The organism is Conexibacter sp. JCM 18997 (assembly GCF_055391915.1).
Genome location: NZ_AP043885.1, coordinates 57672 through 497903, shown reverse-complemented (window position 1 = coordinate 497903; position 440232 = coordinate 57672). Strand labels below are relative to the sequence as shown.

General features: G+C 71.9%; 458 protein-coding genes, 2 tRNA genes, 2 other RNA genes, 3 pseudogenes and 1 riboswitch (2 of these 466 running past the window's edge). Of the genes and pseudogenes, 185 read left to right on the top strand and 280 right to left on the bottom strand.

Annotation, left to right across the window (positions count from 1 at the left end; all coding sequences use genetic code 11):
* On the top strand, nucleotides 1-2224 hold the 3' portion of the coding sequence (locus ACZ5UI_RS02615) for an ATP-binding protein (RefSeq protein ID WP_464193932.1). Its footprint begins 92 nt before the window's first position; the window shows 2224 of its 2316 coding nt (coding positions 93-2316); its start codon lies beyond the left edge, outside the window; it ends in the stop codon at nucleotides 2222-2224.
* Here the strand turns inward: ACZ5UI_RS02615 and ACZ5UI_RS02610 are convergent.
* Nucleotides 2211-4244, bottom strand: coding sequence for a hydantoinase/oxoprolinase family protein (locus ACZ5UI_RS02610; protein ID WP_464193930.1), 2034 nt, complete (start codon nucleotides 4242-4244; stop codon nucleotides 2211-2213). The genes ACZ5UI_RS02615 and ACZ5UI_RS02610 overlap by 14 nt on opposite strands.
* Nucleotides 4241-5893, bottom strand: coding sequence for a hydantoinase B/oxoprolinase family protein (locus tag ACZ5UI_RS02605; RefSeq protein WP_464193928.1), 1653 nt, complete (start codon nucleotides 5891-5893; stop codon nucleotides 4241-4243). The genes ACZ5UI_RS02610 and ACZ5UI_RS02605 overlap by 4 nt, the downstream gene beginning before the upstream one ends.
* A gap of 155 nt (nucleotides 5894-6048) precedes the next feature.
* Between ACZ5UI_RS02605 and ACZ5UI_RS02600 the strand changes: the two genes are divergently transcribed.
* From ACZ5UI_RS02600 to ACZ5UI_RS02580, 5 genes are read left to right on the top strand one after another with little or no spacing between them, the layout of a single operon-like run.
* Complete coding sequence (locus tag ACZ5UI_RS02600) at nucleotides 6049-7302, top strand: class-III pyridoxal-phosphate-dependent aminotransferase (protein ID WP_464193926.1); 1254 nt, start codon at nucleotides 6049-6051, stop codon at nucleotides 7300-7302.
* Nucleotides 7299-8264, top strand: coding sequence for a phosphotransferase enzyme family protein (locus ACZ5UI_RS02595; RefSeq protein ID WP_464193924.1), 966 nt, complete (start codon nucleotides 7299-7301; stop codon nucleotides 8262-8264). The genes ACZ5UI_RS02600 and ACZ5UI_RS02595 overlap by 4 nt, the downstream gene beginning before the upstream one ends.
* A 23-nt stretch (nucleotides 8265-8287) precedes the next feature.
* Entirely contained in the window at nucleotides 8288-9067 is a 780-nt protein-coding gene (gene fabG / locus ACZ5UI_RS02590) for a 3-oxoacyl-ACP reductase FabG (protein WP_464193922.1), read from the top strand.
* The gene (locus ACZ5UI_RS02585; protein WP_464193920.1) at nucleotides 9064-9816 is read left to right on the top strand and encodes a GntR family transcriptional regulator; all 753 of its coding nucleotides are present in this window, start codon (nucleotides 9064-9066) and stop codon (nucleotides 9814-9816) included. The genes fabG and ACZ5UI_RS02585 overlap by 4 nt, the downstream gene beginning before the upstream one ends.
* A 34-nt stretch (nucleotides 9817-9850) precedes the next feature.
* Nucleotides 9851-10432, top strand: coding sequence for an LOG family protein (locus tag ACZ5UI_RS02580; RefSeq protein WP_464197743.1), 582 nt, complete (start codon nucleotides 9851-9853; stop codon nucleotides 10430-10432).
* 521 nt (nucleotides 10433-10953) lie between these two features.
* Here ACZ5UI_RS02580 and ACZ5UI_RS02575 read toward each other — a convergent pair.
* Nucleotides 10954-11772, bottom strand: a complete 819-nt coding sequence (locus ACZ5UI_RS02575) for an MIP/aquaporin family protein (protein ID WP_464193918.1) — start codon at nucleotides 11770-11772, stop codon at nucleotides 10954-10956.
* A gap of 61 nt (nucleotides 11773-11833) precedes the next feature.
* Here ACZ5UI_RS02575 and ACZ5UI_RS02570 point away from each other — a divergent pair, with 61 nt between their 5' ends.
* Both ACZ5UI_RS02570 and ACZ5UI_RS02565 read left to right on the top strand, forming a co-directional pair.
* The gene (locus ACZ5UI_RS02570; protein WP_464193916.1) at nucleotides 11834-12793 is read left to right on the top strand and encodes an ABC transporter substrate-binding protein; all 960 of its coding nucleotides are present in this window, start codon (nucleotides 11834-11836) and stop codon (nucleotides 12791-12793) included.
* A gap of 95 nt (nucleotides 12794-12888) precedes the next feature.
* Nucleotides 12889-13203, top strand: coding sequence for a hypothetical protein (locus tag ACZ5UI_RS02565; RefSeq protein WP_464193914.1), 315 nt, complete (start codon nucleotides 12889-12891; stop codon nucleotides 13201-13203).
* A 43-nt stretch (nucleotides 13204-13246) separates the two neighbouring features.
* Here ACZ5UI_RS02565 and ACZ5UI_RS02560 read toward each other — a convergent pair whose 3' ends face one another.
* From ACZ5UI_RS02560 to ACZ5UI_RS02550, 3 genes are read right to left on the bottom strand one after another with little or no spacing between them, the layout of a single operon-like run.
* Nucleotides 13247-13609: a hypothetical protein gene (locus ACZ5UI_RS02560; protein WP_464193912.1), complete on the bottom strand. Its 363-nt coding sequence runs from the start codon at nucleotides 13607-13609 to the stop codon at nucleotides 13247-13249.
* A gap of 14 nt (nucleotides 13610-13623) precedes the next feature.
* Complete coding sequence (locus ACZ5UI_RS02555; RefSeq protein WP_464193910.1) at nucleotides 13624-14919, bottom strand: Nramp family divalent metal transporter; 1296 nt, start codon at nucleotides 14917-14919, stop codon at nucleotides 13624-13626.
* Nucleotides 14916-15590, bottom strand: a complete 675-nt coding sequence (locus ACZ5UI_RS02550; protein WP_464193908.1) for a metal-dependent transcriptional regulator — start codon at nucleotides 15588-15590, stop codon at nucleotides 14916-14918. Before ACZ5UI_RS02550 ends, ACZ5UI_RS02555 begins: the two co-directional genes overlap by 4 nt.
* Before the next feature lie 40 nt (nucleotides 15591-15630).
* Here ACZ5UI_RS02550 and ygfZ point away from each other — a divergent pair, with 40 nt between their 5' ends.
* Entirely contained in the window at nucleotides 15631-16542 is a 912-nt protein-coding gene (ygfZ, locus tag ACZ5UI_RS02545; protein ID WP_464193906.1) for a CAF17-like 4Fe-4S cluster assembly/insertion protein YgfZ, read from the top strand.
* Here ygfZ and ACZ5UI_RS02540 read toward each other — a convergent pair.
* Nucleotides 16539-16742 (bottom strand): hypothetical protein, encoded by a 204-nt coding sequence (locus ACZ5UI_RS02540; protein WP_464193904.1) that lies wholly within the window; start codon nucleotides 16740-16742, stop codon nucleotides 16539-16541. The genes ygfZ and ACZ5UI_RS02540 overlap by 4 nt on opposite strands.
* Before the next feature lie 67 nt (nucleotides 16743-16809).
* Entirely contained in the window at nucleotides 16810-18495 is a 1686-nt protein-coding gene (locus tag ACZ5UI_RS02535) for an exonuclease domain-containing protein (protein WP_464193902.1), read from the bottom strand.
* Between the two features lie 83 nt (nucleotides 18496-18578).
* Between ACZ5UI_RS02535 and ACZ5UI_RS02530 the strand changes: the two genes are divergently transcribed.
* The 5 genes from ACZ5UI_RS02530 to ACZ5UI_RS02510 are packed head-to-tail and all read left to right on the top strand — an operon-like array spanning nucleotide 18579 to nucleotide 21803.
* Nucleotides 18579-18752 carry a hypothetical protein gene (locus tag ACZ5UI_RS02530; protein WP_464193900.1) on the top strand — a complete coding sequence of 58 codons (174 nt, stop codon included), beginning with the start codon at nucleotides 18579-18581 and terminating at the stop codon, nucleotides 18750-18752.
* Nucleotides 18753-18789: 37 nt separating this feature from the next.
* Nucleotides 18790-19215, top strand: coding sequence for a hypothetical protein (locus ACZ5UI_RS02525; protein ID WP_464193898.1), 426 nt, complete (start codon nucleotides 18790-18792; stop codon nucleotides 19213-19215).
* A gap of 10 nt (nucleotides 19216-19225) precedes the next feature.
* Nucleotides 19226-20158, top strand: a complete 933-nt coding sequence (locus tag ACZ5UI_RS02520; protein ID WP_464193896.1) for a magnesium transporter CorA family protein — start codon at nucleotides 19226-19228, stop codon at nucleotides 20156-20158.
* Between the two features lie 24 nt (nucleotides 20159-20182).
* Nucleotides 20183-21436 (top strand): crotonyl-CoA carboxylase/reductase, encoded by a 1254-nt coding sequence (gene ccrA, locus ACZ5UI_RS02515; protein WP_464193894.1) that lies wholly within the window; start codon nucleotides 20183-20185, stop codon nucleotides 21434-21436.
* Nucleotide 21437: 1 nt separating this feature from the next.
* Nucleotides 21438-21803, top strand: coding sequence for a hypothetical protein (locus ACZ5UI_RS02510; protein WP_464193892.1), 366 nt, complete (start codon nucleotides 21438-21440; stop codon nucleotides 21801-21803).
* On the opposite strand, the gene ACZ5UI_RS02505 is transcribed toward ACZ5UI_RS02510, so the two are convergent.
* From ACZ5UI_RS02505 to ACZ5UI_RS02485, 5 genes are read right to left on the bottom strand one after another with little or no spacing between them, the layout of a single operon-like run.
* Nucleotides 21800-22192 (bottom strand): VOC family protein, encoded by a 393-nt coding sequence (locus ACZ5UI_RS02505; protein ID WP_464193890.1) that lies wholly within the window; start codon nucleotides 22190-22192, stop codon nucleotides 21800-21802. The two genes, ACZ5UI_RS02510 and ACZ5UI_RS02505, sit on opposite strands and share 4 nt — an antisense overlap.
* A gap of 4 nt (nucleotides 22193-22196) precedes the next feature.
* Nucleotides 22197-22973 (bottom strand): SigB/SigF/SigG family RNA polymerase sigma factor, encoded by a 777-nt coding sequence (locus ACZ5UI_RS02500; RefSeq protein WP_464193888.1) that lies wholly within the window; start codon nucleotides 22971-22973, stop codon nucleotides 22197-22199.
* Nucleotides 22974-23016: 43 nt separating this feature from the next.
* Complete coding sequence (locus ACZ5UI_RS02495; RefSeq protein WP_464193886.1) at nucleotides 23017-23304, bottom strand: ATP-dependent Clp protease adaptor ClpS; 288 nt, start codon at nucleotides 23302-23304, stop codon at nucleotides 23017-23019.
* Between the two features lie 11 nt (nucleotides 23305-23315).
* Nucleotides 23316-24137: an MBL fold metallo-hydrolase gene (locus ACZ5UI_RS02490; protein WP_464193884.1), complete on the bottom strand. Its 822-nt coding sequence runs from the start codon at nucleotides 24135-24137 to the stop codon at nucleotides 23316-23318.
* Nucleotides 24128-24901: a class I SAM-dependent methyltransferase gene (locus tag ACZ5UI_RS02485; protein ID WP_464193882.1), complete on the bottom strand. Its 774-nt coding sequence runs from the start codon at nucleotides 24899-24901 to the stop codon at nucleotides 24128-24130. The genes ACZ5UI_RS02490 and ACZ5UI_RS02485 overlap by 10 nt, the downstream gene beginning before the upstream one ends.
* Before the next feature lie 24 nt (nucleotides 24902-24925).
* Between ACZ5UI_RS02485 and ACZ5UI_RS02480 the strand changes: the two genes are divergently transcribed.
* From ACZ5UI_RS02480 to ACZ5UI_RS02470, 3 genes are read left to right on the top strand one after another with little or no spacing between them, the layout of a single operon-like run.
* Nucleotides 24926-26911, top strand: coding sequence for a methylmalonyl-CoA mutase family protein (locus tag ACZ5UI_RS02480; RefSeq protein WP_464193880.1), 1986 nt, complete (start codon nucleotides 24926-24928; stop codon nucleotides 26909-26911).
* Entirely contained in the window at nucleotides 26908-27858 is a 951-nt protein-coding gene (locus ACZ5UI_RS02475) for an ArgK/MeaB family GTPase (protein ID WP_464193878.1), read from the top strand. Before ACZ5UI_RS02480 ends, ACZ5UI_RS02475 begins: the two co-directional genes overlap by 4 nt.
* A complete protein-coding gene (locus tag ACZ5UI_RS02470; RefSeq protein ID WP_464193876.1) occupies nucleotides 27855-28022 on the top strand; it encodes a hypothetical protein in 168 nt (55 codons plus the stop codon). The genes ACZ5UI_RS02475 and ACZ5UI_RS02470 overlap by 4 nt, the downstream gene beginning before the upstream one ends.
* Nucleotides 28023-28035: 13 nt before the next feature.
* On the opposite strand, the gene ACZ5UI_RS02465 is transcribed toward ACZ5UI_RS02470, so the two are convergent.
* The gene (locus tag ACZ5UI_RS02465; protein WP_464193874.1) at nucleotides 28036-28377 is read right to left on the bottom strand and encodes a hypothetical protein; all 342 of its coding nucleotides are present in this window, start codon (nucleotides 28375-28377) and stop codon (nucleotides 28036-28038) included.
* A 254-nt stretch (nucleotides 28378-28631) separates the two neighbouring features.
* On the opposite strand from ACZ5UI_RS02465, the gene moaA reads away from it, so the two are divergent.
* The 8 genes from moaA (at nucleotide 28632) to ACZ5UI_RS02425 (ending at nucleotide 36869) form a co-directional block, all read left to right on the top strand.
* Entirely contained in the window at nucleotides 28632-29621 is a 990-nt protein-coding gene (gene moaA / locus ACZ5UI_RS02460; protein WP_464193872.1) for a GTP 3',8-cyclase MoaA, read from the top strand.
* A 140-nt stretch (nucleotides 29622-29761) separates the two neighbouring features.
* Complete coding sequence (locus ACZ5UI_RS02455; protein WP_464193870.1) at nucleotides 29762-31510, top strand: methyl-accepting chemotaxis protein; 1749 nt, start codon at nucleotides 29762-29764, stop codon at nucleotides 31508-31510.
* Between the two features lie 100 nt (nucleotides 31511-31610).
* Complete coding sequence (locus tag ACZ5UI_RS02450; RefSeq protein ID WP_464193868.1) at nucleotides 31611-32174, top strand: hypothetical protein; 564 nt, start codon at nucleotides 31611-31613, stop codon at nucleotides 32172-32174.
* A 2-nt stretch (nucleotides 32175-32176) separates the two neighbouring features.
* On the top strand, nucleotides 32177-32875 hold the full coding sequence (locus tag ACZ5UI_RS02445; protein WP_464193866.1) for an SIMPL domain-containing protein: 699 nt from the start codon (nucleotides 32177-32179) through the stop codon (nucleotides 32873-32875).
* Nucleotides 32876-32934: 59 nt separating this feature from the next.
* Nucleotides 32935-33885, top strand: coding sequence for a hypothetical protein (locus tag ACZ5UI_RS02440; RefSeq protein ID WP_464193864.1), 951 nt, complete (start codon nucleotides 32935-32937; stop codon nucleotides 33883-33885).
* Nucleotides 33870-34886, top strand: coding sequence for a hypothetical protein (locus ACZ5UI_RS02435; protein ID WP_464193862.1), 1017 nt, complete (start codon nucleotides 33870-33872; stop codon nucleotides 34884-34886). Before ACZ5UI_RS02440 ends, ACZ5UI_RS02435 begins: the two co-directional genes overlap by 16 nt.
* Nucleotides 34887-35040: 154 nt before the next feature.
* A complete protein-coding gene (locus ACZ5UI_RS02430) occupies nucleotides 35041-35907 on the top strand; it encodes a hypothetical protein (RefSeq protein ID WP_464193860.1) in 867 nt (288 codons plus the stop codon).
* 2 nt (nucleotides 35908-35909) lie between these two features.
* Nucleotides 35910-36869 (top strand): hypothetical protein, encoded by a 960-nt coding sequence (locus ACZ5UI_RS02425; RefSeq protein ID WP_464193858.1) that lies wholly within the window; start codon nucleotides 35910-35912, stop codon nucleotides 36867-36869.
* Here the strand turns inward: ACZ5UI_RS02425 and ACZ5UI_RS02420 are convergent.
* Nucleotides 36844-37485 carry an ATP-dependent Clp protease proteolytic subunit gene (locus ACZ5UI_RS02420; RefSeq protein WP_464193856.1) on the bottom strand — a complete coding sequence of 214 codons (642 nt, stop codon included), beginning with the start codon at nucleotides 37483-37485 and terminating at the stop codon, nucleotides 36844-36846. The genes ACZ5UI_RS02425 and ACZ5UI_RS02420 overlap by 26 nt on opposite strands.
* Before the next feature lie 24 nt (nucleotides 37486-37509).
* Between ACZ5UI_RS02420 and ACZ5UI_RS02415 the strand changes: the two genes are divergently transcribed.
* Together ACZ5UI_RS02415 and ACZ5UI_RS02410 are read left to right on the top strand one after the other, a co-directional pair.
* The gene (locus tag ACZ5UI_RS02415) at nucleotides 37510-37863 is read left to right on the top strand and encodes an SRPBCC family protein (RefSeq protein ID WP_464193854.1); all 354 of its coding nucleotides are present in this window, start codon (nucleotides 37510-37512) and stop codon (nucleotides 37861-37863) included.
* Nucleotides 37860-38213: an ArsR/SmtB family transcription factor gene (locus ACZ5UI_RS02410; protein ID WP_464193852.1), complete on the top strand. Its 354-nt coding sequence runs from the start codon at nucleotides 37860-37862 to the stop codon at nucleotides 38211-38213. The genes ACZ5UI_RS02415 and ACZ5UI_RS02410 overlap by 4 nt, the downstream gene beginning before the upstream one ends.
* On the opposite strand, the gene ACZ5UI_RS02405 is transcribed toward ACZ5UI_RS02410, so the two are convergent.
* Nucleotides 38170-39975, bottom strand: a complete 1806-nt coding sequence (locus tag ACZ5UI_RS02405; RefSeq protein WP_464193850.1) for a phosphoenolpyruvate carboxykinase (GTP) — start codon at nucleotides 39973-39975, stop codon at nucleotides 38170-38172. The two genes, ACZ5UI_RS02410 and ACZ5UI_RS02405, sit on opposite strands and share 44 nt — an antisense overlap.
* A gap of 199 nt (nucleotides 39976-40174) precedes the next feature.
* Nucleotides 40175-40681: a MaoC family dehydratase gene (locus tag ACZ5UI_RS02400; protein ID WP_464193848.1), complete on the bottom strand. Its 507-nt coding sequence runs from the start codon at nucleotides 40679-40681 to the stop codon at nucleotides 40175-40177.
* A 51-nt stretch (nucleotides 40682-40732) separates the two neighbouring features.
* On the opposite strand from ACZ5UI_RS02400, the gene ACZ5UI_RS02395 reads away from it, so the two are divergent.
* The 3 genes from ACZ5UI_RS02395 (at nucleotide 40733) to ACZ5UI_RS02385 (ending at nucleotide 42891) form a co-directional block, all read left to right on the top strand.
* Nucleotides 40733-41395 (top strand): TrkA C-terminal domain-containing protein, encoded by a 663-nt coding sequence (locus ACZ5UI_RS02395; protein ID WP_464193846.1) that lies wholly within the window; start codon nucleotides 40733-40735, stop codon nucleotides 41393-41395.
* Between the two features lie 40 nt (nucleotides 41396-41435).
* A complete protein-coding gene (locus tag ACZ5UI_RS02390) occupies nucleotides 41436-42485 on the top strand; it encodes an HpcH/HpaI aldolase/citrate lyase family protein (protein ID WP_464193844.1) in 1050 nt (349 codons plus the stop codon).
* 67 nt (nucleotides 42486-42552) lie between these two features.
* Nucleotides 42553-42891, top strand: a complete 339-nt coding sequence (locus ACZ5UI_RS02385; RefSeq protein ID WP_464193842.1) for a Na-translocating system protein MpsC family protein — start codon at nucleotides 42553-42555, stop codon at nucleotides 42889-42891.
* Here the strand turns inward: ACZ5UI_RS02385 and ACZ5UI_RS02380 are convergent.
* A complete protein-coding gene (locus tag ACZ5UI_RS02380; protein ID WP_464193840.1) occupies nucleotides 42882-43808 on the bottom strand; it encodes an HpcH/HpaI aldolase/citrate lyase family protein in 927 nt (308 codons plus the stop codon). The genes ACZ5UI_RS02385 and ACZ5UI_RS02380 overlap by 10 nt on opposite strands.
* A 75-nt stretch (nucleotides 43809-43883) precedes the next feature.
* On the opposite strand from ACZ5UI_RS02380, the gene ACZ5UI_RS02375 reads away from it, so the two are divergent.
* Nucleotides 43884-45194 (top strand): hypothetical protein, encoded by a 1311-nt coding sequence (locus ACZ5UI_RS02375; RefSeq protein WP_464193838.1) that lies wholly within the window; start codon nucleotides 43884-43886, stop codon nucleotides 45192-45194.
* On the opposite strand, the gene ACZ5UI_RS02370 is transcribed toward ACZ5UI_RS02375, so the two are convergent.
* The 4 genes from ACZ5UI_RS02370 to ACZ5UI_RS02355 all read right to left on the bottom strand — a co-directional run bounded on the left by ACZ5UI_RS02370 (nucleotide 45178) and on the right by ACZ5UI_RS02355 (nucleotide 48641).
* Nucleotides 45178-46320: an aminotransferase class I/II-fold pyridoxal phosphate-dependent enzyme gene (locus tag ACZ5UI_RS02370; RefSeq protein ID WP_464193836.1), complete on the bottom strand. Its 1143-nt coding sequence runs from the start codon at nucleotides 46318-46320 to the stop codon at nucleotides 45178-45180. The genes ACZ5UI_RS02375 and ACZ5UI_RS02370 overlap by 17 nt on opposite strands.
* Nucleotides 46317-46799, bottom strand: coding sequence for a hypothetical protein (locus tag ACZ5UI_RS02365; RefSeq protein ID WP_464193834.1), 483 nt, complete (start codon nucleotides 46797-46799; stop codon nucleotides 46317-46319). Before ACZ5UI_RS02365 ends, ACZ5UI_RS02370 begins: the two co-directional genes overlap by 4 nt.
* Before the next feature lie 134 nt (nucleotides 46800-46933).
* The gene (locus ACZ5UI_RS02360) at nucleotides 46934-47845 is read right to left on the bottom strand and encodes a glutathione S-transferase family protein (RefSeq protein ID WP_464193832.1); all 912 of its coding nucleotides are present in this window, start codon (nucleotides 47843-47845) and stop codon (nucleotides 46934-46936) included.
* A gap of 10 nt (nucleotides 47846-47855) precedes the next feature.
* Nucleotides 47856-48641 carry a Vps62-related protein gene (locus tag ACZ5UI_RS02355; protein WP_464193830.1) on the bottom strand — a complete coding sequence of 262 codons (786 nt, stop codon included), beginning with the start codon at nucleotides 48639-48641 and terminating at the stop codon, nucleotides 47856-47858.
* Nucleotides 48642-48668: 27 nt separating this feature from the next.
* Here ACZ5UI_RS02355 and ACZ5UI_RS02350 point away from each other — a divergent pair, with 27 nt between their 5' ends.
* Genes ACZ5UI_RS02350 through ACZ5UI_RS02330 form a run of 5 tightly spaced genes read left to right on the top strand, consistent with a single transcriptional unit; the run spans nucleotide 48669 to nucleotide 51612 of the window.
* On the top strand, nucleotides 48669-49454 hold the full coding sequence (locus ACZ5UI_RS02350; RefSeq protein WP_464193828.1) for an Fpg/Nei family DNA glycosylase: 786 nt from the start codon (nucleotides 48669-48671) through the stop codon (nucleotides 49452-49454).
* Nucleotides 49451-50464 carry a UDP-N-acetylmuramate dehydrogenase gene (locus ACZ5UI_RS02345; protein ID WP_464193826.1) on the top strand — a complete coding sequence of 338 codons (1014 nt, stop codon included), beginning with the start codon at nucleotides 49451-49453 and terminating at the stop codon, nucleotides 50462-50464. The genes ACZ5UI_RS02350 and ACZ5UI_RS02345 overlap by 4 nt, the downstream gene beginning before the upstream one ends.
* On the top strand, nucleotides 50454-51146 hold the full coding sequence (locus ACZ5UI_RS02340) for a DUF6518 family protein (protein WP_464193824.1): 693 nt from the start codon (nucleotides 50454-50456) through the stop codon (nucleotides 51144-51146). The genes ACZ5UI_RS02345 and ACZ5UI_RS02340 overlap by 11 nt, the downstream gene beginning before the upstream one ends.
* A complete protein-coding gene (locus tag ACZ5UI_RS02335; RefSeq protein ID WP_464193822.1) occupies nucleotides 51143-51283 on the top strand; it encodes a hypothetical protein in 141 nt (46 codons plus the stop codon). The genes ACZ5UI_RS02340 and ACZ5UI_RS02335 overlap by 4 nt, the downstream gene beginning before the upstream one ends.
* 5 nt (nucleotides 51284-51288) lie before the next feature.
* A complete protein-coding gene (locus tag ACZ5UI_RS02330) occupies nucleotides 51289-51612 on the top strand; it encodes a YbjQ family protein (protein ID WP_464193820.1) in 324 nt (107 codons plus the stop codon).
* A gap of 6 nt (nucleotides 51613-51618) precedes the next feature.
* Here the strand turns inward: ACZ5UI_RS02330 and ACZ5UI_RS02325 are convergent, their stop codons facing one another.
* On the bottom strand, nucleotides 51619-52197 hold the full coding sequence (locus ACZ5UI_RS02325; protein WP_464193818.1) for an N-acetylmuramoyl-L-alanine amidase: 579 nt from the start codon (nucleotides 52195-52197) through the stop codon (nucleotides 51619-51621).
* 430 nt (nucleotides 52198-52627) lie between these two features.
* Between ACZ5UI_RS02325 and ACZ5UI_RS02320 the strand changes: the two genes are divergently transcribed.
* From ACZ5UI_RS02320 to ACZ5UI_RS02305, 4 genes are all read left to right on the top strand, one after another.
* Nucleotides 52628-54013, top strand: coding sequence for an ammonium transporter (locus ACZ5UI_RS02320; protein ID WP_464193816.1), 1386 nt, complete (start codon nucleotides 52628-52630; stop codon nucleotides 54011-54013).
* Nucleotides 54010-54381, top strand: coding sequence for a P-II family nitrogen regulator (locus tag ACZ5UI_RS02315; RefSeq protein ID WP_464193814.1), 372 nt, complete (start codon nucleotides 54010-54012; stop codon nucleotides 54379-54381). The genes ACZ5UI_RS02320 and ACZ5UI_RS02315 overlap by 4 nt, the downstream gene beginning before the upstream one ends.
* A 73-nt stretch (nucleotides 54382-54454) precedes the next feature.
* Nucleotides 54455-55429, top strand: a complete 975-nt coding sequence (locus ACZ5UI_RS02310; protein ID WP_464193812.1) for a sensor histidine kinase — start codon at nucleotides 54455-54457, stop codon at nucleotides 55427-55429.
* Nucleotides 55426-56079 carry a response regulator gene (locus ACZ5UI_RS02305; RefSeq protein WP_464193810.1) on the top strand — a complete coding sequence of 218 codons (654 nt, stop codon included), beginning with the start codon at nucleotides 55426-55428 and terminating at the stop codon, nucleotides 56077-56079. Before ACZ5UI_RS02310 ends, ACZ5UI_RS02305 begins: the two co-directional genes overlap by 4 nt.
* A gap of 27 nt (nucleotides 56080-56106) precedes the next feature.
* Here ACZ5UI_RS02305 and ACZ5UI_RS02300 read toward each other — a convergent pair whose 3' ends face one another.
* The 3 genes from ACZ5UI_RS02300 to ACZ5UI_RS02290 are packed head-to-tail and all read right to left on the bottom strand — an operon-like array spanning nucleotide 56107 to nucleotide 57799.
* A complete protein-coding gene (locus ACZ5UI_RS02300; protein ID WP_464193808.1) occupies nucleotides 56107-56469 on the bottom strand; it encodes a DUF6027 family protein in 363 nt (120 codons plus the stop codon).
* Nucleotides 56466-57419: an agmatine deiminase family protein gene (locus tag ACZ5UI_RS02295; RefSeq protein WP_464193806.1), complete on the bottom strand. Its 954-nt coding sequence runs from the start codon at nucleotides 57417-57419 to the stop codon at nucleotides 56466-56468. Before ACZ5UI_RS02295 ends, ACZ5UI_RS02300 begins: the two co-directional genes overlap by 4 nt.
* The gene (locus ACZ5UI_RS02290; protein WP_464193804.1) at nucleotides 57416-57799 is read right to left on the bottom strand and encodes a hypothetical protein; all 384 of its coding nucleotides are present in this window, start codon (nucleotides 57797-57799) and stop codon (nucleotides 57416-57418) included. The genes ACZ5UI_RS02295 and ACZ5UI_RS02290 overlap by 4 nt, the downstream gene beginning before the upstream one ends.
* 41 nt (nucleotides 57800-57840) lie before the next feature.
* On the opposite strand from ACZ5UI_RS02290, the gene ACZ5UI_RS02285 reads away from it, so the two are divergent.
* A complete protein-coding gene (locus ACZ5UI_RS02285) occupies nucleotides 57841-58257 on the top strand; it encodes a PIN domain-containing protein (protein WP_464193802.1) in 417 nt (138 codons plus the stop codon).
* 59 nt (nucleotides 58258-58316) lie between these two features.
* On the opposite strand, the gene ACZ5UI_RS02280 is transcribed toward ACZ5UI_RS02285, so the two are convergent.
* The 4 genes from ACZ5UI_RS02280 to ACZ5UI_RS02265 form a co-directional block, all read right to left on the bottom strand.
* The gene (locus ACZ5UI_RS02280; protein ID WP_464193800.1) at nucleotides 58317-59774 is read right to left on the bottom strand and encodes a MauE/DoxX family redox-associated membrane protein; all 1458 of its coding nucleotides are present in this window, start codon (nucleotides 59772-59774) and stop codon (nucleotides 58317-58319) included.
* A gap of 4 nt (nucleotides 59775-59778) precedes the next feature.
* Complete coding sequence (locus tag ACZ5UI_RS02275; RefSeq protein WP_464193798.1) at nucleotides 59779-60987, bottom strand: hypothetical protein; 1209 nt, start codon at nucleotides 60985-60987, stop codon at nucleotides 59779-59781.
* A 96-nt stretch (nucleotides 60988-61083) separates the two neighbouring features.
* The gene (locus ACZ5UI_RS02270; RefSeq protein WP_464193796.1) at nucleotides 61084-61809 is read right to left on the bottom strand and encodes an AAA family ATPase; all 726 of its coding nucleotides are present in this window, start codon (nucleotides 61807-61809) and stop codon (nucleotides 61084-61086) included.
* A 78-nt stretch (nucleotides 61810-61887) separates the two neighbouring features.
* Nucleotides 61888-63087, bottom strand: coding sequence for an acyl-CoA dehydrogenase family protein (locus ACZ5UI_RS02265; RefSeq protein WP_464193794.1), 1200 nt, complete (start codon nucleotides 63085-63087; stop codon nucleotides 61888-61890).
* Nucleotides 63088-63386: 299 nt separating this feature from the next.
* On the opposite strand from ACZ5UI_RS02265, the gene ACZ5UI_RS02260 reads away from it, so the two are divergent.
* Complete coding sequence (locus ACZ5UI_RS02260) at nucleotides 63387-65087, top strand: methyl-accepting chemotaxis protein (RefSeq protein ID WP_464193792.1); 1701 nt, start codon at nucleotides 63387-63389, stop codon at nucleotides 65085-65087.
* Between the two features lie 63 nt (nucleotides 65088-65150).
* Here ACZ5UI_RS02260 and ACZ5UI_RS02255 read toward each other — a convergent pair whose 3' ends face one another.
* Entirely contained in the window at nucleotides 65151-65447 is a 297-nt protein-coding gene (locus ACZ5UI_RS02255) for a glutaredoxin family protein (RefSeq protein WP_464193790.1), read from the bottom strand.
* Between the two features lie 18 nt (nucleotides 65448-65465).
* Complete coding sequence (locus tag ACZ5UI_RS02250; RefSeq protein WP_464193788.1) at nucleotides 65466-65912, bottom strand: MarR family winged helix-turn-helix transcriptional regulator; 447 nt, start codon at nucleotides 65910-65912, stop codon at nucleotides 65466-65468.
* A gap of 41 nt (nucleotides 65913-65953) precedes the next feature.
* Here ACZ5UI_RS02250 and ACZ5UI_RS02245 point away from each other — a divergent pair, with 41 nt between their 5' ends.
* Nucleotides 65954-67399 carry an acyl-CoA synthetase gene (locus ACZ5UI_RS02245; RefSeq protein WP_464193786.1) on the top strand — a complete coding sequence of 482 codons (1446 nt, stop codon included), beginning with the start codon at nucleotides 65954-65956 and terminating at the stop codon, nucleotides 67397-67399.
* Here the strand turns inward: ACZ5UI_RS02245 and ACZ5UI_RS02240 are convergent.
* Entirely contained in the window at nucleotides 67383-67811 is a 429-nt protein-coding gene (locus ACZ5UI_RS02240) for a MarR family winged helix-turn-helix transcriptional regulator (protein ID WP_464193784.1), read from the bottom strand. The two genes, ACZ5UI_RS02245 and ACZ5UI_RS02240, sit on opposite strands and share 17 nt — an antisense overlap.
* 49 nt (nucleotides 67812-67860) lie before the next feature.
* Here ACZ5UI_RS02240 and ACZ5UI_RS02235 point away from each other — a divergent pair, with 49 nt between their 5' ends.
* Together ACZ5UI_RS02235 and ACZ5UI_RS02230 are read left to right on the top strand one after the other, a co-directional pair.
* The gene (locus ACZ5UI_RS02235; protein ID WP_464193782.1) at nucleotides 67861-69366 is read left to right on the top strand and encodes an MDR family MFS transporter; all 1506 of its coding nucleotides are present in this window, start codon (nucleotides 67861-67863) and stop codon (nucleotides 69364-69366) included.
* Nucleotides 69367-69458: 92 nt separating this feature from the next.
* On the top strand, nucleotides 69459-71201 hold the full coding sequence (locus tag ACZ5UI_RS02230; protein ID WP_464193780.1) for a S8 family peptidase: 1743 nt from the start codon (nucleotides 69459-69461) through the stop codon (nucleotides 71199-71201).
* On the opposite strand, the gene ACZ5UI_RS02225 is transcribed toward ACZ5UI_RS02230, so the two are convergent.
* From ACZ5UI_RS02225 to ACZ5UI_RS02210, 4 genes are read right to left on the bottom strand one after another with little or no spacing between them, the layout of a single operon-like run.
* The gene (locus tag ACZ5UI_RS02225; protein WP_464193778.1) at nucleotides 71198-72610 is read right to left on the bottom strand and encodes an FGGY family carbohydrate kinase; all 1413 of its coding nucleotides are present in this window, start codon (nucleotides 72608-72610) and stop codon (nucleotides 71198-71200) included. The genes ACZ5UI_RS02230 and ACZ5UI_RS02225 overlap by 4 nt on opposite strands.
* Nucleotides 72607-73680, bottom strand: coding sequence for an NAD(P)/FAD-dependent oxidoreductase (locus ACZ5UI_RS02220; protein ID WP_464193776.1), 1074 nt, complete (start codon nucleotides 73678-73680; stop codon nucleotides 72607-72609). Before ACZ5UI_RS02220 ends, ACZ5UI_RS02225 begins: the two co-directional genes overlap by 4 nt.
* Nucleotides 73677-76079: a GcvT family protein gene (locus tag ACZ5UI_RS02215; protein WP_464193775.1), complete on the bottom strand. Its 2403-nt coding sequence runs from the start codon at nucleotides 76077-76079 to the stop codon at nucleotides 73677-73679. The genes ACZ5UI_RS02220 and ACZ5UI_RS02215 overlap by 4 nt, the downstream gene beginning before the upstream one ends.
* Nucleotides 76063-76956 (bottom strand): phosphotransferase, encoded by an 894-nt coding sequence (locus ACZ5UI_RS02210; RefSeq protein WP_464193773.1) that lies wholly within the window; start codon nucleotides 76954-76956, stop codon nucleotides 76063-76065. Before ACZ5UI_RS02210 ends, ACZ5UI_RS02215 begins: the two co-directional genes overlap by 17 nt.
* A 68-nt stretch (nucleotides 76957-77024) precedes the next feature.
* On the opposite strand from ACZ5UI_RS02210, the gene ACZ5UI_RS02205 reads away from it, so the two are divergent.
* A complete protein-coding gene (locus tag ACZ5UI_RS02205; RefSeq protein ID WP_464193771.1) occupies nucleotides 77025-78350 on the top strand; it encodes a glutamine synthetase family protein in 1326 nt (441 codons plus the stop codon).
* Nucleotides 78347-79054, top strand: coding sequence for a FadR/GntR family transcriptional regulator (locus ACZ5UI_RS02200; protein WP_464193769.1), 708 nt, complete (start codon nucleotides 78347-78349; stop codon nucleotides 79052-79054). Before ACZ5UI_RS02205 ends, ACZ5UI_RS02200 begins: the two co-directional genes overlap by 4 nt.
* Before the next feature lie 65 nt (nucleotides 79055-79119).
* On the opposite strand, the gene ACZ5UI_RS02195 is transcribed toward ACZ5UI_RS02200, so the two are convergent.
* Nucleotides 79120-80496, bottom strand: a complete 1377-nt coding sequence (locus ACZ5UI_RS02195; protein WP_464193767.1) for a choice-of-anchor Q domain-containing protein — start codon at nucleotides 80494-80496, stop codon at nucleotides 79120-79122.
* Between the two features lie 157 nt (nucleotides 80497-80653).
* On the opposite strand from ACZ5UI_RS02195, the gene ACZ5UI_RS02190 reads away from it, so the two are divergent.
* The 4 genes from ACZ5UI_RS02190 to ACZ5UI_RS02175 all read left to right on the top strand — a co-directional run bounded on the left by ACZ5UI_RS02190 (nucleotide 80654) and on the right by ACZ5UI_RS02175 (nucleotide 85184).
* The gene (locus ACZ5UI_RS02190; RefSeq protein ID WP_464193765.1) at nucleotides 80654-82225 is read left to right on the top strand and encodes an amino acid permease; all 1572 of its coding nucleotides are present in this window, start codon (nucleotides 80654-80656) and stop codon (nucleotides 82223-82225) included.
* Nucleotides 82225-83598, top strand: a complete 1374-nt coding sequence (locus ACZ5UI_RS02185) for an aldehyde dehydrogenase family protein (RefSeq protein ID WP_464193763.1) — start codon at nucleotides 82225-82227, stop codon at nucleotides 83596-83598. Before ACZ5UI_RS02190 ends, ACZ5UI_RS02185 begins: the two co-directional genes overlap by 1 nt.
* Nucleotides 83595-84335: a 3-oxoacyl-ACP reductase gene (locus ACZ5UI_RS02180; RefSeq protein ID WP_464193761.1), complete on the top strand. Its 741-nt coding sequence runs from the start codon at nucleotides 83595-83597 to the stop codon at nucleotides 84333-84335. The genes ACZ5UI_RS02185 and ACZ5UI_RS02180 overlap by 4 nt, the downstream gene beginning before the upstream one ends.
* 63 nt (nucleotides 84336-84398) lie before the next feature.
* Nucleotides 84399-85184, top strand: coding sequence for an aspartate/glutamate racemase family protein (locus ACZ5UI_RS02175; RefSeq protein WP_464193759.1), 786 nt, complete (start codon nucleotides 84399-84401; stop codon nucleotides 85182-85184).
* Nucleotides 85185-85188: 4 nt separating this feature from the next.
* Here the strand turns inward: ACZ5UI_RS02175 and ACZ5UI_RS02170 are convergent, their stop codons facing one another.
* The 6 genes from ACZ5UI_RS02170 to ACZ5UI_RS02145 are packed head-to-tail and all read right to left on the bottom strand — an operon-like array spanning nucleotide 85189 to nucleotide 89936.
* Nucleotides 85189-86007, bottom strand: coding sequence for a DUF2127 domain-containing protein (locus ACZ5UI_RS02170; protein WP_464193757.1), 819 nt, complete (start codon nucleotides 86005-86007; stop codon nucleotides 85189-85191).
* The gene (locus ACZ5UI_RS02165; protein ID WP_464193755.1) at nucleotides 86004-87146 is read right to left on the bottom strand and encodes a PP2C family protein-serine/threonine phosphatase; all 1143 of its coding nucleotides are present in this window, start codon (nucleotides 87144-87146) and stop codon (nucleotides 86004-86006) included. The genes ACZ5UI_RS02170 and ACZ5UI_RS02165 overlap by 4 nt, the downstream gene beginning before the upstream one ends.
* Nucleotides 87146-87943 (bottom strand): alpha/beta fold hydrolase, encoded by a 798-nt coding sequence (locus tag ACZ5UI_RS02160; RefSeq protein WP_464193753.1) that lies wholly within the window; start codon nucleotides 87941-87943, stop codon nucleotides 87146-87148. Before ACZ5UI_RS02160 ends, ACZ5UI_RS02165 begins: the two co-directional genes overlap by 1 nt.
* Nucleotides 87940-88278: an STAS domain-containing protein gene (locus tag ACZ5UI_RS02155; RefSeq protein WP_464197741.1), complete on the bottom strand. Its 339-nt coding sequence runs from the start codon at nucleotides 88276-88278 to the stop codon at nucleotides 87940-87942. Before ACZ5UI_RS02155 ends, ACZ5UI_RS02160 begins: the two co-directional genes overlap by 4 nt.
* Nucleotides 88279-88332: 54 nt before the next feature.
* Nucleotides 88333-89547, bottom strand: coding sequence for a threonine ammonia-lyase (gene ilvA, locus ACZ5UI_RS02150; RefSeq protein WP_464193751.1), 1215 nt, complete (start codon nucleotides 89545-89547; stop codon nucleotides 88333-88335).
* Complete coding sequence (locus ACZ5UI_RS02145) at nucleotides 89544-89936, bottom strand: Rid family detoxifying hydrolase (RefSeq protein ID WP_464193749.1); 393 nt, start codon at nucleotides 89934-89936, stop codon at nucleotides 89544-89546. The genes ilvA and ACZ5UI_RS02145 overlap by 4 nt, the downstream gene beginning before the upstream one ends.
* A 26-nt stretch (nucleotides 89937-89962) precedes the next feature.
* On the opposite strand from ACZ5UI_RS02145, the gene ACZ5UI_RS02140 reads away from it, so the two are divergent.
* Both ACZ5UI_RS02140 and ACZ5UI_RS02135 read left to right on the top strand, forming a co-directional pair.
* Entirely contained in the window at nucleotides 89963-91915 is a 1953-nt protein-coding gene (locus ACZ5UI_RS02140; RefSeq protein WP_464193747.1) for a thioredoxin domain-containing protein, read from the top strand.
* 13 nt (nucleotides 91916-91928) lie between these two features.
* Nucleotides 91929-94313: an MMPL family transporter gene (locus ACZ5UI_RS02135; protein WP_464193745.1), complete on the top strand. Its 2385-nt coding sequence runs from the start codon at nucleotides 91929-91931 to the stop codon at nucleotides 94311-94313.
* On the opposite strand, the gene ACZ5UI_RS02130 is transcribed toward ACZ5UI_RS02135, so the two are convergent.
* Both ACZ5UI_RS02130 and ACZ5UI_RS02125 read right to left on the bottom strand, forming a co-directional pair.
* Nucleotides 94273-95616 carry a glutamine synthetase family protein gene (locus ACZ5UI_RS02130; protein ID WP_464193743.1) on the bottom strand — a complete coding sequence of 448 codons (1344 nt, stop codon included), beginning with the start codon at nucleotides 95614-95616 and terminating at the stop codon, nucleotides 94273-94275. The two genes, ACZ5UI_RS02135 and ACZ5UI_RS02130, sit on opposite strands and share 41 nt — an antisense overlap.
* A gap of 81 nt (nucleotides 95617-95697) precedes the next feature.
* Nucleotides 95698-96411 carry a GntR family transcriptional regulator gene (locus ACZ5UI_RS02125; protein ID WP_464193741.1) on the bottom strand — a complete coding sequence of 238 codons (714 nt, stop codon included), beginning with the start codon at nucleotides 96409-96411 and terminating at the stop codon, nucleotides 95698-95700.
* A 93-nt stretch (nucleotides 96412-96504) separates the two neighbouring features.
* Between ACZ5UI_RS02125 and ACZ5UI_RS02120 the strand changes: the two genes are divergently transcribed.
* The 3 genes from ACZ5UI_RS02120 to ACZ5UI_RS02110 are packed head-to-tail and all read left to right on the top strand — an operon-like array spanning nucleotide 96505 to nucleotide 99926.
* Nucleotides 96505-97632, top strand: a complete 1128-nt coding sequence (locus ACZ5UI_RS02120) for a thiamine pyrophosphate-dependent dehydrogenase E1 component subunit alpha (RefSeq protein WP_464193739.1) — start codon at nucleotides 96505-96507, stop codon at nucleotides 97630-97632.
* A 4-nt stretch (nucleotides 97633-97636) separates the two neighbouring features.
* Nucleotides 97637-98644 carry an alpha-ketoacid dehydrogenase subunit beta gene (locus tag ACZ5UI_RS02115; RefSeq protein ID WP_464193737.1) on the top strand — a complete coding sequence of 336 codons (1008 nt, stop codon included), beginning with the start codon at nucleotides 97637-97639 and terminating at the stop codon, nucleotides 98642-98644.
* A 7-nt stretch (nucleotides 98645-98651) separates the two neighbouring features.
* The gene (locus ACZ5UI_RS02110; protein WP_464193735.1) at nucleotides 98652-99926 is read left to right on the top strand and encodes a dihydrolipoamide acetyltransferase family protein; all 1275 of its coding nucleotides are present in this window, start codon (nucleotides 98652-98654) and stop codon (nucleotides 99924-99926) included.
* Here ACZ5UI_RS02110 and ACZ5UI_RS02105 read toward each other — a convergent pair.
* From ACZ5UI_RS02105 to ACZ5UI_RS02070, 8 genes are all read right to left on the bottom strand, one after another.
* Nucleotides 99886-100281: a winged helix-turn-helix transcriptional regulator gene (locus tag ACZ5UI_RS02105; RefSeq protein WP_464193733.1), complete on the bottom strand. Its 396-nt coding sequence runs from the start codon at nucleotides 100279-100281 to the stop codon at nucleotides 99886-99888. The genes ACZ5UI_RS02110 and ACZ5UI_RS02105 overlap by 41 nt on opposite strands.
* A gap of 24 nt (nucleotides 100282-100305) precedes the next feature.
* Complete coding sequence (locus tag ACZ5UI_RS02100; protein ID WP_464193731.1) at nucleotides 100306-100857, bottom strand: carboxymuconolactone decarboxylase family protein; 552 nt, start codon at nucleotides 100855-100857, stop codon at nucleotides 100306-100308.
* 202 nt (nucleotides 100858-101059) lie between these two features.
* Nucleotides 101060-101617 carry a hypothetical protein gene (locus tag ACZ5UI_RS02095; RefSeq protein ID WP_464193729.1) on the bottom strand — a complete coding sequence of 186 codons (558 nt, stop codon included), beginning with the start codon at nucleotides 101615-101617 and terminating at the stop codon, nucleotides 101060-101062.
* Nucleotides 101618-101768, bottom strand: a riboswitch (cyclic di-AMP (ydaO/yuaA leader).
* Between the two features lie 186 nt (nucleotides 101769-101954).
* On the bottom strand, nucleotides 101955-102305 hold the full coding sequence (locus ACZ5UI_RS02090) for a TraR/DksA family transcriptional regulator (protein WP_464193727.1): 351 nt from the start codon (nucleotides 102303-102305) through the stop codon (nucleotides 101955-101957).
* A gap of 51 nt (nucleotides 102306-102356) precedes the next feature.
* Nucleotides 102357-102842 (bottom strand): c-type cytochrome, encoded by a 486-nt coding sequence (locus tag ACZ5UI_RS02085; RefSeq protein ID WP_464193725.1) that lies wholly within the window; start codon nucleotides 102840-102842, stop codon nucleotides 102357-102359.
* Between the two features lie 39 nt (nucleotides 102843-102881).
* Nucleotides 102882-106283 carry a DNA polymerase III subunit alpha gene (locus tag ACZ5UI_RS02080; protein WP_464193723.1) on the bottom strand — a complete coding sequence of 1134 codons (3402 nt, stop codon included), beginning with the start codon at nucleotides 106281-106283 and terminating at the stop codon, nucleotides 102882-102884.
* Nucleotides 106284-106308: 25 nt separating this feature from the next.
* Nucleotides 106309-106716, bottom strand: coding sequence for a DUF6314 family protein (locus ACZ5UI_RS02075; protein ID WP_464193721.1), 408 nt, complete (start codon nucleotides 106714-106716; stop codon nucleotides 106309-106311).
* Between the two features lie 17 nt (nucleotides 106717-106733).
* A complete protein-coding gene (locus tag ACZ5UI_RS02070; protein WP_464193719.1) occupies nucleotides 106734-107987 on the bottom strand; it encodes a hypothetical protein in 1254 nt (417 codons plus the stop codon).
* Nucleotides 107988-108076: 89 nt separating this feature from the next.
* Here ACZ5UI_RS02070 and zwf point away from each other — a divergent pair, with 89 nt between their 5' ends.
* Together zwf and pgi are read left to right on the top strand one after the other, a co-directional pair.
* Nucleotides 108077-109441, top strand: a complete 1365-nt coding sequence (gene zwf / locus ACZ5UI_RS02065) for a glucose-6-phosphate dehydrogenase (RefSeq protein ID WP_464193717.1) — start codon at nucleotides 108077-108079, stop codon at nucleotides 109439-109441.
* Between the two features lie 59 nt (nucleotides 109442-109500).
* On the top strand, nucleotides 109501-111042 hold the full coding sequence (pgi, locus tag ACZ5UI_RS02060; protein ID WP_464197739.1) for a glucose-6-phosphate isomerase: 1542 nt from the start codon (nucleotides 109501-109503) through the stop codon (nucleotides 111040-111042).
* A 7-nt stretch (nucleotides 111043-111049) separates the two neighbouring features.
* On the opposite strand, the gene ACZ5UI_RS02055 is transcribed toward pgi, so the two are convergent.
* Genes ACZ5UI_RS02055 through ACZ5UI_RS02045 form a run of 3 tightly spaced genes read right to left on the bottom strand, consistent with a single transcriptional unit; the run spans nucleotide 111050 to nucleotide 113633 of the window.
* Entirely contained in the window at nucleotides 111050-111928 is an 879-nt protein-coding gene (locus ACZ5UI_RS02055) for a DNA-3-methyladenine glycosylase family protein (protein ID WP_464193715.1), read from the bottom strand.
* On the bottom strand, nucleotides 111925-112449 hold the full coding sequence (locus tag ACZ5UI_RS02050) for a hypothetical protein (RefSeq protein WP_464193713.1): 525 nt from the start codon (nucleotides 112447-112449) through the stop codon (nucleotides 111925-111927). The genes ACZ5UI_RS02055 and ACZ5UI_RS02050 overlap by 4 nt, the downstream gene beginning before the upstream one ends.
* Nucleotides 112446-113633 (bottom strand): Y-family DNA polymerase, encoded by a 1188-nt coding sequence (locus ACZ5UI_RS02045; protein ID WP_464193711.1) that lies wholly within the window; start codon nucleotides 113631-113633, stop codon nucleotides 112446-112448. Before ACZ5UI_RS02045 ends, ACZ5UI_RS02050 begins: the two co-directional genes overlap by 4 nt.
* Before the next feature lie 142 nt (nucleotides 113634-113775).
* Here ACZ5UI_RS02045 and ACZ5UI_RS02040 point away from each other — a divergent pair, with 142 nt between their 5' ends.
* Both ACZ5UI_RS02040 and ACZ5UI_RS02035 read left to right on the top strand, forming a co-directional pair.
* On the top strand, nucleotides 113776-114264 hold the full coding sequence (locus ACZ5UI_RS02040; protein ID WP_464193709.1) for a DUF4395 domain-containing protein: 489 nt from the start codon (nucleotides 113776-113778) through the stop codon (nucleotides 114262-114264).
* A gap of 96 nt (nucleotides 114265-114360) precedes the next feature.
* Nucleotides 114361-114723: a hypothetical protein gene (locus ACZ5UI_RS02035; RefSeq protein ID WP_464193707.1), complete on the top strand. Its 363-nt coding sequence runs from the start codon at nucleotides 114361-114363 to the stop codon at nucleotides 114721-114723.
* Nucleotides 114724-114764: 41 nt separating this feature from the next.
* Here ACZ5UI_RS02035 and rnpB read toward each other — a convergent pair.
* From rnpB to ACZ5UI_RS02020, 3 genes are all read right to left on the bottom strand, one after another.
* Nucleotides 114765-115099: RNase P RNA component class A (gene rnpB / locus ACZ5UI_RS02030), an RNA gene on the bottom strand.
* Nucleotides 115100-115106: 7 nt separating this feature from the next.
* Nucleotides 115107-116096: a sigma-70 family RNA polymerase sigma factor gene (locus ACZ5UI_RS02025; RefSeq protein WP_464193705.1), complete on the bottom strand. Its 990-nt coding sequence runs from the start codon at nucleotides 116094-116096 to the stop codon at nucleotides 115107-115109.
* Nucleotides 116097-116130: 34 nt separating this feature from the next.
* Nucleotides 116131-116427: a hypothetical protein gene (locus ACZ5UI_RS02020; protein WP_464193703.1), complete on the bottom strand. Its 297-nt coding sequence runs from the start codon at nucleotides 116425-116427 to the stop codon at nucleotides 116131-116133.
* A 113-nt stretch (nucleotides 116428-116540) separates the two neighbouring features.
* Here ACZ5UI_RS02020 and ACZ5UI_RS02015 point away from each other — a divergent pair, with 113 nt between their 5' ends.
* Both ACZ5UI_RS02015 and ACZ5UI_RS02010 read left to right on the top strand, forming a co-directional pair.
* Nucleotides 116541-117965 carry a DHA2 family efflux MFS transporter permease subunit gene (locus ACZ5UI_RS02015; protein ID WP_464193701.1) on the top strand — a complete coding sequence of 475 codons (1425 nt, stop codon included), beginning with the start codon at nucleotides 116541-116543 and terminating at the stop codon, nucleotides 117963-117965.
* A gap of 23 nt (nucleotides 117966-117988) precedes the next feature.
* Nucleotides 117989-118300 carry a hypothetical protein gene (locus ACZ5UI_RS02010; RefSeq protein WP_464193699.1) on the top strand — a complete coding sequence of 104 codons (312 nt, stop codon included), beginning with the start codon at nucleotides 117989-117991 and terminating at the stop codon, nucleotides 118298-118300.
* On the opposite strand, the gene ACZ5UI_RS02005 is transcribed toward ACZ5UI_RS02010, so the two are convergent.
* Both ACZ5UI_RS02005 and lexA read right to left on the bottom strand, forming a co-directional pair.
* On the bottom strand, nucleotides 118297-118554 hold the full coding sequence (locus tag ACZ5UI_RS02005) for a hypothetical protein (protein ID WP_464193697.1): 258 nt from the start codon (nucleotides 118552-118554) through the stop codon (nucleotides 118297-118299). The two genes, ACZ5UI_RS02010 and ACZ5UI_RS02005, sit on opposite strands and share 4 nt — an antisense overlap.
* Complete coding sequence (lexA, locus tag ACZ5UI_RS02000) at nucleotides 118551-119168, bottom strand: transcriptional repressor LexA (protein WP_464193695.1); 618 nt, start codon at nucleotides 119166-119168, stop codon at nucleotides 118551-118553. The genes ACZ5UI_RS02005 and lexA overlap by 4 nt, the downstream gene beginning before the upstream one ends.
* 107 nt (nucleotides 119169-119275) lie before the next feature.
* Here lexA and ACZ5UI_RS01995 point away from each other — a divergent pair.
* The 7 genes from ACZ5UI_RS01995 to ACZ5UI_RS01965 all read left to right on the top strand — a co-directional run bounded on the left by ACZ5UI_RS01995 (nucleotide 119276) and on the right by ACZ5UI_RS01965 (nucleotide 126510).
* Nucleotides 119276-119360: transfer RNA gene (locus ACZ5UI_RS01995), tRNA-Leu, on the top strand.
* A gap of 49 nt (nucleotides 119361-119409) precedes the next feature.
* Nucleotides 119410-120402: a tyrosine-type recombinase/integrase gene (locus tag ACZ5UI_RS01990; RefSeq protein WP_464193693.1), complete on the top strand. Its 993-nt coding sequence runs from the start codon at nucleotides 119410-119412 to the stop codon at nucleotides 120400-120402.
* Between the two features lie 167 nt (nucleotides 120403-120569).
* Complete coding sequence (locus tag ACZ5UI_RS01985) at nucleotides 120570-121229, top strand: hypothetical protein (protein WP_464193691.1); 660 nt, start codon at nucleotides 120570-120572, stop codon at nucleotides 121227-121229.
* A gap of 377 nt (nucleotides 121230-121606) precedes the next feature.
* Nucleotides 121607-122434: a hypothetical protein gene (locus ACZ5UI_RS01980; protein ID WP_464193689.1), complete on the top strand. Its 828-nt coding sequence runs from the start codon at nucleotides 121607-121609 to the stop codon at nucleotides 122432-122434.
* Nucleotides 122435-123062: 628 nt separating this feature from the next.
* Nucleotides 123063-123407 (top strand): hypothetical protein, encoded by a 345-nt coding sequence (locus ACZ5UI_RS01975; protein ID WP_464193687.1) that lies wholly within the window; start codon nucleotides 123063-123065, stop codon nucleotides 123405-123407.
* Between the two features lie 304 nt (nucleotides 123408-123711).
* Nucleotides 123712-125760 (top strand): elongation factor G, encoded by a 2049-nt coding sequence (gene fusA, locus ACZ5UI_RS01970; protein WP_464193685.1) that lies wholly within the window; start codon nucleotides 123712-123714, stop codon nucleotides 125758-125760.
* Nucleotides 125761-126285: 525 nt separating this feature from the next.
* Entirely contained in the window at nucleotides 126286-126510 is a 225-nt protein-coding gene (locus tag ACZ5UI_RS01965) for a hypothetical protein (protein WP_464193683.1), read from the top strand.
* Nucleotides 126511-126656: 146 nt separating this feature from the next.
* On the opposite strand, the gene ACZ5UI_RS01960 is transcribed toward ACZ5UI_RS01965, so the two are convergent.
* Nucleotides 126657-126959 carry a hypothetical protein gene (locus ACZ5UI_RS01960; protein WP_464193681.1) on the bottom strand — a complete coding sequence of 101 codons (303 nt, stop codon included), beginning with the start codon at nucleotides 126957-126959 and terminating at the stop codon, nucleotides 126657-126659.
* A 10-nt stretch (nucleotides 126960-126969) separates the two neighbouring features.
* On the opposite strand from ACZ5UI_RS01960, the pseudogene ACZ5UI_RS01955 reads away from it, so the two are divergent.
* Nucleotides 126970-127020 (top strand): annotated as a pseudogene (locus ACZ5UI_RS01955) (hypothetical protein); the annotation flags it as partial.
* A 6-nt stretch (nucleotides 127021-127026) separates the two neighbouring features.
* Nucleotides 127027-127977, top strand: a complete 951-nt coding sequence (locus ACZ5UI_RS01950; RefSeq protein ID WP_464193679.1) for an MGMT family protein — start codon at nucleotides 127027-127029, stop codon at nucleotides 127975-127977.
* Nucleotides 127978-128480: 503 nt separating this feature from the next.
* Here ACZ5UI_RS01950 and ACZ5UI_RS01945 read toward each other — a convergent pair.
* Together ACZ5UI_RS01945 and ACZ5UI_RS01940 are read right to left on the bottom strand one after the other, a co-directional pair.
* Nucleotides 128481-129131: a hypothetical protein gene (locus ACZ5UI_RS01945; RefSeq protein ID WP_464193677.1), complete on the bottom strand. Its 651-nt coding sequence runs from the start codon at nucleotides 129129-129131 to the stop codon at nucleotides 128481-128483.
* A gap of 20 nt (nucleotides 129132-129151) precedes the next feature.
* On the bottom strand, nucleotides 129152-129577 hold the full coding sequence (locus ACZ5UI_RS01940) for a hypothetical protein (protein ID WP_464193675.1): 426 nt from the start codon (nucleotides 129575-129577) through the stop codon (nucleotides 129152-129154).
* A 274-nt stretch (nucleotides 129578-129851) separates the two neighbouring features.
* Here ACZ5UI_RS01940 and ACZ5UI_RS01935 point away from each other — a divergent pair, with 274 nt between their 5' ends.
* Both ACZ5UI_RS01935 and ACZ5UI_RS01930 read left to right on the top strand, forming a co-directional pair.
* Nucleotides 129852-130091 (top strand): hypothetical protein, encoded by a 240-nt coding sequence (locus ACZ5UI_RS01935; protein ID WP_464193673.1) that lies wholly within the window; start codon nucleotides 129852-129854, stop codon nucleotides 130089-130091.
* Between the two features lie 365 nt (nucleotides 130092-130456).
* A complete protein-coding gene (locus ACZ5UI_RS01930; protein ID WP_464193671.1) occupies nucleotides 130457-130759 on the top strand; it encodes a DUF427 domain-containing protein in 303 nt (100 codons plus the stop codon).
* Between the two features lie 19 nt (nucleotides 130760-130778).
* On the opposite strand, the gene ACZ5UI_RS01925 is transcribed toward ACZ5UI_RS01930, so the two are convergent.
* From ACZ5UI_RS01925 to ACZ5UI_RS01880, 10 genes are all read right to left on the bottom strand, one after another.
* The gene (locus ACZ5UI_RS01925; protein ID WP_464193669.1) at nucleotides 130779-131450 is read right to left on the bottom strand and encodes a class I SAM-dependent methyltransferase; all 672 of its coding nucleotides are present in this window, start codon (nucleotides 131448-131450) and stop codon (nucleotides 130779-130781) included.
* Nucleotides 131447-132469, bottom strand: coding sequence for a glycosyltransferase family 4 protein (locus tag ACZ5UI_RS01920; protein ID WP_464193667.1), 1023 nt, complete (start codon nucleotides 132467-132469; stop codon nucleotides 131447-131449). The genes ACZ5UI_RS01925 and ACZ5UI_RS01920 overlap by 4 nt, the downstream gene beginning before the upstream one ends.
* A gap of 151 nt (nucleotides 132470-132620) precedes the next feature.
* Complete coding sequence (locus tag ACZ5UI_RS01915; protein ID WP_464193665.1) at nucleotides 132621-133313, bottom strand: glycoside hydrolase family 16 protein; 693 nt, start codon at nucleotides 133311-133313, stop codon at nucleotides 132621-132623.
* 58 nt (nucleotides 133314-133371) lie between these two features.
* Entirely contained in the window at nucleotides 133372-134424 is a 1053-nt protein-coding gene (locus tag ACZ5UI_RS01910; RefSeq protein WP_464193663.1) for an HD-GYP domain-containing protein, read from the bottom strand.
* A gap of 124 nt (nucleotides 134425-134548) precedes the next feature.
* The gene (locus ACZ5UI_RS01905; RefSeq protein ID WP_464193661.1) at nucleotides 134549-135451 is read right to left on the bottom strand and encodes a hypothetical protein; all 903 of its coding nucleotides are present in this window, start codon (nucleotides 135449-135451) and stop codon (nucleotides 134549-134551) included.
* Between the two features lie 33 nt (nucleotides 135452-135484).
* Complete coding sequence (locus tag ACZ5UI_RS01900; RefSeq protein ID WP_464193659.1) at nucleotides 135485-137146, bottom strand: GMC oxidoreductase; 1662 nt, start codon at nucleotides 137144-137146, stop codon at nucleotides 135485-135487.
* On the bottom strand, nucleotides 137133-137513 hold the full coding sequence (locus ACZ5UI_RS01895; protein ID WP_464193657.1) for a gluconate 2-dehydrogenase subunit 3 family protein: 381 nt from the start codon (nucleotides 137511-137513) through the stop codon (nucleotides 137133-137135). The genes ACZ5UI_RS01900 and ACZ5UI_RS01895 overlap by 14 nt, the downstream gene beginning before the upstream one ends.
* Nucleotides 137513-138544 (bottom strand): aldo/keto reductase, encoded by a 1032-nt coding sequence (locus ACZ5UI_RS01890; RefSeq protein ID WP_464193655.1) that lies wholly within the window; start codon nucleotides 138542-138544, stop codon nucleotides 137513-137515. The genes ACZ5UI_RS01895 and ACZ5UI_RS01890 overlap by 1 nt, the downstream gene beginning before the upstream one ends.
* 14 nt (nucleotides 138545-138558) lie before the next feature.
* Nucleotides 138559-139485, bottom strand: coding sequence for an alpha/beta hydrolase (locus ACZ5UI_RS01885; RefSeq protein WP_464193653.1), 927 nt, complete (start codon nucleotides 139483-139485; stop codon nucleotides 138559-138561).
* Nucleotides 139485-141410 carry a flavin-containing monooxygenase gene (locus ACZ5UI_RS01880; protein ID WP_464193651.1) on the bottom strand — a complete coding sequence of 642 codons (1926 nt, stop codon included), beginning with the start codon at nucleotides 141408-141410 and terminating at the stop codon, nucleotides 139485-139487. Before ACZ5UI_RS01880 ends, ACZ5UI_RS01885 begins: the two co-directional genes overlap by 1 nt.
* An 82-nt stretch (nucleotides 141411-141492) precedes the next feature.
* Between ACZ5UI_RS01880 and ACZ5UI_RS01875 the strand changes: the two genes are divergently transcribed.
* Genes ACZ5UI_RS01875 through ACZ5UI_RS01865 form a run of 3 tightly spaced genes read left to right on the top strand, consistent with a single transcriptional unit; the run spans nucleotide 141493 to nucleotide 143686 of the window.
* A complete protein-coding gene (locus ACZ5UI_RS01875) occupies nucleotides 141493-142251 on the top strand; it encodes an SDR family NAD(P)-dependent oxidoreductase (RefSeq protein ID WP_464193649.1) in 759 nt (252 codons plus the stop codon).
* Nucleotides 142248-143216, top strand: a complete 969-nt coding sequence (locus ACZ5UI_RS01870) for an SMP-30/gluconolactonase/LRE family protein (protein ID WP_464193647.1) — start codon at nucleotides 142248-142250, stop codon at nucleotides 143214-143216. The genes ACZ5UI_RS01875 and ACZ5UI_RS01870 overlap by 4 nt, the downstream gene beginning before the upstream one ends.
* A complete protein-coding gene (locus ACZ5UI_RS01865) occupies nucleotides 143213-143686 on the top strand; it encodes a nuclear transport factor 2 family protein (protein ID WP_464193645.1) in 474 nt (157 codons plus the stop codon). Before ACZ5UI_RS01870 ends, ACZ5UI_RS01865 begins: the two co-directional genes overlap by 4 nt.
* Here the strand turns inward: ACZ5UI_RS01865 and ACZ5UI_RS01860 are convergent.
* The 5 genes from ACZ5UI_RS01860 to ACZ5UI_RS01840 all read right to left on the bottom strand — a co-directional run bounded on the left by ACZ5UI_RS01860 (nucleotide 143655) and on the right by ACZ5UI_RS01840 (nucleotide 149973).
* The gene (locus ACZ5UI_RS01860; protein WP_464193643.1) at nucleotides 143655-144335 is read right to left on the bottom strand and encodes a hypothetical protein; all 681 of its coding nucleotides are present in this window, start codon (nucleotides 144333-144335) and stop codon (nucleotides 143655-143657) included. The genes ACZ5UI_RS01865 and ACZ5UI_RS01860 overlap by 32 nt on opposite strands.
* Nucleotides 144336-144345: 10 nt before the next feature.
* Nucleotides 144346-144792: a nuclear transport factor 2 family protein gene (locus tag ACZ5UI_RS01855; protein WP_464193641.1), complete on the bottom strand. Its 447-nt coding sequence runs from the start codon at nucleotides 144790-144792 to the stop codon at nucleotides 144346-144348.
* A gap of 90 nt (nucleotides 144793-144882) precedes the next feature.
* Nucleotides 144883-146223 (bottom strand): substrate-binding domain-containing protein, encoded by a 1341-nt coding sequence (locus tag ACZ5UI_RS01850; protein WP_464193639.1) that lies wholly within the window; start codon nucleotides 146221-146223, stop codon nucleotides 144883-144885.
* A gap of 40 nt (nucleotides 146224-146263) precedes the next feature.
* Nucleotides 146264-148399, bottom strand: a complete 2136-nt coding sequence (locus ACZ5UI_RS01845) for an ABC transporter permease (RefSeq protein ID WP_464193637.1) — start codon at nucleotides 148397-148399, stop codon at nucleotides 146264-146266.
* On the bottom strand, nucleotides 148399-149973 hold the full coding sequence (locus ACZ5UI_RS01840) for a sugar ABC transporter ATP-binding protein (RefSeq protein ID WP_464193635.1): 1575 nt from the start codon (nucleotides 149971-149973) through the stop codon (nucleotides 148399-148401). Before ACZ5UI_RS01840 ends, ACZ5UI_RS01845 begins: the two co-directional genes overlap by 1 nt.
* Nucleotides 149974-150079: 106 nt before the next feature.
* On the opposite strand from ACZ5UI_RS01840, the gene ACZ5UI_RS01835 reads away from it, so the two are divergent.
* Nucleotides 150080-151099 (top strand): LLM class flavin-dependent oxidoreductase, encoded by a 1020-nt coding sequence (locus tag ACZ5UI_RS01835; protein WP_464193633.1) that lies wholly within the window; start codon nucleotides 150080-150082, stop codon nucleotides 151097-151099.
* Here ACZ5UI_RS01835 and ACZ5UI_RS01830 read toward each other — a convergent pair.
* From ACZ5UI_RS01830 to ACZ5UI_RS01820, 3 genes are all read right to left on the bottom strand, one after another.
* Nucleotides 151090-151893 carry an N-acyl homoserine lactonase family protein gene (locus tag ACZ5UI_RS01830; RefSeq protein ID WP_464193631.1) on the bottom strand — a complete coding sequence of 268 codons (804 nt, stop codon included), beginning with the start codon at nucleotides 151891-151893 and terminating at the stop codon, nucleotides 151090-151092. The genes ACZ5UI_RS01835 and ACZ5UI_RS01830 overlap by 10 nt on opposite strands.
* The gene (locus ACZ5UI_RS01825; protein WP_464193629.1) at nucleotides 151883-152263 is read right to left on the bottom strand and encodes a hypothetical protein; all 381 of its coding nucleotides are present in this window, start codon (nucleotides 152261-152263) and stop codon (nucleotides 151883-151885) included. Before ACZ5UI_RS01825 ends, ACZ5UI_RS01830 begins: the two co-directional genes overlap by 11 nt.
* A gap of 64 nt (nucleotides 152264-152327) precedes the next feature.
* On the bottom strand, nucleotides 152328-152981 hold the full coding sequence (locus ACZ5UI_RS01820; RefSeq protein WP_464193627.1) for a GntR family transcriptional regulator: 654 nt from the start codon (nucleotides 152979-152981) through the stop codon (nucleotides 152328-152330).
* Nucleotides 152982-153080: 99 nt separating this feature from the next.
* Here ACZ5UI_RS01820 and ACZ5UI_RS01815 point away from each other — a divergent pair, with 99 nt between their 5' ends.
* Complete coding sequence (locus ACZ5UI_RS01815; RefSeq protein ID WP_464193625.1) at nucleotides 153081-154283, top strand: cytochrome P450; 1203 nt, start codon at nucleotides 153081-153083, stop codon at nucleotides 154281-154283.
* Between the two features lie 8 nt (nucleotides 154284-154291).
* Here ACZ5UI_RS01815 and ACZ5UI_RS01810 read toward each other — a convergent pair whose 3' ends face one another.
* From ACZ5UI_RS01810 to ACZ5UI_RS01735, 16 genes are all read right to left on the bottom strand, one after another.
* Nucleotides 154292-155152, bottom strand: a complete 861-nt coding sequence (locus ACZ5UI_RS01810) for an LLM class F420-dependent oxidoreductase (protein WP_464193623.1) — start codon at nucleotides 155150-155152, stop codon at nucleotides 154292-154294.
* Nucleotides 155152-155592, bottom strand: a complete 441-nt coding sequence (locus ACZ5UI_RS01805; protein ID WP_464193621.1) for a nuclear transport factor 2 family protein — start codon at nucleotides 155590-155592, stop codon at nucleotides 155152-155154. Before ACZ5UI_RS01805 ends, ACZ5UI_RS01810 begins: the two co-directional genes overlap by 1 nt.
* A 12-nt stretch (nucleotides 155593-155604) precedes the next feature.
* The gene (locus ACZ5UI_RS01800) at nucleotides 155605-156750 is read right to left on the bottom strand and encodes a UxaA family hydrolase (protein WP_464193619.1); all 1146 of its coding nucleotides are present in this window, start codon (nucleotides 156748-156750) and stop codon (nucleotides 155605-155607) included.
* Entirely contained in the window at nucleotides 156747-157544 is a 798-nt protein-coding gene (locus ACZ5UI_RS01795; protein WP_464193617.1) for a UxaA family hydrolase, read from the bottom strand. Before ACZ5UI_RS01795 ends, ACZ5UI_RS01800 begins: the two co-directional genes overlap by 4 nt.
* Complete coding sequence (locus tag ACZ5UI_RS01790) at nucleotides 157541-157828, bottom strand: UxaA family hydrolase (RefSeq protein WP_464193615.1); 288 nt, start codon at nucleotides 157826-157828, stop codon at nucleotides 157541-157543. Before ACZ5UI_RS01790 ends, ACZ5UI_RS01795 begins: the two co-directional genes overlap by 4 nt.
* Nucleotides 157821-159197 (bottom strand): aldehyde dehydrogenase family protein, encoded by a 1377-nt coding sequence (locus ACZ5UI_RS01785; protein WP_464193613.1) that lies wholly within the window; start codon nucleotides 159195-159197, stop codon nucleotides 157821-157823. The genes ACZ5UI_RS01790 and ACZ5UI_RS01785 overlap by 8 nt, the downstream gene beginning before the upstream one ends.
* Nucleotides 159194-160252 carry a cobalamin-independent methionine synthase II family protein gene (locus tag ACZ5UI_RS01780; RefSeq protein ID WP_464193611.1) on the bottom strand — a complete coding sequence of 353 codons (1059 nt, stop codon included), beginning with the start codon at nucleotides 160250-160252 and terminating at the stop codon, nucleotides 159194-159196. Before ACZ5UI_RS01780 ends, ACZ5UI_RS01785 begins: the two co-directional genes overlap by 4 nt.
* Entirely contained in the window at nucleotides 160245-160910 is a 666-nt protein-coding gene (locus ACZ5UI_RS01775; protein ID WP_464193609.1) for a DAK2 domain-containing protein, read from the bottom strand. The genes ACZ5UI_RS01780 and ACZ5UI_RS01775 overlap by 8 nt, the downstream gene beginning before the upstream one ends.
* Nucleotides 160904-161917, bottom strand: a complete 1014-nt coding sequence (locus ACZ5UI_RS01770) for a dihydroxyacetone kinase subunit DhaK (RefSeq protein WP_464193607.1) — start codon at nucleotides 161915-161917, stop codon at nucleotides 160904-160906. The genes ACZ5UI_RS01775 and ACZ5UI_RS01770 overlap by 7 nt, the downstream gene beginning before the upstream one ends.
* A complete protein-coding gene (locus ACZ5UI_RS01765; RefSeq protein ID WP_464193605.1) occupies nucleotides 161914-162813 on the bottom strand; it encodes an NAD(P)-dependent oxidoreductase in 900 nt (299 codons plus the stop codon). Before ACZ5UI_RS01765 ends, ACZ5UI_RS01770 begins: the two co-directional genes overlap by 4 nt.
* Entirely contained in the window at nucleotides 162810-163190 is a 381-nt protein-coding gene (locus tag ACZ5UI_RS01760; RefSeq protein WP_464193603.1) for a carboxymuconolactone decarboxylase family protein, read from the bottom strand. Before ACZ5UI_RS01760 ends, ACZ5UI_RS01765 begins: the two co-directional genes overlap by 4 nt.
* Nucleotides 163191-163225: 35 nt before the next feature.
* Complete coding sequence (locus ACZ5UI_RS01755) at nucleotides 163226-164719, bottom strand: aldehyde dehydrogenase family protein (protein WP_464193601.1); 1494 nt, start codon at nucleotides 164717-164719, stop codon at nucleotides 163226-163228.
* A gap of 79 nt (nucleotides 164720-164798) precedes the next feature.
* Nucleotides 164799-165707 (bottom strand): SMP-30/gluconolactonase/LRE family protein, encoded by a 909-nt coding sequence (locus tag ACZ5UI_RS01750; RefSeq protein ID WP_464193599.1) that lies wholly within the window; start codon nucleotides 165705-165707, stop codon nucleotides 164799-164801.
* Nucleotides 165708-165759: 52 nt separating this feature from the next.
* Entirely contained in the window at nucleotides 165760-167193 is a 1434-nt protein-coding gene (locus ACZ5UI_RS01745; protein ID WP_464193597.1) for a sulfatase family protein, read from the bottom strand.
* 48 nt (nucleotides 167194-167241) lie between these two features.
* Complete coding sequence (locus ACZ5UI_RS01740) at nucleotides 167242-167700, bottom strand: anthrone oxygenase family protein (protein WP_464193595.1); 459 nt, start codon at nucleotides 167698-167700, stop codon at nucleotides 167242-167244.
* Between the two features lie 14 nt (nucleotides 167701-167714).
* On the bottom strand, nucleotides 167715-168248 hold the full coding sequence (locus ACZ5UI_RS01735) for a cupin domain-containing protein (protein ID WP_464193593.1): 534 nt from the start codon (nucleotides 168246-168248) through the stop codon (nucleotides 167715-167717).
* A 113-nt stretch (nucleotides 168249-168361) separates the two neighbouring features.
* On the opposite strand from ACZ5UI_RS01735, the gene ACZ5UI_RS01730 reads away from it, so the two are divergent.
* On the top strand, nucleotides 168362-169330 hold the full coding sequence (locus ACZ5UI_RS01730; protein ID WP_464193591.1) for an AraC family transcriptional regulator: 969 nt from the start codon (nucleotides 168362-168364) through the stop codon (nucleotides 169328-169330).
* Here the strand turns inward: ACZ5UI_RS01730 and ACZ5UI_RS01725 are convergent.
* From ACZ5UI_RS01725 to ACZ5UI_RS01715, 3 genes are read right to left on the bottom strand one after another with little or no spacing between them, the layout of a single operon-like run.
* The gene (locus ACZ5UI_RS01725; RefSeq protein WP_464193589.1) at nucleotides 169319-169726 is read right to left on the bottom strand and encodes a nitroreductase family deazaflavin-dependent oxidoreductase; all 408 of its coding nucleotides are present in this window, start codon (nucleotides 169724-169726) and stop codon (nucleotides 169319-169321) included. The two genes, ACZ5UI_RS01730 and ACZ5UI_RS01725, sit on opposite strands and share 12 nt — an antisense overlap.
* A gap of 12 nt (nucleotides 169727-169738) precedes the next feature.
* On the bottom strand, nucleotides 169739-170719 hold the full coding sequence (locus tag ACZ5UI_RS01720; protein ID WP_464193587.1) for a YihY/virulence factor BrkB family protein: 981 nt from the start codon (nucleotides 170717-170719) through the stop codon (nucleotides 169739-169741).
* A 37-nt stretch (nucleotides 170720-170756) separates the two neighbouring features.
* Nucleotides 170757-171263 carry a CGNR zinc finger domain-containing protein gene (locus tag ACZ5UI_RS01715; RefSeq protein WP_464193585.1) on the bottom strand — a complete coding sequence of 169 codons (507 nt, stop codon included), beginning with the start codon at nucleotides 171261-171263 and terminating at the stop codon, nucleotides 170757-170759.
* 139 nt (nucleotides 171264-171402) lie between these two features.
* Here ACZ5UI_RS01715 and ACZ5UI_RS01710 point away from each other — a divergent pair, with 139 nt between their 5' ends.
* Together ACZ5UI_RS01710 and ACZ5UI_RS01705 are read left to right on the top strand one after the other, a co-directional pair.
* Entirely contained in the window at nucleotides 171403-171735 is a 333-nt protein-coding gene (locus ACZ5UI_RS01710) for a hypothetical protein (protein WP_464193583.1), read from the top strand.
* Nucleotides 171735-172163 (top strand): hypothetical protein, encoded by a 429-nt coding sequence (locus tag ACZ5UI_RS01705; RefSeq protein ID WP_464193581.1) that lies wholly within the window; start codon nucleotides 171735-171737, stop codon nucleotides 172161-172163. Before ACZ5UI_RS01710 ends, ACZ5UI_RS01705 begins: the two co-directional genes overlap by 1 nt.
* On the opposite strand, the gene ACZ5UI_RS01700 is transcribed toward ACZ5UI_RS01705, so the two are convergent.
* Entirely contained in the window at nucleotides 172160-173101 is a 942-nt protein-coding gene (locus ACZ5UI_RS01700; RefSeq protein WP_464193579.1) for a LysR family transcriptional regulator, read from the bottom strand. The genes ACZ5UI_RS01705 and ACZ5UI_RS01700 overlap by 4 nt on opposite strands.
* Before the next feature lie 114 nt (nucleotides 173102-173215).
* Here ACZ5UI_RS01700 and ACZ5UI_RS01695 point away from each other — a divergent pair, with 114 nt between their 5' ends.
* Entirely contained in the window at nucleotides 173216-173551 is a 336-nt protein-coding gene (locus ACZ5UI_RS01695; RefSeq protein WP_464193577.1) for a hypothetical protein, read from the top strand.
* A 21-nt stretch (nucleotides 173552-173572) separates the two neighbouring features.
* Here the strand turns inward: ACZ5UI_RS01695 and ACZ5UI_RS01690 are convergent, their stop codons facing one another.
* The gene (locus tag ACZ5UI_RS01690; RefSeq protein WP_464193575.1) at nucleotides 173573-175651 is read right to left on the bottom strand and encodes an HD domain-containing phosphohydrolase; all 2079 of its coding nucleotides are present in this window, start codon (nucleotides 175649-175651) and stop codon (nucleotides 173573-173575) included.
* Between the two features lie 95 nt (nucleotides 175652-175746).
* Here ACZ5UI_RS01690 and ACZ5UI_RS01685 point away from each other — a divergent pair, with 95 nt between their 5' ends.
* Nucleotides 175747-177207, top strand: a complete 1461-nt coding sequence (locus ACZ5UI_RS01685; protein WP_464193573.1) for a TldD/PmbA family protein — start codon at nucleotides 175747-175749, stop codon at nucleotides 177205-177207.
* Entirely contained in the window at nucleotides 177204-178565 is a 1362-nt protein-coding gene (locus ACZ5UI_RS01680; protein ID WP_464193571.1) for a TldD/PmbA family protein, read from the top strand. Before ACZ5UI_RS01685 ends, ACZ5UI_RS01680 begins: the two co-directional genes overlap by 4 nt.
* Before the next feature lie 20 nt (nucleotides 178566-178585).
* Here the strand turns inward: ACZ5UI_RS01680 and secG are convergent, their stop codons facing one another.
* Genes secG through ACZ5UI_RS01660 form a run of 4 tightly spaced genes read right to left on the bottom strand, consistent with a single transcriptional unit; the run spans nucleotide 178586 to nucleotide 181758 of the window.
* A complete protein-coding gene (gene secG, locus ACZ5UI_RS01675; RefSeq protein ID WP_464193568.1) occupies nucleotides 178586-178813 on the bottom strand; it encodes a preprotein translocase subunit SecG in 228 nt (75 codons plus the stop codon).
* A 25-nt stretch (nucleotides 178814-178838) separates the two neighbouring features.
* Entirely contained in the window at nucleotides 178839-179123 is a 285-nt protein-coding gene (locus tag ACZ5UI_RS01670) for a hypothetical protein (RefSeq protein WP_464193566.1), read from the bottom strand.
* A gap of 17 nt (nucleotides 179124-179140) precedes the next feature.
* Complete coding sequence (locus ACZ5UI_RS01665) at nucleotides 179141-181318, bottom strand: heme lyase CcmF/NrfE family subunit (RefSeq protein ID WP_464193564.1); 2178 nt, start codon at nucleotides 181316-181318, stop codon at nucleotides 179141-179143.
* A 14-nt stretch (nucleotides 181319-181332) separates the two neighbouring features.
* Entirely contained in the window at nucleotides 181333-181758 is a 426-nt protein-coding gene (locus ACZ5UI_RS01660; RefSeq protein WP_464193562.1) for a cytochrome c maturation protein CcmE, read from the bottom strand.
* 461 nt (nucleotides 181759-182219) lie between these two features.
* Between ACZ5UI_RS01660 and ACZ5UI_RS01655 the strand changes: the two genes are divergently transcribed.
* Nucleotides 182220-182585 carry a hypothetical protein gene (locus ACZ5UI_RS01655; protein ID WP_464193560.1) on the top strand — a complete coding sequence of 122 codons (366 nt, stop codon included), beginning with the start codon at nucleotides 182220-182222 and terminating at the stop codon, nucleotides 182583-182585.
* Nucleotides 182586-182598: 13 nt separating this feature from the next.
* On the opposite strand, the gene ACZ5UI_RS01650 is transcribed toward ACZ5UI_RS01655, so the two are convergent.
* Nucleotides 182599-182973, bottom strand: a complete 375-nt coding sequence (locus ACZ5UI_RS01650; RefSeq protein WP_464193558.1) for a hypothetical protein — start codon at nucleotides 182971-182973, stop codon at nucleotides 182599-182601.
* Nucleotides 182974-182983: 10 nt separating this feature from the next.
* Nucleotides 182984-184336 carry a flavin monoamine oxidase family protein gene (locus ACZ5UI_RS01645; protein ID WP_464193556.1) on the bottom strand — a complete coding sequence of 451 codons (1353 nt, stop codon included), beginning with the start codon at nucleotides 184334-184336 and terminating at the stop codon, nucleotides 182984-182986.
* A gap of 238 nt (nucleotides 184337-184574) precedes the next feature.
* On the opposite strand from ACZ5UI_RS01645, the gene ACZ5UI_RS01640 reads away from it, so the two are divergent.
* Together ACZ5UI_RS01640 and ACZ5UI_RS01635 are read left to right on the top strand one after the other, a co-directional pair.
* Complete coding sequence (locus ACZ5UI_RS01640) at nucleotides 184575-184955, top strand: hypothetical protein (protein WP_464193554.1); 381 nt, start codon at nucleotides 184575-184577, stop codon at nucleotides 184953-184955.
* 265 nt (nucleotides 184956-185220) lie between these two features.
* Entirely contained in the window at nucleotides 185221-185436 is a 216-nt protein-coding gene (locus tag ACZ5UI_RS01635) for a dodecin (RefSeq protein ID WP_464193552.1), read from the top strand.
* Nucleotides 185437-185440: 4 nt separating this feature from the next.
* Here ACZ5UI_RS01635 and ACZ5UI_RS01630 read toward each other — a convergent pair whose 3' ends face one another.
* Complete coding sequence (locus ACZ5UI_RS01630; protein ID WP_464193550.1) at nucleotides 185441-186946, bottom strand: class I adenylate-forming enzyme family protein; 1506 nt, start codon at nucleotides 186944-186946, stop codon at nucleotides 185441-185443.
* Nucleotides 186947-186973: 27 nt separating this feature from the next.
* Here ACZ5UI_RS01630 and ACZ5UI_RS01625 point away from each other — a divergent pair, with 27 nt between their 5' ends.
* Nucleotides 186974-187537: a cupin domain-containing protein gene (locus ACZ5UI_RS01625; protein ID WP_464193548.1), complete on the top strand. Its 564-nt coding sequence runs from the start codon at nucleotides 186974-186976 to the stop codon at nucleotides 187535-187537.
* A 6-nt stretch (nucleotides 187538-187543) separates the two neighbouring features.
* On the opposite strand, the gene ACZ5UI_RS01620 is transcribed toward ACZ5UI_RS01625, so the two are convergent.
* Together ACZ5UI_RS01620 and ACZ5UI_RS01615 are read right to left on the bottom strand one after the other, a co-directional pair.
* The gene (locus tag ACZ5UI_RS01620; protein WP_464193546.1) at nucleotides 187544-188263 is read right to left on the bottom strand and encodes an SDR family NAD(P)-dependent oxidoreductase; all 720 of its coding nucleotides are present in this window, start codon (nucleotides 188261-188263) and stop codon (nucleotides 187544-187546) included.
* A complete protein-coding gene (locus tag ACZ5UI_RS01615; protein WP_464193544.1) occupies nucleotides 188260-189033 on the bottom strand; it encodes an enoyl-CoA hydratase/isomerase family protein in 774 nt (257 codons plus the stop codon). The genes ACZ5UI_RS01620 and ACZ5UI_RS01615 overlap by 4 nt, the downstream gene beginning before the upstream one ends.
* Nucleotides 189034-189055: 22 nt before the next feature.
* Between ACZ5UI_RS01615 and ACZ5UI_RS01610 the strand changes: the two genes are divergently transcribed.
* Together ACZ5UI_RS01610 and ACZ5UI_RS01605 are read left to right on the top strand one after the other, a co-directional pair.
* Nucleotides 189056-189976 carry a CoA transferase subunit A gene (locus ACZ5UI_RS01610; protein WP_464193542.1) on the top strand — a complete coding sequence of 307 codons (921 nt, stop codon included), beginning with the start codon at nucleotides 189056-189058 and terminating at the stop codon, nucleotides 189974-189976.
* On the top strand, nucleotides 189973-190845 hold the full coding sequence (locus tag ACZ5UI_RS01605) for a CoA-transferase (protein ID WP_464193540.1): 873 nt from the start codon (nucleotides 189973-189975) through the stop codon (nucleotides 190843-190845). Before ACZ5UI_RS01610 ends, ACZ5UI_RS01605 begins: the two co-directional genes overlap by 4 nt.
* Nucleotides 190846-190914: 69 nt before the next feature.
* Here ACZ5UI_RS01605 and ACZ5UI_RS01600 read toward each other — a convergent pair whose 3' ends face one another.
* The 4 genes from ACZ5UI_RS01600 to ACZ5UI_RS01585 form a co-directional block, all read right to left on the bottom strand.
* Entirely contained in the window at nucleotides 190915-191811 is an 897-nt protein-coding gene (locus ACZ5UI_RS01600; protein ID WP_464193538.1) for a TIGR03620 family F420-dependent LLM class oxidoreductase, read from the bottom strand.
* Nucleotides 191784-192200, bottom strand: coding sequence for a nuclear transport factor 2 family protein (locus tag ACZ5UI_RS01595; RefSeq protein ID WP_464193536.1), 417 nt, complete (start codon nucleotides 192198-192200; stop codon nucleotides 191784-191786). The genes ACZ5UI_RS01600 and ACZ5UI_RS01595 overlap by 28 nt, the downstream gene beginning before the upstream one ends.
* Nucleotides 192201-192228: 28 nt before the next feature.
* Nucleotides 192229-193617, bottom strand: coding sequence for an LLM class flavin-dependent oxidoreductase (locus ACZ5UI_RS01590; protein ID WP_464193534.1), 1389 nt, complete (start codon nucleotides 193615-193617; stop codon nucleotides 192229-192231).
* 93 nt (nucleotides 193618-193710) lie between these two features.
* The gene (locus tag ACZ5UI_RS01585; RefSeq protein ID WP_464193532.1) at nucleotides 193711-194874 is read right to left on the bottom strand and encodes a sugar ABC transporter substrate-binding protein; all 1164 of its coding nucleotides are present in this window, start codon (nucleotides 194872-194874) and stop codon (nucleotides 193711-193713) included.
* Nucleotides 194875-195036: 162 nt separating this feature from the next.
* Here ACZ5UI_RS01585 and ACZ5UI_RS01580 point away from each other — a divergent pair, with 162 nt between their 5' ends.
* Together ACZ5UI_RS01580 and ACZ5UI_RS01575 are read left to right on the top strand one after the other, a co-directional pair.
* Nucleotides 195037-195948, top strand: coding sequence for an LLM class F420-dependent oxidoreductase (locus tag ACZ5UI_RS01580; protein WP_464193530.1), 912 nt, complete (start codon nucleotides 195037-195039; stop codon nucleotides 195946-195948).
* Nucleotides 195945-197099, top strand: coding sequence for an acyl-CoA dehydrogenase family protein (locus ACZ5UI_RS01575; protein WP_464193528.1), 1155 nt, complete (start codon nucleotides 195945-195947; stop codon nucleotides 197097-197099). Before ACZ5UI_RS01580 ends, ACZ5UI_RS01575 begins: the two co-directional genes overlap by 4 nt.
* On the opposite strand, the gene ACZ5UI_RS01570 is transcribed toward ACZ5UI_RS01575, so the two are convergent.
* Both ACZ5UI_RS01570 and ACZ5UI_RS01565 read right to left on the bottom strand, forming a co-directional pair.
* Nucleotides 197089-197973, bottom strand: coding sequence for a TIGR03619 family F420-dependent LLM class oxidoreductase (locus tag ACZ5UI_RS01570; protein WP_464193526.1), 885 nt, complete (start codon nucleotides 197971-197973; stop codon nucleotides 197089-197091). The genes ACZ5UI_RS01575 and ACZ5UI_RS01570 overlap by 11 nt on opposite strands.
* On the bottom strand, nucleotides 197973-199391 hold the full coding sequence (locus ACZ5UI_RS01565; protein ID WP_464193524.1) for a class I adenylate-forming enzyme family protein: 1419 nt from the start codon (nucleotides 199389-199391) through the stop codon (nucleotides 197973-197975). Before ACZ5UI_RS01565 ends, ACZ5UI_RS01570 begins: the two co-directional genes overlap by 1 nt.
* A 46-nt stretch (nucleotides 199392-199437) precedes the next feature.
* Here ACZ5UI_RS01565 and ACZ5UI_RS01560 point away from each other — a divergent pair, with 46 nt between their 5' ends.
* The 4 genes from ACZ5UI_RS01560 to ACZ5UI_RS01545 are packed head-to-tail and all read left to right on the top strand — an operon-like array spanning nucleotide 199438 to nucleotide 202644.
* On the top strand, nucleotides 199438-200214 hold the full coding sequence (locus tag ACZ5UI_RS01560) for an enoyl-CoA hydratase-related protein (RefSeq protein ID WP_464193522.1): 777 nt from the start codon (nucleotides 199438-199440) through the stop codon (nucleotides 200212-200214).
* On the top strand, nucleotides 200211-201788 hold the full coding sequence (locus ACZ5UI_RS01555) for a methylmalonyl-CoA mutase family protein (RefSeq protein ID WP_464193520.1): 1578 nt from the start codon (nucleotides 200211-200213) through the stop codon (nucleotides 201786-201788). Before ACZ5UI_RS01560 ends, ACZ5UI_RS01555 begins: the two co-directional genes overlap by 4 nt.
* Nucleotides 201785-202186, top strand: a complete 402-nt coding sequence (locus tag ACZ5UI_RS01550) for a cobalamin B12-binding domain-containing protein (protein WP_464193518.1) — start codon at nucleotides 201785-201787, stop codon at nucleotides 202184-202186. Before ACZ5UI_RS01555 ends, ACZ5UI_RS01550 begins: the two co-directional genes overlap by 4 nt.
* On the top strand, nucleotides 202183-202644 hold the full coding sequence (locus ACZ5UI_RS01545; RefSeq protein ID WP_464193516.1) for a VOC family protein: 462 nt from the start codon (nucleotides 202183-202185) through the stop codon (nucleotides 202642-202644). The genes ACZ5UI_RS01550 and ACZ5UI_RS01545 overlap by 4 nt, the downstream gene beginning before the upstream one ends.
* Nucleotides 202645-202772: 128 nt before the next feature.
* Here ACZ5UI_RS01545 and ACZ5UI_RS01540 read toward each other — a convergent pair whose 3' ends face one another.
* Complete coding sequence (locus ACZ5UI_RS01540; protein WP_464193514.1) at nucleotides 202773-203918, bottom strand: acyl-CoA dehydrogenase family protein; 1146 nt, start codon at nucleotides 203916-203918, stop codon at nucleotides 202773-202775.
* 42 nt (nucleotides 203919-203960) lie between these two features.
* On the opposite strand from ACZ5UI_RS01540, the gene ACZ5UI_RS01535 reads away from it, so the two are divergent.
* From ACZ5UI_RS01535 to ACZ5UI_RS01515, 5 genes and pseudogenes are all read left to right on the top strand, one after another.
* Nucleotides 203961-204884 carry a CoA transferase subunit A gene (locus ACZ5UI_RS01535; protein WP_464193512.1) on the top strand — a complete coding sequence of 308 codons (924 nt, stop codon included), beginning with the start codon at nucleotides 203961-203963 and terminating at the stop codon, nucleotides 204882-204884.
* Complete coding sequence (locus ACZ5UI_RS01530) at nucleotides 204881-205765, top strand: CoA-transferase (RefSeq protein WP_464193510.1); 885 nt, start codon at nucleotides 204881-204883, stop codon at nucleotides 205763-205765. Before ACZ5UI_RS01535 ends, ACZ5UI_RS01530 begins: the two co-directional genes overlap by 4 nt.
* A 9-nt stretch (nucleotides 205766-205774) precedes the next feature.
* Nucleotides 205775-205897 (top strand): annotated as a pseudogene (locus tag ACZ5UI_RS01525) (hypothetical protein); the annotation flags it as partial.
* Between the two features lie 129 nt (nucleotides 205898-206026).
* Entirely contained in the window at nucleotides 206027-206332 is a 306-nt protein-coding gene (locus ACZ5UI_RS01520) for a hypothetical protein (RefSeq protein ID WP_464193508.1), read from the top strand.
* Entirely contained in the window at nucleotides 206329-206979 is a 651-nt protein-coding gene (locus ACZ5UI_RS01515) for a TetR/AcrR family transcriptional regulator (protein ID WP_464193506.1), read from the top strand. Before ACZ5UI_RS01520 ends, ACZ5UI_RS01515 begins: the two co-directional genes overlap by 4 nt.
* Here the strand turns inward: ACZ5UI_RS01515 and ACZ5UI_RS01510 are convergent.
* From ACZ5UI_RS01510 to ACZ5UI_RS01485, 6 genes are read right to left on the bottom strand one after another with little or no spacing between them, the layout of a single operon-like run.
* Nucleotides 206974-207600: a glutathione S-transferase family protein gene (locus ACZ5UI_RS01510; protein WP_464193504.1), complete on the bottom strand. Its 627-nt coding sequence runs from the start codon at nucleotides 207598-207600 to the stop codon at nucleotides 206974-206976. The genes ACZ5UI_RS01515 and ACZ5UI_RS01510 overlap by 6 nt on opposite strands.
* Nucleotides 207597-208451: an alpha/beta fold hydrolase gene (locus tag ACZ5UI_RS01505; RefSeq protein WP_464193502.1), complete on the bottom strand. Its 855-nt coding sequence runs from the start codon at nucleotides 208449-208451 to the stop codon at nucleotides 207597-207599. The genes ACZ5UI_RS01510 and ACZ5UI_RS01505 overlap by 4 nt, the downstream gene beginning before the upstream one ends.
* Nucleotides 208448-209386 (bottom strand): VOC family protein, encoded by a 939-nt coding sequence (locus ACZ5UI_RS01500; RefSeq protein ID WP_464193500.1) that lies wholly within the window; start codon nucleotides 209384-209386, stop codon nucleotides 208448-208450. The genes ACZ5UI_RS01505 and ACZ5UI_RS01500 overlap by 4 nt, the downstream gene beginning before the upstream one ends.
* Nucleotides 209383-210165 (bottom strand): 2-keto-4-pentenoate hydratase, encoded by a 783-nt coding sequence (locus ACZ5UI_RS01495; protein WP_464193498.1) that lies wholly within the window; start codon nucleotides 210163-210165, stop codon nucleotides 209383-209385. The genes ACZ5UI_RS01500 and ACZ5UI_RS01495 overlap by 4 nt, the downstream gene beginning before the upstream one ends.
* A complete protein-coding gene (dmpG, locus tag ACZ5UI_RS01490; protein ID WP_464193496.1) occupies nucleotides 210158-211162 on the bottom strand; it encodes a 4-hydroxy-2-oxovalerate aldolase in 1005 nt (334 codons plus the stop codon). Before dmpG ends, ACZ5UI_RS01495 begins: the two co-directional genes overlap by 8 nt.
* A complete protein-coding gene (locus ACZ5UI_RS01485; protein WP_464193494.1) occupies nucleotides 211159-212064 on the bottom strand; it encodes an acetaldehyde dehydrogenase (acetylating) in 906 nt (301 codons plus the stop codon). Before ACZ5UI_RS01485 ends, dmpG begins: the two co-directional genes overlap by 4 nt.
* 113 nt (nucleotides 212065-212177) lie before the next feature.
* Here ACZ5UI_RS01485 and ACZ5UI_RS01480 point away from each other — a divergent pair, with 113 nt between their 5' ends.
* The 7 genes from ACZ5UI_RS01480 to ACZ5UI_RS01450 all read left to right on the top strand — a co-directional run bounded on the left by ACZ5UI_RS01480 (nucleotide 212178) and on the right by ACZ5UI_RS01450 (nucleotide 217760).
* Nucleotides 212178-213188: a 3,4-dihydroxy-2-butanone-4-phosphate synthase gene (locus tag ACZ5UI_RS01480; RefSeq protein ID WP_464193492.1), complete on the top strand. Its 1011-nt coding sequence runs from the start codon at nucleotides 212178-212180 to the stop codon at nucleotides 213186-213188.
* Nucleotides 213185-214738 (top strand): sugar ABC transporter ATP-binding protein, encoded by a 1554-nt coding sequence (locus ACZ5UI_RS01475; RefSeq protein ID WP_464193490.1) that lies wholly within the window; start codon nucleotides 213185-213187, stop codon nucleotides 214736-214738. Before ACZ5UI_RS01480 ends, ACZ5UI_RS01475 begins: the two co-directional genes overlap by 4 nt.
* A 5-nt stretch (nucleotides 214739-214743) precedes the next feature.
* A complete protein-coding gene (locus ACZ5UI_RS01470) occupies nucleotides 214744-215853 on the top strand; it encodes an ABC transporter permease (protein WP_464193488.1) in 1110 nt (369 codons plus the stop codon).
* 25 nt (nucleotides 215854-215878) lie between these two features.
* Entirely contained in the window at nucleotides 215879-216103 is a 225-nt protein-coding gene (locus ACZ5UI_RS01465; RefSeq protein ID WP_464193486.1) for a hypothetical protein, read from the top strand.
* 19 nt (nucleotides 216104-216122) lie between these two features.
* A complete protein-coding gene (locus ACZ5UI_RS01460; RefSeq protein WP_464193484.1) occupies nucleotides 216123-216920 on the top strand; it encodes an enoyl-CoA hydratase/isomerase family protein in 798 nt (265 codons plus the stop codon).
* 83 nt (nucleotides 216921-217003) lie between these two features.
* Nucleotides 217004-217243, top strand: coding sequence for a hypothetical protein (locus tag ACZ5UI_RS01455; protein WP_464193482.1), 240 nt, complete (start codon nucleotides 217004-217006; stop codon nucleotides 217241-217243).
* Nucleotides 217244-217475: 232 nt separating this feature from the next.
* Nucleotides 217476-217760, top strand: a complete 285-nt coding sequence (locus tag ACZ5UI_RS01450; RefSeq protein ID WP_464193480.1) for a hypothetical protein — start codon at nucleotides 217476-217478, stop codon at nucleotides 217758-217760.
* Nucleotides 217761-217939: 179 nt separating this feature from the next.
* On the opposite strand, the gene ACZ5UI_RS01445 is transcribed toward ACZ5UI_RS01450, so the two are convergent.
* Nucleotides 217940-218746 (bottom strand): tyrosine-type recombinase/integrase, encoded by an 807-nt coding sequence (locus tag ACZ5UI_RS01445; protein WP_464193478.1) that lies wholly within the window; start codon nucleotides 218744-218746, stop codon nucleotides 217940-217942.
* A gap of 63 nt (nucleotides 218747-218809) precedes the next feature.
* Between ACZ5UI_RS01445 and ACZ5UI_RS01440 the strand changes: the two genes are divergently transcribed.
* The 3 genes from ACZ5UI_RS01440 (at nucleotide 218810) to ACZ5UI_RS01430 (ending at nucleotide 221009) form a co-directional block, all read left to right on the top strand.
* The gene (locus ACZ5UI_RS01440) at nucleotides 218810-219418 is read left to right on the top strand and encodes a hypothetical protein (protein WP_464193476.1); all 609 of its coding nucleotides are present in this window, start codon (nucleotides 218810-218812) and stop codon (nucleotides 219416-219418) included.
* Nucleotides 219415-220338 (top strand): hypothetical protein, encoded by a 924-nt coding sequence (locus ACZ5UI_RS01435; protein ID WP_464193474.1) that lies wholly within the window; start codon nucleotides 219415-219417, stop codon nucleotides 220336-220338. Before ACZ5UI_RS01440 ends, ACZ5UI_RS01435 begins: the two co-directional genes overlap by 4 nt.
* Nucleotides 220339-220472: 134 nt before the next feature.
* Nucleotides 220473-221009 (top strand): DUF4177 domain-containing protein, encoded by a 537-nt coding sequence (locus ACZ5UI_RS01430; protein ID WP_464193472.1) that lies wholly within the window; start codon nucleotides 220473-220475, stop codon nucleotides 221007-221009.
* On the opposite strand, the gene ACZ5UI_RS01425 is transcribed toward ACZ5UI_RS01430, so the two are convergent.
* The 5 genes from ACZ5UI_RS01425 to ACZ5UI_RS01405 form a co-directional block, all read right to left on the bottom strand.
* The gene (locus ACZ5UI_RS01425; RefSeq protein WP_464193470.1) at nucleotides 221006-221569 is read right to left on the bottom strand and encodes a hypothetical protein; all 564 of its coding nucleotides are present in this window, start codon (nucleotides 221567-221569) and stop codon (nucleotides 221006-221008) included. The two genes, ACZ5UI_RS01430 and ACZ5UI_RS01425, sit on opposite strands and share 4 nt — an antisense overlap.
* A 43-nt stretch (nucleotides 221570-221612) precedes the next feature.
* Nucleotides 221613-221966: a type II toxin-antitoxin system PemK/MazF family toxin gene (locus tag ACZ5UI_RS01420; RefSeq protein ID WP_464193468.1), complete on the bottom strand. Its 354-nt coding sequence runs from the start codon at nucleotides 221964-221966 to the stop codon at nucleotides 221613-221615.
* Nucleotides 221967-221996: 30 nt separating this feature from the next.
* Nucleotides 221997-222224: a hypothetical protein gene (locus tag ACZ5UI_RS01415; protein WP_464193466.1), complete on the bottom strand. Its 228-nt coding sequence runs from the start codon at nucleotides 222222-222224 to the stop codon at nucleotides 221997-221999.
* Complete coding sequence (locus ACZ5UI_RS01410; RefSeq protein WP_464193464.1) at nucleotides 222221-222466, bottom strand: DUF3467 domain-containing protein; 246 nt, start codon at nucleotides 222464-222466, stop codon at nucleotides 222221-222223. Before ACZ5UI_RS01410 ends, ACZ5UI_RS01415 begins: the two co-directional genes overlap by 4 nt.
* 143 nt (nucleotides 222467-222609) lie before the next feature.
* Nucleotides 222610-222680, bottom strand: a tRNA-Gly gene (locus ACZ5UI_RS01405).
* Nucleotides 222681-222774: 94 nt separating this feature from the next.
* Here ACZ5UI_RS01405 and ACZ5UI_RS01400 point away from each other — a divergent pair.
* From ACZ5UI_RS01400 to ACZ5UI_RS01375, 6 genes are read left to right on the top strand one after another with little or no spacing between them, the layout of a single operon-like run.
* A complete protein-coding gene (locus ACZ5UI_RS01400; RefSeq protein WP_464193462.1) occupies nucleotides 222775-222963 on the top strand; it encodes a hypothetical protein in 189 nt (62 codons plus the stop codon).
* Between the two features lie 29 nt (nucleotides 222964-222992).
* Complete coding sequence (locus ACZ5UI_RS01395; RefSeq protein WP_464193460.1) at nucleotides 222993-223538, top strand: TlpA family protein disulfide reductase; 546 nt, start codon at nucleotides 222993-222995, stop codon at nucleotides 223536-223538.
* Complete coding sequence (locus tag ACZ5UI_RS01390; RefSeq protein ID WP_464193457.1) at nucleotides 223535-224023, top strand: cytochrome c-type biogenesis protein; 489 nt, start codon at nucleotides 223535-223537, stop codon at nucleotides 224021-224023. Before ACZ5UI_RS01395 ends, ACZ5UI_RS01390 begins: the two co-directional genes overlap by 4 nt.
* On the top strand, nucleotides 224023-224775 hold the full coding sequence (locus ACZ5UI_RS01385; RefSeq protein WP_464193455.1) for a cytochrome c biogenesis CcdA family protein: 753 nt from the start codon (nucleotides 224023-224025) through the stop codon (nucleotides 224773-224775). Before ACZ5UI_RS01390 ends, ACZ5UI_RS01385 begins: the two co-directional genes overlap by 1 nt.
* A 12-nt stretch (nucleotides 224776-224787) precedes the next feature.
* Nucleotides 224788-225096, top strand: coding sequence for a DUF6281 family protein (locus ACZ5UI_RS01380; RefSeq protein ID WP_464193453.1), 309 nt, complete (start codon nucleotides 224788-224790; stop codon nucleotides 225094-225096).
* Nucleotides 225097-225102: 6 nt separating this feature from the next.
* On the top strand, nucleotides 225103-225570 hold the full coding sequence (locus tag ACZ5UI_RS01375; RefSeq protein ID WP_464193451.1) for an SRPBCC family protein: 468 nt from the start codon (nucleotides 225103-225105) through the stop codon (nucleotides 225568-225570).
* On the opposite strand, the gene ACZ5UI_RS01370 is transcribed toward ACZ5UI_RS01375, so the two are convergent.
* Both ACZ5UI_RS01370 and ACZ5UI_RS01365 read right to left on the bottom strand, forming a co-directional pair.
* Nucleotides 225548-227137 (bottom strand): arginine--tRNA ligase, encoded by a 1590-nt coding sequence (locus tag ACZ5UI_RS01370; RefSeq protein ID WP_464193448.1) that lies wholly within the window; start codon nucleotides 227135-227137, stop codon nucleotides 225548-225550. The two genes, ACZ5UI_RS01375 and ACZ5UI_RS01370, sit on opposite strands and share 23 nt — an antisense overlap.
* A gap of 5 nt (nucleotides 227138-227142) precedes the next feature.
* On the bottom strand, nucleotides 227143-227550 hold the full coding sequence (locus ACZ5UI_RS01365) for a 23S rRNA (pseudouridine(1915)-N(3))-methyltransferase RlmH (protein ID WP_464193446.1): 408 nt from the start codon (nucleotides 227548-227550) through the stop codon (nucleotides 227143-227145).
* Nucleotides 227551-227569: 19 nt separating this feature from the next.
* On the opposite strand from ACZ5UI_RS01365, the gene ACZ5UI_RS01360 reads away from it, so the two are divergent.
* Genes ACZ5UI_RS01360 through ACZ5UI_RS01330 form a run of 7 tightly spaced genes read left to right on the top strand, consistent with a single transcriptional unit; the run spans nucleotide 227570 to nucleotide 235220 of the window.
* Nucleotides 227570-227884, top strand: a complete 315-nt coding sequence (locus ACZ5UI_RS01360; protein WP_464193444.1) for a DUF3467 domain-containing protein — start codon at nucleotides 227570-227572, stop codon at nucleotides 227882-227884.
* Between the two features lie 56 nt (nucleotides 227885-227940).
* Nucleotides 227941-230160, top strand: coding sequence for a putative bifunctional diguanylate cyclase/phosphodiesterase (locus ACZ5UI_RS01355; protein WP_464193442.1), 2220 nt, complete (start codon nucleotides 227941-227943; stop codon nucleotides 230158-230160).
* Nucleotides 230161-230187: 27 nt separating this feature from the next.
* The gene (locus tag ACZ5UI_RS01350; RefSeq protein ID WP_464193440.1) at nucleotides 230188-230919 is read left to right on the top strand and encodes a metallophosphoesterase family protein; all 732 of its coding nucleotides are present in this window, start codon (nucleotides 230188-230190) and stop codon (nucleotides 230917-230919) included.
* Between the two features lie 2 nt (nucleotides 230920-230921).
* Nucleotides 230922-231488 carry a hypothetical protein gene (locus tag ACZ5UI_RS01345; RefSeq protein ID WP_464193438.1) on the top strand — a complete coding sequence of 189 codons (567 nt, stop codon included), beginning with the start codon at nucleotides 230922-230924 and terminating at the stop codon, nucleotides 231486-231488.
* On the top strand, nucleotides 231485-232738 hold the full coding sequence (locus ACZ5UI_RS01340) for a protein kinase domain-containing protein (RefSeq protein WP_464193436.1): 1254 nt from the start codon (nucleotides 231485-231487) through the stop codon (nucleotides 232736-232738). The genes ACZ5UI_RS01345 and ACZ5UI_RS01340 overlap by 4 nt, the downstream gene beginning before the upstream one ends.
* 37 nt (nucleotides 232739-232775) lie before the next feature.
* On the top strand, nucleotides 232776-233639 hold the full coding sequence (locus tag ACZ5UI_RS01335; RefSeq protein WP_464193434.1) for an SDR family oxidoreductase: 864 nt from the start codon (nucleotides 232776-232778) through the stop codon (nucleotides 233637-233639).
* 36 nt (nucleotides 233640-233675) lie between these two features.
* Entirely contained in the window at nucleotides 233676-235220 is a 1545-nt protein-coding gene (locus ACZ5UI_RS01330) for a WS/DGAT/MGAT family O-acyltransferase (protein ID WP_464193431.1), read from the top strand.
* Here the strand turns inward: ACZ5UI_RS01330 and tgt are convergent.
* Both tgt and ACZ5UI_RS01320 read right to left on the bottom strand, forming a co-directional pair.
* Nucleotides 235117-236334 carry a tRNA guanosine(34) transglycosylase Tgt gene (tgt, locus tag ACZ5UI_RS01325; RefSeq protein ID WP_464193427.1) on the bottom strand — a complete coding sequence of 406 codons (1218 nt, stop codon included), beginning with the start codon at nucleotides 236332-236334 and terminating at the stop codon, nucleotides 235117-235119. The two genes, ACZ5UI_RS01330 and tgt, sit on opposite strands and share 104 nt — an antisense overlap.
* Nucleotides 236335-236344: 10 nt before the next feature.
* Nucleotides 236345-236740: an Hsp20/alpha crystallin family protein gene (locus ACZ5UI_RS01320; RefSeq protein ID WP_464193425.1), complete on the bottom strand. Its 396-nt coding sequence runs from the start codon at nucleotides 236738-236740 to the stop codon at nucleotides 236345-236347.
* 100 nt (nucleotides 236741-236840) lie between these two features.
* Between ACZ5UI_RS01320 and ACZ5UI_RS01315 the strand changes: the two genes are divergently transcribed.
* The gene (locus ACZ5UI_RS01315; protein ID WP_464193422.1) at nucleotides 236841-238130 is read left to right on the top strand and encodes a calcium-binding protein; all 1290 of its coding nucleotides are present in this window, start codon (nucleotides 236841-236843) and stop codon (nucleotides 238128-238130) included.
* Here ACZ5UI_RS01315 and ACZ5UI_RS01310 read toward each other — a convergent pair.
* The gene (locus ACZ5UI_RS01310; RefSeq protein WP_464193420.1) at nucleotides 238127-238591 is read right to left on the bottom strand and encodes a MarR family winged helix-turn-helix transcriptional regulator; all 465 of its coding nucleotides are present in this window, start codon (nucleotides 238589-238591) and stop codon (nucleotides 238127-238129) included. The genes ACZ5UI_RS01315 and ACZ5UI_RS01310 overlap by 4 nt on opposite strands.
* A gap of 64 nt (nucleotides 238592-238655) precedes the next feature.
* Here ACZ5UI_RS01310 and ACZ5UI_RS01305 point away from each other — a divergent pair, with 64 nt between their 5' ends.
* The 3 genes from ACZ5UI_RS01305 to ACZ5UI_RS01295 all read left to right on the top strand — a co-directional run bounded on the left by ACZ5UI_RS01305 (nucleotide 238656) and on the right by ACZ5UI_RS01295 (nucleotide 241328).
* The gene (locus ACZ5UI_RS01305) at nucleotides 238656-239552 is read left to right on the top strand and encodes a VOC family protein (protein WP_464193417.1); all 897 of its coding nucleotides are present in this window, start codon (nucleotides 238656-238658) and stop codon (nucleotides 239550-239552) included.
* Nucleotides 239552-239989, top strand: coding sequence for a cupin domain-containing protein (locus tag ACZ5UI_RS01300; protein ID WP_464193415.1), 438 nt, complete (start codon nucleotides 239552-239554; stop codon nucleotides 239987-239989). The genes ACZ5UI_RS01305 and ACZ5UI_RS01300 overlap by 1 nt, the downstream gene beginning before the upstream one ends.
* A gap of 400 nt (nucleotides 239990-240389) precedes the next feature.
* Nucleotides 240390-241328, top strand: a complete 939-nt coding sequence (locus ACZ5UI_RS01295) for an IS481 family transposase (RefSeq protein ID WP_464188931.1) — start codon at nucleotides 240390-240392, stop codon at nucleotides 241326-241328.
* On the opposite strand, the gene ACZ5UI_RS01290 is transcribed toward ACZ5UI_RS01295, so the two are convergent.
* From ACZ5UI_RS01290 to ACZ5UI_RS01245, 10 genes are all read right to left on the bottom strand, one after another.
* Nucleotides 241325-243004 (bottom strand): sulfatase-like hydrolase/transferase, encoded by a 1680-nt coding sequence (locus ACZ5UI_RS01290; protein ID WP_464193413.1) that lies wholly within the window; start codon nucleotides 243002-243004, stop codon nucleotides 241325-241327. The two genes, ACZ5UI_RS01295 and ACZ5UI_RS01290, sit on opposite strands and share 4 nt — an antisense overlap.
* A 5-nt stretch (nucleotides 243005-243009) precedes the next feature.
* Entirely contained in the window at nucleotides 243010-243366 is a 357-nt protein-coding gene (locus tag ACZ5UI_RS01285) for a DoxX family protein (protein WP_464193410.1), read from the bottom strand.
* A complete protein-coding gene (gene gpmI, locus ACZ5UI_RS01280) occupies nucleotides 243363-244832 on the bottom strand; it encodes a 2,3-bisphosphoglycerate-independent phosphoglycerate mutase (protein WP_464193408.1) in 1470 nt (489 codons plus the stop codon). Before gpmI ends, ACZ5UI_RS01285 begins: the two co-directional genes overlap by 4 nt.
* Complete coding sequence (tpiA, locus tag ACZ5UI_RS01275) at nucleotides 244832-245593, bottom strand: triose-phosphate isomerase (protein WP_464193405.1); 762 nt, start codon at nucleotides 245591-245593, stop codon at nucleotides 244832-244834. The genes gpmI and tpiA overlap by 1 nt, the downstream gene beginning before the upstream one ends.
* Complete coding sequence (locus ACZ5UI_RS01270) at nucleotides 245590-246717, bottom strand: phosphoglycerate kinase (RefSeq protein WP_464193403.1); 1128 nt, start codon at nucleotides 246715-246717, stop codon at nucleotides 245590-245592. The genes tpiA and ACZ5UI_RS01270 overlap by 4 nt, the downstream gene beginning before the upstream one ends.
* A gap of 9 nt (nucleotides 246718-246726) precedes the next feature.
* Nucleotides 246727-247728 carry a type I glyceraldehyde-3-phosphate dehydrogenase gene (gene gap / locus ACZ5UI_RS01265; protein ID WP_464193400.1) on the bottom strand — a complete coding sequence of 334 codons (1002 nt, stop codon included), beginning with the start codon at nucleotides 247726-247728 and terminating at the stop codon, nucleotides 246727-246729.
* A gap of 73 nt (nucleotides 247729-247801) precedes the next feature.
* On the bottom strand, nucleotides 247802-248161 hold the full coding sequence (locus ACZ5UI_RS01260; RefSeq protein WP_464193398.1) for a VOC family protein: 360 nt from the start codon (nucleotides 248159-248161) through the stop codon (nucleotides 247802-247804).
* Nucleotides 248158-249099 carry an RNase adapter RapZ gene (gene rapZ, locus ACZ5UI_RS01255; protein WP_464193395.1) on the bottom strand — a complete coding sequence of 314 codons (942 nt, stop codon included), beginning with the start codon at nucleotides 249097-249099 and terminating at the stop codon, nucleotides 248158-248160. The genes ACZ5UI_RS01260 and rapZ overlap by 4 nt, the downstream gene beginning before the upstream one ends.
* Before the next feature lie 30 nt (nucleotides 249100-249129).
* Nucleotides 249130-250995, bottom strand: coding sequence for an excinuclease ABC subunit UvrC (gene uvrC, locus ACZ5UI_RS01250; protein WP_464193393.1), 1866 nt, complete (start codon nucleotides 250993-250995; stop codon nucleotides 249130-249132).
* A 6-nt stretch (nucleotides 250996-251001) separates the two neighbouring features.
* Entirely contained in the window at nucleotides 251002-251910 is a 909-nt protein-coding gene (locus tag ACZ5UI_RS01245) for a cation diffusion facilitator family transporter (RefSeq protein WP_464193390.1), read from the bottom strand.
* 26 nt (nucleotides 251911-251936) lie between these two features.
* Here ACZ5UI_RS01245 and ACZ5UI_RS01240 point away from each other — a divergent pair, with 26 nt between their 5' ends.
* The gene (locus ACZ5UI_RS01240; RefSeq protein WP_464193388.1) at nucleotides 251937-253553 is read left to right on the top strand and encodes a RecQ family ATP-dependent DNA helicase; all 1617 of its coding nucleotides are present in this window, start codon (nucleotides 251937-251939) and stop codon (nucleotides 253551-253553) included.
* 23 nt (nucleotides 253554-253576) lie between these two features.
* Here ACZ5UI_RS01240 and ACZ5UI_RS01235 read toward each other — a convergent pair whose 3' ends face one another.
* Nucleotides 253577-255010 (bottom strand): sensor domain-containing diguanylate cyclase, encoded by a 1434-nt coding sequence (locus tag ACZ5UI_RS01235; RefSeq protein ID WP_464193385.1) that lies wholly within the window; start codon nucleotides 255008-255010, stop codon nucleotides 253577-253579.
* A 78-nt stretch (nucleotides 255011-255088) separates the two neighbouring features.
* Between ACZ5UI_RS01235 and ACZ5UI_RS01230 the strand changes: the two genes are divergently transcribed.
* The 3 genes from ACZ5UI_RS01230 to ACZ5UI_RS01220 all read left to right on the top strand — a co-directional run bounded on the left by ACZ5UI_RS01230 (nucleotide 255089) and on the right by ACZ5UI_RS01220 (nucleotide 261152).
* Nucleotides 255089-257284, top strand: a complete 2196-nt coding sequence (locus ACZ5UI_RS01230; RefSeq protein ID WP_464193383.1) for a molybdopterin-dependent oxidoreductase — start codon at nucleotides 255089-255091, stop codon at nucleotides 257282-257284.
* Between the two features lie 78 nt (nucleotides 257285-257362).
* Nucleotides 257363-258145 carry a hypothetical protein gene (locus tag ACZ5UI_RS01225; RefSeq protein WP_464193381.1) on the top strand — a complete coding sequence of 261 codons (783 nt, stop codon included), beginning with the start codon at nucleotides 257363-257365 and terminating at the stop codon, nucleotides 258143-258145.
* Between the two features lie 181 nt (nucleotides 258146-258326).
* The gene (locus tag ACZ5UI_RS01220; protein WP_464193378.1) at nucleotides 258327-261152 is read left to right on the top strand and encodes a helix-turn-helix transcriptional regulator; all 2826 of its coding nucleotides are present in this window, start codon (nucleotides 258327-258329) and stop codon (nucleotides 261150-261152) included.
* Nucleotides 261153-261186: 34 nt separating this feature from the next.
* Here ACZ5UI_RS01220 and ACZ5UI_RS01215 read toward each other — a convergent pair whose 3' ends face one another.
* The 15 genes from ACZ5UI_RS01215 to ACZ5UI_RS01145 form a co-directional block, all read right to left on the bottom strand.
* Entirely contained in the window at nucleotides 261187-261312 is a 126-nt protein-coding gene (locus tag ACZ5UI_RS01215) for a hypothetical protein (protein WP_464193376.1), read from the bottom strand.
* A gap of 10 nt (nucleotides 261313-261322) precedes the next feature.
* Nucleotides 261323-262345, bottom strand: coding sequence for a GGDEF domain-containing protein (locus tag ACZ5UI_RS01210; RefSeq protein WP_464193374.1), 1023 nt, complete (start codon nucleotides 262343-262345; stop codon nucleotides 261323-261325).
* Nucleotides 262346-262538: 193 nt separating this feature from the next.
* Entirely contained in the window at nucleotides 262539-263876 is a 1338-nt protein-coding gene (locus ACZ5UI_RS01205; protein ID WP_464193372.1) for a transglycosylase SLT domain-containing protein, read from the bottom strand.
* The gene (locus tag ACZ5UI_RS01200; protein WP_464193369.1) at nucleotides 263873-264544 is read right to left on the bottom strand and encodes a hypothetical protein; all 672 of its coding nucleotides are present in this window, start codon (nucleotides 264542-264544) and stop codon (nucleotides 263873-263875) included. Before ACZ5UI_RS01200 ends, ACZ5UI_RS01205 begins: the two co-directional genes overlap by 4 nt.
* A complete protein-coding gene (locus tag ACZ5UI_RS01195) occupies nucleotides 264541-264876 on the bottom strand; it encodes a TadE family protein (RefSeq protein WP_464193367.1) in 336 nt (111 codons plus the stop codon). The genes ACZ5UI_RS01200 and ACZ5UI_RS01195 overlap by 4 nt, the downstream gene beginning before the upstream one ends.
* A 1-nt stretch (nucleotide 264877) precedes the next feature.
* The gene (locus ACZ5UI_RS01190) at nucleotides 264878-265213 is read right to left on the bottom strand and encodes a pilus assembly protein (protein WP_464193365.1); all 336 of its coding nucleotides are present in this window, start codon (nucleotides 265211-265213) and stop codon (nucleotides 264878-264880) included.
* Nucleotides 265214-265396: 183 nt separating this feature from the next.
* The gene (locus tag ACZ5UI_RS01185; RefSeq protein WP_464193363.1) at nucleotides 265397-265747 is read right to left on the bottom strand and encodes a hypothetical protein; all 351 of its coding nucleotides are present in this window, start codon (nucleotides 265745-265747) and stop codon (nucleotides 265397-265399) included.
* A gap of 43 nt (nucleotides 265748-265790) precedes the next feature.
* Complete coding sequence (locus ACZ5UI_RS01180) at nucleotides 265791-266447, bottom strand: response regulator transcription factor (protein ID WP_464193360.1); 657 nt, start codon at nucleotides 266445-266447, stop codon at nucleotides 265791-265793.
* 302 nt (nucleotides 266448-266749) lie between these two features.
* Complete coding sequence (gene pstB / locus ACZ5UI_RS01175; RefSeq protein ID WP_464197737.1) at nucleotides 266750-267517, bottom strand: phosphate ABC transporter ATP-binding protein PstB; 768 nt, start codon at nucleotides 267515-267517, stop codon at nucleotides 266750-266752.
* 104 nt (nucleotides 267518-267621) lie between these two features.
* Nucleotides 267622-268710: a phosphate ABC transporter permease PstA gene (pstA, locus tag ACZ5UI_RS01170; protein WP_464193358.1), complete on the bottom strand. Its 1089-nt coding sequence runs from the start codon at nucleotides 268708-268710 to the stop codon at nucleotides 267622-267624.
* Nucleotides 268707-269657: a phosphate ABC transporter permease subunit PstC gene (gene pstC / locus ACZ5UI_RS01165; RefSeq protein ID WP_464193356.1), complete on the bottom strand. Its 951-nt coding sequence runs from the start codon at nucleotides 269655-269657 to the stop codon at nucleotides 268707-268709. The genes pstA (ACZ5UI_RS01170) and pstC (ACZ5UI_RS01165) overlap by 4 nt, the downstream gene beginning before the upstream one ends.
* A 4-nt stretch (nucleotides 269658-269661) precedes the next feature.
* On the bottom strand, nucleotides 269662-270786 hold the full coding sequence (pstS, locus tag ACZ5UI_RS01160; protein WP_464193354.1) for a phosphate ABC transporter substrate-binding protein PstS: 1125 nt from the start codon (nucleotides 270784-270786) through the stop codon (nucleotides 269662-269664).
* A gap of 135 nt (nucleotides 270787-270921) precedes the next feature.
* On the bottom strand, nucleotides 270922-271611 hold the full coding sequence (gene phoU, locus ACZ5UI_RS01155; protein WP_464193352.1) for a phosphate signaling complex protein PhoU: 690 nt from the start codon (nucleotides 271609-271611) through the stop codon (nucleotides 270922-270924).
* Complete coding sequence (gene pstB, locus ACZ5UI_RS01150; protein WP_464197735.1) at nucleotides 271611-272366, bottom strand: phosphate ABC transporter ATP-binding protein PstB; 756 nt, start codon at nucleotides 272364-272366, stop codon at nucleotides 271611-271613. Before pstB (ACZ5UI_RS01150) ends, phoU begins: the two co-directional genes overlap by 1 nt.
* Before the next feature lie 159 nt (nucleotides 272367-272525).
* On the bottom strand, nucleotides 272526-272882 hold the full coding sequence (locus ACZ5UI_RS01145) for a winged helix-turn-helix domain-containing protein (RefSeq protein WP_464193350.1): 357 nt from the start codon (nucleotides 272880-272882) through the stop codon (nucleotides 272526-272528).
* A gap of 138 nt (nucleotides 272883-273020) precedes the next feature.
* On the opposite strand from ACZ5UI_RS01145, the gene ACZ5UI_RS01140 reads away from it, so the two are divergent.
* Nucleotides 273021-273614 (top strand): DUF47 domain-containing protein, encoded by a 594-nt coding sequence (locus tag ACZ5UI_RS01140; RefSeq protein ID WP_464193348.1) that lies wholly within the window; start codon nucleotides 273021-273023, stop codon nucleotides 273612-273614.
* A 4-nt stretch (nucleotides 273615-273618) separates the two neighbouring features.
* On the opposite strand, the gene ACZ5UI_RS01135 is transcribed toward ACZ5UI_RS01140, so the two are convergent.
* From ACZ5UI_RS01135 to pstS (ACZ5UI_RS01125), 3 genes are all read right to left on the bottom strand, one after another.
* Nucleotides 273619-274191 carry a YdeI/OmpD-associated family protein gene (locus tag ACZ5UI_RS01135; protein WP_464193345.1) on the bottom strand — a complete coding sequence of 191 codons (573 nt, stop codon included), beginning with the start codon at nucleotides 274189-274191 and terminating at the stop codon, nucleotides 273619-273621.
* Complete coding sequence (locus tag ACZ5UI_RS01130; RefSeq protein ID WP_464193343.1) at nucleotides 274191-274553, bottom strand: YidH family protein; 363 nt, start codon at nucleotides 274551-274553, stop codon at nucleotides 274191-274193. Before ACZ5UI_RS01130 ends, ACZ5UI_RS01135 begins: the two co-directional genes overlap by 1 nt.
* A 92-nt stretch (nucleotides 274554-274645) precedes the next feature.
* Nucleotides 274646-275602 (bottom strand): phosphate ABC transporter substrate-binding protein PstS, encoded by a 957-nt coding sequence (pstS, locus tag ACZ5UI_RS01125; RefSeq protein ID WP_464193341.1) that lies wholly within the window; start codon nucleotides 275600-275602, stop codon nucleotides 274646-274648.
* Nucleotides 275603-275810: 208 nt separating this feature from the next.
* On the opposite strand from pstS (ACZ5UI_RS01125), the gene pstC (ACZ5UI_RS01120) reads away from it, so the two are divergent.
* From pstC (ACZ5UI_RS01120) to pstB (ACZ5UI_RS01110), 3 genes are read left to right on the top strand one after another with little or no spacing between them, the layout of a single operon-like run.
* Complete coding sequence (gene pstC, locus ACZ5UI_RS01120) at nucleotides 275811-276815, top strand: phosphate ABC transporter permease subunit PstC (protein WP_464193338.1); 1005 nt, start codon at nucleotides 275811-275813, stop codon at nucleotides 276813-276815.
* Nucleotides 276812-277717, top strand: a complete 906-nt coding sequence (gene pstA / locus ACZ5UI_RS01115; RefSeq protein ID WP_464193336.1) for a phosphate ABC transporter permease PstA — start codon at nucleotides 276812-276814, stop codon at nucleotides 277715-277717. Before pstC (ACZ5UI_RS01120) ends, pstA (ACZ5UI_RS01115) begins: the two co-directional genes overlap by 4 nt.
* Nucleotides 277714-278598: a phosphate ABC transporter ATP-binding protein PstB gene (gene pstB, locus ACZ5UI_RS01110; protein WP_464193332.1), complete on the top strand. Its 885-nt coding sequence runs from the start codon at nucleotides 277714-277716 to the stop codon at nucleotides 278596-278598. The genes pstA (ACZ5UI_RS01115) and pstB (ACZ5UI_RS01110) overlap by 4 nt, the downstream gene beginning before the upstream one ends.
* Nucleotides 278599-278613: 15 nt before the next feature.
* Here the strand turns inward: pstB (ACZ5UI_RS01110) and ACZ5UI_RS01105 are convergent, their stop codons facing one another.
* The gene (locus tag ACZ5UI_RS01105) at nucleotides 278614-279027 is read right to left on the bottom strand and encodes a hypothetical protein (protein ID WP_464193330.1); all 414 of its coding nucleotides are present in this window, start codon (nucleotides 279025-279027) and stop codon (nucleotides 278614-278616) included.
* A 28-nt stretch (nucleotides 279028-279055) separates the two neighbouring features.
* Nucleotides 279056-279748 (bottom strand): hypothetical protein, encoded by a 693-nt coding sequence (locus ACZ5UI_RS01100; protein ID WP_464193327.1) that lies wholly within the window; start codon nucleotides 279746-279748, stop codon nucleotides 279056-279058.
* Between the two features lie 83 nt (nucleotides 279749-279831).
* On the opposite strand from ACZ5UI_RS01100, the gene ACZ5UI_RS01095 reads away from it, so the two are divergent.
* Nucleotides 279832-281736: an alkaline phosphatase family protein gene (locus tag ACZ5UI_RS01095; protein ID WP_464193325.1), complete on the top strand. Its 1905-nt coding sequence runs from the start codon at nucleotides 279832-279834 to the stop codon at nucleotides 281734-281736.
* A 3-nt stretch (nucleotides 281737-281739) separates the two neighbouring features.
* Here ACZ5UI_RS01095 and ACZ5UI_RS01090 read toward each other — a convergent pair whose 3' ends face one another.
* From ACZ5UI_RS01090 to ACZ5UI_RS01075, 4 genes are all read right to left on the bottom strand, one after another.
* The gene (locus tag ACZ5UI_RS01090) at nucleotides 281740-281958 is read right to left on the bottom strand and encodes a response regulator transcription factor (protein WP_464193323.1); all 219 of its coding nucleotides are present in this window, start codon (nucleotides 281956-281958) and stop codon (nucleotides 281740-281742) included.
* An 85-nt stretch (nucleotides 281959-282043) separates the two neighbouring features.
* Complete coding sequence (locus ACZ5UI_RS01085; protein ID WP_464193320.1) at nucleotides 282044-282730, bottom strand: DUF2334 domain-containing protein; 687 nt, start codon at nucleotides 282728-282730, stop codon at nucleotides 282044-282046.
* Nucleotides 282730-283875 (bottom strand): glycosyltransferase, encoded by a 1146-nt coding sequence (locus ACZ5UI_RS01080; protein WP_464193318.1) that lies wholly within the window; start codon nucleotides 283873-283875, stop codon nucleotides 282730-282732. Before ACZ5UI_RS01080 ends, ACZ5UI_RS01085 begins: the two co-directional genes overlap by 1 nt.
* The gene (locus tag ACZ5UI_RS01075) at nucleotides 283865-286144 is read right to left on the bottom strand and encodes a glycosyltransferase (protein ID WP_464193316.1); all 2280 of its coding nucleotides are present in this window, start codon (nucleotides 286142-286144) and stop codon (nucleotides 283865-283867) included. Before ACZ5UI_RS01075 ends, ACZ5UI_RS01080 begins: the two co-directional genes overlap by 11 nt.
* A 151-nt stretch (nucleotides 286145-286295) precedes the next feature.
* Between ACZ5UI_RS01075 and ACZ5UI_RS01070 the strand changes: the two genes are divergently transcribed.
* Together ACZ5UI_RS01070 and ACZ5UI_RS01065 are read left to right on the top strand one after the other, a co-directional pair.
* Nucleotides 286296-288479, top strand: coding sequence for a glycoside hydrolase family 31 protein (locus ACZ5UI_RS01070; protein WP_464193314.1), 2184 nt, complete (start codon nucleotides 286296-286298; stop codon nucleotides 288477-288479).
* Between the two features lie 18 nt (nucleotides 288480-288497).
* Entirely contained in the window at nucleotides 288498-289076 is a 579-nt protein-coding gene (locus tag ACZ5UI_RS01065; RefSeq protein ID WP_464193311.1) for a hypothetical protein, read from the top strand.
* A gap of 175 nt (nucleotides 289077-289251) precedes the next feature.
* Here ACZ5UI_RS01065 and ACZ5UI_RS01060 read toward each other — a convergent pair whose 3' ends face one another.
* From ACZ5UI_RS01060 to ACZ5UI_RS01045, 4 genes are all read right to left on the bottom strand, one after another.
* Nucleotides 289252-290151: a CHAD domain-containing protein gene (locus ACZ5UI_RS01060; RefSeq protein WP_464193309.1), complete on the bottom strand. Its 900-nt coding sequence runs from the start codon at nucleotides 290149-290151 to the stop codon at nucleotides 289252-289254.
* A 40-nt stretch (nucleotides 290152-290191) separates the two neighbouring features.
* Complete coding sequence (locus ACZ5UI_RS01055) at nucleotides 290192-291052, bottom strand: sugar phosphate isomerase/epimerase family protein (RefSeq protein ID WP_464193307.1); 861 nt, start codon at nucleotides 291050-291052, stop codon at nucleotides 290192-290194.
* 100 nt (nucleotides 291053-291152) lie between these two features.
* On the bottom strand, nucleotides 291153-291491 hold the full coding sequence (locus tag ACZ5UI_RS01050; protein ID WP_464193304.1) for a hypothetical protein: 339 nt from the start codon (nucleotides 291489-291491) through the stop codon (nucleotides 291153-291155).
* Nucleotides 291492-291500: 9 nt separating this feature from the next.
* Nucleotides 291501-293393, bottom strand: a complete 1893-nt coding sequence (locus tag ACZ5UI_RS01045; RefSeq protein WP_464193302.1) for an ABC-F family ATP-binding cassette domain-containing protein — start codon at nucleotides 293391-293393, stop codon at nucleotides 291501-291503.
* 71 nt (nucleotides 293394-293464) lie between these two features.
* Here ACZ5UI_RS01045 and ACZ5UI_RS01040 point away from each other — a divergent pair, with 71 nt between their 5' ends.
* Together ACZ5UI_RS01040 and ACZ5UI_RS01035 are read left to right on the top strand one after the other, a co-directional pair.
* Entirely contained in the window at nucleotides 293465-294841 is a 1377-nt protein-coding gene (locus tag ACZ5UI_RS01040) for a hypothetical protein (protein WP_464193300.1), read from the top strand.
* Between the two features lie 35 nt (nucleotides 294842-294876).
* Nucleotides 294877-296337 carry an MFS transporter gene (locus ACZ5UI_RS01035; protein WP_464193298.1) on the top strand — a complete coding sequence of 487 codons (1461 nt, stop codon included), beginning with the start codon at nucleotides 294877-294879 and terminating at the stop codon, nucleotides 296335-296337.
* A gap of 2 nt (nucleotides 296338-296339) precedes the next feature.
* Here the strand turns inward: ACZ5UI_RS01035 and ACZ5UI_RS01030 are convergent, their stop codons facing one another.
* Nucleotides 296340-297062 (bottom strand): enoyl-CoA hydratase/isomerase family protein, encoded by a 723-nt coding sequence (locus tag ACZ5UI_RS01030; RefSeq protein WP_464193295.1) that lies wholly within the window; start codon nucleotides 297060-297062, stop codon nucleotides 296340-296342.
* A 21-nt stretch (nucleotides 297063-297083) separates the two neighbouring features.
* Here ACZ5UI_RS01030 and ACZ5UI_RS01025 point away from each other — a divergent pair, with 21 nt between their 5' ends.
* The 4 genes from ACZ5UI_RS01025 to ACZ5UI_RS01010 all read left to right on the top strand — a co-directional run bounded on the left by ACZ5UI_RS01025 (nucleotide 297084) and on the right by ACZ5UI_RS01010 (nucleotide 302058).
* On the top strand, nucleotides 297084-297347 hold the full coding sequence (locus tag ACZ5UI_RS01025) for a hypothetical protein (protein WP_464193293.1): 264 nt from the start codon (nucleotides 297084-297086) through the stop codon (nucleotides 297345-297347).
* Between the two features lie 69 nt (nucleotides 297348-297416).
* Nucleotides 297417-299405, top strand: coding sequence for an SDR family oxidoreductase (locus tag ACZ5UI_RS01020; RefSeq protein WP_464193291.1), 1989 nt, complete (start codon nucleotides 297417-297419; stop codon nucleotides 299403-299405).
* Nucleotides 299406-299412: 7 nt separating this feature from the next.
* The gene (locus tag ACZ5UI_RS01015; protein ID WP_464193289.1) at nucleotides 299413-300084 is read left to right on the top strand and encodes a PilZ domain-containing protein; all 672 of its coding nucleotides are present in this window, start codon (nucleotides 299413-299415) and stop codon (nucleotides 300082-300084) included.
* A 117-nt stretch (nucleotides 300085-300201) separates the two neighbouring features.
* Nucleotides 300202-302058, top strand: coding sequence for an alkaline phosphatase (locus tag ACZ5UI_RS01010; protein ID WP_464193287.1), 1857 nt, complete (start codon nucleotides 300202-300204; stop codon nucleotides 302056-302058).
* A 68-nt stretch (nucleotides 302059-302126) separates the two neighbouring features.
* Here ACZ5UI_RS01010 and ACZ5UI_RS01005 read toward each other — a convergent pair whose 3' ends face one another.
* From ACZ5UI_RS01005 to ACZ5UI_RS00970, 8 genes are all read right to left on the bottom strand, one after another.
* Entirely contained in the window at nucleotides 302127-303089 is a 963-nt protein-coding gene (locus ACZ5UI_RS01005; RefSeq protein ID WP_464193284.1) for a VWA domain-containing protein, read from the bottom strand.
* 1 nt (nucleotide 303090) lies between these two features.
* Nucleotides 303091-304050 carry a VWA domain-containing protein gene (locus ACZ5UI_RS01000; RefSeq protein WP_464193282.1) on the bottom strand — a complete coding sequence of 320 codons (960 nt, stop codon included), beginning with the start codon at nucleotides 304048-304050 and terminating at the stop codon, nucleotides 303091-303093.
* The gene (locus tag ACZ5UI_RS00995; RefSeq protein ID WP_464193279.1) at nucleotides 304051-305511 is read right to left on the bottom strand and encodes a S1C family serine protease; all 1461 of its coding nucleotides are present in this window, start codon (nucleotides 305509-305511) and stop codon (nucleotides 304051-304053) included.
* Nucleotides 305512-305579: 68 nt separating this feature from the next.
* Complete coding sequence (locus ACZ5UI_RS00990; protein WP_464193277.1) at nucleotides 305580-307085, bottom strand: long-chain-fatty-acid--CoA ligase; 1506 nt, start codon at nucleotides 307083-307085, stop codon at nucleotides 305580-305582.
* A gap of 127 nt (nucleotides 307086-307212) precedes the next feature.
* Entirely contained in the window at nucleotides 307213-309393 is a 2181-nt protein-coding gene (ppk1, locus tag ACZ5UI_RS00985; RefSeq protein ID WP_464193275.1) for a polyphosphate kinase 1, read from the bottom strand.
* Nucleotides 309390-309923 carry a CHAD domain-containing protein gene (locus tag ACZ5UI_RS00980; protein WP_464193273.1) on the bottom strand — a complete coding sequence of 178 codons (534 nt, stop codon included), beginning with the start codon at nucleotides 309921-309923 and terminating at the stop codon, nucleotides 309390-309392. Before ACZ5UI_RS00980 ends, ppk1 begins: the two co-directional genes overlap by 4 nt.
* On the bottom strand, nucleotides 309920-310399 hold the full coding sequence (locus tag ACZ5UI_RS00975; protein ID WP_464193271.1) for a CHAD domain-containing protein: 480 nt from the start codon (nucleotides 310397-310399) through the stop codon (nucleotides 309920-309922). Before ACZ5UI_RS00975 ends, ACZ5UI_RS00980 begins: the two co-directional genes overlap by 4 nt.
* The gene (locus ACZ5UI_RS00970; protein WP_464193267.1) at nucleotides 310400-311293 is read right to left on the bottom strand and encodes a Ppx/GppA phosphatase family protein; all 894 of its coding nucleotides are present in this window, start codon (nucleotides 311291-311293) and stop codon (nucleotides 310400-310402) included. It abuts the gene before it with no gap.
* Between the two features lie 80 nt (nucleotides 311294-311373).
* Here ACZ5UI_RS00970 and ACZ5UI_RS00965 point away from each other — a divergent pair, with 80 nt between their 5' ends.
* The 4 genes from ACZ5UI_RS00965 to ACZ5UI_RS00950 all read left to right on the top strand — a co-directional run bounded on the left by ACZ5UI_RS00965 (nucleotide 311374) and on the right by ACZ5UI_RS00950 (nucleotide 314034).
* Nucleotides 311374-312201, top strand: a complete 828-nt coding sequence (locus ACZ5UI_RS00965) for an ABC transporter ATP-binding protein (protein WP_464193264.1) — start codon at nucleotides 311374-311376, stop codon at nucleotides 312199-312201.
* Nucleotides 312194-312940: an ABC transporter permease gene (locus ACZ5UI_RS00960; protein ID WP_464193262.1), complete on the top strand. Its 747-nt coding sequence runs from the start codon at nucleotides 312194-312196 to the stop codon at nucleotides 312938-312940. Before ACZ5UI_RS00965 ends, ACZ5UI_RS00960 begins: the two co-directional genes overlap by 8 nt.
* 118 nt (nucleotides 312941-313058) lie before the next feature.
* A complete protein-coding gene (locus tag ACZ5UI_RS00955; RefSeq protein ID WP_464193259.1) occupies nucleotides 313059-313364 on the top strand; it encodes a M24 family metallopeptidase in 306 nt (101 codons plus the stop codon).
* Between the two features lie 13 nt (nucleotides 313365-313377).
* A complete protein-coding gene (locus tag ACZ5UI_RS00950) occupies nucleotides 313378-314034 on the top strand; it encodes a TMEM175 family protein (protein WP_464193256.1) in 657 nt (218 codons plus the stop codon).
* Nucleotides 314035-314038: 4 nt separating this feature from the next.
* Here the strand turns inward: ACZ5UI_RS00950 and ACZ5UI_RS00945 are convergent, their stop codons facing one another.
* From ACZ5UI_RS00945 to ACZ5UI_RS00930, 4 genes are all read right to left on the bottom strand, one after another.
* Nucleotides 314039-314233: a hypothetical protein gene (locus tag ACZ5UI_RS00945; protein WP_464193254.1), complete on the bottom strand. Its 195-nt coding sequence runs from the start codon at nucleotides 314231-314233 to the stop codon at nucleotides 314039-314041.
* An 83-nt stretch (nucleotides 314234-314316) separates the two neighbouring features.
* On the bottom strand, nucleotides 314317-315105 hold the full coding sequence (locus ACZ5UI_RS00940) for a thioesterase family protein (RefSeq protein WP_464193252.1): 789 nt from the start codon (nucleotides 315103-315105) through the stop codon (nucleotides 314317-314319).
* Nucleotides 315102-315968 carry a DMT family transporter gene (locus ACZ5UI_RS00935; RefSeq protein ID WP_464193249.1) on the bottom strand — a complete coding sequence of 289 codons (867 nt, stop codon included), beginning with the start codon at nucleotides 315966-315968 and terminating at the stop codon, nucleotides 315102-315104. Before ACZ5UI_RS00935 ends, ACZ5UI_RS00940 begins: the two co-directional genes overlap by 4 nt.
* An 18-nt stretch (nucleotides 315969-315986) precedes the next feature.
* Nucleotides 315987-316931 (bottom strand): YeiH family protein, encoded by a 945-nt coding sequence (locus ACZ5UI_RS00930; protein WP_464193247.1) that lies wholly within the window; start codon nucleotides 316929-316931, stop codon nucleotides 315987-315989.
* Nucleotides 316932-317064: 133 nt separating this feature from the next.
* Here ACZ5UI_RS00930 and ACZ5UI_RS00925 point away from each other — a divergent pair, with 133 nt between their 5' ends.
* Complete coding sequence (locus ACZ5UI_RS00925; protein WP_464193245.1) at nucleotides 317065-317964, top strand: LysR family transcriptional regulator; 900 nt, start codon at nucleotides 317065-317067, stop codon at nucleotides 317962-317964.
* A 245-nt stretch (nucleotides 317965-318209) separates the two neighbouring features.
* Here ACZ5UI_RS00925 and ACZ5UI_RS00920 read toward each other — a convergent pair whose 3' ends face one another.
* Together ACZ5UI_RS00920 and ACZ5UI_RS00915 are read right to left on the bottom strand one after the other, a co-directional pair.
* Nucleotides 318210-319367 carry a sensor histidine kinase gene (locus tag ACZ5UI_RS00920; RefSeq protein WP_464193242.1) on the bottom strand — a complete coding sequence of 386 codons (1158 nt, stop codon included), beginning with the start codon at nucleotides 319365-319367 and terminating at the stop codon, nucleotides 318210-318212.
* Nucleotides 319364-320017, bottom strand: a complete 654-nt coding sequence (locus tag ACZ5UI_RS00915; RefSeq protein ID WP_464193240.1) for a response regulator transcription factor — start codon at nucleotides 320015-320017, stop codon at nucleotides 319364-319366. Before ACZ5UI_RS00915 ends, ACZ5UI_RS00920 begins: the two co-directional genes overlap by 4 nt.
* A 92-nt stretch (nucleotides 320018-320109) precedes the next feature.
* On the opposite strand from ACZ5UI_RS00915, the gene ACZ5UI_RS00910 reads away from it, so the two are divergent.
* The 3 genes from ACZ5UI_RS00910 to ACZ5UI_RS00900 all read left to right on the top strand — a co-directional run bounded on the left by ACZ5UI_RS00910 (nucleotide 320110) and on the right by ACZ5UI_RS00900 (nucleotide 322875).
* Entirely contained in the window at nucleotides 320110-321150 is a 1041-nt protein-coding gene (locus ACZ5UI_RS00910; protein ID WP_464193237.1) for an AAA family ATPase, read from the top strand.
* On the top strand, nucleotides 321147-322085 hold the full coding sequence (locus ACZ5UI_RS00905; protein ID WP_464193235.1) for a DUF58 domain-containing protein: 939 nt from the start codon (nucleotides 321147-321149) through the stop codon (nucleotides 322083-322085). Before ACZ5UI_RS00910 ends, ACZ5UI_RS00905 begins: the two co-directional genes overlap by 4 nt.
* 175 nt (nucleotides 322086-322260) lie before the next feature.
* Nucleotides 322261-322875, top strand: coding sequence for a helix-turn-helix domain-containing protein (locus ACZ5UI_RS00900; RefSeq protein ID WP_464193233.1), 615 nt, complete (start codon nucleotides 322261-322263; stop codon nucleotides 322873-322875).
* 69 nt (nucleotides 322876-322944) lie between these two features.
* On the opposite strand, the gene ACZ5UI_RS00895 is transcribed toward ACZ5UI_RS00900, so the two are convergent.
* The 10 genes from ACZ5UI_RS00895 to ACZ5UI_RS00850 all read right to left on the bottom strand — a co-directional run bounded on the left by ACZ5UI_RS00895 (nucleotide 322945) and on the right by ACZ5UI_RS00850 (nucleotide 331133).
* Nucleotides 322945-323715, bottom strand: a complete 771-nt coding sequence (locus ACZ5UI_RS00895) for a hypothetical protein (protein ID WP_464193231.1) — start codon at nucleotides 323713-323715, stop codon at nucleotides 322945-322947.
* 96 nt (nucleotides 323716-323811) lie between these two features.
* On the bottom strand, nucleotides 323812-324231 hold the full coding sequence (locus ACZ5UI_RS00890; RefSeq protein ID WP_464193229.1) for an FHA domain-containing protein: 420 nt from the start codon (nucleotides 324229-324231) through the stop codon (nucleotides 323812-323814).
* A gap of 93 nt (nucleotides 324232-324324) precedes the next feature.
* On the bottom strand, nucleotides 324325-325329 hold the full coding sequence (locus ACZ5UI_RS00885; RefSeq protein ID WP_464193227.1) for an acyl-CoA dehydrogenase family protein: 1005 nt from the start codon (nucleotides 325327-325329) through the stop codon (nucleotides 324325-324327).
* 17 nt (nucleotides 325330-325346) lie between these two features.
* Nucleotides 325347-326492 carry an acyl-CoA dehydrogenase family protein gene (locus ACZ5UI_RS00880; RefSeq protein ID WP_464193224.1) on the bottom strand — a complete coding sequence of 382 codons (1146 nt, stop codon included), beginning with the start codon at nucleotides 326490-326492 and terminating at the stop codon, nucleotides 325347-325349.
* Nucleotides 326483-327100 (bottom strand): TetR/AcrR family transcriptional regulator, encoded by a 618-nt coding sequence (locus ACZ5UI_RS00875; RefSeq protein ID WP_464193222.1) that lies wholly within the window; start codon nucleotides 327098-327100, stop codon nucleotides 326483-326485. The genes ACZ5UI_RS00880 and ACZ5UI_RS00875 overlap by 10 nt, the downstream gene beginning before the upstream one ends.
* A 56-nt stretch (nucleotides 327101-327156) precedes the next feature.
* The gene (locus ACZ5UI_RS00870; RefSeq protein ID WP_464193219.1) at nucleotides 327157-327693 is read right to left on the bottom strand and encodes a VOC family protein; all 537 of its coding nucleotides are present in this window, start codon (nucleotides 327691-327693) and stop codon (nucleotides 327157-327159) included.
* 18 nt (nucleotides 327694-327711) lie between these two features.
* Complete coding sequence (locus ACZ5UI_RS00865; RefSeq protein ID WP_464193217.1) at nucleotides 327712-328905, bottom strand: ABC transporter permease; 1194 nt, start codon at nucleotides 328903-328905, stop codon at nucleotides 327712-327714.
* Nucleotides 328896-329570 (bottom strand): ABC transporter ATP-binding protein, encoded by a 675-nt coding sequence (locus ACZ5UI_RS00860; protein ID WP_464193214.1) that lies wholly within the window; start codon nucleotides 329568-329570, stop codon nucleotides 328896-328898. Before ACZ5UI_RS00860 ends, ACZ5UI_RS00865 begins: the two co-directional genes overlap by 10 nt.
* A complete protein-coding gene (locus ACZ5UI_RS00855; protein ID WP_464193212.1) occupies nucleotides 329560-330627 on the bottom strand; it encodes a peptidoglycan-binding protein in 1068 nt (355 codons plus the stop codon). The genes ACZ5UI_RS00860 and ACZ5UI_RS00855 overlap by 11 nt, the downstream gene beginning before the upstream one ends.
* Nucleotides 330624-331133, bottom strand: coding sequence for a hypothetical protein (locus ACZ5UI_RS00850; RefSeq protein WP_464193209.1), 510 nt, complete (start codon nucleotides 331131-331133; stop codon nucleotides 330624-330626). The genes ACZ5UI_RS00855 and ACZ5UI_RS00850 overlap by 4 nt, the downstream gene beginning before the upstream one ends.
* A 108-nt stretch (nucleotides 331134-331241) precedes the next feature.
* Here ACZ5UI_RS00850 and ACZ5UI_RS00845 point away from each other — a divergent pair, with 108 nt between their 5' ends.
* The 5 genes from ACZ5UI_RS00845 to ACZ5UI_RS00825 all read left to right on the top strand — a co-directional run bounded on the left by ACZ5UI_RS00845 (nucleotide 331242) and on the right by ACZ5UI_RS00825 (nucleotide 335453).
* Complete coding sequence (locus ACZ5UI_RS00845; RefSeq protein WP_464193206.1) at nucleotides 331242-332189, top strand: type IV toxin-antitoxin system AbiEi family antitoxin domain-containing protein; 948 nt, start codon at nucleotides 331242-331244, stop codon at nucleotides 332187-332189.
* Nucleotides 332190-332300: 111 nt separating this feature from the next.
* Entirely contained in the window at nucleotides 332301-332960 is a 660-nt protein-coding gene (locus ACZ5UI_RS00840) for a response regulator transcription factor (protein ID WP_464193204.1), read from the top strand.
* Nucleotides 332957-334018 (top strand): sensor histidine kinase, encoded by a 1062-nt coding sequence (locus ACZ5UI_RS00835; RefSeq protein ID WP_464193201.1) that lies wholly within the window; start codon nucleotides 332957-332959, stop codon nucleotides 334016-334018. Before ACZ5UI_RS00840 ends, ACZ5UI_RS00835 begins: the two co-directional genes overlap by 4 nt.
* A gap of 49 nt (nucleotides 334019-334067) precedes the next feature.
* On the top strand, nucleotides 334068-335093 hold the full coding sequence (locus tag ACZ5UI_RS00830) for an SGNH/GDSL hydrolase family protein (protein WP_464193199.1): 1026 nt from the start codon (nucleotides 334068-334070) through the stop codon (nucleotides 335091-335093).
* Nucleotides 335094-335105: 12 nt separating this feature from the next.
* Nucleotides 335106-335453: a hypothetical protein gene (locus tag ACZ5UI_RS00825; RefSeq protein WP_464193197.1), complete on the top strand. Its 348-nt coding sequence runs from the start codon at nucleotides 335106-335108 to the stop codon at nucleotides 335451-335453.
* Here ACZ5UI_RS00825 and ACZ5UI_RS00820 read toward each other — a convergent pair.
* The 7 genes from ACZ5UI_RS00820 to ACZ5UI_RS00790 all read right to left on the bottom strand — a co-directional run bounded on the left by ACZ5UI_RS00820 (nucleotide 335446) and on the right by ACZ5UI_RS00790 (nucleotide 342983).
* Nucleotides 335446-336447, bottom strand: coding sequence for a DUF459 domain-containing protein (locus tag ACZ5UI_RS00820; RefSeq protein ID WP_464193194.1), 1002 nt, complete (start codon nucleotides 336445-336447; stop codon nucleotides 335446-335448). The genes ACZ5UI_RS00825 and ACZ5UI_RS00820 overlap by 8 nt on opposite strands.
* A gap of 37 nt (nucleotides 336448-336484) precedes the next feature.
* A complete protein-coding gene (locus ACZ5UI_RS00815) occupies nucleotides 336485-337882 on the bottom strand; it encodes an MBOAT family O-acyltransferase (RefSeq protein ID WP_464193192.1) in 1398 nt (465 codons plus the stop codon).
* A gap of 6 nt (nucleotides 337883-337888) precedes the next feature.
* Entirely contained in the window at nucleotides 337889-339085 is a 1197-nt protein-coding gene (locus ACZ5UI_RS00810; RefSeq protein ID WP_464193190.1) for a DUF459 domain-containing protein, read from the bottom strand.
* Nucleotides 339086-339108: 23 nt separating this feature from the next.
* Nucleotides 339109-339873, bottom strand: a complete 765-nt coding sequence (locus ACZ5UI_RS00805) for an ABC transporter permease (protein ID WP_464193187.1) — start codon at nucleotides 339871-339873, stop codon at nucleotides 339109-339111.
* Nucleotides 339873-340835, bottom strand: a complete 963-nt coding sequence (locus tag ACZ5UI_RS00800) for an ATP-binding cassette domain-containing protein (RefSeq protein WP_464193185.1) — start codon at nucleotides 340833-340835, stop codon at nucleotides 339873-339875. Before ACZ5UI_RS00800 ends, ACZ5UI_RS00805 begins: the two co-directional genes overlap by 1 nt.
* 53 nt (nucleotides 340836-340888) lie before the next feature.
* The gene (locus tag ACZ5UI_RS00795; RefSeq protein WP_464193183.1) at nucleotides 340889-341296 is read right to left on the bottom strand and encodes a hypothetical protein; all 408 of its coding nucleotides are present in this window, start codon (nucleotides 341294-341296) and stop codon (nucleotides 340889-340891) included.
* A 217-nt stretch (nucleotides 341297-341513) separates the two neighbouring features.
* A complete protein-coding gene (locus tag ACZ5UI_RS00790; protein WP_464193181.1) occupies nucleotides 341514-342983 on the bottom strand; it encodes a carboxypeptidase M32 in 1470 nt (489 codons plus the stop codon).
* 122 nt (nucleotides 342984-343105) lie between these two features.
* Here ACZ5UI_RS00790 and ACZ5UI_RS00785 point away from each other — a divergent pair, with 122 nt between their 5' ends.
* The 3 genes from ACZ5UI_RS00785 to ACZ5UI_RS00775 all read left to right on the top strand — a co-directional run bounded on the left by ACZ5UI_RS00785 (nucleotide 343106) and on the right by ACZ5UI_RS00775 (nucleotide 346183).
* Complete coding sequence (locus ACZ5UI_RS00785; protein ID WP_464193178.1) at nucleotides 343106-343822, top strand: hypothetical protein; 717 nt, start codon at nucleotides 343106-343108, stop codon at nucleotides 343820-343822.
* A 91-nt stretch (nucleotides 343823-343913) separates the two neighbouring features.
* Nucleotides 343914-344783 (top strand): hypothetical protein, encoded by an 870-nt coding sequence (locus tag ACZ5UI_RS00780; protein WP_464193176.1) that lies wholly within the window; start codon nucleotides 343914-343916, stop codon nucleotides 344781-344783.
* 38 nt (nucleotides 344784-344821) lie between these two features.
* Nucleotides 344822-346183 (top strand): hypothetical protein, encoded by a 1362-nt coding sequence (locus ACZ5UI_RS00775; protein WP_464193174.1) that lies wholly within the window; start codon nucleotides 344822-344824, stop codon nucleotides 346181-346183.
* 135 nt (nucleotides 346184-346318) lie between these two features.
* Here the strand turns inward: ACZ5UI_RS00775 and ACZ5UI_RS00770 are convergent, their stop codons facing one another.
* The 4 genes and pseudogenes from ACZ5UI_RS00770 to ACZ5UI_RS00755 all read right to left on the bottom strand — a co-directional run bounded on the left by ACZ5UI_RS00770 (nucleotide 346319) and on the right by ACZ5UI_RS00755 (nucleotide 348876).
* Nucleotides 346319-347407 carry a hypothetical protein gene (locus ACZ5UI_RS00770; protein ID WP_464193172.1) on the bottom strand — a complete coding sequence of 363 codons (1089 nt, stop codon included), beginning with the start codon at nucleotides 347405-347407 and terminating at the stop codon, nucleotides 346319-346321.
* 284 nt (nucleotides 347408-347691) lie between these two features.
* Nucleotides 347692-347901 (bottom strand): IS3 family transposase, encoded by a 210-nt coding sequence (locus ACZ5UI_RS00765; protein WP_464197733.1) that lies wholly within the window; start codon nucleotides 347899-347901, stop codon nucleotides 347692-347694.
* 181 nt (nucleotides 347902-348082) lie between these two features.
* A pseudogene (locus ACZ5UI_RS00760) lies at nucleotides 348083-348577 on the bottom strand (IS3 family transposase); the annotation flags it as partial.
* Nucleotides 348574-348876: a transposase gene (locus tag ACZ5UI_RS00755; RefSeq protein WP_464193170.1), complete on the bottom strand. Its 303-nt coding sequence runs from the start codon at nucleotides 348874-348876 to the stop codon at nucleotides 348574-348576. The pseudogene ACZ5UI_RS00760 and the gene ACZ5UI_RS00755, both read right to left, overlap by 4 nt.
* Here ACZ5UI_RS00755 and ACZ5UI_RS00750 point away from each other — a divergent pair.
* Nucleotides 348793-349230, top strand: coding sequence for an integrase core domain-containing protein (locus ACZ5UI_RS00750; RefSeq protein WP_464193168.1), 438 nt, complete (start codon nucleotides 348793-348795; stop codon nucleotides 349228-349230). The two genes, ACZ5UI_RS00755 and ACZ5UI_RS00750, sit on opposite strands and share 84 nt — an antisense overlap.
* Nucleotides 349231-349680: 450 nt before the next feature.
* On the top strand, nucleotides 349681-351135 hold the full coding sequence (locus ACZ5UI_RS00745) for a hypothetical protein (RefSeq protein WP_464193165.1): 1455 nt from the start codon (nucleotides 349681-349683) through the stop codon (nucleotides 351133-351135).
* On the opposite strand, the gene ACZ5UI_RS00740 is transcribed toward ACZ5UI_RS00745, so the two are convergent.
* Both ACZ5UI_RS00740 and ssrA read right to left on the bottom strand, forming a co-directional pair.
* Complete coding sequence (locus ACZ5UI_RS00740; protein ID WP_464193163.1) at nucleotides 351136-351600, bottom strand: toll/interleukin-1 receptor domain-containing protein; 465 nt, start codon at nucleotides 351598-351600, stop codon at nucleotides 351136-351138.
* 500 nt (nucleotides 351601-352100) lie between these two features.
* Nucleotides 352101-352469: a transfer-messenger RNA gene (gene ssrA / locus ACZ5UI_RS00735) on the bottom strand.
* A gap of 46 nt (nucleotides 352470-352515) precedes the next feature.
* Between ssrA and ACZ5UI_RS00730 the strand changes: the two genes are divergently transcribed.
* The 4 genes from ACZ5UI_RS00730 (at nucleotide 352516) to ACZ5UI_RS00715 (ending at nucleotide 354745) form a co-directional block, all read left to right on the top strand.
* A complete protein-coding gene (locus ACZ5UI_RS00730) occupies nucleotides 352516-352905 on the top strand; it encodes an MmcQ/YjbR family DNA-binding protein (protein WP_464193161.1) in 390 nt (129 codons plus the stop codon).
* Between the two features lie 26 nt (nucleotides 352906-352931).
* Nucleotides 352932-353423: a VOC family protein gene (locus ACZ5UI_RS00725; protein ID WP_464193158.1), complete on the top strand. Its 492-nt coding sequence runs from the start codon at nucleotides 352932-352934 to the stop codon at nucleotides 353421-353423.
* Between the two features lie 4 nt (nucleotides 353424-353427).
* Nucleotides 353428-354222, top strand: a complete 795-nt coding sequence (locus ACZ5UI_RS00720) for an SMP-30/gluconolactonase/LRE family protein (protein WP_464193156.1) — start codon at nucleotides 353428-353430, stop codon at nucleotides 354220-354222.
* Nucleotides 354223-354307: 85 nt separating this feature from the next.
* Nucleotides 354308-354745: a group III truncated hemoglobin gene (locus ACZ5UI_RS00715; RefSeq protein ID WP_464193154.1), complete on the top strand. Its 438-nt coding sequence runs from the start codon at nucleotides 354308-354310 to the stop codon at nucleotides 354743-354745.
* Here ACZ5UI_RS00715 and ACZ5UI_RS00710 read toward each other — a convergent pair.
* The gene (locus tag ACZ5UI_RS00710; protein ID WP_464193151.1) at nucleotides 354739-355317 is read right to left on the bottom strand and encodes a TetR/AcrR family transcriptional regulator; all 579 of its coding nucleotides are present in this window, start codon (nucleotides 355315-355317) and stop codon (nucleotides 354739-354741) included. The two genes, ACZ5UI_RS00715 and ACZ5UI_RS00710, sit on opposite strands and share 7 nt — an antisense overlap.
* 97 nt (nucleotides 355318-355414) lie before the next feature.
* Here ACZ5UI_RS00710 and ACZ5UI_RS00705 point away from each other — a divergent pair, with 97 nt between their 5' ends.
* The 3 genes from ACZ5UI_RS00705 to ACZ5UI_RS00695 all read left to right on the top strand — a co-directional run bounded on the left by ACZ5UI_RS00705 (nucleotide 355415) and on the right by ACZ5UI_RS00695 (nucleotide 357953).
* Nucleotides 355415-356242 (top strand): SDR family oxidoreductase, encoded by an 828-nt coding sequence (locus ACZ5UI_RS00705; RefSeq protein ID WP_464193149.1) that lies wholly within the window; start codon nucleotides 355415-355417, stop codon nucleotides 356240-356242.
* A complete protein-coding gene (locus ACZ5UI_RS00700) occupies nucleotides 356239-357180 on the top strand; it encodes an SDR family NAD(P)-dependent oxidoreductase (RefSeq protein ID WP_464193147.1) in 942 nt (313 codons plus the stop codon). Before ACZ5UI_RS00705 ends, ACZ5UI_RS00700 begins: the two co-directional genes overlap by 4 nt.
* An 89-nt stretch (nucleotides 357181-357269) precedes the next feature.
* The gene (locus tag ACZ5UI_RS00695) at nucleotides 357270-357953 is read left to right on the top strand and encodes an alpha/beta fold hydrolase (protein ID WP_464193145.1); all 684 of its coding nucleotides are present in this window, start codon (nucleotides 357270-357272) and stop codon (nucleotides 357951-357953) included.
* Here the strand turns inward: ACZ5UI_RS00695 and ACZ5UI_RS00690 are convergent.
* Nucleotides 357934-358530: a class I SAM-dependent methyltransferase gene (locus ACZ5UI_RS00690; RefSeq protein WP_464193143.1), complete on the bottom strand. Its 597-nt coding sequence runs from the start codon at nucleotides 358528-358530 to the stop codon at nucleotides 357934-357936. The two genes, ACZ5UI_RS00695 and ACZ5UI_RS00690, sit on opposite strands and share 20 nt — an antisense overlap.
* 61 nt (nucleotides 358531-358591) lie before the next feature.
* Here ACZ5UI_RS00690 and ACZ5UI_RS00685 point away from each other — a divergent pair, with 61 nt between their 5' ends.
* Nucleotides 358592-359074 (top strand): GyrI-like domain-containing protein, encoded by a 483-nt coding sequence (locus tag ACZ5UI_RS00685; protein ID WP_464193141.1) that lies wholly within the window; start codon nucleotides 358592-358594, stop codon nucleotides 359072-359074.
* Here ACZ5UI_RS00685 and ACZ5UI_RS00680 read toward each other — a convergent pair.
* Complete coding sequence (locus ACZ5UI_RS00680; RefSeq protein ID WP_464193139.1) at nucleotides 359053-359790, bottom strand: SDR family oxidoreductase; 738 nt, start codon at nucleotides 359788-359790, stop codon at nucleotides 359053-359055. The genes ACZ5UI_RS00685 and ACZ5UI_RS00680 overlap by 22 nt on opposite strands.
* 106 nt (nucleotides 359791-359896) lie before the next feature.
* Between ACZ5UI_RS00680 and ACZ5UI_RS00675 the strand changes: the two genes are divergently transcribed.
* Nucleotides 359897-360583 (top strand): hypothetical protein, encoded by a 687-nt coding sequence (locus tag ACZ5UI_RS00675; RefSeq protein WP_464193137.1) that lies wholly within the window; start codon nucleotides 359897-359899, stop codon nucleotides 360581-360583.
* A gap of 16 nt (nucleotides 360584-360599) precedes the next feature.
* Nucleotides 360600-362480 (top strand): FUSC family protein, encoded by a 1881-nt coding sequence (locus ACZ5UI_RS00670; RefSeq protein ID WP_464193135.1) that lies wholly within the window; start codon nucleotides 360600-360602, stop codon nucleotides 362478-362480.
* A gap of 164 nt (nucleotides 362481-362644) precedes the next feature.
* On the opposite strand, the gene ACZ5UI_RS00665 is transcribed toward ACZ5UI_RS00670, so the two are convergent.
* The 6 genes from ACZ5UI_RS00665 to ftsE form a co-directional block, all read right to left on the bottom strand.
* Complete coding sequence (locus ACZ5UI_RS00665) at nucleotides 362645-364102, bottom strand: HD-GYP domain-containing protein (protein WP_464193133.1); 1458 nt, start codon at nucleotides 364100-364102, stop codon at nucleotides 362645-362647.
* 61 nt (nucleotides 364103-364163) lie between these two features.
* The gene (smpB, locus tag ACZ5UI_RS00660; RefSeq protein WP_464193130.1) at nucleotides 364164-364643 is read right to left on the bottom strand and encodes an SsrA-binding protein SmpB; all 480 of its coding nucleotides are present in this window, start codon (nucleotides 364641-364643) and stop codon (nucleotides 364164-364166) included.
* 3 nt (nucleotides 364644-364646) lie between these two features.
* Nucleotides 364647-366377: a ribonuclease R family protein gene (locus ACZ5UI_RS00655; protein ID WP_464193128.1), complete on the bottom strand. Its 1731-nt coding sequence runs from the start codon at nucleotides 366375-366377 to the stop codon at nucleotides 364647-364649.
* The gene (locus tag ACZ5UI_RS00650) at nucleotides 366374-367570 is read right to left on the bottom strand and encodes a S41 family peptidase (protein WP_464193126.1); all 1197 of its coding nucleotides are present in this window, start codon (nucleotides 367568-367570) and stop codon (nucleotides 366374-366376) included. The genes ACZ5UI_RS00655 and ACZ5UI_RS00650 overlap by 4 nt, the downstream gene beginning before the upstream one ends.
* A gap of 27 nt (nucleotides 367571-367597) precedes the next feature.
* Entirely contained in the window at nucleotides 367598-368491 is an 894-nt protein-coding gene (ftsX, locus tag ACZ5UI_RS00645; protein WP_464193124.1) for a permease-like cell division protein FtsX, read from the bottom strand.
* Nucleotides 368488-369300, bottom strand: a complete 813-nt coding sequence (gene ftsE, locus ACZ5UI_RS00640; protein ID WP_464193122.1) for a cell division ATP-binding protein FtsE — start codon at nucleotides 369298-369300, stop codon at nucleotides 368488-368490. Before ftsE ends, ftsX begins: the two co-directional genes overlap by 4 nt.
* Nucleotides 369301-369391: 91 nt before the next feature.
* On the opposite strand from ftsE, the gene ACZ5UI_RS00635 reads away from it, so the two are divergent.
* The gene (locus ACZ5UI_RS00635) at nucleotides 369392-369937 is read left to right on the top strand and encodes a QsdR family transcriptional regulator (RefSeq protein ID WP_464193120.1); all 546 of its coding nucleotides are present in this window, start codon (nucleotides 369392-369394) and stop codon (nucleotides 369935-369937) included.
* A gap of 14 nt (nucleotides 369938-369951) precedes the next feature.
* On the opposite strand, the gene ACZ5UI_RS00630 is transcribed toward ACZ5UI_RS00635, so the two are convergent.
* The gene (locus tag ACZ5UI_RS00630) at nucleotides 369952-371340 is read right to left on the bottom strand and encodes an alpha/beta fold hydrolase (protein WP_464193118.1); all 1389 of its coding nucleotides are present in this window, start codon (nucleotides 371338-371340) and stop codon (nucleotides 369952-369954) included.
* Nucleotides 371341-371418: 78 nt separating this feature from the next.
* On the opposite strand from ACZ5UI_RS00630, the gene ACZ5UI_RS00625 reads away from it, so the two are divergent.
* Nucleotides 371419-372672, top strand: a complete 1254-nt coding sequence (locus tag ACZ5UI_RS00625) for a M16 family metallopeptidase (RefSeq protein WP_464193116.1) — start codon at nucleotides 371419-371421, stop codon at nucleotides 372670-372672.
* A gap of 56 nt (nucleotides 372673-372728) precedes the next feature.
* A complete protein-coding gene (locus ACZ5UI_RS00620; RefSeq protein ID WP_464193114.1) occupies nucleotides 372729-373082 on the top strand; it encodes a BolA family protein in 354 nt (117 codons plus the stop codon).
* Here the strand turns inward: ACZ5UI_RS00620 and ACZ5UI_RS00615 are convergent.
* From ACZ5UI_RS00615 to prfB, 10 genes are all read right to left on the bottom strand, one after another.
* Nucleotides 373079-373369, bottom strand: a complete 291-nt coding sequence (locus tag ACZ5UI_RS00615) for a hypothetical protein (protein WP_464193112.1) — start codon at nucleotides 373367-373369, stop codon at nucleotides 373079-373081. The genes ACZ5UI_RS00620 and ACZ5UI_RS00615 overlap by 4 nt on opposite strands.
* A gap of 9 nt (nucleotides 373370-373378) precedes the next feature.
* Nucleotides 373379-374986: a hypothetical protein gene (locus tag ACZ5UI_RS00610; protein ID WP_464193110.1), complete on the bottom strand. Its 1608-nt coding sequence runs from the start codon at nucleotides 374984-374986 to the stop codon at nucleotides 373379-373381.
* A gap of 9 nt (nucleotides 374987-374995) precedes the next feature.
* On the bottom strand, nucleotides 374996-375745 hold the full coding sequence (locus tag ACZ5UI_RS00605) for an ABC transporter permease (protein ID WP_464193108.1): 750 nt from the start codon (nucleotides 375743-375745) through the stop codon (nucleotides 374996-374998).
* The gene (locus tag ACZ5UI_RS00600) at nucleotides 375736-376431 is read right to left on the bottom strand and encodes an ABC transporter ATP-binding protein (RefSeq protein WP_464193106.1); all 696 of its coding nucleotides are present in this window, start codon (nucleotides 376429-376431) and stop codon (nucleotides 375736-375738) included. Before ACZ5UI_RS00600 ends, ACZ5UI_RS00605 begins: the two co-directional genes overlap by 10 nt.
* Nucleotides 376432-376451: 20 nt before the next feature.
* Complete coding sequence (locus tag ACZ5UI_RS00595; RefSeq protein WP_464193104.1) at nucleotides 376452-377408, bottom strand: pyridoxal-phosphate dependent enzyme; 957 nt, start codon at nucleotides 377406-377408, stop codon at nucleotides 376452-376454.
* Nucleotides 377405-378385 carry a quinolinate synthase NadA gene (nadA, locus tag ACZ5UI_RS00590; RefSeq protein ID WP_464193102.1) on the bottom strand — a complete coding sequence of 327 codons (981 nt, stop codon included), beginning with the start codon at nucleotides 378383-378385 and terminating at the stop codon, nucleotides 377405-377407. Before nadA ends, ACZ5UI_RS00595 begins: the two co-directional genes overlap by 4 nt.
* Nucleotides 378386-378465: 80 nt before the next feature.
* Nucleotides 378466-379287, bottom strand: a complete 822-nt coding sequence (gene nadC / locus ACZ5UI_RS00585) for a carboxylating nicotinate-nucleotide diphosphorylase (protein ID WP_464193100.1) — start codon at nucleotides 379285-379287, stop codon at nucleotides 378466-378468.
* A 10-nt stretch (nucleotides 379288-379297) separates the two neighbouring features.
* Nucleotides 379298-380902, bottom strand: a complete 1605-nt coding sequence (locus ACZ5UI_RS00580; RefSeq protein ID WP_464193098.1) for a phosphodiester glycosidase family protein — start codon at nucleotides 380900-380902, stop codon at nucleotides 379298-379300.
* A gap of 53 nt (nucleotides 380903-380955) precedes the next feature.
* Nucleotides 380956-382428 (bottom strand): aminotransferase class I/II-fold pyridoxal phosphate-dependent enzyme, encoded by a 1473-nt coding sequence (locus tag ACZ5UI_RS00575; protein ID WP_464193096.1) that lies wholly within the window; start codon nucleotides 382426-382428, stop codon nucleotides 380956-380958.
* Nucleotides 382428-383459: a peptide chain release factor 2 gene (gene prfB, locus ACZ5UI_RS00570; protein WP_464197731.1), complete on the bottom strand. Its 1032-nt coding sequence runs from the start codon at nucleotides 383457-383459 to the stop codon at nucleotides 382428-382430. Before prfB ends, ACZ5UI_RS00575 begins: the two co-directional genes overlap by 1 nt.
* A gap of 100 nt (nucleotides 383460-383559) precedes the next feature.
* Between prfB and ACZ5UI_RS00565 the strand changes: the two genes are divergently transcribed.
* The gene (locus ACZ5UI_RS00565) at nucleotides 383560-384021 is read left to right on the top strand and encodes a hypothetical protein (RefSeq protein WP_464193093.1); all 462 of its coding nucleotides are present in this window, start codon (nucleotides 383560-383562) and stop codon (nucleotides 384019-384021) included.
* Here the strand turns inward: ACZ5UI_RS00565 and ACZ5UI_RS00560 are convergent.
* Genes ACZ5UI_RS00560 through ACZ5UI_RS00545 form a run of 4 tightly spaced genes read right to left on the bottom strand, consistent with a single transcriptional unit; the run spans nucleotide 384018 to nucleotide 390059 of the window.
* Nucleotides 384018-385448, bottom strand: coding sequence for an MFS transporter (locus tag ACZ5UI_RS00560; RefSeq protein ID WP_464193091.1), 1431 nt, complete (start codon nucleotides 385446-385448; stop codon nucleotides 384018-384020). The two genes, ACZ5UI_RS00565 and ACZ5UI_RS00560, sit on opposite strands and share 4 nt — an antisense overlap.
* Before the next feature lie 23 nt (nucleotides 385449-385471).
* Nucleotides 385472-388363 carry a preprotein translocase subunit SecA gene (secA, locus tag ACZ5UI_RS00555; protein ID WP_464193089.1) on the bottom strand — a complete coding sequence of 964 codons (2892 nt, stop codon included), beginning with the start codon at nucleotides 388361-388363 and terminating at the stop codon, nucleotides 385472-385474.
* Nucleotides 388364-388409: 46 nt separating this feature from the next.
* Nucleotides 388410-389048: a hypothetical protein gene (locus tag ACZ5UI_RS00550; protein ID WP_464193087.1), complete on the bottom strand. Its 639-nt coding sequence runs from the start codon at nucleotides 389046-389048 to the stop codon at nucleotides 388410-388412.
* A 3-nt stretch (nucleotides 389049-389051) separates the two neighbouring features.
* Nucleotides 389052-390059, bottom strand: coding sequence for a hypothetical protein (locus tag ACZ5UI_RS00545; RefSeq protein WP_464193085.1), 1008 nt, complete (start codon nucleotides 390057-390059; stop codon nucleotides 389052-389054).
* Between the two features lie 106 nt (nucleotides 390060-390165).
* Between ACZ5UI_RS00545 and ACZ5UI_RS00540 the strand changes: the two genes are divergently transcribed.
* Nucleotides 390166-392076, top strand: coding sequence for an AAA family ATPase (locus ACZ5UI_RS00540; protein ID WP_464193082.1), 1911 nt, complete (start codon nucleotides 390166-390168; stop codon nucleotides 392074-392076).
* Between the two features lie 222 nt (nucleotides 392077-392298).
* Here ACZ5UI_RS00540 and hpf read toward each other — a convergent pair whose 3' ends face one another.
* Nucleotides 392299-392643 carry a ribosome hibernation-promoting factor, HPF/YfiA family gene (hpf, locus tag ACZ5UI_RS00535; RefSeq protein ID WP_464193080.1) on the bottom strand — a complete coding sequence of 115 codons (345 nt, stop codon included), beginning with the start codon at nucleotides 392641-392643 and terminating at the stop codon, nucleotides 392299-392301.
* A gap of 114 nt (nucleotides 392644-392757) precedes the next feature.
* Complete coding sequence (locus ACZ5UI_RS00530; RefSeq protein WP_464193077.1) at nucleotides 392758-393450, bottom strand: ComF family protein; 693 nt, start codon at nucleotides 393448-393450, stop codon at nucleotides 392758-392760.
* A gap of 184 nt (nucleotides 393451-393634) precedes the next feature.
* On the opposite strand from ACZ5UI_RS00530, the gene ACZ5UI_RS00525 reads away from it, so the two are divergent.
* The gene (locus ACZ5UI_RS00525; protein WP_464193075.1) at nucleotides 393635-394477 is read left to right on the top strand and encodes a cytochrome c oxidase assembly protein; all 843 of its coding nucleotides are present in this window, start codon (nucleotides 393635-393637) and stop codon (nucleotides 394475-394477) included.
* On the opposite strand, the gene ACZ5UI_RS00520 is transcribed toward ACZ5UI_RS00525, so the two are convergent.
* From ACZ5UI_RS00520 to ACZ5UI_RS00460, 13 genes are all read right to left on the bottom strand, one after another.
* Nucleotides 394432-395823, bottom strand: a complete 1392-nt coding sequence (locus ACZ5UI_RS00520; protein ID WP_464193073.1) for a UTP--glucose-1-phosphate uridylyltransferase — start codon at nucleotides 395821-395823, stop codon at nucleotides 394432-394434. The genes ACZ5UI_RS00525 and ACZ5UI_RS00520 overlap by 46 nt on opposite strands.
* 12 nt (nucleotides 395824-395835) lie before the next feature.
* Nucleotides 395836-397035, bottom strand: a complete 1200-nt coding sequence (locus ACZ5UI_RS00515) for an adenosylhomocysteinase (RefSeq protein WP_464197729.1) — start codon at nucleotides 397033-397035, stop codon at nucleotides 395836-395838.
* A 90-nt stretch (nucleotides 397036-397125) separates the two neighbouring features.
* Complete coding sequence (ahcY, locus tag ACZ5UI_RS00510; RefSeq protein WP_464193070.1) at nucleotides 397126-398592, bottom strand: adenosylhomocysteinase; 1467 nt, start codon at nucleotides 398590-398592, stop codon at nucleotides 397126-397128.
* 18 nt (nucleotides 398593-398610) lie between these two features.
* Complete coding sequence (locus tag ACZ5UI_RS00505) at nucleotides 398611-398967, bottom strand: MerR family transcriptional regulator (protein WP_464193068.1); 357 nt, start codon at nucleotides 398965-398967, stop codon at nucleotides 398611-398613.
* A 99-nt stretch (nucleotides 398968-399066) separates the two neighbouring features.
* Nucleotides 399067-399549: a hypothetical protein gene (locus ACZ5UI_RS00500; RefSeq protein ID WP_464193066.1), complete on the bottom strand. Its 483-nt coding sequence runs from the start codon at nucleotides 399547-399549 to the stop codon at nucleotides 399067-399069.
* Nucleotides 399550-399585: 36 nt separating this feature from the next.
* Nucleotides 399586-400653, bottom strand: coding sequence for a bifunctional phosphoglucose/phosphomannose isomerase (locus tag ACZ5UI_RS00495; RefSeq protein ID WP_464193063.1), 1068 nt, complete (start codon nucleotides 400651-400653; stop codon nucleotides 399586-399588).
* Nucleotides 400653-401681: a nucleotidyltransferase family protein gene (locus ACZ5UI_RS00490; RefSeq protein ID WP_464193061.1), complete on the bottom strand. Its 1029-nt coding sequence runs from the start codon at nucleotides 401679-401681 to the stop codon at nucleotides 400653-400655. The genes ACZ5UI_RS00495 and ACZ5UI_RS00490 overlap by 1 nt, the downstream gene beginning before the upstream one ends.
* 9 nt (nucleotides 401682-401690) lie before the next feature.
* Nucleotides 401691-402977: a UDP-glucose dehydrogenase family protein gene (locus ACZ5UI_RS00485; RefSeq protein WP_464193059.1), complete on the bottom strand. Its 1287-nt coding sequence runs from the start codon at nucleotides 402975-402977 to the stop codon at nucleotides 401691-401693.
* Nucleotides 402978-403034: 57 nt separating this feature from the next.
* Nucleotides 403035-404585, bottom strand: coding sequence for an LCP family protein (locus ACZ5UI_RS00480; RefSeq protein ID WP_464193056.1), 1551 nt, complete (start codon nucleotides 404583-404585; stop codon nucleotides 403035-403037).
* Nucleotides 404586-405758 (bottom strand): M20 family metallopeptidase, encoded by a 1173-nt coding sequence (locus ACZ5UI_RS00475; protein WP_464193054.1) that lies wholly within the window; start codon nucleotides 405756-405758, stop codon nucleotides 404586-404588.
* A gap of 27 nt (nucleotides 405759-405785) precedes the next feature.
* Nucleotides 405786-408488, bottom strand: coding sequence for a bifunctional acetate--CoA ligase family protein/GNAT family N-acetyltransferase (locus ACZ5UI_RS00470; protein WP_464193051.1), 2703 nt, complete (start codon nucleotides 408486-408488; stop codon nucleotides 405786-405788).
* A 15-nt stretch (nucleotides 408489-408503) separates the two neighbouring features.
* Nucleotides 408504-409340: a TylF/MycF/NovP-related O-methyltransferase gene (locus ACZ5UI_RS00465; RefSeq protein WP_464193049.1), complete on the bottom strand. Its 837-nt coding sequence runs from the start codon at nucleotides 409338-409340 to the stop codon at nucleotides 408504-408506.
* Nucleotides 409337-410896 (bottom strand): acyl-CoA synthetase, encoded by a 1560-nt coding sequence (locus tag ACZ5UI_RS00460; protein WP_464193046.1) that lies wholly within the window; start codon nucleotides 410894-410896, stop codon nucleotides 409337-409339. The genes ACZ5UI_RS00465 and ACZ5UI_RS00460 overlap by 4 nt, the downstream gene beginning before the upstream one ends.
* A gap of 40 nt (nucleotides 410897-410936) precedes the next feature.
* On the opposite strand from ACZ5UI_RS00460, the gene ACZ5UI_RS00455 reads away from it, so the two are divergent.
* The 3 genes from ACZ5UI_RS00455 (at nucleotide 410937) to ACZ5UI_RS00445 (ending at nucleotide 413560) form a co-directional block, all read left to right on the top strand.
* Nucleotides 410937-411761: a class I SAM-dependent methyltransferase gene (locus ACZ5UI_RS00455; protein ID WP_464193044.1), complete on the top strand. Its 825-nt coding sequence runs from the start codon at nucleotides 410937-410939 to the stop codon at nucleotides 411759-411761.
* A gap of 542 nt (nucleotides 411762-412303) precedes the next feature.
* Complete coding sequence (locus ACZ5UI_RS00450) at nucleotides 412304-412771, top strand: hypothetical protein (RefSeq protein WP_464193042.1); 468 nt, start codon at nucleotides 412304-412306, stop codon at nucleotides 412769-412771.
* Nucleotides 412772-413167: 396 nt separating this feature from the next.
* Nucleotides 413168-413560: a hypothetical protein gene (locus tag ACZ5UI_RS00445; RefSeq protein ID WP_464193039.1), complete on the top strand. Its 393-nt coding sequence runs from the start codon at nucleotides 413168-413170 to the stop codon at nucleotides 413558-413560.
* Between the two features lie 925 nt (nucleotides 413561-414485).
* On the opposite strand, the gene ACZ5UI_RS00440 is transcribed toward ACZ5UI_RS00445, so the two are convergent.
* Nucleotides 414486-415031 carry a hypothetical protein gene (locus ACZ5UI_RS00440; protein ID WP_464193037.1) on the bottom strand — a complete coding sequence of 182 codons (546 nt, stop codon included), beginning with the start codon at nucleotides 415029-415031 and terminating at the stop codon, nucleotides 414486-414488.
* 220 nt (nucleotides 415032-415251) lie between these two features.
* Here ACZ5UI_RS00440 and ACZ5UI_RS00435 point away from each other — a divergent pair, with 220 nt between their 5' ends.
* Nucleotides 415252-416157, top strand: a complete 906-nt coding sequence (locus tag ACZ5UI_RS00435; protein WP_464193034.1) for a DUF4304 domain-containing protein — start codon at nucleotides 415252-415254, stop codon at nucleotides 416155-416157.
* Between the two features lie 27 nt (nucleotides 416158-416184).
* On the opposite strand, the gene ACZ5UI_RS00430 is transcribed toward ACZ5UI_RS00435, so the two are convergent.
* The 10 genes from ACZ5UI_RS00430 to ACZ5UI_RS00385 form a co-directional block, all read right to left on the bottom strand.
* Entirely contained in the window at nucleotides 416185-417276 is a 1092-nt protein-coding gene (locus tag ACZ5UI_RS00430; protein WP_464193032.1) for a cobalamin-independent methionine synthase II family protein, read from the bottom strand.
* Nucleotides 417277-417433: 157 nt separating this feature from the next.
* Nucleotides 417434-417859: an ATP synthase F1 subunit epsilon gene (gene atpC / locus ACZ5UI_RS00425; RefSeq protein WP_464193029.1), complete on the bottom strand. Its 426-nt coding sequence runs from the start codon at nucleotides 417857-417859 to the stop codon at nucleotides 417434-417436.
* A 5-nt stretch (nucleotides 417860-417864) separates the two neighbouring features.
* On the bottom strand, nucleotides 417865-419319 hold the full coding sequence (gene atpD, locus ACZ5UI_RS00420; protein WP_464193027.1) for a F0F1 ATP synthase subunit beta: 1455 nt from the start codon (nucleotides 419317-419319) through the stop codon (nucleotides 417865-417867).
* Between the two features lie 8 nt (nucleotides 419320-419327).
* A complete protein-coding gene (atpG, locus tag ACZ5UI_RS00415) occupies nucleotides 419328-420230 on the bottom strand; it encodes an ATP synthase F1 subunit gamma (RefSeq protein WP_464193025.1) in 903 nt (300 codons plus the stop codon).
* Nucleotides 420230-421858, bottom strand: coding sequence for a F0F1 ATP synthase subunit alpha (atpA, locus tag ACZ5UI_RS00410; RefSeq protein ID WP_464193023.1), 1629 nt, complete (start codon nucleotides 421856-421858; stop codon nucleotides 420230-420232). The genes atpG and atpA overlap by 1 nt, the downstream gene beginning before the upstream one ends.
* Before the next feature lie 7 nt (nucleotides 421859-421865).
* Entirely contained in the window at nucleotides 421866-422396 is a 531-nt protein-coding gene (gene atpH / locus ACZ5UI_RS00405) for an ATP synthase F1 subunit delta (protein WP_464193020.1), read from the bottom strand.
* On the bottom strand, nucleotides 422397-422963 hold the full coding sequence (atpF, locus tag ACZ5UI_RS00400; protein WP_464193018.1) for a F0F1 ATP synthase subunit B: 567 nt from the start codon (nucleotides 422961-422963) through the stop codon (nucleotides 422397-422399).
* A gap of 3 nt (nucleotides 422964-422966) precedes the next feature.
* The gene (gene atpE, locus ACZ5UI_RS00395) at nucleotides 422967-423248 is read right to left on the bottom strand and encodes an ATP synthase F0 subunit C (RefSeq protein ID WP_464193015.1); all 282 of its coding nucleotides are present in this window, start codon (nucleotides 423246-423248) and stop codon (nucleotides 422967-422969) included.
* Between the two features lie 22 nt (nucleotides 423249-423270).
* Entirely contained in the window at nucleotides 423271-424170 is a 900-nt protein-coding gene (gene atpB / locus ACZ5UI_RS00390; protein WP_464193013.1) for a F0F1 ATP synthase subunit A, read from the bottom strand.
* Nucleotides 424167-424544 carry a hypothetical protein gene (locus ACZ5UI_RS00385; protein WP_464193011.1) on the bottom strand — a complete coding sequence of 126 codons (378 nt, stop codon included), beginning with the start codon at nucleotides 424542-424544 and terminating at the stop codon, nucleotides 424167-424169. Before ACZ5UI_RS00385 ends, atpB begins: the two co-directional genes overlap by 4 nt.
* 496 nt (nucleotides 424545-425040) lie before the next feature.
* Between ACZ5UI_RS00385 and ACZ5UI_RS00380 the strand changes: the two genes are divergently transcribed.
* Nucleotides 425041-425262: a hypothetical protein gene (locus tag ACZ5UI_RS00380; RefSeq protein WP_464193008.1), complete on the top strand. Its 222-nt coding sequence runs from the start codon at nucleotides 425041-425043 to the stop codon at nucleotides 425260-425262.
* A gap of 50 nt (nucleotides 425263-425312) precedes the next feature.
* Here ACZ5UI_RS00380 and ACZ5UI_RS00375 read toward each other — a convergent pair whose 3' ends face one another.
* From ACZ5UI_RS00375 to rpmE, 10 genes are all read right to left on the bottom strand, one after another.
* Entirely contained in the window at nucleotides 425313-425681 is a 369-nt protein-coding gene (locus ACZ5UI_RS00375) for a cupin domain-containing protein (protein WP_464193006.1), read from the bottom strand.
* A 41-nt stretch (nucleotides 425682-425722) separates the two neighbouring features.
* Nucleotides 425723-426028: a hypothetical protein gene (locus tag ACZ5UI_RS00370; protein ID WP_464193003.1), complete on the bottom strand. Its 306-nt coding sequence runs from the start codon at nucleotides 426026-426028 to the stop codon at nucleotides 425723-425725.
* Nucleotides 426029-426190: 162 nt separating this feature from the next.
* On the bottom strand, nucleotides 426191-427330 hold the full coding sequence (locus ACZ5UI_RS00365) for a glycosyltransferase family 4 protein (RefSeq protein WP_464193001.1): 1140 nt from the start codon (nucleotides 427328-427330) through the stop codon (nucleotides 426191-426193).
* Between the two features lie 39 nt (nucleotides 427331-427369).
* Entirely contained in the window at nucleotides 427370-428662 is a 1293-nt protein-coding gene (glyA, locus tag ACZ5UI_RS00360) for a serine hydroxymethyltransferase (RefSeq protein ID WP_464192998.1), read from the bottom strand.
* Entirely contained in the window at nucleotides 428659-429258 is a 600-nt protein-coding gene (locus ACZ5UI_RS00355) for a GNAT family N-acetyltransferase (protein WP_464192996.1), read from the bottom strand. The genes glyA and ACZ5UI_RS00355 overlap by 4 nt, the downstream gene beginning before the upstream one ends.
* Nucleotides 429255-429875, bottom strand: coding sequence for an L-threonylcarbamoyladenylate synthase (locus ACZ5UI_RS00350; protein ID WP_464192994.1), 621 nt, complete (start codon nucleotides 429873-429875; stop codon nucleotides 429255-429257). The genes ACZ5UI_RS00355 and ACZ5UI_RS00350 overlap by 4 nt, the downstream gene beginning before the upstream one ends.
* Nucleotides 429869-430681, bottom strand: coding sequence for a peptide chain release factor N(5)-glutamine methyltransferase (gene prmC, locus ACZ5UI_RS00345; RefSeq protein ID WP_464192991.1), 813 nt, complete (start codon nucleotides 430679-430681; stop codon nucleotides 429869-429871). The genes ACZ5UI_RS00350 and prmC overlap by 7 nt, the downstream gene beginning before the upstream one ends.
* Nucleotides 430678-431724, bottom strand: a complete 1047-nt coding sequence (prfA, locus tag ACZ5UI_RS00340; protein ID WP_464192989.1) for a peptide chain release factor 1 — start codon at nucleotides 431722-431724, stop codon at nucleotides 430678-430680. The genes prmC and prfA overlap by 4 nt, the downstream gene beginning before the upstream one ends.
* A 78-nt stretch (nucleotides 431725-431802) precedes the next feature.
* Nucleotides 431803-433101 carry a hypothetical protein gene (locus ACZ5UI_RS00335; RefSeq protein WP_464192986.1) on the bottom strand — a complete coding sequence of 433 codons (1299 nt, stop codon included), beginning with the start codon at nucleotides 433099-433101 and terminating at the stop codon, nucleotides 431803-431805.
* 139 nt (nucleotides 433102-433240) lie between these two features.
* Complete coding sequence (gene rpmE / locus ACZ5UI_RS00330; RefSeq protein WP_464192984.1) at nucleotides 433241-433465, bottom strand: 50S ribosomal protein L31; 225 nt, start codon at nucleotides 433463-433465, stop codon at nucleotides 433241-433243.
* Between the two features lie 68 nt (nucleotides 433466-433533).
* Here rpmE and ACZ5UI_RS00325 point away from each other — a divergent pair, with 68 nt between their 5' ends.
* Nucleotides 433534-434550 carry a GGDEF domain-containing protein gene (locus ACZ5UI_RS00325; RefSeq protein ID WP_464192982.1) on the top strand — a complete coding sequence of 339 codons (1017 nt, stop codon included), beginning with the start codon at nucleotides 433534-433536 and terminating at the stop codon, nucleotides 434548-434550.
* Here ACZ5UI_RS00325 and ACZ5UI_RS00320 read toward each other — a convergent pair.
* The 6 genes from ACZ5UI_RS00320 to ACZ5UI_RS00295 all read right to left on the bottom strand — a co-directional run.
* Complete coding sequence (locus tag ACZ5UI_RS00320) at nucleotides 434543-435277, bottom strand: CARDB domain-containing protein (RefSeq protein WP_464192980.1); 735 nt, start codon at nucleotides 435275-435277, stop codon at nucleotides 434543-434545. The two genes, ACZ5UI_RS00325 and ACZ5UI_RS00320, sit on opposite strands and share 8 nt — an antisense overlap.
* Nucleotides 435278-435327: 50 nt before the next feature.
* Entirely contained in the window at nucleotides 435328-436440 is a 1113-nt protein-coding gene (locus ACZ5UI_RS00315; RefSeq protein WP_464192978.1) for a hypothetical protein, read from the bottom strand.
* Nucleotide 436441: 1 nt separating this feature from the next.
* Nucleotides 436442-438178: an electron transfer flavoprotein-ubiquinone oxidoreductase gene (locus ACZ5UI_RS00310; protein WP_464192976.1), complete on the bottom strand. Its 1737-nt coding sequence runs from the start codon at nucleotides 438176-438178 to the stop codon at nucleotides 436442-436444.
* A gap of 5 nt (nucleotides 438179-438183) precedes the next feature.
* Nucleotides 438184-439161, bottom strand: coding sequence for an electron transfer flavoprotein subunit alpha/FixB family protein (locus tag ACZ5UI_RS00305; protein ID WP_464192974.1), 978 nt, complete (start codon nucleotides 439159-439161; stop codon nucleotides 438184-438186).
* 1 nt (nucleotide 439162) lies between these two features.
* Complete coding sequence (locus tag ACZ5UI_RS00300) at nucleotides 439163-439936, bottom strand: electron transfer flavoprotein subunit beta/FixA family protein (RefSeq protein WP_464192972.1); 774 nt, start codon at nucleotides 439934-439936, stop codon at nucleotides 439163-439165.
* Nucleotides 439937-440018: 82 nt separating this feature from the next.
* Nucleotides 440019-440232 carry the 3' portion of a cobalamin B12-binding domain-containing protein gene (locus tag ACZ5UI_RS00295; protein ID WP_464192970.1) on the bottom strand. 185 nt of this gene lie beyond the right edge of the window, so 214 of the gene's 399 nt are visible here — the last part of the coding sequence; its start codon lies beyond the right edge, outside the window; it ends in the stop codon at nucleotides 440019-440021.

The window sequence follows — 440232 nt, the reverse complement described above, 5'->3', positions numbered from 1 at the left end:
CTTCCTGCGGGTGTTCTCCGACGAGCTGGCCCAGTGGGTCGACCATCACCACGTCGACGTCGAGCTGCTGTCCGAGGACGGCGCCACGTTCGGATACCTGGGCGCGAGCTTCCGCGACGGGCCGTACGCCGTCGAGGGCGAGAGCGCCTTGTGGAACGGCTTTGCCACCGGCGTGCGCTATCCGCTGGAGCAGTTCACGATCCGCCACTCGGTCCACGACGGCCAGGCCCGCCGCTTCGACGACTACCCGCACGACCCGCTCGTGCTGGCCACCGACAACGCGCTGGAGCTGGCCACGATGCGCGGCGGCCTGCGCTACGGCCTGATCCTGCCGCTGATGGTCGACGGCGCCGTGTTCGGCGTGATGTGCTGCGGGCGGGGCGCGCCACACGGGCCGTTCAGCGACGACGACTTCGCGCTGGCCACGGTCCTGTCCGAGCGCCTGGCCCCGTTCGTGTGGACGTTCCGCTCGCTGCTGCTGGAGCAGGAGACGCGCGCCCAGCTGCAGCGCCAGCGCGACCTGCAGCTGCGCCTGAACGCGATCTCCTCCGCGGTGGCCGGCTCGGTCGACGAGCGCGGCGTGCTGTCGACCTTCGCCAGCGAGCTGGTCAAGGCGATCCCGTGCGCCGGGCTGGAGGTCCGCCTGGTCTCGGGCCCGACCACGTGCCGGGCCTTCTCGGCCCACCCCGACGCCGGCTGGGCCGACCTGGGCGAACAGCCGACGGCGGCGGCGCCGGGCGCCGCCTGCCTGCTGACCGACGCCACGCACGTCGTCGAGGGCGCCGCGCCGACCGTGCTGACCGTGCCCCTGCGCGCCCGCTCCCGGCGCATCGGGTCGCTGACCTTCCGCGGCGGCGCCGACCTGGCCGGCGAGGGCACGCGCGTGGTCGCCTTCCTGCTGGCCGACCACCTCGGGCCGTACCTGGAGTCGGTGCGCCTGGCCCGCGAGGCCGAGCAGCGCGCCCGCGAGCTGGGCGCCACCTCCGAGCGCTCGCGCGTCTCACGCGAGATGCACGACCGGGTGATCGACGACCTGACCGCGGCCCGTCGCGCGGTCGACCACGGCGAGCCCACCTGGGCGCTGGAGCCGATGCTCGACGGCGCCCTGCGCGGGATGCGCGAGCTGCTGTGGGAGCTGCGCTCCACCCCGGTCGGCCCCGAGCACCTGGAGGGGCTGCTGGAGGCCCAGCTGGCGATCGTGGCCGACGAGCTGGGCGCGGCAGTCGAGCTGGCAAAGCCCGTGGATCTGGGCACGCTGGACGCGGCCCAGTCGACCGCGCTGTACGCGATCGCCCGCCAGCTGCTGTCCAACGCGCGCCGCCACAGCGCCGCCCATCGCGTGACCGTGCGCCTGGCCGCCGTCGGCGGCCGCTGCCGGCTGGTCGTGCGCGACGACGGGATCGGCATGATGCCCGGCGTGCGTGAGCACCGCCCGCAGGCCGACGGCGCCGGCGCGGGGCTCTTCCTGGTCCGCGAGCAGGTCCGCCTGGGCGGCGGCGAGCTGGCGCTGCGCAGCGCCCCCGGGCGCGGCACCGAGGTCGACGTGTCGCTCCCGCTGGTCCGGCCCGACGGCGGGCTGGCGCCGCTGCTGGCCGCGTTCGCCGACACCGAGCCGCTGCGCATCGAGCCGCTGGGCGACGCGCCGCTGCGCGTGCTCGTCGTCGACCACCAGACCGTCGTGCGCGAGGGGCTGCGCGCGCTGGTCGAGCGCGCGCCCGACCTGTGCGTGGTCGGCGAGGCCCACGACCACGCGACCGCGATCCGCCTGGCCCGCACGCTGCAGCCGCGCGTCGTGCTGCTCGACCTGCACCTGCCGGTTCGCGCCGCCGAGGTGACGCGCTCGATCGTCCGTGAGGCGCCGCAGGCCCGGGTGATCGGCACCACCTCGCTGGCCGATGCCGCCGCCGCCCGGGCGATGCTCGACGCCGGCGTCCACGGGCTGGTCTCCAAGGCGGCCAGCGCCGATCAGCTGCTGGAGGCCGTGCGCAGCACCGGCGGAGCCGAGTCCGCGCCCGAGCCCGGTGCCGTGACGCTGACCGGCCGCGAGGCCGAGATCCTCGAGCTCCTGCACACCGATCTGACCTACCGCGAGATCGGCGAGCGCCTGAACGTCAGCGCCAAGACCGTCCAGTACCACGTCAACCACCTGTTCGCCAAGCTCGACGTGCACAGTCGCGCGGCCGCCGTTTCACGCGCCGTCGAGCTCGGACTCAGCGGGCGCTGACCACGAGGTTCCCGCCGGCGTCCACCTCGAGCGCGTGCCCGGGCGGCACGACCGTGGTCGACGACGCCTCCTGCACGAGCACCGGGCCTTCGGCCCGGAAGCCGACGCCCAGCCGGTCGCGATCGACGACCGCGTAGTCGACCGGGTCGCTGCCGGTCAGGTCCACCGAGCGCATCGCCACCCGCGTGCGCTGGATGCCCTCGGGCACCGACGGGCGCGGGCGCGCGATCGCGTGGGCCACGCCGAGGCGCAGCGTGACCACCTCGACGGCCTCGTCGGGCAGCGCGAACGTGTAGCGCTGCTCGTGCGCGGCGTGGAAGCGCTCGCGCAGCGCGGCGGGCCCGATGCCGGGGTCGGGCAGCTCGACCTCGACGCCGTGCTCCTGACCGCGGTAGCGCATCTCCAGCGACCAGCGCCGGCGCACCGCGCCCTGCGCCCCGCCGGTCTCCCCCAGCAGCGCCAGCGCCTCGCGCTCCAGCGGGGCGAACCGCTCGCGCAGCCCGCCGTCGGCCAGCGCCTCCAGCGCGGCGACGTGGGTGCGGGCCAGGTCCACGCGCGGCTCGGCCACGAGCATCCCCCAGGCCGAGAAGTAGCCGGGCAGCGGCGGGATCACCGTGCGGCGCACCTGCAGCTCGGCGCCGAGCAGCACCGCGTGCAGCGGGCCGCCGCCGCCGCTGGCCACCAGCGTGAAGTCGCGCGGATCGTGCCCGCGATGGACGGAGACCAGGCGCAGCGCGTTGTGCATGCGCGCGTTGGCCAGGCGCAGCACGCCGGCGGCGGTGCGCGCCGGGTCCAGGCCGAGGCGCTCGCCCAGGCGGCCGAGCGCGGACCAGGCGGCGTCGGCGTCCAGCGCCAGGCGCCCGCCCAGGAAGTACTCGGGGTCGATCACGCCGGCCACGACCATCGCGTCGGTCACGGTCGGCTCGGTGCCGCCCTGTCCGTAACAGGCCGGCCCGGGCACCGCGCCCGCGCTCTGGGGGCCGACGGTCAGCGCGCCGTTGGCGGCCACGCGGGCCAGCGAGCCGCCGCCCGCGCCGATCTCGACGATGTCGACGACCGGGACGCTGACCGGGATGCCGGCGCTGGTCGGCGAGCGCTCCACGTGGTAGTCGGTGGTCTGCTCGGGCGTGCCGTCGCGGATGACCGTGCACTTGGCCGTCGTGCCGCCGATATCGAGGTAGAGGACGCGCTGGTCGCCCAGGTGGCGGCCGATCTCGGCCGCGCCGGCGATGCCGCCCGCCGGGCCCGACTCGACCAGGTGGATCGGCAGCGCACGGGTGCGGGCGACCGACGCGGTGCCGCCGCTGGACTGCATCACGCGCAGCTCGCCGGTCAGGCCCCGGCGGGCCACGCGCCCGTCGAGGTCGTCCAGATAGCGCTCGACGACCGGCTGCACGTAGGCGTTGAGCACCGTGGTGGAGCTGCGCTCGTACTCGCGCCACTGCGGCGCGACGTCGCTGGACAGGCTGATCGGCAGGTCGGGCAGCAGGTCGGCCAGCGCCGCGCCGACGGCGCGCTCGTGGGCGGGGTTGGCGTAGGCGTGCAGCAGGCACACGGCGACCGCCTCGACGCCGGCCGCGCGGCAGGCCTCGGCCACCGCGGCGACCTGACCGGGCCGCAGCGGGCGCACGACCGCGCCGTCGGGACCGATGCGCTCGTCGACCTCGAAGCGCAGGCGCCGCGGGACGAACGGCTCCGGCTTGCGGTAGCGCATGTCGTACATGTCGGGCCGGTTGCCACGGGCGATCTCCAGCACGTCGCGGAAGCCCTGGGTGGTGATGAGCGCGGTGCGCGCGCCGCTGCGCTCGGTGATCGCGTTGATGACGACCGTGCAGCCGTGCAGCAGGACGCGCACGTCGGCCAGGTCGATCTCGCCCTGCTCCAGCGCGGCCAGCACGCCCTCGGCGAACTGCGGCGGCGTCGTCGGGACCTTCGTGGCGTGGACGGCGCCCGTCACCTCGTCGTAGGCGACCAGATCGGTGAACGTGCCACCGACGTCGGTGGCCACGCGCAGGCTCACTCCGCGACCCCGTAGACGTCCCGGGCGATGTGCGGCGTGATGTAGCCGTCGAGCACGTCGGCGCGCACGCGCTCGGGCTCGCGATCGCGCGGGTCGCCGAAGCCGCCCCCGGCCGCGGTGACCATCGTCACCCGCTCGCCGTAGGCCAGCTCGCGCCGGGTCACGCGGCCGATGCGCTCGTCGCCGTAGCGGAAGTGGTTGGTCGAGCCGTCGGCGCCGCCGCCCAGCCCCCACGGCTGCCGCCGCGAGCCGCCCATCGACCCGAACGAGACCGCGCCGGCGGGATCGAGCACCGTGTACTCGCGCACCACGCCCAGCCCGCCGCGCCGGCGGCCCGCGCCCGCCGCGGTGGGCGCATCCAGCGCGTAGCGCTCGACGCGCACCGGGAAGCGCGACTCGACCACCTCGACGGGCAGGTTGTAGGTGTCGCCGTCGGTGGCGGCGATCAGGCCGCTCTGGCCGTCGGCGTCGGGGCCCGCGCCCCAGCCGCCGTCGTTGGGCTCGGCCAACACGTACGTCGCGCCGCCCGCCCCGCCCCGGCCGACCAGGTAGCTCACGGCCAGCGACACGTAGCTGCCGGCGCCCAGGCGCTCGGGCAGCACCGGCGCGAGCGCGCGCAGGATCAGGTCGGTGGCGTAGGCGGTGGCCTCGTAGTACCAGCCCGTCGGGGTCGGCTCCCGCGCGGTGAAGATCGTGCCCTCGGGGCAGGTCACGGTGAACGGCCGGAAGGCGCCGTCGGTGCTGGGCGCGTGCGGATCGGTGATCGCCCGGAAGGCGGTCCGGCAGGCCGACTCCAGCGCGCCGCGGCTGCAGTTGACCGGCCCGCGCGACGCGGGCGCCGAGCCGCTGAAGTCGGCCGACAGCGTCTCGCCCTCGACGGTCACGCGCACCTGGATCGGGATCGGCTCGTCGGCCACGCCGTCGCCGTCGATCACGTCGCGCGCGTCGTAGCGCCCGTCGGGGATCAGGGCCAGGCGCGCGCGGACCAGCGCCTCGGCCTGGTCGTGGCGGGCCGCGGCGGCGGCGCGCACGGTGTCGGCGCCGTAGCGCGCGAACGTCTCGCCGATCCCCCGCTGGCCGACGCGCACCGCGGCCAGCCCCGCTTCCAGGTCGGCCAGCGCGGTCGACGGCAGCCGCACGTTGGCGGCGATCAGGTCCACCACCGTCTCGTCCAGCGCGCCGTCGCGCACGACGCGCAGGCAGGGCAGCCGCAGGCCCTCCTGGTAGATCTCGGTCGCGTCGGGTGGGATCGATCCCGGCACGGCGCCGCCCAGCTCGATCCAGTGGGCCACGGTCACGGCGAACCCGACCAGCGCGCCGGCGTCGAACACCGGGCCGACCAGGCAGACGTCGCACACGTGCGTGCCGCCCCCGTACGGGTCGTTGGTGGCGAACACGTCACCCGGCGCGATGCGCTGGCCGAACTTGGCCAGCACCGAGCGCACCTGCGGCCCGAACGTCCCGGTGAACAGCGTCAGCCCGTTGGTCTGGGCGATCACGTTCCCGTGCGGATCGGTGATGCCGCAGGCGAAGTCGAGCACCTCGTAGACGATCGGGCTCATGCTGGTCCGGGCCAGCACCTCGCCCATCTCGGCCGCGACGGCGACGAGCTTGTCGTTGATGATCTCTCGGGTGAACGGGTCGTCCACGGCCCGCCACGCTAAGCGGCGCCGCCCGGGCGTTCTTCGGCACGTCCGACACGTTGCGGACGCGACCGTTGTGCACCTCGCTGCACTGCGGCAGGACCGAATTGGACCTTTTGCCGTGGATCGCGCCCCGCCCGGGCGACAAGCTCCGCCAGGCCATGTTCGACTACGGCTTCGCCACCTTCGCCTCCAAGGACGACCTGCTGCGCCGCGCCGAGCAGTCGTGGAACCCGGGCAAGACCCGCTTCTGGTCGGAAGCGGGGATCGACCTGGTGATCGACCGCCGCGACGGCTACCGGCTGTGGGACATGGAGGGGCGCGAGCTGATCGACGTGCACCTCAACGGCGGGACCTACAACCTCGGCCACCGCCACCCCGAGCTGATCGCCGCGCTGATCGAGGGCACCGAGCGCTTCGACCTGGGCAACCACCACTTCCCGTCGATCGCCCGCACCGCGCTGGCCGAGGTGCTCGTGCAGTCCGGCGGCCCGGGAATGCGCTGCGCGCTGTACGGCGCGGCCGGCGGCGAGGCGATCGACCTGGCGCTGAAGACCGCGCGCCACACCACCCAGCGGCGCAAGATCGTCTCGATCGTCAAGGGCTACCACGGGCACACCGGCCTGGCCGTGTGCACCGGCGACGAGCGCTTCTCGCGGCTGTTCCTGTCCGAGCGGCCCGACGAGTTCGTGCACGTGCCGTTCAACGACCTGGAGGCGATGGCCGGGGCGCTGGCCGGCGACGACGTCGCCGCGGTGCTGATGGAGACGATCCCCGCGACCTACGGCTTCCCGCTGCCCGCGCCCGGCTACCTGGACGCGGTCAAGGCGCTGTGCGAGGCGCACGACACGCTGTACATCGCCGACGAGGTGCAGACGGGCCTGATGCGCACCGGCGAGCTGTGGGCGATCCACAAGACCAACGTGCAGCCCGACATGATCGTCACCGCCAAGGGCCTGGGCGGCGGGCTGTATCCGCTCTCGGCGGTGATCGTCAGCGACCGTTGCACGCAGTGGATGGAGGAGGACGGCTTCGCCCACATGTCGACGGTGGCCGGCGCCGAGCTGGGCTGCGTGGTGGCGCTCAAGGCGCTGGAGATCACGCGCCGGCCCGAGGTGCGCGCGGGCGTCGAGCGCGCGTCGGCGCGCTTCACCGAGGGGCTCGGGCGCATCCGCGCCGATCACCCCGACTGGTTCGTCGGCGTGCGTCAGGACGGGCTGGTGATGGGCCTGGAGTTCGGCACACCCGAGGGCGCCAAGGACGTGATGCGCGCGCTGTACGAGCGCGGGGTGTGGGCGATCTTCTCGACACTCGATCCCAGCGTGCTGCAGTTCAAGCCCGGTCTGCTGGTCGACGACGCGCTGGTCGACGCGATCCTCGAGCGGGTCGCCGACGCTGTAGCGGTCACCGCATGAGCGCGGACGCGATCGCCCAGGCCGCGCTGGCCCGCTACGACGTCTCGCCCCAGGCGCAGCTCGAGCTGATCAACGTCTCGGAGAACTGGACCTACCGGCTCGACGATCCGGGGACCGGCCTGCGCGCGGCGCTGCGCGTGCACCGCCCCGACTACCGCGACGCCGGCGAGATCGCCTCCGAGCTGCGGTGGATGGACGCGCTGGACGCCGACGGGGTCGTCGTCGCGCCCAAGGCGATCGCGGCCCGCGGGGGTGATCGGGTCGTCGAGGTGCGGGCCGCGGGCGTGCGCCGCGACGTCGTGCTGTTCGAGTGGCTGGAGGGTGCGATGCCCTCGGCCGACGAGGACCTGACCGGCGGCTTCCGGCTGCTTGGCGCGATCTCCGCCTCACTGCACGCGCATGCGCGGACGTGGGCTGCGCCGGACGGCTTCCGCCGCCCACGCTGGGAGCACGACACGATGCTCGGCGCGCGCCCGGCCTGGGGACGCTGGCAGGACGGCCTGGGCGTCGGCCCGGAGGAGCTGGCACTGCTCGGGCGACTGGACGCGGTGCTGGCCGCCCGGCTGGCCGCGTTCGGCACCGGGTCCGAGCGCTTCGGGCTGGTGCACGCCGACCTACGTCTGGCCAACCTGCTCGTGGACGACGGCGCGGTGCGGGTGATCGACTTCGACGACTGCGGCTTCTCGTGGTGGCTGTACGACTTCGCCACCGCGGTGTCGTTCTTCGAGGACGATCCGGCCGTGCCCGCGCTGGCCGCCGCCTGGGCCGAGGGCTACCGCTCCGTCGCGCCGCTGGCCGCCGCCGACGAGGCCGAGCTGGAGACGTTCGTGCTGCTGCGCCGGCTGCTGCTGGTCGCCTGGGTGGGCTCGCACCAGCACGCGCCCGAGGCCGTCGAGCTCGGCGCCCCGTTCACCGCGGCGACCTGCGCGCTGGCCGAGTCCTACCTGTCGCGCTTCACCTGAACCAGAGAGGCTGGAAAGCAGAGATGTTCACCCCCATCACCGGGCGCACGGCGATCGTCACCGGCGCCACCAAGGGCATCGGCAAGGGCATCGCCGAGGTGCTGGCCGGCGCCGGCGCCAACGTCGTCATCAGCGGCCGCGACGAGCGCGTCGGCGAGGCGGCCCAGGAGGAGCTCTCCGGCCTGGCGGGCAGCGTCCGCTACGTCCCCGCCGACGTGTCGGTCGAGGCCGAGTGCGCCGCGCTGGCCGCCACGGCGGTGGAGCTGTTCGGCTCGATCGACATCGTGTGCGCGAACGCGGGCGTGTTCCCCGACAAGCTGCTGGCCGACATGACCGCCACCGACATCGACGAGATCTTCGCGGTCAACGTGCGCGGCTGCATGCTCACCGTGCGCCACTGCCTCCCGGCCCTGGAGGCCAGCGGGCACGGCCGGGTGATCCTGACCTCGTCGATCACCGGACCGGTGACGGGCTACCCCGGCTGGTCGCACTACGGCGCCACGAAGGCGGCGCAGCTGGGCTTCATGCGCACCGCGGCGATGGAGCTGGCGCCCAAGGGCATCACGGTCAACGCCGTGCTCCCGGGCAACATCGCCAGCGAGGGCCTGGCCGAGATGGGCGAGGACTACATCGCCTCGATGACCGCCTCGATCCCGCAGAAGCGCCTGGGCGACGTCGCCGACATCGGCCACGCCTGTCTGTTCTTCGCCAGCGACGAGGCCGGGTACGTGACCGGGCAGTCGCTGATGGTCGACGGCGGCCAGGTGCTGCCCGAGGCGCCGGCGGCGATGGACCTGCTGTGAGCATCGCGCTCGGCGAGAGCGCGCGGGCGGTTCACGGGCGGCTGCTGGCCGAGATCGACGGCGGCGCGCTGGCCCCGGGCGGGCGCCTGGGCGCCGAGCGCCAGCTGGCGGCCGCGCACGGCGTCAGCCGCACGACGCTGCGCGAGGCGCTGGATGCGCTGGAGGCCGAGGGGCGCGTGCGCCGGCTGCGCGGGCGCACGGGCGGCGTGTTCGTGGCCGAGCGCCGCGTCGAGCGCGATCTGCGCACGCTCACGGGTCTGCCCGCCTACCTGCACCGCCAGGGCTTCGACAGCGCCACGCGCGTGGTGTCGACCGCGACGCGGCCCGCCGACCGGGCCGGCGCCGACGCGCTCGGGCTGGCCCTGGGCACGCCGGTGGTCGACATCGTGCGCACGCGCCTGGCCGACGGCGAGCCGATCTCGCTCGAGCGCGCGGTGCTGCCCGCCGACCGCTTCCCGGGCCTGCTCGATCGCCCGCTGAGCGGCTCGATCTACGCCCTGCTGGAGGCCGAGTACGGGGTCCAGGCCACCGAGGCGACCGAGCAGATCGAGGTCGTCGCGGCGCCCGTCGAAGCGGCTCGGGCGCTGCGCGTGCGCCGGGGCAGCCCGCTGCTGGCGGTGGAGCGCATTGCCTGCGACGCGGACGGCGTGGCCTTCGAGCACTCCCACGATCTGTTCCGGGCCGATCGCGTGCGAATCGTGGCGCGTGCGCGCTCGGTCAGCACCCGTGAGGCGCTGCTCTCGGCCTGAGGACCGCCCACTAACCTGGCGGGACGTGCCTCAGCTGACCAGCATCTGCGTCTACGCCGGCTCCAGCCCGGGCGCCCGCCCGGAGTACGCGCAGGCGGCGGCCGCGCTCGGCCAGGCGATCGCCGACCGGGGCCTCGGGCTCGTCTACGGCGGCGGCGACGTCGGCCTGATGAAGATCGTCGCCGACTCCGCGATGACGGCGGGCGGCCAGGTCACGGGCATCATCCCGCGCACGCTGATGGAGCGCGAGATCGGCCACGGCGCGCTGTCGGAGCTGCTCGTCGTCGAGACGATGCACGAGCGCAAGCTGGCGATGGCCGAGCGCGCCGACGGCTTCATCGCGCTGCCCGGCGGCATCGGCACGGTCGAGGAGCTCGTCGAGGCGCTGACCTGGACCCAGCTCGGGGTCCACGACAAGCCCTGCGCGGTGCTCGACGTGGCCGGCTACTGGCAGCCGCTGATCGAGCTGCTCGACCACGCCGTCACCGAGCGCTTCCTCCCCGCCCAGCACCGCTCGATGCTGCTGGCCGGCACGGAGCCGAACGCCCTGCTCGACGCCCTCGAGGCCTGGGAGCCGCCAACGGTTCCCAAGTGGCTCGACCGCGACACCACCTGACGCGCAAACGGCAACGACGGGCAGCGAAGACGCGCGTGCCTCCCCGCGCCGCCAACGCGAGCGGGAAGTGGCACGTTCCCACTCCCCACTCCCACCATTGTCAGGTCAGCGTCGCTATGCGACGCCCACCCGACAATCACCACCCGGGAGAGTGGCGACGCGCCAGCCCGCCACCGTTCCCCTCTTCGGGCGGCCGTTGTCCTCCGCGACCCGCATACCGGGCTCGAGCGGACAACGAGCACCCGGGAGAGTGGCGACGTGCCACTTCCCGCGACGGCTGGCGTCGCCGACAACGGCTCACCCTCCGTCGCTGCGCGCCGTACACCCCCGCGCGAGACCTGACGCTCCCGCCGGCGAAACGGCTGCTCATGTCAGCTCAGCGTCGCTATGCGACGCCCATCCGACAATGACCACCCGGGGGAGCGGGGACGCGTCGGTCCTCGCTGACGCGGGCGTTGCCGCGGACGGCACGCGCGCCTTCGCTGCCCGCCGTTGAGCCCGCGCGGACGGCGCGCGGACGCTCAGCTGAGCTTGTCGACCGGGCGCTCGCCGGGACCGCGCTCGGCGGCGACGACCTCGTCGACCACCTGGGCGGGCGGGACGTCGGTGTCGATCAGGCGCCCGCCCCAGCGGCGCTCCTGCTCGACCAGGACGACGTGGGTGTAGATGAAGCCGGCCAGCGCGCCGCCGATGACCGGGCCAAGGACGTAGACGAGGATCCACGTGCCGGCGCTGCCGAACTCGCCGGAGATCAGCGCCGGGCCGAAGGCGCGGGCCGGGTTCAGCGCCGCGCCGGTCAGGGCGCCCATCCCGAGCACGCCGACGCCCAGCGCCAGGCCGATGATCAGGCCGGCGAAGGACTTCTCGGCGCGCGGGTTGACGGCCATCGCCATGATCGCCCAGAGCAGGACGAACACGCCGATGCCCTCGGCGACGATGCCGGCGAAGTCGCTGTTGACGATGTCCGACAGGCCGGGCGCGCCCAGGTTGGCCGCGTCGCCCACGTCGCCCAGGAGCAGCTTGACCACGAGGGCCGCGGCGATCGCGCCGAGCACCTGCATGACGATGTACACGGCGGCGTCGACGCCGCTGATCTTGCGCAGCGCGAGTAGGGTCGTGGTGACCGCCGGGTTGAAGTGCGCGCCCGAGATGCCGCCCAACGCGTAGATGCCGATCGCCAGCGCGATCACGTGCGCTCCAGCGATGATCAGGAGCGCCTCAGCCGTCAGGCCGTCGCCGATGCCGGCGGTCGTCACACAGGCCGTCAGACAAATGAAGAGGACCAAGAAGAAGGTCCCCAGAAACTCGGACACATAGGACGTCCACGCGCGCTCTCCCATGTCGCCATCATTGCCAGTAGTGAGACATCTTGCAACTTTCGTCACGATCCTCTGCTTTTCGGTGTGCGCCATCGGATGCGGGGGCGACGACAGCGGCGCCAGCCCCGACGCCGAGGCCACGCTGCTGCTGGACTTCACGCCCAACGCCATCCACGCGGGCATCTACTCGGCCCTCGCGCGGGGCTACGACGAGGCCGAGGGCGTCACGCTGAAGGTGCAGCAGCCGTCGTCCTCCTCGGACTCGGTGAAGCTGCTCTCGGCGGGCAAGACCGACTTCGCCGTGATGGACATCCACGACCTGGCGCTGGCCCGCGAGAAGGGCGCCGAGATCGTCGCCGTGATGTCCATCGCCCAGCTGCCGCTGGCCGCCGTCCTGGCCCAGCCCGACGTCACCCGCCCGCGCGATCTGGAGGGCCAGCGGGTCGGCGTCACCGGCCTGCCCTCCGACGACGCCGTGCTCGACTCGATCGTGCAGGGCGACGGCGGCGACCCGGCCCAGGTCAAGCGGACGACGATCGGCTTCAACGCGGTCGCCGCGATGCTGGCCCAGAAGGTCGCCGGCGCCACCGCCTTCTGGAACGTCGAGGGCCTGGCGCTGAAGGACAAACGCCCCGACACCCAGGAGTTCCGGGTCAACGACTACGGCGCGCCCGCCTATCCCGAGCTCGTGCTCGTCACCCAGTCGGCCACGGCGCAGGACGACCCCGACCTGGTCCGCGCCACCGTCGATGCGCTGCGCCGCGGCTACGCGTTCACCCTGCGCGATCCGGAGTCCAGCGCGTCGGACCTCGTCTCCGAGGTGCCCGAGGCCAACCGCGAGGAGATCATGCGCCAGCTCGACGTGCTCACGCCCGTGTTCACCGGACCGACCGGGCAGCCCGGCGGGCTGGACCGCGACGTGCTCGAGCAGTGGTCGCGGTGGGAGGCGAAGTTCGGCATCACCAAGGAGCCGCCCAACGTGGCCGACGCGTTCATCACGCGCTACGCCGACGCGCAGATGCCCTCCGACAGCTCCTACTGACCTGAGCGGCCGCTGAGAGCGCGGCCTGGTCGCTTACACGCGCCCGACGAAGGGCGCGTCATGGTCGATGGCGGTCCGACGAAGGGAGACAGCCAATGGACCAGGAAGACCAGCAGCACCACCCGCGTCGCCGCATGGCGGTCGTCGGGGCCACGGTCCTCGCCGCGGTGGCGATCGCCGTCCCGGCCGCGTTCGCGGCCACCGGGGGCAGCGACGGATCGTCGACCACGACGGCGCCCGCGCAGACGCAGCCCTCCGAGCAGGCCGCCCCACAGGGCGACCGGCCGGACCGGGCCGGCGGGCACCGTGGGCCGTGCCCGAAGGACGGCGACCAGGGCAGCGATCAGGGATCGAGCGACCGCTCGTCCGGGACGACGTCGTCCCCGGCCGAGACGGCGTTCACCTACTGATCGCGCGCGATGGCGCGCTCCGTGCCCAACGGCGCGGGGCGCGCTACTGCGCGCGCAGGTGCTTGAACTCCTCGCGGACCGACTCGGGCCGGCCCCACATCTGCACGACCTCGGTGCGCCCGACGCGCAGCTGGCGCAGCACCAGCTCGCCCTCGATCTCGGCGTTGTCGAGCAGCTTGAGCGTGCCGTGCACGACCGGCGCGGCGGCCGCGTGGCCGAAGCGATGGGCCACCAGCAGACGCCAGTGGAAGCGCTCCTTGCTCAGCGGCTGCGCGTTGCAGGTGACCAGGTACGTCGCGGTCTCGATGTAGCGGCTGACGTCGAAGATCCGCAGCTCGAGCTCGAGGTCGGACCAGTCGTCCGCGAGCGAGTCGACGATGGCCTGGAAGTCGTCGGCGAGAGGCATCCCGGGAAGCGTATCTACCCGAGGAACGTGTCGTAGAGCAGGAAGCCGTTCAGCGCGATGATCAGCCCGGCCACGACGCTGGCGATGATCGTCGTCGCGCGATGGTTGACGAACTCGCCCATCACGTCGCGGTTGCGGGTCAGCAGCACCAAGGGCACCAACGCGAACGGGATGCCGAAGCTGAGCACGACCTGGCTGAGGACCAGCGCCCGCGTCGGGTCCACGCCGATGGCCAGCACGATCAGCGCCGGGGCCATCGTGATCGCCCGGCGCAGGGCCAGCGGGATCGTGCGGTTGATGAAGCCCTGCATGACGACCTGACCGGCGTACGTGCCCACGCTGGAGGAGGCGAAGCCGGAGGCCAGCAGGGCCAGCGCGAAGGCGATCGCCGCGGGCGAGCCGACCAGGTCGGTGAACGCCTGGTGGGCGCCCTCGATCGTGTCCAGCTCGGTCAGCCCGTTGGAGTGGAACAGCGATGCGGCGACGATCAGCATCGACATGTTGACCAGGCCGGCGATGCCCAGCGCGATCAGCACGTCGATCCGGCCGAAGCGCAGGATCTTGCGCTTCTCGGCGTTGTCGCGGGCCACGATGCGGTCCTTGGTCAGCGCGCTGTGCAGGTAGATCACGTGCGGCATGACCGTGGCGCCCAGGATGCCGGTGGCCAGCAGGATCGAGTCGGTGCCGTCGAAGTGCGGGACGAAGCCCTTGGCCGCCTCGCCGGCGTCGAAGCCGATGCGCAGCGTGTCGTACAGGAAGCCGAGCAGGATCACGCCGAGCATCCCGGCGATGGCCAGCTCGAAGCGGCGGTAGCCGCGCGACTGCAGCGCGAGGATCGCGAAGGCCACGACCGCGGTGATCAGGCCGGCGGGCAGGAGCGGAATGCCGAACAGCAGGTTCAGCGCGATCGCGGCGCCGATGAACTCGGCCAGGTCGGTGGCCATGGCGATCAGCTCGGCCTGGATCCACAGGCCGATCGTCACCGCCCGCGGGAAGCGCTCACGACACAGCTCGGCCAGGTTCTTCCCCGTCGCGGTGCCGACCTTGGCCGACAGCGACTGGATCAGCATCGCCATCAGGTTCGCGGCGAGGATCACCCACAGCAGCAGGTAGCCGAACTTCGCGCCGCCGGCGATGTTCGTGGCGAAGTTGCCCGGATCGACGTAGGCAACCGCGGCCACGAAGGCCGGGCCGAGCATCGGCAGCACGCCGCGCACGCGTCCGCGGGCCCGGATCTGCTCGAGCTCGCTGGGTCCCTGGACCGGCCCTTCGACGGCCGCCTCGGCCGGGACCTCGGCGGCGGTGCTCACGGCGCGATCTCCACCCGCATCGCCTTGGCCAGGTCGCCGCCGAGCACGTGCACGGCCTCGTCGTCGCCGAAGCGGGCGAACAGCGGGCCGTCGAACGGCTGCTTGTCGACGATCTCGAAGCGGGCGCCGGGGAAGATCCCCCGGTCGGCCAGGTAGCGCAGCATCGACGGGTCGGCGTCGGACACGCGCACGAACACGCCGGCGGTGCCGGGCTCGAGCTCCTGCAGCGCGGTCCGGGGCCCTTCTTCGATGACCAGGTCGCGCGTGGGGATCGGGTCGCCGTGCGGGTCGTGCGTCGGATCGCCGAGCTTGGCCGCGATCAGCTCCTCGAGCTCCTCGGAGAGGACGTGCTCGAGCACCTCGGCCTCGTCGTGGACGCGGTCCCAGGGCACGCCCAGGTCCTCGGCCAGGTACAGCTCGAGCAGGCGATGGTGGCGGATGACCTCCAGCGCGACCTTGGCTCCGTCGGGCGTCAGCTGCACGCCCTTGTAGGGCACGTGCTCGACCAGCCCGAGGCCGTCGAGCTTCTTGACCATGGCCGAGGCGGACGCCGCCGTCACGCCGAGCCGCTCGGCGATCGCGTTCGTCGAGACGGCGCCGCCGTTGGTGCGCGTCTCCAGGGCGTAGATGGCCTTGGCGTAGTCTTCGACGGCGGAGGTCACGCTGTCCATGAGCACAAGTTTAGCCATGCCTGAAAATGAGTCCACGGCCGTGCACGAATCGTGCGGCCTCGTCGATCGCTCCGAGCGGGGCAAGCTCGCGCTGACCGGCGGCCAGGCCAAGGAGTTCCTCAACGGCCAGGTCACCAACGACGTCACGCTGCTGGAGGCCGGCACCGGCCTGTACGCGGCGTTCCTGACCCACAAGGGCAAGATGCAGGGCGACGTGCGCGTGCTCGATCTCGGCGATGAGCTGTGGCTCGACACCGAGCGCTCGGCCCTGCAGGCGTTGTTCGACATGATCCGCCGCTTCAAGATCGGCTTCGACGTCGAGCTGCACAAGCGCACGCTGGAGTCCGCGCTGCTGTCGCTGGTCGGGCCGCGCGCCCGCGAGGTGGCCGGCGCCGAGGAGCTGCCCTCGGCCGAGCACAGCTCGATGCGGGCCATGCGCGGCGGCGCCGCCGTGGTGCTGGTGGCCACCGCCGACGGCATCGACGTGATCTGCGACGCCGCCGACGCGCCGGCCGTGCGCGCCGCCCTGGTGCAGGCCGGCGCGGTCGAGGTGGGCGAGCCCGCCGCCGAGCTGGTGCGCGTGGAGTCCGGGCGTCCGCGCTTCGGCGTCGACATCGACGACACGACGATCCCCCAGGAGGCCGGCCTCAACGAGCGCGCGGTCAGCTTCACCAAGGGGTGCTACGTCGGCCAGGAGACCGTCGCCCGCCTGTTCTACAAGGGCAAGCCCAACCGCCACCTGCGCGGTCTGCGGCTGAGCAGCGACGCGGTGGCCACCGGCGACGCGCTGCACCTGGGCGAGCGCGAGGTCGGCCGGGTGGGCACGATCGTGCGGTCCCCCACGCTGGGCCCGATCGCGCTGGCCATGGTCCGGCGCGAGGCCGAGCCGGGCACGACGGTGACGATCGGTGACGACGGCGCGAGCGCGACCGTCGTCGAGCTGCCGTTCTAGCCGCCCAGGCCCCAGACCATCGCGACGGCCACCACGAGCAGCCAGCAGAGGATCTGGGTGCTCCAGAAGACGATCGCGGGGCGGTCCAGCCCGGCCACGAAGCTCGAGAGCGTCGCCGACAGGTCGTGGAAGACCGACTCGGGCGGCGACAGGACGAGCGGAGCGTCCTGCTCAGTCGTCTGGTGAAGATGCGTGGACATTGGCTCTCTGGTGATCGGCAACGGTCCGATCAAACAGCAACATCGTAACGTGTCGCACGAAGTCGGATCAGGCCGTCTCGGTTGCAAAGGCGCGCAGCCGCTCGCCATTCGGACTGGGGTCCAGGGCGAGCTGCGGCGGAAGGTTGGCAGCCACCCAGGACGCCACGATCCGCACCTCGTCGACCTCGTCGGCGGGCACGTGGGTGGTCGGGCGGCGCGGATCCCAGCGGCCCAGCGCGACGCGGGTGCGCTCGGCGATGTCGCCCTCGCCGACCGCGCCGAAGTCGGCCACCCGGCCGTCGATCAGCCAGAACAGGTCGCCTCGGGCGGGATCGCGCGGGTGCGGTGCGCGCACGAGACGCGGACGCGCGTGCGTGGCGGCCAGCGTGCCGTCCAGGCGCGACAGGAGCTGCTCCAACCGCCCCCGCCGGCGCCGTAGCCCGGCCGCGCGCTCGTACTGCTGGGCCTCGGCGGCGGCGCGCACGGCCGCGTCGAGGTGGTCCAGCAGCGCCGTGCCGCCGTCGTGCCGGCCGCTGAACAGCGCCAGCGCCTGGTCGAGCCGGCGCCGGTACAGGTTCGGGTCCAGGTCGCCCAGGCACGGCGAGAGGCAGCGCCCCATCTGCCCGTAGGCGCTGGGATGCTCGCGGCGCGGCAGCCCGCGCCCGCAATGGCGCAGCCCGAACAGCGAGTTGAGCTGCTCGACCAGCTCGCCCGCGACGGCGCGACCGCGCAGCGGCCCGACATTGACGGCGTGGCCGGCGGCCGGCGCGGCCGCGACCTCGAGCACCGGGAACGCGATGTCCAGACGGCAGCGCACGTACACGTAGCGGTCCTGATGCTTGAGGCGCACGTTGCCCGGCGGCGTGAAGCGCTTGATCAGGCGGTTCTCCAGCACGAGCGCGCCCAGCTCGGACGCGGCCTGCTGGAAGTCGACGATCGTGGCCTGCGCGGTCCAGGCCGACGGCGCGCTGCTGGGCGCGAAGTGGGCCCGGGCCCGCGAGCGCACCGACACCGACTTGCCCACGTAGAGGACCTGTCCCTCGGCGTTGCGGAAGATGTAGACGCCGGGCTCGTCCGGGACGTCGGTCATGTCCGGCGCGGCCGTCGAGCGGCGCCGGCGCGCCCCGTGGCGCCCGCCGTCCGTCGCCCCCGCACGGGTGCGCTTCGACGGGCGCGTCGGACGCAACGCGGCGATCGCCTCCCCCACCGTGGTCGCGTGCGCGGCCAGCTTGGGCAGCAGCGCGCACAGCACCCGCGCGGTCGTCTCGGCGTCGGCCAGCGCGCGGTGCACCTCGTGGACCTCGATGCCCAGCGACTCGGCCAGCGGGCGGAGCTTGCGCTGGCGGGCCAGCGGCGCGAACCGCCGGGCCAGCGCCACCGTGCACAGCGCGGGTGGATCGGGCCACGTCAACCCGGCGCGCTCGCAGGCCTGCGCGAGCACGCGCCGGTCGAACGCCGCGTTGTGGGCCACGAGCACGCGCCCCTCGAGCTGCTCGAGCAGGTCGGCCAGCGCGATCTCGGCCTCCGGCGCCTCGTCGAGCATCGTGTTGGTGATGCCGGTCAGGCGCTGCACGCCGCGCGACAGCGGCGCGCGCACCGCGCACAGCGAGGCGAAACGATCGTGCAGCTCCCCGCCGCCGACGAGCACCGCGCCGACCTCGGTCAGCTCGCAGCGATCGCCCCCGTAGCCGTTCGTCTCCGTGTCGACCACGAGGAACTCGGCGCTGCGCAGCGGGTGGTCGACGAGATCCATCCCCGTGTCCTACGACACGCCCCCGACGGCATGAAACTGCGGTTGCGCTGCAACGACCGCCGATCGGGGTAGCATCGCCTTCGATGATGTCGTTCGCGACAGGCCGGGAGCTGGAGCGCCTCGAGGTCGAGCGCGAGGCCTGGGACGTCTATCGCGCCACGTTGGCCGAGCTTCGGGGACGCGAGTACGAAGCGGCCGAGCCGGCCGCGTGGGACGCGCTGCAAGCGCGCCTCGCCGAGATCGACCATTCGCAGTAGGGTGCGCAACCGGAGAGGGATGGCCCGTACGCAACGCATGCACGCCGCTGTCGGAACGGCCGCTATCGCCGGTTCGCTGATCGCTGCCGGTTGCGGCGACGACACCGACTACAAGAACACCGACCGGCCGCCCGCGCCGATCATCGTCACGGCCTCGATCGCCAAGGACAAGGTGTCGGTCTCGCCCACGAGCTTCGGCGCCGGCCCGATCAAGCTGCTGGTCGTCAACGGCACCAACCGCTCCCAGCAGGTGACGCTGGAGACGGCCGACAAGCCGGGCAGCGGCGCCGCCGGCGTGCGGCAGGCCACCGGCCCGATCAACCCCAGCGACAACGCCACGCTGTCGGCCGACGTCCGCGAGGGCACCTACTCCGTGCACGTGGCCGGCGACGACATCCGCGGCGCCACGCTCGACGTGGGCAAGGAACGCCCCACGTCCCAGCAGGACCTGATGCTGCCGTAGTGGGGCGCTGATGCAGGTCCTGTCGGCTCCGGATCGGGCCGCGCTCGACCAGGCGCGCGAGCGCGGCGAGTACGTGTGGATCGACCTGCTCGATCCGTCGGACGAGGAGCTGAGGAACGCCTCGCAGGAACTGGGCGTCCACCCGCTGGCCCTGGAGGACAGCGAGGAGTTCTCCCAGCGCCCCAAGCTGGACCACTACGGCGACCACCTGCTGCTGGTCTTCTACGGCGCGCGGCTGGAGGACGACGGCGAGATCCTGCTCGTCGAGACCCACCTGATCGTCGGCTCGCAGTGGCTGCTGACCGTGCGCCGGCACCCGTGCCTGTCGCTGGACGACCTGCACGACCGCTCCACGGACCCCGGCGACGATCGCTGGATCGTCTATCGCGTCGTCGACTCGCTGACCGACTCCTACTTCCCGGTCATGCACGAGATCGATCAGCGCATCGACCGGCTCGAGAACGAGGTGCTCGAAGGCGACGCCAAGGACGCGCGCCGCGACATCGTGACGCTGCGCAAGCCCGTGCTGAAGATCGAGCGGATCCTCACCGCGCAACGCGACGTGTTCGACCGCTCGGTCTCCGAGCTCGAGCAGCTGCCGGGCCTGGGCGAGGTGTCGCAGGCTTACTTCCGCGACGTGCAGGACCACCTCTACAAGCTGGCCGGGCGGGCCGACGCCGAGCGCGACCGCCTGACCGGGGCGATCCACCTGGCCGAGGGCATGACGAACAACCGCCTGGCCGAGGCCAGCGAGCGGCTGTCGCTGATCGCCACGATCTTCCTGCCGCTGACCGCGGTGTCGAGCTTCTTCGGGATGAACTTCGGCTGGCTGGTGGACAAGATCGACACGCCGATCTGGTTCTGGACCCTGGGGGTCGGCCTGCCGCTGATCTTCCTCGTCGTGCTGATCACGCTGATCTGGCGACGGGGCTTCCTGGATTGAAGCCCGGGTAGGATTCGGCGCCATATGGCCGTCGATCTCTCACAAGTCACGCATGTCGCCACCGAGCCTGGCGAGCTGCCGCCGACCATGGCGGCGTGGGTCATCCGCGAGGACCGTCTGGGCGAGCCCAAGGACGCGTTCCAGATCGAAGAGATCGAGGTACCCGAGCCTGGCGCGTTCGAAGTGATCGTGCGCGTGATGGCCGCCGGCGTGAACTTCAACAACGTGTGGGCCGCCCTCGGGAAGCCCGTGTCGGTGTTCGGGTACGGCGACCACCCGGAGTACGGCCACCACATCGGCGGCTCCGACGCCTCGGGCGTCGTGTGGAAGGTCGGCGACGGCGTCACCCGGTGGAAGGTCGGCGACGAGGTCGTCGTGCACTGCAACCAGGCCTCCTACGAGGACGTCGAGGTCCACGGCCTGGACCCGATGGCCGCGCCGAGCCAGCGGATCTGGGGCTACGAGACGACCTGGGGCTCCTTCGCCCAGTTCACCAAGGTGCAGGCCCAGCAGCTGCTGCCCAAGCCCAGGAACCTCAACTGGGAGGCCGCCGCCTCCTACGGGCTGACCTACTTCACCGCCTACCGCATGCTCATGGACCAGGCCAAGATCCAGGCCGGGCATCGCGTCCTCATCTGGGGCGCCGCCGGCGGCCTGGGCGTGTTCGCCGTCCAGCTCTGCAAGGCGGCCGGCGCCGACTGCGTCGGGGTCGTCTCCTCCGACGAGAAGGGCGAGCTGATCAAGCGCCTGGGCGCTGTGGACTACATCAACCGGGCCGAGTTCGCCGGGATGATGCGCAAGGGCGGCGAGACGCCCGAGGAGGACAAGGCGCGCTTCAAGGTCTCGCGCGCGTTCTCCAACCGCGTCAACGAGATCCTCGGCGAGCCGCCCGACGTCGTCTTCGAGCACGTCGGCAAGGCCACGTTCCCGACCTCGGTCCTGGCCGTCAAGCCGTTCGGCAAGGTCGTCATCTGCGGTGCGACGTCGGGCTTCCAGCTCGACTTCGACGTGCGCTACCTGTGGATGCGCCAGAAGCAGATCATCGGCTCGCACTTCGCCAACGCGTGGGAGTGCCACAAGGCCAACCAGCTGATCGAGCAGAACAAGATCCGACCCGTCCTCTGGAAGACGATGGGCTTTGACCAGGTGGCGGAGGCCCACCAGCTGATGCACGAGAACAAGCACCTCGGCAAGATCTCCATCCTCGTCGGCGCGCCCAGCGAGGGCGACGGCCAGATCGAGGATGGCCCCGGTGCGATCCACGCGGAGGTGGGCTGACATGGCCGGTCCCAGCAAGGGTGGCGTGGTTCACGTCCCCTGGTACGCGACGGGCTTCCGTCACGACGCGTTCGCCGAGGCGCTGTCGGCCTTCGCGCCGATCGTGATGCGCTACGGCGCCACGCACTACGACGTCTATCGCAGCCGCGACGATCGCTACAAGTTCCTGCAGATCGCGTCCTTCGACTCCAAGCTGGAGTGGGAGCGGTTCTGGGGCGGCGAGGAGGCGATCGCCTTCCGCGTCAACCACCAGGGCTGGTACCAGGTGCCGGTGCTGTACGTCTGGCAGGACCGCCTCGTGCACGGCGGCTACCCCGAGGTCACCACGCCGGAGACGGCGCCGGCGACGTCGGACACCGCCGCCTAGCGCAGCGCCTGGCCGACCCCCAGCAGGTTGCCCTCGCTGTCGTGGAACCAGGCAGCGAGTTCGCCGACGCCGCCCTTGCTGGGGTAGTTGCCCTCCACCCGCGCGATGCCGTCCGTGGTCATCGCGTAGTCCTCGAAGACGACGCCGCGCTCACGGAGCGCGGCGACCGTCGCCTCGAGGTCGTCGACGTCGAAGGCCATCTGCGTGTGGGTGCCCGACGGCGCACCCTCGGTGGCGAACAGCGCGAACACCCCGCTGGCGCCCTCGTAGCGCAGGCCGCCCTCGCGCTCCTCGACGGGCTCCAGGCCGAGCTTCTCCGCGTAGAAGCGCCGCGCCCGCTCGAGATCCTGCGCCGGGAGCCGTGTGGCGATCCGGGCGCGGCCGAGCATCGGCTCAGGCGGCGGAGGAGCGCCGCGGCGCGGAGGACTCGATGTCCATGCGCATGCGGGCCAGGGACTGGCGGATCAGGCGCGAGACCTGCATCTGCGAGACGCCGATCAGCTTGGAGATCTCGGTCTGCGTGAGGTCCTCCTCGAAGCGCAGGCGCAGGATCTCGCGGTCGCGGTCGGACAGCACGTCGAGCGCCTCGTCGATCAGCACGCGGATCTCGGCCCGGCCCAGCTCGGGGTCGGCGTCGCCGAGCGACTCGGCCAGCGTGGAGTCCTCCCCCACCGGCTCGTCGAAGCTGCGCGTGCGGTGCGCCTGCGCGGACTGGATCGCGGCCAGCGTGTCCTCCAGCGAGGCCTCGACCGCCTTGGCGATCTCCTCGACGGTGGGCGAGCGGCCGAGCTGGTTGGTCAGCTCGTCGCGGGCGCGGGCGACCTTCAGCTGCAGCTCCTGCGTGCCCCGCGGGACGTGCAGCGCCCAGGTGCGATCGCGGAAGTGGCGCTTGATCTCGCCGAGCACGGTCGGCGTGGCGTAGGAGCTGAAGCGGACCTCACGGCTCAGGTCGAAGCCGTCGATCGCCTTCATGATCCCGATGCAGGCGACCTGGATCAGGTCGTCCAGCGGCTCGCCGCGGTTGGCGTAGCGCCCGGCCAGCGCCCGCGCGAGCGGCAGCATCTCCTCGGCCAGCTGGTCGCGCGCGGCGGTGTCGCCGAACTCGTGGTAGCGGCGCAGCAGCGCACGCTCACGCGCGGCGCGATCCCCGCTCGCGGGTCCAGCTGGCATGTCATCCATCTTGCCCATCCGTGGTGTCAGGTCCGTCCCGCCGTCAACCCTGCTCCAGCGGCGCCATCGTCAGCCCCGCCATGTGCAGCTGCTCCCAGTACAGCTCGGCCAGCTCCTTGTGTCCCGTCCACACGACCGCACGACCAGTGTTGTGGATCCGGTCGGCGATCGCGAATCCCTCCGGCAGGCTCACGCCGGGGATCGTCCGGGCCAGCGTGCCGGCGACGTGGTCGAAGGTGTTGTGGTCGTCGTTGCGCACGATGACCCGCCACGGCGCACCCAGACCGCTGCCGGGTCCGGTCGTGCGTTCTTGTTCGATCGTCTGCGACATCTCCGTGCAGACTACGCCTCTCGCTTGGACCAGTAGCGCTCGAGGCCGAGATAGGCCTGGTCGGTCGGCACGGCCTGGCTGAGCGCCGCGGCGATCGCCTCGGTGCTGCGCGCCTCCACCCACTGGTGGTGTTCAGACACCCACGTCTCGATATCGAGCTCGCGCACCTGCGGGACCCACGTGTCGAACCACAGCCGCAGCTCGGCCAGCTGGCCGGCGACGTCCTCGTGGGCGCCGAAGTGGGTCGGGACGAGGCGGTCGGGCGACCACGACTCGATCAGGTCCAACGAGCCCAGCCAGGCCTCGACGTCGATGTCGGGCGGCGGCGTCGGGCCGATCACCGGGCTGCCGGCGATGCGGGCCCCGGCCGTGTCGCCGGTGAAGGCGCTCCCGGTCGGCTCGTGCAGATAGGACACATGATGGGATGCGTGCCCGGGCGTCCGCGCGATCACGAAGTCGCCCAGGCGCTCGTCGCCGACCACCCGGATGCGGTCCGCCGGAACCGCCTTGAACTCGCCCCACAGGCGCGCCATGTCGTCGCCGTACAGGCGCTCGGCCGAGGCGATCAGCTTCTCGGGCTGCGCCATGTGGCGCGCGCCGCGCTCGTGGACCCACACCTCGACGCCGGGCCAGCGCTCGGCCAGCGTGCCGGTCGCGCCCGCGTGGTCGAGGTGGATGTGCGTGAGCGCGATCACCTTGGGGATCTCGCCGTCGAGCCCCTCCAGCAGCGCGTCCAGGCAGGAGGACGGGCCCGGGTCGATCAGCACCTCGCCGACCAGCCAGGAGCCGATCACCTGCTCGCGGCCGAGGTGGTTGAGGTCGATCAAGCGCATGCGATCACGATGTCCTGGTAGGAGCGGCCGGGCGAGCCTCGCCACTGGCCCGGGTTGATGGAGCGGACGTCGAGGCGCTCGCGCACCCAGCGTTCGTCGAAGGCGACGGCCTCTTCGGGCAGCGTCGGGTCGGCGACGGCCGACTCGGCGTCCGGGTCCTCGGTCGGGAAGGGGATCGTCGTCTGGCCCGCGCGCAGCGCGGCGCGGGACGCGGGATCGAGCAGGAAGAACGTGGCCAGCAGGCGACCGCCGGGGCGCAGGACGCGCAGGCTCTCGGCCAGGTAGTGCTCGGCCTCGGGCGCCTGCAGGTGGGTCACGACGCTGGTCATGACGGCGACGTCGAAGCGGGCGTCGTCGTAGGGGAAGCGGTAGTCGCGCGCCGACGCGGTGCCGGCCGGGTTGTAGCGGGCGTTGTGCAGGTCGGCCAGCGCGAAGTGGAAGCGACCGGCCGGATAGCGCGTGCTGCACCAGGCGATCCCGCGCGGATCCACGTCGAACCCGGCGTAGGTGCCGGTGGTCAGGTAGCCGGCCAGCGGGCGGGCGATGCGCCCGATCCCGCAGCCGATGTCGACGACGTCGCTGTCGGGCGTCAGATCGGCCAGCTCGGTCAGGTGCCCGAGGAACTCGTCGCCGGTCGCGGCGAAGTCTCCGGCGCCGACGAACTGCAGCCGGCGGGGCGGAACAAGCGGATCGTGGTGCCCGCGGACGCGGTCCAGCGCGTCCGCGGCACGGAGCTTGAGGGCGGTGGCAGCGCGACTCGGCACGGGGCTGAACCGTACAATTGACTCATGAGTCACCGTCTGCCGGAGCCGGATCGGCCCTGGATGATGCGCACGTACGCGGGTCATTCCACCGCCGAGAAGTCCAACGAGCTCTACCGGTCCAACCTGGCCAAGGGGCAGACGGGCCTCTCCGTCGCCTTCGACCTGCCCACGCAGACGGGCTACGACGCCGATCACGTGCTGGCCCGCGGCGAGGTCGGCAAGGTCGGCGTCCCGGTCAGCCACCTGGGCGACATGCGCCAGCTGATGGACGGCATCCCGCTGGGCGAGATGAACACGTCGATGACGATCAACGCGACGGCGGCCTGGCTGCTGGCGCTGTACATCGTCGCCGCCGAGGAGCAGGGCGTCGCCGCGGCCGACCTGCAGGGCACGACGCAGAACGACATCGTCAAGGAGTTCCTGGCCCGCGGGACCTACGCGTTCCCGCCCGAGCCGTCCATGCGGCTGATCGCCGACATGATCGCCTACACGGTCACCGAGGTGCCCAAGTGGAACCCGATCAACATCTGCAGCTACCACCTGCAGGAGGCGGGCGCCACGCCGGTCCAGGAGATCGCCTACGCGATGGCCAACGCGATCGGCGTGCTCGACGCCGCCCGTGAGCGTGTCCCCGAGGACCAGATGGGCAAGGTCTTCGCCCGCATCTCCTTCTTCGTCAACGCCGGCGTGCGCTTCATCGAGGAGCACGCCAAGCTGCGCGCCATGTCGATCCTGTGGGAGGAGATCGGCCGCGAGCGCTACGGCGTCGAGGATCCCAAGCACCTGCGCTTCCGCTACGGCGTCCAGGTCAACTCGCTGGGCCTGACCGAGCAGCAGCCCGAGAACAACGTGCAGCGCATCGTGCTCGAGGCCCTGGCCGTCACGCTGGGCCGCGACGCCCGCGCCCGGGCCGTGCAGCTGCCGGCCTGGAACGAGGCGCTGGGCCTGCCCCGCTCCTGGGATCAGCAGTGGTCGCTGCGCATCCAGCAGGTGCTGGCCTTCGAGACCGACCTGCTCGAGTACCCCGACATCTTCGAGGGCTCGGTCGTGATGGACGGCCTGGTGGCCGAGCTGCTCGAGGGCGCCCGGGCCGAGCTGGCCATCGTCGGCGAGCACGGCGGCGCGGTCGAGGCGGTCGCCTACATGAAGGGCGCGCTGGTCGACTCCCACCGCGAGCGCATCAAGCGCATCGAGAACGGCGAGCAGATCGTCGTCGGCATCAACAAGTACGTCGACACCGAGCCCTCCCCGCTGGCCGCCGGCGAGGACGGCGGCATCCTGACCGTGGACCCCGGGGTCGAGCAGCACGCCAAGGAGGCGCTGGAGCGCTGGAAGGCCGAGCGCGACAGCGAGGCCGTGCAGGCCGCGCTGGCCGAGCTGGCGCGGGTGGCCGCCGACGAGTCGCAGAACATCATGGAGGCGACGATCGCCGCGGCTCGCGCGGGCGCGACGACCGGCGAGTGGGCGCAGGCCCTGCGCGACGCCTTTGGCGAGTACCGCGGCCCGACCGGCGTCGGTGAGGCCACGGCCGGGGTGGTGTCCGTGGAGCTCGACGAGGTGCGCGAGGACGTCGAGGAGCTCTCCGAGCAGCTCGGGCGCACGCTGAAGATCCTCGTCGGCAAGCCCGGCCTGGACGGGCACTCCAACGGCGCCGAGCAGATCGCGGTGCGCGCGCGCGACGCGGGCATGGACGTCGTCTACGACGGCATCCGCCTGACCCCCGTGCAGATCGCCAAGTCCTCGCTGGACGAGGGCGTGCACGTGATCGGCCTGTCGATCCTGTCGGGCTCGCACCGCGAGCTGATCCCCGCGGTGATGGACGCGCTGCGCGACGCCGGCGTCGACGTGCCGGTCGTGGTCGGCGGGATCATCCCCGACGCCGACGTGGCCGAGCTGAAGGCGGCCGGCGTGGCCCGCGTCTACACGCCCAAGGACTTCGACCTGACCCGGATCATGGCCGACATCGTCGCGCTCGTCGCGGAGCGCAACGGGGTCGTCGCCCCCGCGTGAGCGAGGACCTCGCCGCGCGGCTGCGCGACGGCGATCTGTCCGCCGCGCCCGCGGTGCTGAACCTGGTGGAGAACCGCTCGCCCACGCGGCGGGCGGAGATCGCCGACCTGCTGCGCGGCGTCTCCCCCGCGGCGCTGGGCGGTGAGGCGGCCGGGCACGTCGTCGGCATCACCGGACCGCCGGGCGCGGGCAAGTCGACGCTGCTGAGCGCGCTGGTGGCGCAGTGGCGCGCGCGCGGCCAGTCGGTGGCCGTGCTGGCCGTGGATCCGTCGTCCAAGCGCTCGGGCGGCGCGCTCCTGGGCGACCGCGCCCGGATCGTCCACGACCCCGAGGACCGGGCGATCTTCATCCGCTCGACGGCGGCGGGAACGCGGCTGGGCGGGCTGGCGCCGTCGACGCGCGCGGCCGCTTCCGCGCTGGCGACGGCGTTCGACGTCGTGGTCATCGAGACGGTCGGCGTGGGCCAGTCGGAGACCGAGGTGGCCGAGGTGGCCGACACCGTCGCGGTGATCGTGCAGCCCGGCTCCGGCGACGCGCTGCAGTTCCTCAAGAGCGGGATCATGGAGGTGCCCGACGTCCTGGTCGTGACCAAGGCGGACCTCGGCGTGGTGGCGCTGCGCGCGCGGCGGGATCTGTCGGCCGCGCTGCGGTCGCTGGGCGCTCGCGCGACGCCGGTGGTGAGCGTCTCCTCGGTGGCCCCCGTCGCCGGGATCGTCGAGCTCGCCGACGCTCTGGCCGCGCACCGCGCGGAGCTGGACGTGGCCGAGCGGCGGGTGGGCGCGCGCCGGGCGGGCGCGCTGGCCGACTTCCTGGCCGAACGGGGTGACGCGGGGCTGCGGGCGCTCGGCGGGCGGCGCGCCGGGTTGCGGCTGCTGGGCGAGCAGGATCCGGCGGCCGACATCCCTACGCTTCTGTCCGTGCTCGAGCGCCAGGCCGACGCCCCGTGACCCTCGACCGCTGGTACGGCCAGCTGGCGTTGCTCGTCGTCGCGTTCATCGTGCCGACGCTCGTGGCGCTGGTCTTCGGCGCCGCCAACCTCGGCACCGCGGCCACGTTCGGCGAGCTCGGCTTCGCCGCGACGTTCATGTGGCTGATCGTTCGCGGCAGGTAGCCGCGCGCCGGCGTCAGACCGCGTGCGACCCGCTCAGCGGCGGGCTGAAGCGAAAGCGGCAGTGCCGGCACACGCGGGCCGAGTGCAGCACGGTCTCGGCGCAGTCCGGGCAGACCTTCGTGGACGGCCCCTCGCCGTCGACCATCTGCAGCGGGCCGGGCGCGACGGCGTCGTAGCGGAAGCCCACCGGCAGGGACGGGGCCGGCGGCGCGGGCGGGCGCAGCTCGGACACGGTCGCCGGCTCGCCCTCCTCGGCCTCGGGCACCTCCAGGCGCCGGGCCACGAACGCCGCGGCGGAGCCCAGGGCGAGCAGCAGCGGCAGCAGGATCGCGGCGAGATAGGCGACGCCGAGCATGACGAACGAGGATTCGCCACGGACGCCGGAATTCCTCGCGACCATGAGTTGACAGGGCGCCAACCGGACGAACGTTGGATGGCCGGATCGCCGGCCAGTGCCGACACTGCTCCCATGAACTCGCTTTCTTCGCTGCGGGGCGTTGACGGGGCACTCATGCTGTTCGTGGTCGCGGTGGTCGTCGCGATCGCGCTCGGCGCCGTCGGCGTCCTGTAGTCGCTTCGCCGCCACCCAGCATCTAGGGTGTGTCCCAGATGGCACGCGCTCAGCTGATCGATGGACATGGCCGCCGGATCGGTGATGTGCGCATCTCGGTCACCGACCGGTGCAACTTCCGCTGCCAGTACTGCATGCCCGCCGAGGGCCTGACCTGGCTGGACCGCGACGACGTCCTCACGTTCGAGGAGATCGCCCGGGTCGTGGGGCTGCTGGCCGAGATGGGCGTGCGCGACCTGCGCCTGACCGGCGGCGAGCCGCTGGTCCGCCGCCACTTCCCCACGCTGGTCTCGATGCTCGCCCCCTTGGTCGACGACCTGGCCATCACCACCAACGGCTACCTGCTGGAGCGCGACGCCGCCGCGCTGGTCGACGCCGGCGCGACGCGCTTCAACGTGAGCATCGACTCGCTGCAGCGCGACCGCTTCTTCCAGATGACCCGCCGCGACGCGCTGGAGCGCGTCCTGCGCGGCCTCGAGGCGCTGGCCGCGTTCCCGCAGGCGCACCCGATCAAGGTCAACGCGGTCGCCATGCGCGGCTTCACCGAGGACGAGGCGATCCCGTTCGCCCGCTTCGCCCGCGAGCACCCCTACGAGGTCCGCTTCATCGAGTTCATGCCGCTGGACGCCGGCCACACCTGGACACCCGACATGGTCCTCACCGGCGACGAGATCCGCGCCGCCATCCACGCCGTCTACCCCCTGGAAGCCGAGCCGCGCGAACCGCACGCCACCGCCCGCGTCTACCGCTTCGCCGACGGCCAGGGCCGCATCGGGTTCATCAACCCCGTCAGCGAACCGTTCTGCGGCGATTGCGACCGCATCCGCATCACCGCCGAGGGCAAGCTGCGGACCTGCCTCTTCAGCCACAACGAGACCGACCTGCGCGGCCCCATCCGGGCCGGCGCCGACGACGACGAGCTCGAGCAGATCATCCGATCGGCGGTCTGGCGCAAGGAGCTCAAGCACCAGGTGAACGAGCCCGGCTTCATCCAGCCGGATCGTCCGATGAGCGCAATCGGCGGCTAGCGCACCCGCGCCATTGGCGAAACACCGCTGTCCGACTTGCTCAAGGCGGATAGCGCGAAGGCGACAAACGAGAGCACCATCCACCGAAACCCACGGAAGCGTTCTCACCAGTGCGCCTGCTTTCTCAGCTTCGCCTGGGCGTGCGTCTTGGAGCCGCGTTCGCCCTCGTCATCGCCCTACTGGCCGTCATCGCGGTCGTCGCGCTCACGTCGGTCGGCTCTCTGAAGAAGGACGTCACCAGCCTCGGCAGCGGCGCCGACCAGGACGCGGCCGCCGCCGCGACGTCGATCGAGTCCAACATGCAGGACGAGGGCCACAACGTCGCTCGGCACCTGTACGTCTTCGACGGTGCGCTCAAGGAGCAGGACGCCGTCAGCAAGGAGATCACGCGGCTGCAGAAGGACATCTCCACCGATCTGCGCACGCTCGACGGCTGGGCCGAGACGCCCGCCGCCAAGGCCGCCGTGCAGACGGCGGTCGCCCGCAACGCCGACTTCTCCAAGCTCGTCAACACGACGATCGCCACGTCGCGCCAGGAGACCGTCGACGAGGCCGAGGAGCGCGACGGGTCGCGCACCCCCTACCTGGAGACGATCCTCCCCTCGCTGCCCAAGCTCGAGGACTCCTTCGAGCAGGTCCAGACGGCCGTCACCGCCCAGACCGAGGCGAAGGTCGCCGCGGCCACGTCGGCCGCCGACAGCGACCAGCGCACGATCCTGATCATCGGGATCGCCGCCGCCCTGATCGGCCTCGCCGCCGCGCTGCTGGTCACCCGGTCGGTGACCCGCCCGGTCGGCCTCGTCGGAGCCCGCCTGCGCGAGCTCAGCGACGGCGGCCTGCAGGAGCTCGACGGGGGCCTGAAGGCCCTCGCCGCCGGCGACCTGACCGTGCCCGCCGCCTCGAACACCGAGCCGATTAACAGCACGGCCGGTGACGAGCTGGGCGAGCTGTCGCGCACGTTCGACGAGATGCTCGGCCGCGCGTCCGGCGCGATCACCTCCTACGACCAGACGCGCGCCGAGCTGAGCACGCTGATCGGGCAGGTGTCGCACTCGGCCTCGTCGGTCAGCTCGGCGTCGCAGCAGATGGCGTCGACCTCGGAAGAGGCCGGCCGCGCGGTGGCCGAGATCGCCGGGGCGATCACCGAGGTCGCCCAGGGCGCCACGCAGCAGGTCCAGGCCGTCGAGACGACGCGCGGGATCGCCGAGGAGACCGAGCGCGTCGCCCGCGACGCCAGCGGCATCGCCGCCGAGGGCTCGGCGGCGTCCACCGAGGCGACCGAGGCGATGGCCGCGGTGCGCGACTCGACCGAGCAGGTCACGTCGGCGATCCGCTCGCTGGCCGACAAGTCCGACGAGATCGGCGGCATCGTGTCGACGATCGGCGGCATCGCCGAGCAGACCAACCTGCTGGCGCTCAACGCGGCCATCGAGGCCGCCCGCGCCGGCGACCAGGGCCGCGGCTTCGCGGTCGTCGCCGAAGAGGTGCGCAAGCTGGCCGAGGAGTCCCAGGCGGCCGCCGGCACGATCTCGAACCTGATCGAGCAGATCCAGGGCGAGACGAGCCGCACGGTCGAGCTGGTCGAGGACGCGGCGGCCCGCTCGCAGGCCGGCGCCGAGGTCGTGGGCACCGCCCGCGACGCCTTCGACCGCATCAGCCTGGCCGTGGCCGACGTCAGCGATCGCATCGCCGCGATCGCCGCGTCGACCAACGACGTGGCCAGCGTGGCCGAGCAGTCGTCGGCCTCCGCCGAGCAGGTCTCGGCCTCGACCGAGCAGACCAGCGCGTCGACGCAGCAGATCGCCGCCAGCGCGCAGGACCTGGCCCGCACGGCCGAGGAGCTGGAGCACCTGGTCCAGCAGTTCCGTCTGCAGGCCGTCTCGGCCTGATCGACCGCAACCGGGCACGGGCGTGTGATGACACGCCCGTGCCCGGCGTAGTACGGGCATGACCACACGCTCACGCCCAGGCCGGGCCTATGCTCTGACCATGGATTCGGTCGACACCAAGTCGTGGCTGCGCTGCTACCGGTGCTGGTCCCAGGACCTCGAGGTCCAGGTCCACTACGAGGGCATCCACAAGATCGACCCCGTGACCGGTGAGCGCGCCGACGTCGTCGACGAGCTGCAGGAGGCCGTCGTGCAGTGCCTGGACTGCATGCACGACCAGCCCCACCTCGGGTTCCTCAACGGTCGCGTCGAGCCCATCGAGGACCGCTGGGAGCGGATGATCGCCGGCACGCCGTGGGTCGCTTCGGTGACCGTCACCGTCGACGCCGACGACGTCGAGACCTGCAGCGGCCCCGAGGCGGGCGACGCGCTCTCCTACGCCGCCTTCGGCGACCACGGCACGCGCGAGTTCTTCACCCACGTGCGCTTCCACAAGCACGAGGACGACACGCGCATCACCGTCCACCTGCTGGTCGAGCTGTACGCGCGCTCGCTGGACGAGGCGACCGAGGTGCTCGAGGAGGCCGCCCGCGGCATCCTGGCGATCACCTCGCTGGCCGAGGAGTCGCGCCCGCCGGCCGCCACGTCCGACGACCGGCACTGACCATGCTCCGTCGAACGCTGCCCCTCCTGGCCGTCGCCGCGGCCCTGGTCGTCCCTGCCGCCGCCCAGGCCGCCGATCCCCCCACGCTGGCCGTCGTCGGCCAGGGCACGGCCTTCGTCACGCCCGACACCGCCGACATCTCGGCCTCCGTCGAGAAGACCACGACGAGCGCCGCCGCGTCGCGCGAGGACGTCGCCCGCCGCACCAACGACCTGCTGGCCGCGCTGGATCGCCTCGGCGTGAACCGCGCGGACATCACCACGACCAGCGTGGGCGTCTCGCGCCAGACCTTCAAGAAGCGCCCGAAGGTCCGCTTCGTCGCGCGCTCGTCGCTGTCGATCCACCTGACCGACGCCACCCAGGCCGGCCCGGTGCTGGACGCGCTGACCGCGGCCGGCGCCGACAACGTCGACGGGCCGAACTTCGGCTTCTCCAACCCATCGGCCGGACAGGCCGAGGCCGAGGCGGCCGCGTTGGCCGACGCCCGCGCCCGGGCCGACGCCGCCGCCGCGGCGGTCGGGCTGCGCGTGATCGGCGTGCAGGCCATCGACCTCGATCCCGGCCAGGGACTCAGCCCCGTGGCCCGCGAGAGCGCCGCCGCCGCCCCGCAGGCGACGGCCGACGCGAGCACCCCGACGCCCGTGCAGAACGGTCGCCAGCAGGTGTCCACGTCGGTCGCGGTCGTCTACCTGCTGGGCTGAGCGGGCTCGACCCCGGTCAGGCCCGCATGTGAACTGAGGCAGCGGGGTACCGCGACGCCATGCGCCCCGCTGCCGCCGTCACCGCCGTGCTCGCCGTCTCCTGCCTGGCGGCATGCGGCAGCGACGAGCCCGCCCTGTCCGGCGCCCTGGATTCCGTCAGCCCGGGACCGGCCGCGGAGCGGTCCTTCGCCTGGAGCGACGTCGGCGCCATCCGCGATCAGGCCGGCGACCTCCCGTCGGGGGACTTCAGCGACGACGCGCTGCGCCGCTGGCTGACGCCGCTGAGCGTCGGCGCGCCGCTGCTGGCCAAGCTCACGCCCGAGACGCGCGAGGCCGCCGGGCTGGACCCGTACGACATCGGCGCGGCGACGACCCTGGGTGGCGGGGACGCGGGCTTCGCCCTGCGCCTGGACGACGCGAACGTCTCGGTGCTCCACTCGGAGGTGGCCAAGCAGACCGACGGGGAGACGGAGCTGGGCGACCGGTACGTGCTCGAGCTGGGCCCGGACACGGAGGCCCCCGCCCGGCTCGACCCCGACCTGCGCTACGCCTACATCCACGACGAGAGCGCCGCGCTGGCCACCGACGCGCAAGCGCTGGGCCAGATCCTCGGCGACGGCGAGACCACGCTGGCCGACCGGGCCGGCTACGCGGCGGCGGCCGAGTGCCTGGGCGACGTCGTGTCGGCCACGATCCTGCCCGCGGCCGGGCTGAGCGTGCGGGATGCGGACCTGGTGGCCACCGGCACCCGCGGCGGTGACAACCCCACCGACGTGCTCTGTGCGATCGGCGACGAGGCGCAGGCCGCACAGGCGGCGGACGCGCTGCGGGCCACGCTCCAGGCCGAGGGCGCTGATCTGTACGAGGGCTTCGACATCGAGATCGACGAGGGCGGCAGCGGCGACGCGGCCTTCGCCCGCGCGGTCGTCACCATCTCCGAGTTCGAGCCGCTCGGCGTGACCACCGAGGCGCTGACCAAGGGGCTGGTGAGCCGGTGGCTGGCCGGCTGACCGCGGCGGCGCTCACCGCCGCGCTCGGACTGGCCGCAGCGGGCTGCGGAGGCGACGACGGCGGCGGCTCCGGCCGCCTGTCCGACGCGCTGGACTCCGTCAGCGCCGGCCCCGCCACCGAGCGCTCGTTCGCCTGGAGCGACATCGCGGCCATCCGGGAGCTGGCCGACCTCCCCGACGATCCGACCCAGGACATGGACGCCCTGCGGCACTGGCAGACGCCGCTGGGCACGGGCGCCTCGCTCATCGCGCCGGGCGCGATCTCCCTCCGGGACGCCGTCGGGCTCGACCTCTACGGCGCCGACCAGGCGATCACGATCGGGCAGGACGACCAGGGCAACGCGATCCGCATGGACGGCGTGGACGGCGCGGCCGTCGCCGACGGCGTGCGCAAGGCCGGCGCCACCGCGAGCCGGGCGGGCGAGCACGAGGTGCTCGACTTCGGCCCGGTGGACCTCGGCTCCGACGACCCCGCGGTGTTCCTCCCCTTCATGCGGCTGCCGCTGGTCCTCGCCGAGGACGAGACCGTCGTGTTGGCCAGCGACGCGCGGGCGCTCGAGGACGCCTTGGGCGAGGGCCAGGACCCGCTGGTCGACCAGGCCGCCTACGCGGCCGCCGCCGACTGCCTGGGCGACGTCGTGTCGGCCACGATCTCCCCCGCGAGCGGGATCGGCGTCAGCAGCGTCCGGTACGTGGCCACCGGCGTGCGCGGCGGCGACGATCCCGTCGAGCTGCTGTGCGCGATCGGCGACGAGGGCCAGGCCGACGCGGCGGCGCAGACGCTGCGCGACGCGCTCGCCCCCGGGGCCCGCGACATGGTCACCGGCCAGACGATGGACGAGCTGATCGCCGGCGCGGACGTCGAGACCGGCGGCGACGGCGACGCGCAGTGGGCGCGGGCGACGATCACCCCACTGGCCGACCAGCCGCTGGGGTTCGTGATGGAGGCCCTCCGGCGCAGCAGCGTCGCCACGTGGCTGGGCGGCGAGCCGCGAGGGTGATCGGCTCGTGAGGGGCCGCCGCCACGGCGGCCGCCCGATCCGACGGAGGTGCTCTGCCTGGTCGGCGGCGCGGAATCGTGGCCGAGGGCATCGACCCCTGGCTGTCGGGCTGATCGGGGCTTGCGCCGACGCGCCAACGGGTACCTCGGCGCTCGTGCGCAAGACATCAGCGGTCCTGGTCGCGGTGCTCGCCTTCGGCGTGTCCGCCTGTGGAGATTCCGGCGGCGGCAGCTCCGGCGGGCTGCCCGACGCCCTGGACGCCGTCAGCGCCGGCGCCGCCTCCGAGCAGTCCTTCGCCTACACCGACGTCGCGGCGCTGCGCGAGGAGACCGACCTGCCCACGCCGGGCGAGGGTGGGGGCGACGACTTCCTGCGCTGGAGCGTCCCGGCCACGATGGGCGCGCCCCTGCTGACCCAGCGCGTGGTCATGACCCGCGACGGCTCGGGCGTGGACCTCTTCTCCGCCGACCGGTTCATCACCATCGGCACCGGCAACGGGGCCACGCGCATCGACGGCTTCGAGGGCGACAGCGAGGCGCTGACCCGGCTGATGGACGCCTCCTCGGCGCAGGACGGCACGATCGTGGTGGCGGCCACCGAGGAGGCCCGCGACGAGGCGCTCGGCCAGGGCGGCGACAAGCTCAGCAGCCGCGCCGAGTACGCCTCCGCGGCCAACTGCCTGGGCGACGCCCTGGCCGCGATGATCCTGCCCGCCCGGTCGGCCGGTGCTCCGCCGGAGGCCGGCGACGTGATCGCCATCGGCGTGCGCGGCGGCGACGACCCCGCCGACGTCCTGTGCGTGGTCGGCGACGCCGATCAGGCCAAGCGCGCCGACACGAAGCTGCGCGACGCGCTGGACGGCGAGGACGAGTTCGCCGACGCGGAGTTCGACACGGGCGACAGCAACGACCGCGACTGGGCCCGGGTCGTGGTCACGCCCGCGGCGGACGGCCGGCTCGGCGCCTTCTACCGGTCGGCGCTCGCGCAGCTGCGGCTGCGCAGCTGGCTGGGCGACGAGTAGCGGTGCGGCGCCGCCTCGCGCTGATCGCCACGGCCGTGGCCGTGACGTCCGTCGCGGCCTGCGGCGACGACGACGGCGGCGGGTCCGGCCGGCTCTCCGACGCCCTGGACGCCGTGTCGGTCGGTCCGTCGACGGAGCGCTACTTCGCCTGGAGCGATGTGGCGGCGATCCGCGCGGTGGCCACCGACGACGGGCTGACCCGCCGGTGGGCGATCCCGCTGGCCGCGGGCGCGCCGCAGCTGGTCCAGGGCTTCGTCACCCTCGAGGCGTCGATCGGCCTGGACACGATCGGCGCCGACCAGGTGACCACCATCGGCCTGGGCACCGAGGGCAGCGCCTCGCGGGTCGACGGGGTCGACGCCGCGCGCGTGCAGACGGCCACGACCAAGCTCGGCGCCGAAGCGACCAGCGCGGGCGGACGCGACGTGCTGCGGCTCCCGTCCGACGGCGACAGCGAGGCGCTGGCCCCGTTGACGCCGAACACGCTGCTGCTGGCCGATGACGAGACCGTCGCCGTGGCCACGAGCGAGCGCGCGCTGGCCGACGTCCTCGGCGACGGCCAGGACGACTTGGGCGCCCGCGACGAGTACGCCGCGGGCGCCGGCTGCCTCGGCGACGTCGTGTCCGCGTCGCTGCTGCCCGCCAGCGGCGCGCGCACCGACATCGTGCAGCTGGTGGCCGTCGGCGTGCGCGGCGGCGAGGACCCCCGCGAGGTGCTCTGCCTGGTCGGCGACGAGGCCCAGGCCCAGGCGGGCGAGGAGGCGCTGCGCGCCCACCTCGACGGCGACGCCGTCTCGGCGGTGACCCGCCGGCCACTGGCCGACGAGCTGGCCGGCGTCGAGATCGACTCCGGCGAGGCCAACGGCCGCAGCTACGCGCGTGCCGTCATCACGCCGCAGCCCGACGGGCCGCTGGGCTTCGTCAACCAGCTGCTGGTCAAGGGCGAGCTCGCCCGTTGGTGACGGTGTCGATCAGGCCGTAGTCCTTGGCCTCGTCGGCGGTGAAGAAGCGGTCGCGCTCCATGTCGTCGTGCACCTGCTCGGTCGACTGCCCGGTGTGCTGGGCGAAGATCTCGTCCAGCCGGGCGCGCAGCGCCAGCGCCTCGCGGGCATGGATCTCGATGTCGGTCGACTGGCCCTGGAAGCCGCCCGAGGGCTGGTGGATGAGGATCCGCCCGTTGGGCAGCGACGCGCGCTTGCCGGGCGCGCCGCCGGTCAGCACGAGCGCCCCGGCCGACATGGCGATCCCGCAGCAGATCGTCGCCACGTCGGGCTTGATGAACTGCATCGTGTCGTAGATGGCCAGGCCCGCGTAGACCACCCCGCCCGGCGAGTTGACGTACAGCTGGATGTCCTTCTCGGGGTCCTCGGCCTCGAGGTGCAGCAGCTGAGCCACGATCAGGTTGGCCACCTGGTCGTCGATCGGCGTGCCCAGGAACACCACGCGCTCGTTGAGCAGGCGGCTGAAGATGTCGAACGAGCGCTCGCCCCGAGCGTCCTGCTTGACGACCATCGGGACGGTGAGCGCACGGGGGGTCGCCTGCGGCACCCCTAGGTGCGCAACTGTTTGGTTGCTCATATGCCTCACGGTATCATGCAACCCATGAGTTGCATCAAGGAGGTCGTCCTGCCCGTCGACGCCGAGCAGGCGTGGGACGCGGTGACCGAGCCCGACGCGCTCGAGGCGTGGCTGGCCGACGAGGTCGAGCTGGACCTGCGCGAGGGCGGCGAGGCCACCTTCGTGCTGCCCGGCGGCGAGCGCCGGCAGGCGATCGTCGAAGAGGTCCGCGCCGGCGAGGGCTGGTCGTTCTGGTGGTGGACCGACGACGCGCCGGGCTCGCGCGTGACCTTCGAACTGGCCCCGGCCGTCGGCGGCACGCGCGTCCGCGTCACGGAGTCGCCCGTCGGCCCGTGGGCCAGCGCCGCGTCGCGGACGCCGATGCTCGCCGGCGCATGACCGAAGCCGACGTCGACGCGGTGTTCGCCGCGCTGGCCGACGCGACGCGCCGTCAGGTGCTGACCGAGATCGACCGCCGCGGCGGCGCCACCGCGACCGAGCTGGCCGGCGATCTGCCGGTCACCCGCCAGGCGGTCAGCAAGCACCTCGGGGTGCTGGCCGACGCGCGCCTGGTCGACGCGCGCCGCACCGGGCGGGAGCTGCGCTACCGCGTCACCCCCGAGCCCCTCTCGGAGGCGATCGGGTGGATGACGCGGGTGGGCGGCGAATGGGACGAGCGGCTGGCCCGTCTCCAACGCCTGGTGGCTAGGCCCCCAGGCGCTGCTCCAGCGCCGCCATCTGGTCCTTGATCTCCTGCGGGAGGTTGGGGAAGCGGGCCAGGTGCTCCCGTGTCTGCGGGATCTCCTGACGCATGGCCTCCAGGTCGGGCGTCAGCACCTCGTGCAGCGCCTCGGGCGTGATGTCCAGGCCGGAGATGTCCAGGTCGCCGTCGGCGGGCACGAGCCCGATCGGGGTCTTGACCGCGTCGACCGCGCCCTCGCAGCGCCGGAAGACCCAGGCCAGCACGCGCGAGTTGTCGCCGAAGCCGGGCCACAGGAACGAGCCGTCGTCGCCCTTGCGGAACCAGTTGACGTAGAAGATCCGCGGCAGCTTGTCGCTGTCGCCCTGGACCCCGATGTCCAGCCAGTGCTGGAAGTACTTCGCCATGTCGTAGCCGCAGAACGGCAGCATCGCGAACGGGTCGAAGCGCAGCTGGCCGACCGTGCCGAACGCGGCGGCGGTCTGCTCGGAGCTCATCGTCGCGCCCAGGAACACCGCGTGCTCCCAGTCGAACGCCTCGCGCACGAGCGGCACCGCGGTCGCGCGGCGACCGCCGAACAGGAACGCGTCGATCGGAACGCCGGCCGGGTTCTCCCAGTCGGAGGCCATCGACGGCACCTGCGCCGCCGGCACCGTGAAGCGGGCGTTGGGGTGCGCGGCCGGATGGTCGGCCTCGGGCGTCCAGTCGTCGCCGTGCCAGTCCAGCGCGTGCGCCGGCTTCTCCTTCGTCATCCCCTCCCACCACACGTCACCGTCGTCGGTCAGCGCGCAGTTGGTGTAGATGGCGTTGGACTCCAGCGCGGCCATCGCGTTGGGGGTGTTGCTGTAGCCGGTGCCCGGCGCCACGCCGAAGAACCCGTACTCGGGGTTGATCGCGTAGAGGCGGCCGTCCTCGCCGAACTTCATCCAGGAGATGTCGTCGCCGATCGTCTCGACCTTCCAGCCCTCGATGGTCGGGACCATCAGCGCCAGGTTGGTCTTGCCGCAGGCGCTGGGGAACGCGCCGGTGACGTGCTTGACGACGCCTTCGGGCGAGGTGAGCTTGAGGATGAGCATGTGCTCGGCCATCCAGCCCTCGTCGCGCGCCATGATCGAGGCGATGCGCAGGGCCAGGCACTTCTTGCCCAGCAGCGCGTTGCCGCCGTAGCCCGAGCCGTAGGACCAGATCTCGCGGGTCTCGGGGTAGTGGACGATGTACTTGACCGTCGCGTTCGTGGGCCAGGGCACGTCGGCCTCGCCGTCGGCCAGCGGGGCGCCGACCGAGTGCACGCAGGGCACGAAGCTGCCGTCGGAGCCGAGCTGGTCCAGCGCCTTCTGGCCCATGCGGGTCATGATCCGCATCGAGACGACGACGTAGGGCGAGTCGGTGACCTGCACGCCGATCTGCGACTTGTCGGAGCCCAGCGGACCCATCGAGAAGGGCACGACGTACATGGTGCGACCGGTCATCGCGCCGGTGAACAGCTCGCCCATCGTGTCGCGCATCTCCGCCGGCGCGCGCCAGTTGTTCGTCGGGCCGGCGTCCGCCTCGTCCTCGGAGCAGATGTACGTTCGGTCCTCGACACGGGCGACGTCGCTGGGATCAGACCAGGCCAGGTAGGAGTTGGGGCGCTTGGCGTCGGCCAGGCGCTTGAACGTCCCGGCGTCGACGAGCTGCTGACACAGGCGGTCGTACTCCTCGCCCGTTCCGTCACACCAGTGGATCTGGTCAGGCTGGGTGAGCTGTGCAATCTCCTCAACCCAGTTGAGCAGTTTGCGATGGGACGTCGGGACAGCGGTCTCGGTGCTCACGATGGAGTCTGCTCCTCGTTGCCTGCGAATGCCAAAGGAGGCTGGCTCGCGCCGCCTCCGGATTCGCGGACCATAGCGACCAATCGGGCTGCCCGTGCCGCCTTGGTCACAGCTTTCCCCCCATTGGGGGGCCGAGGTCGGATACACTCGGTCTGGTGGATCCACGGACCACCGGTGTGGCCCGTGGATCGGCTGCTCCCTACGCGCCGGGTGTCTTGCGCGGGACGAGCACCAGCCGCTTGAACTCCGCGACCAGCACGCCGTCCTGGTTGAACACGCGGGTGTGAACCTTGACGGTCCCGCGGTCGGGCTTGGACTGCGACTCGCGCTTCTCCAGCACCTCGGTCTCCGCGAACAGCGTGTCGCCGTGGAAGACCGGCGCGGGATGCGACAGCGCCTCGGTCGACAGGTTGGCGATCGCCTTGCCCGACACGTCGGAGACGCTCATGCCCAGCGCGAGCGAGTAGACGTACGGCCCGACGACCACGTTGCGGCCCTGCTGGCTCTGACCCGCGTACACGTCGTTGATGTGCAACGGGTGGTGGTTCATGGTGATCAGGCAGAACAGATGGTCGTCGCCCTCGGTCACCGTCTTGGCGGGCCAGTGCTGGTAGACGTCGCCCACCTCGAACTCCTCGAGGTAGCGGCCGTAGGGATGGGCGCCGGTGGCCTCGCGCGCCCGCTGGTCTGTTGTGAACTCGGTCATCGCCACACATAGTGCCCGGTTTCGCCCGGAGGCCCGAGTAGCGTCCGCGCCGTGACCGGCGTCATCGTCATCCTGGCGGCCATCCTCGTCCTCGGCCTGACCCTGCGGGTGGGCACGGTCGCCCTGACCCTGACGGGCGTCTCGCTCGACGTGGCGCGCTTCCAGGTCCGTTCGGCGTTCTTCGGCGCGGGCTTCACCACGTCGGAGACCGAGACGGTCATGAACCACCCGGTCCGCCGGCGGATCGTGCAGTGGCTGATCGTCTGGGGGGCGATCGGCCTGACCGGCATCGTCGGCTCGTCCGTGCTCACGTTGACCCGGCAGGAGGACGGCGTCCTGCTGCCGATCGCCACGCTCCTGGGCGGGTTCCTCCTGATCTACGCCCTGTTCGCGATCCGCCCGGTCGATCGTCTCGTGCAGCGAGTCATCGAGCGCATGCTGCGGCGCTACACCGACCTCGACACGCAGGACTACCGCTCGCTGCTGCGCCTGTCGGGCGACTACGCGATCCGCCAGTTCGACATCCGCCCCGGGGGGCGGCTCGAGGGGCATTCGATCGCCGAGCTCCTCCCCCAGGCCCGGCACCTCGTCCTCCTGGGCGTCGAGCATCCCGACGGCTCCTACGTCGGCGTCCCGCCCGCGGACACGGTGCTGCGGGCCGGCGACCGGCTCACGGTCTACGGGCACGACGAGACGCTCAAGCCACTCGGCTAACGTCCGGCGCCGACCGATCGATCAGGAGAGCTGACCCGCCGTGCGCAACCCCCGCGACTTCTTCAAGTCCCTCGCCATCGACGCTCCGGACCCGCTCCGCGAGATCCCGTTCCGGCCGTCGCGGATGATCCACTTCCTGGACTTCTCCAACGAGAAGATGGTGGCCAAGGTCCCCGACATCGCGCCGTCGGTGGACATCCTGCTCGGCAACCTCGAGGACGCGATCTCCGTCGATCGCAAGGAGGCCGCGCGCGAGGGTCTGATCAAGGTCGGTCGCGAGATCGACATGGGCGACACGCAGCTGTGGACGCGCGTCAACAGCCTCGAGTCGCCCTGGGTGCTGGACGACCTGACCCAGCTCGTCGGCGAGATCGGCCACAAGCTCGACGTCGTGATGATCCCCAAGGTCGAGGGCCCCTGGGACATCCACTACGTCGACCGCCTGCTCGCGCAGCTGGAGGCCAAGGCCAAGCTCGACCGCCCGATCCTCGTGCACGCGATCCTCGAGACCGCCCAGGGTGTGGCCAACGTCGAGGAGATCGCCACCGCGTCGCCGCGCATGCAGGGCATCAGCCTCGGCCCCGCCGATCTGGCCGCCTCGCGGCGCATGAAGACCACGCGCGTCGGCGGCGGCCACCCCGGCTACCGCGTGATCGAGGACCCCGATCCCAACGATCCCGAGGCCCCGCGCGCGTCGGCCCAGCAGGACCCGTGGCACTACACGATCGCCCGCATGGTCGACGCCTGCGCCGCCGCCGGGATCCTCCCCTTCTACGGCCCGTTCGGCGACATCCGCGACCTGGAGGGCTGCGAGGCGCAGTTCCGGGCCGCGTTCCTGCTCGGCTGCGTGGGCACCTGGTCGCTGCACCCGGCCCAGATCGACATCGCCAAGAAGGTCTTCTCGCCCGATCCCGACGAGGTGAAGTTCGCCAAGAAGGTCATCGAGGCGATCCCCGACGGGCGCGGCGTGCACATGATCGACGGCAAGATGCAGGACGACGCGACCTGGAAGCAGTGCCGCGTGATGGTCGATCTGGCCGAGATGCTCGCCCGCAAGGACCCGGCGCTGGCCGAGGCCTACGAGCTCTAGCTCGGGGTATCCTTCCCCGCCTATGGCGACGGGATCGGAACGGACCTCCTCAGATCCGCTGGGCGCGATGCGCGCCTCGGTCTCGACCGGGATCGTGCAGGCGATGGCCAGGCTCTACGGCCGCGGGCCGACGAAGGCCAAGACGTACTTCAACGACGACTACGTGTTCTGCGTGCTCGAAGGCGGCCTGACGCCCAACGAGGAGCGCCTCGTCGCCGAGGGCGAGGAGCGCCTCGTGCGCCAGTACCGCCTGCGCTTCCAGGAGGTCGTGGCCGACGAGCTGACCGGGGTCGTCGAGCAGGCCACCGGCCGGACCGTGCTGACCTACCACAGCCAGGTCGTCTTCCGGCCCGCCCGCCTGTTCGAGATCTTCCTGCTCGACGGCCCGCCCGGCGCTCAGCTGTAGCCCGCGGCGCGACCGGCGACGGCGATCCGCAGGGCCATCTTGCGGTTGGCCTCGTCGATCATCTCGCCTTCGAACATGGCCGCGCCCCGGCCCTCGCCGGTCGTCGCCTGCTCGTAGACCTCGAGCATCGCCTCGGCCCGCTCCCACTGCTCGCGCGTCGGGGTGAAGGTCTCGTTGACGACCTCGATCTGCGACGGGTGGATGGTCCACTTGCCGTCCAGGCCGAGCGCGCGGGCCAGGCGCGCCCGGGCGCGCAGGCCCTCCTCGTCCTTGAACGCGCCGTACGGGCCGTCGATGGCCAGGATCCCGGCCGCGCGGGCGGCCACCACGAGGCGGCTGTAGAGGTAGTTGAGGTGGTCGCCGGGATAGTGGTCGGGCGTCCCGCCGATCGTGGTGATCGGGATGCCGATCGCCGCGCTGTAGTCACCGGGGCCGAAGATCAGCGTCTCCATCCGCGGTGAGGCGGCGGCGATCGCCTCGCAGGCCACCAGGCCGGTGGCGTCCTCGATCTGCGCCTCGATGCCGATCGCCCCGACCTCGAAGCCCTTGGCCAGCTCGATCTGGGTCAGCAGCTTGTCGGTCATCTCGATGTCGCCGGGCGTGCGCACCTTGGGCAGCATCACCGCGTCGAGCTTGTCGCCGGCGGCCTCGACCACGTCGATCAGGTCGCGGTAGTAGTACGGCGTGTCGGTGCCGTTGACGCGGAACACGACCGCCTTGTCGCCGAAGTCGATGTCGCGCAGCGCGGCGATCACCTGCGCTCTGGCCGACTCCTTCTGGTCGGGCGCGACGGAGTCCTCCAGGTCCAGGAAGATCTGGTCGGCGGGGAGCTCTGCGGCCTTGGCGATGAACCGCTCGCTGGACCCCGGAACGGAGTGGCAGCTGCGGCGTGGACGGATCGTGCGCGTACTCGACATTGCCGGCGATCCTGCCACACGACCGGCCTGATGAGCGGCCGCGCGCCACGCCGGGCCGCCGGTTAGGGTCGCCCGATGCGCCTGCTGATCGTCGCTGCCGCCCTCGGACTGCTGGTCGCCGAGCCCGCCGCCGGGGCCCAGACGTTCGACGCCGGGCAGGCGCAGGCCGGGCCCGCGCTGACCGCCGGCGGCGTCGCCTGGGCCGCGGCCGACGCCCGCGGCAGCGTCCTGCGCACGCGCGCGGCGACCGGTCCCACGCTGGACCGCGTCGTGCTCAAGGGCTCGACTTACGCCGACGGCTTCTACGGCGTCAACAGCTACTTCGGCGACCTGTCCGCGCACGGCGACGAGCTGGCCTACACCGTCTCCACGCGCGACAGCGCGGCCAGCAAGTACGACGGCGGCGACGGCCAGACGAACTCGTCGGCCTACCGGCTGGCGCCCGGCGGCACGCCGCAGTCGCTGCGCAGCTGCGGGTACCTGGCGGGCGACGCCGGCGTGGGCATCGGCGACGGCTTCACGATCCTGCGCAACTGCCTGACCACCACGGCGTTCGACCCCGCGCAGCCGGGCTCGACGGTCTCGATCGACGCCACGAACGTCGGGCTGGGCAGCGTCGTCGCGGCGGCCGGCGCCTACGCGGCCTGGCAGAACGGCAGCAGCGTCCTGGTGGCCCAGCCGGGCGTGTCGACGGCGCCGATCGGCACCGTCTCGGCCGGCGGCGGCTGGGCGCTGGACAGCAGCGGCGCGCTGGTCACGGCCGCCTCCGGCGTTGGCACGACCATGCTGGCCGTGACGCCCCCCGGCGGCACGTCGACGGTGATCGGCGACGAGCCGGGCGGCGTGATCGGTCTCGCGGCCGGCGGCGGCACGATCGCCTACGCGACGCAGGGTCAGGGCGGTGCGCAGACGATCGTCGTGCGCCAGGGTGCGGTCCGAACCGAGCTCGCCCACATCTGGGCCGCGGGCGGATCGGTCTCCACCGACGGCACGCGCGTGGCCTGGTTCTCCGCGCGCTGCGGCGGAACCGATCTGACCGTGGCGACGATCGGCGAGCCGACGATCGATCAGCGCGTCGCGCCGTGCGCGCCCGTGGTGGCGCCGACCGGCGGGCTGCAGCGCACGCGGATCGGGCTGAACCTGTCGTGCGATCGCGGCGTCGCGCCGGGCCCGTGCCTGGTCGACGTGACCGTGCGCCTGCGCGGCCGCGTGATCGCCACCGCCAGCCGCGACGTCAGCCAGAACGGCGCGCTCACGCTGCGGCTCAACGCCGCGGGCCGGCGGGCGGTGCGCGGTCGGCAGCGGACCACGGTGCGCGTCACGGCGGCGCGGCCCGCGGGCGGCGCGACCGGCACGACGCGCGCCACGGTCAGGCTGAAGCGCTAGTCGCCCAGCGGGTCAGGCGGTCGATCGCGTCGTCGAGCACGGCGTCGCGTTTGCAGAAGGCGAAGCGCAACAGCGGCCGGGTCTCACCCAGCGGGTCGGCGACGAAGGCCGAGACCGGGATGGCCACGACGCCTGCCTCGTGGGGCAGGCGCAGGCACAGGGCCTGGGCGTCGGGGTGGCCGAGCGCGGTCGCGTCGGCGCACACGAAGTAGGTGCCCTGGCTGGGCAGGACGGTGAAGCCCGCGGCGGTCAGGCCGGTGGCCAGCCGTTCGTGCTTGGCCCGCAGCGCGTCGGCCAGCGCCTGGGGCAGCAGGTCGCCGGCGTCCAGGGCGGCCGCGGTGGCGTGCTGCAGCGGCGTGCCGCCGGAGAACGAGACGAACTGCTTGACCGAGCGGACCGCGCGGACGAGGTCGGCCGGACCGCTGGCCCAGCCGACCTTCCAGCCGGTGAACGAGTACGTCTTGCCCACGCTGGAGATCGTCAGCGTGCGCTGCGCCATGCCGGGCAGCGTGGCCAGCGGGATGTGCTCACCGGTGAGCGCCAGATGCTCGTAGACCTCGTCGGTGACGGCGATCAGGTCGTGATCGATGCAGATCGCGGCGACCGCCTCGAGCTCGTCGCGGTCCAGGACGCGGCCGGTCGGGTTGTGCGGGCTGTTGAGCAGCAGCACCCTGGTGCGCGGCGTCACGGCGGCGCGCAGCTCGTCGGGATCCAGCCGCCAGGTCGGCGGGTGCAGCGCCACGCGCGTGAAGCTGGCGCCGGCCAGGGCGGTGATCGGCGCGTAGGAGTCGTACACCGGCTCCAGCGCGATCAGGTCGTCGCCGGGCTTCAGCAGGCCGAGGATCGCGCAGGCCAGCGCCTCGGTCGCCCCGAACGTGACCTGCACGTCCTCGACCTCCAGGCCGTAGCGGCGGTGCTGATGGGCGCGCACCGCGTCGACCAGCGGCCGCACGCCGGCCAGCGGCGCGTACTGGTTCTGCGTGCCCGACCGCAGCGCGGCGACCGCCGCGTCGACGACCTCCGCCGGGCCGTCCTCGTCGGGAAAGCCCTGGCCCAGGTTGATCGCGCCGGTCTCCTCGGCCAGCGCGGTCATCGTCGTGAAGATCGTGGTCGCGGGCGCGCTCATCCGTATTCGACGCCGGGCTCGCCCTCGAGGGCGGCGCCGTCCAGGAGAACGTACTCCGGCGTCGGGCCGAGGGTCATCTGGCGCTGCCACACCGAGCGCCCGGGCAGGCGCGCCTCGTAGGCGTCGTAGGGCACGCCGGCCGGCTTGGTGCGCCAGGCGGCGTGCGTGATGCCGTGCAGCTCCGCGGTGCCGCGCTTGAGCGCGTAGACGCCGGCGATGCCCCAGCGCGCGTGCGCGGCGGCCGCGTCGTGCGGCGCCTGGCGCGGCCCGCTGACCGCGCGCTCGTTCAGCGCGCCCAGGCCGGCCCAGTCCTCGACCAGGTACCAGTCCTCGTAGCCGTCCAGCCCGCCCATCCAGGGCAGGCCACCGACCCGATGCCACGTCGACTCGACGCCGATCACGTCGTGGAACGCGGTCAATCGAGCCTCGTAGTCGTGTGTGCCCGGCGCCGGCCGGTGCCAGAAGACGTAGGCGAGCACGGCGGGCAGACTACGCGCCTGCGGTCGGTCTCGAAGGCGGCGCGGCTCTTGTGAGAGGCCAAGACGGCGGCCAGCGCGGCGACCGGGTCCAGATTGGCGATTTTGGGGCGCTGGGCGCCCGCTTCTCGCCGCGGTTACGAATCTCCGCGGCCGTGGGGCGCGGTCCAGTCCATGTCCAGCGGGCCCAGCGGGATGATGCGCGAGGGGTTCAGCATGTCGTGGGTGGTGTAGTAGTGGCGCTTGATCTCGTCCATGCGGACGGTCTCGGCCACACCCGGCAGCTGGTAGACGGAGCGCGCGTAGGGCCACAGGTTCGCGTACTCGATCAGCCGGTGGCCGTTGCACTTGAAGTGCGTGTGGTAGACGTCGTCGAAGCGCACGAGCGTGGTGAACAGGCGGATGTCGGCGAGCGTCAGCCGGTCGCCGGCCAGGTAGTGCCGCTCGCCCAGGCGCGCGTCGAGCTCGGCCAGCGTGGCGAACAACCCCTGGAAGGCCTCGTCGTAGGCGGCCTGGGAGCCGGAAAACCCGGCCCGGTAGACGCCGTTGTTGACGTTGTCGTAGACCGTCTCGTTGACCGCGTCGATCTCGGCCCGCAGCTCGGGCGGCTCGAGGTCGTCCCCGGCGGTGCCCCAGGCGTTGAGCATCCGGATCACCTCGGCCGACTCGTTGTTGACGATCCGACCCTCCTGGCGATCCCACAGGACCGGCACGCTCCAGCGTCCGTCGAACGACGGATCCGTCGCCGCGTAGGCCTCCGAGAGCAGCGCGAAGCCGTTGACCGAGTCGACGTACTCGCCGCCGGTGAAGGCCCAGCCGCTCGCGTCGCGGTAGGGATCGACGACCGAGACGCCGACCACGTCCTCCAGGCCGCGCAGCGCGCGCACGATCAGCGTGCGGTGCGCCCACGGGCAGGCGTAGGACACGTACAGGTGATGCCGCCCGGGCGTTGTCGCGTCGACCCACTCGCGAAAGGCGCTGTCCTGGCGTTGGAAGCTGCCGTCCGAGTCGCTGGACTCGCGGCCGAGGCTGAAGGCGGAAGGGCTCATAGTTGCACGCTCAACGATACCAGCGACGGCGGGTCCGCCACAAGGCGACCGCGCTGAGCACCGCCGCGACCCCGATCGCGCCGGCGGCCAGCACGCGCTCGCGCCCGTCGCAGCGACCGACCTCGTCGCAGCCGGGCGCGCAGGGACGCGCGGCGGCCGCCCACGCGTCGGGATCCGACCAGCGCCCCTGCTCCTGGAAGGCCGGACCGCGCGGGGAGTCCTGCTCGGACGGGTTCCACCAGGCCGCCCGCGCACCGCCCCAGCGCCCCGGCCAGCGCATCCACCCGGGCGCATCGGCGTCGACGACGACCAGCCGCGGCCGCAGCACCGGGCCCCGGCCGTCGGCCTCGTCGTTGGGATCCGGCCACGTGCGGTCACGCACACCGCGCCGCGGATAGGACGCGTGCGAGCCGTGCGCGACGTAGACCACCGGCCGCGCGCCCGACCAGCCGCAGCGCTCCGCGCCGCTGTGCTGGGCGTAGACCGCCGAGACGGGTGCGCCGCCGTCGTCGATGCGCAGTTGGACCATCTCCCAGTCGCCGGCATGGCGGCCGGTGCGCACGATGCCGCGATCCTGGTCCTGGCCCGCGTAGTAGAGCCAGTACTGCAGCCACGCCCCGCCGGCCCGCGAGCGCACGGCCCGCCCGTAGACCGCCGGGCGCCGATCGGCGCCCACCCCGGGTACCACGCCCGCGGCGGCGGCCACCGACGTCAGCGGATAGCGCTCGTGCGAGTCGAGCACGACCACGGGCGTGTGCGCCGCCAGCGCGGCGGTGAGGGCGGCGGCGGCGAGCATCGACGTGACCGTCATACCCTGATTCCCATGCCGGAGCTGCCCGAGGTGGAGCGCGCCCGTGCGCTGATCGCCGAACGGGCGCTCGGGCGGCGCATCGCGCGCGTCGACGACACCGACGCCTACGTCACGCGGCCGCACGTGGCCGGCGAGATCGCCGGCGCGCTGACCGGCCGCGAGCTGACGTCGGCCAACCGGCGCGGCAAGGCGATGTGGATCGAGACCGACGGCGGCGAGGGCCCGACGCTCGGACTGCACCTGGGGATGGCGGGCCGGATCGTCGTCGACGACCGGATCGAAGGCGACTACTGGGAGTCCGGGGACAGCGGGAACCCGGTGTGGAACCGCTTCACGCTGGAGTTCGAGGACGGCGGCCGGCTCGTGCTGCGCGACCGCCGCCGCCTGGGTCGCGCGGTGCTCGACCCGCGCATCGACCTGCTCGGCCCCGACGCCGCGGAGATCTCGCGGGACGCGTTCCGCGAGCGGGTCGGACACGGCGCCGCGCCGCTGAAGGCGCGGATCATGGACCAGGCGGTGCTGGCCGGCGTGGGCAACCTGCTGGCCGACGAGGCGCTGTGGCGCGCCCGCCTCTCCCCCCTGCGCCCCGCCGGGAAGCTCAGCGAGGAGGACCTCGACCGCCTGCGCCGCGACCTGCGCGCGGCGATCCGCTCGGCGATCAAGCACGGCGGCGTCCACACCGGGGACTTCATCGAGCACCGCACGCGCGACGGCCACTGCCCGCGCTGCGGCACCGCGGTACGCCGCGCCACGGTCGGCGGCCGCACGACGTACTGGTGCCCCAAGGAGCAGGTGTGACCGCCACCGCGCTGGCACCGCTGACCACGCTGCGCCTCGGCGGCCCGGCGCGCGACCTGATCACCGCCCGCCGCGAGGACGAGCTGGTGGCCATCGTGCGCGAGCTCGACGCCGCGGGCGAGCCGTTGCTGATCCTGGGCGGCGGCTCCAACGTCGTGATCGCCGACGCGGGCTTCGACGGCACGGTCGTGCGCGTGCTCACCCGCGGGATCGCCGAGGACGAGGCCACCCTGACCGTCCAGGCCGGCGAGCCGTGGGACCCGGTCGTGGCGCGTGCGGTCGGCGACGACCTGGCCGGGATCGAGTGCCTGTCGGGGATCCCCGGGGCCACCGGTGCCACGCCGATCCAGAACGTCGGGGCCTACGGCCAGGACGTGGCCCAGACGATCGTCGCCGTGCGCGTGCTCGACCGCCCGAGCGGGCGGGTCGTGGAGCTGCCCGCCGCCGACTGCGGCTTCCGCTACCGCTCCAGCGCGTTCAAGGGGCGCGCCGATCGCGTCGTGCTCGCGGTGCGTTTCGGCCTGACCGCCTCCCCCCTCTCGGGCCCGATCGCCTACGCCGAGCTGGCGGCCAAGCTGGGCATCGCGGTCGGCCAGCGGGCGCCGCTGGCCGACGTGCGCGACGCCGTGCTCGAGCTGCGCCGCGGCAAGGGGATGGTCGTGGATCCCGCCGACCCCGACTCGATCAGCGCCGGGTCGTTCTTCACCAACCCGATCCTCGACGCCGCCGCGTTCGCCCCGCTGGGCGAGCAGGGCGCGCCGGCCTGGCCCGAACCCGATGGGCGCATCAAGACCTCGGCCGCGTGGCTGATCGGTCGCGCCGGCTTCGAGCGCGGCGACACGCGCGGCTCGGTCGGCATCTCGACCAAGCACACGCTCGCGCTCGTCAACCGCGGCGACGCGACGACCGCCGAGCTCGTCGCGCTGGCCCGCGAGGTGGCGGCCGGCGTCCGCGAGCGCTTCGGCGTCAACCTCGTGCCCGAGCCGGTGTTCGTCGGGCATGCCTGGTGAGGGGCTGACCACCGGCCGGGTCATCGCCGTCGCTCTGCTGACCGCGATCGCGGCGATCGGCCTGGGCGTGGCCGGCCGCTACGCGGGCAACGCCGGGCTGCTGGCCCACGCCGGGCCGATCGCCGAGCCCGCGGCCAAGCTCGGTCCGTGGGCGATCGCGCTGGGCGCCCCGTGGCTGGCCGTCGCCTGGGTGCTCGGCGCCGTCGCCCGCAAGCCGTGGCTGGGCGCCGCGGCGGGCGCCGTCGCGCTCGTCGGCGGCACCGGCGCCTGGTACGCCTTCACCGTGTGGCAGCGCGGCCGCGGCGCGCTGGACTACGCCGTGCCCGTGGCCATCGGCTGGAGCATGGCCGCGGTCGCCGCGGGCGCCGTGTTCGGGGGCGCCGGCGCGCTGTGGCGCTCGGGACGCAACGACGTGCTGCGCGCGCTCGGCGCCGCGGTGCTGGCCGGCAGCTTCATCGGCGAGGCGATCGAGCTGGCCACGATCTGGGACGGTCGCGCCGCCCGCTTCGTCCTGGCCGTCGAGTTCCTGCTCGGCGTCGCGCTCGTGTTCGCGCTGCTGATCCGCTGGCCGCGCGCGCTGATCCTGGGCCTGGTCTTCACCGCGATCGTCGCGCTGGTCGCCGCCGGGGCCGAGCACGAGGTGCGCCACGCGCTGCGCCACGTCGGCTGGGGCGGTCTGTGATCGAGGTCAGAGCAGAGCTGCGGCCCGGCGACCTCGGCGCGATCGCCGGTTTCGTGCGCACCGACGCGACGCCGAGCGACCGCTGGGGGCCGGAGATCCTCGTCGAGCGGTACGAGCTCGTGTTGTCGGTAGGTTGACGGGCATGCTGATCGTCACGATGAACGACCTCCCTGGCTGGGACATCGACGAGGTCCTGGGCGAGGTCTTCGGCCTCACCGTCCGCTCGCGCAACGTCGGCTCCCAGATCGGCGCGTCCTTCAAGTCGCTCGTCGGCGGCGAGCTCAAGGGCATGACCAAGCTCCTGGCCGAGGGCCGCGAGCACGCGACCGAGCGCCTGATCGAGGAGGCGACCGCCAAGGGCGCCGACGCGATCGTGGCCTTCCGCTTCGACACCTCGGAGCTGGGCACGACCTGGACCGAGATCTGCGCCTACGGCACCGCCGTCAAGGCGACCAAGCGCGCGTAGCCCGGCTCAGCCGCCGAGCAGCTTGCGATAGCGCACCATCGTCGGGCGCGTCATGTCGCCGTGCGTCTGCGTCTTCAGGCGCTCGACGCGCTCGTGGTGGTAGGGGCTGCTGAGCGACTCGGCGTGCCCGATGACGTTGCTCGTCGTGACGCCGTAGGTCGACTGCAGCCAGCGCGTCAGCTTCAGCGACGCGTTGAGCTGCTGCTTGTCGCCCATCACCTGCGCGTCGCTGAGGCCGACGTGCTCGATGCCGATCGCCGTGTCGTTGAGCCCGACCGTGTGGCGGCACATGAGCGCCAGCGGCACCAGCTGGTGGATCGTCCCGTCGGTGTCGATCACGAAGTGCGCGCAGGTCCCCGGCAGCTCGTGCAGCTCGGGGTCGGCCACGTCGGCGGCGAACGTGTTCCAGGTCGCGCTGTAGGAGCTGTTGGCCGTGTAGTGCTCGACGATCACCTTCGGGTTGGTCAGCGAGAAGGTGTTGCGACCGTAGTGGCGTTGCGCGTAGGCGCGCATCTCGCGCTTGCGCTTGACCGGGAACGGAATCGGGCTCTGGACGATGGCGGGCGGTGGGACGTCGGCGACCATGTCATCACCGTAGCGATTCCACGCCTGCCACATATTCAGGCAGCACGAGACGGACGCACTTACACAGTAAGTCGCGACAGATACTTCACCGTATCGGACGGCACCCGGATCGCCTATGGGGAGTGCTCCCCATCTTTGGTCGGGACGGCGCCTCTGCCCGATCAGAAAGCCAAATATCGCGGGCAGAGGCGCCGGAGTCCCTTGCACTCTCACCTCGGCGAGGTGGAGAAGCCTGTATAGCGGATCGTCACGAAAAAGTGCGCCGATCGGCCATTTATCGACACTCGGGATAAGCGCTCACACAGTTCTTTCGACATCCGGCCAATGACCGGGTGAAAGGTGACCCGAAGGATGAGGACGCTTGGTTGCGTACTGAACCCCAGGAGGGTCTATGCCTCATCCCCGCTTGGCGCGGGCCGCCGCTTTCGGCGTGCTTGCGTCCTTGCTGCTGCCCACGACCGCGCTGGCCCAGGACGGTCCCGCGCTGGAAGACATCGCCGGCTCGCTGGACGTCACGTGGATCATCATCGGCACCGTCCTCGTCTTCTTCATGCAGGCGGGTTTCGCCTTCCTGGAGATCGGCTTCTCCCGCGCGAAGAACGCCGGCATGGGGATCGCCAAGATCCTCGTGAACTTCTCCATCGCCTCGATGGTCTGGTGGGCCGTCGGCTTCGCGATCGCGTTCGGCGGTGGTGGTTGGCTGGCCGGCGACAGCGGCTGGTTCTTCCAATACGGCACCGAGGTCAGCGGCACGCCCGCGGCCGGCGCCGACACCGCGTTCTTCGCCTTCCAGTTCATGTTCTGCGCCGTGTCGCTGGCGATCGTCTGGGGCTCGACGCTCGAGCGCATCAAGTTCGGCGCCTACATCATCTTCGCGATCATCTTCTCGGCGATCATCTACCCGCTGATCGCCCACTGGGGCTTCGGCGGCGGCCTGTTCGCCGAGATCGGCAACGGCGTGCAGGACTTCGCCGGCTCCTCGGTCGTGCACCTCACCGGCGCGACCGCGGCGCTGGCCGCGCTGATCGTCCTCGGGCCGCGGCGCGGCAAGTACGGGACGGACGGCAAGCCCCGCCCGATCCCCGGTCACAGCATGCCGCTGTTCGGCCTGGGCGTCCTGATCCTGTGGCTGGGCTGGTTCGGCTTCAACGCGGGCTCGACCCTCGGCGTCGCCGACAACCGCTTCGCCGAGGTCGTCGCGGTCACCAACCTGGGTGCGGCGGGCGGCGTGATCGGCGCCTCGCTGATGATCTACATCCTGTGGAAGAAGCTCGACGTGGGCATGACCGGCAACGGCGCGATCGCCGGCCTGGTCGCGATCACCGCCCCGTCCGGCTACGTCGAGTTCTGGGCCGCCCCGATCATCGGCTTCGTGGCCGGCGTGATCGTCGTCGTCGGCGTGATCGCCATCGAGAAGAAGCTCGACGATCCGGTCGGCGTGCTCGCCGCGCACGGTCTGTGCGGCATCTGGGGCACGCTCGCGTGTGGCCTGTTCACGTCCACGCGCCTGGCCGAGTACGTCGGCGTCGGCGATCCGGGGCTGTTCTACTCCGGCTCGTTCAAGCAGCTGGGCGTGCAGGCGGCCGCGGTCTGCCTGACGTTCATCGCCGTGTTCGTGCTCTCGATGATCTCCTTCACGTTGATCAAGGCGACGATCGGGATGCGCGTGTCCGAGGCCGACGAGGATGCCGGACTGGACATCTCCGAGCACGGCATGTACGGCTACCCGGAGCAGTTCATCCCGGCCGCTGAGCTCGAGAGCTACGGAGCGATCGCGCCCCGCCCGGCCACCACCGAAGGGGTTTCCGCGTCATGAAGATGATCGTTGCCTATGTCCGGCACGAGGCATTCGAGCCGGTTCGCACGGAGTTGCTGAACCTCGGCTTCCCGTCGATCACGATCTCGGAGGTCAAGGGCTCCGGCCGCCAGAAGGGGATCACGGAGCGCTATCGCGGCGCCGAGCTGACCAACTACCTGCGGCCGAAGATCAAGCTCGAGTGCGTCGTCGCCGACGGCGACGTGCAGACGATCGTCGACACGATCCTCAAGCACGGCCGCACCGGCGCGGTGGGCGACGGGAAGGTGTTCGTCATGCCCGTCGAGCAGGCGTTCCGCGTGCGGACCGGAGAGTCCGGCGAGGAGATCCTGCAGTCCCACCCCGACGCCTCCGGCGCCGGGTCCTAGCCGGGCCACCGGGTGTCGTGGCGGGCGGCCGGACCGCCCGCCACGACACCGGCCCTGGGCTATAACCGCTGACATGCCCCTGATCTGGCGCGTCCTGCTCGGCAACGCCGTGGTCGTCACCACCGGCGCCCTGGTGCTGGCGATCACGCCGATCACCGTGAGCTCGCCGGTGGCGGCCGAGCAGGCCGCGGTGCTGATCGTCGGCGGCCTGCTGATGGTCGTCATCGACTACCTGCTGCTGCGCCAGTCCTTCCGCCCGCTGCACGAGCTGACGCGGGCGATGCGCGAGGTCGACCTGCTGCGCCCCGGCGCCCGCCTGGCCATCGCCACGAGCGATCCGCAGGTGCAGGCGGTGACGCAGTCGTTCAACGAGATGGTGCGGCGCCTGGAGGACGAGCGCCAGCTCAGCGCACGCCGGGCGATCGCCGCCCAGGAGGCCGAGCGGCTGCGGGTGTCGCGCGAGCTGCACGACGAGGTGGGCCAGCTGCTGACCGGCGTCCTGCTGCGCCTGGCCAGCGTCGAGCAGCGCTCACCCGAGGCGATGCGGCCCGAGCTCTCCGACGCGCGCGAAGAGCTGCGCCGGACGATGAACGAGGTGCGCGAGATCGCCCAGCAGCTGCGGCCGCCGGTGCTCGAGGAGCTCGGCCTGGTCAGCGCGTTGGCCGCGTTGGCCACCGATGTGGCGCACCGGTCGGGCATCACCATCGAGCGCGACCTGGACCGGTCGATCGAGGCGCTCCCCGACGCGGTCGAGGTGGTCGCCTACCGCGTCGCCCAGGAGTCGCTGACCAACGTCGTCCGTCACGCCGCCAGCGACGCGGCCACCCTTCGCCTGGCGGCCGACGGCGACGGCGCGATCGTGCTGGAGATCGGCGACCGCGGCACCGGCTTCCGCGTCCCGGCGACGCCCTCGACCAGCGGCCTGGCCGGCATGCGCGAACGCGCGCTGCTCGTCGGCGGCGAGCTGGACGTCTCCTCCGCGCCGGGGGCGGGCACGACCGTGCGCCTGCGGCTGCCGACCGCGGCGACCCGGGCGCGGGCGGCGTGAGCGCGGCGGCCCGGATCCTGCTGGCCGACGACCACGCGGTCGTGCGCCAGGGCCTGCGGCTCGTGCTCGACGCCCAGGAGGGCCTGCAGGTGGTGGCCGAGGCGGGCGACGGCGGCGAGGCCATCGCCCGCGCCGCGGACGACGACATCGACCTGGCCATCCTCGACGTGTCGATGCCCACGATGTCGGGGCTGGAGGCCGCCGCCCAGCTCGCGCGCGACCACCCGCGGATGCGCATCCTGCTGCTCTCGATGTACTCGCACCCGAGCTTCCTGTACGCCGCGCTGCGCGCCGGCGCGTCGGGCTACGTCCTGAAGTCCAGCGCCGACCGGGACCTGGTCGCCGCCTGCCGCCAGGCGCTGGCCGACGAGCCCTTCCTGTACCCCGAGGGGCTGGAGGCGATGATGCGCGAGTACCTGGCCGACCCCGACGCGGTCGAGCTCCCGCTCAGCGAGGCGCTGACGCCGCGCGAGCGCGAGGTCGTCGGGCTCATCGCCGACGCGCAGACGACGAACCAGATCGCCGAGGCGCTGTGCATCAGCCCGCGCACGGTCGAGCGCCACCGCGAGAACATCCTGGCCAAGCTGGGCATGCGCGACCGCGTCGAGCTGACCCGCTACGCGATCCGCTGGGGCCTCGTCGATCCCTGACCGACGGCCGCGCCTCGACTGGTCGGTCTACGGCTGACCGGACTCCAGCGGGGCGCGCAGCCAGCTCAGCATCCCGCGCACCCGCGCGTAGGCGGCCAGGCGCGCGGCGTCGTCGCCGGCCGCCTCGGCTTCGGCGATCGGCTCCCACAGGCGCTGCACCATGCTCGGCCCGAGCTCCAGCAGGCCCGCGCTGCCCTCGCTGGCCCAGCGGGCCAGCACGTAGCGGGCGATCACGCCGGCCGGGATGCCCAGCGCCTCGGCCATGCCGTCGAGGGTCTCGGTCGGGTCCAGCTGGCTGAGCTCGGCGACCTGCTCCTTGAAGCGCGCGTCCGGGTCGTCGGGGGCGATCGGGCCCGACCAGCGCTCGAGGCGCAGGAGCGGCTCGGTCACTGCGGATCTCCCGGCACCGGCAGCGCCAGCGTGGAGATCCCTCCCCCGCCGAGGGCGAGCGCGACGGCGGGCACCCCGATCGGCTCGCGCTCGGGGTAGGCCAGCCGGTAGACCTCGATCGCGCGCTCGTCGAGGACCATGTCGCCCGTCTGGGGCACGATCACGGCGTCGTTGCAGGCGTAGCCGGCCAGGTACGGGAAGGGCGCGTCGTCGTCGGCGTAGGCGGTCACGTCGAAGAGCAGCACGTCGATGCCCGCCCGCTGCAGGCGCTGCGCGGCGTCGGTGAGCGTGTCGTAGTCGACGTGGTCGTCGTCGGCGTGCTGCAGGAGCACGTCGCCGGAGGGGACCGGCTTGAGGAAGCGGTCGACGTGGCCGTCGGTGTCGTCGTCACTGTCCAGCCCGCGAGCCAGCCACACCACGCGCGCGACGCCGAGGCGCTTGTGCAGCTCCTCCTCGACCTGCTCGCGGGTCCAGCCCGGGTTGCGGTTGGGGTTCAGCAGGCAGGACTCGGCGGCGATCAGGACGTTGTCGTCGGTGATCGCGATCGCGCCGCCCTCGAGCACCAGCGGCGAGCGCTCCAGGCGCAGGCGGGTGAGGTTGGCGATCCGCTCGGGCAGCGTCCCGTCGTCTTCGACGGCGTAGCGCCCGCCCCAGCCGTTGAAGCCGAAGCCGAGCGCGCGGTCGGAGGTGATGATCGGCCCGGTGTCGCGCAGCCACGAGTCGGCGATCGGGGACTCCCACAGCTCGACGGCGCCCGACAGCATCGAGCGTGCCTCGGTCGCGTCGCCCAGGTTGGCGATCACCGTGACGGGCTCGAACTCGGCGATCGCGTTGGCGATCTCGGCGACCTCCTCGGTGGCGTCGTCGACGTCGTCCCAGCGCTCCTCGCGACAGGGCCAGCCGATGAGCGTGCGCTCGTGGGATTCCCACTCAGGTGGGAGCCGGCTCACGAGGCGTGCGGCTTCGCGCGACGCGTGCGCGTGCGCTCTTCCTGCTTGTCGGCGACGCGCTCGATGAGCTGCAGGATCTGCGTCGGGCCGGTGGCCTTCGCCTGGCCGTACATGAACGCCTCGCGCCAGTCGGCCACGCGTCCGTCCTTGGCCATCTCGTTGAAGAACGCGCGCGGCACCTCGACGCGCACCTTCGCGTCGGCGGCGATGTCCTTGGTGACCGTCGGCCCCGGGAACTCGATCCGGTACTGCTGCGTGTCGCCCCGCCCGCGCAGGTCCAGGCCGACCACGAGCTTGAGCGGCTTCAGCGCCGGGATCTCGTCGAGGATGCGGTTGACCGCGCCGGTGATCAGGTCAGCGGTATCGGAGGCCGAGGACACGAGACGCGAGTCTAGTGGGCCACTCGGTGATGCTGTGTCGCGTGCCCGCGCTGCGCTGCCTGATCGACTCGATGGTGTTCGACGCGATCGTCGCCGAGCCCGACTGCCTGCGCGTCGTCGATCGGCTGACGAACACCGGGCGGCTGGAGCTGCTGGCCGCCGCGCGGACGATGGAGGAGATCGCCGCGGTGACCGACGACGAGCGGCGGCGCTGGCTGCAGAAGGTCCGCGTGCTCGTGGTGCCGCCGCCCCGGCCGCACATCGCCTTCCGCGGCCTGATGTCCGCACCGGGCGTCGGCGAGGCCGATGCCCGCATCGCCCTGACCGCGCTGGAGCACGGCGTCCCGCTGGTCACCGAGGACCGCGACCTGCGCGACGCCGCGGCCGCGCAGCTGCCCGAGCTGACCGTCTGGCGCTGGGCCGCCGACCTGCGCCCGAGCATCGGCGAACTGGCCTAGGCGCCAACGTTGGCGGAGAAATCCGTGACCATCGCGGATAACTCCGCCAACGGGGTGGCCTAGCGGGCGAGGGCGAGGACGGCCGGCGCGCCGACGCCCAGCGGCGCGGCCACCCGGCCGCTGCTGTCCAACAGGACGGCGGACGGGGTGCCGACCGCGCCGAACGCGGCGCCGACGGTGAAGCCCGGATCGAGCGCGATGCGCCCGGGGAGGCCCTGCGCGCGGTTCTCCTCGGCGGTGCCCGAGGAGACGAGGATCAGCTCGGGCGCGTCGGGGTCCAGCGGCCAGGCGCGCAGGTCGTCGGCCATCTGCTGACAGAACCCGCAGGTCGGGTTCCAGAACACGAGCAGGCGGGCGCGCGAGCGCGGGTCGGCCAGCTCGATCGGCTCGCCGTCGAGGTCGACCAGGCTGAGCGCCGGCGCGGGCGTGCCCACCGCGAGCTCCGGGGTCTGCTTGGGCGCCGGCGGCAGCACCTGGAGCACCGGCGGGGCCGCGCCGGTCAGCGCGGCCACCAGCGCGGCGATCGCGTCGGCGCCGGGCGCGGCGGGCTGCGCGATGCGTCCGTCCGGGCCGATCGCCATCGCGGTCGGGGTGGCCGTGCAGTTGTAGGCGTGGGCGATCTCGGCGCGCTCCTGCAGCAGCACCGGGCCGACCTGCTGATCGCCGACCTTGACGCGGTTGGCGTCGCGTCCGCCCTGCGAGACGACCGCGAAGGTGAGCCGGTCGGCGTGCTCGCGTCGCCAGGCCGCCACGCGCGGCAGCAGCTCGCCGCACGGGCCGCAGTCGGCCGACGCGAACACGAGCACGAGCGGACGGCCGGGCGCCAGCAGCGCGTCGAGGCCGAGTGGGATGCCGTCGAGGTCGGGCAGCGTGAACGCCGGTGCGGGCGTCCCCACCTCCAGGCCGTAGCCCGCGTCGTCCCAGGCGGCGATCTCGTCGGGGTCCTCGTCGAAGGCCTCCAGCTCGTCCAGCCGGCGCAGGATCCGTCCGTTCTGGCGCAGCAGCGCGAGCAGTAGCCCGCCCTGCGCGACGAGCGCGGTGCCCAGCACGATCACCGCGGCCAGCAGCCAGGCCTGCGTCGAGTCCAGGCCGCCGATCCAGCCCCACGGGCTCGCGCCGGGGTCGCTGGCCACGAGCGGCACCACCGCGACCGCGCCGAGCGCGACGTTGCGCACGAGCGTGCGGGCGCCGGCGGGCTCGGAGTGCAGGGCGCCGAAGCAGTGGCACTCGGGCGCCTCGCCGCGGGCCATCGCGCGGGCGATGGCGACGACGAACGCGGTCAGGAGCGCGAGCGCGACGATCGCGCCGACGCGGGCGGTCGCGGGCACCAGCAGCAGCCCGGCCGCGACCAGCTCGACGACCGGCAGGGCGATGGCGACGATCCCGACCAGGCCGGATGGCACGCCGAACCCAGCGGCCGCGGTCCGCGAGCCCGCGCGATCGCGCAGCTTCGCGGCGCCGGCGACCGCGAACACGGCGGCGAGCAGCAGGCGGGCGATGAGGGCGGCGGTGGCCATCGCGCTAGGCGCAGATCGGGTTGCCGCCGTTGAAGGTGCAGACCTGCGAGCAGCACTGGGCGGGGTTGTTGAGCGTGCACGACTGACCGGCCGCGCGGCAGGGCGCCGCGCAGATCGGGTTGCCGCCGTTGTTGTTGCAGACCTGCGAGCAGCAGGCGCCCGGGTTGTTCAGGCTGCACGGCTGACCGTTCGCGGTACACGGCGCCGCGCAGATCGGGTTGCCGCCGTTGTTGTCGCAGACCTGCGAGCAGCAGGCGCCCGGGTTGTTCAGGCTGCACGGCTGACCGTTGGCGGTGCAGGGCGTGGCGCAGATCGGGTTGCCGCCGTTGTTGTTGCAGACCTGCGAGCAGCAGGCGCCCGGGTTGTTGACGGTGCACGGCTGACCGTTGGCGATGCAGGCCGACGGCGCCGAGTTCGCGCACGCACCGGCCGTGCAGACCTGGCCGGCCGCGCAGGCCACGCCGCAGGCGCCGCAGTTGGCCGCGTCGGTGGTCAGGTTCACGCACGCGCCCGAGGGACACAGCGTCCCCGCGCACGTGGAGGTGCACACACCGGCGCTGCACACCTGGCCGGGCGCGCAGACCTTGCCGCACACGCCGCAGTTGGCCGGGTCGGTGGTCAGGTCGGCGCAGACGCCGCCGCACAGCGCCTGGCCGGGCGGGCACACCGTGCCGCACACACCACCGGCGCACACCTGGCCGGAGGCGCAGGCCACGCCGCACGCCCCGCAGTTGTGGTCGTCGGTGGCCAGGGTGACGCAGGCGCCCGCACAGGCGGCCTGGCCCGTCGCGCACGTCGTCGTGCACACACCGTGCGAGCAGACCTGGCCGGGCGCGCAGACCTTGCCGCAGGCGCCGCAGTTGCGCGGATCGCTGGCCACCTTCCGGCAGGCGCCGCCGCACCGCTTGTTGGGCTTGGCGCAGGTGCACTTCCGCGACTTGTGGCGTCCGGGGACGCACACCTCGTTCAGCGCGCAGCAGCCCTTGCTGCAGCGCACGTGCCCCTTGGCGCAGGTACGTCGCCGCGGGGTCTTGGCCTTCGTCGCCGCCAGCGCCGGCGTCGACAGGGCGCCGGAGGCGACGGTGACGCCGGCCACCAGCGCAGCGCCGTCGCGGACCAGCGTGCGCCGCGAGACGCCGTCACCGCGGGCGACGTCGTCCAGCCACTCCGCGGACGCGGGACGATCGCCCAGCTTGCGCGCCAGTCTGTCCAACCAGTGCTTCGAGCCGTCCCCGCCGAGTCCCACCGGTACACCCCTGTCCGGATTGTCGGCGCGACGCTACCACGGACCCGCGGTTCAGAACCAGTGTCAGATCTCGTCTCCGAGCGCGGCGCGTAGGTACCGCGCGGGCGCCTCGAGAAAGCCACGAGTGAAGCGGACGGTGTCGAGGTCGTCATAGGCCGTCTCGGCGATCCCACGGTCGTCGAGCTCGTAGATGCGCGCGCCGGGACAGGCGAGCAGGATCGGCGAGTGCGTGGCGATCACGAACTGGGCGCCGGACCGAGCCGCCCGGGTGATCACGACGAGGAGCGCGAGCGCGCCCGTGACCGACAGCGCGGCCTCGGGCTCGTCGAGGATGTAGAGACCGTCACCGGCGAAGCGGTGCTCGGCCAGCGCCAGGAACGACTGGCCGTGCGACTGCTCGTGCAGCTTGACGCCACCGTAGATCGAGACGTCCGGCGTCGTCTCTGGATCACCGTCGTCGACAAGCTGGGCGACGTTGAAGAAGCTCTCTGCCCGCAGGAAATAGCCGCCGAACGGCCGATGGTGGGTCAGCGCGGCCTCCAGCGTGCGATCGAGCACCGGCCGCGGCACGGCCGGACGCTGCCCCATCTGCTGCAGCTCGCCACCGTGCTCCGCGAACCCCATTGCCGCGGCGATCGCCTCGATCAGCGTCGACTTGCCGGTGCCGTTGTCGCCCGCGAGCAACGTGACGGGCGCGTCGAGGCGCAGTTGCGAGTGATCGCGCACCGCGGGCACGTCGAACGGAAACCCCTGTCCCCACGTCGCCTCGGTACGGACCAGACCCGTCACGAACGGGCCTGGTCCGAAGACCCGGCGATCATCGCGGCGCGGTGGTGACACGGATGCCGAGTTGTCCGATCGGCCGCGTCAGATCTTGTTGCGCTCCAGCAGCTTCTTGCCGATGACCATCTTCTGGATCTCGGAGGTGCCTTCGCCGATGAGCAGCAGCGGGGCGTCGCGGTACAGGCGCTCGATCTCGTACTCCTTGGAGTAGCCGTAACCGCCGTGGATGCGCAGGCACTCCTCGGCGCAGAAGCGGGCGGCCTCGGAGGCGAACAGCTTGGCCATGCCCGCTTCCATGTCGCTGCGCACGCCGGCGTCCTTCAACCGCGCCGCCCGGATCGTCAGCAGGCGCGCCGCCTCGGTCTGGGTGCCCATGTCGGCCAGCTTGAACGTGATCGCCTGATGCTCGGCGATCGGCTTGCCGAACGTCTTGCGCTCCTGGGAGTAACGCAACGCCAACTCCAACGCCCGCTGCGCCACACCGACACCGCGCGCGGCGACGTTCACCCGCCCGACCTCCAACGCATCCATCATCTGCGAGAAGCCACGGTTCAGGCCGCCGTCCTCGCCACCGAGGATGTTCTCCGCCGGGCACTTGTACCCGTCGAAGACCAGCTCGGTCGACTCGACGCCCTTGTAGCCCATCTTGCGCAACTGCGGCGGCACCGTCAGACCCGGGTTGTTCGGCTCACCCGGCTCCTTCTCCGCGATGAAACACGTAAAGCCCCTGTGGCGCGGCGACGCGTCCGGATCGGTCTTGACCAGCGTGAACACCAAGCCGGAGCGCAGGCCGTTGGTCACCCACATCTTCTGGCCGTTGATCTCATACGTGGCGTCGTCGATCTTCTTCGCGCTGGTCTTGATCGCCTGCACGTCAGAGCCCAGCTCCGGCTCCGACAGCGAGAAGGCGGCGCGGATCTCGCCCGTGGCCATCACCGGCAGGTACTTCTGCTTCTGCTCGTCGGTCCCGTACTTCATCAACAGATACGAGCCGATGAAATGCGTGTTGATCACGCCGGAGATCGAGATCCACCCACGCGAGAGCTCCTCCACGATCATCGCGTACGTCGTGAGATCAAGCCCCATCCCGCCGTACTCCTCAGGGATCGTCACCCCGAACAGGCCCAGCTCCTTCATCTGCTCCACGATCGGCCCCGGGAACGAATCCTCGTGGTCGTAGTGCTCTGCGTTGGGCAGGATCTGCTCGTCGACGAACTGACGCACCATCTCGGTGATCGCCTTCTGTTCGTCCGTCTTCTCCTCGAACGGGACGGCAACGGCCATGGGTTCGGGTCCTCCACCTCGAGTTCTGGTCCAACCAGGATACGAGCGTGGGCGCCTCAGCGCGCCTGCGCGGGCAACCCGAACCGTCGAGTCGAGGGTGAGATATAGGCCGCTCAAGCGCCCGTGACCGGACGGACGTCCAGCGAATCATCCGATCGGTCCAGAACACCAGACTGCGGCCGATCATCCCAGGGACAGGATGTCCACGTTGTTCTAGGGAAGGACCCCGATCAAAAATGCGACGTATCTCTGACTGGCCGATCGCGGCCCGTCTCTCCGCCGGATTCGGCGTCGTCTGCGTGCTCCTCGCCGCCGTCGTCGTCGTCGGCTGGATCTCACTGGGTCACGCCAGCACGAACTCCAAGCAGCTCGCGCAGCTGAACCAGCTCAGCGACGGCTTCCGCGGTTTCCAGACCCAGATCGCGGCCATGCAGAACCTGGCCACCACCGAGGCCGCGTACGCGCAGGCCGGCGACACGCTGACGTCCGGTGCCGGCCTCAAGGCCCACCAGGACTTCGCCAGGACCCTGGGTCAGACCAGCGACGCCGAGCTGAAGGCGATCCGCGAGCAGCTCAACCCCGCCGAGACCAAGCTGTTCGAGGCCGTCTCCGCGCCGATCGGCACGTTCGTGGCCAACGAGACGAAGATGTTCAAGGCCTACCAGGCCGGCGACCTGGAGGCGGGCAACGCGATCGCCACCGCCAACCCGAAGTACGCTCAGCAGACCAGCGCGCTGTCCGGTCAGATCGCCACGTCGATCAACAAGCGCGCCGACGCCGAGGCCAAGACCGGCCAGGACGAGACCGCTTCGGCCAAGCGCCTGATGCTGATCATCGGCATCGTCGCGCTGATCATCGCCGGCCTCGTCGGCTTCCTGCTGGCCCGCAGCATCCGCAAGCCGACCCGCCAGATGGTCGACGCGGCCAAGGGCCTGGCCGAGGGCGACGTCGAGCAGGAGATCACCCTGCACTCGCGTGACGAGCTGGGCCAGATGGCCGACGCCTTCCGGGGCGTCGTCGACTACCAGCGCGACCTGGCCGGCGCGGCGCGCCGCGTGGCCGACGGTGACCTGACCGTCGAGCTGGAGCCGAAGTCCGACCGCGATCAGCTGGGCACCGCGTTCCAGACGATGGTCGGCAACGTCCGCGAGGTCGTCGGTCGCATGTCGCTGACCGCCACGTCGCTGACCGAGGCCAGCCAGCAGATGGCCAACACGTCCGAGGAGGCCGGCCGCGCCGTGGGTGAGATCGCCCACGCCGTCGGTGAGGTCGCCCAGGGCGCCGAGCGCCAGGTGCGCACCGTCGACGGTGCGCGCGTCAGCGCCGAGGAGACCGCCATCGCCGCCCAGGAGGCGCGCGAGCTGGCCGACCACGGTGCCCGCACCTCGGTCGAGGCGACCAACGCCATGGCCGCGGTCAACGAGTCCACCGAGCAGGTCACCGAGGCGATCCGGTCGCTCTCGGCCAAGTCCGACGAGATCGGCGGCATCGTGTCGACGATCGGCGGCATCGCCGAGCAGACCAACCTGCTGGCGCTCAACGCGGCCATCGAGGCTGCGCGCGCCGGTGAGCAGGGCCGCGGCTTCGCCGTGGTCGCCGAGGAAGTGCGCAAGCTGGCCGAGGAGTCCCAGACGGCCGCGGGCACGATCTCGAACCTGATCGAGCAGATCCAGGCCGAGACCGCCCGCACGGTCGAGCTCGTCAACCTGAGCGCCGAGCGCTCGAGCGAGGGCTCGGTCACGGTCCAGGAGGCGCGCGAGGCGTTCGAGCGCATCAGCGCCGCCGTGTCCGACGTGGGCACCCGCATCGCCTCGATCGCCGAGGCGACCAACGAGGTGGCCGCGGTGGCCGAGCAGTCCAGCGCGTCGACCGAGCAGGTCAGCGCCTCGACGGAGGAGACCAGCGCCTCGACGCAGCAGATCGCCGCGTCGGCCCAGGAGCTGGCCCGCACCGCCGAGGAGCTCGAGCGGCTCGTCGGCACCTTCTCGCTGTCGGCCTAGCACCGACCGCAGCGTGCACCGACCCGGCCGCGGGGGCGATCGCCTCCGCGGCCGCGTCGCGTTCTACTCGAAGGAGCGCGCCTCCAGGCGGCGCTCGTGATGCTCGGCGCTGTGCTCGGTCGCCGGGAAGCGCCGGTCCAGCTCGGCCACGATCTCGTCGGTGTCCCCGGCCAGGATCGTGCCGTCGTCCAGCACGGCCACCGGGATCGTCCGCTCACCGCCGACGGCGTGGGCCATCGCGTCGCGCTGCCGGGGCTCGGGCTCGACCTGCAGCGCCACGAACGGCACGCCCCGCTCGGTCAGCAGTTGGCGGACCTGATGGGAGAACGGGCACCACTCGGCCTGGTAGAGCTGGATCATGGAAGCCGGTCTACCCCACTAGAAGGCGTCGAAGACCGTCGCCATGCGACGCAGCGCGGCGGCCATCGCCGCGACGTCCTCGTCGGCCGCGGCGCCCAGCTCGGCCTCCCAGGCCGCGCGGATGCGCGTGTCCTTGGCGGCGAACTCGCGCCGTCCCGCGTCGGTGATGCGCACGCCCACGCGACGCCGGTCGGACTCGTCGCGCACGCGTTCCAGCAGGCCCGCGCGCGACAGCCCGTCGAGCATCTTCGTGATCGACGCCGGCGTCAGATCGGCGGCCACGGCCAGCTCGCCGGCCGAGTGCTCCTCGCCGTCGGCCAGCACGCGCAGCACGGCGTGTTGGCTGAAGCTGAGCGCGCCCTGACGCTGGGCCTCGCGGCCGCGCAGGCGGCGCTGGGCGGCCAGCAGCTCGCGCAGCGCGCGGCGCAGCTCGTCGATCGTGTCGGTGCGCTCGGCGGCGGCCACGCGTCCATCCTAAGCGGCGGGGGTCCCATACGCTGCCGCACGTGAACTTCGCCCGCGACGTGGTCGACGCCGCCGATCCCGCCCGCCTGGCCCTGGTGGAGCTGTCGCGCGACGGCCGCCGGCGCGCGTGGACCTTCGGCGAGGTCGCCGACGGCGCGGCCCGCCTGGCCGGCACGCTGGCCGCGCACGGCGTGGCCCGCGGCGACGTCGTGATGACGCTGGTGGGCAACCGGCCCGAGTGGGTGATGACGATGGTCGCCTGCTGGCGCATCGGCGCGACGGTGCTGCCCTGCAACGAGCAGCTGCGGGCCAAGGACCTGGCCCTGCGCCTGGAGATCGCCCGACCCCGGGTCGTCGTGGCCGACGAGCGCAACCGGACCGAGCTGGAGGCCGCGGGCACCGGCGAGGTACCCGTGCTGCTCGTGCCCGACGACGCGCTGTGGCGCGCCGCGCCGCCCGCGCCCGCGGTCGAGCTGGACGCCGCCGAGCCCGCCGTGATCATCTTCACCTCGGGCACGTCCGGCGCGCCCAAGGCGGTCGTCCACACGCAGCGCTACCTGGCCGGCCAGCACGTGCAGGCCACGCATTGGCTGGCCGCGCAGCCGGGCGAGCTGGTGTGGTGCACCGCGGCCTCGGGCTGGAGCAAGTCGGCCCGCAACGTGTTCGTCGCGCCCTGGATCCGCGGCGCCGCGGCGCTGCTGCACGACGGGCGCTTCGACCCGGCCGAGCGGCTGGACCTGCTCGAGCGCGAGCGCGTCGACGTGCTGTGCATGGCGCCAACCGAGTACCGCGTGATCGCCAAGCGCACCGCGCTGCGGCCGCTGCCCACGCTGCGCGGCGCGGTCGCGGCCGGCGAGGCGCTCAACCCCGAGGTGCTGAGCGCGTGGCACGAGGCGGTCGGCGTGTGGATCCGCGACGGCTACGGCCAGACCGAGACCGGCCAGATGACCGGTGCGCCGCTGGACGCGCCGATCCGCCCGGGCTCGATGGGCAAGCCGCTGCCCGGCATGCGCCTGTGGATCGACGACGGCGAGCTGGTCGCCGATCCGGCCACCGTGCCGACGTTCTTCGGGGGCTACCTGGGCGACGACCGGCCGGCGCTGGACCGGCCCTGGCGCACCGGCGACCGGGTGGTCGAGGACGAGGACGGCTACCTGTTCTTCGAGGGGCGCACCGACGACGTGATCATCTCCGCCGGCTACCGGATCGGCCCGTTCGAGGTCGAGTCGGCGCTGGTCGCCCACCCGGCGGTGGCCGAGGCCGCGGTGGTGGCCGCGCCCGACGACGAGCGCGGCAGCGTCGTGCGCGCGGTCGTCGTGCTGCGCGACGGCCACGCCGGCAGCGCGGAGCTGGCCCGCGAGCTGCAGGACCACGTCAAGGCGACGACAGCGCCCTACAAGTACCCGCGCATCGTCGACTTCGCCGACGAGCTGCCCAAGACGACGAGCGGCAAGATCCGCCGGGCGGCGCTCAGGGGACCTGGATGATCTCGGTCAGGCGGCGCAGGATGCGCTCGGCCTCCTGCTGCTCCTCGGCGTCCAGGCGGCCGTAGAGCTCCAGGCGGGCGGCGCGCTGGGCCTCGCGTGCCTCATGGACCTGCGCGCGCCCCTCGTCGGTCAGCGCGACGACGACGCTGCGCCGGTCGGTCTCCGACGGGCGCCGCGTGATCAGGTCGTCGCGCTCCAGGCCGTCGAGCATGCGGCTGGCCGTCGGTGAGGCGATGCCCGCCGCCTCGGCCAGGTCGCGCACCCCGCAGGGATGCTCGCGATCCAGCAGCGGGAGCAGCAGGATCATCTGCGGCAGCGTGATGTTGCCGGGGATCGGCGCCGCCTTCAGACGGGCGTCGCGCATCGCGCGGAAGAACTGCTCCAGGGACTCGTTGAAGGACTCGGCGCTCACGAGGCAATAGCGTAGCGCCCTAATGAATAGCGTGCTATCCTTCGGCTAGATGAAGAACCGCTCCTCCCTCTTCGGGCTCGACAACAACCTGCTGCTGATCTCGGCCGTCGTGGTGGTCGGCGCGATCATGTCGATCCTCGACACGACGATCGTCAACGTCGCGCTGGAGACCCTCAGTCAGGACCTCCATGTCGGCCTGGACGACGTCCAGTGGGTGGCCACCGGCTACCTGCTGGCGCTGGCCGTCGTGATCCCGTTGACCGGCTGGATGTCGGAGCGCTTCGGCGCGCGCCGCGTGTGGCTGACCTCGGTGTCGCTGTTCATCGGCGGCTCGGTCCTGTGCGGCCTGGCCTGGGACCTGCCCTCGCTCGTCGCCTTCCGCGTCCTGCAGGGGCTGGGCGGCGGCATGGTCATGCCCGTCGGGATGATCATGCTGACGCAGACCGCCGGCCCCCAGCGGGTCGGCCGCGTGATGAGCATCATCGGCGTCCCCATGCTGCTGGGCCCGGTCATCGGCCCGGTCATCGGCGGCCTGATCGTCGATCACCTGTCCTGGCGCTGGATCTTCTTCGTCAACGTCCCGATCGGCGCGGTCGCCCTGGTCATGGGCATGCGCTGGCTGCCGAAGATCAACGCCTCCGAGCACCCCGGCCGCCTGGACTGGCGCGGCCTGGCCCTGCTCTCCCCCGGCCTCGGCCTCGCCGTGTTCGGCCTGTCGGAGACCTCCAGCCATGGCGGCCTGAGCTCCACGCTGGCCTGGCTGCCGCTGTTCGGCGGCATCGCCCTGATCGTCCTGTTCGCGCTGCACGCCCTGCGCGCCCCGCGGCCGCTGATCGACGTGCGCCTGTTCAAGGTGCCCGCGTTCAGCGCGTCGGCCGCCACCGTGCTGCTGTTCGCGACCGCCTTCTTCGGCTCGATGCTCCTGCTGCCCCTGTTCTTCCAGGTGGCGCGGGGCGAGAGCGCGCTGCACGCCGGCCTGCTGACCGCCCCGCAGGGCATCGGCGCGGCGCTGATGATGCCGGTCGCCGGGATCCTGACCGACAAGATCGGCGGCGGGAAGGTCGCCGTGCTGGGCATCGCGCTGGCCGTGCTGACCACCGTCCCGCTGGCGCTCGTGCAGGGCTCGACCTCGCTGTTCCTGGTCGAGGGCGTCCTGTTCTTCCGGGGCATCGCGCTGGGCCTGGCCATGATGCCGGCGATGGCTGCCGCCTACGCCTCGATGGAGCGCACCGCCGTGCCCCGCGCGACCAGCGCGCTCAACGTCATCCAGCGCGTCGGCGGCTCGATCGGCACCGCCGTGCTGGCCGTCGTCCTGTCGCACCAGATCACCGACAACGTCCCGGGCGCCGCCGCCGGCGGTGGCCTGGAGGCCGCGGGCTCGATCCCGCCCGCCGCGCGCGCCCAGCTGGCCGACCCCTTGGCCAACGCCTTCGGCGGCGCCTTCTGGTGGGCCGTCGCGCTGACCGCGATCGCCATCATCCCGGCCATCGTCCTGGCCCTGACCGGTCGTCAGCGCAGCGACGTTCCCGCGCCCTCAGCCGTCGCCGCCGACTGACCCTCGCTAGGTTTTCCGCCGCAGTCCGATAACCCGCAGGTTGGGAGGCCGGCGGGGAAACCACTCCACACACAACCTTGCAGGGAGGTTGCATGAGGAAGCTCGCTTTCGCGGCGTTGGCCGCCGCGTTGGGCCTGCTCGCCACGGCCACGTCGGCATCCGCCGACACCGACCAGGCCGGGCAGCGCAAGTACGTCGTCGTCTACCAGGAGGGCGTCTCGCCCGCGGAGGCGAGGGCGGCGATCGAGCGTCACGGAGGGCGGATCGTCGAGGAGAACACGGAGATCGGCGTGGCCACGGTGCAGGCCACCGACGCCGGCTTCGAGGACGCGGTGGCGTCCGAGCCGGCGCTGGAGGGCGCCGCCAGCAACGAGCCGATCGGCACGGTCCCCGCGCAGCGGCGCAAGGGCGAGCGCCAGCTGGAGCGGGCGCAGTCGGTGCGCGACGCGCAGCGCAGCGGCCGCCAGTCCCGGCGCGGCCGTGGTCACGGCCACGGGCCCGGGCCCGGGCCCGGCGGGGGCGGACACGGCAGCATCACGCCCGACCCACTGGCCGCGCTGCAGTGGGACATGGACATGATCGACGCGACCGCCGACGGCTCCTACGCCGTGCAGCAGGGCAGTCACGACGTGCGCGTGGGCATCATCGACACGGGCATCGACGGGTCCCATCCCGACATCGCGCCGAACTTCGACCGCGCGCTGAGCCGCAACTTCACGGTCGACGATCCGGTGGTCGACGGCGCCTGTGAGACGGACCCGGACGGCTCGTGCGAGGACCCGGCGGACGTCGACGAGGACGGCCACGGCACGCACGTGGCCGGCACGATCGGCTCGCCGCTGAACGGGATCGGCATCGGGGGCGTGGCCCCCGGCGTGGACCTGGTCAACCTGCGGGCCGGACAGGACGCGGGGTACTTCTTCCTCGGTCCGGTCCTCGACGCGCTGACCTACGCCGGCGACAACGGCATCGACGTGGTCAACATGTCGTTCTACATCGACCCGTGGCTCTACAACTGCACGGCCAACCCGGCGGACTCGCCGGCCGAGCAGCGCGAGCAGCGGTTGATCCTGTCGGCCACGCAGCGGGCGATCGACTACGCCCGCGACCGCGGTGTGACCACGATCGCCGCGGAGGGCAACGGCCATACCGATCTGGGCAAGCCGGTGTCCGACGACACCAGCCCCGACTACCCGGACGCCGAGACGTCGCCGCACCCGCGGACGATCGACAACGGCTGCGAGTCGATGCCCACCGAGGCCGACGGCGTGATCGGCGTGACCTCGGTCGGGCCGAGCGGGCGCAAGGCCTACTACTCCGACTACGGGGTCGAGCAGGCCGACGTGTCCGCGCCGGGCGGCGACTACTGGGACTACCCGGGCACCGAGCAGAACGGCACCACGCCGAACCTGATCCTGGCGCCCTACCCGGAGTCGATCGGCCGGGCCAACGGGGACATCGACGAGGCGGGTGAGCCGACGAACGACTTCGTCGTCAAGGACTGCACCGCCGGGCCGTGCTCGTACTACCAGTACCTGCAGGGCACGTCGATGGCCGCACCCCATGCGGTCGGCGTCGCGGCGCTGATCGTGGCCCAGTACGGGCGGCGCGACCGGCAGAACGGCGGCGTGCGCGCCGACCCGGATCTGGTCGAGCAGGTGCTCAAGCGCACGGCGACCGACACGCCGTGCCCGTCGACCAACCCGTTCGTCTACGAGGGCCTGGATCCGGCCTTCACGGCGACCTGCGAGGGCAACGCCTCGGTCAACGGGTTCTACGGCGAGGGCGTCATCGACGCGCTCGCCGCGGTCGACCGCGGACGCGGCCACCGCTAACAGGGCAGCGCAGCCGCGGCCTGGGCGAAGGAGCGCCAGGCCGCGTGCTCGCGCGTGCGCCAGCCCGCGTCGCGGCGTGGGGCGATCGGTGGGCCCACCGGCACGCGCTGGGCGATCCCCTCCACGTCCCACAGTCCCGCCCCCACGCCGGCCAGCGCCGCCGCGCCCGCCGCCGTCGCGTCGACCGCGCCGCGGGCCACCGGGACGCCGGCCGCGTCGGCCTGCACCGCCAGCAGCAGCTCGCCGTTGGTCAGCCCGCCGTCCACGCGCAGCTGATCGGCCCGCGGCAGGCGCTCGAGGATGTCGGCCACGCGCCAGGCGATCGCCTCCAGCGCGGCCCGGGCCAGGTGCGCGGGCGTCGATGCCGCGGTCAGCCCCGCGATCACGCCGCGGGCCTGCGGCCGCCACCAGGGCGCGCCCAGCCCCGACAGGGCGGGCAGCACGCGCACGCCGCCGGCGTCGTCGACGGTCGCGGCCAGCGTCGCGAGCGCGGCCGGATCGGCGGCCAGCCCGAGCTCTCCGCTGAGCCACTCCAGCAGCGCGCCCGCGGTGAACACGCCGCCGTCCAGGGCCCAGTCGGTGCGCCCGCCGATGCGCCAGGCCACCGTGGGCAGCAGGCCGTCGGCCTGTGGGCGCTCGGACCCGGCGTGGGCGAGCACGAACACCCCCGTGCCGTAGGTCGCCTTGACCGCGCCGGGCGTCACGCAGCCCGCTCCGGCCAGCGCCGCCTGCTGGTCGACCACGCTGGCCCGCAGCGGCAGGTCGACGGGCCAGCGCTCGTGGCGCAGCCTGCCCAGATCGCCCGCGCTGTCGCCGATCTCGGGCAGCGCGCCCGCCGGCACGCCGAACGCGTCCAGCAGCCACGGGTCCCAGTCGCCCAGGCCGAGCTGGGTGCGCGACACGGTCGACGGGTCGGTGGCGAACCCGGCCCCGAGGCGGTCGCGCAGGAACGCGTCCAGCGTGCCCAGCCGGGCCGAGCCCAACGAGGCATCCTGCTCCAGCAGCCAGGCCAGCTTGCCGGCGCTGAAGTACGGATCCAGCGGCAGCCCGGAGCGCGCCTGGATGGCGAGCGCGTCCAGGCGCTCCAGCACCGCCTCGGAGCGCTTGTCCTGCCAGACGATCACCGGCGTCAGCGCCCGGCCGGTCGCCCCGTCCCAGGCCAGCACCGACTCGCCCTCGTGATCCAGACCGCAGGCGACGACCTCGCCGTCGGTCGCCCCGAGCACCTCGGCGACCGCGTCGACCACGGCGTCGAGGACCGCCTGGGCGTCCTTCTCCACCCAGCCAGGGCGCGGATGCCGGACCGCCACGCGCCGGCGCGCCGAGGCGACCTCGCGCAGCTCCAGGTCGTAGGCCACGACCTTGACCGCCGTCGTGCCCTCGTCGATGCCGAGCAGCAGCCCGCTCATGCCGCGCGCAGCCGCGCCGTGCGCCGCCACCAGGGCTCGCGATCGGGCGCGGGCGGCGCGATCGCCGGTAGCGGCGCGGCCCGCCGGCCGGGCGCGATCAGCTCGGCCACGTGCTCGCCGATGCCCAGCGACGCGCTCAGCCCCGTCGAGCGGATCGCCGCGGCGTGGATCAGCCAGGGCTGCACGCGCGACGGGCCGATCACGTAGTTGGCGTCGCGTCCGGCGGGCCGCAGCCCGGCGTAGGCGGCCACCGGTTCCAGGCCCTCCAGCGGCGGGTGCATGGCCACGGCGGCGGCGAGCAGCTCGGCGCGGGCCTGCGGGCGCACCGACCAGTCGTCCTTGTCGTCGCCGTCGACCGCGGTCGGGCCGGCCACGGTCATCCCGTCGATCGTCGGGAACACGAGCACGCCCTTGGTGCGCTCGCTGGGCACCGGGAGCAGGACCTGGTCGACGGTCGTGTCGAACACCAGGAACTCGCCCTTGCGCGGATAGATGGCGAACGCCGTGGCGTCGCCGGCCAGCGCGGCGACGGCGTCGGCGTGCAGGCCGGCGGCGTTGACGACGCGCCGCGCGCGCACCGTCTCGCCGCTGGCCGCGTGCAGCGCCGGGTCCTCGTCGATCGAGACGACGCCGAACCCCGTGTTCACCTGCGCCCCGAGCGCCTGCGCTCCCGCGGCCAGCGCCAGCGTCCAGGCCACCGGATCGGTGACCCACTCCCCCGGGATCTCCAGCGTGCCGTCGGCGTCGCGGCGCGCCCGCACGCGGTTGCGCGGGTAGCCGGGCGGCGCGTCGCGCATGCGCGCGCCGCAGCGCAGCACGGGCAGCCCGAACGCCTCGGCCAGCGCCGCGCGCTGGGGCACCGAGCGCAGGATCATCTTCGTCTCCAGCTCGCCGGGCACCGAGTCGAAGCCGCTGTGCAGGATCCCCGAGTTCGTGCCGCTGGCCCCCAGCGCGAGCTCGGCCTCGGCCTCCAGCAGCGCGACCTCCACGCCCCGGCGGGCCAGGGCCAGCGCGATCGCGCAGCCGACGACCCCGCCGCCGACGATCGCCACCTCGACGTCGTCGCTCATCCCCTGACCCGCTCGCCGCGTGGGTCGTACAGGGGCTCGGCCGCCACCTCGCCTTCCACCCACGCGCCGAACACGTCGACCGCCACCGCGGTGCCGACCGCGACGTCGGCGGGCAGGTAGGCGTAGGCGATCGAGCGCTCGACGCTGTAGCCGTAGCCGCCGCTGGTCACGCGCCCGACGATCGCCCCGTCGATGCGCACGGGCTCGTTGCCCAGCGCCACCGAGCGCGGGTCGTCGAGCACCAGACAGCGCAGGCGCCGCGTCGGCTCGGGCAGGTTGGACATCGGCTTGCCCTCGGCCACCGCCCAGCCCAGGCCGGCCTCCAGCGGCGTGTCGTCGGGCGTGATGTCCGCGCCCCACACGCGGTAGCCCTTCTCCAGGCGCAGCGCGTCGATCGCCTTGTAGCCGCCGGCCACCAGCCCGTGCGCCTGGCCGGCCTCCCACACCGTCGACCACAGCCCGGCGCCGTACTCGACCGGGCACGACAGCTCCCAGCCCAGCTCGCCGACGAACGTCACGCGGGCGGCGCGCACCGGCACGGGCCCGATGGTCGTCTCCACCACGCTCATGTACGGCGCGGTCAGCGGATCGGGGCTGAGCGGCGCCAGGATGTCGCGCGCCCGCGGGCCCCACAGGCCGAAGCAGGCCCAGGCTGACGTGACGTCGGTCAGCGTCACGTCATGGTTGGCGTGGCGGCGCAGCCAGGCCAGGTCGTGCGCGCCGAACGCCGTGCCGGTCATCAGCAGGAAGCGGTCGTCGGCCAGCCGGGCGATCGTCACGTCGGCCTCGATCCCGCCGCGCCGGTTGAGCAGCTGCGTGTAGACGACGCGCCCGACGTCGCCGGCCACGTCGTTGGCGCACACCGCCTCCAGGAACGCCGCCGCCCCCAGCCCGGAGATCTCGATCTTGGCGAACGACGACTCGTCGAACAGCGCGGCCGCCTCCCGGCAGGCGCGGTGCTCGGCGCCGATCGCCGGCGACCAGTGCATGCCCGCCCAGCCCCGGGGGCGCAGCGCCTCGTCGCCCGCGGCCGCGTTGGGCTCGTACCAGTTGACCCGCTCCCAGCCGGCCTTCTCGCCGAACGCCGCGCCGTGGGCCGCGTGCCAGCCGTACGCGCTGGACAGGCGCAGCGGGCGCCCGGCGGTGCGTTCGTGGCCGGGGTACTCGATGTCGTAGTACGTCTCGTAGTTCTCGCGGACCCGGGCCAGCGTGTAGCTGGGCGAGCGGTACTGGGGACCGAAGCGGCGCACGTCCATCCGCCACAGGTCCATCGGCGGCTCGCCGTCGACCACCCACTGGGCCAGCACCTGGCCGATGCCGCCGGCGCCGGCCAGCCCGTGCGCGCAGAAGCCCGCGGCCACGAAGAAGCCCGCGACGTCGCTCTCCCCCAGGCAGAACTCGTTGTCGGGCGTGAACGCCTCGGGACCGTTGATCAGCTTGGTCACCGTGATGTCCTCCATCGCCGGCACGCGCTTGCGCGAGTTCACGGCGATCTCCGCGAAGCGGTCCCAGTCCTCCTCCAGCAGCTGCCCGTTGAAGTCGGCGGGGATCGCGTCCAGGCCGTCGGCGCCCAGCGCCCACGCCGCGCTGTGGCGCTCGTACCCGCCCATGACCAGGCCCGCGCCCTCCTCGCGGAAGTAGATCAGCAGGTCCGGGTCGCGCAGCGTGGGCAGGTGCTCGCCGGCCACGCGGTCCTCCCGGAACGGCTGGGTGACCAGGTACTCGTGGGCCATCGGGACGATCGGCACGCGCACGCCGGCCATGCGGGCGATCTCCGCGGCGTACATCCCGCCCGCGTCGATCACCACCTCGGCCTCGATGCGGCCCCACTCGGTCTCGACCGCCCGCACGCGCCCGCCGCGCACGTCGATGGCGTTGACGCGCGTATGGGTGAAGATCCGCACGCCGCCCTCGCGCGCACCCTCGGCCAGCGCGTAGGTCAGCTGCGACGGGTCCAGGTAGCCGTCGGTGGGCAGGTAGGACGCGCAGCGCACGCCGTCGGTGACCATCAGGGGGAACAGCTCGCGCGCCTCGTCGGGCGAGAGCAGCTCGAGCGGCAGCCCGAACGTGCGCGCCCAGGCCACCTGGCGCATCACCTCCTGCTCGCGCTCGGGCGTGCAGGCCAGCCGGATGCCGCCGCACTCGACCCAGCCGCAGTCCAGCGTCCGGTACAGGTCGACGGAGTGCATCATCATCCTGGTCAGCGAGACCGAGCCGCGCAGCTGGCCGACCAGGCCGGCCGAGTGGAAGGTCGAGCCGCTGGTCAGCTCGTTGCGATCGACGAGCACGACGTCGCGCTCGCCCAGCTGGGCCAGGTGGTAGGCGATCGAGCAGCCGCCCACGCCGCCGCCGATGATGACCACGCGGGCGCGGTCGGGAACGTCACGCGGCCGCGGCATGCAACCACTCCTCCACGCGCGGGTCGCCGGCCGCGGTCTCCAGGCGGGCGAAGTGCTCGGCCGCGTAGGCGTCGTAGTCGTTGTCCAGCGGCGAGACCGTGGCCTGCACCGCGCCCCACATCGCCTCGCGCAGGTCGGAGACGATGCGCATCAGGCGCAGCGCGGCGAAGCGCCGCTCCCCGGGTGGCTCGCCGAAGTACGCCTCCAGCAACGCGCGGTCGCCGGCCTCGTCGAGGCCGTTGTTGACCGACAGGTTGCCGAGGTCGAAGAAGGGATCGTTCATCCCGGAGTACTCCCAGTCGACGAGGTGGATGCGCTGGCCGTCGGAGACGAAGTTGGCGGTCAGCAGGTCGTTGTGGCAGGGACACGGCGCGTGGTCGGGCCCGGTCAGCGCGGCCTCGATGCGCGCGGCCAGCGCGACGATCTGCGCGTGCGCGTGCGCGGGCGGCAGGCGCGCGGCGGCGATCTGCGCGTGCGTCTCGGCCAGGCGGAAGACCGCGAAGGCGAACGGGAGCGCCGGCGTGGACTGGTGGAAGGCGCGCAGCGCGGGCGCGATCTCGCCCAGCCGGGCCCGCACCTGCTCGCCGGTCAGCGTCCCGCCGTCCAGCCACCGGGTGACCAGGGCGCCGTCGGGGGCCAGCGCCACCGGCGGGCCCAGGCCCAGCGCCGCGGCCCGCCGCCCCGCCTCGGCCTCGCAGCCGCGGTCGATCCCCAGCACCGTCGCGCTGGGCGCGCACAGGCGGACCACGTAGTCGTCGCCGCCCAGGCGCACGCGCAGGTTGCGGTTGGTGATCCCGGTGGTCAGCTCCACGGGCTCGCCGTCCAGCGGACCCAGCTCCGCCTCCAGGAGCGGCAGCAGCTCGGCCAGGTCGCGCATGGCCGGATCATGCCCTATGGACCATGTGTCCTGGAAGTGAAGGTCTGACCGCGATACCTTCCCGCGGCATGACCCTGGAGGAGCTGCGCGCAGCGGTCGACGCCGGAACGGTCGACACGGTCCTGCTCGCCATCACGGACATGCAGGGCCGGCTGCAGGGCAAGCGCCTGCACGCGCGGTTCTTCGTCGACGAGGTCGCCGACCACGGCGCCGAAGGCTGCAACTACCTGCTGGCCGTCGACGTCGACATGGCCACCGTCGAGGGCTTCGCGATGGCGTCGTGGGAGCGCGGCTACGGCGACTTCGTGATGCGACCCGACCTGGCCACGCTGCGGCCCGTGCCCTGGCAGGAGGCGACCGTCGTGTGCCTGGCCGACGTCGAGTGGGCCGACGGCTCGCCCGTCGTCGCCTCGCCCCGCCAGGTCCTGCGCGCCCAGCTCGAGCGGCTGGCCGAGCGCGGCTGGACGGCCAACGCGGGCACCGAGCTGGAGTTCATCGTCTTCCGCGACACCTACGAGGACGCCTGGAAGAAGGGCTACCGCGACCTCGATCCGGCCAACCTCTACAACGTCGACTACTCGCTGCTGGGCACCGCGCGGATCGAGCCGCTGATCCGCCGCATCCGCAACGACATGTACGCCGCGGGCATGGCCGTCGAGGACTCCAAGGGCGAGTGCAACCTCGGCCAGCACGAGATCAACTTCCACTACGACACCGCGCTGGCCAGCGCCGACGCACACGCGATCTACAAGAACGGGGCCAAGGAGATCGCCGCGCAGGAGGGCATGGCGATCACGTTCATGGCCAAGTGGGACGAGCGCGAGGGCAACTCGTGCCACATCCACTTCTCGCTGGCCGACGCCGACGGACCGCTGTTCTCCCGCGACCAGGGCCTGTTCGACGCGTTCCTGGCCGGGCAGCTGGCCTGCCTGCGCGAGCTGACGCTGCTGCTGGCCCCCAACGTGAACTCCTACAAGCGCTTCGCCGCGGGCTCCTTCGCCCCGACCGCCGTGGCCTGGGGCCACGACAACCGCACGTGCTCGCTGCGCGTGGTCGGCCACGGGCCGGGGATGCGCTTCGAGAACCGGGCCGGCGGCGCCGACCTGAACCCGTACATGGCGCTGAGCGCGTTGATCGCCGCGGGCCTGCACGGCGTCGACGCGGGCCTGGAGCTGGAGCCCGCGCTGGAGGGCAACGCCTACACGGCCGACAAGCCGCGCGTGCCCACCACGCTGCGCGAGGCCCGCGACCTGTTCGCCGCGTCCGCCGTGGCCCGCGCGGCGCTGGGCGACGAGGTCGTCGACCACTACGTCAACGCCGCCGACGTCGAGCTGGCCGCCTTCGAGAGCGCCGTGACCGACTGGGAGCGCTATCGGGGGTTCGAGCGATTGTGAGCCTGGACTCCGGCGAGGCCGTCTTCGCGCCGGTCCGCTCGCAGACCGCGTTCGAGGAGACCGTCGATCGCCTGGGCACGGCGATCAAGCTCGGGCTGCTGCAGCCCGGCACGCAGCTGCCGCCCGAGCGGGAGCTGTGCGCGATGCTCGGCATCGCCCGCTCGACCTTGCGTCAGGCGCTGACCGCGCTGGCCCAGAGCGGGCACCTGCACGCCCAGCGCGGGCGCGGTGGCGGCACGTTCGTGGCCGACCGTCCGCCGCTGACCGAGCCGCCGACGCCCGAGGAGCTGGCCCAGTGGCGCGACGTGTGCGACTGGCGCCTGTCGGTCGAGCTCGGCGTCGCCGTGCTGGCCGCCGAGCGGGCCACACGCGAGGAGGTCGACGCGCTGGCCGAGGTCGTCGAGGAGATCGACGACCTGATCGACGACTTCCCGGCCTACCGCCGGGCCGACGTGCGCTTCCACATCGGGATGGCCGAGGCCAGCCGCAGCCCGCGCCTGATCGTGGCCATGACCGAGGCGCAGAGCGCGATGACCGACCTGATCGCGCACATCGCCCACCCGCCCGAGGTGCTCGACTGGGCCAACGACCAGCACCGCCGGCTGGTGGGCGCGCTCCGGGCGCACGACGCGGACGCCGCGGCGCGCCTGGTCAGCGAGCACCTGCACGGCACCGAGCACGTGCTCGCCGGCCTGCTCCCCTGACCGCGGCCGAGTGGCACATTCCCGCCGCTCAGCGGCGGGAATGTGCCACTCGGCGGGTGGGAGGGCTAACCCAAGCGCTTGGTGACCGTGGTCACGCCGGTGCCCGCCGGGCCGATCGCGGTGACCTTCACGCGGTAGCGCCCGTCGCGCAGGCGCATGTGGGCGATCAGCGAGCGGCGCACCGGACCGGCCCCGCGCCGCTTGGCTCGCACGGTGGTGACCGTGCGCCAGCGCCGGCCGGCCTGGCGCGCGATCACGATCTTCACGCGGGCGGTGGCCGACACGCGCACGGCGACCGTGCTGCGCCCCAGCCGCACCGCGGTGATGCGCATGCGCTGGCTGGCCGCGGCGCTGGGCGTCGTCACGCCCGGGATCGGCTCGGTCGACGGCGGCACGCTGCCGCCCGCGGGCACCGGGACGGTGACCACCGGCGCGTCGGCCACCGCGCCCCCGCCGCCTCCGCTCGCGCCCGGGAACGCGACGACGTGCTCGTAGGCGCCGATGTCGGTGGCCCGCCCGGTCAGCCGCGAGTGCCCGGCCACGTCGAGGGCACCGGCGTCGGGCTCCACCCGCCCGGCGTCGATCGTCGGCGAGTCGGGCGCCTGGCGCAGGTCGCCGGCCCCGAAGTCGACGAAGCGCGGCTCGCGCCCGGCCCGCTGGTTGGTGGCGCCGGCGATGATCGAACCGCCCGTGGTGGCGCTGGCGGTGGCGAAGTTCGACGCGAGCACGCTGACGGTCACCGGGGCGGCGCCGGGGCACGAGTTGCTCGCCTCGACGTCGCGCCCGGAGGTGCGCACGATCGAGTTGACGATCCGCAGCGCGGCCGGCGTGCCGAAGCACGAGCTGGCGAACACGCCCCGCGCGTTGGTGCCGTTGAGGATCAACGTCGAGCCGATGATGCGCCCGCCGCCGGGCGCGGAGGCGATCCCGCCCGGGTTCAGGCCGGTGACCCGCATGACGGTGTTGCGCACGAGCGAGCCGCCGCCCAGCGCGATGCCGGTGGGGCCGCTGCCGATCGCGGAGATGGCCACGCGGTCGAGCAGGTCGTTGGCTCCCAGCAGGGCGACGAGCGGCTGCCCCATCAGCGCGGAGCTCTTGATGATCAGGTCGCTGAAGGTGATGTTCGCGCCGGTGATCGAGAAGGCGCGGCCGGGTCCGGTGGAGACGATCGTGGCGGGCTGACCGGGCGCCGGTCCGTGCACCACCATGCCCTCGGCCGTGGCGTCGATGCCCGACAGGACGTTGTAGGTGCCCGGCCCGAGCCGGACCTCGTCGCCGGGACGCGCGTAGCGGATCGCGTACTCCAGGCCGCACGGCTCCTCGACCGGGCAGGCGTCGAAGCGCACCGCACCGTCGGGGATCGCGTAGCGCACCTCGGCGCTGGCCCCGGCGGGCACGGCGAGCAGCAGCACTACGAGCGGAAGCAGCAGGCGTCGGACCATGCCGAGCATCGTCCGCCCGCCCGTTGTGGACCGCATCGTGGAGCCACCACGAACCTTTGGGACCGCGAGTCGGTTGACGGCTGTCCGTCCCGGGGCATAGATTCGCGTTCGAAGGACGGACCATCGGACCTTTAGCCCTGGGGAGGGTTTCCACACGATGAGCACAGTCACCGAACCACCGGTGAATCGCGACGAGCAACGGCTCGCCGAGATGGGCTACGAGCAGAGCCTGAAGCGCGCCTGGGGCGGGTTCTCGAACTTCGCCATCTCGTTCACGATCATCTCGGTCCTGGCCGGCTGCTTCACGACCTACGGCCAGGCCTGGAACAACGGCGGCCCGATCGCCATCTCCTGGGGTTGGCCGATCATCTCGTGCTTCATCCTGATCATCGCCTTCTGCATGGCCGAGCTGGTGTCGGCCTACCCGACGTCGGGCGGCATCTACTGGTGGGCCAGCGAGCTCGGCGGCGCCGCCTGGGGCTGGTTCACCGGCTGGTTCAACCTGATCGGCCTGATCGCCGTCGTGGCCTCCGTGGACTACGCCGGCGCGACGTTCCTCAACGTCGTCTTCAGCCTCTACTCGGTCGACCTGGGCTTCATCAACTTCGCCGACGGCGCGCACGTGCTGACCGAGACGTTCGTGCTGTTCTTCCTCGTGCTGACGCTGCACGCGCTGCTGAACATCTTCAGCTCGCCGCTGGTGGCGCTGTTCAACACGATCTCCGTGTGGTGGCACGTGCTCGGCGTCGCGGTGATCGTGGCGATCCTGGTGATCGTGCCCGACACGCACCAGTCGGCCAACTTCGTGTTCACCGACCGGATCAACAACTCCGGCTTCAGCATGTCGATGTACTGGTTCTACATCCTGCCCGTGGGCGGCCTGCTGACGATGTACACGATCACCGGCTATGACGCCTCGGCGCACGTCTCCGAGGAGACCCACAACGCCGCCGAGGTGGCGCCCAAGGGCGTGTGGCGGTCGGTCTTCTACTCGGCCGTGATCGGCTGGATCGTGCTGCTGGCCATCACCTTCGCGGCCACCGACGTGCCCGCCATCAACGACGCCGCCGGCTTCTCGCCGACGATCTTCGAGACGGCGCTGGGCGGCGGGTGGGCCAAGACGGTGATCATCATCTCGACGATCGGCCAGCTGTTCTGCGGCATGGCCTGCCTGACCAGCTGCTCGCGCATGATGTACGCGTTCTCGCGCGACGGCGCGGTGCCCGGCCACCGGTTGTGGACCAGGCTCAACCACCACCGCGTGCCCGCCTACTCGGTGCTGGCCTCGGCCGTGGCGGCGCTGATCATCACGCTGCCGGCGCTGAAGGGCTTCTCCGGCGGCATCCCGGTGGCCTTCTTCGCCGTCGTGTCGATCGCCGTGATCGGGCTGTACATCGCCTACGCGATCCCGATCTTCCTGCGCTGGCGCATGGGCGACACGTTCAAGCCCGGTCCCTGGACGCTGGGGAACAAGTACAAGTGGATGTGCCCGGTGGCGGTCGCCTGGGTGGCGCTGTGCACCGTGGTGTTCAGCCTGCCGATCACACCGACGGCCGTGTGGTGGAGCAGCGACTTCGACTGGGCGTCGGCCAACTACGCGCCGCTCGTCGTCGGCCTGGTCGTGCTGCTGGTCACGGTCTCCTGGTTCGGCGGCGTGCGCAACACGTTCACCGGCCCGCGCAAGACGATCAAGATGGAGGGCGACGGCCTGGCCGTCTCTGGCGATTGATGACGGTGACGGAATTGCAGGTGATCGAGCCCGCGACGGAGCGGGTGCTGGAAGAGGTGACACGCGGCGGCGTCGAGGAGGTCGACGCCGCCGTGGCCGCCGCGCGCGCCGCTTATCCGGCGTGGCGCGCGGTGGCGCCGGGCGATCGCGCCCGGCTGCTGGGCCGCGTCGCCGGGGTGGTCGAGGAGCATCTGGAGGAGCTGGCGCGTCTGGAGGCGCGCAACGCGGGCAAGCCGATCGGTGACGCCCGCGGTGAGATGGGCATGGTGGCCGAGGTGTTCCGCTACTACGCGGGCGCCCCGGAGCGGCCGATCGGCGACACCATCGAGGTCGCGGGCGGTCTGGGGATGACCGTCCGCGAGCCGCTGGGCGTGGTGGGGCTGATCACGCCATGGAACTTCCCGCTGGTGATCGCCGCCTGGAAGATGGGGCCGGCGCTGGCCGCCGGCAACACGGTGGTGCTCAAGCCCGCCGAGCTGACGCCGCTGACGGCGTTGCGCTTCGCCGAGCTGGCGTTGGAGGCCGGCCTGCCCGAGGGCGTGCTCAACGTCGTCGTCGGGCCCGGCTCGACCTGCGGGGCGCGGCTGGTCGAGCATCCCGACGTGGCCAAGATCGCCTTCACCGGCTCGACCGAGGTGGGCCGGACGATCGCTGCGGGGGCGGCGGCGACGATCAAGCGCGTGACGCTCGAGCTGGGCGGGAAGTCGGCCAACGTCGTGTTCGCCGACGCCGACCTGGAGGCGGCCGCCGCGGCCGCGCCGATGGCCGTCTTCGGCAACGCCGGCCAGGACTGCTGCGCGCGCTCGCGCATCCTGGTGGAGCGCAGCGCGCTGGACCGCTTCATGGAGGCCTTCGAGGCGGCGGTCGAGGCGATCGTGGTCGGCGACCCGCTCGACGAGGCCACGCAGATGGGCCCGCTGATCTCCGCCGCGCACCGCGACCAGGTGGCGTCGTTCGTGCCCGCCGACGCACCGGTGGCCATCCGCGGCTCGGTCCCCGACGGCCCGGGCTACTGGTTCGCGCCCACCGTGCTCTGCCCGGTCGGTCCCGACGACCGCGCGGTGCGCGAGGAGATCTTCGGCCCGGTGGCCACGGTCATCCCGTTCCGCGACGAGGCCGAGGCGATCGCCCTGGCCAACGACACGATCTACGGCCTGTCGGGCTCGATCTGGTCGCGCGACGGCGGCCGCGCGCTGCGCGTGGCCCGGGCGATCGACACCGGCGTGCTGTCGATCAACTCCAACTCCTCGGTGCGGGTGACGACGCCGTTCGGCGGCTTCAAGCAGTCCGGCTACGGGCGCGAGCTCGGGCCGCACGCGCTGGACGCCTACACCGAGGTCAAGACCATCTACTACGCGACAGGGCAGGCATGAGACTGCAGGACAAGGTGTGCCTCGTGACGGGGGCATCGGGCGGGATCGGCGCGGCGACGGTGGCGCGCTTCCAGGCCGAGGGGGCCAAGGTCGTGGGCGTCGATCTGAGCGAGGACGCCCCGGGCGACCTGTCGCTGCAGGTCGACGTGACGCACGAGGGCCAGGTCGCCGACATGTTCGACCGGGCCGTCGAGGCGTTCGGGCGCCTGGACGTGGTGTTCAACAACGCGGGCATCTCCCCCGACGACGACGGCTCGGTGATCGAGACCACGCTGGAGGCGTGGGAGCGCGTCCAGATGGTCAACCTGCGCAGCGTCTTCCTGTGCTGCAAGTACGGGATCCCCAAGCTGCTGGAGAGCGGCGGCGGCTCGGTCATCAACACCGCGTCGTTCGTCGCCGTGATGGGCGCGGCCACCTCGCAGATCTCCTACACGGCGTCCAAGGGCGGCGTGCTGGCCATGTCGCGCGAGCTGGGCGTCGAGTTCGCCCGCCAGGGCGTGCGCGTCAACGCCCTGTGCCCCGGGCCCGTCGACACGCCGCTGCTGCGCGAGCTGTTCGCCAAGGATCCCGAGCGCGCCGCCCGTCGCCTGGTCCACATCCCGATGGGCCGCTTCGGCGACGCCACGGAGATCGCCAACGCGGCGCTGTTCCTGGCCTCCGACGAGTCGTCGTTCGTGACCGCGTCGACGTTCCTGGTCGACGGCGGCATCTCGGGGGCCTACGTCACCCCCGAGTAGCGCGAAATGCGCTTCAATGGTCATTGTCTGACTTAGACCCTTTGGCCTTGGAGCGAAAAGCGAATGCGACGCGTGCTGGTGCTGTGCCCCTCCACCCACGAGCGGGCCGACGCGATCGGCGAGATCACGCGGTCCCAGATGGGGCAGGTCCGGATGGCGCCGGACATCCAGTTCGACATCCGGCCGGTGAAGATGGCCCCGGTCCACTGGGACAGCGAGCACGACCTGATGCTGGCCGACATCGGCGCGATCGAGGCGGGCCTGACGGCCGAGGCCGAGGGCTACGACGCGGTCGTCATCGAGACGATGAGCGACTCGGGCCTGGACGTGCTGCGCTCGGTGCTGGACATCCCGGTGATCGGGCCCGGCCGCTTCGCCTACATGCTCGCGCTGACGCTGGGCAGCCGGTTCGCCGTGGTGACCATGACGCTGGAGCAGAAGCTGCTCTACACGCGCAAGCTGCAGCAGTACGGCATCGCCGACCGCTGCGTGTCGGTGCGCGGGATCATGGAGGGCGACGAGATCGACTACTCGGGCGCGTTCGATGGCGACGAGAAGCAGGCGATCTACTTCCCGCGCCTGGTGCAGCAGGCGATGGCGGCGATCGAGGAGGACGGCGCCGACGTGATCGTGCTGGGCTCGACGAACATGTTCAAGGCCGCGCCGTACATGGCCGAGCGCCTGCCGGTGCCCCTGATCAACCCGGCCGCGCTGATGTACAAGGCCACCGAGCTGATGCTGGACCTGGGGCTGACGCACAGCCGCCGGGCCTACGACAAGGCCCGCACGCCGCAGCCCGACCTGTGGACGGCGATGGTCGACGGCGGGGCGCCGGCCCGAGCCCGCTGACCGCTTAGGCGGGAGCTGTGCGGCGCAGCGCGTCCCAGCCCGCGTCGGCGTTGCGCGCGGCCTCCTCGGCCGCCGCGCCGCCCCGCAGGCCGAACAGCCGCTTGGCGTACAGCAGGTAGACGACCACCGCGATGTTGATGACCATCGTGAGGACCTTCAGCACCGAGAAGCGCTCGCTGAGCTCGTAGACCTCCAGCGGCAGCAGCGAGGCGGTGACGATCAGCGTCAGGTACTCGGCCCAGCGCTTGCCCCACCACAGGCCGAACGCCTCGATCAGCTCGACGACCGCGTAGACCGACAGCGCGATCCCGATCTTCGTCAGCGTCCCGCTGTTGAGGCTGAACAGGTGGCGGATGTCGTGGACGAGGCCGTGGTCGGAGTCGACGGGGCCGCCGAACGTGCCCTGCAGGTCCGACAGCGCGCGCAGCACGTGGTCGCGCAGCTGGGCCTGGTGGTCGACGAACAGGAACACCGCGATGGCCAGCACGGCGAGCACGACGAAGTGGAACGCGCGGTCGATGGCGATCGCGCGCAGCACGATCCGGTCGCGCAGCGCCCGGCCACGCCGGGGCACCACCACCTCGTCCTCGCCCGGGACGAAGTCGCGCGTGGGCGCCTCGGGCGCCGGGAGCGCAAGCCAGCTGTCGCAGCGCACGCACCGATACCAGCGCGTGCCGGCCGCGTCCTCGCGCACGACGACGCGGTCCTGCTCGCGCACGGTGCGCGCGTCGGTGCCGATCAGCTCGTGGCCGGTGACGCCGCAGGCCAGCAGCTCCCAGTGGAAGCGCGGGACGAACCGCCGCGGCTGGGTCCGCTCGCTCACCCGGCGAGCTCGCGGCGCAGCGCCAGCAGGCAGACGTCATCGGGCAGCCGGCGCCCGGCCAGCATCTGCCGCAGGATCGCCGGCGCCAGCGCCGAGGGCGTCCGGCCGGCCTGCGCGGCCAGGTAGGCGGTCAGGCGATCCAGCCCCGTCTGCAGCGGCTCGTCGCGACGCTCGAACAGCCCGTCGGTGTAGAGCAGGACCGTGGCGCCCCGGGCCAGCGCGACCGTCGCCTCGAGCCGGCGCTGGTCGGGCGGCTGGGCGCCCAGCGGCGTCGAGCGGCCCTCCCACAGCAGGCGCGCGTCGCCGGCCGGCTCCAGCAGGACGGGCGGCGGATGCCCGGCGCAGGCGTAGCGCAGCGTGCCCGCCGTCAGGTCGAACTCGGCCAGCACGATCGTGGCCATGTCGCCGACCTCGTGCAGCGCGCGGTAGTCGTCCAGCGCCTCCAGCACCGCGGCGGGCCCCAGGCCGGTGCCGGCCAGCGCGCGCAGGGCGCTGCGCAGCTGGCCCATCGTCGTCGCGGCGCCCAGGCCGCGCCCGACGACGTCGCCGACGACCAGCGCGACGCGCTCCCCGGGCTGCGTCCAGAACGCGTCGTACCAGTCGCCGCCGACCTCCAGGTGCGTCTCGGCCGGCTCGTAGGCCACCTCCAGCAGGAACGCCGGATCGCTGGGCGGCGTGCCGCCCAGGAGGCTGCGCTGCAGCTCCAGCGCGACCTCCTGCTCGCGCCGCGCCGTGGCCAGCAGCTCCTGCTCGTAGCGTCGCCGGTCGGAGGCCTCGAACAGGATCGTGCGGATCCGGGCCGGCTCGCCGTCCGCGTCGCGCTCGAGGACCGAGTTGACCAGCACCGGCAGCCGGGTCCCGTCGGCGCTGACGATCTCCAGCGCGATCTCGCGCACCCAGTCCTGCATGCGCAGCAGCGGCGCGTAGTGCGTCTCGTGATACAGCCGGCCGCCGCCGGTCAGCAGGTCCTGGAACCGGCGGCCCACCAGCGCGCCGCGCTCGACGGCCAGCCAGGTCTCCAGCGTCTGGTTGGCCCGCACGATCGTGCCGTCGGGGGCGCAGGTCAGGTAGCCGCAGGGCGCGCGCTCGAAGAGCTCCTCGCCGGACTCCAGGCTCGCCCCGCCGGGCTCGGCGGCCATCAACCCGTCAGGAAGCCGCGGATCGCGGCGACCGTCGCCTCCGGCGCGCTGAGATTCGGGCAGTGGCCCGTGGCGTCGAGCACCACCATCTCCGCGTCGGGCAGATGCTCCGCCACGTACTCGCCGACGGCCATCGGGGCGATCGCGTCGTCGCGGCACTGGAGCACGAGCGCCGGCACGCTGACGTTGGGCAGGTCGGCGCGGTTGTCCGACAGGAACGTCACGCGCGCGAAGCGGCGGGCGATGTCCGGGTCGGCGGCGCAGAAGCTGTTGGCCAGCTCGTCGCCCAGCTCGGGGCGATCCGGGTTGCCCATGATCACCGGCGCCATCGTGCTCGACCAGCCCAGGTAGTTGCTGTCCATCGAGTCCAGCAGCTCCTCGATGTCGCGCTGCTCGAAGCCGCCGACGTAGTCGCCGTCGTCGATGAACCGCGGCGACGGGCTGACCAGCACGAGCCGGTCGAAGCGCTCGGGCTCGCGGGCGACGGCCAGCGCCCCGATCATCGAGCTGACCGAGTGACCCACGAACACGACGTCGTGCAGGTCCAGCTCGCGGCAGATGTCGAGCACGTCGTCGGCGTAGCCGTCCAGCGTGGCGTGACGGGCGCGGTCGTAGGCGGCGGGGTCCGCGTTGCCCATGCCGACGTGGTCGAACAGGACGATGCGATGGTCCTCGGCGAAGGCCGGCCACACGTAGCGCCACATGTTCTGGTCGCAGCCGAAGCCGTGCGCGAACACCATCGGCGGCGCGTCGACCGCGCCGTGGACGACGACGTTGTGGCGGCGCAGCGCGCTCACGCCGCCGCCTCCCGCGGGAGCACGCCGAGCATGCCGGTCAGGCGCAGCAGCTGGGCCACGCTCTCGCCGAACTCGTCGCGCACGGCAAGGTCGCCGGGCGTATGGGCCGACTCGCGCATCAGCGTGTTCAGCGCACGGGCGCCGGAAGAGTCCATGAACGTCAAGCCTGCCAGATCGACGAGCACCGAGCCCGTCCGCAGGCACTCCATCACGCGGGCGACGAACTCCGGCGCGCCAACCAGATCCAGCTCGCCCGACAGCGACACCAGCGTGCGCCCGTCCGACAGCGCGCCCTCGTGCATCGCGAGCGGCGGCTGATCCGGCCACTGCTTCATCGGCGCCACTTCGTCACCCTATCCGCCGATGCGCGTTCCCACACGGCCGTCTTGCTAGCGCATCACGCGCGCTTCGTAGCCGTCGTCGGCGATCGCCGCCAGGACGCGGTCGGCGTGGGCCGGCCCGCGGGTCTCCAGCACCAGCTGCACGGCGGTCTCGCGCACGTGCAGGTCGATGCCCTCGCGCACGTGCTCGACCTCGACGAGGTTGGCCCCCTCGCGGGCGATGCGCTCCAGCAGCGCCGCCAGCGCGCCGGGGCGGTCGGGCACCTTGGTCAGCAGCGCGATGCGCCGCCCGACCTCGGTCTCGTGGCGGCGGGCGACGGAGGCCAACAGCCCGGCGTCGACGTTGCCGCCGCTGAGCACGACCACGGTCGAGCCCGTCCGCGCGGGCTGGATCGTCCCGTCCAGCAGCGCGGCGACGCCGACGGCACCGGCGCCCTCGACCACGAGCTTGGCCTTCTCCATGAGCAGGACCATCGCCTCGGCCACGTCGTCCTCGTCGACCAGCTCGATCGCGTCGATCACGTCGCGCATCAGCGAGAGGGTCAGCTCGCCGGGGCGCTTGACCGCGATGCCGTCGGCGATCGTGATGTCGGGCGGCTGCAGGTGGACGGGATGGCCGGCGGCCAGCGACGCGCGCGCGGCCGGATAGGTCGACACCTGCACCCCGACGATCTCCACGTCGGGCCGCGCGGCCTTGATGGCCAGGCCGACGCCCGCGGCGAGCCCGCCGCCGCCGATCGGCACGATCACCTTGGCCAGGTCGGGCACGTCCTCCAGCAGCTCGAGGCCGAGCGTGCCCTGGCCGGCGATCACGTCGGGGTCCTCGAACGGGTGCACGAACACCTCACCGCGCTCGGCCGCCCGCTCCTGGGCCAGCGCGAAGCAGTCGTCGACGCCGTCGCCGTGCAGGATCACGTGAGCGCCGAGCGCCTCGGCCCCCTCCACCTTGGCCACCGGCGCACCGATGGGCATCACGACCTCGCAGGGCACGCCGCGGGCCCGCGCGGCGGCGGCCAGCGCCTGGGCGTGGTTGCCCGCGCTGGCGCACACGACGCCGTTGCGGCACGCGTCCCCCAGCGCGGCCAGCTTGTTCAGCGCGCCGCGGATCTTGAACGAGCCGGTGCGCTGCAGCGACTCGGCCTTCAGCACGATCGCCCCGCCGGTCAGCTCGCTCAGCGTCTGCGAGGACAGCACCGGCGTGCGCCGGGCCACATCGGCGATCGCTGACCGTGCCGCAAGGACCCGGTCGGCGTCGACGCTCATCCCGACAGCGCGACGACGGCGGCGACCTCGACCTGCGCCCCCTTGGGCAGCGCGGCGACGCCGATCGCCACCCGAGCGGGCGGGTCGGACTCGAAGAACGTGCCGTACACCTCGTTGACCTCGGCGAAAGCGGCCATGTCGGTCAGGTAGACGGTCACCTGGACCGCGTCGGCCAGCTGCGCGCCGGCGGCGGCGACCACCGCGGACAGGTTCTCCAGACATTTGCGCGCCTGGTCGGCGGGCGTGTCGCCGACCAGCTCGCCGGAGGCGGGATCGAGCGGAATCTGGCCCGAGCAGAACAGCAGGCCGTTGCTCTTGACGGCATGCGAGTAGGGGCCGATCGCGGCGGGGGCGTCCAGGGCGGTGACGGTCTCGCGGTGTGAGGGCATTCGGCGAGGGAAGTTACCGTGGCGGGATGGCCAACGCGCTCGCGCACGAGACCTCGCCGTACCTGCTCCAGCATCGCGACAACCCGGTCGACTGGCGGCCGTGGGGCGAGGAGGCGCTGGCGGCCGCGCGCGAGCTCGACCGGCCGCTGCTGGTGTCGATCGGCTACTCGGCCTGCCACTGGTGCCACGTGATGGAGCGTGAGTCCTTCGAGGACGCCGAGGTCGCGGCGCTGATGAACGAGCGCTTCGTGTGCGTGAAGGTCGACCGCGAGGAGCGCCCGGACGTCGACGCGGTGTGCATGGAGGCGGTGCAGGCGATGACCGGGCACGGCGGCTGGCCGCTGAACTGCTTCCTCACGCCCGAGCAGGTGCCCTTCTTCGGCGGCACCTACTTCCCGCCCCGGCCGGCCATGAACCAGCCGTCCTGGACGCAGATCCTGCTGGCCGTGGCCGACGCGTGGACCGACCGGCGCGAGGCGATCCGCGAGCAGGCGGCGGTGCTGCGCGAGCGCCTCTCGCATTCGGCGGCGCTGCAGCCGTCGGCCGCGGCGCTGAACCCGGTGCAGCTCGACGCCGCGGTGGCGCGCCTGCGCGAGACCTACGAGCCGCGCTTCGGGGGCTGGGGCGGCGCGCCCAAGTTCCCGGCCGCGTCGGCGATCGACTTCCTGCTCGGCCAGGGCGAGACCGAGATGTCCGTCCACACGCTGCGGATGATGGCCACCGGCGGCCTGCACGACGTGGTCGGCGGTGGCTTCGCGCGCTACTCCGTCGACGCCACCTGGACGGTCCCGCACTTCGAGAAGATGCTCTACGACAACGCGCTGCTGGCCCGGGCCTACCTGCACGGCTGGCAGATGGTCGGCGACGAGCTGCTGCGGCGCACCTGCGAGGACACGCTGGACTGGGCGCTGCGCGAGCTGCGCGCGCCCGACGGCGGGTTCTGGTCGGCGCTGGACGCCGACTCCGAGGGCGTCGAGGGCAAGTTCTACGTGTGGACGCTGGCCGAGCTGCGCGCCGTGCTGGGCGACGACGCCGAGGCGGCGATCGCCTGGTTCGGGGCCTCCGAGCGCGGCAACTTCGACGGGCTCAACGTGCTCGAGGCGCGCGGGCCCGAGCCCGATCCGGCCACCCGGGACCGCGTGCGGACCGCGCTGCTGCGGGTCCGCTCGGCGCGCGTCTGGCCGGCGCTGGACGACAAGCAGCTGACCTCCTGGAACGCGCTGCTGATCAGCGCCCTGGCCGACGCCGGGGCGGTGCTGGGCCGCGCGGACTACCTCGACGCCGCGCGCGCCGCGGCGCGCTACCTGCTGGACGCGCACCGCGCACCGGACGGCCGCGTGCTGCGCACCCCGCGCCTGGCCGGGCACCTCGAGGACCACGCGTTCCTGGTCGAGGCGCTGGTCGGCCTGTACGAGGCGACCTGGGAGCCGCAGTGGCTGCACGCCGCCCGCGAGGTGGCCGACGCGCTGCTGGCCGCCCACTTCTCCGACCCGGTCAACGGCGGCTTCTTCTCGACCTCCGACGACCACCCGACGCTGGTCGCCCGCCGCAAGGACCTCGAGGACTCGCCGATCCCGTCGGGCTCGTCGGCGGCCGCGCTGGGCCTGCTGCGCCTGCACGCGCTGACCGGCGACGCGCGCTACGAGGAGCACGCGCTGTCGACGATCCGCCTGGTCCACGAGATCGCGCCGCGCCATCCGTCGGCCTTCGGCCACCTGCTGCAGGCGCTGGCCTGGGCGATCGGCCCGGCGCGCGAGGTGGCGATCGTCGGCCCCGATCCCGGCCCGCTGGTGGCCGAGGTCCACGCCACCTACCGTCCGCGCGTGGTCCTGGCCGGCGGCAGCGGTCCCGACGCGCGCGTGCCGCTGCTGGAGGGCCGCGAGCCGGTCGACGGGCGGACCGCCGCCTACGTGTGCGAGCGCTTCGCCTGCCAGCTGCCCGTCACCGACCCGGGAGCATTGGCCGCCCAGCTGCAATAGGTTCGTCCTCGGCGTGGGACTTCTGGCCAAGATCACCACCGGGCGGCGATCGAAGTGGATCGTCTTCTTCGCGTGGATCGCCGTGCTCGTGGTGATGTTGGCGGCCAACCTGCCGGGCCGCTTCGCCGACGCCGAGCAGAACGAGTCGCGCTCGTTCCTGCCCGGCAGCGCCGAGTCGACCAAGGCCCTGGACGTGACCGAGTCGCTGGCCGGCGCCGAGACCGCCCCGACGGTCGTCGTCTTCCACCGCGACGGCGGGCTGACCGACGCCGATCGCCGCCTGATCGATCGGGACGTCGCGCGCCTGAACGCGACGACGAAGCAGTTCCCCAACACCACGCCCTTCGGCAACCCGACCGACCCGCGCGGCTCACCGCCCTACCTGCTCGCGCCCGACGGCGCCACGGCGCTGACCGGCAACGTGATCAAGGCCGACGGGTCCGGCGACAGCGCCCAGATCATCGATCCCGTCGACCGCTACCGCGAGCTGGTCAGCGACCCGGGCGGCGGCCTGGAGGTCAAGGTCACCGGCCCGGCCGGCATCTCGGCCGACGCGATCAAGGTCTTCGAGGGCATCAACGGGACGCTCGTCGGCGCCGCGCTGCTGCTGGTCATCAGCCTGCTCATCCTGATCTACCGCAGCCCGGTCTTCTGGTTCTTCCCGATCCTGGCCGTCGTCGTGGCCGAGCTGGGCGCGCGCGGCTTCGGCTGGGCGCTGACCGAGGTGGGCGTGACGGTCAACGGCCAGAGCTCGGCGATCCTGTCGATCCTGGTCATCGGGGCGGGGACCGACTACGCGTTGCTGCTCGTCGCCCGCTACCGCGAGGAGCTGCGCCGCCATCAGGACAAGCACGAGGCGATGGCGCTGGCCCTGCGCCGCGCCGGCCCGGCCATCTTCGCCTCCGGCCTGACCGTGATGGCCACGCTGCTGTCGCTGACGCTGGCCAAGGTCAACGGCACCGCGGGCCTGGGCCCCGTGGGCGCGATGGGCGTCGGCGTGGCGCTGCTGGTCATGCTGACGTTCCTGCCGGCGCTGCTGACGATCGCCGGTCGCCGTCCGTTCTGGCCGTTCGTGCCCTACGGACCCGAGGGCCGCGACGCGCCCGACCACCGGCCGATGCGCGTGCCCGGCCTGGCCGCGGTCGTCGACCGGCTCGGTCCCGGCGTCACCACGTTCGTGATCGTCGGCGTGCTGGCCGCGCTGGCCTTCGCCGCCGCCGCGCCGGTCACCGGGCTGATCGTGCTGGCCGTGGTGGCGGTGCTGACCCTGCTGTTCGTCGGCCCCTACCGGCGGCTGCGGTCCGGGGCCCTGGGCCGGTTCGAGGCGCGGATGCACGCGCGCGAGCACGCCGTCGACGAGACCCACGGCGTGTGGCGGCGCGTGGGCGACTTCGTCGCGCGGCACCCGGGCCGGGTCGGCACCGTCGGCGTCCTGGCGCTGATCGTCATGGCCCTGGGGCTGTTGAACTTCTCCACGGGGCTGACGCAGAGCAACCAGTTCCGCGACAGCGTCGAGTCGATCGAGGGCCAGCAGCTGATCGCGCAGTCCTTCCCGCCCGGGCAGTCGGCGCCCAGCGACATCGTCGTGTTCGACTCGGCCGACGTCGCCCCGGCGGTCCAGGCCGCCCGCGACGTCCCCGGCGTGGCGGAGGTGCCGGCACGGCCGGTGGCCCGCGGCGAGGCGGGCATCCAGCTGGCCGCCTACCTGGACGCCGACCCCTACTCCCAGCAGGCGTTCGACATCGTGCCCCAGCTGCGCGACGCGGTGCGCGCGGTGGCGCCCGACGCGCTGGTCGGCGGCCCCAGCGCGGTCGAGTACGACCTGCGCCAGGCCTCCGGCGACGACACGCGGCTGCTGATCCCGATCGCGCTGGTGATCGTGCTGCTGATCCTCGGCGTGCTGCTGCGCTCGATCGTCGCGCCGGTCCTGCTCGTCGTGACCGTCGTGCTGTCGTTCCTGGCCGCCCTGGGCGTCGGCGCCGTCGTCTTCGACGTGCTCTTCGGCTTCCCCGGCAGCGACCCGTCGCTGCCGCTGTTCGCCTTCATCTTCCTCGTCGCGCTGGGCGTCGACTACAACATCTTCCTGATGGCCCGGGTGCGCGAGGAGGCGCTCCAGCACGGCACCCGCGACGGGATGCTGCGCGGGCTGGCGGTGACCGGCGGCGTGATCACCTCGGCGGGCGTCGTCCTGGCCGGCACGTTCGCCGTGCTGGGCGTGCTGCCGCTCACGTTCCTGACCGAGATCGGCTTCGTGATCGCCTTCGGGGTGCTGCTCGACACCTTCGTCGTGCGGTCGATCCTCGTGCCCGCGCTGGTCTTCCTCGTCGGGCCGAGGATCTGGTGGCCGTCGCGCCTGGCTACAGAACCGGCAGGTAGCGATCGAGCTCCCACTGCGTGACCTGCACGCGGTAGTCGTCCCACTCCTGGCGCTTGATCTCGATGAACCGGTTGAACATGTGCTCGCCCAGCGTGCGCAGCACGAGCTCGGACTCGGCGGTGATCTCGATCGCCTCGCCCAGCGTCTCGGGCAGCTGCTCGATCCCCAGGCGCTTACGGTCGTCGGGCGCCAGGTGGTAGAGGTTCTTCTCCATCGGCTCGGGCAGCTCGTAGCCCTTCTCGATGCCCTCCAGGCCGGCCTGCAGCAGCGCCGCGAAGGTCAGGTACGGGTTGCACGCCGGATCGGGGCAGCGCAGCTCCATGCGGGTCGAGTTCTCGTGCCCGGGGTGGTAGAGCGGCACGCGCACGAGCGCTGAGCGGTTGCGCCGCGACCAGGCCACGTAGACGGGCGCCTCGTAGCCGGGCACCAGGCGCTTGTAGGAGTTGACCCACTGGGCGAAGATCGACGACAGCTCGCGCGCGTGGCGCAGCTGGCCGGCGATGAACGCCTTGCCCGCATCCGACAGGAAGTACTGGTCGTCGGGGTCGTAGAAGGCGTTGCGCCCACCGGTGAACAGCGACTGGTGGGTGTGCATGCCCGACCCGTTCTCGCCGAACAGCGGCTTGGGCATGAAGGTCGCGTGCCAGCCGTACTTCATCGCGATCTCCTTGACCGTGATGCGGTACGTCATGCAGTCGTCGGCCATCTTCAGCGCCGGGGCGTAGCGCATGTCGACCTCGTGCTGCGAGGGGCCGACCTCGTGATGGGAGTACTCGACGTGGATGCCCAGCTGCTCCAGCGCGAGCACCGTCTCGCGGCGCACGTCGGAGCCGGCGTCCAGCGTGGTCAGGTCGAAGTAGCCGCCCTCGTCGAGCACCTTGGTGGACTTGTTGTCCTCGAACAGGAAGTACTCCAGCTCGGGGCCGACGTTGAAGACGTCGTAGCCCATGCCCTCCATCCGCTGCAGCGCGCGGCGCAGCACCTGGCGCGGGTCGCCCTCGTAGGGGACGCGCTCGGGCGTGTGGATGTCGCAGAAGACGCGGGCCACGCCCTGCTCCTCCGGGCGCCAGGGCAGGATCGCGAACGTGCTCGGGTCCGGCATGGCGACCATGTCGGACTCTTCGATCGCGTTGAAGCCGGTGATCGAGGAGCCGTCGAAGCCCATCCCGTTGCCGAAGGCGTCGTCGAGCTCTTCGGTGTTGATCGAGAACGACTTGAGCTGGCCGAGGATGTCGGTGAACCACAGGCGGATGAAGCGCAGGTCGTGCTCCTCCACCAGGGCCTTGACGTCGTCGACGGTCTTGGGCTGGGGGTCTTCGGACATGGCGGGCGGGAGCCTAATCGACGCGCGGGCTGCCTGACTGGACGGGTCGCCGGAAGCGGGTTGGACCGTCAGTCGTGGCGGTCAGCGATCGAGCGGCTGGGCCGCGACCGCCAGGGCCATCTGCAGGGCGCCGGTCTCGTAGGCGGCGTCGGCCATGCCCAGCACGTCGAACGCGGTGTGCGCCAGGTGGTTGGCCAGGCGCGACGCGGCCAGGTCGGTCTCGCCGGCCCGGCAGGCCTCGAGGATCTCGCGGTGCTCGGCGGCGGCCGCGTCGAAGCCGTAGGAGGTGCCCTCCAGGTAGACGCGCCGGTAGCGCCCGGCGTGGTCGCCCAGCTGGTCGAGCAGCTCGACGACGCGGCGGCCGGCGTGCTGGACCAGGCGGCGGTGGAAGTCGGTGTGGGGGCGCTCCCAGGCCTCGACGTCGTGCGTGGAGGCGTAGTGGTCCATCTGCGCCAGGTCGCCATGCATCGTGGCGATGTCCTCGCTGGTCAGCCGGGGGATGGTCAGGCGGATGGCCAGCGCCTGCAAGGGCAGGAACGTGACGTAGAGCTCCTCGAGGTCGCGCGCGGAGAACGCGGTGACGCGGTAGGAGCGGTTCGGGCTGGCCTCGAGCAGCCCCTCGCGCTGGAGCAGGCGGAAGGCCTCGCGCAGGGGCGTGCGGCTGACGCCGAGCTGCTCGGCCAGCGGCACCTGCTGCAGCTCCTCACCGGGGGCGAACTCGCCGCGCAGGATCGAGCCGCGCAGTCGGTCGTGGACCAGGTCCACGTTCTGCCGGTCCGGGCTCGTCTTCTCCATGGATCCACATCATCCAACATTTCGGTTGTATCCACCAGCAGCCGTGGATACAATGTGTGCCACGTCACGCACCCGGAGAGAGGCCGACACCTCATGGCGACCACCCGCCGACGCACGACCACCGCCCGTTCCAGCCGCCGTCCAGAAGCCGTTCCGGCGCTTCCCGCGCACGTATCGGAGCCGCTCGACCTGCGCCACGCCCTGGCCCAGATGACGCTGATCCGGCTGTTCGAGCAGGAGGCCGAGCGTCAGTACAAGCGGGCGCGCATCGGTGGGTACTGCCACCTGGCCATCGGCCAGGAGGCCGCCAACGTCGGCTCGGTCGCCGCGCTCAAGCCGGCCGACAAGCTGCTCTCCTCCTACCGCTCGCACGGCTTCGCGCTGGCCCGCGGCGTCCCGCCCACGACCGTGATGGCCGAGCTGTTCGGCCGCGAGGACGGCTGTGCCGCCGGCCGCGGCGGCTCGATGCACCTGCTCGATCCCGACTACGGCTACTTCGGCGGCTGGGGCATCGTCGCCGGGCAGCTGCCGATCGCCACGGGCATGGCGCTGGCCGGCGTCAAGCGCGGCGAGGAGATGGCCGTCATGTGCGAGCTCGGCGACGGCGCCGTGAACATGGGCGCCTGGCACGAGTCGCTGAACCTGGCCGCGATCTGGAACCTGCCGGTCGTCTTCGCCGTCTTCAACAACGGCTACGGCATGGGCACCACCGTCGAGCAGTCCAACGCCGAGCCCGAGATCTACAAGCGCGCATCGGCCTTCCGCATGCACGGCGAGCGCGTCGACGGGCAGGACGTCGAGGCGGTCTACGAGGCCACCGACGCGCTCATGACCCGGGCCCGCGAGGAGCGCAAGCCCGCGGTGCTGGAGGTCATGACCTACCGCCTGCGCGGCCACTCGGTCGCCGACGCCGGCACGGCCTACCGCACCAAGGAGGAGATCGCCGAGTGGGCCGACAAGCGCGACCCGATCGCGCTGGTCACCGAGAAGCTCGTGGCCGAGGGCATCACCACCGAGGAGCTCGACGCGATCACCGCCGAGGCGCAGCAGACGGTCGACGAGGCCGTCGCCTTCGCCGAGGCCTCCCCCATGCCGGACCCGTCCACGCTGGCCGAGTTCGTCTACGGCGACCCGCAGACGGGCGAGCAGTTCTCGCGCATGCGGCCGGGCTCGCCGGCCGGCGAGGCCGCCGTGATCGACCTGCTCGCCGCGGCGGTCTAGGGCCATGGGAGCCGACACGGTGCCGGGCATCGAGACGATGACCTACCGCGAGGCGTTGCGCCTGGCCATGCGCGAGGAGCTCGAGCGCGACGAGACGGTCTTCCTGATGGGCGAGGAGATCGGCGTCTTCCAGGGCTCCTACAAGGTGACCGCGGGGCTGTTCGACGACTTCGGGCCCGAGCGGGTGATGGAGACGCCGATCTCGGAAGAGGGCTTCGTCGGCGCCGCGGTCGGCGCGGCCATGTCGGGCCTGCGCCCGGTCGCCGAGATCATGACCCTGAACTTCATCGTCGTGGCCATGGACCAGATCATCAACCACGCCGCGAAGGTCCGCTACATGTTCGGCGGCAAGGTCGGCTGTCCGCTGGTCATCCGCACGCCCAACGGCGCGGGCAACCAGCTGACGGCCCAGCACTCGCAGTCGTTCGAGGGCTGGTTCGCCAACGTGCCGGGCCTGAAGGTCGTCGCGCCCGCGACGCCCGCCGACGCGCGCGGCCTGCTGAAGGCGGCGATCCGCGACGACGACCCGATCCTGGTCGTCGAGAACCTGCAGCTGTACAAGACCAAGGGCGAGGTCGACACGTCCGTCGACGGCGTGGTGGAGATCGGCAAGGCGCACATCGCTCGCCAGGGCACCGACCTGACGATGGTCGCCCACTCCTTCGCCGTCACCCGCTGCCTGCACGTCGCCGACAGGCTGCAGGCCGATCTGGGAATCTCCGCGGAGGTGATCGACCTGCGCTCGCTGCGACCGCTGGACATGGAGACCGTGGCCACCTCGGTGGCCAAGACGAACCGCGCCCTGTGCGTCGAGGAGGGCTGGGCGTCCTACGGCGTCACCGCCGAGGTCGCCTCGCGCATCTCGCTGGCCTGCTTCGACGACCTGGACGCGCCGGTCGGCCGGGTGGGCATGGCCGAGGTGCCGATGCCCTACGCGAAGTCGCTGGAAGACGCCGCTCTGCCCCACGAGGACAAGATCCTCGCCGCCGCCCGGGAGGTCTGTGGTGCCTGAAGTCGTCATGCCGCGCCTGTCTGACTCGATGGAGGAGGGCACGATCCTGCGCTGGCTGGTCAGCGACGGGGACACCGTGTCGCGGGGTCAGGAGATCGTCGAGATCGAGACCGACAAGGCGACGATGGCCTACGAGGCCGATGACGACGGGGCGCTGCACATCGTCGCTGCGGAAGGATCGACGCTGGCCATCGGCGCGACGATCGCCAACATCGGTGAGGGCGCGGCCAGCCCGGCGGCTGCGGCCGCCGAGGAGGCGCCCACCGAGGCCGCCGCTCCCGCACCCGTCGCGGCCGCTGCGCCCGTCGAGGCGCCCGTGCCCGCCGGCGTCGGCGCGGCGACCAACGGCCATGCCGACGGCGAGCGCGTGAAGGCGTCGCCGGTCGCCCGCCGTCTGGCCCGCGAGTCGTCGATCGATCTGCAGCAGCTGACCGGCAGCGGCCCGGCCGGGCGCATCGTCAAGGCCGACGTGCTGTCCGCGCTGGAGTCGGGTCCGGCCGCCGCGCCGGCGCCCGTCGCCGCCGCTCCCGCGCCCGTCGCCGCCGCGCCCGAGCCGGCCCCCGCCGCCGCGCCCAGCCCGGGCGGGAACAAGGGCGACGTCGAGGTCGTCGAGCTCAATCGGACCCAGCAGGTCGTGGCCCGGCGCATGGCCGAGTCGCGCGCCACCGTGCCGTCGTATGAGGTCTCGATGGACATCGAGATGGACGGCGCCCGTGGCCTGCGCGCGCAGCTCAAGGACGCCGCCGCCGACGGCCAGCCCGTGCCGTCGTTCAACGACATGGTCATCAAGGCCTGCGCCCTGGCCCTGCGCGAGTACCCGCGGGCCAACGGCTCCTACAAGGACGGCCACTTCGAGCTGCACGCCGCCGTCAACGTCGGCATGGCCGTCGCCGGCGACGACGCGCTGGTGGTGCCCACCGTGTTCGACGCCGACACCAAGTCGCTGGGCGAGATCGCCCGCACCACCCGGGCGCTCGCCGCCGCCGTCCGCGACGGCTCCGTCCGCCCGCCCGACCTGTCGGGGGGCACGTTCACCGTGTCGAACCTCGGCATGTTCGGCGTGACCGCGTTCACCTCGGTGGTCAACGCGCCCCAGGCGGCGATCCTGTCCGTCGGCGCGATCGAGCCACGTGCGGTGGTGCGCGACGGCGAGCTCGTGGCCCGCCACATGATGACGGTGACGATGGCCAGCGACCACCGGATCCTCTACGGCGCCGACGCCGCCCAGTTCCTCGGGCGGGTCAAGGCGCTGCTGGAGAACCCGCTCGCGTTGGCGTTCTAGCGGCGTCGGCTTCGGCGTCGGCCGCGGACGGCTCGTTCAGCCATTCCTGCGCCCAGGCCTGCAGGGCGTTGAGCGACGGGCCCAGCGCCCGGCCCATCCGCGTGAGGTCGTATTCGACGCGCACGGGCGGCCCCGCGTGGACCGTGCGCTCGACGACGCCGCGCGCCTCGAGCTCCTTCATGCGCTCCGAGCAGAGCCGGTCCGACAGGCCCGGAATCGCGTTGACGAGCTCGGAGAACCGCAGCGGCCCGTCGTGGCGTAGGACTTCGATGATGGCCCCCGTCCAACGCCTGCCGATCAGCTCCACCGCCTCGTGGAGGTGCGGGCAGCAGGTGCAATCGGGGTCTTCGGCCATCACGAAGAGCCTACGCCCTCGGGATTACGCGGCCTGCAGCTGCCTGGTCATCTCGCTGGACCCGTCCACCGGGATGTTGCCGGCCACGTTGACCATCGCGGTGAACGTCTCCATCGAGACGTAGGCGATCGCCTCGAGCAGCTGCTCGTGCGTCCAGCCCGACTCGATGGCCTCCTCGTGGAGGTGCATCGGCGGGGTGCCGGGGTTCTCGACCAGCGCGCGCAGGAGCGCGAGCAGCGCCGCCTCCTTGGGCTCCTCGGAGCTGAACTCGCGGGCCCGGGCGATCTCGTCCTGCCCCAGCCCGGCGTTGCGGGCCAGGCGCGTGTGGAGCACGATCCCCGGCTGGGAGTCGTGGTGCTCGGCCACGCCGAGCGAGATGCGCTCGAGCGTCGAGAGCGTCAGCGAGCCGCGGCGCAGCTCGGAACGGAAGCGCGCGTAGCCGCGCAGGGCCGCCGGGGACTCGGCCAGGACGGCGAGGAAGTTCGGGAGCTGGCCGGCGCTGGCCAGGGCGCCGCGCAGCACCGGCAGCGACCCCTCCGGGGCGGTCAGGTCGTCGTGGACGGGGAATCGGCTCATCGCTGTCTTCATGGGGCGGCCCTTCGAGAATGAGGGAGAGGGTCCGGCGCTTCACAAGGTTCAGCACCTTACGATTCGTAAGGATACGCCCCGGCGCGGACGTGCGCAACCGCGATCACACGACGACGACAACCCGCTGCGGTGGCGGGCTTCGGATGGCTTGGTGTGGCGGCCGGTGCGGCCGCGGGATGGACGGCGGCGGTCAGGCGCCGGCGGCGCTGAGCACCGCGACGAGGATCAGCAGCAGGCCCAGGCCGAACGCCCACAGGGCGACGCGGTCGGGGCGGGCGCCGACGCGCTCGCTCGGGCGGCGGGACGGGCGGTGGCGCTGGGCGGTCGTGGCGTAGGGGCGCTCGCGCTCGGCCACCTGGCCGCGGATGACCACCGTGCGGCGGCCGTTGGCGGCGCGCTGCGGCGGCAGGTCCAGCGGGGCCGGGCCGGCGGGAGCGATCTGCATGTGCGCGACGACGTCGGGCTCGACGTCGTAGGACTGCTCGGGCTCGGACGCGACGACCCGCATGGGCCGGCGGGCCATCGCCGCGGCGTCGACCGTGGCGGGGGCGTCGTCGTCGGCGGCGAACGCGTCGCCGGCCTCGTCGTCGCGCTCCAGCGTCAGGACGGACCAGTCGGCCTCCCGCGGGCGGCCGATCGTGCTCAGGATCTCGAGATCTTCCGGCGAGGCCCAATCGGCAGCCTGACGGCGGGGGCGACGGGGCGGCGGGTCGGACCAGGAGTCCTGGGCTCGGGCAGCGTGGGGCATCGCTTCTCTCTTGACGGCTTACGGGGTTAGCTGACGGGCTCGCGCATGAGAGTTTCGCGCTACGCACATTGTGCGATTCGCCCCGGACGGCATCGGGTCCCCCGCTCATCGGCCGGCCTCATTGCCGGGGACGACTCAGCGGAACGTTGGCCATCCTAGCGATTCGGGAAATCCCTGCAACAGCGGTTTTCTTCTGGAAACCTGCACGGAAGATGTCAAGGCCCGCCCGACCCTGATCAGGCCGGACTTTGGGCGAATTTCCTCGTGAGCCCGGGCCTGCCGACCGGATGGTCAGCGCCGCGGTGGTCCGCCGTCAGACACGGCGGACCTCAGGGCACTAGTTGCCGCCGCGCTCCCAGGTGGCCTGCTCGGCGACGGTGCGCTCGGCCCAGGGCACGACCTCCAGCCTCGCGTCGGGGATCGGCTCGCCGCTGATCGTCGACGTGCCGAAGGTGCCGTCGGCCAACCGCTGCTCGGCCCGCTCGATCGCCGCCAGGCGGTCGCGCAGGTCCTCGGCCTGGCCCTCGTCGCGCTCCTTGTCGTACAGGTCGCTGGCCTGGTCGGCGACGTGCTGCTCCAGGTGCGGCTCGTCGTCGGGGCCGGCGTCGGGCGCGCTGGCCGAGGCCAGCAGGCCTTCGATGCGCGCACGCTCGGCCGCCAACAGCTCTTTCGCTCGGGCTTCGTCCATGGTCGATCTCCTCCTGGCGTTCGGGTTCCGACCGCCGCTGAGATCTCCGGGTCAGTGCCCGGCGACCGCCGCAACGTAGTCGGCCACGTCCTGCGCGTCCTCACCGCTGAGCAGGTCGGCCGGCATCTGGCCGATGCCGCGCGCGCGCCCCTTGGCGATCGCGTCGAGCACGAGTGCCTTGGGCGGACGCAGGGTGTCGAGGTCCGGGCCCACGCGACCGACCGCGTTGGAGGCCGACAGCGTGTGGCAGACGGCGCAGTTGGCCGCGAACATCTCGCGTCCGCGCACCTCGGCCGCGGTGAGGTCCACGCCGCCCTTCGCCTCGGCGTTCGACTCCGAGTTGTCGACCATGACAACCGTGGGGATGACGATCGCGCCGAGCACGACGAGGAGCGTGAGGCCAACGCCGAAGGCAAGGCGTCCAGCCCGGGAGCCGCCATCGTCCTCGCGATGCGGCTTGCGGGTCGCGGCCATCGCGACCAGCACGACGCCCGTTCCGATAACGACCCAGAAGATGACAAGTACAGCAATGGCCATGTCCGGGAATCTATCGGGCCGCGCCCCGGATCGGCTTGCTCATCGGCTCCGCCCCCGCGCAAAGCTCTGCACCGGCGGCGCCACCGCCCGGAACGCGCCGCCCGCAGAACCGCCTGCCGCCGCCAACGCCGCCTCGGCTTCCTCCCCCACCGCGACGCCGCTCTCGCGCGCCCCGTCCGCGCCTTCCTGCGGCACCGCGGAGGGCAGATCGTGCACCGAGGCCAGCCGCCCGGTGGGCACCTGCAGCGGCCGCAACCGCCGCACGACGACGTTGATCGCCCCGCCCGCCGACGCGTAGCGCTCCATCCGCCCCTCGGCGATCACCAGCGGCTCGGAGCGCACGGTCAGCCGGTCGCGCTCGTAGACCGGCGGCGGCACGATCAGGTTGACCGTCCCGAACTCGTCCTCCAGCAGCAGGAAGCACACCCCGTTGGCCGTCGCCGGCTTCTGGCGCGCCATCACCAGCCCGGCCAGCTGCACGTCGGTCCCGTGTCGCAGGTCCTCCAACGCCCGGCTGGACACGACGCCCTGGCTGGTCAGGTGCCCGCGCAGCAGCGCGAACGGATGGTGGGCGATCGCCATCCCGGTCGTGGCGTAGTCGGCGACCATCGCGTCCCAGTCCCCCAGTCCCGCCAGCTCCGGCGCCGCCGGCAGGTCCAGCGACAGCGCCAGCTGCGTCCCGTGATCGCCGACCGGCGTCGACGGCGCGGCCACGCCCAGCTGCCACAGCGCGGTCCGCCGGGCCACCGACGCGCCGCCCTGGCCGACCACCAGCCGGTCGCACGCGCCCGACCAGGCCAGTTGCTCCAGCGCCGGCCGTCCCGCGCCCGCCCGCGCCGCCAGGTCCTCGATCGTCCGGTAGGGCCCGCCCCGCTCGCGCTCGGCCACCAGCGCCGCGACCTCGCCGCCGCGCACGCCGTGGATGTAGCCCAGCCCGACCCGCACCGCCCCTTCCGGTGTGACCGAGCACTCGACCGCGCTGGCGTTGACGTCGGGCGCCTGGATCTCGATGCCCCGCCGCTGCGCCTCGTGCACCAGCGCGTCGGGCGGGTAGAAGCCCATCGGCTGCTCATCCAGCAGCGCGCACAGGAACTCCGGGCCGAAGTGCACCCGCAGCCAGGTCGACTGGTAGGCCAGCAGCCCGAACGCCGCCCCGTGCGCCTTGGGGAACCCGAAGCCCGAGAACCCGACGACCATCTGCCAGACCCGCTCGGCCAGCGCCTCGTCGACGTCGGCGTGCAGCGCCATCGACCCGCTCACGAACCCCGCGTGGTGAGCCTCGATCGCCGCCGACGAGCGCTTGCGGCTCATCGCCCGCCGCAGGCTCTCGGCCTGCCCGGCGGTGAAGCCCGCGAACGCCTGCGCCACCTCGAGCACCTGGTCCTGGAAGATGATCGTGCCCAGCGTGTCCTCCAGCGCCTCCCGCAGCGACGGGTGGTCGAAGGGGATCTCGTAGTCGGGATCGACGCGCAGCCGCTGCTTGCGCTCGATGTACGGGTTGACCGCGCCGCCGACGATCGGGCCCGGTCGCACGATCGCCACCTGGATGGTCAGGTCGTCCAGGTTCTCCGGCCGCGTGCGGCGCAGCGACCCCATCTGCGCCCGGCTCTCGATCTGGAAGACCCCGGTCGTCTCCGCGTTCTGGATCGCCTCGTAGGTGGGAGCGTCGTCGAAGGGGATGCGCGACAGGTCGATCGTCTCGTTGCGCCGCCGCGCGACCAACTCGACCGTCCGCTCGACCGCCGACAGCATCCCCAGCCCCAGCAGGTCGATCTTCAGGAAGCCGGCGTCCGCGCAGGAGTCCTTGTCCCACTGCACCATCTGCCGGCCCTCCATCGCCGCGGGCAGCACCGGGCAGCAGTCGATCAGCGGCCGCGTCGAGACGATCATCCCGCCCGAGTGCTGGGACAGATGGCGCGGCAGCCCGGCCGCCTCGCCCGACAGCTCGGCCAGCCAGCGCCACCGGCCTTCGCGCTCGCGTCCCTCCCCCAGCGCCACGGCGATGTCCTTCTCGACCCCGTGCGCGCCCCACCCCTCCGAGCCGCGCGCGACGCGCTCCAGCTCGCCCGGCGGCAGCCCCAGCGCCTTGCCGATCTCGCGGATCGCCCCGCGCGCCTTGAACGTCGGGAACGCCGCCACCAGCGCCGACTGCTCGCGCCCGTAGCGCTCGTGCACCCGCGGGATCAGCACCTCGCGCACGTCGCGCGGGAAGTCCAGGTCGATGTCGGGCAGCGCGGACAGGTCCTCGTTGAGGAAGCGCCCCAGCGCCAGCGCGTTCTCCAACGGGTCCACGTGCGACAGCCCGGTGAGGTAGCAGACGATCGACGAGACGCTCGACCCGCGCCCACGCCCGGGCGGCAGCAGCGACCGCGCCGCCGCACCCCCGCGCACCTCGGCCGCGACGTCGCGCGCGAGCTCCAGCAGCTCGTGATGCAGCAGGAAGAAGCCCGACAGGTTGAGCTTGCGGATCACCCGCAGCTCCTCGTCGATGCGCGCCTCAGCCTGCCCGCGCAGCGGATGGCCGTGCGGATAGCGCTCCTCGCGCCGGTCCAGGCACAGCTCGGCCAGACGCTGGTCGGCGTCCTGGTCGTCGGCGTAGGGGTACTGGTAGCCGAGGTCCGCGGTCAGGTCGAAGGTCAGCGACTCGGCCAGGCGCACCGTCTCGGCCACCGCGTCGGGGTGGTCCTCGAAGCGGGACACCATCGCCGCCGGCGGCGCCAGCACGTGCGCATGGTTGCCCCGCCGCAACGGCTCGGAGGCGTCCAGCGTCGTGTGCTCGCGGATGGCCACGAACGCGTCCTGCAGCTGCGCGCGGGCGCGCGAGTGCGCGTGGACGTTGCCGGTGGCCACGCAGGGCACGCCCAGCCGCCGGGCCAGCGACGCCATGCCCCGGTTGAGCGCGCGGTCATGGCGCGCGAACGGCCGCTGCAGCTCCACGCGGAAGGACTCCGGCCCGAACGCGTCGAGCAGCTCGCGCATCGTCGGCTCGTCGCGCACGCCCCGCGCGGCGCAGCCGCTCAGGCACACCAGCCCCTCGGCGTGCGCGACGACCTGCTCCATCGTCACCGAGGGATCCCGCGCAAAGCCCGCCTTGCCCGCCACGCGCGTGTCGGCGTGCGCGTGCGTGAGCAGGCGGCAGAGGCTGCGCCAGCCGGACGCGTCGCGCACCAGCAGCGTCAGGTGCCGCGGCGGCGCGCCCGCCTTGCGCCCCACCGCATCGGTGACGTCGACCTCGGCGCCGAACAGCGGCCGCAGCCCGGTGCCCTTGGCCGCCTGGGCGAACTCCATCGCCCCCGACAGCGTGTTGTGGTCGGTCAGCGCGAGCGTGTCGTGGCCCAGCTCCAGCGCCGCCGGGACGATCTCGTCGGGCATCGAGGCCCCGTCGAGGAACGAGTAGGCGGAGTGCAGATGGAGCTCGACGTAGGAGGACAAGGCGAACACATGTTCGCATGCCTCCAGGACGGTGTCACACGCGCCGGTAGCGGCTGATGATCTCCTGGTCCTTGCGCGGACCGCGCACCAGCCAGCGCACCAGCAGCTCGTCCTCGTCCACCACGCGGTACGTGCCCGTGTACTCGTCCTCCCCACACGGATGGAACGCCTCGAACCGCTGCTCGCCGAGGTCGATCGGGTGGAACAGGCGCCCGTCCTCGAAGCGCACCTCCCACCCACCGCCGACCGGCACGATGAGCAGCCGCCGGCGCGCCTCGCCGTCATAGCGCTGCCACTGCAGCCGCCCACGCTCGTCCCACACCAGCTTGTTGCGCTTGCGCACGAACTCGGCCACGCCGCCGAACGTGCCCCGCGCGTCGCCCTCGTACAGGTTGCGCTCGATCGTCCAGCGACCTTCGAGGAAGTCGACCAGATCCTCCATGCCGACACCGTAGGCACTCACACCGCCACCAGACAATCGTCGCGGGTCCGCCACAGGCCGTCGGGACCGCGCACCCGTGCATCGAGCAGCTCTTGCTCCTGCACCGTCTTGCTCACTCCACCGCCGAACTTCACGCCGACGGCGATGTGACCCCCGAGGCCATTGTCCGCGGTCTGCAGCCCGTAGGTGCGCACCTCCGTCACGCCGGCCGCTTCGACTCGTTCGCGCAGCGCATCCGTGTCGCGGCCCAGATGTGTCGCGCTGATCAGCGCGAGCAGCGAGCCCTTGGTCACGCGCCAACTCTCCGGATCGGTCAGGTCCAGGCGCTGCTCGACGACGTAACTGCGACCTCTCTGGCTCCCACCGGTCACATCGTCGGCGACGCCTTGGACGACGTCCGGAAGGCTGTAGGCGGCCTCGAGTTGCCCGGTACGCACGATCGACAGCTCGAGCGGCTTCCAGTCCGTATCGAAGCGGATCGCGATGCGTTCGTCGCCGGCGGCACGACCGGTGCCGGTGACCGACGATCCGCCGCGCAGCAGCAATCCCGCCGACGCGGATCGATCCAGGAGGATCGTCTGTGAGCCGTCGCGCGAGTCCTGCGCCATCGCGCCGACGAGGCTCGCGTCGATGCCCGCCGCCGCCTTCAGCGACTGCAGCGACGCCTGGGCGTCGATGTCCACCCGCTCGCCGATGCGGAACACATGCTCGACGCGTTCCCCGCCCGCCGGGTCGTCACCATCGGACAGCGCCGACATGCCCGCCTGTGCCGACGCCACGTCGGGGAACCGCCATGTGTCGCCGCCGCCGACCTGGCCGAGGGCAGCCAGTCGCGCGGCGGCCGAGGCCGACAGCGAGACACCTTTGACCTTGAACGTCCCGTCGGCGCCGACGCCAACCTCCACACCGGCACTCCAATCGCCCAGGTGCGTCACGAGGACCGTGCCATCGGACTGGCGTTCGTAGAGCATCAGCTGGTCGTGGCCGACCCGCAGGATCCCGAAGTTCATGTGGGCGTCGTCATGGGTCGACGTGGACTGCACCGGGCACGGTCGCCGATCCAGATCGCACACCCCGCCGCCGACGATGCACAGCGCCCGATGGAACTGGCGGACGAACGCGCCGGCGATCCCGTCGCCCGGCAGGGCGAGCAGCACGACGGTCGCCATCACCGCGGCGATGAGCAACACCGCCCCGACCCACTCCACCGACGCCTGACCGCGTTTGTCCATGACCGTCAGCGTGCTGAGGCAGATGTCACGGCGCCACACCAGTCAGCGCGGAAACACGCACGAAACTGTTACGAAACACACACATCGGCAGGCACCGAGCCGCCCGCTCTGCCACCCTTGCCGATGTCATGAGTCACGAGAGCGATGCGTTCGTCTTCTTCGGCGCCACCGGAGACCTCGCCCACAAGAAGATCTTTCCCTCGCTGCACGCGCTGGTCCGGCGCGGGGTGCTGCACGTCCCGGTGATCGGCGTCGCCAAGGCGGGCTGGACGCTGGACGACCTCAAGCAGCGCGCGCACGACTCGATCGCCGAGCACGACGAGGCCTTCCAGAAGCTGCTCGGCCTGCTCAAGTACGTCGACGGCGACTACGCCGACCCGGAGACGTTCGCGGAGCTGCGCCGGCAGCTGGGTGACGCCAAGGCGCCGCTGCACTACCTGGCGATCCCCCCGTCGCTGTTCGCCACCGTCGTCGAGGCGCTGAACACCAGCGGCGCGGCCGACAACGCGCGCGTGGTCATCGAGAAGCCGTTCGGCCACGACCTCGCATCGGCCGAGGAGCTCAACCGCGTGCTGCACACGGTCTTCCCCGAGGGCTGCATCTTCCGCATCGACCACTACCTGGGCAAGGAGCCGGTCGAGAACCTCATCTACACGCGCTTTGCCAACACCTTCATCGAGCCGCTGCTGCGGCGCGAGTACGTCGACCACGTGCAGATCACGATGGCCGAGAACTTCGGCGTCCAGGGGCGCGGCGCGTTCTACGAGGAAGCGGGCACGATCCGTGACGTCGTCCAGAACCACCTCCTGCAGGTGCTGGCGATCATCGGGATGGACCCGCCGTCCGAGCACAGCAACGAGGCGATCCGCGACGAGAAGGTCCGCTTCATGCGCTCGCTGCGCCCGCTGAAGCCCGCCGACGTCGTGCGCGGCCAGTTCGTCGGCTACCGCGACGAGGCCGGCGTGGCCGAGCACTCGACGGTCGAGACGTTCGTCGCGGTGCGCCTGCGCGCCGACTCCTGGCGCTGGGCCGGCGTGCCGTTCCTGATCCGCGCGGGCAAGGAGATGCCGGTCTCGGCCACCGAGGTCACCGTCCAGCTGACCGCCCCGCCGCAGCAGGTGTTCGACGCGGGCACGCCCAACCGCCTGCGCTTCCAGATCAACCCCGACCTGATCATCTCCCTCGACGTGCGCGCGAAGATGCCCGGCGAGACGATGCGCGGCCAGGACGTCTCCCTCGACCTCGACGAGCGCCCGCACGACGAGATGGAGCCCTACGAGCGCCTGCTGGGCGACGCGATGAAGGGCGACCAGGCGCTGTTCGCCCGCCAGGACACCGTCGAGGCCGCCTGGCGCGTCGTCGACGGCATCCTCGACAACGCCACCCCGATCCACTTCTACGAGCCGGGCACGTGGGGTCCCGAGGAGGCCAACCACCTCCTGCCGCGTGGCCGGTCCTGGCTGCCCCCACGAGTTGGAGAGAACGCATCGTGACCCTCACCCCCGTCAACGAGACGCCCGAGTGGAAGGCGCTCGAGGCCCACTACGAGCAGATGCGCGACGTCCACCTGCGTGACCTGTTCGCGCAGGACGACGACCGCGGCACCACGTTCGTGGCCGAGGGCGCGGGGATCTACCTGGACTACTCCAAGAACCGCGTGACCGAGGAGACGCTCGAGCTGCTGCTGGCGCTCGCGCAGGCCCGCGGGCTGGAGGCGCGCCGCGACGCGATGTTCGCCGGCGAGCACATCAACGTCACCGAGGACCGCGCCGTCCTGCACACCGCGCTGCGCCTGCCCCGCGACGCGACGCTCGTGGTCGACGGCGTCGATGTCGTCCAGGAGGTCCACGGGGTCCTCGACCGCATGGCCACGTTCGCCAACGCGGTGCGCTCCGGCGACTGGGTCGGCCATACCGGCAAGCGCATCCGCCACGTGATCAACATCGGCATCGGAGGCTCGGACCTCGGGCCGCACATGGCCTACGACGCGCTGCGCGACTACAGCGACCGCGCGATCAGCTTCGGGTTCGTCTCCAACGTCGACGGCACCGACTTCGCCGAGAACGTGCACGGGCTCGATCCCGCCGAGACGCTGTTCATCGTCTCCTCCAAGACCTTCGTGACGCTGGAGACGCTGGCCAACGCGCACTCCGCGCGCGAGTGGCTGGTCGACGGGCTGGGCGACGACTCGGCCGTGGCCAAGCACTTCGTGGCCGTGTCCACGAACGCCGAGGAGGTGGCCAAGTTCGGCATCGACACGGCGAACATGTTCGAGTTCTGGGACTGGGTCGGCGGGCGGTACTCCTACCCGTCCGCGATCGGCCTGTCGCTGATGGTCGCCGTCGGACCCGAGGCGTTCGGCGAGATGCTGGCCGGCTTCCACGCGATGGACGAGCACTTCCGCGAGACGCCGCTGGAGCGCAACCTGCCCGTGCTGCTCGGGCTGATCGGCCTGTGGTACGACGACTTCTTCGGTGCCCAGACGGTCGCGGTGCTGCCCTACGACCAGTACCTGGATCGGTTCAGCGCCTACCTGCAGCAGCTCGACATGGAGTCCGACGGCAAGCACGTCGACCTGGACGGCAAGCAGGTCCAGGTGCAGACCGGGCCGATCGTCTGGGGCCAGCCGGGCACCAACGGCCAGCACGCCTTCTACCAGCTGCTGCACCAGGGGACGAAGCTGATTCCCGCCGACTTCATCGGGTTCCTGCACACGCTGAACCACATCGGCGACCACCACGATCTGCTGACCGCCAACCTGTTCGCCCAGACCGAGGCGCTGGCCTTCGGGACCGACGCGCCCGAGCCCTATCGGGTGACGAAGGGCAACCAGCCGACGAACATGATCCTGGCCGACAAGCTGACGCCCGGATCGCTCGGCGCGCTCGTCGCCCTGTACGAGCACAAGGTGTTCACCCAGGGCACGATCTGGGGGATCAACTCGTTCGACCAATGGGGCGTCGAGCTGGGCAAGAAGCTGGCCCAGAAGATCATCCCCGAGCTGCAGTCCGAGGCGCCGCCGGAGCTCGCGCACGACAGTTCGACCGGCGCGCTGATCCGCAAGTACCGCGAAGCCCAGGGCCGCGCGGTCTAGCGCTGAATCACGGCACGAGCACCGCGGACGCGCGCAGCAGCACGCTGACCCAGGTGCGATAGGGCCGCCACGAGTCGGCCAGCGCGACGAAGGCATCGTCGTCGCGCTCGAGCTCGGGGCGGTCGTAGGCCACGGCCGCCGCCTTGCGCATGCGCGGCTCGCCGGGCGCCAGCGCGTCGGTCGGCCCGACGGCGCGCAGCTCGATCAGCGACGCCCAGAACGGGCCGATGCCGGGCAGCTGCTGCAGGCGCTCGATCGCTTCGTCGGGATCCAGGTCGATCAGCGCGTCGCGATCGAGGTCGCCTTCCAGCGCGGCCCGAGCGATCGCGTGCAGGCGCTGCACCTTCTGCGCCGACAGGCCGTCGATCGCCTCGCGGGCCAGGATCTGCTCGGGCGCGGGCCACACGTCCAGCGCGACGCCGTCGACCTCGAGCTGCTCGCTCATCGCGGAGCGCAGCTTCATGGCCTGGCGCTGCTGGACGCGCGAGGAGATGATCGCCCAGCTGGCCGCCTCGTAGGGCGAGTGGAAGATCACCGGGCGCAGGTAGTCGGCCCGCTGCTGCAGCCCGCCGACGACCGGGTCGCGCTGGCCCAGCTCCGCGTAGCCGGTGCCGTCGTGGTCGAGCGAGAGCACGCGCGTCAACTGCGCCTCGACCCGGGCGATCTCCGGCGCGCCCCGGGTGGCGACGATCTCGGCGTGCACGTCGCCGGCATCGTCCTGGCGGACCAGCAGACCGGCGTACCCGCTCCAGTCGTCGACCAGGAAGGCAACGCGCAGCGCGTCGCTGTCGATGTTCGTTCCGGTGGTGCCCTCCCAGCCGCCGAAGAAGCGCTCGGTCGCGGTCAGCGAGAAGGGCCCGCGCGGGGTGATCGTGAAGCGGGTCATCCGCGCTGGCGGTACCAACCGCCGCCCTGCAGCTCGCGGAACACGACGAGGTCGCGCCCGTCGTCGGTGACGATCTCCCAGTAGCGCCGGCGCAGCGGCCGGTCCGTCCACCAGCGATCCTCGACCAGCCACGACTCGCGCACGCCGTCGACCGGCCGCCCGTCGACCGCCAGCGGGCGCCCGCGCTCGTCGGCCTCGACGCGCAACCGGCGCGGCTCGCCCAGGCGGCGCGGGCCGCCGGTACGCGCCGGGGGGACGATCGCCTTCGGTGCGTCGGCCCGTCCGCGCGCCGGGCGACCCCGCGACGGCGCGCTCGGCACCGGCTTGGCCGCCGCCCGCGCCAGCCGCCCGACGCGACCGGTCGGAGGATCGTCGTGCGGGGTCAGGCCCGGCGGGGCCACGTCGTGGGTGGGCCGCAGCGGGATCGGCTGCGCGGGCGTCTCGGACCACAGCAGGTCACCGCCGCGCTCCTCATCGGCGAAGGCTTCGCGGGCGTCAAAGAGGGTGCCGCCGTCGCTCATGCTTCGAAGGGGGTCAGGACCGCGCGGCGCTCGGGGATCCGCGAGTCGGGATCGACGGCGAGCACGCGCAGCGCGGCCTCGGGTCCGGCGGCGGCCCGCGTCTGGCGGACCGCTTCCCGCAGGCGTCCCGCGCGCGCCTCGGCCGAGTCGGCCAGCAGCGGACGCTGATCGCCCCCGGGCGGTCCGAAGCGCTCGACGCTCAGGCGCAGCGACTCGGCCGGCGCGGGCAGCAACGCCAGCCGCCGCCCCACGGCCAGGCGCATGCGCAAGGGATCAACCAGCGCCTCGCGGAACACGACGCGCTCGCGCCACGTCCCGCCTTCGACCAGCCGCGCGGCCAGGGCGACCGCGCGCAGCGTGCGCCCGCGCCGTTCGCGTCGGGCCAGCACCCGATCGACGAGCAGGTGCAGCGCCCGCTCCAGCTGGGCGCCGGACCCGGCCTCCGGCAGCTCGAGCGACTCCTCCAGCGTCTCCCCCGCGATCCGCGGGCGCAGCGGCACCTCGTCGCGCCCGCGCACCAGCGCGTGAGCGGCCAGACCGGCCGGGCCGAAGCGGTCGGCCAGGTGGCCGCGGCTCAACCGCGCCACCTCGCCCAGCGTCGTCAGCCCGAAGCGCTCCAGCGGCTCGGGCAGGTCCGCGGTCAGCGGGCGCAGGCCCAGCAGCCCGACCGGCTCGCCCGACAGCCACAGCGCGGCATCGGCCCCGACCACCTCTGGTCGGCGGGTACGCGCGCGATGCGCGGCGGCCAGCGCGGTGAAGCGCGAGGGGCCGGCGCCCAGCCGCACTGGTCGTCCCAGCGCGCGGCGCGTGGCCTCCAGCGTCGCGTCGAAGGTCCCGCCGTGCAGCCGCCGCAGCCCGCTGGCGTCGAAGCAGGCCAGGCCCGCGCGCTCGGACTCGACCGCGGCGCCGACCGACTCCAGCCGGCCGATCACCCGCTCCCACGCGTCGGCGACGCCCATCGGATCGGGCGGGATCAGCGCCAGCTGCGGGCAGCGAGCCAGGGCCTCCCCCAGCCGCATCCCGTCGCGCACGCCGAACGCCTCGGCGGCCAGCGAGACCTCGCCGATCTGCTGCTGGCGGCCCGGCTCGGGCGCCAGCGCGGCGGGTTCACGCAGCAGCGTCGCGCGATCGCCCGCGGCCACCGCCAGGGCGAAGCGCGGGAGATGGACGCAGACCACGTTCATACGAACAGATGTTCGCACCGATCCTCCTTCGGCGCAAGCCCCAAAAAGTGACGGCCGGGCCGCCCCCGGGGCGGCCCAGCCGTCGTGCACTCTCGTTCCCGGATTACCCCACTGGCAGGGTGGGCTATCGTCGATTCCCGCGATGTTCACGTTCCCCAATCCCGTCAACGAGAAGGCCGCGCGCGTCGTCGCCGGCGGGGTCGTGCTGCTGGCCGTCGTCGCGATCGCCACCCAATGGCGGTGGCTGCTGATCGTGCTGGCCATCGGCTTCGCGCTGCGGGTGATGGCCGGACCGCGGTTCTCGCCGCTCGGTCTGCTGGCCACGAAGGTGATCGCGCCGCGCCTGGGCGCGCCCAAGCTGGTGGCCGGTCCGCCCAAGCGCTTCGCCCAGGCGATGGGGCTGGCGTTCTCGCTGGCCGCCGTCCTGCTGGCCTACGTGCTGGACGCGGCGACCGCCGCGTGGATCGTCACCGGCCTGCTCGTCCTCGCGGCGTTCCTGGAGTCGGCGCTGGCCATCTGCCTGGGCTGCCAGGTGTTCGCCCTGCTGATGCGCGCGGGCGTGATCCCACGCAGCGTCTGCGAGGAGTGCGCGGACATCTGGTCGCGGCCGGGTATGTCGCGCCCCGTCTGAGTCGACACACCGCGTGTCGCGCGCGCGACAGACGCGCGGCCCGCGCTCGACGACGCTCCAGAGGTCGCATCCACCGACCGTCAGGAGTGCACCGTCATGCCACTGCTCAAGCTCCGCACCGCCGCCGCCCTCGTCGCCACCACCCTCAGCCTGGGCACCGCGGCGACGCTCGCCACCGACGCCAACGCGCAGCGGATCAGCACCCATCCGACGGGCAACGGGAACCTCGACGCGTACTGCGCCGCGGCCGCCGACCTGATCAACCAGGCCTTCGCCGAGGGCGATCGCCAGGACGCCGCCGGGCGCTTCGACGAGGGCCAGCTGTGGTGGGACACCGCGATCGAGATGCTGGCCAGCGCGAAGGCCAACGGCTGCAACTTCAGCGCCGCTCGCGTGGTCCACGTGCGGGGCGTCAAGGCCCGCCCGGGCCAGGTCGCCGCGGCCAGCGCGCGCGGCTGACATCGACCCCGGAACTAGAGAAGCCCCGCCGAAGCGGGGCTTCTCGACAGCAGGCCGATAAGCCGGATTCTGTCGTGGGCAACCATCCATCTGAGCGACCGACCTGGACCTTGGCGGGCAGCCTGCGAACGGTCCTGCTTGGTCTTGCATCGGGCGGGGTTTGCCTGGCCGCCGCGTCACCGCGACGCCGGTGCGCTCTTACCGCACCTTTTCACCCTTGCCGGCTCGGGACGCAGCTGCAGCCCCGAACGTAGGCGGTGTATTTCTGTGGCACTTTCCCGCGGGTTTCCCCGGGTCGCCTGCGCGACCACCCTGCCCTGTGATGTCCGGACTTTCCTCGAAGGCCTTGCACCTCCGCGGTTGCCTAGCCTGCGCCGTCCAATCTAGCGACGCGTCGACGCGGGCGGCAAGCCCCGCAAGGCGCGGTGCGCGTCGACGAACGGCGGTGTGGCCTCGGCGTCGCGGAACGCCTCGATGCTGATCACGACGTCCTCGTCGACGGTGAAGACGAGTACGCCGTAGAGCAGCTCGCCGGCGTCGGTGCGCTTGCGCATGATCAGCGCGGGCTGGCCGTTGGCGCGCGTGGGCTCCAGATCGATCGAGGCCAGCGTGCCGTCGGCGATGCGGGCCCGATAGAACGCCGCGATGTCGACCGCGCCGATCACGTCGGGGCCCGGGGGCATGACCATCTCGGCCTCCTGGCACATGAGGGCGACGAGCGCGTCGACGTCGTCGCGCTGCCAGGCGTCGATGTAGCGGTTGAGCAGCGCCCGCTCGGTCGGCCCCGCCCCGCTCGGTGTCGGCGCGGGACGCCGGGCGTCGATGGTGGCGCGGGCGCGCTGGAGCGCGCTGTTGACGGCGACCGTGCTCATCTCCAGCGTCTGAGCGACCTCGGGGGCGGTCCACCCGAGCACGTCGCGCAGGATCAGCACGGCGCGCTGGCGACCGGGCAGCTGCTGGATGGCCGCCAGCAGCGCGAGCTCCATGCCCTCGCGCTGGGCGTAGCGGGCGGCGGGGTCGTAGATCGGCTCGGCGGCCTGGTCGGCCAGCGCGTCGGGATAGGGCTGCAGCGCGGCGGGCGGCTGGCGCTTGCGGCGGCGCAGCTCGTCCAGGCAGGCGTTCGTGGCGATCCGGTACAGCCAGGTGCGCACCGCCGCGCGCCCGTCGAAGCGGCCGGCGTGGCGCCAGGCGCGCAGGAACGTGTCGTTGACGATCTCCTCGGCGTCGTGGACCGAGCCGAGCATCCGGTAGCAGTGGATCTCCAGCGCGCGGCGGTGGGGTTCGACGAGCGTGCGGAAGGCGGGCTCGCTGCCGGCGGCGGCTTCGGTCAGGAGGGCGGCCTCGGTGGGCGCGCTGGTGGCGGTCTGAGGCATGTCGCTCTGTGTAGACGTCGGCGCGCGCCGAATGTCATCGGTCGTCGGGGCCGAGGCGCCGCAGGCAGGCGCGGGTGGCCAGGCGATGCAGCCACACGCGCGTGGACGAGCAGGCTTCGAGATCGGGCCGGTCGGCGGCCGTGATGGTCTCGCGGGCGTGGTCGAGGGTGTCGCGCGCGAGGTGCACGCCCTGCAACGGGCAGCCGACCATCAGCGTGCAGAAGCGGACCAGATCGGGCCGGTGCGGCGCGACCAGCTGCTCGAACGCGCAGGGGTCACCGGACCGCGCCGCCTCGCGCAGGCGTTGGTCGATGGGGACTGGTGCGGACATCGATGTCGAGTTCTCAGACGGCGCGGGCGGCGAAAACTCACCGGTGAGGTCGCGCGGGGGTGGTCGTCAGAGCAGGCGATGACCACGCAGCACACAGCGGAAGGACGCCTGAGATGAATGCGCGCAGAACGACGGCCTGGGTGGTCGTCCTGACCGGGATCGGCTCGTTGATGGCGGCGCTCGACACGCTCGTCGTCGCCTCGGCCCTGAGCACGATCCGCCTCGACCTGGGTGCGTCGGTCGAGCAACTGGAGTGGACGGTGAACGCCTACAACCTCGCGTTCGCCGTGCTGATGCTGCCGGCGGCGGCGTTGGGCGACCGGCTCGGTCGGCGGCGGATGTTCGCCGCGGGCCTGACGCTGTTCGCGGTGGCCTCGGCGGCGTGTGCGTTGGCGCCCGACGTTGGATGGTTGGTGGCCGCGCGAGCCGTGCAGGGCGCGGGCGCGGCGTTGCTGATGCCGCTGGGGCTCGCCTTGTTGAGCGCCGCGTTCCCACCCGAGCGGCGCGGTGCGGCGATCGGCATCTTCAGCGCGATCACCGGGCTGGCGGTGGCCAGCGGGCCGCTGATCGGCGGCGCGATCGTCGAGGGATTGGCCTGGCAGTGGGTGTTCTGGCTCAACGTGCCGATCGGCCTGATCGCGGCGCCGCTGGCGCTGCGCCGGATGCGCGAGAGCTACGGCTCGGACACCGCGCTGGACCTGCCCGGGCTGTGCCTGGTGACCGCGGGCGCGTTCGGCGTCGTGTGGGGTCTGGTGCGTTCGTCGCAGGCTGGTTGGGGCAGCGTCGAGGTCGTCGCTGCGCTGGTGCTGGGCGTCGCGTTCCTGGCTGGGTTCGTCGTGTGGGAGCAGCGGGCGCCGCAGCCGATGATGCCGCTGCGGCTGTTCCGCTCGCGCGGATTCTCGGCCGGCAACGTGGCGATGTTCCTGATCTTCGGCTCGCTGTTCACCGGCGTGTTCTTCTACGCGCAGCTGCTGCAGACGGTCATGGGCTACGACGCGCTGGCGACCGGCCTGCGCCTGATCCCGTGGACGATCACCTTCCTGACCGTGGCGCCGGTGGCGGGCACGCTGGCCGACCGGATCGGCGAGCGACCGCTGATCGTCGGCGGGCTGTTGCTGCAGGCCGGCGCGACGTTGTGGATCGCCTTGGCTGCCGAGCCCGGTATGAGCTACGGCTCGATCGTCGTGCCGCTGATCCTCGCGGGCGTCGGCGTGTCGATGGCGATCCCGGCCGCGCAGAACGCGGTCGTCGGCGCGGTCAGCGTGTCGGATCTCGGCAAGGCCGCCGGTGTGGGCAGCGTGGCCCGCGAGTTCGGCGGCGTCTTCGGCATCGCGGTGGCGGTCGCGGTGTTCGCCGGCGCCGGCAGCTACGCGTCGCCGCTGGCCTTCACCGACGGCTTCGGCCCGGCGATCGCGGTGGCCGCTGGGCTGGCGTTGCTCGGCGCCCTGGCCGGCGCGGTCCTGCCCAGCCGCCGGCGCACGGTCGTCGGCGCCATCCCTGTCGTTCCCATCCCCACCACCGAAGGAGTCCAGCAATGAGGACCGTGATGGTTCGCTATCGGGTGCAGCCCGACCACGCCGACGAGAACGAGGCCCGCGTCCGCGCGGTGTACGAGGAGCTGTCGGCGGTCGCGCCGACCGGCTTCGGGTACGCGACGATGCGCCTTGACGACGGCGTCAGCTTCGTCCACCTTGCCTTTACCGAAGGCGAGGAGCCCGCGCCACTGCTGGAACTGGCGGCCTTCAAGGCGTTCACCGCGGCGCTGAAGGAGCGGTGCGACGTCCCACCCGAGACGACCAAGGTGGAGCTGATCGGCAACTACCGGCTGTTCGAACCCGGCGCCGTGCGCGCCGAGCCGGCGATCTCCGCCTAGGACAGCTCGGTGCCGCAGCTGGTGCAGCGGCCACCCACCGGCACATGACCGGCGGAGAAGCGGGCCTCCATCGGGGCCTCGCACATCAGGCACGTGGCGGCGCGGCCGACCAGCAGCGCCTCCCACGTTCCGGTCAGCACCTCGTCGAGCGTCGGCTCCCCGCCGACGCTCGGCGCGCTGCGGTCTTCGTCATCCCGGTCGTAGCCCAGGATCGACGGCCGCTCGATGCCGTCCAACAGCGACAGCATCGTCATGTGATCACCCGCAGAAGTCCCACGACCTTCCCGACGATCTGCACCTCGCGCGTGCGGATGGGCTCCATCCGGTCGTTCTCGGGCTGCAAGCGGATGTGGTCGCTCTCGCGGAAGAACCGCTTGACCGTCGCCTCCTCGCCCACGAGCGCAACGACGATCTCCCCGTCGCGTGCGGTGTCCTGCGGCTGCACGACGACCATGTCGCCATCGAGCATCCCGGCGTTGACCATCGAGTCCCCGCGCACGTGGAGCACGAACTCGCCATGGTCACCGCCCGCCTCGGCGGGCACGGTGATCGTGTCCTCGATGTTCTCCTCCGCGAGGATCGGCTGACCGGCGGCGACCGAGCCCACGAGCGGCAGCCGCCCGTCCGAGCTGACGAAGTTGCGCACGCTGTCGACCGCGCGGTCCAGCAGCTCGATCGCCCGCGGCTTGGACGGGTCCCGCCGCAGCAGCCCGACCTTCTCGAGGTTGGCCAGATGGGCATGCACCGTCGACGACGACGCCAGCCCAACCGCCTTGCCGATATCGCGCACCGTCGGCGGGTAGCCGTGCTTGGCGGAGTACGACTTGATGAAGTCGAAGATCTCCTGCTGGCGCTTGGTGAGGTCCATGGTCTCGCTCCTCACGGCGTTGGGTGGTCAAGGGGGAACATGTGTTCGCACACTGTAGAGACGCGCCTGGACGGAAGCAATATCGCTACCATCGCTGCCGCCCTCGAGCGCCGGTGGCGGAATTGGTAGACGCGCAAGGTTGAGGGCCTTGTGAGCGAATAGCTCGTGGAGGTTCAAGTCCTCTCCGGCGCATACGCGAAAACCCCGTGAATACGGGGTTTTCGTCGTTCAGGAGGCCGTTTTGCTCTACAATGTCTGCGCTCTGGGTCAACCGCCGGGGCAACCGAGATCGCGGATCCGGAGCACGAAAATGGCCATCAAGCAGCCCCCCAGGAAGCGCCAGACGACGTCATTCGCCGGCGCCTCAAGCGGCGCCACCGACGTCCCGGGCGTCTACTGGTACACGCTCAAGAGCGGCGACATCCGCTTCCGCTGCATGTGGGTCTCCAGCAACGGCGTCAAGGAATGGAAGAAAGGCCTGGCCTCCAAGGACGAGGCCAAGGAGTACCGCACCCGGCGTATGGCCGAGGCTCTGCGCGGCGAACGGGTCCACAGCGCGGAGACCTTCGCGGTGGCCTATCCGACCTGGCTGGCTAACAAGCGATCGATCACCCAGGGCACCCGAGACGGCTATGAGGACCACTTCTTCAAGCGGCTGGAGCCCGTGTTCGGCGCGCTGACGCTGCGCAAGCTGGACTACGACACGATCGACAACGCCGTCACGTTGTGGCTGGACGACGACGCCGACCTGTCGGCCAAGACTGTCAACAACGCCATCGGCGCCCTGTCGTCATTCCTGACCGACATGGTGCGCGCCGGCAAGGTCTCCCAGAACTACGCCCGGCTGGTCGAGCGCGTGTCCGAGGACCAGATCGAACGCGACTGGCTGCGCGAGAGCAAAGGCGAGATCGACCGCTACCTGGACGCGTGCGCCCCCCACTACGTCGACCTGGCCGACTTCCTCATCGGGACCGGCGTGCGGATCTCCGAGGCACTCGCGGTCAAGCTGCCCGACCTGGACTACCTCGACGACTGCGTCGTGCACATCATGCGCACTCGCCGCGACAAGGCCGAGGAGCGCAAGGCGGCCGGGCGCCGCAGCCGCCGCTCGCAGCGCTCCGACCTGGAAGGCGACACCTACTCGCAAGCTCTACACCAACTGCCTGTCGCCGCGGCCGAGAGCCTCCTAGCCGACGCCCTCGCGGCCGCACGAGCAGCGGCGGCCGGCATCTAGCGCGCTGCGCGACCAGTTCCGAAACTGGGTTCAACAAAGGTAGCCCTGAGTCTCAGAAGGCCGGGCCACTTCCGGTGCCGGCACCGCACTCGATCAATGCAGCAGTTGATAGGGAACTAGTGTGGTACTAGTATCCGCACTAGATTCCTAGTCGGGAGATTAGTCTCGTGTTCGACGTGACGACTCGCGGAGTACAAGACGCCGACCTCGGCGGAGTGATCGCGGCGCTAGCCGGCCAGGGCTACCGAGAGCCCGAAATCGTTCATCGACCAGACGGGACCACTGAGCACATGGCCGTGCGAGGGCAACCGCCGGAGAGCGTAGGCCTGCCCTCCGACTGGACACTTGTCGGCGAGCGAACCGACGCTCGGTTTCGATGGCCGGACTATGAAGAGAGCTACGACCCATATCGCATCTATGAGTCGTCGGTGACCGGACTCGGCCCTGTTCGCATCGGCCTTGGCTTCACCGAACGAGAAAACAAGTGGGGAAAGGATCGCCGCTACGTCGTCGCGTTCCTCTCCGCGGGGCGCCCAGGTACACCCCTCGTAGAATTCTTGGAGACAGACGACTATGCCGAAACCAACGAGTTGCTGGCCGTGATTCGTGGCTTGGACGGCAGCCGTCGAATGTTTGGCCCGAGCGATTCCCTTCCAGCCATCTACAAAGAGGGATTCCGGACCGAGATGTACGGCCAGCGAGTCCGCGCCCCTGGAGTGTGGAACAAGGTGGTCGTTATCGCCCGAGAAGACGACACATCAACCATGCTTAACCACGCGTTCTGGCAGGCCCAGCGCAGAGGAGACCTCAGGGGGTACCAAGCATGAAGCGTATTCTTCGAGAGATCGACAATCGCGGTGGCGCCGTCCACCGCGACGTCTGGATCCAACTGTTGGTCGACTCGGGCGCTTCGCCTCCTGCAGGAAACTGGACCTTCGGTCGTCGGGTCCCCTTCATGCGGCGGACCCACGCAATGTACGAACTAACGCCGACCGGCCGTGCTTGGGCCGCGAGCTAGGTTCGGCCGCGACTGCACGGCTGCAACGAAGTGAGCGTCAGCCGCGCCACGTTGACTTCTGCGGACGGACCGGATCCGCAAGCCGTTATCTGGCGAACCAAACTCAGATCGACGCTCCCACACGTTGACCATGAAGCGCAGGTCGATCACTGCCTCCGACGCGGTTTGGTCGGCATCGGATGGCGGATGGACGAACTCGGCCCCTCCACGACGGTCGATGAGGCGGCGCAGGCAGCCCGCGCGAGGCCCGAGCCGGGCTGGGGCGATGGCGCCGCGCAGAACATCGAACGTCTTGGCTCCCAGGCCGTAGTCGGCGATTTCGTCTGGACCCGCGATACCCACGGCCGGTACCTCCTCGGTCAGATCATCGGCCCTTACCGATACGACGGCAGCGAAGCGGCGAAGGCGGTTGACGTCCACCAAGTACGCGATGTCGTGTGGGCGCCGCGCCCGCTGAACGACCTCGAAGTACCTGGCTCAGTGATCCGCGCGTTTACCGGGACGGGGATGAGCTTCAGTCGCATCCGAGACCCCGGCAGCCGCCAGATGTCTGCATTTCTATGGGCCCGCCTCCGCGGAAATCCTCTACCGCCGTTGCAGCTGACCCCGCTTGACGTACTGACCAGCCACCTCGACCCCTATGACGTCGAGGATCTCGTATATGTCTGGCTACAAGTCGCGCGCAACTTCGTGGCGTTGCCGCGCGCACGTCAACGCGATACGCCTGCATACGAGTGGTCGATGATTCATCGCCAGAGCAGGAGGCGCGCGATCGTGCAGATCAAGACAGGCCAAGTACCTGTCGACCTCGGCGACCTGCACAGCGCAAAGACCGACGATCGAACAGACACCTTTGCGTATGCCACATGCGGCCAATACGAGGGCAGTCCGAGGCCCACCGAGATCATCTGCAACTCCCACTTGCTTGACCTGGTACGTGAGTTCCCAGACCTACTGCCCCTGCGGACCCGCATGTGGTTTGAGCTCACCGACTTAGGGCGGCAGATCTCATAGAGGAATCCGTCGGCTGAAGCTACCCAAGACGCCTGGCCCTTCGACCCCTGCCAGAAAGCTTGCGCGGCTCGACCCCATTCGGTGGGAATCGACGAACGCCTCGTTGAGACCGTCTGGCGCACCGGCTTGTCCGCTGCCCAACGACCAAGCAGAAATGACGCCGCGCCTGCCCAGCCTCCAGCGCCTCGCCCTGTCCGAACGAGTATTCTTCACCGCGTAAGGTCAGCCGTATCACTGGACGGAACCGGTGTGGTGAGGCGTGAGCCAGCCTGATCTGACATATGCCGCGAGCCTGACTCTTCTCTTGACCGTGGAGAGCCTGATGTTTGCGGCCCTGAGCGTTGCGATCAGCCTGAGTTCGAATACGGTGGTTCCGGTTCGACTTCTTCCCGAAGCACGACGGCTGTCCGTGCAAGCAGCTGCGGTACTAACGGTCGTTGCGCTGGGAGCAGGCGCTGCGTGGGCTGAGGTGTTTCTTCGAAGCAGCACCCACGGCATCCCGCGCCTTCTCATCGCGATCGCGATTGCGGCGGGGATCGCAGCGCAGCCCGCGTTCGCTTGGCGTCTAGCAATGAGCCTGAGGAGTTAGGTCGTGCTCAACGGCCGGCCAGCATCCATTGACCGTCACATGCCGCCGCACCTGATCGTCATGTCCGACGAGCTACGTCTCCACGAGTTCATGTCCGCGATCGGCCCTGAGGCTGCCAAGTTCATGAGCCACATCGATCTCATTTACCTCGCGTCCGAAGAACTTGACCCGCGACCATTGAATGCGCAGGTCGCAGAGATGTTGTGTGCGTCGCTGTATCGGGCTCCGATATTTCGGAGGTTCGTGATCGACCAGGGCGGCATCGCCGAGACCCGAAAGGAAGAGACGTTTCGAGAAGTCGCTGCCGCGACTGCCGGAACAGTCCTTTGTCAATACTTGGAGCGGAAAGCCGCGGGAGAAGGCAGTGTCACGACGACCCGATAGCGCTGCGATTGAGGCGTTCCTTCAGCAGTACACGAGGAGCGCTCGTGAGCTCTTCTCTGGGGCGGGTTCGCCCTGGGAGCTTTCGGAGGCGTCGATCCTCGAGCTCAAGGCCGAGGCTCGCCGAATCTTGTCAGATTGGCCCGAGTCCGCCGCTAACGAAGAGCTGTGGTGGCCGGCCGAGACGGGACAACCACTCGTGCCGTCGGAAAGCGAAGCCCGATCCGTTGAAGTCGAGGCGCCCCGTCGCGTCACACAGTGCTCTCGTCGCAAGTTCAGCCTCGAGAACACCCGAAACATCGGGATCATGGCGCACATCGACGCCGGTAAGACGACGATGACCGAGCGCATCCTCTATTACACGGGCCGCACCTACAAGATCGGTGAGGTCCACGAGGGCGCGGCCACGATGGACTGGATGGAGCAGGAGCAGGAGCGGGGTATCACGATCACGTCCGCGGCGACGACCTGCGAGTGGCGCGATCACCGCATCAACATCATCGACACGCCCGGCCACGTGGACTTCACGGTCGAGGTCGAGCGCTCGCTGCGCGTCCTGGACGGCGCCGTCGCCGTGTTCGACTCGGTCGCCGGCGTCGAGCCGCAGTCCGAGACGGTGTGGCGTCAGGCCGACACGTACCACGTCCCCCGCATCGCGTTCATCAACAAGATGGACCGCATCGGCGCGGACTTCGACCGCTCGGTCGAGACGATGATCGACCGCCTGGGCGCCAACGCGGTCCCGATCCAGCTGCCGTGGGGCTCCGAGTCCGACCTGATCGGCATCGTCGACCTGGTCGAGATGAAGGCGATCCGGTACCTCGACGACTTGGGCAAGGACATCGAGGTCGTCGACATCCCGGCCGAGCTGGTCGAGAAGGCCGATGCCGCTCGTCAAGCGCTCATCAACGCGGTTGCCGTCTTTGATGAAGGGTTGGCTGAGACGTACCCGAGGCTCGGCGAGATCGGGAGCGAGCAGCTGAAGGCCGCGATCCGCACGGCCACGCTGGCGCTGGAGATCAACCCGGTCCTGTGTGGCTCGGCGTTCAAGAACAAGGGCGTGCAGCCCCTGCTCGACGCCGTGCTCGACTACCTGCCCAGCCCGCTGGACGTCGCCCCAGCCGTCGGTACCGTCGGCGTCAACCGTGACAAGGAGACTCGTGAGACGAGCGACAGCGCGCCGTTCGCGGCGCTGGTCTTCAAGATCATGGCCGACCCGTTCGTCGGCAAGCTCACCTACTTCCGCGTCTACTCGGGCAAGCTCGAGGCGGGCACGAGCATCCTCAACGTCTCCACGGGCAACCGCGAGCGGATCGGCCGCATCCTGATGATGCACGCCAACGATCGCGAGGAGGTCCAGGAGGTGTACGCGGGCGACATCGCTGCGGCGGTCGGCATCAAGAAGGTCATCACGGGCGACACGCTGGCGGCGATCGACAAGCCGATCGAGCTGGAGACCTTCGACTTCCCCGAGCCGGTCATCAAGGTGGCCGTTGAGCCGAAGACGAAGTCCGACCAGGAGAAGATGTCGGTCGCCCTGGGCCGTCTGGCCGAGGAGGACCCGACGTTCCAGGTCCAGACCAACGAGGAGACCGGGCAGACCGAGATCTCGGGCATGGGCGAGCTGCACCTCGAGGTGCTGGTTGACCGCATGCGCCGTGAGTACAAGGTCGAGGCCAACGTCGGCCGCCCGCAGGTCTCCTACCGCGAGACCATCAAGGGCACCGCGACGAAGGTCGAGGGTCGCCACGTCGAGCAGACGGGTGGCTCGGGCCAGTTCGGCATCGTCTACATCAACATGGAGCCGGCGCCCGGCGAGGGCTTTGTGTTCGACTCGTCGATCAAGGGCGGCTCGGTTCCGATCCAGTTCATCCCGGCCGTCGAGAAGGGCTGCGAGGACGTCTACCGGGAGGGAATTCTCGGGGGTTACCCGATGGTCGACGTCCGCGTGACGCTGACCGACGGCAAGTACCACGACACCGATTCCTCGGAGATCGCCTTCCGTCTGGCCGGCCGTGAGGCCTTCCAGGAGGCCGCCCGTCGCGCCAACCCGGTGCTTCTGGAGCCGATCTTCTCGGTCGAGGTCGTCACCCCGGAGGACTTCCTGGGCGACGTCATCGGCGACCTCTCGCGTCGCCGCGGCCGCATCGAGGGGCAGGACCGGCGCGGCAACGCGCTGGCCGTCACCGCTCGCGTCCCGTTGAGCGAGATGTTCGGCTACGCGACCGACGTGCGCTCGATGTCGCAGGGGCGCGCGACCTACACGATGCAGTTCGACGGCTACGAGGAAGTGCCGCCGCACGTGGCGGAGATGGTCCTCCGCGAGGGCGGCGAGCGTGCGGGCGTTCTTGCTTGACGTGCTCTGCGCTGATATTGAACGGGGCGGCTCCGCGTCGCCGTTCCAGCCGGTGGGTCGGCGCGTCCTTCATCCGCTGACGAGACATCCCCCGCAGTCGTTGGCGCTTACCTTCGTCGGCGGCCTAATCGTCGGCGGTTGAGCCCCAGTCAGCGCTCTAATCGCGAAGCTCGTCGGAGCACCATTCGATCGTTGCTGCGCGGCAACAAAGGTGTGGCAACAGAGTCGTGGCAACAGATTTGGCAACATCTACGTTGCCAAACCCGTCTAATCCGTCTTTGACTGCCGACGGAAACCCGCATTCCAGCGGGGCTTTGAAGCACCGAACAGCCGCGAAATCGTCTTGAGGGCCTTGTGAGCGAATAGCTCGTGGAGGTTCAAGTCCTCTCCGGCGCATAGACGAAAAGCCCCGCTCTGACGGGGCTTTTTGTTTGCTGGCACGAGTTTGCTTGGGGGTTGCCGTCCTCGAGATCCGCCTTGTGAGAACGCCTTTGAGAACAAACGGCGACTCGACGAGGAGCATCGATGGGTAGCGAACGAGGCATCTACGCCTACGAAACGGCGCAGGGAACGCGCTTCTACTTCAAGTACCGATCTGCGAACGGCCGCAGCGCGACCAAGCGGGGGTTCACGAGCCAGCGCGCCGCCAGACGCGCGCGAGAACAGATGATCGTCGCGGTCTCACGCGGCGAGGTGGCACCGCCTTCGCGCGAGACGTTCGGCGAGTTCTACGTGCGCTGGCTGCGCTAGCGTCGGCCGTACCTGGAGCCAGGCACGCACAACGACTATCGGCTGCATGGCGTCAAGCGGATGGCCACCCTCGACCACGTCCGCCTCACCAAACTCGATACGGCCACGATCAAGAGTTGGCTCGCGTCGCTCGTCGAACAGGAGCGCTACGCGACCAAGACCATCAACAACTCGCTCACGGTGCTCACTGTCTGCCTGAACTGAGCCGGGCTGGTTTCGACGGCAGCTTCAGTCAGCGACAGAAACGGCCGCTGGGCGATGTGGGAGCCGAGCACATCCCGCTCAAGCGCCTGCACATCGATGCCCTTCAGATAGGCCGCGTACGTCAGGACCTGGGCGACCACCGCCCGACGCGCCTCCGCGTTACGCCGCAGCTTGATCTCGATGATCGCGAGGCGGCCATCGGCCTCAACGGCGATCAGGTCCGCGTAGCCGGGACCGAGCGGCACCTACGGCGCGCTGCGCGTCACGGCTGAGCTGAAGTTCGGGCGCGGGATCAGCGTCGGCCATTGCGCCGTGGGGGACATCATGCGCCAACTTGGGCTCAAGGGACTGCCGCGGCGGCGGCTGCCACGTGGCGCCAAGCTGCATACGGTCACGTCGCTGGACCTGGTCGGGCGCCAGTTCCGCCGCGACCGTCCCAACGAGCTGTGGGTCACCGACATCACCGAACACTCCACGCGCGAGGGCAAGGTCTATTGCTGCGTGGTGCTGGACACGTTCAGCCGCAAGGTCGTGGGCTGGTCGATCGACTCCACCCAGACCACCAGCCTCGTCCTCAACGCGCTGGGGATGGCCACCCATCGGCGGCCCGACCGCGACGGCCTGGTGATGCATAGCGATCGCGGCGTTCAGTTCACGTCTTGGGCCTTCAGCCACAACCTGACCCAGGCCGGCATCTCCCCGCGCGGGATCGCCCGACAACGGCAGCAGATGCGGCGCGTCCTCGACAGGTCGTGCAGGACCGCCTCGCTCGCGAAACCGGACGGAAGTAGCGGCCGCCACTCCTCCGAGTCCCTTCGCCAGATCGCGCTCACAAGGCCTCCTCGATCAGCCGTTCACAGCCTGCACTGCAGCGACGTCTCCCAATCACGGCGACCTTCATATCATCCGGCCATGACCCCGATCGACTTTCGTCGAGCAAACGCCTTCATCTCGGCCGTCCCAACGGGTCGATGGACCGCCTACAAGGACGTCGCCATCGCCGGCGGCAGCCCGCAAGCCGCACAGGCGATCGGAAGCTGGCTGCGCAGAGAGGGCGATCGGGTCCCCCACGTGTACCGAGTCCTGAGAGCAGACGGCTTCGTACCCGACGGATTCCGGCCCGCGGGTCCGGGGGTGCCAGCCAACGCCGCCCGGGTGCGAGAAGTCCTCCGCTCGGAAGGCGTCCGCATCGACCAGAGCGGACGAGCGGCTTCAAGGCAGCGATGCACCTTCGCCGAGTGGCAGTCCGACCGACAGGGCTAGATCGCACCTTTCGTGGCCGCGACCCCACTCTCGGCGCCTTGACTTGATGGGTGACGCCGGACGCGCCGGCGTGGATGCCTGCAGCTACGCACCTTTGGCGTTATGGCCGACGAGCGTGCAGATGCAGGACATGCCTCGCTGCTGCTTCGCGCGAACAGCGCTAGCCAACGCGACCGCCCGCCTCGATGAGACGGCTACGCCATGCAGTCGAACCCCGGACCCTCTGCGCGGACGCAAGCGGTCCGACGAGCTGGTCGTCGGCTTGCCGGGCCCCGACGCGGACCATCACGAGTCGGTGACCGGCCCCGCCCGTGCCGCAGCGCACCACCAGCAAAGATACATGGGCCACGCCGCCCGGCGCATACAGCGCGTTTGTGTCGTGCTCGTCGACCTCGAGCGCGACCTAGCGCGGGGGCCAGTTCTCGACGCCGCATTCGACGGCGTCGATCGCTCCTGAATCAGCGCTGCGCTCCGGGTACGCCGCTCATCTGGCCGCGTAGACCTCACTCGACCGCTGGAGGCGGCAGAACGAACCGCTGCACATGGCCGCGATTCCTCCACGTCAGCGTGTTCTCGTGAATCTCGAGGCGGTGAGGATCGATAGTGCGCCCCAAGGCGATGAGATGGGAACTCTCCTGTCCTGGCACCCCGATGAACACTCGCTTCAGCGAGTGGCTGTTTCGGCGGCAGTCAGGGTTCGGATTCGGCCTGAAGTTGTCGCTGCGGTAGTCGACATAGCGGCCGCAGGTGATCCAGGCCACCAATCGGTCCTGACCTCTGATGCGTAGCCCGCCTACGCGGCGAGGTAGCACTTGGAACCGGTACTGAAAGCCGTTGTCGGCTGCCTCATAGGAGACGATCTCCAGGCCGTCGGCGGTGAACGAGGTGAAACCGAAGACATCACCGTCGATATCGAGCGCCGGCCTCGGGAACCAACCACGCGAGAACGCCGCGAAGATCGGGCCCTCACCGCCCGCGAAGCAGCCGTACAGTGGGTAGCCGCCTTGACGCGGGCTCACGAACGCTAGCTGTCCACGGGCCAAGACGATCCGCCCGGAGAGGCTCGCGGACTTCCCTGGAACGCACTCTGGCGATGGCGAAGCGACTCCAGAACCGGCCAACGCGGCGGCGATCGCGAGCGAGGCGACCGCCATCAGGGGAATTCGCCGTTTCATCAGCTGCATGGGGTATTCGAGACGGCGAGCAGCCGGGGGGCCTCGTCATCCGTTGCGTCCTTGATAACCGCCGTATTCTCGTCATCAAATTCGGCCACGCGATGACCCTCCGGCACCTTTAGCTCCGCGCCGGAGCTATCGAAAGCGGTCGGCCCCAGTGCCACTTGCGCGACCGATCGGGCCTCGTCGTCTCCGATACCGACGTACGCTGCACGTGAGGCTGCTCGTCTCCTTGCTGCCTCCGGCGTACGTCGGGCCGCGTCTCGCGCAGCCGCCTCCGCGCGAGCTTGGTCAATCTGCTTCTGATCCGCGGCGGGAATCTCTGTGTTCGGGGCACCGGCGCCCCGCGCCGGGATCGCCGACAGGCCGATACCAAAGGCCATCACGCCTGCGATGAGCACGCGCCGACCGATGTAGCCCTCCACGGTTGCCTCCCTGCGCCGATCCCCGAAGGCGGGAACGATTACCGGTTAGCAGAGCGTTGCGCAAGTGCTCTTTAGCGCTCCAATGTTCGTCGCGGCGAAAGGAGGTGCGCGGGCAACACGCAGCGGCCAGCGCCGCTGCCGTGTCGTCACCACGATGGGGCGGCTATCGAAGCCTCCAGTTCCAACGCGGCTCGGAGGGCGCCGTCGACTACCTGCGACTGCACGGGTTCGGCAGCATCGTCCGGAGCGAGTGCGCCGCTCACGGCTGATCGAGATGAGCGCGCGCATCGGTGTCGGCGGCGCGCTGTCCTTCATGCGCGGCAACACACGGTCCGTCCTGACACTGCTCGCCCACCGCCAGTTCCGCCCCGACACGCTAGTCGCCGGCCTGCTCGCCGCGGCGCCCGCCGACCGGCCGGTGGCCGGGCTGCACCTCTATGGTTTCAACGAGGTCGAGCGCACCGCAGCGTGGCAGCGTGGCGCGGCACGACGCGCTGTCAGTTCTCGACGGTGACGAGCCGGCCGATCGCGGTGTACAGCCAGACCGAGCTGGCCGAGACCGCGGGGAGCTCGACGCAGCCCAGCCTCTCCGGCCTGCCGAACGAGCGCGAACGACAGCTCGCCGCGACCCTGCTTGAGCGCGGTGATTGGAATCGCCCCTGCCGCCGGCGCTCGGCTGCCGTCACACTGCACTGACGAACTCCAACCAGGCCGCCGGATTCCAGCGTCCCGACTCCACCGAAACAGGGTCAGATCAAGGCCTCCGTGAAACCCAGCCTGGCTCACGGTGAATCCCCAAGTTTGCACAGTGCCGATCGTGCTCGCTGATCGTGGCGACCGCGGTCGGCGTATCCAGATCGACAACGGAAAGCGGGAGACATGCAGGCAACGATTGATGGTGTCGTCGTGGCTGATGCGGCTGAGGCGGACCTGATCACGATCGAGGGCAACTACTACTTTCCGCCCTCGTCGCTCAACTCGGAGATGTTCAGCGACAGCTCGACGCCGTACAACTGCCCGTGGAAGGGCGATGCGCAGTACCACGACATCACGGCGAGCGGGTCGACGCACCATGACGCAGCCTGGAGCTATCCCGAGCCCTACCCCGCCTCGTTCGAGCGGGTCGGCAAGGACTACAGCGGGTTTGTCGCGTTCGACAAGGCGCAGGTGACGATCGGCTGATCTCCGCGCGGCCGGGGCGTCAGGCGGCGCCGGCGGGCGCGCGACGGCCGACGGCGATCGCTTCGAGCAGGCGACGCTCGAACCGGTACTCCGTCTCGGCCTCCCAGCGCGCCAGGATCGTGGCCTCGCCGTCGCGGATGACGTCGTCCAGGACGACGACGGCATCATCGGTCAACGACTCCGCCAGCGCGGGCAGCGCGGGATACCGGGCCAGGCCGGCGCCGTCCGCGTACGCAGGCGGGCCGTCGACGATGAGCAGGTCGATGGGCTCGCCGTTCACCGCCGCGGCGAGCGCGTCGGGTGCGTACCACGACAACTCGCCCATCGCCGCAGGGTGCGGACCGAGCGGCGCGAGGGTCACCCGCGCGACGTCCGCCAACCCCTCTCGGGCCAGGCGCTCACCAACCCACGCGGCCCAGCGCTCGTCGTGCTCGATCGCCTCCAACCGCCCGCCATCATCCAGCGAGCGCAGCAGCCGGGCCAGCAGCAGCGTGCTGGCCCCCGCGCCAAGCTCCACCACCCGCCGGCGACCACCCAGGACGATCTCGTTGCAGATCGTCACCAGGCCCGACGGGCGCATCGCCCCGGAGCTCCAGGGCAGGTACCCGCCGTGATCCAGCAACGGCCGCAGCAGGTGCAGGGCGATCGCGTCGTGGTCGGTCCAATCGACGGTTCCAGCGACGGCGCTCATGCCGGGATCTCCTCTGGTTCGTCGCGCCCGTCGTCGGGCGTGACGTCCGCCAGCTCGCGGTAGGCGGCGGCGTACTCGGCCACCACGCGATCCAGCGCGAACTGCAAGGCGTAGCGGCGGGCGGCCAGGAGGTCCGTCGTTCGGCGGCCCTCGACCACATCGCCGATCGCGGCGGCCAGCGTGACGGGGTCCTCGACCGGAACCACGATGCCGCGTCCCCCAGCCAGCGTGGCCGGGAAGCCGTCGACGTCGGTGCCGATCACCGGGACGCCGCGGGCCATGCCCAGCACGGCGGTCTGCGACCACGACTCGTCGCGCGAGGGGATCACCAGGACGCTGGCTCCAGCGATCATGCCGCTGGGCCGGGCCTGCCAGCCGCACAGCTGCACGCGCTCGGTCAACCCGAGCCCGACGATCGACGCGGCCAAGGACTCGCGCAACGGGCCCTCGCCGAGCAGCAGCGCCATCGGCGCATCGGGCAGCAGCGCGAGCGCCTCGAGCAGGACGTCCGGCCCCTTGTCGGGATGCAGACGCCCGGCGAACACGATGCGCGGCTTGGGCAGCCCGGGCAACGGCTGGCCGTCGAGATCGGCCACCGGCGAGACGCCCACGCGCATGCGTGCCTCGTCCAGACCGGCCGCGAGGATCGCCTCGCGGGCACCGGGACCGTGGGCGTAGAACGCATCGACACGGCGCAGCCCGTCGCGCAGCTCGGCCATCGGCTCGGCCCCCGGCCAGACCAGCGCGTTGTGCTCGCTGGCCACCAGCGGCACGCCGTCGGGCAGCGCCTGCGCGGCGGCCCACCAGCCCCCGAACATGTGTGCGTGCACGAGCGCGGCATCGTGCAACCGCGGTCCGAGCCACGCGGCGAACCCGGGATCGGCCCGCCATTGCAGGTTGCCGTGGACGCCGTAGACCTCGACCGCGACGCCCATCCGCGCGGCCAGCGCGAGCCCCTCCGGCGAGGCCCAGCCGACGAGCACGCGCGACGCGATCCCATGGGCCTCCAGGCCGCGCACGACCCGCAGGGCCGACAGTTGGGCACCGCCAGGCTCGAGCTTGGCGAGGACCCGGGTGACGACGCGACTAATCGCCGTGGGACGACGGGCGAAGGGCGCGGCGCAAAGCCGCAGCGAAGGTCACGACACAGATGCTAGGCGTGCCGTCCACCTACGGCTGGAACTCGAACCGATCGACGGTGACCTCGCCGGGCGCGGGCGGCACCGTCGGGTCCTGCCAGGTCGGGTACCAGGCGTTGAAGATCGGACGCAGGTCCTGGGTCGGCGCCTGGTCGGAGCGGAAGACCTCCTGGCCGTCCACGCGGAAGACCACGTCGCCGCCGTCGCGCTCCAGCTCGTAGTCGTGCAGCGCGGCCGCGGGGTCGAAGTCGAGCGGCACGACGCGCTGGGCCACCGGCTGCTTGGAGCCGATCCGCCACACGGTGACCAGCACCCGGTTGGACTCGCCGACCGGCACCGCGGGGATCTCGAAGTCGAGCTCGTCGCTGGTGTCGGTGGCGTCGTCGTGCACGTACAGGAAGAAGGCGCTGATCGAGCCCTGGGCGGCCGAGGCGCGCATGCGCACGCGGTACGTGCCCGAACCCAACAGCGACGTCGACTGCAGCTCGCCGCCGTTCAGCGAGCCCTGGGGCATGACGAGCCGCAGGCCATCGGGCGTGAACTGCACGTTGCGGGCCTCGAAGCGACCGCGGCCGAGCGGATGCACCGACACCTTCCAGGCCGCCGGGTCGGCCTCGCGGAACGTCGAGACCTCGGCCTGCTCACCCGACCCGCCGCCACAGGCGCCGAGCGCGACGGCGCAGGCCACCAGCAGGATCCAGCCGGCAGCGCGGGCGGCGGTCATCAGCCACGGAGCGTAGGCGCTACGGCCAGCGCAGCGTCCACGCGCCCAGCCGCCCGTCTCACCGCGGGCCGTCGGACTGCTCGTCGTGCCAGACCGGCTTGCGCAGCGGGCCGGCGACGTCGGTGTACGTCAGCCCCCAGCTGGCGGCGGCCAGCCGGGCGTCCTGCTCGAACGGGGGCGGCGCTGCCACCGCCGCGCCGCGCCAGGCGCGGAAGCGGCGCAGGGCGGCCGGCGCACCGGCGATCAGGCCGAACAGCACCACGGCGGCGAACGCGCACAGCGTGACGGTGGTCAGGGCCGGGGCCCAGGCCTTCTGCAGCGTGCACATCAGCTGGCCCTCCTGGGCCGGCGGGCACCGAGCGGTGACGTCCTTGAGCGGCAGCGCGATGACGGCGCCGATCGCGCCGCCCACGGCGGCGATGGCCAGCGTCTGCAGCCCGCCGATGCGTCGCGAGCGATCGCGGGCCGGTCGCGGCGCGCGCGGCGGCACGATCGCCTTCATCGCCACGGGCACGGCGTCGAGCTCGGCGGGCAGCGGCTCCTGGAGCAGCTCGACCAGCACCCGGGCCGACGCGGGGCAGAACTGCGTGCCCGACGCCATCTGCAGCAGGCCGACCGCCGCCTCAGGGCTGATGCTCGTGCGATACGGCCGGTCGGCGATCATCGCGACGTAGGCCTCGCAGACGTGCGTGATCCGGCTGGCCTGCGGGATCGCCTCGCCGCCCAGCCGGTCCGGATAGCCCGTGGCATCCCAGCGCTCGTGCTGGGCTCGCACCGCCGCGCCGAGATCGGCGTCGCCCACCTCGTCACAGACCAGGCTCTCGCCCAGCGCCGGGACCTGTCCGATCCAGTAGCGCTCGTTGTCGCTCAGCTCGACGTCGTCGGTCAGCGCGTCGGGGGGCAGACCGAGGCGGCCGACGTCCTGCAGGCTGGCCACCTCACAGGCCTGGACGACCGCCGCCCGCGACAGGCCGCTGCGCTGCGCGACCGTGCGGGTCAGGCCGATGACCGCTTCCATCCGCGCCGGCGTGCGGGTGCCGCTCTGGGCCAGACGCTCGGCCAGCACGCTGACGCGGCCAGCGGCCGTCGGCTCGTGCATCTCTGCGGGCATCGCGCTTCCATCCTCGGGTGATCGGGCGTGCACCGGTCGCGGGGCGGCGACCAGCTGTGCTCCGTCCCACGCACGAGGGCGGATTTGTAGCAACCGTTACAAGCGTACCAGCCCGACCTAGCGGTCAGGCGCCCTGCGCGGCCTTCTCCTCCTTGGTGCAGGTCTTGTTGACCTGGCTGGCCAGCGCTTGGTACGCGGCGCTGACGGCGTCGTTGACGTTGCCCTTCAGGCCGTTCTTGGCCAGGCCGGTGAGCCCGAGCAGCGCGGTGAACTCGCGGCGGGCGCACTTGATGAACGCCGGGCTGCGCTTGCCGTCCTCGCTGAGCGCGTCGGTGATCAGGTTGGCCACGTAGGTGACGAGCTGCTCGGGGCAGCCCGCGGCCTGCTTGTTGGCCACCGCCATGGCGTGCTTGCGGTCCTGGCGCAGGAAGAAGTACATGTACTCGCGCAGGTCCGCGTCGGGCATCGCCTTGGTGTCGGCGATGATGCAGCGCTGCAGCGAGGGCTCGGTGAACATGCCCGTGCCGTCGTCCTGGCCGGCGAACTCCATCGACTTGACCAGCGCGTTGCGCAGGTAGTCGATCTCGTAGCCGTCGAGCTTCCACGCGTCGCCCTCGCGCGCGAACGCCAGGTGGCCGGTCACGCCGGCGGCGTTGCCGCCGACGACCTCGGCGGCCACGATCGCCTGTGGACCGCTGACCTCGACGCCCGTGACCTTCGTCGTGCCGTCGTCGTCATCCTCGGCCAGCGACTTGCGCTGCGCCTTCACGCACAGCTGCTGGTCGCCCTTGAACACCTCGTCGACGAAGTGCGCCGTGACCAGCGGGCCGCACAGCTCGTCGGCGTCCTCGGTCGCGAACACGCGCTCGGCGGCGACCCGCACCTGATCCTCGACCGCGGGCGCGGTCGCCGTCGCGGTCGAAGCGGGAGCCGACGTGGACCCCGAACCGCCACCCTCGTCGCTGCCGCCGCAGCCGGCGGCCAACGCGGAGACAGCCAGCAACACCACACCGAGACCGAGACGCATGCCGCGGTGATGCCCGCTGCGCCACCCGGTCATTCAGCCGGTGATCGCCGCCCAGTCGTCGACCAGCCGCAGCGCCGATCGCCGGGCCAGCGCCTGCAGCGTGAGCGTCGGGTTGTGCCCGCCCATGGACGGGAACGTGGAGGCGCCCAGCACGCCCAGGTTCGGCGCCTCGTGCGCGAAGCCGAACCCATCGACCACGGACGACGCGACGTCTTCCCCCATGCGCGTCCCGCCGAACGCGTGCCGGCCCTCGATGTGCGGCGGGGTGTCCCAGGTCTGCGTCGCGCCCGCCGCGCGCAGCCACTCGTGCAGGCGCTGACGGAAGAAGGCGATCGCCTGCTCCTCGTTGTCCCCCAGCCGATGGGTCACCCGCACGACGGGCACGCCCAGCGGATCGGTGACGCGCGGATCGAGGTCCAGCACGTTGTGCTCGTAGGGCAGCGCGTCGAACTGCGCGTACACCGCACCCACCGACTGCGCGTTGCGGGCCATCCAAGCCTTCCACGGCGTGCCCCAGCGCGGCAGGCCCGGCGGCGCGACGTTCTTGCTGAACGCCACCGGCGTGCACTCGCTGAAGGCGGTGAGCATCCCGCCGCCCAGGAACCCGAGGCCGTCATGGTCGAAGTTGTCGCCGGCGAAGTCGTCCAGGCAGGTGACCTGCGAGCCGACGCCGGTGAACAGGTTCAGCCGCCGGTCCGGAAACAGGCCGTAGACGAACGGGCACACGTGGGCCATGAAGTGGCGGCCGACCTGGCCGTGGTTGTTGCCCAGCCCGTCGGGGAACGCCGTCGACCGCGAGAGCAGCAGGAGGCGGACGTTCTCGAACGTGTAGGCGGCCAGCAGGACTGCCTTCGCCGACGCGAACCGCTCCGCGCCCGACGCGTCCAGGTAGCGCACCCCGGTCACGCGCCCCTCGGCCGAGGCGACGATGTCCAGCGCCCGCGCCCCGGTCTCGATCCGCAGCAGGCCGGTCGACTCGGCCCGCGCGATCACGTTCAGATGGACCGCGCCCTTGGCGTCGTTGTGACACACGTTGTGCATGCAGAAGCCGCAGAACGTGCAGGCCGGACGCCCGTCGTAGGGCTCGGAGTTCAGGCTGGCCGGCGCCGGGTACGGGTGCCAGCCCAGCTCCCGCGCGGCGCCCGCGGTCAGGTCCGCCCAGCCCGTGGAGCGCAGCGGTCCCATCGGGAACGGACCGCTGCGCGGACCCTCGAACACGTTGGCCCCCGCCGCGCCGGCCACGCCGATCGCGTGCTCGATCGCGTCGTAGTGCGCCTCCAGGTCCGCGTAGCGCAGCGGCCAGTCGGCCAACGTCGCATCCGCCGGGATCGCGCCCGCCCCGTAGCGGGCGATCGTGGCGCTGCGGCTCTCGAACGCGTGCGGTCCCAGGCGGATGCTCAGGCCCTCGTAGTGCAACGTCGTGCCGCCCACGGCGTTGACCATCATCATCGGGTAGGGCGACGGGCCGGCCTCCTGGCCGTCGTGCGAGCGCCAGGTCGGCACCTCGTGCTTGGACTTCGGCTCCGACAGGCGCGCGTGCGCGACGTTGGCGATCTCGTCGAACCGGGCCGCGCTGCGATCCAGCCGCGGCCCGGCCTCCAGGGCCAGGACCTCGACGCCCGCGGCGGTGAGCACGTCGGCGGCCACCCCGCCCGCGGCCCCCAGCCCGATGATGACGACGTCAGCGCCGGACATCGATCGTCTGCTCCTCGGCGGTCCACGCGCGCCGCGGGCCGGGATAGTCGAGCAGCCGCCAGCCCGCCTCCCCCACGTTGCCGCCGTAGGACGGGTCGCCGAACATGCCCTCGAAGACGTGCGCGCGCACGAGCTCGAAGAACGCCGTGCCCTCGATCGCCCGCAGCCGTTCGTCCTGGGCCTCGGCCGACAACGCCGCGAACCCGTCCAGCGACGCCACCCCCACGGCGTAGGCGTCGACGTGTTCGGCGTACGGGCCCGCCAGCGCCCGCTCGATGTACGTCACCGCACCGGCCTGGGTCGCGCTGGGCCCGTGCTCGTCGGCCGGGATCAACCGGTCGGCGATCGCCTCCAGGATCTCCCGCATCAGCGGCGCCGCGCCGCGGGCTCCAGGGCCGGGTTCTCCAGGCCGGCGTCGGCGGCGTTGAGGGTCACGCCGGGCGGCACGATCTCGTCGATCCGATCGAGCACGTCCTCGGTCAGCACGACGTCGGCGGCGGCGAGCTGGCTGTCCAGATGCTCCATCGTGCGCGGGCCGATGATCGGCGCGGTCACCGCCGGGTGGTTGAGCGCGAACGCGATGGCCAGCTGGATCAGCGTCAGGCCCGCCTCGTCGGCCAGCCGGCCCAGCGCCTGCGCGGCCTCGATCTTGCGCTGGTTGGCGGGCAGCGCCGGGTCGAAGATGTCGGTCAGTCGCGCGCGCGCGGGCGAGGCGGGTCCGGGCTGCTCGCCGTCGCGGCCGTAGCGGCCGGACAGGAAGCCGCCGGCCAGCGGGCTCCACGGGATCACGCCGATGCCGTACTGCGCGCAGACCGGCAGCACCTCGGTCTCGATCCCGCGGTTGAGGATCGAGTACGGCGGCTGCTCGGTGACGAAGCGCTCCAACCGCCGGTCGCGCGACACCCACTGCGCCTCCACGATCAGCGACGCCGGATAGGTCGAGTGGCCGACGTAGCGGACCTTCCCCGCCCGCACCAGGTCGGTCAGCGCGCCGAGCGTCTCCTCCAGGTCGGTCTCGGGCGTGGGCCGATGCACCTGGTAGAGATCGATGTGGTCCGTGCCCAGCCGCCGCAGCGAGTCCTCGACCGCGGCGACGATCCACCGGCGCGACGCGCCCCGCCGATTGGGGTCGGCGTCGTCGCCCAGGGGAAACACGAGCTTGGTGGCCAGCACGACCGCGTCGCGGCGGTCGCGCAGCGCCCGGCCGACCGCGACCTCCGAGTCCCCCGCCGAGTACACGTCGGCGGTGTCGATGAAGTTGATCCCGGCATCCAGCGCGGCGTGGATGATGCGGGTCGACTCGTCGTGGTCCGAGCCGCCCCACGTGCCGAACATCATCGCGCCGAGGCACAGCTTGCTGACCGAGACGCCGGTGCGTCCGAGCTGACGGTGCTCCATGGTGGTGGTTCCTCTCAGGACAGGACGCGCGCCAGGGCGGCGTCGGACAGGGCGTTCGCGCGCCGGGAAACGGCGGCCTCCGGGGCGACCAGCTCGAACCCGTGCGGCACCGCGGGCAGGACGTGCAGCTCGACGTCGACGCCGGCGGCCAGCAGCCGCGCCGCGTAGTCGATGTCCTCGTGCACGAACCCGTCCAGGCCGCCGACGTGCAGGTACGCCGGCGCCACCCCGCCCAGGTCCACGGCCCGCGCCGGCGCCGCGTAGGCGGGCACGTCATCGGTGCCCGACCGCGACCCGAGGTAGCAGCGCCAGGCGAACGCGTTCAGCTCGCGGGGCCAGACGGCCAGCAGGTCCCACCGGCTGGACACGGTCGTCTGGCGGTCGTCGAGCATCGGGTAGATCAGGTGCTGGTGGACGAGCGCGACCCCCTCGTCGCGGGCCCGCAGCGCACACGCGGCGGCCAGGCCGGCGCCCGCGCTGGACCCGCCCACGGCCAGGCGGGCCGGATCGACGCCCAGCGCCTCTGCGCTGTCGCGCACGAACGAGAGCACCGCCCAGCAGTCGTCCAGCGCGCCGGGGAACGGCACCTCGGGCGCCAGGCGGTAGTCGACCGACACGGCCACGCAGCCGGTGGCCGCGACCAGCGCGTCCAGCTGCGGCTGGTCGGAGTCGTAGGTGCCCAGCATCAGCCCGCCGCCGTGCATCCACACGATCGCGGGCACCGCCGGGCCGACCGGGACGGCGCGCCGGTAGATGCGCACCGGCACGTCCCCGACGCGCCGCTCCGCGCGCACCACACCGGCGGGCGCCACCGGGTCGTAGGGCGTCTTGGGCGGGGTGGCCCGCATCTCGCCCAGCAGCGCCAGCGACGGCTCCGGTCCCCGCTCGCCCAGCGCGAAGCGCCCGTCGGCGATGATGCCGGCCACGACCTCGGGATCCATCAGCGGGTCTCCAGCTCGTCGAACGGCGGCCGGCGCAGCAGGGCGAAGATCTCCTCGATCGCGAACGGGCACATGACCGCCGAGCGCCCGTGCTCGTTGCGGTAGTAGTTGTGGGCCCGCAGGTCGCTCCACACGCGCTGCTCGTTGCGCGCGTCGACCTCGGCGTTGTAGGCGTCGTAGGCGTCGCGCCGGGGCTCGATCGCCCGCCGGTCCTCCCGGACCAGCCGCTCGATGCAGGTCATGCCGTAGCGCGTGACCAGCTCGTGGAAGGAGGCGGGCACGAGCGCGCCGTTGGAGTTGGGCCCGTACACCGACCACAGGTTCGGGAACCCCGGGTACATGCAGAAGCGGTGCGCGCGGGCGCCCCCGTCCCGCCACAGCTCGCTCAGCGTCTGCCCGTCGCGGCCCGTGACCTCCATCGGGAACAGGTACTCCGAGGCGTGGAAGCCGGTCGCGTAGACGATCACGTCGACCTCGTGATGCACGCCGTCGTTGTCCTCGATGCCTGTCTCGGTGATGCGCCGGATGCCGCTGGTGACCAGCGTCACGTCGTCGCGCTGGATCGCGTCGTGGATGCAGTAGTCGGCGTCCACCAGCACCGCGCGGGCCGACCACGGCGGGTGCACCGGGGTCATCACCGCCCGCAGCTGCGGGTCGGCGATCTTGCCGTGCATGAACGAGAGCGCGGCCTCGCGGCTGACCTGGTTGAGCGCGCTGACCGTGTGCGGGTCCTCCCAGGAGGGGTCGATCGTGGTCAGCCGCCCGAACGCGCGCCCGATCGACAGCGCGCGCACGCGCATGAAGTTCGCGTAGAAGGGCAGGTTGCGGTCCAGCCAGCCGACCTCCTCGGGGAAGGACGACAGGTAGCCGGGGACGCCGAACGTCCACTGGGGCGTGCGCTGGAACGCGACGACGTGGGCGGCGATGTCCGCCAGCGCCGGTACGAGCTGATAGCCCGTGGAGCCGGTGCCGATCGTGGCCACGCGCAGGCCGGCGACGTCGACGTCCTCAGGCCAGCGTGAGGTGTGCCACGACGGTCCGCGGAAGTCGCCCGCCCCCTCGATCTCGGGGATCTTGGGGCGGTTGAGGAACCCGACCGCCGTGAACACCGCGTTGGAGCGCACCGTCCGCGCGCCCTCGGGCCCGTCGACCACGACCTCCCACTCCCCGGCGTCCTCGTGCCAGGTCAGCGAGCGCACCTCGGTCTCGAAGGCGATGTCGTCGTTGAGCTCGAACGTGTCGGCGATCCACTGGAAGTAGGCCTGGTTCTCCGGCCCGGTGCAGAACGGGCTCGGGTACGGGTAGTTGACCCCGAAGATGTGCGTGTAGCCGCGGCTCGGGGTGTCCAGGCGGGCGCCGGGATAGCGCGACTCCCACCAGGTGCCGCCCACGCCGGCGTTCTTCTCGAAGACCTGAAACGGGATCCCGGCGCGCTTGAGCATCAGCGCGATGTTCAGGCCGCCCACGCCGGCCCCGATGACCGTCACGGAGAAGTCGTCCAGCCCCGCGGGCCGCTCGTCCTCGGGCCAGGTCAGGCTGCGCGCCCACGGGTCGAGCGCCAGCTCCTCCACCCACAGCTCGAACTCCGCGTCGTCGATCTCCCCGCCCAGCGTCAGCGGGATGCTGCGGTGCAGTCGCTCCTGCGAGCCGATCTCCACCGGTCCGCCCCCGGCGTCGCGGTGCGCGCGCAGGAACGCCGACGCCTTGCGGCGGAGCATCGCCACGTCGGCCTCGTCGGCCACCATCATCGCGGTCTGCAGGCCGGTCGGATCGACCGTGCAGCGGGTCGCCGCGACCTCGGCGTCGCCGGTCAGCTGGTGGAGCAGGCCGCGCAGCACCATCGGCTCGGCGTGGGCGACCGCGCGCTCGATCTGCTCGTCGCTGGCCTCGAGCAGCTCCGAGGTCAGCGTCACATCCTGGGACATTCCGGGTCTCTCCTCCTCTTCCCGGCGATCCTATAGCATTTCCGTGCCGTATATTTGTGCCGGATTCGAGGAGGAGAGAGCGATGGATCTCGGGCTGCAGGACAAGGTCGTCGTGGTCACCGGCGGCGCGTCGGGCATCGGCCGCGCGGCCGTCGAGGCGTTCGTCCGCGAGGGCGCGCGCGTCACGGCGCTGGACCGCAACCCGGACACGCTCGCCCGCCTGGCCGCGGAGGTCGACGGGGTCCAGACCCGCGAGCTGGACGTCACCTCGGCCGCCGACGTCGACGCGACGATCGACGCGATCGCCCAGCAACACGGGCGCCTCGACGTGGCCGTCAACAACGCCGGCATCTCCGGCGGCCTGGCCTGGCTGCACGAGGCCGAGGAGTCCTACTGGGACGCCGTGCTCGACGTGAACCTCAAGGGCGTGTGGCTGTGCATGCGCGCCGAGCTGCGCCACATGTACGCGCAGCAGTCCGGCGTGATCGTCAACACCGCCTCGGCCGCCGGCTTCCGCGGCGGCCCGGGTCTGGCCCACTACGTCGCCTCCAAGCACGGGGTGATCGGCCTGACCCGCACGGCCGCGCTCGAGTACGCCCCGATCGGCATCCGCATCAACGCGATCGCCCCGGGCACGGTCGACACGCCGATGTCGGACACGTTCGCGCTGGAACGCCGCGAGGATCCGTTCGCCGACGCCGCCGTGCGCCAGCCCCATCCGCTGCGCCCGTTGGCCACCGCCGCCGAGATCGCCGACGGGATCCTGTACCTGGCCGGCGACCTGTCGACGTTCTCGACCGGCTCCGTGCTGTCCGTCGACGGAGGGTTCACCGCCCAATGAGCACCATCACGCTGGACACGCTGATCGCGCCCGACGCCGCGCTGACCAAGCTCGGCGAGGGCTATGAGTTCACCGAGGGGCCGGTGTGGAGCGCGGCCGAGCAGTGCCTGTACTTCAGCGACATCCCCGGCGACGTGCGCTGGAAGTGGACGGCGGACGCCGGGATGACGATCGACCGCACGCCCAGCTACAAGGCCAACGGGCTGGTGCTCGACCTGGACGGCGAGGTGATCGCCTGTGACCAGGTGACCAGCCAGGTCGTGCGCTACCGCAAGGACGGCGGCAGCGACGTGCTCGCCTTCCACAACGGCGGCGAGTACCTCAACAGCCCCAACGACATCGTCGTGCGCGGCGCCGACGGCTACCTGTACTTCACCGACCCCGACTACGGGCGCTGGAACGACTGGATCGGCCAGGAGCGCAGCCGCACGCTGGGCCGTCGCGGGCTGTACCGCGTGGCGCCCACCGGGAGCAACGGCGAGGCCGAGCTGATCGTCGCGCCCGACGAGTTCGACGAGCCCAACGGCCTGTGCTTCTCCGTCGACGAGCGGCTGCTCTACGTCAACGACACGCCGCGCGCGCACATCAAGGTGTTCGACGTGGCCGCCGACGGGACGCTCTCCAACGGGCGGATCTTCTGCGAGGGCGTCGGCCGCCGCCAGGACCAGGCGCCCGCCGAGGACGACGGGCTGACCGAGGCCGAGCGCCACGCGGAGCTGCACAACGCGGGCTCGCTGGACGGCATGAAGATCGACGAGCACGGCAACCTGTGGACCAGCGGCCCGGGCGGCCTGTGGATCTTCGATCCCGCGGGCGAGCTGATCGGCCGCTACGCCTGCCCGGAGGTCGTCGGCAACCTGACCTGGGGCGGCGCGGACGGCCGCACGCTGTTCCTGATGACCACCACGACGGTGCACGCGCTGCCGACGCTCGTCGGCCCGGCGCCGCTCCCCTACAACCGATGAGCACGCAGGAGCTGCTGGAGGAGCTGCTGGACCGCGAGCGCATCCGCGACCTGATCGCCCGCTACCCGATGGCCTTCGACGACCGCGACTGGGCGGCCTGGGACGAGCTGTGGACCGACGACCTCGTGTGGGTGGTCGACGGCACCGAGATCGTCGGCCTGCCCGCGGTCCGGGAGTTCATGGTCAACTGCCTGCCCGCCACCTACGGCAGCAAGCACATGTGCGGCGTGCCGGTGATCGACCTGGCCCCCGACCGCCGGTCGGCCGACGTGCGCACGGACGTCGTGTGGATCGCCCAGAACTACGAGAACACGATCGTCGCGCGCTACGTGGACACCCTGGTCAAGGTCGACGGCCGCTGGAAGATCTCCCGCCGCGACGAGGTGGTCGTGCCCTTCCAGGCCGGCCCGCCACCGATGTCCGACGCCTCCAAGGAGCTCAGCGCGGCGACGATGCGCGCGCCGCACTAGCGGCGCGCCCGTGGTAGGAGAAGAACTCGCCCTCGCCCATCCAGGCGGGGATGTCGACCCGACCGGCAGCCGCGGAGGCCCGCAGCGCCGCGCGCAACTCCTCCACCGGACCGTGGCACTCGTACACCGCGCCGTGTGTGGCGCGGCCGGCGATGTCGTCCTCGCTGAGCACCGGCGACAGCGCGTAGCGCCACAGCGCCTCGAAGCCGTCGGAGGTGAGGTTCTCGCGGGCGTGGGCGTAGTACCAGCCGTAGAACTCGTCGGTGTTGAAGCGCGTCGGCGCGTGGCTGAGCACGACGTAGGCCTCGTCGGGAAAGGCCAGCTCGGCGTCCTCCAGCGGGCGCCCGTCGTAGGTCAGGAAGCGGACGCCGTCGAACCAGTCGGGCAGCGTGATCTGGCCGGCCTCCTGGCGGGCGGCCAGCGTGGCCAGCGCGCCTGACGGCGGGCCGTTGGTGCGGTAGATGGCCAGGTGCGGGAACTCGACGTTGGGGCGCTCGGGCGAGGCCGCGTCCAGCCAGTAGCGGCGCGCGCCGGTGAAGCCGTCGCCGGCCACGATCTCGTCGAGGTGGCGCTCGTAGAAGGCGTCGTAGTCCTCCCGCGAGACCCCGTCGGGCGGGAGGCTGAAGACGAAGTGCACGTGGTCGGGCATGAGCGGCCTCTCAGGTGGCGGGGATCAGGGGGCTGACGGTGCGGCGCCAGAAGCGCCAGCGGCCGTCCTCGCGGATCAGCTCGTCGGCGTAGCCGCCCAGCGTGGGCAGCAGCGGGCTGTCGCCGTCGCCGCGGCGCACGTGCATCCACAGGCTGCTGGCCGTGGCCCGGTCGCCGTCGACGGTGATCGCCGGATCAGTGATCAGGTGCCACAGGGTCGGTCCCGGCGCGGGCGGGTTGTCCTTCAGGTTCCCGGCCAGCATCTCGTAGATGCCCTCGGGCCCGGTGCCCTGGCCGGACTTGCCGCTCCAGGTGCCGTCCGCGGCGAACAGCGCGCAGAACGCCCGCATGTCGCGCGCGTCCAGCGTGCGGCGGTACTCCTGCAGGAGGTTGCGGATCTCCTCGCGGTCCTCGAGCACCCGCACCCGGGTGCGCAGCTCGTCGAGCTCTTCTGCCATGGCGTCCTCTCCTGTCATGAGCACACGACAGGCCCGGCCGCCGAAGCGAACCGGGCCCGTGTTGTGTGCCAGCGTGCTGCTACTCCTGAACTACGAGGCGGGGGCTTCCGCCGGGCCGGGCTCGTTGAAGTACTCGTCCAGGCACGTGTCGTCACACCACGCCGTCTTGGGGCCCGGGAGCTCCAGGTCGGACGTGAGCGGAAGGCCAGGCTGTGCGTAGGCCTTCAGGTTCGTGTTGTCGATGGCCACGGCGGGCATCGACAGGAGGTTGTACTTGGGACCCTTGTCGGCCAGGATCCGCAGCGCGGAGTTGAAGTACACGTAACCGCCCTGCAGACCGTTGATGCAACCAGCGACGGTCTTGTAGTCGGGCAGCTTGTCCAGCCACCACGACAGGTCGCCCGCGTAGCACTGCTCCATGCCCACCGGCGGCACCTTGATGCCGCGCGACTCGAAGGCCTGGATGATGCCCGCGGCCATGCCGCCGTCCTGCAGGACGCCGTCGACCGGCTCCGGATGCGAGGCCAGGTACTGCGAGACGACCTGCTTGGTCGTGCCGTTGTCCCAGTTGCCGTAGAGCGTCGCGGCGACCTTGATGTCCGGGCAGTTCTTCAGGTCCTGGATCTTCTGGTTGTAGAGGACCTTGTCGTTCTGGTTGCCCGCGATGCCGCGGACGATCAGGATGTTGCCCTTGCCGATGATGCCGAGCGTGCCGGCGTCGGCCTCGACCTGGTTCTGCGTCCACGTGGACGTCTGGTACTTCGAACCCGGGGCCGGCGGGACGTCGGCCAGGATGATCGGGATCCCCTGCTCCTCGCCCAGCTGCTCCATCGTCGCGGACTCGGCGACCGAGTCAGCGGGGTTGACGATGATCGCGTCGACGCCCTGGCTGGCCATCTGCTTCATGGCCGCGATCTGGCTCTCCGGCGTGGACTGCGCCAGGCTCGGCGGGATGTTGGTGACCAGCTCGCCCTCGACCAGACCCTTCTTCTTGGCCTCGGCGAACTCCGCCTTCAGCTGCTTGAGGACGTTGTTCTGGTACTGGTTGCTGATGCCGATCGTGATGTAGCCGATCTTCCACGGCGGCTTCTTGTTGATCTTCTTCGTGGCCCAGGGGCTCTCGACGACTTCCTCCGGGTAGCTGCCGTAGATGTCCTGCAGGCGCGTGGACATCGACTGGAAGGCGGCGCCTTCCTTGTTCTTCGGACCGACGGGGACCGTGTCACCACACTCGGTGCCGACCTTGACGTTCGCGGCACCAGTCGGCTTGACGTTGATCTCCTTCAGCGACTGCGTCTGCGTGCCGCCCGACCCGCTGCCGCTGCTGCTGTCGTCGCTGCTGCCACAGGCGGTGACCGTCAGCGCCGTCGCGGCCACGAGGCCAACCAGCGTCGGCCAGCTCCTGAGCCGACGCCACGTCGAACTCTCCATCACTTGCTCTCCTCCATTGATGGTTGTCTCCTGAGACCGCTTAGACGCGGTCGCGAAGTCTGCGCTCGCGGCCATAAATGGCGACAGCCACGAGGATGATCCCGCCGTAGACGATGAACTCCACGGCCTTGCTGGCGCCGTGCCCGATGAGCACGGTGATCAGCACGGTGATGAACAGCGCACCGATCGCGGTGCGGGTGTAGTCGCCGGGGCCACCGAAGATGGTCCCGCCGACGATCACGGCGACGACGCTCTGGAACAGGTAGGCGTCACCGCCGGTGTCGACCACCTGACCGGCGAAGCCGCCGACCAGGATCCCGACGAGGGCCGACGCCACCGCGCTGAAGGCGAACGCCGCCATCCACACGCGACGCGTGTTGATGAGCGCGTTGTCCGCCGCCCGCGGGTTGGCGCCCGTCGCGAACAGGTCGCGGCCCCAGCGTGTGCGATGCAGGAACAGGCCGAACACGACGATCACCAGCGCCCAGATCGCCACCGCCGGCGGGATCCCGATGCCGAAGGTCTTGGTCACCGGCATGGCCAGGTCCTGCATCCACTGGGTCGGATAGCCGTTGGCCTGCTCGCCGATGTTGACCTTGACCAGGCCGATGACGATCGACCCCATCGCCAGGGTCACCACGAGTGGGTTGATCCGGAAGCGATGACAGATGTAGCCCGCGAACCCGCCCAGCAGCGCCGAGAACAGCAGCGCCAGGCCCAGCGCGGTGGCGAAGTCCAGGTGCCACTTGGTGGCCAGCGCGGTGACCATCAGGCCGCCGGCCACGATGAAGCCCGACACCGACAGGTCGAAGCCGCCCATCAGGATCAGCAGTGTCTGGCCGCAGGAGGCCAGGCCGATCAGGGCCGCGAGCACGAGGATCGAGCGGATGCTCACCCACGAGCCCAGGCCGGGCAGCGTGATCATGCCGAACACGAAGACGGCGATCAGGGCGACGATCTGGATGAGCGGGATCCGCTCCTGCAGGGCGACCAGCTTGCCCCACATCTCGGCGCCGGGGTTCTTGGCGACGGTCGGCGCCGGCGCGGTCACGGCCGCGTCGCCGGGTCCGACCGGAGCGACGTCCAAGGAGGCCAGCTCGGTGCCCGAGCCGCGCCGCCGTCGGCGGTGGATGACCGGCATGCGCCGGGCCTTCAGCCCGCCGATGCCCGCCTCGGGCACGAGCGCGCCCTGGATGATCACCGCGATGATCAGGATCGCGCCGTAGACGATCTGCAGCCAGGCCGGGTTGACCTCGAAGCTGGAGAGCAGGTTCTGCAGCAGGTAGATCGAGAACGCGCCGAAGGCCACGCCGATCAGCCCGCCGCGGCCACCGGCCAGCGACGTGCCGCCCAGGACCACCGCGGCGATCGCGATCAGCGCGTACTGGGTCGAGGTGGAGGCGTTGGTGGACCGCACCAGCGCGGTCAGGGCCAGGCCGCCGAAGCCGGCGAACAGGCCGCCCAGCGCGTAGCTGCCGACCCGCACCGCGGTCACGTTGACGCCGCTGGAGAACGCCGTGGCGTCGTTGGAGCCGACGGCGTACAGCAGCCCGCGGAACGGCACCCGCTTGAGGCCGTACCAGATCAGCAGCGGGATGCCGATGGTGAAGAACGCCCCGGGGATCGGGCCGACCTTGCCGGCCAGGTGGTAGATCCACAGGTCCTTGCCCTCGACCGACGCGGGGTTGGGCGCGACCAGCAGGTTGACGCCCTGCAGCGCGAAGTACATGCCCAGCGTCACCACGACGGCCTGGATGCGCAGCACCGTGATGATCAGGCCGGTGATCAGGCCGGCGACGGCGCCGACGGCCAGGATGATCGGGATGGCCACCGGCCCGCCCAGGCCGTGGGGCGCCAGCCACACGACGTACACGGCGCCGCAGAAGACCAGCAGCGGCGAGATCGACAGGTCGAAGCCCTTGCCGATGATCGACGGCGCGCTGGCCATCGCGGCCAGGATCATCGGCGCGGCGATGCCGAGCTGGTCGGAGACGACGAAGTTGCCGTTCTTCAGCAGCGTGATGACGAACAGCACGACCATCAGCGCCAGGGCGAAGCCGTAGCTGTGCTGCTGGGCGATGCTGGTCATCTTCTGCTTGGCCGAGCGCGCGGCGACCGGCTCCCGCTGGAGGCCGGACTGGGGCTCCAGGGCGGGCTGCATCGACAGATCGGTCATCAGTCCTCGCTCTCCTCACCGAAGAACGCAGCCACGAGGCGCTCGCGCGTGACCTCGGTGCGTTCGAACTCCTTGAACAGCTCGTGCTCGCGGAAGACCAGGACGCGGTCCATCAGCTCGACGTGCTCGTCGAGCTCGGTGGACAGCATCACCACGGCCAGGCCCTCAGCGGCCAGCGCGCCGAACAGCGCGTACAGGTCGCGCTTGGCGCCGATGTCGATGCCGCGGGTCGGGTCGTTGAGCAGCAGCACCCGTGGGCCGTAGGCCAGCCAGCGGGCGATGATCACCTTCTGCTGGTTGCCGCCCGACAGGGTCATGATCGAGTTCTCGGGCGAGCCGAGCACGATGCCCAGGCGGTCCTTGTAGGCGGCCAGGCGCTTGCGCGAGGAGCGCGTGCGCAGCCAGCCGAAGCGCGAGTCGCGCGACAGCGTGGGCAGCGCGAAGTTCTCGCGGATCGACATCCAGCTGAAGACCGCGTCGGCGCGCCGCTCGCGGGGCACGTAGGCGATGTCGTAGTCGGCCGCGTGCGAGGGCGACTTGATGACCGCCTCCTGCCCGTCGACGTGGCGGATGACCTCGCCCTCGGTGACCACGCCGCCGCGCAGCGCCTCCAGGAACGTGTTGCCGCCCTGGCCTTCCAGGCCGGCCAGGCCGATCAGCTCGCCGGCGCGCACCTCGAGGTCGATCGGCTCGCCGTCGGGGCGCAGCCGCAGGCCGCGGACGCTGAGCACGACGTCGCCGCGGCGCTCGGCCGCCGACTCCAGCCGCTCGGCCTCCTCGCTGCCCAAGGCGTCGGCGCCGGTCATCATCTGCACGAGCTGGCGGGTCGTCCACTGGCCGCGGTCCAGCTCGCCGACGGTGATGCCCGAGCGCATGACCGTGATGCGGTCGCCGATGCGCTCGATCTCGTCCATGCGGTGGGTGATGAAGATCACGCCGACGCCCTGGCGCGAGAGCGCGCCGACCATCTCGAACAGGCGGTCGCGCGTGGCCACGTCCAGCGCGGAGGTGGCCTCGTCGAGGATCAGGATCTTGGGGTCGCGCAGCAGCGCGCGGACGATGCCGCAGGCCTGGCGGTCCGACAGCGACAGCTCCTCGACGGGCAGGCCGAGGTCGATCTCGCGCCCGAGCAGGCCGGTCAGCACCTCGCGGGCGCGGGCGCGCTTCTCGCGCATGGGCACGCGCGTGCGCCACGTGTCGTCGATGCCGAGCCACACGTTGTCCAGCACCGAGCAGGACTCGGCGACGAGCACTTCCTGGAAGACCGTGACGAGGCCGCGGCGCTGCGCCTGCTGGGGCGTGGAGAGCGTGCCGACGGGCTCGCCGTTGAGCTCGATCTCGCCGGCGTCGGGCTGGTGCACGCCGCTGAGGATCTTGACCATCGTGGACTTGCCGCAGCCGTTCTCGCCGACCAGCGCGAGGACCTCCCCGGCGTGCAGCTCGAACGATGCCTCGCGCACCGCCTGGGTCGGACCGAACGCCTTGGCGACGTCGGTGACGCGCAGGAGGGGCGCCGACGAACCCTGGCCCGAGCCCGGTCCATCGCTGATCTGCTCTGTGCGTGCGATGCTCACTGCGCGCTCGCGAACGTGTCCGACACTTGCTCTCTCTCCTCCTGACCGTGCGACCCGCAGCCCGGCGAATCGCTTCGCCAGATCCTATACGTTTTTGCGTCTAGATATGCAAGTGGAAGCGTCCATACGCGTCGGGATCTACTCCGATCTGCGCAACCCGCCCCCGTGGAAACGCCCGTCCGATGTCGTCTTCCGCGAGGCGCTGGAGCGGATCCGCTACGCCGAGGAGCTGGGGATCCACGAGGCCTGGCTGACCGAGCACCACGGGTTCCCCGACGGCTACCTGCCCCAGCCGCTGACCTTCGCCGCGGCGATCGCCGCCGTGACCAGCCGCATCCGCATCGGCACCGGCGTCCTGCTGGCGCCGCTGCGCGACGCGGCCGACATCGCCGAGCAGGCCGCGCTGGTCGACGTGCTCAGCAGCGGGCGCCTGGAGCTCGGCCTCGGCGCCGGCTACCGGCGCGCCGAGTTCGCGCTGTTCGACCGCGACGTGACCACCCGCTTCAGCGTGCTCGAGGAGCGCATCCGCGAGATCCGCCGGCTGTGGGCCGAGGGCGTGGTCACGCCCGCGCCGATCCAGCCGCGCGTGCCGATCTGGGTCGGCGCGATGGGGCCGCGCACCGCGCGCATGGCCGGGCGGCTGGGCGAGGGGCTGCTGTACCTGGATCCCGCGGTCTTCGCGGTCTACCGCGACGCCTACCTGGCCGCCGGCCACCCGCCCGACGGGATGCGCGTGTCGGGCGTGGCCAGCCTGCTGCTGGCCGACGACCCCGAGCGCGTGTGGGCCCAGGTCGCGCCGCACCTGGCCTACATGTGGGAGACCTACCGCGCCGCGGCGGTCGACCCGCCGATCGCGCTGGATCCGGTCTTCGGTCGGCGCAGCACCCTGGACCCGCTGACGCTGCGCTCCCCCGGCCCGATGATGCTCACCTCGGACTTCGACGTCGTCACGCCCGAGGAGGCGATCCGGCGGCTGCGCGCCTGGCTGCCGGGCATGCCGGTCACGTCGGTCTACTTCTGGGACAAGATCGCCGGCCTGGACGAGGACCTCGTCCGCCGCCACATCGAGCTGATCGCCACCCACGTGGCGCCGGCGCTGGCCGCCCCCGTCGCCGCTCAGCCGTAGTACTCCGGCGCCTTGCGCAGCGTCGGCCACAGCTCCGGGTCGTGGCCGGGGATGATCGTCGCCTCCGACCGCCAGGCCAGCAAGCGCAGCCGCCGCAGCGACCGCGGGCCGGCCACGGCGTCGAGGTTGAACCCGGGCTGCACGCGCTCCTCCAGGTGGTCGATCGTGCTGGCCGCGTCCATCAGCAGCAGGAACGTCTCGCCGCTGGACACCGTCACCTCGAAGGACAGGTGGCCGGGCGAGTGGCCCGGGGTCCGCCAGCAGCGCAGGGTGCCGTCGCCGAACAGGTCCCAGCCGTCGTCGCGGTCCTCCAGGAAGACCCAGTCGACGCCCGGCTTGACGAAGTCGGCGTGCACGTAGCCCAACGCGCTGAAGCCGTCGGGGGCCAGCGCCCACTGGTACTCCGTGCGCGAGACGAGCACCTGCGCGTTGGGCAGTCGGTCGATCACGGCCACCGCGCCGGTGTGGTCGAGGTGCAGGTGGCTCTGGACCACCCAGCGGATCGACTCGGGCGCGATCCCCAGGCGCTCCAGCGAGGGCAGCACCGCCTGGTCGGGCGTCATGTGCGCCGTCGACATCTTCGTGATCTCGCCCCAGTGGGCAGCCACGTCGACGGCCACCTCGGGCGCGTTGCCGCCGTCGATGATCACGTTCCCGCGCGGGTGGGTGAGCAGGTACCAGGGCACCGGCGTGGTGACCATCTCGGCTGGATCGGCGCCCGCGATGTGGTTGCGCATCGGCATGTGCACGCTGCCGCCGTCGAACAGGAACAGCCGGACGCCGTCAGGACGCATGGTGGCGCTCCCCGATCGCGATGCAGTTGAACGAGGCGAAGCGGACGCCGTCCCACCAGGCGGGCAGCGCGGGCCCGTCGTCGCCGGCCTCCTTGCGGTCCACGTAGGCGTCGGCGTCGTTGAGGTTGGCCGCCTCCATCCCCTCCATCAGCGCCTTCGTGTCGTCGTCGACCTCGTAGACCACGATGTTGCGGAAGTCGAAGCGCGCGTCCGGATCCACGACCGCCGGTTGCAGGCGGTAGCGCTGCGCGGAGTGGAACCCCGGCATCGACAGGATCTCGTCCAGGTGCGCCTCGTACCAGTGATCGAACTCCTCGTCGGTGACCCCGGCGCCGGGGTGGCTGAAGACGATGTGCAGGTTGCGTCCCACCGGTCTCTCCTCTCAAATCGGCCCACGCGGATCCTATAGGAAACCGCGTGAGGATCTGATCGGATCAGACGGCGGTGGTGCGCGATCGGCGCGCGTTCTGCGCGTCGATCGTCTTCAGCCGGTGCTCGCGGGCGAAGCGCTCGATGTCGTCGGCCGGCGCCTGGGCCTCGAGCATCGCGATGAGCTCCTCGTGCTCCTCGATCGACGGCCGCCCGCGCGAGGGCATCGGGAAGTAGATCGTCGAGCGCATCGCGTCCAGGCGGGCCGCGGCCTGCTCGACCTCGCGGCGCAGGATGCGGTTGGGGCAGCGCTCCCACACGACGCGATGGAACGCCTCGTTGTGCTCGGTCAGGGCCAGCACGTCGAGCGCCTCGACGTCGGCCAGCATCTCCTCGTCGATCGCGCGCATGCGCGCGAGATCCTCGTCGGTGATGAACGGCGCGGCCTTGGCGGTGACGAAGCCCTCGAGCAGCCCGAGCGCCTCGATCGCCTCGGCCCACGACTCCGCGTCGCGCGGCGCGACGCGCGCGCCGGCGTTGCGCTGGTAGGCCACCCAGTGCTCGGCCTCCAGGCGACGGATCGCCTCGCGCACGGGCATCGGGCTGACGTTGAGCTCCTGCCCGAGCGTGTCGATGACCAGGCGGTAGCCGGGCGGGTAGGTCCCGTCCAGGATCCGGCGGCGCAGGACCGTGTAGACGTGCTCCTGCTTACTGCCCATTTCGGCCTTTCGCCATAGGACAGACGTTATCGACTGAACCGGCCTGATACCAGTCTTCGATCAGAGGTCCATACATCATTTTTGATAGGATCCTTCCTCATGGTCGCCGATTCCCGTCGCGGCTCGGGTCCCCACGACGACGGCTCCGTCTCGCTGCAGGAACTCGATCGCAACCCCTACCCGATCTACCGCCGCCTGCGCCGGCCCGGCGTGGTGTGGGTCGACGCGCTCGACCGCTGGGCGGTCACCCGCTGGGAGGACGTCGTCGCCGTCGAGACCGGCTCGGCCTTCACCGCGATGGAGGAGCACTCGCTCCAAACGCGCGTCATGGGGCGCACGATGCTGCGCACCGACGGCGCCGCGCACAAGCGGCTGCGCCGGGCCGCGCAGGACCCGCTGCGCCCCGCGGCCGTCGAGCAGCACTGGCGCCCGCTGTTCCAGTCGATCGCCCAGGAGCTGATCGACGACTTCGCCGCCCGGGGCGAGGGCGAGCTGATGCGCGACTTCGCCGGCCCCTTCACCGCGCGCTGCCTGGCCGCGATCCTCGGCCTCCCCGACGCCGGCGACGACCAGCTCCAGTTCTGGTCCCAGGCGCTGATGGACGGCACCGGAAACTACGGTGACGACGGGGAGATCTGGGCGCGCAGCGAGCGCGCGGCGCGCGAGATCGACGTGATGACCGACGCCGCCGTCGAGCGCGTCCGCGTCGTCCCGGACGCGTCGATCATCAGCGCGATGGTCCACGCCGACGGCGCCGGCCAGCCGCTGGACCGCGCCGAGATCCGGGCCAACGTCAAGCTGCTGATCGGCGGCGGCCTCAACGAGCCGCGCGACGGGATCGGCCTGGGCGCCTGGGCGCTGCTGGCCAACCGCGACCAGCTCGACCTGCTGCGCCGCGAGCCCGAGCGCTGGCCCGCCGCCACCGAGGAGATCCTGCGCTGGGGATCGCCGCTGGCCGTGTTCGGCCGCCAGGTGGCCGAGCCGGTCCAGTTGGGCGGCGCGGCGCTGGAGCCCGGCGCGCGCCTGGCCATCATCGTCGCCTCGGCCAACCGCGACGAGCAGCACTTCGAGCGCGCCGACGTGTTCGACATCACCCGGCCCAAGACCCGCAACGCGGCGTTCGGCGTGGGCCATCACTTCTGCCTCGGCGTGTGGATGGCCCGCCACCAGATTGGCGCGGTCGCGCTGCCCACCCTGCTCGATCGGCTGCCCGGATTGCGGCTGGACCTCGACCACCCGCCCGAGGTCCGCGGGTGGGTGTTCCGCGGCCCCACGCGACTGAACGTCGCCTGGGACGCCTGACCAGACGCTCAGCAGAGCGCCGCGGCCAGGCGCCGCCACGTCTCGCGAGGCAGCGGGGCCTCCCCCAGCACCTGCAGGCACACGTGGTCGGCGCCGGCGGCCAGGTGCTCGTCCACACGCGCGGCGATCGCCGCCTCGTCGCCCCAGGCCACCAGCGCGCGGGCCAGCCGCTCGCTGCCGCCGTCGCGCAGGTCCGCGTCGCCGAAGCCCAGGCGGCGCAGGTTGCGCGCGTAGTTGGGCAGGGCCAGGTAGTCGGCCACGTGGGCGCGCGCGGCGGCCAGGCCGTCGGCGGGATCGAGCAGCACGCCGATCTCCGGCGCCAGCAGCCGGTCGGGTCCCAGCAGCGCCCGCGCCTGGCGCGTGTGCTCGGCCGGGACCAGATACGGATGCGCGCCGGCGGCCCGGTCGCGCGACAGCTCGAGCATGCGCGGGCCCAGCGCGGCCAGTAGCCGGTTGTCCGCCGGCACCGTCGGCGTGGCGCGATCCAACGCGTCCAGGTAGTCGACCATCGCCGAGTACGGCTTGGCGTAGCGGCCGGGCTCGGTCGCGTCGACCACCACGGCGTGGCTGGCGCCCAGGCCGAGCAGGAAGCGATCCGGATGGCGCTCGTCCAGCGCCGCGACGCCGCGGCCGACGAACGCCGCGTCGTGCATCCAGATGTTCAGGATCCCGGTGGCCACGGTGACCCGCTCGGTGGCCGACAGCACGTGCTCGAGGTCGCCGAAGACGTCGCCGCCCACGTCGGGCAGCCACAGCGTTCCGTAGCCCAGCGCGTCGAGCTCGGCCGCGGCGTCGGCCACCGCGCCGCGGTCCTCGTGGTAGCGCAGCGGGTTGCTCCAGATGCCCACCCGGCCCAGCTCGGCGGGCATCAGGCGCGGGGGATGTCGGTCGGCGCCGCCCGGCGGGCGAAGCGCCAGGCGCCGTCCTCGCGGACCAGCTCGTCCGCGTAGTGGCCCAGCTTCTCCAGCCGCGGCGTGTCGTCGCCGGCGCGCACGACGTAGCTCCACGTGCTGGTCGCCGTGGCCCGGTCCCCGTCGACCGCGATGTCGACGTTGCTGACCAGGTGGAAGTCGTCGCCCGTGCGCTCGGTCAGCAGCCCGGACCCGGGCATGCTGTCGACCAGCGCGAAGATCTCCTCCGGGCCGGTGGCCTGGTGGTCGCCGGCCACGAACACCCCGTCGCGCGCGAACAGCGCCGCGTAGGCCCGGAAGTCCTTGCCGTCCAGCGCGCGCTGGTAGGCCTGGAACAGGCGGCGGATGGCCTCGGTGTCCTCCAGCCGGGCCAGCCGCTGCTCGATCGAATCGGTCATCTCGCTCGACTCCTAGTAGTGGGTGCGGCGGATCGCGAACTCACGGTTGCCGCGCCGCTCGGACGACGTCTCGGCGCCGTTGGCGACGTCCAGCAGGGTGTCGTGGATCAGGTCGCCCATCGACTGCAGCGTGTGCCTGCCGGTCAGGATCGCGCCCGCGTCGAGGTCGATGTCGCCGTCCATGCGCTCGAAGATCGCGGTGTTCGTCGAGATCTTCAGGCACGGGGCGATCGCCGATCCGGTCGGCGTGCCGCGGCCGGTGGTGAAGGCGACGATCTGGCAGCCGCCGGCCACCAGGCCGACCATCTGCTCGATGTCGTGCCCGGGCGTGTCCATCACGTACAGGCCGGGCACGTCGGGCGGGCAGGCGAAGTCGATCACGCCGGTCAGCGGCGCGTTGCCGGCCTTCTTGGCCGCACCCAGCGACTTCTCCTCGATCGTCGTCAGGCCGCCGTCGATGTTGCCGGGCGTCGGCTGCGCGCCGCGGATGTCGACCCCCAGCGCCTCCACCGCGCGCTCGAAGTCCTGCACCACGGCGACCATCCGCCGCGCCACGTCCGGGTTGATCGCGCGGGCGGCCAGGATCTCCTCGGCGCCGACCAGCTCGGGCACCTCGGAGAGCATCGTCGTCGCGCCCGCGTCGACTAGTCGGTCGCTGGCGATCCCCAGCGCGGGGTTGGCGGTGATGCCCGACAGCGCGTCCGAGCCGCCGCACTCCAGGCCGATGGCCAGCGCGCTCAGCGGCATCGGCTCGCGCTCCAGCGCGGCCACCTCTCCGACGAGCTCCGCGGCCAGCTCGACGCCGGCGGTCACGGTGCCGGCGGTCCCGCCGAACGCGGCCATCCACAGCGTGTGGACCACCTGCCCGCGCGCGCCGATCGCGTCGGCCAGCGGCGCGTCGCCGTCGTCGATGGCCACCAGCAGCACCGCGCCGACGTTGGGGTTGGTGGCGAAGCCGGTCAGCGTGCGGGCGACGAGCGCGGCGTCACGGTCGCCGGGCACGCCCTCCCACTCGTGGGTCACGGCGACGGCGCCGTCGACCGCGTCGGCGATCTGCTCGGCCGCGCGGTTGGCCGCCGTGCGGGCCGGCAGGACGAGCACGTGGTTGCGCACGCCCCACGTCCCGTTGGGCCGTCGGTATCCGCTCAGCGGCGTCACATCGTCACCGCCAGCCGGTGCAGCACGAAGTCCCGGGCCCCACGGCGCTCCGAGGCCGTCGGCTCACCGGCCAGCGTGGCCTCGACCCGGGCGACCACCGCGGCCACGGAGCCGTGCTCGAGGTCGAAGTCGTCGTGCAGGGCCGCGTACATCGCCGGGTCCTGGGCCACGGCCACCACCGGGCAGACGGCGAAGCCCAGCGGCGCCTCGCCCGGCCCGCGCACCGAGACGATGACCTGCGCGCCGGCCCCGGCCAGCGCCACGTGCGCCTGGCCGGACGACAGCCCCTCGGGCGCGTCGACGACCTGCCACCCGCGCTCCTGCAGCGCGCCGCGCAACGCGTCGTCGCGACGGTCGATGCCGACGACCACCGCCTCGGCGGGCAGCGGCTCGGGCGGCGTCTCGTCCAGCATGGCGCGCAGGTCGTCGACCGCTTCGACGCCCGCCGCGACCGCCCGGTCCGTGCCGCCCTCGACCTGGATGCCGACGAAGGCCACGCGCTGGCCGGCGTCCTCGATGCGCCGGGCCAGGCGCTTGCCCTGGATCGTCTCGCAGCCCAGGCTGACCACGACGACGCCGCCGACGTTGGGGTTGACCGCGGTGCCGATCAGCGCGCCCTCGGTGTGGCGCAGGTCGTCGCCGACGTGCAGGCAGCCGTGCTGGTGGGTCACGTGGACCGCGCCGGTCTCGCGGGCGATCGTCTGCGCCGCGTTGGTCGAGCACACGACCGACGGCAGCACGAGCACGTGGTCGCGCACGCCGAAGCGGCCGTCGGAGCGGCGATGGCCGATCACTGCGAGTCCTCCGAGCCTTCCGGGCCGGGCATCCGCGCGCTGACCACGTTGTGGACGTGCACGTGCGAGCCGGCGGCGATGTCGGCGCTCGCGCGGCCGATCACCTCGTGGTACTTGACGATCGCCTCGCCCGCCGGGATGTCGGCCAGGGCGAGCTTGTGGCCGAAGCGGATGTCCTCGCGCAGGGCCAGGTCGAGCACGACGTCGCCCGCGGCCAGCGCGACCACGGCGACCGCGACGTTGTCGGCGGGATCGAGGACCAGCGCCCGCGGCCGGTCAGCCATGGTGGTGGTAGGCGGTCTTGATCTGCGTGTAGCGCAGCAGCCCCCACTTGCCGTCCTCGCCGCCGATGCCCGACTCCTTGTAGCCGGTGTGGTGGGCGTGGACCGACTCGCCGAGCGTGCGGTTGATGTAGATCTCACCCGAGTCGAACTCGTCGACCGCGCGCATGATCGTCGGGTAGTCGCGCGAGAACAGGTAGGCCGACAGGCCGTAGCGCGAGGCGTTGGCCTGCGCCAGCGCCTCGTCGAGCGAGTCGATGCCGATGATCGGGGTGATCGGGCCGAACGTCTCCTCGACCATGATCGCCATCTCCGGGCGCACGTTGCGCAGCACCGCGGGCGCGTGCCAGAAGCCGCGCTCGGAGGGCACCTCGCCGGAGACGACGAGCTGGGCGCCGTCGGCCAGCGCGCCTTCCAGCGCCGCGTTCGTCTTGGACCACTGCGCGGCGCTGGCCAGGGGGCCCATGTCGACGTCGCTCATCGGGTCGCCCAGCGTCAGCGCCCCGACCGCCGCGGCGTAGCGCTCGGTGAACGGCTCCAGCACGTCGTTGTGCACCAGCACGCGCTCGGCCGAGGTGCACACCTGGCCGGCGTTGGTGTGGCGGGCGGCGACGATCGCCTCGACGGCCAGCTCCAGGTCGGCGTCGCGCCAGACGATCGCCGGCGCCTTCCCGCCCAGCTCCAGCGACACGCGCGTGAGGTGCTCCGCCGCGCGGACCATCACCTCCTTGCCGGTGTCGCGGTGGCCGGTGAACGACACCAGCGAGGTCAGCGGCGAGTCGACCAGCGCGCGGCCGGTCTCGCGCGCGCCGGTGACGACGTTGAGCACGCCGGGCGGGAAGTCGAGCTGCTCGTCGGCCAGGCGCAGGAGCTCCAGCGTGCTCAGCGGCGAGATCTCGCTCGGCTTGATCACCACGGTGTTGCCGGTGACCAGCGCCGGGCCGATCTTGCGACACAGCACGGCCAGCGGGAAGTTCCACGGGCAGATCGCCACGACCACGCCGACGGGCACGCGCAGCAGGTGGATCTGCTCGCCGGGCACGTCGCCCGGGAGGATCTCGCCCTCCAGCCGGCGGTCCCACTCGGCGTTGTAGCGCAGGTAGGCCTCGGCGAAGTCGACCTCGCCGCGGGCCTGGGAGAGCGGCTTGCCCACCTCGCGGCAGACCAGCTCGGCCAGCGCCTCGCGGTGGGCGGCGATCAGATCGGCCAGCGCGCGGATGTGCGCGCCGCGCTCCATCGGCGGCGTGCGCGCCCAGCCGCGCTGCGCGAGCGTGGCCGCCTCCAACGCGCGGTGCACCTGGTCGGGCGTCGAGCTGGCCACCGCGGCCAGCGTGTCGCCGGTGGTCGGGTCGAGGACGTCGATCGCGCTCATGCGTTGCCCCATACGTCCTCGGCCACGGAGACGACGAGCTCCAGCTTGGCGCGCTGCGCGTCGGTGTCGATCGCGTTGCCCTCGGCGTTGGAGCCGAAGCCGCACTGCGTGGACAGGGCGAGCCGCTCCATCGGCACGAACTGGGCGGCCTCGTCGATGCGCGCCTTCAGCTCGTCCGGGCTCTCCATGTCGGGGCGCTTGGTCGTGACCAGGCCGAGCACGACGTCCTGGTCCTCGCGGGCGTGGACCAGCGAGCCGAAGCCGCCGGAGCGATCGTCGTCGTACTCCAGCAGCAGCCGCTGCGCCGCGGTGTACGGGTAGATCGCCGCCGCGAACCCGTCGTAGGACTCCGTGCCGGTGAAGTGGCTGCGGTCGTTGCCGCGGCACACGTGCAGCGCGGTGGTGATCCCGTCCACACCGGCGAACACGCGGTTGTCGATCTCCACCAGCTCGCGCAGCTTGGCGTTGCGGTCCTCGACGTCCATGACCTTCTGGATGTAGGCGTAGTGGGGCGCGTCGATCTGCACCTGGTCCACCCCGGCCGCCGCCAGCGAGCGGACGTCCTCGTTCATCAGCTCCACCAGGTGGTCGAGGTAGTCCTCGCGGCTGTCGTAGCCGTGGGAGACGCCCTCCTTCCAGTACACCGACAGCAGCGACGGGCTGGGCATCGTCACCTTGACCAGCCGCTGCGTCCGCGCGCGCACGAACTCGCCCTCGTACTGGGCCAGCGTCGAGATGCGCGTCAGCCGGGCGGTCGGGGTCGGCGTGCGCAGCTCCTGCTCGACACCGTGCTCGTCGCGATGGTGCCGCACGTAGCCGAGCGGATCGATCCCGTCGACCAGCACCTCGATCGTCGAGAAGAAGAAGCGCCGGCGGAACTCGCCGTCGGTGACGACCGGCAGCCCGAGCGCCTCCTGGAAGGCGATGACCTCCTCCACCGCCCGGTCCTCGACCGCGCGCAGCTCCTCGGCGGGCAGCTCGGCGGCGCGGGCCTCCAGCAGGTAGTCGGGACGCAGGAAGCTGCCGAGGTTGTCGGCGCGCACGGGGTCAGGCATGGGTCTCCTCCGAGGTGGTGGCGGGCGCGGCGGCGCGCGCCCCGCAGGCGAACAGGAGCGCGACGGCGCGCGCTCCGGGATCGGGCACGCCACGGGCGACGTCGCCGACGTAGGACGAGCGGCCGCGCCGGGCGGCCAGGACGGCGGTGGCCTCCGCGCCGGCGGCGGCCGCGGCGGCGGCGCGCTCCAGCGCGTCGGCGACGGAGCGATCGGGACCGCCGGCCGACAGCGCCTCGATGGCCGGCGCGAACGCGTCGACCATCGTCTTGTCGCCGAGCTGCGCGCCCCCCAGGCGCTGGATCGTGGCCACGCCGTCGGCGGCCCCGGCGGCCAGCGCGTCGAGCGTCATCGTCGGCGCGTCGCCACCGGCCCGGGCCAGCGCCCGGAACCACATGCCGAACAGCGGGCCGCTGGTGCCGCCGGTGGCCATGAACCCGGACGAGGCGGCGGCGAACGGGGCCGACACGTTGGCCGACGCGCTCTCCAGGGCGATCGCGATCCGCCGGCGGGCGGCGCGCAGGTTGGAGCCGAAGTCGCCGTCGCCGCTGCGCCGATCCAGCTCGCCCAGCTCGTCGTGATGGGCGTCGATGGCCACCAGGAACGCCTCGACCCAGGCCCGCGCCTGCGCCGCGTCGAGCACCGCCGGGGTGCTCACCATCGCAGCGCCGGCGTGCGCACCGGGGCGTCCCAGAGATCGAGCAGCGCGTCGTCGGCGCGCACGAGCGTGATCGAGACGCCGCCCATGTCCAGGGCGGTCACGTAGGAGCCGACCAGGCAGCGGGCGATCTCCACGCCCTGCTCGTCGAGCCGGTCGCCCAGGTGGGCGAAGACCAGCGAGAGCTCGAGCGGATGGGTGGCGCCCAGGCCGTTGACGATCGCGATCACACGCTCGCCGCGTTCCAGCGGCAGCGCCGCCAGCAGCGGCTCGACCAGCTGGTCGGTCAGCGTGCGCGCGCAGGCGAAGGGCCGGCGACCGACCCCGCGCTCGCCGTGGATGCCGACGCCCATCTCGACCTCGTCGGGGCCCAGGTCGAAGGACGGGCGCGACTGGCCGGGGTGCGTCAGCGGCTCGACGGCCAGCGCCATCGTGCGTGCGCCGGCCACGACCCGCTCGCCCAGGGCGACCAGCTCCTCCAGCGACGCGCCGCGCGCGGCGGCCGCGCCGCACACCTTCTCGACGACGATCACCGCAGCGGTGCCGCGACGCCCGGGACCGGCGCCGCTGTTGTCGGTGGCCACGTCGTCGTCGACCAGCACGCTGCGCACGGCGATGCCGTCGTCCTCGACCACCTCGGCGGCGATCGCGAAGTTCATCACGTCGCCGGTGTAGTTCTTGATGATGTGCAGCACGCCGCGGCCGCGGTCGACCGCGCGGGTGGCGGCCTCGACCTGGGCGGCGGTGGGGCTGGAGAAGATCAGCCCGGGGACGGCGGCGTCGAGCATGCCCGCGCCGACGAACCCGCTGTGCAGCGGCTCGTGGCCCGAGCCGCCGCCGGAGATCAGCGCGACCCGCGGCGCGGCGTCGTCGGGATCCGGGACGCGCGAGACGAACGCCGGGTCGGGATGCACCTCCAGCACGCCCTGGTACTGACGGGCCAGGCCCTGCAGCGCCTCGTCGACGAGATCCAGCGGGTCGTTGACGAGCTGGCGTCGCGCGACGCTCATTGCGCCTTGACGCTGGTGAAGTGCTCGGCGTCGGCCGGCCACCACTGCTTGTGCGCCTCGGAGTGGTCGGCGGTCGCGCCCAGCGCGAGCGCGGCCTCGGCCCAGCGCCGGCTGACCAGGTCCAGCGTCGGGGTGTCGACCTCGAGCGCGTCGGCCAGGGCGGCGGCGATGCCGACGTCCTTGGCCAGCAGGCCCAGCGCGAACCCGGTGGCGTACTCGCCGGTCACGACGTTGCCGCGCAGCACGACCTCGCTGGAGAAGCTGCGGCCCGTCGAGGTGTTGACGATGTCGAACATCGTCTCGGGGTCCAGTCCGAAGCGGCGGCCGATGGCCAGCGCCTCGGTGGCCGCCGAGTAGGCGGCCGCGGCGAGGTAGTTGTTCAGCGCCTTCATGGCGTGGCCGGAACCCAGCTCGCCGGTGCGGAAGATCCGCTCGCCCAGGACCTCGAGCAGCGCCATGGCGTGGTCGACCGCCTCGTCGGCGCCGCCGACCATGATCGACAGCGTGCCCTCGACCGCGCGGGGCACGCCGCCGGACACGGGCGCGTCGACCAGGCCGATGCCCTCGGGCAACGCGGCGCCCAGCCGCTGCGTGCCGATCGGGTTGGACGAGCTCATGTCGACGACCACGGCGCCGGCGGGCAGGGCGCCAGCCACGCCGTCGTCCAGCAGCACCGAGGCGACGATGCGGTCGTCGGGCAGCATCGTGATCAGCGTGTCGACCGCGGCGAAGCCGGCGGCGCCGCCGGCCACGCGGCCACCGCGCTCGGCCACGAACGCGTCGGCGCGGGCGGCGTCGGCGTCGTGGACGACGATGTCCAGGCCGGCGCCGATCAGGTTGGCCGCCATCGGCCAGCCCATGTTGCCCAGGCCGACGAAGCCGACCGGGCCGCTCACGACTCCTCCAGCTGGTCGAGCACCGGCTCGGCGGTGCGGAACGCGTCGACCGCGGCGGGGATGCCGCAGTAGGCGGCCGAGTGCAGCAGGATCTCCTTGATCTGCTCGCGCGTCAGCCCGTTGTTGACCGCGCCCACGACGTGGACGCCGATCTCGTGGGACCGGCCCAGCGCGATCAGCATGCCCAGCGTGAGCATCGAGCGCTCGGCGTGGGTCAGCCCGGGGCGTCCCCACGTGGCGCCGAAGCAGTACCGCGTGACCGTCTCCTCCAGATCGCGCTGGAAGTCGCTGGCGGCATCCACCTTCGCCTGCGCTCCTGCGGGACCCCACATCTGCTCGCGAATCGCGATGCCTGTGGCGTACAGCTCGTCTTCCATTCCCTTGCTCCTGACTGGGTGAGCGGCCGCCACCCCTAGAGGGTGATCGTCACCGTCTTCTCCTCGGTGTTGGCCTCGATGCCCGCGAATCCGAGCTCACGGCCCTGGCCGCTGGACTTCGTCCCGCCCCATGGCAACCGCGCGTCCGGGGCGCCGCCGCCGTTGATCCACACCGATCCGGCGCGCACGCGGCCGGCGACCCGGTGGGCTTCGCTGATGTCGCGCGTCCACACGTAGGCCGCCAGGCCGTAGCGCGTGTCGTTGGCCTGGGCGATCGCGTCGTCGACGTCGTCGAACGGCAGCACCAGCCCGACCGGCCCGAAGATCTCGTCCTGGGCGATCGAGGTGTGGTTGCCGCCGCCGGCGAAGACCGTCGGCTGCACGAAGTACCCGGCGCCGTCGGGGCGCCCGCCTCCGGCGACCAGCTCGGCGCCCTCGGCCTGGCCCTTCTCGATGTAGCCCATCACGCGGTCGCGCTGCTTGGCGTTGATCAGCGCGCCCATCTGCGTGTCGGGGTCGAACGGGTTGCCGACCCGCACGGACTTCGCCGCCTCGGCCAGGCCGCTGACGACGCCGTCGTACTTCTCGCGCGCGACGAGGATGCGCGTGCCGGCCGCGCAGATCTCGCCCTGGTTGGCCAGGAACCCGATGGCCAGCCCAGGCACGACCGCCTCGAGATCGGCGTCGGCCAGCACGATCTGCGGCGACTTGCCGCCGAGCTCGAGCGTCACGCGGCGGAAGTCGCCGGCCGCCTGGATGGCGATGTCGCGGCCGACCTCGGGGCTGCCGGTGAAGCTGAGCTTGTCGACGCCGGGGTGGCGCACCAGCGCGGCGCCGGCGGTCTCGCCCGTGCCCGGGACGATGTTGACGGTGCCGGCGGGGAAGCCCGCCTCCTCGATCAGGCGCGCGAGGTGCAGCGTGCTCAGCGAGGCGTCCTCGGCGGGCTTGAGGACCACGGTGTTGCCGGCGGCCAGCGCCGGGCCGAGCTTCCAGGAGGCGATCAGCGTGGGCGCGTTCCAGGCGGTGATCGCGCCGATCACGCCGAGCGGCTCGCGGATCGTGTAGGCCTGGCGCACGGCGCCGAACATCGGCAGCGGCGAGACCCAGCGACCCTCGATCTTGTCGGCCCAGCCCGCGAAGTGGCGGAACACGTCGACGACGTTGGGCAGGTCGACCATCTTGGGCTCGAAGGCGGGGCGGCCGACGTCGAGGGCCTCGAGCGTGGCCAGCAGGTCGATGTCGCGCTCGATCAGGTCGGCCAGGCGGAAGAGCAGGACGCCGCGATCGGCGCCGGTCAGCTGCGACCAGGCGCCGCCGTCGAACTGGCGACGGGCGGCGGCGACCGCGGCGTCGATGTCCGCGGCGGTGGCGGCCGCGACGTCGGCCAGGTGCTCCTCGGTGCTCGGCGCGACCACGGCGAACGTGCCGCCGTCGGACGCGTCGCGCCACTGGCCGTCGATGAACAGCTGCGTGGGCACGTCCGGCACCGGCACGCCGGCGACCCGGCGCTCGGTCTCGATTCCCGTCATTGACTCTCTCTCCTCACTGCTATCGGTCTGCGTCGAACAACATACCGAATTTGCTATCAGAAATCAGTACGTGATCTGCTCAGCGCGTGTTCGGCAGCACCGCCGCGCGCACGAGCGTGCGCACGACGTAGAGCTTGTCCGAGGCGGTCAGGTACAGCGACCGCAGATCGGCCCCGCCCCACACGTGGTTGCCGACGACCTCGGGCACCTCGAGCAGCCCGATCTGCTCGCCGTCCGGGGCGATCACCCAGACGCCGCCGGGGCCCGTGCACCACACGTTGCCGAGCTCGTCGCACTTCATCCCGTCGGGCGTGCCGCCCTCGATCGTGCCGTCGCCGATGCCCGAGAAGAACAGCCGGGCGTTGCTCGTCTCGCCCGCCGGGCTGACGTCGAAGGCCTTGATCTCGCCGACCGGCGAGTCGTTGACGTAGAGGATCGACTCGTCGGGCGAGAAGCACAGGCCGTTGGGCTGCTCGAACTCGTCGCGGTCGCAGACCAGCGTCAGGTCGCCCCCGTCGCGGTGCACGCGAAAGACGCCCTGGAAGTCGAGCTCCTGCTTGCGGCCGGCGCCGAACGGCCCGTCCCAGCGCCCGTAGCCGGGATCGGTGAACCAGATCGTGCCGTCCGAGCGGGTGACGATGTCGTTGGGGCTGTTGAGGTACTTGCCCTCGTAGTGGTAGGCCACGAGCTCGCGCACGCCGTCGCGGCGCACGCGCATCACCGTGCTGGAGACCTGCTCGCAGACCAGCAGCGAGCCATCGTCCTCGAAGACCAGGCCGTTGCCCTTGAACGTCGGCTCCATCAGCAGCTCGAGGCCGCCGGCCTCGGTCCAGCGCAGGCGCTTGTCGCCCGGGATGTCGCTGAACACGAGCTCCTGCGTCGGCCCGTTCCAGGTCGGCCCTTCGGTGAACCAGAACCCGTCGGCCAGCTGCACGAGCTCGGCGTCCGGGGCGATCAACCCGTCCAGGGTCAGCGCGTCTCTCTCCATATTGGAGATTAGATCAGATTCTCACAGCTGATCTTTCCTGGAGTTCGCCTGATCAGGCGGTGCGGCACTCCGGACCCGAGCAGTGGCGCAGCCGGTCCAGCCGGTGCGCGAGGTGACGCTCGAGGTTCCGGTCGGCCGGTCGCCCGGCCAGGTTGCGCAGCTCGTAGGGATCGTGGCGGAGGTCGTACAGCTCGGCCTCGCCGTCGTGGTACCTGACGTACACGTGCTCCTTCGTGCGCAGGCCCGTGAACTCGAGGTTGCCGTGGCGGTCGCCGTGCGGCGGTCCCTCGAGCAGGATCGCCCGGTTGCTGCGCCCACCGTGTCGGGCCAGCGGCAGCAGCGACCGGCCGTCCATCGGCCAGGCCGGGCGCGCGTGCGCCTCGGCCACGATCGTCGGCGCCAGGTCGCCGTTGAACGCGAGCTGGTCGCGTGAGACGTCGTGCGGGATGCCTGGGCCGCGCATCATCAGCGGCACCCGGATCGACGGCTCGTAGGGCAGCACCTTGCTCTCCAGGATCCGGTGGTCGCCGATCAGGTAGCCGTTGTCGGAGGTGAAGATGACCAGCGTGTGGCGCAGCGTGTGCGTGGCGCGCAGCGTGCGCATCAGCCGCACGACGTCCTCGTCGACGGACATCAGCGCCTCCTGGCGGCGCGCCCACACGGTGCGCAGCTGCTGCGTCTGGGTCGGCGTGAGCAGCGGCCGGTCGCGGATGGCCCGCGGCTTGTCGCGCACGTCGGCCTCGTTGAAGGCGGGCGAGCGCGGCATGTCGATGCCCAGGAACGGGTTGGCGAAGATCCCCAGCGGCACCGCCTCGTGCGTTCTGGCCGGCGCCATCACGTCGTGCGGCGTGCCCACGTGCGGGGCGACGAACGTCGCCCACAGGAAGAACGGCTTGCGCCGGCGGGCCGAGGTGCGCACGAAGCGCTGGTCGAGCCCCTCGAGGACGTCGCTCTCGTACTGGCCCGGGTAGCGGCGCACGCGGCCGTTGTCGTTGATCGAGAAGCCCTCGTAGTGGTAGACGGTGCTGCCCTCCAGCCCGTGCCAGTCGCTCCAGCCGGGCGGGACGTAGGTCGGGTCGTCCTTGCCGTACTTGTTGAAGTACTTGCCGACCAGCGCCGTGCGATAGCCCGCCTGCTGCAGCCACACCGGCAGCGACTGCCGATCGTGGAAGGCCGGAAAGCCACCGAACGGCGGCTGCGTGGTCAGCACGCCGTGGTTGTGCGCGTACTGGCCGGTCAGGAACGTCGCCCGCGAGGGACAGCACTGCGACAGCGACACGAACGAGTTGGTGAACGACGCACCCTGGTCGGCGATCAGGTCGCGCACGTGCGGCATCGACGCCAGATCGCCCATCGTCTGGTCGTCGGTCTCGATCACCACGACGTTGTTGCGGCGCGAGGCGACCGCGATGCCCGGCACCAGCAGCACGGCGAGCAGCCCGTTGACGATCAGGATCAGGCACAGGAGGACGCGAGACGAGCGCATGGCCGCGGAAGCATCACCCCGCCACCTCAAGACCACCTTTGCCCGACCTCAGTCCTGGATCAGGGCGATGACGAGCAGGACGAGCGCGGCCACGGACGCGACGGCGCGCACGTGGTTCCAGGCCAGCCAGCTGCCGGAGTAGTCCTGCCAGGCGGCGGCGCTGGGCGTGGCCTGCGCGAGCTTGTCGTTGAGCGGGACGTTGGCGGCCAGCGTCGGGAGGAACGCGCAGAGCACGTACAGCGCGCTCCCCGCCAGGACCAGCTTCGCGCGCGCCTCGTCGAGATGCAGCCCGCCCCACACGGCCAGCGCCACGCACAGCGCGGTGGTGCCCAGGAAGGCGAGCATGAACAGCGGCGTGACCGCGCTGTCGTTGATGCCCTGCATGGCGATCGCCGCCTCGCGGCCGGGCGCGCGGTCCAGACCCTGGGTGACGAACGCCGAGAAGGCGAAGAACGTGCCGGCGACGAGGCCGACCCCGACGGTGGTGACGATCAGCAGCGTGGGCATGGCGGTGGTCCTCCTCAGCGGGCCAGCGCGGCGAAGGGCGCGAGCAGCAAGCGCTGCAGGCGGCGGCCGATCAGCGGCGCGTGCGCCTCGCGGTCGTAGGTGCGCGCGAGCCGGGCCAGCGCGAACGGGCTGCGGGGCAGCCCGCGCCGGGTCATGCGTCCGGCCTGGGCCAGCGCGATGACGTCGGCGAACATCTCCTCCATGGCCAGCGCCGGGCGCACCTCGACGCGCATCGCGGCCTCGGCGTCGCCCGCGTTGGCGAACGCGTGGGCGACGCCCGGCGCCACCTCGACCACGTCGCCGGGCCCGGCCACGACCGTGCGCCGCCCGACGCGGAAGCGCACGCGGCCGCTGACCACGGCGAAACGCTCGGTCTGGCTGGGATGGACGTGGGCCAGCGGGACGGCGCCGCCGGGCTTCAGCGCGAAGTCGAAGGCCAGCAGCTCGCCGTCGGTGCTGGCCGCGGTGTGGGTGAAGGTGAAGCGCTCGCCGGTGACGGGGTTGCAGACCGTGTCACCGGGCCTGATACGCGGAGCGGTGGTTGCCATGGGTCCAGCTTGCGCGGTCCGGTTTGGCGGGTCTATGACGAATGCAACGTGATTCATGCTCGATCGTCCAGCTCGGATGGACGCTGGGACGACCGGGCTGCGAGACTGGGCCGATGCTCGAGCTCGATCCCTGGGGACCGGCCGATCCGCTGGGCCGCGCGCTGCACCTCCTGCGGATGAACGGCGCCTTCTACTGCCGCGCCGACCTGACCGCCCCCTGGGGCCTGGGCCTGCCGGCGATGCCCGGGTACCTGTGGTTCCACGTCGTGCTGTCGGGCACGCTGCGCCTGGAGACGCCAGACGCCGCGCCGCGCACCATCGCCGCCGGCGAGCTCGCCCTCGTACCGCGGGGCGAGGGCCACACGCTGCGCAGCGAGGCGGGCGTCGACGCGCCCGACGTCCTGTCGCTCGAGCGCGAGCTGGTCAGCGACCGCTACGAGGTGCTGCGCCACGGTGGCGGCGGCGTGGCCACCGCGCTGGTCTGCGGCGCCGTGCGCCTCGAGCACCCGGCCGCCCGCAACCTGATCCGCGCGCTCCCGCCCAGCATCCTGGTCGCCGCCGACGCCCCGGGCGCCGAGTGGATCCAGAGCACGCTGCGCCTGCTGGCCGCGGAGGCGCGCCACCCACGTCCGGGCGGCGAGGCCGTGATCACGCGCCTGGCCGACATCATCGTCATCCAGGCGATCCGCGCCTGGCTGGAGTCCGACCCCGGCGCGCGCACCGGCTGGCTCGGCGCCCTGCGCGATCCCCACATCGGCCGGGCCATCGCGCTCGTCCACGACGACCCCGCCCGCGACTGGACCGTGGCCGCGCTGGCCCAGGAGCTCTCGATGTCGCGCTCGGCCTTCGCGGCCCGCTTCACCGAGCTGGTCGGCGAGCCGGCGATGCAGTACGTCACCACCTGGCGCATGCACCTCGCGCTGGCCACCCTGCAGGAGGGCGACGCCACGATCGCCCAGCTGGCCGACCGGCTCGGCTACCGCTCCGAGGCCGCCTTCGCCCGCGCGTTCAAGCGCGTCATCGGCACCCCACCCGGCGGCGTGCGCCGCCGGGTCGATCCGCTGGTCGCGCTAGGCGCGTGACAGCACGACGACCGGGATGATCCGGTCGGTCTTCTCCTGGTACTCCCTGAAGTTCGGCATCAACTCGGCCTGCGCGTTGTACAGGCGGTCGCGCTCGTCGCCGCTCTCGAGGATCGTGGCGACGGCGTCCCAGGCCTCGTTGCCGATCTCCACGTGGACGTTGGGGTCGGCCTGGAGGTTGAGGTACCAGATGGGGTGCTCGGGGGCGCCGCCCTTGGAGGCGATGATCACGACGTCGTCGCCGTCGCGCGTGTAGACGAGCGGCGTGGTGATGCGGCGTCCGCTCTTGCGTCCGGTGTGGGTGACGAGGATCATCGGGGCGCCTTCGAACATGCCGCCGACGCGGCCGTCGTTGGACCGGAATTCCTCGATCACCTGCGTGTTGAAGTCGGCCATGCGGCCATCCTCTCAGGTCGATTGGTCGGGCTCGTCAAAGCGAACGTCGATGTGCTCCTCATCGATGCGCGCCTGGGCCTTGGCCATCGCCGTCAGCACGCGGCGGTCGGCTTCGAGGATGGGCGGCGTGAACAGGCTGCGCGGCCACAGCCGGCGCGACAGGACCGTGTTGATCTCGGCCGCGTAGACCACGACCCGCGCGCCCAGGTACAGCCAGGCGATCAGGCCCAGCACGGTGGCGAACGTCCCGTACGTGGCGGTCGCGCCGGCGATCACGTGCGTCACGTAGATGCTGCCCAGCGCCTGCAACGCGGTCCATCCCACGGTGGCCAGCGCGACGCCGGGCCACAGCTCGCGCGTATCGATCGTGCTGTTGACCAGCAGCCGGAACGCGGCGGTGAACAGCACCGCGTTGACGACCAGCGACACGCCGAGGCCGCCGGTCCGCGTCCACATGTCGCCCAGGCCGCCCGCGGCCAGGCCCGACACGACCGTCGAGATGACCTGCAGCAGGCCCAGCACGGCGAGGATGGCCACGCCCCGCAACCGCGACATGATCGGATCCGGACGCCGGCGGCGCGGCACCGCGTAGACGTGGTTGAGCGCGTTCTGGGCGGCGACGGTCACGCCGAGGCCGGCCAGCAGCGTGCCGATCAGGCCGACGGTGAGCGCCAGCCCGTTGCCCTTCAGATCCTGGTTGCGCAGCGAGTCGCCGATCACCGGGATCTGCGCGAGCGTCGTATCGACGACCTTCTCGTAGGCGGTCGGATCGTTCTGCAGCACGAAGCCCAGCACCGTGGTGAACACCAGCAGCAGCGGGAAGATGGCCACGAACGCGTAGTAGGCGATCAGCGCGGCATAGCCCCCGGCCTGGTCGTCGCTGAACTTGCGCAGCACGGCGACGGGGATGGCCAGCACGGCGTGGCGCTGCTGGAAGCGATCGAAGGGGCGCAGCGGCCGGCTCAGGTCCATCTGCCCTGCAGACTGCCGCATGCGCAGGATGACGCGCAATGCACCGGTAGCCGGGCGGCTACCGCGTGCGGTCGCGGAACGCGCGCACCTTGGCGCGGTTGCCGCACACGCCCATGTCGCACCACACGCCGGAGCGGTTGCGCGACGTGTCGTAGAACGCGTACTGGCAGTCCTCGGCCGGACACACCTTCAGCCGCTTCCACGTGCCCTCGCGCATCGCCTCGGCGACGTGCGCGAGCAGCACGCCGAGGATGCCGTCGACTCCCTCGGCGCCGGGCACCATGTGCATCGCGTCGTCGGCGCCGAAGTGCGCGCGCAGCTGCGCCCGAGCGGCGGCCGCGTCGAGCACCGCCGCCGCCGCGGGATCGACCTCGCCGCCGTGATGCGCGCGCAGCTGGTCGCGCAGCGCGTCGCGCAACGTGCGCGCGTGGTCCAGCTCGGCGGACGAGACCGTGCCGTCGGCGGCCAGCAGCTCGTGCTCGACCAGCCAGTCGCGCAGCGCGTCGGGATCGGGCAGCTTCTCGACCGGGCCTTCACCGTCCCAGGTGTTGACGAACTGCCGCACGACTTCGAGGTGTCCAGGGGCTTGTGTGGCCATCGCGTCACATTCTCGCTGAAACCAGCATATGCGTTTGACAGGTTAGCTAACCGGCTATAAGCTTTACATGGTTACAGGAGCCGCCCAAGCGACCCCGGAGGTCACGATGTTCGCCTCGTTCATGCACCACGCCACCCGCCCGCCCGAACCGCGCATCGCCTACCGCAGCCGGACCCGGTTCCAGCGCTCCCCCGCGCTCTCGCTGGGTGCCGCGGCGCTGACGATCCGGCTGGCGCAGGGCCGCGAGAAGGCCCTGGACGAACTGGCCGAGCTCGACGGCCGCGTGCTGTCCGACGGGCCGCGCCTGGTCGCCGAGATCGACGGACGCCCGATCGCCGCGCTGGCCCTGTCGGACGCGACCGCCGTCGCCGACCCGATGCGCCCCAGCGCACCGTTCGTCGAGCTGCTGCGGGTGCGCGCCCGGCAGCTGGCCGTCTGATGGCCGCCTGGGAGCACCGGCGCATCGCCGACCTGGCCCCGATCCCCGGCTGCGACGCGTCGGAGCCGACCGACTGGATCCCCCTGCGCCACGAGCTGGGGATCCAGGCCTTCGGCATCAACGCGTTCGCGGCCGGCGCGCCGGGCCAGATCATCGTCGAGCGCCACGACGAGCTCGATGAGGACGGCGCCGCGATCGGTCACGAGGAGGCCTACGTGGTGCTGCAGGGCTCGATCGACCTGACGCTCGACGGCGAGACCCAGCACGTGGCCGCGGGCGAGATCGTCTTCGTGGGCGACCCCGCCGTGCTGCGCGAAGGGCGCGCGGTCGACGTTCCGGCGCTGGTGCTGGCCGTCGGCGCCCGGCCCGGCGTGACGTTCACGCCGTCAGCCTGGGAGCTGCGCGAGCTGGCCAAGAACGGTCGCTAGGACACCAGTTGCAGCGTGCAGCGCTTCTCGGCCGCCCACTCCTGGCCGACCTCCTCGAGGATGTCGATCATCGCCGCGGCGGCCGCGCCGCGGGAGGCCGAACGCCGCGACGCGGCGAGAATGCGCCGCTGCGGCGCCGTCCCGGTCAGCTCGCGCACCGCGATGTCGTCGCGCACGGACACGAGCGCCAGATCGGGGATCAGCGCGACGCCGACGCCGGCGGCGATGAACCCCTGGATCGCGCTGTAGTCGTCGGACTGGAAGGCCACCCGCGGCTCGAACCCGCAGGTCGCCGCGGCGCGCAGCATGATCGCCGAGTCCGGGCAGGTCGCGCTGCTCGTGCCCAGGATCCAGGCCTCGCCGGCCAGGTCCTCCAGGCGCAGGCGCGACTTCGCGGCCAGCGGATGGTCGCGGGGCAGCGCCACGAACATCGGGTCGTCGAGGATGTGGCGCAGCTCGAGGTCGTCGTCGCTCAGCTGCGCGAACGCCGCGTCGACGGTGATGGCCACGTCGACGTCGCCGGCCTTCAACGCGGCCAGCGAATCGTCGGGCTCCAGCGGCAGCAGCATCAGCTCGACGCCAGGGTGGCGGGCGCGGAAGTGCGACACGGCCAGCGGGGCGATCGATCCGCCCGCGCTGGCGAAGGTCCCCACCCGCAACGTGCCACCGCGCAGACCGGCGATCGCCTCGAGATCGCGCTCGGCGGCGGCCAGGCGCGCGAGGATCGCGTCGGCGTGGCCGACGAGCACCGCGCCGGCGTCGGTCAGGCGCACACCGCGCGCGTTGCGCTCGACCAGCAGCGTGCCCGCCTCGCGCTCGAGCGCCGCGATCTGCTGGGAGACGGCCGACTGCGTGTAGGACAGCGCGTCGGCCGCGGCCGAGAACGAGCCCTGGGCGGCGACCTCACGCAGGACGCGCAGGCGTTTGACGTCGAGCATAAGCACACCTTATCGACAGCAGAGCGAAATGTCATTTGTTCTGATGGGGTCACGGTGGGATCGTGGTTCTCGTCTTCCAGGTAGGTGCCGACCAAGCCAAGGAGGTGCACCGAGATGCAAGCCCCCACCACCCCCACCACCATGACGCTCCCCACGATCCAGATCCGCACCGCGCATCACGACGACGAGGCGGCGGTCCTGCGCCTGGCGGCGCTGGACAGCGCCCCCGCTCTGCGCGGCGCCGTGCTCGTCGCCGCCGTCGACGGCCAGATCCTGGCCGCGATCGCGCTGGACAGCGGACGCACGATCGCCGACCCGTTCCGCCACACGGCGGACCTCGTCGAGCTCCTGCGCACGCGCGCCCACCTCGTGGGCGCGCGCGGGAGCGAGCACGGACGCAGGCGGCTCTCCCTCCGCCGCTCTGCGCCGCCGATCGCGCTCGCCCGGTAGACCTCCAGCTCCGGACGAGCGTCAGACGAGCACGGCCCGTCGCTCTGCGGCGGGCCGTTGCTCGTTCTCCAGCACGTCGACCAGCGCCCACACGACGGCCGGATCGAACTGGCTGCCCGCGCACCGGCGCAGCTCGGCGATCGCGTCCTGCGTGGGCATCGCCCGCCGGTAGGGACGGTCGCTGGTCATCGCGTGGTAGGCGTCGCACACCAACACGATCCGGCTGGCCAGCGGGATCGCCTCGCCGGCGATCCCGTCGGGGTAGCCGCCGCCGTCCCAGCGCTCGTGCTCGTGCCGCACGGCCCGGGCGATCGCGCTCAGCCCGGGGACCGCGTTGAGGATCCGCTCGCCCACGACGGGGTGCTCGCGCATGACCACCCACTCGTCGTCGGTCAGCGGGCCGGCCTTGTGCAGGATCTCGTTGGGCGTGCCGATCTTGCCGATGTCGTGCAGGAGGGCGACGGTGTCGATCTCGCGGCGCTGCTCGGCGTCCAGACCGAGCGCGACGGCCACGCGCGACGTCAACGCGGTCGTCTCCTCGGTGTGGCGCCCGGTGTAGCCGTCGCGGGCCTCCAGGGCGGCGGTCAGCGCGCGCAGCCCGGCGTGGCTCTGGGCCGCCCGGTCGCGCTCGGCGCGCAGCGCGCGGAGGGCCAGGCGCCGGTTGTCGCGGCCGATCGTCGCGGAGCGGATGTAGCGCAGGACGGCCATCACGACGAGCACGACGACCACCGGCCAGGTGATCTCGCCGTTGACGATCACCGCGGCCACCATCAGGCCGGCGAAGCCCGTGATTCCGGCGATGCCGACGAAGCGCCCGTCGGCCTGGCCGTCGCGCAGCCCGCGCTCGACCGGGCCCGAATGCGTCAGGCGCAGCCAGATCGCGCCGACCGTGGTGACCGGGCCGATCAGGTAGAGGACCTTCCAGGTCTGTCCCGAGGACCACGCGCCGCCGTGGTGCAGGACGGCGATCGAGATGACCAGCGGGACCAGGTAGCCGGAGGCCAGCAGCCACACGTCGGGGCGGGCGCGGCGCGAGACCGACGTGCCGACCATCAGGACGGTCATGCCGGCGACGACGACGCCGACCGCGCGCAGCCCGAGCGAGACGTGCTCACCGAGTGTGTCGGTCGCCCACGACGACGCGGGCGGCAGCGCGAACGCGACGATGATGCCGGCCATCAGCGCGGCGCACACGGCGCCGTCCAGCATGCGGTAGCGGTCGCGCAGCCAGCCGTCGCCGGCGATCAGCAGGATGGCCACGGCGAAGACCACGAGCGCGCCGGCGGCGATCACCGGAAGCGCGGCCACGACGCCGCTGGCCGCCAGCATCCGCCAGCCGAGGCGCTCGCGGCCGCGGGTGCGCTGGCCCACCCACAGGCCGCCGGCGACCAGGGCCAGGAAGAACGTGAGCATCACGCCGTGGCGGGCGTTCGCGGTGTCGGTGACCCGCGGCAGGGCGAACCACACGGCCAGCACGACGGCGGCCAGGGCCAGCTGCAGGACGGCGGCGGCGCCGATCCGCCAGCGCTGCGCCGGGTCGGGCCCGACGGGCTCGCCGGCCGGCGGCGTCGGCTCGCCACCACGCTGGGCGGCCACGGTCAGCAGCTCGTCGACGCTGTCGGCGTCGGTGGGATACGACGCGGCGCCGATGATCGCGCGCAGCGACTCGTGGGCCAGGCCGTCGGCGCGCACGCGCGCGGCCACGGCGCCCAGCCGCCCCGCGACCGGCTCCAGATCGCTGCCCGCCAGGCCGGGCAGCAGCACGGCGAACTGATCGGGGCCGACGCGCGCGACCAGGTCCTCGCCGCGCAGCGCGGCGGCCATGCCCAGCGCCGCCCGTCGGCGCAGCTCGTCCGCCGGTCGGGCGCCGGCGTGCTCGGCCACGTCGGCCAGGCCGCCGAGCGTCACGTGCAACACGGTCAGCGCGCTCTCGTGCCGGCGGGCCCGGGCCAGCTCGGCCGCGGCGCGCAGCCGCAGCGCCTCCGCGCTGGGCACGCCGGTCACCGCATCCAGCAGCGCGCCGGTCCCGCGGCCGCGTCGACCGGCCAGCGCGGCGAGCGCGCGCGGCAGGCGGGTGGGTGCGGGGTCGGAGGGCGACATCGGCTCGAACCGGCCGCGCCTATTGGACCGGCCTTCCCCGATCGTTCGACACCCGGGCGGCGTCCTTGAGCGCAACGGTCCACTACGTTCGGGCGATGCAAGATCTCGTCCGCGACCTGATGGCCGTCGTGCCCGCCGGGTGCGAGCTGGCCGAGGCCCGGGTGGTGGTCCGACGGGAGGAGTCGATCGGCGTGCGCAACGACGCGGTCGAGTGGCTCGAGCACGACGCCTCGGAGGGGCTCGGGGTGCGGGTGCGCAGCGGCGGCGCCTGGGGCTTCGCCGCCACCGCCGACCTGACGCCGGCCGGTGCGCGCGACGCGCTGGCCCGGGCGATCGCCGTGGCCCGGGCCCAGCCGCGGGTGTCGCCGTCGTCGATCTGGGCGCGCGCGCTGCCGCCCGCCGCCGGCGGCGCGGCGGCCGGGCGCTGGCGCTCACCGGTGGCCGTCGATCCCTTCTCGATCTCGCTGCAGGACAAGCTGGACCACCTGTTCGCCGCGCAGCGCGCGCTGGCCGTCGATCCGCGCGTCGTGCGGCGCGAGGCGTCGTGCATCGCGATCCACACCGACACGATCTTCGCCTCCAGCGACGGCGCGTTCGTGGAGCAGACGCTCGTGGAGTGCGGCGGCGGGCTGGAGGCGCTGGCCGTCGACGGCGACGAGGCGCAGACGCGCTCCTACCCCAGCGCCCACGGCGGCGACGTCGCGGCCGCGGGCTGGGAGCACGTGCTCGCCCTGGACCTGGCCGGCGTGGCGCCGCGCATCGCCCACGAGGCCGTCGCGCTGCTCAGCGCGCCACCATGCCCGGCCGCGACCACGACGCTGGTGCTCGGCGCCGAGCAGCTGGCCCTGCAGGTGCACGAGTCGGTCGGTCACGCGCTCGAGCTCGACCGGATGCTGGGCGGCGAGGCCGCGTACGCGGGGACCAGCTGGATCGGCGCGGCCGATCTGGGATCGCTCCAGCTCGGGTCGCCGCACATGCACGTCAGCGCGGACGCGACGCTGCCCGGAGCGCTGGGCACTTACGGCTGGGACGACGAGGGCACCGCGGGTCAGCGGCTGATGCTGGTCTCCGACGGGATCGTCCGCGCGGCGCTGTCGGATCGCACCTCGGCCGCGGCCATCGGCCTACCGGCGTCGGCCGGCTGCGCCCGCGCCGACGGGTTCGCGCGCCAGCCGATCGTGCGCATGACGAACGTGTCGCTGGAACCCGGCGCCGCGGGAACGCTGGCCGACCTGCTGGCCGACACCGGCGATGGCCTGTTCCTGGAGACGAACCGCTCGTGGTCGATCGACGACCGTCGCCTGCACTTCCAGTTCGGCACCGAGGTGGCCTACGAGATCCGCGGCGGCGAGCTGGGGCGGCTGTATCGCAACCCGTCCTACTCCGGCCTCTCGCCGCGCTTCTGGGGCTCGCTGGACGCGGTCTGCTCGCCCTCGGACTGGCGACTGCACGGGCTGCTGAACTGCGGCAAGGGCGAGCCGGGCCAGATCATGCACGTCTCCCACGGGACGGCGCCGGCGCGCTTTCGCAACGTCGAGGTCGGGGCGGCCGGATGACGCCATCGGCGGTGGATCTGGCCGCTGAGGTGCTCGCGCTGGCCGGTGCCGGCGAGTTCCAGGTCAGCGTGACCCACGAGCGCTCGCTGACCAGTCGCTTCGCCGGCTCGGTGGCCACGCAGGCCACGGCGATCGACACGACCCACGTGCACGTCGTGTCGGTGGTCGAGGGCCAGGTCGGCGGCGCCACGTGCACCGCGCTGGATCGCGATGCGCTGCGCGAGACGGCCCGTCGCGCGCGGACCGCCGCCGAGGTCTCCGCGCGCGAGGATGCCGGCGCCTATCCCGGCCTGCCGGACCCGGCCCCCGTGCGCCCGCCCGAGGCCTTCGACCCGGCCACGGCCGAGCTCGACCCGCGCGTCGCCGGCGCGCAGCTGGCCGGCGCCTTCGGCGTGGCCGAGGCGGCGGGGCTGGAGGCGTTCGGCATCTGGACGGCGGGCGACGTGCGCACCGCGCTGGCCAGCTCGCACGGCCTGCTGGTCAGCGACCGGGTGACCGACGCCTACATGAAGGTCGTCTGCCGCGACGCGCACGGCCGAGCCGGGTTCGGCGCCCGCGCGGGCACCGGCGTGGGCGCCCTGGACGGGGCGCTGATCGCCGGCGACGCCGCGCGCCGTGTGGTGGCCGAGGAGCCGGCCGCGGTCGCACCCGGCGAGATCCCGGTGGTGCTCGACCACGACGCCGTCGGCTCGCTGCTGGACATGCTCGCGCTCGTGGCCTTCAACGGCCTGACCCACGCCGAAGGCCGCGGCGCGCTCGTCGGCCGGCTGGGCACGCCGGTGGCGGCGCCCTCGATCACCCTGTCCGACGCGCCCCGCTTCCCGGGGACGATCTCGCGGGCGTTCGACGCCGAGGGCGTGCCCAAGACGCCGCTGCCGCTGATCCAGGACGGGGTCGCCCACGCGGTCGTCCACGACACGCGCTCCGCCGCGGTCGCCGGCGCGGGCGCACGCTCGACCGGCCACGCGCTCGCGCCGGGCGGCAGCGCCTGGGGCGCCGCGCCGACGAACATGGTGTTGGCGGGCGGCGCAGCGGCGTCCGTGGACGAGCTCGCCGCGCCGATCGAGCGCGGCATGTACGTGACGCGGCTGTGGTACCTGAACCCCGTCCACGAGCGCACCTCGCTGGTCACGGGCGTCTCGCGCGAGGGCACGTTCCTGATCGAGAACGGCCAGATCACCCGGCCCCTGCGCGACGTGCGCTTCACCGACTCCGTGCTCGACATCCTGGCCCGGACCGAGGCCCTGACCGCCGCGGTGCGGCTGGTCAGCGAGGCCGAGTACTACGGCGCGCGCTTCGCCACGGGCAGCGTCGTGCCGGCCATCCGGTCGACCTGGCGGGTCAGCGGCGGCGCGTAGCGGCTAGTGGCCTGAGTCGGTTAGTGGATCTTGACGAGGACGATGGTGTTCAGCGCGAACAGGATCGCGATGGCCACCGTCCAGCGGTTCAGGTTGCGCTCGACGAGCGAGCCGCCGCCCAGTGCGCCCTGTCCGGAGCCGACGCCGAAGGCGCCCGACAGGCCGGCGTCCTTGCCCGAGTGCATGAGCACGAGGAAGATCAGCGCGACGGAGAGGACGACCTGGACGAGTTGGAGAATCAGCTCCATGGGCGCTCCATCGTAGCGGGGATGGTCATTTGAGCTCGTCCAGTTGGCGGAGGATCTCGACCGCCTCGCCGCGCAGCTCGCGGTCGGCCGCCTTCCAGTCCTCGTCGGACAGCTTGCCGGTCTCGTGGTCCAGCTCGGCGTCGCGGATCTCGCGGTACTTGGCGTCGCGGGCGGTCTCGAGGTTCTGGCGGTTGCCCTCCTCGCGCGCCTGGGCCTCGGTCATCGCGCCCCGGCGCAGGGGCCCGACCACCACGTAGACGACGGCGAGCATCAGGACGAAGATCGCCAGCGGCGCGAGGACGTCAACCACGACAGCTCAGGCTCAGCTCAGACGCGGCCGAGGTCCTGGGCCACGCGTGCGCGCAGCCCGGCGGTCACGCGCCGGCGCGCGGCGTCGGGCGCGGGCCACAGCGCGATCAGGGCGCCACCGATGACGATCAGCGCGCCGATCCAGATCCACATGACCAACGGCGAGGAGATCATCCGAAACATGGCCGGCGGCGGGGCCTGCTCGTAGCGCGCGGTCAGCGCCTCCAGGCCCGCCGAGTAGCCGCGGATCAGGCCCGCCTGGCTGACGTCGTCAGGTATGGCCGAGTCGATCGCGTCGATCATCGGCTGCAGCTGGGAGAAGTCGGGCGACACCGCCGTCCAGAAGTCCCGGAAGGGGCCGCTCTTGAGCGCCACCTCGCTCGTCGGCTCGCCGTTGACGAGCTGCTCGAAGAGGCCGTTGGAGCCGTCGTTGGACGGGTAGTAGCCGCGCCCCGGCGTCAGCGTGGCCACGTGCTTGCCGTCCTTGGTCACGTCGAGGACGGCCCCGAGGGTGACGAGCGCGCCGGTGCCCCGCGGGTCGTCGCGGAACGTCGCCGTCGAGCGCACGTACTTGACGTCGTAGCCGTTGACCGAGGTCGTCTCCCCCACCTGCAGGCGCGCGTCGTGCGCCTGCTGGAAGGCCGACGAGGCCGCGACGCCGACAAACAGGATGACGATGCCCAGGTGCACGAAGTAGCCGCCGTAGCGCCGGCGGTTGCGGGCCACGAGCGAGACGACCGCGGCGGGATACATCTCGCCGGTCGTCACCCGCCGGGCCTTGGCCCCGCGCCACAGCTCCTGGCTGATCGTGCCCACCACGAAGGCGCCGAGCGAGAACATGGCCAGGGCCAGCGGCTTCTGCGGCACGCCGGGCACGAACAGCAGCGATACGAAGGCGATCACGCCGAAGCTGACCGGCACCGCGAACGTCTTGCGCAGGTTGCGCGGCGTCGCCCGGCGCCAGGCGATCAGCGGCCCGATGCCGCTGAGCAGCACGAGCAGCAGGGCCAGCGGCACGGTGTAGCGCGAGAACCACGGCGGGCCGACGGCGGTCTCCTGCCCGGTGATCGCCTCGGAGATCAGCGGGAAGAACGTGCCCCAGAACACGACGAAGCACAGCGCCACGAGCACGAGGTTGTTGAGCAGGAAGATCGCCTCGCGCGAGAGCAGCGAGTCGAGCCGGTGCTCGGAGCGCAGCAGACCACGCCGCCACACGACCAGCCCGATCGAGCCCAGCGACATGCCCGCGATCAGCGTCACGAACGGCACGCCGAGCGTCGAGGCGCCGAACGCGTGGATCGAGTCGAGGATGCCGCTGCGGACCAGGAAGGTGCCGAGCACGCACAGGATGCCGGTGGTCAGAACGAGCGACACGTTCCAGATCTTCAGCATCCCCCGCTTCTCTTGGATCATGATCGAGTGGATGAACGCGGTGCCGGTCAGCCACGGCATCAACGACGCGTTCTCGACCGCGTCCCAGGCCCAGTAGCCGCCCCAGCCGAGCTCGTTGTAGGACCAGCGGGCGCCGAGCAGGATGCCGATGCCCAGCAGCAGCCAGGCGCCGAGCGCGAAGCGGCGGGTCGAGCGGATCCACTCGGAGTCGACGCGCTTGGCGATGAGCGCGCCGATGGCGAAGGCGAAGGGCACCGCGAACAGCGTGTAGCCCGAGTACAGCATCGGCGGGTGGATCATCATCGCCGGGTGGCGCAGCAGCGGGTTCAGCCCGGCGCCGTCGGCCGGGGCGGGATTCAGCGTGTCGAAGGGCGAGACCTTGAACACGAGCAGCGCCGCGAAGAAGGCGCCGTAGCCGAGCAGCACCGCGGCCGCCCAGGGCACGACGTCGCGCAGGCGGTTGCGGGTCAGGAAGATGACCAGGCTGGACCAGATCGACAGCAGCCAGACCCACAGCAGCAGCGAGCCCTCCTGGCTGGACCACATCGCCGAGGCCTTGTAGTACCAAGGCGTCGTCGTCGAGGAGTGGCCGGCGACGACGGAGAACGAGAAGTCCGAGCGGATGAAGGCCAGCTCGAGGACCACGAAGGCGACCGTGGTGGAGATGGCCAGCGCGTAGACCGAGCGGCGGGCCGACTCGATGAAGTCGCGACGGCCCTTCAGCGCGCCGTAGATGGCCGCGAACATGCCGTACGCGCACACCACCAGGGCGATGATGAGCGCGGCGCGGCCGACGATCGCCATGGTCAGCGGGTCCTCTAGTACGTGCCGGGCGGCTTGCTGCCGTCCTCAGCCACGAACTTCGAGGGGCACTTCGTGATGAGCGAGTCCTTCTCGCCCGTATAGGTGTCGCCCGGGCCCTTGGTGACCGTGATGATCACTTCGCGTCCCTCGCGGAACGGGTCGGGCACGCTGCCGGTGTAGGCGATCGGGACCGACGCGGTGCCGTCGCGGTCGCGCACGGAGAACAGCAGCGTGTCGCCCTCGTGCTTGACCGACCCGTCGGCGACCTTGCCGGTGAGCTTGTAGCTCTGCCCGGCCGTCGGCGTCGTGGCCAGCAGCTCGGTCGGGGTCTTCGCGGGGCTGCCCGCGCTGAAGCTGGTGTAGACGAGGCCCCCGGCCAGGACCAGTGCGGCGGTGAGGGCGACGACCAGCCGGACGCGTCGCTTACGTGCTGGATCCATCTCGACCAAGAGTCTAGGACGACTGCACCTAAAGCCGCTTCGTCACATTCGTCTCAAGGATCTCCCAGGATTTCCGACTTCAAGAGCGAAACCAATTGCGCCCGGTGGCGTCTATGTCGGTAGCAAGCACGATGCAAGCTCGAATCCCACAACCCATCCGTCGACTGCGCCCTGCGGCGACGCGGCGCGGCTACCGCCAGCTGGACCGGACCGAGGTCCCCCTCACGCCGACGGCTCCCAAGGCCGTCGAGACGCGTGTTCGGGAGGCCGGCGGGCCGGAGGACTCGGCGCACTACACCTGCTGTTGCGGCATGGTGTTTCGCGCGGCCGTGTCCGCTTCCGTGGCGTGCCCGCACTGCGGCGGCCATCAGGACTGGTAACCCCGAATCGGGGGTACACCTCCTGACCGAATGGTCAGGAGAGCGCTCAGCAAGCCGGCTGCCCTCATTCTGATCCTGCTCATGGCAGCGGGATCCATCGCCATGTGGGTCGTCGTGCCCGTCGCCTGGCTGTACCTGGGCTCCCAGATGCAGAAGGGCTCGACGCCGAGCCTCGGGCCCTACGTGCTGGTGCTCGTGGGCATCGTCCTCTCGATGGTGATCATCGGGAAGCTGCTGGGCTGGATGGACCGCGTGTACGCGATCGTCATCGGGGTCAGCCGCCAGAAGCGCATCCAGGCACCGTGGGCCAAGTCGATGCGCGGCGAACGCGAATCGGGCCGTGAGCGCACGGTGCTGGACAGCGTGATGGTCGTGTCCGTGGGGCTGGCGCTGCTGTGCTTCGGCGTGTGGTTCTTCGCCTTCGCCGGCTCGTCGCTGCCGACGTAGCCGGCGCCGGCGCTCAGACCGTGATGCCCTGATCCACGAGCCAGTCGGCCACGGCCGGCGGCGGGTCGCCGTGGTACTCGGCCCGCGCGGCCAGGCGCAGGACGTGGTCGCGGTCGTCCTTCAGCTCGCTCGTCTTGTGGGCCAGGTAGCGCACGATCGCGCCGGCCATCTGGACCTGCGGGACGTCGCCCTCGGGATCGATCCGGCGCACGGCCTCCGAGACGCGCTCGTCGAGCGTCTCCTCGAGCAGCGCCCGCGCCGGCTCGTCGTCGTCTTCGAAGGCCTGCTCGAAGTCGGCGACGTCGGTGTCCTCGTCTTCCGGGTCCACCAGCTCGGCCGCACGGCGGGCCAGCTGGCTGAGCGTCACAGGGCTGGGGTTGGTCGGCATGGCTCGGAAACTACCCCTTCGCGGCGCGGGCGAGCACCTCGGCGGCCGCACGTTCACCGGAGCTGATCGCGCCGTCGAAGTAGCCGTTCCACACGGTGGCGGTCTCGGTGCCCGCCCAGTGGATGCGGCCCTGCGGTTGGCGCAGCGCCGTTCCGTAGCGCGTCCACACCCCCGGGGGCAGGAAGCCGGCGTAGCACCCGCGGGTGAACTCCTCCTGGCTCCAGTCCTGCTCCAGGTACTGGACGGGCTGCGCGGCGCGCGGGCCGAAGAAGCGGGCGAAGCAGGCCAGCACCTCGGCGCGGCGGCGCTCGGGCGCCAGCGTGCCCAGGTCGCGGGCCTGGTCGCCCTCCAGGAAGCCGAGCAGCACGCCGGGCGTCCCGTCGGGCGGCGAGTTGTCGAAGACGACCTTCACCGGGCCGGCGGCGCTGGTCACCTGGCCGCTGAGCCCGTCCGCCCGCCAGAACGGCGCGTCGTAGACCGCGTGGCACTTGATCACGCTGCCCTGCGGGACGCGCTGGGTGAGCCCGTCGCGCAGGCCGGGCAGCAGCGGGTCGTAGGCGATGCGCCCGGCCAGCGTCGGCGCGATCGCCACGATCGCGTGCGGCGCGCGCAGCTGGTTGACGGTGACCGCGTCGCCGTCCTGGGCGATCGACCGCACCGGCTCCCCGAGCTGCAGGCGCTCGGCGCCCAGCTCGGCCGCCAGGGCCAGCGCGATCCGCTGCGAACCGCCGACGATGCGCGACTCCTGCGCGCCGCCGGTCGTGTTGATCAGCGCGTCGAAGCCGCCGGCCGAGTGGATGTAGAACAGCAGGTGCAGGAACGACAGGTCGCCGGGGTGCGCGGCCCACACGCCCTCGACCCCGATCTGCAGGATGTCGCGGGCGGCGCTGGTGGCCACGTTGCGCCGGATCCACGTCCACGCGGTCTGCTGGTCCCACGCGCGCGCGTGCGGAGCGGTCCAGGGCGCGTCGAGCGGCACCTGGCGGGCCATTCGGTCCAGTCGCGCCTGCGCCTGCCCGATGTCGGCCAGCACCACGGGGTTGATGCGGGGGATCGCGCCCCGGTAGCGGCGCATCCGCCCGCCGTGGTCGATCAGGTTGTCGCCCTCGTCGTAGGTCGGGAACGTCTCCAGGCCGAGCTCGGCGACCAGCGCGGTCACGCGGTGCTGCGTGGGGCCGATCCACTGCCCACCGACCTCGACGACCTTGCCGTCGCCGATGTCGGCGTTGAGCGTCCGCCCGCCGACGCGGTCACGCGCCTCGACGACGATCACCGAGGCGCCGGCGGCGACGAGCGCGCGGGCGGCGGACAGGCCGGCCAACCCGGCTCCTACGACGATGCAGTCGGCGTCGATCGTGGTCATCGCCGCTACCGTAAACGACGAACGCCCCGGCCTGGGGGGCCGGGGCGTCGCCGGGGTCCTCGGTCTCTGGAGGAAGAACCGAGGGGTGCTCTGCTCCACACACCCGGTCGCTGCTCAGGAGGTTCGGCGGCCGGGTATGAGCGAACGTACGCCCCGAACCTAAAGCCAGACTCAGGAGTCCGGCAGAGGTCTCCAACCGCGATTCAAGATGGCGCGACCGGACGCCGATGCGCCCCCCATGACGCGATCCGCTGTCCTGCTCGCCGCCGCCGCGCTGTCCGCCGCGGCCGCCTCCCCCGCCCTGGCCGCGACCGAAGGTCCGGCCTCGGGGATCTGCATCGTCAAGAACGTCGCGGGCGTCAAGCCGGCCCCGCTGAAGATCGGCGTGAACATCGGCGAGGCGTCGTCGAAGGCCGCCGTCGCCAAGGCCGAGTGCAGCGTCGTGGCCACGACCGTCCGGGCGCTGGCCAAGACGCGGGCCGAGAAGCCGGTCAAGGTCAACGGCTACGCGTGCACGCCGTCGGTCACGAAGAACACGAAGATCCAGTGGTCGTGCGTCTGGAAGGGCGGCTCGCCCAAGACGACGGTCGAGCTGCTGTTCCCCTGGCGCTACGTCTAAACCACAGGAGGCCCCCGGCTTGCGCCGGAGGCCTCCCGCTTGGTGTCTGAGTAATGGCCGCCGCCCGGAGGAGAGAGAAGGGGCGAAGACCGTCATTCACCTACGTCCGCCGCAGCCCCGGGTCGGAGGGCTGTTATGGGCGACGAACAAGGTGCATGGTGACGGATCCGAGACAGGGTGACCATCGACACATGGCACAAGCCTGTTTCGACAGGGGTCGAATTCGCGCGGTTTGTCACGAGCTCCCGGGGGGAGACCTCCACCCATGAGCGAAGCAGCCACCTACAAGATCGTCGAGATCGCCGGGACCTCCACGGAGAGCATCGCCGAGGCGATGAAGTCCGGCGTCAAGCGCGCCAGCCAGACCCTGCGCGGCGTCGACTGGGTCGAGGTCACCAACATCCGCGGCCACGTGGCCGACGGGCAGATCGAGCACTTCCAGGTCGAGATGAAGATCGGCTTCCGCCTCGAGGACCAGTGACCGGCTAGAACGTCCCGCGCAGCTCCCGGCGCAGCAGCTTGCCGGTGGCCGTGCGGGGCAGCGGCTCGGCGTCGATGCGCACGACCTTGGGGACCTTGTAGCCGGCCAGGGCGCCGCGGCAGTGCTCCAGCAGCACGTCGCGGTCCAGACCGGCGCCGTCCCGGGCGACCACGACCGCGGCCACGGCCTCGCCCCACAGCCGGTCGGGCACGCCGATGACCGCCACCTCGACGACGTCGGGATGCTGGCCGATCACCTGCTCGACCTCGCTGGGGAACACGTTCTCGCCGCCGGTGACGATCTTGTCGTTGCGGCGGTCGACCAGGTACAGGTAGCCGTCGGCGTCGCGGTAGGCCATGTCGCCGGTGTGCATCCACCCGTCGCGCAGCGCCTCCGCGCTGGCCTGCGGGTTGCGCCAGTAGCCGCTCATCAGCGCGGGGCCGCGGGCCAGGACCTCGCCGATCTCGCCCGCACCGACCTCGTTGCCGGCCTCGTCGGCCACCCGCGCCCGGCTGAGCATGCTGCTGCGCCCGACCGAGGCCAGCCGCTCGGGGGCGCCGTCGGGATCGTGCTCCGCGGGCGTCAGGAACGAGACGCCCATCGACTCCGTGGAGCCGTAGCCGTTGACGAACTCGCACCCGAGCACGTCGAGCGCCTGGCGCAGCAGCGCGGGCGGCATCGGCGCGGCGCCGTAGAGGATCCGCTGCAGGCTGCTGGTCGGCCGCTCGCCCCACGCGTCGAGCACCATCCGGATCATCGTCGGGACCATCTGGCAGTGCGTCGCGCCGGTGCGATCCAGCGCGGCCAGGACGCCGTCGACGTCGAACTTCGGCAACTGGATGAGCGTCGCGCCGAGCATCGTGCACGAGAACGCCACCTCGGAGCCGACGTGGAAGAGCGGCGTGCAGACCAGGAAGACCGCGTCCGCCGTGGACCCCAGCTCGTGCCCCATGGCCACGGTGCCCGCGTGGACCGAGCGGTTGGACAGCATCACGCCCTTGGGTCGGGCCGTGGTGCCGCTCGTGTAGGCCAGCTGGCAGATCGCCTCCGGGTCGAACCCCGCCGGGACCGGCGCCGGCGCCGCGGCGGCCAGCGCCGTCTCATACGAGCCGTCGCCCAGCGCCAGCGTCCACGGTGCGGCCAGCTCCGCGGCCAGCGCCTCCAGGCCGCGGCCGACGATCAGCAGCGCGATGTCGGCGTCCTGGACGATGTGCGACAGCTCACCGGCGGTGAGCCGGTAGTTGAGCGGCACGAGGATCGCGCCCGCGCGCTGCGCGCCGACGCGGATCTCCAGGTACTCGAGGTCGTTCATGGCCAGCAGTGCCACCCGCTCTCCCGGGCGCACGCCGCGCTCGTCCAGCAACCCGGCCAGGCGCGCGGCCCGGTCGGACACCTGCGCGAACGTCAGCGTCCCTTCCGCCGCGTCGACCGCGAGCTTGTCGGGGAAGCGCGGCAGCGCCCCGCCCAGCAGATCGGGAACGAGCGCGCCGCTGTGATCGGTGGAAATCATGAGAACCTGATGTCAGGATATTGCCCTATGGAGAGCATTCGCAGGATCATCACGGGCATCGACGAGAACGGCCGCTCGGTGTTCGTCTCCGACGAGACGATCGCGGCCAAGTCGCCGCCGCTGCTGACCGGCAACCAGATCCTGGAGCTGTTCGGCAGCGACGACATCCCGACCGTGCCCAACACCGGTGCCGTCGAGCAGGGCCTGCGGTTCTTCCCGACCACCCCCGAGGGGTATCGGTTCATCATCTTCACCTACCCGGCCGACTCGGACCGGCCGGCGATGCCCGACGACCTCGAGTGGGCGACCGCGGAGACCGACCGCCAGACGCCCGGCATGACCGACGCGGTGTCCGACTCGGCCGGCATGCACTACTCGGCCACGGTCGATCTGGAGTACGTGATCGACGGCGAGTTCACGCTGACGCTGGACTCCGGCGAGAAGAAGGTCATCCCCGCCGGCACCGCGCTGATCCACTGCGGCGACAACCACTCGTGGTCCAACGAGAGCGACAAGCCGGCGACGATGCTGCTCGTGTTCGTCGGCGCGCACCTGGACGAGAGCCGCTTCAAGGGCAACGCCGGACACTGACCCGTCCTACTCGACGAAGCCGGGGCGCAGGAACGGGATCTCGGGCACGACGCACGTCGGGCCCGTGGTCAGCAACCAGCCCACCGCCCCGGCGATGTCGGCCGGCGCCAGCATCTCGTCGGCCGCGACGTCCAGCCCGGCGGCGGCCGTCATGTCGCTGGCCACGAACCCCGGGCACAGCGCCGTCGACTTGATCCCGGCCGGCCCGAGGTCGCGGTTCATCGCCCGGGTCAACCCGATCAGCGCCGCCTTCGTCGCGGCGTAGAGCGGCAGGAGCGGCTGCGGGCGCTGGGCCGCGATCGACGCGGTGTTGACGACCAGCGCGCCGCGGTGCTCGGCGCCCGCGCGGCGCAGCAGCGGGGTGCCGTAGTGATAGCCCAGGACGGCGGCGCGCAGGTTGACGTCGAGCTGGAGGTCCAGGTGTCGCACGGGCGTGGCGTCGATCTCGCCGGGGATGCCCAGGCCGGCGTTGTTGACCAGCACGTCCAGGCGGCCGAAGCGGCGCTCGTGGACGGCGAACAGCTCGGCCACCGCGTCGGCGTCGGCCACGTCGGCGGCGATCGCCTGCACCATGCAGCCGTCGGCGCGCAGGGCGTCGGCGGCGTGCGCCAACCGCTCCTCGCGCCGGGAGGTGATCGTCAGCGCGTGGCCGGCGCGGCCCAGCTCGCGGGCGATCGCCAGGCCGATGTCGCCGCCGGCGCCCGTCACCAGCGCGGCGCGCGTCACGTGCCCGTGAAGGTCGGGGAGCGGCGCTGCGCGAACGCCTCCACGCCCTCGCGGGCGTCGGCCGAGCCGAGCACGGCGGGCAGCGCGGCCTCGGCCTGGGCCACGGCCGAGGCGACCGTGGCCTGCTCGGACGCGCGCAGCACGTCGCGGACCGCCCGGACCGCCAGCGGCCCGTTGGCGGCGATCGTCGTGGCCACCTGGCGCGCGGCCGCCGTCGCGCCCGCCGCCCCGGCGTCGCCCACCTGGTCGACCAGGCCGAGCGCCGCCGCGCGCGGCGCGGACACCACGGCGCCGGTCAGCAGCAGGTAGCGCGCGGCACCGCGCCCGACCAGCGGCGCGAGGCGCCCGATGCCGCCGCCGCCCGGGATCAGGCCGAGGCGCACCTCGGGCAGGCCCAGCCGCGCATCCGTCGCGGCCACCCGCAGCGTGCAGGCCAGCGCGAGCTCCAGGCCGCCGCCCAGCGCGTCGCCGTGCAGCGCCGCGACCGTCGGGATGGTCAGCCCTTCGATGGTGTTGGCGACGTCGAGCAGCAGGCGGTTGAGGGCCAGCGTCTCGGGCACCGACTGCACCCGGACCGCCGCCAGGTCGCCGCCGGCGCAGAAGCTCGGGCCGGTGCCGGCCAGCACCAGGCAGCGCACCCCCGGGGTGCGCGCGGCGCGCCGCACCGCGTCGTGCAGGGCGGCCAGCAGCGGTCGGTCCAGCGCGTTGCGGGCCTCGGGCCGGGCCAGGCGCACCCACCCGACGGCGTCCTCGATCTCGAGCTCGATCATCGTGATAACCTGACGTCAGTATATGGAGCGCGTCAACAAGATCACGACCCTCGAGGAGCTCCCCGCCCTCGTGCCCCCCGACGCCTCCGTGGCGTTCGGCGGCGGCTGGTTCGCCAACCACCCGATGGCCGCCACACGCGAGCTGATCCGCGCCGGCCGCGACGACCTGCGCGCGGTCGCGCTGCTGGGCACGATCGAGGTCGATCTGCTCGTCGGCGCGGGCGCGCTGCGCGGGCTGACCTTCTCGATGGTCACGCTCGAGGCCTTCGGCCTGGCCCAGCAGTTCCGCCGCGCCGTGCAGGAGGGCCGGCTGCCGATCACCGAGATCCCGGCGCTGTCGCTGCAGGTGGCGCTGGAAGCCGGCGGCCAGCAGGTCCCCTTCCTCCCCATCCGCGGGCCGATCGGCTCCGACCTGGTGGCCCGCAACCCCGAGTGGTTCGGCACCGCCGACACGACCTTCGGCGACCGCGCCGTGATGGTCGTGCGGGCGATGCGCACCGACGTGGCGATCGTCCACGCGCTGCGCGCCGACCGCCTGGGCAACGCGCAGTGGGAGGGCACGATGGCCGACGACCCGGTCCTCGCCGCGGCCGCCGACCTGGTGATCGTCACCGCCGAGGAGATCGTCGACGTCGAGGAGACACGGGCCAACCCCGACATGACGAAGATCCCCGGCTTCCTCGTCGACCACGTGATCGAGGCGCCGTTCGGCGCGCACCCGTGCTCGCACGTGCCGCGCTACGCCCAGGACGCCTGGGAGCTGCTCGACTACCAGCGCGCGTCGGTGGCCGGCGGCGACGAGTACGCCGCGTATCTGGACCGCCTGCGCTCCGAGACCGAGGAGCAGTACCGCGACCGCGTGCTGGGCGGCGGCCGCGATGCCGTCCTGCAGGCGCTGGCCGCCGCGGGCACCGTCCTGCAACCGGAGCCGCAACCGTCATGAGCACCGCCTACGAGCCGCACGAGCTGATGGTCTGCCGGATCGCCTCGGAGATGCGCCAGGAGGGCGACTTCGTGACGATCCTCGGGTCCTTCACGCCGCTGGCCTACGCCTCCTACATGTTGGCCAAGCTGACCCACGCGCCCGACGCCTGGCTGGTCGGCTACAACGCGATCGGCATGCCGCCGGTGCAGCTCAGCTTCACCGGCACCGAGGCCGCCGCCTACCGCGGCTCGATGGCCCGCTCGCCCTTCACGCCCAACGGGCACCTCGTGCACCTGGGCACGCACGGCCTGCTGGAGTGCGTCTCCTCGGCCCAGATCGACGGCGACGGCGCGATCAACCTGACGTCGATCGGCGATCCCGACGCGCCCAAGGTCCGCCTGCCCGGCGGCGCCGGCGCGCCCGAGGTGGTGCAGAACTACCGCCGGGTGATCGCCTACTTCTCCAAGCACGACCGGCGCACGCTGGTCGAGCGCGTCGACTTCGCCACGGGCCGGCGCGCCCCGATCTCCGCCGACGCCCGAGCCGCCCGCGGCCTGGTCACCGAGGGACCGGTGACGATCGTCACGCCGCTGGCGGTGCTGACCAAGAGCGAGGACGACCGCCCGTTCGCGATCGCCTCGGTGCATCCGGGCGTGGGCGTCGACGAGGTGGTCGAGAACACCGGCTTCGCCCTCGACGTGCCCGCCGACGTGCCGCTGACGCCGGAGCCCACCGCGGCCCAGCTGGCGCTCCTGCGCGAGCAGATCGACCCGATGGGCACGGTGCGCTTCGACTTCCTGGGCGGCGCCGAGCGCCTCGACTACCTGCAGCAGATCCTCGACCAGGAGTGGCAGCGGGCCGAGGCGTTGGTCGCGGCCGCCGGGTAGCGGTCGCCCAGGCCCGGCCGTTGTCCGCTCGAGCCCGGTATGCGGGACGAAGCGGACAACGGCCGGGCCCTAGGCAGCGAGCACGGCCAACCGCCGCCACTCGTCCAGCGGCAGCCCGCGCCGGCCCGACAGCACCTGCAGCGCCACATGGTCCGCGCCCGCCTCGTGGTGGGCGCGCACGCGGTCGGCGATCGCCTGCTCGTCGCCCCACGCGACGACGGCGTCGACCAGCCGGTCGCTGCCGCCGTCGGCCAGGTCGCGCTCGTCGAAGCCGAAGCGCAGCAGGTTGCCGGTGTAGTTGGGCAGCCCGAGGTAGGTGGCCAGGAAGGCGCGCGCGATCTCGCGGGCGCGCGCGGGATCGGTCTCCAGCACGACAGCCTGCTCGGGCGCCAGCAGCGTGCCGGGGCCCAACGCCTCGCGGGCCACCGCCGTGTGGTCAGGCGTGACGAAGTAGGGATGCGCCCCGGCGGTGCGCTCACGCGCGAGCTCGAGCATGCGCGGGCGCAGCGCGGCCAGCACGCGCTCGTCCTGGGCGCCCGGGCACGCGCGATCCAGCGCGTCCAGGTAGCGCGCCATCTCGGTGCGCGGCCGGGCCAGGCGCTCGCTGACCACGGAGTCGTCGATCAGCTCGGCATGGCTCGTGCCCAGCCCGAGCAGGAACCGCCCCGGGTGGCGCACCCGCAGCGCGGCCTGCGCGGCGCCGGCGGCCGCCGCGTCCTGCACCCAGATGCTCAGCACCCCGGTGGCCACGACCGCCCGCGCCGTCGCGTCGAGCACCTCGCCGGCCACGTCCAGCAGGGGCGCGCCGCTGCCGGTGCCGCCGGGCAGCCACAGCGTGCCGAAGCCCAGCGCGTCGAGCTCGGCCGCGGCGGCCAGCGCCGCCCCGCGGTCGCGGGCGAAGCGCAGCTCGCCGCTCCACACGCCCAGCCGGCCGAGGTTCACGACGCCTTGCGGACCGGCGTCCACGGGATCAGCGGGACGCTGGTCCGGGAGGCGAAGCGCCAGCCCGCCGGCGTGCGCACGTAGGCATCCTCGTACATGCCGCGCGCCGCGTTCTCGACCCCGTCGCGGCGGGTCACGCCGATCGCGTGGAAGTACGCGGTCCCCGCCGCACGGTCCCCGTCGACGTCGACGCGGTGGTTGGTCGTGTAGTGCACGACGTGGCTGAGCGCGCGCTTCTCGCGCTCGAAGAAGTCGCGGATCGCCGCGCGCCCCTCGTAGAGCGCCAGACCCGCCGGAACCATGTCGAACCACGCGTCCGCCACGAACAGGTCCAGCAGGTCGTCGAGGCGGAACGTGTCGTTGTACAGCGCGTAGTCGTGGGTCAGGCGGACGATGTCGTCGACGTCGCTCATCGTCCGCCCGGCCCGGTGCTCGTGCTGATCAGGCGGGGGACGCGACGGCCGCGTCCGGGACCAGCTGCACGGTCGTCTCGGCCCGCTCCGGCCCGCCGCCGCACTCCTGGCGCAGGACGGGGAGGATCTCTTCGCCGAAGAACTGGATCTGCTCCTCGACCGCCTCGTGGCTGACGCCGCCGGACTCGAACCAGATGTTCGTGAGGAAGTCGCCGTCGCCGTAGGCGTGCTCCTTGAGGCCCATCAGCTTGTCGATGACCTCCTGCTTGGTGCCGACGATCAGCACGCCCTGGTCCTTGAGCAGCTCGCCCGTGACCTCGACGTCCATCCGCGGCGTCTCGCCCGGCTGGGCCAGGATCGCGGTGAACCCGAACGGCTTGTAGAAGTCCCACTGGAACAGCTGGGACTCGACGGCCAGGTCGGCGTTGCAGTGGCTCAGCGACGGATCGACGATGTGCACGACGCGACCGGAGCTGATGCCGCGGTGGCGGTTGGAGTCCCAGCCGTACTTGAACTCGCCGCCGTTGGGCCAGCCGCTGGCCGCGGTCTCCTCCATGTAGATCTCGATCTTCGGCTTCAGCGCCCGATCGGACTCGAAGATGAAGTTGCCGTTGACGCCGTTGCGCGCGGCCCAGCGGATCGTGCGCTCGCTGTTCAGCGGCTCCCACAGCGGCGGGTGCGGCTTCTGGAAGGGCTGCGGGAAGACGGAGATCTGCTTGAGCGTCGTGCCCGAGGCGCTGATCGGCGGCCCCATCATCGAGTACTGGTCGGCCGGGGCGATGTTGAAGACGTCGTCGACGTCCGGGCCGGCGCCGCCCTCTTCGAAGAAGGCGATCGACTGCGCGTGGTTCCACTTGGCGAACGTCGGCGGCAGCGTGAAGAACTGGCCCTTGTGCGAGAAGGACTCCTCGGTCCAGGCCTTGATCAGGATCTCGTAGGCCTCCTGGTGGTAGGCCCGGTTGCGCTCCTGGTCCTGGATGCCGGCGCCGTAGGTCAGGCCGAACGTCTCGGCCTCACGCCCCTGGTAGCCACGCCCGAGACCGACCTCGGTGCGCCCGCCGCTGAGGTTGTCGAGGATGGCGATCTGCTCGGCCAGCCGCAGCGGGTGATGGAACGCCACGATGTTGGCCAGCTGACCGATGCGGATGCGCCGCGTGAGCGCGGCGATCGCGGTGCCGATCTGGAGCGGGTTGGTACTCAGCTCCGCGCCCTCGACGCCGAAGTGGTGCTCGGTGAGCCAGTAGTAGTCGAAGCCGACCCGGTCGGCCAGCACGGCGCGACGCACCTGCGCTGCCTGCAGGCGGCTGTTCGCGGCGTGCAGGTCCGCGAGCGTCCCATCGACGACTCGCTGCCCCGACGCGGTCTTGCGGAAGGGCAGGTCCGTCGCCCCGCCGTCGAAGATCCCGACCTCGATCATGCTCTCTCCTGTCCTTCGCTCAGCCTGCGAACCTGACGGCAGCTTATCACGGTGACCGGGGGCTCGCGAGAGCCCCCGGTCGGCCGGATTTCGCTACGACACGCCCCAGAGCTTCTTGAACTGCTCCTGGTAGTCGACGACCGTCGGGAACGTGTCCTCGGCGGGCGCGTTGTCCTTCGTGATGTACCACGACGGCAGCGGGATCTCGGCGGGGAAATCCTGCTTGTTGAAGTACCGCGCCAGCGTGTCGACGATGCCCCACATGGACTCGGGGCCCGAGCCGTTGAGGCTGACGAGATCGCCCTTGCGGATGTCGGGCATGTTCGCGGCGCCCGGCTCCTGGGTCAGCATCGGCGGCTGCTCGATGCTCGACGCGGCCAGCGCGGCGGGAATGCCGATGGCCATGTCACCGAACGCGGGCACCAGGTAGCTGGTGTCCGGGTTGGCCTGCAGCTGCGAGGCGACCTTGCCCGCCAGGTCCTTGCCGATCGACGTGACCGGAGCCATGTAGGACTTGACCGAGCAGGTGTCCGGGCACTCCTTGGCCATCTGGGCCTTCAGCGCCTTCAGCTGGAGCCCGTTGATCGGGTAGCCCGAGTCGACGAAGAAGACCTTCGCGTCACCCTCGGTGGCGTTGATGATCCAGTTGGCCTCCTGGGTGCCGATCTGCAGCTGCCGCTCCGGACCAGAGGCCATCGCGATGAAGCCCTCGGCCGGATCGGCCGGCACGGCCTCGGAGTGGCCGACGATCGGGATGTTGGCCGCCTTGGCCTGCTTGACCTCGTCGCCGAAGATCTCGTGCGGGAAGCCGCCGGTCGGGACGATCGCGTCGGGCTTCTGGCGAATCGCCTCGTCCCACGCCGCCTTGACCGTCTCGGGCGTGCCGCCCTCGTCGATCACGTTGACCTTCCAGCCCACCGCGTCCGCGGCCTCGGTCAGGTACTCACCGAGCGTCACGCAGATCGGCGCGCCGCACTGCAGGTAGGAGATCGTCTTGCCGGTCGGCGGCGGGGAGTCCAGCGGGGTGGTCTGCGGGATCTCCGTCGGGCGCACGGTCAGCTTGTCGACCTCGGCCTTGATCTCCGGGAACTTGCCGCCGGTGTCGGCAGCGGTGGTGTCGGACGTGCTTGGGGTGCTCGTCGCGGGTGTCGAGCTCGCCGAGCTCGACGTCGAGTTGTCGTCCGACGAGCCGCAGCCGACGGCTACCAGCGCCGTGGCCGCAAGCGCGACGGGAACCATCCGGGACAGCCAGGACATGTGAACGGTCTCTCCTCCGTGTGGGGCAGTGGTCGCACTGCTTGTGTGCGCGAGTAACCTGACGGCAGCTTACCGCACCTGACGTCATCTTATCCGCGCCGGAGTCGGCGGTGCAAGGTGGAACGGCAGGAGCCCGAAACCGACGAGCCGGAGGAGCGCCCGATGAAGTTCGGCATCTACCTAATCGAGTCCGCCAACGGCGTCCACCCGCCCGCGGCATCGCTGTCGGATCCGGAGTACCTGGCCGCGGTCGCGCGCGAGGCGGAGGCCGCCGGGCTGGACTCCGTGTGGATCCCCGACCACGTCGTGATCCCGGTCCAGTACGCGTCGCGCTACCCCTACCAGTCCTACGAGGACGACACGTTCGAGCGCTATCCCTGGGACGAGACCGCGTTCCCCGAGCCGGTCACCGCGCTGACCTTCATCGCCGCGGTCACCGAGCGCGTCGAGCTGTGCACCGGCGTGGTCATCCTGCCCGAGCGCAACCCCGTGTTCCTGGCCAAGCAGCTGGCCACCGTCGACCGCCTGTCCGCCGGCCGGTTGCGCCTGGGCGTCGGTATCGGCTGGCTGCGCGAGGAGTTCGACGCCGTCGGGATCCCGTGGGAGCGCCGCGGCCGGCGCACCGACGAGGCGATCGAGGCGATGCGCGCGCTGTGGACCCAGGACGAGGCCAGCTACTTCGGCGAGACCGTCGCCTTCGATCGCATCCGCTGCCGCCCGCAGCCCACGCGCCCGCAGGGCGTCCCGATCATCGTCGGCGGCCACAGCGAGGCCTCGGCCCGCCGCGCGGGCCGCCTGGGCGACGGCTTCCTGCCCATCGTCGCGTCGGGCGACAGCTTCGCCGCCGAGACCCGCCGGATGCTCGAGGTGATGCGCGAGGCGGCGCTGGAGGCCGAGCGCGATCCCGACGCGATCGAGATCTCCGGCTTCGGGGGCGAGGCGCCCGGCGACCTGGAGGCCCAGCGGGCCGCGGGCTTCGACCACGTCTTCCACTTCGTCTGCGAGCCCGACCTCGACGCCGCCCGCCGGCGCATCGAGACGATCGCGCAGCTGGCTGGCGGAGCGCGCGCATGATCGCCGCCGCCGACCTCGGCCTGGACGACGAGCAGCGCCAGGTCCAGCAGACGCTGCGCGCGTTCTTCCAGCGCGAGGCGCCCGCGGACCGGATCGCCCAGCTGGACGCCTCGGAGACCTACCCGGCCGAGATCCTGGCCGGGATGGCCGGGCTGGGCCTGTGGGGGATCGCCATCGACGAGGCCCACGGGGGCAACCCGGCCGACGCGGCCACCCGCTGCATCGTGGTCGAGGAGACCCAGCGGGCCGGCGCCTGCCTGGCCTACGCGTTCGTCCCCACCGCGCTGTTCTGCGCCGAGGCGATCGGCCAGTTCGGCACCACCGAGCAGCGCGACGCGCACCTGCCCGCGCTGGCCGCCGGCGACCTGCGCATGGCCATGGCGCTGAGCGAGCCCGACTGCGGGTCGGACCTGATGGGGCTGGCCACGCGGGCGATCCCCGACGGCGACGACCTCCTGATCCGCGGCCAGAAGATCTTCATCACCGGCGCCGACGCCGCCGACCTGCTGCTCACGCTCGTGCGCACGACGCCCGAGGCGGCCCCGCGCCACGCGCTGACCTTCGTGCTGATCCCGCGCGACGCGGCGGGCGTGACCGTCCAGCCGTTGAAGAAGATGGCCGGTCAGGCCACCCACACCTGCGAGGTGTTCCTCGACGACGTGCGCGTCCCGCGCAGCGCGATCGTCGGCGCGGTGGACGACGGCGCGCGCATCGTCATGGACCTGATGGACGCCGACCGCGTCTACACCGCCGCGCAGAGCCTGGGCACCGCGCAGGGCGCGTACGAGCTGGCCTTGCAGTACGCCCGCGAGCGCCGCCAGTTCGGGACCGAGATCATCAACCACCAGGCCGTCGGCCACATGCTGGCCGACATGGCCATGCGCCTGGCCTCGGCGCGCGCGCTCACGCGCCAGGCCGCCGACCGGCTCGACGCCGGCCTGCCCTGCCGGGCCGAGGCGGCGATGGCCAAGGTCGCCGCGTCGGAGGCGGCGACGTTCTGCGCCACCAACGGCATGCAGGTGCTCGGCGGCTACTCCTACATGGTCGAGTACGGGATGGAGCGCTACTACCGCGAGGCGAAGATCCAGGAGATCTTCGGCGGGACCAACCAGATCCTGCGCAACGTGATCGCCCGCGAGCTCAGCCGTTGACCGGCACGATGAGCTCCCGCGCGTAGCGCTCCAGCGCGGCCCGGCGCTCGTCGAGCGTGAGCCCGCCGTAGCGGCGCACGTACAGCGCGAACGGGTCGACGTGGAGCGCGTCGATTCCCAGCGCGGCCATCGCGGCGATCGCCTCGGGCGTCTTGGCCCGCGTGGCGGCGCCGACGTACTCGAACGGCCCGTCGCGCCCCTCCTGCGCCCGAACGCGCGCGACGGTCTCCAGGTGCTCGGCCGCCCGCGGCCAGCTGTTCAGCGGCGGGATCATCCCGTCGGCCAGCCGCCCGGCCCGGCGCAGCGCGGGCGGCGCATCGCCGCCCACGTAGATGCGCAGCGGCCCGCGGGCGGCCGGGCGCATGGTCACGGCCGGCACGTCGAAGAAGCGCCCGTGGTGCTCGACGCGTTCGCCGCTGCACAGCGCGCGCAGCAGCTCGATCGCCTCGTCGGTGCGCGGCCCGCGGGTGTCGAAGTCCGTGCCGAGGATCTCGAACTCCTCGCGCATCCACCCCGCGCCGACGCCGAGCACGAACCGCCCGGGATGGATCGCGTCCAGCGTGGCCACCGACTTGGCCACGATCAGCGGATCGCGCATGGCCAGCACGCACACGCCGGTGATCACCTCCAGCGCGGTGGTGGCGCCGAGGATCGCCGCCGCCGAGACGAACGGGTCGGGCCACTCGCAGTCCTCGCTCCACGGGGCCAGCCCGGTCTGCGGGTCGCCCTCGTAGGGATACGGCGTGGCGGTCTCGTGCGGGTAGACGACGTGGTCGGGCACGCTCAGGCCCGCGAACCCCAGCTCCTCGGCCAGCCGGGCGACCGGCACGAGCTGGTCGGCCGGGATGTAGGTGCCGTACAGGACGAAGCGCATCAGCCAGCGGCGAGCGCGTGCAGCGTGGTCAGCGAGACCTTGCCCGAGCTGTCGACCGGCAGCTCGGCCAGCTGGCGCACCTCGCGCGGCACCTTGTAGGCCAGCATGCGCTCGCCCGCCCAGGCGCGCAGGCCGTCGGCGTCCAGGCCGGCGGGATCGCGCACGACCACGAAGGCCACGAGCCGGTTGGTCCAGGTGTCGTCCTCGACCGCGATCACCGCCGCCTGGGCGACCAGCTCGTGCCGGCGCAGCTGGGCGGCGACCTCCTCCGTCGACACGCGGTTGCCGCCGACCTTCACGACGCTCGACGCGCGGCCCGTGATGAACAGGTAGCCGTCGGCGTCGAAGCGGCCCAGGTCGCCGGTGCGATGCCAGCCGTCGGCCGGCGGCTCGCCCAGGTAGCCGGCGTACAGGTCGGGCCCGCCGACGAGCACCTCGCCCTCCTCCCCCATCGGCATGTCGCCGTGGCCGTCCAGCGCGGCGATCCGCACCCCGCGGAACGGGATCGTGCGGCCCACCGTGCCCGGACGCTCGACGATGTCCTCGAAGCGCGCCTGGGTCAGCCGCGGGCACTCGGTCATGCCGTAGGCGCAGTAGACGCGCCCGGCGAAGCGCTCGGCCAGCACCTCGGCCGTGGGCAGGTCGAGCTTCTCGCCGCCGGTCATCAGCGCGCGCAGGCCGCGCCACCCGGGGCCGTCCAGGCCGCCGTGCTCGCGGGCCAGGCGCAGCATCGTGGGCACCAGGTAGGCGCTGGAGATGCGCTCGCGCTCCAGGAAGGCGTCGACCTCCTCGCGCGCGAACGGCGCGAACACGACGGTCGCGCGGGCCAGCAGCGCACCCATGGTCAGGGTCAGGAACGCGGCCGACGCGTAGGGCACGCACATCCAGTGGCGGTCGCCCAGGTCGATCGGGAAGCCGGCCAGGCGCAGGCACATGGCCGCGTGCAGGTCGGCGTTGCGGCTGCGCTGCACGAGCTTGGGCCGGCCGGTCGAGCCCGAGGTCAGGAAGATCGAGCCGATCGCGTCGGGGTCGGCGGCCACGGGCTCGCGCACCGGCCCGTCGCCCAATGCCTCCTGCGAGAGCGCCGGCGTCTGGCCCAAGGGCTCTCCGATCAGCGTGGTCGCGCCCGCGCGCTCCAGCACCTCGGCGACCAGGTCGTCGGGCTGGCGATGGTCGATGAGCATGGCCACGCGGCCAGCGGCCACGGCGCCGAGCACGCCGATCGTGTGGAGGATCGGATCGGCGGTGCGCACGGCGACCACGCCGTCGCCGGCGGCCAGCACGCCACCCGCGCGGAGCATCGCCTCCTCCAGCTCCCGGATGGTCAGCGTCCGGCCCTCGACCTCCAACGCCACCCAGTCCGGCTCCCCCGGCGCGGCCAGCTGCCGTACCAATGCGGTCCAGTCGTTGGGACCCACGCGCTCTCTCCTCCGCCTCAGATTCCCGATAAGCTGCCGTCAGATTATGCAGAACTCCACGCCCGTCGCCCAAGCGTCCGCGGACGTCCTCATCGTCGACGACGCCGACGGCGTCCGGCACCTCACGCTGAACCGCCCGCAGGCGCTGAACGCGTTCAGCCTCGCACTGTTCGACGGGGTACGGGGCGCCTTGCAGGAGGCGGCCGAGGATCCCGGCATCCGCTGCGTGTCGCTGACCGGCGCGGGCCGCGCGTTCACCGCCGGCTCGGACCTGTCCGACGACCCCGGCGAGCCGGATCCGCGCGGCGTCGACGTCTACGAGGCGTTCATCTCGCGGGTGGAGACGTTCCCCAAGCCGCTGGTCGTGGCGGTCAACGGGCTGGCGGTGGGCATCGGCGCGACGCTGCTCGGGCACGCCGACCTGGCCCTGGCCGGGGCCTCGGCCCGCTTCCGCGCGCCGTTCGCCAGCCTCGGCCTGGTGCCCGAAGCGGGGAGCACGGTCACGCTGCCCGCGCTGATGGGCCGCTGGGACGCCGCGCACCTGCTGTTCGCCGGCCAGTGGCTGGGCGCCGAGGCGGCGCAGACCGCCGGCCTGGTGTGGCGCGTGGTGCCCGACGAGGACCTGGCCGGTGAGACCGCGGCGGTGTGCGCGGCCATCGCCGCACAGCCGCTGGAGTCGCTGGTGGCCACCAAGCAGCTGCTGCTCGACGCGCGGCTGCCCGCGGCGCGAGCGGCACGCGAGCGCGAGGAGCGCACGTTCCGGCGGATGCTCACCGAGCCCGCGCACCTGGCCGCGCTGGCCGCGTTCCGGGAGCGCTCGTGACGCTGTTCTACACGCCCGGCGAGGCGCCGATCGACTACGCGGCCAAGCTCGGGGACCCCGGGCAGTACCCCTACACGCGGGGCACGCGCGCACCCCGGGCCCGCGCGCCCGGAGAGGGACACGACGTGATCGTGCGCGAGCTCTCGGGCGAGGGCGCGCCGCAGCGCTCCAACGAGCAGTTCCACTACCTGCTCGAGCACGGCGCCACCGGACTGGACGTGATCGGCGACACGCCGACCCAGTGCTTCCTGGACCCGGACCACCCGTACGCGCGCCATGCCGTCGGCAACCAGGGCGTGTCGGTCTGCCGCCGCGCCGACTACGTGGCGCTGTACGAAGGCATCCCGCTGGACCGCGTCAGCTGCGACCACTCGCTGCCCGGCGGGTTCGCCGCGGCCGGCCTGTTCCTGGCCGCCGAGGCCCACGGCCACGGCTCCGAGGTGCTGCGCGGCTCGGCCATCCTGCCGCCGCTGTACGCCGAGGACACCGCGTACGCATCCAACCTCCCGGTCGCGCTGCACATGCGCCTGGCCACGGACTCGATGGAGTTCTGCGCCCAGCACATGCCGAAGTTCCACGCGTTCGTCGAGGACACGTACTACATCTCCGACGGGAGCGTGGACATCGTCGACGAGATGGCGCTGGGCTTCGTCGAGCTGCGCGAGGTGGTGCGCCGGCTGCTGGCCCGCGGCGTCGACGTCGACGCGTTCGCGCCGCGCATCGCGCTGCTGGTCAACTGCCGCATGGACTTCTTCGCCGAGATCGCCAAGATCCGGGCGTCGCGGCGCCTGTACGCGCGGATGATGCGCGACGAGTTCGGCGCCAAGGACCCGCGGTCGCTGGCCATCAACGTCGCCGCCCACACCTCGGGCGCGACGATGACCGCCCAGCAGCTGCCCAACAACATCGCCCGCGGCGCGGTCCAGGCGCTGGCGCTGACGCTGGCCGGGGTGCGCGCGATGGAGATCTCGGCCTTCGACGAGGCGATCCGCACGCCGTCGCGCGACGCGCACCTGATCGGGCTGCGCACCCAGCACATGGTGCAGCTGGAGACCGGCGCCGGCGACGTGGCCGATCCGCTGGGCGGCTCCTGGTACGTCGAGGCGCTGACCGACGAGCTGGAGCAGCGCATCGAGGAGCGCGTGCAGGCGATCGAGGCGCTGGGCGACGTCGTCGAGCTGGCCGAGCAGGGGTTCTTCCGGGCCATCTTCGCCGACGCGATGGTCGAGCGGGCGCGCGAGGTGGCCGACGGGCGTCGCGCGGTGATCGGCGTCAACGTCAACGCGGTGGATCCCGCGCAGGACGGGCTGCTGCGCGACCTGGCCGAGGAGCGCATCGAGCCCGCCTACGAGCGGATCGACGAGATCCGGGCCTGGCGCGAGGCGCGCGATCACGCCGGCGTCGTCCGCGCGCTGGACGCGTTGGAGGCGGGGGCGCGAGCCGGCGACAACGTGATGCCGGGGCTGATCGAGGCACTGCGCCGCGACGCGTCGATGGGCGAGTGCATCGGCGTCCTGCGCGAGACCTACGACCGCCCGTACGACCCGCTGCGCTGCACGGAGCGGCCGCGATGAGGATCCGGGCGATCGTCACCGTCCTCGGCCTGGACCAGCACGAGGCGGGGTCGCTGGCCGTCACGCGCATCCTGCGCGACGCGGGCATCGAGGTCGTCTATCCGGGGCGCTTCCAGCTGCCGGAGACGATCGCCACCGTGGCCATGCAGGAAGACGTCGACGTCGTCGGCATCAGCGCCCACTCGTGGGAGGTCCTGCATTACGCGCGCGAGCTGGCCGACCTGCTCGGCGCCGCCGACCCGCCGATCCCGATCGTGGTCGGCGGCTCGCTGATGACCGACGGCGACCGGGCCGAGCTGCTGGCCAGCGGCATCGACGAGACCGTCGCCCCCACGGCCACCGAGGCGGAGATCGTCGACACGTTCCGCCGGCTCGCCCAGCAGCGCCGCGTCGCGTGACCGAGGGCGCGGTCTTCGACCACGCGGCCCACGCCGCGCGGCGCATCGGCGACCTGCTGGCCATCTACCGCGACCAGCTCGGCGGGACGCTCCTGTACGGCGGCGACAACGTCCGCGTCGGCTACCGCGGCGTGGTGCTCGGCTATCCGGGCGGCGGGAAGATCGAGCTGCTCGAGCCGCTGCCGGGCTCGACCTTCCTGGACAGCTTCTTCGCGCGCTCGCCGCTGGGCGGCCTGCACCACCTGACCTTCCGGGTCGACGACCTGGCCGACGCCGTCGCGCGGGCGACCGCCTCCGGGCTGCAGGTGATCGGCGAGAACCACGACGATCCCAACTGGCGCGAGGCGTTCCTGCACCCGCGCAGCGCGCACGGCACGCTGATCCAGTTCGTCCAGGCGCCGGCGGGTCACCCGGCGCGCATGGCCGAGGCTGAGCTCGCGGCGCTGCTGTCGCGCTGAGGGCGGTCCCTCGAGCGCAGCACCGTTGTCAGCTCACCGTCGCATAGCGACGCCCACCCGACAATGATCGGCCTGGAGAGCGCCGACGTGCCACGAACCGCGCTGCCGCTCCCGGGTGCGGCGCTCGCTCAGACGCCGAGGCCCTTGCCGACGATCTCCCACATGATCTCGGTGGACCCGCCGTAGATGCGCTGGACGCGTGCGTCGCGCCACTGGCGCGAGATCTCGTACTCGTCCATGTAGCCGTAGCCGCCGTGCAGCTGCAGGCAGCGGTCGGTCACGCGCCACTGCAGCTCGGTGGTCAGCGCCTTCAGGCCGGCCGCCTCGACCGCGTCCAGCGTCCCGTCGACCTCGGCCTGCACACAGCTGTCGAGGTACACGCGCGCGGCGCGCAGCTCGCTGCTCATCTGGGCCAGCGCGTGGCGGTTGACCTGGAAGCTGCCGATCGGCTGGCCGAAGGCGGTGCGGTCCTTGGCGTAGGCCAGCGTGATGGCCAGGACGTACTCGGCGCTGGCCACCGCGGCGACGGCGACGGCCAGGCGCTCGCGGGCCAGGTTGCGCATCAGGCTGCGCAGGCCGCTGCCCTCCTCCCCCAACCGGTTGGCCGCGGGCACGTGCACGTCGTCGAAGAACAGCTCGGCCGTGTCCTGGTTGTGGCGGCCGATCTTCTCCAGCTTGCGCCCGCGCCCGAAGCCCTCCATCCCGCCCTCGACGACGAGCAGGCTGAACGCGTCCGAGGCGCGCGCCTCGTCGGAGGTGCGGGCGGCGACCACGATCAGGTCGGCCTGGGTGCCCGAGCTGATGAACGTCTTGGAGCCGTTGAGCACGTAGGCGTCGCCGTCGCGCCGCGCCGTGGTGGCGATGCCGCGCAGGTCGGAGCCCGCGCCCGGCTCGCTCATGGCGATCGCGGCCAGCAGCTGGCCCGACGTGAAGCCCGGCAGCCAGCGGCGCTGCTGCTCGGCATCGGCGAGCTCGGTCAGATAGGGGCTGAGCACGTCGTTCTGGAGCATGAAGTGGTCGGGCAGCAGCCCCAGCCCACAGGTCTCCTCCAGGAGGATCGCGTTGAAGCGGTAGTCGTGGATGCCCAGCCCGCCGAGCTTCTCCGGCGCCTCGAAGCCCACGAAGCCCTGCCCGGCGGCCTTCGTCCAGAAGGCGCGGTCCAGGTGACCGTCCGCCTCCCAGCGCTCGCGGTGCGGAACCGCCTCGCGTTGGAGGAAGCCGCGCACCGCTTCGCGGAAGTCCTGGTGCTCTGGGGTGTAGATCGATCGGCCCAATGTCGTAACCTGACGGCAGCTTATCGCAAGCCGAGGATCCAAATGACCGAGCTTCGCCCCCAGTCCGACAAGCGCGTCGCGCTCTCTGAGCTGCCCACGTTGGTGCCTCCCGGCACCACCGTCGGGCTCGGCGGAGCGTGGATGGCCAACCATCCGATGGCCGCCGTGCGCGAGCTGCTGCGCGCGCGGGTCGGCGACCTGCGGATCGTCGGCTCGCTCTCGTCGATCGACGTCGAGCTGCTCATCGGCGCCGGCCTCGTGTCCGAGCTGACCTTCTCGATGGTCTCGCTGGAGGCCTACGGCCTGGCGCCCGCCTTCCGGCGCGCCGCCCAGGAGGGCACGATCACCCTGCACGAGGTCAGCGGCGTGGCCCTCAACGTCGCGCTGGACGCGGGCGCCCACCAGCTGCCCTACCTGCCGATGCGCGGCATCGGCGGCTCGCAGCTGCTCGAGGTCAGCCCCGACGCCTACGCCGCCGTCACCTGCCCGTTCACCGGCGAATCACTGCTGGCCATCCGGGCGATCAACCCCGACGTGGCGATCATCCACGTGCGCCGCGCCGACGCGTCGGGCAACTGCCAGGTCGACGGGCCGATGGCCAACGACCCGGAGCTCGCGCGCGCCGCCCGGCGCGTGATCGTCACCTGCGAGGAGATCGTGCCGCGCAGCGAGATCGCCGCCCAGCCGGCCACCACCCACATCCCCGGGTTCCTGGTCGACGCGGTCATCGAGGCGCCCTTCGGCGCGCACCCGACGTCGCACGTCCCCGCCTACGGCTTCGACGCCTGGGCGGTGATGGACTACGCCGAGACCTGGCAGGCCGGTGAGGCAGACGCCTACCTGGACACCCTGGCCGCCGAGGACGAGGCGGGCTACCGGGCCCGCGTCCTGGACGAGACCCGCCAAGAGGTGCTGCGCTCGATCGCCGCGACCTCGCCGACGCTGGACCAGGAGGGAGTCCTGTGAGCGAGCATCGCATGGAGGAGCTGATGGTCTGCCGCATCGCGGCGGACGTCGAGGACGCGGGCGTGACCGTGCTGGGCTCGTTCACGCCGCTGGCCTACGCCGCCTACATGCTGGCCAAGCTGACGACGGCGCCCGACGCGACGCTGATCGGGTTCAACGCCGTCGGCATGCCGCCGGTGCAGCTCAACCTGGCCGGCACCGAGGCGGCCGCCTACCGGGGCGCGACGTCACGTTGGACGTTCAGCCAGAGCACGCAGACGGTCCACCTCGGCCGCCGCGGCCTGGTCGAGTGCATCTCCCCCGCGCAGATCGACGGCAGCGGCGCGTTCAACGTCACCTGCATCGGCGACCACGCCCGGCCCAAGGTGCGCCTGCCCGGCGGCGCCGGCTCACCCGAGGTGGTCCAGCACTACCGCCGGATCCTGCTCTACGTCGGCACCCACGACACGCGCACGCTGGTCGAGCAGGTCGACTTCCGCACCGGTCAGCGCAAGCCCCTGGACGACGACGCGCGCGCGGCCGAAGGGCTGCTGACCGGACCGGTCCGGGTGATCACGCCGCTGGCCGTGCTGCGCAAGGACCACGCCGACCGACCGTTCGCGATCGAGACCCTGCACCGGGGCGTCAGCGCCGACGAGGTGGTGCAGCGCACGGGCTTCGCGCTCGACGTCCCCGCCGACATTCCGATGACCGCCGAGCCGACCGCGGGCCAGCTCGCGCTTCTGCGCGACCGCATCGACCCATGGGGCACGATCCGCTTTGACTTCATGAACGCTCGAGATCGCCGCACCTATCTGCGCGAGCTGCTGGACGCGGAGTGGGAGCGAGCGCGTGCGTCTGCAACCAGTGCGAAGATAACCCCGTTCAACGGTCCAGCCTGACGAACGAACATCGCCTCGAGCCTCGACATAGAGACCCTTCCGACCCGAGACGCCCTGCTCAAAGCGGGGCGTCGGGCCTTTGCCGAACGCGGCTACGCGGGCGCACGTCTGGCCGACATCTCCGGCTACGCGAGCCTGACCACGGGCGCGTTCTACCGCCACTTCCCCAGCAAGCTGGACTTCTTCCGCTCGCTGTTCGACGACTACGGCGCCGACCTGCGCGCGGGCCTGGCCGGCGCCAAGACCTTCCGCGGCCAGCTGGTGGCCTGGATGGAGGTCGCCCGCGAGCACCGCGGCGTGATCCGCGCCGTGCAGGAGCTGGCCCGGGCCGGCACCACCGAGGCCGAGACGCGCCGCGTCCTGCGCGCCGACGTGGCCGACCTGCTGGCCGCCAAGCTGGGCACGCTGATCGAGATCGACGACCTGCACGAGGCGTCGCTGCTGATCTCCGACGTGGTCAACCAGTACGTGCTCATGGAGGCCGCCGGGTGGCTGCCCGAGCGCGATCTGCAGGTCGTCGCCGCGCAGGTCGAGCGGCTGGCGCTGATGGGGCTCTACCGGCGATGACCGCGCCCAGCAAGGGCCCGATCGCCTGGTCGCCCGCGCCCGGGCGCTCCGACGCGACGTCGGCCCGCGGGCAGCGCACGCGCAGCCGCATCCTGCGCTCGGCCATGACGGTGTTCGGCAAGAAGGGGTTCGCCGACACGACGATCCTCGACATCGCCGAGAACGCGGGCATGGCCTCGGGCACCGTCTATCAGTACTTCGAGGACAAGAGCGACGTCTTCCGCTGCCTGCTGCAGGACCTGACCCAGCGTCTGCACCGCGAGACGCGCATGCCCGCCGACGACGGTGGCCGGCTGATCGTGCGCGACAGCGTGCTGGCCTACCTGGCCGTGTACCGCGAGTACGCGCCGATCTTCCGGGCCTGGTGGGAGCTGCTGGAGCCGCGCACCGAGTTCACCGACGCGTGGATGGCCCTGCACAACAAGTCGCGCAGCGAGATGGTCCGGGTGATCGAGGACGGCAAGCAGCGCGGCATGATCGACGCGAAGGTCGACACGGAGATCACCGCCGACCTCGTGGTCGCCGCCTTCGAGCGGCCCGTCTACACGAAGATCGTGCTGGGCTGGGACGACCACTCCGACGAGGAGCTGGCCGACCTCATGAGCCGGCTGCTCGGCACCGGGCTGGGCGGCGTCGGCGGCTCATAGTCCGGGCTGCGCGGCGGCCCAGGCGGGCCGCGACAGCAACCCGTCGCGCAGCGCGCGCAGGCGCGGCCGGGTGCTCAGGTCGATGCCGCCGGGCCCGAAGCGGTGCAGCACCGGGGCGATCGCGCAGTCGGCGATCGTGAAGCGGCCGAGCACGGTGAAGTCGTCGCCGACCACGCGCTCGAGCAGGTCGATCTCGCCGGCCACCGCGGCGGCCGCCTCGGCCGCGGCGGCGGGATCGGCGCGCGCCGGGTCGAAGCCGTCGGCCAGCGCCCAGCCCAGCGCGGGCGCCTCGACGCGGAACAGCGCGCTGCGCAGTCGCGTGTTGAAGCGCTCCAGGAACTCGTCGACCACGGCCCGCTCGCGCGCGTCGTCGGGGTACAGGTCGGTGCGGCCCGCGCGGGTGGCCAGGTAGCGCAGGATCGCGTGCGACTCGCTGACCACCAGGCCGTCGTCCTCGAGCGTCGGGATCCCGCCGATCGGGTTCAGCGCCAGGTAGGCCTGCGGCCGGGGGCGGTCCATCGAGATCGGCTGGATCTCGTAGTCCAGGCCCAGCTCCGCCGCCAGGAAGCGGATCTTCAGGGCGTTGGAGGAGTCGGGGTTGCTCCACAGCGTGGGCGTCATCGCAGGAACTCCAGGTGGTATCGGTCGAACTCCGCGGGGGTCTCCCACTGCGGCCAGTGTCCCGCGCCGTCGATGCACACGAGCCGTGCGCCGGGGATCCAGCGCTCCAGCAGGCGGCCCTCGTCGATCGTGCCGGTCGGATCGTCCGACGTCCAGATGATCAGCGTCGGCGCCGTGATCCGCCCCGTCCAGCGCGCGTCCCAGGCGTAGCGGGCGCGCGTCTCGGGCTCCTGCAGCACCAGCACGTCGCCCATGCGCTCCAGCGCTCCCGGCCGGGAGTAGATGGCCAGCCGCACGTCGACGAGCTCCTCGGTGACGAGGTGGCGGTTCTCGGGCGCGAACAGCCACTCCAGCCGCGCGCGCACCGTCTCCCGCGACGCCTCGGCGACGGCGCGCATGGTCGTCTCACGCACCGTGGCCATCGTCTCCGGCTTGCTGGTCACGTTGCCCGGCGTGGTCAGGACCAGGCGGTCGACGCGGTCGGGGTCGTGCGCGGCCACCCAGGCGGCCACCCATCCACCGAGCGACTCGCCCGACAGGTGCGCGCACTCCAGACCCAGCGCGTCCATCAGCGCGGCCAGGTGCTCGGCGTAGACATCGAGCGTGTACGGCTGACCCGGCCCGTCGGAGAAGCCGTGACCGGGCAGGTCGTAGGCGATCACGCGGAAGTGCTCGCTCAGCGCGGCCAGGTTGCGCAGGTAGGCCTCGGCGTGCCCGCCAGTGCCGTGCAGGAGCACCAGCGGCGGTCCCGCGCCGGCCTCGACGACGCGCGTGTCGACCCCGGCCGCGGGGACGAACGACTGGCGCAGCGGCGTGCGCATCAGCTGCGGCCACAGGGCGGGAGCGCTCACCGCGGCCAGCCGTCCTCGATCAGCGGGTTCGTCTCGTGGAACAGCTCGGGCGGCGGGTCGCCCCACCACGAGTGGCCCTGGCGCGCGTAGTCATCGGGGCGCCACAGCAGCGGCGGGCGGTCCAGGTCGCGCGAGTAGTCGCCGTTGTAGAGCTCGAGGCGGTTGCCGTCGGGGTCGCGGATGTACATCGCGAACGCGTTGGTCGCGCCGTGGCGGCTGGGACCGAACTCGAGCTGGCCCTGCTGGCGGGCGTCGCCCAGGATGTCCGCGGCGCGCAGCAGGTGGCCCGGCTCGGCCACCGCGTAGGCGATGTGGTGGAAGGCCGTGGCCTCGTTGCTGCCCAGCGCCACGTCGTGCGAGCGCGTCTGCCGCCGCAGCCACGCGATACGCGGGTGGCCGGCGTCGTCCAGCCAGTACTCCGACGGCGAGAAGCCCAGCGTCTGCGTCCAGTAGCCCAGCGCGTCCGGGACCGACGGGACGCGCAGGCTGACGTGGTCCAGGCGCGCGGGCGGCACCCCCATGTGTCCGCGCCGCATCGGCATCAGCAGGCGGCCGTCGACGTAGGGGTCGATCTCGGTGAAGTCGTGGAAGAACTCCAGCGCGTGCCCGTCGGGGCTGCGCACGCGCAGCGCCTCCCCCTGGCCGGGCTCGACGTCGGCACCGACCCGCTGCGTCGGCAGCCCGAGCGCGCGGTGGGTGGCCTCCAGCGCGTCGAGGTCCGCGGGATCGGACACGCGGAACGCGCTGTGCACCAGGCCGCCTCCGCGGTCTTCGCGCAGCTTGAGGCTCCAGGCGTCGAACTCCTCGGCGCCTCGCAGGTAGACGGCGTCGGCGTCGGCCTCGGCCTCGTGGAAGCCGAGCAGGTCGACGTAGAAGGCGCGGGCGCGGGACAGGTCGGCCACGCCCACTTCGACGTGGGCCAGGCGCAGGATCATGACGTGACCTCGAAGCGGAGGGACAGGGACGGGAGACCCGGGCTGGACAGCGTGAACGCGTCGCCGGCCCGGGCCGGCACGGCACCGCCGAAGGACCCCGACAGCACGATGTCGCCCGCGGCGATGCCCTCGCCGAAGGCCGACAGCCGACGGGCCAGCCACGCGACGGCGGTCAGCGGCGACCCGAGCACGGCCGCCCCGGTCTCGCTGACCAGCACCTCGTCGCCGCGGGCCAACTGGAACGGCACGGCCGGCAGGTCGGCGTCCAGCAGCGCGTCGGACCACGCGCCGGTGACGAACCCGCCGAAGGACGCGTTGTCGGCCACGGTGTCGACCAGCGCGATGCGCCAGTCGGCGATGCGGCTGTCGACGATCTCGATGGCCAGCGCGGCCGCCGAGGCGGCGGCCAGCACGTCGGCCTCGTCGACGTCGGAGCCGCGCAGGTCGCGCTCCATCAGGAAGGCGACCTCGCCCTCGACCCGCGGTTGGATGAAGGTCTCGTGGGGCAGCACCGGGCCGTCGAAGCGCCGCGAGGCCCACAGGTCGCCGAAGTCGGGCTCGGCGACGCCCATCTGACGCTGCATCCCGGGGCTGGTCAGGCCGATCTTGCGCCCGACGCGCGTGTCGCCGGCCTCGACCCGCCGGCGCGCCCAGGCCTGCTGCACCGCGTAGGCCTCCTCGACGCTGTCCAGCTCTCCGGCCTCGCCGAGCGGCGGGATCGTCGTGCGCTGGGTCCAGGCCGCGTCGAGGCGCTCGGCCAGCCGATGGACGTCAGGCATCGCGCAGGCTGAGCGCCACGTCGATGATCATGTCCTCTTGGCCGCCCACGTACCGGCGGCGGCCGACCTCCGCGAGGATCTCGTGGGCCGGGACGCCGTAGCGCTCCTCGGCGCGCTCGGCGTGGATCAGGAAGCTCGAGTACGCGCCGGCGTGGCCGAGCATGATCGAGCTGCGGTCCATCACCGGCTCGCGCAGCATGATCGGCCGCATCACCTCCTCGGCCACCGCCAGGATGGCCGGCAGGTCGATGCCGGTCTGCACGCCGAGGCGGTCGAACACCGCGACCAGCACCTCGGTCGGCGAGTTGCCCGCACCGGCGCCCAGCGCGCGCACCGAGCCGTCGATGCTGGCCGCGCCCGCGCGCTGCGCGAGGATCGAGTTGGCCACGCCGAGCGCGAGGTTGTTGTGCCCGTGGTAGCCCACGCGCGCCTCGTCGCCCACCGCGTCGAGGATCGCCGCGACCCGGTCGGAGGCCTCGTCGAGGATCAGCGCGCCGGCGGAGTCCACGACGTTGACCGTCTGGCAGCCGGCGTCGACCATGATCTGCGCCTGGCGGGCCAGCTCGGCCGGCGGCGCCATGTGGCTGAGCATCAGGAAGCCCGCGGTCTGCATGCCCAGCTCGCGGGCCATGCCGAAGTGCTGGATGGCCACGTCGGCCTCGGTGCAGTGCGTGGCCACGCGGACCACGGCGGCGCCGGCGTCGCGGGCCCGGCGCAGGTCGGCCACCGTGCCGATGCCGGGCACCAGCAGCACCGCGATGCGGGCCTGGGTGGCGGCGTCGACCGCGGCGGCGATCAGCTCGAGCTCGTCGACGGCCGAGAAGCCGTAGTTGAACGTCGAGCCGGCCAGGCCGTCGCCGTGGGTGACCTCGATGATCGGCACGCCGGCGGCGTCCAGCCCCGCGACCACGGCGCGCACCTGCTCGACCGTGAACCGATGCGACATCGCATGGCTGCCGTCGCGCAGGCTGGTGTCGACGATCTCGACCTGGCTCATGCGCTCACCGCCGCCCGGCGGCCGGCGGCCAGCCGCTCGCCCACCGCGGCGGCCGCCGCGGTCATCACGTCGAGGTTGCCGGCGTAGCGGGGCAGGTAGTCGCCCGCGCCCTCGACCTCGAGCAGGACGGTCACGCGCGCGTTGCCGTCCCAGTCGGGGCGCGGCTCGTCGAACTGCGGCTCGGCCACCATCCGGTAGCCGGGCACGTAGGCGGCGACCTCGTCGACCATGGCCACGACCGACGCGGTGATCGCGTCGCGATCGGCGTCGGGCGCGATCGCCGCGTAGACGGTGTCGCGCATCAGCAGCGGCGGCTCGGCCGGGTTGAGCACGATCACCGCACGGCCGCGGCGCGCACCGCCGACCAGCTCCACGCCGCGGGCGGTGGTCTGCGTGAACTCGTCGATGTTGGCCCGCGTGCCGGGGCCGGCCGAGCGCGACGAGACGGAGGCGACGATCTCGGCGTAGGGCACGGCGGTCACGCGGCTGACCGCCGCGACGATCGGGATCGTGGCCTGGCCACCGCAGGAGATGAGGTTCAGATCGGGCGCGTCCAGATGCTCGCCCAGGTTGACGACCGGCACGACGAACGGCCCGATCGCCGCCGGCGTCAGGTCGACGGACTGGATGCCCGCGGCCTCCAGCTGGGGTGCGTGCACGCGGTGCGCCGACGCCGACGTGGCGTCGAACGCGAGCTGCGGCAGGCGCGGCTGAGCCAGCAGCCAGTCCAGTCCCTCAGCCGACGTCTCGATGCCCTGGGCGCGGGCCCGGGCCAGTCCGTCGGACTGCGGATCGACGCCGACCATCCAGCGCAGATCCATCGTCTGACTGCGCAGCAGCTTGGCAGCCAGGTCGGTGCCGATGTTGCCGCTGCCGATGATCGCGACCTCGATCCGACGCAAACCGTTTTGTCCTTCCACAGAGCTCCCCCGGGCGATAACCTGGTGTCATGATATCGGCGTCGGGGGGCTCGTGTGGACCCACCGGCCGCCGGTGTCACGAGGAGAGAGAACGGATGGACCACATCGCCACCACGACGCGCACCGAACGGTCGCGCGAGCCGTCGAGCATCGACTCGGCGCTCGACGCGCTGGCCGTGGGCCGCCCGCTCCTGCTCATCGACGGGGCGCGGCGGCGCGGGTTCCTCCTCTGCGCCGCCGACCGCGTCGGCCCGGCCTACCTGGCGCTCGTCGACCGCCACGGTCGCGGCACCGTGTGCGCCGTGATGGACCCGGGCCGGCTGCGCGAGCTGGGCATCCCCGAGCTGCCCGGCGTGTTCGGCTCCACCCACGCACCGCTCGCCCTGCACGGGCGCATCCGCCCCGGCGATCCGACGCATCGGGCCGACACGTTGCGCGCGCTGGCCGATCCCGCCACCCCGCCGTCGCGCTTCGCGATCCCCGGCCACGTGGCGCCCGTCGCCGCCGGCGCCGCGCGCGGCGAGCGCCAGGCGCCCTGGCGGGCGATGATCGGCGCGGTCGCGCTGGCCGGCTGCGCGCCGGTGGCCGCCTGCTGCGAGGCGATCGACGGCGAGCGCCCGCCGGTCGGCGTCCAGGCGATCACGCTGGCCGACCTGCAGGCCGCGCTCGACCCCGACGTCACCCGGATCGTCGAGACCGCGCTGCCCACGCGCGACGGCCGCTTCACCGCGATCGGCTACGAGGGGACCCGCTCCGGCGAGGAGTACGTCGCGTTCGTGGCCAGCCCCGACGCCGTCTCGCGCCGGGTGCACGTGCACCGCCGCTGCCAGGTCAGCGACGTCTTCGGCGGCGCCGCCTGCGGCTGTGGGGAGCGCCTGCGCACCGCGATGCGCGAGGTGCAGTCCGTCGGCGGGATCGTCATCTACCACGGCAGCGCGTCGGGCACCTGCGCGCGCGCCGACCGGGCGCTGGCCGAGGAGGACCTGACCACCGAGGTGGCCGCGATCCTGCGCGACCTCGGCGTCGGCCGCGCCGTCCTCTCGTCCAACGAGCGCCTGGCCGCGCGCGACCTGCGCTGGTTCGGGTTGGAGGTGGTGGCGGCATGAACGCCCTCGATGTCCTCTCGGTGACCAAGACGTTCCCCGGGCAGAAGGCGCTGGACGACGTGAGCCTGTCCGTGCGCCCGGGCGAGGTGCACGCGCTGCTGGGCGAGAACGGCTCGGGCAAGTCGACGCTGATCAAGGTGCTGGCCGGCGTGTACCTGCCCGATCCCGGCAGCGACGTGCTGGTGCGCGGCGAGCGCCTGCCGCTCGGCTCGCCCCAGGCCAGCGCCGACATCGGCCTGCGCTTCGTGCACCAGAAGCTCGGCGTGATCCCGCAGATGAACGCGGTCGAGAACATCGCGCTGGAGGGCGGCTTCGCGCGCGGCAAGTTCATCGACTGGGGCACGCAGGCCGAGCTGACCCGCTCGCTCCTGGCCCGCCTGGGCATCGAGATGGACATCTGGTGCCCGCTGGCCGACTGCCGGCCGGTCGAGCGCAGCGCGGTGGCCATCGCCCGGGCGCTGCGCCCGCCCCCGGGCGGCGGCGGCCTGCGCGAGGCCGACGTGCCGCTCGTGGTGCTCGACGAGCCGACCTCCTCGCTGCCCGCCGCCGAGGTGCGCCAGCTGTTCGCGCTCGTGCGCGACCTGACGCGCCAGGGCATCGCGGTGATCTACGTGTCCCACCGCCTGGACGAGATCTTCGACATCGCCGATCGCGTGTCGGTCCTGCGCGACGGGAAGCTGCGCGCCACCGCCGACATGGAGGGGCTCACGCGCGAGGACCTGATCGAGATGATCGTCGGGCGCGAGCTGGCCACCAGCTGGGAGCGCCCGGTCCGCACGACGGCGCCGTCGGACCAGACGACGATGAGCGTGCGCGGCCTGACCGCGGAGCGCATCGACGGCGTCTCCTTCGACCTGCGCCGGGGCGAGGTCCTGGGCATCGTCGGCGTCGCCGGGTCCGGGCGCGAGGTGATGGCCCGCACGCTGGCCGGCGCGGTCCTCCCCGAGAGCGGGCGGCTGATCATCGAAGGGCGCACGCTGCCGGTGATCACGCCCCACACGACGATCGCCGCGGGGTTGAAGCTGGCGCTGGGCAACACGCAGCCCAACAGCGCGATCGCCGACTTCTCCGTGCGCGAGAACCTGACGCTGGCCGCGCTGGGCCGCTACAGCCGCATGGGGCGGGTGTTCCACGCCCGCGAGCGACGCGGCGCCAACCAGTGGATGCAGGCGCTCGACGTGCGCCCGGCCGATCCCGACCGGCTGTACCGGCTGCTCAGCGGCGGCAACCAGCAGAAGGTGATCCTCGGGCGCTGGCTGCACGCCGAGCCCAAGGTGCTGGTGCTCGACGAGCCCACCGCGGGCGTCGACGTGGGCGCCCGCCAGGCGATCTACAGCCTGATCGCCGAGCAGGCCGAGCAGGGGCTGTCGGTCGTCCTGTGCTCGAGCGACCTGGAGGACATCGTGAGCCTGTGCGACCGCGCGCTGGTCCTGCGCGACGGATCGATCGCCGCCGAGCTGTCCGGCGACGGGCTCACCGAGCACCGGCTCCTTCTGGAGTCGGTGGGAGCAGCAACGCCATACGCGACCAACGAGGTAGGAGCCGGGTGACATCGATGGCCACGAGCACACCGACCAAGGCAGCGGACGCCGAGGCGCCGCCCGAGGTCCCGTCGCGTCACCGCTCCCTGGGGGCGATCCTGTCGCCGAAGAACATCGGCGCGATCTACGTGTGGATCGCGATCATCATCCTGTTCTCGATCATCGCCAGCGACACGTTCCCGACCTGGACGACGGCCAAGTCGATCCTCAACCAGTACTCGGTCACCGGCCTGATGGCGCTGAGCCTGGTGATCCCCTTGGCCTGCTCCTACTACGACCTGTCGATCGGCTACACGCTCGGGCTGTCGGGCATCATCGTGGCCGAGCTGCTGGACAAGACGACGATGAGCCCCGTCATGTGCGCCGTCGTGACGCTGCTGATCTGCGTGGGCATCGGCCTGCTCAACGGCTTCGTGGTCATCGGCCTGGGCGTCGACTCGTTCATCGGGACGCTCGGGACCGGAGGCATCCTCTACGCGATCACGCTCGGGGTCTCGGGCAACCAGACGATCACCGGGCGCGTCGGCGAGGGCTTCAGCAAGCTGGCCAGCACCCAGCTGCTGGGCATCACCCTGCCGGTCTTCTACATGATCGCCGCGATGCTGATCCTGGCCTACTGGCTGCAGCGCACCCAGACCGGCCGGCACTTCTACGCGATGGGCTTCGACCGCGAGACCGCGCGCCTGACCGGCATCTCGACGAACAAGCTCGGCGTGCTGGCCTTCGTCGTGTCGGCGGTCATCGCGGGCTTCGCCGGCATGGTCCTGACCGCGCGCGTCTCCAGCGCCTCTCCCGACGCGGGGCCGTCGTACCTGATCCCGGCCTTCTCGGCCGCGTTCCTGGGCGCCACGCAGTTCTGCCGCGGCCGCTTCAACCCGTGGGGCGCGGTCATCGCCGTCCTGCTGCTGGGCACCGGCGACGTCGGCCTGCTGGTCGCCGGCGGCCCGATCTGGACCCCGCAGCTGTTCGAGGGCACCGTCCTGATCGCCGCCGTCGCGCTGACCGGCTTCGGCCAGAACGCGATCCGTGCCCGCTGGGCCGTGCTGCGCACCCGGTTGCGCCAGAACGAGGAATCGCCACCACGAGCCGATCCGCCGGCCGAAGCACCCGCGGCCCCGTCCTAGAACGGGGCGCGCGAGACTGGGCGCCATGAGCGCCACCCAGGTCACCTACCTGCTCGGCGGATCGGCCCCCTGGCTGACCGTCGATGCCGAGCCCGACGCCTTCGCCGCGATCGTCGAGGCCGCCATGAGCGGCGACAGGCTGATCCGCCTGGTCGACGCCAAGACCGGCGAGTCCCCCCTGCACATCAACCCGAGTGCGGTCGTCCTGCTGCGCGCCACGGAGACGAAGGCGCAGTGGCGGCTGCCCTGAGCCCGAGGAGAGCACCGCGATGGACGACGAGACCTTCCGCTTCGAGGAGGTGGCGCCGGGGGTCCGGCTGCTGACCCTGAACCGCCCCGAGCGGCTCAACGCGGTCAACTGGGCGATGGTCCGCGGGCTGGAGGAGACGTTCCGCTCGCTGCGCCACCAGCACGAGATCCGGGCGATCGTCCTGACCGGCGCGGGCCGCGCGTTCTGCGCCGGCCTGGACATCAAGGACCCGGCCTCCCTGGATCCCGACGACACCGTCCACGCCTACGACCTGCAGGAGCTGTTCGGGGGCATGTGCGTCGCCCTGCGCGAGGTCCCGATCCCGGTGATCGCCGCCGTCAACGGCGTCGCGTCGGGCGCCGGCCTGGTGTTCAGCCTGTGCTCCGACATCCGCCTGGCCAGCCCCGTCGCGCGGTTCAACATGGCCAACGTCCGCATCGGCTTCTCCGGCTGCGACCTGGGCTCCTCCTATCTCCTGCCCCGCATCGTCGGCCTCGGCCTGGCCAGCGAGCTGATGCTCACCGGCCGCTTCATCGGGGCCGAGGAGGCCGAGCACGTCCGCCTGGTCAACCGCATCGTCGCGGCCGACGAGCTCCTCGACGCCGCGCTCGAGCTGGCCGGTCAGATCGCCGCCAACTCCCCGTGGGCCGTGCGCATGACCAAGCAGGTGCTTGCCGCCAACGTCGACGCCCCGTCGATGCGCGCCGCGGTCGAGCTGGAGAACCGCACCCAGATCCTCTCCACCCGCACCGAGGACTTCTCCGAGGCGATGACCGCCTTCAAGGAGAAGCGCGCCCCGAACTACACCGGCCGCTGAGCCCCGCCCCCGCCGAGTGGCATTTTGCCTCCGTTGGTGAGGCAGAAAATGCCACTCGGCCCGATGCGGCAGACTCTGGTCGCATGGCTCTGACTGACACCGAACGCCAGGTCCTCGAAGCCGCGCTGCGCGGCCCCGAGACGCCGATCGAGGATCACACGACCGCGGCGATCGCCGGGCGGGCCGGCCTCGATCCCGCGACGGTCGCGCAGACGCTGCGCGCGCTGTCGCAGCGCACGCCGGCGCTGGCCCACGAGGAGGTCGCGACCGCGACCAACACGACCTTCTGGATCATCCCCGACCAGGCCAGGGACGAGCTCTGAGCCGGCCGCGCCCCGCCTCACCGGCCCCAGAAACGACGAAAGCCCGGTAGAGGCCCGGGCTTCCGTCAGAGCGGGATACGGGAATCGAACCCGCCGAACGGCATCACGACAGGCGTTCTTGGCTTTCCTGAGCCACGAGAGGTGTGCTCAGGTGGGGTGAGGTTCGCTCAAGTTGGTACCCCGGTTGGTACCTCGACCGCTCAATACTTGACGCTCAATGTAGGTTGGCGCGGTGCTAGCCACCCTCGCCCAGACCATTGTTTGTCGCTGCGCGAATCCGCCGGTCACCACGGGCAAGGCGGTCGTTGACGGCCTCATCGCATTCGCGTCTTGCCTAGGGTTGGGTTCGTGCGCCGGCGGCGGCAGCGCGGCGCTCGCTCTTGCGTTTACCAGCAGGGTTGATCCTGATGAGCGTGCCGACATGATCAATCGAGGTATGGGTGCAGGCTTCGCCTTCGGGGTAGCCTTGGGCGTAGTGGCATTCGTGGCCTACGCAAGCAAGGTCATCACCGCGTGAACATCACCGGCCTTCAACGGCCCGCGGGCAGTGAGCGCGGGGACAACTTCAACGAGCGCAATGCGTTCGATCGATTTTGCTACCTGCTCGTGAAGGAACCCTGGAGAGGGGTTGTCTTCGGCTTTCAGATGGCGCTGGTTCTACTTGCACTCGCAATCGCCGGAGTCTCCGTCGTGTGGCTAGCCCTCATCGCGGTCGTGGCGATCAGCGTCCTCGTCGGTCGTGGCACCTACGTCCGAGTCCATTACCGTCTCGACGACGAGAGCCGTTTCCCCCTCTATTGAGGATGGGGCGGCACTGAACGCCCGTCCTATCATCGCCGCCTCGTGCGCTGGCGCGTAGTCCGCGTACCGCTGCGTCGTACCGATGTCCCGGTGCCCCATCCACTCCTGCAGCGTCCGCATCGGCACCCCAGCTGCGGCCATCCGGGTGCCGAACGTGTGGCGCAGGTCGTGGAAGACGTGCGAATCGTCGAGGCGGGCGGCACGCAGCGCCTTGCGGAAGCGGCGGAGGATGCCCGCCTTCGCGAGCGGCCCGCCGCTGATCGGATCGACGAACACGAGGTCATCGTCGCCCTGCCGGTCCGACGCCTTGAACACCTGGTCGAGCGCGGCGGCGACCGGGTCGGCCATCGGCACGCTGCGGGTCGACCTGCGGCTCTTGGGCGTGCCGAACTCGCCGAGAACGTAGTTCTGGCGGACGCGGATGCGCGCCGCCGGCCAGTCGACATCGCGCCAGCGAAGGGCGATCAACTCGCCCTGGCGTAGCCCGGTCATCGCAGCCACGACGTACATCGCTCGGTCGACCTGCTGGTACGGGCCGGGGATCGCCTCCCTGGCCACCGCTTCGACCTCGGCGGGCTCGAGGAGTCGCACCATCGAGAGCGAGCAGTTCGCGCGCTGCGCGAGTGCCTGCTGGGAGAGGCCAGCTTCGCGACGCTCGATCCGGAGATTCGCTCCGACCTCGTGGATAGCGTTAGCGCTCATGGACGGCATGCTCGCCGCGCGAGGACCGCGTTCCAGCGATCCCAGAAGATCGGAACGGTTGCGATGACATCTCGCCCCGAGCTGGTCTGGGTCGACGGTCAACACCAGACTCGGCTGGGAGCGATTCGTAGACGCGAGACCTGGGTCTACGCCGAAGTGGGGGACGGTGTGTGGACCGTCGGCTACAGGGTCGAGACGATCGCCGGCGCGCCCGTGGTCGCCGAACAGCGACAGTGGCCGACGGGACTTCCACCTTGGCGAGACCGCGAGCTGCACCTCGAAGTCACGACCCCGGAGGCCCCTCCATCGCTGGATCTGGCAAACCGAGCGCTGTCACCACGTGGGGCGCTCGCGTTCTGGCGCGAGGAGTGCGAGATGACCTCCGACTTCGGCGGCGAGGTCTTCTCGCAGTTCCCGGCCGAGTACGGCTTCGACCCCATGGCGCCTCCGCTGGCTCGCGCGGGTGACGGGTACTACCTCGCGGTTGCGGAGAAGTACGTCAGCCTTCGCCGCGATGGCGGGGGGCTGCACGGGCGTCTGGCTGGCGAGTTCGGTGTGAGCGAGGCTCAGTCGCGGAAGCTCGTGATGCGGTGCCGCGAACGTGGGCTGCTCAACGGCGACGAACTCGGCAGCTACGCACTCGGCCTTCGCCAGCACAAGCAGGCTGCTTGAGCGCTCCGCCCGACGCGCCTGCCGGCCCGTCCGGGCTACCGGAGTTCGACACCTACCTTCGGCCCCGGCAGCTCCCACAGGATGTGATCGATGCGCGGGCTGCTGCGCTGGTGCGGAACGCGGCGCTTAATGCCGTGATCCAGCCGCGCATCGACGTGCACCTCGGAGTCTGCGACGAGGCCGTGTCCTACCTCGCCGATCTCCAGCAGTGGGTCGCGGACAAGTCCGATCTCGACCTCGACGCGGACACCCGACAAGCGGCTACCTGGCGGGTCGCTGGTCGATGCATCGGACTTGCGCGCGCGTTGATCTCGCTTCTCCGTTCAGGGTTCGGTGCGGAGGTCGCGCCAGTCGGTCGGACCTTGCACGAGGCGACCCGCATGCTCAGCGTTCTCGGGGATTCCGAGGAGCCGGGATTGATGCGCAGATGGCTTGACGATGAGTGGCTACGTCCCACCGAGATGCGGGCCGCGGGTGCACGACAGCATGCTCGGGTGAACAAGGGGGCGGCGCAGTCACTTGCCGCGGCCCGCGCGGCTGGCGACAACGAAGCGGTCGCTGCGATCAAACGACTGTCCAAGGGCCCCAATCCGCAGCAGGTCAGCGACATGTCAAGGGCGATCTACGAGGTCCTCTCCCGTATCTCGCACAACCGCCGGTCCGGCATGTCGGACGCCTACTCCAACGACGAGCGCCTCATGGCGTGCGGGCCACATCCCGACCCTCTGATCCGAGCCGAATACGTGCACTGGGGCTTTTCCGTCGTAGAAGAGGCCGTGCTGCATGTTGGCAACGCGATCTCGGCGTTGATGCCGCACCACCGCTCGTTCACGACGATGATCCGACCAATCGTGATGAAACTGCACGAGGCGCGGGCAGCCCATCCTCTCGATCCCGCGTCGCTGCGCCGGCTGGGATAGGCCACCTACAGGCTCTGCGATCTGCCTCCGCCGTAGGTGCAGATCCTGTCGCTGTCGCAGGTTCAAACGCTGTCGGCAGAGTCCTGGCGGGTGCGTGGAACCGCGAGTTGCTCGTGAGTCGGTAGCGTCGCGCCATGAGCGAGCCACAAGAAGGCTGGCAGCCCGACCCGACTGGTCGCCACGAACTCCGGTTCCACAACGGCACCCGCTGGACCGAGCACGTCGTCGACAACCACGAGCAGACAGTCGACCCGCTTGGTGCCCCCGGAGACCACGGCGGCCAGGAGACGCCTGGGGAAAAGCGGGGTTTGGTCCAACGCGCCAAGGACGTCGCGCAGCGCGAGTTGGAACGCGAGCGCGAAGTCCGCGCGATCAAGCAGGCGCCAGCCGAGTCCACCGGCCCGCCGCCAGAATGGCTGCAGGCACACGGAGGCCCGGCTGCACCTCCCACCGCGGCGACTCCTGAGCAGCGGTTTCAGTACCGCGTCGAGATCGCGCGCGAGACGATGTTCGGCGACAAGATCAAGCACGACTCGCTGCAGGAACTCCTCAACAAGTACGCGCTGCACGGCTGGCAGCTCAAGACGATCACGTCGGCGAACGTCGGCGGTCGTGTGGGGCCGGGCGGAACATCGGGGCTGCTAGTGACGTTCGAGCGGCCCGTCCGCTAGGGCTGTTCGATGTCATCCACGAGGTCACCGAGGCGGACGCACTGGACCTCATCAGCGGGCACCGCGTCGGGGTCGCGAATGGTGATCGGCATTCCGTGACATGGGACAGCGCCTAGGGCTCCGTAATCGGATGCAAAGATTTGCTTGTCCGCCAAGCTCACGATGGCGCGGAACGACTGGTCCCATTCGAAGGCTTGGTGGCCGTCGAGCTCGAGGACAAACGCCTCTTGGTCTTTGGGGCGCACCTCTGTCGTCCCCTCGCCGCGACGCACCACCACTGTCATCGGGGACGCCTTCTGTGACTGCAGGCGGATCTCATGGACGTAGACGGGCTCCTCGCCTCGATTGATCACGCCAACGGTTAGGAGGTGCAGCGTCGGCAGGGTCTCGCCGACGACTAGCGGTCCGTCGCCGAGGCCGCGTTGCTCTTCCAGGGTGATCTCAATGTCGCTCGTTCTACGCCGCTCGTCGAGACGTCGCTGCCAGCGAAAGTTCCTGGTCGAGAGCCACGCGCCATAGGCCGCAACGCCCAGCGCGAGAATGGCTAACGCGAGTTCCACGGCGAGTACCGAGCAGTGGCCGGGAAAGAGACTGCGGGGCGCGTCATGCTGGCGGCTGAGGCAGACCGAGCGAGCGGCAGAGCGTGGTGTCGACCTGCGCCATCTGATCTGGGGAAAGGTCCGCGCGGTACCCGGCCAGAGCTTCCTTCGTCAGCGTGTAGAGCGAACGACACAAGACCTCGCCAGCCTCGGGGAGCGGGTCGCCGGCCGCAAGGTGCACGTTGGTCGGCTGCTTGTGCTTCGGGATCGTGGTGGTCAACGCGGCGACGACGACCGCGTTGGAGTGCTGGTTGCCGGGGTCGGCCGAGACGATCAGGACCGGCCGCACCTTGTCCATCGGCGCCCAGTAGATCTCGCCGCGTCGAGGGAAGCCTTTGGGAAAGCCGGGCGCGGACAAGGCCAGGCCGAACGCAGGTCGAGGTGCCTGCTACTCGGGCAGGGACGCCTTACTCGCCTCGAACAGGTCCGCGTGGGCCCCGTCAGACAGCGCATCCAGCTCGTTCCAGCCGGCGGACTCCATTGCTGACCGGAATGCGCCGAGCAGGTCGGGCGTGTCGGTCCGCGTCGTCGTCCTACCCGCGTCGAACCGGTAGTGGCGGTACGGCTCCACGATCACGCCGCCTTGCTCCTCGGCGTGGCTCGTTGCAATGCTCATGGCCTCTCCTCTTGCCGAACTGACGTCGCGTCGGGCACCGTGCCCATCTGCTGTTCGTAGATCTCCACCACGTCTGCCAATGCCTTCGCCATGGCCTTCGCGTGTTCCCAGCTCATCGTGACCCGGGCCTGCGGTTCTGGCTCGGCTACCGGGTCCGACCGGTAGCCGAATTCCAGAGTTAGGTCGAACGGCCCGCCCAGCGCCTGCATCGCGTTCGCGTGCACGCGGGGAATCGCTTCCATCGGCCGGCCGTCACCCACGCCGCGCTCCGCTCATGTACGCGAATGATGCCAGACACCGTCGTCAGACAGGATTGGTACCTCATTGGTACCTCGACCGGCCCCAGAAACGACGAAAGCCCGGTAGAGGCCCGGGCTTCCGTCAGAGCGGGATACGGGAATCGAACCCGTCTCTCGAGCTTGGGAAGCTCGCGTTCTACCGATGAACTAATCCCGCGGGTGCAGCGCGAAGCGTCGATACTAGTGGGCGTCTGTCCCCTTCTGCGAGGAACCTCAGGCTGCGCAAGATCTCCTGTGGCGAGGCCAAGCGCGTGTTCCGGCAGGCCAACGCGGCGCTGAGCGCGCGCGACCAGCCGCCGTACATGCCGGAATGCCCCGGCGGGCCCGTGGCCAGGTGGAACGGCTGGCGCTTCCGCGCCATCGGGACGCTCGGCATCGACGTCGTCGCCACCAAGGGCGCCCAGAGCTTCCACTTCGGCGGCGGGGGAGCGTGCGGCTGAGCCGCCGGACCGCACTACTCTGAGCCGGGATGAAGCGCTCTGCTGTGCCGTTCGTGGCGATCCTCGCAGTCGCCGCGCTCGTCGGTCTCCTCGTCTATGGCGTCGCCTCCAAGAGCGACGACAAGACGCTCGACGAAGCCGTCTCCAAGCGGGAGCTGCCAACGGCGCCCGCCCGCGATCTGCCCGTGCTCGACGGCGAGGGCACGAGCTCGCTGGCCGCCTACAAGGGCAAGGTCGTCGTCCTGAACTTCTGGGCCTCCTGGTGCGAGCCGTGCAAGGACGAGGCGCCGGCCCTGGAGAAGGCGCAGAAGCGCCTGGAGGCCTCCGGCGACGGCACCGTGCTGGGCGTGACCTACCGCGACCAGTCGGGCGACTCGAAGGCCTTCATCAAGAAGTTCGGCCTGACCTACCCGTCGATCCGCGACGTCGACGGCAAGCTGGCCCAGGACTACGGCACGCGCGCCCTGCCCGAGACCTTCGTGATCGACCGCAACGGGAAGATCGTCGCGCTCTCGCGGGGCACGATCGACGAGCAGAAGCTCGACGGCTGGATCGACGAGGCGCTGCGGTCATGAGCGCGCGGCGGCGCATCGTGGCGCTGCTGGCCGCGCTCGCCCTGGCGACGCTCGCGCTGGCCACGACCGCGCTGGCCGCCGAGCCCAAGACGTCGGTCACCGACATCTCCGACGAGGTCATGTGCGTCGTCTGCGGCGTCCCGCTGAACATCGCCGAGGCGCCCCAGGCCGAGCGCGAGCGCTCGTTCATCCAGGACCTGATCGACGAGGGCCTGACCAAGGACCAGATCAAGGCCCGCCTGGTCACCGAGTACGGCGAGAGCGTGCTGGCCGACCCGACCGGCGGCGGCATCGCGACCGCGACCTGGCTCGTGCCGCTGCTGCTCTTGCTGGCCGCGCTCGGCGGCCTGGCCGTCGTCGTCCCGCGCTGGCGCGCCCGGCGCAGGGCGGGCGAGAACGGGCCCGACGCCGAGGACGACGCCCCCGCCCCGCTGGACGCCGAGGAAGAGCAGCGCCTCGAGGACGACCTCGCGCGCTACCGCTGATGCTGGCCCAGGCGGCTCCCGACACCACGATCCTCGCCGCCTTCGCCGTCGGGTTCGTCTCGTTCATCTCCCCCTGTGTGCTGCCGCTGGTGCCCGGCTACCTGTCCGCGGTCAGCGGCGTCTCGATCGTCGAGCTGCGCGAGAAGGACCACACCACGGCCAGCGTGCTGTGGCCGGCGATCGTGTTCTGCCTGGCCTTCACCGTGATGTTCGTCGCGCTGGGCATGAGCGCGACCGGCCTGGGCCAGACGCTCAACGACCACCGCGACCTGCTCGACAAGATCGCCGGCGGCCTGATCATCGCGATGGGCATCTTCTTCCTGGCCACGCCGTTCGTCCCGCGCCTGAACAAGGAATGGCGTCCCGACGCGCTCATCCGCCGCGCCGGCAGCGGCGGCCCGCTGATCGCCGGCGCCGCCTTCGCGCTGGCCTGGACGCCCTGCATCGGCCCGACGCTGGCCTCGATCCTGGCCGCCGCCGCGACCAGCGACTCGGTCGGCCACGGCGGCGTGCTGCTCGCCTTCTACAGCGCGGGCCTGGCCGTGCCGTTCCTGCTCACCGCGCTGGCCTTCGACCGCATGACCAGCGCCTGGCGCTGGGTGCGCGACCACTACCTGATCATCACCGCCGTCTCCGGCGCGATCCTGATCGTCATGGGCATCCTGATCTTCACCCAGGAGCTGACCCGCCTGAACGCCGACGCGCAACGGCTGCTCGGCGACCTGGGGCTGGACTTCATCTACTCGCTGTAACGTCCCGGAGCGATGCGAGGGCTCCTGGGTGCGGCGGTCGCGATCGCCCTTCTGGCCGGCGGCTGCGGTAGCAGCAGCGGTGGGAAGGACGGCACCTGCCCGGACAGCGTCACCTACCAGGGCACGAGCTACCGGGCGAACCTCAAGGACGAGTCCGTCCAGCAGGGCGCTGTGCTGGGCACCGGCACCAAGCCCGGGTGCACCAAGGGCCCCGACCATGACGACTACGACGTGACGGTCGTCCGGCTCGTGGGCACCGATCCAAGCGACGGCGTCGGCGTCGAGGATCAGCCCGGGATCATCTACCAGCCGCAGCCCTGAGGACCCGTGCTGCGGATCGCCATGCTCTTCGAGCTGCCCGCGCCGCCGCCGTTGGCCTTCGCCTACGTGACGGCGCCCAACCGGCTGGCCGAGTGGCAGACGAACACCGTGTCGGTCGTCGCCGACCCGCCGCCGCCGCTGAAGCTGGGCACGCGCCTGACCGAGACCCGCAAGGCGCCGGTGGGCAGCCGCACGGTGACCGCGACCGTCGAGGTGGTGGCCTACGAGCTGGGCCAGCGGTTCGACCTGCACATCGTCGACGGCCCGCTGCCGATCGACGTGACCCACACGTTCGCGCCCGGGGCGACCCCCGGCACGACGCACCTCGAGGTCCTGCTGCACGGCAACCTGCCCTACCCGTTCCGCCTGGCCCAGCCGCTGTTCAAGCGGATGCTCGAGAAGCAGTTCCGGGCCGACTACGGCCGGCTGGCCGAGCGCCTCGGGGCGCTGACTACATCGAGTCGGGCGCGCTGACGCCGAGCAGGCCCAGGGCCCGCGCGATCGTCCGCTTGCTGGCGACGCACAGCGCAAGGCGGAAGTCCTCGACCTCGGAGCCGACCACGCGGCAGTCGCGGTAGAAGGCGGTGAAGTCCTGGGCCAGCTCGAGCGCGTAGGTGGCGATCCGGTGCGGCGCGCGCCGCTCGGCCGCCTCGGCCACCTCGCCCGGGAAGGCCAGCAGCCGCATGATCAGCGCGCGCTCGCCCGGCTCCAGCGGCAGCGAGCGCTCGGGGAACGCGCCGACCGCGGCCTCGTCGACGCCCGCCTTGGTCAGCACCCCGGCGATCCGCGCGTGGGCGTACTGGACGTAGTAGACGGGGTTGTCGGCCGACTCGCGCACGGCCAGGTCGAGGTCGAGCTCGATCGTCGTGTCGTACGAGCGGGCCAGCAGGTACCAGCGCGCGGCGTCGACGCCGATCTCGTCGAGCAGGTCGTCCAGCGAGACGATCGTGCCGGCCCGCTTGCTCATCTTGCCCTCGGGCAGGTTGACGAACTGCATCGTCAGGATGTCGAGCTGGTCGGGATCGCCACCGAGCGCCTGGAAGGCCGCCTTCAGCCGCTTGATGTAGCCGTGGTGGTCGGCGCCGAGCACGTAGAGCATCTGGTCGAAACCGCGCTCGCGCTTGTCCTGCATGTAACCGATGTCCGACGTGAAGTAGGTGTGCTCGCCGGTCGAGCGCACGAGCACGCGGTCCTTGTCGTCGCCGAACGTCGTCGTGCGACACCACAGCGCGCCGTCGTGCTCGTAGGTGTTGCCCTGCTCGCGCAGCACGTCGAGCGCGTGCTCGACCTTGTCCGGGTGCAGCGAGCGCTCCGAGAACCACACGTCGAACGGCTCGACCCGGAAGCGGGTCAGCGTGGCCGCGATGTTCTCGAGCATCGCGGCGACGGCCTTGGCGCCCAGCTCGTCCAACGAGATCTGCCCGTCGTCCAACGGGGCCAGCTCGGCCACGTACTCGCCCGGGTAGCCGCCCTCGGGGACGTCCTCGCCGCGGGCCCGCGCCCGCACCGACTCGGCGAAGCGCACGACCTGCGAGCCGTAGTCGTTGACGTAGTACTCGCGGGTCACGTCGTGGCCGTGGAAGGCGAAGATCCGTCCCAGCGCGTCGCCGATCGCCGCGTTGCGCGCGTGACCGATGTGCACGGGCCCGGTCGGGTTGGCCGAGACGAACTCGTCGTCCACCTTCAGGATCGGATCCGCCCCCCCGCCACCGAAGCCGTCGCCCGCGTGGAGCACGCCCCGCAGGGCGTCGACGAACCAGGCGTCGCCCAGGAACAGGTTCAGGAAGCCGGGCCCCGCGACCTCGACGCGCTCCAGCCGGTCGCCGAGCGCGCCGCTGAGCGCCACGCCGAGCCGGTCGGCCACGTCACGCGGCGGCGCCTTGAGGATCGGAGCCAGCAGCATCGCCGCGTTGGTCGACAGGTCGCCGAAGCCCGCCTTGCGCGGCCGCTCGAGCGTCGGCTCCGACCGGGGCGGCGCGTCGGCCAGCGCGGTGGCGGCGTCGAGCACGGCGGCGTGGAGGTCGGACAGGGGACCGGTCATCGGTCCTACAGATGGTACGGCTCGCCCGCGAGGATCTTGTGGCCCCGCAGGAGCTGCTCGAGGAGCACGACACGGGCCAGCTGGTGGGGCAGCGTCAGCGGCCCGAGCGAGAAGCGATGGTCGACGTTGTCGAGCTCCAGGCCGACCGGCCCGCCGATCACGAAGCACAGGTCGCGCCCGGACTGCCGGCGGTCCTCCAGGAAGCGGGCGAAGCGCAGCGAGTCGAACACCTCGCCCTCGCGGTGCAGCAGCGACACGAACGTGCGATCCGGGATGCGCTTGGCCACCCGCTCGTCCTCGCGCACCTCGATCAGCTCGAGGCGGGCGTGGCGGGCCAGCAGCTTCTTGTAGTGCTGCACGTCATCGACGTACGGCGGCCGCAGGCGCCCGACGGACAAGACGATGAGTCGCACGAAGTGGGATGCTAAGCGCATGGCAGGCGACGACCAGGGCCCCGAGCGGCACATCAACATCCACTTCTCTCCGGAGATCATGGCCGGCGTCTACGCGAACTTCGCGAACGTCAGCCACAGCGACTACGAGTTCACGGTGACGTTTGCGCGCGTCGACCACGAGGTCGAGGACGACGAGATCCCCGGCGTGGTCGTCTCGCGCGTGAACCTGTCGCCGCGCTTCATGCGGGAGCTGATCGACGCCATGGAGGACAACTACTCCAAGTGGCAGACCCGCGAGGGGATCAAGAACCTCCCCGAGTTCGGCGGCAACGAGCCGTCGGGCCCCGCCTGACCCAAGCGCCGAACTGAGACGTTCAATCGCGCGGCTCAGCCGCCGATACAGGAGGTATGGGCTCCTTTCCCAGGTCCCTGCGGGCCCTCCTGCTGATCAGCTGGCTGCTGGCCGCCGGGTCCGTCCTGCACGCGATGGGCCTCGGCCCGCAGACCGACCTGGCCACGTCCGTCTGGGTCGACTGGGTGGCCACGCTCGTCCCGCTGGTCGGCGGGATCAGCCTCCTGTGGGGCGCCCGCGTCGTGCGCCACGGCGAGACGCGCTGGACGATCCTGGCCGTCGGGCTGCTGTGGTGGGCGGTGGCCACCGTCCTGTGGCAGTGGGTGTTCGACCGCGCCGATGACGCCTCGGTCATCTTCCTGCCGATCTACCCGGCGGGCCTCGCGTTCCTGTGGCTGGAGCTGCGCCATCGGGTTCCGCGCCTGCCCGCGGTCGTGGCCATGGACATCGCCTCGGGCGTCCTGGCCGCGGGCGCCATCAGCGCCAGCCTGATCGTCCCCCAGCTGCCCAACCAGGATCTGGCGGCGCTGAGCTTCCCGATCCTGGACATCCTGCTGATCTGCGTGGTGGTGGCGCTGTTCACCGTCGCGCGCTGGTCGCCCGGCCGGGACTGGATCGCCATCGGCCTGTCGCTGCTGGCCTACGCGGTCGGCGACCTGCTGTGGGCGCTGAACGGGAACCTCGAGTCGGCCTGGGGCGAGGCCGCCTACACCGTCGCGCCGCTGATCCTGGGGATGGCCCCGTGGCTGCGTTCGCGCCCGCTGCCGTCGGCCTCGACCACGGTCTCCACGCGCCTGCCCTGGCCGTTCGCGCTCTTCCTGGCCGCGCTCGGCCTGATCGTGGCCGGCAACTTCACCCCGATCCCGCCCGTCGGCCTGTGGCTGGCCGTCGCCTCCCTCGTGCTGTCGGCCTTCCGCGCCGGCCAGGCCTACCGGGCGATCCGCTCGCTGCCCGAGACGCGCCGCCAGGCGCGCACGGACGAGCTCACCGGCCTGGTCAACCGCCGCGGCTTCTACGTGGCCATCGAACGTCAGCTGGAGCGTCACCCGGGCCGGCCCGCCGCGGTGCTGATGCTGGACCTGGACCGCTTCAAGGAGCTCAACGACACGCTCGGCCACGCCTCGGGCGACCGGCTGCTGGCCGAGCTGGGCCCGCGGCTGGCCGGCGCGCTGCGCCCGGCCGACACGCTGGCCCGCCTGGGCGGCGACGAGTTCGCCGTGCTCTGCCCCGGGGCCGGGAGCGCCGGGGCCCGGCAGGTCGCCCGCCGGCTGCAGGACGCGCTGCACGCGCCGTTCGCGATCGGCGACCTGGGCATCCACGTCGACGCCAGCGTGGGCATCGCCACCTATCCCGAGGACGGGATGAGCGTGGCCCAGCTGCTGCAGCGCGCCGACGTGGCGATGTACCAGGCCAAGGGCGACGGGACCGACGTCGAGCGCTACGACGCCTCGCGCGACGAGCACTCCCGCGACAAGCTCGAGCTGGTCGGCGAGCTGCGCCAGGCGCTCGACGGGGCGGGCGGCATCGAGCTGCACTACCAGCCGCAGGCCTGCCTGCGCACCGAGGTCGTCGAGTCCGTCGAGGCGCTGGTGCGCTGGCGGCATCCCACGCGCGGCCTGCTGCCCCCGGCCGCCTTCCTGCCCGCGGCCGAGGGCGCCGGCCTGATGCGCCGCATCGGGCGCGAGGTGCTGCGCACCGCGATCGCCCAGGCCGCCGAGTGGCAGCGCTCGGGCCGCGGCGTCCCGATCGCCGTCAACCTGTCGACCGCCGACCTCGTCGACAGCACGTTGGCCACCGAGATCGCGCAGCTGCTGGACGGCGAGCACCTCGACGGGTCCTGGCTGAAGCTCGAGATCACCGAGAACACCGTGATGGCCCAGCCCGAGCGCGTGATCGCCACGCTGGCCGAGCTGCGCACGCTGGGCTGCCGCGTCTCGCTGGACGACTTCGGCACCGGCCACGCCTCGCTGGAGCACCTCGTGCGCCTGCCCGTCGACGAGCTGAAGATCGACCGCTCGTTCGTGCTCGGCCTCGACCGCGACGACGCCGGCTCGGCCGCGATCGTGCGCGCGCTGGCGCTGCTCGGGCACGACCTCGGCGTGAGCGTCGTGGCCGAGGGCGTCGAGACGCCGCGGGCCTGGGGCCAGCTGGTGGTGGCCGGCTGCAGCAGCGCCCAGGGGTATCTCCTGTCACGTCCGCTGCCCGCCGCCGAGCTGGAAACGTGGCTGGCCGCCCGCCGCCAAGAGGCGGCCGCGTTGGAGGAACAGGCCGTCTGACGACCGAAACATGGTGCGATACGCCCCATGCAGGTCGCGCTCATCTCCGATATCCACGGCAATCGCCAAGCCCTCGAGGCCGTCCTGGACGACATCGATCGCACGCGGGCCGACGAGACGTGGTGCCTGGGTGACCTGGTCGGCTACGGCGCCGAGCCCGACGCCTGTGTCGAGCTGGTGCGCGAGAGCGCGACGATCTGCCTGGCCGGCAACCACGACCTGGCGGTCACCGGCGCGCTGTCGCTGAGCGAGTTCTCCCGCGGCGCGGAGATCGCCGCGCGCTGGACGCAGGAGGTGATGGAGCCGGCCAACGTCGACTGGCTGCGCCGGCTCCTGCCCCAGGACGTCGACCGCTCGATCGGGCTCTACCACGCCAGCCCGCGCGACCCGATCTGGGAGTACGTGCTGTCGGCCCTGCTGGCCGAGCTGTGCCTCGACGTCCAGCCGCACCGCATCTGCGCGGTCGGCCACAGCCATGTGGCGCTGTCGTTCGTGCGCCGCGAGGGCGAGCTGGCCACCGGCGAGCCGCGCCGTGGCGACGACGAGCTGGACCTGTCCGAGGGCGAGTGGCTGATCAACCCCGGCTCGGTCGGGCAGCCGCGCGACGGCGACCCGCGGGCGGCCTGGGTGCTGCTCGATCTGGACGCCCGCACGGCCGCCTGGCGACGGGTGCCGTACGACATCGGCAAGGCCCAGGCGGCGATCCGATCGGCCCGGCTGCCGGACTCCCTGGCCGACCGGCTCAGCTACGGTCAATGACCGTGCGCCGTGCGTTTCCCCTGCTCGCAGCCCTGCTGCTCGGTGCCGCCTGCGCCGTTCTGATGGCCTGCGGCGGCTCGGGCAGCGACGACGACCTGATCCCCGACGGGCCGGCCGCGACGATGATCGACCAGCTCGACACGATCCAGAGCTCGGTGAACCGTGGGCGCTGCTCCGGGGTAGACAATCAGGTGGCCGCGCTGCAGACCCAGATCAACGACCTCTCCCGCCAGGTGGACTCGGGCCTGCGGGCGCGCCTGCAGGAGGGCGTGAACAACCTGGCCGCGATCGCTCCGGACGAGTGCTTCCAGCGCCGCGACGCCAAGCAGACCACCCAGACGCAGACCGTCGAGACGACCACGACCGAGACGCAGACGGTCGAGACCACGCCGACGCAGACGCAGACGACCGAGACGACGCCCGAGACGACGCCGACCGTGCCGACGACGCCGGAGACGACGCCGACGATCCCGCCGCCGGAGACGACCTCGACGGAGCCGCCGGGCGGCGCGACGATCCCCGGGACCGACCCCGGCGTCGGCGGCGCCGAGCCGGGAACGACGCCATGAACCAGGGCATCGAGATCGCGGGGCGCTACCGGATGGAGGGCCGCCTGGGCCTGGGCGGAATGTCCACGGTGCACCTGGCCATGGACACCCGGCTGGAGCGCCAGGTCGCGGTGAAGCTGCTGGCCGAGCACCTGGCCGACGACCCCACTTTCGTGTCGCGCTTCCAGCGCGAGGCGCTGGCCGCCGCGCGGCTCGTGCACCCCAACGTCGTGCAGGTGTTCGACTCGGGCCTGGACGAGGCCACCGGCCGCCACTACATCGTCATGGAGTACGTGCCGGGCCAGTCGGTCGCCCAGATCCTGAGAGATCGGGTGGGTGGGGGCCGACTGGGCGTGGACGAGACGTTGTCGATCGTCATCCAGGCCTGCCACGGCCTCGACTACGCCCACCGCCAGGGCATCGTCCACCGCGACGTCAAGCCCGGCAACCTGCTGCGCACCCCGGAGGGCATCGTCAAGCTCGCCGACTTCGGCATCGCCCGGGCGACCGAGCAGTCGTCGATCACCCAGGTCGGCTCCGTGCTCGGCACCGCCGCCTACCTGTCGCCCGAGCAGGCGGCGGGCGAGGAGGCCGGCCCCGCCGCCGACCTGTACTCGCTGGGCGTGGTGACCTACCAGTGCCTGGCCGGCCGGCTGCCCTACGAGGCCGCGTCGCTGTCCGAGCTCGTGCTCAAGCAGCAGCGCGAGGCGCCCGAACGCCTGGACCAGGCGCGCCCGGACGTGGGCGCCACGCTGGCCCGCGCCGTGGCCAAGGCCCTGTCGATCGACCCGCGCGACCGCTACACCAGCGCCCGCGAGATGGGCGACGAGCTGGATCGCGCCGCCGAGGCCTTCGAGTACGACGACGACGTGGAGCGCACCGCGGCGACGCGCGCGATCGACGCGACCAGCGCGACGTCGATCCTGCAGGACCCCTACGCCGAGCCGCCCCCGGCCTGGGACGCGACGAACGAGCACCAGGTCGTCTCGCGCCGCCAGCCGGTGCCCCGCCGCCGCCAGCCGCCGCCCCCACCGCCGGCCGCCCCCACGCGCCGGGCCAGCGAGGCCGCCGCCGCGCCGCGCAAGGGCCGGCGCACCGCGCGCCTGTTCGCGATCCTGCTGATCATCGCCCTGATCGCCGCGGGCGTGGGCATCGCGATCGTCACGTCGATGAGCGACAGCCAGCGCGTCCAGCTGCGCGACGTCGTCTACGACTCGGTCGATCGCTCGGTCGAGTCGATGAAGCAGCTGATCAGCGACAACCAGCAGTAGCGGTACCGACCGGTACCAATCGGGTAGGGTCAGGCGCATGCCTCGCGCCATCAGCTATCCCATCGCCGGCAAGGTCGTGCTCATCACGGGGGCCGCGCGCGGCATCGGCGCGGGTACCGCGCGCGAGCTGGCGGCTCGTGGCGCCCGCCTCTCGCTCGTCGGCCTGGAGCCCGAGCTGCTGGCCGAGCTGGCCACGGAGCTCGGTCCGGACGCCGCCTGGTTCGAGGCCGACGTGACCGACCGCGCGGCGCTCGACGCCGCGGTCGCCGGCACCGTCGAGCGCTTCGGCGGCATCGACGTGGTCATCGCCAACGCCGGGGTCGCGCCGGTGGGCACGGTCACCACGCTGCCACCCGAGGCGTTCGCCAAGACGATCGACGTCAACCTGATGGGCGTCTACCACACGATCCACGCGACGCTGCCGCACGTCATCGCGCGCAAGGGGTACATCCTCCCGATCTCGTCGGGCGCCGCGGTGATGCACCTGCCGATGATGGCCCCGTACTCCGCCAGCAAGGCCGCGGTCGAGGCCTTCGCCGACTGCCTGCGGGTGGAGCTGGCGCCCAAGGGCACGGCGGTCGGCTGCGCGTACTTCCTGTTCATCGACACCGACATGGTCCGCGAGGTCGACAGCCACGCCGGCGCGCAGCGCAGCAAGATCACCCAGGGCGCGGCGCCCCTGCCGGTCGCCGTCAACGCGATCGTCTCGGGCATCGAGCGGCGCGCCCGGATCCTCTACGCGCCGCGGCAGCTCGGTCCGATGCTCGTCCTGCGCGGGGTCATCAACCCGCTGGCCAACCGCATCGCCCCGCGTCTGAAGCAGGTCCGCGAATCGATCCGCGAGACCGAGTCCAACCCGAAGGGTCCGGGTTCAGGTGCACTGGCACCCCCGCAGCAGTAGGGTCCGCCGCGGACTCTGGAGAGAGGAAGGTCCGCCATGCGCCAGCTCACCAGCCTGGACGCGCAGTTCCTGAACATCGAGAGCCCTCGGATGGTGGGGCACGTCTCGGGGCTGGCCATCCTCGATCCGTCGAGCAAGGCCAACGGCACGCTGGAGCTGGCCGACCTGTGCAAGCTGGTCAGCGAGCGTCTGACGCTGCTGCCGCCGATGCGCTGGAAGCTGCGCACCGTGCCGCTCGGGCTCGACCATCCGTACTGGATCGAGGACGCCGACTTCGACATCGACTTCCACGTGCGCGAGCTGGCCCTGCCGCCCGGCGCCGACGACGAGAAGCTGGCCGAGCAGGTCGCGCGGATCGTCGCCCGCCCGCTGGACCGCTCGCGCCCGCTGTGGGAGCTGTACCTGATCCACGGCCTGTCCCACGGCCGCGTCGGGATGCTCACGAAGATCCACCACGCGGTGGTCGACGGCGTCTCGGGCGCCGAGATCCTCTCGGCGCTGCTCGACGTCAGCCCGGAGGGCCGCGACGACGTGCCCACCGAGCCGTCGGGGAAGCTGGGCGAGCGGATCCCGTCCGACCTGGAGCTGCTCGGACGCGCGGCCGCCGGCATCCCGCTGCAGCCGCTGAAGGCGCTGCGCGCCGCCCCGGCCACGCTGCCCTACCTGCAGGCCATGCCCGGCACGCGCGACATCCCCGGCTTCGGCACGCTGAGCCGCATCGCGCAGCGCGTGATCCCGGGCGTCCCCGACCGCGACGTGCTCGAGTTCGCCACCCAGGCGGCGCCGTCGACGCCGTTCAACGGCGCGATCTCGCCCCACCGGCGCTTCGCGTTCGGCCAGCTGCCGCTGGACACCGTCAAGCAGATCAAGGACCAGTTCGGCTTCACCGTCAACGACGTGGTCGTCTCGATCTGCACCGGCATGGTCCGGCGCTGGCTGCTGGAGCGCGACGCGCTGCCCGCCGAGCCGCTGATCGCGATGGTGCCGGTGTCGGTGCGCACCAAGGAGCAGTTCGGCACGTTCGGCAACCGCGTGTCGGTGATGGTCGTGCCGATCGCCACCGACGAGCCGGACACCGCGCGGCGCCTGGAGCGCACGCACGACACGCTGCTGACCGCCAAGGATCGCCACAAGGCGCTGCCCGCCGACCTGCTGACGGACGCGACGCGCTTCATCCCGCCCGCCGTGGCCGCGATGGCCGCGCGCACGACGCTGTCGGTGATGGCCAGCACGCGCTCGCCGGTCAACCTGGTCATCTCCAACGTCCCCGGACCGCAGTTCCCGCTGTTCTGCGCGGGCGCCCGCCTGGAGGCGCACTACCCGGTGTCGGTGATCGCCGACGGCGTGGGCCTGAACATCACCGTCATGAGCTACGTCGGCCACCTCGACTTCGGCATCGTCGTCGACCGCGAGATGATCGACGACCCGTGGCCGATGATCTCCGGGCTGCGCGACGAGCTGACCGCTCTGTCGGAGCTCAGCCCGCGGTTCGAGCGACCCCAGGCGACGCGCCGCAACGGAGCGCCGCCGCGGTCTCGGCCAGGGTCCCGGCCAGGATCGCCTCGCGCAGGTCGGTCATGAGCCGCTGCACGAAGGCCAGGTTGTGGAGCGTGACCAGGCGCATGCCGGTCAGCTCGTGCGCCTTGATCAGGTAGCGCAGGTAGCCGCGGCTGAAGCCGGCCGCGCAGGTCGGGCACGGGCAGTCGTCCATGATCGGCTCGTCGGCGTCCTTGTGGCGTGCGTTGGTCAGGTCCACGCGCCAGCGCTTGTCGGGATCGGGGACGATGGCCATGCCGTGGCGGCCGATGCGCGTGGGCATCGCGCAGTCGAAGTGGTCGATGCCGATCTCGACGCCGCGGATCAGGTCGTCGATCTCGCCGATGCCGAGCAGGTGGCGCGGCTTGTCCGGCGCGACGCGGTCCAGCGTGTCGGTCGACCACGCCGTGACCTCGTGCATCTGCGCCTTGGTCTCCCCCAGCGAGCCGCCGATGGCCACGCCGTCGACCGCGGCCTTGGCCACGATCTCGGTCGACTCGCGGCGCAGGTCCTCGTGCACGCCGCCCTGGACGATGCCGTAGACCAGCTGGCCGTCGGGGCCGTGGGCCGCGTGCCAGTCCAGGCAGCGCTGCAGCCAGCGATGGGTGCGCTCGGTGGAGCGGGCCGTGTAGTCCTTCGTCGCGTGGAAGGGCGTGCACTCGTCGAACACGAGCGCGAGGTCGGACCCGAGCGCGGCCTGGACCTCCATCGACGTCTCGGGCGCCATGAACCTCGCGCTGCCGTCGATGTAGGACTTGAAGGTGACGCCCTCTTCGGTGATCGACGTGACGCCGCCGGCGCGCTCGGCGCCGTGCGAGGCGCGGCCCTTGATCTCGTCCGAGACGGTGCCGTGGCCCATGCTGAACACCTGGAAGCCGCCGGAGTCGGTGATGATCGGCCCGTCCCAGCGCATGAAGCGGTGCAGGCCGCCGAAGTGGCGGATGCGCTCGGCGCCCGGGTCCAGGAACAGGTGGAAGGTGTTGCCCAGCACCATGTCGTAGCCGAGCTCGGTCACGTCGCGGGGCTCGAGGCCCTTGACGGTGGCCTTCGTGGCCAGGGGCACGAAGGCGGGCGTGCGCACGTCGCCGTGCGCGGTGTGCAGGACCCCGGCCCGCGCCTGCGAGCCGGGGTCGCGCTGAAGGATCTCGAGGGCCGACACGGCCCTGAGACTAGGACTCGACGGCGATCTCGACGCGGTGCGGCTTGGCGGCGACGGGCTTGGGGACCGTCACGGTCAGCACGCCGTTGTCGAAGGCGGCGGTGATCGCCTCGGCGTCGACGCCGGCGGGCAGCGTCAGCGTGCGGCGGAACGCGCCGGACGAGCGCTCGACGCGGCGGTAGCCGGCGCCCTCGCCCAGCTGCTCGGCCTTGCGCTCACCGGAGATGGAGAGCACGCGGTTCTCGAGCTCGATCGAGACGTCCTCGGGCGCGAGACCGGGAAGGTCGGCGCGCAGCACGTAGGCGTCGGGCGTCTCGGCCAGGTCCATCGCGGGGACCCAGCGGCGGGCGGCGACGGCGGCCGAGCCGGTCGGGGTGTCGAAGAGGTTGTTGGAGAGCCGGTTCACGGACACCGGCTCCCAGCGAACGAGTGCCTGGAGACCCGTTGTGTCGAGTTGCCGACACTTCTCTGGAAATCAGGCGGCGGCGCGGGCAGGATGCGCCGCCATGCATCGGATGCTCCTCCTCGTCGCGTTGGCCTTCGCCGCCCTCCCGGCGGGCGCCCACGCCGCCACCGTCCAGCTGACCACGGTCGGTCACACCGAGGGCCACATGCCCGGGCTGATCCCCGACGGCGTGGCCATCGGCTACGTCGCCGCGCCCGGTGAGGCCAACCGCTTCACGGTCGCCCGCCTCGGCGACCAGCTGCTGATCAGCGACATCGGCGCGACGATCCAGCCGATCGCGCCTCGCGACGGCGCCGGTGCCGGGCAGTGCACCCCGGTCAACGCGACGTCGGTGACCTGCCCGCTGGCGCTGCAGCTCTCCGTGGACCTGGGTGACGCGAACGACACCGCGACGGTCGGCGCGCTGGGGACCACCCGGCTCGACTACCTCCAGATCGACGGCGGCAGCGGCGACGACGTGCTCACGGGCGGGGAGCGGGCCGAGACGCTGATCGGTGGCGACGGGGCCGACCGCGTGCTCGGCGGCGACGGCGACGACCGGCTGATTGGCACCGAGGCGGTGGCCGGCGACGACATGCTCGACGGGGGCAGCGGACGCAACGTCCTGGCCTACACCGGCCAGCGCGACGACATCCACGTCGACCTGGCCGCCCGGCGGGCGACCGGCACCGGGATCGGCACCGACACCCTCGCCTCGTTCGCCGAGGTGCAGGGCGGGCGCGGCGATGACGAGCTCGTCGGCGACGACGGGCCCAACCTCCTGGCCGGCGGACCGGGCGACGACTTCGTCCGAGGCGCCGGCGGCAACGACGAGCTGTGGGGCGAGCGGCCCGACGCCGAGAGCCCGGGCACCCGCGATCGCGTCGACGGCGGGCCCGGCAACGACCTCATCAACCTGGGGCACGAGATCATCGACCCGGGCGACATCGAGCTGATCCCCTACACCGTCGAGGACGGACGCAAGGACCGCGTCCGGTGCGGCACCGGCCGGGACGTCGTGACGTTCGCCGGAGCGCAGGACGTCCTGCCGGTCGACTGCGAGGACGTCTCCCCCGGCGACGGCTGGTCGCTGGAGCTGCCGCCGCTGGCGGCGACGTCCCGCTCGCTCGTGCTGGCCAAGCACGGGTTCCAGGGTCGCCCGGAGCTCGTGGCCGCCGACGGGAAGACGGTGCTGGGCCGCGTCGCCGCACCGATCAAGGCGTCCGACAAGCAGCTGCGGTTCGTGCTGACGCCGACGGGCCGACGGATCGCCGCGCATGGCCGCCCGACGGTCGTGCGCGTCGAGTTCGGCGTCCTCACCGCCCTGACGCTCGCCCTGCCGAAGCTCTAGACGGAGGAGGGGAGCACGCGCTCCCACACGTCGCCGAGCTGGTCCTGCGCGTCGTCGTCGAGGTGCGCCAGGAAGTGGCGACGGACGCCGTCCAGGTGCGTGACGCGCGCGGCGGCGAGCTTCTCGCGCCCGGCCGGGGTGATCACCGCGAACGAGCCGCGCGCGTCGGATTCGCACGCCTCGCGCTCGATGAAGCCATCCCGGGCCAGGCGGTCGGCCAGGCGCGTCAGGCCGCTGCGACTGAGCAGCACGCTGGTGGCCAGATCGTGCATCCGCAGGCGGCCTTCGGGCGAGTCGTTGAGGTACAGCAGGACCTCGTAGGAGGTCAGGCTCAGGCCGTGCGCGCGCTCGAGCTCGGCGTCCAACGCCTTGACCAGCGTGGCGTGCACGCGCAGCAGGCCGCGCCACGCGCGGAGCTCGCGCGGGGTGAGGAGCGTGGGAGTGACCGGTTGGGGCGTCATCAGGTACGGTCCTTCGCGGCGCAACGACCGTAGCAAAGACCGAGGATTGATTGTAGCCGCAACTATGGCGCTCGAAGGCCTCCACCACGTCACGGCGATCACCGGCGACGCCCAGGGCAACGTCGACTTCTACGCGTCGCGGCTCGGGCTGCGGCTGGTCAAGAAGACCGTCAACTTCGACTCGCCGGACGTCTACCACCTGTACTTCGGCGACGAGGTCGGCACGCCGGGCTCGATCCTCACGTTCTTCGAGTTCCCGGCCGCGCGGCCGGGCCGCGCGGGCGCCGGGATGGTCCACCGGATCGTCTGGCGGGTGGGCTCGCGCGAGGCGCTGGCCTTCTGGCAGGAGCGGCTGGGCATCGACGGCGTCGTCTTCGCCGATCCCGAGGGCCTGGAGCACGAGCTGTTCGTGGCCGAGGTGCCCGATCGCCCGCTGACCGCGGCGGCCGAGGGCATCCCGCCCGAGTTCGCCCTGCAGGGCTTCCACGGCGTGCGCGCCTACAGCGACCGCGTCGACCGGTCCGTGGCGCTGCTGGAGCGGCTCGGGTTCACGCGCACCGGCGAGGGCGACGACGACGCCTGGGAGCTGGCCGGCGCCGAGCGCCGCGCGACGCTCCACTACGACCCCGCGCCCGACCAGCCGGGCATCCAGTCGGCGGGGACCGTCCACCACGTCGCCTGGTCGGCCGCCGACGACGCCGAGCTCGAGCTCCTGCGCACCGCCGCCGCGCAGGCCGGCGCCCACCCCACCCCCATCATCGACCGCCAGTACTTCCACTCGGTCTACTTCCGCGAGCCCAGCGGCGTCCTGTTCGAGCTGGCCACGCGCGACATCGGCTTCGACGTCGACGAGCCCCGCGAGACGCTCGGCCAGGCCCTCCAGCTGCCGCCCCAGTACGAGGCCCGCCGCGCCCAGCTCGAGCAGGCGCTCACGCCCCTGGTCAACCCCCGCGGCGGCTGATGGCCCACCGGGTCCTGCCCGCCGCCGACGCCTTCTGGCGCCCGTCCAACCAGATGGGCGTGCAGAACACGGATCTGGCCGGGCAGCTGCAGGCGACGACGCTCGCCTGCCGGCTGTGGCGCCTGACACCGGGCCAGGCCTCCACGCGGCACCGTCATCAGGCACAGACCGAGCTGTATGTGGTGCTGGAGGGCACGGGTCGCATCCGGGTCGACGACGAGTTGCTCACGCTGGCGCCGCTGTCGTCGCTGCTGGTGGAGCCCGACACCGTGCGTCAGGTGTTCAACGACACCGAGGCCGACGCGCTCTGGCTGGTCGCGGGCGCGCCCATCGAGGCGGCCAACACGCTGGCCATGACGCCCGAGCTGCTCGCCTTCATGTATCCGGACGGTCCCAAGGCACTGCCGCCCGAGCTGGGCGGCGGACCCGCCGTGTGACCTCTTTGTGCACCTTCACGCGATCTTGACTTCGGCTTGAGGCGCAGGGCGCAGGATGCGTCCTGCGCATCCTCCCCTAGGACGCAACCGCGGCGGTCCGCCGGCTCCCCATACGACCCTGACCCAGTCCGGAGCCAGCGGGCCGCCGCCTTCCTTTCCGGCGCGATTCCCGGCCGAGTGGCGAGTTGGACCCGCCCAGCGGGTCCAAGTCGCCACTCGACGGCGGGCAGCGATGAGGTCCGGCTCGCGCGCGCTAGTTGAGCTGCTCACGGACCTGCTGAACAGGGCAGGGCCGCGTATTTGATGGATGTGTCCGGCCCCGACCGGAGGCTGAGAGGTGCGACCCACCACAGCCCAAGAAGGGACCGGACACATGACAGACCGTAGATGTCGCTATGCGATGGCGGCGAGGATCGAGATGGTCCGCCGCCGCCAGGCGGGCGAGTCGTTGCGGCAGATCGCCGCGGCGGTCGGGTGTTCGCCAACCACGGTCAAGACGATGTGTGACCGGTTCGGCCAAGCCAGCGAGGCCGAGAGGGCAGATTTCTCGTGCTTGGCGCCGAGGCGGCCGGTTCCGCTGTCGTGTCCTTGGGCGCTGACGGCGGCCCAGGAGCGCGAGATCCTCGACGCGCGCCAACGCACGAACTGGGGGCCGATGCGCCTGGCGTTCTTGACCGGCCGTCACCGCTCGACGAACTGGAAGGTGCTCAGGCGCCACGGCGTCAGCCGCCGACGCCGCAGCGAGCGGGCGACCGTTGGCAAGCGCTATGAGTGGACCCAAGCCGGCGCCTTGTTGCACATCGACGCGTTCTCGGCAGCGAAGTTCGATGAGCCCGGGCATTGGGCGACCGGTGATCGCTCCCAGGCCCAGCGCTCGCGCGGGGCGGGCAAGACGGTGGTCATCGGAGTGATCGACGACCACACCCGCCTGGCCTACTGCGAGCTGCACGCAGCCGAGAACAAACACACCGTCTCAGCCACGCTCAAGCGCGCCGCGGCCTGGATGGCAGAACAAGGCTGCGGCCCCGTCCAGGCGGTGATGAGTGACAACGCCAAGTGCTACTCCGAGAGCCACCAGTTCGCCCAAACACTGCACCAGCTCGGTGCCCGCCACATCCTCACGCCGCCCTACACCCCCCGCTGGAACGGCAAGATCGAGCGCTTCTGGCAAACCCTGGACACCGAATGGGCCCACAGCCGCGTTTGGCCCAACAGCACCCAACGCGACCGCGCCCTGTCATCGTTCATCCGCTTCTACAACCGCCAACGCCCACACTCAGCCGCCGGCGGCCGACCACCCATCACCCGCGTTCAGCAAGTCCGCGAGCAGGACAGCTAGTTGTCCGTCTCGCGCGTGAAGTCCGACGGCGGCAACGAGAACCACGTCGTGTAGGCCTGCTGCTGCACGGGCTGCAGCGGCGCCGGCAGGGGCGCCTCGATCTCCTCGGTCATCGCCGTGTCGAGCACCGCGGACAGCCGCTTGACCAGGGCCTTCTCCGACCGCGTCGTGCCCTTGCGGTCGTAGATGTTGTCGATCTCCATCCGGCCGCGCTTGGTGTCGTAGTCGTAGGCCTCCGACTGGATCGGCTTGGACTCGTCGATCGTGCTGGAGCCGTCCTTCCAGAAGGCGTAGCGGGCGATCTTGCCGTGCGGCGTGCGCACGCCGGTGATGTGGAACGGCGCGGGCCGGGCCTGCTGCGTGGTCGGCACCTCGGGGCTGGTGCCCGGCTCGTCGGTGCCGTGGGCGATGTAGGCGCGCCCGGGCGCCTTCGGGTTGCTGGCGATCGCGCCGATGTCCGCGCGCCCGGCGATCTGCGCGTAGGTCGAGTTGCCCCGCCAGTCGTCGCCGCCGGTGGCCAGGGTCAGCATCAGCGGAGCCAGGTCGACGCTGGAGAGCAGCTGCTGGCGCTCGCTTCCGGCGCCGGCCGTCCAACCGCCGGTCGGGTCCTTGACGATCAGCGGGACCCGGACGCCCTCGTCGTAGAAGGCGAAGCCCTTGCCGCGCATGCCGTGGGCGCCGGCGTACTCGCCGTGGTCGGAGGTGAACACCACGATCGTGTTGTCGGCGAACGGCGACTTGGCCAGCGCGCTGAGGACCAAGCCGATCTGGATGTCGACGTCGTTCTGCATCGACAGGTAGGTGTCGAGCATCTCCGTCCACTGCCGCTGCGTCTGGCGGTTGTCGGGCATCACGCCGAACAGCTCGTTGGCGATCTGCATGGCCCGGTACTGCATCTCGGGCTTGCCGCGCTCGGCCCGGCCCGCTCGCGTCTCGAAGTTGCCCGGCAGGTGCGAGAAGATGCGGCGCGCGTCGTTCTCGCCCTCGACCTTGCGCGAGTAGCGCGGATACCAGGCGATGTCGTGCGGGTTGACGAAGCTGACCGTCGCCGCCCACGGGTTGCCGCCGGCGGCCCGGCTGGCCAGCCAGTCGGTGAACTGGCCGCGGATCAGCGGGTCCATCATCAGGCCCTGGCCGGCGCCGCCGTTGGGCGACGGGCAGGTGCCCGAGCCCGGCCAGTTGGCGGTGAAGCCGTAGGCCTCGTACGGATCGGGCTCACAGCCGCCGTTCTGCGCGCCCGACATGTGCCACTTGCCGAACCAGTACGTGTCGTAGCCGTTCTGGCGCAGCATCGTGCCCCACGTCGGGAAGCCGGGGTTCAGGTCGGTCGGCGGCGTGGTGGCGAAGATCGCCGTCTGGTGCGTGTACAGGCCCGTGGCCTGCGTCGTGCGCGACGGCGTGCAGTCGTTGGAGGCCGTGAAGTAGTTGGAGAAGCGCACGCCCTCGTCGCCGAGCTTGGTGATCGAGGGCAGCGCCGCACGCTGCAGTCGCGGGGGCAGGTACACCCACGGCGTGCGCATCTGGTCGACCATGACCAGCAGGATGTTCAGGCCCCCGCGGGGCGTCGCGGCGCGGGCCGCGGCGGTGCGCATCAGGCTCGGCGCGGCGGCCACCGCCCCGAGCGCCAGGCCGGTCTTCGCCGCGCTGGCGACGAAGTCCCGGCGGGTGGTGGTCATGTGGCTTACTCCTCAGTGCCCTTCCAGACGTGGTATCCGGCCACGAACTGGAGGGGCAGGCGGGCCCAGAGGGCCCAGGTGGGGATGTTCTTGTAGCGCTCGCTGTTGAGGCACATCTGGATGTTGGCCGGATAGACCCCCGCCAACGTGCCCAGAAGCCACCAGCGCGCGAAGCTGCGCGTCTTGGGATGCAGGACGGCCGCGCCGCCGGCGATCTCGGCCACCCCCGACAAGTAGGTGATCTGGCGCGCCCAGGGCTTCAGCGGCCCGGGCATGATCGCGTCGTAGAACTTCGGGGCGATGAAGTGCATCGTCCCGGCGAACAGCCAGAAGATCGCGAGGGACAGGCGCTTGGGGCTCATGCGAGCATCGACTCCCCGGTCATCTCGGCCGGCTGGGCGATGCCGAGGAGGTGCAGGACGGTTGGGGCCACGTCAGCGAGAATGCCCTCGTCACGCAACGCCAATCCCTCGCCGGTCACGATGAACGGCACCGGGTTCAGCGAGTGCGCGGTATTGACGGCCCCGTCGGGCTCCAGCATGTGGTCGGCGTTGCCGTGGTCGGCGGTGACCAGGCACACGCCGCCGCTCGCCGTGACGGCCTCGACGATCTGCCCCAGACACCGGTCGACGGTCTCCACCGCCTCGACCGCCGCGGGGATCACGCCGGTGTGGCCGACCATGTCGGCGTTGGCGAAGTTGATGATCCCGAAGCCGAAGTCGCTCTCGCGCCAGGCGTCCACGAAGGCCTGGGCCGCCTCCGGCGCGCTCATCGCCGGCTTGTGGTCGTAGGTGGGCACGTCGCGGGGCGAGGCGACCAGCTCGCGCCGCTCGCCCTCGTAGGGCTGCTCCTCGCCGCCGCCGAAGAAGTACGTCACGTGCGGGTACTTCTCCGTCTCGGCCACGTGCAGCTGCGTGCGCCCGGCGGCGGCCACCACGGCCGACAGCGTCGTGGCCGGGCGGTGCGGCGGGAAGGCGATCGCGTACGGCCAGCCCTCGACGTACTCGGTCAGCGTCACGTAGCGCGCGGGATCCGGCGCCAGCGCCGTGGTGATCTGGCGCATGCGGTCCGGGCGGAAGTTGAAGGCGATCACGCTGTCGCCCGGGCGGATCAGCGCCTCGGCGCCGACCGTCGTCGGGGCGATGAACTCGTCGGTCTCCTCGCGGGCGTAGGCCTGGGCCGCCGCGTCGGAGGCCCGCTCGACGTGGTGCTCGGCCACGCCGTCGACCAGCAGCGCGCGGGCCTTCTCGGTGCGCTCCGCGCGGTTGTCGCGGTCCATCGCGAAGTACCGGCCGATGACCGTGCCCACGCGCGCCCCCGGCCACGACTGCACGCGCTCCAGGTAGCCCTGGCCCGCCGTCGGCGAGGTGTCGCGCCCGTCGGTGAAGGCGTGGATGACCAGGTCGGGCACACCGACCTCGCGACCCAGGCCGACGAGCGCCTCGAGGTGCTCGATCGACGAGTGCACGCCGCCGTCGGAGACCAGGCCGATCAGGTGCACGCGCTCGGACGCACCCAGCGCGGCGCGCAGGACGTCGTTGTCGATCGGTCCGTCCAGCAACGCCTCGTCGATGCGCAGCAGGTCCTGCTTGACCACCGCACCCGCGCCCAGGTTCAGGTGCCCGACCTCGGAGTTGCCCATCTGGCCCGGCGGCAGCCCGACGTCGGGCCCGCTGGTGCGCAGCTGGGCGTGCGGGTAGCGCGCCCACAGCGCGTCCATGACCGGCGTGTCGGCCTGCTCGACCGCGTTGCCCGGCCCCGGCGGGGCGATCCCCCACCCGTCCAGCACGACGAGGACGGCCGACGGGACCGGCAGCTCGGTGGCCACTAGCCGAGGACGGCGTCGATGATCGCCGCGAACGAGGCCGGCTCCAGCGAGGCCCCGCCGACGAGCGCGCCGTCGATGTCGGGCAGCGCCAGCAGCTCGGCGGCGTTGTCCGGCTTGACCGAGCCCCCATAGAGGATCCGCACCTGCTCGGCGGCGGCCTTGTCGAAGCCGGCGACCAGCGCGCGCACGAAGGCGATCGCCTCCTGGGCCTGCTCGGACGTGGCCACCTGGCCGGTGCCGATCGCCCAGATCGGCTCGTAGGCGATCGTCACCTCGGGCAGGCGCGCGATCGGCACCTTCTCCAGGCCCTCCTGGACCTGGTGGCGCAGCTTGCGCTCGGTGTCGCCGGCGTCGCGCTCCTCCTCGGTCTCGCCCACGCAGAGCATCGGCTTGAGGCCGGCCTCCAGCGCCGCGGGAACCTTCTGCATCAGCGCCTTGTCGGTCTCGCCGAACAGCTCGCGCCGCTCGGAGTGCCCCAGCAGGGTGCCGTGCACGTCGAGCTCGTTGAGCATCGCCGCGGAGATCTCGCCCGTGTACGCGCCCTGGGCCGCCCAGTGCATGTTCTGCGCGTAGACCTCCACGCGCGAGCCGCGCGTCGAGTCGACGACCGCCCCGAGCGCCGTGTACGGGACGCACAGCGTGACGTCGACGCCATCGGCGTCGGCCACGCGCGGCAGCAGCCCGGCGATGTACTCCTCCGCCTCGGCCACCGTCTTGTGCATCTTCCAGTTGCCCGCGATCAGCGGGGTTCGGCTGCTCACTTCAAGGCCTCCACACCGGGCAGCTTCTTGCCCTCGATCAGCTCCAGCGACGCGCCCCCGCCGGTCGACACGTGGTCGACCTGGTCGGCCAGGCCGAACTGCACGACCGCGGCGACCGAGTCGCCGCCGCCGACGACCGTCGTCGCGTTCGTCGCGGCGACCGCGTCGGCCACCGCCTTGGTTCCCGCCGCGAAGGGCGCCAACTCGAACGCGCCCATCGGGCCGTTCCAGCACACCGTTCCCGCCACCGCGATCGCCTCGCCGTAGAGCGCGCCCGTGCGCGGCCCGACGTCCAGGCCCATCCAGCCGTCGGGCACGTCGACCCCGTCGAGCTCCTGCGTCTCGGTGTCGGCGGCGAACGCCTGCCCGAGCACGAGATCGACGGGCAGCAGCAGCTTCTCGTTGGGCAGCAGGCCCTCGGCCGCCTCGACGTCGTCGTCGGCGCACAGCGAGTTGCCGACCGCGTGGCCCTGGGCCTTGAGGAACGGGAAGGCCATGGCGCCGCCGATCAGCACCTGGTCGGCGACCTCGAGGAACCGCTCCAGCACGCCGATCTTGTCGGTCACCTTGGCGCCCCCGACGACGGCCACGAACGGCCGCTTGGGGTCGGCCAGGATGCCCTCCAGCGTCTCCACCTCGCGCTGCAGCAGCCGCCCGGCGGCGTGCGGCAGCAGGTGCGCGACGCCCTCGGTCGAGGCGTGCGCACGGTGCGCGGCGCCGAACGCGTCGTTGACGTAGACGTCGGCGCGATCGGCCAGCCGCTGGGCCAGCTCGGGATCGTTCTGCGTCTCGCCCGGCTCGAAGCGGATGTTCTCCAGGAGCACCAGCTCACCGGCGGTCCCGTCGAACTCGACCTCGACCTCGAGCAGGTCGGCCAGGCGGTCGGCCACCGGGGCCAGCGAGTACTTGATGCGGTCCCCATCCACCCCGCCCTTCGGCCGTCCCAGGTGCGAGACGAGCGTCAGCTGCGCGGCGCCCTTCTCGCGCAGCTCGCGCAAGGTGGGCAGCGCGCCGCGGATGCGCGTGTCGTCGGTGATCTCGCCGTCCCCGTCCAGGGGGACGTTGAAGTCCACCCGGACCAGGACCCGCTTGCCCTCGACGTCGAGGTCGTCCAGCGTCTGCACTCAGACCCCCTACAGGACCTTCTGCACGAGGTCGACGACGCGGTTGGAGTAGCCCCACTCGTTGTCGTACCAGGACACGACCTTCACCAGCGTGCCCTCCATGACGGTGGTCAGCTGCCCGTCGACGATCGACGAGTAGGGGTCGGTGACGATGTCGGCGGAGACGATCGGGTCCTCGGTGTAGCGCAGGATCCCGGCCAGGTCGCCGGTGTCGGCCTTGGCCTTGAACGCGTCGTTGACCTCCTCCTTGGACGTGGCCCGCTTGGCCACGAACGTGAGGTCGACCATCGAGCCGGTCGGGACGGGCGCGCGCACGGCGAAGCCGCTCAGCTTGCCGTTGAGGTCGGGCAGCACCAGGCCGACGGCCTTGGCGGCGCCGGTCGACGCGGGGATCAGGCTGAGCGCGGCGGCGCGAGCGCGGCGCAGGTCCTTGTGCGGGCCGTCCTGCAGGTTCTGATCCTGCGTGTACGCGTGGATCGTCGTCATCAGGCCGTGCTCGATGCCGATGGCGTCGTCGAGGACCTTGGCGAACGGCGCCAGGCAGTTCGTCGTGCAGGACGCGTTGGAGATGACGTCGTGGGCGTTCTTGTCGTACTTGTCGAAGTTGACGCCGAGCACGACCGTGATGTCCTCGCCGGTGGCCGGCGCGGAGATGATGACCTTCTTGGCGCCGCCGTCGAGGTGCTTGGCGGCGTCGTCGCGCTTGGTGAAGAAGCCGGTCGACTCGATCACCACGTCGACGCCCAGGTCACCCCAGGGCAGGTCGGCCGGATTGCGCTCGGCCAGCACGCGCAGCGGCTTGCCGTCGACGACGATCGCGTCGCCCTCGGCCTTGACCGTTCCCGGGTACGGCCCCAGGATCGAGTCGTACTTGAGCAGATGCGCGAGGGTCGTCGAGTCCGTCAGGTCGTTGACGGCGACCCACTCGATGTCGGCGTTGGCGGCCTGGGCGGCGCGGAAGACGTTGCGGCCAATGCGGCCGAAGCCGTTGATGCCGACGCGTACGGGCATTGCGGTGTCGTTCTCCTTGGGTTCCGGCGGCAAATCCTGCGGCTCTGACCGTATCTCAGATGCCGGGGCGGGATCAGTCCGAGACGATCTCGACCCGCAGACCGTCGGGGTCGCGCAGGTAGGCGGCGTAGGTGCGCGCGCCGTACTGCGGTCGCGGCCCGGGCGGACCGTCGCTGCGCCCACCTTCGGTGATCCCGGCCGCGAACGCGGCGTCGACCGCCGCCTTGCCCGCCGCCTGGAACGCGACGTGCCCGTAGCCGGGCTGCGGCGGGCGGTCGCGCTGCACGACCCAGAACGTCGGGTCGTCACGGCCCCAGGCGATCGCGGCGCTCGACTCGTGCATGCGGCGCGCCCCGAGGGCGAAGAAGACGGCGTCGTAGAAGCGAGCGGAGGCGGCGAGGTCGGACACCTCGAAGCCGACGTGATGGATCAACTGGCGGTACGCGGCTTGTCGGCCTTGGTGATGTCGCGGTGCGTGACCTCGACCCACACGTCGTCGCGGTCGTTGTAGCGCTCGCCCAGGTGCTCGGAGATGGCCACGCTGCGGTGGCGCCCGCCCGTGCAGCCGATGGCCACCATCAGGTGCGCCTTGCCCTCGGCCACGTACTGCGGGATGAGGAAGTCCAGCAGCGGCTCGAGGTAGCCGTAGAAGGCGTCGAGCTTGCCCTCGCGGGCCACGTACTCGACCACGCGCGGGTCGCGGCCGGTCAGCGGCTTGAGCTCGGGCACGTAGTGCGGGTTGGGCAGGAAGCGCACGTCGAGCACGAGGTCGGCGTCGCGGGCCGGGCCGTACTTGAAGCCGAACGAGCCAAACGTCACCGCCATGCGGGTGCGCGCCTGGCGGGGCAGGAACTCGTCGGCGATGCGCCGGCGCAGCGAGGCGGCGCTCAGGCCGGTGGTGTCGATCACCGTCTCGGCCCGCTGGCGCACCATCTCCAGCACGCGGCGCTCCTCGGCGATGCCGGTGGCCACGCTGCCCTCCGGTGAGAGCGGGTGCCGCCGGCGCGTCTCCTTGTAGCGCGTCATCAGCGTCTGCTCGTCGGCGTCGAGGAACAGCACGCGGTGGTTGAGGCCCAGCGCGGCGAGGTCGTCGAGGACCGCCGAGAGCGTCTCGAAGTAGGCGCCGCCGCGCACGTCGGACACGACCGCGGCGTGCTCGACCTTCGACCCCTCGTGCACGAACAGCTCGACGAGCCCGCGGATCATCTCCGGGGGCAGGTTGTCGACGCAGAAGTAGCCGGCGTCCTCGAACACCTGCATCGAGGTCGACTTGCCCGCGCCGCTGAAGCCCGTGATCACGACCAGGTCCTCGAGGCGGGAGGCCGCCAGGGGCTGGCCACCCCTGCGCGTCTCGTGCTCCGTGGTGGCCATGCGTCCCATTCTGCCTGGCTGCGTGGACATCTAGATGCCCGTCTTGTGCAGGCGGACGTACAGGTCGCGCGCGACCTTGCCCGGCAGACCGGGAACCGACTCGAGCTCCTCGCGCGACGCGGCCAGGAACGCCTCGGGTGAACCGAAGTGCTTGAGGATCGCCCGCTTGCGCGTCGGCCCGACGCCGGGCAGGTCGTCGAGCACCGACGTGGTCATCGCCTTGTCGCGCCGGCCGCGGTGGTGGGTGATGGCGAAGCGGTGCGCCTCGTCGCGCACCCGCTGGAGCAGCTGCAGCTCCGCGGTGTCGTGGCCGAGCACGAGCGGGGCGGCGATCCCGGGCCGGAAGATCTCCTCGATGCGCTTGGCCAGCGAGACCACCGCGACGCCGCGGCGGGTGAAGCCCTCGAGCACCGACAGGCCGGCCGACAGCTGCCCCGGGCCGCCGTCGATGACGATCAGGTTGGGCAGCGCGGCGAAGCTCGCGTCGAACTCGGGATCGTGCGGGGACAGGTCGGCCTGGCGCTCCCAGTTGGCCAGCCGCCGCCCGAGCACCTCGGCCATCGCGGCGAAGTCGTCGGGGACGCCCTCCTCGTTGCCGCGGATGCGAAAGCGGCGGTAGTCGCTCTTCTTCGGCGCGCCGCCCTCGAAGACGACCATCGACGCGACCTGGTGCGTCCCCATCAGGTTGCTGATGTCGTAGCACTCGACCCGCAGCGGGAGCGCGTCCAGGTGCAGCACGTCCTGGAGGCCGTCGAGCGCCTCGACGCGCTGCTGGCGGCGCCGCTCGGTCTTGAGCTTCTCCTGGTCGAGCGCGAGCTTGGCGTTGCGCTCGGCCAGATCGAGGATGCGCCGCTTGTCGCCGCGCTCCGGGATGCGCAGCTCCACGCGGCTGCCGCGCCGTTCGCCCAGCGCCTCGCCGAGGTAGGGGTCCACGGGCGTCTGGACGAGGATCTGCGGCGGGATCGACATCGCCTCGGCGTAGTACTGCAGCACGAACTCCTCGACCACCGCCTCCAGCTCGCGCTCGCCCTCGTTGGCCAGGTAGAACGACTGGCGGTCGGAGAGGACGCCGTCGCGGACCTGGAAGACCTGGGCGTTGGCGTCGGTGCCCGACAGCGCGACCGCGACCGCGTCGAGCGTGCCCACCGCCTCGTTGGCCACGCGCTGGCGCTCCAGCAGCGAGCGCACCGCGTTGAGCCGGTTGCGCTCCAGCGCCGCGGTCTCGTACTCCTGGTCGCGCGCCGCGTCGTTCATGCGCGCCTCGAGGTCGCGCTCGATCTCGCGGTAGCGGCCCGACAGGAAGGCCACGACGCCGTCGATCGCCTCCATGTAGCCCTCGCGCGTCGTGTAGCCCACGCAGGGCGCCCCGCAGCGCTTGATGTAGTAGTCCAGGCAGGGCGAGCCGCTGCGCCGGCCGGGCTCGGTGCCCTGGCAGGAGCGGAACTGGAACACCTTGCCCAGCAGGTCCAGCGTGCCGCGCACGCGCTTGGCGTTGGAGTACGGCCCGAAGTACAGGCGGTTGCGGCGGTGGCGCTCGCGCGTGAAGTAGACCCGCGGGTACTCCTCGTCCATCGAGATCGCGATGAACGGATAGGACTTGTCGTCGCGCAGCCGGATGTTGAAGCGCGGCTGGTACTGCTTGATGAAGTTCTGCTCGACCAGCAGCGCCTCGGACTCGCTGGCCACCAGCAGGTACTCGATCGAGTCGATCGAGTCCGTCATCTCGACGGCGCCGCGCGTCACGGGGTTGCTGAAGTGCGACGCGACGCGCTTGCGGATCGACTTGGCCTTGCCGACGTAGATGACCTTGCCGCGCTCGTCGTGGAACAGGTAGACGCCCGGCCCGTCGGGCAGGTTCTTGCGCTGCTCGGAGACCCGTGCGGACTGCTTCGCCATCCCCCCTTACGGTAGGGGCGTGAGGTACAGGCGCTTGATGGCCGGCGCCTCCTCCAGCACGGCCGCGCGCACACGCGCCAGGGTCCGCGCGACGTCGCACTCGGCCAGCTTGACGTCGGCGGCGACCAGGACCTCGCCCGGGCCCATGTAGACCGCGATGATGTCCCCCACGCCGAGCACCTCGGGGGCCCGGGCCAGGCCGTCGCGCAGCTGCTGCTGGTAGCGCTCGGGCACGGCCTGATGGGTCAGCAGCGAGCGGTTGCGATCGGCCAGCCGCCAGGCCACGACGCCGAGCAGCAGGCCGATCAGGATCGTGGCGATCGCGTCGGGGATGCCGGAGCCGGTGACCTCGTGGAGGATCAGCGCGACCAGGGCCAGCGCCGCGCCGATCACGTCGATGCTGTCCTCGGCGTAGACCGTGATCAGCGTCGGGTCGGCGGACTCGGCGATCATCTCGCGCGTGGTCAGCCCGCGGCGCTCGGCCTGGCGCTTGAGCCGTCTGGAGGCGACGACGCGGCTGGTGCCGTCGAGGGCCAGCGCGATCAGCAGCACGACGACGCCGACCCAGAAGTCGGTCAGCTCCTCGGGGTGCAGCAGCGCCTCGACGCCGCGCCACACCGAGATCGCGCCGCCGATCACGAACATGCCGATCGCGGCCAGCAGCGCCCAGTAGTAGAGCTCGGCGCCGTAGCCGAGCGGATGGGCGGCGTCGGGCGGGCGGCGGCCGCGCTTGACGGCGATGCCGAGCAGGACCTCGTTGCCCGCGTCGGCCAACGTGTGCAGCGTCTCGGCCATCAGCGACGGGCTGGCGGTCAGCACCGCCGCGACGCCCTTGGCCACGGCGATCGTCAGGTTCGCCGCGAGCGCGACGACGATGCTGGTGAGCGACTCGTTGGACTCGCGCGTTTCCGGCATCGGCGGCGAGGATACGGTGGGAGGCCATGGCGGACGAGATCGATCGCGTCGCGCAGGACCGCTTCGGCTTCTCCGCGCTGCGCCCCGGGCAGCGGGAGGCGATCGAGTCCGTGCTGGCCGGACGCGACACGGTGGCGATCATGTCGACCGGCTCGGGCAAGACGGCGATCTACCAGATCGCCGGCCAGCTGCTGGACGGCGCGACGGTGGTGGTCTCGCCGCTGATCGCGTTGCAGCGCGACCAGGTCGACGGCGAGGCCGACGCGGCGGTGCTCAACTCGACGCTCAGCGCCCGCGTGCGCGAGGCCGTGTTCGAGCATGCCGAGGACGGGGAGCTGGAGTACGTCCTGCTGGCGCCCGAGCAGCTGGCCCACGACGAGGTGCTCGACCGCCTGCGCGACGCGCGGCCGTCGCTGTTCGTCGTCGACGAGGCGCACTGCGTGTCGGAGTGGGGCCACGACTTCCGCCCGGACTACCTGGCGCTGGGCGAGGTGATCGAGCGGCTCGGCCGTCCGACCGTGCTGGCGCTGACCGCGACCGCGTCGCCGCCGGTGCGCGACGACGTCATCGAGATCCTGCGCCTGCGCGAGCCGGAGATCGTCGTGCGCGGGTTCGACCGGCCGAACATCTGGCTCGGGGTCGAGCACTTCCGCGACGAGGAGCACAAGGAGCGCGCGCTGCTGGACGCGGTCGTGGAGGCGTCGACCGCCGAGGGGCACGGCATCGTCTACGTGGCCACCAAGCGCGGCGCCGAGGAGGTCGCCCAAGCGCTGGTCGGGCGCGGCGTGCGGGCGGCCGCCTACCACGGCGGCATGGCCTCGCGCGTGCGCGACGAGGTGCAGCGGGCGTTCATGCACGACGACGGGGTCGACGTGGTCGTGGCCACGATCGCCTTCGGCATGGGCGTCGACAAGCCCAACGTGCGCTGGGTCTTCCATCACGACGTGAGCGCGTCGGTCGACGCGTACTACCAGGAGGTCGGCCGCGCGGGCCGCGACGGCGCGCCCGCCCGCGCGCTGCTGTTCTACCGGGCCGAGGACCTGGGCCTGCGGCGCTTCTTCGCGGCGGGCATGGTCGACCGCGCGGCGATGGAGCGCGTCGCGCACACGCTGACGCTGGCCGGCGGCGCGGTCGATCCGGTCGACATGTTCGCCCAGCTGGATCTGTCCAAGACGAAGCTGTCGACCGCCGTCCATCGCCTCGAGCAGGTCGGGTTCCTGCAGGTCGAGGCCGACGGGCGCGTGCGCGCGGTCGGGACCGAGGACGTGCTGGACGACGCGGTCGAGCAGGCCGCCCAGGCCGAGGAGGACCGCCACGCCTTCGACCGCTCGCGCGTGGAGATGATGCGCGCGTACGCGGAGGAGCGGCGCGGCTGCCGGCGCGCGTTCATCCTCGGCTACTTCGGCGAGGCCTACGAGCCGCCGTGCGGCAACTGCGACCTGTGCGACGCGGGCCGCGGCGCGCTCGACGAGCCGCGCGTGGCCGGGTTCGCGGTCGGCGACCGGGTGACGCACCGCGCCTGGGGCCTGGGCACCGTCGGGCGCATCGAGGGCGACCAGCTCACGGTGGTGTTCGACAGCGTCGGCTACAAGACGCTCGACGGCGAGCTGGTCATCGAGCGCGGGCTGCTTCAGCCGGCGTAGCTCGGCCCCACGTCGGGCCGGGGCTAGACGATCAGGTCCGCGGTGGGCTCGCGCTCGTACACCCGCGCCTTGAGCTCCTGGCGCGGAGCCGGCGGCGTGGGCGCCAGGCGGGGCGGCGCGGTGGCGCGGATGGCCAGCTGGGCGCCGGCCAGATCGAGCAGGTCGGCCAGGTCGTCGCCGTCGTGGGGCGAGCTGGCCGCGCCCATCGTCAGCGGCGGGTTGAGGCCGTCGGCGCCCAGCGAGCGGCCCAGCTCGGACTCGATCGCGCCCATCACCGACGCGGCGGCGTCGGCATGGGCGAGCAGGACGCCGAAGCGCTCGACGCCCAGGCGGCCGACGCGGCCGTGGTGGCCGAGGACGCGCCCGACCTCGCTGAGGACGGTGTCGGCCACGCGCTCGCCGTGCTCGGCGTCGATCGCCTCCAGGCCGCCGACGTGGCAGACGATCACCGCGCCCGGCGCCGTGGCCAGCGCGGTGCGGGTCGTCTGCAGCCAGTAGCGGCGGTTGGCCGCACCGGTCAGGTCGTCGGTCTGGGACAGGTGGTCGACGTCGGTGATGCGGCGACCCAGCGCGCCGGCCTCGGGCAGCGCGGAGCCGTAGGGCAGCGCGTGGCGGGCCAGCTCGTCGAGCAGCACCGCGTCGCTCTCGCAGCGGTCCATCGCGGCCTCGAGCAGGGCGTGGTCGGGCGCGCCGCCGGTCAGCAGGCGCTGCAGCTCGTTGGAGATCTGGACGATCGCGATCGAGTGGTCGGGCGAGGCCAGGCCGCTGGGCCCGCCGTGGTGCAGCGCGATCGCCTCGGCGACGCCGTCGGGCAGGTTCCAGCGCTCGGCCAGCAGGCCGCCGGCGATCGCGTGGTCGACGCCGAGGCGCTCGCGCTCGGCCAGCGCGCGCTCGCCGCCGCCCGGGTACTCGCGGGCCAGCTCGTCGCAGGCGGCCGCGCCGAAGGCGATGGGCAGGACGAGCTTGCCGACGTCGTGCAGCAGGCCGGCCAGGTGGGCGTCGTCGCCGGCGATGTTCAGGCGCTGGGAGCCGGCCAGCGCGGCGCTGGCCACGCCGAGCGCGTGCACGTGCAGCTCGCCGCGCGAGGCGGCGGTGCCGGGCGCCTCCTCGATGAAGCGGTAGGTCGCGGCCTCCAGCGCCAGTTGGCGCAGGGCGCGGCGGCCCACGAGCATCACGGCCTGGCGGATCGACTTGGCCCGGATCGGGTGCGAGCGGGCCGCGGAGTTGGCGTAGCGCAGCAGGTTCGCCGCGAAGGTCGGATCGGCCTCGAGCACCCGCACGAGATCGGCCGTGCTCGACGTCGGGTCGTCGACGGCGTTGAGGATCTCCAGGACGGTGCTGTCCAGGACGGGGAGCTGAGCGAGCTCGTCGATGGCGGCGGCCAGGCGGTCTTCGACGGCTGGGTCGACAGACTCACGCCAGCGTGCGCCATCCGTTGCGCGAATTGATGCCTCCATGGCTATCCCCTTCCTCGGCCCGGTCCTGCGGACCTTGAATCGTCTCCTTCCCGGGGTGGACGGATGTAGGGTCCGGACATGTCCGCGACGGCAATCCGGACGTGCCCGCTGTGTGAGGCGACCTGCGGCCTGGAGCTGACGCTCTCCGACGGACGCGTCGAGCGCATCCGCGGGGACGAGCAGGACGTGTTCTCGCACGGGTTCGTCTGCCCCAAGGCCCTGTCCCTCAAGGAGCTGCACGAGGATCCCGACCGGGTGCGCACGCCGCTGCGGCGGCGACCCGACGGGTCCGGGTTCGACCCGTGCACGTGGGACGAGGCGTTCGCGCTGATCGACGAGGGCCTGCGCGGCGTCCTGGAGCGCTCCGGCGGGAACCGCAACGCGATCGCCGCCTACCTGGGCAACCCGTCGTCGCACGGGCTGGCCGGGCCGCTGTACGGGCGGGTGCTGCTGAAGGCGTTGGGCACGCGCAACGTGTTCAGCGCGAGCACCGTCGACCAGTACCCCAAGCAGCTGTCCAGCGGGCTGCTGTTCGGCGGGGCGCTGACCGTGGCCATCCCGGACCTCGAGCGCACCGACTTCCTGCTCATGCTCGGCGCCAACCCGCTGGCCTCCAACGGGTCGCTGATGACCGCACCCGACGTGCGCGGGCGCCTGAAGGCGATCCAGGCCCGCGGCGGGCGGATCGTCGTGGTCGATCCGCGGCGCACGCGCACCGCCTCCGTGGCCGACGAGCACGTGGCGATCCGGCCCGGCACCGACGCGCTGCTGCTGATGGCGATGGTCTGCGTCCTGTTCGAGGAGTCGCTGCTGTCGCTCGGCCACCTGACCGAGTTCGTGCGCGAGGACGATGTCGTGGCGATCGGCGACCTGGCCGCGCCCTTCACGCCCGAGCGCGTCGCCGGCCCAACCGGCATCGACGCCGACGTCATCCGCGGCCTGGCCCGCGCGCTGGCCGCCGCGCCGCGCGCGGTGGTCTACGGGCGCATCGGGACGACGACGCAGACGTTCGGCACCACCGCGTCGTGGCTGGTCGACGTGCTCAACGTGCTGACCGGCAACCTCGATCGGGAGGGCGGCGCGATGTTCCCGCTGCCCGCCACCGGCGAGCCGGGCGGACGTCCGCGCGTCGGGCGCTGGACGTCGCGCGTCCGCGGGCTGGGCGAGATCTTCGGCGAGCTGCCGGTGGCCTGCCTGGCCGAGGAGATCGAGACGCCGGGCGACGGACAGGTGCGCGCGCTGGTCACGCTGGCCGGCAACCCGGCCGTCTCGACGCCCAACGCGGCGCGGCTGGAAGCGGCGCTGGAGTCGCTGGAGTTCATGGTCAGCGTCGACATCTACGTGACGGAGACCAGCCGGCACGCCGACGTGATCCTGCCCGCCCCGTCGCCGCTGGAGCGCTCGCACTACGACGTCGTCTTCTACGGCTTCGCGATCCACAACGTGGCCAACTACTCCCCGGCCGTGCTGCCGATGGAGGAGGGCGCCGTCGACGAGTGGCGGACCCTGCTGCGCCTGGCGGGCGTCGCCGCCGGCCAGGGCCCGGACGCCGACGTCGACGCGCTGGACGACGTCGTCGCGGCCGGCTACGCGCAGCGCTTCGGCCTGGACGTGGCCGACGCCGGCGACTGGCGCGGACCGGAGCGGCTGCTGGAGCTGATGCTGCGCGCCGGGCCCTACGACCTGACCGTCGACGACCTCGTCGCCGCACCGCACGGCGTGGACCTGGGACCGCTGCAGCCCCGGCTGCCGGCGCCGCTGGGCACCGACAGCGGGCTGATCGAGCTGGCGCCGGCGGCGGTCGTCGCCGACGTCCCGCGCCTGGAGGCCGCGATGGACGAGATCGGCGACGGGCTCCTGCTCGTCGGCCGCCGCCACCTGCGCTCCAACAACTCGTGGATGCACAACCTGCCGCTGCTGGTGCGCGGGCCCGAGCGCTGCACGGTGCAGGTGCACCCGGATGACGCGGCCCGGTTCGCGCTGGTCGACGGGGCGTCCGCGCGGGTCCGCTCGCGGGTCGGCGCGATCGAGCTGCCGGTCGAGATCACCGACGCGGTGATGGCCGGCGTGGTCTCCGTCCCGCACGGCTGGGGACACGGCGTGCGCGGCGTGGGCTGGAACGTCGCGGCCGACGCCGGCGGCGTGAACTCCAACGCCCTCACCGACGAGCTCGAGGTCGAGCCGCTGTCGGGCACGGCGATCCTCAACGGGATCCCCGTCGAGATCGAGCCGGTCCGCGCGCCGGCGCGGGCGACGACGCTCGCCGCTGACTGATCCCCAGCTCCCTGGATCTCCCGAAATCAGGGTGGGACCCCGACGCGCGCGGCGCAGCGCCCGGGCAGAGTCGCGCCCATGAGACGACTCAAGAACATGGTGTGCCGGCCCGGCGTGCTCGCCGTCCTGGCCGTCGCGGTCACGGCGTTCGTGACGTTGGGCGGCCCCGCCGCGGCGCGCGACCTGGTCACCAGCCGAGACCTGGCCACGGGCGCGGTCACCAGCTCGAAGATCCGCAACGGGTCGATCCGCACGGCCGACCTGTCCAAGTCGCTGCGCCAGCGCATGAGCAGGACGACCACCGCGCCGTCGGGCGCGGTCGGCGACACAGGCGCGACGGGTGCCACCGGTGCGGCCGGCCCGGCCGGTCCGACCGGTCCGACCGGTCCCGCCGGCCCGGCGGGCGCCGCGGGGGTCCCCGGCGCCACCGGCGCGACCGGTCCGGTCGGGCCATCGTCGGGCGCCCTGATCGCGCTGCGGCGGACCGTCCAGCCCGGTCTGTCCTCCACGACCGGCGGTGAGCTCGGCTCGCTCACCAGCTTCGGGGTGAACATCGCGAACTCGGGCGCCGACGTGTCGCCGCTGGTGCTGACGGCGACGACGAACGTGGTGGTCACCGGGTACGCGTCGATCCGCGGGACCGACGCGAACTACTCGTGCACGGTCGACGTCGAGCGCGACGGCGCGGCGTTCGCCAGCGGACCGCAGATCAGCGACCGCGTGGTGGGCACGACCGTGATCACCTCGATTCCGGTCGAGTTCACCCAGCAGGTCCCGGCGGGCAGCTACGACTTCTTCGTCACCTGCTCGGCGGGCCTCGAGGGACGCGCCGCGCTGACCATCGCCGCCTACAACACCTGATCGCCGGCGCACCGGTCCGGACAGCGGTTCGCGCCGCTGATCCGGGCCACGCGCCGACGGTCGTGTCCGGTCGGTTTTCCTCACACCGGTCTTCCGGTTTCCCGGTAATCTCGCCGGCACGGTGACGGATCACCTCGACCGTCCGGCGGGCCCGCCGACGCCGGCACTGATCGAACGTACGATGGCGCGGGATGCCCTGGCGGCGGGGCTCGGCGCCGCCCGCGACGGGACGGGCTCGGTCGTCGTGATCGAGGGCCCCGCGGGCATCGGCAAGACCACCGTGCTGGACGCGACGGCGCACGAGGCGCGCGCGCCGCTGGTCGTGCTGCGCGCCCGTGGGCGCGAGCTGGAGCAGCCGATCCCGTTCGGCGTGATCCGCCAGCTGGTCGAGCGCCACCTGCGGGGGCTGTCCCCGGACGACCGGGCCGCGGCGATCGAGGGGGCCGGCGCGATCGGCGCCGACGTCGTCCTCACCTCGACACCCGCCGCCGAGGCGCAGGCCATGCGGCTGCCCGACGCCCTGCACGGCCTCTACTGGCTGCTCGCGGGTCTGGCCGCGCGGCGCCCGCTCGCCCTGATCGTCGACGACGCCCACTGGGCCGACGTGCCGTCCCTGCAGGCGCTCGCCTATCTGGCCCACCGGGTGGCGGACACCCCGATCGCCGTCGTGCTGGCCGGGCGGCCGCCGGTGGCCGGCACGGCGTCGTGGACGCACGATCTGCGCGCTGTGCCCGCGGCGCGGTGGCTGACGCTGGAGCCGCTCAGCGAGGCGGGCGTCCGCGAGCTGCTCGGCGACCTGACCGGGGCGGCCGACCCGGACGGGGACGTCGTGGCCGCCTGCCAGGCGATGACCGGCGGCGTCCCGCTCTACGTCGCCGAGCTCGTGCGCGGCCTGGAGCACACCGGGCGCACGCTGAGCGCCGCCGACGTCCGGCTGATCGCCCACTCGCCACCCGAGCTGCTGGCCCGCGTCGTCGCCCTGCAGCTGACGAGCGCGGGCACCGGCGCCGCCGAGGTGGCGCAGGCGATCTCGGTGCTGGGCTCCGGCGCGACCGTCGCCCGCATCGCCGCGCTCACCGGCCTGACGCCCGCCGAGGTCGCCGAGCGCGCGGGACGGCTGGCCTCGGCGGGGATCCTCACCGACGCGCTGCCGCTGCGGTTCGGCCACCCGCTCCTGGAGGCCTGCGTGACGGCGGGGTGGCCCGTCGCCCACCGCGCCGCCGCGCACTCGCGCGCGGCCCAGATCCTCGACGCGGCCGGAGCGCCGACCGCGCAGATCGTCACGCACCTGATGCAGAGCGACGCCCGCGGGAACGCCGACGCGGCGCGGCACCTGCTCGACGCCGGCCGCGGAGCGCTGCGCCGGGGCGTGCCCGACATGGCCGCCGCCTACCTGCAGCGCGCGCTCGACGAGCCTCCCGCGCCGGCCGACCGTGGGCCGGCCGAGCTGGCGCTCGGCACGGCGCTGGCCGCGCAGGGACAGGTCGCCGAGGCCGAGCCCCATCTGCGCCGGGCGCTCGCGCAGTCCGCCGACGAGGACGATCGCCTCGACGCGGCGCTGCGGCTGGCCGCCGGGCTGACCGTCACCGACGGCCAGCGCGCCGCCATCGCGGCCCTCGACGCGGCCGCGACCGCGCTCACCGGCGAGCGCCGCCTGCGCGCCGACGTCGAGCGCACGTCGCTGGCGGTCAACGACGCGGAGCTGACCAGCGGAGCGCTCGCGCGGATGCGCGGCTACCGCACGCTGGCCGGGGACACGCCCGCCGAGCGCATCGCGCTGGCCACCGCCGCGCTGGCCACGGTCTTCGACCCGACGCAGCGCCGCGAGGACGCGGTGCCGCTCGCCCTGCGCGCGCTGGCCGACGGGCGCCTGCTCGCGGACAACACCTGTGAGGCGCCGCCGTGGGCCTACGCCTCCTACGTCGTGTTGTGCGCGGAGGACTTCGCCACGATGGATCGCGAGCGCGCCCGCGCGTTCGGTGACGCGCGCTCGCGCGGATCGGTGGAGGCGTTCGCGATCGCATCGCTCGGTGGCCTCATGCGGCGCTCGGGGAACGTGCTCATGCACGCCTGCGCGCACGCCGAGGCGCTGCTGACGGTGCGCGACTCGCTCCCGGCCAACGCGATCTGGAGCTTCTGGGGCGCGACCTGCGTGCGCTTCTACGCCGGCGTGCTGATCGAGCGCGGCGAGACCGGCCGCGCCGCCGCGCTCGTCGGGTCCTGGCTCGACGGTCGCGACGCCGACCTCGGCGTCCTGCACTACGCCAACGGCCTCCTCCTGGAAGCCACCGACCGACCGGCCGAAGCGCTGGCGGCCTTCGCCGAGTGCGGGCGTCTGGGCGAGCTGGCCGGCTACGAGGACCGCGTCACGCCGTGGCGGCTCGGCGTCGTGCGCTGCGCGCTGGCGATCGGCGATCACGCGACCGCGGCGGCCCATGCCCAGGACGCCGTCCGCATCGCCTCGCTCTGGGGCGCGCCGATCGGCTGGGCGGCCAGCCTGCGCCATCGCGCGCTGACCGCCGATCCGCCGGCCGCGCGCACGGACCTGGAGCGGGCGGCCGCGCTCGTCGCCGACGGGGACGCGCATCTGGAGCAGGCGGCCTGCCTGATCGCGCTCGGCGGCACGCTGCGTCGCCAGGGTGAGCGCCGCGCGGCGCGCGATCGGATCGAGGCCGGCGCGCGGGCGGCGGAGCGCTGCGGGTCGCGCCGCTGGATCACCGCCGCGGAGGCCGAGCTGCGCGTGCTGGGCGCGCGGCCGGCCCGTCGCTCGTTCACCGGGCTGGAAGCGCTCACCGCCAGCGAGGCGCGCGTGGCCCGGATGGCCGCCGAGGGGCGGTCCAACCGCGAGATCGCGCAGCGGCTGTTCGTGACTGTGAAGACCGTCGAGACGCACCTGGGCCGCGTGTACCGCAAGCTCTCGATCGGTGGCCGCAGCGAGCTCGAGGCGGCGCTGGGCGGGGAGCCGCCCGAGGACGCCGCGGCGTCGGAGATCCGCGCGCACCCGTGACGCGGCCGCACCGCGTCGGGCGGCGCAGAACCCGCTAGCGGTCGCGCCAGCGCAGGAAGCCGTCGCGGCGCAGCTGGTAGAACGGCAGCGCCAGCGCGGCAACGGCGGCGACGACGATCGCGGTGGTGGAGACCGTCGAGGCGAACATGGCGTCGGCCATGACGGGAACGTTACCCCGCCAGCGCCGTCGTCGCGCTGGCCGGCGCCGGGGCGCCCCGCACGACGCGATCGCGCCCGGCGCGCTTGGCGCCGTACAGCGCGCGGTCGGCGGCGAGCATCACGTCGGCCTCGCCCTCGGGGTCGGCCGCCGCGACCCCGATCGACACGGTCAGCGGCACCGGGTCGTAGGCGGTCTCGCGGCGCACGCGGCCGCGCAGGTGCTCGGCCAGCGTGGCCGCCTGCTCGAGGTCGGTGTCGGCCAGCAGGAGCGCGAACTCCTCACCCCCGACCCGGGCGAACACGTCGCCCGCGCGGGTGTTGGCCCGCACCAGGCCGGCGAGCCGGATCAGGGCGGCGTCCCCGGCGGCGTGACCGTGCTCGTCGTTGACCAGCTTGAAGTGGTCGACGTCGATGATCGCCACGGCGTAGGGCCGGCCGTGGCGCTGCGCGCGGGCGTGCTCGGCGCGCAGGTGCTCCTCGAACGCGCCGCGGTTGAGCGCCCCGGTCAGCGAGTCGCTGGTCGCCGTCTCGCGCAGCCGCGCGACCAGACGTGTGTTGCGCTCGCGCAGGCGCAGGATCACCAGCACGACGATCGCGATCACCACCACCATCGTCAGGAACGCGTTGACGCGATCCACCGGCTCGGCCAGGAACAGCAGCGCGCCGCCGAAGGTCACGACCATCAGGCCGTACAGCGCGCCCACCCAGGCGCGCGACAGGTGGTTGGCGGCCAGCAGGAACGCCCAGATGTAGAAGACGGGCGTCAGGACCATCGGCCGCAGCAGGCCGACGCACAGCGACACCGAGACGATCCCCACGGCCAGGAAAACGACCTGCACCCAGTCCGGCATCCCGCGCCACAGGAACAGCGGGATCGACAGCGCCAGGAGCGCCAGGCCGATGATCAGCAGCGCGCCGTGATCGGACGTGTCGCCGTCGGGCGCGAGCAGCATCGCCGTGAGCATCACCGCGCCCCCCACGTACAGCCACGCCTGGGCCCGCCGGAGCGCTTCGGACCCGTGGATGGACGGCATACCTGATGAGTCGGCACGTTGCGCATCCCGCTTGAACCGGGCCCGCTCAAGTCGGCGCCCCGACGTCCGATGATCAGGGTGGGCCGCCGCTCCCAACTCTCCTCCTCCGGCGACGGCCTCCCCTGCCAGCGCGCAGCGGGGCGTGACCTCTCCACCCTGGGTCGCGCCCCCGCGCTTGGCGTTCGGCGCGCGGTCAGCGCACAAGCCGCACCTCCAGGCCCCCGAGTCCCGTCGGGTCACCGGCGCCGCCCATCAGCCCGAGGATCGCCGCCACGTACGCGGTCGTCTCGGGGATCGGCGGCACGCATCCGCAGGCCGCGACCTTCCCGGAGCCCGCGTTGTAGGCGGCCAGCGCCAGCGGCACCGAGCCGAACTGGCGCAGCAGGTCGCGCATCAGGTGCGCCTGGGCGTCGATCGCCGCGGCGGCGTCGGTCGGATCGGTCAGACCGTAGGCGCGCGCCGTGTCGGGCATGAACTGCGCGATGCCCCGCGCGCCGGCCGGCGAGAGCGCGTTGGGGTTGAACCCCGACTCCTGCTGCAGCTGCGCGGCCAGCAGCGTCGCCGAGACGCTCCAGCGTTGCGCCGCCCGGCCGATCGGCGCGGCGTACTGCTCGGGCACGAACGACGGCAGCGTCGAGCCGCCCTCCCCGTCACCCCCGTCGCGCCGGCGCCACATCGCGGCGCTCGAGCCGGGGCTGAGCACGTATCCGTAGTGCCACGGTTCCCATGAATATCTCTGAGCGAAGTGGAACCGTGGTGCGTTGGCCGCCAGCCACGCGTACGCCGACACCGGTCCGAGGTCCAACTCGGTCCCGAGGCGGTGGAGGGAGGTGCCCGGCGGGGCGACCCACTTCGGGTCGGGATGCGCCGCGAACAGGACGGCCTGCTCCGCGTTGGTGCGAAAGCCCGAGCTGACGATCAGCGTCACGCCGTCGGCCGCGGCCGCCGCGGCCATGCGGTCGAACGCGACGGCGACGTCCGGGCGCATCGGCTTGCCCTGGCGATAGGCCAGCGGACCGCGGTACTCGTCGCCGCTGGCCGCCGGCAGCGACGCGACGACCGGCACGATCTCCGCGTCGGCCGACGCCTCGACGGCGACCCCGCCGCGCTCGCCGGCCACCGTCACGCGCAGCCGGGCGCCGACCTGCACGCGCACCCGCGTGGGCGCGATCGGATCGGCCTGCGGAAACGAGACGTCGATCGCCTCGGCCCCGTTGGCGCGAGCCACCGCGGCGCCGCGCTCGCGCGCCGCGGCCAGGTAGGCGTCGCGCTCCAGGTGGCGGGGGTTGAACGTCCCGTCCGGCCACACCGCGGGCTCGAACAGACGGGGGTGCAGGTCGTGCATCACGCGCGCCGCGGCCAGCGCGCCCAGGTCCGCCGCCCGCTGCTGGCGCCCGTGGGCACCGACACCGCCGGCGAACAGGGCCAGCACCATCGTGCCGAACAGCACCGCGCAGAGCATCCCGACGAGCAGGACGGTGGCCTGGCCGTCCGTCGCGCCGAGCCGGGCGCGGTCGAGCAGCGCGGTCATCTGGCCGGCACCGGGTTGGCCAGCGCCCGCCCGCCGGGCGGCAACCACCCGCTCACCGCCAGGGCGCGCGCGACCGCTCCGAGCCGCCGCTGCGGGACGCGCGCCTGGACACCCTGCGCGGCCAGCCGGGCCACCGCCACCTCGAGCAGCGCCGCGCGCTCGCCGCTCGCGCCCGGATCCAGCACCGCGACGCCGCGCTCGGCCAGGACCACATCCCACGCCGCACCGCGCGCGCCGCCCAGCAGCGGCACGCAGGCCGCGGTCGCGCAGGCGCCCTCCGCGCGGCGCAGCAGCATCACCGCCTCGCGCTCGTCGTCGGGCAGCGCGACCACCACGAGTCGTCCGGACGCGGTCGCCTCCAGCCCGCGCGCCTGCAGCGATCCGGCCAGCCGCCGGGCCTTGGCCACCGCCAGCCCGTCGCGGCGGCGCTCGGCCGCCGGCACGCGCCAGCAGGCCAGCACCGCGACCTCGCCGCGGTCGGCGGCGGCCAGCGCGACCGTGGCGCCCACGCCGAGCGCCGTGGCGCCCGGGCCGGCCAGGACGACCGGCTCGTCGACCGACGCCAGGACGCGCCGGGCGGAGCGCTCCCCCACGGCGCCCGCCGGGCGCACGAACCAGCCCGCGACCATCGCGCCCAGGCCGGCGCGCGAGACGATCTCGTCGCTCACGTGCCCTCCCCCGCGTCGGCCACCGCGCGCGCGGCCAGCGCGTCGGCCACCGGCCCCAGCGGCGACGGCGGGCGCAGCGTCACGACGACCCGGCGCCCCGAGACCTCGACGTCGGCGCGGTCGCGCGCCCAGCCGGGCAGGGCGGCCCGCGCGGCGTCGCGGGCGGAGCCGCCGTCCTGCAGCAGCGCCATGGCGCCGGCCTGGGCCGCGTGGTCGGCCAGCTCGCCCGCCACCCCGGCGGCCAGCAGCTGGGCGGCGCCGAAGACGACCGCCACGATCAGCGGGAGCAGGCCGACCAGCTCGACCGTCGACTGGCCGCGCGCGTCGCGCACGTCAGCCGCCCTGCGCGGCGAACCGCGCCCGCTCGTGGACCACCGCCAGGTCGATCCCGCCCACGACGGCCGGGATCGCCACCGCCACGCGGACGTCGCCGCCGCCGGCGTCGTCGACCGAGACGCCCGCGGCCAGCGCGCCCGGCAGCACCCGCCGGGCGGCGGCCTCAGCGTCCTGATCGAGCGCGCTCGCCCGGGAGGCCGCCCGCGCGGCCGCGCCCGACAGCCAGACCGCCTGGCCGGCGATCACCGCCTGCCAGCACAGGAGGCCGAGCAGCACGAGCAGGGGCAGGATTCCGACGAACTCGACTGCCGCCTGGCCACGTGCGCTGCGCATGCGCCAAGGCTCCCGCGCGGCGTGTTACGGCGCACCACCAGTCAGCGCAGAAACGGCCACGGAAGTGCGGAGAAAGTGCGGAGCCGCGTTGCTTGTCGGATCTCTCGGTCTGAGGCCGAGAGATCCGACAAGCAACGCGACGGACGGAGCGAGCCTTGCGGGTCGGCAGGCGGCCGGTGCCGCTCAGTACTCGCGCGTGTGGCGCCACACGCGGTACATCGCGAAGATCGCGCCCGCCATCAGGACGAGCCACAGGATCGTGCCGCCGCCGCTCTCGAACAGCTTCGGCGTCGCCGCGAGCGCGACGACGATCAGCCCGGCCGCGCCGTAGAGCAGCAGGCGCCAGCGGTCGCCGAGCAGGTCGAGGTCCGTGCGGCGCTCCTGGTACAGGCGCGCGAGCAGCAGCCCGATGCCGATCGTCAGGATCACGAACAGCGACGCGCCGAACAGGTTGGCCGCGGTGTCGCCGCCCGGCAGCGCGTAGACGCCGAACGCCAGGAGGGCGACGATGCCGAAGTTGCGGACGTGCTTCACAGCCGACAACGATAGAGGCCCGGTCGAAACCGGGCCTCGAGTGCTAGGACAGCAGCCGGTCCTCGACCGGGGCGTCGATCGCCGCGGCCTCGCGAACCAGCGCCTCGGCGCCGGGGGCGACGAGCTCGACGCCGTCGGCCGGCTCGGGCGCGAAGCGGTAGCCGATGCCGAAGTGCGTGTGGATGTAGCGCCAGTCCGGCGACGCCTTCTCCAGCTTCTGGCGCAGCTTGCGGACGAACACGTCGACCGAGCGGTCGCCGCGGGCCATCGCGTAGCCCCACACGCGCTGGTAGATCTCCTCGCGCTCGAGCACACGGCCGCGGGCGCTGGCCAGCAGCTCGATCAGCTCGAACTCGCGGCGGGTCAGGTCGATCGAGCGACCGTTGCTGAAGGCCTGGAACTGATCGGCGCGGATCTCGACCTCGCCGGCGACGACCGGGGAGACGTCCACGCGGGCCTCGGCGCGGCGGCGGCGGCGGACGACCGACTCGACGCGGGCGATGACCTCTTCGGGATGGCAGGGCTTGGTGACCCAGTCATCCGCGCCGAGGCGCAGGCCGCGCACGCGCTGGGCCACGGTCGACTGACCGGTGCAGACGACGACGCCGAGGCCGGGCAGCGCGGCGCACGTGCGCTCCAGCCACTCCCACGCCTGCGGCCCCAGGATGGCCAGGTCGACGACGACGGCACTGAGCCGCATCGCCACCAGGGCGTCCGGCGCAACCGGGCTGGCGAGCACGCGATGCTCCCAGCCGAGGCGGTCGAGCCGCTTGCCAAAGACCTGCAGGAATCCGCTGTCGCGGTCAAGGACGGCGAGGCGCAGAGGTGCGCCTGCCTGACCCTCTTGAGAATGCGCGCCAGCCAAGCCCGGCGTTCCATCGACCATGTGCGCAAGCTTAGCCCTCGCTAAGGCTGCGGCAACTGTTTGCGCACGCTGCGTCACAGCTTCTTCACAGCGATCGCGCGGCGGGCGCGACGGCGTGTGACGCAGCGCACACAGCGTCAGCCGAAGCGGCCGCTCACGTAGTCCTCGGTCGCCTTCTCGCTGGGGTTGGAGAAGATCGTCTCCGTGGTGTCGTACTCCACCAGGTGACCGGGCTCGCCGACCGCGTCCAGGTTGAAGAACGCGGTGAAGTCGCTGGCCCGGCTGGCCTGCTGCATGTTGTGGGTCACGACGACGATCGTGTAGCGGTCCTTGAGCTGCAGCATCAGGTCCTCGATGGCCAGCGTGGAGACCGGGTCCAGGGCCGACGCCGGCTCGTCCATCAGCAGCACCTCGGGCTCGACCGCGATCGAGCGGGCGATGCACAGACGCTGCTGCTGGCCGCCGGACAGGCCCACGCCGGGCGTGTCGAGCCGGTCCTTGACCTCGTCCCACAGGTTCGCGCCGCGCAGCGCGCGCTCCACGACGTCCGCCAGCTCGCCCTTGGGCAGCTTGCGCCCCGTCAGCTTCAGGCCGGCCGCGACGTTGTCGAAGATCGACATGGTCGGGAACGGGTTGGGCTGCTGGAAGACCATGCCCACGTCGCGGCGCACCGAGACGGGATCGACGCCCGGCGCGTAGATGTCCTCGCCGTCGAGGATCACCTCGCCCTCCACGCGTGCGCCCGGGATCAGCTCGTGCATCCGGTTCAGCGAGCGCAGGAAGGTCGACTTGCCACAGCCCGACGACCCGATCAGCGCGGTCACCTTGTTGGGCTGGATGGTCATCGTCACGCCGCGCACGGCATGGAAGGAGCCGTAGAACAGGTCCAGGTCGCGGGCCTGCATCGTCTTGGCCGCCGGCTTGTCCGCCGTGATGGCGCCCGCCGCAGCGGGGACGGCCGCGCTCGCCGGTTCCGCCGCGGTCTGCGGCTCGATCTCGGTCTCGTCGCTCATCCGCGGATCTCCGTGCCGAAGCGGCGATAGACGAGCCGCGCGGCGAGGTTGAGGATCATCACCAGCAGGATCAGGGTCAGGGCTGCCGTCCAGGCCCGATCGAAGTACGGCTCGGGCGGGACGCCCGGCGTCTTGTACTCGTTGAAGGCGAAGACCGGCAGCGCCTCCATGCGACCCGAGAACGGGTTCCAGTTGACCGACGAGAAGGTGCCGGTGGTGATCAGCAGCGGGGCCGTCTCGCCGACGATGCGGGCGATCGCGACCATGATGCCGGTCACGATGCCGGCCAGGGCGGTGGGCAGCACGACGCTGACGATCGTGCGCCACTTGGGCACGCCGAGCGCGTAGGACGCCTCACGCAGGCCGTTGGGCACGATCTTCAGCATCTCCTCGGTGGAGCGCACGACGATCGGCACCATCAGCACCATCAGGGCGATCGAGCCCATCACGCCCAGGCGGATGCCCGGGCCGAAGATGAGCGCGAACAGCGCGAACGAGAACAGGCCGGCGACGATCGACGGGATGCCGGTCATGACGTCGACGAAGAAGGTCAGCGCGCGCTTGAGTGTGCCCGTCCCGTACTCCTGCATGTAGATCGCGGCCATCACGCCGATCGGCACCGAGATGACGGTGGCCAGCGCGGTGATCACCAGCGTGCCGACGAGCGCGTTGGCCGCGCCGCCGCCCGCGCCGATGACGTTGCGCGAGGACTCGGTGAAGAAGGCCCAGTCGAAGCGCTCGGCGCCCTTGGAGATGACGGTCTCGAAGATCGAGATCAGCGGCAGCGCCGCCAGGCCGAACGAGGCGCTGACCAGGATGGTCACGCCGCGATCGGCGGCCATGCGCTTGCCCTCGACCACGCGCGACCACGTGTACAGCACCAGCGCGGCGACGACGATGCCGCCGGCCACGAGCACGCCGATCGCGATCGAGGTGGTGAAGAACAGCAGCGCCGCGACGGCCACCACGAGGGCGACGACGCCCCACGGGCCCCAGACGGGCAGCTTCCCGTGGCCTTCGACGGCGGCCGCCAGCGCGGGATGCCGCGGACCGCCGCTGGCCAGCGGAGGAGTGGACGTGCTCATGCTCGCGCCCCTTCCGTGCGGGAGATGACGGTGCGGGCGAGGATGTTGACGGCCAGGGTGATCGCGAAGAGCACCAGGCCGGAGGCGATCAGCGTGTTGACGTCCAAGCCCGAGGACTCGGGGAAGTCGAGCGCGATGTTGGCCGCGATCGTCGACGGGTTGGCCGAGGAGACCAGGTCGAAGGTCACGTCGCCGGAGACCGAGAGGATCAGCGCGACGGCCATCGTCTCGCCCAGCGCGCGGCCGAGGCCGAGCATCGAGGCGCCGATCACCGCGGAGCGGCCGAAGGGCAGGACGGACATGCGGATCATCTCCCAGCGGGTGGCGCCCAGGGCGAGCGCCGCCTCGATCTGGGCCCGCGGGGTCTGGGAGAAGACCTCACGCGAGATGGCGCTGATGATCGGCAGGATCATCACCGCCAGCACGATGCCCACGACGAACATCGTGCGGCCGGTCGCGGTCGCGGGACCGTCGAAGAAGGGGATCCAGCCCAGGTGCTCGACCAGCCACTTCTGCAGCGGGACCGAGGCGGGCCCGAGGACGGCGATGCCCCACAGGCCGTAGACGATCGACGGCACCGCGGCCAGCAGGTCGACCACGAGGCCGAGCGGCTGGGCCAGCCAGCGCGGCGTGTAGTGGCTGATGAACAGCGACACGCCGATGGCCAGCGGGACGGCGATGAGGATCGCCAGCACGGCGGCCAGGCAGGTGCCGAAGGCCAGCGGGGCGATGTAGCTGATGAGGCTCTTGCCGCCGGGCAGGTCCTCGGAGTCAGCGGTGATCGCGGGCCAGGCCTCGACGATCAGGAAGATGGCGACGCCAGCAAGGACCGTCAGGATCGTCACGCCGGCGCCAACGGCCATGCCGGAGAAGACGCGGTCCCCCCTCCGCCGAGGCGTGGAACGCCTCGGCGGAGTGAGCGACGTGCTCTGGGGGGCAACGCTCATGGATCTACGCGCCTGCGCCGATCGACTCGACGGCGGGCGTGATGAGGTCGGTGACCTCCTGGGACAGCGGCGCCGAACCGGCGTTGCTCTGGGCGGCCTTCTGGCCGTCCGGGCTGATCATGTAGCTCAGGTAGCCCTTGACCAGCGCGGCATCGTCGGCGCTGTCGTACTTCGTGCAGGCGATCTCGTAGGAGACCAGGACGATCGGGTAGACCCCGGCGCCCGTCGGCTTGCGGTTGATCTCGTAGGCGAAGATGTTCTTGCCCGAGCCCTCCTCACGGGTGGACTCGGCGAACACCTCGGCTGCGGCCTCGGCGGTCGGCTCGACGAACTCCTCGCCGACCTTCACCGCGGCCTTGCCCAGCTCGCCGGCCTGGGACTCGTCGGCGTAGCCGATCGTGCCCTCGCCGTTCTTGACGGCATCGACGACGCCCGAGGTGCCCTCAGCCGCCTCGCCGCCCTTGACCGGCCAGTCGCCGGAGACCTCGTAGGTCCACGCGGACGGCGCGGCCTGCGACAGGTAGTCGGTGAAGTTCTCCGTCGTGCCCGACTCGTCCGAGCGGTTGACGACCGTGATGTCGCTGTCGGGCAGCTCGGCGTCCGGGTTGTCGGCGGCGATCGCCGGGTCGTTCCACTTCTTGATCTTCTGGGCGAAGATGTTGGCCATCGTCTCGGGCGACAGCTGCAGCTTCTCGACGCCGGGCAGGTTGTAGATGACCGCGATCGGCGAGACGTAGACCGGCACCTCGACGACGTTGTCGGGGCCGCCGCAGCGATCCTGCGCGCCCGTCAGCTCTTCGTCGGCCAGGGCCGAGTCGCTGCCGGCGAACACCACGCCGCCGGAGACGAACTGCTCGCGGCCGCCGCCGGAGCCGACCGGGTCGTAGGAGATCGTCGCGTCGGAGTTGGCCTGCTGGAAGCCGGCCGTCCAGGCCTCCTGGGCCGCGGCCTGCGAGCTGGCGCCGGCGCCGGCGATGGAGCCGGACAGGTTGCCGCCCGCGGCCTCGCCGCCGCCGGAGGTGGTCGAAGCAGCCGTGTCGCTGCCCGAGCTCGTCGAGGACGAGTCGTCGTCGCTGCCGCAGGCGGCGACGGTGAAGGTCAGCGCGCCACAGAGGGCGAGCGCGGTCATGCTGCGAGAAAGTCTCAAAGTGCTCTCCTGGTCGTCCTTAGGTTCAAGACGGCAGGCTCGCCTAATACGAACCGTCGCCTGTTATCGACCTGTCTCCGAGTTGTGAAAGCCTGGTGAACGTCCCGGCAATCGGGACTAGTCCGCCAGCCCGTTGGACGCATCGCTGAACTCACGGAACAGGCCGGTCACCACGAAGGCGGTCTGCTCGCCGATGTCGACGGCGTTGTCGCCGATGCGCTCCAGCGCGCGGGCCACGAGCACCATGTGCATGGCCCACTCGCGCGTATCGGGGTCGTCCCCGATGGCCAGCGCCATGTTGAAGATCTCGCGGTTGAGCCGGTTGATGTCACGGTCCTGGCGCACCAGGTCGCGGGCCAGCTCGACGTCGCGCTCCTCGAAGGCCATCCGGCACTGCAGCGCCTCGCTGCGCGCGAACTGCCCCATGGCCAGGAGCTTGTCGATGACCTCCTGGCGGACCGGCGGCTCGTGGCCGGCCAGCGGGACCAGCTTGGCGATGTTCACGCACTGGTCGCCCATGCGCTCGACGTGCTTGATCACGTGCAGCAGCGCCGCCACGACGCGCAGGTCGCCGGCCACCGGCGCCTGCAGGGCGAGCAGCGACAGGATCCCCTGGTTGACCTCGAGGTAGCGCCCGTCCAGCCGGTCGTCGTCGGCGATCACGAAGCTGGCCAGCTCGATGTCCTGGTGGGCGACGGACTCCAGCGCGCGATCGAGCTGGCTGACCACCATGTCGATGGCGCCGAGCGCCTGGCGCTCGAGATGGGCGAGCTCCTCGCGGAACTGGCTGCGCATCTCGGAGGCCATCAGCCGAAACGCCCGCTCACGTAGTCCTCGGTGCGCTGGTCCGTCGGCGTGGTGAAGATCTGGTCGGTCGGCCCGTCCTCGATCAGCTCGCCGTCCATCAGGAACGCGGTGCGGTCGGCGACGCGCGCGGCCTGCTGCATGTTGTGGGTGACGATCACGATCGTCAGGCGGCTCTTGAGCTCCTGGACGAGGTCCTCGATCTTCAGCGTGGAGATCGGGTCCAGCGCCGAGGCGGGCTCGTCCATCAGCAGCACGTCGGGCTCGACGGCCAGCGCGCGGGCGATGCACAGACGCTGCTGCTGCCCGCCGGACAGGCCCACGCCCGGGCGCTTCAAGCGGTCCTTGACCTCGTCCCACAGGCCGGCGCGGCGCAGGGCCGACTCGACGGTGTCGGGGCCGACCTTGCCCTGCAGGCGCACGCCGGCGGCGACGTTGTCGTAGATCGACATCGACAGGAACGGGTTCGGCTTCTGGAAGACCATGCCGATCGAGCGGCGCACGACGTTGAGGTCGATCCGCTTGTCGTAGATGTCGATGTCATCGAGCATCACGGAGCCCTCGGCGCGGGCGCCCTTGATCTCCTCGTGCATGCGGTTGATGCACCGCACCACGGTCGACTTGCCCGAGCCGGACGGGCCGATCAGCGCGGTCGCCTCGTTGGCGTTGAAGCGCAGCGTGACGTCCTTGACGCTGTGCGCCTGGCCGTACCAGGCGTTGAGACCGTCGAGGTTCACCGTGAAGCCCGGGCGCTCGATCGAGCGGGGGGCGCTCGGGGCGGCGGCGAGCGCCTCGAGGCTGACCGCCGGATCGGTCGTCCGGTCGGCCACCGGGCTCTCGTCCAGCGTCTCGATCGGGCTCGGCTCTCCAGCGGTCACGGCGAATGCTCCTTGGTCAAGGCGGAAGCGCCCAGCCTGCTACTGGCTCGCGGCGGACTTGTGAAAAGCGTGTGAAGCCTCGGGCGAGAAGCGGTACCCGAAGCCGAAATGCGTGTGGATGAACCCGTGCCCGGGCAGCGCTTCCTCGAGCTTGACGCGCAGCTTGTGCACGTACACGTCGACCGAGCGGTCGCCGTTGCGCAGGGGCGCGTCCCAGGCGATCCGGTACAGGTCCTCGCGCGAGACGATGCGCCCCTCACGCGACACCAGGGCGATCAGCAGGCGATACTCGCGCATGGACATCGCGACCACGCGGCCACCGACCAGCACGAGCCCATCCGTCGTATGAATCTCGACGTCCCCGCTGCGCAGGACGTCGTTGGAAGCCGCCTCCATGGCTCGGGACACTCCCGCGCAGCGCGTTCGGCGCCGTTACCCGACCGTGAATCTCCTGTGAAGAACTCGTGTACGTCGCCAGGCCGGCCATAGGGTTGCCTCATGGGGCTGTTGCGGAGAGGGCCGATCGACACCGGAATGTTCGACCTTCTGGACGAGGCCGGCCGCAACGTGCAGCACACCGCGCTGCTGCTGCGCGACCTGGTGACGGACTATCCCGAGCGGGCCGATCTGTCGCGTGAGCTGTACCTGCGCGAGCAGGAGGGCGACCGCATCGCCCACGACATCATCCACCGCCTCAACGGCGGCGGGCAAGGCCGTCCCCCGTTCGACTCCGCCGACGGCCACTCGCTGGCCACCGCCCTGGACGACATCGTCGACTACGCCGAGGAGACGGCCGACCGGCTCGGCCTGTACGGCGTCGAGGCGCCGATGGAGCAGGCCGTGGGCCTGGCCGACGTGCTCGTCGGCGCCACCGAGCAGGTCGCCCGGGCCCTGCGCACCCTGCGCAGCGGCGGCGACCTCTCCCCCAACCTCGTCGAGATCCACCGCCTGGAGAACGAGGGCGACCGCATCTCCCGCGAGGCGGTCGCGTCGCTGTTCGCCGACGGGATCGACCCGATGGTGGTGATCCGCTGGAAGGACGTCTACGACTCGCTGGAGTCGGCCGTCGACGCCTGCGAGCACGTCGCCCACATCCTCGAGGGCATCGCGCTCAAGCGCCGCCGGTAGCGCGTCAGTAGATCGTCTCGCCGTCGCGCAGCATCCGCACGAACTTCTCCAGGCGCCGCGCGCGCGTCTCGGGCCGCTTGGCCTCCTGCAGCCGGTAGAGGATCGCGTAGCGGTTCTGGCTGGACAGCGCCGCGAAGCCCGCGGCGGTCGCCGGCTCGGCGTCGAGGATCGCCTGCAGGTCCGCCGGCACCGCCATCGTGCGCGACCCGTCGTAGGCGCGCTCCCAGCGCCCGTCGCCCTTGGCCCGCTCGATCTCCGCGTGCCCGCGAGCACGCATCCGGCCGGCCTCGATCAGCGCCGCGACCTTCCCCACGTTGCGCTTGGACCACGGGCTGCGCGCACGCCGCGGCGTGAACCGCTGGCGGTACCAGGTGTCGTCGACCGACTTGGCCTGCCCGTCGATCCAGCCGAAGCAGAGCGCGACGTCCAGCGCCTCGGCGTAGACGATCGACTGCTCGCCCGACCCCTTCTTGGCGAACTCGATCCAGATGCCGTCGCTGGTCTCGTGCTCGTGTTCCATCCAGGACTCGAAGGCCGCCTCGTCGGCGAAGCGCAGGACCGGCTGCTCGGCGGCCATCAGGCGTCGACGACGACGAGCAGCGCGGTGAGCGCGGCCAGCACGACGCCGATCGTGGTCAGCAGCAGCACGACGCGGCGGTCCTGCGCGCGCCAGCGCGCGTCGAGCACGGCGGTCTCCACCTGCCGCTGGCGCCAGGTGCCGGCCAGGATGAACAGGATCCCGTAGACGATGTAGCCGGCGCCCAGCGCGGCGTAGCTCCAGTGGTCGGTGCCGCCGAGCTCGGGCACCACCCGCCCGACGCCCACCCCGACCGCGATCGCGGTCATCCCCGTGCGCCACCAGGCCAGCTGCGTGCGCTCGTTGGCCAGGTGCGTGCGACGGGTCGCGTCGCCGGTCTCGTCTCGCTGGGGCGCGCTCACCTGGCAGACGATGCCAGAACGCAGACGGCCGGCGCCGGAACCCGAAGGTCCGACGCCGGCCGCAAGCCAGCAGGCGTGTGTGACGCCGTCGATCAGCCGATCTGGTCGACCGTCTTGTTCGCCGCCGCGAGCACCGCGGAGGGCATCGGGTAGACGAAGTCCAGCGCCGGGCCCCACTTCTGGCCCTCGGTCAGGACCCACTTCACGAACGACTTCAGCTCGGCCGCCTTCGGAGAGGAGGTCGGGATGATCGCGTAGGTGAACGTCGACAGCGGGTAGGCCGTCTTGTACTTGGCCGACGGGTACACGATGTGCATCTCGTTGTTGGCCGGGATCGTGGTCAGCGACTTCGCCGCCGCCTCGATGTTGTTCAGGTTGGGGTACTCGTAGTGCCCAGCCGCGTTGCCCAGGGCTGCGACCTGCAGCTTCTTGGCGATCGCGTAGGACGCGGCGACGTAGGTGATGCCGCCCGGCGTGGAGGCCACGAGGCCCGTCACGCCGTCGTTGCCACGAGCACCGGCACCGACGGTGAACCCGACCTGGGTCGAGTAGCCGAGGGCGCTCTTCCAGGCCGGCGAGGCCTTGGACAGCATGTCGGTGAACGCGTACGTGTCGCCCGATCCGTCAGAACGGTAGACGGGGGTGATCTTCTGCGTGGGCAGCGTGACGCCCTTGTTGATCTTCTTCAGGCGCGCGTCGTCCCACATGGTGATCTTGCCCATGTAGATGTCGGCGATCAGCTGCGGCGTGAGCTTCAGCTTGTTGATCCCCGGCAGGTTGTAGGAGATCGCCGTGGCGGTCAGCGCCCACGGGATCTGGACACAACCGTTGCAGGCGGCCGCCTGGTCGGCGGTCAGCGGCGCGTCAGACGCGCCGAAGTCGATCGTGCGGGCGGTGATCTGGGAGATGCCAGCACCCGATCCGACGGCGCCGTACGTGACGCCGGTGCCCTTGTAGTTCTGGGCCCACTGGGCCATGAGCGGGGCGATCAGCGATGACCCTGCACCCACGACGTCGGCCTGGGCCGCGGACGCGGCGGCACCAGACATGCCGCAAGCCGCCAGAGCGGCGACTGCGAAACCGAGCAGCTTGCTGCGGTTCAAGTTGACTCCCTTCAGGGGGTTTGACATTCCCGTGCTTCGGGAACGTCAGCATGTGGCCGTGCGGACGGCGCGATGTTGTGATCGCGTTTCCGAGTTGTTGCTTGACGGTGAACGTTTCGCGGCCGCAGGCGAGACCGCGGATAACGTCGCCCGCATGATTTCCCCTGGCGCGCCCGGAGCGGCGCCTGCGCCCCTGCGTCCGCGCGCCCACGCGCGCGCTCGTGCGCGTCTGCGACGAACGGATTCCGTCGGCAACGCGATCCTCGTCGGACTGTGCGGCTTCGCGGCCGTGCTCGTCGTGGCCACGGTCGTGGAGATCATCTGGAAGGTGGTCGACGGCGCCCGCCCGGCGATCTCGCAGTACGGCGCCTCCTTCATCTGGGACACCGCCTGGCGGCCGAACTTCGAGGAGTTCGGCGCCGGCGTGATGCTCTTCGGCACCGCGGTCAGCTCGGCCATGGCGCTGCTGCTGGCCGTGCCGCTGGGCATCGGGATCGGGCTCTACCTGAGCCTGCTCGCCCCGCGCGGCGTGCGCGCCGTGATCGGGCCGCTGGTCGAGATGCTCGCCGCCGTGCCCAGCGTGATCCTGGGCCTGTGGGGCATCCTCGTGCTCGGGCCGTTCCTGCGCGACCACGTCGAGCCGGGGCTGCACGACACGCTGGGCTTCATCCCGCTGTTCGGGCCGCCCGCGTCGTCGGGCAGCAGCATGTTCACCGCGGGGCTGATCCTCACGATCATGGTCGTGCCGATCATCGCCTCGCTCAGCCGCGACCTCTTCCTGACCGTGCCCCGCGAGCAGCAGGATGCCGCGGCCGCGCTGGGCGCCACGCGCTGGGAGGTGATCCGCGGGATCGTCCTGCCCACGACCGCCTCGGGCGTCGCCGCCGCGTCCTGCCTGGGCCTGGGCCGGGCGTTGGGCGAGGCGATCGCCGTCACCCAGGTGATCGGCGCCGGCGCCGCCATCCAGGCCTCGCTGTTCGCCACCGGCGACACGCTTGCGGGCCGCATCGCCGCGCAGTTCCAGGGTGCCACGAGCGACATCCACCGCTCCGCGCTGTTCTACCTGGCGCTGCTGCTGCTGGTCATCGGCGTGGTCACCAACCTGCTGGCCCAGTGGATCGGCCGCCGCTTCGATCCGCGCCGGGGGCTGGCCCGATGAGCACGCTCCCCTTCGACCCCGAGTCGCCGCTGACCGCGTCGGGCAACCTGCGCCGCCGCCAGGCGGTCAGCCGCCTGGCCGACTGGACGGCCTCCGGCGCCGCCGTGATCGCGGTGATCGTGCTGGGCATCCTCGTGTTCTCCGTCGCCCAGCGCGGCGCCGGCGCGATCAGCTGGGACTTCCTCACCCAGGCGCCGCCGCGCTTCGGCGGCCCGGGCGGCGGGATCGGCCCGGCGATCGTCGGCACCGCGATCATCGTCGGCATCGCCACGCTGATCGCCACGCCGCTGGGCATCCTGATCGCGCTGTTCATGGTCGAGTTCGCGCCGCCCAAGCTGGCCGCGCCGATCAAGCTCATGCTCGACCTGCTCAACGGCATGCCCTCGATCATCATCGGCCTGTTCGTGTTCGGCCTGCTCGTCGCGGGCCACCACCAGAGCGGCTTCGCCGGCGCCGTCGCGCTGTCGATCATCATGGTGCCGCTGATCGCGCGCTCGACCCAGGAGGTCCTGCTGCAGGGCCCCCAGCAGGTGCGCGACGCGGCCGACGCGCTCGGCGTGAGCCGCTGGCGCGCGGTCATCGGGGTGGTCCTGCCCAGCGCGGCCAGCGGCATCGTCACCGGCACGGTGCTGGCCATCGCCCGGGCCGCGGGCGAGACCGCGCCGCTGCTGTTCGCGACGTCGATCTTCGCCGGCACGCTGAGCTTCGACGTGTTCGGCTCCGAGCGCCAGGGCCTGCCGAACATCCCGGTGATGATCTTCACGCTGTCCGACCAGGCCGATGCATCCGCCTCCGAGCGCGCCTGGGGCGCGGCGTTGGTGCTGCTGGCCATGATCCTCCTGGCCAACATCGTCGCGCGGACCCTGCTGGCCCGCAGTCAACGAAAGCTGAACCGCACATGACCGAAACCGCTGTCGACCCCGTTGATCCGATCCGCCCGCGGCAGCGCCTGCAGCAGACCGGAAGCTTCCCCGTCACCACGCCCGGCCCCGTCCGCGCGACGGCCCAGCGGGAGACGATCTTCGACGTGCGCGAGGCGTCCGTGTTCTACGGATCCAAGCGCGCGATCGCGGGCGTCAACCTGAAGATCCACCGCAACGTCGTGACCGCGATGATCGGCCCGTCCGGCTGCGGCAAGACGACGCTCCTGCGCAGCCTGAACCGGATGAACGACTCGGTGCCGAGCTTCCGCCTGGAGGGCGAGATCCTCTACCGCGGCCACGACGTCTACGACGCCGCGGTCGACCGCGTCGAGGTGCGCCGGCGCATCGGGATGGTCTTCCAGAAGCCCAACCCGTTCGCCAAGTCGATCTACGACAACATCGCCTGGGCGCCGCGCAACCTCGGCCTGAAGACCGATCTGGACGCGCGCGTCGAGCAGGCGCTGCGGGGCGCGGCGCTGTGGGACGAGGTCAAGGACCGCCTGAAGGACAGCGCCCTGGGCCTGTCCGGCGGCCAGCAGCAGCGCCTGTGCATCGCCCGCGCGATCGCCATCGAGCCCGACGTGCTGCTGCTCGACGAGCCCGCCTCCGCGCTGGACCCGGTGGCCACGGCGTCGATCGAGGAGCTGATGCACTCGCTCAAGACGCGCTACACGATCGTGATCGTCACGCACAACATGCAGCAGGCCGCGCGCGTGGCCGACTACACGGCCTTCTTCAGCGTCGACTCCGACGGTGCCGAGCGCACCGGCACGCTGGTCGAGTACGGGCCGACCGAGCAGATCTTCACCCGCCCGGACGACCACCGCACGCGCGACTACGTCAGCGGGCGCTTCGGCTGAGGCAGCGCCCGGGCCTCAGGCCGCGGCGTCCGCCGCGACCTGGGGCAGCAGCGCGGAGCCGCACTGCCAGCAGAAGACGGCGCCGCTGCTGTGCGGCGCGCCGCAGTTGGCGCAGGCGCCCGCGGCGCCGGTCTGCTCGGTGAGCAGGATGCGCTCGACCTCCGACAGCTCGGCGTCGGCGGCCTGCAGGACGCCGGCGCGCTCGACCAGCACGTCGACGCGGATCGCGTCGCGCGCGGCCATCTCGTAGACCAGGCCGCCGAGGTCCCACTGCAGCTCGGCCACGCGCGCGCTCAGCTGCTCGTAGCGGCGGTGCAGGTCGACCGGCCGGTCCTCCTCGACGTTGGCCACGTCCCAGGCCGCGGGCACGCCGCCCGGGCCGATCTCGCTGCCGGGACGCCGACGGCGCCGGCTCAGGGGGTTGCTCATCGCTTCGTGCTCCTCTTGCTCGGCCGGCTCACTGGCCGAAGAAATCGCCGGTGAACTCGCCGTCCTTGTAGCCCGGCCCGCTGCCCTTGGCGCCCTTCTTGACGACGGGCGTCTCGGCCTGGGGCACGGCGGCGCCGCTCTCGGTCTTGATGACCTTGGCCGCGGCGGCCTTCGTCTCGGTCGCCGACTTGTCGTCACCGGAGTCCTTGGCCTTCTTGTCGGACGCCTTCTTGTCGGCGCCCTTGTCGGCGGCGGCGTCGGCCGTGGCGGTGGTGTCGGTCGCGGCGACCCCGCCACCCTGGACGGTGATCACCTGGGGCGCCGCGGCGGCGGCGGTGCCGCTGTCCTTCTGGCCTGCGTTGCCGATCAGCACGCCGACGCCCAGGGCCAGCAGCAGCGTCCCCACGCCCGCGATCAGCGTCGCGCCAGACCCGAAGCGGGCCTTGGACGGCGGCGGGGGCGGCACGGCCGCGGCGGTGGCCACGGTCGTCGTGGTGGTGGTCGTCGTGCGGCCGTCCATGAAGGGCAGCCGCGGGTCACCGCGGCGCTCGCCGCAGTTGACGCAGTAGCGCTGGTCGACGGCCAGCTCGTGGCCGCAGCGCGTGCAGTGCTGGGACATGGACGGCAGCAGGCCGGTGTTGATCGCGACGGTTGGCGCCTCGCCGGACAGATCCGTCGTCGGCGGAACGGCGTTCTCGTGGTCGTCATTCATGGGTTCCACGACCGCGATTGTGGAGGCTGCTGGTTGCGAAGTTGTGAACTGCTCGTTGCTGAGCGATCGGGGGTGCGAGCATGCGAAATCCCGTGCCCGTGCATCCGTCCTCGCACCGCGTCTGTCCCAACTGCGCGTCCGCTCTGGACCTCGATCAGCGCTACTGCGTCGTCTGCGGCGAGCGCCAGAACGAGCTCCCCGCGCGGGTGCGCGAGCTGCTCGGCCTCGAGGCGGCCGTCGTCGTCCCGCCGTACGCCGACCCGCCGCCGGTGGCGGCCGAGACGATCATCGGCGGGTTCCGGCTCCCGCGCCCGCGGGACATGGCCATCGCGGTGCTCGCGGTGCTCGGGTTCGGCGTGGTCGTGGGCACGGCCGTGAGCCCGGCCGCCCAGACCGCGCCGCCGCCCTACATCGTCGCGGTGATGCCGGCGCCCGCCCCCGCGCCCGCGTCGTCGATCGCCGACACGTCGGACCTGCCGGTCGACACCGCGCCCGCGCCGGTGGCCGCCCCGATCGTCGTCTCCGCCCCCGCGCCGGTGGCCGCCGCGCCGGTGGCCAAGCAGCCCAAGACGCCCACGCCGCCCGCCCCGCCCGCGACCTCGACGCTGCCGCCGATCAAGCACGTGTTCCTGATCGTCCTGTCCAACCAGGGCTTCGGCGCGTTCACCGACACGGCCAAGGCGCCGTACCTGGCCAAGACGCTGACCAGCCAGGGCGAGCTGCTGTCCAACTACTACGCGGTCGCCTCGGGCCAGCTGGCCAACGGCGTCGCCCTGATCAGCGGCCAGGGCCCGACGGTGTCGACCACGCAGAACTGCCTGTCCTACACCGACATCGCGCCGGGGACGGTCGACGACGACGGCCAGGTGCTGGGCGACGGGTGCATCTACCCCAAGCAGACGCAGACGATCGGCGACACGCTCGTCTCCGCCGGGCACTCGTGGAAGGCCTACGTGCAGGGCATGGGCACGGGTCCCGACGGCAAGCCCGCCGCCTGCCGCACGCCGCCGGCGCCCGACGCGCCGCCGATCGATCCCGCGACCGCGGCCACCACGCCGCCGGATCCCTACGCGGCCTGGCGCAACCCGTTCGTCTACTTCCACTCGGTCACCGACACGCCGCTGTGCGCCAACAACGACGTCGGCCTCGAGCAGCTGGCCAGCGACCTCAAGACGCTCCCGACCACGCCGAACCTCTCCTACATCGTCCCGGACCTGTGCCACGACGGCAGCGACGAGCCGTGTGCGCCGGGCCAGCCCGCCGGGCTCGCGCAGGCCGACGCCTTCCTCGAGGAGGTCGTGCCGCAGATCATGGAGTCCGACGCCTACAAGGCCGACGGGCTGATCGCGATCACCTTCGACCAGGCGCCGCAGGCCGGGCCGGACGCCGACTTCAGCGCCTGCTGCGACACCCCGGCCTACCCGAACCTGGCCGGCGTGACGATCCCGGTCCCCCCGGCGACGCCGGCGGTCGATCCCGCGGCCCCGCCGCCGGCCGATCCGGCCGCCCCGCCCGCGCCGGCGGATCCCGCGACCGTCGATCCGGCGGCCGTCGATCCCGCGACCGCCGATCCCGCCGCCGCCGTGGACCCCGCCGCGACCGCGACCGCGCCGGTCGATCCCGCGGCCGCGCCGCCGGCCGATCCGGCCGCGACGCCCCCGGTCGACCCCGCCGCCCCGGCCACCACCCCGACGACGACCAGCACGACGCCGGCGACCACGACCCCGACCACCACGCCGACCACGCCGGCCCCAGACCTCGGCCTGCCCACCACGACGACCGGCGGCGGCGGCCACGTCGGCCTGCTGCTGCTGTCCAAGTACGTCACCCCGGGCACCAACAGCGCGTTCAGCTACTACAACCACTTCTCGCTGTTGCGCAGCATCGAGCAGCTGTTCGGCGTCGACGAGCTCGGCTACTCGTCGACGCCCACGCTCTCCACCTTCGACGCGTCGATCTACACGAACCCGACGGGCGAGGCCGCCAAGGAGTCGTGACGGTCAGCTCGGCGCGGTCAGGTAGCCGCGACCGATGGCCAGCGCGACGGCATGGGTTCGGTTGGCCGCGCCGAGCGCCTGGCCCGCACGGCGCACGTGCGTCTCGACCGTCGACTCCGACAGGTGCAGCCGGTCGGCGATCTGCGCGCCGGTGTGGCCGAGGGACACCAGCGCAAGCACTTCGAGCTCGCGCTCGGTCAGCGGCCGGCGCGCGCGGCGCATCGGGCCGTCCATCCTGTTCGTCACCTGACCGGAACGCGCGACCATCCTCGTTCGCGCAAATCTACTCCTCGGAGCGCGTGGGCTCCTACGCGGCGAGCTCGTCCAGCGTGGCCGGGCGGCGCGCGCGAGCGCCGCGCAGCACTGACTCCAGCGCCAGCATGTGGCGCGGGTGGTCCAGGTCGCGCGGGTGCACGTCGAGGCGCAGCGTCGACCCGGCCAGGCGCGCGCAGGCGCGCAGCACCAAGGGCGACGTGGCCCGGACGATCGCGTCCGAGCTGCCCATCCCGATGGCCGGGGCCAGGCGGTCGCCGCTTCCGCCGTGCAGCCGCAGGAGGCCGGCCCACCAGGCGAAGCGGTCGGCCAGGACGCCGCGCAGCTGCGGCGTGTAGGCGTAGGCCGGCGCGACGAAGCCGCGCGGCTCCAGCCCGGCCAGCTTGAGCACCCGCCGGCCCGCGTCGATGGCCCGGCGGGTCTCCTGGGCGTCGAGCCCGGCGAACTCGGCGCCGCCACCCCAGCGGCGCGAGCGCCGGCGGTCGCCGCGCACGTGATGGAAGCCGTGCTGGGCGATCGCGTCGCCGTCGCGCTCGCGATCGGCCAGCCATACGGCCAGCTCGGGCCGGCGGCTGTCGAACGGGTGCAGATCCGGCGCGGGAATCACCAGCAGCGTCACGCGGTCGACGCCGTGATCCTCCAGCCAGTCGCGGATCAGGGCGCAGCGCGTGAAGGTCGCGGGCTCGACGTCGTGCAGGGTGACGGCGAGCCGGCGGTCCATCAGGCGGCTCGCACGCGTCGGACGCGCAGCGCCGGCGCCCCGGGGGCGAGCACCAGCCGGCGCAGATCCTGCAGCTCGCCGCCGATCGCCGCCTGCCACGTGGCGTCGGCGGCCAGCGCGGCGGCCGCGCCGGTGTCGCGCGGCGTGGCCCGGGCCGTCTCGATGGCCCGCAGCATCCCGGCCACGTCGCCGGGCGCGAACGTGTGGGCCAGCGACCCGACCGTGCGCACCGACGGCGCGGTGGCCGAGGCGACGACGCGCGCGCCGCTGGCCGCGGCCTCCAGCCCGACCAGCCCGAAGGTCTCGAACGCGCCGGGCATGACGACGCAGCCCGCGCCGGCGAAGTGCCGGGCCAGCTGCTCGGGCGAGGCGATGTGCGAGCGGAACGTCACGCGCGAGGCGATCCCCAGCCGGCGGGCGCGGTCGGCCAGCCGGTCGGCGCACGGGCCGTCGCCGATCAGCTCCAGCCGCCACGGCTCGCGGCTGCGGGCGGCGGCGTTGAGCAGCAGGTCGATGCCCTTCTCGCGGGCCAGACGGCCGGCGTAGACGACGTGGTCGCCGCGCGCGATCTCGGGCCGCGGACGGAACGCGGGATCGACGCCGAAGCGCAGCGGCAGCGTCGCGGCCCGCCCGGTGTCGTGCCACGGGTCGTGGGTGGCCATCACGGCGTCGACGTCGCGGTAGGCGTGGTGGAACCAGCCGCGCAGCAGCGGCTGCCACGCGCGCGCCGGGCCCGGAAGCCCGTGGGCGTCCAGCGCGGGCGAGGTGTGGTGGACGGCCACGACCCGAGCACCGTCCTGGCGGGCCACGACGTTGACCCCCATGACCGACCAGAACGGGTCGTGCAGCTGGACGACGTCGGCGTTCAGCGACCGCAGCGTGCGCTTCAGCGCGGTCACGCCGATCGGGACGCGGTAGCCGTTGGCGGCGGCCAGCCGCAGCGAGGGCAGCGAGTGCCAGCCGTCCTCGTGGCGCTCCGTCGGGCCGGGCACGACGACGTGGTGGTCGACCTCGGGATCGTGGGCCAGCACCGCGCGCTTGGCGTCCAGGTAGGTGCGGATGCCCCCGGAGCGCTCGCCGTAGAACAGCGCGACGTCGACGACGCGCAGCGGCCGGGCGCGAACCAGGCGCAGCTCAGGCGACACGGCGCCCCTCGTGCGTCGTCTGGGTGGGCAGCACCGCGCGGTAGCCGTCGGCCAGGCGCCGCAGCGCGCTGTCCCACGTGCGCTCGGCCACCGACGCGCGGGCCGCCGCCGCGATCCGCTCGCGGCGGGCCGGGTTGGCGGCCAGCCCGGCGACCGCGTGCGCGAGCACGTCGGCGTCCGGCGGGCAGAGCAGCCCGGTCTCGCCGTCGCGGATGAGGCCGGCCGGACCGCCCTCGGCGACTGCCACGACCGGGAGACCGCTGGCCTGCGCCTCCAGGATCACCTGCCCGAAGGTGTCGGTGCGGCTGGCGAACAGGAACACGTCGGCCGACGCGTACGCGCGGGCCAGCGCGTCGCCTTCCAGCCAGCCCAGGAACGTGGCGTGGCGCCCGAGGCGCTCACGCAGCATGCCCTCCTCGGGGCCGCCGCCGGCCAGCACCAGGTGCAGGCGCGGATCCAGGCGGCGCGCGGCCAGGAAGGACTCGACCAGCAGGTCGGCGCCCTTCTCGCGGGTCTGGCGCCCGGCGTACAGGACGTTGATCTGGTTGGGCGGGAACCGGTCGTCGATCGGCGCCCGCAGATCCGGGGAGAAGCGCCCGAGATCGACGCCGCGATCCCAGCGGCCGATCTTGTCCGCGGCGATGCCCAGCCGCTCGAGGCGCTGGTCGGAGGCCGCGCTGGGCGACAGCACGTGGTCGGCGGCGCCGTAGAACGCGGCCAGCGCCATCGTCATCCCCATCTCGATGCGCGGGTCGGCCGAGCGCACGCCCGCGTAGGTGGCCAGCTCGGTGTGGTAGCTGGCCACGACCGGCAGGCCCATCGCCTTGGCGATCAGCGCCGCCGCGATTCCCGAGGGGCCGGGCGAGCACAGGTGCACGAGGTCGTAGCGGCCGTCGGCCAGCGCCTCCACCACCGAGGGCAGCGCCGGGACGCCGATCTGCAGGCCGGCGTAGAACGGGATGTCGACCTCGGCGACCGCCGGCAGCCGGCGGTCGACGTGCGGGTCGGTGCCGATCACCTCGACGTCGAAGCCGGGCACGCCGCGCTCGCGCAGCTCGTCGATCGTGTGCGTGACGCCGTGCATGCCGCCGATGCCGTCGGCGACCAGCGCGACCCGCGGCGGCTCGCTCTCGCGGGCCACCAGCTTGGCCTTCTCCTTGCCCAGGAAGGCCGCCGCCGGCGCGTAGGGAATTGCCGCGATGCAGGCGTCGAACAGGCCGCCGGCCGCGGCACCCAGGTCCCCGCGCTGCTCGGCGGCGCCGACGGCCACCCCGACCGCGGCGGTGAGCTTGCGCTCGTGGGCGCGGCGGGCCCGGCGGAACAGGTCGGCGTGGGTGATCTCGTCGGACTGCAGCCAGGCCAGCAGGCCCGCCTCGCCCAGGTGGTCGAGATCGACGGCGGCCAGCCAGGCGCGCAGCATGGCGCGGGCGTCCTCAGGTCCCAGGTCGGAGCCGGTCGCGCCGGAGCGCACGTCGCCCTCGCTCAGGACGCGCTGGACCATGCGCAGGACGGCCTGCGGGTCCGGTGCGGCGGTCTCGGAGCCCTTGCCCAGCGAGCGGATGGCCAGTGCCATCGCCGCGTGTGCCCACTTGGCCGCGCTGCCCTGCTCGCCGCGGGCGAGCGCCTGGCCGTGGCGGATGTGCGACAGGAACTCCTGCGGCGTGCTGGCATACGGGGTCTGGGTGAACGTGCGCCCGATGTCGATGCCGGCGTGGTCGTCGGTCCCGCCGACGCCGGTGCCGCCGTGCGTGTCGATGTAGATCGCCGCGGGCGCGTTGAGCTCCCGGGCGCGGGAGCCGTTGCGGACCTCCCAGATCGGGAACAGCTCGGCCAGACGGCGGCGGTGGCGCGCGGTCAGGGGCGCCTCGACCGCGTAGAAGGGGTGCGCCAGCGCGCAGGTGATGTCGCGCTCGTGCAGGTAGGCGGCGGCGCCCTCGACGTCGTCGTTGTGGGCCTGCAGCCAGTCGTGGTCGTCGGGCGTGATGCCCAGGCACAGGACGTGGACGGCCTGGGCCTCGCCCTTGAACCAGACGGTCAGCTCCTCGGAGATGAACACGTCGGGGCGGTCGGCGATCTGCAGGACGCCGTCGATCGTGTCGTGATCGGTGATCGTCACGAAGTCCATGCCTCGCCGCTTGGCCAGCTCGTGGACCTCCTCCGGCGGCGTCGCGCACTCGGGCAACCCCAGAGCGCGCTGGACGCCGAGCTTGGAGAGCTGCGACGCAGTCGAGTGGCAGTGCAGGTCGGCCCGGCTCACGTCAGGGGTCATCGATGCTCCCTGGTTGATAGTCGCTGTCATCAGTTCTCGTAACGGGACTTTTGCCTGCATTGGGCCACCTCCTGTGACCATCCGGGAACCGGTGTGTGACCGGTCTGTGAAGGTCTGCCGCGAACCCGCGGGCCAGCGCGAACCTGGCCTCGTGCTGACGATCGAGCTGCACCAAACGCCTTTCTCGCTGACGGTCCGGCGCGACGAGCGCACGATCCTGCGCCACCTCACCGTCTGGGTCGCCGAGGGCGAGGTCCAGGACCGCTACATCCAGATGACCGAGGGCGTCATCCCCGCCGAGGCGCTGGCCCCGCACGAGCGCGTGTCGGCCGCCGAGGTGTTCGAGCACACCGACGCCGAGGGCACCGTCGCGCTGCGCATGGACGGCGGCCGCCGGGCGCTGCTGCGCTGGCGCGTCGACGGCGCCGACCTCGAGCTGACCCTGGAAGCCGACGGCACGCCGCTGCGCCTGGGCCTGGACTGGGATCCGCGCACCGACGAGCACTTCGCCGGCCTGGGCGCGCGCCACTCGCTGAAGGTCGACCACGGCGGGCGCGACGTCCAGCTGGGCGCCGACCGCCGCTACACCGGTCCCGACTGCCCACCCGAGATGCTGGCCATGGGCGGCATCCCGCAGGGCGACTACGCGCCGATCCCCTGGCTGCAGTCCAGCCGCGGCTACGCGGTGTGGGTCGACACCGACGCCAACGGCTGCCGCTTCGAGCTGGGCGAGCGCACGACGATCTCCACGCGCGCGGCCGGCGGCCCGCTGCGGCTGCGCGTGTTCACCGCGGGCTCCCCCGTCGCCCGCCTGCGCGCGTTCCTGCGCCGCACCGGCCTGCCCGCGCTGCTGCCCGAGTGGGGCTACGGGTTCTGGAAGAGCCGCGACGTCTACGAGCACGCCGACGACGTGCTCGACGACTTCGAGGGCTGTCTGCGCCACGACATCCCCCTGGACGCGATCGTGCTCGACTCGCCCTGGGAGACGAACTACAACACCTGGATCCCCAACCCCGGGCAGTTCCCGGACTTCACCGGGCTGGTCGCGCGCATGCGCGGTGAGGGCGTGCGCACCGTCGTGTGGGTGACGCCCTGGACGAACATCGACTCCAAGGAAGGGCAGGTCCCGCCCGACGCGCTGTCGCGCAAGCTGCACAGCGAGCCCGCGTCCAACTACGCCGAGGGCGCCGAGCTGGGCCACTTCGTGCGCACCGCCGACGGCCAGCCGTGGGTGGCGCGCTGGTGGATGGGCACCGGCTCGCTGGTGGACTTCACCTCCGACGCGGCCGAGCTGTGGTGGCGGCGCCAGGCGGAGTCCGCACTGGCGCTCGGCGTCGAGGGCATCAAGGCCGACGACGGCGAGGGCTACTGCATCCCCGACGACGTCGTGCTGGCCGACGGGCGCACGGGCGCGCAGGCGGCGTGGGCGCTGGGCGGCCTGTACCGGCGCTCGATGCGCCGCGCGCTGGAGGCGGTCCATCCGGGCAAGGGCGTCCTGTTCGGGCGCTCGGGCTGGACCGGTCAGCAGGCCGACGGGATGCTGTGGGGCGGCGACCAGGCCTCGGACTTCTGGTCGCTGCAGACGCTGGTCGGCGCGACGGTCAGCGGCGCGGCGTCCGGCATCTCCAACTGGTCGCACGACGTCGGCGGCTACCTCGGCCATCGCCTGGTCGAGCGCTGCCCGCCCGAGCTGCTGGTGCGCTGGGTGCAGCTGGGCTGCTTCACGCCGTTGATGCAGGCCCACGGCCGGCTGCCCCAGGAGCCGTGGACCTACGACGCGCACGTGCTCGACCTGTATCGCGCCTACGTGCTGCTGCACGAGCGCCTGGTGCCCTACATCCGCGCGGCGGCGGCCACCGCGACGCGCACCGGCCTGCCGATCATCCGGCCGCTGTCGCTGCTGGACCCGGGCGGCGCGCACGCCTGGGGCGTCGGCGACGCGTTCGGCTTCGGGCCGGCGCTGTGGGTCGCGCCGGTGCTCGAGGACGGCGCCCGCGAGGTCGAGACGGTGCTCCCGCCCGGCCGCTGGATCGAGTCGTGGTCGGGCGCCGAGGTCGACGGCGGGCGCACGCTCACGGTGACCGCGCCGCTGGAGCAGATCCCGGTGTGGGTGCGGCGCGGCGCGCTGGTCGTGACGCTGCCCGCCGACCACGTGGCCGGCGGGCTGGGGGACGTCCCGGAGGCCGAGCGGCCGCTGGAGGCGACGCTGTGGGGCCGGCCGGCGCTGGGCCGGGCCGGCGCGCGCCTGGCCGACGGCACGGTCGTGCGCTGGCGTGAGGGGCGCGGGTTCTCCTGCTCGGTCGCCGGCCGCGAGCTTGTGACCGCGGTGCGGTAGCCAATACAGTTCCGTCTCATGCGGGGGAAGACGATTGCGGCGCTGTGCGCCGCGGCCGTCGCGCTGGGAGCGGGAGCCTCAGCCGCGTCGGCCGAAACGGTGTGGACGCTTCGGGCTGCCGGCGCGCCGCCGGGCAGCCAGATCCTGTGGCTGACCCAGTTCGCCAAGCAGCAGCCGACGCTGACGGTGGCCAAGGCGGGCGTCAAGGAGCAGACCTGGAACCTGGTCAGCATCCCGGGCCACAGCATCGTCGATCCGCAGTTTCGGATCGTGAACCGGGCCACCGGGCTCTGCCTGGGCGTCATCGGCAATGGCGACACGCGGTACGGCCAGTTCATCTATCCGATGAGGTGCCAGTACGTCGACGAGTTCGCGACCTGGCAGCTGGTGATCCCGACGCCGTCGCGCACCTTCGGCCCGGTCCGCCTCCCCACGGCCACGAGCACGCAGCCCTACCTGCTGCGCAACGAGGGCTCCCAAGAGTGCCTGACCGTGCCCGGCGGCAACTTCATCCCGGACATCAGGCTCGACAACACCGATCCCTGCGCGAAGTACGAGTCGACCCAGTTCTGGCGGCTGTCGCGGGGGGAGATCTAGGCGGTAGCGCCCCGCGGCCATTGTCAGCCTGGCGTCGCTATGCGACGCCCAGCTGACAATGGGGCTCGGTGGAGAGCGGAAAGGCGCCAGAACCCGCGGCGGGTGGCGTCGCGGACACGACCCACGCGCCTTCGCTGCCCGTCGTACACGCCGCGCGCCGCCCCCGCGCCAACGGTCAGCCCGCCGCGCGCGCTGCCTTCAGATACGCGCGGTGCCGGCGGGCGAACGCCGCGGGCTTCTCCGCGTAGACGCGCGCGCCGATGGCCAGCGCGCGACCCTCGAGCTCCGCGCGGCGCAGGTCGATCGCCGCGACGACCGGATCCAGGTCCACGGCCAGCCGCGCGCCGATGCCGTCCGCGCCGGTCAGCTGGTCACGCAGGACCGCGAGGTCGTGGTCGTCGCCGAGCAGCTCGCCGAGCTCGTCGAGCTCTGACGCCTGCGCCTTGAGGACGCCGGGCCAGGCGTCGCGCAGCAGCCGCTGCTCGTACCAGAGGTCCTTCACGCGCTTGCGCCACTCGTGCAGCTGCTCGGCGTCGGCGCCGCGGCGCGTGGCCCGCAGCTCCGCGCGGCCCTGGCGGTAGGAGCGCTCCAGGCCGGCGATCAGCGTGTCGACGTCCAGGCGCCGCAGCGGCCAGTGCTCGATGCGCGCGGCCAGCGCCTCCAGGTCCGCCGTCGCGGCGGCGAAGGTCTCGTCGTCGACGGCCCCGCCGGCGCCCGCCGCGGCCGTGAGCTCGGCGTCGATCGCGGCGAACGTCGTCTCGGGAACCTGCCCGACGCTGCGCTCGCGCAGGTCGTCGGCCACCTCGACGAGCACCGCGGCGTCGCGGGCGCCCGACAGCCGGCGCGCGGTCTCGCGGATGGCGGCGTTCTCCGCGCGGCGCACCCGCGGCTTCAGCGAGGGCGACACGAGACGCAGCAGCGCGCGGAGCTTCTTGGCGTCCTTGCGCATGTCGTGCACCGCGGTGCCGCGATCGTCGCCTTCGCGCAGCGCGGCGACGGCGTGCTCGACCCGCTCGTGCGCCACGGCGCGGACCGCATCGGACACCGGGACATCGAGGGCCAGCCGATAGCTCATGGCCATCGGCTGCCCCAGCCGCAGCGGCGCGAAACGCGCCTCAGGCGGCGGCGGCCGGCGCGACCCGCTGGCCCAGTGCCTCGCGCGCGGCGGCGGCCAGCGCGAGCGGCTCCTGGCGCACGCCCGCGCCGATCTCCAGCATCAGCGGGGCGTCGTGGGCGACGAGCGTCGGGGCCAGGCGCTCCCAAGGGAGGTTGCCGGCGCCCGGCACCAGATGCAGGTCCAGGCGCAGCGGGTCCACGCCGGGCGCCTGCAGGTCATGCCGGCGCGTGCCCAGGTTGTCGTGCACGTGGAACAGCCCCACCACGTCGGCCACGGGCTCCAGCAGCCGGCCCGCGTCGGTGCGCCGCAGCGCCGCGGCGATGTGCGCGTGACCGCAGTCGAACAGCATCGCCACCGCCGGGTGGTCGATCCGGCGCACGAAGGCGGCGACCTCGCGGGGGTCGTGGCACACGCGCGGCGGCGACGGGTAGACCGGCGCGAGGTTCTCGACGCAGACCCGCGTGCCGATGCGCTGCGCCTCCTCCGCGAAGCCCGCGATCGATGCCTCCTCGAGCTCGATGCGCTCGGCCACCGCCCGCGCCGACAGCGCGTCCTCGGCCGAGCGGAAGTTCAGCCCGTGGTAGACGACGAGCTCGGCGCCGGCCTCGCAGGCGTAGTCCAGCAGCCCGGCGAACGCGCGGTCGTGCAGGTCGGTGCCCGCGCTCAGATCGTCGGGGCCGTGGATCAGCAGGCGCAGCCCGGTGGTGTCCAGCGCCGCGCGCAGCGCGCGGGCGTGGCGCCGCGTCGGCTCGCGCTCGGCCAGCATCGCGATCGGCGGCGTGTGCACCTGGACCCAGGCGAAGCCGGCTGCCTCATAGCCCTTCAGCAGCGGCGGGGTCGGCCACGTCTCCCGCGGCACGTTCAGGCCGAGCCGCCCGTGGATTGGGGGATCTCCTTGCATGACACCGTGAGGTTGCCCTGCAAACCCGCCACTTCCGTGAAGAGGCGGTGAAGCGCGGTCAGATCGTGCCGACGAACGCGGCCGGCGCCTTGCGCAGGTTGCCCGAGCCGCCCTTGCCGCAGGAGAAGCCCACCTTGCGGCCGTTGACCTTCGTGAACGGCGCGTGGGCGAGAGCGCACGACCAGCCGCTGGAGCCCTGCGGCCCGCCGCTGCTGGTCGCGAAGTGGGCGGCGACCTCCTTGGCCACGGCGCAGCTGGTGCCGCGCAGCACGACGATGTGCGTGTTCGTGCCCGAGAAGCTGATCGCTCCGCAGTCGCGGGGCTTGGCGGACGCGGGCGAGGCGACGACGACGGCCAGCAGGCAGACCGCGGCGAGGGTGGTGAGAGCGACGCGCATGGCCGGGGCCTACCCGGCGGCGACCGACTCCCACTCCTCCATCAGCGTCGCCACCTTCTCCTTGGCCTGCGCGTGGCGCTGGGTCGAGCGCTCGGTCCCGGTCGGCGAGGCCCAGGCGCTGGGGTCAGCGAGCTCCTGCTCCAGCGCGGCCAGCTCGGCCTCGGCCTGCTCGATCTGGCGCTCCAGCGCGGCCTGCCGCTTGGCGCTGTTCTTCGACCGGCCGTTGGTCGCGGCGGCGGCGGGCTTGGCGGCGGCCGCCTTCTGCTTGGCCTTGGCCACGGACTTGGCCTGCTTGGGCGCGTCCTCGCGGGCCCGGCGGCGCTCGAGGTAGTCGCTCCAGCCGCCGGCGTAGGAGTGCAGCGTCCCCTCCTCGACGGCGATCGTGCGCGAGCCCACCGCGTCGAGCAGCGCGCGATCGTGGGAGACGAGCAGGAGCGTCCCGGAGAACTCCGACAGCGCGTCCTCGAGCGCCTCGCGGCTCTCGATGTCCAGATGGTTGGTGGGCTCGTCGAGGATCAGGACGTTGGCGCCGCTCTGCACGAGGATGGCCAGCGACAGGCGTTGGCGCTCGCCGCCCGACAGCGCGTTGGCGGGCTTGTCGCCCTCCTCACCGGTGAACAGGAAGCGCCCGAGCAGCGCTCGCGCCTTGTTCTCGTTGAGGCCCGTGGCCCGCTGGGCCGCCTGCACGACGGTGCCGGTGTCGTCGATCGTCTCGGCGTGCTGGGCCAGGAAGGCGACCTGCACGTTGTGGCCGGTCGAGAGCTTGCCCGCGTCGAACTCGCGCTGGCCGGACAGCGCCTTGACCAGCGTCGACTTGCCCGCGCCGTTGGCGCCGACCAGCGTGACGTGCTCGCCGCGCTCCAGCCACAGCTCGCCGTCGTCGACCAGCACCCGGCCGGGGACCTCCAGGCGCGCGCCGGTGAGCTCGTAGACCACCCGGCCCGAGCGCTCCGGCGGCTTGAACGAGAAGCTCAGCTCGCGGTTGTCGCGCGGGTCGCGCTCGATCCGTTCGATCTTGTCCAGCGCCTTCACGCGCGACTGCGCCTGGCGGGCCTTGGACGCCTTGGCCCGGAAGCGCTCGACGAACGCCTCCATCCGCTCGATCTCCTTCTGCTGCTTGTCGATCGAACGGCCCAGCGCCAGCTCGCGCGCGGCCTGCTCGCGCCGCCACGCATGCCACGGCCCGGAGAAGAAGCGCGTACGGCCCGCTTCGATCTCCAGCACCGCGGTGCCGACGGCCTCCAAGAACCAGCGGTCGTGGGCCACGAGCACGATCGCCGTGTCCATCTGGACGAGCTGCTGCTCGAGCCACTCCAGCGAGGCGATGTCGAGGTGGTTGGTCGGCTCGTCGAGCAGGAGCAGGTCGGGCTTGGCCACGAGCACCCGGGCCAGCGAGCCGCGGGTCAGCTCGCCGCCGGAGAAGGTCGACAGCTGGCGGTCGAGGTCGTCCTCGTCGAAGCCCAGGCCGCGGATCGTGGCCATCGCCTGCTCGCGCCAGGTGTAGCCGCCGCCCGCCTCCAGGCGGCCCTGGGCGCGGGCGTAGGCATCGAAGGTGGCCTCGTCCATCGCGCCGCCGGCCATCGCGTCCTCGAGGCGCTTGAGGTCGGCCTCGATGGCGATCAGCTCGGCCGCGCCCGACAGCACGTAGTCGCGCAGCGACACGTCGCGCTCGCGGGGCGGGCGCTGGTCGTGCAGCGCCACCTTGGCGTTCTTCTCCAGCACCAGGTCGCCGCCGTCGATCGTGGCCTCGCCGGCCAGCATGCGCAGCAGCGTCGACTTGCCTGCGCCGTTGCGCCCGGCGATGGTCAACCGGTCGCGGCGCTCCAGCTTGAAGCTGACGCCTCGCAGCAGCGGGGCGCCGGCGACGTCCTTGCGCATGTCGGAGGCGATCAGCACGGCCATACGTCCATGGTAGGAACGACTTACCGCCGATCAGGGATACGACCTGAGACAGCGCTGCCGATCTTCGGGGCGTGCTCCGTCGAATCGCCCTGATCGCTCTCACCGCCACCGCCTGCCTGCTGCCCGCCGCGACCGCCACGGCCGCCGAGCCCGGCATCGTCCTGGGCGGCTCCCAGTTCGACGACGCCCGCGCGCTGGACGCGATCCATCGCTCCGGCGCGGGCTGGATCCGCATCTACGCCTACCGCAACGAGCTCGAGCCGCGGCCGGGCGTCCTGAACACCAGGCTGGTCGACGCGTACGCCCAGTCGGTGCGCCGCCATCTGTGGGAGGGCGTGCGCACCGAGGTCGTGCTCGTCGGCACGCCGGCCTGGGAGTCGGGATCGGCCGATCCGCTGGCCGCGCCGGACCCGGCCGGCTTCGCCCGCTTCGCCCAGCTGCTGGCCCGCGCGGTGCCCGACGTCGCCGCCTGGGAGGTCTGGCAGGAGGCCGACGCCGAGAAGTGGTGGCCGTCGGGCCCGAGCGCGGCCGCCTACACGGCGCTCCTGCAGGCCACCTATCCGGCGCTGCACGCGGCCAGCGACGCGCCGGTGATCCTCGGCGGCCTGACCGGCAACGACTATCCCTTCCTGGAGCAGCTCTACGCGGCGGGCGCCCAGGGATCCTTCGACGCGGTCAGCGTCCACACCGACACCGCCTGCGGGATCGCCTCGCCCTACGACTACTACCGCGCGCCCGACGGCCGCATCAGCCAGTACTCGTTCCTCGGCTACCAGGAGGTCCTGAAGTCGATGGCCGCCGCCGGCGATGGCACCAAGCAGCTGTGGATGACCGAGATGGGCTGGTCCTCCAGCGACGCGGTCTGCGACCAGGGCGTGTGGGCCGGCCAGAAGCCCGGCGGCGTCAGCGAGGACACGCAGGCGCTGTACCTGCGCCAGGCCTGGCACTGCCTGGCCGCCGACCCGCGCATCGCCGGCGCCTTCTGGTTCAACCTGATCGACCTCGGCGCCGACGACGCGCCCGATCACCGCTTCGGGCTGCTGCACGTCGACGGGACCGAGAAGCCCGCGTTCGCCGCCCTGACCGACATCGCCGCGGGCCAGGATCGCCTGACCGGGCCGTGCGGGGACTTCACCGGCCAGTCGATCCAGGTGCTGAAGCTGGGCGACCGCGGCAAGACCGGGCGCTATGCCCGCGGGCTGCGCGTGAAGGTCGCGGCCGCCGACCCGCAGAGCGTCGCCCGCATCACGCTGCTGCTCAACGGCCGCAAGGCCGGCGTGTTCGGCACGAAGGGGCCGCTGCTGGTCGGCGACCGGACGCTGCCCCAGGCCGCCGGGCTGAAGCCCGGGCGCAACACGCTGACCATCCAGGCCCGCGACGCCAACGGCAACGACACCACCCAGGACTTCGCGATCACCAAGGCCGAGCCGCGAAAGAAGCGGCGTTAGCGGAGGCCGCCTCCGCTTGCTGCTACCGTCGAACGATGCCGTCGAGCAACCCCCACCACGACCGCCGCTGGATGATCCTGGCCGTCATCGGCCTGGCCCAGCTGATGGTCGTGCTCGACGCGACGATCGTCAACGTGGCGCTGCCCAGCGCCCAGCAGGACCTCGGTTTCTCCGACGACTCGCGCCAGTGGATCATCACCGCCTACACGCTGGCCTTCGGCTCGCTGCTGCTGCTCGGCGGCCGCCTCGGTGACCTCTTCGGGCGCAAGTGGGCGTTCATCGGCGGCCTGCTCGGCTTCGCGATCGCGTCCGCCATCGGCGGCGCCGCGCCCTCGTTCGGCGTGCTGGCCGGCGCGCGCGCGGCGCAGGGGCTGTTCGGCGCGGTGCTGGCCCCCAGCGCGCTGGCCCTGCTGACCACGACCTTCACCGACCCCAGCGAGCGCGGCAAGGCGTTCGGCATCTTCGGCGCGATCGCCGGCGGCGGCGCCGCGGTGGGCCTGCTGCTGGGCGGCGTGCTCACCGAGCTCCTGTCCTGGCGCTGGTGCCTGTACGTCAACCTCCTGTTCGCGATCCCGGCCGCGGTCGCCGCGTTCCAGCTGCTGGTCAACCAGAGCCAGAAGGACCGCCCGCGCCTGGACCTGCTGGGCACGGTCACCGGCACCGTCGGGCTGTTCGCGCTCGTCTACGGGTTCTCCAACTCCGAGACGCACTCGTGGGGCCACCCGATGACGATCGTCTCGCTGGCCGTCGCCGTCGCGCTGCTCGTGGCCTTCGCGATGATCGAGTCGCGCGTCGCCCATCCGCTGCTGCCCCTGCGCGTGGTCGCCGACCGCACCCGCGGCGGCGCCTACATCGCCGTCGCGTTCGCCTCGGTGGCCCTGTTCGGCGTCTTCCTGTTCCTGACGTACTACCTGCAGCAGACCAAGGGCTTCACCCCGATCCAGACCGGCCTGGCCTTCCTGCCCATGCCGGTGTCGATCGTCCTGACCTCCACGACGGTGAACATCAAGCTGCTGGGTCGGATCGGCCCGCGTCCGCTGATGACCTTCGGCATGGTCATGGGCGTGATCGGCATGGTCTGGCTGGCGCAGCTCGAGGTCTCCTCCAGCTACGCCACGCACGTGCTGCCTTCGCTCGTCGTGCTCGGCCTGGGCATGGGCTGCGTGTTCGCGCCCGCCTTCCAGAGCGCGACGTTCGGCGTCGCTCCCACCGATGCCGGCATCGCCTCCGCGATGGTCAACGTCGGCCAGCAGGTCGGCGGCTCGGTCGGCACCGCGCTGCTGAGCTCGATCTTCGCCAGCGCCGTCGCCTCCTACGCGGTCGACAAGGCGGCCACGCCGGCGGTCGAGCAGGCCGCGGCCGTCCATGGCTATCGCGTCGCCTTCTGGGTCTCGGCGGGCATCTTCGCCCTTGGCGCGATCACCGTGCGCACGCTGATGCGGCCGATCGCGGTCAGCGCGCCCACCGGCGAAGCCGCGCCCAGCGCCGGGCACTAGCGCTAGCGCTTGGGCAGGCCGGTCCCGTCGCGCTGGAAGGCGACGATCCGCTCGTTCTCGTCGGCCACACGCGCGGGCATCCCCTCGTACTCGCGGAACATCTGCTTCAGCGTGCGCACCCCGGCGGCCGGATGGGCGGCGATCGTGCCGGCCAGCTCGACCGCCGCGCGCTCGGCCTCGCCGGCGGCCGCGGTGCGCTGCAGGAAGCCGAGCGCGAAGGCCTCGTCCATCCCCACCGTGCGCGCGGTCAGCACCAGGTCCTTGGCCGCGGCCAGACCGATCAGCGGCGCCAGGCGCGCGGGCCCGATCGGAGCGCCCACCCGGGCGCCCGCCCAGGCCAGGCGCAGGTTGTCGCCCCCGACGCGCAGGTCGCAGCCGGCCGCCACCTCCGCACCGGCGCCGACGACGTTGCCCACGCACACGCACACGGTGGCCGCCGGGAACGCCTCGACGGCGGCGTACAGGCGCGCGAAGGCCTCCATGCGGGCCACCCCGCCCGCGTGATCGAGCGGCTCGGCCAGGTCCGCCCCCGCGCACAGCGCGCGGGCGTTCGTCGTCGAGATGACCAGCGCCCGCAGCGACGTATCGGCCGCGCCGTCGGCCAGGGCGGCCAGCAGCGCGTCGATCGTCACCGAGTCCAGCGCATTGCGCACGTGGGGGCGGTCGATGCGCAGCACCTCCACCCCGTCAGCCACCCGTTCACGCAGCACGCCACTCGTCGTCATGGTTCGTATACTTCCGGACCGATGCGCCGCTTCGTCGTCACCTCCGCCACCGCCCTGTTCACCCTGGCACTGCTCGCGCCCACGGCGCTGGCCAACGACCACGGACAGGGCACCTACGGCGAGATCACCGACAAGAACATCACCAACGCCGGCTTCCTGGTGATCATCTTCTTCCCGCTCGTCGCGCTGGTGTTCTCGCTGATCCAGTGGAAGCTCGACTCGCGCAAGGCGCGCCGCAAGGCGGCCACGAAGAAGCTCGACGCCGACTGGCACGGCGGCTGGTAGACGCGGGGGTCTCGCAGAGACCCCCGCGGGTATAGGCTCCCCCACCTGTCCACCGGAGAAGGGGAGCGGATGACGTACTTCGTGACCGGCGCGACCGGCTTTATCGGCCGGCACCTCGTGCAGGTGCTGTTGGATCGCCATGACGGCGACATCCACGTGCTGGTCCGCGAGGGCTCGACCGATCGACTCGATGACCTGACCGCGCGCTGGGGCCACCCCGGTCGCGTCAAGCCGGTCATCGGCGACCTGTCGCAGCCGAACCTCGGCGTGTCCGACGAGCAGGTCGCGGCGCTGCGCCAGGCCGGCGTCGATCACTTCTTCCATCTCGCGGCGATCTACGACATGACCGCCGACGACGAGACGAACGAGTCGTTCAACGTCGGCGGCACGCGCAACGCCGTCGCGCTGGCCAACGCCGTGCAGGCGGGCACGTTCCATCACGTCTCCTCGATCGCCGCCGCCGGCCTGTACAAGGGGCTGTTCCGCGAGGACTACTTCGATCAGGGTCAGAAGCTCCCGTCGGCCTACCACCGGACGAAGTTCGAGTCCGAGAAGATCGCCCGCGAGGAGACCCAGGGCCCGTGGCGCGTGTACCGCCCGGCGATCGTCATCGGCAACTCCAAGACCGGTGAGATGGACAAGGTCGATGGGCCCTACTACTTCTTCAAGCTGATCCAGAAGCTGCGCCACTACGTCCCCGAGTGGGTGCCGCTGGCCGGCCCCGAGCTGGGCTGGACGAACCTGGTGCCGGTCGACTACGTGGCCGAGGCGATGGACCACATCGCCCACCAGCCCGACCTCGACGGCCAGGCCTTCCACCTGACCGACACGCGCGGCGGGGTGCGCTCCGGCGACGTGATCAACACGTTCGCGCGCGCCGCCCACGCACCCCAGATGGCGCTGCGGGTCGACAAGAAGCTCACGGACGCGCTGCCCAAGGGCGTCGGCTCGATGCTCATGCAGCTGCCCGCGCTGAAGGGCGTGCGCCGGGCCATCCTCGACGATCTGCACATCCCCGAGGAGGTCGTCGAGTACGTCGGCCTGACCGCGCAGTTCGACACGCGCGACACCGAGCGCGCGCTGCGCGGGTCGGGCATCGAGCTCCCCGAGCTGGAGTCCTACGCGGCCAAGCTGTGGGACTACTGGGAGCGCAGCCTCGATCCCGACCTGTTCAAGGACCGCTCGTTCGAGCACGCGGTCAACGGGCGCACGGTGCTGATCACGGGCGCGTCGACCGGCATCGGCCGGGCGGCGGCGCTGAAGATCGCGGCGGCCGGTGGCGTGCCGTTGCTGGTGGCGCGCACGCGCGAGAAGCTCGAGGAGGTGCGCGACGAGATCGTCGCCCGCGGCGGCACCGCCTACGTGTACCCGTGCGACCTGGCCGATCTGGACGCGATCGAGACGACCGTGCAGCAGATCCTCGGCGAGCACGCCGCGGTCGACATGCTGGTCAACAACGCGGGCCGCTCGATCCGCCGCGGCGTGGCGCTCAGCTACGACCGCTTCCACGACTACCAGCGCACGATGCAGCTGAACTACTTCGGCGCGATCAAGATGATCATGTGCCTGATGCCGCACATGAAGGAGCGGCGCTTCGGCCACGTGGTCAACGTCTCGTCGATCGGGGCGCAGACCAACCCGCCGCGCTTCAGCGCCTACGTGGCCTCCAAGGCCGCGCTGGACGCCTGGACGCGCGTCGTGTCCTCCGAGGTGATCGGCGACAACATCACGTTCACGACGATCCACATGCCGCTGGTCAAGACCGCGATGATCGCCCCGACGAAGATGTACGACGCCTTCCCGACGATCACGCCCGACGAGGCGGGCGATCTGGTCTGCGAGGCGCTGCGCTCCAAGCCCAAGACGATCAACACGCGGCTGGGCACGTTCGGCGAGGTCGCCTACGCGCTGGCGCCGAAGGCCGTCGACCAGATCCTGCACACCGCCTACAAGGTCTTCCCCGACTCGGCGGCGGCCAAGGGCGAGCAGGATCCCAGCGAGAAGGCCTCGGTCGAGCAGATCGCGATGGCGAACCTCATGAAGGGCGTGCACTGGTAGGCCGCTGATGGCGGGTGACGGGAGCGCCAGCCTGCCGCCGGTCGGCCAGACAGCGCGGCTGCACGTCGCAGGGAAGACGGTGCCGGTCGAGGTCTTCCAGCACGTCCGCGACACCGTCGAGCTCGAGGTGGTCGAGGAGGGCTGGCGGATGACCGACGGCGAGGCGCGGCTGGTCCACACCGGCCCCGACGGCGGCGGCCTGCTGGCCGGCACCGTGCGCGTGCTGGGCAACGGGCATCTGCTGTTCACGCCGGGCTCGCTGCGCGGTGAGGATCCCGACGACGGCGGCGAGGACGACGAGGACGAGCTCGCCGACATCGAGGACGCCGAGGAGGTCGTCGAGGACGACGACATCGGCCAGCGCCGGGAGTCCTTCCGCGTCGACATGCTGCTCGACGTCGTCGTCGCGGTCGGCGGGCGCGAGCTCCCGGCGAAGACGATCAACGTCTCCCCCACCGGCTGCCTGGTGCACAGCCAGGTGCGCCTGCCCGCCGACGAGCAGCTCGTCGTGCGCCTGCCCGTCGAGGAGGACCGCAAGCTGCCGCTCACCGGCCGCGTGGTGCGCGACGACGGGGCCGACCGCTACGCCGTGCAGTTCGCGCCCATGGACGCCGCGCAGGAGCGCCAGCTGACGCGCCTGCTGGCCCAGCGCCAGCGCGAGATCCTGCGCCGCCGGTAGCGCGCACAACTTCTTCACGGGGCGGTCACCGCGCCGCAACAGAGCAACCTAAAGCGCCATTTAGGTTGCGGTCACGGCGCCATGTGGGCGTCCTGACCAGTAGGGGGAATTTCACCCATGCGAGTTTCTCGCGGGTCGTTGGCAGCCGCCGGCGGCTTGGGCGTGGTGGCGGCGGTGGCCGTGGCGACGTCCTTCGCGTTCGGCGGTACGGAGAACGAGACGAACAACGTCCGCTCCGCGCTGAACGGCAACACGCCGAAGAACGTGATCCTGTTCATCGGCGACGGCATGGGCACCCAGGAGATCACCGCCGCGCGGTACTACCTCGGCGCCCGCAACCCGCTGCACGTCGACGCGATGCCGTTCACCGGCTTCGACACGACGTGGTCGCTGAAGGAGGGCGCGGGTCCGGACTACCTGACCGACTACGCCCCGGACTCGGCCTCGACCGGCACGATGTGGGCGACGGGCAAGAAGACCATCGACGAGCGCATCTCCCAGGGTCCGAGCACGGCCATCAGCGTGCCGGGCACGAACTACAAGTCGGCGATGGAGTGGGCCCAGGAGGCGGGCAAGAAGGTCGGCGACGTGACCACCGCCGAGGTGACCGACGCGACCCCCGCCGTGCAGGCCTCGCACATCTCGCTGCGTGGGTGCCAGGGCCCGGCCAACATGGGCTCCTGCGCCACCGAGACGAAGGCCGCGGGCGGCCTGGGCTCGATCTCCGAGCAGATGGTCGATCACAAGCTCGACGTGCTGCTGGGCGGCGGGCGCGGCCGCTTCACCGCGAACATCCCGGCCGGCCCGACCGCGGGCAAGACCCCGCTGCAGATCGCCCAGGAGCGCGGCGATCAGTACGCGTCGACGGCGACCGAGCTGGCCGCGATCACCGACAAGACCAAGCCAGTCATCGGGCTGTTCCACAACAGCACGATGTCGACGGAGTGGACCGGCCCGGTGGCCGCGCTGAACACCAACCGCGACACGCCCCCGGCCACGTGCAACGAGGCCGCGCGTCCGGCGGGCGAGCCGAGCCTGAGCGCGATGACGACGAAGGCCATCGAGCTCCTCGACAACCCCAACGGGTTCCTGCTGCAGGTCGAGGGCGCCTCGATCGACAAGCAGGACCACGCGGCCAACGCGTGCGCCCAGATCGGCGAGACGGTCGAGTTCGACAACGCCATCGGCATCGCGCTGGAGTGGCAGCGGACGCATCCCGACACGCTGATCGTCGTGACCGCCGACCACTCGCACACGAGCCAGATCGTGGCCGAGGACGTCGCGGCGCTGGACTCCGGCGGCAACCCGAACCCGAGCCTGCCCACGGGCTACTCGACGAACCTCGTGACCAAGGAGGGCGCCAAGATGACGCTCACCTACGGTACGGCGGGCGGTCAGACCCGTCCGGCGGCGAGCGGGCTGAGCCAGCAGCACACCGGCGCGGTCGTGCCCGTGTGGGCCATCGGGCCGCAGGCGTCCAACGTCCTGGGCACCAACGACCACACGGACCTGTTCGACCTGATCCGGTTCGCCAAGGTCCCCCAGGCCGCGCCGAGCAACGGCACGGTCGCCGTGCCCGGTCCGACGCAGACGGTGACGACACCGGCCACGACGGTCACCACGACCGTCACCACGCCGGCGCCCGCGCCGGCCAGCAACACGTCGGGCGCCGCGACGGACCCCGCGTTCGGGGCCAGCGCCGCGGTCGGCGGCACGATCCGCCGCTCGACGTTCCAGCGCAGCGGCCTGCGGGTCGAGATCGTCTCGACCGATGAGGTCGAGGCCACGGTCCGCGTCACCGCCGGCGGCAAGACCGTCGCCGAGGGCTCCGGCAGCGGCAGCGGCTCGACGAAGGTCGACGCCAAGCCCAACAGCACCGGCAAGAAGACGAAGGCGGACCGCCTGTCGGTCCGCATCACGCTCGAGGGTGGCGGCGAGAAGCGCACGATCACCCGCAGCGTCAGCGTCGGCTAGCACCGACGCAGGACACGCCACGGCCCGCGGTTCCGTTCCAGGAATCGCGGGCCGACGTGCGTCTGCCCCTAGGGGAAGCGGGGACCGAAGCGCACCGCGGCCACCAGGCCGGCGGCGAGCAGCACCGCGCCCAGCGCGGCGAACCCGGACGTCATCTCGCGCGTCTCCTTCTTGGAGCCGATGCGCGAGCCGAGCTTGGCGTACACGCCGTTGAGCGCGTCCGCGTCGTCGACCGTGAAGGCCTGCCCGCCGGTGATGTCGGCGATCCGCTTGAGCGTGACCGGATCCGGCGGGACGGGGACCGTCGAGCCGCCCGGGCCGGGGATCGTCCCGCTCGGCGTGCCCAGCGCGACGGTGTAGATCGGCACGCGCAGCTTCTTGGCCGCCTCGGCCGCCTTGATCGGGTCGCTGCCCGCGGTCGTCTGGCCGTCGGAGAGCAGGATGATCGCCGCCGGCGCCTGCTTGCCGTCGGAGCCCTTCTGCTTGGAGAGCGAGTCCAGCGCGGCCTGCAGCGCGTCGCCGGTGGCGGTGGCGCCGTCCGGCTGCAGCGAGTCGATCATGTCCTTGACCTCGCCGTGGTCGCTGGTCGGGGCGATCACGTCGTACGGGCCGGTCGAGTAGGCCACGCCGCCGAGCTCGAGGCCGTCGGGCAGCTCGTCGATGAACGTGTTGGCGGCGCTCTTGGCCGCGCTCAGACGGTCCGGGTCGACGTCCTCGGCGATCATCGAGTTCGACGTGTCGGTGACCAGGATCACCGACGCCTTCTCGATCGGCACGTTCACGGTGCGCTCCGGCTTGGCCATCGCCACGCCCAGCGGCGCGAGCGCGCCGAGCACCAGCGCGATCGGCAGCCAGCGTCGCCAGGCCACGCCGCGCGGGGCGATCGCGGCCAGCGTGCCCAGCGCCGGGAAGCGCACGGCGTAGCGCGAGCGCCGGCGCACGGCCAGCAGCTGCAGGCCGATCAGCAGCGGGATGGCCAGGATCACCAGCAGCCAGATCGGATCGGTCAGGCTCAGCGCGAACGGGACCACGTCAGATCACCCGCCCGAACAGGCCAAGCGAGGCGGCGGCGCCCAGCCCCATCAGCGCGAGCGCGCCACCGACGAACCACACGGTGATCTCGCGCTTCTCCTCCTTGTGGCCCAGCTGCGAGCCGAGCTTCTGGTACACGGCGCCGAGCTCGTCGGCGGCCGAGACCGAGAAGGACGAGCCGCCGGAGATCTTGGCGATCTGGCGCAGCGTGGACGGGTCCGGGGGCACCGGCTCGGTGACGGTCGTGCCGTCGCGCTTCTTGACCTCGATCGTGCCGTTCTGCGTGCCCAGGGCGACCGTGTAGACGGGCACGCCCTGCTTCTTGGCCTCTCGGGCGATCTCCAGCGGATCAGCGCCGGTGACCGACTTGCCGTCCGACAGCAGCACGATCGCCGCGGGCGCGCGCTTCTCGCCGGCCAGCAGCTTGGGGCGCAGCAGCTGCAGCGAGGCGGCCATCGCGTCGCCGGTCGCCGTGCCGCCGCTGGGCGTCATCTGGTCCAGCGCGGCCTTGATCGCCTCGCGGTCCCGGGTGGGCCGCTGCAGCGTGCGTGGCTGCTGGTTGAACTCCATGACGCCGACCTTGATCTCCTTGGGCACGTCGTTGACGAACTGCTGGGCGGCGGCGCGGGCCGCGCGCATGCGGTTCGGCGCGACGTCGGTCGAGGTCATCGAGCCGGAGATGTCGGTCATGAGCATGATCGAGGCGCGCTCGTCGGGCACCTCGACGGTCTTGGACGGCTTGGCCGCGGCGCCGATCAGGCCGGCCAGCGCGATCGCGAACAGGATCAGCGGGATGTGCCGCCGCCAGCCCGCGGTGCGGGGGGCGACGTTGACCATCAGCGCCGGGTTGGCGAACGCGTTGGCCCGGCGGCGGCGCCGGACGGCGACCACCACATAGGCGACGACGCCCAGTGCCAGCGCCGCGAGCGCGAGCAGGACCAGCGGCTCCTGGAAGGACATTCAGCCCCCTGGCCGCGTTCCGAGGGGGACGTCGATCGTCTGCCTGCTGCCGTTGCGCAGCACCTCGATCTGGGCGTCGTCCCCGGGCTTGAGCCCTTCGATGATCGACCCGACCGCGTCCGAGGAGGCGACCGTCTTGCCGTTGATGGCCACGATCTCGTCCCCGGTCTTCAGGCCCGCGGTCTCGGCCGGCCCGCTCGGGGTCAGCTCGACGACGCGGGCGCCCTTGGTGCCCTGCGAGGTCGACACGCCCAGGAAGGCGCGCTTGATCGTCTTGCCCTGCTCGAGCTGGGGCACGACGACGCGGACCGTGTTGACCGGCACCGCGAACCCGATGCCGACGTTGCCGTTGGAGCCGCCGGCGGTGGCGATCTGCGAGTTGATGCCGACCACCCGGCCGCGCGAGTCCAGCAGCGGCCCGCCGGAGTTGCCCGGGTTGATCGGCGCGTCGGTCTGGATGACGTTGTCGATGTCGAACCCGTTGGGCGCCGAGATGTGGCGGCCGGTGGCCGAGATGATGCCCGCGGTCGCGGTGCGGTCCAGGCCGAACGGGTTGCCGATGGCCACCACGGCGTCGCCCACGCGCAGGTTCGTCGAGTCGGCCAGCGGGAGCGGGTTGCTGGTGTGCGAGGCGGGGTCGATCCGCAGCACGGCCAGGTCGGTGGAGACGTCCTTGCCCAGGACCTTGGCCTGGATCGTCTGGCCCCGATCGCCGAACTGCACCTGCACCGTGTCGGCCGTGCCGACCACGTGCGCGTTGGTGACGATCGTCGAGCGGCTGTCCACCAGGAAGCCGGTGCCGGTCGCGGTGCCCGAGGACATCTTGGCCCGGATGGAGACGACCGAGTCGGCGGCGCCGGCGTAGACCGCGCGGACGTTGGGCGCGGTGCCACCCGCGCCGCCGGTGGCGGCCAGCGGGGTGGTCGAGTCGCTGTTCTTGCCGTCGCCGTTGAAGAAGACCAGGAAGAGGATCACCACGACGAGCGCGCCGACGACGGCGCTCAGGAAGGGCGCGACCCAGCTGCGCCTGGGCGGCGCGGCGGTGACGGGCGGCGCGGGGCGCGAGCGGGCGCCGAACGGCGAGCCGCTCGGCGCGGCGGGCGCGGGGGTCGCGGCGGCGCTCTGGCGGTCGCGGATGCGCCGGGCGGCCTCGCTGACGTCGACCGGGCCCTGCTGGGGCTGGGCGGTCAGCGGCGCCGCGACGGCCGCGGGCTTGCCGTTGCCCTTGGCCTTCTTGGCGCCCCGCGTGTGCACCTGCGTGGGCTCGTCGGCCTGCACGCCGCGCACGCGCTCGGCGGCCGCGGCGACGTCGACGACCTCGGTCGGCGCCTCCGAGACCAGCGGCGCCCGCTCGGGCAGGGGCTTGCGCTCCTGCTTGGGACGAGCGGGCTCGGGACGCTCAGGGCGCCAGTCCGCGAGGTCCTCGCGGGGATTTGGGTTGGTCCACAGCCGATCGGGCATCTGCCTGCAAGAAGGTAGATACCCCCGTGTCATGTCCGGATAAGCCCTGTTGGCCGATCCGGACCGCGCTACTCCTTCGTGGCCTCCGCGGGCGCCTCGATCTCGCGCTTGAGGATCTTGCCCGTCGGGCCCTTGGGCAGCTCGTCCACGAACCAGAGCTCGCGGGGGTACTTGTAGCTGGCCACCTGCTCCTTGACGTAGTCGCGCAGCTCCTGCACGGTGACCGACTCGCCCTCCTTCAGCGCGACGGCGGCGCCGACCTCCTCGCCCCATTCGGGATGCGGCACGCCGACCACCGCGGCCTCCCGCACGGCGGGGTGCTCGTACAGCACCTCCTCGATCTCGCGCGGGTAGACGTTGTAGCCACCGCGGATGATCATGTCCTTCTTGCGATCGACGATGAAGAAGTAGCCGTCCTCGTCGACCTTGGCCATGTCGCCGCTGTGGAACCACCCGTCGCGGATGGCCTCATCGGTGGCGTCCTCGCGGCCCCAGTAGCCCTTCATCACGTTGTGGCCCTTGATGACGATCTCGCCGACCTCGCCGGTGGGCACGTCGTTGCCGTCCTCGTCGACCACCTTCATCTCGACGCCGTCGATCGGCGTGCCGATCGAGCCGCTCTTGCGGTCCTCGGCCGAGTGGTTGAAGGAGGCGACCGGTGAGGTCTCGCTGAGCCCGTAGCCCTCGAGGATGATCGCGTCGAAGGCGCCCTCGAACTCGCGCATCAGCTCCATCGGCAGCGACGCGCCGCCCGAGACGCACAGCCGCAGCGTGGAGAGGTCGGCGTCCTCGCGCTCCGGTGCGTGCAGCAGCGCGCCGTACATCGTCGGCACGCCCATGAAGATCGTCACGTCGTCGCGCTGGATGATCTCCAGGGCCTTGGCCGGGTCGAACCGCGGCAGCAGCGTGATCGTCGCCCCGGCGCTGATGCCTGCGTTCAGCGTGCAGGTCTGGCCGAAGGAGTGAAACAGCGGCAGCGCGCCGAGGATCACGTCGTTCTCGCCCGTGTCGTGCAGGTCGCGCGAGACCTCGGCGTTGCGGCGCAGGTTGTCGTGGGTCAGCTCGGCGCCCTTGGGGGTGCCCGTCGTGCCCGAGGTGTAGAGGATGACGGCGTCGTCGTCGCCGGCCACGTCGGCCATCTCGGCGATCGGCTCGGCGGCGCCCACGAGCTTCTCGAACTCCCCGGGGACCACCTCGATCAGCTCGGCGCCGGCGTCGTCGGTGCCGGCCCGCGCGGCCTCGCCGAAGTCGCCCCAGGCGAACAGCACCTTGGCGCCGGAGTCCTTCAGGTAGAAGCCGACCTCCCGCCCCTTGAGCAGCACGTTCATCGGCACCACGACCGCGCCCAGGCGCAGGATCCCGTAGTAGACGATCGGGAAGTACGGGACGTTGGGGAGCATGATCCCGACGCGGTCGCCGGCCTCGACGCCCTTCTCGCGCAGGATCCCGGCGATCCGCTTGCTGCCCTCGTCCAGGAGCGCGTAGCTGACCTCGGTGTCGTCGAGCTTGATCGCGATGTGATCGCCGTCGCGTGCGGCGGTGTCCGTCAGGAAGGTGGCGAGGTTCGCGCTCATACGGCGCACCTTCCCATTTCGGGCCAGCAGCTAGCGCGACTCAGGCTCGAGTCGAGGGTGAGACTCGCGTCCCGTTGTCCGCTACGACCCGCTTACCGGGCTCGAGCGGACAACGGCCGCGTGGGCGTCAGGAGATGCCGTGGTCCTCGGCCGCGCGCGCCGCGTGACCGAGCATCAGCTCGCGCTGCACGTTGCGGGGCTCGGGCCCCTGCGGCGTGCGGCGCGTCCACGTGCCCTCCGAGGAGAGCTCCCAGGAGTTCGTGTCGTCGGCGAAGCAGCGCTCGAGCGCGTCCAGGAGGTCGTCGCGCAGGCGCTCGTCCTCGACCGGGGTGACCAGCTCGACCCGGGTGTCGAGGTTGCGGGGCATCAGGTCGGCGGAGCCGATCAGCACCCGCTGCTCGCCCTCGCGCTCGAAGGAGTAGATGCGCGAGTGCTCCAGGAAGCGGCCGACGACCGAGACGACGCGGATGGTCTCCGACAGCCCCTCGACGCCCGGGCGCAGGCAGGAGATGCCGCGCAGGTTCAGCTCGATCGGCACGCCGGCCTGCGAGGCACGGTACAGCGCGCGGATGCAGCGCCGGTCGACCAGCGAGTTCATCTTCATGCGGATGCGGGTCTGGCCGCCCGCCTCGGCCACGGCGATCGTCTTCTCGATCTCCTCGATGATCCCGTCGCGCAGGTGCGCCGGGGCGACCAGGACCTTGCGATAGCGGCGCGGCCGCGCGTAGCCGGTCAGGAAGTTGAACATGTCCGCGACGTCGGAGCCGATCCGCTCGTCGTCGGTGAACAGGCCGAAGTCGGTGTACAGCCGGGCGGTCTTGGGGTGGTAGTTGCCGGTCCCCACGTGCACGTAGTGGCGCACGCCGTCGCCCTCGCGGCGGACGATCAGGATCGACTTGGCGTGCGTCTTCAGCGACGGATGGCCGTAGACGACGTGCACGCCGGCCTGCTCCAGCGCGCGCGCCCAGCCGATGTTGTTGCGCTCGTCGAAGCGCGCCTTCAGCTCCACGAGGCAGACCGCCTGCTTGCCGCGCTCGGTGGCCCGGATCAGCGCGGGCACCAGCGGCGTGTCGTCGCTGGTGCGGTACACGGTCATCTTGATGGCCAGCACGTCCGGATCGACGGCGGCCTGCTCGACGAAGCGCTCCACCGAGGTCGAGAACGAGTCGTAGGGGTGGTGGACCAGCACGTCGCCGGCCTTGATCACCTCGAACATGTTGGGCGGGCTGCCGTCGTCGTCCTGCAGGCGCGGCTGGGTGACCGGCGTCCAGGGCGGGTCGCGCAGCTCGTCGAAGCCGTCGAGCTTGACGATCTGCCACAGGTCCTCGCTGTCCAGCAGGCCCTGGATCTCGTAGACCTGGCGCTCCTCGACCTCGAGCGCCTCGGTCAGGAAGCGGCGCAGCTCGCGGTCCATGTCGGCCTCGAGCTCGACGCGCACGACCTCGCCGAAGCGACGGCGACGCAGCTCGGCCTCGACCGCGCGCAGCAGGTCGTCGGCCTCGTCGGAGACCTCGAAGTCGGCGTCGCGCGTGACCCGGAAGACCGCGTGATCGACGATCTCCATCCCCGGGAACAGCCGGTCGAGGTTGGCGGCGATCACCTGCTCCAGCGGCACGAAGACGCGGTCGGCGCTGTCGTTCTCCAGCTCGACGAAGCGCGGCAGCAGCTCCTTGGGCACCTTGACGCGCGCGAACGTGCGGTGGCCGGTGACCGGGTCGCGCACCAACACGGCCAGGCTCAGCGACAGGTTGGAGATGTACGGGAACGGCCGCCCCAGGCCGACGGCCAGCGGGGTCAGGACCGGGAAGATCTGGCGGCGGTAGCGCTCGGTCAGCTGCGTGCGCTCGGCATCGGAGACGTCGGCGTAGTCGACGATGCGAATGCCGTACTGCGACAGCGCCGGCAGCAGCTCGCCGGTGACCGTGCGCATCTGGCGCTCGTCGAGCACGAGCAGGCGCTCGCGCAGCCGGTTGATCGTGTCGTCCGAGGTGCGCCCGTCGTACAGGCGCTTGTTGACGCCGGCGTCGACCTGGTCGTGCAGGCCGGCGACGCGGATCATGAAGAACTCGTCGAGGTTGGAGGCGAAGATCGCGGCGAACTTCAGGCGCTCCATCAGCGGCACCGAGCCGTCCTCGGCCAGCTCCAGCACGCGCTCGTCGAAGTCCAGCCACGACAGCTCGCGGTTGAAGAACAGCTCCGCGTCGGTCGGCTCGCCGGGCGGCTCGGGGACCAGCGACTCGACGTCGATCTCGGCGGTCTGCACCGCGGAGATGGGGTCCTGCGCTGTGGAGGGGTCCGGAGGCGTCATCCGCGCTCGTCGGATGCTACTGACGGACTTGTGAACTCGACGTGATTTCGCGGCGGCTCCGGACGTTCGGTGATCGCGAACTCCAGCCGACCGCGGAAGCCCTCGCGCGACAGCTTCTGCCACAGGGCCAGGAAGTCGTCGTGCAGCGCGGCCCGCCGGGTGCGCAGCCGCTGCGCGATCTGCTCCAGCCCGACCGCCGCGGGATCGTCGTCGGGGATCGCGGCCTGCAGCGCCGTCACGCGCGGCAGCGTCACGTCGCAGTCGTGGATCTGGCCGATCAGGTCCTGCAGCTGCTTGGCGCGCTTGGCCGCCTTGGCCGCGTAGGGCCCGAAGCACCGGTCGGTCAGCTCGAGCACGTAGCGCAGGCGCTTGGCGGCGATGCGCATGTCGTGGAGCATCTCGACCTCGAGCGGGTCGGCGGCCACCGGCATGAACGCGCACAGCTCGTCCAGGCGGACGGCGACGATCCGCTCGGCCGCGTCGTCCAGGCGCATGTCCGCGCGCAGGCCCTTGACGCGGCGCGACTTCATGCCGCCATCGCCCCGGCGGCCAGCGCCTGCAGGCGCGCGGGCAGCTCCCGGGCCTGGGCCTCGTCCAGCGCGGCGGCCAGCACCGCGTTGCCGTCGGCCTGCTCGGCGGCGAGCTGGCCCAGGATCAGCTCCAGCGCGGGCTGGGCCTCGGGGCCGAGCTCGTCGCGCAGCGCCGTGAAGTGCTCGATCTGCACGTCGGGATCGCGGCGCGCCCCGAGCGCGTCGGCCAAGGCCTTGACGTCGTCGAGGACCGGCCGCCACCGGTCCGCCGGAAACGCTCGCTCGAAGATCTCCAGGACGGCGCGCAGCCGCCGGCTGGCCACGCGCATCGCGTGCACGCGCTCGATGTCGGCGATGTCGAGCACGCCCTCGGCGTGGTCGAACAGCTCGTGGGCGCGCACGGCGACGATGCGCCCCGCGGCCACCGCGAACGCGTCCCCCGCCTGCAGGCCCTCGACCTCGCGAGCCTTGGCCACTTAGCGCTCTTCGTCCATGGCGGAGAGGATGATGCCCTCTCGCAGCCCGCCGCGCGAGACCGACAAGGGCGCCTGCAACGCCGCTGCCGCCTGTTCGAGCACCGCCAGCGCGCCGGGCAGCAGGCGGACGCGCTCGGGATCGAGGTCGTGCCGGCGGGCGATCTGCTCGCACGGCGCGCTGGTGACGGTCGCCAGGGCGCGCTGCAGCGAGTCGGGATCCAGGCCGCCGCCGCACAGACGCCGCAGCGACGTCGCGCTGCCGCCGACGGCCAGCGCGCGGTCGGGTCGCGGCGGGGACAGGTCGGCGAACGCGCCCGCGGCGTGCTCGCGCAGCGCGGCCAGCTCCGTCGGCGCCGGTGGGTCGGCGCGCAGGTGCGCGTCGCACAGGGTGCCCGAGCCGACCGGCAGCGAGCGCCACCAGCGCACCCCGTCGGCCATCGTGCCCACGGCCAGCTCGGTCGAGCCGCCCCCCAGATCGATCACCCCGATGGTCCCCTGCGGCGGCTCCTCGCACATGCCGGTCGCCCCCGCGAAGGCCAGGCGGGCCTCCGCGTCCCCATCGAGCACGGCCAGCTCCAGGCCGGCCGATCGGCGCACCGCGCCGACCAGCTCGCTGCGGTTCGGCGCGACGCGGATCGCCGCGGTGGCCACCGCGATGGTGCGCTGCGCGCCCAGTGCGCGGGCGATGCGGGCGTGCGCGGTGACGACGTCGACGAGCTCGGCCAGCTTGCTCGGGCCGATCGTCCCGTCGGGCCCCTGGGCCCGGCGCACGCGCGTGAACACACGCTGCTCGACGAGCACGCGCAGGCCCCGCCCAGCCCGCTCGGCCACGAGCAGGCGGGTCGTGTTGGTCCCGATGTCGATGCACGCGTAGACCGTCGGCACGCTGGCCATCAACGCGATGTTGCCATGATGGGTGGGTGACGAGCGAGCCCGCGATCGAGGTCCGTGACCTCCGCAAGGCGTACGGGGCCGTGGAGGCGGTTCGTGGCATCTCGTTCTCGGTGCAGCGCGGCGAGGTCTACGGGCTGCTCGGCCCCAACGGCGCCGGCAAGACGACGACGGTCGAGATCCTCGAGGGCTACCGCTCCCGCACCGACGGCAGCGTGCAGGTGCTCGGCTACGACCCCGCCCACCGCCCGCAGGCCCTGCGCGAGCGCGTGGGCATCGTCCTGCAGCAGACCGGGATCTACCGGGCCATCGGCGTGCGCGAGGCGCTGGAGCACTTCGGCCGCTTCTACCCCCACCCCCGCGACGTCGACGAGGTGCTCGAGCTTGTCGGCCTGCAGGAGAAGCGCGACGCGCAGGCCAAGACGCTGTCGGGCGGCCAGCTGCGCCGTCTGGACCTGGCATTGGCGCTGATCGGCGATCCCGAGCTGATCTTCCTCGACGAGCCGACCACCGGCTTCGACCCGGCCGCCCGCCGCAACGCCTGGGAGACCGTGCGCGGGCTGCGCGCGCTGGGCAAGACGATCCTGCTGACCACGCATTACCTCGACGAGGCCCAGGAGCTGGCCGACCGGGTGGCGATCGTCAAGGGCGGCACGATCCTGGCCGAGGGCGCCCCGCGCGAGCTCGGCGTCGGCCACGGCGCGCGTGTGCGTGTCGCCTACCGCAACGCCCTGGGCGAGCAGGTCGAGCACGTCACCGACGATCCGACGCGCCTGCTGGCCGAGCTGACCGCCGATGCGCTGGCCCGCGGCGAGCAGCTCGAGGACCTCGAGGTCAGCCGCCCCACGCTCGAGGACGTCTACCTGGAGCTGACCGCCGACATCGAGGAGCCCCAGGCGCGCCATGTCTAACGCCGCCCTCGTCTGGCACCAGTACCGCCTGGAGCGCCGCCTGTTCTGGCGCAACCCGAGCGCGGCCTTCTTCAACCTCGGCCTGCCGCTGCTGTTCCTGGCCTTCTTCGGGATCCTCTTCCGCGGCGACCAGAGCGAGCTAAACGTGCTCGTGCCGGGCATCGCCGGGATGTCGATCATGTCGGGCACGTTCGTCGCGCTGGGCCACAACATGGTCGCGCTGCGCCAGCAGGGCGTGCTCAAGCGGATGCGTGGTACGCCGCTGCCGTCGACGGTGTACCTCGGCGGCCTGGCGCTCAACGCGCTGGCCAACACGGTCATCCAGCTGGCCTTCGTCCTGATCGCCGGCAACCTGCTGTTCGGCATCGACGGCATCAAGGACGTGCCCGAGCTGATCGTCTTCCTGGTCGCCGGCGTCGTCTGCTTCGCCGCGCTGGGCGTCGCGTTCTCGCACGTGATTCCCAACTCCGAGTCCGCGCCGGCCTACATCAACGCGGTGTTCCTGCCGGTGATCTTCATCTCCGGCGTGTTCTACGACGCGGCCGACGCGCCGTCGTTCATCCGCGACGTGGCCAACATCTTCCCGCTGGTGCACCTGATCGACGGGCTCACCGGCGCGCTGGTCAAGGGCACCTCGCTGGCCGACAACGCGGGCGACCTGGCCGTCCTGGGCGTCTGGGCGCTGGGCGGCATCTACTTCGCGGTGCGCGGCTTCAGCTGGGAAGCCCGCGGCACGTGAGCATCGACACGCCGGCCGAGCTGGAGGGGATGCGCCGGGCCGGCGCAGCCGTCGCCGCAACGGCGCGCGCTCGGCGCCCAAGCTCGTCTACCGCTTCCCGGGGCACATCTGCATCAGCGTGGGCGGCGCCGCCGCGGAGGCCGAGGTCCAGCGGCGCGGCTTCACCGTCCTGCACGAGCTGTGCGGGCACGGCATCGGGCGCACCATCCACGAGGCGCCCAACGTGCCCAACGTCCCGGGCGCCAGCGGCACGCTCACCGACGGACTGGTGATCGCCGTCGAGCCGATCATCGCCGACGGCGACACCGAGTGCTACGAGGAAGCGGACGGCTGGACCATCCGCACGATGGGCGGCAGCATCGCCGCCCACGCCGAGCACACGATCGTCGTGCGCGACGGCGCCCCGCTCGTCCTGACCGCCTGACACGATCCGCCCTGTGGCGGACCCCAAGCAGTTCGATCGGGAGGAGCGCGAGGTCGAGTTCTCGCGCGCGCTGGCCTTCAGCGACGGCGTCTTCGGCGTCGCGATCACGCTGCTGATCACGACGATCGACGTCCCCCGCGTGGCCGGCCCGGACCTCGAGTCCAAGCTCGTCGACGCGCTCAAGGCGCTGGACGATTCGATCCTCAGCTACTTCATCTCGTTCGCGGTGATCGGCCTGATGTGGATGCACCACCATCGGCTGTTCTCGCGCATCCACCGGATCGACACCGCGGCGCTGTGGCTGAACCTGCTGTCGCTGTCGTTCATCGTGCTGATGCCCTTCACGACGGAGCTGATGGGCGACTACGGCGACGAGCCCGTCTCGGTCGCGCTGTACGCGCTGAACATCGCGCTCGCGGTGATCGCCTACACGCTGTTGTGGTGGTATTGCGCCCGGCGCGACATGCTGGGCGAGCACCTGACCGCCGCCCAGATCCGCTACGAGCTGGTCACGCGCCTGTTCGTGGCCGGCGGCTTCCTGGTCTCGATGCCGATCGCCTTCGCGAGCACGCGGCTGGCGCAGTGGAGCTGGCTGCTCTTCGGCGTCGCCCAGGGCTCCATCTCCGGCTGGCTGGAGCGGACCGGGCGAACGCCGAAGGGCGACGACTAGGTCCCTACAGCAGGATGCGCACGGCGGTCTCGTGCGAGCAGCCCATGTCCAGCAGACGGCGCACCTCGGCCGTCTCCACATGCTCGCCGCCGGTTCTGGTCGCCGCCAGGAGGAACGCCTGGGTCGAGTTGAAGCCAAGGCGCATCAACGACGATGCGCGCTCCTGCTCGACAGTGGGCTGCGTGCGGGTGCTGGGCATGCGGGCTCCCTCCGAGGCATCAGCGAACGGGTTGCAGCGCGAATGGAACCGTCAGCGGCGGACGGAACCGATACAGCTCCGGTTCAGCGCTGGTCGACGTACAACGACTGCACGGAGCGGCCGATGCGACCTTGCTCGTCGTACAGCGTCGAGGCCGCCTGACCGGTGCCGTCGGCGGCGATCGTCGTCTCGGCATCCAGGCAGATCCACTCGCCCACTGGATCGCGCTCGAGGTGCACGGTCAGGTCCGGGTTGATGAACACCTGCGTCGACCAGTCGAGCACCGCCGAGACGCCGTTGCCGAAGTCGGCGGCGGCCAGCGCACGCTGCAGGCCGCTGGGCACCTCGCCGGGCACCACCGGCACCACCAGGCGGATCCACACGACGGCCGGGCCGCTGTCGCGGAAGTCGCCGGTGGCGAACCGCAGCTCGCAGGCCGTGTCGGGGAAGGTCGTCCCCTCCGCGCCGAGCAGGAAGGTGGCGCGTCGGTCGGGACCGGCCAGCGGCGCGGGGACGCGATCGGGCGTCGCCACCGCGGGCGCGACGCCCTCGGCCCGGCGGATGCGCAGCGCCAGCGCCTGCACCACGAGCGTGTCGCCGGCCCACAGCCGCGCGGCGACGAGCTGCACGCGCCGGCCCGGACGCACGATCTCGGTCTCCACGCGCAGCTCACCCAGCGGCACCGGGCGCAGCAGCTCCATCGTCACGCGCGCGACGCGCAGGTCCGCGCCGGGCTCGGTGCGTTCGATCGCCCGGCCCAGCAGCGCGGCCGGCGCGCCGCCGTGCTCGGCGCCCGGGTCCCAGGGCCCGCGGGTCAGCGCGGTCGCGTGCACGCGGTCAGCGTCGATCGGCTCGTAGAGCACCTCGCTCACGCCCGCTGCACCTCCGGCGGGATCGGCGGCGGGGTCAGCGCGGCCGCGGCGATGACCAGCACGAACGCGAGCACGCGCACGACGACGCCGAGCGTGTCGGCGGGCATCGGCTCCCCGAAGACGATCGGGCCCGCGGCGATCGTGAAGACGTTGGCGGTGGCGCTGGTGACGGTGATGACGGGCACCACCGGGCCCAACTGCAGCGAGCGGGCGGACACCAGCAGGCCGACGAGCGAGAGCACGAGGATGACCAGCGCCAACGGGTTCAGCAGCACGCCGAGGCCGTCGTCGGTGTGGTCGCTGAGCGCCTTGATCGCGATGTCCGAGCCGCCCCACAGCAGGCCGGCGGAGACGGCCAGGATCATGCCGTCGCGCGGCCGGTAGCGGGCCAGCGGCACCAGCACCAGGCCGACGACCGTGGCCAGCCCGACGTAGCCGGCCAGCGTCGCGGTCTCGTAGTCGGCGTGGGCCGAGTCGGCCGTGCCCTCCAGCGTGGCGGCCAGGAAGGCCAGGCCGGCCGCGGTCAGCGCGACCCCGATCCACTCGCGCCGCGTCACCTCCTGGCCGAACAGCTTGGAGGCGAACACCGTCAGCAGCACGAGGCCGCCGGCGATCACCGACTGGACGACCGAGATCGGCGCGAGCGCGAGCGCGGCCACGTGGAAGCCCCAGGAGGTCGTGGCCACGACGCAGCCGATCAGGTAGATCGGCGAGCGGAACAGGTCGATCGTGGAGCGCAGCGGGTGGCGCATGTCCACGTCCGGGGCCAACACCGCGCCGCGGTGCTTGAGCAGAAAGCCGATGATCGACATGCACGCGGTGATCAGCGCCATGACGATGCCCAGCTGGACGGACAGCGGCACGGCGGTACAGGCTAGGGGTCAGCCGAGCGCGAGCACGAGGCCCAGCGCCACCGCCGAGGCGGTCAGCGAGGCGGCCAGCCCGAGCGCCAGCGGACGCGGGCCCGCGGCGCGCAGGGCGCGCGCGTCGACCCGCAGGCCCAGGGCGGCCAGGCCCGCGGCCAGCAGCAGGCCGCTGGCCAGGTGCGCGGCGTCGAGCAGCGCGGGCGGCAGCGCGACGAGCGAGCGCGCCACGACGCAGGCGACGAAGCCCAGGAGGAACGGGGGCACGCCAAGGCCCCGGCGGCGACCGCGGGCGCCGGTGGACATCGCCGCCACCGCGGGCGCCAGCAGCGCGACGCGGGCCAGCTTGACCAGCGTGGCCAGCTTCAGCCCGGCGGCCGAGATCGCGGCGCCCGCGCCGGCGACCTGCGCGACCTCGTGGATCGACGCGCCGGCCCACAGCCCGGTCGCATCGGCCGACAGGCCGAGCGCGGGCCCGACCAGCGGCACCGCGACCATCGCGATCGTGCCGAACACCGTGACGGTGGCCACGGCGTAGCCGACGTCCTCGTCGCGCGCCCGGGCCAGCGGCTGCATCGCGGCGATCGCCGACGCGCCGCAGATCGCGCTGCCCGCCCCGATCAGCAGCGCCAGGTCGTCGGCCACCCCCAGCCGGGGCGCCAGCAGGCGGGTGGCCACCAGCGTGGCCACGAGCGTGCCGGCGGCGATGGCCAGGCCGGCGGCGCCGAGGCTGCGCAGGTCGCCCAGCGAGATCGACAGCCCGAGCAGCACGATCCCGCCGCGCAGGAGCGTGGTGCCGGCGACGGCGATCCCACCGGCGGTGGCCGGCGCCCGGCGCACGAACGGCGCCGCGATCGCCCCGAGGCCCATGGCCAGGATCGCCGCGCTCAGGCCGGTCCACAGCTGCGCGCCGGCCCAGGCCAGGGCGACGACCGCGGCGACGGCGCCCAGGCCGGGCAGCACGCTGGCTGCCCGGCGGGCGGCGCCGGATGCCCGAAACGCCGGACCAGGGTCAAGACGGGCAGTCGACACGCCAGCGATGCTCCCGGTCTGAGGGCGCGCGAACCAGTCGACCTGGGCCCTAACGTATTCCAGAATGGAATCCACCCTGGACCGCTTCGCCGAGCCGCTCTCCGGGCGCGACCTGGCCGCGTTCGTGGCCGCGGTCGAGACCGGCTCGGTCCAGGGCGCGGCCGAGGCGCTGGCCCTGACGCAGTCGGCGGCGACCAAGCGGATCCGCGCGCTCGAGGCGCGCGTGGGGCTCGCCCTGCTGGAACGCGGGCGGTTCGGCGTACGCCCGACCGACGCCGGGCGGCTGCTCTACCCCGAGGCGCGCGAGGCGCTCGGCGCGCTCCTGCGGGCCGAGGCCGTGCTGCACGGCGAGCGCGACCGCGCGCCGGTGCTGCGCCTGGCCGCCAGCCACACGATCGGCGAGTTCCTGCTGCCTGGCTGGCTGACCGCGTTTCGCGCCGCCGCCGGCGACGTGCGCGCCCGCGTGGACATCATCAACTCCGCGGCGGTGCTCGCCGCGGTCCGCGAGGGCGACGCCGAGATCGGCTTCGTCGAGGGGCTCGACCGCCTCGACGGCCTCCAGACGCTCGACCTGCTGCGCGACGAGATCGTCTGCGTCGTGGCCGCCGGCCACCCGTGGACGCGCCGGCGGTCCGTGCCGGCCACCGCGCTGCCCGGCGAGTCGTTCCTGACCCGTGAGGCGGGCTCGGGCACGCGGGCCGTCGCGCTCGCCGCGCTGGGCGAGGCCGGCGTCGAGCTGACGCCGTCGCTGGAGGCGGCCAGCAGCCAGTCGCTCAAGCGGGCGGTCCTCGACGGTGGCTTCACGCTGGTCTCCCGCCGCGCGGCCGAGGCCGAGGTGCAGGCGGGCACGCTCGTCGCGTTGCCGGTCAGCGGCGCCGAGCTCGTGCGCGTGCTGCGCGCGGTCCGCCGGCCCCGGCCCGCGCCGGCCCCCGCCGCGCGCCGGCTGTGGGACTGGCTGGGCTGAGCGCGCCGACCGCTCCTCGATGACGTTGGCGCGGTCTTAAGAGGGGCTTGAGGACCGTGCAGTTCCCTGTGAGAGGCCCATGCTTGGCCTGCCTTCCCCTTCCGCGCTGCGCACCGCCACTGTGGCGTGTGTCGCCGGCGCCGGCGTCGCCCTCGTCGGCCTGTCCTTCTCCAACGTCGCGGCGATGGACAGCACGCTGGCCGCCGCCACGCATCAGCCCGCGCCGGTGCACAACAGCACCCCGGTCAGCTTCGATGTGAAGCGGGACTGCCCGCGTGAGCATCGTCCGACGGCGACGAAGCCGGCGTCGGATCTGCAGTACTGACGCCGGGCAGCTGCACCGACACCTCCAGGCCGCCGCCCGGCCGCGCCCGCACGTCGACGCTGCCGCCGTGAGCGGTGGCCACCGACCGCACGATCGACAGGCCCAGGCCGGCGCCGGGCGGCCCGTCGCCAGACCCGGCCCGCCCACCCAGACGCTGGAACGGCTCCAGCAGCCGCGCCGCCGACTCGGCCGGCACCGGCGCGCCGCCGTTGGACACCGTCAGCAGGGCATCCGAGCCGGTGGCGCGCAGCTCGACCGTCGCCCAGCCGCCGGTCACGTTGTGGCGCACCGCGTTGTCGACCAGGTTGGCCACGAGCCGCTCCAGCAGCCGCGGGTCGCCCTCGACGACGAGCTCCTGGGCCGGCCCCGCGAAGCGCACCTGGACCTCGTGCTCGAGCGCCTCGCCGGCGCGCTGCTCGATCGCCCGCCGCGACGCCGCGGCCAGATCGACGGGGGCGCGCCGCTCGACGCCCGCCTCGCTGCGGGCCAGCATCAGCAGGCTCTCCAGCAGCTGCTCGCACTCGATCGTGGCCTCGCGCACGGTCTCGCCCATCGCGCGCAGCTCGGCCACGTCGGCATCGGGATCGGCCAGCGTGACGTCGACCTCGGCACGCATCACGGTCAGCGGCGTGCGCAGCTCGTGCGAGGCGTTGGCCACGAAGCGCTTCTGGGCCGAGAACCCGGCGGCCACGCGATCGAGCATCTCGTCGAACGTGTCGGCCAGCTCGCGCAGCTCGTCGTGCGGGCCCCCCAGCGCGATGCGGTCGTCGAGCTGGTCCTGGGAGACGCGCCGCGCGGTCGCGGTGATCTCGGCCAGCGGCCGCAGCAGGCGCCCGGCCACGACCCAGCCGAGCGCGACGGCGACCAGCAGGGTGCCGATCAGCGCCAGCGCGTACTGGCTGCGCAGGTCGGCGAGCGTGTCGTTGGCCACGTCGGTGGGCAGCGTGCGGTGGAAGTGCCGCGCGACGAGCCAGTAGCTGATGCCCAGCAGGAGCGCGCCCGCGACGCCGAACAGCGCCGCGTACAGCGCGGTCAGCCGCGTGCGGACCGACAGGTGCAGTCCGGGCCGGTGCGTCACACCCGGTAGCCGGCGCCCACGACCGTGTGGACCACCGGCGGGTCGCCGAGCTTGCGGCGCAGCGTCATGACCGTCATGCGCACCGCGTTGGTGAACGGGTCGGCATGCTCGTCCCACACCCGCTGCAGCAGCTCCTCGGCCGAGACGGTGGCGCCGTCGGCCTGCATCAGGACCTCGAGCACGCCGAACTCCTTGGGCGTCAGCTCGACCGTCTCGCCGTCGCGGGTCACCGTGCGCCGGGCCGGGTCCAGCTCGACGCCGCCGGCGCTGAGCACCGGCGGGCGGGCGCGCACGTTGCGGCGGGCCAGCGCGTGGACGCGGGCGACCAGCTCGGCGAACGCGAACGGCTTGGCCAGGTAGTCGTCGGCGCCGAGCGCGAGGCCGTCGACGAGATCGTCCAGCGTCCCCGACGCGGTCAGCATCAGGACCTTCGTGTCGGGCTGCTCGGCGGCCAGCGCGCGGCACACGTCGTCGCCGTGCATCTCGGGCAGGTCGCGGTCCAGCACGACGACGTCGTAGTCGTGCACGCGCGCCTTGTACAGCGCCTCGGCCCCGTCGGGCGCGTGATCCACGGCCAGGCCCTCGCGGCGCAGCCCGCGCACGACCGCGTCGGCGACCCGGCGTTCATCCTCGGCGACTAGTACGCGCATACGGAGAACAGGATCAGATCACGCCGTAAGCCAGGAGTAAACGTTGCGCGAGACTTATCCCGAGCTGACACGGGGTATGGCAGGTTCCGACCATGAGCTCTGAAGAACCCACCCACGCGGCACGGCCCGAGCCGACCCCCCGCGACGCGCTCGAGGAGGTCCTGTTCGAGGTCAAGCGTGTGATCGTGGGCCAGGATGCGATGCTCGAGCGCCTGCTCGTCGCGCTGCTGGCCGGCGGACACGTGCTGCTCGAGGGCGTTCCGGGGCTCGCCAAGACGCTGACCGTCAAGACGCTGGCCGAGGCCATCGGCGGCACGTTCAAGCGCGTGCAGTTCACGCCGGATCTGGTGCCCGCCGACCTCGTCGGCACCCGCGTGCTGAAGGCCGACGGCACGGGCTTCGACGTCGAGCTCGGTCCCGTGTTCGGCAACCTGGTGCTGGCCGACGAGATCAACCGCGCGCCGGCCAAGGTGCAGTCGGCCCTGCTGGAGGTCATGCAGGAGCAGCAGGTGACGATCGGCGGCAACACGTACGCGGTGCCCACGCCGTTCCTGGTCATGGCCACGCAGAACCCGATCGAGTCCGAGGGCACGTATCCGCTGCCCGAGGCGCAGGTCGACCGCTTCCTGTTCAAGCTGATGGTCGGCTACCCGACGCCGGGCGAGGAGGCCTCCGTGGTCGGTCGCTCGCTGCGCGGGCCGGTCGCCGTCGAACAGCGCCTGGACCTGGGCGACCTGGAGGCGCACCGGCGCACGGTGGCCGAGGTGTTCGTCGATCGCGACGTCGTCGGCTACGCGGTCAGCCTGGCCGACGCCACGCGCCGCCCGGCCGAGCACGGCCTGTCGGACCTGTCGCCGTTCATCGAGTACGGCGCCAGCCCCCGTGGCCCGATCGGCCTGGTGCACTCCGCGCGCGCGCTGGCCGTCCTGCGCGGCCGCCGCCACGTCGTCGCCGCCGACGTGCGCGACCTGGCCGCCGACGTGCTGCGCCACCGCCTGGTGCTGTCCTACGACGCGCTGGCCGAGGGCGTCAGCGCCGACGACATCCTGTCGCGCGTGATCGAGTCGATCCCGCTGCCGGCCGGTGAGCGCCGCCGCAGCGACGCGCCCGCGGGCGAGCGCTTCGCGGCATGAGCCCAGCGGCATCCGCCGTCGGGCACCTGGCCCCGCCCCCGGGTCGCCAGGGCCCGGGGCCGCTGCCGGCCCCGCTGATCGACTCGCTCCAGCTGTCGGTCGCGCGCCGCGCCGCGGGCCAGCTGCCGGGTGACCGCATGGGCCCCGGCCTGGGCCGGGGCACCGAGCTGGCCCAGTTGCGCCCGTACGTCCCCGGCGACGATGTGCGCACGCTGGATCCGTTCGCCTACGCGCGCACCGGGATCCCGCACGTGCGCGAGTACGTGCCGGAGAAGGCGCTGACCACCTGGATGGTGCTCGACGTGTCGCCGTCGATGGCCTTCGGCACGGCCGACCGCCTGAAGTCCGACGTGGCCGAGGGCACCGCGCTGGTGGTGACGCGGCTGGCCCTGCACCACGGCGGGCGCATCGGGCTGGCCACCTGCGGCTCGGCCACCGATCGGCTGGTGCCCCCGCGCGGCGGGCGCGGCGCGCTGGCCGGCGTGCGGCGCGTGCTCGAGGAGGGCGTCGCGATCGACGGCACCGTGCCGTCGCATCCCGGCCACCCCTCTGCGCTGGCCCGCACGCTGGCCCGGCTGCGCAAGCTGACCTCGAACCCCGGCCTGATCGTCGTCATCTCCGACCTGCGCGGTCCGCGCGACTGGCGCCCGGCGCTGTCCGCCCTGGGCGCCAAGCACTCGCTGCTCGTCGTCGAGATCCGCGATCCCCGCGAGGAGACGCTCCCGTCCGTCGGCCCGCTGGCCCTGATCGACCCCGAGAGCGGTCAGCGCATCGAGGTCGACACGGGCAGCAAGCGGCTGCGCGACCGCTTCGCCCAAGCCGCGCGCGAGGACCGCGCCGCGGTCGCCGACGAACTGCGTCGCGCGCGTGTCCAGCACGTCGTCCTGTCGACGGAGGGCGACTGGCTGCGCGTGCTCGGACGCCGTTTGCGATGACCGCGCATCCGCTGTTCGTCCAGTTGCTCGAATGGCCCGTTTTCGCCCGTTTGCTGGGCATTCTTTGCACCATTAACCGATTTCGGGTGGCCATCGTTGACCGATTGAGCGTTTCCGAGGGGATCGGTATGGTCATCGTGCCTTTCCTCCGTCATCCAAGGGAGACTTCTCCGCTGTGACCCCCTCCACCCCGACCACGACCGTCCGCATCCCGCGCTCCGAACAGGACCTGGAGACGCGGATGGCCAAGGCGCTGGCGCACCCGCTGCGCGCCCGCGTCCTCAACCGACTCAACGAGGGCGTGGCCAGCCCGAACGAGCTGTCGCGCGAGCTCGGCGAGCCCCTGGGCAACGTCAGCTACCACGTCAAGGCGCTGCTCGAGCTCGGCTGCATCGAGCTCGTCGACACCGCGCAGCGGCGCGGCGCGATCGAGCACTACTACCGCGCGCTGACCCGCGCCCGCCTGGACGAGAGCGCCTTCAAGAAGCTCCCGGCGTCGATCCGCGGCGAGCTGTCCGGCGTGGTCGTCGAGGAGGCCATCGGCGACATCGCCAAGGCGTTCAAGGCAGGCACGTTCGACAGCCACGAGGACCGTCACGCGACGGTCACCCACCTGGCGCTCGACGCGCAGGCGTGGGGCGAGCTGACCGAGCAGCTCAACCAGCTGGTCGAGCGGGCCGGCGAGCTGCAGGCCCAGAGCGCGAAGCGCCTGGCCGACGGGAAGTCCGGCGGCGACGAGATCGCCACCTCGCTGGTCATCGCGGGCTACGAGTCCGCGCCCGGCGCCTAGCGCGCCGGTGCTGAGACCAGCGCGCCCGGACGGCGGACCGGGCGCGCTGCTCGTCAGCTGACGGTCGGCTCAGGGACGACAGGTGACGTCGTCGCTGGCCTTCTGGGTGTTGCCGTCCTCGGTCGTGAAGGTGACCTCGACCGGGACCTTGCGGCTGCTCGGGCAGGCCTGGGTGATCTGGAAGTACCCCTGCGTCTTGCCCTTGACCTTCGTGGTGACCTTGTCGATCGTCGACGTGATGTCGCTCTGGGCGTTGTCGAGCCCGGAGATCGGGTGCAGCAGGTTGGCGGGCACGTCGAACTGCAGCGCCTGCCCCTTGCCCCCGAACGCGCTGACGAACTTGCCGTCCAGCGCCTGGTGGATGCCGATCACGCAGTCGGGCGGCGCACCGTCGAGGTACAGCGCGGCGCGGTTGACGCCCGCGTTGTAGATCGTCAGATCCAGGTTGCACGGGATCGACGTGTCGGTCGGGTCGCTGGCCGAGCCGGCCACGTTGATGACCTTGCCGCTGCCCACCTTGGAGCCCTTCGGGCACCCCGAGTCGCTCTGGGCGGCGTTGATCTGCGCGGCGGTGCACTTGGGGAACGGACCCCCGTTGGACGTGCCCCCGTAGAACCCGATCGAGTAGGTCTTGATCGGCGCGGGCCGCCCGCCGGTCGACGACTTCACCTGGAAGCTGAACTTCAGCTCGATCGGCAGCGGCTTGGCCTTGCTGGCGCCCTTGGCCGGCGAGACGTCACCCTGCACGCTGTAGACGTTGTTGGCCCCTTGGGCGTACGCGACGGCGGCGACGACGCACGCGACCACCAGCGCTCCCCCGAGCGCTACGAACTTCCGCATTCTCTCCCCCTGCTTGGGAACGTTGCTGTTTCCTGCACCGAAATCGTGGCACAAGAAACGCGGATGTTCAAGGAGCGGCCCGAGCCGCGGGAGGCGCTACCCGGCGGCTTGGCCGTCGGCGGCCGGCGCCTGCTCGACGGCAACCTCGACGAAGCGCAGCACCACGCGGCCGAGCACGATCTCGTCGCCGTTGGAGAGGATCGCGGCGTCCACGCGCTCGCCGTTGACCCACGTGCCGTTCATCGAGCGGTCATCCAGCAGCCAGGCGCGGCCGGAGCGCTCGACGACGCGCGCGTGGCGGCGCGAGACGGATGCGTCGTCGATGTGGACGTCGGCGCTCAGCCCCCGCCCGATGCGGGTGATCGCACCGGGATGCAGGGGCAGGGCCACGAGGTCGGTGCCGGTCTGCACCGCGAGGTAGCGCCCGGGCGCGGGCGTGGCCACCGCGAAGGCGGCCCGCTCCAGCTCGCGAGAGCTCAGAACCTGCGTGTGCTCGATGTCAGGACGGTCGGTCATGTGTGCTCCTACAGGACAGCGGCCGATCCTCAAGCCTCCCTCAAGGACCCCGAAAGAGTGTCGCGCGGCAACTTTGCCCGACCGCCGGGCTGATCATGCGTCGATCGTGTGAAGTCTCCGTGACACCAGTCGGGCGACACGGGCGCGGTGCGTCCCGGCTCCCCCGAGCAGCGCCGCGTCGAGCTGCGCGCGCTTGTACAGCCAGTGTACGTCAGCCTCCCAGGTGAACCCGATTCCGCCGTGGGCCTGGATCGCCGACGCGGTCACGTCGCGCCCCGCCTCCGACGCCGCGGCCTTGGCCAGCGAGGCGCCTTCGGCCAGGCGGTCCGGATCGGCATCGGCCGCCCAGGCGGCGAAGTACGTCGCGCTGCGGGCCGACTCGACGCCCAGCAGCATCTGCGCGCAGCGGTGGCTGACGGCCTGGAACGCGCCGACGGGGATGTCGAACTGCTTGCGCTCCTTGACGTAGGCCAGGGTCATGTCCAGCGCGCGCTGGCTGATGCCCACCAGCTCGGCCGAGACGGCGACGGCCGCGCGGTCGATGCCGGCGGCGACGTCGCCACCCAGCGCCTCGGCAGCGCTCGTCTCCACGCGGCCGTAGGCGCGCGTCGGGTCGATCGTGGCCACGGGCTCGATGCGCGCATCGGCCGCGGCGACGACGCGTGCGCTGTCGCCCTCGACGAGCACGAGCACGTCGGCGCCGGGCGCGTCGGGCACGATGCCCGCCGCGGGGCCGAGGGCGCCGCGCATGCTGCCGTCGGCCAGGCCGGGCAGCCAGCGCTCGCGCTGGGCGTCGTCGCCGCCATGCTCGATGGCCAGCGCGGCCAGCACGCTGCCGAACAGGGGCGTGACCGCGACGGCGTAGCCCAGTTCCTCCAGCAGCACCGACAGCTCGACCAGACCCAGGCCCTGGCCGCCGTGCGCCTCGGCGATGGCGATGCCGGGCCAGCCCAGCTCGGACAGCTCGGCCCACAGCGCCGGATCAGGGGTGCCGCTCTCGGCCGCGGTGCGCACGGCGGAGAACGCCGATCGGGACGCCAGCAGGTCGCGCGCGGTGCGCTTGATCTCGTACTGGTCCTCGGAGAAGTCGAAGTTCATGGTCTCGTGGCTCCTGCTCAGCGCATCCGGGGGAGGCCGAGCACGCGCTCGGCGACGATGTTCTTGAGGATCTCGGTCGTGCCGCCCTCGATCGAGTTGCCGCGCGCGCGCAGCAGCTCGAAGGCCCACGGCGAGTCGGTGGCCAGGGCCTCGTCGCCCAGCACGTCGACGGCCAGCTGCGTGAGCTGCTGGTTGGTGTCCGACCACATCCACTTGGTCAGCGACCCCTCGGGGCCGGGCTGGCCGTGCTTCTCGATCGCGGTCAGGCCGCGATAGGCGGTCAGGCGCAGCACCTCGGTGCGGACGTGCATCTCGCCCAGGCGCTCGGCGATCGACGGATCGTCGAGCAGGCCGCGCGCAGCGGCCGCGCTGATCAGCTTGTCCAGCTGCTGGCGCATGCGCACCTGCAGGAAGAAGGCCAGCCCCGAGCGCTCGTTCATGAGCGTCGTCATCGCCACCTTCCAGCCGTTGCCGACGCCGCCGACAACGTTCTCGGCGGGCACGCGCGCCTCCTGGAGGAAGAGCTCGTTGAACTCGGACTCGCCGGTGATCTGCCGCAGCGGCACGACCTCGACGCCGGGCTGCTCCATGTCGAGCACGAAGTAGGTCAGGCCCTGGTGCTTGCGCGGCGCGTCGGCGTCGGTGCGTGCGACGAGCATGCACCACTTGGCCCACTGCGCGCCGCTGGTCCACACCTTCTGACCGGTGACGACCCACTCGCCCGTCTCGGGGTCCTCGACCGCGCGCGTCTTCAGCGCGGCCAGGTCGGAGCCGGCGTCGGGCTCGGAGAAGCCCTGGCACCACGGCTCGCTGCCGTCGAGGATCGTCGGGAGCAGGCGCTCCTTCTGGGCGTCGCTGCCCCACACCATCAGCGTCGGGCCGGCCAGCAGGAGGCCGAGCACGTCGGCGGGCAGCGGGGCGCCGCTGCGGCCCAGCTCCTCGAAGAAGATCGCCGACTGGGTCAGCGTGGCGCCGCGCCCGCCGTACTCCGGCGGCCAGTGCACGCCGGCCCAGCGGTCGGCGGCCATCGTGCGCTGCCACTCGCGCCGCCAGTGCCAGTGCGCGTCCTCGGTGGTCGGCTCGTCGCCGGGCGCGTGCGCCTCCAGCCACGTCCGCAGCTCGTCGCGGAACGCGGTCTCGGCGTCGTCGAAGGTCAGGTCCATGGTCTCCCCAGGGTGGTGGCGGTGTCGACGAGGGTGTCCTCGAGCTCGGAGGCCGACCCGCCCTGGCGCATGTGCGCGCAGACGAGCTGGTCGACCCCGGCCGAGAGGACGAAGAGGGCGTCGTCGCTGGGCAGCGGCGCGCGGTCGCCGGCGGCGGCGAACGACGCGCGGTAGCGCTGGGCGAAGCGCCGGATGGTCACGTCGCGCGCGACCCCGGCCGCCGGTCCGGCGACGTGGATCTCGAACAGGTGCGCGCGGGCGAAGCGCGGCTCGGCGTCCAGCTCGGCCAGGTAGGCGCGCATGCCGGCGCGCAGCTTGGCCCGCCAGTCGCCGTCGGTCGCGCGCACGGCGGCGTCGATGCGCTCGTCGAGCACGTCGACGCCGTGGCGGTAGGCGTCCAGGAAACACGCCTCCTTGGAGGCGAACAGCGCGTAGAAGGTCCCGCGCGAGACGCGGGCGGCGCGGACGGCGTCGGCCACTGTGGCGGCGGCGTAGCCCTTCTCGCCGACGACCTGCGTCATCGCCTCCAGCAGCCGCGCGCGCTGGGCGCCGTCACGCGCCTCCAGCAGGGGCTCGACCTCCGGGTGCTCTCCGACCAGGGACGCCATGGGACCATGCGTACCCTACGAGTACAGAGCCGTACCTGCAAGGTACGGCCCGCGGCTCAGTGCGCGCCGCCCTCTTCCTCGACCTCGGCCAGCAGGCCCTCCACGTCGAGATCGCCGAAGCCCATCGTCACGCGCCCGTTCTCGTCGCGGGGCCACAGGTCCACCGGGCGATCCCAGGCCAGCTCGACGTCGTTGCCGTCGGGATCGGTGACGTAGATCGCCTCGTGGGTGCCGTGATCGGACAGCTGGCGCAGCGGCCAGTCGGCGGCCTGCAGGCGGCGCAGCGCGTCGGCCAGGCCGGCCCGTGTCGGGTAGTTGATCGCGACGTGATGCAGGCCGGCGACGCCGTCGGGCTGCGGCGGCCCACCGCCCGACTTCCACGTGTTGAACCCGAGGTGATGGTGGTAGCCGCCGGCGGCCAGGAACAGCACGTCGCCGGTCGTGCCCCACCCCGGCACGTCGCGCAGCTCCTCGACGACGTGGAAGCCGAGCAGGTCGACGTAGAAGCGGCGCGGGTTCTCGATGTCCGAGGTGCGCAGGTGGACGTGACCGATCGTCACGCCGGGATCGATGGGCCGTGCGGGTTGGGTCACACTGCGGGGTATACCGGGTCAGGCGCCGCGCAACGCCTCCGTCGGCGCCAGCCGCGCCGCCCGCGTGGCCGGATACAGGCCGGCGACGGCGCCGATGATCAGCGCGCTGGCCACCCCGCCGGCCAGCGCGTAGGCCGGCACCACGACCGCCCAGTCCCGGCTGACGGCGTAGGCGATCGTCACGCCGGCGCCCAGCAGCGCACCGGCCACGCCGCCCAGCGTGGCCAGGATCAGCGACTCGCACAGGAACTGCTCGGCCACGTGGCGGCGGGTCGCGCCGATGGCCCGGCGCAGGCCGATCTCCGAGCGGCGCTCGAGCACCGAGATGACCATCACGTTGGCGATGCCCACGCCGCCGACCAGCAGCGCGACCGCGCCCAGACCGAGGAACAGCGAGGTGAAGGCGGTGCGCGCCGCCGCCCGCGCCTCGATCGCATCCGAAGGCCGCGCCACGTCGACCTCCTCGGGGTTCTCCGGGTTGGCGGTGGCGCCCGCGACCGCGCGGACCGCCGCGATGTCGCGGTCGTCGTCGGTGCGCAGGTAGATCTTCGTCGGCGAGCCGTCCGCGTCCAGCTCGCGTTCGGCCATGTCGGTGCCGACCAGCGCCGCGGTGTCCAGCGACTCGTCAAGCGTGACGGGGTCCAGGATCCCGATCACCGTCCACGGCTGCCCGTCGATCGTCACGTTCACGCCCGGCTGGGTGATGCCCAGGCGCCGGGCCGCGGTGGCGCCGAGCACGACGGTGGGCAAGCGCGACACGGCCGCGTCCAGGAAGCGGCCCGCGGCCAGCGTCGCCCCCATCAGCGTCTGCAGGTTCGCCGTCGCCGCGTACACGCCGACGCCGCTGGTCTGCTCGTCGGGGATGAGCGACGTGCGGCGCACGGTGATGCCCGACAGCAGCTCGATCGAGGCCGAGCCGGCCACCCCGTCGACGCGGCTGAGCGAGGCGCGCGCGGTGTCGGGCAGCGTGGCGTCCTCGCCGAACATCGACTGGCCCGGGCCGACGGTCAGCAGGTTGGTGCCCAGGCGATCCAGCTGGGCCAGGAGGTCGGCCTTGGACGACTCGCTGATCCCCAGCACGGCCACCATCGAGGCGATGCCGATCGCGATGCCCAGCGCCGACAGCGCGGCGCGCAGGCGACGCGAGAGCAGGCCGACGGCGCCGACGCGCACCACGTCGGCGGCCAGCAGGCGGCTCGGGGTCAGACGCACGCGACCACCCGCCCGTCGAGCAGCTCGATGCGCCGGGGCAGCTGTGCGGCGAGGTCGCGGTCGTGGGTGATGACGGCGATCGTCGTGCCGTCGTCGTGCAGGTCGCGCAGCAGCTCCAGCACGCGCGCGCCCGAGGCGCTGTCGAGGTTGCCGGTCGGCTCGTCGGCGAAGACGATCGCCGGGCGGGCCAGCAGCGCGCGGGCGATGGCCACGCGCTGTCGCTCGCCGCCGGACAGCTCGTTGGGGCGGTGATGGAGGCGGTGGTCCAGGCCGACGCGCTCCAGCGCCCGCGCGGCGTGCGTGCGCCGCTCGCGGTGCGGCACGCCGGCGTACAGCAGCCCTTGGGCGACGTTGTCCAGCGCGGTCAGCCCGTCGAGCAGGAAGAACTGCTGGAAGACGAAGCCGATGTGGCGCGCGCGCAAGGCGGCCAGCTGCGGGTCGCTCATCGCCGTCACGTCGCGGCCGGCCACGCGCACGGTTCCGGTGGTGGCCCGATCGAGCGTGCCCATGATGTGCAGCAGCGTCGACTTCCCCGAGCCCGACGGCCCGACGATCGCCACCAGCTCGCCGGCGTCCACGGTCAGCGAGACGTCGCTGAGCACCTGCACCGGGCCGGGATAGACCTTGCCGACCGCCTCCAGCTCGAGCACGGGCTCAGACGCCATCGGGAACCACCACCTGGTCGCCCTCGTGCAGCGGGCCGCCGGTGATGGCCACCAGGCCGTCGGCGAACTGCCCGACCTCGACGGCGACCCGCCGCGTGGTCGTTCCGTCGACGAGGTCGACGGCGAACCCGCCGCCCGGCTTGGCCAGCAGCGCGGTGACCGCAACCGCGAGCGCGTCCGGGCTGACCTCGGCGGCCAGGCCGACGGACACGGGCGCGCCGTCGAGCCGCCCGGCCGCCCGGTCGTGGTCCAGCGCGATGCGCAGCTTGACCGTGGCGCTCGTGTCGGCGGCCGGGTCGTCGGCCGGGTCCTCGCTGGCGGCGGCGGACTCGGCCACCGCGCCGACGGAGCTGACGTGCCCCTTGACGTCGTCGCCCGCCGGCAGCGTGACCACGACGTCGTCGCCGGCGTGGACGAGGTCCTGGTACTGCGCGTCGAGGTCGACGGTGACCGAGCGGCGCGGGGTCGTCGTCGTCATCACCTGGGTGCCGGCGCTGACCAGGTCGCCGCGCTGGGCGGTCACGTCGCCGATGCGCCGCGGCCCGGGCAGGAACACGACCTGGCCCAGCTCGACGCGCCCGGTCTGCGTCCAGCCGACGTGCTTCTGCCAGGCGACGACGGCGTCGTAGGTGTCGCCGTCGAACGTGTCGTCGACGCTGCCCGGGTCGTAGCCGAGCGCGTCGAGGTTGCGCTCCAACTGGGCGACGTCCGCGCCCTCGGTGCCCCAGGAGAGCGCCCGGTAGGCGGGCGTGTCGCCGTAGAGCAGGCGCACCGCCTGGCCGTCGAGGCGGTAGAGCGCTTCGCCGCGCCTGCGCCGCGCGCCTTCGGGTGCGGTCGCGGTGACGGTTCCCGGGGCCGCGGCGGCCAGGCGGTCGAGCACCGCGCGGCTGCCCGCGTAGCCCAGCGTTCCCGGAACGCTCTCGCGGGAGATCAGCGTGGTGCGCTGCACGGTGGCGGTCTGGGTGGTCGCCACCCCGGTGGTCGCGGCCGGCTCGCCCCCGCCACAGCCGGCCAGCGCGAGCGCCCCGCCGGCGGCGATCAGCAACGCCGGCCTCATTGCTCGTCATCCCCGCCCGGCTGGGGCAGCTTGTCCTGGCAGGCCTTCTGGGCCGCGTCGAAGCTGGGGTCGTTGCGCGGGCGCCGGATCCGGATGCCCTGGCCGGGCACGGGGTCTGGGATGTCCTGACCGTGGTCGCGCATGCACTGCGCGAACTCGAGCATCGCCTGCTCGGCCGCCTGGCGCTCTTCGGGCGTCAGGCTCGCCGGGCCGATCTTGTCCATCAGGCCGCTGCACGCCTTCTGGGCCACCTCCGGATCGACGCCGTTGCCGCCGTTCATCCGCACGCGCATCCGGCCCTTGGCGTCGACCTCGGGATCGGGCATGTCGACGCCGTGCTCGCGCATGCACGCGGCCCACTTCAATGCCGCCTCCTGCTTGTCCGCCGCCGAGGCGGTCGTGGCGGTCCCCGGACCCGAGCCGCCGCTCGAGCCGCAGGCGCACAGCGTGACCAGCAGGGTGGCGACCGCACCGGCACCAGCGGTCTGAAAGGTCTTGGTGTCCATGACCGGCGACCGTAGGCCGGGCCCGATAACACCCCGGTGTCACCGACGCTCGCTGCAACACCGCTGTTACGGGGGCGAGACTCCGGCCGTTGCCGCCTAAGACCCGGTATGCGGGACAAACAAGACAACGGCCGGCGCGTCGCCGCGCTCGCCGGACAACAACACGGGGTCGTGACGAGGGCGCAACTGCTCGCGCTCGGATTCTCGACGACGAAGATCGGACGCTGGCTGGCCAACGGCCGGCTGATCGATGTCCACCGCGGCGTCTACGCGGTGGGGCACGGTGCGCTGGACCAGCACGGGCGCTGGCTCGCCGCGACCTGGGCCTGCGGCGCTGGAGCCGCCCTCAGCCACGGGAGCGCTGCGGTGCTGTGGGAGGTGCGTGGCTACCACCCACGCTTGATCCACGTGACCCGCCCCGCCACGGGTGGGCGGGTGCATCCGCCGGGCGTGCGGGTGCACCGTTACCGCTCGCTGGATCCGGACGCCGACGTGACACTCCACGGGGTCATCCCGGTGACGACGGTCGAGCGCACGCTGCTCGACCTGACCTTCGTTCTGCCGTTGCGCAAGGTTCGGCGCGCCTACGGCCAGGCCGCCGAGCTCGGGCTGCTCGACCGTGCCGAGGTCGATCGGCTGATCGCCACCCACCCGCACCGACGCGGCACGCGAGCGTTCGCCGCGATCGCCGCCGCGCATCGACCGGGTCAGCCGCTCAGCCGCTCCGACTTCGAGGACCGCCTCGTCGAGCTGTGTGCGCGGTACGGGCTGCCGACGCCGCTGCTCAACCAACCGCTCGAGGGACTCGAGGTCGATCTGCTGTGGCCGGGCCATCGCCTGGTTGCTGAGGCCGACACGTCCGCGTTTCACGGCACATGGGCCGCCCGCGAGCGCGACTACGCGCGCGACGCGCGCCTGAGCGCCGCCGGTTACACCGTGCTCCGTTTCAACGACACCCAGGTGGACCACGCCCCGGAGACCGTTGCCGCCTCCCTCGCCCGGTCGTTGTCCGATCGAGCCCGGATAGCGGGTCGGAGCGGACAACCGCCGGAGTGAGGGGCCGCGCGGGCCCGGTCGTTGTCCGATCGAGCCCGGATAGCGGGTCGGAGCGGACAACGGCGGATGTGACGCGCGCGTTATGCGGCTCTCGTCAGGATGCGCCGCGCGATGCGCGTGCTGATCGTCGAGGACGAGCCGGATCTGGCCGAGCTGGTGGCGCGCGGGCTGCGCCGTCGTGGGCTGGCCGTGGACGTGTCGCTCGACGGCGCGGACGGGCTGCGCAAGGCGCTGGTCACCGACTACGAGATCGTCGTGCTCGATCGCGACCTCCCGCACGTCCACGGCGACGAGCTGTGCCGGACGCTGCGGGAGCACGGCAACCCGGCGAAGATCCTCATGCTGACCGCGTCGGGCACGATCCGCGACCGCGTCGAGGGCCTCGAGCTGGGCGCCGACGACTACCTGCCCAAGCCGTTCGCCTTCGCCGAGCTGGCCGCGCGCGTCGCCGCGCTGGGCCGGCGCAGCGGTCCGCTGCGTCCGCCGGTGCTGCGCCACGGCGACCTCGAGCTCGACGAGGCGTGCCTGCGCGCGGTGCGGGCCGGCCACCCGATCGAGCTCAACAACAAGGAGTTCGGCGTGCTGCGCGTGCTGATGAGCGCCGACGGCGCGGTCATCTCCGGCGAGGAGCTGCTGCGGCGAGTGTGGGACGAGCACGCCGACCCGTTCACCAACACGGTGCGCGTGACGGTCATGCGGCTGCGACGCAAGCTCGGACGGCCCGACCCGATCGAGACGGTCGTCGGCGCGGGCTACCGGATGGCCCCATGAGGCAGTGGGCCTGGTCGGGCAGCTCGCCACCGGCGATCCGCCTGCGCCTGACGCTGCTCTACGCGTCGCTCTTCGTCGTCTTCGGCGCGCTCCTGCTGGGCGTGAGCTTCTTCGTGGTGAGCGAGCAGTTCAGCGGGCCCAGCGATGCCGTCTTCGTGTCGCGCATGCAGTCGGGCGCCGCGGGCCCGATGGCCCAGCCCCTGATCACGCCGCCGGAGGCCGACCAGATCCTGACCCGGCTGCGGCGCGACAACGAACAGAACGTCGACCAGGTGCTGCTGTGGTTCGCCATCGCGCTGGGCCTGAGCACGATCGCCGCGCTGGGCCTCGGCTGGCTGCTGGCCGGCCGGGCGATCCGCCCGCTCCAGGACGCCTGGGACACCCAGCGCCAGTTCATCGCCCACGCGTCGCACGAGCTGCGCACGCCGCTGGCCGTGATGCGCACGTCGCTGGACGTGACCGGCGAGGAGGGCGGCTACGACGATCCGGCGCAGGTGCGCGCGATGGTGGCCACCCAACGCAAGGCGCTGGCCCGCAGCGAGGCGCTGGTCAACCGGCTGCTCGCCCTGGCCATGAGCGATCGCGGGCTGGACCGGCACGACCCGATCGACCTGGCCGCGCTGGTCGACGACGCGCTGGACGAGGCCGCACCCGCCGCCGCCGCGCGCAACCTGACGGTCCGCACCGACACCGTGCCGGCGCTGGTCAGCGGGGACGCCGTGCTGCTGCGTCAGCTGGTCGGCAACCTCGTCGAGAACGCCACGCGGCACAACCGCGAGGGCGGCCTGCTGGAGGTGTCGGTGGACTCCCGCGGCGACGCGGTCGCGCTGATCGTCCTCAACGACGGCCCGCCGCTGGGCGCCGACGTCGACGAGCTCCTGCAGCCGTTCCGGCGGACCGGAGCACGCGACGCCGGGGGCTACGGGCTCGGCCTGTCGGTCGTCGACCGGGTCGCGCGGGCCCATCGCGCGACCGTCGCGCTGGAGGCGCGCGAGCTCGGTGGTCTGCGCGCCGAGGTGCTGTTCGCCCGTGCCGCCGCGCCGCGACCCTTGCCATGATGGTCGGATGCCCGGCCGCGCCGTACTGGCGATCTTCGGCGTCGGACTCTTGCTGTCAGCGTGCGGCGCGAGCCCCGCGCAGACCGCCACACAGGCCCCCGATCCGCTGCCGGCGATCGGCCTGACGCTCGACTCACCCGAAGGCGGCGACGTGCTCGCCACCAAGGACGCCGGCACCCTGGTCGCCGAGGTGCCGGTGCGCGGCCACGCCCAGCCCGGCGCGTTCGTGCGCGTGTCCAGCGGCTGCGACGAGCCCGACTGCGAGCTCAGCGCGGAGGTCTCCCAGGACGGGCGCTGGGCGGTCACCGTGCGCGCGCAGGCCACGACCGCCAAGCCCTACGCCCGGATCTTCGCCCAGCTCGCGGCCGAGTCGTCGATCACGCTGGTCAAGCTGAAGGTGCCCACCACCAAGGCCGAGCGGGCCAAGGAGCGCAAGGCCCGCAAGGCGCGCCAGCAGGCCGCCCGCAAGGAGCAGTCCGCGCGCGGTGGCGGCGCCGTGGCGCCGGCGCCCACCGCGACGACGCCGGTCCTGCCCGAGCTGCCGGACGCGACCCCCACCCCGGTGCCCACGACGACCCCCGGCGCGGGCCTGTCCTCGTCGGTGCTGCTGATCGGCGACTCGCTCGGCGTGGGCATCCAGCCCTACCTGTCGGGTCTGCTGCCCGGCTGGTCGGTCACCTCCGACTCGCGCACCAGCCGCCCGCTGGCCGAGGGCATGGAACGCTGGCGGGCCGAGCGCGGCACCGCGGCGGTGAACGCGTTCAGCCTGTTCACCAACGACTCGCCGAGCAGCACCACCGCGCTGGAGGCCGCCGTGCGCGAGTCCGCGGCCGCCGGATGCGCGGTGTGGGCCACGATCGTCCGCCCGCCGCAGAGCGACACGTCCTACGCCCGCGCCAACCAGCTGCTCGAGCGCCTGGCCCAGGAGCTCCCGGGCCGCGTGGTCGTGGTGCCGTGGGCGGCCACCGTCGCCGCCAACCGCGACCTGGTCGGCTCCGACGGCGTGCACGCCACGTCGGCGGGCTACCGGGCGCGCGCTCAGCTGTACGCGCAGGCGATCCAGAGCTGCGTCTGACATCCTGCGCGGATGCTGCGCACGCTGCTCCTCGCCCTGCTCGCCCTCGCCGCCATCGCTGCGATCCCCGCCAGCGCATCGGCCGCGACCTGCAAGCTCCCGACCGACGGCAAGGGCTTCGGCCCGACCTACCTGCTGGCCCTGTCGACGTCCGGCACGAGCTGCACCAGCGGCAAGAAGGTGGTCAAGGTCTACAGCGACTGCGCCACGGCCAACGGGCCGAGCGGCCGCTGCGTCAAGAAGGTCCTCGGCTACGCCTGCCGCGAGCAGCGCACGACCGGCCCGACGCAGTTCGACGCCAAGGTGACCTGCGCCAAGGGCAAGGCCCAGGTGCGGTTCACGCTCACGCAGTTCACCTGAAGTCGGCGGCCAGCGCGCGCTGCACCGCGTCGGCGGCCAGCTCGGCCCCCGCGTCGTTGAGGTGCACGCCGTCGGGCTCGCGCACGACGGTCTCGCGGCCGTCGACGTCCATGCTCACGCGGTAGCGCCCGCCCGGCGTGAACAGGTGCGCCAGGTCCACGATGCGCACCTGGCTGCGGTACGGCTCGGCGGCCACCGCGACCGCCGCGTTGACGACGCGGGCGATCCTGCGCTGCTCGGCGTCACGCGGGAGCGGGAGCTGGAGCCAGTAGACGCGGGCGGCCCCGTCGCGGCGGTAGGCGTCCATCATCTGCCGGGCGCGCGTCGCGTAGGCGGCGGCCCAATCGGCGCCGCAGCAGGCGATCGGCTTCCCGCCCTTGCGCGCGGGCGGGAACGAGAAGCCCTCGTTGGCGCCGATGAACACGACCACCGCGTCGGTGTGCTCGCGCGCCTGCTTGGCCGACAGCGCGCCCCAGTCGAGCAGGTCGGACTTCGAGATCCCCGTCCCGATGTGCGGCTCGCGCGCGGTCTGCACGCCGTCCTGGGCCAGCCGCCGGGCCAGCACCGCGTCCAGCGGCATCGACATCGAGTCGCCGGTGACCAGCAGGGTGCCCAGCGCGCGCCTGGCCGGCGCGGGCTGGCCCAGCTGGGCGGGGTCGAACGCCTCGGGCCCGACCGGGGCGACCGCGCCCGCGGCGCCCGCGGCGCCCGCCGCCCCGACGCCCGCGGTGGCGAAGGAGCCCTCGTCGCCGAGGTCCTCGTCGGGCGACAGCCACGCGGTCGCGTCGTGCGCCCAACCCGAGAACGGCAGCGCGTCGCCGATCGCGCCGGCCGGCTGGCCCACCGCCAGCACCAGATCGCGCTGCCAGCCGGCGTCCATCTCGTCGCCGCTGTCGCGGATCGACGGACCCGCGCAGACCACGACGATCACCACCGCGATGACCAGCGCGAGGATCCCGTCGCGGGCCCGGAACCGCCGCGCGCGCACGTCCATCGGCGCCGCCGCGTCGGTGACGAACGGATGCTCGGGGTCAGAACTGGAAGTAGATGAAGGGCGGGACACCTTGGCTGGGCACCGTACTGGCGACGAGCAGGATCACCACCGCCAGCGCGACGCCGAGCGCCGGCGCGGCCAGGCCCTCCAAGCGCAGGCGCAGCGCATCGAGCGGACGGGGCGGGAGCAGCTGGCCACCGATGACCACGAGGACGGCGACCACCACCAAGGGCGTGACCAGGGTGGCGGCGCCCGGGCTCGCCAGCGCGCTCAGGAACGCGCCGACGACGCTCAGGTCGGGGCTGCGGAACAGGATCCAGCCGAACACGATCAGGTGGAAGACCACGAGCCAGCGCAGCCAGGCGGGGATGCGGTCGATCCGCCGCTCGCCGGCGAAGTGCTCGACGCACAGCATCGAGCCGTGCAGGCCGCCCCACAGCACGAACGTCCACGCGGCGCCGTGCCACAGGCCGCCGAGCAGCATCGTCAGCATCAGGTTGCGCGCGGTCAGCCATCTCCCGCCCCGGCTGCCGCCCAGCGGGATGTACAGGAAGTCGCGCAGGTAGCGCGAGAGCGTGATGTGCCAACGCCGCCAGAACTCGCGGAAGCTGGTCGAGCGGTAGGGCGAGGCGAAGTTCTTCGGGAAGACGAACCCCATCAGCAGCGCCAGGCCGATCGCGATGTCGGTGTAGCCGGAGAAGTCGCAGTAGATCTGCGCGGCGTAGGCGTAGGCGGCCAGCGCGACGTCGGGCGTGTGGTAGAGCTCGGGCACCGCGAAGACCGGGTCGACGATCTGGCGGGCCAGGAAGTCGGCCAGCACGACCTTCTTGACCAGGCCGACGCAGATCAGCACGACGCCGGCGCCGACGGCCACGTTGCGGGGATCGCGCGGGGTGGCCAGCTGCGGGAGGAACTCGCGGGCGCGGACGATCGGCCCGGCCACCAGGTGCGGGAAGAACCCCAGGTAGATGGCCACGTCGACCGTGCTGGCCGGCTCGAGCAGGCCGCGCTTGACGTCCACGACGTAGGAGATGGCCTGGAAGACGAAGAAGCTGATCCCCACGGGCAGCGCGAGCGACAGCAAGGGCAGCGGCATGCCCAGGTTGACCTCGTCCAGCACGCGCCCGGCATCCTGCACGAAGAAGTCGTAGTACTTGAACAGGCCCAGGAGCCCGAGGTCGGCGACCACGGCGCCGGCCAGGATCACGCTGCGCCGGCGGGGCGCGGTCGTGTGCGCGATCGCCACCGCGGCCAGCTGGTTGGCCAGGATGACCAGGATCAGCAGCCCGACCCAGTTCCAGCTCGCGGCGCCGTAGAAGACGGCGCTGGCCAGCAGGATGAACGGCTTCCACAGCCGCGGCCACGGCATCAGCGCCCACGACAGCGCCAGCACCACCGTGAAGAAGATCGCGAACTCGATGGTCGGGAAGACCACGAGTGTCTATGCCGTCAAGCCGTCTCGGCGCAGCGCGGCGATGATCATGTCCGCGACGATCGAGGCGCCCGCGTTGGATAGGTGCACCTCGTCGTCCTGACGCACGACGACGCCGTCCAGCGTGCGCGTGTAGCGGCCGCCGGGCGCGACCAGCGCGCCGTCGTCGAGCAGCACGACGCCCTTCCCGACGGCCTTGGCCGCCTGGCGCAACGCGGCGTTGACCGCGGTGAAGACACGCGCGAACGTCTCCTTGCCCGGGGGCGGCAGCAGCAGCCAGTAGACGCGCCCCTGGCCGTCGCGCAGGTAGGCCCCCATCATCGTCTCCGCGCGCGCCGCGTAGGCGTCGATCCAGTCGCTGCCGCAGCAGGCCGCCGAGCCGATCGGGAAGCCGTCGTTGGCGCCGATGAACATCACCGTCGCGTCGGGCCGCACGGACGCGGCCTGCCGCTTGGCCAGCGCCACCCAGTCGAGCATGAACGGCTTGGAGATGCCGGTGCTGATGTGGGCGTCGCTGCGCACGGTCGCGCCGGGCAGGCGCGCGTCCAGGTAGGAGTCGATGATCTGGATCATCGAGTCGCCGGTGGCCAGCAGGCGCAGATGCGCGGGCGGGCGGACCGTGACGCGGCGGTGGACGGTGCGGCCGCCGACGCCGGTCACGTCGATCGTCGTCGTGCCGGCGGCGGTGAGGGTGTAGCGCAGCGTCCGGCCGCTGGGCGCCGCGGGCACCCGCACGGTCCGGCAGCGGGCGGCCGTCCGCGGCACCTCCAGGCAGACGCGGGCGCGCTCCCCTTGGCCCCAGGTGTCGACCAGCGTGACCGACACGCGGTCGCCGGGCTGGATGCCGGCGTCGACGTCGCCCACGGTCAGGCGTCGCGCGCACGAGGGCGTGCGCACCGCCGCGCGGGCGACCTCGGCGCCGGTGCGCGCCTCGAAGCGGCGCAGCTGGCGGTCGCAGGTCCACGGCACCAGCTCGGCGACCTCCGCGCGCCCGCCGGTCAGCGTGACCGCGGGCAGCGACCGATCCGTGTCGCCGACGCGCTCGACGAGCGACACGCTGGCGCCATCGGGGCCGGTGAGCGTGGCGCCCACGCGGCCGTCGGCCGAGTGCAAGGTCAGGCCCAGCGGCTGCGGGGCCTGGGCCTGGGCGACCGCGGTGCAGGCGAGGACGAGAGCGGCGAGCACGGCGCCGGACAGGCGAAGCACCGCGGGAACTCTAGGTCAGTGCGTCAGTGCGCGACGGTGCGGCGATAGCGCTGTGTGGCCAGCACGCCGAAGACGATCGTGATCCCGGCGCACCACAGCACGGCGACCCAGATGTCGGTGTGGGCCGGCGTCCCCAGCCACAGCGAGCGCAGCGCGTCGATGATCGTCGTCAGCGGGTTCGCGTTGGCGATCGCCTTCAGCACCGCGGGCATCGAGTCCGTGGGCACGTAGGCCGAGGACACGAAGGTCAGCGGGAAGATGACGATCGTGATGATCGCCGAGGCCGACTCGGGCGACGAGGCGATCAGCCCGATGAACGCGTACAGCCACGACATCGCGTAGCCGAAGGCCAGCACGAGCACGACGCCGGCGACGATCCGCGCCGCGTCGGAGTCGAAGCTGAAGCCGACGATGAACCCGAACACGACCATCGTGATCAGCGCGATCGAGTTCATCACGATGTCGCTCGTCGTGCGGCCGGCCAGCACCGCCGAGCGCGCCATCGGCAGCGAGCGGAAGCGGTCGATCAGGCCCTTGCGCAGGTCGTCGGAGATGCCGAGCGCCGTCGCGTAGCCGCCGAAGGCGATCATCTGGATGACGATCCCGGGCAGGAAGAAGTCGATGTAGTCGAAGCCCGGGGTCTGGATCGCGCCGCCGAAGACGTACGTGAACAGGACCACGAACATGATCGGCTGGAAGGTCACGCCGACCAGCAGGTCGGGGTTGCGCGGGATCCGGCGCAGGTTGCGCTCGGCCATCAGCAGGGCGTCGCGGACGGCGGCGGGCATCAGGCGTCGTCCTCCTCCTCGTCGCCCAGCTCCTCGGCCACGCGGCCGGTGAGGGTCAGGAACACGTCGTCCAGGGTCGGGCGGCGCAGCGTCAGGTCGGCCACGTCGACGCCGGCGTCGTCGAGCTTGCGCAGGGCCTCGATCATCGTGCCGTCGCGGCGCGAGACCGACGCGGTGACCAGGCCGTCGCGCAGCACCGGCACCTCGGTGGTCACCTCGCCCAGCGCGGAGATGGCCAGGTCGGCCTGCGCGTCGTCACCGAGGCGCACCTCGAGGCGGTCGCCGCCCACGCGGTCCTTGAGCTCGGCGCCCGTGCCCTGGGCGATGACCTTGCCGTGGTCGATGACGACGATCTCGTCGGCCAGGCGGTCGGCCTCTTCGAGGTACTGCGTGGTCAGCAGCACCGTCGTGCCGGAGGCAACGCGCTCGGCGATCGTGTCCCACAGCGACAGCCGCGACCGCGGATCCAGGCCGGTCGTCGGCTCGTCGAGGAACAGCACCGGCGGGTGCGCGGTCAGCGAGGCGGCCAGGTCCAGGCGTCGGCGCATGCCGCCCGAGTAGGTGCCGACGACGCGGTCGGCGGCGCGCTCCAGCGCGAAGCTCTCCAGCAGCTCGCCGGAGCGCTTGCGCGCGTCGGCCCGGCTCATACCGTACAGGCGCCCGAACAGCTCGAGGTTCTCCTTGCCGGTCAGGCCCTCGTCGACGGCCGCGTTCTGCCCGGCCAGGCCGATGTGGCGACGCAGCTCGGTGGCGTCCTTGATGACGTCCAGGCCGTTGACGCGTGCGCTGCCGCCGTCGGGGCGCAGCAGCGTCGTGAGGATGCGCACCGCGGTCGTCTTGCCGGCGCCGTTGGGCCCGAGCAGGCCGAGCACCGTGCCCTCCTCGGCCGCGAGCGACACGCCGTCGAGCGCGCGCACCTCCCCGTAGTGCTTCTGCAGCCCCTCTGCTTCGATCGCCGCCATGCGCGGCCGGACGCTATCGAACCGCTCGCCGGGCGACGGTACGGATAACCGCCCTATCGGAAGCGATCCATGCGCTTGTGCAGCAGCGCGTTGGCCACGTCGCTGCCGGGCGCGATGTGCCGCGCCAGCTCGGCGTAGAGCGGCACCAGGCGGGCGTTGGTGGCGTCCACGCAGGCGGTCGCGCCGGTGGCGTCGGCCAGGTACAGCTGCGGCCCGCTGTTGCGCCCCAGCGGCGTGAGGTGGGCGCGCAGCAACTGGTCCAGGCGGATCGGCGTGCCCCAGCCACGCAGGCCGCGCCAGTACAGCACGGCGGCGTCGTCGACGCACACGCGCTGCCGCAGCGTCGTGGCCATCCCGAACGCCGCGAGCGCCGTCAGCACGATGCCGATGACGATGCCCGCCCCGCCGCCGACGACGAACCCGGCGATCCCGATGGCCAGGATGTACAGCCAGATCAGCATCGCGACCGCGCGGGGGCGTCCGACCGCGCGGGTACGTGGCGGCGGGCGCCGACCAATCGCTGCCGATCCGTGGCTCACCTGATGCGCCTTCCCGTCTCGAGCGCTCCTGATGCATCGAGCGATCCGAATCGGCGCGTTCGACCGCCCAGAACGGCCCGCGATCGCCCCTCGTCGGGGTTCTAGTGTCCTGAGTCGGGCGAATTAGTGACTCAGGGCACTAGATCGGTTCGACGCTGGCTCGCACGTGGCGCAGGAACGGCTCGGCGTCCAGGCCGCGACCGGTCACCTGCTGCAGCAGCGGCTCGGTGTCCAGGCGCCGCCCGTGGCGGTGGACGTTGGTGGCCAGCCAGTCGCGGATCGGGGCGACGTCGCCCCGGGCCAGCGCCTCGTCCTGGGCGCCGAGATCGACCTCCAGCTGGTCCCACAGCTGCGCGGCGATCATGCAGCCCAGCGCGTAGGACGGGAAGTAGCCGAACGCCCCGGCCGCCCAGTGCACGTCCTGCAGCACGCCCTGGGCCTCGTCGGGCACGTCGATCCCGATCAGCCGGCGCATGCCGTCGTTCCAGGCGCCGGGCAGGTCGGCGACGTCGAGCGTGCCCGCGATCAGCGCGGACTCCAGCTCGAAGCGCAGCACGATGTGCAGCGGATAGGTGACCTGGTCGGCCGCGGTGCGGATCAGCGAGCGGCGCACCTGGTTGAGCGCCGCGTAGAGCGGCAGCGGGCCGATCTCGAACCCGCCGGCGGTCAGCTCGGCGGCGATCACCGGGGCGAACGCGCGATGGCGGCCGACGTGGTTCTCCCAGAGCTTGCTCTGGGACTCGTGCACGGCCATCGAGGTGCCGGCGCCCAGGTTCGTGCGGGCCAGCGTCGCGTCGATCTGGCGCTCGTACAGGCCGTGGCCGAACTCGTGCAGCGCGGCCAGCACCGACTCCAGCTGGCCGTCCTCGTAGCGGGTGGTCACGCGCGTGTCGCGTGGGCCGGTCCAGGCGGTGAACGGGTGGGCGGAGACGTCGACCCGCCAGCCCTCGTCGGTCACGCCGACGCGCCGCAGCACGTGCTCGACCGCGGCCTGCTGGGCGGCGACCGGGACGTCGAGGATGGCGACCGGCGGGCGCTCCAGCGCGGCGTCGACGATGCCCGGCAGCTCCGCGGACAGGCGCGTGAAGGCCTCGCGCACGTGCGCCTCGGTGAGGCCGTGGTCGTACAGGCCCAGGAGCGCGTCGTAGGCCGAGCCGGACGGCTCGATGTGGCCGGCCAGCTCGCGGGCCAGCTCGACGTTGCGCCGCAGGGCGGGGACGAACGCGGCGAAGTCGCCCGCGGCCCGCGCGGACTGCCACGCGTCCTGCCCCTCGGCGCCGGCGCGCGCGACCTCGGCGGCGAGCTCGCCCGGCACGCGCACGGACTGCTCGTAGTCGCGGCGGGCCACGCGCACGATGTCGCGGTCGAGCGCATCCAGGTCGGCGCCGTCGGACTCGATCGCCTCCAGCCAGGCGCCGACCTCGGCCGCCGTGCCCAGATCGTGGGTGACGCGCTGGAGGGTGGCCATCTGCTGGGCCCGGGCCGGGCCGCCCTCGGGCGGCATCATCGTGCGCTGGTCCCAGGCGGCCAGCAGCGACAGCGATCCGAGGTCGGAGAGCATCGCCAGGCGCTCGCGCAGCGCGGGAAGGGCAGTCGGTTCGGCGCTCACGGGCTCGACGCTAGCAACGCTGTCAGGCAGCTCTCAGGTGGATCTCAGGCGTGACCCGGATGCTGACAACGTCCCCGGGGAAGCGTTTCCCCGCAAGCCATCAGTGAGGAGAGCTTCGCTCCATGTCCCCACGTGTCCGTAAGACTGCCGCGATCGTCTCGTCGGCGGTTCTCGTCGGCGGCGGCGGTGTCGCCGCGGTCGCTGCTGCCTCCGGCGGCTCAGCCACCAAGTCCAAGCAGCAGGCCGGGTCCGGGTACGGCTACGGCCAGGGCGGTCCCGGCGGTCCGGGCGGCCGTGGTCCCGGCGGCCCGGGTCGCGGAGGCCCGATGAGCTCCGACGCGCTGGCCACGATCGCCAAGACGCTCGGCGTGACCACCGACCAGCTGCAGGCGGCCATCGACGCGGCCCGCCCCGCGGACGGCACCAAGCCCGACCGCGACGGCAAGGACGGCATCGCCAGCGAGCTGGCCAGCGCGCTCGGCGTGGACGCCGCGAAGATCCAGACGATCCTCGAGGCCAACCGCCCGACCCCGCCGGCCGGCCAGCCGGGCACCCCGCCCGCGCAGGGCTCCGGCGGCGGGCAGCGCCCGGCCGACGGCGCCAAGCCGGGCCGTCCCGACGACAGCAAGCTGATCGCCGCGCTGGCCACCGGCCTGAGCATCGATCAGGCCACGGTCAAGGCCGCGTTCGAGAAGATCGCCGCCGCGCACGAGGCCGACCACACCGCGCGCGAGACCGCGATGTACGACGCGATCGCCAAGGCGCTCGGCGTCGACGCCTCGGCCGTGAAGTCCGCGTTCGAGGCCGCGCGCCCCGAGCGCCCCAGCACCGGCGGCTAGTCCATCGCCCACACCCGGCCTTCCGGGCGCCAAACAGAACGTTGATCTGTATGCTGATCGCGCTCTGCTCGCCGCCACGGAAGGTCGGGTCATGCATCGACGTATCGCCGCACTCTGTCTGGTCGCCCTGGGCGCGCTCGCGCTGACCCCGGGCGCCGCATCGGCGGCCACGCCCACACAGGTCAAGTCGGTGAAGGTCTTCACCGTCGACGGCAGGACCAGCGTCGACGTCGGCGTCCGCTATCCCGACGCGGGCGCGCGCAAGGTGTCGGCTCGCGCCGTCAACCGGGGCAGCGTCAGCGTCGTCGTCAAGGATGCCGACGGGAACGTGCTGGCCGACGCCAAGGGCAGCGCCAAGTTGCCCGTCGACGTGCCCAAGGCGTCCTCCGTGCTGCACACCTACCGCTTCGCCCTGCCCGCCACGGTCGGCGACGCCAAGCGCCTGACCGTCAGCGTCGACGCCGACGGCGATCTCGATCCCGACGGCCCCGGCCCGGCGGACGCGATCAACGACGGCGACACCGACGACGTCGATGTCGACCCACAGGACCTCCCGACGGCCCCGCTGGCCTACCAGTACCACGTGATCCGCTTCTCGGTCTCCTGCGACCGCGACCGCGCGACCCAGTGCCCGATCGTCTTCGGCCACGGCTCTGACAGCAACGCCCCGTTCGACAAGCCACGTCCGACGACGCCGCCCGGGACGCTGCTGCTGACCCACGGCGCGCGCCAGGGCATCAAGTTCATCGAGAACCAGACCGGCGCCCACTCCTACCTCAACGGCTCGGTGCCGGACTTCAGCCGGGCCGAGTTCAGCGTCACCAGCGCGATCGTCCCCAGCTGGGGCAAGGGCATCGGCCACACCGGCACGACCGCCGCGGCCGGCCAGCCCGGCGGCCCGCTCTACCTCCAGATCAACGGCGCCGGCTGGAGCACGTGGGGCTATATCGGCTTCAGTTGATTTGACAGCTAATTGACCCGGTCCTAGGTTGGCGTCCCATGGGAGACATCGGCCTGCGCGGCGTCTGGCGCATCGCACTGCTCGCCGCGCTGATCGTCGCGGCGGGCCCCGCCCTGGCCAGCGCGGACATCATGCCGATGGAGGGCGATGTGTTCCCGCTACACGAGGTGCACAGCAACATCGTCGGGCACCTGTCGGGGATGCTGGCCGGGCCGTTCATCGGCCCGTGCCTGAAGCCCGCCGAGCGGCCCGTCGTGCCCGACGAGCCGGCGCACTTCACCTACGTCGGTGAGCTGCAGGCGTCCGTCTTCGACGGGGCGCCGACCACGTTGGGCGGCGCGGTCGGCTCCGTCTCGCCCAGCGCCAACTGCCGGCCCGGCTTCAACAACGGCAGCAACCTGGACATCCAGCCGATCTATGCCTCCTCGACGGGCAGCGTCAGCGCGGTCTACCAGCACAGCAGCGATCACGAGACGTGCTGCGGCGACCAGATCGGCTACTTCCAGACCGACGCCGACCGGGCCGCATCCTGGGAGGACCTGCGCCGCGCGGACTTCACGATCGTCAACCCGGAGCCGGCCAAGCGCTTCACCGACGCCGAGAAGCAGACCTACGCGAAGAAGAGCGCCGACCTGAACGTCGAGTCCGCCTCGGCCGGCGGCGTGGCCGCCACCTGCGCCCTGATCCCGGACCCGTCGCTGACCAAGGCCTGCGCCGTCTTCGGCGGCCTGGAGGCGGCCGCGCTCGCCGCGATGAGCGGGTACTACAGCCGCCTGTCCGCCGATCCCGTCGACAAGGGCTTCCGCAAGGTGGCCAAGCCGGTCCGCCTGACGCCGCCCTCGAGCGCCGACGCGGACATGCCGCCCGCCGTGGCCGGCGCGTACGACGCCTACGCGGCGGTCATGGCCCGGGAGTCCGGCCTGGGCGACGCGCTCGACACCGCCATCAACCGCTCCCAGGGCGCCCACGTGGCCCACGACAAGGCCGACGAGGCGCGCCAGCTGACCGCCGCCCGCCGCTACGCCCAGCAGCTGGCCGCCGCGCTGGGCGACGCCGCCACCGCCCGCGCCAACCTCGTTGCGGCGCTCACCGCGGTCGGCTTCCCCGACGTGACCGCCACTCCTGCGGACGTGGCCCAGGCCGAGCACGACAACTTCACGCCCGACGACTCCCGCGGCGAGTCGACCTCGAACCCCGGCCCCGGCTTCAGCGCCGAGCAGGCCGCCCAGATCACCGCGCTGTCCCCGACCCGCGCCGTGCGCAACCGCGCCCGGTCGGTCCTGGTCAACGCACCGACCCCCACCGCGAACGTCACCCTGTACGGGCTGCTGAGCGAGAACCCGCCCAGCGACACCGCGACCGCGGCGGCCCTGCGCGCGTTCGCCGCGCGCAGGCGCTGAAGCGACCGGTCGCCCCGCAACGACCGAGGCCCGCACAGGGCGGGCCTCGAAAGGTGGACTGGCCTGGAACAAAGACGAACCGCGGTCCAAAGAAACGCCTTGAGGTCGTGGATCGCGACGGGAGCACACGGTCTGTTAGCGGATAGCGTCGGAGACGAACGTGTAGGGGTCGCTCCGGAGCGCTACTGCGTGATGGTGGCCAGAACCAAACGGCCCATGAGGGCCGTAGTAGATGTCAATCTTCTCCCGCCCCTTCTTATTAAGGTTCGACTCAACGTAGGCATGGTAACCGCGGAACTCGCAGTTAAATCCGAATTCTCCGCCACTGGCGACGATCGCGCCAATAACAGAGTCATAGTCACCTTCGGAATCGGTGAAGTTATGCGAGCCGTGCTCCTCGTACGGATCGCGCCGGTAGCTCACATTCCCGCCGGGTTCCATGACGTAGTGGCCATGCCCGGGGCCATCCGGTGAGCCTTGCCCGCCAAAGTAGATGTGCATTGTGCCATCTGGTTTGACTGTGAGCCAGGTGTCGTCACGATATTCGACGGGTACCCCCGCTCGCTCGGCAATCCACCGCTTATCACGACCCCTGCTATCGCGTTCGTCACGAACTCGCTCTAGCCGGTCGTGGAACGCCTTCTTGGCACGCTCAAACGTATCTCTAGACGCACGGTACTTGTCCAGCGCTCGCTCGTGATCTCCCTTGGCGTGCGCGTGCTGGGCTCTGACATGATCGAACTCTCGTTTGGCAGCCTGAAATGGCTCCTGCGTCGCCTTATGTCGGTCGCCGACCTCTCGTATTTCTTGAACAAGCTGCCGACGTTCCGCGACGCAATCCTGAGACTCGGCCTTGTATCGATGTCCGTCGTCGGCGTACGATCGGGCCGCCGCACCATCGCGCGCGTCGTGCGCGTTAGAGGCTCGATCAAACGAGTCCTTCATGTTCTGATAGGCGCGCTCCTGCTGGTCATTCAAGCGGTCGATGCGCGGTCCATTGCGCGCGCGCACTCCCTGTAGATCATTCCACGCGGCCTGCTGGCGCTCATGAGCATCGCTCTTGCGCTCGTAGGCTCGATCCAAGGCCTGCTGTGCGGATTTGCGCCTCTCCCAAGCGGAATCCTGATCCCGCCTGGCCAGCTGCATTGCTTGAAAGGCTTGATCCTGGGCGATCTTCAGGCGATCAAGTTCACTGTCGTTAGGCATCCCGTGCTTCGATTCCAAGCCGTGGTTGTTTCCTGTTTTCGCCTATCGCCGCCGCCCTCTGACCGTGGCGCTGGCCGAGAAAGGGCTCGAGCGTCGATGACGTCGCCGATCTCGATATCTATGGCGCCCACTCTCGAAACCGACAGCATTGCGCGACGGTATCGCACCACGGCTTCCTGGAAGCCGCGGATCATTTATCTGCCGCGCTCTCCAACCATCCGACGTCCAGGCGACACTGAGTGAGATCGATGATGTGAGCCGGGCTGGTTTCGACGGAGACCGGGTTTAGTGGTTTCCGACTTTCATTCTGTGGTCAAGACCAGTGCCCGATTCTGCGCAGCGTAGAGCGCCTCGAACTCGGCCGGAGGGACGTCGTCGAGGGCGCTGTGTAGGCGGCTGGTGTTGAACCAGGCGACGTATTCGACGATGGCCAGTTCGAGCTGGGATCTGGTGCGCCAGACGCGGTCGGCGATGAGCTCGGTCTTGAAGCTGTCGACGAAGCTTTCGGCCATCGCGTTGTCGAACGCATCGCCGACCGATCCGATGCTCGCCAGGACGCCGTGGTCGTCGAGAACCTGGTTGAAGGCATAGCTGGTGTATTGACTGCCGGCGTCGCTGTGATGGACGAGCTCGACATCGGCGCCGGCGGGCCAGCGCCATGCGCAGAGCGTCCAGGACGAGATCGGTGCGCATGTGCGACGCGAACTGCCAGCCGACGATGCGGCGGCTGTAGGCGTCGATGACGAAGCTGAAGAACACGACGCCTTCCCAGCAGCGCAGGTAGGTGAAGTCGGCGACCCAGAGCCGATCCGGGCCATCGGCGGTGAAGTCGCGCTCGACCCGGTCCGGAGCGCGCAGCGCCCGCGGATCCGGAGTCGTCGTGCGCCAGGGCTTGCCGCGGCGCTTGGCGCCCTGGATCGCGTGCTGGCGCATCAGCCGGCGGACGTGGTCGCGCCCGACTGTCTCGCCGGCCCGGCGCAGCTCTTTCCAGGTCCTGCGGTAGCCGTAGGCGTGGTAGTTGGCGGCGTGGATCTCCTCGATCCGGGCCAGCAGCCGCTCGTCCTCGACGACCCTGGTCGATCGGACCCCAGTAGCCCGGTGGTAGTAGGCGGACGCCGACACGCCCAAGGTCCGGCAGATCGGCTCGACCCCGAAACGCCCGCGCTGTTCGTCGATGAACGCGGTCACTTCGTTCGGTCCTGGTCGAGCTCGGTCGCGAAAAACACGCTCGCCGCCTTCAAGATCTCGTTCGCGCGACGCAGCTCAAAGACCTCCTTGCGGAGGTTCTCGATCTCCTCACGCTCGGTCGCGGTCGGCAGATCCGGGCGCAGGCCTTCGTCGGCCTCTTTCTGGCGCACCCACTTGCGCAGACTCTCGGGCGGGATGCCGAGATCGCGGGCGACATGCGCGATCGGCCGGCCGGACTCGATCACCACCCGGGCGCCGCGGTCAAGCAACTCGGACGGGTACTTCCTCGGACGAGACATCGCAACAGATCCTCTCTGAGAGCAGCCTCGCCCTCAAATCAAGATCTCCGTGAAGCCCATCCTGGCTCAAAGTGCTACTCGATCAGCCACGAGTTCAAGGCCGCCCTGGGCGATCTCGGCGCGCGTCACATCCTCACCCCGCCCTACACGCCGCGCTGGAACGGCAAGATCGAGCGCTTCTGGCACACCCTGGACACCGAATGGGCGCACGCCCGCGTCTGGGACAACAGCACCCAACGCGACCGCGCCCTGGCATCCTTCATCCGCTTCTACAACCGCAGGCGCCCACACTCAGCCGCCGGCGGCCGACCACCCATCACCCGCGTCCAGCAAGTCCGCGAGCAGGACAACTAGCGCAAGCAAGGCTCGTCTACGTCGGCGGCCCCCGGGCCGACGAGTCGGAGATGGGGCGATGGCATCATGGCCAGCAGATCCTCTCGGTGGTCCCAAGCGACATCCCCCAGGCCCTAGAACTCGGTCAGCCGGTCGTCGAGCTGGCTTGGCATGTGTACGTCGTGAGTGCCGAGCCAGGCGATCAGAGCCGAGCGGTCTACGCGGGCATGCACGGCGCTCGTGATCTGCCCAACTCGTAGCTGAAGGCTGGCTCCCCACCTGCAATGGTCCCTTCGGCCGCTCGATCACACGCCCCGCCGGTAGGACGTTCGACCTATAGCCAGCCAGGAACTGCATGCGCGATGGATCGTTCCACAAACCGCTGGCCACCACCGGCGGCCTCGTGCCAGCCGGCAGAGCGATTCCGAGACAGGTTGGCTCCGCCGCCTCATGCGGATCTAGTCTTGGCCGATGCCGGCCGGCGATCTCCAACTTCTCGCGGAGTACGACTTCGGCGAGCGCAACGAAGCAGAGATACGCGGGGACTGGATCGAGCCGCTGCTGCGGTTGCTCGGGTACGGCCTCGGCACCCGGCATCAGATCCTTCGCGAACGCGAACTGCGGCTAGCGCCTCCGGTCCGGATGATCGGGTCGAGTCGTTACCAGATCGACTTCGCACCAACCGTCTTCGGACACCGCCTCTGGATCATCGAGGCCAAGAGACCAGCAGAGGATCTGTTCTCCCATCAGCATCTCGGTCAGGCGTGGTCCTACGCCACTGATCCGCGGATCGACGTGCCGTTCATGGTCATCTGCGACGGCGCTCGTCTCGGTGTGTTCGATCTGACTGTCCCCGAATGGACTCTGCCGGTCTTCGACCACCCTAAGTCGGAGCTGCCGCGACACTTCGATGACCTGGCGAACCTGATCGGCGCGGCGTGCATCGCCGAAACGATTCGCCGCCGCCAGCTTCGCCATCTCAAGTCTGCGCTGGAAGCGCAGATCGACTTGGGGGCGCTCGACCGCACGATTGACGACGTCAAACAGATGGTCGCCGACGTACGGCCTCAGGTGACCGAACGTCGCAACGAGATCCGTGCCGAAGCTCATCGTGATCTGTCGGAACGTGGCGGGGCCGCCGTGGCGGCCGCGGGGATGTGGGGCCACGCTCAAGACATCAACGGGCCTCATTTCTTCAATTGGGCGCCGATTGACCGCGCCGTCGAGATCGTCCGGGATCAGCCGCCGCGCCTTCGCATCCGGGAGTTCGACGACATCGAGAAAGCGACGACGCCGAAGGATGAAGAGGCCACCCGGATGTGGTTCCCGTTGCGGACGTTGAGAATGGCAGCTGCCGCCTTGCTCTCCGAAGACGAAGGTTGTGCTGAGCACTGCCGCGCCATCGCTCTGGAAGCGGCACAACAGCACGCCAATGGCTTCGCCGACGATCCACTGCTGGCCGCGACCTACCGCCTCCAGCGCCTTCTCGGACCCCTCGGCTATCGGATGGGCGCCTTGAGAATGCCCACGATCAAAGCGGAGGCCGACGCGCTGGTGAAGCAACTCGAACCGGAGGAGTGGCTTCGACTCGACGGTCAGTTCGGGATGTCGGCCGATGACGGCTATTCACGCGAGGCCAGACTGATGCCGATCGCGTTCCAGGCACAGATTTCCGACTGGTCGGTTGCCGGCTTGACGAAGACGGCTGACGAGATCGAAGAGGCCCTGTCGAAGCTCCCGAAGCCACCCGGGTTAGACCACCTGCAGCCGATCACCGACCCGTGGCTGGACTCCTGGCTGACCGGTGATCCGCTCGCGAAGTTCAGCCTGACGTTGATCGGCATTCTTGAGAGCAAAGCGGAAACCGACGGGATCCGCGAACTCATCGCAGAGATGCGGCTCATCGCCGATGGCGATGCCTCGTAATCAGTCGCGCAGCAGGATTAGCAGCGCGAGACACGCAACGACGAGGATCAGGGCATCCCGCTGTTCACGCTTGCGCGATTGCGTGTCGATGACCCGGTTCAATGCGACGAAGAGTGCAGCCTGACCGGCGTGCGGGCGCTCTGAGTCGAATGGGATGTACTCGACGCCTTGGAGCATGGCAAGCTGCTCGCTGGAAACACTGGGCTCAACAAGCGGAACGATGAGCTTTTCGGCGCGTTTGGCGTACCCGATCTCCTGCTGCACATACGGCGACGCGACCCCGGCGTGAGTGAGCAGGACCACGACGACATCGGATCGACCGATCGCCGCTTCGACCTTGGCTGAAAGCAGTGTTCCTGGCTGCGGATCATGCTCAGCGAGGTACATCACGACACCCAGCTCAGCCGCCTGAACCTTGAGCCACTCGCACCGCTGGCGATCCGCCGAGCTGTGACTCAGGAACACGTGTGCGCGAGCAGCACCTGACATTGAATGCGACCGTAATCCAGCGATCGGATGCCTTGCCTCTAAGCGGCTTACCCTTGGGCGGCCAACGCACGACGGGGGGCGGGTCACACGAGGTGCGAGCCCTACTAGCTTCGGGCCGAGTACGTCCGTCCAGTGCCGTATCCGTGCGTACTCACCAGGCCGTCTTGGACCATCTTGGTCAGCGTCCTCGACCAGCGCCTTGCTCCAGCATCTGACCCGATCGCTTCCGCGATCTCCCGTCGTGTCGCCCGAGGACGGTGATGGAGGAATGCCATCACGGCTGCCGGGGCTACGCGAGGCGCAGGCTTCGCTCGTCTCGGGCGAACAGCAGGGCGCGAAGGCGATAAATTAATCGCCTGCATTATCCGCGCGATCCGGGCCGGATCGACCGACACGAACACCGAGATCAGGTTCTCCAACGAACGCAAAGAACCCCGACCCTCAAACTGAGGACCGGGGTTCGCTCTTCCTTCAAATGGTGGAGACGGTGGGAATCGAACCCACGTCCACAGTCGCGTGGTGATGGCTTCTACGAGCGTATCCGGCGCTCTGATCTCGTCCCCTGGTCGCCTCGCCGGCGGGGTTCCAGGGAACCAGCCTCCTGAAGATGTCCCCCCATTGGCAGAGGCGTACCGCCGGGGGTGAAGCCTGCATATCTGATTCGGGTGATCCAGCGGCAGGCTGGCCGGGACCCGAACCTCGACTCGCTTAGCTAGTGACTAAGCAGCGAGGGCGTACTCGTGAGAGTCCGCACGTATGGTTTTCCCGGGGTTTAACGAGGCCTCCGGGACCTCGACTCGCAACCACCACCCCGTAGCCGACCGTGTCGAAGCCATGTCGTCCCCGCGGTGATGCCCTGTTCAGTCTAGTGCCCTGAGGTAGCGTGGACTCGTGGCCACTTGGGAGGACGTCAGCCGCCTCGCGCTCGCACTGCCCCAGACGCACGAGGAGCCCAGGCGCGGGGAGCGCGGCTGGCGCGTGCGGACCAAGAGCTTCGTGTGGGAGCGGCCGCTGCGCCAGACCGACCTCCAGGCGCTCGGCGCCGACGCCCCGACCGGGCCGATCCTGGGCGCGCGCGTCGAGCACGAGGTGGCCAAGCAGGCGCTGCTGGCCGACGACCCGGCGGTCTACTTCACGACGCCGCACTTCGACGGCTACCCGGCGATCCTCGTGCGCCTGGACGCGATCGCCGTGCCCGACCTCGAGGAGCTGATCACCGAGGCCTGGCTCGTGCAAGCGCCCAAGACGCTGGTCAAGCAGTTCCTTGCGGACAGGATGTGACCGCAATCGCGCGTAGCGTCGCCGCCATGATCCCCAACGGCTACACCACGGTGACCCCGTGGATCATCTCCCGCGACACCGCCGCCCTGCTCGACTTCCTGGCCCAGGCCTTCGGCGCCGAGGAGATCGCGCGCATCGCCGGGCCCGACGGCCGGATCGGTCACGCCGAGACGCGGATCGGCGACGCGGTCGTGATGGCCTTCGACCACGACGCGCCCTGCCCCACGCCCGCCTTCCTGCGCCTGTGGATCGACGACTGCGTGGCCAGCTTCGAGCAGGCGTTGGTGGCCGGCGCGGATCCGGTGACGGTCCCCACCGAGCTGGCCTTCGGCTCGATCGTCGCCCGCGTGCGCGATCCGCTGGGCAACGTGTGGTGGCTGCAGCAGCACCTGGCCGACGTCGCCCCGGAGGACTACCTGACCCGCGCCGCCGAGCCGCGCTTCGCCGAGGCGATGGCCTACGTGCAGTCGGCCGAGCTGGTGCCCGCGATGAGTTCGGCCCCCGGGCGGCGTCTGTAGGCGCATGGAGATCCTCATCGACGGCCTCGCGTTCGGCGAGTCGCCGCGCTGGCACGACGGACGACTGTGGCTGTCGGACTGGGCCGCCGGCGAGGTGCTGGCCGTCGATCCCGCCGACGGCAGCCGCGAGGTGGTCGCGCACGTCGACGCGTTTCCGTTCTGCCTGGCCTTCGACGCCGACGGCCGCCTGCTGATCGTCACCGGTGACGGGCGCCTGCTGCGCCGCGGCGACGACGGAGCGCTGCGGCCGGTCGCCGACCTGCGGTCGCTCTCCGAGCATCCGCTCAACGAGCTCGTGCGCGATCCGCGCGGGCACCTGTTCGTCAACGGCATCGGCTACGACATGGGCGGCGCGGACCCGCACGAGGGCTTCGTCGCGGTCGTGCCCGCGGACGGCGGGCCAGCGCGGCGGGTGGCCGAGGGCCTGGCCTTCCCCAACGGCATGGAGATCGTCGACGACGGCGCGACGCTGCTGGTGGCCGAGTCGCACGCCGCGCGCATCTCGGCCTTTGCGATCGCGCCCGACGGCAGCCTCTCGCCGCGACGCACCTGGGCCGCCGTCCCCGACAGCGCGCCCGACGGCATCTGCGTCGACCCCACCGGGGGCGTCTGGTACGGCGACGTGCCCAACCAGAGCGCCGTGCGCGTGGCCGAGGGCGGCGAGATCGTCGATCGGGTCCAGACCGACCGCGGGTGCTTCGCCGTCGCCCTCCACGACCGCACGCTGTTCCTGGTCACGATGCGCTGGGGCGGCGCCGACGGCGAACGCACCGGTCAGGTGGTCACCGTCCAGGTCTAGTGTCCTGATTTGGAAATTCGTGTGCAGCTGGTGGATGCCGCGGCGGGTGCGCGGGTCATGGAATCAGTCATCTAGCCTCTCGGTGGTGAGTGCCGAGCGCCACGACATCGCCGATCGGGCCGACTGCGAGCGCCTGGTGCGCGCCTTCTACGGCCGCGCGCTGACCGACCCGATGATCGGCTACCTGTTCACCGACGTCGCGCACCTGGACCTCGAGGAGCACGTGCCGCAGATCACGTCGTTCTGGGAGACGATCCTGCTCGGCGCCCAGTCCTACACCGGGGGCGCCTTCGCCCCCCATGCCAGCCTGAACCGCAAGGCGCCGCTCAAGCGCGGTCACTTCGAGCGCTGGGTGCGGCTCTGGTGGGAGACGGTCGACGAGCTGTTCGAGGGGCCCCGCGCCGAGCTGGCCAAGACGCATGCCAACCGCGTCGCCGGCGCGTTCCACCGGCGGCTTGCCGGCCGGTCAGACGAGCCGTCGGGACCGACCGCGCCGATCCAGCTGCAGATCACGCGTCACTGACGCGCGCCGTAGCGCAGGCCGTCCATGACCAGGCGCAGCACCGTGCGCGCCTGGTCCATCCAGTCGTCGCTGGCGGGGATGTTCCAGATCGCCATCGTGGCCCGGTAGACGTCGTCGGCGGTGACGTCCGGGCGGATCGTGCCCGCCTGGACGCCGGCGTCCAGCAGCGAGTCGATCGTCTCGCCGATGCGCCGGCGCGCCTCGGGGAACAGCTCCTCGCGGGAGACGGCCAGCTGCTTGAGCGCGTCGGCCATGCCGCGCTTGGCCGCCGCGTAGGCGATGAAGCGCTCCAGCCACGCCTCCATCGCCTGGTCGGGCGGGAGCGTGGCCAGCAGCTCGGCCGCACCGTCGGTCACGTGCGCGACCTCGTTGCGGTAGGTCTCGGCGATCAGCGCCTCGCGCGTGGGGAAATGGCGGTACAGGGTCCCGATGCCCACGCCGGCGTGCTTGGCCACGGCCTCCAACGAGACGTCGGTGCCCTCGGCCGCGAACAGCTCGGCGGCCGCGGTCAGCAGCTTCTCGCGGTTGCGGCGCGCATCGGCGCGCATGGTCTTGTCGGCGGTCGTGCCCATGGTCTAAGTGGAGGATGCCTCCGTTTTGCTGCTACTGTGTTCGCAGAAGCGGAGGTTCTCTCCGTTTACAGGTTAGCGACAGAAGGAGACCACCCCCATGTCGAAGGTCTGGTTCATCACCGGCACCTCCAAGGGATTCGGCCGCATCTGGGCCGAGGCCGCGCTCGAGCGCGGCGATCGGGTCGCCGCGACGGCTCGTCGGCTCGAGACGCTCGACGACCTCGTGGCCCGCTACGGCGACGCGGTCCTCCCCATCGCCCTCGACGTCACCGACAAGCCCGGCGTCGATGCGGCGGTCCAGCAGGCCCATGAGCACTTCGGCCAGCTCGACGTCGTCGTCAACAACGCGGGCTATGGCCTGTTCGGCGCGATCGAAGAGGTCAGCGAGGAGCAGGCCCGCGCGCAGATGGAGACGAACTTCTTCGGCGCGCTGTGGGTCACGCAGGCGGCGCTGCCGATCCTGCGCGGCCAGGGCTCGGGCCACATCATCCAGGTGTCCTCGATCGGCGGCGTGCAGGCCTTCCCGACCATCGGGCTCTACCACGCATCCAAGTGGGCACTGGAGGGCTTCAGCCAGTCACTGGCCGCCGAGGTCGCCGACCTGGGCATCCACGTCACGCTCGTCGAGCCGACCGGCTACCCCACCGACTGGTCGACCGCGTCGGCCGTCGTGGCCGACCCGATCGACGCCTACGAGCCCATCCGGGCCGCCCGGGTGGCCAACCGGGGGAAGTGGCAGCCGGCCGACCCGCTGGCCACCGGGCCCGCGATCCTCGAGCTGGTCGACGCCCCGCAGCCGCCGCTGCGCGTGTTCTTCGGCTCGACCCCGCTCGGCGTCATCCAGCCCGAGTACGCCAAGCGCCTGGAGTCCTGGGAGCAGTGGCAGTGGCTCGCCGAGCTGGCCAACGGAGCGGTGGCCGCATGAGCACCCAGACCCGCATCACCACCCCCTTCGGGTTCGACTCGACGGCGGCCGAGGTCGTCGACGGCCTGGACCTGAGCGGCAAGCGCGCGATCGTCACCGGCGGCGCGTCGGGCATCGGCGTCGAGACCGCTCGCGCGCTGGCCGGCGCGGGCGCGGCCGTGACCATCGCCGCCCGCGACAACGCCAAGGGCGTCCGCGTGGCCGCCGACATCCGTCAGACCACCGGCAACCACGCGATCGACGTGCGGCCGCTGGAGCTCGCCGACCTCGACTCGGTGGCCGCCTTCGTGGCCGAGTGGGACGGACCGCTGGACCTGCTGGTCAACAACGCCGGCATCATGGCGCTGCCCGAGCGCGAGCTGACGCCGACCGGCTGGGAGCTGCAGTTCGCCACCAACCACCTCGGTCACTTCGCGCTGACCGTCGGCCTGCACGATGCCCTGGCCGCGGCCGGCAACGCGCGGATCGTCTCGCTCAGCTCGCGCGGCCACCTGCGCTCGCCGGTCGTGTTCGACGACGTCAACTTCGAGCGGCGCGACTACGACCCGTGGCTGGCCTACGGGCAGTCCAAGACGGCCAACGTGCTGCTCGCGGTGGGCGTGACCGCGCGCTGGGCCGGCGACGGGATCACCGCCAACGCGGTGCACCCGGGGCCGATCCTCACGAACCTCACGCGGCACATGACCGACGAGCGCCTCGACCAGCTGAAGTCGCGCATCCCGCACTTCAAGTCACCGCAGCAGGGTGCCGCGACGTCGGTGTTCGTGGCCACATCGCCGCAGCTGGAGGGCCTGGGCGGGCGCTACTTCGAGGACGTCAACGAGCCCGCGGTGATCGCCGAGCCCGACCCCGAGACGCTCGCCGGCGTGGCCGCCTACGCGGTGGACCCCGCCAACGCCGACCGGCTGTGGGAGCTGTCGGAGGCCGCCATTGCCTGAGCCATCCCGCAACCCCGCGATCCGCCGCGTCGTCGTGTTCGGCAACTTCGCACCGATGAGCGAGCCGCCCCAGCGGCGTCTCACTGCAGATGACGACCTACGTGCTAATCCCCGGCGCCGGCGGCGAGGCCAGCTACTGGAGCCTCGTCGTCCCGCGCCTGCGCGCCCTGGGCGACGACGCGATCTCGCCCGATCTGCCGGCTGACGACCCCGGCGCGCACCTGTCGGACTACGTCGATCTCGTCGTCGATGCCGCGGCCGGCATCGACGACGTGGTCGTGGTCGGGCAGTCCCTGGGCGGCTTCTACGCCCCGCAGGTGGCGGTGCGCCTCGGCGCCCGCCGCCTGGACCTGGTCTGCCCGATGATCCCGCTGCCCGGCGAGACCGCGGGCGACTGGTGGACGACCAGCGGCCAGAGCGACGCGATGCGCGCCGCCGACGTGGAGGCCGGTCGCGATCCCGACCGGCCGTTCGACCCCGACGAGCTGTTCCTGCACGACGTCCCGGCCGAGGTGCTGACCGGGCCGCTGGCCGCGCCGCCCCGCGACCAGTGCGGCACGCCGATGGCCGACCCGTGGCCGCTGGACGCCTGGCCGGACATCCCCACGCGGGTGCTGGGCGGCCGCCACGACCGGCTGTTCCCGCTCGCCTTCATGCGGGAGCTGGCGCCCGCGCGCATCGGCGTCCAGGCCGACGCGATCGACAGCGGCCATCTGCCGGCGATGGCCGCGCCCGACGCGCTCGTGGATTGGCTCAGGGCGCCGTCCAGGTGAGCGAGTAGCGCCACAGCGCATGCCGGCGGTAGCGCCCGCCGGGCAGGGTGCGCGCCGCCAGCGCGCGCGTCTGCGCGTAGGTCAACGGCGGCGGCCAGATCGTGGGCGCGCTGTGCTGCCAATGGCCGGTGCGCGCGGTGTGCCAGCGGGTGAGCACCGACCCGGCCAGCGTCCAGGGCAGGTCGGCGGGGTAGCGCGGGCGCCCGAGGCCGATGACCACCAGCCGGCCGCCCGGCGCGACGAGCTCGCGCAGACGGACCAGACCCGCCCCGTCGCCCAGATGGTGCAGCGTGGCGATCGAAGCGACGAGATCGAACGAGCGCGGGGCGAAGGCATGGGTCATCACGTCGCCGAGCACGTACTCGACCCCCGGCAGCGGGAGCTCGCGGGCCAGCGCGATGCTCGCGGGATCCGGGTCGATGCCCGTCACCTGCGGCACGCGCGCGGCCAGCTCGCGCACCAGCAGGCCCTCCCCACAGCCGACGTCGAGCGCGCGCCGCGCGCCGACGGGCACCGCGTCGAGCACCAGCGGGTGGTGGTGGATGTTGTGGTTCCAGCGCCCCTCGACGACGTGCACGCCCCGCATCTTCGCGCGCGGCCACCGATGAGTCGGCGCCCGGATCGCGGTCTCAGCCCGCATGCCCGCCGCGCCCGAGATCCGTCATCGCTCCGTCCAGCCCTACCTGGCCATCCACTGCTCGATCACCGACGGCGTCCCCGCGGCGGTCGACGCCGCCTTCCCGGAGCTCATGCAGTGGGTGGGATCACGGGCGATCGCGTTGACCGGCGCGCCGTTCATGCGGTTCCTGCGGATCGACGCGGCGGGCGAGCCGCTCGAGCTCGAGGTCGCCGTGCCGGTCGCCGATGGCCAGCGTGGCGACGGGCGCGTGCAGGCGCGCACCCTGCCCGCCGGGCGCTACGTCGTCTACCGCCACATCGGGCCCTACCGCAGCGAGACGGCACCCGACCTGGCCGTGGCGCGCACCCACGTGCTGGACTGGATGCGCGCGCACGACGTGCGCTACGACTGCGCGGTCGAGCACTACTGCGTCGGCCCCTACGAGGAGCCCGACTTCCGCAAGTGGGAGACGGAGTTCGCCTACCGCGTGATCGACGCCTGAGCCGCGTCGTACTGCGCCTGGATCCCGGGATACAGCAGGTCATGGTCGTTGGACAGGCCGCCCTTGACGTCGCGCGAGAACTCGTCGACGAGGATCTCCTCGTCGCCCGCCGCGACGCCGGCCAGGATCGTCTCGGCCACCAGCTCGGGCGTGTGCTTCTCGGCCTCGATGGCGGAGGCCAGGTCCGTGTCGATGTAGCCCACGTGGACGCCGGAGACGAGCGTCCCCTGGCCGCGCAGGGCGATGCGCAGCGCGTTGGTGATCGACCACTGCGCCGACTTCGACGCCGAGTAGGTGCTCAGGTGCGGTGAGGAGACGAACGAGACGACCGACAGGACGTTGACCAGCGCGCCCCCGCCGTTGGCGGCCAGCACCGGCGCGAACGCCTGCGCCACGGCGAGCGTGCCGATGTAGTTGACGTCGAGCTCGCGCCGGGCCTGCTCGAGGTCCGCGGTCAACGGGAAGGCCAGCGAGGCGATCCCCGCGTTGTTGACGACCAGATCGACGTCGCCCAGTCGCGCGGCCACGTCGGCGACCTGCGCGCCGTCGGTCACGTCGAGGGCCACGGGCGTGACGCCCGGATCGCTGATCGCCTGCGGATCGCGCGATCCGCCGTAGACCTTCGCGGCGCCGGCGGCGACGAGCGACCGGGCGATGGCCTGGCCCAGCCCGCGGTTGGCGCCGGTGACGAGTGCGACGGATCCTTCGATCTGCATGGTGACGTCCTTACGAAAGGTGAGTGCGGAGAACCACGGTACCAGGTCGGTCTACTTATCGAACCGACCTGCGGGTCCGCCGGATCCCCTGGGACGATCCGCCGCGATGTCCGGCCACGTCCATGCGCACCTCCCGCACGAGGTGACCGAGAAGCACGACCACGGGCCGCCGGTCGCGCGCCAGGAGCGGGTCCTCGAGCTGATCACCGTCGTGCTGTTGTCGTTGACCACGCTGCTGACCGCGTGGAGCGGCTACCAGGCCGCCAAGTGGGGCGGCGAGCAGGCCGCGCTGTTCTCCGACGCCGGCGCGCAGCGCAACCAGGCCCAGCGCCAGCTCACGCTGGCCGGCCAGCAGCGCATCGACGACCTCCTGTACTTCGACGGCTGGCTGGACGCGCGCGAGCGCGGCGACACGACCTTCGAGGCGCTGTATCGCAACCGCTTCCGCGACGAGTTCGTGCCCGCGTTCGAGGCCTGGCTGGCCCAGAAGCCGTTCGAGAACCCGGCCGCCGCCGCGGGCCCGCTCTACCTGCCGCAGTACAAGCTGGCGGCGACCGCCCGCGCCGCGGAGTTCGACGTGCGCGCCGACGACGCCAACCGTGAAGCGCTGGCGGCCAAGAACCACGACGACGGCTACATCCTCAGCACGGTGTTCTTCGCCGCCGTGCTGTTCTTCGCCGGCATCTCGCTGCGGCTGGCCTGGCCGCCGCTGCGCATCGCCGTCGTCAGCCTGGCCACCACGGCGCTGCTGGGCGGCGCGATCTACCTGGCCACGCTCCCGATCGCCCCGTAGCGGGCAGGATGGCGGGGTGCCCGCGTCGCGCGCCATCGCCGAGCTGCGCGCCGCAGGGTCGGCCGCCCGCCACCTGCGCCTGGCCCCCAGCGGCTGGGCGCACCCGCTGCGCTCGGCCGCGTGCATGGCCGTGCCGCTCAGCGCGGGCGTGATCGCCGGCAAGCCGTCCTACGGGATGGTGGCCAGCCTCGGTGCGCTCTCGGGGCTGTACGGGCAGTTCGAGCCCTACCGGCGCCGCGCCCGTCTGCACGCCGCGATCGCCGCCGCCATCGCCACGGCGGCCGTGGCCGGCACGCTGGCCGCGCCGTCCGCCGTCGCCTCGGTCGTGGTGGCCGGCGCGATCGCCGCGATCGCCACCTTCGCCTGCCTGACGCTCGAGGTCGGGCCGCCGCGCGAGCACATGATCGTGCTGGTCGCGCTGATGGCCGCGACGCTCCCGCTGGACCCACCCGGGGCGCTGGCCCGCGGCGGCCTGGCGCTGGCCGGCGGCGCCGTCGCCTGGCTGATCGCGATGAGCGGCTGGCTGGCCGACCGCAGCCGGCCCGAGCGGATCGCCACGGCCAACGCCCTGGGCGCGGCCGCCGCGTTGCTCGACGCGATCGCCACCAGCGCGCCCGAGCTGCGCGTCGCGCGCCACCAGGCGGCGCTGGCCGCGCGCGCCGCCACGCACGCGGTCGCGTCGGCCTCCGGCGCCAGCGCGGCGCGCCTGCGGGCGATCCAGGTGCAGGCCGACGACCTGCTCGACGCGGTCGTCGGCGTCGAGGCGCTCGGCGTGGCCGTGGACCCGGGCTGGGCCCCGCGCGTCCGCGAGCTGGCCGCGGCCACGCGCGACCCGGCCGTTGTCGTCCTGGGCCCGGATAGCGGGCTCAGGCGGACAACGGCGCGGGATCCGGCCCGGCTGGAGCCGCCCGGGCCGCGCGTCGACGCGGCGCTGGCCGGCATCCGCGCCGTCCTGGCCGGAGCACCCGCGCCGCCGGCCCCCGAGCCGCCGCCCCGCCGGCTCGTGCTGCGCCACTCGCTCGCGGTGCCCGCGGCCCTGCGGGCCGGCATCACGATCGCGCTGGCGCTGGCCATCGGCCACCTGCTGCGCGTGGGCCAGCCCTACTGGATCGCGCTGACCGTCTCGGCCGTCCTGCAGGGCTCGACGCTCGTCACCTCCCTGCGGCGCGGGATCGAGCGCAGCGCCGGCACCCTGGTCGGCGTCCTGATCGCGGCCGGCATCGCCGCGCTGGATCCGACCGCGGGGGCGATCGTCGCGGTGATCGTGCTGCTGCAGCTGGTCATCGAGGCGGTGATCGCCACCAGCTACGCCGTCGCGGTCGCGTTCATCACGCCGCTGACGCTGCTGCTGGCCGATCTCGCGCACCCCGGATCGATCACCGACGTGCTGCTGGGCGGGCGCATCGTCGACACGCTGATCGGCGCGGTGCTGGGCATCGCGGCCGGCCGCCTGCTGTGGCCCAGCGCGGCCCGGACGCGCATCCTCGGCGCGTCGGCCAAGAGCGTGCAGACGACCGGCGCGCTGCTGCAGGCCGGCCTGCGCGAGGGCGCCGACAGCCCCGCCGCGCGCAACGCGCGGGCCGATCTGCACGTGCAGCTGCTGAACCTGCGGGCGATCGCCGACGCCGCGCTGGCCGACCGCCTGGGCAGCGCGCCGGTGGCCGACGTGCGCTGGCCGGTGATCGCCTCGATCGAGCGCGTCGGCTACCTGGTCAGCAGCGCGCCGCTGGAGCCCGACCACGTTCCCGCGGGCCTGCCCGACGCGCTGGACGCGCTCACCCGCGCCGCCGCCACGACGACGCCGGTCCCGCCGGTCGCGTTCCCGACGATCCCGCGCTCACCGACGATCCAGCGCGAGCTCGAGCACCTGGCCGCCCTCTTGGCCGAACCGCGGTGAACCGGGCGGATCGGGCAAAAAAAGGGACGCGAGCCGAGCCGTGTGTGGGAACCGTTCTCCTGTCGCTACACCCCTTGCGGAGCGGCGCCTGGTGTCGGGTGGCGCGGCCTTCCATCCCGGTGGCCTCGCTCTTTCGCGGCTCGAACCCGCGTCTGAGAGTGAATCTACGAAGCGACCCAGCGCAGGTCAAGTGCGCTTTGGTACGAGTCCGCAATTTGGGTGTTTTTCTCGCGCAGGCGGCGCTCGAGCGCCCCGACGCAGGCCGCATCGAACTGCGTCCCGGCCCCCTCCTGCAACAGCGCCAGCGCCCGTTCGGGCTCCCAGGCCGGGCGGTACACGCGGTCGGAGACGAGCGCGTCGTAGACGTCCGCGACGGCCAGGATCCGGGTCAGCAGGTCCAGCTGCTCACCGCGCAGGCCGTCCGGGTAGCCGCTGCCGTCCAGGCGCTCGTGGTGGCCGCGCACGACGCGCCGCACGTGCTCGGGGTAGCCGAGCTCGGCCAGCAGCTCGTCGCCCCACGCGGCGTGCATCTGGATGACCGCCATCTCCTCGTCGTCCAGCGGCCCGGGCTTGGCCAGGATCGCCGTCGGCACCGACAGCTTGCCCATGTCGTGCAACAGGCCGGCCAGCGCCAGCTCGCGCAGGCGCCCCGGCCCGAGCCCGAGCTCCTCGCCGATCCGCACCGCCCACTCGGCCACGCGACGCGTGTGCGACGCGGTCGAGACGTCCTTGCGCTCCAGCCGGGCCATCAGCACCCGCACGCGCGGCCCCAGGAACGCCTCCTCGTCGCCGACCAGGTCGATCGGCGAGAGGTCGCCGATCGCCGCGTGCGACGGGCGCCCGCGATAGGCGTCGAGCATCATCGGCAGGCCGACCGCGGCGACGCCGCCCAGCTCGAGCGCGTGGCCCAGCCAGTAGGCCCAGCCGCCGGCCGGTCCCAGCAGCAGCTGCGGGATCAGCGCCACGCCCATCCAGACGACGCCGACGGTGATGCACAGGTCCGCGGCGCGGCGCGTCAGCGCGAACGTGCGCACGGCCCGCCAGGCGACGAGCGCGAAGAACACCGCGCCGACGCCGAGCAACGCGACGGCCAGCGGATCCCCGGGCTTGGGCAGGCTGGGCACCACGGCGGGGTCGGCCAGGAACACCCCACCCGCGGCGGCCAGCGCCACCAGCAGGACGCCGTAGCCGATGGCCAGCGCGCGCACGTGCTCGGCCCGGTTGAGCGCGGGCACCGCGGCCAGCGTCAGCAGCGCGCCGCCGACCGGTAGCGCGAGGCCGCCGGCCAGCGCGATCACCCCGTTGGGAGCGAACAGGACGCCGGGCGTGGCCAGGCCGTGCAGCGCCAGCAGCAGCGTCATCGTGGCGAACGCGCCGCCGGCCATCACCGAGCGGGCGTCGTTGGCCCGGACGCCGGCGATCAGCAGGCCGATGCTCGCCGTCGCCGCGATGCCCGAACCGATGGCCATGATCAGCAGATGGCCGGTGGCCGGGATGCCCGCGGGCTCGCCGGCCAGGAAGTGCATCGCCGCCGCCGGAATCGCCGCCGCCGCGGCGATCAGCAGCAGATAGGCCCGGACGTGGCTGCGCAGCAGGCGGTCCATGGCCGGGTGATCGGACACGGCGGACGCATCTATGAGCGCGGACGCGCCCAGCTAGACGACCGGTCGGCCGCCCCCGGTTTCAGCTGTTGGCGTCGGCCTTGGCCCGCGCGAGGTCGCGCTTGGTCTCGCGCTCGCGGATCGACTGGCGCTTGTCGAAGCGGTCCTTGCCGCGCCCCAGCGCCACCTCGACCTTGGCGAACGGCCCCTGGAAGTAGATCCGCGTGGGCACGAGCGTCAGGCCCTTCTCGTGCAGCTGGCCCTGGAGCTTGTCCAGCTCGCGCCGCTTGAGCAGCAGCTTGCGCGGCCGCTCGGACTCGTGGTTGTCGCGCGCGGCGGGCGGATAGGGCGGGATGTGGACGTTGTAGAGCCACAGCTCGCCGTCGCGCAGGCTGGCGTAGCCGTCCTTCAGCTGCGCGCCGACGGTGCGCAGCGCCTTGACCTCGGTGCCCTGCAGCTCCATGCCCGCTTCGAGCTTGTCGAGCAGCTCGAAGCGGAAGGACGCCTGCCGGTTGGTGGCGACGTCCCCCGGTGCTGCCTTCTTCTTGCCGCCCTTGGCCATCGCCTAGACGGTAGCCGCCAGATCCTCCACGGGCTCGAGGTCGACCCGGCCGCGGGCCACGTCGATCCCGCCCACGCGCACCTGCACCGGATCGCCGATGCGGATCGTCGCGCCCGACCGCTCGCCCTCCAGGATCGTGCCCGGCTCGTTGAGCTCCCACCAGTCGCCGCGCAGCCGGCGCACCGGGAGCAGCCCCTCGTAGCCCGCGCCGAAGGCCACGAACGCGCCCGCGCCGATCACCCCGGTGACCTCGCCGTCGAACACGCGCTCATAGCCGTGGCCGCTGGAGAACAGCTCGCGTTCCAGCAGCAGGCAGCGCACGATGTCGTCGGCCTTGCGTTCGATGTCCATCGCGTCGCGCTCCTTGGCCGAGGACCATTCGGCCACGCTCCCCAGCTTGGACGCCGGCGGGGTCTCCTCCCCGCCTCCGACCGCGCTGAGCAGCGCGCGGTGGCAGACGAGATCGGGATAGCGCCGGATCGGCGAGGTGAAGTGCGAGTAGGCCTTCGAGCTCAGCCCGGCGTGACCGAGGTTGCGCGGCGAGTAGTAGGCCTGCTTGAGCGAGCGCAGCACGAGCGAGGTCAGCCCGGCGCGGCCGTGGCCGGTGCGGCGCACGTGCTCGGCCACCAGCCGCGAGCACTCGCCCACCAGGTCGGCGGCCTGCGACGGCGTGAGCACGTCGGGCAGCGGCGGCGTGGCCACGCCCAGCGAGGCCAGCTGCCCGACCAGGCGCTCGACGCGGGCCGGCTCGGGCGGCTCGTGCACGCGGTAGAGCGTCGGCGTCCTGCGCGTCTCCAGGAAGCCCGCCACCTGCTCGTTGGCGGCGATCATCAGGTGCTCGATCAGCCGGTGGGACTCGGTCTGCACCGAGGCGGCCGCGGCGGTCACGTGCCCGCCGCGGTCGAAGGTGAACTCGGGCTCGGAGGACTCGACGGCCAGCGCCCCGCGCGACTCGCGCGCCGCCTGCAGGTCGGCGGCGACCGCGCGCGCGTCGCGCAACGGCTGGGCCCAGGGCTCGGCCCATGGCTCCTGGCCCGCGAAGATCCGGTCGACCTGCTCGTAGTCCAGGCGCATGTCGGAGCGGATGACCGAGCGGTAGAAGGCCACCTTCTCCACGCGCGCGCCGGCGAAGTCCATCTCGACGGTCACCGCGAGGCGCTCGACGTCGGGTCGCAACGAACAGGCGTCGTTGGAGAGCGCCTCGGGCAGCATCGGCTCGACGGCGCCGGGAACGTAGACGGACGTCGCGCGCTTGGCCGCCTCGCGATCGACCAGGGAGCCCGGCCGCACGAACGCGCTGACGTCGGCGATGTGCACCCACACCTTGGCGCCCTCGGCGGAGATCGCGTCGTCGAAGTCCTTGGCGGTGACCGGATCGATCGTGAACGTCGTCAGGTCGCGCAGGTCGCGACGGGGCGCGTCGACCTCGCCGCCGGCGTCGCGCGCCTTCTTCGCCGCGCGGTCGACCGCCGGGTCGAAGCGCCGGGCCAGCCCGCGGTCGAGCATCAGCGCCTCGATCAGCGCCCGCGCGTTGTCGGGCTTGCCCAGGACGCGGACGATCTTGGCCGACTGCTTGCGCTGCACCGCCGGGCGCACGAGCACCAGGTCGCCGATCGCGGCCCGGCTGGTGCGCTCGACCGGGACGCCCCGCCCGGGGCCGAACAGCGGCGCGACGGTCACGAAGCGCCCGCGCTGCTCCAGCACGCCGACGATCCCGGCGCCCGGCCGGCTCACCGGGTCTGGCCGGCCAGGACGTCCACGCCCTCTTCGACGACCTCGTCCTGCTTGGTCTTGTCGTCGTCGGTGACCTTGACGTCGGGCTGGACGCCGGCCCCCTGCTCGACGCCGCCCCCGCCGAGGTTGCGCCCGCTGGGCAGGAAGTACTCGCCCACGGTCAGGTCGAGCGCGCCGCCGTTGGACATGCGCTGGACCTCCTGGAAGACGCCCTTGCCGTAGGTGTGCTCGCCGATCACCTCACCGCGCCCGCGATCCTGGATGGCGCCGGAGACGATCTCCGAGGCCGAGGCCGTGTTGCCGTCGACGAGCACCGCGACGGGGATCTTGCCCGAGATCGCGTCGCCGGCGGCGGTCAGCGTGTGCGAGGGCTGGTTGCGGCCCTCGATCCGCACGATGTCCCCGTCGGGGATGAAGATCGATGCGACCAGGCGCGCCTCGTCCAGCAGGCCGCCGCCGTTGCCGCGCAGGTCGAGCAGGATGCCCTTGGCGCCCTCCTTCAGGCGCTTGTCGACCTCCTGGCGCACCTGCTCGGAGGCGCCCCGGCTGAACTGCGACAGCGCCACCTGGGCGATCTTCGTGCCGTCGGGTGCGGTGCGCATCTTCGACGCCACCACCGGGGCGCTGACCACCGCGCGCTCGACCTCGCGCGTGATCCGCTTGCCGTCGCGCTCGAAGACGAGCTCGACCGTCGTGCCCTCCTTGCCGCGGATGAAGCGCGAGGCGCGATCGACGGTCAGGCCGGCGAGGTCGTGCCCGGCCGCCTGCACGATCAGGTCGTCCTTGCGCAGGCCCGCCTTCTGCGCAGGCGAGTCGTCGTAGACGCGCATGACCTTCAGGCCCTGCTTGTCCTCGGCCACCTCGATCCCCACGCCGGTGAACTGCGCGTTGGTCTGCTGCATGTACTGCTCGAACTGCTTCGGCGTGAAGTAGTGCGAGTACTTGTCCTTCAGCGCGTCGACCATCCCGGCGATCGCCGTGTTGGTCAGCTCCTCGTCGGGGACCTCGCGGTAGTAGTCGGCGTGCACCTTGTCGACCGCCTCCTGGAAGAGCTGGCTGTCGTCGTCGCCGACGAGCGCGCTGCGCACGGGCGAGGGCAGGCCGTTCGGATGGCCGCCCAGGTAGATGCCCACCGCCAGCAGCGCGATGGGCACGACCACGGCCAGGACGTAGAGGATCGGGTTGCGACGCACCCGCTCCAGCCTAGGTGGCAGAAGTAACTAGACCTTCAAGAAGCGGCGCAGCGACAGGCCGGAGCCCAGCGCCGACACGCCCACCGCCGCGACCATCAGCAGCAGCGCCAGCACCGGCAGCGCCATCGTCTTGGGCGCCGAGATCAGCGCGAAGTCCGCGGCCAGCGGATCGACGAAGGCGATCTTGCCCACCAGCAGCAGGAGGATCGCCAGCGCACCGCCCAGGGTCCCGAGGATGATCCCTTCGATCACGAACGGCCAGCGGATGAACCAGTCGGTCGCGCCGACCAGCTTCATGACCTCGACCTCGCGCCGGCGCGAGAACAGCGACAGGCGGATCGTGTTGGAGACCAGCAGCGCCGAGGCGACGATCAGCAGGCCGCACAGGAGGATCATGGCCAGCTTCACGACGCTGGTCGCCGTGAGGATCTTGTCCGTCTCCTCCTTGCGGTTCTTGACCTCGTCGATCGCGGGGTCCACGACCGTGCGGTCGCCCGACGGCGTGGTCGGCGCGAGCGCGTTGCGAATCGCGTCGACGTCGCCGGGGTCCTTGGGCGTGACGCGGAAGGAGTCCGGCAGCGGGTTGCTGCCCAGCAGCTCGTAGGCCTCGGGGTTGCGCTTGGACTCGCGCTTGTAGGCCTCTTCCTTGGAGATGTAGGTGACCGACTGGACGTCGTTGTTGTCGGTCAGCAGGCGGCGCACGCGCTCGACCTGCTGGTTGCTCGCGTCGCCCTTGAGGTAGACCTCGAGCGCGACCTTGTCGCGCACGTCGTTGGCCGCCCCCGTCGTCGCCTGGACGATCGGGATGAAGACGCCGAGCACGAGCAGCGTGACCAGCACGGAGGCCATCGCGGCGAACGAGGGAATCGGGTTGCGCTTCATCGAGCGCATCGACTCCTTCAGGAAGAACCCGAGCTTCACGAGGGGTCCTCCAGGTGCTCCCGCAGCACGGCGCCCAGCTCGGCGGTGTTCGGCTCGCCGCCGGAGTAGCGCGCGGCGGCCTGGTCGCGCACGACGCGGCCGCGCTGCAGCTCGATCACGCGGCGACGCATCTTGTCGACCATCGCCACGTCATGGGTGGCGACGATGACCGTCGAGCCGGTGCGGTTGATGCGGTAGAGCAGCTGCATGATCCCGATCGACGTCTCGGGATCGAGGTTGCCCGTGGGCTCGTCGGCCAGCAGCAGCGGCGGGTGGTTGACGAACGCGCGCGCGATGGCCACGCGCTGCTGCTCGCCGCCCGACAGCTGGTCGGGATGGTTGTGCAGCTTGGTCGACAGGCCGGTCAGGCGCAGGATGTCCGGCACCTTGGCCCGGATCTCCTTGCGGCTGCCGCCGGTGACCTGCAGCGCGTAGGCGACGTTGTCGTACACGGTGCGGTTGGGGAGCAGCTTGAAGTCCTGGAAGACCATGCCGATGTTGCGCCGGTAGTAGGGCAGCTTGCGCCGCGAGAGGTCGCGCAGGTCCTTGCCGGCGACGCGCACGATGCCGTCGGTGGCGTCGGTCTCCTTCATGAGCATGCGCATGAGCGTCGACTTGCCCGAGCCGGAGTGGCCGACGATGAACACGAACTCGCCGCGAGCGATCGAGAGCGTGCACTGGTCGAGGCCCACGTCGCCACCGGGGTAGCGCTTGGAGACGCCGCGGAGCTCGACGACGGGCGGGGACGCGTTGAGGCGGTCGCGGCGCTGCGGGAGCGCGGCGGCACGTGACTGTTCGGTGGCGGCCATCGGGTCGACAAGGTAGAGAGACACATCTCGAAGGCTGCAGTTCCGGTTGCAAGCAACAGGGATTGCGCGATTTGCGTAGCGTCCGCCGCCTATGCGGCCCACGCGCGACGATGCCGTGCTGCTCGCGCGCGAGATCTTCGAGCGGCCCGAGCGCCTCGACATGCGCGCGCTGGCCACCCAGCTGGGCGTCAACCGGGCCACGCTGTACCGCTGGGTCGGCTCGCGCGACAAGCTGCTGGTCGAGGTGGTGTGGTCCAAGGGGTGCCGGGCGCTGGAGCGCATCGGCACGCAGACCGCCGATCGGCGCGGCGCCGAGCGGGTGATCGCGGTGGTCCTGGGCCTGACCGACGCGGCGATCGCCGATCCGGGCATGCAGCGCTGGCTGGCCGAGGAGGGCGAGCACGCGATGCGCCTGCTGACCGGGCGCGAGGGCGGCTTCCAGGTCCGGCTGATCGACGCCCTGGAGCGCCTGCTGGCCGAGGAGCACCTGACGTTCGCCGCCGAGCGGCGCGAGGTGGCCTACGTGCTCGCCCGCCTGATCGAGTCCTACACCTACCTGGACCTGATCACCGGGGATCGGCCCGACGCCGCGCGCGCCGAGCCGATCCTGCGGATGCTGCTCACTTCAGGGTCATAGGGCCTGCCCCAGCACTAGGACAGACCCTTCAGGAACGGCACGACCGTCTTGAGGAACTTGTTCTTGCCCGGCAGGTCGTCGATCGGGTCGATGTGCGCGTCGGTGGCGGCGGCGTTGACCGTCACGACGTTCTTGATGTTCGCCTGCGCGGCGATCGCCTTGGCCGCGGTGATCACCCGCTCGCCGCCCAGGCTGGTGGCGAACGCGTAGATCGGCGTCTTCAGCGTCGCGCCGTGGATCGCGTGCACGTCGAGCGTCGCGTCGGCCGGGTTGGCGATGCCGCCGTTGACCGCGCCCGCGTCGATGCTCAAGCGCCGCGGGTGGTACCACGCGGTGCCGTCCATGTCGGGGAAGTCGGGCGAGCCGAACACCCGCGCGGCGCGCAGCGCGGTGGTCAGGCCGTCGTTGACCCAACCGCGCGGATCGCCGCTGGCGGCCAGGTGGCCGATGTGCGACTGCACCAGCGCCAGGCTCTTGGGGCCGGTGCGGACGTCGAGCGCGTAGCCGTAGCTGGCCTCCGCGGTGGCGGTCACCGGCGGCTTGAGGTTGGCCGGCAGCAGCGACCAGGCCGACAGGATCGCCGGGCCGTCGGGATCGATCAGCGCCGAGTTGGAGCCGACCGCGTTGAACACGCCCGCCGACCAGGGCAGGCCCAGGCCGGTCAGGTCCAGGAACGGCGAGCTCGTGGCCAGCTGGTCGAGGCTGGCCTGCGCCGCCTCGGGCGTGGCCGCGGTGCCCGGGCCGCTGCCGCCGTCGATGAACACCAGGCCGTTGAGGTCGTCGCCACCCGCGGTGCCGTTGAAGTCCCAGGTCGCGTAGGCGTCGATGATCGAGCCGCCCAGCGAGTGGCCGCCGAGCGTGACCTTGCGCCCGCCCTGCTTGGCCGCCTGGATGACCACGCGGATGTCGTTGACGGCGACGTTCATGCCCCAGTCGCGGGCGTAGCCGGTCTCGGCGTCGGTCTTGGCCGTGAAGTGCGTGGTGATGCTCGGGTTGCTCAGCCAGCCCAGGTAGTAGTCGAACAGCTGCTGCGGCGTGGCCTGGCCGGCCTTGGCCTGCTGGAGCACCGACTGGTCCTCGAGCAGGTTCTCGCGCCGCTCGATCGACCACACCTGCCAGCCCGGCAGACGCCGGACGATGTCACGGGCGACGGGCGCGAAGTAGGGGCCGCCGCCCGACGTGCCGGGCACCAGCACGAGCACGCGCTTGGCGCTGGGCTTGCCGATCTGGATGACCTTGACCTTGTTCAGCGCATCGGGCGTGCCGGGCGCGGCGTAGCCGTTCATCGTCACCACGCGGGTGGCCGGCGTGGCCGCGTGCGCGACACCGGCTGTGGCGGTGGCGCCCAGCAGCGAGACGGCCAGGATCAGCCCGCCGCAGCGGCGGGCCCGGGACAGGGTCATGCAGTGCTCTCCTCCGGTACGCGCGCGACACTTGCGCGATGTGTCGCAGACCGTAGCGCGACACTACCCTTGAGGGCAATGGCGCAGATCACCCACGAGGAGCTCGCCAACGGGCTTCCGCTCTACCGCGTTGGGGTCCCCGGGACCCGCGCGACGACCATCCTGGTGGCCTTCGACGCGGGCGCGCGCACCGAGCGCCCCGAGGAGAACGGGGCCGCCCACTTCCTCGAGCACCTGGTGTTCAAGGGCGGCGAGCTGTTCGACGACTACCGCAAGGTCAACGAGACCGCCGAGCGGATGGGCGCGTCGCTGAACGCGTACACCTCGCACGACCTCGTCGCCTTCCACATCACCTGCCGGGCCGAGCGCGCGATGGAGGCGCTGGACCTGCTGACGGACTTCGTCGGGCGCCCGCGCATCGACGCCGAGGAGCTCGACCGCGAGCGCGGCGTCGTCATCCAGGAGATCAACCGCGCCTTCGACCAGCCCTCGACCGTGGCCGAGTACCTGATCGACCGCGCCTCGTTCGGCGAGCACCCGCTCGGACGCCCCGTGCTCGGCCCCGAGGAGCACCTGCGCACGTTCTCGCGCGAGGCGATCGTCGGCTTCCGCGAGCGCCAGTGGGCCGGGGCCAACGGCGGCGCCTTCATCGTCGGCAACCTCGACCACGTCGACTCCGACGGTCGCACCGCCGAGCTGCTGGAGCGCTTCCCGTCGCTGCCCGCTCCTGGGCCCTACGACCCCGCGCCCGCGCCGAAGACCGAGCGCCTGGTCGAGCAGCGCGACACCAACCAGTCGCACCTGCGCATGCTCTACGCGCCCCAGGTCGACGTGCGCGATCAGGCCCAGCGCGCGGCGCTGACGATCTACTCGACGCTGCTGGGCGGCTCGATGGGCTCGCGCCTGTTCGACGAGATCCGCGAGCAGCGCGGCCTGTGCTACTCGGTCTGGTCGGTCGACCACAGCTTCGCCGACGCCCCGATCCTCCAGCTCGGCTCCGGCCTGGAGTCCAGCAAGTGCGTCGAGGCCTACACGCGCATGCGCGAGATCGTGGCCGAGCTGCACGCCGACGGGCCGTCCGTCGAGGAGGTCGAGCGCGCCCGCGCCTACGCCGCCGGCCGTCGCGTCCTGGCCTTCGAGAACACCAACGCGGTGGCCCGCTACGCGGCCAACCAGCGCATCGTGTTCGGCGAGGACGTCGATCCCGACCGGGCGATCGACGCGCTGGACGCCGTCACCGTCGATCAGGTGCGCGAGGTGGCCGCAGCGATCGATCCCGACAGCCTCGCCGTGGCCTGCGTCGGCCCGCACGACGCGGCCGAGTTCGCGTAGCCATTCCGGCATCCCGCTGGCGCGATGGCCCGCGCGCTGGCAGGATGGACGTTCGCATGTCGATCAACCACCGCGAGCTCGAGCGTTATCTCGGCCGCGTCGGTGACCGTTGGCCGATCGAGCGGGCGTGGCTCGGCGGAGCCCAGGTCGACGATGAGCGTGGCCTGGGCGCGCAGCGTGAGCGCGGGCCCGAGTTCGTCGTCGTGCTGGTCTCCGAGGCGTTCGCCGGAATCCCCTGGCTGGAACGCGTCTACGTGGCCGGCAACCTGTGGGACGCCAGCGAGATGGGCGACCACGCCGACATCCACTGCTACACGCCGACCGAGCTCGAGCGCAAGGTCGAGACGATGCGGCGCGTGCAGCGGACGCTGGCCACGGGGCTGGACCTGATGGCCGCCCCGGCCAGCTAGGCGGCGGCCGCTTCCTTGCGCGAGTCGGCGATCGCCGACGCGACGTGTTCCAGGAACGGCTGGGCGCCAGGCCAGGCCTCGGGCGAGATGTGCATCGCCATGCTGCCGGCACCGGTCGACCAGGGCCGCAGATGGATGCACCGGCGGCCCTTGTTGTCGGGATCGTCAACCGTGAGCTTCAGGTTGCGAATGTGGTAGCGCAGGTCCCCTTCGCCCGGAAACCCGAAGGCTTCCACGACCCGACCGTCGAAGGCGAAGAGGGTCCCGTCAATCCAGGTCTCCTCCATGTGTGGACCCTAGCGAGCAGCGCCGCCGTTGGCCAATCGCAGCGTGAGCCTCTGACGCACGCGGGTGACCCGCCGCGTCTGGAGCTGGCTGGTGGCCACGACCGCCTCCACCGCCAGCCGCCCGGTGCGGGCCAGCTGCCGGCGGGCGCGACCGTTCAGCGTGACGGGCACGAGCGCGACGCGATCGGCCCGGACGCTGAGCGGGCGCTGGGCGATGACGCCGCCCCGGCGCAGGCGCAGGCCGCCCACGCAGGACCGCGCGTCGGTCGCGCCGCAGCGCACGCGCAGCACCAGGCGGCCGCGGGCCGACACCGTGGCCGTCGGGTGATCGATCTGCAGCCGCGTGCGCGGCGGCGTGTACTCCGCAGCCTGCACCTGCGTCCCGGTCGGCGTCGTCAGCGCCCAGGTGGCCAGCGCGCGGCCGTCGGGGGACGCGGCGATGTGCTGGTACTGCTGCTCGGTGGTCGCCGCCGACACCGTCGTCACCTGGGGCGCCGGGACGCGGCCGAACAGCGCGGCCTGCACGGTCCCGGTCGAGCCGACCGTGTGCCGCCACACCGCGAACCCGTTGCCCGCCCCGTCGATGGCCACCTCGGGCAGCAGGCTGGAGACGGGCGACAGCGTCGTGCTCTGCCCGTCGGAGTCCAGGCCCACGACGACCGTGCCGGCCGCCGTCTGCGCCTCCCAGGCCACGACCCCGGAGCCGTTGCGGAAGGCCAGCGTCGGGGCCAGCGCCGCCACCCCGGGCGCCGACAGCTGGTCGGCCCCGCTGAACTTGTCGTCGGCCACGATCGCCACCTGCTGCACCGACACCGGCGTCGACTGCTGCACCCAGACCACGGTCGCGCCGCCTGTCCCGTCCGTCGCCACCTGGGGCGAGTCGACCGTCGCGTCGGCGGGCGTGATCCGGAAGGTCGGGCGGGCGGCCGCGCCGGCCCCGGTGATGCGCTGGCCGTACAGGACGCCGCGCGCGGTCCAGACCAGCAGCGCGCCGCCGTCCATGTCCGCGGCGCCGACCAGGTCGTCCACCCCGGCGTCGGGCGCGGTCAGCGTGGACACGGGCCCGGCCGTGCCCGCGGCCGAGATCTGCCGGGCCTTGACGATCGAGCCCTGGACGGCGGTCTGATCGATCCAGGCCACGGTGATCGAGCCGTCGGACTGCGGCACCGCCACGACGCCCAGGCCGCTGTCGCCCGGCTCAGTGACCGTCACCGGCGGGCCGAGGCGATCGTCGGCCCCGATCGTGCGCAGCGTGATCGGGATGTCGAACGGGCCGACGGGGCTGGACCAGGTCGCCACGGTGCGCCCGTTGGGCGCCGGCCACAGCCGCACGTCGTTGACCGTGCCGGTGCCGGTGGCCAGCGTGAGGCGCTCGCCGGTGCGGCCGTTGCCCAGGCGCTGGGCCTGGACCTGGGTCGTGGTGGTCGTGCCGGGCGCGCCCCACGTCCATGCGACGACGAAGCGTCCCCCCGGCGCGGCCGCGACGGCGTTGGCGCTACCGGTCGCCGCGCCACCCGGCGCGGAGACCCCGACGGCGTCGTCCCAGGCGGCGTCGGCCAGGGCGGGACCGGCGGCGAGGACCGCCACGAGCAAAGCGACAAGCGAGAAGGTGCGCACGGCGCGACCCTAATCGCCGGGCGCGACGACGCGCTCGCCCGGCGCGGTCGCGGCCCGCACGACGAGGCGCGTGAGCAGCAGCGCCGCGGCCAGCTCGACGGCCAGCAGCGCCAGCAGCACGGTCAGCTGGATGCGGGCCGCCTCCCCCGGTGACGCGCCGCCCAGGACCAGGCCGACGAACGTGCCGGGCAGCGTGACCAGGCCGACGTTGCGCGTCTGGTCCAGCGCGGGCACCAGCCCGGTCTGGACCGCGCGCTTGACCGACGGCTCCAGCGCGGCGCGGGCCGAGGCGCCCAGGGCCAGGCGCGCCTCGATCTCCTCCAGGCGGTCGCGCAGGTCCTCCAGCAGCCGACGGCCGGTGACCGACACCGCCGCCATCGCGCCGCCGATGAGGATCCCGGCGACCGGGACGATGCCCCGCGGCGTGGCCGGGAACGCCCCCGCGGCGAGCAGGACGCCGAGCGCGAACAGGGCGGGCGCACCGATCGCCAGGGCGGCGACCAGGCGGGCCCGGGCCAGCCCGTGCAGGCGGCGGCCGGAGGTGAAGGCGGCGGCCCCGAGCATCACCACGACGAACGCGGCGGCCAGGCTGACGTGCTCGAAGACGAGCGTGACCAGCAGCCCGACCGCCGTCAGCTGGACCGCGGCGCGCAGCGAGACGACGAGCAGCTCGCGCTCCAGGCCGATGCGCATGGCCCAGGACAGGCCGATCGCGGCCAGCACCAGGCCGGCGGCCACCGCGATCTGGGCTACCGCCACGCCGGCTCCGCCTCCCAGGCGTCGAGCACCGCGCCGGGCGCGCCGGCCACCACGGCGCGGCCACCGGCGATCAGGACCGCGCGGTCGGCGGCACGCCGGACCAGCGCGACGTCGTGGGTCGTCAGCACGATGGCCAATCCCTCGGCGGCCAGCTCGACGGCCAGCGCCTCGATCTCCGCGGCCCGGGCGGGGTCGAGCGCCGCGGTGGGCTCGTCCAGCAGCAACGCCTGCGGGTCGCGCGTCAGCGCCCGGGCGATCGCCACGCGGGCCCGCTCGCCGCCCGACAGCTCCCCGGCCGTGCGCACGGCGAAGTCCGCCGCCAGCCCGCTGCGGGCCAGCGCGGCGATCACCGCGCCGTCCTCCAGCGGCGCGGGCGTGGCGTAGCGCAGGTTGTCGGCCACGGTGCCCGGCAGCATCACCGGCGCCTGCGTGACCAGGCCCACGCGGCGGCGCAGCGCGCGGGGCTCGAGCGCGCGCACGTCGCTGCCGTCGACCAGGACGCGGCCCGCCGCGGGGGCCTCCAGGCGCACCAGGCAGCGCAACGCCGTCGACTTGCCGGCGCCCGACGGGCCGAGCAGCGCGGTGACCGCGCCCGCCTGCGCGCTCGCGCTCAGCCCCTGCAGCACCGGGCGTCCCGCGCGCGCCAGGTGGACGTCCTCGAGCTCCAGCAGGGACCGCATGGCCATCAGTGTCCTGAGCCGGTCGGTCAGCCGGCGACCAGCGCGGCGAAGCGCTCGGCGTCGACGTTGCCGCCGCTGAGCACGACGCCGACCCGCTCGGCCCCGTCGAGCGGGACGCGACCGGCCAGCAGCGCGGCCAGCGCGCAGGCCCCGCTGGGCTCGACGACGAGCTTGCAGCGCTCGAACAGGAAGCGCATCGCGTCGACGATCTCCGGATCGGAGGCCAGCGCGATCGCGTCGACGCGGGCCTGGATCACCGGGAACGTGCGCTCACCGGGGATCGACAGCTGCTGGCCGTCGGCGATCGTCGGCTCGACGGCGATCTCGACCCGCTCGCCGGCGGCCAGCGAGCGGCGCGTGTCGTCGCCCACCTCCGGCTCCACGCCGACCACCCGCGCGTCGGGCTGCAGCGCCTTGACCGCCGTGGCGCAGCCGGAGATCAGGCCGCCACCGCCGATCTGCGTGACGAGCAGGTCCAGCGGGCCCGCGTCCTCGATCAGCTCCAGCGCGACCGTGCCCTGGCCGGCCATCACGCGCTCGTCGTCGTAGGCGTGGATCGGCACCATCCCGCGCTCGGCCACCGCGGCGGCCAGAAGCGCCTCGCGATCCTCGGCGTAGCGGTCGAAGCGCACGATCTCCGCGCCGTATCCAGCCGTCGCGGCGACCTTGGAGGCCGGCGCGTCGTGGGGCACGAGGATCAGCGCGGGAACGTCGTGCAGCGCGGCGGCCAGCGTCAGCGCCTGGGCGTGGTTGCCCGACGACACGGTGACCACGCCGCGGGCGCGCTCGGCCGGCGACAGCTGCGCGACCGCGTTGTAGGCGCCGCGGAACTTGAAGGCGCCGACGCGCTGGAGGTTCTCGGCCTTGAGCAGGACCTGCGCGCCGACGCGCTCGTCCAGCGTGCGTGAGCGCACGACGGGCGTGCGGTGGGCGACCCCGTCCAGCCGGGCCGCCGCCGCCCGCACGTCGTCGAGTGCGATCAACTGATGGCGACCATGCGCTCGATCGGGAGCTTGGCGCGCTCCGCGATCTCGGCAGGGACCTTGACCTCGTACTTCATGTCGCGCAGCCCGTCGCGCAGGTTGGCCAGCGTGATCATCTTCATGAACTTGCAGCTGGCGCGCTCGTTGGCGGCGACGAAGTCGATGTCCGGCGCGGCCATCTGCAGCTGGTGCATCATGCCGATCTCGGTGGCCATCACGACCGTGCCGCCGTCGCCCGCGTGCTCCTTGGCGTACTCGAGCATCCCGCCCGTGCTGAGCATGTGCACGCCCTTGGGGTCGACGTCGCCCGCGGCCACGTACTCCATCACCGAGGTCGAGCAGCCGCACTCCGGGTGGATCAGGAAGTCGGCGCCGGGGTGCGCGGCGCGCACGTCGGCGATGTCCGACGGGCGGATGCCGGCGTGCACGTGGCACTCGCCGTCCCACACGTGCATCGCGCGCCCGAGCTGCTTCTCGACGTAGGCGCCCAGGAACATGTCCGGCCCGAACAGGATCTCGGTGTCGGGACCGTTCTCGCGCAGGATGTGCTCGACGACCTTGACCGCGTTGGACGAGGTGCAGCAGTAGTCCGTCAGCGCCTTGACCTCGGCCGTCGTGTTGACGTACATGACCGTGACCGCGCCCGGGTGCTTGGCCTGCCAGGCGCGCAGCTGCTCGGGCGTGATCGAGTCGGCCAGCGAGCAGCCCGCGTCGAGGTCCGGGATCAGGACGGTCTTCTCGGGGCTGAGGATCGACGCCGTCTCGGCCATGAAGTGCACGCCGCAGAAGGCGATCACCGGGGCGTCGGTCGCGGCGGCCATCTGGGACAGGCCGAGCGAGTCGCCGACGTAGTCGGCCACGTCCTGGACCTCAGCGACTTGGTAGTTGTGCGCCAGGATGACGGCGTCGCGCTCCTTGGCCAGGGCGCGCACCTCTTCCTTCAGGGCGGGGATGTTCTCGAGGGTGAGGAGGCTCACGGGGAACTCCGATTCGGAGAAGGTGAGGACGCCTCCAATTCTACCGAGGCGGGGGTCCCAGCTCCGGGGACCGGCGTCCGTCAGGTGTTGGAGAACAGCAGCGACAGATCGAGCGTCGGCGCCGAGTGGGTCAGCGCGCCGAGCGAGACGAAGTCCACGCCGGTCTCGGCGACCGCCCGCAGGCCGTCCTGGGTGATGCCGCCGCTGGCCTCGGTCTGCGCGCGCCCGCCGATCTGCGCGACGGCGGCGCGCAACTCGTCCGGCGTCATGTTGTCCAGCAGCAGGCGGGGCGCGCCGGCGGCCAGCGCCTCGTCGATCTCGGCCGGGTCGCGCACCTCGACCTCGATCAGCAGCTCGGGGCTGGCCGCCCGCGCGGCCGCGACGGCCGCGCCGATCCCGCCCGCGGCGGCGATGTGGTTCTCCTTGATGAGGATCGCGTCGAACAGCCCGATGCGGTGGTTGGCCGCTCCGCCCGCCTTCACCGCCGCCTTCTCGAGCAGACGCAGGCCCGGCGTCGTCTTGCGGGTGTCGAGGATGGTCGCCCCCGTGCCCGCGACCGTCTGCGCGGCGCGCGCGGCGGCGGTGGCCACGCCCGACAGGTGCCCGAGCAGGTTCAGCGCCGTCCGCTCGCCGGTCAGCAGCGCCCGCGCCGGCCCCTCGACACGCGCGACCTCGCCGCCCTCGCGCCACACGCCCTCGGCGGTCAGCGCGTCGAAGCGGATCGTCGGCTCGAGCTGGCGGAACGTCTCGCGCGCCGCGTCCAGGCCGTAGATCACGCCCGGCTGCTTCTGGACGATGGTCGCCGACGCCTGCACGTCGGCCGGGATCGTGGCCTGGGTGGTGACGTCGCCGGAGCCGACATCCTCGGCCAGCGCTGCGGCGACGAGCTGGGACAGCTCCATGGCGCCGAGGCTAGCGGCGACGGACGGTGCGGACCAACAGAATCGACAGCGCCGAGACGAGCAGCACGGCGATGCCGATCGACAGCAGGATCCAGGGCAGCGCGTCGTCGTGCTGGGGCTTGGCCTGCGCGGGCGTCGCCGGTGCGCCGTCGTCGGCGGGCGGGGCCGGCGTCGGGGGTGTCGCGGCGGGCTTCGTCGTCGCGGCGGGGACGACCGTGAAGTCCTTGGCCACGTTGGTGCTGTCGCCGAGCGTCGTGACGATCGCCTGCCAGCGCCCGGGCCGCAGCGTCATCCCGCTGGGCAGCGGGATGCGGTGGACGCCCGGCGGCAGCTTGCGCTGAACGACGATGAAGACCTGGCCCCTGGGGTTGTGGAGGCTGACGCTGAACCGGGCCGTGCGCACCGTGGTGAACGAGAGCGACGGCGCCTGAGCGCCGGCCTGACGCTTGCCGACCGTCACCCGCGCGACCGCATCGCCGTCACCGCGATCGGCGACGAAGTACACGAGCTGGTTGCCGACCGGGCGCTCGACCCCGTCGGACGGCTTGTTCAGCAGGCGCCCGTTGATGGCCACCGACGTCGATCCGCCCGAGTCGAAGCTCATCGCCGTGACCGCCCCGCGCCGCTTGAGGTCCTTAGCCACCTCGGCGATGGTCAGCCCGGTCGAGCCGTCGCCAAGGTCGGCGGCGTAGAAGAGGATGCGCCCGTCGCGCAGCTGGGCCACGGCGGTGCGCGCGTCGGGCGGAACGAGCTGCCCGGAGGTGAACTCGCGCGAGGAGCCCTTGACGGAGAAGACGATCTTGCCGTTGTGGATCAGCACCGGCCCACCGCCGACCGCGGAGGCCACGTCGGGCGCCAGCGGACCCAGGCGATAGGTGAACCGCAGGTCCTGACCGGCACGCACCCTGGCCAGCTCCCGCGCGGCCGTGCCCGAGGCCTGGAACAGCTGGTCGGTGCTCTCGTTGGGCGGGATCGGCAGGCGGCCCGCGCTGGACTTGCGGACCCGCATCGTGCCGTAGCCGCTCCACGTCTCGTGGCGATCGTCGAGAATCCCGCCGGTCAGACGGGTGAGCACGTCGCGGCCCCCGCCCGCCGGGGTGCTTGGCCCCCAGCCGCGGTCGTAGAAGACGGTCCCGTTGGGATCGGAGCGGACGTTGACCTCGAAGGGCAGGACCTTGCGCGACGGCAGCTTCAGCGTGCCCCGCGCCCGCGGACGGCTCGTGCTCAGCCGGCCGCGGCCGTCGATCTGCAGCGCCGGCCGCTCACCCTGGGGCTGGTTGTAGACGATGCCGTCGATCAGCAGCAGCCCGCTCGGCTGCCCGGTGGCGTACTCGAACAGGTCCGCGTTGATGGCCACCGCGGTGCCGTGGCGCGAGAGCTGCTTGGAGACGGCGCTGACCGTGGCCGCGCCCTCGGAGACGATCCCGCCCGGCAGCGCGGGCATCAGCACGCGGTTCCCGCCGGGCCGGGGCATCGTCACGACCGTGACCATCGAGGTGTCGCGCCCGTAGGTCACGCGCTCGTGGCGGACCTGGATGCCGGCGGCGGCGTCCGCGACGCCGGGCAGCGCGCACAACGCGACCAGCACGGCGATCAGGGCGACCCGCGGCGACATCTTCCCTCTATGTCGGCATCCAGGCCTCCCGGCTGCAACCGGGGTCCCGTTCGTCAGCCGGCCAGGACGTTGATCGTGGCGAACTCGGGGTCGCTGGCGCCGTGCAGGCGCGCCCCCGCGACACGCAGCTCGCGCAGGTAGGCGACGAGCTCGGCGGTGATGCGCTCGCCGGGCAGCAGCGCGGGAATCCCGGGCGGGTAGCCGGCGATCGACTCGCACGAGATGCGGCCAACCGCGTCGTCGACCGCCACCACCTCGCTCTGGCCCAGGAACGCCTCGCGCGGCGGTACGACGACGTCGTAGCTGAGCGTCGACATCGGCCGGCGGATCGCCTCCCGGGCGCCGTCCACCGCGATGCGCTTGATCGTCTCCTCGACGTCGCCACCCACGCGGATCAGGTCGTTCTCGGGCTGGGAGATGCCCAGCAGCAGCACGAACGTCGCCTGCGTGGCCAGCTCGACCTGCACGTCGTAGGACTGGCGCAGCGCGTCGGCCACCTCGTAGCCGGTGCGGCCGGTCTCGCGCACGTCGACGACGACCCGCAACGGGTCCCAGTCGGCCACGCCGGGCCGGCCGACCTGCTCCTCGCCCACCACGCTCACGCACGGGATCGAGGCCAGCTTGTCGCGCAGACGTCGCGATCCGGCCAGCGTCTCGTGCAGGAGCGCCTCGCCGTGCACGGCCAGCTGCCGGCGGGCGGCATCCAGCGAGATCATCAGCAGCGACGACGGCGACGTCGAGCGCAGCAGGCGCAGCGCATGGGCCACGCGGTCGGCGTCGACCCGGCCGCTGCCGGACACGTGCAGCATCGCCGACTGCGTCAGCGAGCCCGTGATCTTGTGCGTCGAGGTGACCGTCGCGTCGGCGCCCTGCTGCAGCGCGCCGGCGGGCAGGTCGGGATGGAAGCCGAAGTGCGGGCCCCACGACTGGTCGACGATCAGCGGCACCCCGGCGTCGTGGGCGACCTGTGCGCAGGCGGGCACGTCGGCGACCATCCCGTAGTAGGTCGGCGAGACGATGAACGCGGCGGCCGCCTGCGGCGTCGCCGCCAGCGCCTCGCGCAGCCCGTCGGGCGTCACCCCGTGGGCCATGCCCAGCTCCTCGTCGTAGGCCGGCGCCACGAACGACGGCAGCCCGCCCGACAGGACGAGGCCGTCGACCAGCGAGGCGTGCGAGTTGCGCTGGGCGACGACGCGTGTGCCCAGCGGGGCCAGGGCCAGGGCCAGCGCGTGGTTGCCCTGCGTCGCGCCGTTGGTCAGGAAGAAGGTGCGCGCGGCGCCGTAGGCCTGGGCGGCCAGCGCCTCGGCGCGCTCGTAGGGCGTCGGGGACGGGCCCACGTCGATGCCCCGGATGTCCTGGGGCACGTCGACCATCAGCGCGTCGTCGCCCAGCGCGTGGCGCAGGCCCGGATCGGCGCCCGGGCCGCCCTTGTGGCCCGGCACGTGGAAGCGGCCCGGTCCGCGGAAGCCGTAGGCGACGACGGCGTCCAGGTACGGCGCGGTGGGCTGCTCCCCCGCGTCGGCCATCACTTGTCTCCCGCGGACCTCAGCAGCTCGGCCCGCACGAACCCGTCCAGATCGCCGTCGAGCACGCTCTGCGCGTTGCCGACCTCGACGTTGGTGCGGTGGTCCTTGACCATCGTGTACGGGTGCAGCACGTAGGAGCGGATCTGGCTGCCGAAGTTGACGTCCTGGGCCTCGCCCTTCTCGCGCGCGATCTCCTCCTGGCGCTTGCGCTCCTCCAGCTCGGCCAGCTTGCCGCGGAGCATGCCCATCGCGGTCGCGCGGTTGGCCGACTGCGAGCGCTCGTTCTGGCACTGCACGACGATGCCGCTGGGCCGGTGGGTGATGCGCACGGCGGAGTCGGTCTTGTTGACGTGCTGGCCGCCGGCGCCGGACGCCCGGTAGGTGTCGACCTGCAGGTCGTCGTCCTCGATGACCACCTCGGCGGCGTCCTCGACCACGGGCGCGACCTCGACGCCGGCGAAGCTCGTCTGGCGGCGGTTGGCCGAGTCGAACGGGCTCAGGCGCACGAGGCGGTGCACGCCGCGCTCGGCCACGTACAAGCCGTAGGCGTTGTCGCCGCCGGCCAGGAACGTGGCCGACTTGATGCCGGCCTCCTCCCCGGGGCTGGCCTCGAGCAGCTCGACCTTGAAGCCGCGCTTCTCGGCCCAGCGCATCTCCATCCGCAGGACCATCTCGGCCCAGTCCTGCGCGTCGGTGCCGCCCGCGCCCGCGTTGACGGTGACCAGCGCGTCGCCGTGGTCGTAGCGGCCGGAGAACAGCCGCTCCAGCTCGAGCGTCTCCAGCCGGTCCTCGACGCTGGCGATCTGCGCGTCGACCTCCCCGGCCAGCGAGTCGTCCTCCTCGGCCAGCTCCAGCAGGCCTTCGAGGTCCTCGACGTCGGTCTCCAGGCTGCGGATCGTCTCGAGCTTGCGGTTGGCCGACGCGTGGTCGCGCGAGACCTTCTGGGCGGTCACCGGGTCGTCCCAGAAGCCCGGCTCCTGCATCTGCTGCTCGAGCATCGAGACCTGCTCCGCCAGCGCGTCGGGGTCCATGCTGTCGCGCAGCGGTCCCAGCGCCTCCTTGGCGGCGGTGATGCGCTGCTGCGGGCTGTCATTCGGCGAGGCCACGACCCCTGAAGGTATCTTCTCGCTGGTGCTGAGCCTCGTGACACTCCCGCCGAAGCTGGTCATGCGAGCGCTCGATGACCTGCATGCGCTCGCGGTCGCGGCGCAGTCGCTGCCCGAGATCGAGGAGCGGATCCTCACGCGGGTGGCCGAGATCCAGCAGCAGCTCGGCGAGGCGCTGGAGATCGGGCGCTCGGTCGAGGCGCGCGGCGCCGGCCTGCAGGACCTGGGTGAGCGTCTGGACGCGCGGGCCGGCGAGATCCTCGGCCTGGCCGGTGGGCTGGAGGACGCGGCGCGCGGCGTGGCCGACCAGGGCGCGGCCGTCGCGGCGGCGCTGCCCTCGCTGGAGGCGGCGATCAGCACGATCGACGAGATGAACCGCTCGGCCGAGGCGATGGCCGCGGTGGCCGAGCCGCTGCACGGGGCCGCCGAGCGCCTGGGTCGCATCGTCGACCGCCTGCCCGGCGGCGCGCGGCCGCCCCGGGCCTAGGCCACCGGCGCCTTCGCGCGCCGGCCGATGAACAGCGCGATGACCGCCAGGCTGCCCAGCGCCAGCACGACGTCGAGGCGCAGCCCGGCCTGCAGGCCGGCGGTGAACGCCTCGCGCTCCCCCTGGGCGCTGCCGCGATCGTGCGACAGGCTCACCGCGCTGAACACGGCGGTCGTCAGCCCCAGGCCGATCGACCCGCCGGCGATCTGGGCCATGTACATCACGCCGCCGCCGAGGCTGGCCCGGGCCTGGTCCAGCGACGTGATGGCCACGGTGGTCAGCGTCGAGTAGAACAGCCCCACGCCGATGCCCGCCAGCACCAGCCCGGGCACCAGCACGACGTAGCGGCTGTCGGCCTGCACGAAGGACAGCGCGAGCATCCCCAGCGGGATCAGCGTGCCCCCGACGAGCAGCAGGCGCCGCCCGCCGACGCGCTCATACAGCGGCCCGGCGGCGAACGCGAACACCGAGAAGACGGCCATGAAGGGCAGGAAGCCCAGCCCGGAGTCGATCGCGTCGAAGCCCATCAGGCGCTGCATCGCCTGCGGGATGAAGAACAGGATCGAGAAGAACGTCGCGGACATCAGCAGCGTGGCCAGGCACGCCGCGATGAACGGCCGGTTGCGGGCCACGTCGTCGGGGATCAGCGCGCTGGTGCCGGCGCCACGTTCGATGAGCACGAAGGCGGCCAGCCCGGCCAGGCAGACGGCGAACAGCGCCAGCACGCGCGGGTCGCCCCAGCCCCAGTCGCTGGCCTGGTCGAGCGCGACGAGCAGGGCGATCAGCCCGACCGACAGCGCGGCGACGCCCTTGTAGTCGAGCGTCTCGTCGGTCGGCTCGGGTGGTTGGGCGGGCACGTTGCGGTAGGTGATCGCGACGGCCAGCGCGGCCAGCGGCACGTTGATCAGCAGCACCCAGCGCCAGCTCGCCTCCTCGGTCAGCACGCCGCCCAGCAGCGGGCCCAGCGCGTTGCCGATGCCGCACACGCCGAGGATCAGCGGGCCGGCCAGCGCTTGGCGCGACGCGGGCAGCACCTGGTAGGTCAGGCCGAGCACCGCGGGCCACATCAGCGCCCCGCCGATCCCCATCAGCGCGCGGCCGACGATCAGCAGCTCGATGCTCGGGGCCGCGCCCGAGACCGCCGAGAACAGCGCGAAGATGCCCGCGCCGGCGAAGAACGTCGCGCGCCGGCCGTACAGGTCGGCGATGCGCCCGCCGGTGACGATCAGCACGCCGAAGACCAGGGCGTAGGCGTTGATCACCCACTGCACCGTGGTCACGTCGGTGTCGAGCTCGCCCTCCATCCGCGGGAGGGCGACGCTCAGCGCCGTGAAGTCGTTGGCGATCAGGAACAGCGCCGCCGACAGCGCCACGAGCGCGGTGACCGTGCTGCGGCTGAGTCGCTCCTGGACGTCCGGGCCCGCCATGCGGGCGGGACGCTACCGCGCGGTCAGGAGCCGTGGCACTTCTTGTACTTCTTGCCCGACCCGCACCAGCACGGGTCGTTGCGTCCGACCTGCTCGGACTCGTCGACGCGCCGCTGCTGGACCGGCTGGGGCAGCAGGCCCTCGGCCGTGTCCTCCGTGTCGAGGTCGGTGTCCAGCGGCTGCCCGGAGGCCGCCGCCTGCGCCGCCGCGGCGCTGATCGCGCTCGCGCCGACCGGGCCACCGCCCGAGGAGTAGGAGACCGAACGCGTGGAGGAGCCGGTCGACGAGCCGCTGCTGCGGTAGGTCTGCGACGGCTCGGGCTCCGGCGGCGGCTGCTGCACCTCGACCTGGACGTTGAAGATCATCCGGGTGAAGTCGGCCCAGATGGAGTTCATCAGGTCGGTGAAGAGATCGAACGCCTCGTTCTTGTAGGCGATGATCGGCTCGATCTGGGCGAACCCGCGCAGGTGGATGCCCTCGCGCAGGTAGTCCATGTCGTAGAGGTGCTCGCGCCAGCGCTCGTCGATGATCTGCAGCAGCAGGTAGCGCTCGAGCGCGCGCATCAGCTCTTCGCCGAGCTGCTCCTCGCGCGTGGTGTAGTTGTCGCCCGCCTGGCCCATCAGCTTGTCGACGAGCTCGGTGCGGTCGAACGTCTCGCCCTGGAAGTCCGCGGGGTCGGCGTCGAACGGGAAGATCTGGTTGACGGCGTCGATCAGGCCGGGGACGTCCCAGTCCTCGACGTACTCGCTGGCCGTGTACTCGTCGACCATGCGCTCGAGGACCTTGGCGATCTCCTCGCGCGCCTGCTCGCTCATGTCGCGACCCTCGAGGATCTCGTCGCGGTAGGCGTAGACGACGCGGCGCTGCTCGTTCATGACGTCGTCGTACTCGAGGACGCGCTTGCGGATGAGGAAGTTCTGCTCCTCGACGCGCCGCTGCGCCTTCTCGATCTGCTTGGTCAGCATCTTCGCCTCGATGGGCTCCTCGTTGCCCTCGTCGTCGACGGTGCCGAGGCGGTCGAGGATGCGGTAGATGCGGTCGCCCGCGAACAGGCGGACGAGGTCGTCCTCGGAGGACAGGAAGAAGCGTGACTCGCCGGGGTCGCCCTGGCGGCCCGCGCGTCCGCGCAGCTGGTTGTCGATGCGGCGCGACTCGTGGCGCTCGGTGCCGACGATGAACAGCCCGCCGGCCTCCATCACGATCTGGCGGTCGGCCTCGACGCGCTCCTCGATCTTGGGCAGGATCTGGGCGAAGCGCTCGTCGTAGTCGGGCTCGCCCGGCTGCAGGCCGAGCTTGATGAGCTCCTGGCGCGTGAGGTGCTCGGCGTTGCCGCCCAGCTTGATGTCGACGCCGCGACCCGCCATGTTCGTGGCGATCGTGACCGCGCCGGGGCGGCCGGCCTCGGCGATGATCTCGCCCTCGCGCTCGGCGTACTCGGGCTTGGCGTTCAGCACCGTGTGGGCGATGCCCAGCTTGCGCAGCTGCTGGCTGAGCAGCTCGGAGGTCTCGACGGAGATCGTGCCGACGAGGACCGGCTGCTGAAGATCGTGACGCTCCTTGATGGCGCGCACGACGGCCGACCACTTGCCGTCCTTGGTCTTGTAGACCTGGTCGTTCTCGTCCTTGCGGACCATGTCGCGGTTCGTCGGGACCTGGACCACACCGAGCTTGTAGATCTTCATGAACTCGGTCGCCTCGGTCAGCGCCGTGCCCGTCATCCCGCCGAGCTTGTCGTACATGCGGAAGTAGTTCTGCAGGGTGATCGTGGCGAGCGTCTGGTTCTCCTCCTGGACGCGCACCCCCTCCTTGGCCTCGACGGCCTGGTGCAGACCCTCGGACCAGCGCCGGCCCTCCATGATGCGGCCGGTGAACTCGTCGATGATCTTCACCTCGCCGTCCACGACGGCGTAGTCGACGTCGCGCTTGTAGAGCGCCTCGGCCTTCAGGGACTGCTGCAGGTGGTTGACCAGGTGCCCGTTCTCGGCCCGGTACAGGTGGTCGATCCCGAGGAAGCGCTCGGTCTTGGCCACGCCCTGCTCGGTCACCGCGACGGTCTTGTGCTTCTCGTCGAACTCATAGTCGTACTCGGCCATGAAGTCCTTCTTGGCCCGCGGGTCCATGCCCTCGGGGCGCTCGCCGGCGGTCAGCTGCTTGGCCAGCTTGGCGAACTTGACGTAGAAGTCGGCGGCGGCCTCGGGCGCGCCGGAGATGATCAGCGGGGTGCGCGCCTCGTCGATGAGGATGTTGTCGACCTCGTCGACGATCGCGAAGGCGTGCGACGTGAGCGGCTTCTTGCCGGACTCGTCGAAGCGGCCGCCGTGCTGGACCTTCTCCTCGATCGAGGTGGCCATGTTGTCGCGCAGGTAGTCGAAGCCGAACTCGGAGTTCGTGCCGTAGGTGACGTCCGCGGCGTAGGACAGTCGCTTGTCCTCGTAGGCCTGCATGTTCTGCAGGACGCCCCACTTGACGCCGAGCGCCTCGTAGATCGGCGACATCCACTCGGCGTCGCGGCGGGCGAGGTAGTCGTTGACCGTGACGACGTGGACGCCGATGCCGGGCAGCGAGTTCAGGACGACGGGGAGCGTCGCGGTGAGGGTCTTGCCCTCGCCGGTGCGCATCTCGGAGATCGACCCGTCGTGCAGGACCATCCCGCCGATCATCTGCACGTCGAAGTGGCGCATGCCCATCGTGCGCTTGCCGACCTCGCGCACCAGCGCGAAGGTCTCGGGCAGCAGGTCGTCGAGGCTCGTGCCGTTGCGCGCGCGCTCGCGCAACTCGTCGGCGCGGCCGAGGAGCTCCTCGTCGGACTCGAGCTCGAGCTCAGGCTCGAAGGCGTTGATCCGCGCGACGCGCTTCTCGTAGGACTTGAACTGCTTGGCCTCTCCGGCGCGAAGGGCGCGGTCCAGCAGGGACATGGGTTTCAGACTACCAACGGCCTGATGTGGGCCAGATAAGGAACGATCACGTTTTTGTAGGCGGTGGCGCCGGTCGCTCGATGACCGCCCGTCCGCGGAACCCGACCGTCAACGCGTAGGCCCCGATCAGGATCAGCACGACGCCGATCACCAGGCCGATCATCGACACCGCCGACGCGTGCTCGTGTGCCCGTCCGACCGCGTAGAAGAAGCCGAAGGTGCTGCCGCCGTCGATGAACGTGCAGCGCGCCGAGGTCGGGCCCGGGGTCGCGTCGAACGTGGCGATCTGGATGCCGACGGAGGTCTGGATCCGCGTCAGCTGCCGGGCCCCGCTGAGCGTCGTCGTCGTCTCGTCGGAGCGACGCACCGCGCACGTCACGTCGGTGACCTCCCACTCGACCATCGACGTCGGGTCGTTGATCAGGATCAGCTGGTAGCGCGCGTCCTTGGCGTCGAAGCTCACCGGGTTGCCGATCTGCGCGCGGTCGCCCGCCAGCACCACCGCCGCGGTCTGCACCAGCCACAGGGTGGCCCCGCCCGCGATCGCCAGCACGATGCCGACGGCGGTCAGCCACGCGCCCGCCTTGAGCCAGCCCTGGCGGTGCTCGGTGCGCACCCGCAGGCGCGCCGGCGGCCGCGGCGCGACCGGGGGCGGCGCGGCGGGGCCGTCCGTCCCCGCGCCCACCGCTCAGCCGCCCATCGCGCGGCGGTAGGCCTGGCTCATGCCCAGGTCGCGACCGATCCGCTGCATCCAGCGGGTGCGCGCCTGCGGCCACTCGCCGGCGGCGATCCCCTGGTGGCGGGCCATCTGCTCCTGGCGCTCCTCGGAGACGTCCCAGCCCGCGGCGGCCACCGCCTGTTGCACCGCCACGAAGGCCTCCCAGCTGACCGGATCGTCGACGGTGGTGGGATCGCCATCGACGGCCACGCCCGCCCTGGCCAGCATCCGCGCCGCGAAGCCGTCGGGCTGCAGCACCGGGCTGGCCGGCGCCGCCTGGTCGCCCGCTGGGCCCGCCCCGCCCTGCCCGCCCAGGCTGATCCCGATCAGCCGCCCGGGCGCGTCGGCGTCGGTGCCCCAGGCCGGCGGCCGGCCGACGCCCGGATCGTCCATCGCCGCCTGCGCCCAGTCGATCTTCGCCTTGTCGGGCCGGCCGGGATCCACCCACACCGGCACGGTCACGCCCGCGGCGAACAGATGGCTGGCGTAGAAGACCGGCTGGACCTTCTCGATCGTCAGCTCGTAGGCCTCCTCCCCGGGGATCTCGACCACCGCCGTGGCATCGACGACCCGCCCCATGCCCATCAGGATCTTGCGCTCGTCCAGCCGCTCGATCGTCGCGGTGGCCGAGGCCCAGCGCGCACGCGCCTTGCCCAGGCCGTCGCTGTCGTCGTCGATGCCCGACGGCGGCGGCGTCTTCAGCGACTTCCACTTGAACAGGTCGACCTCGTTGAGGTCGATCACGACCGCCTTCTGGTCGACGCGCACGGCCACCGGCTGGCCCAGGCGCACGTCCATGTCCGGATGCAGCCGCTGCCGCACCCCGTGGACGCTGCCCTGCACGTCCACGGCGTACTCGTCGAGCCGCACCGGCGAATCGTCCTTGGTCCAGCGCACGCGGATGCCGACGATCCGTCCGGACGCCGGCGCACCGCGATCGAGGATCTTCGCCGGATCCGGACCGAACAGCGGACTCATGGCACCTCCCGAGGGTGAATGAGGAGGTCAGTATTTCCGCGCCGCCCGGTCGCGTCAGTCTCACGCCGGTCTCGACTTGCGCCGCTGGCGCCGCGAGAATGCGTCGGTGCCCCGGACCGGCGACCGCCTGCGCGACCACGCCCTCGCGGTCGACGGCGCGCGCTTCGTCGGGCGGTCCGACGAGCGCGCCCGGCTCGATCGTCTGCTGGACCCGACAACGCCCGAGCGCATCCTCGTCGTCCACGGCCCGGGCGGGATCGGCAAGAGCGCGCTCCTGCGCGAGCTGCGCCGCCGCGCCGCGCCCGCCGGATACGCGGTGGCCGCGGTCCAGGGGCGCGAGCTGCTGGCCGCGCTGGACCAGCTCAGCGCGCTCGTGCCCGACGACGCCGCCGCACCACCGCTGCTGGTCATCGACGAGGCCGATGAGCTGGGCGACGGGCTCGCCGTCACCCGCGAGCTGCTGCTCGACCTGCTGCCCGCCGATGGCGTCGTCGTCTTCGCCGGCCGCACACCGCCGCCCCGCGCGTGGTGGACCGACGACAGCGCGGCGATCTGCGTCGAACTGGCCCTGGGCCCGCTCGCCGACGCCGACGCCGACGCGCTGCTCGTGGCGCTGGGCGTCGCCGAGCCGGACCGCCGCCGTCGCATCGCCGCCTGGGCCGGTGGATCCCCGCTGGCGTTGACCGTCGCGGCGACCACCGACGGCGACGGCACGCTGACCGCCGCCGGGGGCGATCGCCTGCTGGCCCACCTCGCCGGCCACGAGATCGAGGGTGTCGACCCCGCCGTCCTGGAGGTCGCGTCGCTCGTGTGGGCGGCCGACGCCCGCCTGCTGGCCGCGGCGCTGCCCGGCCACAGCACGCGCGGCGCGATGACCCAGCTGCTCGGGCTCTCGGTGACCGAGCGCGTCGGCCACCGCGCGCGCCTGCACCCGCTCGTGGCCCAGACGGTGCAAGCGCGTCTGCGCGAGCAGCGTCCCGAGCGCCACCGTGCGCTCGTGCGCCGCGTGGCCACGCACCTGCGCGGGCGCGCAGTCGACGGCGATGACATCGCGCTGCTGGAGCTCGCCGACCTCGTGCAGGACCCGCAGGTGCGCTCGGGCGCCGGCCGCATCGCCAGCGCGACCCACTACGCCGACGCGCTGCGCCCCGGTGATCTCGATCAGCTGGCCTCGTTGAGCGGGCTGGGCGACAACGGCTGGTGGCAGGCGCTGCGCGCCGAGTTCGAGGCCGCGCCGCGGTTCGTCACCACCGTGCGCCGCGCCGGCGGGCGGCTCGCCGGGATCGGCATGTGCGCCCCGCCGGCCGCGCTGCAGCGCGACCGGCCGGCCGACGACGCCCTGATGACGCCCCTGCTGGAGCACCTGCGCGGCGCGCCGCTGGAGCCGGGGCCCACGGTCGTGCTCGTCGGCTCCCTCGACGTCGAGACCGATCCCGCCGCGTCGGCCGAGGTGGTGCGCGTCGGCAACGGATCGCTGATCACGCGCAGCGGCGTGGTCAGCCCGCGCCACCTGTGGGTCAACACGCGACGGATCTCGCCGCAGGTGCACGCCTTCATGCAGTCGCTCGGCTACCGCGACCTGGGCGACCTGACCCGGGTGATCGACGGCGAGCCGGTGACCTCGATGGCCGCCGACTTCGGACCGGGCGGCCTGGCCGGGCTGCTGCACGGCGTCGTGATGGCCGAGACCGGCGGCCCCGAGCCGGGCGGTGCACGCGTGGATGCCGAGCGGCTGCTGCACGGGCTACGCCACTTCCACGACGACGCAGCGCTGGCCGGCGCGGGGGTCTCAGGCGCCGCCGCCGTGGCGGCGGCCGAGCGGCGCCGGGCCGAGGTGCGAGTCGCGATCGACACGGCCTTCGGCCACTCACCGCGAGAGACGCAGCTGCGCCGCGTCCTGGAGCTCACCTACCTGGACGGCCGGTTGGGCGAGCAGGCGCTCCTGGCCCGCCTGCACCTCAGCCGCGCCACCTACTACCGCCACCTGCGCGCGGCGCGCGAGCAGCTGGTGGCCTGACCCGAGAGGACACCAGGCGAGCCGCGCCGTCGCGCGACCCGCCCGGAACCGCAGCGTGGCTCGTGTCCTGAGTCGTTCATTCGCGTGCAGCTGGTGGATGGCGGGGCGGGTCTGCCGGTGATCGCCATCACCTGTCGTACTGGTGGTACGGGTGGTGATGGCGAGTGCCGGCAGACACGATTCCGGCGCCGCCAGATGCGGGCGAATGAGTGACTCAGGGCACTAGAGGGAGGCGCGCAGCTCGTTGCCGTGCGCGCGCGCCTCGCGGCGCCTGCGCCGCTTGTCGCGATGCCGCTTGACCTGTCTGGCGAGGTCCTCCGCGCAGAGGTTGACCGCGGTCTGCAGATCGCGCGAGCGCTCGCAGGCGCGCAACGTCACGCCTTTGAGATGCAGCGTGACCTCGGCGATCTCCGACTCGGGGATCGCCGGATTTCGCTCGCGCGAGAGCTCGACCTCGAGCGTGGCGAATGACGACACCTGCCTGCCCACCTTGTCGAAGCGCTTTTCGATGCGCTCGCGCAGCTGGTCGCCAACGTGGATGCCACGGCCCTTGACGGCAATCTGCATCGCTGTTCCTCCCATGGGGATGGTTGTCGCGAACCTGTGAACTCAGGGTACGGATCGATCCGCCGCAGTCAAGCCGCCTCGACGAACCTCGCCGCAACCTTCGCTCACATCGGGTCATCGGCCTGTTGCCCGTGTCGCCGTGAGGACATTCACCTGCCGGCAACCTTCCGACCGCAGGGCCGACGCGCACGCGCGCAATGTGGCCCCGGTGGTGTGGACATCGTCGACCAGGACGACGCGTTCGGGCGGCTGGCCCGTGACCGTCGGAAGGGCCCGCGCCGCCCGCGATTGCCGCGCTCCCCGTCCGGCCCCCAGTTGCCGCGGTGCGGGCGCGCGGCGCAGGCAGGCGGCCAGCGGTCGGCCCGTGCGGCGCGCCAGCGCGCCGGCCACCAGCGCCGCGTGATCGAACCCGCGCCGGCGGCGGCGCACGGGATCGCTGGGCACCGGCACGATCGCCGCGTCAGCCCACAGCGCACCACCGCCGGCCGCCATCGGCGCGGCCAGCAGGTCGGCCGCGGCCAGCAGCCCACGGAACTTCAGCGCCGCGACGAGGTCCCGCGCCGGGCCCTCGTGCGCGAACGGCGCCCACGCTCGGTCCCACGGCGCCCGCCCGGCCGGGCACGGCGCGCACGGTCGGGGCAGCGCGCACCGCGGGCACACGTCCGCGCCCAGCCAGGGCAGCGCGGTCACGCACGCGGCGCACAGCCGATCGCTGGTCGTGGCGGCGGGGAGCAGCTCGCCGCAGGCCGGGCAGCACGGCGGCGCGATGACCGAGAGCAGGAGGCGATAGGGCGTGGCCAGCGACATGCCGGCAGCGTCCCGAGAAGTCTGTGACGGAACAAGACACGTCTGCAACGGAACTGCACCAATTGTGTGCCGAAACTGTCACAGGCGCTGGATTGCCGCCGATCGTGATGCACGATCGCCGTCGTGACCGATCCCCGCCCGCTCCCGGCTCCGCTGCCACCCGACGCTGCGACAATCGACCGCCGTGATCTTCGCGGTCTCTCCCGATGCGTCGTGGAACGCCGAGCCCGGCGCGATCGCCCTGATCCTGATCCTGGGCTTCCTGTACGTGCGGCGCAGGCGTCAGGTGCGAGCGCGCGACGGAGCGCGGGCGGCCCCGACCGGTCGGCTGTGGGTGTTCATGGGCGGCCTGGTCCTGATCGCCGTCGCGCTGCTCTCTCCGGTGGACTCGCTGGGGCACCAGATCCTGGCCATGCACATGGTCCAGCACGTGATCCTGCTCGACTTCGTCCCGATCCTCCTGATCCTCGGGCTCACGAAGGCGCTCATGCGCCCGATCACCAAACGGCTGCAGCCGATCGAGCACGGTCCGCTGGGGCATCCGGTCGTGGCCGTGATCCTCTACGTCGGCTCGATGTGGATCTGGCACATCCCGGCGCTGTACGACCTGGCCGCCAGCAACGACGCGGTCCACGTGCTCGAGCACATCTGCTTCCTGTCGGCCGGCCTCCTGTACTGGTGGCACCTGATCGGGCCGCTGCGCACCCGCCTGTCGACCGGCGGCCTGGGACCCGTCGGCTACATGGTCTCCACGAAGCTCTTCGTCGGTGTGCTGGGGATCGTCCTGACCTTCGCGCCCGACGCGCTGTACGCGTTCTACGCCGATCAGCCGAACTACTGGGGGCTCTCGCCCACCGACGATCAGGCGGTGGCCGGCCTGATCATGGCGCTGGAGCAGTCGATCGTGATGGGCATCGCGCTGGTGTGGCTGTTCGCGCGGATGCTGAGCGAGTCCGAGAAGGAAGAGCAGCGCCGCGAGCGCTACGGCGATCCGTCGAGCACGGCGCCGTCGTCGATGCGCAACTGACCCGCGCCGTCGTTGGCGACGCGCACGCGGCCGCGCACGGTCACGTCGGCGCCGAAGGCCACATCGCCGATGACGTCCAGCGCGTCGCAGCGCAGCAGCGACGGCGCCCCCGCCGCGAAGCGCGCCTCGAAGTCGCCGACGCGCTTGTAGAACGCGGAGTCGAGATCCACGATCGGCGGACCGGAGCGCTCGGGTGCCAGCGCGACCTCGAAGGCGTCGCTGAGGACGAAGGCGTCCGAACGCAGCCCGAGCAGATCGTTCGTCGTCTTGACCGGAGCGAACCGGCGGCGCGGGACGCGCAGCGCGCGGGCGCCGTCGAAGACGCCGATCGCCGCGCCCATCGCCGTCTCCAGCTGGACCACCGCGGGCGAGTCGCCGTCCCGCGGGTCGACGGTCTTGCGGTTGACGATCATGGGCAGCGCGAGCACGCCGTCGGCGGCCCGCAGCGCGCCGTCCAGCGCCTGCAGGTCGAGCCACAGGTTGTTCGTGTTGAAGTAGCGGTGACGCTCGATGTCCTGGAAGGTCGCGACGTCCTCGTCGCGCGTCTGGGCGATCTCGCGCAGCACGAGCCCGCCGTCCTCCTTGCGGCGAGCCAGGTGGCCGCCCTTGCGATCGGCCGGCGTCCGGTCGGCGACCTCCATCAGGAACGGGATCCGCTCGCGGGCCATCCAGGCCAGGATCCGGGGATCGAGCACCGCGCCGAGGTTGTCGACGTTGGCCACGAACGCGTAGCGGTAGCCGTGGTCGAGGAGGTCGGCGAGCATGCCTGAGCTGACCAGCGCCGGGTACAGGTCGCCATGACCGGGCGGCGCCCACTCCAGCGACGGGTCCGCGTCCCAGGTCACCGGCTCCAGCGCGTCCTCCGTGAGCTTGGGCTCCTTGTTCTGGAGGAAGTCCATCGGCACATCGGCGGCCAGTTCCGGGTAGCGCGCGAGGCGCTCCAGCGAGGGCTCGCGGGTCGAGAAGCTGTTCATCAGCACCAACGGCAGCCGCGCTCCGGTGCGCTCCCGCAGCGCCAGCACCTGGCGGGCGACGATGTCCAGGAACGTCAATCCCTCGCGCACCTCGAGCAGCGACTTGGGGCCGTCGAGGCCCATGCTCGTGCCCAGGCCGCCGTTGAGTCGCAGGACGACCGCCTGGTCGAGCACGTCCTGGTCGGGCGGGGCGGCATCCAGCGCGTCGGCGTCGGGCAGGTCGGCGACCGGCTCGATCGCGTCCTCCGCGATCAGCCCGCGGTCGCCCGCCACGAGCCGCTCGTACAGCTCGGCGAACGTGTCGATCGCGGCGTCGGCGACGCCCTCGGTGCGCATCTTGTCGATGCTGGCCTGCAGCCCTGCGGATGCCATGCCGGCCGGACCCTATCCGGCGTTGAGCTCGGGCGCCCAGACCCCGAGGTACGCGCGCTGCGCCTCGGTCAGGACGTCGATCTCGACACCCAGGGCGGCGAGCTTGAGGCGGGCGACCTCGCGGTCGATCGCGTCGGGGACCGGCTGGACACCGGGCGGGAGCGACGCTCCCTCGCGGACCAGATGCTCGACGCACAGCGCCTGCAGGGCGAAGCTGACGTCCATGACCTCGGCCGGGTGGCCCTCGGCCGCGGCCAGGTTCACCACGCGCCCGCGGGCCAACAGGTTGATGTGGTGGCCGTTGGGCATCGTGAACTGCTCGACGAGCGGCAGGACCTCACGCACCTCGGCGGCCTCGTCGACCAGCGCGCCGAGATCGATCTCGACGTCGAAGTGACCGGCGTTGGCCAGCACCGCGCCGTCCTTCATGCGGGCGAAGTGCCCGGCGCCGATCACGTCGCGCCCACCGGTGACGGTGATGAACACGTCGCCGCGCTCGGCGGCGACGAGCGATGGCATCACGCCGAAGCCCTCCATGCGCGCCTCGAGAGCGCGCAGCGGATCGACCTCGCAGACGATCACCTCGGCGCCGGCGCCGCGGGCCCGCAGGGCGATGCCCTTGCCCGTCCAGCCGTACCCGAAGACCACGACGGTGCGCCCGGACAGCAGCAGGTTCGTCGCGCGCAGGATGCCGTCGAAGGCGGACTGGCCGGTGCCGAAGCGGTCGTTGATCGTGCGTTCGGTGCGGGCGTCGTTGACGGCCAGGACCGGGCAGGCCAGGTTCGTCAGCGACCGCAGGCGGACCAGGCCGGTGGTCGTCTCCTCCATGCTGCCCAGCATCCCCGCGTCGGCACCGGCGGCGTGCAGCGTGGAGATCAGGTCGGCGCCGTCGTCCAGCGTGATCTGCGGGCGGCTCTTGACCAGCGCACCGATGTGGCGGGCATAGTCGTCGGGGCCCTCACCGCGGCGGGCCTGGACGGTCGCGCCGTGGCGTTCGGCCAGCGCGGCCGCGACCTCGTCGCGGGTGGACAACGGGTTGGCGGCGCACAGCGCCGTCTCGGCGCCGCCGGCGATCAGCGTCCGCACGAGGTTGGCCGTCTCGGCCGTGACGTGCAGGCACGCGGCCACGCGCACGCCCTCGAGCGGGCGCTCGGCCGTGAAGCGCTCCCGGATGGAGCGCAGGACGGGCATGAACCCGTCCGCCCAGTCGATGCGCGCCTCGCCGTCGTCGGCGAGGCGCGGATCGGTGATGTCGTTCTCGGGCAGGGTCGACCCTTGGCCCGATGCTCGACCGGTTCTCGTCTAGTAGCGGTAGTGGTCGGGCTTGTACGGGCCCTGGACCGGGACGCCGATGTAGTCGGCCTGGTCGTCGCGCAGCGTCGTGAGCTTCACGCCGACCGCGTCGAGGTGCAGGCGGGCGACCTTCTCGTCCAGGTGCTTGGGCAGCACGTAGACCTGCTTCTCGTACTCGTCGTTCTTCGTCCACAGCTCGATCTGGGCGATCGTCTGGTTGGTGAACGAGTTGGACATCACGAACGACGGGTGGCCGGTCGCGTTGCCCAGGTTCAGCAGGCGTCCCTCGGACAGCAGGATGATCGAGTGGCCGTCGGGGAAGACGTACTCGTCGACCTGCGGCTTGATGTTGATCTTGGTGATGCCCGAGAACTTCTCCAGGCCGGCGACGTCGATCTCGTTGTCGAAGTGGCCGATGTTGCCGACGATCGCCTGGTGCTTCATCCGGGCCATGTCGGCGGCCATGATGATGTCCTTGTTGCCGGTCGTCGTGATGAAGACGTCGGCCGTCTCGATGACGTCCTCGAGCGTCAGCACCTGGTAGCCCTGCATCGAGGCCTGCAGCGCGCAGATCGGGTCGATCTCGGTGACGATCACGCGAGCGCCCTGGGCGCGCAGGGACTCGGCCGAGCCCTTGCCCACGTCGCCGAAGCCGCACACGACGGCGGTCTTGCCGGCCAGCATCACGTCGACGGCGCGGTTGATGCCGTCGACCAGCGAGTGGCGGCAGCCGTACAGGTTGTCGAACTTCGACTTGGTGACCGAGTCGTTGACGTTGATCGCCGGGAACAGCAGGTCGCCGGTCTTGGCCAGCTCGTACAGACGGTGCACGCCGGTGGTCGTCTCCTCCGAGACGCCCTTGATGTCGGCGGCCACGTTGGTCCAGCGGTTGGGATCCTCGGCGATCGACTTGTTCAGCAGCGTCAGGAAGACCTGGAACTCCTCGGACTCACCGGTCGAGGGGTCCGGGGCGCCGCCGGCCAGCTCGTACTCGCGACCCTTGTGGACGAGCATGGTGGCGTCGCCGCCGTCGTCGAGGATCATGTTCGGGCCGGCGAACTCCGACCCACCGAGGCTCCAGTTCAGGGCCTGGTCGGTGCACCACCAGTACTCCTCCAGCGTCTCGCCCTTCCAGGCGTAGACCGACACGCCCTGGGGATCCTCGACGGTGCCCTCGGGCCCGACGACGACCGCGGCGGCGGCGTGGTCCTGCGTGGAGAAGATGTTGCACGAGACCCAGCGGACGTCGGCGCCGAGCGCGACGAGCGTCTCGATCAGGACGGCGGTCTGGATCGTCATGTGCAGCGAGCCCATGATGCGGGCGCCCTTCAGCGGCTGGGAGTCGGCGAACTCCGCGCGCGTCTGCATCAGGCCGGGCATCTCGTGCTCGGCGAGACGAATCTCCTTGCGGCCGAACTCGGCCAGGGACAGGTCGGCGACCTTGAAGTCGAGCTTGGTGGGGGCTTCGGTGCTCATGGGCTCCTCCAGGGGAGTTCAGGACAGGGCGGCGTCGAGCAGACGCTGGTGCTTCTCCTGCTCGAATCGCAGCCAGTCGGCGGCGGCAACGTCTTCGGGACGCCTGGGCTTGGCCTCGAACCACGCCTCGACCGCGGAGGACAGGTCGTCCTCCCGGCGCAGGCGGGATGCGAAGCCCATCTCGGAGAGGCCGACGTCGAAGCGATCGAGCAGCTCGCGCAGGGTGCGCAGGCGCTGCAGCTGCTCCGGGCCATAGAGCCGATACCCGCCCGGAGAGCGGTCGGACTCGATCAGGCCCATGCTTTCGACGTATCGCAGCATGCGCGGCGACCAGCCGGTCGTCTCCGCAGCCTCATGGATGGTCAGGGCGTCCACGGCCCCAAACCTTACCGAGGTCGTGTCAAGGTTTGGGGACGACCTGCCCGGAGGGGGTGGGAAATCCCACCCTTCGGCCCAGTACCCCGGCGCGACGCGCTATTCCGTGGCGCGCAGCACGCCCTTGCGGTTCTTGTGGGTCTCCTCGTACAGGCGCACCATCGCGCGGGTCGTCGGGTCGGCGCCGGTCAGTCGGTCGAGCACGTCGCCCACGGTCATCGCGTCGTAGCCGGGCCACGGCGCCGCGACGTGCAGCTCGGGGCCAGGGCCGTCGGGGGTCGACTCCGCCTCGCGCTCGGCCTCGCGCAGCCGGGCGGCGTCGGCGCCGGTCAGGTCGGACGCGTGGGGCGACGGCGCCGCCGGCGTCGACGTGCTCATGCGCGCAGCGGTGGCCACGGGGGTGCTCGGGGCCGCGGGCGCGTCGCCGTCGACCACCGGCGCCCAGCGCTGGCGGTCGGCCGGGATCTGCCCCGGCAGCAGGTGGCGCAGGAGCATCCGCAGCGGGACGAGGGCGAGGGTCACACCCAGCTCGACGACCTCCTTGGTCAGCTTGGCCAGGCGTTCGGCGTCTCGGGTCTCCATGCGCCGTTCAGTTCCCCGCCCGGGCCGGCCGAAACGTCAGCGCTCGGCCAGGCGCGCCTTGAGCTCGTCGATGATCGGCACGGGGCTGGGGTCGATCCCCTGCAGCACGGCCAGATACAGCGAGACGAGATCGCCGAGCAGCACGAGCGACATCACGCGCTCGACCGTTCCCTGGCCCAGGGTGGGCACCACCTGCACGGTGTGGGCGCGGTCGGCGATCAGGCCCATGGTCAGCTCGATGCGGTCGCTGACGCGCGGGTGGTTGTCGCAGTCGTCCAGGAAGATCGCCGAGAAGCGACCCAGGCCGGGCGCGCCGGTCCAGCCGACCACCTCGTTGTGATCGAGCTCGGGCAGCTGGGACCAGAAGGCCGGCAGCTTGGCGTTCTGGTTGAGCTGGGTCTTCCAGCGGTAGGCGATCGGGGTGGTCAGGCCGGTGCCGGCGACGACCGGAACCGACCCGTGCAGCGCGTGCGCGAGCTGCTTGGCCAGCGAGTCCGACGGGGCGTCGGGACCCCACTGCCCGCACAGCTCGTCCAGATGCGCGGCGGCGACGTCGATCTGGCTGGCCATGCGCGTGGCCACGCCACAGGCGGCGGCCACCTCGAGCGCGGCGACGATCATGTAGCCGATCGCCGAACGCGGCTGGAAGCCACCCGGGACCGGGATCACCGGGACGTCCTCCGAGCGGGCGTTCTCGGCCAGCTTGCCGCCGCTGGTCACGACCACGCGGCGGGCGCCCAGGAAGCCGGCGGCGTCGAAGGCGGCCAGCGTCTCCTCGGTGTTGCCCGAGTACGAGCAGCACAGCACCGTCACCTCGGGCGTCGTCCACGACGGCAGGCCGTAGCCGCGGGTGGCCACGATCGGCCGCGACGCCTGGTCGCCCAGGCAGGCGGCGGCCAGCTCGCCACCGAGCGCCGAGCCGCCCATGCCGGCGACCACGAGGCCGCCGGGCGAGTCCCAGGACGGCAGGTTGGCGGAGTCCACCCGCCACATGGCGTCGCGCAGGTGCTCGGGCAGGTCGAGGATGTCGGCGAGCAGGCCTTCCTCGTCGATGGCGTCGACCGCCGCCGAGCTGAGCGCGTCCGTCTCCACCGATCCGCTCATCAGAACTTCAGCCCCCCGTCCGGGATGTCGACCCCCGGGAACACCCGGGCGCCGTTGGTGACGACGTTGTCGCAACCGATCGTGACACCTTCGCCCAGCACGGCGTGGCCCGACACGTGCGTGCGGTCCCCGATGCGGGCTCCTGGGCCGACGATGCAATCGCGCACGACGCAATGGTCGCCGATCTGCGCGCCCGCCAGCACCACGGCGCGATCGACGACCGAGCGCGCGCCCACGCGCACGCCGTCGCCGAGCACGACCAGCGAGTGGATCTGCGCACCCTCGGCGACCTCGGCGTCGCCCAGGCGCTGCACGGGCTCCGTGCGCACCGTGCCCTCGATGATGTCGAACGTGCCCTGGAGGTAGCGATCCGGCGTCCCGATGTCCATCCAGTAGGCCTCGTGCGGGAAGGCGTACAGCCCGTTGCCGACCAGGCGCGGCCACACCTCGCGCTCGATCGAGACGTTCTGGTCGGCCGGCACCAGATCGAGGATGCTGCGCTCGAGCACGTAGGCGCCCGCGGAGATCATGTTCGTGTCGATCTGGTCGGCCGAGGGCTTCTCGACGAACTCGCGCACGGCGTTGTCGGACTCCAGGCGCACCAGGCCGTAGGCGCTGGGGTCATCGACGGGCACCAGCGCCAGCGTGCCGACCGCGCCCGTGCGCTCGTGCTGCTCGATCTGGGCGGTCAGGTCCAGGTCGGTGAGCACGTCCCCGTTGAGCATCAGGAAGCGCTCGTCCAGCAGGTCCTCGGCGTACTTCAGCGCGCCGCCGGTGCCGCGCGGGTCGGGCTCCTCGACGAAGCGCAGGCGGATGCCGAAGCCCGAGCCGTCGCCCAGCACGTCGCGCATGACCGACGCCTTGAAGCCGCACGACATGATCACGTCGTCGACCCCGTGGCCCTTCAGCCACTCGAACATGAAGGCGATGAACGGTCGGTCGACCAGCGTGACCACCGGCTTGGGGACGTTCGAGGTCAGGGGCCGCAGTCGGGTCCCCTCCCCGCCGACGAGGATCACGGCTTGCATGTTGAGTGCCTAGGCCCTTCCGATGCCTTCGTAGGTCAGGCCGGCGGCCTTGACGGCGGCCGGGTCCAGCGCGTTGCGCCCGTCGATCACCACGGTGCCGGCCATCGCCTCCGCGACGGCGGCGAAGTCGAGCTCCTTGAACTCGCCCCACTCGGTCACCAGCACCACCGCGTCGGCGCCGGCCACGGCGCCCAGCGCGCTGTCGGCGAACTCGATGCCGCCCATCAGCTTGCGCGCCTCCTCCTCGGCCACGGGGTCGTAGGCGACCACGTCGGCACCGTCGGACTGCAGGCGCGCGCTGAGCACGAGCGAGGAGGCCTCGCGCATGTCGTCGGTGTTGGGCTTGAAGGCCAGGCCCAGCAGCGCGATGCGCTTGCCGACCAGCGGCCCCAGGTGCTTGTGCAGCTTGCCGATCACCCGGCGCTTCTGCAGCTCGTTGACCTCGATGACCGCGTTGAGCAGCTGGAAGTGATAGCCCGAGTTGCCGGCCAGCTGCTTGAGGCCGAGCACGTCCTTGGGGAAGCACGAGCCGCCGAAGCCGATCCCGGCCTGCAGGAACTTCGGCCCGATGCGGTCGTCCAGGCCCATGCCGCGGGCCACCTCGAGCACGTCGGCGCCGGTCTCCTCGCAGACGTTGGCGATCTCGTTGATGAAGCTGATCTTCGTGGCCAGGAACGCGTTGGCGGCGAGCTTGACCATCTCGGCCGACGCGATGTCCGTGCGCACCAGCGGCGCGTCCAGCGGCGCGTACAGGTCGACGACCGCGTCGCCGGCCCAGTCGCCGTCGTCCCCGATGACCACGCGGTCGGGGGCCAGGAAGTCGTCCACCGCCGAGCCCTCCTTGAGGAACTCCGGACAGGAGACGTAGCGGAAGTCGCCCTTGCCCTGCTCGACGAAGAAGCGCTTGATCGAGGCCCCCGTGCCCACGGGCACGGTCGACTTCATGACCAGCGCGTGGTGGTCGGAGGCGGGCATCGCCCCGACGACCGCGCGCACCGCGCTCAGGTCGGGGTCGCCGGAGTAGGTGGGCGGCGTCCCGACGGCGACGAACAGCAGGCGCGCGTGCTCCAGGGCGTCGGCGATGTCGGTGGAGAAGTGCAGGCGGCCGCGGTGCTTGGCCACCAGCTCTTGCAGGCCGGGCTCCCAGATCGGGATCTCGCCGCGCTTGAGCCGGGCCACCTTCTCGGCGTCGATGTCGATGCACCACACCTCGTTGCCCAGCTCGGCGAAGCCCGCCGCGGTCACCAGACCTACGTATCCGGTGCCCACAACACCGATCGGTTCACGTTCAGCCATGAGGCGGCGGAGGCTACCGACCGAGCGGCCCCGGCCCGTGCCCGCCCAACGCTGGCCCTAGGTCCCGACGCGCCGCAGCGATTGGGCGATGCCGAGCATCTGGCGCTCGGTGAGCGTCTGCAGCAGGGTGTTGGAGATCCAGTAGGCGCCCTTGCTGGTGCGCCAGGCGACCAGCCGCAGCCGGTCCCCGTCGTAGAACAGCTGCAGGGTGCGACCGTGCACCTTGCGCTCCTCGCTGGGGTTGTCGAGGATCGGCGGCGCCTTCCAGTCGGTGCCCTGGACGCCGTAGTACTGGCCCAGGCCCTGGGCCTGGACGACGAGCCGGTAGGCCTTGTACTTGTGGCCGCCGCGGTCGCGGATCGCGTAGGCCCGCGGGCTCACGGAGTCGCTCACGTACGACGAGCCGACGGCCGCGAGCTTGGGGTAGTAGACCGGCAGCGGGCCCTTGCCGGCCTTCTTGATCTTCGACAGCTCGACGGCCACCTGGATGCCCTGGTCCTCGGCCGGCGTCGGGTTCTCGAACGTGCCCGGATAGCCCTCGGGCTTGGGCTTGCTCTCGGTGCGCTTCTTCGTGGCCGCGTCCTCGGGCCGGGGCTCGGGCTCGCCGCGGCCGCCGGCGGAGTCCTTGCCCTGCAGGAACTCGTCGACGGTCTGGGTGATGTCGTCCTGCGTGGCCTCGACGTAGCTCTCGCCGATCTCGGAGCGGAAGTGCACCTCCTGCACCGGGTTCTGAGCCGACTCGTAGCCGAGCTTCAGCAGCCGCAGGATCGACTGGGTGCCGCGCACGTCGGTCTGCGTGTTGCGGGCGAAGATCCGCAGCAGCTCCTCGCGGTCGTCCAGCAGCTTGGAGACGCCGACCTGCTCCTTGGCCTGGCGCAGGAAGTCCTGCTGGCGGGCGGCGCGCACGAGATCGGTGTCGAAGTGGCGGTAGCGCACGTAGTCGAGCGCCTTCTGGCCGCACAGCTTCTGGTAGCCCGGCTCGATGTTGATCGTCGCGTAGTCGGTCGCGCTTCCGTTGGGCGGGTTGTTGTCGTTGTAGTAGCGCCGGTCGACGTCCACGTACACGCAGCCGAGGCGGTCGACGGCGTCCTTGAACCCGCCGAAGTTGATGTTGACGACGTGGTTGATGTCCAGCCCGGTCAGCTGCTTGATCGTCTTGACCGTCAACGCGGGGCCGCCGAGCGAGTACGCGGCGTTGATCTTGTCGGTCACGACCCCGTTCTTCGTGGGGATCTCGACCTTCAGATCGCGCGGGATCGACATGACCGCGGTGGCGCCGCGATCGGGATCCAGGCGCAGCAGGATGATCGTGTCCGAGCGCGCCGGGTTGCCCTGCACCTCGTCGATGTAGCGCTTGTCGGAGCCGAGGATCAGCAGCGTCTGCGGCTTGCCCGCCGCGACGTCGTCGAGCGCCGTCTCGGTGCCCTTGGGCAGCGGCACCGACTCGTCGGCGAGGATGTCGGCGACCTCCTTGACCTGCAGCAGCGCGGCCGTCGCGGTGGCCGCCGCGGCGCACAGGAAGATGACCAGGCCGGCGGCCAGGAACCGCCACACGACACCGCGCCCGGGGCGCGGCGGCTTGGCGTCGAGGTCCTCGTAGGTGGCCACCTAGGCCAGACCTCGGCCAGCGTTGAACCCCTCGTCGGGCTCGACCGCGGTGAGCTGGTGCCCGGCCACCGCGCGCAGCGGCTGATCGCCGCCGGCCAGCGCGGCGGGCAGGTCGCGGATGAACGCGCCCAGCGCCTGGCGGTAGCGGGCCAGCGACGAGATCGACACCCACTCGTCGGGACCGTGATGGCCGCCGCCGGTCGGGCCGAACTCGACGGCGGGGATGCCGGCCTGCAGGAACGAGACGGCGTCCGAGGCGCCGTCGCGGCCGATCGACAGCGCGTCGCCCTCGACCGCCCGCCCGACCGCGTCGCGCAGGCACAGCACGTAGGGGTTGCGGCGCGAGACGATCGCCGGCACGCGCGTGAAGCAGCGCACGATGTCCATCTCGGGGATCGTGCGGATCTGCGAGAGGATCTCGCCGGCGTCCTGGTTGGGCAGGAAGCGGATGTCGACGTCCATCCCGCAGGAGTCGGGCACCTTGTTGAAGGCGTCGCCGCCCATGATCCGCGACAGGTTGATCGACGGGCGGTCGAACAGGTCCGAGCTCATGCGGCTGAACGGCAGCGTCTCGATGCGCCGGAACACGTCGTAGGCCTTGAGGATCGCGTTGTCGCCCTCCCAGGGCGTCGAGCCGTGAGCCGCCTTGCCGTGCACCTCCACGCGCACGGCCAGGACGCCCTTGGCCTGCACGCCGATGTGCAGGTCGGTCGGCTCGCCGGTGATGGCGAAGTCGGCGTTGCCCAGCTGCCCGGCCACGAGCGCGTCGATCGAGCGCGACTCGACGTCGTCGGACTCCTCGTCGGGGACGCAGACGAAGCGGACGTTGACGCCCTTCTGGTCGGCCACGTCGCGCAGCGCGAGCATCATCGTGGCCAGCCCGCCCTTCATGTCGTAGGCGCCGCGGCCGATCAGCCGGTCGCCCTCCACCCGGGGCTCGAACTGCCCCTCGCGGGCGGGCACGACGTCGACGTGGCCGTGGAAGACCACGCGCGGCGCGTCGGCCGGACCGACCTCGGCCACGATCACGGGCAGGCCCTTGTGCACCGCGTCGGTGACGCGGATGTCGCGGGCCTCCAGCCACCCCTTGACGAAGCCCGAAGCGGCGCGGATGCCGTCGTCCGTGGAGGTGTCGTAGGTGATGAGGCGCTCGGTCAGGAGCCGCTCGTCCATCACGCGCAGGATAGGGCGATCGATGCGCTACCAGGTCCGGATGCGCTCGCGCTCGGCGCGCAGTCCGGCCTTCAGGCGCGCGTCGAGAACGAGGGCACCGCCCGGGTGCAGGCGAATCGGGTTCAGATCGCCTTCCAGCAGCTCGGGCACGTCCTCGAACAGGCGCGACAGGCGCAGCACGACGTCTTCCAGCGCATCGCGATCCAGGGGGCCGCCGCCGTGCTCGCCCTCCAGCCAGGTGGCCACCACGGGCGACTCGCCGATCAGCTCATCGGCATCGACGTCGGTGGTGGGGGCCAGGCGGAAGGCCACGTCGCCGGCCAGGCCGGCCTGGCGCCCGCCCGCGCCCACGCCGGTCACGACGCCCAGGTCGCGGTGGTTGATCGAGCCGACGAGCACGTCGACGCCGGCCGGGGCCAGCGGCTGCACCCCGACGCCCTGCCAGGTGCGCCCGACGCCGGCGACCCGGTCGCGCAGCGCCTCCCAGCCGGCCCGCAGGGCGGTCTCCCCCTCCAGGCCGACCAGCGCCGCGTCGATCTCTCCCGCCAGGCGCCCGCCGGCCAGCTCGGCCTTCAGCACCACCGGGCCGTCGATCGCGGCGGCCGCGGCCACCGCCTCGTCGGCGTCGGCGCAACGGTGGGTCTCCAGCAACCGGATCCCGTAGGCGTCCAGGAGCGCCGCGACTGTGTCGTGGCCCAGCCACACGCTGCCGCCGATCGTCTCGCCCAGCGCGCTGCGCGCGAGCGCCCGGGCCGCGTCGGGGTCCAGGTCGGCGAAGGCCGGCGGCTGGCCCAGCGGGCGCGACAGCCAGGCGCGGCGGTCGGCGGCCAGCGAGAGCACCTCGGCGCAGGCCTCGGGGAAGCGGAAGTTCGGCACGGAGCCGGCGGCCACCGCCATGCGCCCGTCGGCCTGCACGATCGACGCCGCGACGGGTTTGCCCCGGGAAGCGGTCCCCGCGCGCCCGGCAGCCTCCGCGTCGTCGCCCGGCTCCAGCGCCGCCAGCATCTCGGCCGGCGACACCCCGGCCAGATCCACCGACAGCACGATCGCCGCGTCGACGCCCTCGTCGGCTAGCACGGCGCAGACGACGGCGCGCAGGTCCGCGGGCGTGGCCGAGATGCCCAGGTCGACCGGGTTCGTCGTGCGGTCGGCGCGCGGGACCGCGGCCTCGATCGCCTCGGTGGTCGAGCGCGCGAGCGGCGCCACGGTCAGGCCGCGGCTGATGCACGCGTCGGCGGCCAGCGTGCCCAGGCCGCCGGAGTTGGTCACCACGGCGACGCTGCGGCCGGAGGGCAGCGGCTGGCGCTCGAGCAGCGCCGCGGCGTCGAACAGCGCCTGAGCGCCCTCGACGCGCAGCACCCCGGCCTGGCGAAACAGCGCGTCGTAGACGGCCTCGCCGCGCATCGCCCGCGCCGTCACCGAGCCGTCGGTGGCGGCCAGCGCCCCGTCCCGGTGGCCCTTCACGGCGACGATCGGCTTGCGGCGCGAGACGCGGCGCGACAGCGCGCTGAAGCGCCGCGGGTTGCCGAAGGACTCCATGTACAGGGCGATCGCGGCGACGCGCGGGTCGTCCTCCCACCACTCGAGCAGGTCGTTGGTGGAGACGTCTGCGCGGTTGCCGAGCGTGACGAATCCGGCCACGCCCAGCCCCCGGCCGACCGCTTGGCCGAGCAGCGCGATGCCCAGGGCGCCCGACTGCGAGGAGATGGCCAGGCGCCCGGGCTGGGGGCGCAGCGTGCCCAGCGTCGCGTTGAGCGAGACGGCGGGATCGGTCGACAGCACGCCCAGCGAGTTGGGCCCGACGAGGCGGATGCCGTGGTCGCGGGCCAACTCGAGCAGCGCCTCCTGGCGCGCGCGGCCCTCGGCGTCGCGCTCGGCGAACCCGGCGGAGACCACGACGAGGCCGCGCACGCCGGCCGAGGCCGCGTCGCGCGCCACCTCCAGGACCTCCGACGCGGGCACCGCGAGCACGGCCAGGTCCGGCGTCTCGGGGATGTCGGTCACGCGCGGGTAGGCGCGCACCGAGTGCACGACGCGCGCGGCGCGGTTGACGGGCGTGGCGATGCCGGTGAAGCCGCTGTCCAGCAGGTTGGCGAAGATCGTGCCGCCCACGCTGCCCGGCGCGTTGGACGCGCCGACGACGGCGACCGCGGTGGGCGCGAGCAGCGGGCGCAGCGAGGCGACCGTCGCCTCGTGGTCGCGCTCGGCGATCCGCTCGGCCAGCTGCTCGGTCGGGCGGATGTCGAGGGCGAGCTCGGTCACGCCGTAGCTCGTCTCACGCTTGACGGCGAAGCCGGCGGAGGAGAACACGCCGAGCATGCGCCGGTTCTCGGCCATGACCGAGGCGCCGAAGCGATCGATCCCGTGCGCGGCGGCGTGGGCCGCGAGCTGCTCCAGCATCCGCGTGCCCAGCCCGCGGCCCTGCTCGGAGGCCAGCACCGCGAAGGCCACCTCGGCGGCGCCCAGCTCGCGCAGGCGCTCGTAGCCGGCCACCGCGACGATCTCCCCGCCGCGGTGGGCCAGGAGCGCGACGCGGCTGTGACCGTCGGCGGCCGCGTAGTGGGCGGCGACGCGATCGGAGCGCACGTGCCCGTGGAAGCGCAGGTAGCGCGATTCGGGATCGAGACGGTCGAAGAAGTCCTTGATCGCCGGCTCGTCCTCGGGCTCGGGCCCGCGCAGGCGCAAGACGCTGCCGTCCCGCAGGATCACGTCGCGGACGAGCGTCGGCACAGCGACAACTCACCCTCAAGTCGAGGGTGAGCTTCCTCGCTTCCACATGACGGATTGCCAGTCTCCATCGACCAACTCGTCGGTGATCGCGTGGTCGCGGCGAAAATCGTCGATCGCGCGCCGGCAGGCCTCGATCGTCTTGTAGTCGTCGACGATCACCCACCCACCCGGGGACAGATTGGGGTACAGGTTGGCGATTCCGTCCATCGTCGACTCGTACATGTCGCCGTCCAGGCGGATCACCGACCAGGTCTCCTCGGTCAGACCCGGGAGCGTGTCCTTGAACCAGCCCTGCAGGAAGCGGACGTTGTCCCCCAGCAACTCGAAGCGCGCGAAGTTCGCCTTCACGGCCTCCAGCGGGACCGCCAGGTAGTCGGCCGCCTCGTGGAAGGTCGAGCCCACGTCGGCGGGGTAGCGCGGGTCGGGCTCGGGCAGGCCGGCGAACGAGTCGGCCAGCCACACCGTGCGGTCGGTCGCCCCGTGGGCGTCGAGCACGGCGCGCATGAGCATCGAACCGCCGCCGCGCCACACGCCCGCCTCGATGCAGTCGCCGGGCACGTCGTTGGCCAGCACGTCCTCGATGCAGCTCTGGATCGCGTCGAGCCGATCGCGGCTGAGCATCGTCACCGCGCGGGCGGGCCAGATCTCGCCCCGCAGCCGTCCGGCGCGGTCCTCGCGGTAGGCGGGCACCACGCCGGCGCGGCGGATCGCCTCGAAGGCCAGCTTCTTGGGCGGCGAGGTCGGCGTGCCCATCGGGGCCAGCGTCTCGCCCGCGCCGAGGTCGTCGAGCAGCGCGCGCTTGAGCAGCTCCAGATAGCGCTCTGCGGGAACGCTGGCGGTGTCGGCGCTCACGCGCCGGCCCCAGCCTGGTCGAGCTCGCGCTCGCGGAGCTCGATGCGGCGGATCTTGCCGGTCAGGGTCTTGGGAAGGGAATCCACGAACTCCACCTTACGGGGGTAGGCGTAGGCCGAGTGGCGCTCGCGCACGAACGTGCCGATCTCGCGCCCGAGCTCCTCGGACGGCTCGTACCCGTCGGCCAGGATCACGAACGCCTTGACCACGGTGCCGCGCCGCTCGTCGGGCGAGGCGACCGCCGCGGCCTCGGCCACCGCGGGATGCTCCAGGCAGGCGGACTCGACCTCGAAGGGCCCGATCCGGTACCCGGCGGAGATGATCACGTCGTCGGCCCGCCCGGCGTACCAGATGTAGCCGTCCGCATCGGCCATCGCCGCGTCCTTCGTGTGGAACCACTCGCCGCCGAAGGTCTCCTCGCTCTCCTGCGGCTTGTTCCAGAAGCCCAGCGGCCAGTGCGGGTTGGACCGCGCGCGCAGGCAGATCTCACCGCGATCGCCCTGGGCCACGGGCTGCTCGTCCTCGTCGAGGATCTGCACGTCCCACCCGGGCATCGGCCGGCCCATCGACCCCTCGCGCACCTCCATCCACGGGAAGTTGGCCACCAGCGGGTAGGACTCGCTGAGCCCGTAGTAGTCGAGCACGGTCACGCCGAACTGCTCGCGGAACCAGCGGATCGCCTCGGGGTTCAGGGGCTCGCCGGCGCTGCACACGTGGCGCAGGCGCTGCGGGTAGCGGGTCCCCGCGTCGGCGATGCCCATCATCGAGCGGATCGCCGTCGGGGTCCCGAACACGTTGGTCACCTCGTGGCGCGAGAGGAAGTCGAGCTGGCGGTGCGGGTCGAAGCCGCCCTCGCGCTGCAGGACGCACTGGACCGCGCCGTAGCGCCACGGCCCCAGCAGCGGTGAGATGCCCGCCGCCCAGGCCCACTCCCCCATGCCGTGGAAGCGTTCGCCGTCCTGCACCTCGTGGCAGTACTCGAACTCCTCGTGGGCCAGTAGGTAGCGGTGCGCGTGCAGGATGCCCTTGGCCAGCCCGGTGGTGCCGGAGGTGTAGTAGAGCTGGGCCGGGTCGTCGGCCGCCGTGTCGACGCTGGCGAAGTCGGTCGGCTGCGCCGCGGCCTCGTCCAGCAGCAGCACGTCGGCGCCCAGCGCCGCGAAGCGCTCGCGGTTGGCGGCGTCGGTGACCAGCAGCTTGGCCGCCGAGTCGGTCAGGCGGTGCTTGACGCCCTCGTCGCCGTAGAGGACCGACATCGACAGGAGGATCGCGCCGGAGCGGTAGACGGCCAGGAAGGTCGCGGCGGCGTCGACCGTGGCCGGCAGCACCACGGCGACGCGGTCCCCGACCTCGACGCCGTGCGCGGCCAGCAGGTGCGCGATCTGCGCGCTGCGGTCCTGCAGCTGGCCCCAGGTGACCTCGGTGACCGTGCCCGTCGGATCCTCGTGGATCATCGCCAGCTTCTCGCGCGGGTGACGCTCGCACACGTCGGCGCAGATGTTGTAGCGCTCGGGCACGCGCCACTGGTGGTTGGCGACCACCTCGTCATAGCTCGGCATCTCGTCCTCCTCCGGTGACTGAGGTGGCACAGTGTCGCGCATGGACACCGTGCGCAGGGTGCAGGAGGAGCAGCGCGAGCTGTGGAACGGCAGCTCGGGAGAGGCGTGGGTGGCGATCCAGGCGACGACGGACACGCTCTTCGCCCCGCTGTCGGACCGGCTGGCCGAAGAGGCCCTTCCCGGCGAGCGCGTGCTCGACGTGGGCTGCGGCGCGGGCGCGACGACCCGGGCGCTGGCCGCCGCGGTCGGCCCCGAGGGCCAGGCCACGGGCGTGGACATCTCCGCACCGCTGATCGAGGCCGCCCAGGCCCACGGCGGCGCGGCGCAGTTCGTCGTCGCCGACGCGGGCGAGCACGCCTTCGCGCCGGCGACCTACGACCTCGTGGCCTCCCGCTTCGGCGTCATGTTCTTCGCCGACCCCACGGCCGCGTTCGCCAACCTGCGCCGGGCCACCGCCGACGGCGGCCGCCTGCGCGCGATCACCTGGCGGGCGCCCGCCGACAACCCGTTCATGACGACGGCGGCCCGCGCGGCGCGCCCGCTGCTGCCCGACCTCCCCACGCCCCCGACCGACGGCCCGGGCCAGTTCGCCTTCGCCGACGCCGACCGCGTCGCGGGCATCCTCGGCGCCGCGGGTTGGAGCGCGGTCGAGCACCAGCCGCTCGACGTCGAGCTGACGATGCCCGAAGCGGCGCTGGACACCTACCTGACGCTGCTGGGCCCGCTCAGCCGGGTCCTCCCCACGCTCGAGCCCGCCCAGCGCGACCACGTCTTCGCCACGGTCCGCGCCGCGTTCGACCCGTTCGTGGACGGCGACACCGTGCGCTTCATGGTCGGGTGCTGGATGGTGGCCGCGGCGGCGTAGCCAGGCGGAGTGAATTTCGGCTGCTTGCGTGCCGCAGGCGGATAGGCGGGCGCACTGCAAGCGCGACCGATGCGCGAGGTGGCTCGTGCCTGTGGCGACCGGATTCCGTCGCTTGGGCGATGAGCGCGTCCACGGAATCGTCGTCAGGCATTGCCCGCGTGCGTACCACGACAGGTCAATTCTCATCACAAAGCGAAGATCGTCAGTGCTGCATTTTCAGTGAGAAGTAGGGTCAGTCTCACTCACACGCAGGCCCGCCGACGATCTTGCAGCTCGAATGTTCGCAAGTGGGTCTTATGACTCCTATGGGGCCCAGCGCGCCGCCCAGAACCGCACCCTCGCCAGCCGCAACGCCGACGCACGGTATGTCCGAAGTGAGAACTATCGGCAGTCGGTCCAGGCGTTCATGGCCCGAGCGGCAGAGGTGTGGAAAGACAAGCCACTGGTCTGACGCGGACGCGAACCACTACTACGGCAGCTACTGGCGTAAGAATCGACAGATCGAATCGAATCAGCTCGCGCTCGACCCCGTCGCAGACGCTATGGACGCGGCGGTCATGGGCGAGCTGCCTCCTACCGGCGCGCTGTATCAAGACGGGATTACCGACGACTGGGCCCACTTCGGCGCTGGTTCTGGAGGTGATGGTGCCGTCGCTGCACTGTCGAACTGCGAGTTCAGAGCGTTCGCAGATTTCGTACATGTCACAGAGGGCCAGGCTTCGGGGCATGGGTGGTGGAAGAACGTCAACTGCGATTCGAACACAGCAATAGTCACCTTATGGCTTGACCAGTTTATCGCGGATCGGTGGGTGCAAGTTGGCGAGGCAGCAGCGACCTTGTACTCCGGAGGCGGGAGTGGGAAGCGCAACCGGACGACCACAAAAGCGACTTGTGACAGCGAGGCGCTGACGTTCTGGCGGAGTCGCGTCGATGTCGACGTGCTCGGCGTTCCAGACGATCCTGTGGTCGATGCCACTGCGACGCGAATCCTTAAATGCCGGGTAGGATGAGGGGAGGAACGTCATATGGCCTGTCGTTGCCCTTGGCCGCCCGCCGACCTTCTGCCGGTCGGCTCGGAGCGGCCTCTTCGACTCAGGAGCTGGGATGAACGTCAGCGACAGAAGACCAGCCGTAAATGTCGTCGCGGTGCTCGGCTGCGTACTGATTTTCGCCAGCTGCGGACACGGCGAGGGCGAAAGCGTTGTGACGACGCCGCCAGTCGGACCGACAGGCACCGTAAGTACGTTCGATCACATCGGTGCGGCGCGCTAAGGTCGCTCGACGCATGGGCCGACCGGACTACGAAGAATCTGATCGCCGCGCGACTTAGTACTGATCAGGCCTGACCGAGGCCGACTCCGAAAGGCTGGCGCGTTATGGGCTGCGTCGCCCGATTATTGACGATCGTGGACATCGACACGGCGGACGACGCGGGACTGCACAGTTCCATGACCGCATGGCTTGTCGCCCTGATGACTGACGGGCAACGCGTCGTCCTGCTCGCCGACCGCGGCTGGACCGAAACCCGTCGAGGCCCGGTTGCGACGGCAGGACAACCAACAGAAGGTCAACGACTTCTCGACGCGATCGCGGAGATCAAGCAAACTGCTCGCGAGGTAGTCGGACCAGACGAGCCCAGTCCGGGCAGCTCGTCAGAGGAAGCCAAGGCGCAATACTGGGCGGCAATCGCTCGCGGCGTGCAACAACGCGGCGTCAACGTCACACCATCCGATCTCGAGTTGCTTCCGCACGACGTCGAATTAAGCGACCGCGCCCTTGACCGCATCGGTCTCGGTTAGCTGCGTACCCGGCAGCTCGGATCGCCGCGCGAGAACGGGTTCCCACAGAGCAGTAGTGGGGTCGCCCGGGCAGTCGGTGGCTTTACAGAGAGCAGCAATTAGACCTGCGGTCGCTGCGGCGAGGTTCGCGTTCGTGCTCCAGATCTTCGTCGGCGTGCCGACAACACCAGTTCCCTCGGGAATGGCGATCGCGTCATATGCCTGACAACCACATGCGCTCAATGCGCTGTGGCGGAACGACGCTGAGGCGACGTGATCCCTGGTGCCCCTAGCGCAAACGGGTTGCAGCGCAACTACGCTCTTCGTCTGAAGCTGATCCGGGTCGGCTTGGTGGACGGGCCCCGGCCAGAACGGCCCTGCAGCACTAACTCTCATTCGGTGCGTTGCACCTCGATTACGGCCGTCATTGCGTCAACGGTTCTCGGAGTAGCAACCGCAATGGCACTCGTACTACCCGCTAGACACACCCACCGGCCGCACTGAATGTCCCTATTCCTGGTTGACGATGGTTCGTCTCAGCGGATCATGCGGATTACTGATTCGGCGCTCACGGCGGGGTCCAACCCCGCACGTGGAGAAAGTCGTCGGTGGATGTCTTCGAGGGTGGCTTGAGAAGGAAACTGCTCGACAGGAAAACTGACCACGGAAATCCGCAGTATCGTCGCGTCTGGATCTGACGTCTCAGCCCAGGATCGCAGGTCGATGTCTACTACCGTCCCTCCTGGACCAGGGACCGCCCCGAGGTAGCCTCCGTAGAAGCCCAACCAGTGAGTCAGGCTTCTGCCGCCGAGGGCGGCGCGCGCGCTGCGTTGCCTGGGCGAATCGCTGACTGACGGCGGCAGAGCGGACACCTGGACTACGGCCGCACGATATAGGCATAAAACGCCGTCCTCAGCCGCGTACTGAACCGGGCCGAAATATTCCATCACGCCTCGTTGTACGGAGGTTTAGGCTTCTTAGGCGGCTTCTTCTTGCCGCTGTGGTTATCGGGGCTGCCATCGTCGCCATCGGGCCCAATTCCGATCTGAATGCGCTCTACCCCGCACGAAATCCTTGTGCCCTTATACACGTAATAGATGATCATAACCGGCCAGACGATGATGACTTTGTCGACCACGCACTTCAGCAGCTCGTCGGGATCATCTTCGTCATCTGAGCAGACACGGATCACGCCCGGACCGGGGCACGGCTTAGCGCCCAACCCACCACCCCTAAGCGCAACCGTCTTGCCCGTCAGGCCGGTAGCCCCCGTCGGATGGCGCCGGCGGAGTCCGAGTTCGCCCCCGAACGCCATGGCTGCGACTACCAGGTCGGGCTCGCGGTCCGCTCCCACTGCATCCTCGAGGGCAGCGACCACCGGGTCGAGTGCGCGCCGGGCGCCGTACTCGTTGCCCCAGTAGTCGCCGAAGTAGTGGTTGGCCTCGGCGTCGCTCCAGGTGTCATCACTCCACACGGCCTCGGCCTGGGCCATGAAGAGCAGCGCACTCTGGTGCTGGATGTCCTGGCGGGTCCGGCGTCCGGTGGCGTTTCGGCCGGCCAGGGCTTGGTTCTGGGCGGCGCGCTGGGCCCCATAGGAGTCATAAGACCCATTGGGGCGCGGTGCGTTGCGTTGGCGGTTAGGCCGGTTCCGATTCCGCCTCTTCCGGGCGCGAGGATCGCGGCCGTACGGAGGGCATCTAGTGTTCAGCGTCGTGAGCCTGGCTCTGCTACGGGAGTGCGCTGCAGCCTTCGGGCGCGCGGCCGGCTTCGAGCGCTACGGCGACGCTTGGTGCAAGCAGGTCGGCAACTTCGTCTGCGAGTTCGACGTCGACCAGAGCACGCAGATCAACCTGGGTTTCTGGGTCGGGCGCGAGATGTCAGCGCCGCCGGACGATGACGTGGTGCGCCTTCCGCTTGAGCACTTCCTGTCGAGAGAGGACGCCCGAGAGTTCGCGGTTGCCCTGGACCCGGACACCGGCATCGATGAGAACGGTCGTATGTTCCGCTTGCTCGCGGTCCTGTTCCGCACGCTGCCCGTCACCTTCGAGGGCGCCACGTCGCCCGAAGACCTACGGCGTGTGGGTGCTGACCGCTCGACCGGGCGTCGGGTTGCGCCCGGCGTTCCGTTCGGGGAGCGAGTCGCGGCAGCAGACGCTGATCCCGTGCGCAGGACGGTCACGGCGTTCTGCTCTGCCGCCGGGTTCATCGGTCGATCGCGAACGTGGCACCGCTTGTACGACGACGTCACCGTGTCGCTCAACCTCGAGAAATCGCCCTACGGCGCGGCGTACTACCTCAACGTCGGCTTCACCATCCACGCGTTGTCGGCGAAGCAGAAGCCGACGGCCTCCAACTTCGGGGTCGCCTTGCGCTTCGAGGAGCTGTGTCGCTCCGAAGGGCGCACGATGGAGCAGTTGCTGGACCTGGATCGCCCCTTTGACGAGAACGACCGATCGGTGCGTCTGCTCACGCTGCTGGATCGCGACCTGCGGCCGGTGCTCGACCGCGGGTCGACGGTGGCGGGACTGCGCGCGATGTTGGCGGACCGAACGATCCCGGGCTACGTCGTTGTCGGCGCGTACGTCGAGGCACTCGGCAAGCGCCCCGCTGTGCGTTGAGGCCGCGCGCGACTGGCCGCGGGATGCCTAGCCCCACACGGCGTGGGCTACGTCGGCCACGAGCTGCAGCTTGCGCTCCTGGGCCTCCTCGCCCAGCGGGTTGCCGTCGGCCACCGAGGCGAACCCGCATTGCGTCGACAGCCCCAGCTGCTCGCGGGGGAAGTGGCGGGCCGCCTCGTCGATGCGGGCCACCACGTCGTCGGCCGTCTCCTCGTCGCCGCGCTTGGTCGAGACGAGCCCGAGCACGATCTGCCGGTCGTCGGGCGCCTGGGCCAGCGGCTCGAACGAGCCCGAGCGCGGGTCGTCGTACTCGAGCAGGTAGGCGTCGAACGCGGTCGCGCGGGCGAACAGCGCCTGGGCGATGTAGTCGTAGCCGCCGCTGGCCATCCACATGCCGGCGTTGTTGCCGCGGCACAGGTGGATGGCCAGGCGGACGCCCGAGATGCCCTCGACCATGCCGTTGATCAGGTCGATGCCCTCGGCGAGCATGCGCTCGGCCGGCATGCCCCGGGACTCCGCCCAGTCGCGCACCCGGGGATCGACGAGGGTGGCCAGCTCCGGCGCGTCGACCTGGATGTACTCGCACCCCAGGGCGACGAGCTCCTGGACCTCCGAGCGCCCGACTTCCGCGGCATCGGCGAACATCGCGAACGCGTCGTCGTAGGCGGCCGTCGAGTACTCCGGGCTCCACAGGCCGTAGAGCATCAGCGGGCTCGGCACGGTGACCTTCAGCGGCCGCCGGGCCCGGGCCCGCGCGTAGCTGAACTCCTCGCAGACCAGCGAGCGCACCTTGCGCAGCTTCGAGGTGACCGCCACCGGCAGGACCCACTCGAACTCGCCCTGCTCGGCGGTGGCCCAGGGCATCGGGTTGCCGTGCTCGACCGGCTCGATCCCCTCCACCGTCTCGGTGATCGGCCCCATGAACATGTAGCGCCGCATCTCGCCGTCGGTGACCACCTCGACCCCGGCGCCCTCCTGCGCGGCGATCACCTGGTCGACCGCTCGGTCCTCGATGCGCTTGAACTCGGCCGGCGTCAGCGTGCCCGCCTGGACGTCCGCGCGAGCGCGCGTCAGATACGTCGGCCGCAGCATCGAGCCGACCACCTCTGCTCGGAACATCTCTCTCCTCCAGTCCTCGAGTTGGGCGGAGGCTAACGGCAAACAGCGACGTGCCTGCTCGAACACGTGCTGGGGACGTGTTCGAGCAGGCACGTCAGGCCGGAGCTCTCGCCCCGGCCTCGCTTCCTTCGATGATGTCGTTGGCCCGAGCGAACGCTCAGTGGGCTTCGCTGCCGCCCTGCGCGATGCGCAGGAAGGCTTCCCAGCGGCGCTTGTCGCGCTGGGCGGCCCGCTCGGCCTCGGAGCCCTCTTCGGCGTCGCGCAGCGCCTCCTCGGCCCGCGTCAGGCGGTCCTGGAGCTGCGCGGTGTCGAGCTCGCCCGGCTCGTGGGCCTCCTCGACGAGCACCAGCGCGTGGTTCTCGCCGACCTGGAGGTAGCCCTCGCCCTGGGCGAAGCGGATGATCTCGGACTCCGACTTGTAGAGCCGCAGCTCGGTCGGGTCCAGCATCGCCAGCAGGGGCGTGTGGTGGGCGAGCACGCCGATCGAGCCGACCGACGTGCGCGTCGAGAGCATCTCGACCTCGTCGTTGAAGACCTCGCCTTCCGGCGTGAGGACCTCAACCGTGAACGTGGACTTGGCCATCCGGCTCAGCCCTTGTTCGCTGCCTCGACGACGTCGTCGATCGTGCCCTTCAGCAGGAAGAACGACTCCGCGATGTCGTCGTGCTTGCCCTCGAGGATCTCCTTGAAGCCACGGATCGTCTCGGCGATCGGCACGTACTGGCCGGGGGTGCCGGTGAACTGCTCGGCCACGTGGAACGGCTGCGACAGGAAGCGCTCGATGCGACGCGCGCGACCGACGATCAGCTTGTCCTCGTCGGAGAGCTCGTCGATGCCGAGGATCGCGATGATGTCCTGCAGCTCCTTGTAGCGCTGCAGGATCTCCTTGACCTGGTTGGCGACCGTGAAGTGCTCCTCGCCGAGGATCTCGGCCTTGAGGATCGTCGAGGTCGAGTCCAGCGGGTCGACGGCCGGGTAGATGCCCTTCTCGGAGATCGACCGCGACAGCGTCGTGGTCGCGTTGAGGTGGGCGAACACCGAGGCCGGGGCCGGGTCGGTGAGGTCGTCAGCCGGGACGTAGATGGCCTGGATCGAGGTGACGGAGCCCTTGCGCGTCGAGGTGATGCGCTCCTGCAGCTGGCCCATCTCGGTCTCCAGCGTCGGCTGGTAGCCCACCTGCGACGGCATGCGGCCCAGCAGCGCGGACACCTCGGAGCCGGCCTGCACGAACCGGAAGATGTTGTCGATGAACAGCAGCACGTCCTGGCCCTCCTCATCGCGGAAGTACTCCGCCATGGTCAGGCCCGACAGCGCCACGCGCATGCGCGCTCCGGGAGGCTCGTTCATCTGGCCGAAGACGAGCATCGTCTTGTCGATGACGCCCGACTCCTTCATCTCCATCCACAGGTCGTTGCCCTCGCGGGAACGCTCGCCCACGCCCACGAACGCCGACAGACCGCCGTGCTCCTGGGCCAGGTTGTTGATGAGCTCCTGGATGAGCACGGTCTTGCCCACGCCGGCGCCGCCGAACAGGCCGACCTTGCCGCCCTTGGCGTAGGGCGCCAGCAGGTCGACGACCTTGATGCCGGTCTCGAACATCTCCGTCGTCGGGGTCAGGTCCTCGACGGTCGGGGCGCTGCGGTGGATCGGCCATCGCTCCAGGTCGGCGTCGAGCGCCTCGCCCAGGTCGATCGGATCGCCCAGCAGGTTGAAGATGCGCCCCAGCGTCGCGCGGCCCACCGGCACGGTGATCGGGCCGCCGGTGTCGATGACCTCGGTGCCGCGGCTCAGGCCGTCGGTCGTGTCCATCGCGACGCAGCGCACGCGGTCGTCGCCCAGGTGCTGCTGCACCTCCAGGACGAGGAACTCCTCCTCGGAGCCGGCCGAGATGCCCTCGGCCTCCTCTTCCTTGTTGGCGGCGCTGCGGGCGATGTGCAGCGCGCTGTTGATCTCGGGCAGCTTGTCGGGGAACACGGCCTCGATGACGACGCCCTGGATCTCCTCGATGCGCCCGACGTTCTTGGTCTGCGTATCAGTTGCCACGGTTTCTCCTAGACCAGCGACTCGGCGCCGGCGACGACTTCCATGATTTCTTGGGTGATGTCCGCCTGGCGGGCGCGGTTCATCTCCAGCGTCAGGTCTTCGATCAGATCGCCCGCGTTCTCGGAGGCGTTGCGCATGGCGGTCATGCGCGCGCCGTGCTCGGACGCGGTCGACTCCAGCAGCGCGCGGAAGATCGAGATCTCGACGTAGTCCGGCACGAGCCGACGGAGGATCTCCTCGGGATCGGGCTCGTACTCGACGAGCGCGCGCTTGTGCTCGCTCTCGCCGTCGGAGCCCTCCTCGGAGGCCTCCTCCAGGATCGTCGCCTGCTGCAGCGGCAGCAGCGTCTCGCGACGCACCTCCTGGGTCAGCGGCGAGATGTAGCCGTTGTAGAAGACCTCGACCTGGTCGACGTCCCCGTCGACGTAGGCGGTCATCAGGCCCTCGGCGATGTCGCGCGCGTCGGCGTAGGCCGGGCGGTCGGTGAACCCGACCCACTCGCCCTTGGGGTCGCGCTTGCGGAACTTCAGCGTCGACACGCCACGCCGGCCGGAGGCGAAGAACACGACCTGCTTGCCCTCGTGCTCGAGCTCGGCCGCGCGGCGGATGCCCGCGCGGATGATCTGCGAGTTGAACGCGCCGGCCAGGCCGCGGTCACCGGTGACGAGCATGATCCCGACCGTGTCGATCGAGTCGTGCTCGTTGAGGATCGGCAGCGACGGCACGTTCTCGGCCGCCTCGGCCGCCTGCTTGGTCATGCGCCGGATCGCCCCTGCGTAGGGACGCAGGTGGGCGATCCGCTGCTCGGCCCGGCGCAGGCGCGCCGCGGCGACCATCTGCATGGCGCGCGTGATCTTCTCGATGTTCTGCACCGAGGAGATCCGGTTCTTCACATCGCGCTGGCTGGCCATCAGGCGACCGCGGCCTCCGCGGTGTCCTTGGCGTCGGCCTCGTCCTCGGACGCCTCTTCGCTGCGCGACTGGACGCGATCGGAGTCACCGGACTCGACCGGCTGGCCGCTCTCGTCCAGGTCGTAGCCGAAGTCGTCGGCGAACTCGGCGATCGCCGACTTCAGCGCCTCCTGCGTCTCGTCGGACCAGTCACCGCCCGCGATCTTCTCCAGCAGCTCCGCGTTCTCCGAGCGGGCGCGCTGGGTCAGCGCGTCCAGGAACTCCGGCACGCGGTCGGTGGTGATGCGGTCCACGAAGCCGTTGGCGGCGGCGTAGATCTGCAGCACCTGCTCCTGCACCGGCAGCGGCGAGCGCTCGCTCTGGTTCAGCGTCGCGACCAGGCGGTCGCCACGGGCCAGCGTCTGCTGGGTGGCGGCGTCCAGGTCGGAGCCGAACTGCGCGAAGGCCTCGAGGTCGCGGTACTGCGACAGGTCGATCTTCAGACGGCCGGCGATCTTCTTCATCGGGCCGATCTGCGCGTTGCCGCCCACGCGGGACACCGAGATGCCCACGTTGATGGCCGGACGCACGCCCGAGTAGAACAGCTTGGGCTCGAGGAAGATCTGGCCGTCGGTGATCGAGATGACGTTCGTCGGGATGTAGGCCGACACGTCGCCCGCCTGCGTCTCGATGACGGGCAGGGCGGTCAGCGAACCGGCGCCCAGGTCGTCGTTGAGCTTGACCGCGCGCTCGAGCAGGCGGCTGTGCAGGTAGAACACGTCGCCCGGGTAGGCCTCGCGACCCGGCGGGCGGCGCAGCAGCAGCGACATCTGGCGGTAGGCGTACGCGTGCTTGGTCAGGTCGTCGTAGACCGCCAGCGCGTGGCCGCCCTTGTAGAGGAAGTACTCGGCCATGGCGCAACCGGCGTAGGGCGCCATGAACTTGATCGGCGCGGCCTCGTCGGCGCCGGCGGCCACGATGATCGTGTTCTCCAGGGCGCCGGCCTCGGCCAGCGTCTCGGCCAGGGCCACGACGGTCGCCATGCGCTGGCCGATGGCCACGTACACGGAGACGACGCCGGAGTCCTTGTTGTTGATGATCGTGTCGATGGCGATCGTCGTCTTGCCGGTCTGACGGTCGCCGATGATCAGCTCGCGCTGGCCACGGCCGATCGGGATCATCGAGTCGATGGCCTTCAGGCCGGTCTGGAGCGGCTCGTGGACCGACTTGCGCTGCACGACGCCGGGGGCCTTGAACTCGGCCGGGCGCGTCTCGGTCGTCTCGATGTCGCCCTTGCCGTCCAGCGGACGGCCGAGCGGATCGACGATGCGGCCCAGCAGGGCCTCGCCCACGGGGATCTCGAGGAGGCGGCCGGTGCGCTTGACCGTGTCGCCCTCGACGATCTTCTCCCAGGGGCCGAACAGCACGACGCCGACGTTGTCGGACTCGAGGTTCAGCGCCAGGCCGGTGACGTCATGGGGGAGCTCGAGCGTCTCGAAGCTCATGCAGTTCTCGAGGCCGTGCACGCGGGCGATGCCGTCCGCGACGGAGAGGACCGTGCCGACCTCGGTGAGCTCGGCCTGGCCGGCGTCGAGGCCTTCGATGCGGCTCTTGAGGATGGAGGTGATCTCGTCGGGCTTGATCTGCACTGGGGTGTCAGCTCCTGGCGACTTGCTTTCTCAGTGACTCGAGGCGGTTGCGAATCGACGCGTCCAGAATGGAGTTGCCGACGCGCAGGACGATGCCGCCGAGGATGTCGGGGTTAACGGTGGCGGTGACGTCGACCTTGCGGCCGGTCCGTTCACCGATCGTGCGACCGAGGTTGGCGACGGTGTCGTCGTCAAGCGCGATGGCACTGGTGAGCTGCACGGACAGGAGCTTGTTCTCCTCCCGCCACAGCGTGTCGAACTCCCGCCGGATGCGGAAGATCGCCGGCATGCGGTGCTTCTCCACGAGCAGCTCGAGGAAGTTCGTGACGGCGTCCGAGGCGCCGCTGATGGCCTTGTGCAGCCCATCCTTCTTCTCCTCGGTGGAGAAGTAGGGCGAGAACAGGAAGGTCTGCAGCTCGCGGGACTCGTCGACCGCGTCGGCGAACTGCGCGAGCTGATCGCGCACTTCGTCGAGGTCGCCCTGACTCTGGGCGACCTCGAACAGCGCACGCGCGTAGACCTGCGCGATCTCCTCCACTTACTCGTTCCCCTCCCGCGTCAACGCGGAGAAGTCGAGCTCGGAGAGCGCCTCGTCGACCAGACGGCGCTGGTCAGCGTCGTCGAGCACCTTGCGGGTGACCTTCTCGGTGGCCAGCACGGTGAGGTCGGCGACCTCCGCGCGGATCTCCTGGATCGCGCGGCGCGTCTCGGCCTCGACGTCCCGTCGGGTCTGCTCCATGAGCTCCTCGCGCTGCTTGCGCGCGGCCTCGAGCGACTCGCGCTCGTTGACCTCGGCCGCCTTGCGCGAGCGCGCGACGATCTCCTCGGCCTGGACCCGAGCCTCCTTGAGGCGCTCGCGGTACTCGGCCAGCAGCTCCTCGGCCTCGGCCTTCGTCCGCTCGGAGGCGTCGATGGCGTCCTCGATCGACTTCTGGCGCTTGTCCAGCGCCGCAGCGATCGGGGGGAAGGCGAGCTTCCACAGCACGAACAGGGTGATGCCGAACGCGATCAGCGTCCAGATCATGATACCGACGTTCGGGCTGACGAGGAAGTTGCCCCCGCCCTCCTCCTCGGCTGCGAAGACGCTGATGACCGTCGTGCTCATGCGCTAGGCCGACAGGAAGAAGGCGATCAGGCCGAAGATGAACGCGTAGAAGACGATCGCCTCGGTCAGGGCGAAGCCAAGCCACTGAATCGAGGTGATCTCGTCGCGCATCTCGGGCTGGCGGGTCACCGACTCGATGACCTTGCCGAAGATGTAGCCCACGCCGACGCCCGGGCCGATGGTGCCAAGACCGGCGCCCACGCCGAGCGCGATCGCGCGCAGACCCTTGGCGGTCGCTTCGTCTGAAGCCGCCTGGGCGAGGATGCCGATGCTGTCGAGGTCCACGGTACTCGTTGCTCCTTTGTGCTTAGTGCTCGTCGGCGACGGCGCCGCCGAGATAGATCGCGGTGAGGGTGGCGAAGATGAACGCCTGCAGCGTCGCCACCAGGCCCACTTCGAACAGGAAGAAGGCGACGGCGATCGGGACGGTGATGATCCCGAGCGCCGGCAGTCCCAGCAGGACCACCAGGCCGCCGGCCATGAACAGGATCAGCAGGTGGCCGGCAAGGATGTTGGCGAACAGTCGGACGCTCAGCGAGATGATGCGCACGAAGTGCGAGATCACCTCGATGAAGAAGATCGGCACGGCCGCGGGGCCTTCGACGCCCGCGGGGACCCAGCTCTTCAGGTAGCCGATCGGGCCCTTGGCCCGGACGCCCTCGACGTGGTAGCTGATCCACACGACGAGCGTGAGGGCCAGCGGCACGGAGATGTTGGCGGTGGCGGCGTAGAGCGCGAACGACGGGATCTGCGCGCCGAACAGGTCGAACTTCTCGTGCGTGTTCGTCGGCAGCGGGACGTAGCCGATCATGTTCGACCACCAGATGAACAGGAAGAGCGCCCCGATGAACGGGAACCACTTCTTCGCCATCGGGGCGTCCATGTTGCCGCCCGCGATGTTCGTCTTCATGAGCTGGTAGGCGCTCTCGACGGCGGTCTGGACTTTGTTGGGCCGCTGCTTCATCCGCTTGGCCACGTAGAGCATCGTCCAGATCGTCAGCACGGCGGCGAGCGCCAGGTACAGGACGGCCTTGTTGATCGACATGTTGATCGGCCCGAGGTGGATCGGGATCCAATCGTCGAGCTTGAACTCGTTCTGCGGCTTGTAGGCCGTGTTCTGGCCCGACGAGCCGTAGACGACATACAGGACGATCAGGAGGACCATCGGGGTGAGGACCCCGATGATGGTGAGGGCGCGCTTGCTCAAGTGGTCGGTTGGTGGGTGTCGAAGGGACGGAGGATGAAGGACGTCGAGAACCAGACGGTGAAGATCACGAGGAACAGCACGCCGGCGGCGAGACCCGATGCGTCATCGACCCCGAGGCCGACGGCGAGGATGGTAAGGGCAACGAGCCAACCGCGCCCGATCATCGACCCGGTCATGATCCCGGCCATGCTCTTGAGGTCGTCGGTCTCGCGCGCCTTGCGGTTGGCGTAGGTGCCGATCGCCTTCTGCACGACCCACGCGAACGTGGCCGCCGCCCAGCCGGCCACGGGCCAGCCGGCGACGATGAACACCGGCAGCGCGATGACCAGCAAGGCGATGTCGAGGTGGCGGAGGAAGAAGAGCGGATCGTTCATGGGACGGTGAACTTCGACTCAGTGATCGCCGCGCGCGGGACGGCGACGCGGCGAGCGGAGGATCATGGCCGTCCGCTCGATCGCCCGGCAGTGGCGGCGCAGACCGACGCGGTCACGCTTGGGGCGCGTGACGCGGCGGGCATCGGAACGGCGCGCGCGAGATGGCTTGGGGCCGCGGCACGGCTCAGGCCGGGACGGCGGCTGGACCGGCTCATCGTCGCGGGGCGCGGTGGGATCAAAGTCGGGCATGACAAGGGGTGCGGGAGCACCGAGGGAGTGGGACCATAGGGACCTTCGACCCTCCGTGCACCGCGGGTACGGCGGCAGGGCGCAGAGCATAGCGGGTTTGTGCGACTTTGTGACAAGTTTGTGACAGTTGACCCTAACCTGGCGCGCCGCGGCGTCTGTCGCGAACCTGACGCTCGGCCGTGGACGCAGGCGACAGTCACCCGCCCGATGCCCGCGGGGCACGAGGACCCCGACCCCGCTGACGCGCGTGGCCGACCGGGTCACGGGCCATGCCTGGAACACCGGCCCGGGCGGCGCGACCCGCCTCGAGTGCGTCGGCTACGCGGACGCGATCAACGCCCTCGCCGACGCCGTCGACGTCGAGCTGGAGGAAGGCACCGACAACCTCGAGGACATCGTCGACGCGATGGAAGGGGTGCAGAAGGCCGGCAAGGCGCGCGGCTGCACCTTCCTCTCCAACCCGTCCTGACACCATCGCGTCGTGGACCAGGCCGATCTTCACGCCGCCGGGTCCGGTCGCTACTCGCCCTCGGTGATGAACGTGTCCTCGTGCGTGTACGACGGTGAGCAGCTGCACATCAGCACGAGCGCCTCGTCGGGGCCGGCGAACAGCTTGTGGCGCATGCCGGGCAGCAGGACGACGCAGTCGCCCGGCCCGACCTCGCGCTCCTCGCCGTCGACCCGGATGCGGCCGTGGCCCGCGGTGAAGAAGTAGATCTCCTCGGAGACCTGGTGGTAGTGCTCGTCGGTGGTCCCGCCGGGCGGGACGGTCGCCTCGGCCAGCGACTGGTTGGCCGACGGGAGCGAGACCCGGCCGGCGAGCTCGCGGATCGAGGAGCCGTCCTTGGTGATGAACGACTCGGACGCGTCGATGTTGGCGGCGTGCATGGGGCGGAGCCTACGCGTGGTGGCCCCGCCCCAGTTGCTCGCTAGGCGATCGCCCGGCGGGCGGTCTCGCGGTCGATCCGGCCCGCGGTGGAGGCCAGGATCAGCGCGATCGCGCGCAGCGGTGCGATGCGTTTGCGCGACGGTGGGTGTCCCGATTCGCGCAGCAGCCTCAGGTGCTCGTGGCGGTGGCTCCCCGGATGGGCGGCGGAGCGCTGGCTGAGCATCTGACGGTTCATCTCGGTGGTGAACACCTGGGTCTTTCCCTTCGGTCGTTGCTGGTCGATGGTCGAAGCGACCACCGCCCGGGAGACGGTTGGGACGTCACGGATGTGACGCTCGAACTCCACGGGCGATGCCCGCGGGTCCGAGAGACGAGGTTCAGCCCGCGAGCAGAGAGTTGACGGCAGCCTGAGGCGCGCCGCGGAGAGCGGCGGAAGGCATCAGGTTGGTGTGCGTCAGCGCGGTACTCATTGAGGAACCTCCCTCACTCGGAGGGAGCTGCGAACGTATCAGGGAGCGCGCCGTTTTTCCAGTGCGTCGAACTCGCCGGTCTCCAGCTCACGGGCGAGCTCCTCGTCGGAGACCTCGGGCCGCCGGCGGCGGAACTTGAAGATCTCCAGCACGTAGACGAGGTACACCGAGGCGGCGATCGCGATCAGCCCCAGCGCGACCATCAGCAGCGTCCACCCGAGGTAGAACTCGCCGCCGTTGTCGGAGTAGGGCACGAACCGCAGGGCCAGCGCCAGCCCGGCCTGGATCAGCGTCCACGCGTACAGGTAGAGCACGGTGCGGCGCTGGCTGAAGCCGATGTTGGCCAGGCGGTGGTGCAGATGCCAGCGGTCGGCGGAGTACACCGGCCGGCGGTACTTCAGCCGCTTGAGCACGACGAACGTCGTGTCCAGGAACGGCACCGTCAGCACGATCAGCGGGAAGATCAGCGCGAGGATCGCGTTCGTCTTCACCGAGCCCTGCACCGCGACGCAGCCGAGCAGCAGGCCGAGCAGCAGCGCGCCCGCGTCGCCCATGAACACCGAGGCCGGGTGGAAGTTCCAGAACAGGAAGCCCAGCGCCGCGCCGCCGACGATCGCCGCCAGCACACCCGCGCTGTCGCGGCCCAGGTCGAAGGCGATCACCGCGAGCGTCGCGCCGGCGATCGCGCAGACCCCGGCGGCCAGGCCGTCGATCCCGTCGGAGAAGTTGACGACGTTCATCACCGCGACGAGGCCGATCACGGTCAGCGGCGCGCCCACGTCGCCGAAGTCGATCGCGCCGACGAACGGGATCGTCACGTTGCTGACCTTCACCCCGGCGGCCACCGGGATCACCGCCGCCAGCGTCATGCCGATCAGCTTGACCAGCGCCGGCATCTCCCAGCGGTCGTCCAGCGCACCGACGAACGTGACCAGCAGCGCGCCGCCGAGGATGCCGCGCAGCTGCTCGTCCCAGTGCAGGAACAGCGCGCACCCGAGCAGCACCCCGGCGAGGATGGCCAGGCCGCCGAACAGCGGCGTCGAGCGCTCCGACAGCCCCCGCTCGCGCGGCTCGTCGACCGCGCCGACCGCCCGCGCGAAGCGGGCGGTGACGGGCGTCAGCGCCGCGGCCGTGGCGGCAGCGACGATGAAGCCGAATACGGCGTCGAGCGGATCCATGCCGGCGCGCAGCATCGCACGCGCCGACGCTGGCTCAGGTCAGACGGCGGCGGGCGCGGTCAGGTGCTCGTAGAGCGGGTAGCGCTCGACGATCGCCTGGACGCGCTCGGCCAGCTCGCCGCGACGCGCCTCGAACTCGGGCGTGAGCGCGGTGGCCATCACCTGGCCGACCTCGATGAAGTCGTCGGTCTGCAGGCCGCGGGTGGCCAGCGCCGGCGTCCCGACGCGCAGCCCGCTGGTGACCATCGGCGGGCGCGGATCGAACGGCACCGCGTTGCGATTGACCGTGATCCCGATCCCGTGCAGGCGATCCTCGGCCTGCTGGCCATCCAGCTCGGACTCGCGCAGATCGACCAACGCCAGATGCACATCGGTGCCGCCGGTCAACACGTTGACCCCGTGACCGGCCGCCATCAGCTCGCCCGCCAGCGCCTTCGCGCCGTCCAGCGTGCGCTGCTGGCGCTCCTTGAACGCATCCGAGCCAGCGATCTTCAAGGCCACCGCCTTGGCCGCGATCACGTGCTCCAACGGGCCGCCCTGCTGACCGGGGAACACGGCCGAGTCGATCTTCTTCTGGTACTCCTCGCGGCACAGGATCATCCCCGACCGCGGGCCGCCCAGCGTCTTGTGGATCGTCGTGGTGACGACGTCGGCGTAGGGCACCGGCGACGGATGCAGGCCAGCGGCCACCAGGCCCGCGAAGTGGGCCATGTCGACGAACAGCAGCGCCCCGACCTCGTCGGCGATCTCGCGGAAGGCGGCGAAGTCCAGCTGACGCGGATAGGCCGACCAACCCGCCACGATCATCTTCGGCCGATGCTCGCGGGCCAACGCGGCGACCTGCTCCATGTCGATCCGGCTGGTCTCGCGATCGACCTCGTAGGCGGCGATGTCATACAGCCGCCCCGACACGTTGATCTTCATGCCGTGCGTGAGATGCCCGCCGTGGGCCAGACTCAGGCCCAGCAGCGTGTCACCGGGCTGCAGCAGCGCGTGGTAGACGGCCGTGTTGGCCTGCGCGCCCGCATGTGGCTGCACGTTGGCGTGCTCGGCCCCGAACAAGGCCTTGGCCCGATCGATCGCCAACTGCTCGGCGATGTCGACGAACTCGCACCCGCCGTAATAGCGCCGGCCCGGATACCCCTCGGCGTACTTGTTCGTCAGCACGCTTCCCTGGCACTCCAACACCGCCTCGGGCACGAAGTTCTCAGAAGCGATCATCTCCAGCGTCGACTGCTGGCGATGCAGCTCCTTGGCCAACACGTCCGCGATCTCAGGATCGACGTCGGCCAGGGGGCGATTGAAGAAGTCGGTCGGCAGGTCGGAGCTCACGAATCCACGGTACCAGCGGGATGGGCGTCCAGCCGGGCTCGCAGGCCCTGGCGAACGTCGGGCCACTCGTCGTCGAGGATCGAGAACCACGCGGTGTCGCGCACGCCCACGCCCGGGCGGATCATGTGCTTGCGGTGGACGCCCTCGAACTGGGCGCCGAGCGCGGTGATCGCGGCGCGCGAGCGCGCGTTGGACGCGTGCGTCTTGAGCTCGACGCGGATGCACCCCAGCGTGTCGAACGCGTGGGTGAGCATCAGCAGCTTGGCCTCGACGTTGATGCCGGTCCGCTGCGCCGCGGGGTGCAGCCAGGTGCCGCCGATCTCCACGCCGCGGTCGGCCGGCCGGTAGGCCAGGAACGAGGTCGAGCCGACGACCGCGCCGGTGACCGCGTTGACCGTCGCGTAGGCACCGGTGTCCGGCGTGGTCGTCGCCGACGCGTACCAGTCCTCGAACCACTCCCCCAGCGGCGTGTACATCCAGCGATACGTCTCGGGCGCGTCGGCGGCCAGCGCCTTCAGCGCCGCCTGGTGTTGCGGGCCCAGCGGCTCCAGGCGCGTGCGCGGGCCGGCCAGGGGCGGGTTGAGCGCCGGCGTCACAGCCCGGCCAGCGCGTCGGCCACCACGTCGCGGGGGACGGCGCCCTGACGGACGATCTCCCACTCGCCCCCGGAGGCGAAGGCGCGCAGGTCGATGACGGTCGAGGCGGTGCCCTGCAGCTCGCCGCCGTCGAGCACCAGGTCGGCGCCCGCGCGGACGACCGGATCGACGTCGGCCAGGCGGTGGGCCTCGGGCTGGCCGGCCAGGTTGGCCGACGACTGCAGGATCGGCCAGCGCACGGCGCGCAACGCGGACGCTTCGGGCGGCAGCGCGGGCACGCGCAGGCCGAGCGTGGCCGGATCGTCGCCGCAGGCCAGCGCGAAGCGGTGGGCCGGGTTGTGCAGCAGCAGCGTCACCGCGCCGGGCAGGAGCGCCTCCAGGGCCGAGCGCTCGCGCTCGACCAGCTCGGGCAGGGAGGCGAACGCGAGATCCAGCGAGAACAGCAGCACGGCCGACGGCTTGGACAGCGCGCGGCCCTTGAGCGCGTACAGGCGCTCGACCGCGTCCTCGGTGCTCGGGTCGCAGGCCAGGCCGTACACGGTGTCGGCCGGGAACACGGCGATCCCGCCCACGGCCATGCAGCGTTCGAAGGTGGCGGCGTCGTCGGCGGTCAGCATCCGATCGTCACCCGTTCCAACCCGGCCAGGTCGCGCTCGGTGCGCACGTCGGGCCAGCCGGCCAGCCGCAGCAGCAGCCGCACCGCGTCGCCCTGCTCCGCGCCGTGTTCGAAGGCCACCCAGGGCACCTGCGCCGCCGCGGCCTGGTCGACGACGCGGCGGATCAGGTCCAGCCCGTCGTCGCCGGAGAACAGCGCCAGCGCCGGTTCGTGGCGCGTGATCTCCGGGGCCAGCGACGCGCCGGCTTCGACGTAGGGCAGGTTGGCCACGATGCCGTCCCATTCGCCGTCGGGCAGCCCGTCGGCCTGCACCCACACGACTTCTTCACGCACCCGCGCGCCGTTGGCCCGCGCGACGGCCAGCGCGTCGGGCGAGATGTCGGCGCCGACCACGGTCAGATCCGGCCGCTCGTCGGCCAGCGCCAGCGCGACCGCGCCGCTGCCCGTGCCGATGTCGACGACGCGCGCACCTGCGGGCAGCGCGGCGAGCGCCACCTCGACGAGCAGCTCGGTCTCCGGGCGCGGGATCAGCACGCGCCCGTCGACCGCCAGGTCCAGCCGCCGGAAGCCCTTGCTGCCCAGCAGGTAGGCGACCGGCTCGCGCTCGACCGCGCGACGGCGCACCAGGTCCTGGAAGCGCCGCACCGCGGGCCCCTTGACCTGCAGGTCGCGGTCGACGTACAGCGCGGTCCGCTCGACACCGAGCGCGTCGGCCAGCAGCAACTCGGCGTCCAGGCGCGGCGAGTCGACGCCCGCCGCGGTCAACGCCACGAGCGCCGAGTCGATGGCATCGCGGACCGCGGTCAACGCGTGGCCTGTGCCTCGAGGGCGCGGCGCTTCTCGTCGGCTTGCAGCGCGGCCGTGAAGTCGTCGAGCTCGCCCTCGAGCACGGCCTCGAGGTTGTGCTGGGTGAGCTTGATGCGATGGTCGGTGACGCGCCGCTCGCCGTAGTTGTAGGTGCGGATCTTCTCCGCGCGCTCCCCGGTGCCGACCTGCGAGCGGCGGTCGGCCGACAGCGCGGCCTGCTGCTCGGCCTGGGCGGCCTCGTACAGGCGCGCGCGCAGCACGCGCATCGCCTTCTCGCGGTTCTGCAGCTGGCTCTTCTCGTCCTGCATCGAGACGACGATGCCGCTGGGCTTGTGCGTGATGCGCACCGCCGAGTCGGTCGTGTTGACCGACTGGCCGCCCGGCCCCGAGGAGCGGTAGACGTCGACCTGGAGGTCGTTGGGATCGACCTCGACCTCGACCTCCTCGGCCTCCGGCAGCACCGCGACGGTCGCGGTGGAGGTGTGGATGCGGCCCTGGGACTCGGTCACCGGCACGCGCTGGACGCGGTGGGTGCCGCCCTCGAACTTGAAGACCGAGTAGGCGCCGTCGCCGTTGATGGCGAAGGTCGACTCCCCGTCGCTGGCGTCGAGCACCTCGACCTTCCAGCCCAGGCGCTCGGCGTACTTCTGCAGCATCCGGGACACGTCGCCGGCCCACAGACCGGCCTCCTCGCCGCCCGCGCCGCCGCGCACCTCGACGATCACGTTCTTGTCGTCGTTGGGGTCGCGCTCGGCCATGGCCAGGCGGATCTCCTCCTCGAGCTCCTCGATGCGCGACTCGGCGGTCGACAGCATCTCGCGGACCTCGGGGTCCTCGCTCTCGGCCAGCAGCTCGCGCGCACCAGCGGCGTCGTCGACCGCCCGCCGCCACTCACCGGCCAGCTCGTTGGCCGGCTGCAGGCGGCGGTACTCGCGCCCGACCTCGGCGTAGCGCTTGCGGTCCCCGATCACCTCGGGGTCCACGACCTGGCCCTCCAGGTCCGCGAAGCGCACTTCGATCTGCTCGACGAGCGACTCGATCACAGAGCCGAGTCTAGGACCGCGCCGGTCGCGCGTCGGCGCCGCCTGTTCGGCGGCGCCGCAAGCGCATGCGCGATACCGCTACTTGGAGAACAGGGCGTCGCCGCCCGCGCTCTGGATCAGCAGCCAGCTCCCGGCCGCGGAGGTCGGCCAGGCCGGGAACTCGCCCCAGGCCCGATCGTCGACCGCGGTCGAGGCGCCCAGCGGACCCGTGGTGCCGCCGTTCGTCGTGCCGGCGATGCCGAGCACCGCGGTGTCGGCCCCCACGGCGGGCAGGGCCATGGCCAGGCCGAGCCGGTGGTAGGCCCAGTCGGCCTGGACGGTGCCCTCGCTCCAGATGATGTTCGGCGAGTTGGAGCCCGCGAACGGCTTGTAGCCGCTCCACAGGGTCGCGCCCACGGTGCGGGGGGACTGGTAGAGGTTGCTGGCCATCCAGCTGCCCACCTGGGTCGCGCGCCCGTCGCCGCGCAGCAGCAGGAAGATCGACCCGAGGGTCTGCGTGTCGAGCGGGATGCGGGAGTCGTTCAGACCCTGGACGAAGTACGCCTGCGCCCCGGCCTGCACGAGCAGCTTGGAGGTGATCGCGTTGGCGGCCGTGTTGTAGGCGGTGTTCAGCGCCGTGCCGGTGATGCCGTTGGCGATCGTCTTGGAGCCGAACTCCTGGTAGGCGGAGCGGAAGAACTCGCTCATCAGGATGTTGTGCTGGGTCGAGACCCACTGCACGTCCGGGCCGCCGAGCACGAGGCCGTCGGTGCGGCGGGACTTCAGCAGGTAGTCGGCCAGGCCGGCGATCAGGTTGTCGTAGCTGCCGGACCCGTACTTGTCGCGGTAGGCGACGGCGGCGATGCCCACCCAGGCCAGCGCGTTGGAGCGGATCTGCCCCGAGCCGGCGCCGGTCTTGACGTCGTAGGAGAAGGCCAGCGACCCGTCGCTGAGCTGCAGCGCCTTGAGCTGGTCGAGCAGCTGCGTGGCCTGGCTCTTGTAGCCCAGGTCGGTGAACGCGAGCACGGCCAGCGCGTTGTCGTAGGTCCACGACAGGTTGGCCAGGCGGTTGTAGGACGCGTCGCTCGTCGGGATGTCGAACGAACGCACGAGCGCGAGCCCGGACGTGGACGACGCGGCGGCCCGGGCCACCAGGCTGTCCTGGGTGCGGCGCTTCTTCGTGGCCTTCGAGGCGGTGGCCACCGGTCCGACCTGGCTGGCCAGCCACGCGGCCAGCGGGTTGTCGGGAGCGGGCTCGCTCTGATCGCGAGGCCAGGCCTTGGAGACGTGGCCTCCATGGCGTTGGTTGTGCTTCTTCTTGTGGGCGGCATCGGCGGCGGCGGGCAGCAGCAAAGCGGCCAGCAGCAGCGGGACGAGCCAGTGGGAGAGGCGGCGCATGTCGACCTTCATCGACAGACCAGTTACCTGGCTGATGCCCCGGTGGACGCCTGGTTGAGTCCGCAGCCAGACAGCAGGGTCCCGGACGCGTCCGGCTCCTTACGGAGCCGGACGGGTCGGTCACATCAGAGAGTCTCGGCTAGTTGTTGCCGGCGTTGGCAGCGCGACGACGGGCAGCGCGACGGTTGAAGCGCTCCACCCGGCCGCCGGTGTCGACGAGCTTCTGTCGGCCCGTGTAGAACGGGTGGCAGTTCGAGCAGATCTCGACGTGAATCTCGGGCTGAGTCGAGCGCGTCGTGAAGTCGTTGCCGCAGGTGCAGCGAACGTGCGAGACGACGTACTCGGGGTGGATTCCGGTCTTCATCGTGCCTCTCAGTGTAGCGAGACACCATGGGTCCAGAAATCGGCCTCACCTGCCGATACAAACCTCAAATGGGGGAGGCGATCGGCCACTTCTCAGACGACCATGGTGACCCGGGTGACGTGCGCTTCTTCCAGCGCGCGCTGCTGGTCGGCGTCGTGCTAACCGTCATCTGCTGCTCGTTCATCGCGGCGTACGTCGCGCTCACCTGGTCGCAGTCCAACCGCCCGGCGATGCTGGCCGCCGCGGCCGTCTGCTCGCTCGGATCGGTGCCGCTCGTCTTCCTGCCCGCGCGCGTGGTCAAGGGCCGCTGGCGCGACGCGTTCTTCATCTCCTGGAGCGCGGCGATCATCGTCGTCGTCGCCGTGTTCGTCGCCCTCGACGGCGGGCTGGGCGAGAGCCCGCTGGTGGCGATCTTCTTCCTGCCGCTGATCTTCGCCACGCTGGCCTACCCGCTGATGCCGATGCTCGTCGTGGCCGGCGCGATCCTGCTGACCTTCGTGACCATGGGCATCGTCGAGCACGACGACGCGGCCGAGACGTTCGCCTTCGCCTGCGCGCTGACCGCCGCGGCCGTGATGTGCGCGACGATCTCGCGCCTGTACCACCGCCAGCGCGACGAGCTGGCGCGCGTCTCGCGGGCGGACCCCCTGACCGACTGCCTCAACCGGCGCGGCTTCCAGGAGCGCTTGGAGGGCGAGCTGGCCGACGCCGCGCGCCACGACCACAGCGTCTCGCTGATCGTCATCGATCTGGACGGCTTCAAGGCGGTCAACGACCGCGACGGCCACGCCGCCGGCGACGCGCTGCTGTGCTGGACCGTGCAGCAGATCACCGACTCGGTCCGCCCGCTGGATGCCGTCGGGCGCCTGGGCGGCGACGAGTTCGCGGTCGTGCTGCCCGGCACGCAGGGCGACGAGGCCCCGGACGTCGCTCGCCGGATCGAGCTGGCGCTGGCCGGGCGCACCGCGGCGTCCACGGGCCTGGCCACCTACCCCGTCGACGGCTCCAACGCCGCCGAGCTGCACGCCTACGCCGACGCCCGCCTGTACGAGGCCAAGCGCGGCGTCCAGGCCGCGCTCAGGTAGGGCAGGCCACCGTCAGGACGTTGTCGCGCTCGTCCTCCTCGGACACGCGACCGTCGGGATCGACCTCGAAGCGCAGCACGTCGCCCGCCGCGCAGCGCGGCGCGGTGAACGTGACGGCCTGCGTGGCCCCCGCGCTCAGACCGGTGACGGTGACCGGCGTGCGGTCCTCGTTGCCGATGCGCAGCCCGACGTCGAACGCGCCGGCGTCGGCCCGGCCGTCGTTGCGCACGGGCACCGTGTACCGCTGCACGCCGGGCTGGCCCGACGACGTCGTGGTCAGGTCGCCCAGTGCGAGATCGGGCACCGGCGCCAGGCGGCAGACGCTGCTCCAGCGCCGGACCGTGGTGACCTCGCCGTCGGCCGCGGTCCAGCGGAAGGTCATCCGCGCCTTGTAGTCGGTCGCGGCGGCCAGGTCGGGCAGGAAGGTTCGCGGGCCGTACTTGTAGAGCGCGACGGCCTTGCGCGAGACCGACTCGTCGCCCAGCGCCTCGCGCTTGAACGCGGACTGGCCGGCGGCCCGGGTGTAGAGCTCGAAGTCGATGGCCATCGTCTTCGCCCCGTCGACGCCGTCCATCTGCCCGGAGAACGTCACGCCGAGCTGCTTCTTCGGTCCGGTCGGCCCGCATTGGTCGACGGAGACCGTGGCCGATGGGGTCGTCGCGGCCTGCGCGGCGGCGGGGGCGGCCAGCGCGACGCTGGCCAGGAGGAGGGCGAAGGAACGGCGCATTGCCCTCCACACAACAGTCGAGCGCGCGAAAGGTTGCGTCGTTTCGCGCGCTATGGCGCGAACAACACGGTGCCGCCGCCCTGCAGGATCAGCAGCCAGCTGGCCGGCGCCGAGGCGGGCCAGTCAGGAAAATCGCCGTAGCGGCGGGAGCTGGAGCCGGGCAGCGCCCCGGGCGGGCCGACCGTGCCGCCCTTGGTGCGGGCGACGATCGCGGCCACCGCGGCGTCGGTGCGCTCCTTCACACCCGCCGCCGCGATGCCCTGGCGCTGGAGCATCCAGGCCACCTGCAGCGTGCCCTCGGTCCAGGCGATGTTCGGGCTGCCCGCCTGCAGCGTCGGGTACGGGCGGTAGCCGGTGCCGCCCCAGTACTTGTCCCCCACGAAGAAGTTGACGAAGGGCCACGGGTTCTCGAAGTTGTGCGGGCGCAGCCACAGGAACATCGAGCCGAAGGTCTGCGCGTCCAGCGGCAGGTCCTCGTCGCCGATGCCCTGGATGAAGAACCGGCCGATCCCGTGGTAGTTCTGCACCGGCGGCCCGCGGAAGAACTCCTTCATGATCGCCGCGGCGGCCTTCTCGTAGGCCTCGGTGCGGCCGTCGGAGCGGAAGAACTCGGCCATCAGCAGGTTCTGCTGGGCTGATGTCCACTGCACCTCGGGGCCGCCGGGCACCAGGCCGTCGGGCCGGCGCGACTTGATCAGGTAGTCGGCCAGGCCGTCGATCAGCTTGTCGTGGGCGGTGCTGCCGGTGGCGCGCCGGTAGGCCACGGCGGCGATGCCCACCCAGGCCAGCGCGTTCATGCGGATGTGGTTCGAGCCCACACCCGTCTTCGTGTCGTAGGAGAAGTCCAACGCGCCGGTCTTCTGCTGCAGCGCCTGCAGCTGGTCCAGCAGGGCGGCGGCGGGCCGGTACTCCTTCTGCTGCGTGAAGGCGAGGATGGCCAGCGCGTTGTCGTAGGTGAAGCTGCGGTTGGCCAGCCGCGCGTAGGCCGGGTCGTCGCGCGGGATGTCGAACGACCGCACGAGCTCCAGCTCCTTGGCGCTCGACCTGACCGGCCCGACCTGGTCCTCCAGGAACGTGGTCAGGCCCGCGGCGTGCGTCGCCGCGGGCGCGCCGAGCAGTGCCGCGCCGAGAACCAGCAGAACCCCGGCGCGGCGTCTGATCAACTCAGGTGACCTGGTAGAGCGGCCCGTCGCCGCCCTCGGGCACGGTCAGGCGCCCGCCCTTGGCCGTGATCGCGCCGCACTGCACGCAGTTGGTGTAGTTGACGACCACGTCGACGTTGCCGTGCTCCGGCGCGTCGTCGGGGATCTCGTACACGCCGGCGGGGCACATCCACTTCCACGTCTCGGCCACCTCGCGGGGCACGCTCTTCTGCACGCGGATGTGGTTCGGGGCGTCGTCGCGGGTCGCGTTGCCGGTGATGAACACCGACGAGAGCTTGTCGAACGTGTACTTGCCGTCGGGCTTGGGATAGCTCTTGGACGTCTTGCCGATGAACATCGGCTTGGCGTCGTTGCGATGCCAGGCCTTGCGGCCCGGGAGCTTGCCCTTGGTGGCGATCTGGACGTTGACGCCGGGACCGCCGCGCAGGAAGCCCTTCTGGAAGGGCTGGCGCGTGTTGCGCACCTCCCACAGCTCCGAGCCGATCGAGGACTCCTCGACCGCCGTCTCGTACGACGACAGGTCGTGCGAGCCGCGCTTGATGGCGTCGTAGATCGCCTCGCCGGCCAGGATGCCCGACTTGATGCAGTGGTGGACGCCCTTCAGCGCCACCGTGTCGACCATGCCGCCCGAGTCGCCGACCAGCAGCGCGCCCGGCATCGACAGCTTGGGCATCGACCAGTAGCCGCCGCCTGGCAGGGCCTTGGCGCCCCAGGCGACGCGCTCGCCGCCCTCGAGGATCTTGCGCACGAGCGGGTGCAGCTTGAACTGCTGCAGCAGGTCGTGGGCCGACGTGGTCGCGTCGGCGTACTCGAGATCCACGACGAAGCCGATCGAGACGAGGTCCTCGCCCTTGGCGTTCTTCATCGGGTAGATCCAGGTGCCGCCGATCTGGCCGTACTTGGCGCTGATCTTCAGCGGCCACGGGCCGATCGTGTGGATCAGGCGATCCAGCGGCTGGGCGACCTTCCAGACCTCCTTGACGCCGAGCTCCCAGACCTGCGGCTCCCGGTTGTCGCCCAGGTCGAACTCGCGGATCGCCGCGCCGGTCAGCGAGCCCCAGCAGCCCTCGGCCAGCACGGTGTGCTGGGCGGTGACGTCGGTGCCGGGCTCGAAGTTGCCCAGCGGCTGACCGTCCTTGCCGCGTCCCTTGTCGCCGGTGCGCACGCCGCGCACGACGCCGTCGGTGATCAGCAGCTGCGTCGCCGAGGTCTCGGTCAGGACGTAGGCCCCGCCCTCCTCGGCCAGCCCCTGCTGCCAGCGGGCCAGCGCCGAGACCGAGACGACCTCGTTGCCGTGGTTCTTGAACGGCGGCGGGGGTGGGATGCGCAGCGAGATCTTCGAGGTCGGCGTCATGTAGACCGCCTCCTTGTGGACCTCGCCGAACGCCCAGCCCGCCTCGCGCCACTGCTCGCGGGTGTAGTCGGGGTACAGCTCCAGCAGCGGGCCCGGGCGCACGACGGCGCCCGACAGGTTGTGGCCGCCGCACACCTTCGCCTTCTCGATCACGGCCACCGGGACCTCCCCGAGACGTTCCATCGTCTCGGGGTCGTCACCCAGCAGCTGGAGCAGGCGGTTCGCCGTGGCCAGCCCGGCCGTACCGCCGCCGACGATCGCCACGCCGACGTCGATGCGCTCCTCCTCGTCATCGAGCTCACGCTTGATGAACTCGTTGGGGGAGTCGACCGGCGGCGGGTAGGCCGCCGGCGACACGGCGCCGTTGCCGTTATGGCCGGCCACGTCGATCAGCTCCCCTTCTTGGCCTTCACGGCCTCGATCAGCTTGGGAACGATCTTGTTCAGGTCGCCCACGATGCCCAGGTCGGAGAACTCGAAGATCGGGGCGTTGGAGTCCTTGTTGATCGCCACGATGTTCTCCGAGGCCTGCATGCCGACCTTGTGCTGGATCGCGCCGGAGATGCCCGCCGCCAGGTACAGCTTCGGCGCGACGGTCTTGCCCGTCTGGCCGATCTGCGCGGCGTAGGGGTACCAGCCGGCGTCGACCACCGCGCGGGTGGCGGCGACGGCGCTGTTGCCACCGAACGCGTCGGCCAGCTCCTGGAGCTGATCGAAGCCCTCGGCCTTGCCCAGGCCACGGCCGCCGGCGATGAGGACGTTGGCGCCCTCGATGTCGACGTCGGCGCCGCGCTGCTCGCCCCGCTGGACGATCTTGGCCTTGGTCGACCAGGGCGACAGCTCGACCGTGACGTTCTCGACCGTGGCGGTGCCGTCGGCCGAGGCGGGCAGGTCGAACGCGTTGAGGCGGCCGATGATGATGCCCTTGTCCTTGTAGCGGGACTCGGAGATCGACGAGTCGCCCAGGATCGGGCGCTCGGCGACGAGCTTGCCGTTCTCGACGTTGACGGCGGTGACCTCCATCGTCACGCCGGCGCCCAGGCGCGCGGCCAGGCCGGCGCCGATCTCGAAGCCGAGCAGGCCGCCGCCGAAGATGGCGTAGTCGTGGCCGTTGTCGGTCATGACCTTGGCCATGGCGTCGACGACCGGCTGGGCCAGGCCCTCGGGGGCCTCGACCTTGAACACCTTCGTCGCGCCGTAGCCGCCGAGGGTGGCGGCCAGGTCGTCGGCGATGCCCTCACCGACGACGATCGCGTGGGCCTCGGTGCCCAGCTCGCCGGCCAGCTTGGACGCTTCGGCGATCGCGCCGAGCGAGTTCTTGTTGAAGGCGCCCTCGTAGTGGAGCGCGTAGACGAGGATTCCCGCCATCTCAGATCAGCTTCCTCTCGTCGAGCCAAGCGACGATCTTCTCGACCGTCTCGTTGGTGTCCTCGTCCTCGATGATCAGGCCCGCGGACTTGGCCGGCGGCGCCTTGAAGGAGCCGCACTCGACCTGGGAGCCGGCGGTGCCGACCTTGCCGGTGTCGATGTCGACATCGCCGGTGGCCAGCGCGTCCAGCGGCTTCTTCTTCGCGCCCATGATCGCCTTCAGCGACGGGTAGCGCGGCTCGTTGATCGCGTCGCCCACCGAGATCACGGCGGGGAGGTCGACCTGGACGGTGTCGTACCCGTACTCGGCCTGGCGCTCGCAGCGCAGGCCGCCGTCGACCACGTCGATCTTGATGACCTGGGTCAGCGACGGCGCCTGCAGGTGATCGGCCACGACGGCGCCGATCGTGTAGCACTCGCCGTCATCGGACTGCTGGCCCAGGAGGACGAGGTCCGGGTTCTCGCGCTTGAGCGTCTGGGCCAGCGCGTAGCCGGTGGCGGCCACGTCGGACCCGGCGAGCGCGTCGTCGGACAGGTGGACGGAGCGGTCGGCACCCAGGGACACGGCCTTGTGCAGCGCTCGGACGGCGGAGTCGGGACCCATGGTCACCGCGATGATCTCGTCGACCTGAAGCTCCCCACCCTCCTTCAGCTGCATCGCCGCCTCGATGGCGTGCGTGTCGTACGGGTTGAGGTTCTTCTCGCCGCTGCGATCAAGGCGACCCGTGGACGGGTCGATGCGCTTGGTCACCGCCGCGTCAGGCACCTCCTTCACCAGGACGCAAATCTTCACTTTCAGGCCTCCTCAGGCATACGGACGATCGGGATCGTACCCGGTTCGTTGACTGAGGAGTCAATCAGCGGGTGACCGCTCCACGGATGTAGTCGACGATCTCCTGCGTCGACGCACCCGGCGTGAACACCGCCGACACCCCAAGCTCCTTGAGCTCGGGGATGTCATCGGCCGGGATCGTGCCCCCGACCGTGACCAGCACATCGGTGATGTCCTGCTCGCGCAACAGCCCCACGATCCTGGGCACCAGCGTCATGTGCGCACCCGACAGGATCGAC

Coding starts and splice junctions, on each gene's coding strand:
- ACZ5UI_RS01335 (WP_464193434.1), top strand. CDS start 232,776: ATGCCTCGCGCCATCAGCTATCCCATCGCCGGCAAGGTCGTGCTCATC.
- ACZ5UI_RS00775 (WP_464193174.1), top strand. CDS start 344,822: ATGGGAGACATCGGCCTGCGCGGCGTCTGGCGCATCGCACTGCTCGCC.
- ACZ5UI_RS01580 (WP_464193530.1), top strand. CDS start 195,037: ATGAAGTTCGGCATCTACCTAATCGAGTCCGCCAACGGCGTCCACCCG.
- ACZ5UI_RS02100 (WP_464193731.1), bottom strand. CDS start 100,857: ATGAGCCGATTCCCCGTCCACGACGACCTGACCGCCCCGGAGGGGTCG.
- ACZ5UI_RS00630 (WP_464193118.1), bottom strand. CDS start 371,340: ATGACCCTGTCCCGGGCCCGCCGCTGCGGCGGGCTGATCCTGGCCGTC.
- ACZ5UI_RS01500 (WP_464193500.1), bottom strand. CDS start 209,386: ATGATCCTGCGCCTGGCCCACGTCGAAGTGGGCGTGGCCGACCTGTCC.
- pstS (WP_464193354.1), bottom strand. CDS start 270,786: ATGACCGCGCTCGCCCTCTGTGGCGCGCTGACCTTCACCGTCGCCGCC.
- ACZ5UI_RS02450 (WP_464193868.1), top strand. CDS start 31,611: ATGGATTCGGTCGACACCAAGTCGTGGCTGCGCTGCTACCGGTGCTGG.
- ACZ5UI_RS01445 (WP_464193478.1), bottom strand. CDS start 218,746: ATGAGCGCTAACGCTATCCACGAGGTCGGAGCGAATCTCCGGATCGAG.
- secA (WP_464193089.1), bottom strand. CDS start 388,363: ATGTCCCTGCTGGACCGCGCCCTTCGCGCCGGAGAGGCCAAGCAGTTC.
- ACZ5UI_RS01230 (WP_464193383.1), top strand. CDS start 255,089: ATGTCCGCGACGGCAATCCGGACGTGCCCGCTGTGTGAGGCGACCTGC.
- ACZ5UI_RS01390 (WP_464193457.1), top strand. CDS start 223,535: ATGAGCGCGCGGCGGCGCATCGTGGCGCTGCTGGCCGCGCTCGCCCTG.
- pstB (WP_464197737.1), bottom strand. CDS start 267,517: ATGCAGGCCCGCGACCTGGACCTGTTCTACGGCTCCTTCCATGCCGTG.
- ACZ5UI_RS02340 (WP_464193824.1), top strand. CDS start 50,454: ATGCCTGGTGAGGGGCTGACCACCGGCCGGGTCATCGCCGTCGCTCTG.
- atpC (WP_464193029.1), bottom strand. CDS start 417,859: ATGGCCAAGTCCACGTTCACGGTTGAGGTCCTCACGCCGGAAGGCGAG.
- ACZ5UI_RS00910 (WP_464193237.1), top strand. CDS start 320,110: ATGAGCTCTGAAGAACCCACCCACGCGGCACGGCCCGAGCCGACCCCC.
- ACZ5UI_RS02110 (WP_464193735.1), top strand. CDS start 98,652: ATGCCGCGCCTGTCTGACTCGATGGAGGAGGGCACGATCCTGCGCTGG.
- rapZ (WP_464193395.1), bottom strand. CDS start 249,099: ATGGCCACCACGGAGCACGAGACGCGCAGGGGTGGCCAGCCCCTGGCG.
- ACZ5UI_RS01430 (WP_464193472.1), top strand. CDS start 220,473: ATGAGCGAGCCACAAGAAGGCTGGCAGCCCGACCCGACTGGTCGCCAC.
- ACZ5UI_RS00945 (WP_464193254.1), bottom strand. CDS start 314,233: ATGCCCAGCACCCGCACGCAGCCCACTGTCGAGCAGGAGCGCGCATCG.
- ACZ5UI_RS00350 (WP_464192994.1), bottom strand. CDS start 429,875: ATGCTGACCGCCGACGACGCCGCCACCTTCGAACGCTGCATGGCCGTG.
- ACZ5UI_RS01010 (WP_464193287.1), top strand. CDS start 300,202: ATGCGAGTTTCTCGCGGGTCGTTGGCAGCCGCCGGCGGCTTGGGCGTG.
- ACZ5UI_RS01240 (WP_464193388.1), top strand. CDS start 251,937: ATGGCGGACGAGATCGATCGCGTCGCGCAGGACCGCTTCGGCTTCTCC.
- ACZ5UI_RS00530 (WP_464193077.1), bottom strand. CDS start 393,450: ATGTCGCTGGCCACGCCCTATCGCCTCCTGCTCTCGGTCATCGCGCCG.
- ACZ5UI_RS02050 (WP_464193713.1), bottom strand. CDS start 112,449: ATGAGCGACGGCGGCACCCTCTTTGACGCCCGCGAAGCCTTCGCCGAT.
- pstA (WP_464193336.1), top strand. CDS start 276,812: ATGAGCACGCTCCCCTTCGACCCCGAGTCGCCGCTGACCGCGTCGGGC.
- ACZ5UI_RS00460 (WP_464193046.1), bottom strand. CDS start 410,896: ATGCCGAGCTATGACGAGGTGGTCGCCAACCACCAGTGGCGCGTGCCC.
- ACZ5UI_RS00520 (WP_464193073.1), bottom strand. CDS start 395,823: ATGGCATCCGCAGGGCTGCAGGCCAGCATCGACAAGATGCGCACCGAG.
- ACZ5UI_RS01830 (WP_464193631.1), bottom strand. CDS start 151,893: ATGCGTCCTGACGGCGTCCGGCTGTTCCTGTTCGACGGCGGCAGCGTG.
- ACZ5UI_RS01140 (WP_464193348.1), top strand. CDS start 273,021: ATGTTCGACCTTCTGGACGAGGCCGGCCGCAACGTGCAGCACACCGCG.
- ACZ5UI_RS01730 (WP_464193591.1), top strand. CDS start 168,362: ATGCTCGAGCTCGATCCCTGGGGACCGGCCGATCCGCTGGGCCGCGCG.
- ACZ5UI_RS01050 (WP_464193304.1), bottom strand. CDS start 291,491: ATGCGCGTCGCTCTCACCACCCTCGCCGCGGTCTGCCTGCTGGCCGTC.
- ACZ5UI_RS01690 (WP_464193575.1), bottom strand. CDS start 175,651: ATGTCGCCCTCCGACCCCGCACCCACCCGCCTGCCGCGCGCGCTCGCC.
- ACZ5UI_RS01310 (WP_464193420.1), bottom strand. CDS start 238,591: ATGACGCCCCAACCGGTCACTCCCACGCTCCTCACCCCGCGCGAGCTC.
- ACZ5UI_RS02595 (WP_464193924.1), top strand. CDS start 7,299: ATGAGCGCGGACGCGATCGCCCAGGCCGCGCTGGCCCGCTACGACGTC.
- ACZ5UI_RS02140 (WP_464193747.1), top strand. CDS start 89,963: ATGGCCAACGCGCTCGCGCACGAGACCTCGCCGTACCTGCTCCAGCAT.
- ACZ5UI_RS02520 (WP_464193896.1), top strand. CDS start 19,226: ATGCAGGTCCTGTCGGCTCCGGATCGGGCCGCGCTCGACCAGGCGCGC.
- ACZ5UI_RS01350 (WP_464193440.1), top strand. CDS start 230,188: ATGCAGGTCGCGCTCATCTCCGATATCCACGGCAATCGCCAAGCCCTC.
- ACZ5UI_RS00490 (WP_464193061.1), bottom strand. CDS start 401,681: ATGCAAGCCGTGATCCTCGTCGGCGGGGAGGGGACCCGACTGCGGCCC.
- ACZ5UI_RS02175 (WP_464193759.1), top strand. CDS start 84,399: ATGCGACGCGTGCTGGTGCTGTGCCCCTCCACCCACGAGCGGGCCGAC.
- ACZ5UI_RS01020 (WP_464193291.1), top strand. CDS start 297,417: ATGACGTACTTCGTGACCGGCGCGACCGGCTTTATCGGCCGGCACCTC.
- ACZ5UI_RS01640 (WP_464193554.1), top strand. CDS start 184,575: ATGACGCGATCCGCTGTCCTGCTCGCCGCCGCCGCGCTGTCCGCCGCG.
- ACZ5UI_RS01315 (WP_464193422.1), top strand. CDS start 236,841: ATGCATCGGATGCTCCTCCTCGTCGCGTTGGCCTTCGCCGCCCTCCCG.
- ACZ5UI_RS01295 (WP_464188931.1), top strand. CDS start 240,390: ATGGCGGCGAGGATCGAGATGGTCCGCCGCCGCCAGGCGGGCGAGTCG.
- ACZ5UI_RS02090 (WP_464193727.1), bottom strand. CDS start 102,305: ATGGACGAAGCCCGAGCGAAAGAGCTGTTGGCGGCCGAGCGTGCGCGC.
- ACZ5UI_RS01570 (WP_464193526.1), bottom strand. CDS start 197,973: ATGCGCTTCGTCCTGTACGGCACCTACATCCCGGCCGACCAGCTCGTG.
- ACZ5UI_RS01890 (WP_464193655.1), bottom strand. CDS start 138,544: ATGGAGCACCGTCAGCTCGGACGCACCGGCGTCTCGGTCAGCAAGCTG.
- ACZ5UI_RS00675 (WP_464193137.1), top strand. CDS start 359,897: ATGTCCGGCCACGTCCATGCGCACCTCCCGCACGAGGTGACCGAGAAG.
- ACZ5UI_RS00970 (WP_464193267.1), bottom strand. CDS start 311,293: ATGGCCAGCGTGCCGACGGTCTACGCGTGCATCGACATCGGGACCAAC.
- ACZ5UI_RS00575 (WP_464193096.1), bottom strand. CDS start 382,428: ATGGCCGACGCGGGGGAGCAGCCCACCGCGCCGTACCTGGACGCCGTC.
- ACZ5UI_RS02255 (WP_464193790.1), bottom strand. CDS start 65,447: ATGATCCAGCTCTACCAGGCCGAGTGGTGCCCGTTCTCCCATCAGGTC.
- ACZ5UI_RS01700 (WP_464193579.1), bottom strand. CDS start 173,101: ATGCTCGACGTCAAACGCCTGCGCGTCCTGCGTGAGGTCGCCGCCCAG.
- ACZ5UI_RS01615 (WP_464193544.1), bottom strand. CDS start 189,033: ATGATCGAGCTCGAGATCGAGGACGCCGTCGGGTGGGTGCGCCTGGCC.
- atpF (WP_464193018.1), bottom strand. CDS start 422,963: ATGAGCACGACGGTCATCAGCGTCTTCGCAGCCGAGGAGGAGGGCGGG.
- ACZ5UI_RS02490 (WP_464193884.1), bottom strand. CDS start 24,137: ATGCGCTTGATCGACCTCAACCACCTCGGCCGCGAGCAGGTGATCGGC.
- ACZ5UI_RS02145 (WP_464193749.1), bottom strand. CDS start 89,936: ATGCCCTCACACCGCGAGACCGTCACCGCCCTGGACGCCCCCGCCGCG.
- ACZ5UI_RS02420 (WP_464193856.1), bottom strand. CDS start 37,485: ATGAGCAACCAAACAGTTGCGCACCTAGGGGTGCCGCAGGCGACCCCC.
- ACZ5UI_RS00685 (WP_464193141.1), top strand. CDS start 358,592: ATGCCCGCCGCGCCCGAGATCCGTCATCGCTCCGTCCAGCCCTACCTG.
- ACZ5UI_RS01480 (WP_464193492.1), top strand. CDS start 212,178: ATGGACCACATCGCCACCACGACGCGCACCGAACGGTCGCGCGAGCCG.
- ACZ5UI_RS01875 (WP_464193649.1), top strand. CDS start 141,493: ATGGATCTCGGGCTGCAGGACAAGGTCGTCGTGGTCACCGGCGGCGCG.
- ACZ5UI_RS01455 (WP_464193482.1), top strand. CDS start 217,004: ATGGCTCTGACTGACACCGAACGCCAGGTCCTCGAAGCCGCGCTGCGC.
- ACZ5UI_RS01340 (WP_464193436.1), top strand. CDS start 231,485: ATGAACCAGGGCATCGAGATCGCGGGGCGCTACCGGATGGAGGGCCGC.
- ACZ5UI_RS02055 (WP_464193715.1), bottom strand. CDS start 111,928: ATGACCCGCTTCACGATCACCCCGCGCGGGCCCTTCTCGCTGACCGCG.
- ACZ5UI_RS00305 (WP_464192974.1), bottom strand. CDS start 439,161: ATGGCGGGAATCCTCGTCTACGCGCTCCACTACGAGGGCGCCTTCAAC.
- ACZ5UI_RS00720 (WP_464193156.1), top strand. CDS start 353,428: ATGGAGATCCTCATCGACGGCCTCGCGTTCGGCGAGTCGCCGCGCTGG.
- ACZ5UI_RS00860 (WP_464193214.1), bottom strand. CDS start 329,570: ATGGCGTCTGAGCCCGTGCTCGAGCTGGAGGCGGTCGGCAAGGTCTAT.
- ACZ5UI_RS01180 (WP_464193360.1), bottom strand. CDS start 266,447: ATGCGGCTCAGTGCCGTCGTCGTCGACCTGGCCATCCTGGGGCCGCAG.
- ACZ5UI_RS00450 (WP_464193042.1), top strand. CDS start 412,304: ATGGACGCGGCGGTCATGGGCGAGCTGCCTCCTACCGGCGCGCTGTAT.
- ACZ5UI_RS02530 (WP_464193900.1), top strand. CDS start 18,579: ATGATGTCGTTCGCGACAGGCCGGGAGCTGGAGCGCCTCGAGGTCGAG.
- ACZ5UI_RS01035 (WP_464193298.1), top strand. CDS start 294,877: ATGCCGTCGAGCAACCCCCACCACGACCGCCGCTGGATGATCCTGGCC.
- ACZ5UI_RS01770 (WP_464193607.1), bottom strand. CDS start 161,917: ATGAGCGTCGCGCGACGCCAGCTCGTCAACGACCCGCTGGATCTCGTC.
- ACZ5UI_RS00925 (WP_464193245.1), top strand. CDS start 317,065: ATGGAATCCACCCTGGACCGCTTCGCCGAGCCGCTCTCCGGGCGCGAC.
- ACZ5UI_RS02415 (WP_464193854.1), top strand. CDS start 37,510: ATGAGTTGCATCAAGGAGGTCGTCCTGCCCGTCGACGCCGAGCAGGCG.
- ACZ5UI_RS02075 (WP_464193721.1), bottom strand. CDS start 106,716: ATGGAGGATCTGGTCGACTTCCTCGAAGGTCGCTGGACGATCGAGCGC.
- ACZ5UI_RS01235 (WP_464193385.1), bottom strand. CDS start 255,010: ATGGAGGCATCAATTCGCGCAACGGATGGCGCACGCTGGCGTGAGTCT.
- ACZ5UI_RS01590 (WP_464193534.1), bottom strand. CDS start 193,617: ATGATCGAGGTCGGGATCTTCGACGGCGGGGCGACGGACCTGCCCTTC.
- ACZ5UI_RS01935 (WP_464193673.1), top strand. CDS start 129,852: ATGAGCGCGCGCATCGGTGTCGGCGGCGCGCTGTCCTTCATGCGCGGC.
- ACZ5UI_RS02575 (WP_464193918.1), bottom strand. CDS start 11,772: ATGGGAGAGCGCGCGTGGACGTCCTATGTGTCCGAGTTTCTGGGGACC.
- ACZ5UI_RS01735 (WP_464193593.1), bottom strand. CDS start 168,248: ATGGCAACCACCGCTCCGCGTATCAGGCCCGGTGACACGGTCTGCAAC.
- ACZ5UI_RS01470 (WP_464193488.1), top strand. CDS start 214,744: ATGGCCACGAGCACACCGACCAAGGCAGCGGACGCCGAGGCGCCGCCC.
- ACZ5UI_RS01190 (WP_464193365.1), bottom strand. CDS start 265,213: ATGCGCAGCGCACGTGGCCAGGCGGCAGTCGAGTTCGTCGGAATCCTG.
- ACZ5UI_RS00365 (WP_464193001.1), bottom strand. CDS start 427,330: ATGGATCCGCTCGACGCCGTATTCGGCTTCATCGTCGCTGCCGCCACG.
- ACZ5UI_RS01740 (WP_464193595.1), bottom strand. CDS start 167,700: ATGCCCACGCTGCTGATCGTCACCACCGTCGGGGTCGGCCTCGTCGCC.
- ACZ5UI_RS01820 (WP_464193627.1), bottom strand. CDS start 152,981: ATGGGCAGTAAGCAGGAGCACGTCTACACGGTCCTGCGCCGCCGGATC.
- ACZ5UI_RS01495 (WP_464193498.1), bottom strand. CDS start 210,165: ATGCCTGACGTCCATCGGCTGGCCGAGCGCCTCGACGCGGCCTGGACC.
- ACZ5UI_RS01465 (WP_464193486.1), top strand. CDS start 215,879: ATGAGCGCCACCCAGGTCACCTACCTGCTCGGCGGATCGGCCCCCTGG.
- ACZ5UI_RS02045 (WP_464193711.1), bottom strand. CDS start 113,633: ATGAACGTGGTCTGCGTCCATCTCCCGCGCTTCGCCCTGGCGGTGGCC.
- ACZ5UI_RS01910 (WP_464193663.1), bottom strand. CDS start 134,424: ATGCCCGCAGAGATGCACGAGCCGACGGCCGCTGGCCGCGTCAGCGTG.
- ACZ5UI_RS01360 (WP_464193444.1), top strand. CDS start 227,570: ATGGCAGGCGACGACCAGGGCCCCGAGCGGCACATCAACATCCACTTC.
- ACZ5UI_RS02330 (WP_464193820.1), top strand. CDS start 51,289: ATGCTGATCGTCACGATGAACGACCTCCCTGGCTGGGACATCGACGAG.
- ACZ5UI_RS02095 (WP_464193729.1), bottom strand. CDS start 101,617: ATGCCCCACGCTGCCCGAGCCCAGGACTCCTGGTCCGACCCGCCGCCC.
- ACZ5UI_RS01380 (WP_464193453.1), top strand. CDS start 224,788: ATGCGAGGGCTCCTGGGTGCGGCGGTCGCGATCGCCCTTCTGGCCGGC.
- ACZ5UI_RS00905 (WP_464193235.1), top strand. CDS start 321,147: ATGAGCCCAGCGGCATCCGCCGTCGGGCACCTGGCCCCGCCCCCGGGT.
- ACZ5UI_RS02035 (WP_464193707.1), top strand. CDS start 114,361: ATGCCACTGCTCAAGCTCCGCACCGCCGCCGCCCTCGTCGCCACCACC.
- ACZ5UI_RS01475 (WP_464193490.1), top strand. CDS start 213,185: ATGAACGCCCTCGATGTCCTCTCGGTGACCAAGACGTTCCCCGGGCAG.
- ACZ5UI_RS00755 (WP_464193170.1), bottom strand. CDS start 348,876: ATGTCTCGTCCGAGGAAGTACCCGTCCGAGTTGCTTGACCGCGGCGCC.
- ACZ5UI_RS01410 (WP_464193464.1), bottom strand. CDS start 222,466: ATGGAAGCGATTCCCCGCGTGCACGCGAACGCGATGCAGGCGCTGGGC.
- ACZ5UI_RS00320 (WP_464192980.1), bottom strand. CDS start 435,277: ATGCGCCGTTCCTTCGCCCTCCTCCTGGCCAGCGTCGCGCTGGCCGCC.
- ACZ5UI_RS01415 (WP_464193466.1), bottom strand. CDS start 222,224: ATGAGCATTGCAACGAGCCACGCCGAGGAGCAAGGCGGCGTGATCGTG.
- ACZ5UI_RS02565 (WP_464193914.1), top strand. CDS start 12,889: ATGGACCAGGAAGACCAGCAGCACCACCCGCGTCGCCGCATGGCGGTC.
- phoU (WP_464193352.1), bottom strand. CDS start 271,611: ATGGCCTCCGAGATGCGCAGCCAGTTCCGCGAGGAGCTCGCCCATCTC.
- ACZ5UI_RS00785 (WP_464193178.1), top strand. CDS start 343,106: ATGTCCCCACGTGTCCGTAAGACTGCCGCGATCGTCTCGTCGGCGGTT.
- ACZ5UI_RS01880 (WP_464193651.1), bottom strand. CDS start 141,410: ATGTCCCAGGATGTGACGCTGACCTCGGAGCTGCTCGAGGCCAGCGAC.
- ACZ5UI_RS02480 (WP_464193880.1), top strand. CDS start 24,926: ATGAGTCACCGTCTGCCGGAGCCGGATCGGCCCTGGATGATGCGCACG.
- ACZ5UI_RS02215 (WP_464193775.1), bottom strand. CDS start 76,079: ATGCCGCGGCCGCGTGACGTTCCCGACCGCGCCCGCGTGGTCATCATC.
- ACZ5UI_RS02535 (WP_464193902.1), bottom strand. CDS start 18,495: ATGGATCTCGTCGACCACCCGCTGCGCAGCGCCGAGTTCCTCGTGGTC.
- ACZ5UI_RS01370 (WP_464193448.1), bottom strand. CDS start 227,137: ATGACCGGTCCCCTGTCCGACCTCCACGCCGCCGTGCTCGACGCCGCC.
- ppk1 (WP_464193275.1), bottom strand. CDS start 309,393: ATGACGCCTCCGGACCCCTCCACAGCGCAGGACCCCATCTCCGCGGTG.
- ACZ5UI_RS01845 (WP_464193637.1), bottom strand. CDS start 148,399: ATGACCGATCTGTCGATGCAGCCCGCCCTGGAGCCCCAGTCCGGCCTC.
- ACZ5UI_RS02105 (WP_464193733.1), bottom strand. CDS start 100,281: ATGGCCGAAGACCCCGATTGCACCTGCTGCCCGCACCTCCACGAGGCG.
- ACZ5UI_RS01705 (WP_464193581.1), top strand. CDS start 171,735: ATGGCCGCCTGGGAGCACCGGCGCATCGCCGACCTGGCCCCGATCCCC.
- ACZ5UI_RS00325 (WP_464192982.1), top strand. CDS start 433,534: ATGGGGGAGGCGATCGGCCACTTCTCAGACGACCATGGTGACCCGGGT.
- ACZ5UI_RS01780 (WP_464193611.1), bottom strand. CDS start 160,252: ATGCCTGACCCCGTGCGCGCCGACAACCTCGGCAGCTTCCTGCGTCCC.
- ACZ5UI_RS01745 (WP_464193597.1), bottom strand. CDS start 167,193: ATGCGCTCGTCTCGCGTCCTCCTGTGCCTGATCCTGATCGTCAACGGG.
- hpf (WP_464193080.1), bottom strand. CDS start 392,643: ATGCAGATTGCCGTCAAGGGCCGTGGCATCCACGTTGGCGACCAGCTG.
- ACZ5UI_RS01015 (WP_464193289.1), top strand. CDS start 299,413: ATGGCGGGTGACGGGAGCGCCAGCCTGCCGCCGGTCGGCCAGACAGCG.
- ACZ5UI_RS00895 (WP_464193231.1), bottom strand. CDS start 323,715: ATGCGGAAGTTCGTAGCGCTCGGGGGAGCGCTGGTGGTCGCGTGCGTC.
- ACZ5UI_RS00695 (WP_464193145.1), top strand. CDS start 357,270: ATGACGACCTACGTGCTAATCCCCGGCGCCGGCGGCGAGGCCAGCTAC.
- ACZ5UI_RS01625 (WP_464193548.1), top strand. CDS start 186,974: ATGGAGAGCATTCGCAGGATCATCACGGGCATCGACGAGAACGGCCGC.
- ACZ5UI_RS02185 (WP_464193763.1), top strand. CDS start 82,225: ATGACGGTGACGGAATTGCAGGTGATCGAGCCCGCGACGGAGCGGGTG.
- ACZ5UI_RS02510 (WP_464193892.1), top strand. CDS start 21,438: ATGGCCGGTCCCAGCAAGGGTGGCGTGGTTCACGTCCCCTGGTACGCG.
- ACZ5UI_RS01760 (WP_464193603.1), bottom strand. CDS start 163,190: ATGGAAGACGAGCTGTACGCCACAGGCATCGCGATTCGCGAGCAGATG.
- ACZ5UI_RS02550 (WP_464193908.1), bottom strand. CDS start 15,590: ATGGACAGCGTGACCTCCGCCGTCGAAGACTACGCCAAGGCCATCTAC.
- ACZ5UI_RS02360 (WP_464193832.1), bottom strand. CDS start 47,845: ATGAGCCCTTCCGCCTTCAGCCTCGGCCGCGAGTCCAGCGACTCGGAC.
- ACZ5UI_RS02115 (WP_464193737.1), top strand. CDS start 97,637: ATGGGAGCCGACACGGTGCCGGGCATCGAGACGATGACCTACCGCGAG.
- ACZ5UI_RS02025 (WP_464193705.1), bottom strand. CDS start 116,096: ATGCCTCAGACCGCCACCAGCGCGCCCACCGAGGCCGCCCTCCTGACC.
- ACZ5UI_RS02495 (WP_464193886.1), bottom strand. CDS start 23,304: ATGTCGCAGACGATCGAACAAGAACGCACGACCGGACCCGGCAGCGGT.
- ACZ5UI_RS02355 (WP_464193830.1), bottom strand. CDS start 48,641: ATGCTCGCCGCCGCCGCCCTCACCGCCGCGCTGGCGGCGCACACGCCC.
- ACZ5UI_RS00615 (WP_464193112.1), bottom strand. CDS start 373,369: ATGGAGGAGACCTGGATTGACGGGACCCTCTTCGCCTTCGACGGTCGG.
- ACZ5UI_RS00485 (WP_464193059.1), bottom strand. CDS start 402,977: ATGGCTGAACGTGAACCGATCGGTGTTGTGGGCACCGGATACGTAGGT.
- ACZ5UI_RS01635 (WP_464193552.1), top strand. CDS start 185,221: ATGAGCGAAGCAGCCACCTACAAGATCGTCGAGATCGCCGGGACCTCC.
- ACZ5UI_RS00500 (WP_464193066.1), bottom strand. CDS start 399,549: ATGGAGACCCGAGACGCCGAACGCCTGGCCAAGCTGACCAAGGAGGTC.
- ACZ5UI_RS00820 (WP_464193194.1), bottom strand. CDS start 336,447: ATGGACGTGCGCGCGCGGCGGTTCCGGGCCCGCGACGGGATCCTCGCG.
- ACZ5UI_RS02540 (WP_464193904.1), bottom strand. CDS start 16,742: ATGTCCACGCATCTTCACCAGACGACTGAGCAGGACGCTCCGCTCGTC.
- ACZ5UI_RS02225 (WP_464193778.1), bottom strand. CDS start 72,610: ATGAGCGGGCTGCTGCTCGGCATCGACGAGGGCACGACGGCGGTCAAG.
- ACZ5UI_RS00375 (WP_464193006.1), bottom strand. CDS start 425,681: ATGCACGCCGCCAACATCGACGCGTCCGAGTCGTTCATCACCAAGGAC.
- ACZ5UI_RS00495 (WP_464193063.1), bottom strand. CDS start 400,653: ATGAGCGGATCGGTGGAGACGGACGCGCTCAGCTCGGCGGCGGTCGAC.
- ACZ5UI_RS01755 (WP_464193601.1), bottom strand. CDS start 164,719: ATGACGGGAATCGAGACCGAGCGCCGGGTCGCCGGCGTGCCGGTGCCG.
- ACZ5UI_RS02210 (WP_464193773.1), bottom strand. CDS start 76,956: ATGCGCGACCTGGCCGAGCTGCTGCCGCTCCTGGAGGCGGAGCTGGGT.
- ACZ5UI_RS01535 (WP_464193512.1), top strand. CDS start 203,961: ATGACCGAGCTTCGCCCCCAGTCCGACAAGCGCGTCGCGCTCTCTGAG.
- ACZ5UI_RS02410 (WP_464193852.1), top strand. CDS start 37,860: ATGACCGAAGCCGACGTCGACGCGGTGTTCGCCGCGCTGGCCGACGCG.
- ACZ5UI_RS00430 (WP_464193032.1), bottom strand. CDS start 417,276: ATGTTCCGAGCAGAGGTGGTCGGCTCGATGCTGCGGCCGACGTATCTG.
- ACZ5UI_RS01790 (WP_464193615.1), bottom strand. CDS start 157,828: ATGGCTGACCGGCCGCGGGCGCTGGTCCTCGATCCCGCCGACAACGTC.
- ACZ5UI_RS01855 (WP_464193641.1), bottom strand. CDS start 144,792: ATGGCAGAAGAGCTCGACGAGCTGCGCACCCGGGTGCGGGTGCTCGAG.
- ACZ5UI_RS00725 (WP_464193158.1), top strand. CDS start 352,932: ATGATCCCCAACGGCTACACCACGGTGACCCCGTGGATCATCTCCCGC.
- ACZ5UI_RS02120 (WP_464193739.1), top strand. CDS start 96,505: ATGGCGACCACCCGCCGACGCACGACCACCGCCCGTTCCAGCCGCCGT.
- ACZ5UI_RS02235 (WP_464193782.1), top strand. CDS start 67,861: ATGAAGAACCGCTCCTCCCTCTTCGGGCTCGACAACAACCTGCTGCTG.
- ACZ5UI_RS00795 (WP_464193183.1), bottom strand. CDS start 341,296: ATGCTGATCTGGCTGTACATCCTGGCCATCGGGATCGCCGGGTTCGTC.
- ACZ5UI_RS00835 (WP_464193201.1), top strand. CDS start 332,957: ATGAGGCAGTGGGCCTGGTCGGGCAGCTCGCCACCGGCGATCCGCCTG.
- ACZ5UI_RS01650 (WP_464193558.1), bottom strand. CDS start 182,973: ATGCCGACCAACCCCAGCCCTGTGACGCTCAGCCAGCTGGCCCGCCGT.
- ACZ5UI_RS01785 (WP_464193613.1), bottom strand. CDS start 159,197: ATGAGCGCGATCGACGTCCTCGACCCGACCACCGGCGACACGCTGGCC.
- ACZ5UI_RS01045 (WP_464193302.1), bottom strand. CDS start 293,393: ATGGCCGTGCTGATCGCCTCCGACATGCGCAAGGACGTCGCCGGCGCC.
- ACZ5UI_RS01215 (WP_464193376.1), bottom strand. CDS start 261,312: ATGGCCGACGCCATGTTCGCCTCGACGGTCTCCACCACCGCGATCGTC.
- ACZ5UI_RS01145 (WP_464193350.1), bottom strand. CDS start 272,882: ATGGAGGCGGCTTCCAACGACGTCCTGCGCAGCGGGGACGTCGAGATT.
- ACZ5UI_RS02180 (WP_464193761.1), top strand. CDS start 83,595: ATGAGACTGCAGGACAAGGTGTGCCTCGTGACGGGGGCATCGGGCGGG.
- lexA (WP_464193695.1), bottom strand. CDS start 119,168: ATGGACCTCACCAAGCGCCAGCAGGAGATCTTCGACTTCATCAAGTCG.
- ACZ5UI_RS01725 (WP_464193589.1), bottom strand. CDS start 169,726: ATGGCCGACTTCAACACGCAGGTGATCGAGGAATTCCGGTCCAACGAC.
- ACZ5UI_RS01245 (WP_464193390.1), bottom strand. CDS start 251,910: ATGCCGGAAACGCGCGAGTCCAACGAGTCGCTCACCAGCATCGTCGTC.
- ACZ5UI_RS02195 (WP_464193767.1), bottom strand. CDS start 80,496: ATGGTCCGACGCCTGCTGCTTCCGCTCGTAGTGCTGCTGCTCGCCGTG.
- ACZ5UI_RS02165 (WP_464193755.1), bottom strand. CDS start 87,146: ATGGCCGCCGAGCCCGGCGGGGCGAGCCTGGAGTCCGGCGAGGAGCTC.
- ACZ5UI_RS01515 (WP_464193506.1), top strand. CDS start 206,329: ATGACCGCGCCCAGCAAGGGCCCGATCGCCTGGTCGCCCGCGCCCGGG.
- ACZ5UI_RS00765 (WP_464197733.1), bottom strand. CDS start 347,901: ATGGCCGAAAGCTTCGTCGACAGCTTCAAGACCGAGCTCATCGCCGAC.
- ACZ5UI_RS02440 (WP_464193864.1), top strand. CDS start 32,935: ATGCGCCCCGCTGCCGCCGTCACCGCCGTGCTCGCCGTCTCCTGCCTG.
- ACZ5UI_RS02380 (WP_464193840.1), bottom strand. CDS start 43,808: ATGTCGAGTACGCGCACGATCCGTCCACGCCGCAGCTGCCACTCCGTT.
- ACZ5UI_RS01300 (WP_464193415.1), top strand. CDS start 239,552: ATGGCCCACCGGGTCCTGCCCGCCGCCGACGCCTTCTGGCGCCCGTCC.
- ACZ5UI_RS02500 (WP_464193888.1), bottom strand. CDS start 22,973: ATGCCAGCTGGACCCGCGAGCGGGGATCGCGCCGCGCGTGAGCGTGCG.
- ACZ5UI_RS01860 (WP_464193643.1), bottom strand. CDS start 144,335: ATGCCCGACCACGTGCACTTCGTCTTCAGCCTCCCGCCCGACGGGGTC.
- ACZ5UI_RS01900 (WP_464193659.1), bottom strand. CDS start 137,146: ATGTCCGGCGCTGACGTCGTCATCATCGGGCTGGGGGCCGCGGGCGGG.
- zwf (WP_464193717.1), top strand. CDS start 108,077: ATGAGTCACGAGAGCGATGCGTTCGTCTTCTTCGGCGCCACCGGAGAC.
- ACZ5UI_RS02280 (WP_464193800.1), bottom strand. CDS start 59,774: ATGGCCACCGCCGCCCTCATCGCCCGCCTGCTGCTCGCCGCCGTGTTC.
- ACZ5UI_RS01750 (WP_464193599.1), bottom strand. CDS start 165,707: ATGGAGAGAGACGCGCTGACCCTGGACGGGTTGATCGCCCCGGACGCC.
- ACZ5UI_RS01105 (WP_464193330.1), bottom strand. CDS start 279,027: ATGAGCAACCCCCTGAGCCGGCGCCGTCGGCGTCCCGGCAGCGAGATC.
- ACZ5UI_RS01695 (WP_464193577.1), top strand. CDS start 173,216: ATGCAAGCCCCCACCACCCCCACCACCATGACGCTCCCCACGATCCAG.
- ACZ5UI_RS01330 (WP_464193431.1), top strand. CDS start 233,676: ATGCGCCAGCTCACCAGCCTGGACGCGCAGTTCCTGAACATCGAGAGC.
- ACZ5UI_RS00620 (WP_464193114.1), top strand. CDS start 372,729: ATGTCGATCAACCACCGCGAGCTCGAGCGTTATCTCGGCCGCGTCGGT.
- ACZ5UI_RS00875 (WP_464193222.1), bottom strand. CDS start 327,100: ATGGCGTCCCTGGTCGGAGAGCACCCGGAGGTCGAGCCCCTGCTGGAG.
- ACZ5UI_RS02220 (WP_464193776.1), bottom strand. CDS start 73,680: ATGAGCGACGACGTCGAGGTGGCGATCGTCGGCGGCGGGGTCGTCGGC.
- ahcY (WP_464193070.1), bottom strand. CDS start 398,592: ATGAGCACCGAAGCCCCCACCAAGCTCGACTTCAAGGTCGCCGACCTG.
- ftsE (WP_464193122.1), bottom strand. CDS start 369,300: ATGGCCGCCACCGAACAGTCACGTGCCGCCGCGCTCCCGCAGCGCCGC.
- ACZ5UI_RS01810 (WP_464193623.1), bottom strand. CDS start 155,152: ATGCCCGCCGAGCTGGGCCGGGTGGGCATCTGGAGCAACCCGCTGCGC.
- ACZ5UI_RS01085 (WP_464193320.1), bottom strand. CDS start 282,730: ATGGACCGCCGGCTCGCCGTCACCCTGCACGACGTCGAGCCCGCGACC.
- ACZ5UI_RS00680 (WP_464193139.1), bottom strand. CDS start 359,790: ATGCAGATCGAAGGATCCGTCGCACTCGTCACCGGCGCCAACCGCGGG.
- ACZ5UI_RS01680 (WP_464193571.1), top strand. CDS start 177,204: ATGACGCCATCGGCGGTGGATCTGGCCGCTGAGGTGCTCGCGCTGGCC.
- ACZ5UI_RS01030 (WP_464193295.1), bottom strand. CDS start 297,062: ATGACGACGAGTGGCGTGCTGCGTGAACGGGTGGCTGACGGGGTGGAG.
- ACZ5UI_RS02385 (WP_464193842.1), top strand. CDS start 42,553: ATGCGCGCCTCGGTCTCGACCGGGATCGTGCAGGCGATGGCCAGGCTC.
- ACZ5UI_RS01905 (WP_464193661.1), bottom strand. CDS start 135,451: ATGCGTCTCGGTCTCGGTGTGGTGTTGCTGGCTGTCTCCGCGTTGGCC.
- ACZ5UI_RS00980 (WP_464193273.1), bottom strand. CDS start 309,923: ATGAAGTCGCGCCGCGTCAAGGGCCTGCGCGCGGACATGCGCCTGGAC.
- ACZ5UI_RS00635 (WP_464193120.1), top strand. CDS start 369,392: ATGCGGCCCACGCGCGACGATGCCGTGCTGCTCGCGCGCGAGATCTTC.
- ACZ5UI_RS01805 (WP_464193621.1), bottom strand. CDS start 155,592: ATGACCGATTCGATCGAGCAGCGGCTGGCCCGGCTGGAGGACACCGAG.
- ACZ5UI_RS00800 (WP_464193185.1), bottom strand. CDS start 340,835: ATGGCGGCGATCGAAGCAGAGGGGCTGCAGAAGCACTACGGGGAGGTG.
- ACZ5UI_RS02265 (WP_464193794.1), bottom strand. CDS start 63,087: ATGGCCGTTGCCGTCCCGTTCGAGGAGAAGACGGACGAACAGAAGGCG.
- ACZ5UI_RS02005 (WP_464193697.1), bottom strand. CDS start 118,554: ATGACGATGCTGTCGCTGTTGGACGGCATCGAGCGGCCGTCGATCCTG.
- pgi (WP_464197739.1), top strand. CDS start 109,501: ATGCGCGACGTCCACCTGCGTGACCTGTTCGCGCAGGACGACGACCGC.
- ACZ5UI_RS00850 (WP_464193209.1), bottom strand. CDS start 331,133: ATGGACACCAAGACCTTTCAGACCGCTGGTGCCGGTGCGGTCGCCACC.
- ACZ5UI_RS01720 (WP_464193587.1), bottom strand. CDS start 170,719: ATGCGGCAGTCTGCAGGGCAGATGGACCTGAGCCGGCCGCTGCGCCCC.
- fabG (WP_464193922.1), top strand. CDS start 8,288: ATGTTCACCCCCATCACCGGGCGCACGGCGATCGTCACCGGCGCCACC.
- ACZ5UI_RS02600 (WP_464193926.1), top strand. CDS start 6,049: ATGTTCGACTACGGCTTCGCCACCTTCGCCTCCAAGGACGACCTGCTG.
- ACZ5UI_RS01135 (WP_464193345.1), bottom strand. CDS start 274,191: ATGGCCGCCGAGCAGCCGGTCCTGCGCTTCGCCGACGAGGCGGCCTTC.
- ACZ5UI_RS01645 (WP_464193556.1), bottom strand. CDS start 184,336: ATGACCACGATCGACGCCGACTGCATCGTCGTAGGAGCCGGGTTGGCC.
- ACZ5UI_RS00880 (WP_464193224.1), bottom strand. CDS start 326,492: ATGGACCTGACCTTCGACGACGCCGAGACCGCGTTCCGCGACGAGCTG.
- ACZ5UI_RS01290 (WP_464193413.1), bottom strand. CDS start 243,004: ATGACCACCACCCGCCGGGACTTCGTCGCCAGCGCGGCGAAGACCGGC.
- ACZ5UI_RS01660 (WP_464193562.1), bottom strand. CDS start 181,758: ATGGATCCAGCACGTAAGCGACGCGTCCGGCTGGTCGTCGCCCTCACC.
- dmpG (WP_464193496.1), bottom strand. CDS start 211,162: ATGAGCCAGGTCGAGATCGTCGACACCAGCCTGCGCGACGGCAGCCAT.
- ACZ5UI_RS00475 (WP_464193054.1), bottom strand. CDS start 405,758: ATGGACGAGCGGCTCCTGACCGAGCGCCTCATCACCTACGACACCTCC.
- ACZ5UI_RS02155 (WP_464197741.1), bottom strand. CDS start 88,278: ATGAAGCAGTGGCCGGATCAGCCGCCGCTCGCGATGCACGAGGGCGCG.
- secG (WP_464193568.1), bottom strand. CDS start 178,813: ATGGAGCTGATTCTCCAACTCGTCCAGGTCGTCCTCTCCGTCGCGCTG.
- ACZ5UI_RS01665 (WP_464193564.1), bottom strand. CDS start 181,318: ATGGCGATCGTCGGCCGCGCCGCGCTCATCATCGCCCTGGTGGTGTGC.
- ACZ5UI_RS01710 (WP_464193583.1), top strand. CDS start 171,403: ATGTTCGCCTCGTTCATGCACCACGCCACCCGCCCGCCCGAACCGCGC.
- ACZ5UI_RS01585 (WP_464193532.1), bottom strand. CDS start 194,874: ATGTCCTGGCTGTCCCGGATGGTTCCCGTCGCGCTTGCGGCCACGGCG.
- ACZ5UI_RS01980 (WP_464193689.1), top strand. CDS start 121,607: ATGGACGAACTCGGCCCCTCCACGACGGTCGATGAGGCGGCGCAGGCA.
- atpG (WP_464193025.1), bottom strand. CDS start 420,230: ATGGCCAGCCAGCGCGATGTGAAGAACCGGATCTCCTCGGTGCAGAAC.
- ACZ5UI_RS01210 (WP_464193374.1), bottom strand. CDS start 262,345: ATGCCGTCCATCCACGGGTCCGAAGCGCTCCGGCGGGCCCAGGCGTGG.
- pstC (WP_464193338.1), top strand. CDS start 275,811: ATGATTTCCCCTGGCGCGCCCGGAGCGGCGCCTGCGCCCCTGCGTCCG.
- pstS (WP_464193341.1), bottom strand. CDS start 275,602: ATGTCTGGTGCCGCCGCGTCCGCGGCCCAGGCCGACGTCGTGGGTGCA.
- ACZ5UI_RS02350 (WP_464193828.1), top strand. CDS start 48,669: ATGCCGGAGCTGCCCGAGGTGGAGCGCGCCCGTGCGCTGATCGCCGAA.
- ACZ5UI_RS02560 (WP_464193912.1), bottom strand. CDS start 13,609: ATGCCTCTCGCCGACGACTTCCAGGCCATCGTCGACTCGCTCGCGGAC.
- ACZ5UI_RS01815 (WP_464193625.1), top strand. CDS start 153,081: ATGGTCGCCGATTCCCGTCGCGGCTCGGGTCCCCACGACGACGGCTCC.
- ACZ5UI_RS00885 (WP_464193227.1), bottom strand. CDS start 325,329: ATGAACTTCGACTTCTCCGAGGACCAGTACGAGATCAAGCGCACCGCG.
- ACZ5UI_RS01835 (WP_464193633.1), top strand. CDS start 150,080: ATGCAAGTGGAAGCGTCCATACGCGTCGGGATCTACTCCGATCTGCGC.
- ACZ5UI_RS00560 (WP_464193091.1), bottom strand. CDS start 385,448: ATGGCGGGCCCGGACGTCCAGGAGCGACTCAGCCGCAGCACGGTCACC.
- ACZ5UI_RS01090 (WP_464193323.1), bottom strand. CDS start 281,958: ATGCGCCGCGCGCGCCGGCCGCTGACCGAGCGCGAGCTCGAAGTGCTT.
- ACZ5UI_RS00995 (WP_464193279.1), bottom strand. CDS start 305,511: ATGCCCGATCGGCTGTGGACCAACCCAAATCCCCGCGAGGACCTCGCG.
- ACZ5UI_RS01915 (WP_464193665.1), bottom strand. CDS start 133,313: ATGACCGCCGCCCGCGCTGCCGGCTGGATCCTGCTGGTGGCCTGCGCC.
- ACZ5UI_RS02315 (WP_464193814.1), top strand. CDS start 54,010: ATGAAGATGATCGTTGCCTATGTCCGGCACGAGGCATTCGAGCCGGTT.
- ACZ5UI_RS00745 (WP_464193165.1), top strand. CDS start 349,681: ATGCCGGCCGGCGATCTCCAACTTCTCGCGGAGTACGACTTCGGCGAG.
- ACZ5UI_RS02130 (WP_464193743.1), bottom strand. CDS start 95,616: ATGTCCGAAGACCCCCAGCCCAAGACCGTCGACGACGTCAAGGCCCTG.
- ACZ5UI_RS01885 (WP_464193653.1), bottom strand. CDS start 139,485: ATGGATCCCGAGGTCGTGGCCGGCATCATCGCCGACGGGCGCTTCGCG.
- prfB (WP_464197731.1), bottom strand. CDS start 383,459: ATGGACCCCGACGCGCTGGCGGAGCAGGTCTCGATGCTCGAGCAGCAG.
- ACZ5UI_RS00545 (WP_464193085.1), bottom strand. CDS start 390,059: ATGAGTCCGCTGTTCGGTCCGGATCCGGCGAAGATCCTCGATCGCGGT.
- ACZ5UI_RS02445 (WP_464193866.1), top strand. CDS start 32,177: ATGCTCCGTCGAACGCTGCCCCTCCTGGCCGTCGCCGCGGCCCTGGTC.
- ACZ5UI_RS01965 (WP_464193683.1), top strand. CDS start 126,286: ATGGGTAGCGAACGAGGCATCTACGCCTACGAAACGGCGCAGGGAACG.
- ACZ5UI_RS02465 (WP_464193874.1), bottom strand. CDS start 28,377: ATGCTCGGCGTCGCCTATCTCGCCGCGATCCTGCTGCCGCTGCTGCTC.
- ACZ5UI_RS00915 (WP_464193240.1), bottom strand. CDS start 320,017: ATGCGCGTACTAGTCGCCGAGGATGAACGCCGGGTCGCCGACGCGGTC.
- ccrA (WP_464193894.1), top strand. CDS start 20,183: ATGGCCGTCGATCTCTCACAAGTCACGCATGTCGCCACCGAGCCTGGC.
- ACZ5UI_RS01460 (WP_464193484.1), top strand. CDS start 216,123: ATGGACGACGAGACCTTCCGCTTCGAGGAGGTGGCGCCGGGGGTCCGG.
- ACZ5UI_RS01850 (WP_464193639.1), bottom strand. CDS start 146,223: ATGGAGAGTTCGACGTGGCGTCGGCTCAGGAGCTGGCCGACGCTGGTT.
- ACZ5UI_RS01685 (WP_464193573.1), top strand. CDS start 175,747: ATGCAAGATCTCGTCCGCGACCTGATGGCCGTCGTGCCCGCCGGGTGC.
- ACZ5UI_RS00990 (WP_464193277.1), bottom strand. CDS start 307,085: ATGAGCGCGAACCTCGCCACCTTCCTGACGGACACCGCCGCACGCGAC.
- ACZ5UI_RS01385 (WP_464193455.1), top strand. CDS start 224,023: ATGCTGGCCCAGGCGGCTCCCGACACCACGATCCTCGCCGCCTTCGCC.
- ACZ5UI_RS01225 (WP_464193381.1), top strand. CDS start 257,363: ATGAGACGACTCAAGAACATGGTGTGCCGGCCCGGCGTGCTCGCCGTC.
- ilvA (WP_464193751.1), bottom strand. CDS start 89,547: ATGAGCGTCGACGCCGACCGGGTCCTTGCGGCACGGTCAGCGATCGCC.
- ACZ5UI_RS02370 (WP_464193836.1), bottom strand. CDS start 46,320: ATGAGCGCGCCCGCGACCACGATCTTCACGACGATGACCGCGCTGGCC.
- ACZ5UI_RS02325 (WP_464193818.1), bottom strand. CDS start 52,197: ATGGTCGCCGACGTCCCACCGCCCGCCATCGTCCAGAGCCCGATTCCG.
- ACZ5UI_RS01575 (WP_464193528.1), top strand. CDS start 195,945: ATGATCGCCGCCGCCGACCTCGGCCTGGACGACGAGCAGCGCCAGGTC.
- smpB (WP_464193130.1), bottom strand. CDS start 364,643: ATGGCCAAGGGCGGCAAGAAGAAGGCAGCACCGGGGGACGTCGCCACC.
- ACZ5UI_RS01560 (WP_464193522.1), top strand. CDS start 199,438: ATGCAGAACTCCACGCCCGTCGCCCAAGCGTCCGCGGACGTCCTCATC.
- ACZ5UI_RS02375 (WP_464193838.1), top strand. CDS start 43,884: ATGCGCCTGCTGATCGTCGCTGCCGCCCTCGGACTGCTGGTCGCCGAG.
- ACZ5UI_RS01945 (WP_464193677.1), bottom strand. CDS start 129,131: ATGGCGGTCGCCTCGCTCGCGATCGCCGCCGCGTTGGCCGGTTCTGGA.
- ACZ5UI_RS01000 (WP_464193282.1), bottom strand. CDS start 304,050: ATGTCCTTCCAGGAGCCGCTGGTCCTGCTCGCGCTCGCGGCGCTGGCA.
- ACZ5UI_RS02310 (WP_464193812.1), top strand. CDS start 54,455: ATGCCCCTGATCTGGCGCGTCCTGCTCGGCAACGCCGTGGTCGTCACC.
- uvrC (WP_464193393.1), bottom strand. CDS start 250,995: ATGGCGAAGCAGTCCGCACGGGTCTCCGAGCAGCGCAAGAACCTGCCC.
- ACZ5UI_RS01205 (WP_464193372.1), bottom strand. CDS start 263,876: ATGACCGCGCTGCTCGACCGCGCCCGGCTCGGCGCGACGGACGGCCAG.
- ACZ5UI_RS01355 (WP_464193442.1), top strand. CDS start 227,941: ATGGGCTCCTTTCCCAGGTCCCTGCGGGCCCTCCTGCTGATCAGCTGG.
- ACZ5UI_RS02125 (WP_464193741.1), bottom strand. CDS start 96,411: ATGGAGAAGACGAGCCCGGACCGGCAGAACGTGGACCTGGTCCACGAC.
- ACZ5UI_RS01025 (WP_464193293.1), top strand. CDS start 297,084: ATGCGCCGCTTCGTCGTCACCTCCGCCACCGCCCTGTTCACCCTGGCA.
- ACZ5UI_RS00890 (WP_464193229.1), bottom strand. CDS start 324,231: ATGACCGACCGTCCTGACATCGAGCACACGCAGGTTCTGAGCTCTCGC.
- ACZ5UI_RS00705 (WP_464193149.1), top strand. CDS start 355,415: ATGTCGAAGGTCTGGTTCATCACCGGCACCTCCAAGGGATTCGGCCGC.
- fusA (WP_464193685.1), top strand. CDS start 123,712: ATGGCGCACATCGACGCCGGTAAGACGACGATGACCGAGCGCATCCTC.
- ACZ5UI_RS00840 (WP_464193204.1), top strand. CDS start 332,301: ATGCGCGTGCTGATCGTCGAGGACGAGCCGGATCTGGCCGAGCTGGTG.
- ACZ5UI_RS01065 (WP_464193311.1), top strand. CDS start 288,498: ATGCGGGGGAAGACGATTGCGGCGCTGTGCGCCGCGGCCGTCGCGCTG.
- ACZ5UI_RS02505 (WP_464193890.1), bottom strand. CDS start 22,192: ATGCTCGGCCGCGCCCGGATCGCCACACGGCTCCCGGCGCAGGATCTC.
- ACZ5UI_RS02525 (WP_464193898.1), top strand. CDS start 18,790: ATGCACGCCGCTGTCGGAACGGCCGCTATCGCCGGTTCGCTGATCGCT.
- rpmE (WP_464192984.1), bottom strand. CDS start 433,465: ATGAAGACCGGAATCCACCCCGAGTACGTCGTCTCGCACGTTCGCTGC.
- ACZ5UI_RS00600 (WP_464193106.1), bottom strand. CDS start 376,431: ATGGCCATGCGGTCCCTGCTGGAGCTCGAGGACGTCCACCTGGCGCGC.
- pstC (WP_464193356.1), bottom strand. CDS start 269,657: ATGAGCGTTGCCCCCCAGAGCACGTCGCTCACTCCGCCGAGGCGTTCC.
- ACZ5UI_RS02205 (WP_464193771.1), top strand. CDS start 77,025: ATGACCCTGGAGGAGCTGCGCGCAGCGGTCGACGCCGGAACGGTCGAC.
- ACZ5UI_RS00710 (WP_464193151.1), bottom strand. CDS start 355,317: ATGGGCACGACCGCCGACAAGACCATGCGCGCCGATGCGCGCCGCAAC.
- ACZ5UI_RS02190 (WP_464193765.1), top strand. CDS start 80,654: ATGAGCACAGTCACCGAACCACCGGTGAATCGCGACGAGCAACGGCTC.
- ACZ5UI_RS00780 (WP_464193176.1), top strand. CDS start 343,914: ATGCATCGACGTATCGCCGCACTCTGTCTGGTCGCCCTGGGCGCGCTC.
- ACZ5UI_RS00825 (WP_464193197.1), top strand. CDS start 335,106: ATGCTGCGCACGCTGCTCCTCGCCCTGCTCGCCCTCGCCGCCATCGCT.
- gap (WP_464193400.1), bottom strand. CDS start 247,728: ATGCCCGTACGCGTCGGCATCAACGGCTTCGGCCGCATTGGCCGCAAC.
- ACZ5UI_RS01775 (WP_464193609.1), bottom strand. CDS start 160,910: ATGGTGAGCACCCCGGCGGTGCTCGACGCGGCGCAGGCGCGGGCCTGG.
- ACZ5UI_RS00335 (WP_464192986.1), bottom strand. CDS start 433,101: ATGCGCCGCCTCTCCCACTGGCTCGTCCCGCTGCTGCTGGCCGCTTTG.
- ACZ5UI_RS01395 (WP_464193460.1), top strand. CDS start 222,993: ATGAAGCGCTCTGCTGTGCCGTTCGTGGCGATCCTCGCAGTCGCCGCG.
- ACZ5UI_RS01975 (WP_464193687.1), top strand. CDS start 123,063: ATGCCGCCGCACCTGATCGTCATGTCCGACGAGCTACGTCTCCACGAG.
- ACZ5UI_RS02230 (WP_464193780.1), top strand. CDS start 69,459: ATGAGGAAGCTCGCTTTCGCGGCGTTGGCCGCCGCGTTGGGCCTGCTC.
- ACZ5UI_RS01060 (WP_464193309.1), bottom strand. CDS start 290,151: ATGAGCTATCGGCTGGCCCTCGATGTCCCGGTGTCCGATGCGGTCCGC.
- ACZ5UI_RS00625 (WP_464193116.1), top strand. CDS start 371,419: ATGGCGCAGATCACCCACGAGGAGCTCGCCAACGGGCTTCCGCTCTAC.
- ACZ5UI_RS01595 (WP_464193536.1), bottom strand. CDS start 192,200: ATGAGCGACGTCGACGACATCGTCCGCCTGACCCACGACTACGCGCTG.
- pstB (WP_464193332.1), top strand. CDS start 277,714: ATGACCGAAACCGCTGTCGACCCCGTTGATCCGATCCGCCCGCGGCAG.
- ACZ5UI_RS00855 (WP_464193212.1), bottom strand. CDS start 330,627: ATGAGGCCGGCGTTGCTGATCGCCGCCGGCGGGGCGCTCGCGCTGGCC.
- ACZ5UI_RS00805 (WP_464193187.1), bottom strand. CDS start 339,873: ATGCCCGCCGCCGTCCGCGACGCCCTGCTGATGGCCGAGCGCAACCTG.
- ACZ5UI_RS02085 (WP_464193725.1), bottom strand. CDS start 102,842: ATGGCCATTGCTGTACTTGTCATCTTCTGGGTCGTTATCGGAACGGGC.
- ACZ5UI_RS01655 (WP_464193560.1), top strand. CDS start 182,220: ATGGCAGCGGGATCCATCGCCATGTGGGTCGTCGTGCCCGTCGCCTGG.
- ACZ5UI_RS00440 (WP_464193037.1), bottom strand. CDS start 415,031: ATGGCCCAGGCCGAGGCCGTGTGGAGTGATGACACCTGGAGCGACGCC.
- ACZ5UI_RS01630 (WP_464193550.1), bottom strand. CDS start 186,946: ATGATTTCCACCGATCACAGCGGCGCGCTCGTTCCCGATCTGCTGGGC.
- ACZ5UI_RS01605 (WP_464193540.1), top strand. CDS start 189,973: ATGAGCACCGCCTACGAGCCGCACGAGCTGATGGTCTGCCGGATCGCC.
- ACZ5UI_RS01870 (WP_464193647.1), top strand. CDS start 142,248: ATGAGCACCATCACGCTGGACACGCTGATCGCGCCCGACGCCGCGCTG.
- ACZ5UI_RS01440 (WP_464193476.1), top strand. CDS start 218,810: ATGACATCTCGCCCCGAGCTGGTCTGGGTCGACGGTCAACACCAGACT.
- ACZ5UI_RS01075 (WP_464193316.1), bottom strand. CDS start 286,144: ATGACCCCTGACGTGAGCCGGGCCGACCTGCACTGCCACTCGACTGCG.
- ACZ5UI_RS01220 (WP_464193378.1), top strand. CDS start 258,327: ATGGCGCGGGATGCCCTGGCGGCGGGGCTCGGCGCCGCCCGCGACGGG.
- ACZ5UI_RS00455 (WP_464193044.1), top strand. CDS start 410,937: ATGGACACCGTGCGCAGGGTGCAGGAGGAGCAGCGCGAGCTGTGGAAC.
- nadC (WP_464193100.1), bottom strand. CDS start 379,287: ATGGAGCTGTCCCAGCTCGTCGCCGCAGCGCTGGCCGAGGATGTCGGC.
- ACZ5UI_RS00580 (WP_464193098.1), bottom strand. CDS start 380,902: ATGTCGCCGCGGGTCGCCCTGATCGCCGTGCTGGTCGCGTTGTGCGCG.
- ACZ5UI_RS00700 (WP_464193147.1), top strand. CDS start 356,239: ATGAGCACCCAGACCCGCATCACCACCCCCTTCGGGTTCGACTCGACG.
- ACZ5UI_RS01285 (WP_464193410.1), bottom strand. CDS start 243,366: ATGAGCCCCAAGCGCCTGTCCCTCGCGATCTTCTGGCTGTTCGCCGGG.
- moaA (WP_464193872.1), top strand. CDS start 28,632: ATGGCACGCGCTCAGCTGATCGATGGACATGGCCGCCGGATCGGTGAT.
- ACZ5UI_RS01865 (WP_464193645.1), top strand. CDS start 143,213: ATGAGCACGCAGGAGCTGCTGGAGGAGCTGCTGGACCGCGAGCGCATC.
- ACZ5UI_RS00960 (WP_464193262.1), top strand. CDS start 312,194: ATGTCTAACGCCGCCCTCGTCTGGCACCAGTACCGCCTGGAGCGCCGC.
- ACZ5UI_RS02020 (WP_464193703.1), bottom strand. CDS start 116,427: ATGTCCGCACCAGTCCCCATCGACCAACGCCTGCGCGAGGCGGCGCGG.
- ACZ5UI_RS02400 (WP_464193848.1), bottom strand. CDS start 40,681: ATGACCGAGTTCACAACAGACCAGCGGGCGCGCGAGGCCACCGGCGCC.
- ACZ5UI_RS01895 (WP_464193657.1), bottom strand. CDS start 137,513: ATGCGGGAGATCCTGGAGGCGATCGCCGACCGGTTGATCCCGGCCGAC.
- ACZ5UI_RS01550 (WP_464193518.1), top strand. CDS start 201,785: ATGAGGATCCGGGCGATCGTCACCGTCCTCGGCCTGGACCAGCACGAG.
- ACZ5UI_RS00385 (WP_464193011.1), bottom strand. CDS start 424,544: ATGAACGATCCGCTCTTCTTCCTCCGCCACCTCGACATCGCCTTGCTG.
- ACZ5UI_RS02040 (WP_464193709.1), top strand. CDS start 113,776: ATGTTCACGTTCCCCAATCCCGTCAACGAGAAGGCCGCGCGCGTCGTC.
- ACZ5UI_RS01925 (WP_464193669.1), bottom strand. CDS start 131,450: ATGAGCGCCGTCGCTGGAACCGTCGATTGGACCGACCACGACGCGATC.
- ACZ5UI_RS01305 (WP_464193417.1), top strand. CDS start 238,656: ATGGCGCTCGAAGGCCTCCACCACGTCACGGCGATCACCGGCGACGCC.
- ACZ5UI_RS01510 (WP_464193504.1), bottom strand. CDS start 207,600: ATGACGCCCACGCTGTGGAGCAACCCCGACTCCTCCAACGCCCTGAAG.
- ACZ5UI_RS02015 (WP_464193701.1), top strand. CDS start 116,541: ATGAATGCGCGCAGAACGACGGCCTGGGTGGTCGTCCTGACCGGGATC.
- ACZ5UI_RS00750 (WP_464193168.1), top strand. CDS start 348,793: ATGCGCGATCGGCCGGCCGGACTCGATCACCACCCGGGCGCCGCGGTC.
- pstA (WP_464193358.1), bottom strand. CDS start 268,710: ATGAGCACGTCCACTCCTCCGCTGGCCAGCGGCGGTCCGCGGCATCCC.
- ACZ5UI_RS01610 (WP_464193542.1), top strand. CDS start 189,056: ATGGAGCGCGTCAACAAGATCACGACCCTCGAGGAGCTCCCCGCCCTC.
- ACZ5UI_RS01930 (WP_464193671.1), top strand. CDS start 130,457: ATGCAGGCAACGATTGATGGTGTCGTCGTGGCTGATGCGGCTGAGGCG.
- ACZ5UI_RS00845 (WP_464193206.1), top strand. CDS start 331,242: ATGCGGGACAAACAAGACAACGGCCGGCGCGTCGCCGCGCTCGCCGGA.